Raw genomic sequence first — 455,013 nt, 5'->3', positions numbered from 1 at the left:
CCGGAGGCGGTGGAGCGGCTCGCCTCCATGGCCGGACTGCCCATGCCGGTGCAGTCGCGCGAGGAGGAGCAGCGCGAGAGCCGGCGCAAGACGTTGCACGAGGTGATGGAACTCGCCGCCAAATATTACGAGGCGGTGTTGCAGAGCCGGGCCGGCGCCAAGGGGCGCGGCTATCTCGCCGATCGCGGCCTCGGCCCGTCGACTCAAGGACGCTTCCGTCTGGGCTATTCGCTGCCCGACCGCTTCGCGCTGAAGGAGGCGCTGGGGGGCAAGGGCATTCCGGTCGAGGACATGGTCGAGGCCGGCCTGCTGATCACCGCCGAGGACGTGGCGATTCCTTACGACCGCTTCCGCGACCGGGTGATGTTCCCCATCACCGACCTGCGCGGGCGCGTCGTCGCCTTCGGTGGCCGGGCGCTGGAGAAGGACGTGCCGGCGAAATACCTCAACTCGCCGGAGACCTCGCTCTTCCACAAGGGCTCGCTGCTCTATAACGGCTTTTCCGCCCGCGCCGCCGCCCATAACGGCGCGCCGGTGATCGCCGTCGAAGGCTATGTCGACGTCATCGCCCTCGTCGAGGCGGGATTTTCCGGCGCGGTCGCCCCGCTCGGCACCGCGCTGACCGAGGAACAACTGGCCCTGCTCTGGAAGATGGCGGCCGAGCCGGTGCTGCTGTTCGACGGCGACAAGGCCGGCCGCCGTGCCGCCTATCGCGCCATCGACCTCGCTCTGCCGCATCTCAAGCCCGGCGTCAGCCTGTCCTTCGGCACGCTGCCCGACGGGCAGGACCCGGACGACCTCGTGCGCGCCGGCGGCCGCGAGGCGGTCGACGCCGTGCTCGCGCAGGCCCGCCCGCTCGCCGACGTGCTGTGGTCGCGCGAGATGGAGAGCGCCAGCGTCGACACGCCCGAGCGCCGGGCGGCGCTGGAGGCGCGCATAGGCGAGGTCGTCCGCGTCATCGCCGACGAGACGGTGCGCAAGCATTACCGCAGCGAATTGATGGACCGCTTCCGTCGGCTGTTCACGCCGGTCGCGGTGCAGGGCGAGGGTTCGCGCCGTGGCTCGGGCGATTATCAGGGCCGCTTCGACCGTTCTTCGGGCCGCGGCGGGCGGCGCCCCAATGACCGGCGCCCGGTGTCGGGCGTGGCCGGGGAGGGGATGCGCCGCTCGGCGCTGGTGCGCGGCGCCGCGGCCGAGATCCCGCGCAACGAGGCGCTGCTGTTGTTCGCCGCGATCAATCATCCCTGGCTGCTCGACCAGTGCGCCGAGGAGCTCGCCGACCTGCCGTTCCAGAACAAGGAGGCGGCCGAATTGCGCCGCGCTTTGCTTGATGCCCATATGGACGGGGACGACGCGGATCATGAACGCCTCGCCGCCCGGCTCGAATCGCAAGGGCATGCGCCACTGGTCGCGCGCCTCGCGCGCGCCGCAATCGCGCGCCATGACTGGCCGGCCTTCGCCGACGCCGCGCGTTCGGACGTGGAACTATGGTGGCATCAGCGGCTGGTCTTGCACCGGCGCGGCCATGCCCTATCTAAGGACCTGAAAGAAGCCGAGAAACGCCTCGCCGAGGAGCCCACCGACATGAACTGGGCGCGTTTTCTCGACGTACAAAGACAGCTCGCAGCACTTGACGGAACCGAAGCTTTGGTAGAGGGGTTCGGCGCCGCGTCGGGTCGCCCGGCGCGGTCGATGTAAAGGTCCCTCGGGTTGCCCGCCCGCGCGCTTGTAGAGCGCGTGGTGCGTGTGGCCCTCTTTGCGTCTCTCGGCAGCCGGCCGTGAGTGCGGGGTTGAACGATCGAAGGACGGCACCGAGAGGGCGTCGTCGCACGCCGGGGCGGGCGGCCGCCCGGCGCTTGAGGAGCACACGCATGGCGAAGCAGGCAGCGGAAGCGACGGAAGCCCCCGAGAAGGACGGCGACACCCCGGATAGCCCGTTGCTCGACCTTTCGGACGCTGGCGTCCGGAAGATGATCAAGCTCGCCAAGAAGCGAGGCTATGTCACCTATGACGAGCTGAACGAGGTTCTGCCTTCTGACCAGAACACCTCGGACCAGATCGAGGACATTTACGCCATGCTCAACGAGATGGGCATCAACGTCGTCGAGGCCGAAGAGGCCGAGGCCGAGGCGGAAGCCGAGGAGAGCGGCCCCGAGGCGGCGGACGAGGAAGAAGAGTCCGGCGGCGAGCTCACCGAATCGGCGCCGCGCGCGGTCGTGCGCTCGGAGACCAAGTCCGAGCCCGGCGAGCGCACCGACGATCCGGTCCGCATGTATCTGCGCGAGATGGGGTCGGTCGAGCTGCTCTCCCGCGAGGGCGAAATCGCCATCGCCAAGCGCATCGAGGCCGGCCGCGAGGCGATGATCGCGGGCCTCTGCGAGAGCCCGCTGACCTTCCAGGCCATCATCATCTGGCGCGACGAGCTGGTGGAGGGCAAGGTCCTCCTGCGCGACATCATCGATCTCGAAGCCACCTATGCCGGCCCCGAGGCGAAGAACAGCCCGATCGTCGAGGGCGGCTCGCTTGCGCCGGAGGCCGAGGAGGAGCGCGAGCCGACGCTCGGCGAGACCATCGCGTCGGACGACGACGACGACATGGAGAACTCCCTGTCGCTCGCCGCTATGGAGGCGGAGATCAAGCCGAAGGTCCTGGAGACCTTCGACAACATCGCCGACGCCTACAAGAAGCTGCGCCGGCTGCAGGACCAGAACGTCGAATCCAAGCTGCGCAACGAGAGCCTCTCGCCCTCGCAGGACCGCAAGTACAAGAGCCTGAAGGACGCGCTGATCGCCGACGTGAAGTCGCTGTCGCTCAACCAGGCGCGCATCGACAACCTCGTCGAGCAGCTCTACGACATCAACAAGCGGCTCGTCTCGCTCGAAGGCCGCCTGATGCGCCTCGCCGAGAGCTTCGGTGTCGCCCGCGAGGACTTCCTCAAGCAGTACCAGGGCTCGGAGCTCGATCCGAAGTGGATCATCCGGGTGAAGAACCTGACCTCGCGCGGCTGGAAGGGCTTCGTCGGCCAGGAGCTCGACGCCATCCGCGACTTGCGTTCCGAGATCCACGCGCTGGCCACCGAGACCGGCCTGGAGATCCAGGAATTCCGCAAGATCGTGCAGATGGTGCAGAAGGGCGAGCGCGAAGCCCGGCAGGCGAAGAAGGAAATGGTGGAGGCGAACCTGCGCCTCGTCATCTCCATCGCCAAGAAGTACACGAACCGCGGCCTGCAGTTCCTCGACCTGATCCAGGAAGGCAACATCGGCCTGATGAAGGCGGTCGACAAGTTCGAGTACCGCCGCGGCTACAAGTTCTCGACCTACGCCACCTGGTGGATCCGGCAGGCGATCACCCGCTCGATCGCCGACCAGGCCCGCACCATCCGCATCCCCGTGCACATGATCGAGACGATCAACAAGATCGTGCGCACCTCGCGCCAGATGCTGCACGAGATCGGCCGCGAGCCGACCCCGGAGGAACTGGCCGAGAAGCTCGGCATGCCGCTGGAGAAGGTCCGCAAGGTCCTGAAGATCGCCAAGGAGCCGATCTCGCTCGAAACGCCGATCGGCGACGAGGAAGACAGCCACCTGGGCGACTTCATCGAGGACAAGAACGCCATCCTGCCGATCGACGCGGCGATCCAGAGCAATCTTCGCGAAACAACGACGCGTGTCCTCGCGTCGTTGACCCCGCGCGAGGAGCGCGTGCTGCGCATGCGCTTCGGCATCGGCATGAACACCGACCACACGCTGGAAGAGGTCGGCCAGCAGTTCTCGGTGACGCGCGAGCGTATCCGTCAGATCGAGGCCAAGGCGCTGCGCAAGCTCAAGCACCCCTCGCGCAGCCGCAAGCTGCGCTCCTTCCTCGACAATTGATGGGCTGAAGGGCGGCCATGGCGCGCAAGGTCATGGCCCGCCCCGACACGGCCCGGCCGTCCGCCAAGGCGGCGGCCAACGCGACACCCGCACGCAAGACAGGCCGCGCCCGATCGGGACGCGGCCTGTTCTCGTTCGAGACCCTGCGTCAGCCGCTGATCTCGCGCCGTGTCTTCCTCGTCCGGATGGCGTGGTCGGTGGTGATCTGGTTCGCCATCATGCTGTTCGGATTGGCGGTCGGCATGGCCGGCTATGCCGGCTTCGAGGGCATGGGCCTCGTCGACGCCTATCTCAACGCGGCGATGATCCTGTCGGGCATGGGGCCGGTGAGCGAATTGCACACGCAGGCCGGCAAGGTCTTCGCCGGCACCTACGCCATCTTCTCCGGGCTCATCATCGTGCTGGCGACCGGCGTCGTGCTGGCGCCGATCATCCATCACGTCCTGCACGCCTTCCATATCGACATGGACGACGACGGCAAGCCGGATTGAGCCCTCACTCTCCCGGGATCGGGTGGTTCTTCCGGCGGGACTCGCGGGTCGATATCTCGACATAGGCGAGCGTGGCGGCGAAGCCGCCGAAGGCGATGACGGTGAAGGCCACGAATAACAGCACGTCGGTAGGCATGGCATCCTCCTCGGATGAGGCAAGCTGGATGGGAGGAGCCTAGTCCCCCGCGCGCGGCTCGCCTTGCGGTAAGTCAATGCGGCGTGAGCGGCTTTTGCCCGCCGGAACGATTTCCGGGGCCCCGCGTTCGCCGCCGGGGGCTGGCCCAATCCTCGAAGGAGCCTTCGATGCTGAACCGCCGCACCCTTCTCGCCGCCTCCGGCGCGGTGCTCGCCGCCTCGACCCTCGCCCGCCCGAACGTCGCCCGCGCCGCCGCGCCGTTCCAGCAGCCCCCGCTGCCCTATGACCAGAACGCGCTGGCACCGACCATCTCCGCGCGCACGGTCGGCCTGCACTATGGCAAGCACCACAAGGGCTATTTTGACAAGCTGAACACGCTGACCGCCGGCAAGCCCTATGCCGAGCTCGACCTCGAGGAGGTCATCGTCCGGGCGAAGGAGCAGGGCGACACGGCGATCTTCAACAATGCCGGCCAGGCCTGGAACCACAATTTCTACTGGCAGCAATTCGCCGGCGGCCCGGCCGAGGCGCCCGCCGCGCTGGTGCAGGCGGCCGAGCGCGATTTCGGCGGCATGGACGGGCTGAAGAAGAAGATGGTCGAGACCGGCGACGGCGTGTTCGGCACCGGCTGGGTGTGGCTGGTGGAGGACAACGGCAAGCTCGCGCTGCTCGGCCTGCAAGATGCCGGCAACCCCATCGCCGAGAAGAAGCGCCCGCTGCTCGGCATCGACGTGTGGGAACACGCCTATTACCTCGACTGGGAGAACCGCCGCACGGCGCATATCCAGGCCGTGCTCGACGAGCGGGTGAACTGGGGCTTCGTCGGCGACCAGCTCGCCTCGTGAGCGGCTACGGCGTCGTCATGGCCTGGTCGACCAGCATGGCGAAGCCGATCAGCAGGAGGAAGCCGAGGAAGAACAGGCCGAACAGCAGCAGCGAGATGCGCCGCGCCACCGCCGAGACATTGGTGAAGCCCACCGCGCCGGCGATGATCGAGACGATGAGGAAGATGACGGCGTATTTGATCATGGACGCTTTCCCCGCTGTGCCCGCGTCAACGGTGGGGGCCGTCGGCCGGTTCCAGGATGCCGTCCCCCCATTCCGCTCTTCCCTCATCCCCGGGCTTGACTCGGGGACCCAGACTTTCCGCCGACGCCCGGACTCCCTGGGTGGCCGGGTCAGGCCCGGCCATGAGGGCAGGTTGGTTTCACACCATCGAGCCGAACATTGAGCCGCCTCACGCCCCGTCGGACCGTCCGTCCTGCTCGGTGGGGAAGTCGTCGCCGTTCTTGCCCTCCGCCTTGGCCGGTGTCGCCGGCGGGGCCGGGCGGGACTGCGGCTTGATCGCCGGCGGGCTGCGGCGCCAGAAGCGGCGCACCGGCTTCGGCGTCAGCTCCGGCTCGGGCCGCGGCACCGTGCCGGTCGGCGCCGAGGCGAGCGGCTCCGTGGGATGCTCCACGACCTTGCCGGCATCGCGCACGGTCATGCGCCAGACCACGAACAGCAGCAGCAGCGCATAGGCAGCGGCGGTGAAGAAGAACAGCGCCCCCGGCCCGTAATGCTGCATGCCCAGCGAGGCCAGTGCCGGCCCCACCACCGAGCCGATGCCGTAGAGCAGCAGCAGCCCCGCCGCCGTCTCCACCGCGTCGGAGGCCGGCGTGCGGTCATAGGCATGGGCGGCGGCGAGCGAATAGGCCGGCAGCGACAGCGCGCCATAGACGGCGCCGAGTATGGCGAGGCCGCCGAGGCCGAAATGCAGCGCGCCCAGCGCGAGGCCGGCGAGCATCGCGCCCACCATCAGCGCGCCGAGGATGCGCCGCCGGTCCATGCGGTCGGAGAGGAAGCCGATCGGCCATTGCGCCAGCGCGCCGGCCACCACGACCGCGCTCATGAAGGTGGCGGCGCCGTCGGCGGTGAGCCCGCGGCCGATGCCGAAGATCGGCCCCAGCGACCACAGCGAGCCGTTGGTCAGCCCGATGACGAAGCAGCCGACCATCGCTACCGGCGCGGCGCGAAAGAGTCTCAGCGGGCGGATGCGCGCGGTCTCGATCGGCGCCGGCTGGCCGGCATTGCTGATCGCCACCGGCAGGGTGGCGAGCGAGAACAGGATGGCGGCGAAGGCGAACAATTCGAAGCCGCGCACCGGGTAGAGCGTGATCATCATCTGGCCGGCGGTCAGCGCCGCATAGTCGACCATGACATAGGCGCTCATGACGAAGCCGCGCGTCTGGTTGGTGGCGCGGTCGTTCAGCCAGCTCTCGATGACGAGGTAGAGCCCGGCGAAGCAGAAGCCGGTGATGGCGCGCAGTCCGAACCACACGAAGGGCTCGATGAACACCGGATGCGCCAGCATGGTCGCCACCACGCCGGAGGTCAGCGCGGCGAAGGCGCGGATATGGCCGGAGCGGCGCACGAGGTGCGGCACGACGAGGCAGCCGATGACGAAGCCGAGATAGTAGCTCGACCCCAATATGCCGAGATTGATGGCGCTGAAGCCCTCGAAGGCACCGCGCAGCGGCAGCAGCGTGTTCTGCAGGCCGCTTCCCGTCACCAGGAAGAACACGCCCAGAAGGAGCGCGGCGACGGGGCCGAGAGTCTGGGCCATGATGGGTACCGGACGGCCAGGAGGGCGGGTTTGGGGTACGGGGCAGGTGCCGAAACGCACGGAATCTTAAGGCTGCGTCATCTCGATTCCGCGAGAATTCGGTTAGCCTTGATCGGGAACGTTGTCGAGACGGGGATTGGTATGGTCGACGGGTTGGTGAAGCTGAAATCGGATCATCTGGGGCTGGAGATCGCGCCGCTCGGCGCGGAGATGCAGCGCCTGACCGACAGGGACGGACGCGACCTGCTCTGGAACGGCGATGCCGCCTTCTGGACCGGGCGCGCGCCGCTGCTCTTTCCCATCGTCGGCCGCCTGCCGGGCGACCAGCTCGTGCATGAGGGCGTAGCCTATCCGATGAGCCAGCATGGCTTCGCCCGCCGGCGCGTCTTCACTCTGGAGGAGGCGACGAGCTCCTCCGCCCGCTTCGGGCTCCATGCCGACGAGGAGACGCGCAAGCAGTACCCGTTCGAGTTCGCGCTCAGGGTCACCTACACGCTTGCCGACGCGACCCTGACCATCGAGGCGACGGTCGCCAATCCCGGCGCGGTGCCGCTGCCGGCGAGCTTCGGCTTCCACCCGGCCTTCCGCTGGCCGCTGCCCTATGAGGGCACCCGCGCCGACCACCGGCTGATCTTCGAGAAGGCCGAGACGGATCCGATCCATCGCCTCGCCGGCGGCCTGCTCTCGACCGCCACCGAGCCGAACCCGGCGGTGGACGCGATCTTCACGCCCGATGACGGGCTGTTCGAGCGCGACGCCATGATCTTCCTGAACCAGCGCTCGCACCATGTACGCTTCGGCGTGCCGGGCGAGCCGGGGCTGGAGATCGCCTTCCCCGGCATGCCGGACCTCGGCATCTGGTCGAAGCCGGCCGCGCCCTTCCTGTGCATCGAGCCGTGGGCGGGCTACGCCTCGCCGGAGAACGCGCCGGCCGAGTTCGCGCAGAAGCCCGGCCTCTCCCTCATCCCGCCCGGCGGGTCGAAGAGCTTCGCCATGGCGGTGCGCTGGCTGCCGGACGTGGGGCGGTAGAGTCCTTGTCGATCAGGCGGAACCGCCTGATCGACAAGAAAGTGCTCCAATAAGCTCTAGAGCCCGTCGGGGTCTTCGTGGCAGACGACGAGGTCGCGCCCGCGCCGCTTGGCCTCGTAGAGGGCAGCGTCGGCCTGCGCGATCATGCGGTCGAGGTCGATCTCCGAGGCCGGGCGTGAGACTATGCCGATGCTCACCGTGACCTTGCCGGTGACCGGATGGACGATGGCGGCCTGCGCCAGCGCGCTGCGGATGCGGCCGGCCACGCTCAGCGCGCCGGATTCGTCACTGCCGCAGAGGATGGCGGCGAATTCCTCTCCGCCATAGCGGGCGAGCGTGTCGTCCTGGCGCGCCGCCATTCCCCCGAGCGCGGCCCCGACCCGGCGCAGCGCCTCGTCGCCGGCCTGGTGGCCGAACCCGTCGTTCAGCGCCTTGAAGCGGTCTATGTCGATCAGCATCACCGAGAACGCCTCGCCCGTGCGCCGGCAGCGCTGGCCGGCCCGCGCGAGCTCCTCGTCGAAGCAGCGGCGATTGGCGAGGCCGGTGAGCGCGTCGACGCGGGTGAGCCGGGTCAATTCGCGGTTGAGCGTGTTCAGCTCCAGCTCGTCGACCGCGATGGCGGCGAGCTCGACCAGCGGCTGCACGTCGAAATCCTCCTCGACGCCCGGCGCGCCGCGCAGCACGCACAGCGAGCCGATGACGAGGCCCGGCGGCACCAGCAGCGGCACGCCGGCATAGAAGTGCAGCGGCAGCAGCGGGATGGTCGGATGGCCGGTGAAGCGTTCGTCGGTGTGCAGGTCGCCGACGACCAGAGGCCGGCCACTGGCGACCATCACCTGGCAGACCGACTTCTCGCGCTCGATGGCGGGCGGGATGATGTCGCCTGAGGTGAGCGACTTCATCCACTGGTACTTGTCGTCGATGAAGCCGATGAAGGCGACATCCGCATCGTAGAAACGCCGCGCCAGATAGGTCAGCCGGTCGAAGCGCGCGTCATGCGGCGTGTCCATGATCTGGCAGGCGGCGAGCGCCCCGAGCCGCTGCTCTTCGTTGGGCGGGACTGGCGGGGTGTGCCACATCGCGTCTTCCGGTCGGCAGAGAGTGAAGAGCTGGCCTCAGCCGCGCGCCGGCGTCCAGCCAGACTCGGGCCCGGCGGTGAATTGGTCAACCGGCCGCGACAATTCGGCGATGAAGTTCTCGCACCATTCGTGGATCGTGTTGGTCTCGACTTTGTCCATATTGGCGCGCCAGCGTTCCTTGCGCTCCTCCAGCGGCATGCGCAGGCCGACGTTGAACGCCTCCGCCATCCCTTCGATGTCGTAGGGATTGACGATCAGCGCGCCGGTCAGCTCGTCCGCCGCGCCGGCGAAGCGCGAGAGGACGAGCACGCCGGGGTCCTTCGGGTTCTGCGCCGCGACATATTCCTTGGCGACGAGGTTCATGCCGTCGCGCAGCGGCGTCACCAGCCCGAGCCGGGCGTTGCGGTAGATGGCGGCGAGCGTCGCGCGCGGGAACGCCTTGTTGAGGTAGCGCAGCGGCACCCAGTCGAACTCGGCATATTCGCCGTTGATGGCGCCGCCGAGCTCCTCCAGCTCGCGGCGCAGCGCCCGGTACTCGGCGACCTCCTCGCGCGAGACCGGCGCGATCTGCATCATCGTCACCTTGGAGCGGTGCTCGGGATAGGCATTGAGCAGCTCGCCGAAGGCGGCGAACTTGTTCGGCAGGCCCTTGGAATAGTCGAGCCGGTCGACGCCGACCGCCAGCGCCCGGCCGGCGAGGCTTGCCTCCAGCCGGCGCTCCTCGTCGCGCCCGACCGAGGCCTTCGCGTCGTGCACGAAGGCCGCCGCGTCTATGCCGATCGGGAAGGAGAGGATGCGGAAGCGCCGCTCGCGCAGGCCGACCACGCCGCCCGGGGCGATCCAGCCATGCGCCTCGGAGGAGATGTAGGTCAGCAGCGCGCGCACGTCGTGCTCGGTCTGCAAGCCGACGAGGTCGTAATGCGACAGGTCCTGCACCAGCGCCGCATGCGAGGGCAAGGTGAGGAAGACTTCCGGCGTCGGCCAGGGGATGTGGTGGAAATAGCCGATCCGCCCCTCGAAGCCGAGCTTGCGCAGCTCCGCCGCCAGCGGGATGAAGTGGTAGTCATGCACCCAGACGGTGTCATCCGGGGTCAGCAGCGGCATCAGCGAGCGGGCGAAATGCTCGCTCACCCGCCGGTAGCCGAGCCAGTCGGCGCGGCGGTAGGAGATGGCGCCAAGCCGGTAATGGCACAGCGGCCACAGCGCGCCATTGGCATAGCCGGCATAGTGGGCGCGCTGGTCTTCGGGATCGAGCGTCTGCAGCGCGTAGGTGACGCGGCCGGAGCGGAACACTTTCGGCGGCGGCGGATCGGTCTGGGTCTCGCCGCTCCAGCCGAACCAGAGCCCGCCACGTTGTCCAAGTGCCTCGCGCAGCGCGACCGCCAGGCCTCCTGCCTTGGCGGCCCGCTCCTTCGGAGAGGCCACCCGGTTGGAGACGATTACGAGCCGCGCCAAAACGCTTCCTCCCATGTTTTCGACAAGCGCATGGCCGTGTCGATGAGACCGACCATGGAATAGGTCTGCGGGATGTTGCCCCACAGTTCGAGCGTCTGGTTGTCGATGTCCTCGGACAGCAGCCCCGCCTCGTTGCGCCGGGCGAGGAGGCTGGTGAACATCTCGCGTGCCTCGTCGCGGCGGCCGATCAGGTCGAGCGCCCCGGCGTACCAGAACGAGCAGATGGTGAAGGAGGTCTCCGGCAGGCCGAAATCGTCCTCGCCGGCGTAGCGCATCATGTAGCCGTTGCGCTTCAGCTCGCGGCCGATCGTGTCGACGGTGGCGATGTAGCGCGGATCGTCCGGCCGCACGAAGCCGAGCTCGGCCAGCAGCAGCAGGCTGGCGTCGAGCTGCCCGTCCTCCTCGGCGTCGACGAAGCTGTTCAGCTTGTCGCTCCAGGCGAAGGAGAGGATGCGGGCGCGGATGCCGTTGGCGCGCTCGGACCAGAACTGCGTCCGCTCGGGCATCTCCAGCACGCGGGCGATGCGCGAGAGACGGTCGCAGGCGGCCCAGCTCATCACCGCCGAGAAGGTGTGCAGCCGCTTCTTGCCGCGCAGTTCCCACAGCCCGGCATCGGGCTCGAAGGCGAAGTCCACCGCCTTGGCGGCGACGCTTTCCAGGAGGTTGAACAGCGCCTTGTCGCCGCGATTGGGCAGGCGCTCGTCGAAGAACATCTGCGCCGCCGCCAGCACGACATGGCCGTAGCCGTCGTTCTGCACCTGCTCGGCCGCCTGGTTGCCGACGCGCACCGGCCCCATGCCGCAGAAGCCGGGCAGGGCGGTGGCGAAGCGTTCCTCCAGCGGCGTGCCCGGCACGATCGAATAGACCGGCGCCAGCCGCCCCGAGGGCTCGGAAGCGATCACCGTGGTGAGGTAGCGGATATAGTCCTCCATGGTGCGCGTCGCCCCGAGCAGGTTCAGCGCCCGCACGGTGAAGTAGGAATCGCGCAGCCAGCAGTGCCGGTAGTCCCAGTTGCGGATGGAGTGCGGCGCCTCGGGGATGGAGGTGGTGAGCGCGGCGACGATGCCGCCGGTCTCCTCATAGGCGCACAGCTTCAGCGAGATGGCGGCGCGGATGACCGCGTCCTGCCATTCGAACGGCACGGAGAGGTAGCGCACCCAGTCGTGCCAGTAGTCGCGGGTCTTTTCCTCGAAGCCGCGCGTGGTATCGGCGAGGCTGGACGGGAAGGGCTCGTCCGGCCCCAGCACGATGGTCGCCGCCTTGCCGATGACGAAGGGGCGTTCCTCCATCACGTAGACGATCGGCAGGTCGGTGGTGGCGCGCAGGGTGAAGTCGTCGCTCGCGAAGCGCATGTGATTGGAGCCGCGCACCGGCTCCGGTCGCTGCTCGCCCCAGTTGGAGTGCGGGCGCAGGCGTATCGTGACCCGGCAGGTGCCGGAAAGCGGCTCGATCCGCCGCACCAGCATCGCCGGGCGGTAGATGCGGTCATAGAGCTTGAAGCGCGGCGCGAAGTCGATGATCCGCAGCTTGGCGCCCTTGTCGTTCTCCAGGATGGTCTCGACGATGGCGGTGTTGCGCTGGTAGCGGCGGGTGGCCGTCACCTCGCCGTCGAGCACCACGTCGAAGAAACCGGCCTCCGGCTCCTCTCCGCCGAGCAGCGAGGAGAAGACGGGATCGCCGTCGATGCGCGGCCAGCAGCACCAGGCGATGCGGCCCTTGCGGTCGATCAGGGCGGCGATGGTCGAGTTGCCGATGGCGGCGAGGTCCAGGCCGGAATTCACGGGGCGACGCGCTCCAGTGCTTCGGGAATCGTGCCGAGCCAGTCGCGCACCTCCATGGGCGTCGCGAGGCGGTAGTCGGCCTGCTGGGTCGGGCGCGGTCCCACCGCGACGGCGAGGCCGCCGGCCGCGCGGACGGCGCGGAAGCCGTCCTCGTCGGTGACGTCGTCGCCGAGGAACACCGGCCGCCGCCCGGTGAACAGCGCCGTGTTCATGAACTGCTCGACCGCCGTGCCCTTGTCGCGTCCGCCCTGGCGCACCTCGATGACGAAGCGGCCCTTGAGGAACTCGACGCCGTCGTTCAGCCCGGTGCCGAGCTCGATCACCCTGTCCATGATGACGTCGCCGAACTGCGGCACGGCGCGGAAATGCACCGCCAGCGACAGCGGCTTGTGCTCGACGAACACGCCGGGCCAGGTGGTGAGCACCTCGTCGAGCGCCTTCTCCAGCGGCTTGCGCCATTTCGGCTCGGGAATCGGCACCGAGGGCGTGTCCGGGGCAAGGCGGATCTCCGCCCCGTGCTGGCCGGAGGCCGGGAGCCGGGCGGGGGCGAAACGCTTGTCCATCCAGTCGATGGTGCGGCCCGACACCAGCGCCACCGCCCCGCCCAGCACCACTTGCAGGTTGGTGAGCAGGTCCGGCAGATAGTCGGGAATCGTCACCCCTTCCGGGTGGTCGGCATGCTCGATCAGCGTGCCGTCGATATCGAGAAAGAGCGCCCAGTCGGGCTCGGGGAGAGGATGCATGCCGTATCCTGGTGCGGTTCGTGCTCTCGCCATCCTGCCCCTATACAAGCCCGATCGTCGATGCAGGAGGTAATGAGGTCTCCTGCCGCCTGCTGGCGGTCGCCACGCAGCACGGCGTTAACGCGCGTTCGGCGGCGGCGTTCCAGTACCGGAAAAGTAAAGTGGCGGCGCATTTGCCGGTCTCCCGGCGTGCGTTCGGACACGGGGCGCGGTAGCATCCTCCGGGCTCCCGGAAAGGATTGCGAATGACCGCCGATGAGGTGATTGCGCTGCTCGACCTCGCGCCCGGCGCGACCTGCGGCTATGTGCGCCTGACCTATGTCGCCGGCGAGCGCATCACGCCGGGCGGATTGGCCGCGCCATTCGAGACCGGGCGGCCTATGGGCTCGGCGCTGTATTTCCTGGTGACGCCGCAGGCGCCGGTGCAGCTCCACCGCATCCGCAACGACCAGCTCTATCACTATTACCTCGGCGACCCGCTGGAGGTGCTGCTGCTGCGCGAGGACGGTTCCACCGAGCGCGTCGTGGTGGGCCCGGACCTCGCCGCCGGCCAGCTCGTGCAGCTCTTCATTCCCGGCGGCACCTTCCACACCGCCCGGCTCGTGCCCGGCGGGCGGTGGTTCCTCGGCGCCAGCACGGAATGGCCCGGCGTCGAGCCGCAGGATGTCGAACTCGGCGACATGGAGGCACTGGCGGCGAGATTCCCGGCGGCGGAGGCGCAGATACGCAGCTTTCTCGTGCCGGCGGCGGGCTAGGCGACCCGCGCCAGCCCTTGCCCCTCGCGGATGCGAAGGTTACATAGCGGCCAACCCCGACCCGCCCACATCCGGCTTCGCCCATCGCGCGAGCGCGCAGAGGCTTTTGGCACATGGCTTCCTATCAGTACGTCTACCACATGCACGGCATGACCAAGGCCTATCCGGGCGGCAAGAAGGTGCTGGAGAACATCCATCTCTCCTTCTACCCGGACGCCAAGATCGGCATCCTCGGCCCCAACGGCTCGGGTAAGTCGACCCTGCTCAAGATCATGGCCGGCCTGGACAAGGATTTCACCGGCGAGGCCTGGGTCGCGGAAGGCGCGCGCGTCGGCTACCTGCCGCAGGAGCCGCAGCTCGACCCCAAGCTGTCGGTGCGCGAGAACGTCATGCTCGGCGTCGCCAAGCAGAAGGCGATCCTCGACCGCTACAACGAGCTCGCCATGAACTACTCGGACGAGACCGCGGACGAGATGACCGCGCTGCAGGACGAGATCGAAGGCCAGGGCCTGTGGGACCTCGACAGCAAGATCGACCAGGCGATGGACGCGCTGGGCTGCCCGGAAGAGGGCTCGGACGTCACCCGGCTCTCCGGCGGTGAGCGCCGCCGCGTCGCGCTGTGCCAGCTCCTGCTCTCGCAGCCCGAATTGCTGCTGCTCGACGAGCCGACCAACCATCTCGACGCCGAGACCACCAACTGGCTGGAAGGCCACCTGCGTAACTATCCGGGCGCGATCCTGATCGTCACCCATGACCGCTACTTCCTCGACAATGTGACCGGCTGGATCCTCGAGCTCGACCGCGGTCGCGGCATCCCCTACGAGGGCAACTACTCCTCCTGGCTGACGCAGAAGACCAAGCGCATGCAGCAGGAAAACCGCGAGGACGAGGCGCGCCAGCGCGCGCTCGCTTCCGAGCAGGAATGGATCGCCGCCTCCCCGAAGGCGCGGCAGGCCAAGAACAAGGCGCGTATCCAGCGCTATGACGAGCTGGTCAAGAAGGCCTCCGAGAAGGCGCCGACCACCGCCCAGATCGTCATCCCCGTGGCCGAGCGGCTCGGCAACAACGTCATCGACTTCCAGCACCTGTCCAAGGGCTATGGCGACAATCTGCTGATCGACGACCTGTCGTTCAAGCTGCCGCCGGGCGGCATCGTCGGCGTCATCGGGCCGAACGGCGCCGGCAAGACCACGCTGTTCCGCATGATCGCCGGGCAGGAGAAGCCCGACGCCGGCACCATCACCATCGGCGACAGCGTCAAGCTCGGCTATGTCGACCAGAACCGCGACGCGCTCGACGACAAGAAGACCGTCTGGGAGGAGATCTCCGGCGGCAACGAGGTGCTGTATCTGGGCAAGCGCGAGATCAATTCGCGCGCCTATTGCGGCGCCTTCAACTTCAAGGGCGGCGACCAGCAGAAGAAGGTCGGCATGCTCTCGGGCGGCGAGCGCAACCGCGTGCATCTCGCGCGTATCCTGCAGCAGGGCGCCAACGTGCTCCTCCTCGACGAGCCGACCAACGATCTCGACGTCGAGACGCTGCGCGCGCTGGAAGAGGCGCTGGAGGACTATGCGGGCTGCGCGGTCATCATCTCGCATGACCGCTTCTTCCTCGACCGCATCGCCACCCACATCCTCGCCTATGAGGACGACAGCCATGTCGAGTGGTTCGAGGGCAACTTCCACGACTACGAGGAAGACAAGAAGCGCCGCCTCGGCGTCGACGCCATCATCCCGCACCGGATGAAGCACAAGAAGCTGACGCGCTGAGGGGGAGGCCGCCTTCGCATTTGCTGCGGCTTTCCTCTCCCTCATGGCCGGGCTTGACCCGGCCACCCAGGGCCAAGCCGCGCGTCGGCGGAGGGGCTGGGAAGCTCTATGCTGACCGCGAGGCGGGCGCTCACGCCGCCCGCCTTCGATCCCGAAGCCCATCACCCCTCATACGCCCGCTCCAGCGCCCCGAGGTCGATCTTCCCCATCTCCATCATCGCCGCCATCACCCGCGCGATGGCGGCGGTGTCGCCGGAGGTGTGGACCTTCTCCACCAGCCTCTGCGAGTTGACCTGCCAGGACATGCCGTAGCGGTCCTTCAGCCAGCCGCAGGGTTGCTCGGTACCGCCGCCTTCCAGGAGGCGCGACCAGTAATGGTCGATCTCCGCCTGCGTCGTGCAGTCGATCAGGAACGACGTTGCCTCGCTGAGCGTGAACATCGTGCCGCCATTGATGGCGCCGAAGGTCTGCCCCTCCAGCTCGAAGACCACCACCATCACCGAGCCGGGATCGCCCGGGCCGGCTTCGGGATAATTGGAGACCGCGACGATGCGGGAATTGGGAAAGATCGAGACGTAGAACTTCGCGGCCTCCTCGGCCGTGCCGTCGAACCACAGATAGGGCGTGATCTTCTGCTGGATGGCCATGTCGCCGGTTCCTCCACGGGGTTGCCTCCCAAGGACGAACGCGCCGGCGCCGTCCCGACAGGGGCCTCCTGTTTTTCTGCGCGGTTCACACGCGCGCTCGATTTTGGTTATCTCGACCTCATGTCCTCGTCCGCCCCGCGCCGCTTCGCCTTCCGCCTTGCCGCCGCTCTCGCGCTGGCCCTGACCGCCATGCCGGCTGAGGCCGACCCGGCCTTCGACCGCTGGCTCGCCGCGCAATGGCCGGCGGCGCAGGCGATGGGGATTTCGCGCGCCACCTTCGAGCGCGAGACGCGCGGGCTGGAGCCCGACTATTCGCTGCCCGACCTCGCCATTCCCGGCAAGCCGCAGAAGCCGGGCGCGCAGGCGGAGTTCGTGCAGACGCCGGCCGCCTATCTCTCCGACAAGGCCATCGGCAACTATGCTTCGCGTGGCCGGACTCTCGCCCGGCAATATGCCGCCGAGCTCAAGACCATCGAGCGGCAGTTCGGCGTGCCCGGCCCGGTGCTGCTCGCCATCTGGGCGCGCGAAACCTCCTATGGCGGCGCCAAGCTCAACTACGACGCGCTGCGCGTGGTGGCGACGCAGGCCTATGTCGGTCGCCGCAAGGACGAGTTCCGCGCCGAATTCCTCGCCGCGCTGAAGATCCTCGACGAGGGCCATGTCACGCGGCCGCAGATGAAGAGCTCATGGGCCGGCGCCATGGGCCTCACCCAGTTCATGCCCACCGGCTACCTCAAATACGGCGTCGATCTCGACGGCGATGGCACGGCGAATATCTGGACCTCGGTGCCGGAGGCGCTCGCCGCCACCGCCAGCCTGCTGCGCGAGGAAGGCTGGCAGGCCGGCAGGCGCTGGGCCTATGAGATCGTGGTTCCGGCGAATTTCGACTGCACCAAGGCCGAGCCCGCGGTGACGCTGACCATCGGCGACTGGCTCAAGCGCGGGGTGAAGATCGCCGATGGCCGCCGCGTGCCGCCCGCGGCGATGAAGGACCCGGCCTCCATCATCATGCCGGCCGGCCCGCACGGCCCGGCCTTCCTCACCCTGGCCAACTACTTCGTGCTGAAGTCCTACAACTTCGCCGATCTCTACGTGCTCTATGTCGGCCATCTCGCCGACCGCATCGAGGACGACCGGCCCTTCGCGCAGGGATGGAGGGACATCGCGCTGGTGAAGACGCGCGACCTCGAATTCATGCAGAAGGTGCTGACCCAGCGGGGCTTCTACAACGAGAAGATCGACGGCAAGGCCGGCATGAAGACGAGGGCGGCGTTGGGCGCCTACCAGAAGGCGAACGGCCTCACGCTCGACTGCTGGCCGGACGGCGAGGTGCTGGAGCACATGAAGCGGGGCGGGTGAGGGGAAGCCGTCGTCCCGGCCGAAGCGTAGCGGAGAGCCGGGATCGTACTCCATTCTGCTTGCGATCCCGGATACGGCCTGCGGCCGTTCCGGGATGACGAAGGGTGATCACCGCGCCATGCGCGTCATCACCCGCACATCGGTGCCGCCGCCGAAGTCGCTGGCGGAGAGCCAGAACACCTCGCCCTCGCTGTCCTCGGTGTCGAGCCAGAGGAAGGGCAGGTTGGGATACTCGGCTTCCAGTATCTCCTTGCCGGTGCCGATCTCGCAGATCAGGCTGCCCTGCGCGGAGAGGTGCTTGGGCGCCTCGGTGAGGATGCGGCGGACGATGTCGAGGCCGTCCGGCCCGCCGTCGAAGGCGAGGCTCGGCTCGTGGCGGTATTCATCCGGCAGCGCCGCCATGGCCGGCGCGTCGACGTAAGGCGGGTTGGTGATGATGAGGTCGTAGACCTCCCCCGCCAGCGCCTCGAAGAGATCGCCCTCGACGAGCCGCACGCGGTCTCCCATCTCGTGCTCGGCCACGTTCTCGGCGGCGAGCGCCAGCGCGTCGGGCGAGAGGTCCACCGCGTCCACCTCGGCATTGGGGAAGATCATCGCTGCGAGGATGGCGAGGCAGCCGGAGCCGGTGCACAGGTCCAGCACCCGCGTGATCGCCATCGGCTCGGGCACCAGAGCGAAGGGATCGCCGCCCGCGAGCTCGGCCGCCAGCAATTCGCCGATAAAGGAGCGCGGCACGATGGCCCGCTTGTCCGAGCGGAACGGCACGCCCTGGATATAGGTGCGGCCCAGGAGATAGGCTGCCGGCTGGCGCGTCTCGCAGCGGGCGTCGATCAGCCCGGCAAGGCGCGTGCGCTCCTCGCCGGTCAGCTTCGCATCGAGCCAGGGCGAGAGGTCGTCGATGGGAAGGTGCAGCGATTCCAGGACGATGAAGGCCGCCTCGTCGAGCGCCTCGGTCGTGCCGTGGCCGAAGGCGAGGCCCGCCGCGTTGAAGCGGCTCACCGCGTAGCGCACGAAATCGCGCACCGTGACCAGTTCGTCCGCCGCCGCCATCGCATCCTCCCTCTCTGCTGGCGCCAAGCGACAGCATGCCCCGCGCACGAAAGCAAGCGCCGCCGAAGGCAGGAGCCCGCTTGTAATCAAACCGTCACGGATCGATAGGATTGAGACCACTCATCTACGGGGACGACGCATGGCCGAACCGGCGAACGACGAAATCACCCTTGTCATCGACCGCTCGGTGGCGGTCGTGTTGTTCGAGTTCCTCTCCCGCACGGTGGACGACGCCGATGGCGAGGCGCTCATCGACTATGTCGAGGACGAGGCGGAGATCCCGGCCCTGTGGGCGCTGCTCGCCGGGCTGGAGAGCGTGCTGACCGAGCCGATGGCCGAGGATTACGAGCGCCGCGTGCTCGCCGCCCGCGAGGCGGTGATCAAGCGCTTCGGCGGTGCCTTCTCCGGCAAAGGCGACGACTGACCGGCGACGACTAACCGGCGACGATTAGAGGTGGAAATGACCGATCAGCAGCTCTGGACCGCGGTCGACGACTATGTCGTCGAGCGCCTCGTGCCCCCGGACGGGGCGCTGGAGGCGGCGCTCACGATGAGCGACGCCGCCGGCCTGCCGGCGATCAACGTCGCGCCGAACCAGGGCAAGCTGCTCATGCTGCTGGCGAAGATGGCCGGCGCCCGGCGCATCCTGGAGATCGGCACGCTCGGCGGCTATTCCACCATCTGGCTCGCCCGCGCTTTGCCGGCGGACGGCCGGCTGGTGACGCTGGAATATGAGCCTGATCATGCCGAGGTCGCCCGCGCCAACATCGCCCGCGCCGGGCTCGGGGACATCGTCGACATCCGCGTCGGTCCGGCGCTGCAGAGCCTCGCGGTGCTGGAGACGGAAGGCGAGGGGCCGTTCGACCTCGTCTTCATCGACGCCGACAAGCCGAACAACCCGCATTACCTCGACTGGGCCCTGAAATTCTCGCAGCCCGGCACCGTCATCGTCGCCGACAATGTGGTGCGCGACGGCACGATCCTCGATCCGTCCCACCCGGATGCGCGGGTGCAGGGCGTGCGCGGCACCTATGACTGGTTCGCCCGCGAGCCCCGCGTCACCGCGACGGCGGTGCAGACGGTCGGCTCCAAGGGCTATGACGGCTTCGCCGTGGGGCTGGTGACGGGGTGATCTCCGATCGCTTCCTGCCCAACACGCCCTCATCCTGACTCATGGCGGCACTTCGGGGGCGGTGGGTGCCGCCTTTGGACCGTCATCCCCGGGCTTGGTCCGGGGATCCACGACTTTTGCCAAGTGCGCCGAACCAAACCAAAGGCGTGGATGGCCGGGCCAAGCCCGGCCATGACGAGCCTCTAGACATCCGGTCGCGAATGACGGGGCAGTCTCTCGGGATGAGGTCGCTCCAAGGAGCGAGCTCCGCAGTCGCGACGGCAAAAGCCTCTACGGCACCGCGGTCGGCGCCAGCGAGGTGCCGGCGGTGGCCGCGGCGGCGGCGGGCGTGGTGGCCGGCAGCGTCTTCGGGTTCACCGTGACGTCGGCCGAGCGCTGCTGCGCCTCGATATTGGCGGCCATGGCGCGGCCGAGGTCGCGGGCGAAGCAGTTGTAGCCCCAGTCGTTCATGTGGAAGCTGTCCTTCCACAGGAAGTCCTCGAAGCCCATGCCGGCGCTCTCGTGCCAGTCGCGCATCAGCGCGAAGCGGTGATAGACGCCGATGCCCTCCTCCTGCGCGATGGTGTCGATCAGCCGGATCATCGGGCCTGTGTCGGCGTCGGCGAGCACGCGCGGGGCGTATTGCGGGTCGACCAGCACGAGGTCGGCGTCGAGCGCGCGTATGCGGGCGATGGCCTCGCGCAGCAGCTTCTCGGTGGTGGCGAGCCCGTCGGTGCGGAACAGCGCATTCACCCCGGACTGCCAGATCACCAGCGTCGGCTTCGCGGCGGCGACGTCCTTGTCGAAGCGCGCCAGCATCTCCGGCGCGTCCTGCCCGTTCATGCCGCGATTGACGACCCTGATCTGCGCCCCCGGGAAGCGCTCGCGCAGCATGGCCTGCAGCCGCCGGGGATAGGACGCGTCCGCCGAGGTCGCCCCCGCCCCGGCGGTCGAGGAGGAGCCGATGGCGACGATGGTGACGGGCTCGCCGGCGCGCAGCTTCGCCGCGGTGCGGGCGAGCGGGAAGGGGAGCTTGGCCACCGTCTTCGACGAGGGACAGGCGGCCGGGATCATGTTCTTCGCCGGCGGGACCAGCGTCTGCGCCGAGACGGGGAGGGGCGTCGTCAGGCAGAGGGCGGCGGCGAGGAGGAGCGGCGGAGTTCGCATGGGGGTCTGTGTCAGCGGGAACCGAGGGCGCGCATCTCGACGCCGTCCACGATCACGCCGACCAGCAGCCGGCCGATGCATTGATGGACGTCGGCGAACAGCGACGGCGAGGGGCGGGCACTGTCGAAATCGAAGATGCCCTCGTCCTCCCAGAACCGCATGACGCTGTAGCGGTCGAAGAACGGCACGCCGCTGGAGCGTGCCGCCCAGCGCAGGGCGTTGTTGTAGGGGGCGACATCGAAGGCGAAGGCGGTGTGCGGCGAATATTGCGGGCTGACGATGATGACGTCGGCGCCGGCCGCGTGGGCATAGGAGATGCCGGTCGACACAGCGTCGGAGAAGGCCGAGGTGTCGGCGCCGAGGATGGTGTCGTAGGTGCCGGTCTGCCAGATCATCAGCGCCGGCCTGGCCTTCTCCAGCACGGCGGGCAGGCCGGGGAGGATCGCCTCGGCGGTGGCGCGCGGCTCGTTATGCGTCGTCACCACCACCCCGCCATCGGGATAGCGGGCGCGCAGCGTCTCCTCGATATAGCTCGGGAAGCTGCGCGGCTGCATGTCCTTCTCGGAGCCGGGCCGGGCCTTCTTGGCGAGGGTGGCGCTGTTCAGCACCAGTATGGTGGCGGGGGATTTGGCCTCGAGCGCGCGGGCGAGGTGCGGCAGCGGGTAGCCCGCCCGCGTCAGCGCCGATGGCGCGGCGCACACCTTCCCGGTCTCGGCACGGACGGCAGCGCCGCCCCCCGGGACGAGGGCCGTTGCGAGAAGGACACCCCAGATAAAGCGTTTCACTATGAACCGCGCCGACCAGCCGTCTTCCGCGCCGCAATATCGCGCTCGACGCGAGCATACCACGACAACAGGGCAGAGAGAGCCACCATCAATACGATGCCGGCCACGCTCAGCGTCAGTTGCATGGTGAGCGAGCCGGTCACTTCGTTCAGCACGAAATGTGCGGCAAAAGAAAGGAAGACGCCGAAGCAGAACACCTCGAGCGAATTCTGGCCGCACAAAATCATCGGCCACAGTGTCGGCGAGCGCAGCGCCGGCCAGTCTACTGGTATCAATCGTACCACGACGATCGCCAGCGCGAAGAAGTGCAGCAGGCGCAGCGGCGCGAGGTCGGTCTTGCTGATCGGATAGATGATGTCGCCGATCGCGGGCGGAACGAAGCCTTCCATCGGAGGCCAATACCAGCTGGCAACCACCGCCAGCGACAGGAGCAGATAGAGCCAGGCCAGCACGAGCGCGAGCCGCGAATGCACGATGCCGCTCAGCCGGTCGCTACCGCCGAGCCCGCACCAGCCGCCGAAGGTGAACAGGAACTGCCAGGCGAAGGGGTTGAAGAACCACATCCGGTCGTCCGGATAGGCCGGCAGGTTGAACCCCGTGTGGGTCGCGAACAGCCACAGCGCGAAGGAGGCCATGAGCGTGGCGTCCGGGCGCTTCTTCAGCGCCCATAGGATCGGCGGGAAGGTGGCGAGCAGCGCGATGTAGAGCGGCAGCACGTCCATGTTCGCCGGCCGGAACTTCAGGAGCAGCGCCTCGACGAGGGCCACGTCCGGCTCGGCGAGGAACTGCAGCGCGCCCATCTCCTCCGCATAGAGCGGGTTGGAGAAGCTGCCGACGACGTAGGAGATCTCGGCGAGATAGATGACGAAGAGGAAGATGAAGGCGACGTAGAGCTGCCACGCCCGGCGCAGGATGCGCGCGGAGGTGACGATCACCCCGCTGGTGTCGAGCTCGCGGCCATAGACCATGGCGGCGGTGTAGCCGGAGATGAAGACGAAGATCTCGGTGGCGTCGGAGAAGCCGAAATTCCGGTTGGTGATCCAGTTGCCGATATTGTTGGGGATGTGGTTGAGGAAGATGAACCACAGCGCCAGCCCGCGGAACAGGTCGAGCCGCAGGTCCCGCCCGCTGGCCGCCGGACGAGGCTGCGGCGAGGCGGGCGGCGCCGACGCCTGCGAAGCCTGGCCCCCTGCCTGCAACGCCCCCTGGGCCGGCCCGTGGGCCGGTCCCGCCCGGTCTTCCGCCGTGTCGGCGGTTGCCAACTTCACCCCCAGCTCACCGCTTGAGGCGCAGGCCGAGCATCAGCACGGTGACGCCGTTGAGCACGAGGTCGATGCCGAGCAGCAGGCCGAGCACCCACAGCCCGCTCAACGGCCAGCCGGCGATGATCTCGATGCCGAGCAGGATGGCGATCGCTGCCGAGAAGGCGAGCCAGCCCCAGCCGTCGGCCGGCCGCAGCTGGAAGGCGGCGACGAGGCGGAAGATGCCGCCGACGATCAGCGCCGCGCCGAGCAGCAGGGTGAGTACCGTGGCGGCGAGCAGCGGGTTCATGAAGGCGATGACGCCGGCGGCGAGGTAGAGCAGCCCGTCGAGCAGCCAGAAGGCGAAGGCGCCCCATGTCTTGACCTGGAAGGCGTGGAAGATCTGTGCCGCACCGGAGATCGCCATCAGCACGCCGAGATAGAGCACGGTTACCACCGTGCCGAGGGCGAGATGGGCGAGGGCGATGGCGCCGGCGATGATCATCAGCACGCCGAGGGCGACGAACCAGCCCCATTTGGAGCGCAGCTCCGAGAGGTGTCCGGCAAGCATGCTGCCGGGAGTCGGCGTCAGGGAATCCGATGGAAGAGACATGAGTTGATCCTCATTCCTTGCTCGCCACGCCGGCAGCGCGGTAACGACTTCCGCTCTCCGGAGTTCCAGCGACTCGCCCTTGGACGAGCGCGCCATGGTATAGGCAGGCCGGGCTCGCCTGTAGCCATGTGGCGGCGGCTTCGCATTCTATTGCAGGATCGCCCATGTCGAGCCTTTCCGATACGCCCGCAGAGGATATGGCCCACGATCTGTTCGGCGAGCCGGCCGCCGTCCCGGCCCAGCGCTTCACCGCGCGCCTCGCCCGCCCCCTCATCGCGCCGGACGAGCTCGCCGGGATCGCCCAGTGTCTTGATATGCCCGAAGTGCGGCCGGAATGGATCGGCGCCAATCTGGTGATCGAGGGCGTACCGCGCCTGACGCCGCCGCCGCCCGGCGATGGAGTTGCGAAGCGCCGAGGCGCTGCTGGCGTCAGATTCCCATCAGCGAGAACAGCGCGCGACTGATCTCACTGTCGGGCTGTCCGAGGCGGCCGTTTTCCTCAAAGTGGTTCGCGTTGAACGCAAGGGTCCGGCTGGCGAGTCGTCCCATGCCCTGCAGTGCATCGGCGAAGACGGCCGACTGGCGCTTGAATTCCGGGCTGTCCTCGTCGGCCGAGGCGACGGCGATCGGGCAGGCGATTCGGTTGAGGTGGCGCATCGGACTGGCTGCCTCTTCCTCCTGCGGCGTGATGTGGAGGAACTTGCTGCGCGAGGAGAGCCGCACCGGATAGAGATCGTACATGCCGCTCATCAGCAGCGCGCCCTTGATGGCGTCAGCGGGCAGCCCGCGCGCAGTCCAATCGGTGGTGAGCACGCAGCCCGCAAGATGGGCGCCCGACGAATGGCCAGCGAGGAAGACGCGGCCGGCATCACCACCGAAGCTCGCGGCGTTGCGGATCGTCCATTCGAGCGCGCGCCGGCAATTCTCGATCATCTCGGGCAGACGAGTGGTCTTCAGGCTGCCGAAGTCGGGCGCCAAATAAGCAGCCCCTCGTCCGACCACGGCCGGCGCCGGAAACGACGCGTCCTGCCGAGAGTTGCGCGTCCAGGCTCCGCCATGGATGAAGACCAGGACGGGTACGCCGTGCGGATTGGGCGGCGTGAAGATGTCGATGAGATCCACGTCGCTCGCACCGTAGCGCTCTGTCCGCGGTGGCATCTTCCGGCGAACCTCGGCGCTCCTCGCGCCGTCGTCGGCCTCCAGCTCCGCCATCTGCGGCGCCCAGAAGGACTGGTCATAGGCCCTGTCGAGCTGCTCCTGCGTGTAGTCGAGGAACACCGGCGCCGGCTGGCCGGACGATGGCGCAACGCTGGCGCCTCCGGGAGTGGCCGTCGCCGCCGGAAAGTGTCGACGCCGCATGATCCGTAACTCCACGCTTGTTGGCGGAGGGACGGCAGCACGGACCGGCGCCTCGTGCAACCCGTCTCATCGCGTGCTTGGGGGGCAAAGCTCACAATGCGCCCTCATCCTGAGGTGCTCGCGCAGCGAGCCTCGAAGGATGGTCGTTACAGCGAACCCGGATGAGCATCCTTCGAGGCTGGCCTTCGGCCAGCACCTCAGGATGAGGCTCCTCCGAAGGGAATGTCCGAACCTACGAAACCACCCCGTACAAAAGAAAATCCCGGAGCGGCCCATCGGCCGTCCGGGATCGACTTCGACATTCGGCAGAGGCAGAAGCCGCCGCTCAGCGCACCGCGACACCGTTCTGCGCCACAGGCATGGCGGCGGTCGCCTCCGGCACCGAGCCGGTGGTCGCGGGAGCCGGCGCGGCCGAGGCGGTGGCCGGCGGGTTGCCCGGCAGCACCACGACCTTGGTGCCGACCTTCGCCTTCGAATACAGCTCCTCGACGTCCCCGTTGAGCATGCGGATGCAGCCCGAGGACATGAACTTGCCGATGGTGGACGGCTGGTTGGTGCCGTGGATGCGGTAGATCGTGCCGCCCAGATACATGGTGCGCGCGCCGAGCGGGTTACCCGGGCCGCCGGCCATGAAGCGCGGCAGGTAGGGCTGGCGCTCGATCATCTCCGCCGGCGGGCGCCAGTCGGCCCATTCCTTCTTGGCGGAGATCCTCTCGGTGCCGGCCCAGGTGAAGCCCTCGCGGCCGACGCCGATGCCGTAGCGGATCGCCTTGCCGCCGCCCTGCACGTAATAGAGGTAGGTGTTCGGCGTATCGATGACGATGGTGCCGGCCGGCTCCTTCGTCACATAGTCGACCTCCTGCCGCTGCAGGTTCGCCGGCAGCGCCTTGACCGGGCCGGTCTCCGGCTGGTCCTCGGGCGGCAGCATGGCGACGCTGGAGCCGTTGGCGCCGTAATTGTTGTCGAGGCTCTGCGGCGGCACCGCGGCCGGCTGGCCATAGGCGGCGCGCCCCTGCGCAGGCTGGCCCTGCGCCGGCTGACCCTGGGCGGGCTGGCTGTAAGTGGCGGTGTTGCCGTAGGGCGAGGCCATGCCGGCCGGCGGCTGGCCGGAATAGGCGCCCGCCGGGTAGCCGGCCGGCTGCGTCGCCGGATTGGCGTAGGGCGCGTCGGCGATCGGCGGCACGCCCGGGGGAACGTTACCGCGCGCCTGACCAGCCTGGCCCGCGCCGTTCGCGCCCGCCGGCGGCTGCGCCGCATAGGGGTCGCGCACGCCGGGCGGCGTCTGGTAGGTCGCCTGCGGGGCGCCGTAAGCGGGAGCGGCGCCGCCCTGCTGCGGGGCGCCGTAGGGGTCGTAGGCCGCCGGGACCTGCACGTCCTCGACCGCGCGGTTGCCGGTCGTCGCCTCATAGGCGGAACCGTCCTGCGCGGCGGGGGCGGATTGTTCGGCGGGATAGTACTGGGCGCTGGCGGTGCCGACCGACGCGAGGACCGAGAGGGCGACAGCGGGAGCGAAACCGAGGCGAACGACCATCATCTAGCCTTAAATCGAATCTGCCAGGACAAGGCGGCGTGAATGCTTGTCGCGAGGGAATGACGCAGGATCAAGGCAGGTTCAAGACCAGACTGAGTCGGGAACCGTCACGGGCCTGTCACGCCTGCGCAGCGCTTGCGGCCGATGTATTCCTGCCACACCTGCCGGTACGGCAGTCTTACTCTGCGTCAGGGCTGGCCGAGATTCCGGCTCCGCCAGCAGCACCCTCATCCTGAGGGCCGATCCAAATCAGTTGGCTCGCCGACAACCACCCTCCTGCCCTCATGGCCGGGCTTGACCCGGCCACCCAGTGACTGGGCGCATGCCGAAAGGCTGGGTCCCCGGGTCAAGCCCGGGGATGAGGGAAAGAGGAAGGGATGGCCCAGGCACTCAGGAAGGCCCCGCCTCGCGGTCGCGATGCCAGCCCACGACCGCGTCGGGGAAGCAGTCGGTGGAGGCGAAATAGGGCTTGATGTCGAGGAGCGGCGTGCCGTCGAGGCAGTCGAGCCCGACGACCTTCAGCCGCCCGTCCTCGATGCCGAGGAGGCGCACGGCGCTCATCGCGATCGGGTTGGGCCGGGCGGGGCTACGTAGCGCGAACGTGCCGCGACCCTGACCATAGGTCTTCGGCACCTGCACGACGAGGTTCCGCGGCGCGCGGTCCATGAAGTAGAGCAGCCAGAGATGGGTGGTGCCTTCCAGCCCCTCCAGCGCCGGGCGGAAGGCGGGATCGATCTCCACCGTGCAGACGGCGTCGGACTCGCGCGAATTCTTCGGGCACTCGGCGCGGCTCTTCCACGGCGTGCGGATGCGGCCGATGAAATAGAGCCCGGCATCGGGTGCGGCCGGCAATTCGACGGCGACCTCGCCGGGGCGGATGCCGAAGCCGGTCTCCCCGTCGACGCCTTCCGGCGCGCTGGTGGCAATGCCGATGTCGGTGGCGTTATGCGATGTCACCACTTTTCTCCCGAATGTCACCTTTTACGCCACCATCTATGCCACCGCCGCGGCCCATGCCGTGCATGTGAGCATTGGGCCGGCGACCGCCTCTTGCGCTTCATCAAGATTAGACATAAAGATATCTTTATATCTTTTCAGGAGAGCATGTGTCCGCTTCCCCGCTCAGTTTCGCGCTGCTGCTCGACGGCCTCAAGGCGGCCGGCGAAGACACGCGCCTGCGCCTTCTGGCGCTGATCGGCGAGGGGGAGCTCACCGTCTCCGAGCTTACCGAGATTCTGGGCCAGTCGCAGCCCAGAATCTCGCGCCATCTCAAGCTTTTGGCCGAGGCCGGGCTGGTCGAGCGTTTCCGCGAGGCGAGCTGGGTGTTCTATCGCCGCGCCACGGACGCGCCCGGCGCCGCGCTCACCGACGCGCTGCTCGACCTGATGGCGCCGGACGACGACATCCTTTTGCGCGACCGCGAGCGGCTGGAGGCGGTGCGCGCCGCGCGAGCCGAGCAGGCGCAGGCCTATTTCCGCGCCCATGCCCATGAATGGGACGCCATCCGCCGCCTGCACGCGCCCGAGACCGAGGTCGAATCGGCAATCAAATCAATACTTTCCGGCCAGCGTGTCGGCGCGCTGCTCGACCTCGGCACCGGCACCGGACGCATCCTCGAACTCTTCGCCGACGAGATGGAGCGCGGCGTCGGCATCGACCTCTCCGCCGAGATGCTCGCCGTCGCCCGCGCCAATCTGGAGCGCGCCGGCGTGCGCAACGCGACGGTGCGGCAGGGCGACATCTACAATCTCGCTCTGCCGCGCGACGCCTTCGACGTGGTGGTCATCCATCAAGTCCTTCATTTCCTTGAGGATGCGCCGCGCGCGCTGAAGGAGGCGGCGCGGGTGCTGCGGCCGGGCGGACGGCTGCTGGTGGTTGATTTCGACCCGCACGACCTCGAATTCCTGCGCGAGCAGCACGCCCATCGCCGCCTCGGCTTCGCGCCGGAGATCATGGAGAGCTGGCTGGCGCAGGCCGGCCTCTCGCCCCAGTCCCATCGCCTGCTGGCGCCGAAGGGCGACGGCCGGCTCACCGTTTCGCTCTGGCTCGCCCGCGACCCGCGCGTCGTGCTGGCGCAAGCCCCGCAGGGCGGCGAAGCCCAACAGAAGAAGGAGGTCGCCTGATGTCGTCGGATGTCGAGCGCCGCAGCCGCCGCGCCGGCGGGCGGCCGGTTTCGGTGTCGTTCGAGTTCTTCCCGCCCAAGACGGCGGAGATGGAGGCGACGCTCTGGAGCTCCATCACGCGGCTCGCGCCGCTGGCGCCGAAATTCGTCTCGGTGACCTATGGCGCCGGCGGCTCGACGCGCGAGCGCACCCACGCCACCGTCGAGCGCATCGTCAAGGAGACCCGCCTCGCCCCGGCAGCGCATCTCACCTGCGTCTCCGCCTCGAAGGGCGAGGTGGACGAGGTGGTGCGCGGCTATTGGGATGCGGGCGTGCGCCACATCGTGGCCCTGCGCGGCGATCCGCCGGGCGGCGTCGGCCATCTCTATGAGCCGCACCCGGAGGGCTACAAGACCTCGGCCGACCTCGTCGCCGGCATCCGCCGCACCGCCAATTTCGAGGTGTCGGTCTCGGCCTATCCCGAGAAGCACCCGGAAAGCCCGTCCTTCGACACCGACCTCGACATCCTCGCCGCCAAGGTCGATGCCGGCGCGACGCGTGCTATCACCCAGTGCTTCTTCGACAACGACCTCTATTTCGCCTATCTCGACAAGGTGCGGGCGCGGGGCATCGACGTGCCCGTCGTGCCGGGCATATTGCCGGTGTCGAACTTCAAGCAGGCGAAGAATTTCTCCGAGAAGACCGGCACCTACATGCCGGACTGGCTCGCCGGCCGCTTCGAGGGGCTCGACAACGACCCCGAGACCCGCAAGCTGATCGCTGCCGCGGTGGCGGCCGAGCAGGTGTTCGATCTGGTGGATCGCGGTGTCACCGAGTTCCACTTCTACACGCTCAACCGCGCCGACCTCGTCTACGCGATCTGCCACCTGCTCGGCATCCGCCCGCCGCTGGAGGCGGGGCAGAGCAACGGGCAGGCGGCGGCGTAGGTAAAGGTGTGCGTTGCCCTATATAGTAGGGACACCTGCGGAGGCTTTCGAATGAGCGAGCCGGACAATTTCATCCTGAAGCTGCTGCAGGAAATCCGCGCGGAGATGAAGAATGGCTTCGACGCCACTGGAAAGCGCCTCGATTCCATCGACGCCAAGATCGAAAGCCTGAAGCAGGCCATGCACGGTGAGTCCGTGCTTGGCCGCTACGCCACCGCCGAATTCGAGGACCGCATCGAGGCGATCGAGAAACGTCTCGACAAGCTCGAAAAAGGCCATTGATCACAATTGTTTCTTATGAAGCTGTCATGCCGGAATCGTCGCCGCATGACCGGATGAGTGCCCCATGACCGCCCAGCCGACCGACACCCTCAAAGCCCTCCGCGCCGCCGCCTCCGAGCGCATCCTCGTGCTCGACGGCGCCATGGGCACGATGATCCAGCAGCTCAAGCTGGACGAGGCCGGCTATCGCGGCGAGCGGTTCAAGACGTGGAACCGCGACCTCAAGGGCAACAACGACCTGCTGAACCTGACGAAGCCCGACGCGGTGCGCGACATCCATCTCGCCTACTTCACCGCGGGCGCGGACATCGTCGAGACCAACACCTTCTCCGGCACCACCATCGCCATGGCCGATTACGGCATGGAGAGCCTGGTCTACGAGATCAACTTCGAGGGCGCGCGCCTCGCCAAGGAGGCTGCCAAGCTCGCCGAGGCGAAGGACGGCCGCCGCCGCTTCGTCGCCGGCGCCATCGGGCCGACCAACCGCACGGCGTCCATCTCGCCGGACGTCAACGATCCCGGCTTCCGCGCCACTTCCTTCGACGAGCTCGCCACCGCCTATGGCGAGCAGGCGGCGGCGCTGATCGACGGCGGCTCGGACCTGCTGCTCATCGAGACCATCTTCGACACGCTGAACGCCAAGGCGGCGATCTTCGCCATCGAGCGCCTGTTCGAGGAGCGCGGCATCCGCCTGCCGGTGATGATCTCCGGCACCATCACCGACCTCTCCGGCCGCACGCTGTCGGGCCAGACGCCGGAGGCGTTCTGGAACTCGGTGCGGCACGCCCAGCCCTTCTCCATCGGGCTGAACTGCGCGCTCGGCGCCAAGGAGATGCGTGCCCATATCGACGAGCTGTCGCGCATCTCCGACACCTTCGTCTGCGCTTATCCGAACGCCGGCCTGCCCAACGAGTTCGGCCTCTATGACGAGAGCCCGGCGGCGATGGCCAAGCTGGTGGGCGAGTTCGCCGCCTCTGGGCTGGTGAACGTCGTCGGCGGCTGCTGCGGCACCACGCCGGACCATATCCGCGCCATTGCCGAGGCGGTGGCGCCGCACGCGCCGCGCGAAATCCCCGAGATCGAGCCGCGTCTGCGCCTCTCCGGCCTCGAGCCCTTCGAGCTGACGCCCAACATCCCGTTCGTGAATGTCGGCGAGCGCACCAACGTCACCGGCTCGGCGCGCTTCCGCAAGCTGATCACCAATGGCGACTACACCGCCGCGCTGGCGGTCGCCCGCGACCAGGTGGAGAACGGCGCGCAGGTCATCGACGTCAACATGGACGAGGGCCTGCTCGATTCCGAGAAGGCGATGGTGACCTTCCTCAACCTGCTCGCCGCGGAGCCGGACATCGCCCGCGTGCCGATCATGGTCGACAGCTCCAAGTGGAGCGTCATCGAGGCCGGCCTGAAGTGCATCCAGGGCAAGGGCATCGTCAACTCGATCTCGATGAAGGAGGGCGAGGAGGCGTTCAAGCATCACGCCCGCCTGGTGCGCGCCTATGGCGCCGCCGTGGTCGTCATGGCCTTCGACGAGAAGGGCCAGGCGGACACCTATGAGCGCAAGGTGGAGATCTGCGCGCGCGCCTACCGCATCCTCGTCGAGGAAGTCGGATTCCCGCCCGAGGACATCATCTTCGACCCGAACATCTTCGCGGTGGCGACCGGCATCGAGGAGCATGCGGGCTATGGCGTCGCCTTCATCGAGGCGACCCGTGCCATCCGCCAGCAGCTGCCGCACGCGCACATCTCCGGCGGCGTGTCGAACCTCTCCTTCTCGTTCCGCGGCAACGAGCCGGTGCGCGAGGCGATGCACGCCGTGTTCCTCTACCACGCCATCGCAGCGGGCATGGACATGGGCATCGTCAATGCCGGCCAGCTCGCGCCCTATTCGGAGATCGAGCCGGAGCTGCGCGAGGCCTGCGAGGACGTGGTGCTCAACCGCCGCGACGACTCCACCGAGCGCCTGCTGGCGCTCGCCGAGCGTTTCAAGGGTGGCGGCCGCGAGAAGAAGGAAGCCGATCTCACCTGGCGCACCTGGACGGTCGAGAAGCGGCTGGAGCACGCGCTGATCAACGGCATCACCGACTATGTCGAGGCCGACACCGAGGAGGCGCGCCAAGCCGCCGCCCGGCCGCTGCACGTCATCGAAGGCCCGCTGATGGCCGGCATGAACGTGGTCGGCGACCTATTCGGTGCGGGCAAGATGTTCCTGCCGCAGGTGGTGAAGTCGGCCCGCGTGATGAAGCAGGCGGTCGCCTATCTCATGCCCTTCATGGAGATCGAGAAGCAGGAGCTCGGCCTTACCGACGCCGCCAGCGCCGGCAAGATCCTGATGGCGACTGTGAAGGGCGACGTCCACGACATCGGCAAGAACATCGTCGGCGTCGTGCTCCAGTGCAACAATTACGAGGTGATCGACCTCGGCGTGATGGTGCCGACCGCCAAGATTCTCGAGGTCGCCAAGACCGAGAAGGTCGACGTCATCGGCCTGTCCGGGCTGATCACGCCCTCGCTCGACGAGATGGTGCATGTCGCGTCCGAGATGGAGCGCGAAGGCTTCGACCTGCCGCTGCTGATCGGCGGGGCGACGACCTCGCGCGTCCACACGGCGGTGAAGATCGCCCCGCAATATGTGCGCGGGCAGGCGGTCTACGTCACCGATGCCAGCCGTGCGGTGGGCGTGGTGTCGAGCCTGCTCAATGACAATACCCGCGCCGACTACATGGCGAATGTCCGGGCGGAATACGCCAAGCTCGCCGACGCCCATGCCAAGAGTGACCGCAACAAGGTGCGGGTGAAGCTGGAGGAGGCGCGCGCTAACCGGCTCGCCATCGACTTCGAGGACTACCGGGCGCCGGTGCCGGCCTTCTTCGGCACGCGCGTATTCGAGGAATACGACCTCGCCGAGCTGGTGCGCTACATCGACTGGACGCCGTTCTTCCAGTCCTGGGAGCTCACCGGCCAGTACCCGCGCATCCTCGACGACGAGAAGGTCGGCCCCGCCGCCCGCGCGCTCTATGATGATGCGCGCAAGATGCTGAAGCAGATCGTCGACGAGAAGTGGCTCACCGCCCGCGCCGTGGTCGGCTTCTGGCCGGCCAACACGGTGGTCGACGACATCGTGCTCTATGAGGACGAGAGCCGCTCCACCGAGCTCGCCACGCTGCACACGCTGCGCCAGCAGATGGGCAAGCGCGAGGGGCGGCACAATCTGGCGCTCGCCGATTTCGTCGCCCCGGCGATCACCGGCGTGCCGGATTATGTCGGCGGCTTCTGCGTCTCCACCGGTTTCGGCGAGCATGAGCGCGCGGAAGCCTTCAAGGCGGCGCATGACGACTATTCCGCGATTCTTCTCAAGGCCTTGGCGGATCGTCTTGCAGAAGCGTTTGCGGAACGCATGCATGAGCGCGTGCGCCGCGAATTCTGGGCTTATGCGCCGAATGAAGTCCTTGATAATGAGAATCTGATTCAAGAGAATTATCGCGGCATCCGGCCCGCGCCGGGTTATCCGGCGCAGCCCGACCACACGGAAAAGGCGATTCTTTTCAAGTTGCTCGACGCGACTTCTAAGATCGGAGTCGAGTTGACCGAGAGTTTCGCCATGTGGCCGGGCGCCGCCGTCTCGGGCCTCTACTTCGCCCATCCGGACTCTTCATATTTCGGTGTAGGCCGGATCGAGCGCGACCAGGTTGAGGACTATGCGGCGCGCAAGGGGATGAGCGTGGAGGAGGCCGAGCGCTGGCTGGCGCCGGTGCTCAACTACGACCCGCTCAGTTACAAGTCGGTCGCCGCCGAGTAGGCGCGATGGCCGCGTTGGAGAAGGACGCGAAGCGCGTGTGGCACTGGGCGCTCCTCGCCCTCGTCGTCTGGGCGGGGCTCGCCTATGTGATGCTGCCGCGGCTGTGGACGCATCACGAACACCAGCCGGGCATCAAGCACCTGCCGATGGTGACGCAGACCAAGCAGGGCATACCGGGCGACCCGATCGACGTCGGGCTGGTCGGCTCCCGCGAGGACGTCATCCGCGCCATGTACGCGGCCGGCTGGCGGGCCGCCGATCCGGTGACGCTGAAGTCGAGCCTCGCCATCATCGGCTCGGTGCTGCTCGACCGGCCCGACCCGCAGGCGCCGGTCTCGCCGCTCTATTATGACGGGCGGGTGGAAGACCTCGCCTTCGAGAAGGAGATCGGCCGCAGCGCCGACCGGCGCGACCATGTCCGCTTCTGGAAGGTGCTGGATGTGGGCAAGGAGGGCGCCCCCGTCTGGCTCGGCTCGGCGACCTATGACCGTGGTGTCGGCCTCAGCCACTATACCGGCGCCGTCACCCACCATATCGGCCCGGACGTCGATTCCGTGCGCGACCTGCTGATCGACGACCTCAAGCAGGCCGGCATGGTGCGGGACGTCTACCAGGTCACCGGCGTCGGCCCGACGCTGTTTGGGCGCAATGGGGGCGGCGATCCCTATTACACCGACGGCGAGATCTGGTTCGCCCGGCTGATGCCGAACGGGGAGAAGAACCCCAACCCGCCGACCATCATCCCGCCGCCGCCGGCGGTCGGGGTCAAGGACGCGTTCTGGGATTCGCTGGCGAAGCTGGTTTCCGGGAGCTGAAGGGCCGGCGCGCGGTCCGGCTTGGCTCGGATGCCTCGCCTTCTTGCCCTCATGGCCGGGCTTGACCCGGCCACCCGGACTTTGACCGGGAGCTCCCTCTCCCCAGCGGGGAGAGGGAAAGAAGAGGCCGGCTCTCAGGCGACCGCGCCCTCGGGCGCTCAGAACTTGTAGTTGATGCCGAGTTTCACGGTCTGCAGCTTCACGTCGACCTTGGTGCCGGCATCGCCGTCCCAGTTGATGTCGCCGAGGTCGGCATAGAGATATTCGGCCTTCACGGTCCAGTTGTCGGTGAAGGCGTATTCGACGCCGCCGCCGACCGTCCAGCCCCACAGCGTCTCGTCCGCCGAGGCGGTGCCGGTGAGGCCGGGCTGGAAGACGCCGCCCATATAGGTATCCCAGCGCTCCGACATCTTGACGTTGCCCCAGGCGAGGCCGCCGGTGACGTAGGGCAGCAGGCGGTCGACCGCATAGCCGAGCCGGGCGCGGACGGTGCCGAAGGCCTCGATCTTGGTCTCGATGCCGCCGAGGTCGAGGTCCGGCACGCCGGAGAACAGGTCCGTGCCATAATAGCTGAGCGAGTCCTTCAATTCGCCGAACTGAGCGTCCGCCTCGATGCCGAGCACGACATTGTTGTCGAACTGGTAGTTGTAGCCGACCTGCACGCCGCCGAACCAGCCCTGCGGGTCGGAGCCGCCGCTGTAGCCGTACTGGTCGAGCGCGCCGTAATAATAGTCGAGATAGCCGAGCCAGGGCGCCGAGCCTTCGCCCCAGCCATAGCCGGCATTGCCGCCGAGATAGAGGCCGGTCCAGGTGAAGGCCGGCACCACCATCATGGGCGGCGCCTTGACCGGATAGGACAGGTCGGCCGCGGCCGCCGGCATGGTGAGCGCGGCGGCCGCGATGCCGCCGAGGAGAAATGCCTTGATACGCATGCGATGCTCCCCCGATAGATGATGGGGGAGCCTAGCGCCGCCGGCTTTAAGAAACCCTCACGAGCTCACGCGCCTATGGCCCGCTCCAGGAACCGCGCCGCCTCCAGCAGCGCACGGTCGCGGCCGAAGCGCCCGACGAGTTGCACGCCGATCGGCAGGCCCGTCGCCCCCGTCAGTCCGGTGACGTTGATGCAGGGCGCCCCGCTCATGGTCCACAGCCGGTTGAAGGCCGGCGAGCCGGTGGTGGCGAAGCCCTCCGGCGCCTCGCCGGTGGCGGAGAAGGTCAGCAGCGCGTCGTAGTCGGCGAACAGGTCGGAGAGCGCGTGGCGCGACTGCCGGGCGAGGCGACGGCCGGCATCGTATTGCTCCGGCGTGATGCGCATCGCCTCTTCCAGATAGGTGCCGAGCGTCGGCGACAGCGCCTCGCGGTGGTGGTCCCACTCATGGGCTAAGGCGAGCGCCGCCTCATAGCCCTGCATGGCCGCATGCGCCTCGTCGCCCTTCTCCACCGCCTCCGAGAGGTCGACGACGGTCACGCTGGCGCCGGCCCGTTCCGCCGCGCGCGCCGCCTGCTCCAGCGCGGCATGGGCATCCTCGGTGGCGAGATGGGCGCGGGCGGTCTTGGCGACCGCAATGCGCGGCGCATTGGCGTCGTGGTCGAGCGCGAAGTCGCGGCCGGAGATTGCGCCCGCGGCGAAGGCGACGTCGGCGACATGGGCGCCGAACAGGCCGAGCGTGTCGAGCGACCAGGAGAAGGGCTTCAGCCCGAGCACCGGCAGCATCTTGTAGGACGGCTTGTAACCGGTGACGCCGCAATAGGAGGCAGGGCGGATGACCGAGCCACCGGTCTGGGTGCCGATGGTGACCGGCAGCATGCCGGCCGCCACCGCCGCCGCCGAGCCGGCCGAGGAGCCGCCCGGCGAATGCGAGAGCCGGCGCGGGTTGCGGGTCGGGCTTGGCTGCATGAAGGCGAACTCGGTGGTCACGGTCTTGCCGGCCATCAGGCCGCCGGCCCGCGCGGTCATGCGCACGATGGCGGCATCGGTAGCCGGGCGGTAGCCGGCATAGAGCGGCGAGCCGCGCTCGGTGGGGAAGTCCACCGTATCGAGAATGTCCTTGATGCCCACCGGCAGGCCGGCGAGCGGGGTTTCGGCCAATCCCGGTGACGTCGCCTTGGCGGTGAGGGCGTCGAGATCGAGGCTGGCGAAGGCGCGTACCTCGCCCTCCTGCGCGCGGATGGCTTCCGCGCAGCGCTCGGCGACATCGGCGGGGGTCAGGCGTCCGGCGCGGACGGCCTGGGCGAGGGCGGCGGCGGAGAGCATCTCGGTCATGTTTCGCCTGTCGCATGACCGCCGGTCTCAGGCAAGTCACAGCACCGGCAAGTCATACCGCCGCTCGACGCCGCAGGGACCCGATCGCCTCCCAGGGTGTTGCCCCTAGGACAATGCCGGCGTGCAGTTGGGACATCGTCCGGGCAATCCGGAATATTTGGCATGCCGTATGCAAGATCATCCAAGTGGTCATTTTGCTGGGTCAATGCTGATGCAGATCGTCCTGAACTGTTCCGCCGAACTCGCCCGCAAGCTGATGGCGTCGCCGCGCCCGAGCTATTGGGGCAACCTCCATGCGATCGTCCTGAAGGCGCATGATCCGTCCGAGGGCGTCTATATCTGGCCGCGGGTCGCCGAGACCGACGAGATGAAGGGCATGGGAGGAGGGGTCCGATGAGCCACCTCATCCTCACCATCTGCCTGCTCGCCAGCCCCGATGCCTGCCGCGAGGAGAGGATCGCCACCGAGGCCCGTATGGGCCTGCCGATGGAATGCACCGCCGCCATGAACGAATGGGCGACACAGCACCCTGCCTGGCGCGTCGTGCGCTGGCGCTGCGGGTTGCGTGAAGAAGCGATCTGAGGCTTCGGCCGCTGCGCGGCTGCGTTCGATCGCGAGAGACAACGGCCGGCAGAACGCGGATCATGGCGGAGTGATGCACATCACCCGACCCGCACCCGATCTCAGGTTGAAGAGGGCCTACGACCCCGTGGCCGACGACGATGGCGCCCGCGTCCTCGTCGACAGGCTGTGGCCGCGCGGAGTCCGCAAGGACGATCTGAAGCTGACCCTGTGGCTGAAGGAGATCGCGCCGAGCGCCGAGTTGCGGAAATGGTTCGGCCATGAGCCGGCTCGCTTCGAGGAGTTCTCACGACGCTATCGCGCCGAGCTCGATGCGAATGGCGATGCGGTGGCGCGTCTTGAGGAACTGCTGAAGCACGGCCGCGTCACGCTGCTTTATGCGGCGCACGATGCGACCCACAACGACGCGGTGGTGCTGGACGCGTATCTGCGGGCGCGTCTGGAAGGCAAGCGCTAGATCTGCCGGCGCGCACCGCGGAACGGCGCCGACTGCGCCGCTTTCTCAATCGCCGCGCGGCCGCATTGCCACCCTGTCGCGGAAATGACCGAGCCCCCATATCTCAACAGGGCCTTTCGCCGGAGTTCCTGCCATGGGTCTCTTTGGTCTCACACCCTTCGCCACCGTGTCCGCCATGTATGTGCTCGGCTTCGCCGCGATCATGCTTGTGGCATGGGACGCCGTGACCGACGGCGACGAGTAGCCGTCGGCGATATCCCGCGTGCCGCCCCGTGGCGGCAGGCCGGCGCGTCCAGCCGGCGTGGCCAATCCTTTCCGCCAAGGTTATGCTGCCGCAGGTAGCGCGTTGCTGCCGTCGGGCTGGCCGGAGCGATGCGGGGCGCCACCTTCCTCCTTGTCATCAATTTCGCCATCGGCCTGTCCTTCGCCGCCGCCTTCCTCCTCCTGACCTGGCGGACGGATATCCGCATCGGCAGATGGTGCGCCGCCGGCTTCCTCTGTGCCGCCGCCACCGTGGCGGTCGAGGCGGTGGTGCCGTTCCTGCCCGGCCGGCTGGCCTCGGCGCTGTCCTTCTCCTTCCTCATGCTGGCGGTGACGCTGATCGTCGTCGGCCTCGCACGTCATTACCGTCCGGATATGTCGCTGCGGCCGATCCTCGCGCTGTTCGTTCTCGCCGAGGCCGTCAACCTGCTGCTGCGCTACGACCTGCCGCGCCCCTCGCTGATCCACGCCTTGATCTACCAGCTGCCCTATGCGGCGATGCTCGCCCTCGGCGCCGGGATCGTGCTCGCCTCCGGCCGGCGCCGGCTGGCCGATCTGGCGCTGCTCGCGGTGCTGGCGGCGGGATCGCTGCACTTTGCCTTCAAGGCCATCGTGCCGCTGTTCGCCACCGGCCCGGCGCCGGATGTGCGCGACTACATATTGAGCATCTACGCCTATTACTCGCAGACCATGGCCGCGGTGCTCGCGCTGCTGCTCGGCCTTTCCGTGCTCGGCGTCATCATCGCCGAGCTGATGGCGGAGACCGCCCGCCGGCTGGAGCGCGATTCGCTCTCGGGTGTGCTCAGCCGCGCCGCCTTCATGGAGCGCGCCGCCGCCCTGTTGGCAGCGCTGCGGCCGGAGGAGCGCGCCTGTCTCGTCATGTGCGACCTCGACCATTTCAAGTCGATCAACGACCGCTTCGGCCATGCCGCCGGCGACGAGGTCATCCGCGCCTTCGGCGGCGTGCTCGCCGAGCGCGCCAGCGTGGGCGCCCTGTGCGGGCGGATCGGCGGCGAGGAGTTCTGCCTGCTGCTGCCCGAGGGCGACGTCGGTGAAGCGCAGCGCCGGATCGAGGCGGTGCGCTCCGCCATGGACCGCCTGCGCTATGCGCTGGTGCCGGGCGAGATACGGGTGACGGCCAGCTTCGGCCTCGCCGTCACCGGGCGCGGCGAGCATATCGACGAGGCGCTACGCCGTGCCGACCTCGCGCTCTATGCCGCCAAGGCCGCCGGCCGTGACCGCCATATGCTGGCGCAGGACGCGCCGGAACGCAGGGGCGGCCGGGCCTCGTAGCGCCTGAAGGGCCGCTCCATCGAAAACGCTTATGGCAATCGCGCGGATTTTCGTTTGAGCGCTTGCGTTTAGAGCGCTAAGCGCGGATCGTTTCCAACGGGTTGGGGCGCAGACGCATGAACATACTGTCGATACAGTCCTGGGTGGCCTATGGGCATGTGGGCAATGCCTCGGCCATGTTCCCCATCCAGCGGCTGGGCCATGAGGTGTGGGGCATCCACACCGTGCAGTTCTCCAACCACACCGGCTATGGCGCCTGGCGCGGCGAGGTGTTCGGCGCCGACCTCATCCGCGAGCTGGTCGGCGGCATGGAGGATCGCAACGTGCTGCCGCGCTGCGACGGCGTGCTGTCCGGCTATATGGGCTCGGCCGAGATCGGCGACGCCATCCTCGACACGGTCGGCCGGGTGAAGGCGGCCAACAGCGAGGCGCATTATTGCTGCGACCCGGTGATCGGCGATGTCGGGCGCGGCGTCTTCGTGCGGCCGGGCATCCCCGAATTCATGCGCGAGCGCGCGGTGCCGGCCGCCGACCTGATCACGCCGAACCAGTTCGAGCTCGACTACCTCTCCGGCCGCAGCACCACGACGTTGCCTGATGCGCTCGTCGCCTGCGACGTCGTGCATGCGAGCGGGCCGCGCGTCATCATGGTCACCAGCCTGCACACCGAGGACACGCCGGCCGATTGCATCGACCTCATGGCCTCCGGGCCGGACGGGCGCTACCTCGTGCGCACGCCCAAGCTGGACATTTCGGTCAACGGAGCCGGGGATGCCATCGCCGCGTTGTTCTTCGTGCACTGGAAGGCCACCCATTCCACCGCCGAGGCGCTCTCCAAGGCGGCGTCCTCGGCCTATGGCTTGCTTGCCCGTACGGCAGCCGCCGGCTCGCGCGAGATCCTCACCGTCGCCGCGCAGGATGAATTCGTCACGCCGTCCCGCATCTTCACGCCGGAGAAGATCTGACCGCCATGGCACGCCGCTTCGTCGTCCTCGACGTCTTCACCGATCGGACGCTGTCCGGTAACCCGCTCGCCGTCGTGCTCGACACCGATGGGCTCGACGGCAACCACATGCAGGCCATCGCCCGCGAGTTCAATCTCTCGGAGACGGTGTTCGTCACCAAGCCGCAGGAGGAGGGCAGCCGCGCGCGGCTGCGCATCTTCACCATCAACCACGAACTGCCCTTTGCCGGCCATCCGACCGTCGGGGCGGCGGTGCTGCTCGCCATGCGCGACGGGGTCGAGACCTCGACCGACTTCGTGCTGGAGGAGAATGTCGGTCCGGTCGCCTGCCACGTCACGGTCAAGCGCGAGCGGCTCGGCAGCGCCACCTTCACCGTGCCGCGCATCCCCGAGATCATCGATGCCGAGCCGATGAGCCGGGAAGCCTGCGCGCAGGCGCTGGGCCTCGACACCTCGGACATCGGCTTCGACGACTATTCCCCGGTCATCGCCTCGGCCGGCGTGCCCTTCGTCTGCGTGCCGCTCGCCTCGCGCTCGGCGCTGGCGCGCATCAGCCCCAGCGCAGCGCGGCTGATCGGCACCTTCGGCGGTGGCGCGGACTCGGTCTACGTCTTCTGCCGTGACGAGGACGGCGAGGGCGATTTCCGCGCCCGCATGTTCGCCGCCAACATGGGCATCGACGAGGACCCGGCGACCGGCTCGGCCGCCGCCTCGCTCGCCGCCGTGCTGCTCGCCGGCGAGAAGCCGGGCGAGGGCTTCCATGCCTATGACATATTGCAAGGTGTAGAAATCGGGCGTTCCAGCCTCATCCGGCTCGGCCTGCAGGTGACCACGGGCGAGCTGACGGCCGTCACCATCGGCGGCGGGGCGGTTATCGTCTCGGAGGGTATGCTCCATGTCTGACGGCGTGGCCGCGAGGCCGGAGACGGCAGGGCGGCCGGCGGAGGGCGGGTGAACCGGCCGCTGCCGCCGGGGCCGACCATCCTCGAGCTCGACCACGTGGAGATGGGGTTCGAGCCGGCGCCCTATGCCTTCACCGCGACCGAGCGCGCGGCGATCGACGCCTATTACGCCGGCAAGCTGCATGCCAATCCCGAACTGTGGAACGGGCGCGTGCTGATCCTCGCCTCGCACCGCTTCGAGGGACGCTCGCTCCTCGGCCGCTATGCCGAGAGCGACTATGCCTCGCTGCTCTGGCTCATCGGCGGCAATCCGCCCCACCCGCGCGCGCGGCTGTGCTTCTCCATGGGCGCCCTGCGCGGCGCCGATGGCGGCTTCGTGCTGGTGCGCATGGCGGCGTGGACCGCCAATGCCGGGCGCATCTATTTCGCCGCCGGCACGCCGGATCCTTCCGACCTCACTGCGGACGGGCGCGTCGATCTCGAAGGCAGCATGCTGCGCGAATTCGAGGAGGAGACCGGCATCGCCGCCGCCGAGGTCCGCCTCGCCCCGACATGGACCGCGCTCTATGACGAGCGTCGGATCGCGCTGATGCGCCAGCTCGTTGCCCGCGAGGAGGCCGAGGTGCTGGCGGCACGCATCCGTGCCTTCGCCGCCGGCGAGGAGCGCTCGGAGATCGACGAGGTCTTCGTCATGCGCGGCCCGGACGATTTCCGCGAGGGCACCACGCCTTTTCTGCGCGCCTATCTCGCCGCCGCCTGGGAAGCGGATAAGTTGGGAAGCGGATAGAATAGGGCGTTGAATTTTCGGACCGGACAGTTCGAAAATGGCATACCGCTCGCATGAACGGTACGACACGGGGCCGCGATTGGCGCGCCGCCGTGCTTTTCTCGGGGGAGGTTCTCAACATGCCGCGCAAGTCGTCTGGTTCCCTGCCGCTTTTTTCGTCAGCCGCGCTCGACCGTCGGCAAATGCTGGCGCTCGGTGCCGGCGCCGCCGCTCTGACGGCCTTCGGGAGCGGCGAGGTGCTCGCCGCCAAGGCCAAGCCGATCAAGGTCGCCGCCATCTACACCGTGCCGGTGGAGCAGCAATGGGTGTCGCGCATCCACAAGGCGCTGAAGGCGGCCGAGGCGCGCGGCGACATCACCTACAAATTCTCCGAGAACGTCGCCAACACCGACTATGAGCGCGTCATGCGCCAATATTCGCAGGAAGGCGCCGACCTCGTCGTCGGCGAGGTGTTCGCGGTGGAGCGCCCGGCCCGCAAGGTGGCGGCCGACTATCCCAAGACCGCCTATCTGATGGGCTCGTCCTTCGGCCCGACCAAGCCGAACTTCTCGGTGTTCGACAACTTCATCCACGAGCCGTCCTACCTGACCGGCATGGTGGCGGGGAAGACCACCAAGTCGAACGTCATCGGCCTCGTCGGCGGCTACGCCATCCCCGAGGTCAACCGGCTGATGCAGGCCTTCATGGAAGGTGCCAAGGCGGTGAACCCGAACGTGAAGTTCATCGTCACCTTCATCAACTCCTGGTACGACCCGCCCAAGGCCAAGGAGGCCGCCTTCGCCCAGATCGACAAGGGCGCGGACATTCTCTACGCCGAGCGCTTCGGCGTCTCCGACGCCGCCAAGGAGCGCGGCGTGAAGGCGATCGGCAACGTCATCGATACGTCGAGCCAGTACCCCGGCACGGTGATCGCCTCGGCGCTGTGGCAGATGGAGCCGACCATCGACAAGGCGATCAAGGAGGTGATCGACGAGACCTTCGTCGCCGCCGATTACGGCCCCTACAGCTACATGGCCGAGGGCGGCGCCAGCCTAGCCCCGCTCGATCCCAAGGTGGTGCCGCCGGAGGTGATCGACATGGTCCTTCTCAAGGAGAAGGAGATCAAGGACGGGCTGTTCCGCGTCAACGTCAATGACGCCGAGCCGAAGTCGACGATGTGAGGCGGATCGTCGTCATCCCGGCCGTAGCGCACAGCGCGTAGAGCCGGGATCGTGACCCAGCCACCCTTCTTCCCTCATCCCCGGGCTTGACCCGGGGATCCAGGGGACTGGGTGCGCCCGGTCACTGGGTGCCCGGGTCGAGCCCGGGCATGAGGGCCTGTCGGTTGGGCCGCTTCCCTGACGTGGATATTCGATGCACCTCGATCCCCGCCCGCTCGTCCTCTCGCTGATCGGCATCACCAAGCGGTTCGGCCCGCTGACGGCGAACGACCATATCGACCTCGACGTGCGTGCCGGCGAGATCGTCGCGCTGCTGGGTGAGAACGGTGCCGGCAAGACCACGCTGATGAGCATCCTATTCGGCCACTACGTCGCCGATGAAGGCATGGTCTCCATCGCCGGCGCGGACGGACAGCTGACGCCCCTGCCAGGCGGCTCGGCGGAAGCGGCGCTGGCGGCGGGCATCGGCATGGTGCACCAGCATTTCGCGCTGGCCGAGAACCTCACCGGCTTCGAGAACATCGTGCTCGGCACGCGCCCGCTCTGGAGCTTCGGCCTGGGAGGCCGCGAGGCGCGGGCCAAGATCGAGCGGCTGATCGCGGAAAGCGGGCTCAATGTCGATCTCGACGTGAAGGTGGCGCGGCTCTCGGTCGGAGAGCAGCAGCGCATCGAGATATTGAAGGCGCTCTATCGCGACGTGCGCGTGCTCATCCTCGACGAGCCGACCGCCGTGCTGACCCCGCAGGAGGCGGACGGCCTGTTCGCCACCGTGCGCAAGCTCAGCGCCAAGGGGCTGGCGGTGATCTTCATCAGCCACAAGCTGCACGAGGTGCTGGCGCTGTGCGAGCGCGTCGTCGTGCTGCGCGGCGGCGCCAAGGTCGCCGACCGGCCGACCGCCGGGGCCGACCGGGAGATGTTGGCGGAGCTGATGGTCGGGCGTGCCATCCCCCCGCGCGAGCGCCCGCCGGCGACACCTGGCGCGCCGGTGCTGAGCCTGAAGGGCGTCAGCGTCGGCAAGCCGGGCGAGCGCGACCGGCTGGAGGATGCCGATCTCGACGTGCGCGCCGGCGAGATCGTCGGCATCGCCGGCGTCTCGGGGAACGGGCAGGGGGCGCTCGCCGCACTGGTGGCGGGGCTCGCGGCTCCCCGGACCGGGCAACTGCACATCTGCGGCCAGCCGGCAGTGGCAGCCGATCCGCGCGCGCGTCTAGCCGCCGATGTCGGCCGCATTCCGGAGGACCGCCACCGCGACGGCACCATCGGCGCGCTGTCGGTGGCGGAGAACTATGTGCTGGAGACCATGGGCGCGCCGGAGAACCAGAGCTTCGGCTTCATCCGCCGCGCCGACATCCGCGCGCGGGCGGCCGCGGCGATCCGCGCCTATGACGTGCGCTGCCCCGGGCCGGGCGCCTCGATCCGCGCGCTGTCGGGCGGCAACATGCAGAAAGTCGTGCTGGCGCGGGTACTTGAGCGCGAGCCGAAGCTGGTGCTGGCGCATCAGCCGACGCGCGGGCTCGACATCGGCGCCACCACCGATGTCCACCGCCGCCTCATCGCCGCCCGCGGACGCGGCGCGGCCGTGCTGCTGATCTCCGAGGACCTCGACGAGCTCTTCGCCTTGTCCGACCGCATCGCCGTCGTCCATGCCGGCCATCTCTCGCCGGCGATGGATGCGGGAAATCTCGACGTGAAAACAGTGGGTTTGATGATGGCGGGCCACTCGGCAGGGGAGGCGGCATGATCCGCTTCGTCCCGCGCGAACGCACCCCGGTCTGGCTCACCATCGCCGTCTCCATCGGCTCCGGCCTTGCAGCGCTATTGCTGACTGCCATCCCCCTGGCGCTGACCGGCGCGCCGGTGTTCACCGCTTTCGTGTTGATGGCACAAGGCGCGGCGGGCGACGGCTTCGCGCTGGCGGAGACGCTGACCCGTGCCACGCCGCTGATCTTCACCGGTCTCGCCGCGGCCGTCGCCTTCCGCGCCAAGCTCTGGAATATCGGCGCCGAGGGCCAGCTCTATGCTGGCGCGCTCGCGACCGTGGCGCTCGGCGCCGGGCTGATCGAGGCGCCGCCCTATGTCCTTGTCCCGCTTGTGCTGATCGGCGCCGCAGCCGCCGGGGCGGCGCTGCTGCTGGTGCCGGTGCTGTTCAAGGCCCGCTTCGGCGCCGACGAGGTGGTGGTGACACTGCTGATGAACTTCATCGTGCTGCTCTTCGTGCAGATGATGCTGGAAGGGCCGATGAAGGACGAGATGGCGCTGGGCTGGCCGCAATCCGCGCCCGTGCTCGACGAGGCGACGTTGCCCAAGCTGGTGACGGGACTGCGGCTGCATTGGGGCCTCGTGCTGGCGGTCGTCGCCGCCGTGCTGCTGCACGTCTTCATCTCCCGCACGGTGTGGGGCTTCCGCATCCGCGCCGTGGGCGAGAACGCCCGTGCCGCGCGTTATGCCGGCCTGCCGGTGGGCAAGGCGATGGCGCTGGTCGGCATCCTCTCCGGCGGGCTCGCAGGGCTCGCCGGCGCCAGTGAAGTAGCTGGTCTGAAAGGATATCTCACTGCCGACCTGTCACCCGGCTTCGGCTATGCCGGCATCGTGGTGGCGACATTGGCCAACCTGTCGCCGCTCGGCGTCGTCCCCGCCGCCATCTTCGTTGCCGGCGTGTTCGTCGGCGCGGATTCGATGAGCCGCGCCATCGGCATCTCCAACTACCTCGCCGACCTCGTCGTCGCCTTCGCCCTGCTCAGCGTGCTGGTGGGCGGGCTGCTGACGCGGTTCCGCATCGTTTTCGTCCGCCGGGAGCCCGCCTGATGCTCGAGGCGCTCGACATCCTCCTCCAGGCCAATTTCTGGGCCGCCACCATCCGCATCGCCACGCCGCTGATCTTCGGCGTGCTCGGCGCGCTGCTCTGCGAGCGGGCGGGGGTGCTGAACCTCGGCATCGAGGGCATCTTCGTCGCCGGCGCCATGTCCGGCTGGCTCGCGGTTTATCTCGGTCTGCCGCTCTGGGGCGGCGTGCTGGTGGCGGCAGCAACCGGCGCCGCGTTCGGCTTCCTGCACGCCCTGCTGACCGTGCCGCTCGGCCTGTCGCAGCATGTGACGGGCATCGGCGTCACGCTGCTGGCGACATCGGTGAGTTATTTCGGCTACCGCGTCGCCTTCCCGAACGTGGCGACGCCGCCGCGCATCGAGCCCTTCCCGCCGCTGGACGTGCCGTTCTTCGGCGACCTGCCCTTCATCGGGCCGATCCTCGACCAGCAGAGCGCTTTCACCGTGCTGGCCTTCATCTGCGTCGGCGTGCTGGCGGTGGTGCTGGCGCGCACGCCGCTCGGCCTCGCCCTGCGCGCCGTGGGTGACAACCCGGAAGCGGTTGAGGCGCAGGGACTTTCGGTCGTCGCGCTGCGCATGGGCGCGGTGATGGCCGGCTCGGCGCTGATGGCGCTCGGCGGCGCCTTCCTCACGCTCTCGGCCTTCAACGCCTTCTATTTCGGCATGATCAACGGGCGCGGCTGGGTATGCATCGCGCTTACCGTCTTCGCCTCCTGGCGACCGGGCAAGGCGCTGCTCGGCGCGCTGCTGTTCGGCGCGCTCGACGCCTACCAGCTGCGCATCCAGACCATCGCCGGCGGCGTCGTGCCGAGCCAGATCTTCCTGATGCTGCCCTACATCTTCTCCATCGCCGCGCTTGTGCTGGTGGCACGCCGCGCCGACTATCCGCGGGCCCTGATGAAGCCCTACTTCAAAGGCCAGAGATAAACGGAATCCCGGATGAGCTTCGACCTGATCGTCAAGAACGCCCGCCTGCCCGACGGGCGCACCAGCATCGACATCGCCTGCGAGGGCGGTCGCATCGTCGCGATGGAGCCGAACATCGAGGCCGAGGCGGGCCGGGTCATCGACGCCGGCGGCAAGCTCGTCTCGCCGCCCTTCGTCGACCCGCATTTCCACATGGACGCGACGCTCTCGCTCGGCCTGCCGCGGCTCAACACCTCCGGCACGCTGCTGGAGGGCATCGCGCTCTGGGGGGAGTTGAAGCCGCTATTGACCCATGAGGCGGTGATCGAGCGGGCGCTGCGCTATTGCGACCTCGCGGTCAGCCAGGGTCTGCTCGCCATCCGTTCGCATGTCGACATCTGCGACGACCGGTTGCTCGCCGTCGAGGCGCTGCTCGACGTCAAGGAGCGGGTGAAGGACTATATCGACCTCCAGCTCGTCGCCTTCCCGCAGGACGGCTATTACCGCTTCCCGACCTCGGTGCAGAACCTCGATCGTGCGCTCGACATGGGCGTCGACGTGGTCGGCGGCATCCCGCATTTCGAGCGCACCATGGCCGACGGCGCCGCCTCGGTGAAGGCGCTGTGCGAGATCGCCGCCGCGCGCGGCCTGCTCGTCGACATGCATTGTGACGAGAGCGACGATCCGATGTCGCGCCACATCGAGACGCTGGCCTATGAGACGCAGCGGCTCGGCCTGAAGGGCAGGGTGACCGGCTCGCACCTCACCTCCATGCACTCCATGGACAACTACTACGTCTCCAAGCTCATCCCGCTGATGGCCGAGGCAGGGGTGCATGCCATCGCCAACCCGCTGATCAACATCACCATCCAGGGCCGGCACGACACCTATCCCAAGCGCCGCGGCATGACCCGCGTGCCGGAGCTGCGCGCGGCCGGCATCAATGTCGGCTTCGGTGGCGACTGCGTGATGGATCCCTGGTACTCGCTCGGCTCCGGCGACATGCTGGAGGTGGCGCATATGGCGCTGCATGTCGGCCAGATGACCTCCCGCGAGGCGATGAATTGGTGCTTCGAGGCGGTGACGAACAATTCCGCCCGGATCATGCATCTCGACGGCTACGGGCTGGAGCCGGGCTGCAACGCCGACTTCGTCGTGCTGCAGGCGGCCGACCCGATCGAGGCGCTGCGGCTCAAGGCGGCGCGGCTGTTCGTGGTGCGGCGCGGGCGCGTCATTGCCGAGGGCGCGCCGCGCGTCTCCGCGCTCGACCTGCCGGGCCGCCCGGCGCTGGTCGACCCCGCCTCCTATGCGCCGCACACCCATTAGCCGTCATCCCGGACGGCCGCAGGCCGATCCGGGATCGCAGCCAGAATGGAGAGCGATCCCGGCTCGCGCGGAGCCTGTCCTCGGGCTTGCCGGAGGCAAGACCCGTGGGCTTGGCCGGGATGACGGAGATCAATAATGGCTGCCGGGCAGCACGATCACCGTGGGCTTGGCCGGCAGTGTCTCGCGTGACAGCAGGAGGTGCGGGTCCTCCCGCCGCTCTATGGCGTATTGGCTGCTGGCAAAGCGGCCGAGGAAGCGGTCGAGCGTGCTCTGGTTGAAATAGTGCATCGGGATGACGACCGGCGCCTGCAGCGCCTTGAGCACCTCGATCATGCCGTCGACATCGAGCGTGTAGCTGCCGTCGACCGGCGCCAGCACCACGTCGATGCGGCCGAGCGCGCCGAGGTCCTGCTCGGTCAGCGTATGGTGCAGATGGCCGAGATGGGCGATGCAGATGTCGGCGGCGCGGAAGATGAAGATCGAATTGCCGTTCAGGATCGTGCCGCCGGTATAGTCGCGGATATTGGTCTGGAGGTTGCCGATCCAGAGATCACCGACCTGCATGTCGTAATGGACAGGGTCGCGATCCTCGCGCCAGCCCTTGAGCACATATTCGATGCGGGGGTCCGGATTGAGCGAATAATGGGTCAGGTGCGCCCGGTTCATGGTGGCGACGCGCGGTGTGAGGTCGGGCCTGACGTAGTCGTTGTAGTCGGTGGCGACGGTCACCCCGCCGGCGGTCTCGATCAGGAAGGTCGAGTGGCCGATATAGGTAAGGTTGACATGCTTCGGCTCGACATAGGCGGCAGGCACCGCCTTCGGGGCCAGGGCGTCGAGGAAAGGGCTCTTGGCCACCAGCTTCGGGCAGCGGTCAGCCTGGGCAAGGGCCGGCGCGGCACCGAAGGCCATCGCGACCGTGGCAAGGGCGAAGAGGCACACGGTCGCGAAGCGCGTCATCACGGGACTCCGGCTGGTGTCCCATCATCATCTTCTGCCGCCTGTCGCAGCGCGAGTAACAGTTTCGTGGCGCTTCCCTTGGGCAATCCTCAGCGTGCCCTATCGTCATCCCGGCCGAGCGCAGCGCGAGCCGGGATCGCTCTCCAATGTTTGCGCGATCCCGGACCGGCCTTCGGCCGTCCGGGATGACGAAGAAGGGGAGCGCGCGCAGCCTCAGCGCAGGAAGGGGTTGGTCCGCTTCTCCAGCGCGATATTCGTGGCGTTGCCGTGCCCGGGCAGGACGGTGAAGGCGTCCCCGAGCGGCAGGATCTTCTCCTTGATGCCCCGGATCAGAAGCGGGCCGTCGCCATAGGGGAAGTCGGTGCGGCCGACGGAACGCTGGAACAGCGTGTCGCCGACGATAGCGAGGCGGTTGTCGCGGTTCACCAGCACGATATGGCCCGGCGTATGGCCGGGCACATGCAGCACGTCGAAGGTGACGCCGCCGATATCGAGCGTGTCGCCTTCCTTCAGCCAGCGGTCCGGCGTCACGGCGCGGCCGGGGATGCCGGTGCGCACGCCGTCGGCGGGCAAATTGTCGAGCAGGAACTTGTCACCCTCATGCGGCCCCTCGACCGGGATGTTCAGCGTCTCGGCGAGTTCGGCGGCGCCGGCGGCATGGTCGATATGGCCATGGGTCAGCACGATCTTCTCAGGGATGACCTCCAGCTCCTTGAGCGCCGCGAGGATGCGCGGGATGTCGCCGCCCGGATCGATCACCGCGCCCCGCTTGCTGGTCTCGTCCCAGACGATCGAACAATTCTGCTGGAACGGGGTGACGGGAACGACGGCGACCTTCAGTTCGGGCATGACGGCTCCTTGGCTTGGGCGGGCGGAATGTGGCCACTTCCATGCCGAGGCGCAAGGCAGCGCACGCCTCGCCGCCTTGTGGCTCTTGGGCGCCAATGCTATCTGCGCCGGCCATGAGCACCGAGCCCGTCGCCAACATCCGCAACTTCTCCATCGTCGCCCATATCGACCATGGGAAGTCGACCCTCGCCGACCGCCTGATCCAGCAGACGGGCGGGCTGTCCGAGCGCGAGATGACCGAGCAGGTGCTCGATTCAATGGACATCGAGCGCGAGCGCGGCATCACCATCAAGGCGCAGACTGTGCGCCTCTCCTACACGGCGAAGGACGGCAAGGAATACGTCCTCAACCTCATCGACACACCCGGCCATGTCGACTTCGCCTATGAGGTGAACCGCTCGCTCGCCGCCGTCGAGGGTTCGCTGCTGGTGGTCGACGCCAGCCAGGGCGTCGAGGCGCAGACGCTGGCCAACGTCTACCAGGCCATCGACAACAACCACGAGATCGTCCCGGTCCTCAATAAGGTCGACCTGCCGGCCGCGGAGCCGGATAAGGTGAAGGAGCAGATCGAGGACGTGATCGGCCTCGATGCCTCCGACTCCGTGCTCATCTCGGCCAAGACCGGTCTCGGCATCCCCGACGTGCTGGAAGCCATCGTCACCCGCCTGCCGCCGCCCAAGGGCGACCGCGAGGCGCCGCTGAAGGCCCTGCTGGTCGATAGCTGGTACGACGTCTATCTCGGCGTCGTCGTGCTGGTGCGCATCGTCGACGGCGTGCTGAAGAAGGGCCAGCGCATCAAGATGATAGGCTCGAACGCGGTCTACGACGTCGACCGCGTCGGCGTGTTCACGCCCAAGATGGTGGCGATGACCGAGCTCGGCCCGGGCGAGATCGGCTTCCTCACCGGCTCGATCAAGGAAGTCGCGGATACCCGCGTCGGCGACACCATCACCGAGGAGAAGCGCCCGACCGCCGAGGCGCTGCCGGGCTTCAAGCCGGCGCAGCCGGTGGTGTTCTGCGGCCTATTCCCGGTCGACGCGGCCGATTTCGAGGATCTTCGCGCCGCCATGGGCAAGCTGCGCCTCAACGATGCGAGCTTCTCCTTCGAGATGGAGACTTCGGCGGCGCTCGGCTTCGGCTTCCGCTGCGGCTTCCTCGGCCTCCTGCACCTTGAGATCATCCAGGAGCGGCTGGAGCGCGAGTTCAATCTCGACCTGATCGCCACCGCGCCGTCGGTGATCTACCAGATCGAGATGAACGACGGCACGGTGCTCGATCTGCACAACCCGGCCGACATGCCGGACGTGGTGAAGATCAAGGAAATCCGCGAGCCGTGGATCCGCGCCACCATCCTTACCCCCGACGACTATCTCGGCGCGGTGCTCAAGCTCTGCCAGGACCGGCGCGGCAACCAGATCGAGCTGACCTATGTCGGCTCGCGTGCCATGGTGACCTATGACCTGCCGCTCAACGAAGTGGTGTTCGACTTCTATGACCGGCTGAAATCGATCTCGAAGGGCTACGCCTCGTTCGACTACCAGATCACCGATTACCGTCCCGGCGACCTGGTGAAGATGTCGATCCTGGTCAACGCCGAGCCGGTCGACGCGCTCTCCATGCTGGTCCACCGCACCCGCGCCGAATATCGCGGCCGCGCCATGTGCGAGAAGCTGAAGGACCTGATCCCGCAGCACCTGTTCCAGATCCCGATCCAGGCCGCCATCGGCGCCAAGATCATTGCCCGCGAGACCATCCGCGCGCTGCGCAAGGACGTTACCGCCAAGTGCTATGGCGGCGACATCACCCGCAAGCGCAAGCTGCTGGAGAAGCAGAAGGAGGGCAAGAAGAAGATGCGCCAGTTCGGCAAGGTGGAGATCCCGCAGGAAGCCTTCATCGCCGCGCTGAAGGTCGACGACTGAGCCTTCGCTACCCAATTGCGGGATTTTGTGCTGACATCCCGGTGCCTCGGCACTAGGGGAGAACGCACATGGCGTACAAATTCGAAGTCTACAAGGACAAGTCCGGCGAATTCCGCTTCCGTTTCAAGGCCTCGAACGGTGAGACCATGTTCACGTCGGAGGGCTACAAGGCCAAGGCCTCGGCGGTAAGCGCGATCGAATCGATCAAGAAGAACTCTCCCGGCGCCGGGACCGACGACACGACCAAGGAGTGATCGCTCCGGTCGGCCACCAAAGCTGCTGACAACGAAAAGGCCGGGCGCGAGCCCGGCCTTCCCGCTTCACCGTGCAGCCTGCCTCAGATCAGGTAGGGCGGCACGTGATAGTACTCGTTGACCTTGCGGTCCCAGTCACGGTCCTCCCAGGAGCCTTCGTCGGCATTGGCGTGGTGCGGCGCGCCGCGCAGCTGCTCCTCGGTGATGTCGACGACATAGCCGTCGAGGCCCTCGTCGTATTTCAGCAGCGACCACGGCAGCGGGTAATAGTCCTCGCCGAAGCCGAGGAAGCCGCCGAAGCTCATCACGGCATAGGCGGTCTGGCCGCTCAGCTTGTCGATCATCACCCGATCGATCGAGCCGATGCGGTCGCCATTCGGCCGATAGACCGCGGTGCCTTCCACCTTGTCGCTGCCAATGAGCGTGCGCGTCTCGCGCGCCTCAAGGTTCTGTTGTGTACTAGACATTTGATCTGCCTCCCATTTTGCCGAAGCTCTGGAGGGAGAACGTCGAGTGTTCGGTGGAGTTCCGCGAAGATGCCGGTTCTTCACGATGCTTTCGGCCGGAACAACTTGAAAACATTATCGTGAACGCGGGCTTGACGGTGTTTGGGGGCCGAACAACCCATCCCTCCGAGCGGTAGCGCCCGGCGCGGCCGGCAGATATCTTCGCGCCGCACTTGCGAAGGAGAATCACGCCATGGCCGGCAACCTTTTCGGGATGGATCGCCGGAGCCTGCTCCGGCTCGCCGGCGCAGCGGCGACGGGCGTGCTCGGTGGCGTGCTTCCTGTCCGCGCGCAAAAGGCGGACCCGGTCGACGTCGATGCGCTCAAGCCCGGCGAATTCGTCTGGTATCCGGACCGCGCGCCGGAAGGCTACGTCGCCATCATCGTCTCGCTGCCGGACCAGCGGTGCTATGTGTACCGCAATGGCGTGCGCATCGGCGTCTCCACCTGCTCGACCGGCAAGCCCGGGCACCAGACGCCGGTGGGGGTGTTCACCATCCTACAGAAGGACGTGGTGCATCACTCCTCGATCTATGACGATGCCTCCATGCCCTATACGGAGCGGCTCACCTGGTCGGGCGTGGCGCTGCATGCGGGCGGGCTGCCGGGCTACCCGTCCTCGCATGGCTGCGTGCACCTGCCGCTCGCCTTCGCTAAGCTCTTGTTCGGCATCACACATTACGGCACGCCGGTGATCATTGCCGACTCGCATTCCGAGCCGGTGGACGTGCTGCACCCTGGCCTCGTGCTGCCGGCGGATGCCACCACGGCGATCCAGAAGGACAACCCGAAGAACCCGAACGGCACGCCCGATACCGCCGCCGCGCCCGACCCGGCGCAGGACGCGGTGACAATGATCATCAGCGGCGCCGACAAGCGGCTCACCGTGATCAAGGACGGTGCCGAGGTCCTGACCGCTCCCGTCACCATCAAGGACCCGCAGACCCCGCTCGGCAACGTGGTCTATGTGCTGAAGAATGTCAGCGGCGAGGTGTCCTGGACGGCCTTATCCTTTGAAGGCAATGGCGTTTCCGGCGGGAAGGCGGCTAGCGCTATCGACCGCATCACCGTCGCGCCGGAGGCGAACCAGCAGCTCTCCAAGCTGCTGGTGCCCGGCTCGACGCTGTTCATCACCGAACTCTCCGCCGCGCCGGAAACGAGATCGGGCAAGGACTTCGTGATCCTGTCGCAGGCGGTGAGCTGAGGGAGGCGGCGATGGCGCGGCACCTCGGACGGCTCGCGACACTGGTGGCATTTTTGGTGACATTTGGCGGCGCAGCGGTGGCGCAGGTGACAACCTCCGCCGTCGACACCACCCCAGCCAAGCAGGTCTTCGGCGCGCAGCGCGACCCCGCGCCGATGGCCGCGCGCGCCATCGGCTTCTACTCGAAGGGTTGCCTGGCCGGCGGCGAGGCGCTGCCGGTGAACGGCAAGACCTGGCAGGCGATGCGGCTGTCGCGCAACCGCAACTGGGGCCATCCGCGGCTCGTCGCCTTCCTCGAGCGCTTCTCCGCCCAGGTGCCCACTGTCTCGACCTGGCCCGGCATCCTCGTCGGCGACATGGCGCAGCCGCGCGGCGGGCCGATGCTGAGCGGCCATGCCTCGCACCAGATCGGCCTCGACGCCGACATCTGGCTCACCCCCATGCCGCGCCGTGAATTCACCCGCGACGAGCGCGAGAAGCTCTCCGCCACGATGATCGTGCGCCCCGACCGGCTCGACGTCGACAAGCGGGTATGGACGCCCTCGCTGGTCAACGTCATCCGGGCGGCGGCGCAGGATGACGAGGTCGAGCGCGTGCTGGTCAACGCGGCGATCAAGAAGGCGCTGTGCCGCGCCGCCACCGGCGAGCGCTCCTGGCTACAGAAGGTGCGGCCCTATTGGGGGCACGACTACCACATGCATGTGCGCCTCTCCTGCCCGAAGGACAGCCCGGACTGCCGGCCGCAGGACCCGGTCGTGCCGGGCGAGGGCTGCGGCAGCGAGCTGGACTGGTGGTTCTCCGACGCCAACCTGCATCCCAAGCCGCCCAAGGAGCCGCCCAAGCCCAAGCCGCCGATGATGCTGAAGGACCTGCCCGCCGCCTGCCGCGAGGTCGTGCTGGCGCCGTGAGGGGCCTCAGCCCCGCCCATCCTCCAGCAGCATCGCCGCGGCCTTCTCGGCGATCATCATGGTGGGGGAGTTGGTGTTGCCGGAGGTGATGGTCGGCATCACCGAGGCATCGGCGACCCTCAGCCCGGCAATGCCGAACACCCGCAGCCGCTCGTCCACCACGGCCAGGGGATCGCTCGCCAGCCCCATCTTCGCCGTGCCGACGGGGTGGAAGATCGTCGTGCCGATGTCGCCGGCCGCCCGTGCCAGCGCCTCCTCGGTGTCGACGACGGAGGGTCCGGGCAGGACCTCGTCGGGGCGGTAGGGCGCCAGCGCCTTCTGCCCGACGATGCGGCGGGCGACGCGGATGCTGTCGGCGGCGACGCGCCTATCCTCCTCGGTGGCGAGGTAGTTCGGGCGGATGCGCGGGGCGAGCGCGCCGTCCGCCCCCGCGAGGTCGAGGCGGCCGCGGCTGGTCGGGCGCAGGTTGCACACGCTCATGGTGAAGGCGGGATAGGGGTGCAGCGGCTCGCCGAACTTGCCGAGCGACAGCGGCTGCACGTGGAATTCGAGGTCGGCGCGCTCCTTCTCCGGGCGCGAGCGGGTGAAGATGCCGAGCTGCGAGGGCGCCATGGTCAGCGGCCCGCGCTGGAACAGGGCGTATTGCAGGCCCATCTTCGCCCGGCCGAAGAGCGAGCGGTACTGCTCGTTCAGCGTCGGCACGCCGGCGACCTTGTAGATCAGCCGCAATTGCAGATGGTCCTGCAGATTGGCGCCTACGCCCGGCATATCCTTCACCACGGGAATGCCGTGCTGCGCCAGCTCCCCGCCGGGGCCGATCCCTGAGAGCTTCAGGAGGTGAGGGGAACCGATGGCGCCCGCCGCCAGCACCACCTCGGCGCGGGCGCGGGCGACATGCGTCACGCCATTCTGGCGGTAGAAGACGCCCACGGCGCGCCCGTCCTCAACCAGCAGGCGCTCGGTATGGCAGCCGGTCTCCAGCCGGAGGTTCGGGCGGGAGAGCACGGGCTTGAGGAAGCCGCGCGCGGCGCTCCAGCGGAAGCCGCGCTTCTGGTTCACCTGGAAATAGGACGAGCCCTCATTGTCGCCGGTGTTGAAGTCCGGCACCGCGGGGATGCCGGCCTGTTCGGCGGCGACGCGCACCTCGTCCAGCAGCTTCCAGGTCAGGCGAGGCGCCTCGACCCGCCATTCCCCGCCGGCGCCGTGGAATTCGCCGGAGCCGAGATACTGGTCCTCGTGGCGCTTGAACACCGGGAGCACGTCGTCCCAGCCCCAGCCGGCGAGCCCGAGCTGGCGCCAGTGATCGTAATCGGCGGCCTGGCCGCGCATGTAGATCATGGCGTTGATGGCCGAGGAGCCGCCGATGGTCTTGCCGCGCGGATAGTTGAGGACGCGCCCGTTCAGCCCGGCCTCGGCCTCGGTCTTGTAGCACCAGTCGGCGCGCGGATTGCCGATGGCAAAGAGATAACCGACCGGGATGTGGAACCAGATCCAGTTGTCACGCCCGCCGGCTTCCAGCACCAGAACGCGGTGCTTCGGGTCGGCGGAGAGCCGGTTGGCCAGCACGCAGCCGGCGGAGCCGGCGCCGACGACGATGTAGTCATAGGTCTCGGCGTCGGTCGGGGCGGTTGCGGCGATGGTCACGGCGGCACCTGTGGATCGGATTCCGATGCCGGCAAACTGCCGGCCGCCTCGCGCGGCGGCAAGGCGAAATCGTGCGCAAGGGGTTTTCGCGGGTGAGCGGTGGAGGGAGGAGACAATGACGGACGAGCATCCTTCGAGGCCCGGCTCCGCCGGGCACCTCAGGATGAGGTCGTGCCTGAATGTGAGGCAAGTCCGCTCAAGTCTTTCAACTCACAACCTCATCCTGAGGTGAGAGCGAAGCGAGCCTCGAAGGATGGTCGTCCGGGAGCGGCTTACTCGCGACCGGAAGGACGTCGCGCCGCCGCCCGGATGAGCTCCCAGTCGCCGCGTGCCAGTGCTTCTTTCTTGGCGCGGCTCCAGCCCTTGATCTGGCGTTCGGCGGCGATGGCGTCCGTTATCCCGGAGAAGTGCTCCGACCAGATCAGCGTCACCGGTCGACGGCGAAAGGTGTAGCCGGGAAAGGCACCGCTTTGATGCTCCACGAGACGCTGTTCCAGCGTGCCTCGGGTCGAGCCGACATAATAGGAGCCATCCGCACAGCGGAGCATGTAGACGAAGGCTCCCATGACTGTTCCAGGCTTTCCATCCTTCGAGGCTCGCTGCGCTCGCACCTCAGGATGAGGTCACTCTTGGGGAAAGAACAACCATCCTCATCCTGAGGTGCAGCTGCGCTCGCGCCTCAGGATGAGGTCGCTTTTGGGAAAACGACCATCCTCATGCTGAGGTGCCGGCCGTCAGGCCGGCCTCGAAGCACGCAGCACAGCTCCCTACTGCGTCAGCCGGGTGGCGAAATAGGCGATGCTGCGGGCGTAGACCTCGGCCTTGTTCCAGCCGCGCAGGGCGCCCATGTTCGCGCCGTTCTCCCAGGACGGGCCGCTCCAGCCATAGCCGCGCAGATAGTTGGCGGTGGAGGCGAGCACGTCCGGCACGCTGCGGATCAGGTCGGCGTGGCCGTTGCCGTCGAAGTCGACGGCGAAGCGCACATAGGAGGTCGGCATGAACTGGGTCTGGCCGAGTTCGCCGGCCCAGGCGCCGCGCATCTCGCCAATCGAGAGGTCGCCGCGCTGGACGATGCGCAGCGCATCGAGAAGCTGGCCGGTGAAGAAGCCGGAGCGGCGACAATCATAGGCCAGCGTCGCCAGCGAGCGGAACACCGGCATCTTGCCCTGGTTGACGCCGAAATCGGTCTCCATGCCCCAGATCGCGACGAGGATCGGCCCCGGCACGCCGAAGCGCTGCTCGATGCGCGCGAGCAGGCCGGCGTGCTGCCGCAGCATCGCCTTGCCCTTGGAAATGCGCCCGGCCCCGACGCGGTTGGCGACGAACTGTTCGAAGCTCTGCTTGAAGTGCTTCTGGTTGCGGTCGAGGCTGATCACCCTGGTGTCGTAGCTCAGGCCGTCGAGAGCCCTCACCGCGCCGGGCGAGATGCCCTGGGCCGCGGCGGCCTGCCGGAAGTCGCGCAGCCAGGCATCGAATCCCGCGCCGGTGTCGCCGCAGGGCGCGCCAAGCGCGGGCGTCGCCAGTGGCGCCAGCAGGGCGGCGACGAGCCCCGCGCGCTTGAGGCACTTGATGACGTGATCGATCATGTCCGTTCCCCCGGTGAGCCACGCTCATGCCCAGCATGCCTGAGGGAAATGAACGGCCGGTATCGAGAAAAGGTCCACTGCCTTTCGCTGCCCGTGCCGAGCGCCGTCATCCTGCGCCTTCCCTCATATCCCGATGCGCCCGAAGCCGGGCAGCTTGATGCCCGGCCGGCGGATGTCGAGCCCGGCGATGGCGCCGAACAGGTTGATCTCGACACCCTCCACCCAGGCCAGGGTCAGCCCGGCATAGCCGTCGAAGGAGACGCGCAAGCCGGTGCGCGAGGGGGCGAGGCCGATCCAGTCGCCGTCGATGGGGAAGTCCTTGCCGATGGCGGTGGGGGGCAGGGCGACCGCCATCTCCGGCACCTGGCTGACCACATAGGCGGTGAAGGTGTTGGAGTTCGGCCCCGGCCAGACATGGTAGTCACCGGCCAGCGCGTAAGGGTAGCTCTCGACCGCTTCGCGCAGCTTCGGGATCAGATGCTCGGCGTCGGCGCCCGTGGCCTCGAACACCACCTCCGGGTCGTTGCCGTACCAGCGCCCGTCCGGCGCGTAGCCATTGTGGCGGATCGGTCGGCCCCAGCCGACCTTGTCGTAGCGCTCATAGGCGGGAGCGCCCGGCTCCTTGAAGACGATCCAGCTATGCACCGCGAAGATGCCGCGCCAGCGGCCGACGCGGGCGGCGTAGATGCGCACCATGGCTTGCGGGTGCGCGGCGGCGGGCGGCAGCGTGCCGGTGCTCGACCAGTCGGCGCTGTGCCAGCTTCGCGTCCAGTCGACCTCGTGCCACTGCACCAGCGCATGCGCGCCGAGCGGCAGCGCAAAGAGCAGGGCGAAGCTCAGCAGGGTGAAGCGGGCGGCGCGCAGCATCGTGCCGAATGTGTCCGCGAGGGTGCATGAATCCAAGAGACCACAACGCGTTTGCCGCTTCGCACGCGAAAATGTGTCCGGGCGGCCAACGGCGCCGTGCAGATCAGTTGCGATTGGTTCGCAACAGCATTGACAGCGATTGTGCGGCGCGCCATCTTTAATGCAAATCATTCGCAATAGCGGCTTATTATTCGAAAGCGGGTCGATGCTCGACAGGTTGCAGGCGGAAGCTGCCGGGTGGCGGCGCGAGCGCGGTGAGAAGGCGCTGGCCGAGGTGCATGGCAGCATCGCGGTGCCGAAGAAGTCCGGCATCTGGCGCTTCTTCGCCTTCATGGGGCCGGGCTACCTGGTCGCCACCGGCTATATGGACCCGGGCAACTGGGCGACCTCGCTCGCCGGCGGCTCCAAGTTCGGCTACGGGCTTCTGACCGTCGCGCTGCTCTCCAACATGATCGCGATCCTCTTGCAGGCGCTGTGCTCGCGGCTCGGCGTGGCCTCGGGGAGGGACCTCGCCCAGGCCTGCCGCGACGCCTTCCCGCGCCCGGTCGGCTTCGTGCTGTGGCTGCTGGCGGAGGCGGCGATCTGCGCCACCGACCTCGCCGAGGTGATCGGCACGGCGATCGGCCTGAACCTCCTGTTCGGCATCCCGCTGGAGATCGGCGTCGTCATCACCGCGCTCGACGTGTTCCTGATCCTGTGGCTGCAGAATCTCGGCTTCCGCTTCGTCGAGGCGCTGGTGGTGGCGCTGCTCGCGGTCATCGCCGCCTGCTTCGGCATCCAGATCGCGCTGGCCGACCCGAACTGGGGCGAGGTGATCCGCGGCTTCGCGCCGACCACCGAGATCGTGCGCAACCCCGACATGCTCTATCTCGCGCTCGGCATCCTCGGCGCGACGGTGATGCCGCACAATCTCTACCTCCACTCCGCCATCGTGCAGACCCGCCGGCGCGAGGACACGCTGGAGGGCAAGCGCGACGCCATACGCCTCGCGACGTGGGATTCGACGCTGGCGCTGATGTTCGCGCTGACCATCAACGCCTCCATCCTCATCCTCGCCGCCTCGACCTTCCATGCCGGCGGCGCCGGCGAGGTGGCCGACCTCGGCAAGGCGCACGAACTGCTCAACCCGCTGCTCGGCAGCGCCATGGCGCCGACTTTGTTCGCCATCGCGCTTCTGTGCTGCGGCATCAATTCGACGGTGACCGCCACCATCGCCGGACAGGCGGTGATGGAGGGCTTCCTCAATATCCGCCTCGCGCCGTGGCTGCGCCGGCTGATCACCCGCGCCATCGCCATCGTGCCGGCGGCGGCGGTGACCATCGCCTATGGCGAGCGCGGCGCCGGCTCGCTGCTGATCCTCAGCCAGGTCATCCTCAGCCTGCAACTGCCCTTCGCGGTGGTGCCGCTGATCATGTTCACGGCGGACAAGCGCAAGATGGGCGTGCTGGTGGCTCCGCGCTGGCAGACCGTGCTCGCCGTGCTCGCCGCCGCGCTGATCATCTCCCTCAACGCCAAGCTGGTGTTCGACTTCATCACCGGCGCTTGATCGCCACCGGCGCCCGCCGACCAAGGTCCGTCTTGCGCCTGTCGCCGGCTCGGGCTCTCATTCGCTCCGGAACGGGCGTGAGCGAGGGCGGCGATGGACGCGGGAACGAGCTTCTTCGGCGATCTGCTCGGCACCATAGCCGAGCGCGGCCGGGCGCTGCTCGATATCGGGCGCGAGCGCCGGCCCGCCGGCGCCATCCGCGCGGCCGGCATCGCCGATCTGTGCGAGCGGCTGCTGTCGGGCCGTGGCGAAGCTTCCGGCGTGGCGCTGGCGCAGGAGATCCTCGTCGCCTACCGCACGCTGCGCACCGGCGAGCGCGTCGCCTTCTTCGAGACGCTGGCGAATGATTTCGGCCCCGACGCCGCCCGGCTGGAGGCGGCGCTCGCCGCCCATGTGAAGGCGCCTTCCACCCGCACTGTGGCGGAGCTGCACGGCGCCAGCGAGCCGCGCCGGCAGGAACTGGTGCGCCGGCTGAACCTCGCTCCCGGCGCCACCGGCCGGCTCGTCGCCATGCGCGCGGACCTGCTCGACGCCCTTGCGCGCCGGCCCGATCTGGCCGATGTCGACCGCGACTTCGTGCATCTGTTCACGTCCTGGTTCAATCGGGGGTTCCTCGTGCTGCGCCGTATCGACTGGTCGACGCCCGCCAGCGTGCTGGAGAAGATCATCCGCTATGAGGCGGTGCACGAGATCCGCGACTGGAACGATTTGCGTGCCCGCGTCGATTCACCGGACCGGCGCTGCTACGCCTTTTTCCATCCGGCGCTGGTGGACGAGCCGCTGATCTTCGTCGAGGTGGCGCTCACCCGCGACATACCGGAGGCCATCGCGCCGATCCTCGAGGCCAAGCGCACGCCGCTCGACCCGGCGAATGCGAAGACGGCGGTGTTCTATTCGATCTCCAACTGCCAGACCGGCCTCGGCGGGGTGAGCTTCGGCAATTTCCTCATCAAGCAGGTGGTGGAGGAGATCTCCCGCGAATTCCCCAAGCTGACGAACTTCGTCACCCTATCGCCGGTGCCGCGCTTCCGCGCCTTCGTCGAGGCGGAGCGGGCCAATCCTGCCTCCGCCGTCCTGACCGCCGAGGACCGCGCCGCGCTCGACGCCTTCGAGGCCGGGACGGGGGACGACGAGGCGCGCCGCACGCTGCGCCCGGTGATCGAGGCGCTGGCGGCGCACTATTTCCTCGTCGCCCGCTCGGCCAAGGGCAAGCCGCTCGATCCCGTCGCGCGCTTCCATCTCGGCAATGGCGCGCGTCTGGAACGCATCGACCCCTTCGGCGACCTGTCGCCGCGCGGCATGAAGCAGGCGCTGGGGCTGATGGTGAACTACCGCTATGTGCTCGACGACATCGAGAAGAACCACGAGGCGTTCTTCGACCGCGGCACCATCGTCGCCAGCCCGCAGGTGAAGAAGCTGCTGCGGGCGGATAGCCACCCGGTGCCGGCGGTGCGCGAGGCGGCGGGGTAGGGTTTTCTCGGTCATCCCGGACGGCCGAAGGCCGAGCCGGGATCGTTTTCAGGAAGAGAGCGGCACGCGATCCCGGCTCTCGCTGCGCTCGGCCGGGATGACGGCTGAATGGGTTCCCGCGCCGGCGGTGCGCGAGGCGGCGGGGGAGGGGGGTGAATCCACAGGACACCCTCATCCTGAGGCGCGAGCGGAGCGAGCCTCGAAGGATGGTCGCTCGAGCGCACCCGGACGAGCATCCTTCGAGGCCCGGCTTGCGCCGGGCACCTCAGGATGAGGTTCATCGGGGTGAGAAAGGGATTGCCGACCCGTACTGTGATCAGCGCGTAAGCTTGACAGCGTGCGCGCCCTTATGCCCGATGCCCGCACCCTCGGTGGCCAGTCTGGCGCCGGCGTCCGGAGCGTTCCATGCGGTTTCTTCCCCATCTCCTGAAGCGCTTCGTCCATAAGGGCCGGCTCGTCGTCATAGAGCCGGACGGGAAGCGCACCTTCTTCGGCAGCGGGGAGGACGGGCCGGAAGTCGTCATGCGCATCCATGACGACAAGCTCGACCGCGAACTGTTCCTCAATCCCGAGCTGGTCTCGGCCGAGGCCTATATGGACGGGCGGCTGACCTTCGAGGACGGCTCAACCGTCTATGACCTGCTCTATCTGTTCTCGATCAACCGGCGCGGGCTCGCCTCGCACCCGGTTCAGCAGGCGCTCAGGCGCGGCTGGCGGGCGCTGCGCCGCTGGCACCAGTCGAACCCCTTGAAGCGGGCCGCCAGCAATGCGCAGAGCCATTACGACCACCCGCCGGAGTTCTACGCGCTCTGGCTCGACAGCCGGATGATCTATTCCTGCGCCTATTTCCCGACGCCCGAGACCTCGCTGGAGGACGCGCAGGAGGCGAAGCTGCGCCACATCGCGGCCAAGCTGAAGCTGGAGCCCGGCATGCGGGTGGCGGAGATCGGCTCGGGCTGGGGGGCGCTCGCGATCTATCTGGCGAAGCTCGGCGTGCATGTCACCGCCATCAACGTCGCCACCGAGCAATTGGCGGAATCGAAGAAGCGGGCGCAGGCGGCCGGCGTCGCCGACCGCATCACCTTCTTCGAGCGCGATTATCGCGAGCTCACCGGCACCTTCGACCGCGTGGTCTCGGTCGGCATGATGGAGCATGTCGGCGTCGGGCATTTCGACGATTACTTCAACACCATCAAGCGGCTGCTGGCGCCCGGCGGCTTCGCCATGATCCACGCCATCGGCCGCATGTCGCCGCCCGGCACGACGGCGCCCTTCATCCGCAAATACATCTTCCCCGGCGGCTATGTGCCGGCCATGTCGGAGGTGTTCGCCTCGCTGGAGCGCACCGGCCTGTGGACCGCCGACTGCGAGGTGCTGCGGCTGCACTATTACTGGACCATCCGCCACTGGCGGCTGAACTTCGAGGCCAAGCGCCCCGAGGTCGTCGCCATGATGGGCGAGCGCTTCGCGCGGATGTGGGAGTTCTATCTCGCCGCCGTCGAGCTTGGCTTCCTGCACGGCTCGAACATGGTGTTCCAGCTGCTGCTGGCGAATGAGCGCGACGCGGTGCCGGTGGTGCGCGACTTCATCGTCGACGAGGAGCGGGCGCTGGCGAGGGGATAACCATGTCATCCCGGCCGAAGCGCAGCGAAGAGCCGGGATCGCTCTCCATCCTGCAAACGATCCCGGATCGACCTTCGGCCGTCCGGGATGACGGTCAGCCCTTGGTCCCGTAGAAGGCGAGGAAGGCGCGCACGGCGCGGTTCACCGTTTCCTCGATCTGCTCCTGCGTCGGCGTGGCGGTGTTGCCGAACAGCAGCCCCTTCACATGGTTGCTCTGGCACATGTTGAGGAACAGGTGGGCGGCCTCCAACTCGTCGTCGAGCTTGAGCCGGCCGAGCTCGGCCTGCTGGCGCAGCAATTCGCCAAGGCGCTTTCCGCCATGGCAGGGGCCGGCCAGGAAGAAGATCTGGCCGATACGCGGGAATTTCTCGGCGACGCCGATCACCATGCGGATCAGCCGAATGTGATCGGGCTGCACCATCATCGTCATGAACGAGATACCGATGCGCCGCAGCACTTCGGCGACGTCGTCGATCGACGGATCGACCTCGAACAGGTGCTCGGCGGAGCGGGCGCGGTCGTTGCGCACGAGCGCCTCGAACAGCTCTTCCTTACCGCCGAAATAGACGTAGATCGTCGCCTTGGAGACGCCGGCGGCCTTCGCCACCTCGTCCATGCTGGCGCCGTCGAAGCCCTTGTCGAAGAACACGCGGCGGGCGCCGTCGATGATGTCGCGGCGCTTGGCGGATTCGGGCTCCGAGCGGGCGGTGCCAGCGCCGGCGGCAACGGTATCCAAGTCGGTCGTGGTCATGGTCTCCTCCGCACCCTGATTAGGGTGCTCCGACAGCCTTTGTCAAAGGCATTGACTAAACTGTTTAGTTTGATATGTAAAGCAGTCGATGAACTGAACGGTTTAGTACGTGCCGAGTTATAGAACCGGAGGGGCGACCATGGCTCGAACGGGCATGCAGATGGCAGAGACTGCCGAGGCCGAGCGGCCGCAAACCAATGAGCCTGTGCCGATCACGTCGCGCCGGCCGGCGGAGGCGCCTGCCTCCGCGCCGGCCGAGGCGGAGCAGGCGGCGCCGCCGAAGCGCTCGCGCCGCAAGCTGGTGTTCGGTGCGATACTTATCGCCGCACTGGCCGGTGGCGCCTGGTACGGGCTCGACTGGTGGCGGGTGGGGCGCTTCCTCGTCTCCACCGACGACGCCTATGTCGGCGCCGACACCTCCATCCTTGCCGCCAAGGTCGGCGGGCACATCGTCTCCGTCGAGGTCGAGACCAACCACCCGGTGAAGGCCGGCGACGTCATCGCCCGCATCGACGACGGCGACTATGTGCTGGCGCTGAAGGCCGCCGAGGACAAGATCGCCACCCAGCAGGCGACCATCGACCGCTACGGCCAGCAGATTTCAGCCGGGCAGGCGAGCGTCGACCAGGCCAGGGCGCAGCTCGTCGCCGACGAGGCGGAGCTCAACCGCTCGCAGCTCGAATTCGACCGCCAGAGTGAACTGGTGAAGTCGCAGTTTTCCTCCAAGGCGACGCTCGACAATGCCCGCGCCGACCGCGACAAGGCGCAGGCGGCGGTGGACGCCTCCAAGGCGTCGGTCGCGTCCGCGCAGGCCAATATCGCCGTGCTGGAGGCCCAGCGCACCGAGGCCGCCCGCGTGCTCGACGAGTACCGGACCTCGCGCGACCAGGCCCAGCGCGACCTCGACTTCACCGTGGTGAAGGCGCCCTTCGACGGCGTCATGGGCAACCGCGCGGTGCAGGTCGGCCAACTCGTGCAGCCCGGCACGCGGCTCGCGGCGCTGGTGCCGCTCGACAAGGTCTATGTCGACGCCAATTTCAAGGAGACCCAGCTCGGCGAATTGAAGCCCGGCCAGACGGTCGACGTCGAGGTCGACGCCTATCCGGACGAGCAATTCCACGGCCGCGTGGTCAGCGTCGCCCCGGCGTCGGGCTCGGTGTTCAGCCTGCTGCCGCCGGAGAACGCCACCGGTAACTTCACCAAGATCGTCCAGCGCGTGCCGGTGCGCATCGAGCTCGATGCCGCCGCCCGCGAGAAGGCGGAACTGCGCCCGGGCATGTCGGTGATCGCCACCGTCGACACCCGGACGGGAGAGGGCCGCAACGGCGCCACCCGCGTGGGCGACAGCCGCACCGCCGAGTAGGGAAGCGCGCCATGTCGGACACCACCGCCAACGCAGGCACCGCGCCGCGCGCCTCCTCCGAGGGGCGGCGCATGTTCGCCTTCCTGTGCATGGTGTTCGGCATGTTCATGGCGATCCTGGACATCCAGATCGTCTCGGCCTCGCTGGCGGAGATCCAGGCGGGCCTCGCCGCCAGCTCCGACGAAATCTCCTGGGTGCAGACCAGCTACCTCATCGCCGAGGTGGTGATGATCCCGCTGTCGGGCTTCCTGTCGCGGGCGCTCTCCACCCGCTGGCTGTTCGTCGCCTCGGCCGCCGGCTTCACGCTGATGAGCTTCATGTGCGCGACGGCGACCTCGATCCACGAGATGATCGTCTACCGCGCGCTGCAGGGCTTCCTCGGCGGCGGCATGATCCCGACCGTCTTCGCCGCCGCCTATTCGGTGTTCCCGCGCGAGAAGCAGCCGGTGATCGCGCCGCTGATCGGCCTCGTCGCCACGCTCGCGCCGACCATCGGCCCGACCATCGGCGGCTATCTCACCGACCTGTTCTCCTGGCACTGGCTGTTCCTCGTGAACATCGTGCCCGGCATCTTCGTCATCATCGCCACCGCGACGCTGGTGGATTTCGACGAGCCGGACCTGAGCCTGCTCGACCGCTTCGACTGGTGGGGCCTTCTCTTCATGGCCGGCTTCCTCGGCAGTCTCGAATTCGTGCTGGAGGAGGGACCGACAAACGACTGGTTCGAGGACGAGGCAATCTTCATCTTCGCCATCGTCGGCGCCGTCTCGTCGGTCGCCTTCTTCGCCCGCGTGCTGATGGCGAAGGAGCCGGTGGTCGACCTCAAGGCCTTCCTCAACCGCAACTTCTCGGTCGGCTCCGCCTTCTCCTTCGTGCTCGGCATCGGCCTCTACGGCCTGACCTATCTCTACCCGCTCTACCTCGCCCGCGTGCGCGGCTACTCGGCGCTGATGATCGGCGAGACCATGTTCGTCTCCGGCCTCGCCATGTTCCTCACCGCGCCGCTCGCCGGCCGGCTGGTGGCGAAGGTCGACCCGCGCATGATGATCGCCTTCGGCTTTGGCGCCTTCGCGGTGGGCACCTGGCAGATGACCGGCATGACGCAGGACTGGGACTTCTGGGAGCTGCTCTGGCCGCAGATCCTGCGCGGCGTCGGGCTGATGATGGCGATGATCCCGATCAACAACATCTCGCTCGGCACGCTGCCGCCGGCGCAATTGAAGAACGCTTCCGGCCTGTTCAACCTGATGCGCAACCTCGGCGGCGCGGTCGGGCTCGCCTTGATCAACACCGTGCTCAACGACCGCTGGGACCTGCACCTCGCGCGCCTGCACGAGAACGTGCAATGGGCGAGCTCGGTCGCGGTCGAGCGGCTCGACGCCATGACCCGCTCGCTGTCGATGCTCGGCTCCGACGCCGAAACGGCGGCGCTGAAGAAGATGGCCGGGCAGGTGCGCATCCAGGCCGAGGTGATGGCGTTCTCCGACGTCTTCCTGGCGCTGACGGCGCTGTTCGTCCTGCTGCTCTTCGCCTCGCCGCTGATGAGCCGGCCGAAGAATGCCGGCGGTGGCGGGGGGCATTGAGGCACTGCCGATGTACGCCGTCATGCCCGGGCTTGTCCCGGGCATCCACGTCTTTGAGCGGCATCGCCCTGCGTCCTTCGAGGCTCACTGCGTTCGCACCTCAGGATGAGGAGCGTCGTGAATGCGGAAAAACAACCTCCCTCATAAAACAGCCTCCGTCATGCTGAGGTGCCGGCCGGCAGGCCGGCCTCGAAGCACGCAGGCTGCCCTGCCGGTGGATGGCAGGGGAAAGCCGTACTTGCCGTCCGCCCTGCACTCGGGTAAGACCGCCTCATTAGAGCAACCTCGCGAGAGCCGAGCCGTGACGCCTGCGTCCGTCCGCCGCTGCACCGCGAACCCGGCCGCCCTGCGGATTTCCGGGAAGGCTCTGCTTGCGTCCGGCCTCCTTCTTCTTAGCCGCCCCTGAGGGCCGGCCGGGCATCATGCCTGGGCGCTCAGGGGACGACGCCTCCACCATCCGCCTAAAATCGAAGAATTGCGCCGGACGATGCCCTTATATGTGGCTCCCGGTGCCGGGAGCCGAGAAGGAAGCCTGAGCATGTCCAACGACAAGAACCACGTCGTCATCTTCGACACCACGCTGCGCGACGGCGAGCAGTGCCCCGGCGCCTCCATGACGCTGGAGGAGAAGCTGGAAGTCGCCGATCTGCTCGACGAGATGGGCGTCGACGTCATCGAGGCCGGCTTCCCGATCGCCTCGAACGGCGATTTCGAAGCCGTGGCCGAGATCGCCCGCCGCACCAAGAACGCGGTGATCGCCGGCCTCGCCCGCGCCATCCCCGCGGACATCGCCCGCGCCGGCGAGGCGGTGCGCCACGCGAAGCGCCCGCGCATCCACACCTTCGTCTCCACCTCGCCGATCCATTTGCAGCACCAGATGCGCAAGAGCGAGGCGGAGGTGATCGAGATCATCACCGCCACCGTCGCCCAGGCGCGCAACCTCGTCGACAACGTGGAATGGTCGGCGATGGACGCCACCCGCACCCCGATCGAGTATCTGGTGCGCTGCGTCGATACCGCGATCAAGGCGGGCGCGACCACCATCAACCTGCCGGACACGGTGGGCTATGCCACCCCGCAGGAATATGAGGCGATGTTCCGGCAGGTACGCGAGCGCGTGCCGGGCTCGGACAAGGTGGTCTTCTCCGCCCATTGCCACGACGATCTGGGCCTCGCGGTCGCCAACTCGCTGGCGGCTTTGGCCGGCGGCGCGCGGCAGATCGAGTGCACCATCAACGGCCTCGGCGAGCGCGCCGGCAACGCGGCGCTGGAGGAGGTCGTCATGGCCATCCGCACCCGCGGCGACGTGCTGCCCTACGCGACCGGCATCGAGGCCGGCATGCTGACCCGCGCCTCCAAGCTGGTCTCGGCGGTGACTTCGTTCCCGGTGCAGTACAACAAGGCCATCGTCGGCCGGAACGCCTTCGCCCATGAGAGCGGCATCCACCAGGACGGCATGCTCAAGAACAACACCACCTACGAGATCATGACGCCCGAGAGCGTGGGCGTCTCCAAGACCTCGCTGGTGATGGGCAAGCATTCCGGCCGCGCCGCCTTCCGCGACAAGCTGAAGGCGCTGGGCTACGAATTGGGCGAGAACGCGTTGAACGACGCCTTCGCCCGCTTCAAGGACCTCGCCGACCGCAAGAAGGTGGTCTACGACGAGGACATCGAGGCGCTGGTCGACCAAGAGATCGCCGCCGCGCATGACCGGGTGAAGCTGGTCTCGCTGTCGGTGATCGCCGGCACGCGCGGCCCGCAGCGCGCCACCATGAAGATGGAGGTCGACGGTCAGGTCTTCACCGAGGAGGCCGAGGGCAACGGCCCGGTGGACGCCACCTTCAACTGCATCAAGGCGATCCTGCCGCACACCGCCGCGCTGGCGCTCTACCAGGTGCACGCGGTGACCGAGGGCACGGACGCTCAGGCGGAAGTGTCGGTGCGGCTCGAGGACGGCGACAAGGCGGTGACCGGGCGTGGCTCGGACCCCGACACGCTGGTCGCCTCGGCGCAGGCCTACATCATCGCGCTCAACAAGCTGCAGACCAAGCGCAACAGCCTCAACGCCCAGGCCCAGCCGGCGGCGGAGTAGGGCGGGGCTGCGTTTCTGGCTCTGGCTGGTGGGCTGGCCCGTAATTCACCACCGAGATGCTTGGAGGCGCGTCATGGCCGGGCTTGGCCCGGCCATCCACGCCTTCGGTGCGGCTGGGCGCGCCCGGTAAGTCGTGGATCCCCGGGCCAAGCCCGGGGATGACGGTCCAACCGTGGCATCCGTCCGAAGAGCACGTATGAGACAGACTCTCAGGATGGCGTTGCTGCAGGCGCAGCCGGCATTCCGCATCGGCTCCCGAGAAACGAAAAACCCCGGCCACGAGGCCGGGGTTTTTGTTTGGGGCCGCGCGCTACTGCGGCGCGCCGGGCGTGCCTGGGGGAACGGGCTTGCGCTGCTGCTGCTGCTGCGCATTCGCCGGACGCTGCTGCGGCGGCTGCTGGCGCTGCTGCTGGACGGCCCGCTGCTGCTGAGCCCTTTGCTGCTGCTGGGCCGCGCGCTGCTGCGCCTGGGCGGCGTTGCGCTGCTGGGCCTGCTGGGCGCGCTGCTGCTCTGCGGCACGCTGCTGTTGCTGCGACGCCCTCTGCTGCTGGGCACGCTGCTGCTCGGCGGCACGTTGCTGCTGCGCCCTCTGCTGCTGGGCACGCTGCTGTTCTGCCGCGCGTTGCTGCTGAGCCCGCTGCTGCTGAGCCCGCTGCTGCTGAGTGCGCTGCTGCTCGGCCGCACGCTCCTGCTGAGCCCTCTGCTGCTGGGCGCGCTGCTGCTCCGCGGCGCGGTCCTGCTGCGCTTTCTGCTGCTGGGCGCGCTGCTGTTCGGCGGCGCGGCGCTGGGCCTCGCCCGCCTGCTGCTGGCGAGCCCGTTCCTGCTGGGCGCGCTGCTGCTCGGCCGCCCGGCGCTGGGCTTCGCCCGCCTGCTGCTGCTGGCGGAGCTGGTCGGCCTGCTGGCGCTGCTGCTGGGCGCGCATCTGCTCCTGCTGGACGCGCTGGCGCTCGATCTGCTGGCGCTGGGCGGCATTGCCCGCGTCCGGGCGCTGGCCCGGCACCGCGCCGGGCACAACGCCGGGCCTCATGCCGGGCGCCACGCCGGGCGCGACGGCCGGCCTCATGCCGGGGCGCCCTTCGGGACGGCCCTGCACCTGCTGCGCCCGTACACGGTACTGGTCGCGGATCTGCCGGAACTCCTGGCGTTTCTGTTCGACCGCCTGCTTGCGCTGCTGCTCCAGCACCGCGTTGCGGGCCGCGGCCTCGCGGCGCACCTTCTCCACCTGATCGGCGCGCTGGCGCTGCATCTGCTCGAGCTGGCGGCGGTAGATGTCCGGATTGTTGAACCGCGCCTCGCGCAGTTCGCGACGGCGATCCGGCTCGATGGCGCCGAGCAGCGCCGCCGACGGCGCGAACATGCCCGGCCGGTTGCGGTCCCAGTCGCGGTCGTCGCGCACATATTGCCGGATCAGCGCCCGCTGGCCCGGATCGAGCCGGCGCTCGTAGCGCGGCGGCGGGCCGAACTGGTTGCCGATGGCGATGGCGGGAGCGAAGATGCCGAGCCGGCCGCCGTCGTAGAAGAGCTGGTCGCGATTGTCGACATAGACCACTTCGCGCGTATAGAGCCGGTCGCGGATCGGCGCGTCATAGACGTCGTAGCCGAAGCCGCGGTTGACGTAGTAGCCGTCGTTCCAGCTCGGCTCGTAATAGTCCGGCGCGGCGTCGAGATAGATGTTGATCTCCGGGATCGGCGCGACATAGTCGACGAGGTCTTCCTCGGCCATGTAGCGGTCCTCGACGAAGACCCAGCTCTCCGCCACCGGCGGGGCGTAATAGGCGGGCTGGCCCACCGCATAGCCCGGACGGTCCGGCCCCACCGGCGCCCAGCCGGTGCGCCCGCCGCCGCGGCGCCAGGTTACCCAGGCCGGCGACCAGGTGTCGCCCGGAACCCAGAACCAGCCATAGGACGGGTCATAGCCCCAGCGGCCGTAATGGTAGGTCGCCCAGCCGAAGGGCTCGTAGGATTCCCAGTACCAGCCATACTGGTCGGTCCACACCCAGCGGCCTTCCTGATAGGGCCGCCAGCCCTGGCCGACATCGTTGGGGATGAAGACGAACTGGTAGTCGGGATGCTCGACCCAGGTGCCGTAGCGGCTGAGCTGGTCGTAGAAGACGTTCACGTCCATCGGCCCGTTGTCCTGCGGGCCCATGCCGGGAGGCGGTCCGGGAGGTGGCCCGCCCTGGGCGAGCCGCATCGGCGCATTCTGGGCGGGCGCCGGCAGGATCGCGGCGGTGGCGAGAAGGCTCGCGGCCAGACCCGCGACGAGCAACGGGCGATTGAGACCAAGCATGTAGGCACCTCGAACGGTCGGCCGTGGGGAACGTTCAACGCCCACACGGCGCAATGGTTTCAAATATATTTATGGGAGATTGAAAATGAACCGAGAATGAATACCCAGATGTAGATCGTGTCGAAACTGTGTTATCAAGATGTCACAAGTTGTCTTCGTGACATCGCCGCACGAAGCGCAACGTAAGAAGAAGCGTTTGTTCGCAGTCGCAGCACGTCCAATAAACAATCCTGCGATTCGTTTCAGCAGAGAGTGCCGCTAAGCAACCGGTCGCAATGCCGATGGCGCCGGCCGGGCGCGCCATAATGCTGCCGGCCCGGTGGCGGAAAGCAGGGCTCCCGCTGGAGCTTGCGCCCGCATGATCGCCGCGACGGCCCCCCCGAGCCCGCGGCCGAACCGATCCCCGGCGGCGTACCCTCTGCCGTGGCACCCCGCGCGGCACCGCCCCACGACATGATCCGCCCGAGCCGCATGCTGTCGGAGCGGGCGCTCGCCGATCCGCGCAGCCGCGCCGCCCGCCGCGCCCTGGCGACGCTGGCGGGGGAGGAGCGCATCGCCCAGCTCTGCGATCTCGAAGCGATGGAGCAGATCCATGCCTGGCAGCCCGGCTACCAGCCGGACCGGCTGGTCGACTATGCCCGTGCCGACACGCGCCTGCGGGAGACCACCTTCACCGCCACCGGCGGCGCCTTCCGCAGCCACAGGACATGGTACGAGGTCTCGTTCCATTGCGAGCTGGATGCGAGCCTCGCCAAGGTGGTGTCCTTCGCCTTCAAGGTCGGCGAGCCGATCCCGCGCGAGGAATGGTCCGCGCTCAGCCTGCCGGCGCGGCACTGAGCCGCGTCAGGCGCGGGCGAGCAGCGCCGCCTGCAGCGCGGCAAGGTCGCCCTGCGCCAGCGGCATGCCGTCGAGCGCCGTCACCGGCCGCAGGAAGCGCACGCTGTTGGTGAGGAACACGGCGTCGGCCCCGGCGAGCGCCTGCGGCGCCAGCGGCCGCTCCTCGACCGCGAAGCCGAGGCTGGGCGCCGCCTCGATCACCAGCGCCCGCATGATGCCCGGCAGGCAGCCCTCACTGAGCGAGGGGGTGATCAGCCGGCCGGCGATCAGCGCGAAGACATTGGCGATGGTCGAGCAGGCGACGCGCCCGCGCGTGTTGAGGATCAGCGCGTCGTCTGCTCCGGCCTCCGCCGCCTCGCGCGCGGCGAGGATATGGTCGAGATAGCCGAGCGTCTTCAGGTTCGCAGTGGGCGAGAATTCGTTGCGCCGGCCGGTGGCGGTGATCAGCCGCGCCGGCTGGCCGACGAGGGCGGGGCTCCACGGCGCGGTGGTGACAACGACGGTCGGCGCGCCGGCGCTGGCCGGCCACAGGCCGCGGGCCGCGGTGCCGCGCGTGACCGTGGTGCGGATGATCGCCGGCTCCATGGTCAGCGCCGCGTCGATGGCGGTCTCGATGGCGTCGCGGCTCACCGCGATGCCGATGCGATGCGCAGCGAGGAGCAGCCGGTCGACATGGCGCGCGCGGGCGAAGACGGCGCCGTCCCGCGCCAGCGCGGTGTCGAACACCCCGTCGCCGAGGGTGAAGCCGCGATCCTCGACGGAGACGGTCTGGCTCACGCGGCGGTCTCCCGCGCCCGCGCCAGCTTCAAAAAGTTCGCCAGCAGGTCGTAGCCGTGGCCGGTGAGCACGGATTCGGGGTGGAACTGCACGCCATAGGTCGGGTGCGTGCGATGGGCGAGGCCCATGATCTCGCCATCCTCGGCCCAGGCGGTGGCGACGAGCGGCGAGCCCTCGTCCAGCTCGACCGCCAGCGAATGGTAGCGCCCGGCCGGGAAGGGGGAGGGCAGGCCTTCGAACACGTCGCTTCCCACATGGCGCACCTGCGAGGCGCGGCCATGCATCGGCTCCTTCGCCCGCACCACGCGCCCGCCGAAGGCCTGGCCGATGCACTGGTGGCCGAGGCAGATGCCGAGGATGGGCAGCCGGCCGGACAGCGCGCGCACGGCCTCCAGCGAGACGCCCGCCTCGTTGGGCGAGCAGGGGCCGGGCGAGATGATGAGCGCCTCGGGCCGGCGCGCCTCGATCTCCGCAATATCCAATGCGTCGTTGCGCGCCACCTCCACCTTCTCGCCGAGCTCGGCGAGGTAGCGGGCGACGTTGAAGACGAAGCTGTCGTAATTGTCGATGAGAAGGATCATAGCCGGCTAATCCTCCGGCTTCTTGAAGGCGCGGAACAGCCGTTCGGCCTTGGTGAGGCTCTCCTCGTGCTCGGCCGCCGGGTCGGACAGGGTGGTGATGCCGCCGCCGACGCCGAAGCTCGCCACGCCGTCCTCCACCGTCACCGTGCGGATGGCGATGTTGAGGTCGATGGTGCCGTCGAAGCCGATATAGCCGATGGAGCCGCAATAGACGCCGCGCGGCCTTCCCTCCAGCTCGTGGATGATCTCCATGGCGCGGATCTTCGGCGCGCCGGTGATGGAGCCGCCGGGGAAGGAGGCGGCCATCAGGTCGAGCCCGTCGGCGCCTTCCTTCAGCGTGCCGGTCACCACCGAGACGAGGTGGTGGACATTGGCGTAGGTCTCCAGCCCGCACAGGCGCGGCACCTTCACCGTGCCGGGACGGCAGACGCGCGAGAGGTCGTTGCGCAGGAGATCGACGATCATGACGTTCTCGGCGCGGTCTTTCTCGCTGGCGGTGAGCTCGCGGCCGCGGAAGGCGTCGAGCGTCGGCTCCACCGAGCGCGGCACCGTGCCCTTGATCGGGCGGGTCTCCACCTCGCCGCCCTCGACCTTGACGAAGCGCTCGGGCGAGGAGGAGGCGATGACACGGTCCTCGTTGACGATCAGCGCGGCGAAGGTGGCCGGATTGGCGCGGCGCAACTGGTCGTAGAGCGCGAAGGGGTCGAGTATCTCGCCCGGTTGGCCGACCTCCGCTTGGAAGCGCTGGGTGAAGTTGGCCTGGAAGATGTCGCCGGCGCGGATGTACTCGATCACCCGCGCCACCGCCGCCCTGTAGCGCTCGGCATCGAAATTCGAGCGCCAGGCGCCGGCCGTCACCGGCGGGCCGAGCGCGGGCTCCGGCGCCGCGAGGCGGGCGGTGGCCTCGGTCAGGCGCTCGCGGGCGCGGCGGGCGCGCCGGGACGGGTCTGTCTCCGGCCAGCCGGTGGAGATGACGAAGGCGCGCTCGGCCACCACGTCGAGCGCGACGACCAGATCATAGAAGCCGAGATCGATCTCCGGCCCCTCGCCGGGTTCCGGCGCCATGGTGGGGAAGCGGTCGAACAGCCGGCCGGCTTCATAGGCGATGTAGCCGGCAGCTCCCGCCTGGAAGCCGGCGTCACCGGGCAGGCGCGGCTGGGCATAGGTCCTGAGCCGGGCGCGCAGCGCTTCGAGCGGCGCGTCCCGCTCGCGCTCGCCGTTCCAGCGTGCAACGCCTGCCTCGACGCGGAAGCGGCCGAAGGGCTCGGCCATCACATAGGACCAGCGCCCGAGCAGCGGGTGGCGCATAGCGCTGTCGAGGAAGGTGAGGCCGGGCACGCGCGCGCCCTCGCGCCAGCCGAGCCGGCGGGCGGCCTGCCACGGCTCCTGCCAGGCGATCTCGACGACGAGGGGAGGCGGCTCTTGAATCATGCTGTGAATATGGAACGTGGCACCGCACCTTCCTAGATCGTCCGCACGATCGTGACGAGCCGGAACAAGTTCCGGTGTTGCAATCGGCATATAGTCTGAAAGTGCCACTTGACGCTCAAGGATGCCGGTGGTGGCCTAATGCGATAACAACGGTGCCGTGCAATGCGGCACCCGAAACATTGAGGCGCGGCTGCAATCCGCCTCGGGAGGGGAACAATGATCAAATTCAAGGCGGCTGCGGCCGCAATCGCGGCGCTCGCTCTCGCCGCCGTGCCTTTCGCCGGTGCGAAGGCGCAGGATTTTCCCAACCGGCCGGTCACCATGGTGGTGCCCTTCGCCGCCGGCGGGCCGACCGACACGGTGGCGCGGCTGATCGCCGAATCGATGTCGCGCTCGCTCGGCCAGCAGGTGGTGGTCGAGAATGTCGGCGGCGCGGGCGGCACGCGCGGCGCCGGTCAGGTCGCGAAGGCGACGCCCGACGGCTACACCGTCCTGCTGCACCATATCGGCCAGGCGACCTCGGCCACGCTCTATCGCAAGCTGCCCTACAATGTGCTGACCGACTTCGAGGAAGTCGGCCTCGTCACCGATGTGCCGATGACCATGATCGGCAAGTCGACGCTGGAGCCTAAGACCGCCGCCGAGCTGATCGCCTACGTCAAGGACAAGAAGGACGGGGTGATCTACGGCAATGCCGGCGTCGGCTCGGCCTCGCATCTGTGCGGCATGCTGTTCATGTCCGCCATCGGCACGCAGATGACCACGGTGCCCTATCAGGGCACCGGCCCGGCGATGAACGACCTCGTCGGCGGCCAGATCGACCTGATGTGCGACCAGACCACCAACACCACCGGCCAGATCAAGGCCGGCAAGGTGAAGGCCTATGGCGTCACCACCAAGGAGCGGGTGAAGTCGCTGGCCGACATCCCGACCCTGCAGGAGAGCGGGCTGCCGGGCTTCGAGGTGGCGGTGTGGCACGGCATGTACGCGCCCAAGGGCACCTCGCCGGAGGTGATCAAGAAGCTCAACGCCGCACTCGTCCAGGCGCTGCAGGACCCGAAGGTGATCTCCCGCTTCGCCGATCTCGGCACCGAGCCGGTGGCGCTGGAGCGCGCCACGCCGGAGGTCCACACCAAGTTCCTCGAGGCGGAAGTCGCCAAGTGGAAGCCGGTGATCGAGCAGGCCGGCGTCTTCGCCGACTGACGCGACGCATCCCCGCCCGCCCGCCGCGCCGGCCCTGACGCCGGCATGGCGGGCGGGTTCCTGCATTCTCTTCCGGGAAAGACGCCATGACGCGTTTGGTCAAAAGCCCCAAGGACGTCGCCACCGGCCTCCTGCTCATAGCGCTCGCCGCCTTCTTCGCCTGGCAGGCGCTGGATCTGCCGATGGGCCGGGCGATCCGCATGGGGCCGGGCTATTTCCCGATGATCCTCGCCGGCATCCTCGCCTTGCTCGGCCTCGTCATCGTCGCCAGCGGCATCGCCCTGCCCATGGGCGACGATGAGAGCCCGATCGACATCGCGCGCTGGCCGTGGCGGGCGCTGGCGCTGGTGACGCTCGCCGTGGTGATCTTCGGCATCGGCATCCGCCCGCTCGGCCTCGGTCCCTCCATGGGCATCGCGGTCTTCCTCTCGGCGCTGGCGAGCCAGAAGTTCCATTTCCTGACCGGCCTCGTCTCGGCGCTCGTCATGGTCGCCTTCTCCTGGGCGGTGTTCATCAAGGGCCTCGGCCTGCCGCTGCCCATGCTCGGGCCGTGGCTCGGCGGCTACTGATCGGGAGCGGGTGCCTTGGAAATCTTCGACAATCTCGCCCTCGGCTTCTCCGTAGCCGTCACCTTCCAGAACATCTTCTACTGCTTCATCGGCGTGCTGCTGGGCACGCTGATCGGCGTGCTGCCGGGCCTCGGCCCGGTGCCGACCATCGCCATGCTGCTGCCGATCACCTTCGGCCTGCCGCCGGTCTCGGCGCTGATCATGCTCGCGGGCATTTATTACGGCGCGCAATATGGCGGCTCGACCACGGCGATCCTGATCAACCTGCCGGGCGAGAGCTCCTCCGTCGTCACCGCGATCGACGGCTACCAGATGGCGCGCAAGGGCCGCGCCGGCGCGGCGCTCGCCACCGCCGCGCTCGGCTCCTTCTTCGCCGGCACGGTGGCGACCTTCCTGCTCGCCGTGTTCGCGCCGCCGCTCGCCGACCTCGCGCTGAAATTCGGCCCGCCGGAATATTTCGCGCTGATGGTGCTCGGTCTCGTCGCTTCGGTGGCGCTGGCCTCGGGATCGGTGTTCAAGGCGCTGGCGATGGTGGTGCTGGGCATCCTGCTCGGCCTGTCCGGTCAGGACGTCTACACCGGCACGCCGCGCTTCACTTTCGACATGCTGGAACTCGCCGACGGCATCGAGTTCGTGGCGCTCGCCATGGGTGTGTTCGGCATCGGCGAGATCGTGCGCAACCTCGAGGACGAGCATGAGCGCACTGTCATGGTGCGCAAGGTGGGCGGGCTGCTGCTGTCGAAGGACGACATCAAGCGCATCGTCGGCCCGATCCTGCGCGGCACCTTCCTCGGCTCGTTCCTGGGCATCCTGCCGGGAGGCGGCGCGGTCCTGTCCTCCTTCGCCGCCTATTCGATCGAGAAGCGCATCTCCAAGCGGCCGCAGGAATTCGGCAAGGGCGCCATCGAGGCGGTGGCGGCGCCGGAGAGCGCCAACAATGCCGGCGCGCAGACCTCCTTCATCCCCATGCTGACGCTCGGCATCCCGTCCAACCCGGTGATGGCGCTGATGATCGGCGCGCTGATCATCCAGGGCATCGTGCCGGGCCCCAACGTGGTCAACGAGCAGCCGAACCTGTTCTGGGGCATCGTCGTCTCGATGTGGCTCGGCAACTTCATGCTGGTGGTGCTGAATCTGCCGCTGATCGGCATTTGGGTGCGGCTGCTCACCGTGCCCTACCACATCCTGTTCCCGCTGATCGTCGGCTTCTGCTGCATCGGCGTCTACAGCGTCAACAACAACGCCATCGACGTCTTCGCCATGGCACTGTTCGGCATCGTCGGCTACGTGCTGGTCAAGCTCGATTGCGAGCCGGCGCCGCTGCTGCTCGGCTTCATCATCGGACCGATGCTGGAGGAGTATCTGCGCCGCGCCATGCTGATCTCGCGCGGCGACCCGACCGTGTTCTTCACCCGGCCGATCTCCGCGACGATGCTGCTGCTGGCGATCGTCGCGCTCGTGGTGGTGCTGATGCCCTCGGTGCGCAAGAAGCGCGAGGAGGCTTTCAAAGAATGAGGATGACGGCCTGTCGGCTATGGACAGGCCCGAATCCCTTTGCTACATGACGCCCCGCTCGCGAGGCTTCGGCCCGCGACGGGCGCATAGCTCAGTTGGTAGAGCAGCTGACTCTTAATCAGCGGGTCCTAGGTTCGAGCCCTAGTGCGCCCACCAAATTCCCGGTGGATCAGACGATATTGGCGGTGTCTCAGGCGAGCACCGCACGAGGCCGGGGCCGGCGTCCGGCCCCGCCGTTCCGCACATGTCAGTGGCCAAGCTTCGGCGTCACGTCCGGTCCTGCCCGGTGTCGCACGGCGTCAGATCCACCTCGTAGCCGAATGCCGACATCAGCTCACGGCCGCGGCCTTCGGTGAAGGCGGTCAGCGCCTCGGGCGCGAGCTTGCCGACCCAGGTCCGGCGGCCGTCGAAGATCGGCTGGTTGACCTGCCAGTTGCGCAGCGCGCGATGGCCGTCGCCTTCCTCGCCGCTGCCCATGCGCACCTCCGTCTCGCCGAACCAGAAGTGCTCCATCTCATGGTAGCGCAGCATGGCCTCGTCGAAGGGGATGCCCGAGAAGGCGCAGATCCTGTCCAGTTCCCGCCGCGGATCGCTGATCAGGTCCTCGTACCGCGTCAGGATCACGTCGCGCCGGCCATCCTGCGAGCGGATGATCTCGCCGGCCTCCAGCCACCGCTCTATCCCGCTCTCGGGCGAGCCGTAGCGCTTGAGGAAGGATGCGGCGACATCCCGGCCGTCCCGGACCATCAGGATGAACTTTGGGGCGGGCATCAGCGCGCGGATGCGGTCCAGATGCAGTATGTGCCGGGGGGTCTTCTCCACGAGATAGGTCTTCTGGGAGCGGCGGAAATCCATGACCAGGGCGTCGCGATGCCTCTTCGCGTCCTTGTCGGTCGGACGATGGAAGGCCGACGTCTCGCGCAGGGGGATGAACACCTGCGGATGCGCCGAGAACATGTTCGCCAGGAGGGTCGTCCCGCTATGGCCGCATCCGCAGATGAAGACGGCTCCGGAAGGGTACTGCCAGAACATCGGCCCCTTCAGCCGCAGGAATGTCCGCACGCCCAATAACGTGGCTCCTCTCGGGGGAAATCGAATCCGGTTGCGCCGATCCGAGAGATGTCGCGCACCGCAGCCCCGCTGGACCGTCTCCTGCCCCCAGACCGGGAGACGATTTCACCTTTTGCGGGATCGACGAGGATTAAACCATCATCGCCCGCTCTTCCAAGCCGCATGCGCGTCCTTCGCCCCATGCGTCGCCATTATTGCCGGGCGCCTCGGCGAGTTCCGCTTGATCGCGACGGCGATTTACGGTTGCCTCGGACATAGAGGCCCTACCGTTCCGAGCCATGTTCCAGTGGATTGATGCGATCGAGACGCCGCTTGCGGTGATCGACGTGCCCTCGCTGCACATCGTCGCCGCCAATCCCAGCGCGCGCGCCCTGCTGCGCGGCGGGCGCGATGACGCATCGCAGATCGGGCAGGCCCTGACCCACATCGGCCGTCCGGAGGATGCCGCGGCGTTCGAGCGGGCGCTGGCGCCGGCCGCCGACGGCAGGGCGGCCGCCTGCGTGCTCGCGCTCGGCGGCGCGGGCGGGGAGGGGCGCCGGCTGCACTGCGTCGTCCGCCCGCTGACCGACGAGCACCGCCTGCTGGAATTCTCCGAAGGTCCGGCCGGCGCCTTGCAGCGCGGGCTGGTCGATATCCTCGACCAACTGCCCGTCGCCATCGAGATCTACGACAAGAACTTCTTCGGCACCTTCTACAACAAGGCGTCGGACGAGCTCTTCCTCTACGAGGAGAAGGTGATCGTCCACCACGACGAATGGTGGGAGTTCGGCTTCCCCGACCCGCTGGAGCGCGCGGCGGCCTTTTCCGAATGGGTGGCGAAGATGGAGGTCGCCCGCCGCGACGGCACCATCCAGTTCAGCGAATGGAAAGTGCGCTGCCGCGACGGGTCCACCCGCATCGTGCAGTTCCGCTACCGCTGGGTCGGCGAGAGCTACGTGCTGGCGCTGTGGGACGTGACCACCGAGCGCCAGACCGAGGAGCATCTGCGCCATCTCGCCGTCTCCGACCCGCTGACCGGGCTGTGGAACCGCCGCCGCCTGATCGAGGAGGGGCAGCGCGAGCTCGAACTCGGCGCGACGGCCGGCAAGGAGTGCTCGCTGCTGATCGTCGACATCGACCGCTTCAAGAGCATCAACGACAATCACGGCCATGCCGCCGGCGACGAGGTGCTGCGTACGGTGGCGCAGCGCGGCCTGTCGCAGCTGCGCCGCTCCGACGTCATGGCACGCATCGGCGGCGAGGAATTCGCCGTGCTGCTGCCGGGAACCTCGGCACTGGAGGCGCGCACCATCGCCGCGCGGCTGCTGCGGGCGATCCGCGTGCCGGTGGTGATCGGCGACGACGTGGTGATCGAGGTGACGGCGAGCATAGGCGGCACCGGCAGCACGCCGGAGGACGACATGGACGCGCTGATGGCACGCTGCGACCGGGCGCTCTATGCGGCGAAGACGGGCGGGCGCAACCGCGTCGTCTTCGACGACGACATCTCGCCGCCGACCGACCGTGCGGCCTCGTCCGGCTGACCGGCGCGCTTACGTGATTGGACCGCCGGGCCGCTGCCGCGCTATTGGAGCGGACCACATCGCCGGACCTTCGAGGAGCAGGACCATTCTCGACCGCACTTCCATGCTGTGCGCCCATTGTCCGCGCTGCGGACGCCGTTCCGCCATCGGCCGGGCGGATGCCGGCGCGCTGGCCCAGTTGTCGCCGGACGAGCCGGCGCCGCGGCTGCGCTGCGACATGTGCGGCGGGCGGCGGGTGAAGCTGTTCAACGCGCGGGGCCCTATGGAGATGCTGGCCTTCCTCTCCGGCCGGCTGTGAGGCGCAGGCGAACGAAATTCCCGCTCATGCGTTAGGGCGGCAGCGACCGGATGCGTCGCGGCCGAGGAGGGCGCAAGCGATGGCGACAGCGAAGAACGGCAACGGAATCAGCGGCGGCGAAGGCGAGGAGCCGATTTCCGCCGGCACGACACGCCAGGCCGCGACGGAGCGGGCCGCGACCAAGGCGGGTGCTACCCCGAGGGCTGGCGCGGCGTCGAGGGCCAGCGCAGCGCCCAAGACCAGTGCGGCGCCGAAGGCCAGCGCGACGAGCCGCATTGCCAGCCGGCCGGCGCGGGCCATCGGTGCCGAAATGCGCTCGGCGGCCGGGGAGGAGGGGCCGACGGCCGCGCTCGGCTACACCGACCGCAAATATTCCTTCAACACCCTGCTGGCCGCCGGCTTCCTCGGCTATGTGCTCGGCCGGCTGTTTTCGCGGTAAGCTCGGCGCTTCCGCAATGCCGCCGGGCGCCGGAATCCGGCGTCCTCTCCCGAAAGAAGCCACATGCAGACCCTGAGCGTGCGTCACGTCACCCGGTACAGCTATGCCAACCCGGTGACCTTCCAGCCGCACCGGCTGATGCTGCGCCCGCGCGACAGCCACGATCTGCGGCTCGTGGGCGCCGAGCTGACGCTTTTCCCGGGCGGCACGGTGCGCTGGCTGCACGACGTGTTCGGCAATTCCGTCGCCATCGTCGACTTCGCCGAGCCTTCGAACGAGCTGAAGATCGAGAGCGTGCTGACCATCGAGCGCTACGGCCTCGGCGGGCTCAATTTCGAGCTGGAGGAGAGCGCGGCGGAATACCCGTTCGTCTATTCGCCGGACGACCGGATCGATCTCGGCCGCATGCTCGACCCGCATTATCCCGACCCGAACGGCGAGCTGGAGGCCTGGGCCAAGCGCTTCGTCGCCGCGCGGCCGACCGGCACGATGGCGCTGCTGACCGACCTCAACAACGGCATTCACCAGGGCTTCACCTATAATCTGCGCCACGAGCAGGGCACGCAGGCGCCGCTGGAGACGATAAGGCTCGGCACCGGCTCCTGCCGCGACTATGCGCTGCTGCTGATCGAGGCGGCGCGGGCGCTCGGCTTCGGCGCCCGCTTCGTCACCGGCTATCTCTACGACCCCGCGCTCGATACCGACGCGCCGGGCGTCGTCGGCGCCGGGGCGACCCATGCCTGGGCGGACATCTACCTGCCGGGGGCGGGCTGGGTGGAGTTCGACCCCACCAACGGCACCATCGCCGCCGACAACCTCATCCGCGTGGCGGTGACGCGCGACCCGAGCCAGGCGGTGCCGGTGGCAGGCGGCTTCACCGGCGGCACCGGCGACTATCTCGGCATGAATGTCGAGGTGACGGTGCGTGCCGTCGATCCGGCGCCGCTGGCGGCTTAGCACGCGCTACCCTAGCATCGTCCCGCCGGGGTCGGTGGAGGGTGCGATGACGATGGGCTTCGAGGCGTGGGCGTGGCTTGGGCTGGTCGCCTACACGCTGCACATCATGGAGGAATATTCCTTCGATTGGCGCAACTGGGCGCGGGCCGTCATCGGCCTGCCGGTTGAATGGGCGGATTTCTACATCACCAACGCGGCGGTGGTCGTGCTCGGCTTCGCGCAGGCCGAGATGGCGCGGCTGCTGCCCATCGCGCCGCTGGTCTTCGCCGCGCTGATGCTGATCAACGCGACTTTCTTCCATGTGCTGCCGATGATCCGCACCCGTGGGCGCTTCTCGCCCGGCGCCTTCACGGCCGTCGTGCTGTTCTACCCGGTGGCGCTCGGGACCTTCTTCGCCGCCGCCGCCGAGGGCATGCTGACGGCCGGCACGCTGGCCGGCTCCGTCGTCGGCGGGGCGCTGCTGATGGCCTATCCGGTCGTCATGCTGCGCCTCAAGGGACGGGCCTATTTCCGCCAGTCCCTTGAGGCCGCGTTGCCTGATCAGGCGCCGACGGCTTCCAGCGTCGGGTAGTCTATGTAGCCCTTGGCGCCGCCGCCATAGAGCGTGGCGCGGTCGATCTCGTTGAACGCCGCGCCGCGGCGCAGCCGCTCCACCGCGTCGGGCGAGGAGACGAAGCCGCGCCCGAAGGCGACGAGATCGGCCTTGCCCGTGGCAACGGCCTTCTCGGCCATCGCCTTGTCGTAGCCGTTGTTGACCATCCAGGTGCCGCTGTAGCGGTTGCGCAGGGCTTCGAAGTCGAAGTCCGGCACGATATCGCGCGGGCCCTGGGTCGCGCCCTCGATCATGTGGACATAGACCGGGTGGAAGCTCTCCACCACGTCCATCGCATGGTTGAACAGCGGCTGCGGGTCGCTGTCGGAGAGGTCGTTGGCGGGAGTTACCGGCGAGAGGCGGATGCCGGTGCGCTTCGCCCCGATGGCGCCGGTCACCGATTCCAGCACTTCCTTCAGGAAGCGCGTGCGGTTCTCGATCGAGCCGCCATATTCATCGGTGCGCTTGTTGGCGCCGTCACGCAGGAACTGGTCGATCAGGTAGCCATTGGCGCCGTGAATCTCGACGCCGTCAAAGCCGGCGCGGATCGCGTTGGCGGCGGCCTTGCCGAAATCCTCGACCACGCCCTTGATCTCGTCGAGCGTCAATGCGCGGGGCTCGTCGACCTCGGCGAAGCCGTTGTTCACATAGGTCTTGGTGTTGGCGCGCACGGCGGAAGGCGCGAGCGGCGCGGCGCCGCCGGGCTGCAGCGAGCGGTGCGAGACGCGCCCGACATGCCACATCTGCACGAAGATGTGCCCGCCCTTGGCGTGGACGGTGTCGGTGACCTTCTTCCAGCCCTCGACCTGGGCGTCGGTGAAGATGCCGGGCGTGTCCTGATAGCCCTGGGCGGTGTCGGAGATCTGCGTCGCCTCGGTGACGATGAGGCCGGCGGAGGCGCGCTGGCCGTAATATTCGACGGCGAGCGGGGAGGGGACGAGGCCGGCAGAGGCGCGGTTGCGCGTCAGCGGGGCCATGACGATGCGGTTCGACAGCGTGATGTCGCCGAGGCGGTAGCTGTCGAACAGGGAGGGAGGGGTGCTCATGAGCGGGTCCTGTCGGAAGGAATGGACGGTTTCATTGCTCACATAAGCATTGCCCCTGCGGTATCGAGAGATACCGTTCCCGAGTGGCAGCCATGCCACAATTGCATGGACGCACGCCGGCTCGCGATGGACACGCCGGGTGCTAGAGGTCCTTCGTCGGCCACCAGGTGTCGGCCGACGTCGAGCCCGGCGGCCGGAACAGCCGGTCGCCGATGATCTCGCCCAGCCGGCGATAGGCTTCCCACTGGTCCTCGTCGAAGAACTGGTCGCCGGTGCTTTGCTGCGGGAAGGTCGGCGGCGTGCCGCTGCGGTGGTAGTAGGCGAGCAGCTCCGGGGGCTCGGTGAAGGTGAGCCGCGGCTTGATGACCAGGAGCCAGGCCGGTTTCTCTTCCAGCTCCCCGTCGGCGGGATAGGTGATCCGCGCCAGCGCCGCGAAGGGCTTGAGCTCGTCGCCTTCCAGCGGCTTCCTGGCGAGATCGCGATACGCGCCGAAGCAGCCGCGCAGGTCGCGGTCGTCGATCAGCAGGTCGAGCTCGTCCTTGCCGAGGAAGCCGATGCGCACGCCGAGGTCGTTCTGCGCCCGGTTGACCAGCCGCACCACGTCGTCGAACACGTAGTCCGGGTCCGCGCCATTGTCGCTCATGATGATGTAGTCGAGCCGGCGCTGGAGCAGGACATAGACGCCGGTATTGTCGAAATGGCCGCCGTCGGTCAGGTACCAGCGCGGGCCGCGCGTGCCGGTGAAGGCGCCGCGAAGCTCGGCGAGCAGGTATTTCTGCACGAAATCCCAGGCTTCGGGCATCCGGCTGCGGGAGCCCTGGTGCTTCCACCAATAGCCGAGCCGGACATTGGCCATGGTGGCGAGCAGCGATGCGCCGAGCGAGGTGCCGCTGCCGATGGCGCTGGAGACCGCCGCGCCGGAGATCGCCACCCAGTTGGCGAGCGGCAGCTCCTCGCCGATGTTGAGCTTGAAGTCGGTCCACCCCTTGGACAGGAGGCACGCGCTGGTGCCCGGCATCCTGCCGGCGAAGACGACGCCGCCCGGGGAGATGTGCATCGGCTTGCCCTTGCGGTCGCGGGCGATGATGTTCGATTCCGCCGCCTGGGTCTCGGCGATGGTGACGTTGATCAGGTGCTGCGTGGCGAGGTTCCCTGGATCGTAATAGGTGCGCAGCGGGATGTGGTCGCCTTCGAGATTGCGGTCGCTGCCGAAGAGCTTGCGGCGGCGGGGGTTGGAGGCGCCGATATAGGCGCGCCGCAGCCGGGCGGCGTAGAAGGTCGACAGAGACGAGAGGTTGATGAACGAGTAGGCGTAGCCGAGCACGAGGTTGATGAGCACCAGTGCCAGCGTCGGCAATATCCAGTTGAGATGCGGCGAGGTGCCGGGGATGACAGGGGCGGGGAGCCCCAGCGCGGTGTCGAGCGCGGCCTGCGCCGCGGCGCTCCACAGCGCCAGCCATGAGCCGAGCACCAGCAGGCCGGCCAGCGTCAGGCCCAGCGGCGAGCGCAGCGAGAACTTGGCGATGAAGCTGTTCGGATCGCCGCTGCGCAGCGCGAAATTGCTGGCGACGGTCATGATGACCGGCACCACCGCGCTGAGCACCGGCCAGTAGGTCGTCACCAGCGTCTTCAGCGTCGACCAGAAGCCGTCGATGTTCGACAGGCCGTCGATCATGAAGGGGACGGTCTGCTTGATCTTGAACCCGATCGCGTCGACGAGGATGAGGCCGGCCATGGCGAGCAGGATCATCAGCGCCCGGGACATCCAGCGGCTGAGGAAGGTGCGGACATGGTCCTCGGCGGCGATCAGCAGGTCGGGGTTGTTCCGCTCGTTGGGCGCCTCTCCGACCTTCCACTCGCCAAGCGCGTAGAAGGCAATGGCGAGGACGAGCATGACCGCGCCGAAGCTCAGCAGGGCGATGCCGTATTTCAGGCCGCTATAGGCGAACAGCAGGGTGAGCGCGACCAGCAGCCAGAAGAACAGGTTGGTCGTGGCCCGCTTTACCCGGCTGGTGTCGATCCATTCCCTCCGCGTCAGCCAATAGGCGGTGCCGAAGGCGAGGAAGACGAGCAGGCCGAGGAGCAGTGCGGCCACCAGAAGCCCGTTGAACGCGCTGGCACTGCCTTCCGGGACGCCGGGAGCGTTCGCCCGGGCGAGCGTTTCCGGCATGAACAGGGAAAGCAGCGCCTCGACCTGCGGCGCCCGGTTGACGAGGTGGACGAACCAGAACAGCGCGAAACCCAGCGCGCCGATGACGACCTGCACCGCCGCCCAGTTCCGCAGCACGACGGACGCGCCGAAGAAGGCGTCGCTGGTGCCGCGCGGGGTGAGGTAGCGCCCGGCTTCGCGCAACTGCTTGACCGCCTCGACGCCGGCCTCTGTCTGGAGAGGGTGGTCGTTGAAGCCGGTGCGGTCGGCGGGAGGCCCGTCGTCGCCGCGCCTTGACGGCCGCACATAGAGCGCGCCGAGGAAGCTGCCGATATAGCTGCCGCCCGAGACGGTGGAGAGATAGTCGATCCGCCGCAGCCAGCCATGCCCGCTCAGCGCCTGCAGCACGCCGAGGCTGAAAGTGGCGCTGCGTATGCCTCCGCCCGACAAAGCCAGCCCGGTGCGCGGCAGCCCCGCGCCTATGTCGAGGGCGCGGCGGCGCTCCTCGATCCGCTCGGCTTCGAAGTCGAGGCACTGCTGAAAGCTGTCGTCAGAATCGCCGGTCGATATCGCGGCGCCGTCGCCTGCCTCGCCCATGCATCGCCCCTTGCCCAAGGATGCATCGGCACATCATGCGTAATCATGGTTGCGCGCGCAATGGACTGCCGTCCCACCCGGCCGCGCGGGGCTACCTGCAACCGCCGTCGATATGCTCTAAGAGAGCCCCGGAGGCCTCCGCATGATCGATATCGCCACCCGCGTCTACAATCACACCTGGAAGATCGACCCGATCGTGCGGTCCGTGCTCGACACGGATTTCTACAAGTTGCTGATGGCGCAGACGATCTACCGCCGCCATTTCCACACCCGCGTCACCTTCGGCATCATCAACCGCACGAAGTCCGTGCGCATCGCCGATTTCGTCGACGAGGGGGAACTGCGCGAGCAGCTCGACCATGTGCGCTCGCTGTCGCTGACGCGCGGGGAATCGACCTGGCTGCGCGGCAACATGTTCTACGGCAAGCGGCAGATGTTCTCGCCGGACTTCATCGCCTGGTTCGAGAATTTCCGCTTCCCCGCCTATCACCTGGAGAAGCGCGAGGGGCAATACGAGCTGACCTTCGAGGGGCCGTGGATCGAGACCACCATGTGGGAGATCCCCGCGCTGGCCATCATCAACGAGCTGCGCTCGCGCGCCGTGCTGCGCGGGCTGGGCCGCTTCGAACTGCAGGTGCTCTATGCCCGCGCCATGACGCGGGTGTGGGAGAAGGTCGAGCGGCTGAAGCGGCTGGGCGACGCCAGCGTGGCCGATTTCGGCACCCGCCGCCGGCACGGCTTCCTGTGGCAGGACTGGTGCGTGCAGGCGATGATGGAGGGGCTGGGCGAGCGCTTCCTCGGCACCTCCAACTGCCTCATCGCGCTGCGCCGCGAGGTGGAGGCGACCGGCACCAACGCCCATGAACTCCCGATGGTCTATGCGGCGCTCGCCAATACCGACGAGGAACTGGCGCAGGCGCCCTACCAGGTGCTCGCCGACTGGCAGAAGGACTATGAGGGCAATCTCCTCGTCATCCTGCCCGACACCTTCGGCACCACCCATTTCCTGGCGCAGGCGCCGGACTGGGTCGCCGGCTGGACCGGCATCCGCATCGACAGCAAGGAGCCGATCGAAGGCGGCGAGGAGGCGATCGCCTGGTGGAAGGCGCGCGGGCAGGACCCGACGCAGAAGCTCGCCATCTTCTCCGATGCGCTCGACATCGACGACATCGAGCGCATCTACCGCCACTTCCGCGGCCGCATGCGCATGGGCTTCGGCTGGGGCACGCTGCTGACGAACGACTTCCGCGGATTCGCCCCGGACGGGCGTCTCGATCCCATCTCCATCGTCTGCAAGGTGATCTCGGCCGACGGGCGGCCGACGGTGAAGCTCTCCGACAACCAGACCAAGGCGATGGGGCCGCCGGAGGAAATCGCCCGCTACGAGAAGATCTTCGAAGCGAGCGGACAGCGGGCGAGGGCGGTCCTGGTGTGAGCCGGCGCCCGCCTTTCAAGTACCTGCGGGTACTATGGTAATAATTTATTCTTGGTTGACGGATGGCTAAGAGCCGGCCAAGAGTCGCCGCAATCCTTGTTCATAAGGAAATTTCCGGTCTGTGACTTTCTTGCATCAAGCGTCAAAGTGCCGGTAGTGTGTGCCCCGTCGCATTCGCAGACGGGTTACGGAACTCGGTCGGACGTCCTCCGGACGCCGGCCTGAACGGACTGGAAGCAACGCATGCGAAGTGGTCAGCACCGCGCCCACGGCCATGCCGCCAGTGTCTCAGGACGCTGCCGGCGAATGTTCCGAGCCGATGCCGATACCTTCCCGGCCGCTGTCGCGCCGGTCCGTTGCTCCACTCCCGCAGCATAGAGCACGCCGCGCCATGTCGACTTCATCGCAAGAGCCGCGCGGATCCGGGCTCTCCTCTTCGCTCGTGAGCGATTTCCGGGCGATCATGACTTCTCTCGAGCAGCAGAAGGCCGCGCGCCAGCAGGACGAGCCTGTCGGCGCTGCCGCTGTACCGGCCGCCGCTGCGTCCGCGCCGTCGCTTGCCGCGCGTGCGGCCGCGACTCCGCTCGCCGAGCGGGTGGCCCCGAGCCGTCCCGCTCCCGCCCGCTCCGCTGCCGAGGCGCCGCGCTCCTACAACGATGTCCGTGAGCGTCTCACGGCGCTGGGCGACGTCAGCGACATGCTCGCCCGGCGGGCTCCGGCTGCCGGTGAACCCGCAGCGCGCGCGCCGAAGCCCGAGGCCGCTGGGGCGGGCGCCGGCGCCTCGGAGCCGCGCCGCCGTGGCTTCGGTGCCTCGCCCCGCCAGCCGGGCGAGGCGGAGCAGCGCCGCAAGCGCGGCGCGCCCAAGGACGTCATCACCTGGCAGCGCCTCGGCGCGCTGGCCGTGTTCGTGGCCTTGGTGGGTGGCGGCGGCGTCGCGCTGCAATCGCTCGCTGCGCGCGAGGAGGCGAAGGTCGCCCCCGAGGTGATCGGCAACGCCGCCGTGGCCAGCGTCGCGCCTTCCGCGCCGGAGCAGGCCGCGCCGGCCCCCGTCGCTCTCGCCGCCGTTCCGGCTGCGTCGCCGGCGCCCGAACCCGAGGCCGCCGCGCCCGAATCCCCCACGCGGGCCAGCATCGCCGAGAGCCTGCCGCCGGTGCTGCGCGATACCACGCCGCCCTTCGACGTCGCGGCCACGCCTCCGGGCGTCACCGCCTTCGCCTCTCCGGCCGACGCTGCCGCGACGGAGGTCGAGCCGGCCGTCGCCGAGGCGGTCGCCGCCGCCAACGCGGTCGAACTGCCGAAGGACGTCCCGCTGCCGCCGCGCGCTCCCGCGCGCCGCGCTGCCGCCGCTGCTCCCGCTGCCGAGGCGCCCGAAGCCGCCGTGGAGGACGTGTCGGACGAAGCTGATTCGCCGGCCGGCTTCGGCGGCGATCCGGTCGGCTCCGCCACAATCCGCCGGACCGTGACCATGCGCGCGGCGCCGAAGAAGGGGGCGACCCCGATCGGCAATCTTTCGGCCGGCGAGAAGGTCCAACTCGTCGCCTGCCGCGGCTGGTGCGAGGTCATCGCCGAAGGCAAACGTGGCTTCATCTACAAGAGCTTCGTCGATGCCGGCACCTCGGCCCGCGCCGATACGGCAGGCGACGGCGACACCACCGCGCAGTAGCCCCGCCGGTAACACGTTGAAGCAATTATTGAAGCCCATGCCCGGGCTTTGCGAATCCGGCCGTCTCGCCACGCCTCTGGGCGCGTGATAGACCGCGGGACACGGAATGATTGAAGGATAGTCGAATGGTTCAGGGCCCGAGCGGGGCGGATACGCCCGTTCGCGTCGGCGTCGTCGGCGTCGGCATCATGGGTTACAACCATGCGCGCGTGCTCACCGATCTGCCGGGCGCCGAGCTCGTCGGCATCGCCGATCCCGACGCGACGCAGCGCGGCAAGGTGGCGGCCATGCTCGGCTGCCACGCCGTCGCGGGCATGGACGAGCTGATCGACGCCGGCGCCGATGCGCTGGTCATCGCCGCCCCCACCCATCTGCACCACGATGTGTCGCTCAAGGCCATCGCCGCCGGCCGTCATGTGCTGGTGGAGAAGCCGATCGCGCCCAGCGTCGCCGAGGCGGAGGCCATCGTCGCCGCCGCGCAGGCGAAGGGCGTCGCGCTGATGGTCGGCCATGTCGAGCGCTTCAACCCGGCGGTCGAGGCGGTCAAGGCGGCGATCCGTGACGAGGAGATCCTCTCCATCGGCATCACCCGCGTGGGTCCGTTCCCGCCGCGCATGTCGAATGTCGGCGTGGTGATCGACCTCGCCGTGCACGACATCGACCTGATCTGCTACTTCACCGGCTCGCACATCGCCGAGGTGCAGCCGCAGGTGAAGGCGGCGGTGGCCGAGCGCGAGGACATCGCACTCTTGCAGTTCCGTACCGCCAACGGCGTTCTGGCGCACATCAACACCAACTGGCTCACCCCCTTCAAGGCGCGCACCGTGCACGTGGCGACGCGCAAGAAATACGTCATCGGCGACCTGCTGACCCGGCAGGTGACGGAGTATTTCGACTACAAGCCGGACGGCAGCTACTCGATGCGCCATCTCCCGGTCGCCTATGGCGAGCCGCTGCGCCTCGAACTGACGCGCTTCCTGGAAGCAGTGCGCGGCGAGGTGCCGGCCGTCACCGGCGAGGACGGCGTCGCCGCCATCGCCACCGCCATGCGCTGCCTCGCCAGCCTTGAAACGCCCCCCGCCGACCAGGTGCCGTTCCGCGCCCGGGCTGCCGGCTGAGAGGACAATCGATGAATTCGCATGTGAAAACCGACGCCGCGCCGATTCCCTTCATCGACGTGGCGGCGCAGCGGGCGCGGCTCGGCACGCGCATCGACGACGCGGTGGCGCGGGTGCTGAATCATTGCCGCTTCGTCAACGGCCCCGAGGTGACCGAGCTTGAACAGAAGCTCGCCGCCTTTGCCGGCGCCAAGCATGCGATCTCCTGCTCCAGCGGCACCGACGCGCTTGCCATGATCCTCATGGCCTGGGGCGTGAAGCCGGGCGACGCGGTGTTCTGCCCGTCCTTCACCTTCTGCGCCACCGCCGAGGTGGTGCCGTGGGTGGGCGCGACGGCGGTGTTCGTCGACGTGCTGGAAGACACGTTCAACATGGACCCGCGCAGCCTCGAGGCGGCGATCAAGGTGGCGAAGGACAAGGGGCTGACCCCGAAGGTCGTCGTCCCGGTCGATCTGTTCGGCCAGCCGGCCGACATGGATGCCATCCAGGCCATCGCCGACGCCAATGGGCTGAAGGTGCTGTGCGACACCGCGCAGGGCTTCGGCGCCACCTGGAACGGCAAGCGCACCGGTTCCTTCGGCGATGCCACCGCCACCAGCTTCTTCCCGGCCAAGCCGCTCGGCTGCTTCGGCGACGGCGGCGCGGTGTTCACCGATGACGACGACCTCGTGCCGGTGCTCAAGAGCGTGCGCGAGCATGGCCAGGGCGTCGACAAGTACGAGAACGTGCGCATCGGCATGACCGGGCGCCTCGACACCATCCAGGCCGCTATCCTCCTGGAAAAGCTGAGCATCTTCGAGGACGAGATCGCCGCCCGCCAGCGCGTGGCCGAGCGCTACAATGCGGCGCTGGCCGATGTGTGCACCGTGCCGGCGGTCGATCCCCGCGCGACCTCGATCTGGGCGCAGTACACGATCCGCCTGCCGCACGGCGTGCGCGACGGCCTCGGCGCGGCGCTGCAGAAGGAAGGCGTGCCGACGGCAGTATATTACCGCATCCCGATGCACCGCCAGCCGGCCTATGCGCATTTCCCCGCCGCCGGCAACGGCCTGCCGGTGTGCGAGAAGCTCGCCGGCGAGGTGATCAGCCTGCCCATGCACGCCTATCTCGACGAGGCGGCGCAGGACCGCGTGATCGCCGCCGTGCGCCGGGCGCTGGGAGCCTGAGAGGCCTTTATCGGTAAGTTCGTCATCCCGGACGGCCGAAGGCCGATCCGGGATCGCGTGCCATTCGCGGATGACGATCCCGGCTCTCCGCTGCGCTCCGGCCGGGATGACGATGATGCGGACCCGCTGGCGGGGGAGGCCGGGCTCGGATAGCTTCCGGCCCCGCGCAACGCGGCCGGATTTTTTATGATTCGCTCCATCTTCACCGTCGGCGGCTGGACGCTGCTCTCGCGCCTGACTGGCTTCGCGCGCGACATCGTCATGGCGGCGGTGCTCGGTGCCGGGCCGATGGCGGACGCGTTCTACATCGCCTTCCGCCTGCCGAACCATTTCCGCTCCATCTTCGCCGAGGGCGCGTTCAACACCGCCTTCATCCCCGCCTATGCGCGGGTGAAGACGCTGGAGGGCGACAGGCGGGCAGGGCGCTTCGCCGACGGCATCCTCACCGCCGTGGTGGTGGTGCAACTCGCCATCCTCGCCATCGCGCTGCTCGCCACCAACTGGGTGGTGCGGGTGCTGGCGCCGGGTCTCGCCGACGACCCTGAGCGCTTCGCGCTCACCGTCGACTTCACCCGCATCACCTTCCCCTATCTCGGCCTCATCGCCGTGGTGACGCTGGTCGGCGGCGTGCTCAACGCCAATGAGCGGTTCTGGGCCGCCGCCGCCGCCTCGATCCTGCTGAACCTGGCGATGGTCGGCACGCTCAGCTTCGCCGGATGGTTCCCGACCGCCGGCCATGCCGCCGCCTGGGGCGTGCTGATCTCCGGCTTCCTGCAGGTGGGGCTGCTGGTCTTCGATTCCGAGCGGCATGGGCTGGGCCTGCGTTTCGGCCGTCCGCGGCTCGATCCCGATACAAGGCGCTTCCTGATCGCGCTCGGCCCGGCGATCATCGGCTCGGCCGGCGTGCAGCTCGCCATCTTCGCCGACACCATCATCGCCTCGTTCCTCCCGCAAGGCGCCGTCGCGGCGCTGTTCTATGCCGACCGCATCAACCAGCTGCCCATCGGCGTCGTCGGCATCGCCGCCGGCATCGTGCTGCTGCCGGAGATGTCGCGGCGCATCGCGGCGGAGGACCTCGACGGCGCGCGCTACGCGCAGTCGCGGGCGATCGAGCTGACGCTGCTGCTGGTGCTGCCCTTCCTCGCCGCGGCGCTGACCATCCCCGAGATCATCATGCGCGGGCTGTTCCTGCGCGGCGCCTTCACCGGCGAGGCGGCGGCCGCCGCCGGCGCGACGCTTGCCGCCTACGGCATCGGGCTCGCGCCCTTCGTGGTGACGCGCGCCTTCATGTCGCCCTTCTATGCCCGCGGCGACACGCGCACGCCGGTGCTGGCGACGCTCGGCGCGGCGGTGGTCAACATCGCGCTCAAGATCGCGCTGATGGACCAGTTCGCGCAGGTGGGCCTCGCCTTCGCCACCTCGGTCGGCGGCTGGATCACCGTGATCGTGCTGGCGGTGCTGGCGAAGCGGCGCGGCTATGAATGCGGCGACGCCCAGCTCCTGCGCAGCCTGCCGCGCCTCGCGCTCATCGCCGCCGCCGTCGCCGCCGCGCTTTTCGCCACCGCGATGTTCGCCGGACCAGCGCTCGCCGGCCTCGTGCATGGCCGCGACGAGGCGCTGCTCGCCCTGTGCATCGCGGCGGGCGGAGCGGTCTATGCGGTGCTCGTACTGGCGCTGCTGGGACCGCGATACCTGCGCGCCCTGCTGCGTGGCCGGCCACATTCAGCAACATTCTGAGACCTTTTGGTGCTTACGCGGCGCAGCAAAATTGTGCTAGGGCCTGTCGCACCATGCGTTCCCGAGGCGGGCCGGGTCGTGTCGCATGACATCGGGCGATAGCCCGAGGCCGCTGAAATGCCTATCTCGGAGATGGCTGCATGACCACCGCGTTCCCGCGCTTTCCCGTCGTTGCCTGTGCACTCGCTGCCTTGACCCTCGCCGGCTGCTCCGAGCAGAACCAGGCGCAGCAGGCCCCGCCGGCGGCGCCGGTCACCGTCGCGAAGCCGACCACGAGCGAGATCACCGACTATGACGAGTATGTCGGCCGCTTCCAGGCGATCGACCTCGTCAACGTCTATGCGCGGGTTTCCGGCTATCTCGACAAGATCGGCTTCACCGATGGCCAGACGGTGAAGCAGGGCGACCTGCTGTTCACCATCGACAAGCGGCCGTTCCAGAACGCGCTCGACCAGGCCAACGCCAATCTCCAGCGTTCGCAGGCCGCACTCGATTTCGCCCAGTCCGACCTGCAGCGCGCCCAGACGCTGCTGGAGGACAAGAACTCGACCGCCATTTCCCGGCAGACCTTCGACCAGCGCCTGCAGACCGAGCGCACGGCGCGGGCCGACGTGGCGGCGGCGCAGGCGGCGGTGCACTCGGCGCAGCTCGACCTCGAATTCACCGACCTGCGTTCGCCTGTGACGGGGCGCATCGGCGACCGCAAGGTCTCGCTCGGTAACCTCGTGACCGGCGGCGCCGGCGGCGCGAACACCAATACGCTGCTCGCCACCATCGTCTCGATGGACCCGATCTATTTCGAGTTCACATATGACGAGGCCTCCTATCTGCGTTACCAGCGCCTGGCGAAGGCGATGGGCGGCAGCGGCGAGACGATCGAGGTCCAGCTGGAGCTGATCGACGAGAAGGGCTTCCCCCACAAGGGCAAGCTCGACTTCGTCGACAACCGCATCAGCGAGGAGACCGGCACCATTCGCGGCCGCGCCTCCTTTGCCAATCCCGAAGGCGTGTTCACGCCGGGCATGTTCGGCCGCATCCGGGTGCCGGCGTCGCATCCGCACGACGCACTGCTGGTGCCGGACGTGGCCATCGGCACCGAGCAGACGCGCAAATTCGTCTATGTGATGCAGCCGGGCGACCAGCCGCAGGTGCCGCAGATGAAATACGTCACCCTCGGCCGCGTGCATGACGGCATGCGGGTCGTCGAGGGCATCGGCAAGGACGACCTCGTCGTGGTCAACGGGCTGATCCGCATCCGTCCGGGCGCGCAGGTGGTCGGCAAGCTGGAGCAGCCCGCGGCGCCTGCCGCCGGCGCCGCCCCGGCCGCCGGAGCCGCGCCTGCCAATGGCGGTGGCGCGGCCAAGCCGGCTGCCAACCCGCCCGCGAACTGAGCGGGAGGCCGGCACAATGAAATTCTCCCACTTCTTCATCGACCGCCCGATCTTCGCCTCGGTGATCTCCATCGTGGTGATGATCCTCGGCGGCGTCGCCTTCGTGTCGCTGCCGGTCGCGCAGTATCCCGACATCGCGCCGCCGGTGGTGAACGTCACCGGCCAGTACCCGGGAGCGAGCGCCGAGACGGTGGCCGACACCGTCGTCTCGCCCATCGAACAGCAGATCAACGGCGTCGAGGGGATGATCTACATCTCCTCGAACTCGACGGCGGACGGGCGCTTCTCCATCGCCGTCACCTTCGACATCGGCACCGACCTCGACATCGCCCAGGTGCAGGTGCAGAACCGCGTCTCCACCGCGACCCCGCGCCTGCCGCAGGAAGTGCAGCAGATCGGCGTCACGGTGACCAAGTCGTCGCCCGACATCCTGATGGTGGTGAGCCTGTTCTCGCCCGACGATTCGCGCGACTCGCTGTTCATCTCCAACTACGCCAACCTGCAGATCAAGGATCAGCTCCAGCGCGTGCAGGGCGTGGGCTCGATCACCGTGTTCGGCTCGCGCGACTACGCCATGCAGGTCTGGCTCGACCCGACCAAGATGCAGGCGCTGAACCTCACGGCCACCGACGTCACGGCCGCGCTCAGGGCGCAGAACCTGCAGGTCGCCTCGGGCGTGCTGAACGCGCCGCCGGTGCCTGAGCAGCTTGCTTTCCAGGTGGCGGTGCGCACGCTCGGGCGCCTGTCGACGCCGGAGGAGTTCGGCAACATCGTGGTGCGCCAGAGCGGCAACGCGGTGGTGCGGCTGCGCGACATCGCCCGCATCGACATCGAGGGGCAGGACAACTCCTCGATCTCCTATTTCGACTCCAAGCCCTCGGTGGCGCTCGGCATCTTCCAGCTGCCGGGTTCCAACGCGCTGTCGACCGGCCAGGCGATCGAGCAGGAGATCGCCCGCATCTCCAAGGACTTCCCGCAGGGCCTCGCCTATTCGACCGCGTACAACCCGACCCAGTTCATCGCCGAATCCGTGCGGGCGGTGGAGGACACCATCCTCGAAGCCATCGTGCTGGTGGTCATCGTGGTGGTGCTGTTCCTGCAGACCTGGCGGGCGGCAATCATCCCGATCATCGCCATCCCGGTCTCGCTGATCGGCACCTTCTTCATCATGAGCCTGTTCGGCTTCTCGCTGAACAACCTGTCGCTGTTCGGCCTGGTGCTGGCCATCGGCATCGTGGTCGACGACGCGATCGTCGTGGTGGAGAGCGTGGAGCACAACATCTCCACCGGCCTGTCGCCGCGCGATGCCGCCTACAAGACCATGGACGAGGTGGGCGGGGCGCTGGTGGCGATCTCGCTGGTGCTGGCCTCGGTGTTCATCCCCTCGGCCTTCATCCCCGGCATCTCCGGCGAGTTCTACCGGCAGTTCGCGCTCACCATCGCCGGCTCGACGCTGATCTCGCTGCTGGTCTCGCTGACATTGTCGCCGGCCATGTGCGCGCTGCTGCTCAAGCCGCACCCGCCCGAGGGCCACCGTCCGCCCTGGTACGCGCGGCCCTTCACCGGCTTCTTTTACTATTTCAACAAGGGCTTCAACGGCGTCTCGCGGGGCTATGGCTGGCTCACCGGCAAGCTGGTGCGCTTCGCCGTGATCGTGCTCGTCGTCTATGTCGCCATCCTCGCCGGCGGCCTGGAGATCTTCCGCTCGACCCCGCAGGGCTTCATCCCGGCGCAGGACCGCGGCTATCTCATCGTCGCCTCGCAGCTGCCGGGCGGCGCCTCGCTCTCGCGCACCAACGAGGTGATGACGAAGGCGGCGAAGGAAGTGCTGGCGACCCCGGGCGTCGCCCATGTGGTGAACATCGTCGGCTTCTCCGGCGCCACCTTCACCAATGCGCCCAATGCCGGCGCCATGTTCGTCATCCTCGGCCCGGCGGCCGAGCGCGCGAAGCAGCCCGGCCAGTCGGCGCCCGCCATCCAGGGTGCGCTGTTCGGCAAGCTCGCTTCCATCCAGGAGGCGCAGATGATCGTCGTCATGCCGCCGCCCGTGCAGGGCATCGGCAATGCCGGCGGCTATCGCATGATGATCGAGGATCGCGGCGGACGCGGCTATGCCGCGCTGCAGGGCGCCGTCTACGCCATGATGGGGCGCGCCAACCAGACGCCGGGGCTGAGGCAGGTCTACTCGCTGTTCGAGACCTCGACGCCGCAGCTCTTCCTCGACATCGACCGCACCAAGGCGCAGCTGCTCGGCGTCAACATCGCCGACGTGTTCGCCACCCTGCAGACCTATATCGGCTCGACCTACGTCAACGACTTCAACCTGTTCGGACGCACCTACCGGGTGCAGGCACAGGCGGACGCGCCCTTCCGCCTCACGCAGGAGGACCTGCTGCGGCTGAGGGTGAACAACCGCGACGGCCAGACCGTGCCGCTCGGTTCCTTCACCACCGTGCGCGACATCTCGGGCCCCTACCGCGTGCCGCGCTACAACCTCTACCCGGCGGCCGAGCTCGACGGCGACGTGCAGCCCGGCACCTCGCAGGGCCAGGCGATCCAGAAGATGCAGCAGATCGCCGCCGAGACCCTGCCGGACGGCTTCGCCTATGAATGGACGGCGCTGGCCTTCCAGCAGGTGAGGGCGGGCAACACCGCGATCTTCGCCTTTGCGCTCGGCGTGGTGTTCGTCTTCCTGGTGCTGGCGGCGCAGTATGAGAGCCTGACGCTGCCGCTGGCGGTCATCCTCATCGTGCCGATGTGCCTGATCGCGGCCTCGGTCGGCATCCTCTTGCGAGGACAGGACAACAACATCCTGAGCCAGGTCGGCTTCATCGTGCTCATCGGCCTCGCGGCGAAGAACGCGATCCTGATCGTCGAGTTCGCCAAGCAACTCGAGGATCGGGGCGAGGACCGCTTCAGCGCGGCGACGCATGCCGCTCAGCTGCGCCTGCGGCCGATCATCATGACCTCCTTCGCCTTCATCTTCGGCGTGGTGCCGCTGGTGATCGCGACCGGCGCCGGCGCCGAGCTGCGCCAGGCGCTCGGTACGGCGGTGTTCTCCGGCATGATCGGCGTGACGGTGTTCGGCCTCCTGTTCACGCCGACCTTCTATGTGATCGCCCGCTGGATCGCCTCCTTCGGCGAGCGCCGGCGGGCGCGAAAGGAAGAGCAGGCGGCCGCGCCGCACTGAGGGGCGGGGCTGGACCGTTCTGAAGAGATGAGCCCCGCCGGGTGCGCCCGGCGGGGTTTTTGTTTGGGGAGGCGGGCGAAAACCGGGAGGCCGTCCCTACGCCTGTCGTCATCCCGGAACGGCCGTTAGGCCGTATCCGGGATCGTGACCCGATTGGAGAGCGATCCCGGCTCTCCGCCCTGGAGGCTCGTCATGGCCGGGCTTGGCCCGGCCATCCACGCCTTCAGCACCGCTTGGAGAGCCCGGCAAGTCGTGGATCCCCGGGCCAAGCCCGGGGATGACAGTCCAATGGCGGCTCCCCCCACCCCGAAAAGCAATTACGAGTCAGACCCTCAGGATGAGGTTCCGTCGGGCGGGAGCCGGCCTACGACGTTCGCTAGCTGTCGCAGATCACCCCCTCATCCCCGGGCTTGACCCGGGGACCCAGTCTTCCCCGCGGTGCACGGCGTGACCTGGGTGGCCAGATCAAGCCCGACCATGAGGGGAGGACGGGCGTATCAGGCGGGAAAATAGGCGGGCCTGCGGAAGCGCATCCCCCAAAAGCAAAAGCCCCCGCCGAGGCGGGGGCTTTCATGTCTTCCGGAGAACCCCGGCCGCTCAGTCGAAGCGGCCGGCGGCGTGGGCGAGCAGGGTGTAGACCTTACCGGTGTCGGAGGTCAGGTAGGTCTTGGTCATCGCCTGGCCACGGTCGTCGCGCGAGACCTGCTCCAGGAGACGCTCGAACTCGCCGATATAGCGGTCGACCGTGTCGCGGAACTCGAGATCGCGCCGGTACTTGCGGCGGATCTCCTCGAAGGTCTGCTGCCCCTGCATGGTGTAGAGGCGCCGGGTGAACACGTTGCGCTCGCCCTTCTTGTAGCGCTCCCACAGGTCGACGGCCGCCTCGTGATCGATCATGCGGGCGATGTCGACCGACAGCGAGTCGAGCGACTCGATGGTGTGGTGGACCGGCCGTTCCGGCTGGCTGGCGCCGCGGGCCTCGTAGTTGCCGCCGCGCGAGCCGCCACGTTCGCCACGCTCACCGCCGCGTTCGCCGTTCCTTGGGGAGGAGGGGCCGTTGGACGGGTTGTCGCCGTCGGAGGCACGCGCCAGAAGCTCGGACAGCCAGCCGCCCTTGTCGCTGCCGCCGCTCGCCGCGCCGGAGCCGGCACCGCCGCGTTCCGGCGTCGCCGCGGGACGACGGGAGGCGGGCGCATTGCCGCCGGTGTTGCCGTTGCCATTGCCGTTGCCGCCATTGCCGCGTCCGCCCGCCGGCCGCGCCGGCTCGAAATGGGCGGGAGCCGGGCGGCTGGGCTCGACGCGCGACGCTGCCGGCTGGCTGCGCGGGGCGGGAGCCGGCGGGGCGGGCGCGATCGGCGCCGCCATCACCGGAGCCGCGGCCATGGTGCGCACCCGCGTGCCGGTGTCGACGTCGAGCGTGCGGCCATGGCGCGAGACGATCTCGTTGAGCTCGGCCAGCGCCTTGATCTGCTCGGCGACGGTGCGGCGCATGGCCGAGGCGTTGGCCTCGGTCTCCTCCGGCAGCTCCATGATGCCGCGCTTGAGCTCTTCGCGCGTGGTCTCCAGGAGCCGCTGGATGTCGGCGACCGAGCTGCGCAGCGCCTGCGCGGCGCCGGAGAAGCCCTGATTGGCCTGCCGCATCAGGTTGTCGACCTCGCTCACCGCCTGCTCGTAGGTCTCGTGCAGCGAGGCGAGGGTGCGCTCGCGCTCGGCCTCGGTGGTGGAGCGGATCTTCTCCTGCTGGCGCACCACGGCCTCGGTCGAGGCGTTCGCCGTGTTGAGGATCGCCTTGGAGATCTCGGCGACGCGCTGTTCCGCCCGGCCGAACGTGCCCTCCAGCGTGCTGGTGTACTGGGCGAGGCGGCTGTCGAGGTCGGCCGTGCGGGTGCTGACCTGCTCGGCGAGGGCGATGAGCGCCTCGTGCCGACCGCCCAGCGTGTCGTCGAGGTTCTCATGCGCGGCGCCGAGGGCGTTGGCGACATTGGTGATGATGCTCGCCTGCTCGCCGAAGCCCTGGCTGAGCTTGGCCACGTCCTGCAGCACGTCGGTGGAGACGGCGCGCAGGTCGCGGATCTGCTCGTCCATGTGGCCGGAGGCAAGGCGGCTGGCTTCCTCCACATTGTTGACGGTGGTGCGGAAGACCTCAAGCCGCTCGGAGATGGTGTTCTCGATCGCCGAGAGATTGCCGACCGAGCTGGCGAGCACGTCCTGAAGCTGGACGTTGACCTCGCCGAGGCGCTCCAGCAGGCCGGCGACGTCGCCCTGCAGGGCCTCGTTGGTGGCGGAAATCTCGGCGGCGGCGGTGCGGCCGCTCTCCGCGATCGCGGCGATCAGGCCGCTGCCGCGGCCCTCAAGCGAGGCGGCGAACTCGTCGGCGAGGCGCGAGAACTCCGTGGAGACGACGCCGGTGGCCTGGCGGGCGGTCTCGACGAACTGGCCGCCGCGGCCGTCGAACTCGTCCATGAGACGGGTGAACTCGTTCGCGGCGAGGCCGGTGGCCTGGCGGGCGCTGTCGACGAACTGCTGGCCGCGCCCGTCGAACTCCTCGGCGAGGCGGGTGAGCTCGCCCGAGGCGAGCTCGGTGGCCTGACGGGCGCTGTCGATGAATTGCTGGCCGCGCCCGTCGAATTCCTCGACGAGACGGGAGAACTCGTTCGCGGCGAGGCCGGTGGCCTGACGGGCGCTGTCGACGAATTGCTGGCCGCGCCCGTCGAATTCCTCGACGAGACGGGAGAATTCGCCCGAGGCGAGCTCGGTGGCCTGACGGGCGCTGTCGACGAACTGCTGGCCGCGCCCGTCGAACTCGTCGACGAGGCGGGAGAACTCGCCGGCGGCGAGCTCGGTGGCCTGGCGCGCGCTCTCCACGAACTGCGCGCCGCGGCCGTCGAACTCGGTGAGCAGCGAATTGCCGGCGCGGGCGATTTCCTGCGTCACCTGGCCGCTGATCTGCTGGAGCGAGACCGAGACCTCGCCGCCGATCTGCTGCAGCGAGGAATGGACGTCGCCGGTGACCGCCTGCAGCGAGGAGGTCACGTCGCCGCCGATAGCCTGGATGGAGGAGGTGACCTCGCCGCCGACGTTCTGCAGCGAGGAGGTGACCTCGTTGCTGATGGTCTGCAGCGAGCTGACCACTTCCCCGCTCATCTGCATGAGCTGGTCGGCGCGGCCGGACGTCGCCGTCTCGAAGGCGGTGACGATGGCTTCCGAGCGGGATTCCAGCGTGTGCAGGAGGTCTTCGCTGGCGCGCATGATGTCGGTCACGGCGCCGTTGCGGGTGGTGTCGAGCGCCTGGACCAGGTTCTCGCGGTGGTCGTCGATGGCCGAGAGCAGATCGGTGCTGGCGCGGGCGATCTCGCTGGTGATGCCGATGCTGCGGTCTTCCAGCGCCGCGAGCAGCCCGTTGCCGCGCTCCTCGACGATGCGGGCGATCTCGTCCGTGCGGCTGTCGAACAGCGAGGTGACCTCGCCGGCGCGGTCGACCATCGTGCGGCTGACAGTGTCGACCAGCGTGGTCAGGGTGCTCTCGATCTCGGTCGCCTCGTTGCGAAGCTGGCCGGCCACCGCGCCGATGCGCTGGCCGAGCAGGTCGGCCATTGCGGCGCCACGCACCTCGACCGAGGTGGCGACGTTGTCGATGCGGCCGACGACGGTCTCCTCGAAGCGGCCGACGCGCTCGTCGAGCGTGGTGGCGATGTCCTGCGCGCGGGCGGAGAGGGTACGGTCCGCCTGCTCGATGTGCTGGGAGAGCTGCTCGGTGATGGCGCCGGCGCGGTCGTCGAAGAAGCCGCTGAGCATCTCCAGCGAGTGGCTCATGGCCTCGTTCGCCTGGCGCGCGCCCTCCGACAGGGTCTGCGCGAACTCGACGGTGCGCCCGCCGAGCGTCTCGTTCAGGCCCTCGACGCCGCGGTCGAGCACACCCTCGATGTTGGCGATGCGCAGGTCGAGCGAGGCGGCGACCTGCTCGGCCTTGGCGGTGACCTGCTCGTCGAAGCCGGACATGTTGGTGTCGATGGCGCGGGTGACCGCCTCGACCCGGTCGGCGATGCGGTGGACCATGTCCGCGCCGTGGGTCTGCAGCACGCTGTCGAACTCGCGCAGGCCGTCCATGATCTGGCGGCCGAGCGCGGCGCTGTCGGTGGCGATGCGGTCGGCGATCTCGCCGCCGCGCACGCTCACCATGTCCTCGATGCCGCGCAGCTGGTGCTCGAGCTCGCCGCGCACGCTCTCGCTGCGCGAGGCGAATTCGGTGGTGAGGAACTCCGCCGCCTCGCGGAACTGGCTGGTGACCTGCGTGCCGTTGGCGACGAGGGTCTGCGACGCCTCGGCGCCGACCAGGGCAAGCTGCTCGGTCAGCATGTGGCCGCGATAGTCGATGTCCTGCGAGACGCGGCTGGCGGCCTCGGCGAGGGCGTCGTGGATACCGGTGCCGGCCTGCGAGAGCTGGTGGACGACGCGCTGGCCGGTCTCGCCGAGCAGCCGCTCCAGCTCGGCGCCGCGCACGGCGACGGCGTCGTAGATGCGGTTGCCGGTGTCGGCGATGCGGTCGGCGAGGTCGTCGCCGCGCACGGTGATGGTGTCGGCGACGCGGTTGCCGGTCTCCTCCAGTTTGCGGACGACTTCGCCGCCGCGCACCGAAAGGTCGAGCACCAGCGAATCGCCGGTGCTGCGCAGCGTCTGGTTGACCTCGCTGGCGCGGATGGCGATCTCGTCGGCGAGGCGCGTGCCGGTGGTGACCAGCGCGTCGGTGATCTCGTCCGAACGGGCGGCCAGCGTTTCCGTCAGGTTGTGCGTGGTCGCGGCCAGCTTCTCGCTGATCTCCTCGGTGCGGTGGTTCACCACGCGCGACAGCTCGGCGGCGGTGCGCAGCAGGTGGTCGCCGATCTCGTCGGTGCGGCTGGCCAGCGTCTCGGAGAGGTTCTCGGTGACGCCGGTAAGCTGGCGGCTGATCGCGTCGGTGCGCGTCGACAGCGTGTCGCTCAGGCTGTCGGTGACGCCCGAGAGCCGGCAGCTGATCTCGTCGGTGCGGCTGACGAGGGTGTCGGTGAGGTTCTCGGTGACGCCGGAGAGCTGGCGGCTGATCTCGTCGGTGCGGGTGGCGAGCGTGTCGGCGAGGTTCTCGGTCGCGCCGGAGAGACGGCGGCTGATCTCGTCGGTGCGGGTGGCGAGCGTATCGGAGAGGTTCTCCGTGACGCCCGACAGGCGCTCGCTGATCTCGTCGGTACGCACTGCGAGCGTGTCGGTGAGGTTCGAGGCGACGCCCGACAGCCGCTGGCTGATGTCGTCGGTCTGGGCCGACAGGGTCGAGATGAGGTGCTCGCTGGAATCGGCGAGGTTGGTGTTGACCTCGGAGCCGGTGGCCTGCAGCCGGTCGATCAGGTCGCCGCCCTTCTCGCTCAGCGCCTCGATGATGGTGTCGCCGACGCGGCCGAGCGCGAGGGTTATGTGCTCGCCCTTGTCGGACAGCGTGCCGGCGACGCGGTCGGCGGCGAGCATGACGGTCTCGCTGATGCGATCGCTGACGCCGTTGACCTCCTGAGCGAAGGCATAGTGCGAGCTGGTGAGCGTCTCGCGGATGTGCTCGGTCTGCCCGAAGATGGCATCGCGCTCCGCCTGCAGCCGCTCGATCAGCTGGTTCATGCGCAGGTTGTTGTCTTCATAGGCCTGCGCCAGCGCGGCGACCTCGCCGCGCACGAAGGCTTCCGCCTCGCTGGCGCGGGTGACGGCGTCCTCGAGGCCGGCGAACTGCGCCAGCGTCTCCGGCGAGGCCGTGGCCAGCGAGAAGCTGGCGGGCGCGGCCATGGGGATCGCCGCCGGGGCGGGGGGCGCAACGGGGGCGGGAACCGGCGCCGGGGCGGGGGGCGGTTCGGCGAGGCGGATCGCCACCTGCGCCATGGAGTGCGCGACGATGCGCATCTCCTGCATGCGCCGGACCATGGCGGCCAGCACGAAATAGAAGACCGGCGGGACGATCAGCGCCGCCATGCTCGCCAGGAAGGCGGGCGAGGCGGTCAGGGCCTGGAGGCCGCCGGCGAAACCGTCGAACTGGGTATAGAGCAGCGCTCCACCGGCGCCGAGCCAGGCGAGGGAGGCGATGCCGGCGATCACATAGGGCGTGGCCGAGGGGCGGCGCTGCAGCGCCGAGAGCAGCTGGCCGATGCTCGGCCGGTCGTCATTGGCGGCGCGGCGGCCCTGCGGCGCGGCCGCGCGCTCGGTCTCGGAACGCTCCGTGTCCCGGCGTTCAATTTCCCGGCGTTCAATGTCGCGGCGCTCGTTCTCGGAACGCTCGGTCTCCGGACGGGCGGGGGCGATGTTGTCGAGGCGCGGGGCCTCGGCGCGCGGCAGCACCACGCCGGCCGCGGCGGCAGCCGCCAAGGCGGTCTCGATGGACGGCGCCTTGGATTCGGCCTCGTCCTCCGCCGGCGCCTCGAAGTCGCGCGAGGAGAACTCCTGCGCCGAGAAATCGAAGTTGGGTTCGCTGGCGGTTTCCGCCGGCTCGGCCGGCTCGTCGAGATCGGGGGCGGAGAAGTCGAGATTGTCGAGGTTGAGAGTGAAGCCCTCGTTGCGGAAGGTCTCGCGGTTGTCGTCGTCGTCCGTGCCGAAGAGATCGGTCTCGCTGAGATAGAGCGAAGCGTCGGCCTCGCTGTCCCCGGTCTCGCCGAACTCGGCGCCGGAACGGCTCTCGATGCGCGGGCCTTCCGGCTCGCGGGCGGGCGGCAGCTCGTCGTCGTCGTGCGTGCGTTCGCTCGGTGGATCGAACCCGTCGTCGCTGGTGAGGTCGAGACTCAGGGCCTCCTCGATGGCCGACAGTGCGGCCTCCGCAGGATCCTGGTGAACCTTCTTCGCATTCGTCGACATAGGCGTCCTGCCTCCGGTCCGTACGCTACTCCGACCGGCTTACGCCGTCGGGCCGGGGTGTTGCGGAGTTGTTGCGTTCCCGCGGCTCTGGAAAACCAGGGCACTTGACGAGAGGAACGCCTTCTTCCGCGTTATTATCCTACGCTCTTGGCCAATAAAAATGGAACTGGGGTTAATGCAGCGATTGCAGTTATCGTTAACGGCCTGTTTACCATGCGCGGAAACGTTCGATTCACATCTGCGCCCGCAACCCGTGCAAAGCCGTCGACAGCGAGCGAATCGTTCGAGGCATTTCCCGGTATCTGCGGCATAGCTGTCGGCGGCCGTCGGCATGCTGGCATTCGCCGCCGTGCGCGGCTATCTAGAGCCGCGCCCTCCTTGTAATCCTTCAAGACCATCGAACTCCCCATGCCCAAGATCACCTATATCGACGCCGCCGGCACCGAGCGCATCGTGGACGCGCAGGTGGGCTCCACCGTGATGGAGACGGCGATCCGCAACGGCGTGCCGGGGATCGACGCCGAATGCGGCGGAGCCTGTGCCTGCGCGACGTGCCATGTCTATGTGGACGAAGCATGGCAGGCGGCGACCGGGGAGCCGGGGCCGATGGAGGAGGACATGCTCGACTTCGCGTCGGACGTTCAGCCCAATTCGCGCCTGTCGTGCCAGATCAAGGTGACGGACGCGCTGGACGGGCTGATCGTGCGCACGCCGGCGCATCAGGGCTGAGCGGCGCTCACTTCTGGCGCGTGAGCCGGCCGCAGGTCGCGCGCGGCGAGGCGGTCTCGGTGTAGCAGAAGTCCAGTGTGTCCGCGTCGACCAGCTTGAAGCTGTAATTGCCCTCCTCGTCGGCGCCGGCGATGAGGTTGCCGCCGGGCGTGAACGCGCCCCATAAGGGCTCGTCCACGGGGCCGCCCGAGGCGTAGGCGCGCGACAGATGGCCGGTGAAGGTGCGTCCGTTCTGCACGGTGATCACCAGCGTCGCGGTGCCCTCGATCCGGCCGCCTTCCTTGGCGATGCGCTCGCGCGGCCCGTTCCAGGTGCCGACGAGCGAGACCGCCTCCTGCGCGAGTGCGGGCATGACCGGGATCGGCGCGGCGAAAGCGAGCGCGGCCAGTGCCGCGGCGCAGATATGGCGGATCATGATGGCGGCCCTCCCGGTCTCGACTGCGCGCCAGATTAGGGCGGCACGCGGCAAGCTCAAGCGATCCGTCAGGGCTCCTTGGCCTCGTCGCGGGAGACGAGGCCCGAGGCCACGTCCTTCAGCGCCGGCGCCGGCAGCGCGGCGAAGGGCAAAGGCCGCGTCACCTCGATGGCGGCAAGGCCCAGACGGGCGGTGAGGAGGCCGTTCACTACGCCCTCGCCGAGCCGGGCGGAGAGCTTGGCGGCGATGCCGTGGCCGACCACCTGCTGGATCAGCGAATCGCCCGCCGCCATGCCGCCGGTGACGGCGAGATGGGCGATGACCTGCCGGAACAGCCGGATCATGCCCAGCGCACCAGGCCGGCCGCCATAGAGCAGCGCCAGCCGGCGCACGAGGCCGACCGCGGTGAGCAGCACGAAGATCAGGTCCACCGCCGCCCGCGGCGAGACGGCGGTGACGACGGAGACCCGCTTGGCAGCGCTCGACACCAGCTTTGTCGCCTCGGCGTCGAGTGGCGTCATGAGATGGCGCTCGGTGAGGCGGATGAGGTCGGCGCCGTCGATGATGGCGTCGAGATGGCTCGCCATCTCGGTGCGGGCGCGGAACAGGCGCGGCGAGGATTTGGCGATGCCTATAAGCTCGTGCGTCACCGTCTCGGCGAGGCGGCGGTCGTCCTTCACCAGCGCCAGCGCTGCCTGCTCGCGTAAGTGGTTGAGCGTGCGCAGGCGCATCAGCCCGAACGCCTCGCGGCCGAGGATGACGAGGCTGGCCAGCGCCAGTGCGGCGGCGAAGGCGAGGCCGGCGTAGCCGAGCCAGTCGGCGCGGGCGAACAGGTCCTCGATCAGCTTGGTGACGGCAAGCCCGACGCCGAGGCTGACGAGGCCGCCCAGCCCCGACCAGAACAGCGCGCCCCAGCGTGAGGATTTCGGCGGCGGCGGGGGCAGGACCACCTCGTCGACCGCCTCCGCCATGGGCGCGGGTGTCACGACGACGGCCCCGCGCGGCGCGGGCTGGCCGTCCTCGGCGAAGACGACGCCGGGATCGTCGAGGCGGAAGGCTTGCGGGCGGCGAGGGGTGCGGTCGCTCATGGTCCTATTTCAGCCGGTCGCCGAGGAGGAATTCCAGCGCGCGATCGAGACGTATATGGGGCATCGGCAAAGCGAGGCCCTCGGCGTTGCGTTCCACCACCGGCGGACGGAAGCGCAGGAAGCGGAAATCCCCGCCCGCCGCGTCCGACAGGCCGTTGAAGCCGAGCGCCGGATCGAACAAAGCGGAGGGGTTCTCCGGCAGGTCGCCGGGGAAGACGGCGGCCTCGGCCAGCCCGTCGAAATCGTCGGCGCCGTGCTGGCCGGCCTCGGGCACGCCGACGATGGCCGGCAGATGCGCGCGCCCGCGCTTCACCATGGCTTCGCGCGTCGCCCGTACGGCGGCGAGCGCCACCACGTCGATCTCCGCACCGGCGCCCTCCGCCCGGCCCAGCGCCCGCTCGACGAGGCGGCGCAGGATCGCCTCCAGCGGATCGTGGCTGGTGTGGTGCAGGTGGTCGGCCTTGGTCGCCGCGAACAGCACCTTGCCGATGCGGTGGCGGAACAGGGCGGAAAGCCAGGAATTCCGGCCGACGCGGAAGGCGGCGAGGATGCCGTCGAGCGCGGCTTCGAGGTCGGCCAGCGCCGCCGGTCCGGCATTGAGCGCCGAGAGCACGTCGATCAGCACGATCTGCCGGTCGAGACGGGCGAAATGGTCGCGGAAGAAGGGGCGGACGACGCGCTCCTTATAGGATTCGAAGCGCCGCTCCATCATCGCGTGCAGCGAGTCGGCCGGCGCCTCGATCCCTTCCGACAGGTCGAGCGGCGCGAAGGTGAGCGCCGGCGAGCCTTCGAGATCACCCGGCATGAGGAAGCGGCCGGGCGGCAGGAGGCTCATCGACACGGTCTCGGCGCGGCAGGCGGCGAGATAGTCGGTGAACAGGCTCGCGAGGCGCCGGGCTTCCGTCTCGTCCGCCGGGGCCGAGGGGGCGGCGAGGCCTAGCGCGGCGAGGAACGGGCCGGCGAGCGGGCGCAGCGCCGGGGCGCGGGCGAGGTTCAGGCTGTTGGCGGCGAACTGCGCATAGGATTGGTCGAGCAGCGGCAGATCGAGCAGCCATTCGCCGGGATAATCGACGATGTCGAGGGTCAGGCTGCGCCGCCCGCCACGTTGAGGTGCATAATCAACAACCAGCCGCAATTCACTGATTCGTTTAGTTGATTCAGGCCAGCGTCGCTCGTCCACCAGGGCCGCCAGATGGCCCTCATAATCGAAGCGCGGCACGCCGTCGTCCGGCTGCGGCTCCAGATGCGCGCCGGCGATCCGGCCCTCATGCATGGCGCGGAAGACCGGCAGCCTTCCGCCGCGCATCAGCGCGTGGATCAGCGCCGTGGTGAAGACGGTCTTGCCCGACCGCGACAGGCCGGTCACGCCGAGCCGCAGCGTCGGGCTGGTGAGCTCCCCGGCGCGGTCGAGCAGGGTCAGCGCGGTGAGGCGCGCCTCGTCGACCAGATCCTCGAACCAGGACGGCACTAATCCTTTTCCTTGTCCTTCTCGACGCCGAGCGCGCGCGGCGTGACGAAGCGCTCCAGCGTGCCAGTGCCGGGGCGCAGTTCGGCCCAGTTGGCGATCGGCAGGTCGATCACGGCGAGCGCGCCGGTCGGGTATTTCGGCAGCACCTTGGCACGCTGCCCGCGCTTGAGCAGCACCGAGGCAAACTCCTCCATGCCCGGATTGTGCCCGACCAGCATGAGCGGGGAGACATCCTCCTGGGCACGGACGAGCCGCAGGAGGTTCTCCGCCGGCGCCTCGTAGATCGTCCGTTCATAGGCCGGCTTCACATGCGCCGGCCAGCCGGACGTGGCGATGTCCCAGGTCTCGATGGTCCGCCGCGCCGGCGACACGACGGCCCGCGCCGGCAGCAGCCCTTCCTCGGCCATGTAGCTGCCCATGGCCCGCGCACCGCGCAGGCCGCGCGCCGCGAGAGGGCGGTCGATGTCGGGCACGCCCTCGGGCCAGGCGGATTTGGCGTGGCGCAGCAGGAAGAGACGAAGCATGGATCGAAGGGTCCGATGGCGGGGCGCACCGAGCATATAGGCACGTCGGCGGTTCGTGCGAGATCGGTGCGCGGCGAAGATTCTGAGCCGTCTATATGACGGTGCCGGAGGAAAGTGACTTTTCGGCAACCACAGGCGGGTTAGGCTGCTGTAATGAAACGGACGTGGTCCAAGGGATAGTGGCGATGCGAGTGTTCGGCTGGACGGGTTTTGCGGTGATTGCGGGGACGCTCGGGCTTTCGGCGTCTCTGGCCAGCGCGGCCGACATGGCGTGGAGCAACCCGGCCTATGCGGCCGAGGCCAATGACCGCCAGTGGACGCTGACGCTCGGCGGCTACGCCATGTACCAGCCGGAATGGATGGGCGCGGACGATTACGAGTTCGGTTTCAAGCCGATCATCTCCATCTCGCGCGCCGATCGGCTGAGCCGCTTCCGCAGCTTCAACGACAATCCCAGCCTCGCCCTGTTCGATACCGGCGTGTTCGAGGCCGGTATCGTCGGCAAGCTCGACTGGAAGCGCGATTCCAGCAGTGCCTTCGCGCTGCGCGGGCTCAGCGACATCGACTACGCCTTCGAGGTCGGCGGCTACGCCCAGTGGTTCCCGGTCGACTGGCTGCGCCTGCGCGGCGAACTGCGCTACGGCTTCGGCGGCTTCGACGGCGTGGTGGGCGACATCGCGCTCGACGCCATCTATTTCAGCGAGCCGCTGGGTGGGATCACCATCTCCGCCGGCCCGCGCATGACGCTGGCGAGCTCGGGCTATGTCGACACCTATTATGGCATCACGCCGGCCGAATCGGCCTTTGCCCAGGCGCTGGGCAACCCGCTGACCCCCTACGAGGCCGGTGGCGGCATCTATTCGGTCGGATTCGGCGGCCAGATCCTCAAGCGGTTCACCGAAAACATCACCGGCTCGGTGTTCGCCGAGTACAAATATCTGATGGATGACGCCGCCGACAGCCCGCTGGTTGTGCAGCACGGCGACCGGAATCAGTTCCAGGCCGGCGTTTCGCTCTCCTACACCTTCTTCCTCGGCTTCGAGTGATTCCCTAGGCACTCGAGCACCCGCAGCGGCCGCCGCCGCGGGCTTCCGGGTATCGCCATTCACTTCAAATTGCCTCGTTTCGGCACGCAAGCTGCTGAAAAATCCAGCATTTCATGTCGTCGCGATGACGTCGAGAAATGTTGTACCGGGCAAGTGGTGGCGATATAAGCAGCGCCCGATAGGGGTGCCCCCGGAACACGAGGACGAAGGCCGATGTCGGTTGAGGTCGACCAGGAGTACCGCCCCCGCGAGGACGAGCCTTTCATGAACGAGCGGCAGCGGGAGTATTTCCGCCACAAGCTGCTGCAGTGGAAGGAGGACATCCTGCGCGAGGCGAAAGAGACGCTTCAGCATCTTCAGGACGAGAATCAGAACCACCCGGACATCGCCGACCGGGCATCTTCCGAGACAGACCGCGCCATCGAGCTGCGCGCCCGTGATCGCCAGCGCAAGCTGATCGCCAAGATCGACGCCGCGCTCGACCGCATCGACGACGGTTCCTACGGCTATTGCGAGGAGACCGGCGAGCCGATCTCGCTCAAGCGCCTGGAAGCCCGACCGATCGCCACGCTGTCGATCGAGGCACAGGAGCGCCACGAGCGCCGCGAGCGCGTCTACCGCGACGACTGAGCGGTTCGGCAGAGGCTGCGGCCGGAAATAGTGACGGCGACCTGCGCGGGCAGGTCGCCGTTTTCATTTGCGGTGGTGGGTCGCAGCTCCGATACCAACGCCCTTCCCGCCCTCATGGCCGGGCTTGACCCGGCCACCCAGTGACTGGGCGCACCCAGTCCCCTGGGTCCCCGGGTCAAGCCCGGGGATGAGGAAAGGTGGAATGGCGGCTCAGGCTGTCACGGGCGCTTCGCGCGACCCAGCAGGTTGGCCATCTCCTGCTCGAACGGGTCGTCGCTGGCCTTCTCGGTCTCGGGGGCCTCGACCAGCGGTTCGGCGGGGCGAACCTCCGGCGCACGGATCTCCGGGGCACGGATCTCCGGCGCCGCCTCGCTGCGCGCGGGGACGATGCGCGGCTCCGGCGCGACGGGCGGGGGCGCGGCCGGCGCAGGGGCCGGCGCGTGGACCGGCTCGGCCGCCGCCGGGCCGCGCGAGTGGGGAGCGGGCGGCGTCACCGGCGGGACCGGACGTTCGACGGCCGGGCTGATCGGCGCCGAAGCGAGGCTGGCCGGGGTGCGCCGGGGCGGGAGATCGGCTGCCGGACGGCGCAGCACTTCCTCCAGCTCCTCGGCCATGCCGGCGAAGGCCGGATCGACCTTCACCGCGGTCCGCGGTCCCGGCTCGGAAGGCGCGGGGGAGCCCGGCTCGATCACCGGCTCGGCACGCAGCGATACCGGCGGCGGCACGGCGGCCGGCTCGTCGGCGGGGCCGGCGGGCGGCGCGGAAGGGCGGCGCGCGGCGAGCGGCGAGGGGGTGGGACGGGCCGGCGGCTCGCTCGGGCGCACCGGCGGCTCGTAGGGGCGGGCTTCCGGGGCGCGGGCCTCCGGCGCACGCGGGTCCGGCGCGCGCGGCTCGGCGACGGGCGGGGCAGCGGGGGCGGGTTGCGGCGCCGGGCGGCGCACCGGCTGCGGGGCGGCCTCGCGCGGGGCGTGCCGAGGTTCCTCGACGGCCAACTGCGCCGCTCCGATGCCTCTCTCCACCAGGAAATCGCTGCCGCCGCCGAGGATGACGAGGTGCTGGACGTCGTCGCGCTGGATCAGCACCAGGCGCCGGTGCTCGTCGATCTGCACCTGGTCGACCACCGCCAGCCGATGGCCGGCGACGAGGCCGTGCCCGCGATGCCGCCGAGAGCGACGGCCGATGAAGATGACGAGGATCGCCAGCACCACCAGTCCGGCGAAGGCCAGCAACGGCACGCCGAATCCACCAAATCCGGACAGAACATCCATCATGAGCCACTCTCCGCGATACGCCCGGCCGGCCGCAGGACGAGCGCGGCCGGTTACGCTCGCGTCCTTTGTGTCGCGGAAGGGCGCGCGTGGCAACTCCGGGCGCCGACGGGCAGGGCGGACAGCCGGCGGATAAGCCCAATCGGGCCTTGCCCCCAGGGGCCGGGTCAGGCACCAAAGAAGACGCGCCGGACGGCGGGGCTGACTCGCCCCGGCGCGGCGCAAGCCTGCAGCAAGGGTTCCCGGCTTGGACATGGCGGATAGCGGATCGGACGATCGCACGCTCGACAGACCCGAGATCGGCGGGAGCATTCGCCTCGTGCTGCTGGTCGCGCTGGCTCTCGTCGGCGCGGTGGTCTCGCTGCTGCTGCTCGGCCGCGAGCGGGCCGATCCGTGGATCATCGGCTTGCTCACCGTTCTCGCCGTGGTCGGCGTGTTCGCGCTGTTCGCCTATGCCACCGGCCTGCTGCGCTTCGGCATGCCGGACATGCGCGACGAGCTGGCGCGCCGAGTCGCCGACAGCGCGCCGGACGGGCTGTGCGTCGTCGATACGCTCGGCCGCGTGCTCTACGCCAATCCGCGCTATTGCGAGATCACCGGCGCCGACGTGCCCGCCGAGGCGCGCCCCGTCGAGCGGCTGTTCACCTCCGATCCCGACGCCTCGGAAGCCGTCTACCGGCTGGCGCAGGGCGTGCGCGAGGGCAAGGCGCTGACCGAGGAGGTGCGCATCGCCGGTCCCGGCCAGCCGGTGCGCTGGCTCAAGCTCGGCGCCCGACCCGCCGCGCCCGGCGCCAAGGGCGCGAAATCGGCGGTGTGGACGGTGAGCGATCTCACCCGCGAGCGCGAGCGGCAGGAGACCGCCTTCCTCGAATTGCAGCACGCCATCGACTATCTCGACCACGCCCCGGCCGGCTTTTTCTCGGCGGCGGGCGGGGCGATCCACTACATCAATGCCACGCTGGTCGACTGGCTCGGCTACGACCTCGCCGAGTTCGGGCCCGGCGGGCTCACCGTCGCCGACATCGTGCCCGGCCCGGCGGCGGCGCTGCTCACCGGCATGGCGCCGCTGCCCGGCGGGGTACGCACCGAGGTGCTCGACCTCGACCTGAAGCGCAAGAACGGCCAGACGCTGCCCGTGCGGCTCTGGCACCGGGTCGCCTTTGCGGCGGACGGCACGCCCGGCGCCTCGCGCACGCTGGTCGTCAACCGCTCGCGCGAGGACAACGCCGCCGATCCGGCCCGCGCCGCCGAGGTGCGCTTCGCCCGCTTCTTCCACAATTCGCCCATCGCCATCGCCGCGGTGGACGGCGAGGGGCGCATCGTGCGGGCCAACGCCATGTTCGCGCGGCTGTTCGGCACCCGCGAGGGCGAGCGGCGGCGCCTCGTCGACATGGTCGCCGAGGCCGCGCGCGGCCCGCTGGAGACCGCCGTGGCGGCGGCGGTGAAGGGGCAGGCGCCCTCCAGCCCCATCGACATCGGGCTCGACCGCGAGGGCGGGCGCTCGGCCCGTTTCTACCTCGCCCCGGTTGAGGATGGCGGCGCCGAGCGCGAGGCGGCCATCGTCTACGCCATCGACACCACCGAGCAGCGTACGCTGGAGGCGCAGTTCGCCCAGTCGCAGAAGATGCAGGCGGTCGGCCAGCTTGCCGGCGGCGTGGCGCACGATTTCAACAACGTGCTGACCGCCATCATCGGCTATTCCGACCTCTTGTTGGCCAATTCCCGCCCGACCGATCCGTCCTTCCAGGACGTGATGCAGATCAAGCAGAACGCCAACCGCGCCGCCGGCCTCGTGCGCCAGCTTCTCGCCTTCTCGCGCCGCCAGACGCTGCGCCCACAGGTGCTGAACCTCGGCGACGTGATGAGCGACCTCTCCATGCTGCTGCGCCGCCTGCTCGGCGAGACCATCAAGCTGGAGGTGAAGGAGGAGCGCGACCTCTGGCCGGTGAAGGCGGACCTCAACCAGTTCGAGCAGGTGATCGTCAATCTCGCGGTCAATGCCCGCGACGCCATGCCGGAGGGCGGCACCCTCGCCATCCGCACCGCCAATGTCAGCGCTGCGCAGGCCGCCCAATATGCCGAGGCCGGGCTGCCCGCCGCCGACCATGTGCTGGTCGAGGTGACCGATACCGGCGCGGGCATTCCGCCGGCGATCATTGACAAGATCTTCGAGCCCTTCTTCACCACCAAGGAGGTCGGCAAGGGCACCGGCCTCGGGCTTTCCACCGTCTACGGCATCGTCAAGCAGACCGGCGGCACGCTGCAGGTGGAGAGCGAGCCGGGCAAGGGCTCGATCTTCCGGGTGTTCCTGCCGCGCCATGTGCCGGAGGTCGCCGCCATCGCGCCTAAGGCCGCCGAAGCCGAGGCCGAGGCGCCGGCGAAGAGCGCCGACCTCACCGGGCGCGGCACGCTGCTGCTGGTCGAGGATGAGGAGGCGGTGCGCGCCTTCGCCGCCCGCGCGCTCGCCTCGCGCGGCTACCAAGTGCTCGAGGCCGGCTCCGGCGTCGAGGCGCTGGAGGTGATGGAGACTCATGCCGGCGAGGTCGACCTCGTGCTCTCCGACGTGGTGATGCCGGAAATGGACGGACCCACGCTGCTCAAGGAGTTGCGCGGCACGCATCCCGACATCAAGGTGATATTCATGTCGGGTTATGCCGAGGAAGCCTTCGCCAAGAACCTGCCGGAGGGTGCGGATTTCGGCTTCCTGCCGAAGCCCTTCACGCTCAAGCAGCTTATCGAGGCGGTGAAGACGAGCATGGGCCGGAGCGAGTGATCCGCGCCGGCGCGGGAAGGGTGTGGAGGAACGCATGAGTGCCGCCGTCGAGGACGTCTTCAAGGCCCTGGCCGCCGACCGCGCCGCGCGCGCGGAAGAGAAGGTCCCGGACCTGTTCGCCGCCGATTCCGGCCGCTTCGCCGCCTTCTCGGCCTCCTTCGAGGACCTGCTGCTCGACTTCTCGAAATGCTCGCTCACCCCGGCGACGCTGGGCCTCTTGATCGACCTCGCCCGCGCCGCCGGCGTCGAGGGCAAGCGCGCGGCGATGTTTGCCGGCGAGCACATCAACATCACCGAGGACCGCGCCGTGCTGCACACGGCGCTGCGCGACCGCAGCGCGAGTCCCTTCACCGTCGACGGGCAGGACGTGCGCGCCGACGTCGCCGACGTGCTGGCGCGCATGGGCGCCTTCGCCGAGGGCATCCGCACCGGCGCGCTGAAGGGCTGGACCGGCAAGCCGATCACCGACATCGTCAATATCGGCATCGGCGGCTCCGACCTCGGGCCGGTGATGGCGACCATCGCGCTCGGGCCCTATCACCACGGGCCGCGCGCGCATTACGTCTCCAATGTCGACGGCGCGCATCTCTACGATACCATCGCCGAGCTGGACCCGGCCTCGACGCTGTTCATCGTCGCCTCCAAGACCTTCACCACGCAGGAGACGATGGCGAATGCCGCCAGCGCCCGCGAATGGATCGTCGAGGCGCTCGGCGAGGCGGCGGTGGCCAACCATTTCGCCGCCGTCTCCACGGCGCTCGACAAGGTTTCCGCCTTCGGCATCGCGCCGGGGCGGGTGTTCGGCTTCTGGGATTGGGTCGGTGGGCGCTATTCGGTGTGGTCGGCCATCGGCCTACCGGTGATGATCGCGGTCGGCGCGGAGAATTTCGGCCGCTTCCTCGATGGCGGCCATGCGATGGACGAGCATTTCCGCAGCACGCCGCTGGAGAAGAACCTTCCCGTGCTGCTCGGCCTCGTGGGCATCTGGCACCGCGAGATCTGCGGCTACGCCACGCGCGCGGTGATCCCCTACGACCAGCACCTCGCCCGCCTGCCGGCCTATCTCCAGCAGCTCGACATGGAGAGCAACGGCAAGCACGTGACGCTCGACGGCAAGACCGTCGCCCACGATACCGGTCCGGTGGTGTGGGGCGAGCCGGGCACCAACGGCCAGCACGCCTTCTTCCAGCTCATCCACCAGGGCACCAGCCCGATCCCGGTCGAGTTCCTCATCGCCGCCCATGGCCATGGCGAGGAGAAGGTGGCGGGCCTCAAGCGCCAGCACGCCATGCTGATCGCCAACTGCCTCGCCCAGTCCGAGGCGCTGATGCGCGGGCGCACGCTGGAGGAGGCGAAGGCGCAGCTCATCGCCGCCGGCCGCGACGAGGAGACGGCGGAACGGATCGCCCCGCACCGCGTCTTCACCGGCAGCCGTCCGTCGGTGACCGTCGCCTATGAGAAGCTCGATCCCTACACGCTGGGGCGCCTCATCGCGCTCTACGAGCACCGCGTCTTCGTCGAGGGCGCGATCTGGAACATCAACAGCTTCGACCAGTGGGGCGTCGAGCTCGGCAAGGAGCTCGCCAACACGCTGCTGCCGGCGGTGGAGAGCGGTGTCGCGCCGGCCTCGCTCTCGACCTCGGCGGCCGGGCTGCTGCACCATCTGGTGCGGAAGTAGCCGCCGTCCGGCGTCAGCATCCTTCGAGGCCCGGCGTAACGCCGGGCACCTAGGATGAGGCCGCTTCCTGAGATCACCCTCATCCTGAGGTGCGAGCCGCCGGCGAGCCTCGAAGGATGGTCGCGCACGACGCCTCGCCTTACGACTGGAAATCCGGGGAAACCATGATCCGCACCGTCGCCACCACGCCTTTCGAGGGCCAGAAGCCGGGGACCTCCGGCCTGCGCAAGAAGGTGCAGGTGTTCCAGCAGCCGCACTATGTCGAGAACTTCGTCCAGTCGACCTTCGACAGCCTCAGCGACTTCGAGGGCGAGACGCTGGTGGTCGGCGGCGACGGGCGCTACTTCAATCGCGAGGCGATCCAGAAGATCATCAAGATCGCCGCCGCCAACGGCTTCGGCCGGATCATGGTCGGGCGCGGCGGCATCCTCTCGACGCCCGCCACCTCCTGCGTCATCCGCAAGCACGGCGCTTTCGGCGGCATCATCCTCTCCGCCAGCCACAATCCCGGCGGCGAACACGGCGATTTCGGCATCAAGTACAATATCGGCGCTGGCGGCCCGGCGCCCGAGCCGGTGACCGACGCCATCTTCGAGAAGTCGAAGACCATCCGCGAATACCGCATCTCCGACGCGCCGGACGTCGACATCGACACGCTCGGCATCACCCGCGTCGAGGACACGGTGGTCGACGTCGTCGACCCCGTCGAGGACTATGCCGAGCTGATGGGGACGCTGTTCGACTTCGACGCGATCCGCGACCTGTTCGCCTCCGGCTTCACCATGCGTTTCGACGGCATGAGCGCGGTGACCGGCCCCTATGCGAGGGCGATCCTCGAGGAGACACTCGGCGCCGAGCCGGGCACGGTGGTGCGCGGCGAGCCGCTGGAGGATTTCGGCGGGCATCACCCGGACCCGAACCTCGTCTACGCCAAGGAGCTCTACGACCTCCTGATGTCGGAGGAGGCGCCCGACCTCGGCGCCGCCTCGGACGGCGACGGCGACCGCAACATGATCATCGGCCGCGGGCGCTTCGTGACGCCGTCGGATTCGCTCGCCCTCATCGCCGCCAACGCGCATCTGGCGCCGGGCTACAAGGCGGGGATCAAGGGCATCGCCCGCTCCATGCCGACGAGCGGCGCGGCGGACCGTGTCGCCGAGAAGCTCGGCATCAAGAGCTACGAGACGCCGACGGGCTGGAAGTTCTTCGGCAACCTGCTCGACGCGGACCTCGCCACGGTCTGCGGCGAGGAGAGCTTCGGCACCGGCTCCAACCATGTGCGCGAGAAGGACGGGCTGTGGGCGGTGCTGATGTGGCTGAACATCCTCGCCGTGCGCCGGCAGGGCGTCGCCGAGATCGTCGCCGAGCACTGGGCGACCTATGGGCGCAACTACTACACCCGCCACGACTATGAGGAGGTCGACAGCACTGCTGCCGACGCGCTGATGGCGGATCTGCGCTCACGCCTCGACACGCTGCCGGGGACGGTGATCAACGGACTGACCGTCGAGGCGGCCGACGACTTCGCCTATCACGACCCGGTCGACGGCTCGGTGACGACGAAGCAGGGCGTGCGGGTGTTCTTCGAGGGTGGATCGCGCGTCGTCTACCGTCTGTCCGGCACCGGCACGGCGGGGGCGACGCTGCGGGTCTATATCGAGCGCTTCGTCGCCGATCCGGCGCGGCACGACCTCGACACGCAGGACACGCTCGCCGACCTGATCGAGATCTCGCGCGTCCTGCCGGACATCGCCGGCCGCACCGGCCGCACCGCGCCGAGCGTGATCACCTGAGGGGATGGCCGATCATTCCAGGTTGCCCTCATCCCCGGGCTTGACCCGGGGACCCAGCCTGTCCGCCTGCAGCCAGTCCGAAGTCTGGGTGGCCGGGTCGAGCCCGGCCATGAGGGCGGAGTGGGGGACACCCCCTCAGCGCAGCGAGCCGGTCCAGAGGATTTCGAGGCGCCGCAGCACGCCATAGGCGACGCCGAGCTCGTAGACCTCAGTTTCGTCGCCCAAACCCTGGCGATTGTCATGCATGGTGCGGATGGCGTCGCACAGGCTCTGCGCCTTGGCGGTGAGCCGCAGCCGCGCCGAACGGCGGTCGCGCAGCGAGGCGCTGCGGTGAACATAGCCCGCATCCACCAGTTGCTTGAGGTTGTACGAAGCATTCGAGCCGAGATAGTGCCCGCGCTCCAGAAGATCGCGCACGGAAAGCTCGTCCTGACCGATGGTGAACAACAGCATCACCTGCGACGGGCTGATGTCGTCCGTGCCGAGCCGCGCCAATTCGACGCGCAGAAGATCGAGGAATCGACGGTGAGCACGCTCGATCAGCCGGGCGATTTCCAGATGAGTGATGGGTGTATCGGTTCCGGAGGCGTCAAGGAACGTAGAGGGTGCCGCAAAAACCATCCGATCGGACCCCGAACCTTCCGCAGTGCTTCCCTTGGCCGCCTTGCCTGCCATCCGAACTCGTCCTTATGACTAGGAGCTCTAATCCGGTGCGCAGATGCAACGGCCTCAAGCCCGATTCTACGGCGCCGCAGTATGACACAAGCAAGATGCGCATCACTGTCGCGCAATTCCCTGCTTACTGCAAAACCACAGCCCCGAACACGGATTCGTGAGGTAGCAACATAGCGAAGGTATTTGGACATAAATTCGGCGGCGGCCCACAAAAGGCCGCCGCCGAGCCAAAGTATCGGCAATTAAGTGTTAATCGGGCAATACTATTTCGATTCCTGCAGGTGCGCCTCAAGGAACCACAAGGCTTTGTCGAGCGAGCGCGAAGCCGCGGTGAAGATGTCCGAAGTGGTGGCATCGCCGGCGTCGTCGGACTCGTCGATTGCCTTGCGCACGCTGTTGGCGACCGCGCCGAAGCGCTCGACCAGCGCCGCCAGATGGTCGTGCACCGCATAGATGTCGAGCGGGTAGGGCTTGAGCGACGTGGCGCCGGCCACCGCCTGCGTGCTGCCGAGCGCCGTGCCGCCGAGCTGGGCGACGCGCTCCGCCATGGTGTCGTTGTGGTCGTCGAGCTCGGTGCGGAAGCCGTCCAGCATCTCGTGCACGGCGATGAACTGCGGACCCTTGAGGTTCCAGTGCGCCTGCTTGGTGGCCAGTGCGAGGTCTATGCCGGAGGCGAGATTGGCGTTGAGCAGTTCGATGGCAACCTTCTTGGCATTCGAAGGGACGTCGTTGACGGTCTTGTGGTCGCGCATGGCTGGTCCTCTGCTTGGTGAAGCCCCGGCATTATGGCACCGGGGCCACATGGGGCGATGCGGATTCGCACCGGCGAGGAAGAAATTGGCCACTCTGAACGACGTTCAAGAGATACGGTGGTGCAGCACGCGGCCGATGAAGTTCAGCAGCACCTGCGCGGCGAGGATGGCGGTGACGCCGCCGGGATCATATTCGCGGGCGACCTCGACGAGGTCGACGCCCACGACGTTGCCGCGTTTCGCAAGGCCGTCGAGCAGCTCCAGCACCTCGTAATAGGTGAAGCCGCCATGGCTCGGCGTGCCGGTGCCGGGGGCGATGGACGGGTCGAAGCCGTCTATGTCGATGGTGACGTAATAGCGCACCCCGGTCGGGATGCGCGCCAGCACCGCCTCGGTGCCCAGCTTGCGGATCTGCCTGACGCTCAGGATGTCCGAGCCCATGGACCGCGCGGCCTCGTAGCCCTCGCGGGCGGTGGAGGAGACGTTGCGGATGCCGAGCTGGGTCAACCCGGTGACATAGGGCTTCTCCGCCGCCCGCCGCAGCGGGCTGCCATGGCCGCGCCGCACGCCGTGGCGCTCGTCGACGAAATCGAGATGGGCGTCGAACTGGACGATGTGGATCGGCTCTTCGTCCGAGAACGCCTCGATGCAGGGGATGTTGACCGAGTGGTCGCCGCCGAGCACGACCGGGATGGCGCCGGCCTGCAATATCTTGCGCACGCCCCGTTCGATGTTGGCGTGGCTCGCCAGCGTGTCGGTGTGGATCATGTCGGCATCGCCGATGTCGACGATGCGGGTCGCCGCCGCCGGCAGGTAGACGATGTCGTCCTCATGGTCATAGGCGCCGGCATGGCCGAAGGAGAACAGCGTCGACGCCTCGCGGATCGCGCGCGGGCCGGAGCGGGCGCCGGAGCGCCACTGCGTGCCGAGGTCGAAGGGGGCACCGAGGATGGCGACGTCGGCGTCGATGCGGTCCCAGTCGAGCTGGAGCGGGTACTTGCCGAAGGTGCAGATGCCGACGAAGGGCAGGTCGAGCCGGCCGCCTTCATAGCCATGGGCCATCAGCGCGTCCCCTTGCTCTCGACGACGCCGGCGAGGACGCAGAGCAGCTCGAACATGATGGTGGCCCCGGTCAGCGCGGTGAGGCCGGACGGGTCGAAGGGCGGGGCGACTTCGACCAGGTCGGCGCCGATGAGGTCGAGCCCGTCGAGCAGGCGCACCATCTGTTGCGCCTCGCGGGTGGAGAAGCCGCCGATCTCCGGCGTGCCGGTGCCGGGCGCCTGCGAGGGGTCGATGCCGTCAATGTCGAAGGTGACGTAGGTCGGCTTGTTCCCGACGATGGCGCGCGCTTCCGCCATGACGTCCTCGACGCCGCGCGCGACGAGTTCCTCGATGAAGATGATGCGCACGCCCACGGAGCGGGCGTAGTCGTAATTGCCGGCATCCGAGATCGCGCCGCGCAGGCCGATCTGCACGAAGCGTTTCGGATCGACCAGCCCTTCCTCGATGGCGCGGCGGAACGGCGTGCCGTGATTGTAGCGGCTGCAGTTGAAGAAGCTGTCATAGGTGTCGGAATGGGCGTCGAACTGGATCAGCCCGACGGGGCCGTCCTTCGCCAGTCCCCGCAGGATCGGCAGGGTGATCAAATGGTCGCCGCCGCCCGTGAGCGGCAGCGCGCCGGCCTCGCGCACGCCGGCATACTGCGCGGTGATGATGTCGAGCGAGCGCATCAGGTCGAACGGGTCGATGACGACGTCGCCGCAATCGGCGACGCGAGCGCGGTCATAGGGCGACAGGCCGGTGACATGGTGCACGCGGCGCATCAGGCTCGACTGGTTGCGCAATTCGCGCGGCCCGTGGCGGGTGCCGGCGCGATTGGTGGTGCCGAGGTCGAAGGGTACGCCGAGTATGGCGATGTCGACCTCGGAAGGCTCGGCCACCGGCAGCCGCATGAAGGTGGACAGGCCGGCGAAGCGGGGGATGGTGCCCGAATCCAGCGGGTCGAACTTGTCGGTCATCACTTAACCTCAGTGGGCATTGGCGCCCGTATTGATCCAATTCTCGGTCCGCCTCTCGACCTCATCCTTCGAGGCTCGCCCCGCTCGCACTTCAGGATGAGGGCGTCCCGGTGCAGGCCGTGGCGGACGCTCACATCCCGAATTCCTTGCGCATGGCGGCGGAGATACGGGTGACGTAGTCCGCCATCAGCCATTCGCCCTTCTCGGCCGTGGAGCCGGTGGCGACCGCCAGCACGCCGGAAGGCGGCAGGCCGAAATCGTCCGGCACCGGGAAGCGGTCATAGGGCGGGAACTTGGCCGGCCCGTCGGTCGGCGCCTTGTCCATCTCGACCAGCTCGGGGCGCAGCACCAGCATCAGCGACGTCTCCAGCAGGCTCGCATGTTCGAGGTCGATGCCGGGGAAGCCTTCCGGGAACAGTCTGTCGAGCGTCGCGCGCTGGGCGAAGTCCCAATATTCGAGGCGCATCACCACGAGGTCGTCGACGCCCTCGCTCTTCAGTTCGCGCAGCGCGAGATCGAGCCCCTCGACCGAGGGCCAGCAATTCTCGTAATGGCCGTTCACCACCACCAGCCGGCGCACGCCCTGGCGGACGAGATTGCGGATGACGTCGCGCACCACGAGGGCGAAGGTGTTGGCGTCGAGGCTCAGCGTGCCGGGGAACTGCTCGCCGCCGCCCGAGCGCGGCATGGACTTGCAGCCATAGTTGACCGTCGGGGCGACGAGGCCGCCGACCTCGCGCGCCACGCGCTCGCACACGCCGGTCGGCAGCACCACGTCGACATTGAGCGGCAGATGCGGCCCGTGCTGCTCGGTCGAGCCGAGCGGCAGCAGCACCGGCGCGCCGGCCGCTACCTTCGCCTTGAATTCCGGCCAGCTCAGTTCGTCGAGACGCACGCTGTCGACCATTGTCTTCCCCTGTGGGTGGCTCAGTGCATCGCTGCGCCGCCGTCGACGCTGATGCACTGGCCGGTGATGAATCCGGTGGCGCGGCTCGCAAGGAACAGCACCGCCTGCGCAACCTCCTCCGGCCGGCCGAGGCGGCCGAGCGGGTTGGAGACCTCCAGCCGCTTCAGCTCCTCGCTGAGATTGGCGTAATCGAGCAGAGGCGTGTCGACCGGGCCGGGGGCGATGGCGTTGACTAGGACCTTCGGCGCCAGCTCGCGCGCCCAGGAGCGGGTGAGCGCCAGCACGGCGCCCTTGGTGCCGGCATAGCCGGAGAAGCCGGCGCGGCCGAGATAGGCGAGCTCGGAGGCGATGTTGATGATGCGGCCCGGCCCGTCGCCGCGGAAATGGCGCAGCGCCTCGCGCGCCGTCAGGATCGGCCCGCGTATGTTGACCGCCGCCATGCGCTCATAGGCCATGACGTCGAAGGCCGCGAGCGGCGTCTCGATGCAGATGCCGGCGCAGTTGACCACCACGTCGAGACCGCCGAGCTCGGAGACGGCGGCCTCCATGCTGCCGACCACCGCACCCTCCTCGGCGACGTTGGTGAGGATGGTCGGCCAGGAACTGGCGGTCTCCGGCGGGTGCAGGTCGAAGCCGACCACCTTCGCACCGGCAGCGGCCAGCGCGTCGGCGCTCGCGCGGCCTATGCCGCTCGCGGCTCCGGTGACCACCACCTTCAGACCCTGATGGGGCGCTACCATGGGAATTCTCCTCGATCGACTCCGACACTTTGGCCGGTGATATTGGCCGCGAGGTCGGAAGCGAGGAAGAGGTAGGTGCCGGCAATGTCGTCCGGGTCCATGAATCCGGGCAGGATCTGCGCTGCCACGATCTCGTCGAGCAGCACCTCCGGGGCGATGCCGGTGCGCGCCGCCATGGCGTGCAGCGAGCGCAGCGAGGCCTCGGTTCGCACCCAGCCGGGGCAGACCGCATTCACCGTGATGCCGCGCGGGCCGAGCTCCTTGGCCCATGTCTTGGTGAGGCCGATCACCGCATGCTTGGAGGCGACATAGGCACTGAAGAGCGCCTCGGCGCTGCGCGACCACAGCGAGGCGGTGTTGATGACGCGCCCGCCATGACCGAGCTTCGGGCTGAGCGCGCGGGTGACGAGGAAGGTACCGACGACGTTGATCTCCACCACCCGGCGGAAGGTCGCCTCGTTTTCGGGGCTCGCATCGTCGAGCGGGGTGACCAGCTCAAGCCCGGCATTGTTCACCAGCACGTCGAGATGCGGGAGGGCGGCGGCGACCGCTGCGAGGTCCACGCCGCGCGTGATGTCGGCGCGGTGGCCGCGCGCGCCGAGCGTCGCAGCCACGTCGAACACCGCCTCGTCGTCGGCGAGCACATGCAGTTCCGCCCCGGCGGCGGCGAAGGCGCGGGCGATGCCGAGCCCGATGCCGCGGCTGGCGCCGGTGACCAGCACCACGCGGCCGGACAGTCCCCCGAGGGTCATGCCGTGCACCCGCAACGGGGGGAGGAGCGGGGTGAGAGGCAGTGGCCAGACACGGCAATTCTCCTCGGGGGACGGTGCCATGCTGGCGCAGAGACAGTTCGGGAGAAATAGGATTTAGTGGAAGGATGTATCGGCAATTCTCGATGTGAGCTCCCCGCGCCATGCGCCGCCTCGACAATATCGACCTGCGCCTTCTGCGCGTCTTCGTCGTGCTGGCGGAGGAGGGCGGCTTCCATGACGCGCAGATCGCGCTCAACCTCTCGCAATCGACGCTCTCCACCCATCTCGCGGCACTCGAACGCAAGCTCGGCGGCCAGCTCTGCGAGCGCGGGCGGGCCGGTTTCCGGCTGACGCCGTTCGGGGAAGCGACGCTCACTGCCGCCAAGCGGCTGTTCGAGGACATCGACGCCTTCCACGGCCGCATCGGCCGCGACCAGCGCCGGCTCGTCGGCCGGCTGCGCATCGGCATCGTCGACGGCGTGGTGACCAACCCGCAGCTCGGGCTGCAGACGGCGCTGTCGCGCTACATGGACTATGCGTCCGAGGTGTTCGTCGATCTCGAGCTCGGCACGCCGCACGACCTCGAACGGGCGCTGATGGACGGCGCCCGCGACGTCGTGGTCGGGCCGCTGTCGCAGAAGGTGCCGGGCATCGCCTATGTCCCGCTGCACCGCGAGCCGCAGGCGCTCTATTGCGGGCGCGGCCACAGGTTGTTCGACCTGCCGGCGTCCGCGATCAGCCATGCCCGCATCGAGGAGGCGCTGTTCTCGGTGCGCGGCTATCGCCATCTCGACGACCTCTACCGGGTGAACCATCCGCGCGCGAGCGCCGCCATCGTGCAGATGGAGGCGCAGGTGATGATGATCCTGTCGGGCCGCTTCATCGGCTACCTGCCGCGCCATATCGGCGAGGACTGGGGCGCGCGCGGACAGATGCGGGTGTTGAAGCCGGAAGCCTACGGCTTCGATTCCGCGCATTTCGTCGCCACGCGCCGGCGCGGTGGCGAGCAGCCGCTGATCAACGCCTTCGTTCGCGAATTGAAGGCGCAGGCGGGCGCTCAGGTGAGCCGGTAGAGCCAGTTCGGCAGGATATAGCGGCGGCCGAGGAAGACGAAGCCGAGCGGCACGCCGCCCGCCTCGATGACGCTGGTGCGCAGCGCCAGCGTCGCCGCCTTGCGGGTCTTCTCCGCCCGCACCACCAGCACGTTGCCGTCGACCAGCGGCATGAAGCGGTGGCCTATGGCGGCGGAATCGCGCGCGGTGGCGCAGACCACCACCGCCTCGAAGGTCTCGCCGAGCTCGCCGATCAGGCGCTGCGCCTCGGCGATGGCGAGGCGGATGTCGAGCAGCGGCGAGCGGGCGCGGTCGCGCAGGGCCCAGAGCAGCGGCACCTCGGTCGGCGCGACATGGAGGCCGCCGGTCTCGCGCGCGCCGGCATCCTCGCCCGGCGCGGGCGGCGCCGTGAGGTCGACGAACAGCGTGCGCAGGCCGCGCTGCTGGGTGATCTCGGCGGCGATGGCGCGGGTGAGCGGCGCGAGCGCCTCGTCGGGGTCGGTGGCGAGGAACTGCACGCTGCGCAGCGGCTTTCCGTCGACCTCGGTGTCGAGCAGGAAGGCGGTGAGCCCGCTGACCTGCCGCTCGGCCGCGCCGGGCTCGGTGTCGGTGCGGCTGGCGTATTCGCCGATGAGCGGCAGTTCCAGCGACCGCTCGGCCTCGTGCGGCATGATGAAGTTCGAGCGCAGGGCGGAGGCGACGGCGCCGGCGGCGACGCCGAACAGGATGCCGCCGAGCAGGCCGGCGCCGAGATAGGGCAGGCGCATGTTGCGGCTGGTGACGGCGTCCCCCGCATTCTGGATCAGCCGTACGCTGGATTCGCGCTCGGCGGCGGCGGCTTCCTCGATCTGCGCGGCGGTGGCCCGGCGCAGATATTCGCGGTAGCTGTCGTTCAGCGTGTCGCGGCGACGGTTGAGCTCGACCAGCTCGGTCTCGGCTGAGCGCAGCTCGGCAAGCCGCTTCTCGGCCCTCTGCTGCTGGTCGGCGAGCTCGCGGTCCTGCTGGCCGAGCGCGTCGGCCTCGATGCGCAGCGACAGCACCAGATTGTTCAGATAGGCGATGGACGGGTTGCGGACGTCGCGACTGGTCTCGTAGAGGCGCTGGTTGCGCGAGGCGATCTGCTGGCGGATGGTCTCGATCTTGCGGTTGATCTCCCGCATCATCGAGCCGCCCGGCGCATATTGCATCGACAGGCGATCGCGCTCGATCAAGAGGCGGCTCAGCGTGTTGTTGTCGTCGTCATTGCCGGAGTTGTCGCTCTTCTGGCTGAAGTCGAACACCGTCTCCGGCAGCTCCTTGAGCTGCTTGTCGGCCTCGGCGATCTGGCTGGTGACGGCGACGCGGCGTTCGGCCACCTGCCGGCGGCGCTGCACCACCGCGTCGACCTGGTTGGCGGCGAGCACGGCGTCCTGGCTGAAATCGATGATGCCGACCCGGCTCTTGAGCGCCTCGACGGCGGCGTCGGTCTCGCCGAGCTCGCGCTTGAAGCGCTCGACCTCCACCTGCAGGAAGCGGGCGGTGGGGTTCTGCATGATGACGCGCCGGCGGGCCAGATAGACCTCGACCACCTTGTCGGTCGTCTCCACGGCCAGCGCGCGGATGGGATGGGTGAAGGCGATCTCGACGACGTTCGAGCCGTTGAGCACGCCGACATTGAGGTCGCGGCGGAAGCGCTCGATGGCGCGGTCCATCCGGCTGGCGCTGCCGAACAGGTCGCGCAGCTGCGACAGCGGGCTCGGCGGGAACAGCCGGTCGATGCCGATGTCCTCGATCACCGTGCGGATGACATCCGCGCTCTCGATGATCTGCACCTCGGACTCGACCTGCTTGAGCCCCTCGATGGACATCACCGCCGGGCCGCTGTCGGTGAGGCTCTGCTGGTTGGTCACCTCGCGGCTGACCAACACCATGACCAGGCTGGAGGCGGTGTATTCGGTCTTGGTCAGCGTCGCGGCGACGATGCCGGCGAGGATCGGCACCAGCGCGGCGAGGATGACGATGCGGATGTGGAAGAAGGCGGCGATGAGGAAGTCGCGGGCGGTGAAGGTCGCGGACCATGCCCCGGACCGCACGGCGGGTGCCGGGCCGTCAATCTCGGCGGCATGAGCGCCCGTCATCGACATTCGGTATCCTGTTCGTCGCGGCGGACAAGAGGGCAGGCCCTGCAAGGCCTGCCCTTGGAGAATAGACCGAATTTGCCCTGTTAGCCCTAATGGGCGGTAAACGCCGGCCCTTGGCAGGTAACAGATTGCGTCAGAAGGCCTGCGGCATCAGGCGGCGCACCATCCAGGCGGTGCCGATGGCGCCCTGGACGATGACCAGCGCCGTGAGGATCGCCGCGCCGTTCATGCCGAGGAGCGGCACCAGCGCCGCGCCGGCCAGCGCGCAGACGGCGAGCTGCGCCGCGTTCAGCCAGCGCAGGATCCCGCCATGGCCGGTCATGGCCAGCATGATGTCCTGGCAGGGCAGCAGGGCGTTGATGAGCTGTCCGAGGCACATGATGACCAGCGCCGTCGCCGCCACCTCGAAGCCCGGGCCGATGAGGGCGAGCAGCGGGGCGGGGAAGGCGATCATCAGCGCGATCGGCGGCAGCGCACAGAGGGCGACCAGCAGCCGGGCGCGGCGGTTCTGCGCCCGCAGTGCGTCCCAGTCGCCGAGCCGGTGCAGGGCGGCGAAGCGCGGGGCGGCGATGGCGCCGATGGAGATGATCACCACCCAGATCAGCATGGACAGGCGGCTCGCCACGCTGAAGGCGCCGACGTCGGCCGCGGTGGCGAAGGCCGCGAGCAGCAGCAGCGGGATCGAGTTGAGCGAGACCTGCACCACCTCGACGATGCCGAGCGGCAGCGCCGTGCGCCACAGCGCGGGAAGGGCGTCGGCGTCGATCTGCTCCGCCCCGGCCGGGACCACGGGCCGGGCGCGGGCGACCAGCACAATGCCGAGAATGGCGGAGGCGAGGTTGGAGAGGGCGAGCGCATAGAGCATGCCGTCCAGCGAATGCACGCCCGCCAGCATGGCGAGCAGCGCGAAGGCCGGCCAGCTCGCGTTCTGCACCCATTGCCCGGCGACGCTGTGGCCATAGCCGAACAGCGCCCCGGCCACGAAATAGCACAGCGCCTGCGGGCCGATGGCGGTGGCGGCGATCAGCAGCGGCCGCGTCAGGTCCGGATCGTCGAAGATATGGATCGCCGCCGGCGCGGCGATGAGCAGCGTCGCCAGCGTAGCGAGGAGGCTGCCGACGACGGTCCAGCCGAAGCCGGTGAGCATGGCCGCGCGCGCCTGCGGCAGCCGGCCGACGGCGACGTCGCCGGCCATGTGGCGCACCACCGCCTTCTCGAAGCCGGCGCGGGCGATGGTGGCGGCGAGGCCGACCCAGGTCATGCAGAGGAAGTAGAGGCCGGCCTCATGCGCCCCGAGGATGCGGGCGGCGAGCATGTAGAGGCCGAGCTTGGCCACCAACTCGACGCCGCGCGCCATCAGCCCGCCGGCATAGGGGGCGTAGGTGGCGACGAGCCGGCGCAGGGAGGGGGCTTGCGCGAGGGTCATGCGCGTCAACCGGCGTGACAGGCGGCGCGAGACACGCGCCGGCGGCCGTGGCATATGCGGCGCCAGCGCCGTCGGAGGATTCGCGCGAGGAGCATCACCGGCATGAACCATGCGCGATGCGCCGCCGCAAGCGGCTTTTGGCGCCCCCGGAGCGCCGCGCTGGCGGTGCTGCTCGCGACGCTGTCGGGTACCCCGGCGCCGGCGCAGCTAGGCCTCGGCGACCTGCCGGCCTTCGACGTCGATCCGACCATCGACCCGCGTCCGTTCGACCCGCGGCTGGCGATCCGCGACTATGTGAGAAGCGTGCTGCCGAGCCGCTGGTGGGCGAACGAGCCCGAGCTCTATCTCGGCACCTATTCGGTCATGATCCATGTGCCCGACGACTGGAAGGGCAACCCGACCTCGGCGGTGATGAACCTGTGCCCGCCGAGCCAGAGCGTGCTCTGGCGCAACCTCGAGCGCATCGAGCTCGTGCCGTTCTACCGCAAGGCGCCGCGGGCGCGCGTGACCTGCCGGAAGGGTTAGGGGCAGGGCCCTCTGCCCCGGCCGGTTATGTTTTCAATATCAATCTATTAACCAATAAACGCTCCATTAACCGCGTTCGTTTAGGTTTTGCCCTGCCACGTTGACCCGCTCGCCCGAGCCGAATCCTGCGTCCTGCCTGCCGGACCGCCGTTCGGGAGGCGCCGGCGCGGTCGGGTCCGAACGGGTTCGATCAGGAGCCGAAGTGATGCGCGTAAGCCTGCGCGGCGAAGAAGCCGCCGCTCCTGCATTTCCGCCGGCCGTGCGCGGCCGCGTGCGCGAGATGTGGAGCCGGCTCGCCTGCGCGGGGGCGGCGGCGCTGCTGCTCGCCGGCTGCCAGACCAGCGACACCACCGGCTCGGTCGGCAAGCCCGTTGGGCCGAACGACTATTTCACCACCGGGCAGGAGCTGCGCTTCACCGAATCGAACCCGACGGGGTTCCGGCCGTGGAGCAGCCAGATGCCGGCCTACCGCCTCGGCGCGGGCGACAAGCTGAAGATCAAGTATTTCCTCACCCGCGAGATGGACGAGGACCTGACCGTCGCCCCGGACGGCACCATCGCGCCGCGCGCCATCGGGCAATTGCGCGTCGAGGGCCTGACCCTCGCGGCGGCGCAGGAATCGGTGCGCCGCGCCTCCAAGGTCGAGCTCACCGACCAGAAGGTGGTGATCTCGCTGGAGGAGGCGGTCTCCGCCAAGGTCTATATCGGCGGCATGGTCGAGCGGCCCGGCCCGTACAATCTCTCGGAGATGCGCAACGGCACGCTGCAGAGCATCCTCACCGCCGGCGGCTTCACCGAGGAGGCCCGCACCGGGCAGGTGGCAATCATCCGCCGCGGGCCGGACAATTTGCCCATGCTGCGCCTGATCAACGTCAAGGACATCATCCAGACCGGCTTCACGCTCGACGACGTGCAGCTCGCCTCCGGCGACATCATCTACGTGCCGCGCAGCTCGATCTCCGAGCTCAATGTCTGGATCGACCAGTTCATCGAGAAGGTGGTGCCCTTCCAGCGCACCTTCAACTATACGCTGGGCACGCAGGGCACGACGTTCTGATTGGCTGGCGAGGATCGGCACCGATGACGGCGGGAACGGGCGACGAGGTGCAAGCGGGCGTCGACGTCCCGCCACCCGCCGGAATTCCCGAAGTGACCTATCTCGGGGTGCCGGTCGCGCGGCTCGACGCCGGGCAGGCCGCGACGCGGATCGCCGCCCGCCCGCCGGGAGCGCCCTTCGCCTATGTGGTGACGCCGAATGCGGCGCATTTCACCCGCATCCACCTCCTGGACGACACGCGCTTCCGCGACGTCTACGCCCATGCCTGGATGCGGCTGCTCGACGGGCAGGTGCCGCGGGCGCTGGCGAAGCTGCTGTTCGGGCTCGACCTCCCGCACGCGGCCGGCAGCGACACCACGGCCGCCTTGCTCCAGCGCCATATCGGCCCGGACGACGTGGTGGCGGTGATCGGCGGCAGCGAGGAGGTGCCGAAGCGCCTTGCAAGCCTCTATGGCCTGCGCTGCATCGCCCATCACAACCCGCCCATGGGCTTCATCGAGCGGCCGGAGGAGGTCGAGACCTGCGTCGACTTCATCCTCGCCCATCCCGCGCGCTACGTGTTCTTCGGGGTGGGCACGCCGCAGGGCGAATATCTCGCCTACCGCGTCTGGCAGCATGGCGGCGCGGTCGGCACCGGGCTCTGCGTCGGCGGCGCGCTCAACTTCGCCACCGGGCTGACCACCCGCGCCCCGGAATACATCCGTAGGGCCGGGCTTGAATGGGCGCACCGGCTGGCGCTCAATCCCGTCGGCCATGCCCGGCGCGTCTTCGTCGACTCCCTACCGGTGCTGTGGATCGCGCTGGCGGCGCGGCTCAACCCGGCGGCCTATGGCATGAAACGGGAGAAGGACCGGCGATGAACGGGGCGGGCAAGCGCAGAGCGGTGGTGACGCTGCCGCGTGCCTTCGTGCCCGTGGCCGAGCCGCTCTCCACCGAGCGCTTCTCCGCTCCGCTGACGACGGCGGCGCTGGTGTTCGTCCTGCCGCTCTTCGCCCAGAGCTTCTACTATCTGCACGACTTCGCCCCGCCTTACCTGCTCTCCAAGGCGTGGCCGCTGCTCATGCTGCCGTTCAGTCTCTACGGGCTGGTGCGGCTGCGGCTGCCGGCGCGGCACCTCTACCTCGCCTTCCTCGCCTACACGATCGGCTTCACGCCCTTCGTCTCGATGCTCCAGCTCGGCAACGGGCTGATCGACGCGCTGACCACGACGGTGAAGGTCTGGCCGCTCAGCTACTACTTCGCGCTGTCGGCGTTCCTCTTCTGGCTGGCGCCGAGCTATGCCCGTACCCGGAGCGTGCTGGTGTGGCTGGGGGCGACGACCTTCATCCTCATGCTAGTGCTGTGGCTATTGGTGCCGACGAGCTGGTACGTGAACAATCCCGAGCTCGGCAAGCTGTTCATGGTCGAGGACGAGCGCGGCTACCGCATCTACATGCCGATGTTCTTCGGCACGCTGTTCCTGTTCTACCTGACGCGCCGCTTCATGCTGCGGCCGGACGTGCTGACGCCGCTGGCGATCCTCGCCGGCTTCGTGCTGCTGCTGGTCATCTATAAGCAGCGTGCGGCCATAGGCGGGGCGCTGCTCGTCTGCGTCTATGCGGTGGTCGTGTCGATGGCGCCGCGCCTGCGCCTGCTTGTGACCGGGCTGATGCTGGCGGTGGTGCCGCTCGCCATCGGCTATTTCGTGCTGCGGAACGCAGAGGGCCTCGTGCAGTCGCTCGGCGGCTCGCTGACCGTGCGCCAGACCTCGCTGGCGCTGGCCGGCAACTTCCTCGGCGACGATCCCTGGCGCTGGCTGTTCGGCGTCGGCGCCACCACCCGCTTCGGCAGCATCACGCTCGCCCAGATCGTCGGCAACAGCAATTTCTACGTCGCCGACCTCGGCTGGTTCGGCGTCGCGTTCGAATACGGGCTGCTCGGGGCGCTGCTGCTCGCCGCGCTGTACGGTTGGGGCTTCCTGACCGTGGTGCGCGTCACGCGGGGGCTGGAGGACGACCCGATGGCGCTCGCGCTCGGCGACTACATCCTCTACATGCTCGCCACCTCGGCGGTCTATTCGCTGGTGTTCACGCCGGGCGAGCTCGGCGTGGTCATGGCGCTCGCGGTCTATCTCGCGCGCGAGCGCCGGCGCCCTCCCTCGACACCGGCGCCGGCCGGCCCCATAAGCTTCACCGTCAATCCTCACCGCGTCAGGACCACAGATGCTGCGGCGCGTCGCCAAACTCCTGCATGAACCCGCCTTCCGGCGCGCACCCCTGACCGTGATCGGTCGCGGCGTGAGCTGGGCAATCAACGTGGCGCTGGGGCGCAGCCCGGTGTTCGAGCTGGTGCCCGGCGCGCGGCTGCGCGTGCCCTCCGACATGCGCTTCACCTCGGTCACGGCTTACCTCTTGCGCGATGCGGTCGAGCCGGAGCTGAATTATCTCCAGGACTTCGTGCGTCCCGGCGACGTGTTCATCGATGTCGGCGCCAATATCGGCCTGTTCACGCTGAAGGCGGCGCCGCGCGCGGCGCGTGTCGTCGCGGTGGAGCCGGGCGAGGAAGCCCGCCGCCAGCTCGACGCCAATGTCGCGCTCAACGGCTTCACCAATGTCGCGCTGGTCCATAAGGCGCTCTCCGACGCGCCCGGACGCGCGGCGCTGTTCCACAACCCGCTCGGCCACGACCCGCAGGCCTTCTCGCTGATCAGCGACGGCACGGATTCCGAGACCGAGACGGTCGAACTCACCACGCTCGATCTCCTCGTGCGCGAGCTCGGCCTGCCGCGCGTCGACTGCATCAAGATCGACGTCGAGGGCGCGGAAGGGCAGGTGATCGCCGGCGCCGGCGAGACGCTGGCGGCCTACCATCCGACCGTCATCTTCGAGATGAACTGCCCGACGCTGATGAAGGCGCGCGGTGATGCGAGCGCGGCATGGAACGCGCTGGCGGCGCAGGGCTACGGCTTCTACCGCCTCTCCGACGACGGCGAACTGGAGCCGCTGACGACGCGCCCGACCGAGTTCATGAATGTCGTCGCCCGCCATGGCGGCGGCGCGGCGCTGCACTGATCACGGCATCGGCGCGGCGCAGTCGGTCTTCTCCAGCGTGACGCAGATCAGCGCGGCGAGCGAGCGGTAGTCCGGATTGTCCGGTCCCGGCGGGCCGGGCGGCTCCTCGCGCAGCGCGTAGAGCATGGCGCCCGCGCCGGGATCGGACAGCACGCCGGCCAGCGTCTTGGCCGTGGTGTCGATGGTGAAGCGCGGGCCGCCATTGGTCGAAGGCATCACGGCGATGCCGAGCGCCAGCGGCCCCTTCCACACCGCGCGATAGGCGCGGAAAGCCTGCGCCGGGTGATAGGACGGGCCGGCGTCGTAGCTCATGATCGAGACGAGATCGAGCTCGGCCGCCGCCGGTGAGCGCAGCACCGCCAGCATCGAGCCGGTCCACGGGCTGCGCGGCGGCGCGCTCGCGAAGGCGCCCTCGCCATAGGCGCCGACGCTCCAGCCGGCGGCGCTGAGGACCGCCGGCCGCGGCAGCGCGGCGCGGAGGCGGCGCACGAGGCTGACGGAGAGGGCGTCGTCGGCGCAGCGCATCCGCCCCTGCACGGAAATGCAGCGCGGGTCGGCCGGCTCGAAGTCGAAGTCGACGCCGTCGGCGCCGAGGTCGCGCACCAGACGCGCCAGCGCCGCCTCGTCGAGCTTGTCCCAGCCGTGATAGGTCGCCCCACCCACCGCCAGCAGCACGCGGATATCCGGCAGGCGCGATTTCAGCAGCGCGATGGCGTGCTTCAGCACGGCGCCGGAATAGGGGTATTGCAGGCCCGTGCCGGTGAGGTCGAGGCCGCCTTTGTAGGCGAGGTCCGGCTTCACGAAGCTCAGCGCGACATGGGTGAGATAGCCTGGCAGCCGGGCGATGGTCGTCTCTTCCGCCCGCGTCGCCGGCACCTCGTACCAGCTCGCATGATAGGCGAGGAACGGCCGGCCGGCCTCCGCCTGCGCCCGCCCGCTGGCGAGGAGCAGCGCGAGGGCGACGAGGGCTAGTGTCAGAACGCCCGACCTTAAAACGCCGACGTGTCGGCGAGGCCCTTGGTCATGGTCAGCAGGATGATGCGGATGTCGAACCATATCGACCAGTTCTCGATGTAGTAGAGGTCGAGCTCGACGCCACGCGCGGCCTTCTCGACCGTATGGATGCCGCCGCGCATGCCGTTGATCTGCGCCCAGCCGGTGATGCCGGGCTTCATGCGGTAGCGCGCGACATAGTCGCTGATCGCCTCGTACTGCTTGTCCTCGATGAGCATGTTCGGCACATGCGGGCGCGGGCCGACCACCGACATCTCGCCGCGCAGCACGTTGAGGAGCTGGGGGATCTCGTCGATGGAGAAGCTGCGCAAAAGCGCCCCGATACGGGTGATGCGTGGGTCCGCGCGCACGGCGCCGATCGAGCCGTCGTCCTGCGGATCGAAGCGCATGGTGCGTAGCTTGTAGACCATGAATTCGCGCCGGTTCAGCCCGACGCGGGCCTGGCGGAACAGCACGGGGCCGGGCGAATCCAGCTTGATGGCGAGCGCGGCCAGCAGCAGCACGGGCGAGAAGACCAGGAGCCCGACCGCGGCGATGGAATAATCCTCCAGCGCCTTGAGCAGACCGAGCGAGCCCTTCAGCGGGCGCTGCTGGATCTGCAGCGCCGGCAGGTCGGAGATGTGGGTGACGCGCGCCGTCGCGGTGGAGAAGACGCCCGGCTCCATCTCCACCATGACGTCGGTGGCGACGCGGTGCAGCTTGCGGGCGAGGCTCCCGATGGCGCGCATGTCGTCCCAGCCGCGGGTGACGATGACGAGATCGAACATGCCGGCCTTGGCGATTTCCAGCAGGTCGTCGATGTCGCCGAGGGCGGGCGGCACGTCGTCACCGGCCTGCTCGGCCTCGCTCGCCTCGCGCCCGCCATCGCGGAAGACGCCGACGAAGGACAGCAGCCCGGTGGAATCGGCATCGATTCGGTAGCGCTCGATCAGCGCATAGGCGCGGTCGAGGTCGCCGATGACGACGGTGTTGCGCACCAGCAGCTTGCGGGCGTTCACCCAGGCGATGCCCGCCCGCACCAGCACGAGGCGGCCGAACAGCAGCGCGATCAGCGTCAGGGCAGCCCAGGGCCCGAAGGCTTCGGGATCGCCGGGCTGCGGCGGCACGAGGGCGTAGTAGACGAGGAAGATGGCGAGCAGGGCCGGCACGAGGCCGACGAGGACCTGGACGATCTGGCGCCGGGCCCGGCTGTAGTGCTCCACCCGGTAGGCCGAGCCGAACAGCATGACGGTGCAGTAGATGGCGGCGCCGATGAGGCCCAGCACGCCCATCTGGGTCCAGCTGAAGACGTGCCAGATCGCGTAGTAGACGATGGCGGCCAGCAGGATCATGGCGAGGTCGCAAAGGATGACCAGCCGGTTGATCAGGCCATGCGTCCAGCCGGTCATGGTGCGGCGTCCGAAAACGAGCGGAAGCTCGCCGGCTGCAGCGGGGCCGGACGGGTCAGCCGCCCCGACCGCCGCACGCGGGAGAGGAGGGATAGTGCCATGCATGAAGGTGACATCACCGCGCCGGTTCGAACGCCATCGTCAGGGCATTCTATGTCACGGTGAATTACCATTTGGTCTATCCCGCCTGCTACATGCCGAAGGTAGCGGAAGGATTCCGTTAGGCTAGATTCCCCCGCGCACGCGGTCGCTTAGATTGCGTCGGTCGCGGATGATGCCGGCGAGCATCGCCTCCTGCTCCGGCGTGCGCGGCAGCAGGCCGAGCTGGTCGATCTGGTTGAGCGCGACGAGGCGCAGCAGGTCGTCGCGCACGGCGCCCTCAGTGTCGCGGGGCAGGGCGGGAACCGTCTGGATATGCTCGGGGGCCAGGATGTCCGGCAGGCCGGTCGCGAGGCGGGCGCGCAGCGCCTCCTCGGTCACGGAAGGCTCGGCCTCGACGAAGGCGTAGAGGCCGAAGCTGTGGCCGGCGGTGGGGAAATCGCAGATGTGCACCGCGCTGACGCCGGGCGTCGCGGCTAGCGTCGCGGCGATGCGCGGGCCCTGCTCCATGGCGCGGGGGCCGCGGCCTTCCGTGTCGTGGTAGTTGAGCAGCCGGCGGGTGACGAAGTTGTAGAGCTTCTTGCCGCTGCTCATCCAGATGCGGTTGAACAGGCTCTTGCGGGCGAGGATCTTCCTCTCGCGCGGGGTCAGCGCCTCCGGGCAGTAGCTGCGCTTCTGCTTGAGGAAGTGGCGGATATCCTCGTAAGCCGCGATGCGGAACAGCTTGCCGCGGCTCGCGAACACCATGGCGAGCTGGAAATCCATCAGCACTGCCCGTCCGTCCGCGGCGTAGAGCCAGTTCTGCGGCTTGGCGAGGTCGTTATGGGCGATGCCGCGCCGGTGGATCTCGCGCAGGCCGCGCCGCGCCGAGGCGAAGAAGGCGACATCGCCGCGCGGCTTGGCGATCTGCAAGGGGATGCCGTCGACGAAGCCGCGCACGAGGTGGCCTTCCTCCAGCGCGTAGACCGGCACGGTGTGGCCGCTGCCTTCGGCCTGCCGCAAGGCGCGCGCCTCACGTTTGGCGAAATGGCGGGCGAGCGGCTTCACCCACCATTTAACCTCGGCATAGTTGCGCCGCACGGCCGGAAACGCGTTGCCGGCCTCGTCGCGCCAGAAGCCGCGCTCGATGGTGGAGAAGGTGTCGCGCTTCAGAACCGTGTCGAGCTCGAAGGCGCCGCGCGGCGGAACGGGTCGGGTCACGCGGCGGCCTCGCGCGAGGGATCGGCGTGGCGTGCCGCCCAGTCGTCCATGTCCTTGAGCGCGCGGGCGGCCATCACCTGCTTCTTGGCGACGGTCTTCTGCGTGCCGCGCAGGCGGTTGCCCTCGGCGTCACGCGTCGGGTTGGCGTCGAGCGGCGGGAACAGGCCGAAATTGATGTTCATCGGCTGGAAGGAGCGGGGGCCGGCTTCCACCGTCTCGATATGCCCGCCGGTGATGTGGTTGAGCAACGCGCCATGCGCGGTGGTCGCCGGCGGCAGGGCCGGGGTTTCGCCACGCTGCTCGGCCGCGGCGAACAGGCCGGCCATCAGGCCCATGGCGGAACTCTCGACATAGCCCTCGCAGCCGGTGATCTGGCCGGCAAAGCGCAGGCGCGGCTCGGCCCTTAGGCGCAGCGTCGTATCGAGCAGCTTGGGCGAGTTGAGGTAGGTGTTGCGGTGAAGGCCGCCGAGCCGGGCGAACTCGGCCTTCTCCAGCCCGGGAATCATGCGGAACAGGCGCGTCTGTTCGCCATGGCGCGTCTTGGTCTGGAAGCCGACCATGTTGAACAGCGTGCCGAGCGCATTGTCCTGGCGAAGCTGCACGACGGCGTAGGGCTTCACCGTCGGGTTGTGCGCGTTGGTCAGCCCCATCGGCTTCATCGGGCCATGACGCAGCGTCTCCGGGCCGCGCGCCGCCATCACCTCGATGGGCAGGCAGCCGTCGAAATAGGGCGTATTCTCGAACTCGCGGAACGGCACGGTGTCGGAGGCGATGAGCGCGGCGACGAAGGCCTCGTACTGCTCCTTGTCCATCGGGCAGTTGATGTAGTCCGCCCCCGTCCCGCCCGGCCCCGCCTTGTCGTAGCGTGACTGGAACCAGCACACGTCCATGTCGATGGAATCGAAATGGACGATCGGCGCGATGGCGTCGAAGAAGGCGAGCGCGCGCTCGTCGGTGCGGGCGCGGATGGCCTCGGCCAGCGCCGGCGAGGTGAGGGGGCCGGTGGCGACGATCACCGAATCCCAGTCCTCCGGCGGCAGTCCGGCGATCTCGCCGCGTTCCACCGTGATCTCGGGACGGGAGGCGATGGCCTCGGTAACGGCAGCGGAGAACCCGTCGCGATCGACCGCCAGCGCGCCGCCGGCGGGGATCTGGTGGCGATCGGCGCAGGCCATGATCAGCGAGCCCAGCCGGCGCATCTCCGCATGCAGCACGCCGACCGCGTTGTTCTGCGCGTCGTCGGAGCGGAAGGAATTGGAACAGACCAGCTCGGCGAGATCGTCGGTCTTGTGGGCGTCGGTGCCGCGCTCGGGGCGCATCTCGTGCAGCACCACCGAGACGCCGCGCCGCGCGAGCTGCCAGGCGGCCTCGGAGCCGGCGAGACCGCCGCCGATGACGTGGACAGGACCCCTATGCGTGCTGCTCATGACGGCGTGATGCCCATGCCTGCGTCTGGTTCATGGCGACGGCGCGGCCGCCGCCTCTCCGGCGCGGCCTTAGCACGGAACGGGGGCAAAAAAGAAACGGCCCCGGACATCCGGGGCCGTTTCGTCACAGATAGTCTGTGCGACGCGTCGGTGCGCGCGGCTCAGGCCGCGGCAGCAGCCCGGCGCGCGACGTTGACGATCTCGCCACGCGAGACGTTGATGTCGGCGAGCGTGCGGTCATCGAGCTGCGACAGCTCGAGGATCGTGCGGCGGTACGCCTGCCAGCGGCGGATCTGCTTGGCAACAAGGCCCCAGAGCAGCATGTCGTTTCTCCATCAGTTATCGGCAAACGGTTCGCGGCCTCTCGGCACCCCGAGTAGCTGCACGTCCGTTAAGCATCCTGCTGCCTAGATATTCGACAACCTGCTCATTTGGTAGGAATTATACCGCATTCCAGCCCTGCGTCGCCTGCATGACGCGCTGCACAATTCATTCACAATCGGCGGGTCTGGCGGGCAAAGGTGGCCTGAATCAGGCGCTTTCCAGTGCCTGATCGAGGTCGGCGATGATGTCGGCGGCGTCCTCGATGCCGACCGACAGCCGCACCACGTCCGGTCCTGCGCCGGCAGCGATCTTCTGCTCCTCGGCGAGCTGGCGGTGGGTGGTGGAGGCCGGGTGGATGATCAGCGAGCGGGTGTCGCCGATATTGGCGAGGTGCGAGAACAGCTTCACGCTCGACACCAGAGCCACGCCCGCCTCGTAACCGCCCTTCAGCCCGAAGGTGAACACCGCGCCGGCGCCCTTGGGCGTGTATTGCTGGGCGAGGTTGTAGTAGCGGTCGCCCGGCAGGCCGGGATAGCTGACCCAGGACACCTTCGGGTGCTCGGCGAGGAATTTCGCCACCGCCAGCGCGTTGTCGCAGTGCCGCTGGACGCGCAGCGGCAGCGTCTCGATGCCGGTGAGGATCAGGAAGGCGTTGAAGGGCGAGAGCGCCGGTCCGAGGTCCCGCAGGCCGAGCGCGCGGGCGGCGATGGCGAAGGCGAAATTGCCGAAGGCTTCGCCGAGGACGATGCCCTCATATTCCGGCCGCGGCTGCGACAGGAAGGGATAGCGCCCGTCGCGCAGCCAGTTGAACGAGCCGCCGTCGACGAGGATGCCGCCGATCGAGTTGCCGTGGCCGCCGAGGAACTTGGTGGCCGAATGGATGATGATGTCGGCGCCGTGCTCGAAGGGGCGGATGAGGTAGGGCGTCGCCAGCGTGTTGTCGACGATGAGCGGCACGCCGGCGCGCTTGGCGATCTTCGCGATCGCCGCGATGTCGGTGACGATGCCGCCGGGATTGGCGATGGATTCGACGAAGATCGCCTTGGTGCGCGGCGAGACCGCGCGCTCGAAGGAGGCGATGTCGTCGGTATCCGCCCAGACGACGTTCCAGCCGAAGCTCTTGAAGGCGTGGTTGAACTGGTTGATCGAGCCGCCATAGAGCTTGCTGCCGGCGATGAACTCGTCGCCTGGGGCCAGCAGGGTCTGGAAGGTGAGCAGCTGCGCCGCATGGCCCGAGGCCACCGCCAGCGCCGCCGTGCCGCCCTCGAGTGCCGCCACGCGCTCCTCGAGCACCCCATTGGTCGGGTTGCCGATGCGGGTGTAGACGTTGCCGAACGCCTTGAGCCCGAACAGCGAGGCGGCGTGGTCGACATCGTCGAACACGAAGGAGGTGGTCTGGTAGATCGGCGTCGCCCGCGCCTTGGTCGTCGGGTCCGGCTGGGCCCCGGCATGGATGGCGAGCGTGGCGAAGCCGGGAGCGTGCTGCGGGGCGTCGGTCATCGGGGTCTCCTGTCGGCGCTCATGGATGGGGCCTTATTACCAGTGTCGCCGTGCCGGTAAAAAACGCAAGATCATTGGCAAAAGAAATAAACAGCAGGCCGACCCTGTTGTTTTTGGTCGCCGCGCTGACAGCTTGCCGACAGCTTACCCGCTCTAGCGTGCCGCTGCTTTCGAGGGGCAGGGGACATGCAGGGCAGGTTGAACATATGGCGGCGCTGGCTGACGCGCGGGCTCGCCGGCGGTCTCGTTCTGGTCGGGCTTTATGCCGGCTGGGCCTATGCGAACGGCAATCTGCACACGGTGGTGGAGGGCGAGCTCTACCGCTCCGCCACCCTTTCCTCCGCCCAGCTGCAAGAGGTGATCGAGAGCCGCGGCATCCGCACCATCGTCAACCTGCGGGGGCGCAACGCATACAGCGCCTGGTATCGTGAGGAAGCGCGCGTCGCCGCCGAGACCAATGTGAAGCTCATCGACCTGCCCTGGCTGGCGTCGCGCGAGCTCACCGATGCGCAGGTGGCGGCTTTCTTCGAGGTGCTCGCCGATGCGCCGCGCCCTATCCTGATCCACTGCCGTTCCGGCGCCGACCGGACGGGCCTTGCCGCGGCACTGTATCTCGCGGCGATCAAGAAGGTGGACGAGTTCACCGCCGAGCTGCAGCTCTCCCTCCTGTTCGGCCATATCAGCCTGCCCTTCGCGCCCTTCTATGCGATGGACGAGACGTTCGAGCGGCTGGAGCCGAGCCTCGGCTATCCCGACAGCTGAGCGGCTACTGCGCCGCCGGCAGCCGCAGGCGGGGAATCTCGATGGCGGGGCAGCGGTTCATGATCACCGCGACGCCGGCCGCTTCTGCCTTGGCGGCGGCCTTGTCGTCACGCACGCCGAGCTGACTCCAGATCAGCTTCGGCCGGGGTGAGAGGGCAAGCGCCTCGTCGACCACGCCGGCGAGATATTCTGGCGCGCGGAACACGTCGACCATGTCGACAGGCTCGGGGATGTCGGCGAGGCGGGCATAGAAGGTGAGCCCGTTCTGCTCCTTGCCCGCCTGTCCGGGATTTACGAGGAACACCTTGTAGCCGTGGCGTGCGAGGAAGTTGGCGACGCCGTGGCTCGGCCGCGCCGGGTTCGGGCTGGCGCCGACCACGGCGATGGTGCGGACCTTGCCGAGCCAGTCGGCGATGAAGGCGTCGTCGTAATGATCGTGGTTCATCGGCGTTTCCGGCATTGTCGGGTCCTTCCATATGGGACGCGACCGTGCCAAAGCGAAGAGGCGGCGCCATGAACGGCACTCGGAAACGCGATTTTCAAGGACTTAGGACAAGGTACGAAAGTACCTATTTTCCAAGCTATTGATTTCTAAGTGTTATTCGTGATCCTTACACATTGACGTTGCGCGGCGTCTCGGGTAGAAGCCCCGCCACGAAGACGTGCGGGCTCTCCGCACCCTTGCCAATGGACATTCCCATGAAGACTTATTCGGCAAAGCCCGCCGATGTTGAGAAGAAGTGGGTCGTGATCGACGCCTCCGGCCTCGTCGTCGGCCGTCTGGCTGTTCTGATCGCCACCCGTCTCAAGGGCAAGCACAAGCCGACCTACACCCCCCACGTCGATTGCGGCGACAACGTCGTCGTCATCAACGCCGACAAGGTGGTGCTGACCGGCAACAAGCGCAACGACAAGGTCTACTACCACCACACCGGCTTCCCGGGTGGCATCAAGGAGCGGACCGCGAAGTTCATCCTCGAAGGCCGCTTCCCCGAGCGCGTGGTCGAGAAGGCGGTCGAGCGCATGCTGGCGCGCGGCCCGCTCGGCCGCAAGCTGATGGGCAACCTGCGCGTCTACAAGGGTGCCAGCCACCCGCACGAGGCTCAGCAGCCGGTTACGCTCGACGTCGCCGCGCTCAACCGCAAGAATGTGGGGATCTGACCATGGCTGAGCTCATTCAGTCGCTCGACGGGCTCGAGGCCCTGAAGTCCCAGTCCGCCGAGGCCCCCAAGCATGTCCAGAAGCTGGACAAGCAGGGCCGCGCCTATGCCACCGGCAAGCGCAAGAACGCGGTCGCCCGCGTGTGGGTGCGTCCGGGCACCGGCAAGATCCTCGTCAACGAGCGCGACGTCGAAACCTATTTCGCCCGTCCCGTTCTGCGCCTGATCATCCAGCAGCCCTTCGCTACCGCCGCCCGCACCGGCCAGTACGACGTGGTCGCCACCGTTTCCGGCGGCGGTCTCTCCGGCCAGGCCGGCGCGCTGCGCCACGGCATCTCCCGCGCGCTCACCTATTACGAGCCGGAGCTGCGCGGCCCGCTGAAGAAGGGCGGCTTCCTCACCCGCGATTCGCGCGTGGTCGAGCGCAAGAAGTACGGCCGGGCCAAGGCTCGCCGGAGCTTCCAGTTCTCGAAGCGCTGATACGGCGTTCCATCCATTCGGCGAAAAGGGCGGGCCTCGGGCCCGCCCTTTTTGCTTTGGGAGGGCGCGCGTTCGCCGGTACTGTGGCGCGGGGCTTTGTCGTTTCGGGGCATCGGTTCATCCGAGCATCTCATGCTGCTTGATCCCTGGACGCTGTGGCTGGTGGTCCTCATCGTCGGACTGCTGCTCGCAGGGTCGATGCTGTTCGTCTGGTTCCTCACGCCAGAGGAATCGGCACTGGGCTATTGGTCCGCCTTCACCGGGCTGCTGGTGGCAGGCGTCTCCGCCGGCATGGCGCGGGGGCTGATCCCGGATTTCGCCTCGATCGAGCTCGGCAACGCCGCGATATTGCTGGCCTACGGCTTCATCTGGAGCGGGCTGCGCCGCTTCGACCGGCGAAGGCCGCGGCTCTTCTATGCCGTCCTCATCGCGCTCGCCTGGATCGCGCTGTGCCAGCTGCCGCCCTTCCGGGAATCGGTCGGCAGCCGGGTGATCCTGATCTCGGCGCTCATCGGCCTGTTGGCGACGCTGGGCCTCGTGCAGACATGGCGCGGCTGGACCACGCCGTCGCGCCCGCGGCTGGCGGTGTTCGTCGTGCTGCTCCTGGTGCTGGTGCTGAACCTCGCGCGCATCCCGCTGATGCCGACGCAGGTGAGGCAGAACCAGCTCATCACCTTCACCGAGCCGCACAATGCGGTGGTCGGGCTGGTGGCGATCGGCGTCGCCATCTTCCTCAACTACGCGCTGGTGCTGATGGTGCGCGAGCGTGCCGAGCTGCTCCACCGCAGCGCTGCGCGGCGCGACGAACTGACCGGCCTGCTCAACCGGCGCGGGTTCAGCGAGCTCGCGCTGGCGAACTGCGAGACGGCCGGGCCGGTGGCGCTGATCATCCTGGACATCGACCACTTCAAACAGGTCAACGACCGCTTCGGCCATGCCACGGGCGACCGCGTGCTGGAGGCGTTCGCCCATGTGCTGCGGATCAACCTGCGCCAGGCCGACATCGTCGGGCGCATCGGTGGCGACGAGTTCGCCGCGCTGCTGCCCGGCGCCAGCGAGGCCGCTGCGGGGCAGGCGGCGGAGCGCATCCGTGAAGCCTTCCAGGCCGGCGTCGGCCAGATGCGGCCCGACGGGGCGCGGGTGGAGTGCTCCTCCAGCATCGGCGTCGCCTGCGGCGACTTCCCGGACGCCCCCAGCGACGGTGCGGCGCGGCTGGAGGCCTTGCTGGCCTGGGCCGACAGGGCGCTCTACGAGGCGAAGTCGGCCGGCCGCAACCGGGTGGTCGTGACGCAGGCTTCCTGAGGCAGGCCGGTCACGCGACGTAGCGTCATCGCCGCCGATTTTCTTTGCGGTGGCGCCGCGATTGGCAATAGTTCAACGACTTTCCGCGCGGTCCTCGAGTCCGGTCGCCCCTGCATGAGCTTCGATCCGTTGACCCTCTGGTCGGTCGTCCTGTTGGTCGTGCTGATGCTGGCGGCCATCATGGCGCTGGTCTGGCTGTTGACGCCGGAGGAGACCGCCCTGCTTCACTGGGCGGCGTTCTGCACCGTGTTCGTGATCGGCCTCGCCGGCGTGATGTCGCGCGGGCTGGTGCCGGATTTCGTCTCCGTCCAGCTCGCCAACGCCGCGGTGTTCGTCGGCTACGGGCTGGTATGGACCGGCCTGCGTGCCTTCGACCGGCGCCGCCCGAGGCTGGTCTATGCGTTCATCGCGCCGGCGGTGTGGATCGCGCTGTGCCAGCTTCCCTTCTTCCGCGATTCGATCGTGCATCGCATCCAGCTGAGCTCGGTCATCGTCGTCGTGCTCCTCTTCCTGTGCATCTCGCAGGTCTGGAAAGGCTGGGTGACGCCCTCGCGCATGCGGGGGCTGTTGCTGGGGCTGCTCACACTGTCGCTGACCATGACGGTACTGCGGGCCCCGTTCGCCACCTTCATGGTCGACGACAACCGATTGATCCTGTTCTCCAATCCGAGGCTCGCCTGGATCGGGCTCTTCGCCATGCTGCTGCTGATCTGCGTCGGCTTCACGCTGGTGCTGCTGGTGCGTGAGCGGGTCGAGCTGCGCTATCGCAGCGCCGCCCAGCACGACGAGCTGACGGGGCTGTTTAACCGGCGCGGCTTCATGGAGGAGGCGGTGCCGGCCAGCCGCAAGGGCGGGCCTATGGCGCTGATGGTCCTCGACCTCGATCGCTTCAAGCAGGTGAACGACCAGTTCGGCCATGCCGCCGGCGACCGGGTGCTGGTGCTGTTCGCCGAGGTGCTGCTGCTGGAGCTGCGGCCCGGCGACGTCGCGGCGCGGATTGGCGGCGAGGAATTCGCGGCCCTGTTGCCGGATGTGCGGCCGGAGACCGCCCGGCAGATCGCCGAGCGCATACGCGGCAGCTTCCGCCAGGAGCTGAACCGGCTGAAGCTCGGTGCCGGCACGCTGGAATGCTCGGTCAGCATCGGGCTGGCGCTGGGGGCGGCGCCGCAGGGCCCGGCGCGCGAGGAGATCGAGGCGGCGATCCTGCGCAACATGGCGCGCGCCGACGCGGCGCTCTACGAGGCGAAGGCGCAGGGCCGCAACCGCATCGAGGTCGCCGCCATCGTGGCCGAGGACCGGCCGGCGGCGTGAGTATCTGGCTCGCAATCCCTTCGGCTCGCCATAACCACCCTCCCGCCCTCATGGCCGGGCTTGGCCCGGCCACCCAGTGACCGGGCGCACCCGGTCCTCCTGGGTCCGCGGGTCAAGCCCGCGGATGAGGGAAGTGGAATTTCCAGTCGGACCTGACGGCCGGCACGACCCCAACGAAAAAGGGGCGCCCGAAGGCGCCCCTTTCCGTCTCGTCAGCCGAAGAGCGGCTCAAACCGAGTAGTACATCTCGTACTCGACGGGGTGCGGCGTCATCTCGAAGCGCATCACCTCGGTCATCTTCAGCTCGATATAGGAGTTGATGAAGTCGTCGTCGAAGACGCCGCCCTTCTTGAGGAACTCCCGGTCCTTGTCGAGCGAGGACAGCGCCTCGCGCAGCGAGCCGCAGACGGTCGGGATCTTCTTCAGCTCGCGCGGCGGCAGATCGTAGAGGTCCTTGTCCATCGCCGGACCCGGATCGATCTTGTTGAGGATGCCGTCGAGGCCGGCCATCAGCAGCGCGGCGAAGGCGAGGTAGGGGTTCGCGCCGGGGTCCGGGAAGCGGGTCTCGACGCGCTTGGCCTTCGGCGAGGTGGTGTAGGGGATGCGGCAGGAGGCCGAGCGGTTGCGCGCCGAATAGGCGAGCAGCACCGGCGCCTCATAGCCCGGGACCAGACGCTTGTAGGAGTTGGTCAGCGGGTTGGTGAAGGCGTTGAGCGCCTTGGCGTGCTTGATGACGCCGCCGATGTACCACAGGCATTCCTGGCTGAGGTCGGCATATTTGTTGCCGGCGAACAGCGGCTTGCCGCCCTTCCAGATCGACTGGTGCACATGCATGCCCGAGCCGTTGTCGCCGAAGACGGGCTTGGGCATGAAGGTCGCGGTCTTGCCGTAGACGTTGGCGACCTGGTGGATGCAGTACTTGTAGATCTGCAGGTGGTCGGCCATCGTCACCAGCGTGTTGAACTTCAGGCCGAGCTCGTGCTGGGCGGAAGCCACTTCGTGGTGGTGCTTCTCGACCTTGGCGCCCATGCGCGCCATTGCCGCCAGCATCTCGCCGCGCATGTCCTGCGCGCTGTCGACCGGCGGGACCGGGAAGTAGCCGCCCTTGGTGCGCACGCGGTGACCGAGGTTGCCACCCTCATATTCGGTGTCGGCATTGGTCGGCAGCTCGATCGAATCGAGCTTGAAGCCGGTGTTGTAGGGGTCGGCCTTGTAGCGCACGTCGTCGAAGATGAAGAACTCGGCCTCGGGGCCGATATAGACGGTGTCGCCGATGCCGGTGGACTTCAGATAGGCCTCGGCCTTCTTGGCCATGCCGCGCGGGTCGCGCGTGTAGGGCTCGCCGGTGGTCGGCTCCAGGACGTCGCACACCACGACCAGCGTGGTCTCGGCGAAGAACGGATCGATGCAGACGGAATCGAGGTCCGGCTGCAGGTGCATGTCGGACTCGTTGATCGCCTTCCAGCCGGCGATGGAGGAGCCGTCGAACGCCTGGCCGTCGGCGAAGAAGTCCTCGTCGACCATCGAGATATCGAAGGTCACGTGCTGCCACTTGCCGCGCGGATCGGTGAAGCGGAGGTCGACGTATTTTACGTCGTTATCCTTGATTAGCTTCAATACATCCTTGGCCGTCGTCATCTTGTCCGTACCTCTTTCGATACTGCCGGTTTTTAGGGCAGGTGGGTCCCAAGCGTTTGGTCGCACAACGAGACGCGCCGCATCGGCCAGGATGCGGCGCGCTCTATGGGCACAACCATACTACGCTTGTTGCCGGCTGTCAGATGGCTCGGCACCCTATCTGATTACGCCTGAAGCAGGCCGTCAGATGGCGTCGACGCCGGACTCGCCAGTACGGATGCGGATGGCTTCCTCGATGTTCGAGACGAAGATCTTGCCGTCGCCGATGCGCCCGGTCTGGGCGGCGCGGCGGATCGCGTCGATGGCGGTTTCCACCGTCTCGTCGCTGACGACGATCTCGATCTTCACCTTGGGCAGGAAGTCCACGACGTACTCGGCGCCGCGGTAGAGTTCCGTATGCCCCTTCTGCCGGCCGAAGCCCTTGGCCTCGGTGACGGTGATGCCCTGCAGGCCGACTTCCTGCAGCGCCTCCTTCACCTCGTCCAGCTTGAAGGGCTTAATGATGGCCTCGATTTTCTTCATCTGATCTCGTCTCCCTGACTCGACGATCCGCGACGCCCGGCCGAGTCGGGTCGCGTAGAAGCAGAACCCATGCCAAGCACTTCCGTCGCTGCCAAAATAGCGGGATATCAGATCATTGCACGGAGGAAACCGGGAGCGACAACGGATATTTTCGTTGAGTTGGCTAATTAATAATCAGTATGCCCATATATTAGGCTGTTATTCCAGAAGACTGCCGATTCATCGCGCGCGGAAATTAGGCAGATGCCGCGCATTGCTGCGTCCTGGCCGCGTCTCACCCGCTTACCGGCGAAGCCTCGCCTCGCGCCGGGCTTTTCGCCTAAGCTGCGCGGCGGCCGCCGGCGCCGCTCGTCGGTCCGCCCAGGGTGCATGCGAATGGAACTTCTGACCCCCGACGAGATGGGCCGCGCCGACGCCTTCACCATCGCCAACGGTGTGCCCGGCGCCGTGCTGATGGAGCGGGCCGGCCTCGCCGTCGCCCGCGTCGCCGCGCAGGCTTCGGGCGTCGGCTCGCGCGTGCTGGTGCTGTGCGGGCCGGGCAATAATGGCGGCGACGGCTTCGTCGCGGCGCGGCTGCTCGCGGGTACCGGCTACCGGGTGCGCCTCGCCCTGCTCGGCGCGCGTGACAAACTGCGAGGCGATGCGGCGATCATGGCCGGGCGCTGGGACGGGCCGGTGGAGCCGGCCGCGGGCGCATCCTTCGAAGACGTCGACCTCGTCGTCGACGCGCTGTTCGGCGCCGGCCTCGCCCGCGACCTCGACGGTGAGGCCCGTGCATTGGTCGAGCGGGTCAATGAAAGCGGCCTGCCGGTGCTGGCGGTGGACCTGCCCTCCGGCATAGACGGCGCCACCGGCGCGGTGCGTGGCGCGGCGATCAGAGCGCGCTGGAGCGTCACCTTCTTCCGGCCGAAGCCTGGCCATTTGCTGCTGCCGGGCCGGCTGCATGGCGGCGCGCTGACCGTCGCCGAGATCGGCATAAACCCGGCGGTGCTTGACGAGATAAAGCCCCGCGCCTTCGAGGATGTGCCGGCGCTGTGGGAGCGCCACTTCCCGGTGCCGCGCACCGACGGCCACAAATATATGCGCGGCCATCTTGTCGCCGTCTCCGGTCCGGCGCAGGCGACCGGGGCGACGCGGCTCACCGCCCGCGCGGCGCTGAGGGCGGGGGCGGGGCTGGTGACGGTGGCCTGTCCGGCGCCGGCGCTGCCGATCCACGCGGCGAATCTCTCCGCCATCATGGTGCGGCCGGTCGACGATGCGGCCGACCTCGCCCGGCTGCTGGCCGACCGGCGGCTGACCACGCTCGTCATCGGGCCGGGCGTCGGCGTGGGGCAGGGCGCCCGCGACCGGCTCGTCGCCTGCGCCGACCGGCGGCTGGTGCTCGACGCCGACCTCATCACCTCCTTCAAGGGCGACGTCGACACGCTGGCCGGGCTGATCAAGGGCTCGCCCGCCGCCATCGCCACCCCGCATGACGGCGAATTCGCCCGGCTGTTCGACGGCTGCCCCGACATACTCGGCGCGCCGTCCAAGCTGGAGCGCGCGCGGGCAGGGGCCGCTCGCCTCGGCGCGGTGATCGTGCTCAAGGGGCCGGACACGGTGATCGCCGCCCCCGACGGACGCGCCGCCATCGCCGCCAATGCCCCGCCCTGGCTCGCCACGGCGGGCGCCGGCGACGTGCTGGCGGGCATAGCCGGCGGGCTGCTGGCCCAGGGCATGCCCGCCTTCGAGGCGGCGGCCGGCGCCGTGTGGCTGCATGGCGAGGCGGCGCAAGAGGCCGGCCCCGGCCTCGTCGCGGACGATCTCGTCGACGCGCTGCGCCCGGTCTATCGGCGCCTGTTCGCCAGGCTCGGCGCGCCCGTATAGGCGCTCGCAAAGCTGTGCGCGGCACGGCTCGGCGAGGGGTGCATTTTGCGCTGGCGCTGCGGCAGCGCCGTGCTATAAGCCCGCACCCGGCTGGCGGCGCCTTCTCGGGTACGCGTTTGTGCGCCCTTGGCGGGGCGATGAATGCATCCGCGGGCGTGGCGGAACTGGTAGACGCGCTGGATTTAGGTTCCAGTGGCGAGAGTCGTGGGGGTTCGAGTCCCTCCGCCCGCACCAGCTCTCCCGTTCACCGGCGCCGCTTCCGACCGATTTGCCCCGAGCGAGGCTGCGGCGTCGAGCCGTGGTCCGCGCACCGAAATTCGAGAACGCCGCGCAAGCGGGATCAGAGACGAAGGCCGATTGAACATGCAGGTCACCGAACTCCTCGCCGAAGGTCTGAAGCGCGAATATCGCGTGGTGCTGCCGGCCGCCGAACTCGACGCCAAGGCGCAGGTCCGGCTCAACGAGCTGAAGGACAAGGTCCGGCTCAACGGCTTCCGCCCCGGCAAGGTGCCGGTCGCGCACCTCAAGCGCATGTATGGCAAGTCCGTGCTGGCCGAGGTGATCGACCAGGCCGTGAACGAGGCCAACACCAAGATCGTCGAGGATGGCGGCTTCAAGCTCGCCATGCAGCCCAAGGTCGAGCTGCCGCAGGACGAGGCGGCGGTGAACGAGGTGATCGAGGGCAAGGCCGACCTGTCCTACACCGTCAACATCGAAGTGCTGCCGAAGATCGAGCTCGGCGACTTCAAGGCGATCTCCCTGGAGAAGCCGGTGCTGGCGGTCGGCGACGAGGAAGTCGAGGACACCGTCAAGCGCATCGCCGAGGCCAACCGTCCCTTCACCGCCAAGGAAGGCGCCGCCGAGAACGGCGACCGCGTCACCGTCTCCTTCGTCGGCTCGATCGACGGCGAGAAATTCGAGGGCGGCTCGGGCGAGGACATCCCGGTCGTGCTCGGCTCCAACAGCTTCATCCCCGGCTTCGAGGAGCAGCTCGTCGGCATCAAGGCGGACGAGACCCGCACGGTCAACGTGACCTTCCCGGAGGCCTACCAGGCCGCCAATCTCGCCGGCAAGGCCGCCTCCTTCGAGGTGACCGCCAAGACCATCGAGGCGCCGGGCGAGCTCAACCTCGACGACGAGTTCGCCAAGACGCTGGGCATGGACAGCCTCGAGGCGCTTAAGGAGCAGGTGAAGAGCCGCATCGCCCAGGAGCACAATGCCCAGAGCCGCAACAAGGTGAAGCGCCGCCTGCTCGACGCTTTGGACGGCCTGCACCAGTTCGAGGTGCCGCCGACGCTGGCCGAGCAGGAATTCCAGGGCATCTGGGATTCGGTGACCTCGGAGATGCAGGCGCAGAACCGCACCTTCGCCGACGAGGACACCACCGAGGAAGCCGCCCGCGCCGACTACGAGAAGATCGCGCAGCGTCGCGTGCGTCTCGGCCTGGTGCTTGCGGAAATCGGTGAGAAGAACAACATCCAGGTCAGCGACGACGAGGTGACCCGCGCCGTCGTCGAGCGTGCCCGCCAGTTCCCGGGGCAGGAGCAGCAGGTCTGGGAATTCTACCGCAACAATGCCCAGGCGCTCGCGAGCCTCCGTGCGCCGATCTTCGAGGAGAAGGTCGTCGACTTCCTGCTCGAGCTCGCCAAGGTGAAGGAAGTTCCCGTCACCCGCGAGGAGCTCTACGCCGAGGACGAGGCCGACAAGGCTGCCTGATTATTGGCCGCCTGAGGCCACTCTCATGACGGGCCGCGCCGGGCGTGGCCCGTCCGCCGCGGCTTAATGGCCCGGCAGACTGGCAGGGACACGCTTTCCCATTATTGTGGGGCGGGGTTGATTTGCGGGCGGCGCATTGCGTCGGATCGCCGAGGATCGGAATATGCGTGACCCGATAGATACTTATATGAATTACCTGGTCCCGATGGTGGTCGAGCAGACCAACCGGGGCGAGCGTTCCTACGACATTTATTCGCGCCTCCTGAAGGAGCGCATCATTTTCCTGACCGGCCCGGTCGAGGACAACATGGCGACCCTGATGGTCGCGCAGCTGCTGTTCCTCGAGGCGGAGAACCCGAAGAAGGAAATCTCGATGTACATCAACTCGCCGGGCGGGGTGGTGACGTCGGGGCTCGCCATCTACGACACGATGCAGTTCATCAAGCCGGCCGTGTCGACGCTGTGCATCGGCCAGGCGGCCTCCATGGGTTCGCTGCTGCTGACCGCCGGCGAGAAGGGCATGCGTTTTGCGCTGCCGAACGCGCGAATCATGGTGCACCAGCCTTCGGGCGGCTTCCAGGGCCAGGTGACCGACATCATGCTGCACGCGCAGGAGATCCTGAGCCTCAAGAAGCGGCTCAACGAGATCTATGTGAAGCACACCGGGCAGGACCTGAAGGCGGTCGAGGACGCGCTGGAGCGCGACAATTTCATGACCTCGGACAACGCCAAGTCCTTCGGTCTTATCGATAATGTGATCGACAAGCGCCCGGACGAAGCCCCGGCCAAGCCCTGACGGGCTCCGGCGCCGTGTTTCCGAAGCCACGCCGGCTTCCTATATTGAGGGGCGAGGGCGCGTTCTTTTGCAGCGCGCTCTTGCGTGCATCGCGGTATCGCGCTTGCATGACAACAGCATGAAGTGTCGCCGGGAGGTGTGACGGGGGACAACGCGGCAGACGCCGGTCCGCGCTAAGTCGGGGATGGCACGAATGCCCGCTTGATCGTGTCGCTTCTAGCGTGCTTGGCTGGAGCAGACGATCGGACCCTTAAGTCGCTTCCTTTTGACGGCCATTTCGAGCCGTCGCGTTTCTCCCCCCTTGGAGGCCCGCGGCGGCCTGCGAGACTGGGGCGGTCCCGGGTGTCCGGGCCGTCGAGCGGACGGAGAGACGCATGAGCAAGGTTGGCGGCGGCGACAGCAAGAACACTCTTTATTGCTCGTTCTGCGGCAAGAGCCAGCACGAGGTCCGCAAGCTGATTGCGGGACCTACCGTGTTCATCTGCGATGAATGCGTCGAGCTGTGCATGGACATCATCCGCGAGGAGAACAAGTCCTCGCTGGTGAAGTCGCGCGACGGCATCCCGACCCCGAAGGAAATCTGCAAGGTCCTGGACGACTACGTGATCGGCCAGTTCCATGCCAAGCGCGTCCTCTCGGTGGCGGTGCACAATCACTACAAGCGCCTGAACCACGCGACGAAGCATGCCGGCGACGTCGAGCTGGCCAAGTCCAACATCCTGCTGATCGGGCCGACGGGCTCGGGCAAGACGCTGCTCGCGCAGACGCTCGCCCGCATCCTCGACGTGCCGTTCACCATGGCGGACGCGACCACGCTCACCGAGGCCGGCTATGTCGGCGAGGACGTGGAGAACATCATCCTCAAGCTGCTGCAGTCGGCCGACTACAATGTCGAGCGGGCGCAGCGCGGCATCGTCTACATCGACGAGATCGACAAGATCAGCCGCAAGTCCGACAACCCGTCCATCACCCGCGACGTGTCGGGCGAAGGCGTGCAGCAGGCGCTTCTGAAGATCATGGAAGGCACGGTCGCCTCCGTGCCGCCGCAGGGCGGGCGCAAGCATCCCCAGCAGGAATTCCTGCAGGTGGACACCAGCAACATCCTGTTCATCTGCGGCGGCGCCTTCGCCGGCCTCGACAAGATCATCTCCTCGCGCGGCAAGGGCACGTCGATCGGCTTCAGCGCGGTCGTCGCCGCGCCCGAAGACCGCAAGCCGGGCGAGGTGTTCCGCGAGGTCGAGCCGGAGGATCTGCTGAAGTACGGGCTGATCCCGGAATTCATCGGCCGCCTGCCGGTGATCGCTACGCTGGGCGATCTGGACGAGGAGGCGCTGAAGAAGATCCTCGCCGAGCCGAAGAACGCGCTGGTCAAGCAGTACCAGCGGCTGTTCGAGATGGAGAATGTCGAGCTCACCATCCATGAGGAGGCGCTGGGCGCCATCGCCCGCAAGGCCATCGAGCGCAAGACCGGCGCGCGCGGCCTGCGCTCGATCATGGAAGGCATCCTGCTCGACACGATGTTCGATCTGCCCGGCCTGGAAGGGGTCGAGGAGGTCGTCATTAGCAAGGAGGTCGTCGAGCAGAACGCACGTCCGCTCTACATCTATGCGGATCGGGCGGCCGGCGATGCGGGCGCGAGTGCCTGAGGAACGGACGACGGACATGGCCGGGCGAATGCGCCCGGCCACCGATACGGGGAGCTCCCTTGACGGGGGGAGGGGCCGTATCCATCTGAATTCCAACCACCGGTCCTCGACCGCATCTACGTGCCTCGCGCGCCCTAGCCAGCAGCTCCCGCACAGAGATCAACGTTCGCGTTCCGGCCGCATTGCGGCACGGTTCCGCCTCGTGGCGCGTTATGCGTCCGGGGAACGGGGCCGGCCGTCAACAGAAAGGAAAGAGCCATGACGAGCCCCAAGCCTCGCACCGCGCTCACGCCCGGCGTCTCGCAGACCTTCCCTGTTCTTCCGCTGCGCGACATCGTCGTCTTCCCGCACATGATCGTGCCCCTGTTCGTCGGCCGCGAGAAATCCATCCGCGCGCTCGAAGAGGTGATGCGGAACGACACCTTCATCCTGCTCGCGACGCAGGAGAACGCCTCCGACGACGACCCGTCCACCAGCTCGATCTACAAGATCGGCACGCTCGCCTCCGTGCTGCAGCTGCTCAAGCTGCCGGACGGCACGGTGAAGGTGCTGGTCGAGGGCATTTCGCGCGCCAAGGTGAGCCACTACACCGACCGTACCGACCTCTACGAGGCGGAAGCGGTGGCGCTCGAGGAGGATCTGGGTTCCAAGGTCGAGGCCGAGGCGCTTGGGCGCTCGGTGCTGGCCGAGTTCGATTCCTATGTGAAGCTGAACAAGAAGGTCTCGCCCGAGGTCGTCGGCGTCGTCACCCAGATCGAGGACCACTCGAAGCTGGCGGACACGGTCGCCTCGCATCTGGCGGTCAAGATTCCCGAGAAGCAGGCGGTGCTGGAGATCCTCAAGGTCACCACGCGCCTCGAGAAGGTGCTCTCCCTGATGGAGAGCGAGATCTCGGTCCTGCAGGTCGAGAAGCGCATCCGCACGCGCGTCAAGCGCCAGATGGAGAAGACCCAGCGCGAGTACTACCTGAACGAGCAGATGAAGGCGATCCAGAAGGAGCTGGGCGACGGCGAGGACGGCCGTGACGAGCTGGCCGAGCTGGAAGAGCGCATCAAGACCGTCAAGCTCACCAAGGAAGCCCGCGAGAAGGCGACGCACGAGCTGAAGAAGCTCCGCCAGATGTCGCCCATGTCGGCCGAGGCCACCGTGGTGCGCAACTATCTCGACTGGCTGCTGTCGATCCCGTGGAGCAACCGCTCCAAGGTCAAGAAGGATCTGCCTTACGCGCAGAACGTGCTCGACACCGACCATTTCGGTCTCGACAAGGTCAAGGACCGCATCGTCGAGTATCTCGCCGTGCAGAGCCGTCAGAACAAGCTGACGGGCCCGATCCTGTGCCTTGTCGGTCCGCCCGGCGTCGGCAAGACCTCGCTCGCCAAGTCCATCGCCAAGGCGACGGGCCGCGAATATGTGCGCGTCGCCCTCGGCGGCGTGCGCGACGAGGCGGAGATCCGCGGCCACCGTCGGACCTATATCGGCTCGATGCCCGGCAAGATCATCCAGTCGATGCGCAAGGCCAAGAAGTCCAACCCGCTCTTCCTGCTCGACGAGATCGACAAGATGGGCGCGGACTTCCGCGGCGACCCGTCCTCGGCCCTGCTTGAGGTCCTCGACCCCGAGCAGAACCACACCTTCAACGACCATTACCTCGAGGTCGACTACGACCTGTCGAGCGTGATGTTCGTGACCACGGCGAACACGCTGAACATCCCGCCGGCCCTTCTGGACCGCATGGAGGTGATCCGCATCGCCGGCTACACCGAGGACGAGAAGGTCGAGATCGCCCGTCGCCACCTCATCCCTTCGACCCTGGCCAAGCACGGCCTGGATGCGAAGGAATGGTCGATCGACAACGAGGCGCTGCTCACCCTGGTTCGCCGCTACACGCGGGAAGCCGGCGTGCGCAACCTCGAGCGCGAGATCTCCAACCTCGCCCGCAAGGCGGTGAAGGACCTGATGCTGACCAAGAAGAAGACGGTCAAGATCACGGTCAAGCAGCTGGAGGACTATCTCGGCGCGCCGAAGTTCCGCTACGGCGAGGCCGAGTCCGAGGACCAGGTCGGCGTCGTCACCGGCCTCGCCTGGACCGAGGTCGGCGGCGAGATCCTGACGATCGAAGGCGTCATGATGCCCGGCAAGGGCAGGATGACGGTCACCGGCAACCTGCGCGACGTGATGAAGGAATCGATCTCGGCGGCGGCCTCCTATGTCCGCTCGCGCGCGCTCGATTTCGGTATCGAGCCGCCGCTGTTCGACCGGCGCGACATCCACGTCCACGTTCCCGAGGGGGCGACCCCGAAGGACGGTCCGTCGGCCGGCGTCGCCATGGCGACCGTGCTGACCTCGGTGCTGACCGGCATCCCGATCCGCCGCGACGTCGCCATGACCGGCGAGGTCACGCTGCGCGGCCGGGTGCTGCCGATCGGCGGCCTCAAGGAGAAGCTCCTGGCGGCCCTGCGGGCCGGCATCAAGAAGGTGCTGATCCCCGAGGAGAACGCCAAGGATCTGGCCGAGATCCCGGACAACGTGAAGAACGCGCTGGAGATCGTGCCGGTGTCGCGCATGGACGAGGTGTTGCACCACGCCCTGACGCGCCAGCCCGAGCCGATCGTGTGGGAGGAGAAGGTGCTCCCGCCGGCCGCCGAGATCGATCCGGCGATCGCCCGCGAGGATTCCAGCGGCGTCGCCGCGCACTGAAAATGCCGGCCTTCGGGCCGGTTGCGAAGTCAAGGAGCGGCGGCGTCCCACAAGGGCGCCGCCGCTTTTTTCATGCCCGTCCGGCGGCGGCTTTGCGCGCTCGGGCGGATGGGTCGTGGTCGCCTAAATTGCAGGCGGTACTTTTTCGGCGATTTTACGGTTCCTAAATACCATCAACTATACGGAAGTCGTGTATTTGTGCGGGTTTCTGGGCTGGGGAGCTTGCAATCGTCGCGATTTGGAGAAAGGGTGCCCGCCCGTCGTCGGAGCATGCAGCCGGCGATTCTTGTGCAATCAAGGGAAGGATCGGTCACATGACCACGAAAAACGAACTCGTCGCCGCTGTTGCCGAGCAGGCGAAGCTGACGAAGGCCGCTGCCGCGGCTGCGGTCGACGCCACCTTTGACGCCATTGCCGCTTCGCTGAAGGCCGGCGAGGAAGTGAAGCTGATCGGCTTCGGCAGCTTCTCCGTCGTCACCCGCGCCGCGCGCGAGGGCCGCAACCCGCGCACCGGCAAGCCGGTCAAGATCGAGGCTTCCAAGGCGCCGAAGTTCACGCCCGGCAAGGGCCTGAAGGAAACCGTCAACGGCTGATCCTTCTCGCTGGACGTTCGCGCCCCCCGCAGGACGGGACGTGGCGCGGGCGCAAGCGGTTCCTGTCCGCCGGCCTCCGGTCGGCGGACGCAGCCCCGGCCGAAGTGCCGGGTGCCGCCCGAGAGATGGCGCTTCGCCCCGCCCTTATCGCGCCTCGGGCTTGTCGCATCGCTTCACTGATGCTTAATGACGGCCGGCGCAGGACGCGGCCGGCGGTACGTCCGGCCCCGGATGGCTTTTGCCACCGGCGAGGCTGCGCGGGTAAGGCTGCGCGGGCGGTTAGCTCAGTTGGTAGAGCATCTCGTTTACACCGAGAGGGTCGGCGGTTCGAGCCCGTCACCGCCCACCATGGCCTGAGAGGCCGGTTGGTCCCGTTTTCCCCGACATGGACGAGGCACCCTCCGTCGAGGCGTATTGCCTGCATGTCGATAGAACGAATCTTGAACTATCCGGTGTTCCGCAGGAGAGCGGGGCGCATCTCCTTCGGCAAAACTCGCAGCCATCCGGCCGATAACGTTGCAGTGAAGATTTTTCGCGCTCCGGCCAGCCGTTGTTCTCGATATTTCATTTTGACAAACGCCTGATCCCGGTATTCTCCGTTGCGGGAAACCGCCGTGCTGCATCGCAGCGCGCCGCGGTCTAGCTTGGTGCGCCGATGACGGCGCGGTATCGCGGTGGGACGTGATGCCTTGCAGGGGGACGGACTTATGAAGGCATCGCGGACATTCACGGCGGCTCTGGCGGGTGCGGCGCTGCTGCTTTCCGCCGCCGCGACCACGGCCAAGGCCGCGCCGCTGGAGGTTTTCGCCTGCGTGCCCGAATGGGCGTCGCTGGCGAAGGCGATCGGCGGCGACCGGCTCGCCAACGTCACGCTCGCCACTTCGGCGCTCGACAATCCGGAGAGCATGAAGCCGACGCCCGGCCTCATCGCCTCGCTGAGCAAAGCGGACCTCATCGTCTGCACCGGCGCGGGACTCGAGGAGGGCTGGCTGCCGGCAATGCTGGAGCGCGCCGGCAACGCCAAGGTGGTCAAGGGCAAGCCCGGCTACTTCATGGCCAGCGAATATGTGAAGCTGCTCGAAGACGAAGAGGACGAGCACGGCCACGGGGGCCCCGGGGAGAAGGCGGCTGAGGGCGGCGGCCACCAGCACGAGGGTGGCAACCCGCACATCCAGGGTGACCCGAACAATGTGCGCCTCGTCGCCGGCCAGCTCGCCAAGCGGCTGATCCAGCTCGATCCGGAAGGCAAGGATGGCTACACCGAGCGCACCAAGGCGTTCATCGGCGAGCTCACCGCCCTGACCAAGGAGCTCAAGGCCAAGGCGGCGCCGCTGAAGGGCGCCAACGTCGTCGTGCAGCACGGCAACGCGATCTACCTGCTCAACTGGCTCGGCGTGCGCACCGCCGCCACCCTCGAGCCCGAGCCGGGCGTGGCGCCGGGCCCGGCGCATCTGGCCGAGATCATCGAGCTGGTGCCCAAGCAGAAGGTCCGCTTCATCACCTATTCCGCCTATGAGGACCCGGCGCCCTCGCGCTACATCGGCGAGAAAGCCAAGATCTCCCTGGTGAAGCTGCCCTTCACTGTCGGCGGCACGCCGGAGGCGAACGACCTGTTCGGCCTCTACCGCGATTCCGTCGCGCGGCTGCTCGACGGCTACGCCGGCAAGGCCCGCGACTGACGCCCAGCGGACCCCCTTGGGTCCGCTCGCTGGGCTGACATGGAATGACATCGCGCCGGTATCGGGGAACACTCGGTGCCGGCGCGATGCTTTTGTGAGGGGCGGTGCCATTGGCGCGCGCCGCCGGCGGGGATAGAAGACGGCCAGCCTTTCCTGCCCAGCCGGATGCGTTGCCGTGAAGCTTGTCCTCTTCGATTGCGATGGAACGCTGGTGGACAGCCAGCATGTCATCGTCGCCGCCATGACCCGCGCCTTTGCCCGCGCCGACCTCGTCCTGCCGCCGCGCGAGGCGGTGCTCGGCATTGTCGGCCTGTCGCTGGTGGAGGCGATGCGCCGGCTCGGCGAGGACGATCCGCGCTTTCCCGCCGAGCGGCTGGCCGAGCTCTACCGCGAGGCGTTCCGCGAGCTGCGCGCCGAGCAGGACTTCTTCGAGCCGCTTTTTCCCGGCGTGCGCGGGGTGATCGACAAGCTCGCCGCCCGCGACGACGTGGTGCTTGGCATTGCCACCGGCAAGTCGCAGCGCGGCGTCGCCATGGTGCTCGGCCATCATGGCCTCGATGGGTTCTTCTCCACCATCCAGACCGCCGACGACGCGCCCTCCAAGCCGCACCCGGCCATGGTGCTGCAGGCGATGGCGGCGACCGGGGCCGAGCCGGAGGACACGGTGCTGATCGGCGACACCAGTTTCGACATGGTCATGGCCCGCGCCGCCGGCGCCCGCGCCATCGGCGTCACCTGGGGCTATCACACGACCGAATTGCTGCGGCAGTCCGGCGCCGAGCGGCTGGTCTCCGACGCCGACGAATTGATGCGCGCCATCGACGAGGTGTGGGAGGCGGTGCCGTGAGCGATCAGGACCGCGGCAAGGACATCCCGCTGGCGCCCGGCCTGCCTCCCGGCATGGGCGAGCGCAAGCTGCCCAAGCGCTTCTACAAGGCCGCCACCGTCGCGCCGGTCGGGGAGGGGCTGTTCCGCATCGAGCTGGACGGGCGGCCGGTGCGCACACCCGGACGAAACCTCATCGCCGTGCCGGGCGAGGCGCTGGCGCAGGCGCTGGCGGCGGAATGGCAGGCGCAGGGTGAACTCATCGACCCGATGAGTATGCCGATGACGCGGCTCGCCAATTCCGCCCTCGACGGCGTCGCGAGCGCGATGGAGGAGGTCGCCGGCGAGATCGCCCGCTATGCCGGCAGCGACCTGCTCTGCTACCGCGCCGACAGCCCGGAGAAGCTGGTGGCGCTGCAGGGCGCGCTGTGGGACCCGCTGCTCGACTGGGCGCGCGAGGAGTTCGGCGCCGTCTTCGTGCTGAGCGAGGGCGTGCGCTTCGTCGACCAGCCCGAGCGCACGCTGGAGGCGATCGCCGGCGCGCTGCCCGACGAGCCGCTGCGCCTCGCGGCGCTCAACCTGATGACCACGCTGAGCGGCTCGGCGGTGATCGCGCTCGCCGTGGCGCGCGGGCGGATCACGGCGCAGGAAGCCTGGCGCGCCGCCCATGCCGACGAGGAAATCCAGGAAGAGCTGTGGGGCACCGACGCCGAGGCGCTGGCGCGCCGGGCGGCCCGCTTCCGCGATTTCGAGGCGGCGGCGCGGCTGGTGGCCCTGCTGGAGCGATAGACCGATCCCGACCGCCTGAAGAAGGATGGCCCGATGAAGGAAACCCCCTCCGCCAGGAAGACGTCGAAGAAGCCCGCCGAGAAGGACGCGCCCGCCGCGCCGAAGCTGCTTTCGGGCGGCAACCCGCAGATCGCCAAGGGCGACGGCGACGCGCCGGTGCAGGCCTATATCGCCGCCATGCCGGGCTGGAAGAGCGAGGTCGGCCGGCGCCTCGACGCGCTGATCGAGCGCACCGTACCCGGCGTGCGCAAGGCGGTGAAATGGAATTCGCCGCTCTACGGCATGGAAGGGCAGGGCTGGTTCCTCGGCATCCACTGCTTCAACCGCTACATCAAGCTGGCGTTCTTCCGCGGCGCGGCGCTGGACCCGGTGCCGCCGGTCACGTCGAAGGACGCGAACACGCGCTACTTCCACATCAATGAGGGTGAGGCGCTCGACGAGGAACTCGTCGCGCGCTGGGTCAGGCAGGCCTCCGGTATTCCCGGCTGGGTCCCGTAGGAGACGCGTCTTGGACAAGAGCGAGCCGCAGCGAGACAAGCCGGCCTCCCAGCTGATCGACGAACGGATCGCCGAACTCGGCGGCTGGCGCGGCGCGGCGCTCGCCAAGATGCGCGCGCTGATCCGGGAAGCCGATCCCGAGGTGGCCGAAGAATGGAAATGGCGCGTGCCGGTGTGGTCGCATGCCGGCATCCTCTGCACCGGCGAGGCCTATAAGAGCGCGGTGAAGCTGACCTTCGCCAAGGGCGCCGCGCTGGACGACCCCACCGGCCTGTTCAATTCCAGCCTCGAAGGCAATGTGCGCCGCGCCATCGACATAAGCGAGGGCGAGGCGATCGACGAGGAGGCGTTCAAGGCGCTCATCCGCGCCGCCGTGGCGCTGAATAGCGCGAAGCCCGCCGCCCGCCGCTGAACGGCGATCAGGCAGTCGCCCGCAGCAGTCGCAGCGTGGCGAGGGCGATCATCCGTTCCTCGTCGGTCGGGATGACCAGCACGCTTGGCCCCGGGCCGTCGGCGTCGATCCACGTCTCGTTGGCGGCGTTGGCGACCTCATCGAGCGAAATGCCGAGCAGGCCGAGCCGGGCGCAGACGCGGGCGCGCACCTCCGGCGAGCGCTCGCCGATGCCGGCGGTGAAGACGAGCGCGTCGAGCCCGCCCAGCGTCACCGCCAGCCGCGCCACCGCCTGGGCGACGTGCAGGCAGAAATAGTCGACCGCCATGGCGGCGGCGGGGTCATCGCTCGCCAGCAATTCCCGCATGTCGTTGCTGAGGCCCGACAGGCCGCGCAGGCCGCTGTCGTGATAGAGCATGTGCCCGACCTCGGCCGCGCTCATGCCCTTCTGCTCGATCAGGTGCAGAACCACGCCGGGATCGAGCGCACCGCAGCGCGTGCCCATGGGCAGACCGTCGAGCGCGGTGAAGCCCATGGTGGCGTCCTGGCTCCTGCCGTCGATGAGGCCGCAGGCCGAGGCGCCCGAGCCGAGGTGGCAGATCACCAGCCGCCCATGCGCCAGTTCCGGCGCCAGCTCGCGCAGCGCGCCGGAGACATATTCGTAGGACAGCCCGTGAAAGCCATAGCGGCGCACGCCGTCGTCATAGAGCTCGCGCGGCAGGGCGAAGCGGTCGCACACTTCCGGATGGCCGCGGTGGAAGGCGGTGTCGAAGCAGGCGACCTGCGGCAGGTCCGGCCGGCGCTCGCGGATGACGCGAATCGGGTCGAGATTGGTGAGCTGGTGCAGCGGCGCGAGCGGGATGAAGCCCTCCAGCGTCTTCAGCACCTCGTCGTCGACCAGCACCGGGTGGTCGTAATGCGGCCCGCCATGCACCACGCGGTGGCCGACGCCGATCAGGTCGTGCTCGGTGAGCAGCGGCGCGACGAAATCGCTGATGGCGTGCTGGGCATCGGCCGGCTTGGCGATCTCTTCCGCCGTGAAGCTGCGGTCGATCACCACGGCGCCGGTCTCGTCCTTCGCCTGCAGGCGGGGGCGCGTCCCGATGCCGTCCAGCGCCCCGCTCACCATCGGCGCGGCATCGGTGCCGGCGACCCGGTAGAGCTTGAACTTGATGCTGGAGCTGCCGGCATTGACGACGAATAGAGCTTCACTCACGACCCGACCCCTGTCCTCGTCCGGCGTTTCGTTCAGGTCCGCAGCCTGCTTGCGGCCGCTGACGACAGCACGACACGGATCGTGTCATAGCGCCAGCGTCCCCGGCCGGGCGCAAGGCACGAAGCCCGCTTTCCGTTTGCGTAGCCGACGAAAATGCCAGCCGCCCGGCCTCGCCGAGAGGAAGCAGAAACAACGAATTTCGAACTATTCGCCCATGCCGGAAGGGCGGAAGGCGCGCTGCTGCGGAAGGTGCCGCCAGTGCGATAGGGCAGGGGCGGCTCATTTCAAGCTTTTCCTTTGCTTCTGCCGCGAATTTCTCGATAAATTGTTTTGTCATCGGCATTGGCAACTATTGTAGTACCGAAGACACAGCGCTCAGCTGAAATTGCGGTGTTACGGTACTTCTGGGCGCGGGCTCCGTACGAAGGCGGTAAAGGGCAAGAGCGCCGGAAGGTGCGGCGTTGCGGCGGGTCGCGACGCTTCCATTGGGGGGTATAGATGAAGAGGGCATTCACTGCGGCTCTGGCCGGGGTGGCGCTGCTGCTATCTGCTGCCGCGACGTCCGCCATGGCAGCGCCGCTGAAGGTGTTCGCCTGCGTGCCCGAATGGGCGTCGCTGGTGAAGACGATCGGCGGCGACCGAATCGGCACGATCACGCTCGCCACCAGCGCGCACGAGAACCCCGACAATCTGAAGCCCACGCCCGGCCTCATCGCCGCGCTGGCCGAGGCGGACCTGCTGCTGTGCACCGGCATCGGGCTGGAGGAGGAGTGGCTGCCCACACTGATGGAGCGCGCCAACAACCCCAAGGTCGCCAAGGGCAAGCCCGGCCACTTCATGGCCGGCGAGTACGCCAAGGTGATCGAGGAGCATAATCCAGGCGAGAAGGAAGTGGGCGGGGAGGCCGAGGAGGAAGAGGTCCATCCTCATGTCCAGGGCGATCCGAACAATGTGCGCCTGATCGCCGGCCAGCTCGCCAAGTGGCTGATCCAGCTCGATCCGGAAGGCAAGGACGTCTACGCGGAGCGGACCAAGGCGTTCAACAGCCAGCTCACCGCCGTCACCAAGGAACTGCTGGCCAAGGCGGCGCCGCTGAAGGGCATCAATATCGCCGTCCAGCACGACCACTCGACCTATCTGTTCAACTGGCTGGGTATCCGCACCGCGGCGATCGTCGAGCCCGAGCCCAACGTCGCGCCGGGTCCGGACCGTCTGGCGAAGATCATCGCCGACGTGCCGAAGCAGAAGATGCGCTTCATCATCTATGCCGCCTACGAGGATCCGGCGCCGTCGCGCTACGTGGCGCAGAACGCCAAGATCCCGCTGGTGAAGATCCCGTTCACCGTGGGCGGCACGCCGGAAGCGACCGACCTCATCACCTTCTACAAGGACTCGGTCCAGCGCCTGCTGGACGGACTGGCTGGCCGTGAACGCACTTAGTCTCGATATCCTCGGCCCCGCTTTGGTGGCGGGGCTGCTCATCCTCGCCACGCATGTGCCGCTCGGTGCGATCGTGCTCAGCCGAGGCATCATCTTCATCGACATCGCGCTGGCGCAGGTGGCTGCGCTCGGCGTCGTGTTCGGCAACATGGTGCTCGGCGCGACCAGCGGCTGGTCCGTTCAGCTCAGCGCGGTCGGCGCCGCCGTGGGCTGCTCGCTGCTGCTCACCTGGACGGACAAGCGCTTCCCGGCGATCCAGGAGGCGCTGATCGGCGTGCTCTACATCGTCGCCGCGGCGCTGCAGATCGTGCTGCTGTCCTACAGCCCGAACGGCTCGGAATATCTCAAGGAGCTGCTGGTCGGGCAGATACTCTGGGTGTCGCGCACGCAGCTCATCGTGCTCGGCGTGCTTTCCGGCGTGGCGCTGGCGCTGTGGTATCTGCGCGACCTCGCCAAGGAGCGCATCCTGTTCTACGGCGTCTTCGCCGTGATGATCACCGCCTCGGTACAGATCGTCGGCGTGCTGCTCGTCTTCGCCTCGCTTATCGTGCCGGCGCTGGCGACCATGTACGCGCCGCGGCGCTGGCGGCTGATGATCGCCTTCAACATCGGGACGGCGGGCTATCTGATCGGGCTCATCGGCTCGGCGGTGCTCGACATTTCCACCGGCGCGGCCATCGTCTGCGCCCTCGTCACCGTGGCGCTCGGCACGGCCATCGTGCTGTCGGCGCGGGAGACGGACGAGGCGCCGGCGCTGCCTGAGCCTCACCATCACCACGGGTCCCATCATCACGGGCCCGCTGGCGCGCCGGCAGCCGGCGAATAGGAAAGCGGGACGGGACGATGTTCGCTTTCCTGGTCAATATCAGCCTCAAGGCCCGGCTGCTGGTGCTGATGGTCTTCGCCGTCGGCATGATCTATGGCGGCGTCTCGCTGAGCGAGCTGCGGGTCGACGTGCTGCCGGAGCTCAACAAGGGGCTGGTGACCATCCTCACCGAGGCGCCGGGCTTGGCGCCGGAGGAGATCGAGCTGCAGATCTCCGCCCGCATCGAGGCGGCGATGGCGGGCGCGGCGGGCGTCACCCGCGTGCGTTCCTCCTCCACTAACGGTCTGTCCATCGTCTTCGTCGAGTTCGGCTGGGACGGCAACATCTACATCGACCGGCAGATCGTCGCCGAGCGCCTGCAGACCGTGCAGGCCGAACTGCCGGCGGGCGTGCGCCCGATCATGGCGCCGATCTCCTCCTATATGGGCGAGATCGCGCTGGTGGCGGTTTCCAGCACCGTGCTCTCGCCCATGGAGCTGCGCGAACTCGCCGACTGGACGGTGGGCATGCGGCTGCGATCCATCCCGGGCGTGGGCCGCGTCGTGCCGATCGGCGGCCTCGTCAAGGAATACCGCGTGACGCTGGACATGCTGCGCATGAGCCAGCTCGGCGTCACGGTCGACGAGCTGCGCACCGCGCTGCAGGCGTTCGGCTCCAATGCCGGCGGCGGCGTGGTCAACCAGAGCGACCAGGAATTCCTGATCCGCAACGTCTCGCGCACGCAGAATCTCGAAGACCTGCGCAACGTCGTCGTCGATCACCGCCTCGGCCAGCCGGTGCTGCTGCGCCAGTTCGCCGAGGTCTCCTTCCAGCCCAAGCAGCGGCGCGGCTCGGCCGGCTTCATGGGCGAGGAAGCGGTGGTGATCTCGGTGCAGAAGCAGCCGCAGGCCGACACGGTCAAATTGACCGCCGAGGTCGAGCGGGTGCTGGCGGAGCTGCAGCGCTCCATGCCGCCGGGCACGGTGGTGAACGAGTTCCTGTTCCGCCAGTCCGACTTCATCCACGCGGCGGTCAACAATCTCGAACAGGTGCTGACCGAGGCCATCCTGGCGGTGGCGGTCATCCTGTTCCTGTTCCTGTTCAACGTGCGCACCACCACCATCTCGCTGGTGGCGATCCCGGTCTCGGTGCTGACGACCTTCGTCGTGCTGCGCTGGATGGGCATGACCATCAACACCATGACGCTGGGCGGCCTGGCCATCGCCATCGGCGAATTGGTCGACGACGCGGTGGTGGACGTGGAGAACATCTTCCGCCGCCTGCGCGAGAACGCCCAGCGGGCGGTGCCGCTGCCCTCGCTGGAGGTCATCGCGACCGCCTCGCAGGAGGTGCGCTCCTCCATCGTCTATTCGACCGCCATCATCGTGCTGGTCTTCGTGCCGCTCTTCGCGCTGCCCGGCATCGAGGGGCGGCTGTTCCCGCCGCTCGGCATCGCCTACATCGTGTCGATCCTGGCGAGCCTCATCGTCTCGATCACGCTGACGCCGGTGCTGTGCTCCTATCTCCTGCCCAACACCAAGGGCATCGAGGAGCATGACAGCGGGCTGGTGCGGCGGCTCAAGGCGACCAATACGCGCCTGCTCGGATGGGTGCTGCGCCATCCCGCGCCGGTCATCACCACCATCAGCATCGCGGTGTTCGTCGCCGCCAGCGTGGTGCCGTCGCTGCCGCGCTCCTTCCTGCCGAAGTTCAACGAGGGCGCGCTCGTCATCCCCTTGGTGCTCGAACCGGGCATCTCGCTCGACGAATCGAGCCGCATCGCCGCCACCGCGGAGAAGGTGCTGCAGGGCATCCCCGAGGCGGTGAAGGTCGGCCGCCGCACCGGCCGCTCCGAACAGGACGAGCACGCGCTCGGCGTCAACGTCACCGAGCTGGAGCTCGAGCTGGTGCGCAGCAAACGCCCGCTCAAGGTGATCATGGACGATGTGCGCGCACGCCTCGCCGGCCTGCCGGGCGCGTTCAGCATCAGCCAGCCCATCGCCATGCGCATCGACCACATGCTGACCGGCGTGCCGGCGCAGGTGGTGATGAAGATCTTCGGTCCCGATCTCGACACGTTGCGCACCGTCGGCCGCGACGTCGAGGCCTGGCTGAGGACCATTCCCGGCCTCACCGACGTGAACATCGAGCGCCAGGTGCCGGTGCCGCAGATCCAGGTGCATTTCGACCCCGACCGCGCGCTGCTCTACGGCGTGCAGCCCGGCGAGATGACCCAGCGCATCGCCGCGCTCACCAATGGCGACGAGGTCTCGGAGATCATCGACGGCATCAAGCATTTCGACCTGGTGATACGCCTCGGCGACCCCGACCGCCGGATGGCGCAGCTAAGCTCGGTGCTGGTCGACACACCGGCCGGGCAGGTGCCGCTTTCCGCCATCGCCCGCGTTTCGGAGACGTCCGGCCCGAACGACATCCTGCGCGAGAACAACCAGCGCCGCATCCTCGTGACCGCCAATGGCGACGGCAGCAACGACAATCTCGCCGTCGCCGGCATCCACGAGATGATGGCCAACATCAAGCTGCCGCCGGGCTATTTCATCCAGTTCGAGGGCGTGTTCGCCGAGCAGGCGCGCTCGACCCTGCGCCTCGCCGGCCTGTCGCTGATCTCCTTCGCGCTGGTGTTCGCCATCCTCTATGTCCGCTTCAAGTCGATGCTGCTGGCGGGCATCATCATGGGCAACGTGCCGCTCGCCCTCATCGGCAGCGTGCTGGCGCTGAAGATCAGCGGCGTCGACGTCTCCATCGCCTCGATCGTGGGTTTCGTCACGCTGGCGGGCATCGCCACCCGCAACGGCATCCTCAAGATCAACCACTACATCCACCTGATGGAGCACGAGGGAGAGACCTTCAACGAGCACCTCATCATCCGCGGCGCCAATGAGCGCCTGGTGCCGGTGCTGATGACCGCCGCCTCGGCGGTGGTGGCGCTGATTCCGCTGCTGCTCGGCTCCGACCAGCCGGGCAAGGAGATCCTGCACCCCGTCGCGGTGGTGATCTTCGGCGGGCTGCTCAGCTCCACCATCCTCGACACCGTGCTCACGCCGCTGCTGTTCCAGCGCTTCGCGCCGCGGGCGCTGGAAAATCTTGTGACCACCGCGAATGACTCCGGCACGCAGCTGAAGGGGGCCTATTGATGCGTTCCCGATTGCGCCACAATAAGATACCGGCGAGTGGGCGCCGGCAGCCGGGGGACGGCGCATGATCATCGGGCTGCTCAACCAGAAGGGCGGCGTGGGCAAGACCACGCTCGCCACCCATATCGCCGGCGAACTGGCGTCGGAGGGCGCGCGGGTGGCGGTGATCGACGCCGACCCTCAGGGCTCGGCGCTCGACTGGGCCCAGACCCGCGCCCAAAGCGGCCTGCCGCGCCTGTTCGGCGTGATCGGCCTCGCCCGCGAGGTGCTGCACCAGGAGGTGCCGGACCTCGCCAAGGCCAACGACCATATCGTCATCGACGGACCGCCGCGCGTCACCGCGCTGGCGCGCTCCACCATCCTCGCCTCGGACCTGATCCTGATCCCGGTGCAGCCGTCCTCCTACGACCTGTGGGCGAGCATGGAGATCGTCGGGCTGGTCAACGAGGCGCGGATGTTCAAGCCGGACCTGAAGGCCGCCTTCGTGGTCAATCGCTGCATCACCGGCACGGTGGTGGGGCGCGACATGCGCTCGGCGCTCGACGGCGAGATTCCGGCGCTCAATACCGTCATTGGCCAGCGTATTGCTTTCGTCGAGAGCGTGGCGACCGGCCGGCTCGTGCGGGAGCTCGACGGGCGCGGACAGGCGGCAAAGGAAATCACGGCCCTGACGGCCGAGCTCAAGGAGCAGGGACTATGACGGCAAAGCGCGTCACCATAGGGGCGAAGCCGACGCTGGTGCAGCGCGAGACGCCGGAGAGCGGGCAGGACGCGGTTCCGGGCGCTCCGGCTGACGCCGGGCCGTCGAACGCCTCGCCGGCCTCGATCGAGGACTGGTTGCGCAATGGCGAGACCAGTGCCGACGAGAAGGCGGCACCCGTCGAGGCGTCGGTGGTGCCGATCGCCGCCGCGGTTGCCGCTTCGGAGCCTGCCGAAGCGCCTACCCAAGTTCCTGCCGAAGCCTCTGCCGAAGCCTCTGCCGGGGAACCGGAGGCGGTGCGCCCGCCGGCGGGACGCGCGGGAAAGAAGGGCTCGAGCGAATTGCCGCCATGGCTCGGCATCGCCGGCGGCGCCGTCGCCGGTGCGGCGGTCGCGGCCATCGCCGCCATCCTCATGCCGCGCCTCATGCCGGTGACGGATGCGCGGCTGGTGCCGCTGGCCGAGCGCGTGACCAATGTCGAAGTCAGCCTGCGCGGCGCCGGGGAGAAGCTCGGCCGGCTGAACAACGAGATGGCCCAGTCCCTCGACGACCAGAGCAGCACCGACACCAAGCTTGCCGAGCAGGCGACCGAGATCGGCGCGCTCAAGCAGGCGGTCACCGATAACACCCAGCAGGCCGAAGCCCCGATCGGCACCGATTCGCCGGTCTTCTCGGTCGCCCTCGGCCAGCTGCGCACGACCTTCTACACCGGCCGCCCCTTCGAGGCGGAGCTGATGAATGTCTACGCCATAGCCGGCAACAACGATCTGTTCTCCGGCTATCTCACCCAGCTGATGGGACCGGCCCGCACCGGCATCCCGAACGCGGCGGAACTCCAGCGTGTGTTCCCGTCCTATGCCGCGGCGGCGGGGCTGAACATCGGCGCGCCGGCCGGCTACTACCAGTACAGCATGTCGCTGGTGAACCGGTACGTGATCTCCACCGAGCCGTACAAGCTCGAAGCGGCAAACCTCGCCGTGACCCGCGCCGACAGGATGCTCGCGGTTGGCGACGTCGCCGGCGCGGTGGGCGCGCTGCAGGACATGGACGCGCACTATGTGGTGGCGATGACGCCCTGGCTCGACGCCGCGCGGAACTATCTGCGCAACGAGACGGCCATCACCGAGATGACCCGGATCGTCGTCGACCGCCTGCGCGAGAAGATCGCCAAGGAGTTGCCGGCCGCCGATATCGCCGATCCGCTGCCGACGGACCCGTCGGGCGAGCCGGCGACTCTGCCGCCTGCGGCCACGCCCGAGGCGGCGGTCGAGCCCGCCCCGGCGGTCGCGCCGGTCAACGCCATTCCGGTGGAGGTGGCGCCTGCCGCGGCTTCCGAGCCGACGCCGGCGGCCGCGGAGGCGACCGTCGATCTCTCAGCGCCCGTCCCTCCGAGCGCGGTGCCGAACGGGACCGCGCCTCAGGGGGCGACGCCGTGAGCGCGCCTTACCGCACGGTGCCGGAGAGCGAGGTTTCCGGCCGCATGTCGACGATGTTGCCGCCGACGATGCGGCTGCCATGCGACGATACGCCGGCATCCGCCTCGACCAGCACGTCGCTCGACAGTTCGGCGGAGATCTCCACCAGGACGTCGGCCGCGAAGCCCAGTAAGACGACCGCTATCGGAACGATGTAGAGCATGCTGACCCTCCGCAATGGCATGACAATAGAAACCGGCGACCGCTCCGTAAAGGCGTGGTATCGTCCGGCTTGTGTCGCGCCTGCGGATGGACACGGGACGGCCGTCGCACGGTGTCCTCGCGCCGATGTGCGCCGCCGCGCCTCCCGATGCCGTGACCGCCGATGACCGAGCCATCCGACGATTCCGAGCGCGCCTCCGCCGCTCCCGCTTCCGGTCCGGCGGACGAGCCCGCTCGGCCGGACGCCCCGGAGCCGGCTCCCGTGACCAGCGAGGCCGAGGCGGCGCTGGAGCGCGAGCGCTGGCTGCGCACGCAGTTCGAGCGCGAGCACCGGGTCACGATGTCGGTCATGCGCATCCTGCTCGGCAGCCTCCACGAGGAAAGCCGGCGGATGAGGTTCTGGCGCTGGCTGATCGACGACGTGCGCTCGGAGAACCGGCGCGAGGAGGCGCTCTACGGCAGGGACGAGCGTATCGAGGCCGTCTTCGGCCGGCGACTTGGCACATGGCATGGTGAAAAGAAATGATTGAGGCGCGGGGTTTCAGGCAGGCCGCGCGCGCGGCGGCGGGCAGGGCGAGCGCACTGCTCAGCGGCGTGTTGCTGGCGGCGGCGCTGCTCGTCGGCATGGGCGGCGCTGCCGCCGCCCAGGACGGCCATGACCATGGCGGCGGCGGCCCGCGCACCATCACGGTGGCGCCGCGCACGGAGACGCGCATCGGCAACCAGGAAGTCGTGCTCGCCTATGACCGCAACAAGCTGGTGCTGTTCCTGCAGCGTTATTCGGATGGCCAGCCCACCACCGGCGCCGAGATCGAGATGACGATCGACTTCGTGCCGGTGAGCTTCGAGGAGGTCGTGCCCGGCACCTATGTCGCCAGCGACGTCATGTTGCCGGCCGGCCGCAGCGAATTGGAGATGACCTACAAGATCGGCGACAAGGAGGGCACCGAGAACATGGTGCTGATCCTGCCGCAGGCCGGTGTCCAGCTTGCTTCCGCGCGCCAGCTCACCATCCCGCAGACCACCGCTTCGGGCCTCGTGCTCGCCGGCATCGCCCTCGCCATCTATGCGGCCGTGACGGCCCTGCTTGCGCTGAGGTCGCGTCTGGCGTGACCTATTCAGGCGTTCAGATTGTCGACGCTCACCTGTCCGGTCAGCATCACCCAGGCCGACGCCCAGCACAGGCCGACGGCGATCAGCCCGCCGAGCATGTAGAGCAGGATGGGCAGCAGGTCGCGCCCGTCCTCCAGCGGCACGATGCCGACATCGACGAGGAAATAGGCCAGCGATCCCAGCAGGGCGACGGTGAGCGCAATGCCGGGCGCGCGCAGCTGGCGCACCGTGACGCGCACCAGCAGCAGATAGATGACGACGTAGAGGGTGATGATCGGGAGCTGCACCGTCCAGTCCTGCGACCAGCGTTCGCTCACCCAGTGCAGCAGCGAATAGCCGCTCGCATTGTAGGTCGACATCACCAGGAACAGCGCGCCCAGCAGGCGCGTGGTGAACATGGTGAGGCCGAAATTGCGCACACTGGGGTGGCGAATACGCAAGGACGGCGTCTCCTCTCTGGCCTGCCGGCAATTCTAGAAGCTTCGCCGCGCCGCGCAACGCGAAGGGCAGGGGCGGCACGATGATCGCGCGAATATCGATGCCGCGGCTGCCGCTCCGCCGGTTCCTGCCAAGGCGCTGGCCGACCTTCAGCCCGGGCGTGCAATATGCCGGCGGTGTCCTCGCCTCGCTCGCCATCATCGCCGCTTTCGTCGGCGCCGCCTGGCGGGTGCTGCCGCACGCCCCGAGCGATGCGCGGGTGCTGTATTTCCGCGAGCCCACGGCGCAGACCATCACCTTTGCCGGCACGATCCCCGTCTTCGTCATGCGGCCGGACCACAGCGTGGTGCGGCACGGCACGGCGGTGATCGGCAAGGACGGCCGCATCCGCGTCGACCTGTTCCCCAGCACCGTCAGGGAATATGCCGACGCCGACGAGGCGATCCTCGCCGATGCGAGCATCAGCGTGCTGTGGGGGGCGGCGACGGAGAGCTCGCAGGCCGAGCTGCGCCACCGCATCAGCCTGGTGCAGGACATGGCGGCGCAGGCGATCGAGCGCATCATCACCTCCGACGTGTTCACCAATGAATACCGCCCCGAACTGCGGGCCATGCTGACCGACGCGATCTCCAGCGCCTGGCGCGACCCGCGCACCCAGGCCGCGCTGCAGGGGCTGCTCGCCAATGCCGAGCCGGCCATGCGCCGGGCCCTGCGCGGCGAGGTGCAGGAGATATTGGTGAGCCGGCTCTCGGGCGCGTTCTGGCAGATGGTGCGCGCCAACTGGGCGAGCGCCATCGGCGTCCCCTTCGGTTATGGGCTCGACTATGAGCCGGCGATCCGCGCCATGAGCGAGACGCTCGCCGATCCGCGGCTGCAGCAGGTGCTGGTCAATTTCGGCCGCGCCCAGCTGGAGACGCGGGAGGCGCGGCAGCTCACCGAGCGCATCGTCATCGGTTCCATCGACGCGCTGCTGCGCGACCGCCGCGTGCCCGCGGTGGTGACGCAGATGTTCTGGGATGTGCGGCTGCGGGCGATGCTGCGGCCCTTCACCGATTCGGTCGCCATGCTCGCCGGCGCCCTGCCGCAGCATCTCGGCGGGCTCGGCTCGGAGAGCACGCTGAACCCGCTGGCGGCGCACGTCTTCAAGGCCTTCGCCATGGCCGCGCGCACGCCGCTGATCATGCTGGTGACGCCGGAGGACCTGAAGCGGCTGCAGGGCGTCGAGAGCGACGCGGCGGTGACGCTCGAGCGGGTCGGGCCGGGCAGGGGAGCCGGATCGTGAGCGGCCTCGTCCTGTCGGTACGCGACCTGACCATCACCACCCCGCACGGGGTGGACCTGGTGCGTCGGGCGCATTTCGAGGTCGGCGCGCGCGAGCTGGTGCTGATCATCGGCCCGAGCGGCAGCGGCAAGACCAGCATCATCAACACGCTGTGTGGGCTGATCGACGAGCGCGACGGCGAGTGGAAAATCGAGGGCACGCTCAGCTATGGCGAGAGGGTGGTCGACCTCTCGACCAGCCGCAGCGACATGTGCGGCCTCGTCTTCCAGGGCAATGCGCTGTTCGACGACCTCAGCGCCGGCGAGAACGTGAAGATCGCCGCCGACCACGCGCCGAAGTCGGCGCACCATTACGACGCCGGCCCGATCATGTCGCTGCTCGCCGATATCCGGCCCGAGCAGCCGATCGCCTCCTGCAGCGGCGGGCAGAAGCAGCGCATCGCCATCGCCCGCACGCTGATCGCCGGCCACCCGATCCTGATTCTCGACGAGCCCAATTCCGGCCTCGACATCATCTCCTCGCGCCGGCTCGCCGGCATCATTAAGGACATCTGCACCGAGCGCGGCACGCCGGTGCTGATCGCCGCCCACCATGTCGACGACCTGCTGCCGCTGGCCGACAAGGTGCTGCTGCTCGACACGCGCAGCCGCACCGTGCGGCAGGTCGCCCCCGACATGGGCGCGATCGAGCGCGCCATGAAGGGGCTCGATATCGAGGGCGAAGTCGCGCTGTCGGCGGCGGAGAGCGGCGCGCCGGCGCCGGAGGCGTCCGCCTGGCGCCGCAGCATGCGCGGCGGCCATCCGCTGCGCTGGTTCGCGCGCTATTTCGCCGAGTATTTCTGGGTGCTGTGCGCCTCGCCCTTCATGCTGGCCTATCTCGGGCTCGGCGGCGCCATCCTCGGCTTCGTGTCGATGTGGTTCGGCTTCAACTACCATTCCTTCGGCGGGTATCTGAAGTCGATCCTGCACGACGAGACGCTGGCAGGCATCGGCTTCGTGCAGACCACCATCTCGGTGCCGCTCATCGCCTCCATCCTGGTGGTGGCGCGCAACAGCGCGGTGATCTGCGCGGATCTGGGCAACCGCACCTTGTCGGCGCAGCTGCCGGCGATGCGCAACCTCGCCATTCCCGGATTGCGCTACCTCGTCGTGTCGATCTTCGTCGCCAACACGCTGTCGCTGTCGCTGCTGACCGTGGCGGCGCTGGCGACCGCTTCCTGGGCGGCGCTGCAGACGTGGCAGGTGTTCTTTCCGGACCAGCCGATGGAGTTCTGGCAGGAGAATTACTTCCGCCGGCTCATCGAAGCCGGCCCCGCGCTCTATGCGCAGCTCGGATGGGTGGGGGCCAAGATCGCGCTGAGCTCGCTGCTCGGCAGCGGCGCGGCGATCCTCATCGGCCTGCGCCCGAAATTGTCGGTGGTATCGATCAACAACGCTATCGCCAAGGCGATCGTGATCGGAGTATCTTTGACACTGCTTTCTCACGCCTTTTTCGCGATATTGCAGTTCTGGCGATGAGGCTGGAAACGATCAGTCACGCCGGCGTTGCCGGGCGGTGCGATGATGGGGCTGGGGCGGCGCCGGTGGCGTTGTTCATCGAATTCGGGGCGGGCAATGCCTAAGGACACTGCGGGTGATCGGTTCATGGGCTATGTGGAGCTGGCGGCCATGGACCGTCCGTTCCTCTCCAAGGCCGAGGAGCGCCGGCTGCTCGAGCAGGGCATCTCCCAGTTCGGGCTCGATCCACAGGATGCGCGCGGCATCGTGCTTTACGTCGCGCAGCAGCAGAAGATGTATCTCGAGCGCGAGGTCGACAGCCGTATCCTGCCGATCCTTTCGCGCTATGGCGGCAAGCGCAAGAAAATCGGCAAGAAGAAATTCCGCGAGGCTACGGAGCTCTACAACGAGCTGTCCGGCGGCGTGCTGACCGAGGAGGAGGCGCGCGGCTTCGTCAAGCAGGTCATGGAGCAGAACAAGTTCCGGCCGAAGCGGACGATGGTGATGTCACGCGGATGGTATGATAAGATTGGCAAAGAAAAGAAGCCGGCTCCTTTCTTCGCGCTTCCGTTCCGGAGCGTGTAGCCCGGCGGGCGGCCGCGTTCGGGCGCCCGGGTGCGGAGTTCCGGACTTTAGAGACGTGCCTCACGCCGCGTGCGGGATCGCGGCATAGCCAGGGGATAGAAGTCCATGCGCAGTCTGATCCTTGCCTTGACCCTCCTTACCTTCGGCGCGGCGAGCATATTGCCGGCCGCCGCCCAGAACCAGGCGCCGGCGACGGTCACGCCGCCGGGCACCGAAGTGGTGCCGTCCACCTCGCTCTCCGATTCCGTGCCGAAGCCGGAAGACCCGGACGCGACCGATCCCTACCAGATCGTCGCCATCACCGTCGGCGCGGTCGGCGGCATCATGGTCGCCAACATGCTGACCGCCGGCCTGGCGACGCCGGCCATCGCGGCGGCTGGCGGCGGCGGCACGATGGCGGCCGGTGCGGGCTCTGCGATGATGGCCAGCCAGATCGCGGTGTCCGCCGTGGGCGCGGTGGTCGGCGGCTATGTCGGCTACTGGGTGTACGGGAACTGAGCCGCACCGATCGGGCTGCGACATGGATGCCGGCCGTCCCGCTTCGGGGTGGCCGGCTTTTCTTTTCTGCGTGCTTTGCCGCTGATCGCCGGATGGTAGCCAGCTACTGGGCCGGCGCGACGGCGGCTGCCGCGGAGGCCGGGCGGTTGGCGGTGCGCCAGTCGCCCAGCAGCGCATCGCCGAGGCGGGAGAGGGCATCGCGCACCTCGACTGCATGGCCCTCGGACGGCGAGGTCACCAGAACCGCGCTCTGCCACACCACCACATAGCCGCTGCGAATCCAGCCGACATCCTTGTCGAAGAACGACGCCTTCTTGTAGGCGCCGAGCATCAGCGTGGAATTGCACAGGTTCCGGTCGCCGTCGCGCGTCGAGAGCACGGTGACGACGCCGAGCGCCCCGTCGGACGCCGCCGGCTTGAGCCCCTCGGCTTCGAACTGCTTCTGCAATTCGCGCACGAGGCTGGCCGATTCGATGCCGCAATCGAGCGATTCGACCGTCATCGGGCTGGCGGCGACACGCAGCGTGCTCATGCCGCGGAAATCCATGTCGCTCGCGATGTTCTGCGCCGCCGCGGGCGCCGCACCGGCAAGGCCCAGGCACAGGACGCCGCCGGCCAGCCGGGCCGCCACGCGCTTCGAATAGAGCCGTCTCATTGAATGTCCGCCCGACAAAAGAAGACCCGACAATATTCACCGCCGGCTCCATATCAAGCCCTATCGGCGCTCCCGGCCGCTATCACGCTCCCCGCAGTGCATTATGCCGCCGGATGTGCTTTTCGCGCCCGCCGCATGTGTCGCACGGATGACGCAGAGCTCCGCGCAAAAACCTTGCGTCATCAAGGCCGGCAGGCCCGCGATTTCCTTCGCGTCGCGGTATGAACGTGCTACAGTCGCCCCACTTGGAAAAGGCGGCGCCTTGCGGGCGCCAGACGTTGCGCGCCTTTGGGACGATCATGCTCTATTACTTTGTGACCAGTATGGTTTTCGCGGCGGCGCTCGCCGCGACAACAGTCGTTAGCGAGGTCAGTGCGGAATATATCGCCAACTACATGGCGAATACCGAGGGCCAGGATTACGGCATCAACCCGCCGGCCAAGGATTCCGGCGCCAAGCCCGGCGGCGCGCCGGAGACGCGCGCGGCGACCGTGCTGCCGCAGGCCGCCAACCGGCCGGCGGCGACGTCGAGCCCGATCCTGCCGGTCCTCATGAGCCGCACCGAGGGCTCGTCGCGCTTTGCCGATGAGCGTGCGGCCGGCGGCAGCTATCGGGTAGCCTCGCTTTCCGACAGCGTGCCGGCGGCGTCGCCGCAGGCGGCGGCTGCCGGCGCCGTCGCGGCCGTCGACCCAGGCCAGGCCGTCAAGGACGAGAAGGTGGCGCAGGCCGAGCAGGCCCCGCCGGTGATCGCGCCGCAGCAGCAGCCGCGCGCGGCGCTCGACCTTCTGCGCGACACGCCGCACCGCCGCCCGGACGGCACGGCCTTCCTGCCCATGTCGACGCAGCGCGTGTTCTCGCTGCGCTGGCAGACCGGCCGCGCCGGCGACGTCGCCATGGCCTACGAGATTCCCGGCCACGTCATCACCGACCCCTCGGCCGGCACGACCGTGAACGCCCCGCTTCCGGGCATCATCGAGGCTAATGCGGGATCCTTCCCCTATCTCGGCATGCGGGTGAAGCGCGGCGATCTCCTCGCCTATCTGCAACCCACCGTCGCCGTGTCGGAGCGGGCGCAGATCGAGGCGCGCATCCAGCAGCTCTCCAACCAGATCTCGCTCGCCGAGAAGCAGATGGAGCGGCTCGGCGACGTGCTGTTCGTGCGCTACCGCACCAACAAGATCGAAGCGATGAAGGTGCAGATCGACGGCTATCGCCGCGAGCTGGTGTCTTTGCAGAATGCGCTCGGCCGCCGCGAGGCGCTGCGCGCCACGGGGGACGGCGTGATCTCCAATGTCGCCGCCGTGGTCGGCGGCACGGTGTCCCAGGGCCAGGTCGTGTTCGAGATCGTCGACGCGGATACGCTCTGGGTCGAGGCGGCGGCCTATGATCCCGCCATCGTCCAGAACATCCGCTCCGCCACCGCGACCTCGCGGACCGGGCGTTCCCTGAAGCTCGACTTCATCGGCGGCGGCATGACGCTGAGCAACCAGGCGGTGCCGCTGCGCTTCCGCGTGGTCGGCGCGCATGAGGGCGTCACCGTCGGCACGCCGGTCACCGTGATCGTGCAGCAGAACCGCACCATCTCCGGCATTCAGGTTCCCTCGTCCAGCGTGATCCGCGACGCCGACGGGCGTTCGATCGTCTGGGAGCGGACCGGCGCGGAGACCTTCATGCCGCGCCAGGTCCGCGCCACGCGCATCGCCGGCAACCAGATGGTCGTCGAGTCCGGGCTTTCGGACGGCGCGCGCGTCGTCACCGAGGGCGCCAGTCTGCTCAACCAGATTCGATAGGGGGGAAGGGTGGCGAGATCGGCTGGGTTCCTGACCGTCACCGCGCTCGCGGCGACGCTCGTCGCCACCTCGGTGGCCGCCCCCTCGGTCTCGCGCGCCGATCCGATCGGCCAGATGGCCGCGCTGTCGCCGGCCGTCTCCTTCGGCCAGCCAGCCCGCCTGCCGACAGCGGACGAGCACGCGGCCCGCTCCAGGCCGGCCGAGGATGGTCCCCTCGGCTTCGAGGTGCCGGTGCAGCAGGTTCTTTATGGAACCGCGCTGCTGGGCAGCGCATTCACGCTCGGCTTTGCCGCGACGGGTTCCCTGTCCACGGGGATCGCCGCCGCCGGGGCCGTGGTTCTCGCCTATGCCGTGCTGCCGTGACGCGGTGGCCCGTTTTCTTCGCAGCCGCGCAACCCTGCCGGCGAACCTGAATAGAGGAGCTAGATGATGCGGGTATCCAAGACTTCTCTGCCTTTGGCGCTGGCAGGGGCGATTCTGGTGGCGGCAGCGGTGCCGGCATCGGCGCAGGTGGCGACCTCGGCGGTCTGGGATCCGCTGGAGCAGCTCAACCGCGGCATCTACACCTTCAACACCGCTTTCGTCGGGGTGGTGGCGGCCCCGGTCATCAATGCCTACCGCAACAATGTGCCCGCCAGCGTGCAGATCGGCGTCGACAACGTGTTCACCAATCTGCGTGAGCCGCTGACCGCCATCTCCAGCGCCGTGCAGGGCGACCTCAGCAATACCGGCACCTCGATCGGCCGCTTCGCCATCAACAGCGTCGCCGGCATCGGCGGCATCTTCGACGTCGCCACCCGCATGGGCTGGGTGTCGCGCGCCGATGACCTCGGCAATGCCATGTGCAGCTACGGCGTGCCGGCAGGTCCCTATCTGGTGCTGCCCTTCGTCGGTCCGAGCAACACCCGCGAGATCGCCGGCACCCTCGTGACCTACGGCCTCACCTATTCGGTCTGGGATGACGGCACCGTCGCCTATGTGGTCGCCGACCGCGTCGCCGCCGCTGCTGCGGACATGCCGTTGCCGCCGGCCGAGACTTCGGTGGTGGTGACGCCGCCGGCGGGTGGGGCGACGCCCGCTCCCGCGGCTCCCGCCGCCACGGCGCCGAGCTATGAAGACATGCGGGCCAATTATATGGGCTTCCGCGAGCAGCTCTGCGCCGGCTCGATCCCGGCTGCCAATCTCAAGCCCAGCCCGCTCGGCGGCGTCATCCGCATCAACTGACCGCCGCGGCAGGTCCGGCGCCCGGCGCCGGACCGTCCTGTCCGACATGGTCTGCGCGGCGCTAGAGCCCTTATCGTTCGGATGGTTCCATCCGAACGATAGGAAAGTGCTCTAACTTCAATAAGCAGGAGCATTTCCTCTTAGATCAGGTGATCCCATCTGATCGGTAAATGCTCCTGCGCCGGGCTTTCCGCTTCAACCCGTGCTTCGGCCTGTGCTTCGATCTTCCCGGCGCGCGGCATCGGGTCGTCACCATGTGTCCACATCCTGACAGGATTGTCCGATGAGCGCCTCCACCGAGGATCATCCGCCGCACGATCACGCCCCGCACGACCACGCGCCGGGCGCGCACGGCTCAGGGCGCGGCGGCGATGGCCACGACCATGGCATGGCCGTCACCGACGACAGCCAGCGCCGCGTCTTCTGGGTGATGATCTTCACCGCCACCTACATGGTGGCGCAGGCCACCGGCGGCTGGCTCTCCGGCTCGCTGGCGCTGATCGCCGATGCCGGACACATGCTCTCCGACACGGTGGCGCTGTTCCTGTCCTGGATGGCGTTCAAGCTGAGCCGGCGGCCGAGCGACGAGCGCCGCACCTTCGGCTATCACCGCTTCCAGATCCTGGCGGCGCTGCTGAACGGTGCGACGCTGTTCCTCATCGCCATCTGGGTCTGCTACGAGGCGATCGAGCGTTTTGCCGAGCCGGTCGAGGTGCTGGGCGGGCCGATGCTGGTCGTCGCCTTCATCGGCCTATTGGTGAATGTCGGCGGCTTCCTCGTGCTGCGCGCAGGCGAGAGCCGCAACGTCAATATGCGCAGTGCCATCGTGCATGTGCTGGGCGACCTGCTCGGCTCGGTGGCGGCGATCGCGGCGGCGCTGATCATCCTTGCCACCGGCTGGATGCCGATCGACCCCATCCTGTCCGTCTTCGTCAGCCTGCTGATCCTGCGCAGCGCCTGGTCGATCATCGCCAGCGCCTTCAACATCCTCATGGAAGGCACGCCGGAAGGGCTCGACGGCGCAGTCGTGGCGCAGGAGATTGCCGCGATCGACGGCGTCGCCGGCGTGCATCACATCCACGTCTGGGGCCTCACCGGCGAGCGGCTGATGGCCTCGCTGCATCTCGAGCTGAAGGAGGGCGTGCGCGCCGGCCCGGTCAAGGCGGCGGTGCGCGCCCGGCTCGACGAGCGCTTCGGCATCGGCCATGTGACGATCGAGGTCGACGAGCCGGAAGACCATCCCGAAGGGACGCCGCCGCTCTTCGTCCAGGCGGGGCACTAGAGCCCTTTCCGTTCGGATGGAAACATCCGAACGATAAGAAAGTGCTCTGGATTCAATAAGCTGAAAGCCGATTACGGCGGCGTGCGCAGTATGTCGCGCTCGCCGGCGATGCGCTTCTGCAGGAACGACCAGCCGGTGCCGGTGCCGAGGATGAACGAGATCCAGAACAGCAGGAAATAGATGGTGACGTGGATGTCGTCGAACACGAAGAAGCCCAATCCGACGCCGCCGATCAGCGCCATGATCACCATGAGCGACAGCGCCGTGACGCCGAAATAGCCCAGACTCAGGAACGCCATGCGCGCCAGCGCCACCAGGCTGGTGAACAGGAAGACGCCGACGAAGAACTGGACAGTGGTGAAGCTCTCGCCCTGCGTCACCCAGTGATAATAGGAATAGCCGCTGGGATTGTAGGTGCCGAACACGACGGTCGCCGCCAGCAGGCCGCGCCGCGCGAACAGCCGGAAGAAATCGACCGGCGGGTTGATGTCGAGGCGTGCCATCTCACACCGGCGAGTTGAAGGTCACGTCGGTGGAGTCGACCTGGCCGGCGATCCGGTTGCGCAGATGCGACCAAGACAGGCCCGAGCCGTACAGGCCGCCGAGGATCACCAGCAGGATGAGGATGAACACCCGCGGGTCCTCGACATAAAGCAGCTCGTTCTCGATCAGCACCCAGGCGGCGGAGGCGAAGGTCGCCGTGAGCAGGCCGATGCCGATGAGGCCGAGCGAGCGCATGCTGGAAAGGATCGCCACGACATGCAGGGTGAGCAGCAGCACGCCGATGAGGATTTTGGCCGACACGTTGCCGGGATAATCCGTCACCCAGTGGTAATAGGACATGGCATAGGGGTTGTAGGTGCCGAGCACCAGCGCCAGTCCGGAGAACAGGCGCAGCACGAAATCGACGATGCCGAACTCATGCATGGCGTCAGGCGCCTCCCGCCGGGCCGAAACGGTCGACAGAATCGGCACGAACCCTCGGTGCTCGCTGGCATTTCCCTAAAGTTCGGCTATTCATTGAATCTCGCAATATCCACCCGCGCCCCAGTATAGGCGGTCGCGGGGCGGCGTCCACCACGGGGCAGACGTGCCGAGCAGCGTGCCAATCCGCGCGAGATCTCCGGGGCAGCTTCTGCGCTCCCTGCGCGCCTCGCTGCATGCGGCGACCTATGTCACGCTGGCGCTGCTGGTGTCGCTCGCCTTCGTGCTCGCGCTGGCGACGCTGCTCAACTACTCCAAGTTCCTCACCACCTATACCGAGCTCTCCGACCGCCGGGTGGCGCTGGTGACGGCGTGGACCCGCGACTCGATCGAGGTGCTGCTCAATCTCGGCCTCGAACTGAAGGGGCTGCAGGCGGCGCCGGGCGTGCTGGAGCAGGCCAAGGCGCGCTACCCCTATATCGAGAGCATCTCGCTGTTCGAGACGGCGAGCGGGCGCATACTCTATTCGACGCTGTCGGATCAGGTCGGCAAGGCGACGCCCCCCACCTGGCTCTCGGCGCAGGCCAATGCCACCCAGGCGACCTGGCACATTGACGGCGAGGATCCGGCCGTCGCCGGCATCCGGCTCGATTCCAGCTTCCTCAAGGGGCTCGGTGGCATCGCCATCGTCTATTCGACTGCCGACGCCCACGCCAAGATGGAGCTGATGCGCGAGCGGCTGACGCTGACCGCGCTCACCGTGTTCGGCGCCTTCGCCCTGCTCGCCATCATCCTCGCGCTGCTGGCGACGCGCGGCATGCGGCGCACGCTGCGGGGGCTGGCCGACGCGCTCGACCCGTCGAGCGACCGTGCGGTCGACGAGCGGCTGCCTGAGCCGCTGCGCGCCCCGATCATGGCCTTCCGCGAGGCGACGACGCAGGCGGAAGCCGCGCTCGCCGAGGCCGAGCGGGACCTCGCCGCCTCCGAACACGGCAAGGCGAAGGACGGCGAGGCGGCCGCGCCGGCCGGCATGGCGGCAGGAGGCGTGCCGTGAGCGAGGCGGTGGCGGCGGACGATGTCGCGCGGATCCGCACGCGCATCCTGCTGATCACACTCGCCCTCGTCATCGCGGCGGCGACGCTGCTCTCGCTGCGCACGCATCGGCTGTTCGAGGCGGTGCTGTCGCCCGAGATCACCCAGAAGGCCGATACCGTCGCCGAGCTCGCCACGCTCGATGTGGAGCGGGCGCTCGGCTACGGCATCCCGCTCGACAAGGTGGTCGGCGTGCCGGCCTATCTCGACCAGATCCTCGCCACCCATGCCGAGATCGCCGACGCGGCAGTGCTGGACCGCGAGGGCAGGCTGGTGTTCGCCGCCGGCACGGACGGGCCGGAAGACGTGCAGGCGCTGGCGCAGCGGCTCAAGCAGCCGGTGAGCATCTTCGCGCTCGGCAGCATCGACCGCGAGATCGTCTGGGACGATGCCGGGCAGATCGTGCTCAGCCGCGGGGAAGGGCCCGACGGCAACACCGGCGCGGTGGTGGCTATGGTGCTCGACGCGCGCTTCATCGACCGCCAGTTCGAGGAGCTGGCGCAGGACGTGTTCATCGTCCTTCTGGTGGCGCTGTTCCTCGCCTTCGAGATGGCCGTCGTGCTGCTCACCGGCCGCACCGTGCGCCCGCTCAACCAGCTCATCGACGCGGTGGAGGCGGGCGGCAAAGGCAATCTGCACCGGCGCATCGCCTATCGCGCCAATGACGGCATCGGCCGGGTGGTACGCCATTTCAATGCGCTGGTGCAGGGGCTCAACGAGCGCTACCGCCGCCTCGTCGAACGCAGCGAGGGCCGGCCGGCGCTGCGCGCCCGCGTCGCCGCCATCGGCGCGCGCTTCGGCCTCACCGACGGGCCGATCGACAGTTTCGGCATACGCGCCTCGATCACCGACGTGCGGCTGCCGCTCTTCGTCTTCGTGATGGCGGAGGAACTGCAGAAATCCTTCCTGCCGCTCTACATCGCCTCGCTCGAAGCCAATGTGTCGTGGCTGTCGCCGCAGCTGCTGATCAGCCTGCCGATCTCGATCTACATGGCGACGCTGGCGCTGGCGACGCCGGTCGCAGGCTCCTGGTCGGATCGCTACGGGCCACGCCGCATCTTCATCGCCGGGCTGCTCGTCGCCATTCTCGGCTTCATTGGCGCTGCCGCCGCGCGCAGCGTGTTGGAGCTGATCGCCGCCCGCGCGGCGGGCGCCATCGGCTACGGCATGTGCACCATCGCCGCCCAGGGCTTCATCGTGCAGGTGACGAGCCGGGGCGAGCGCACGCAGGGCATCTCGGTATTCGTCACCGTGCTGATGTCGGCCAGCATCTGCGGCACCGCCATCGGCGGTATCCTCGCCGACCGCGCGGGCTATCGCGTCGTCTTCGTCTGCGCCGCCGCGCTGGCGCTGGTCGCCGGGCTTCTGGCGCTGCGCCTGATGGGGCGCACGCAATCGGAGGAGGAGGCGCGCCGCTTCCGCATCAGTGACCTGCGCATCGCGCTGCGCAACCCGCGCTTCCTGGCGCTGGTGCTGTTCGCGGCGATCCCCAACAAGATCGTGCTGACCGGCTTCCTGTTCTATGCCGTGCCGCTCTACCTCGCCGGCCAGCATGTCTCCGAGGCCGAGACGGCGCGGGTGATGATCCTCTATTCGCTGGTCATCGTGATGCTCGGCCCATGGGTCAGCCGCTTCGCCGACCAGCGCGGCCACGGCCTGTCGCTGGTCTTCGTCGGCACGCTGCTGTCGGGGCTCGCCATGTTCATCCTGTGGCTGCGCTCCGACATATACGGCGTCGCCGCGGCGGTGCTGGCGGTGGCGGTGGCGCATGCCATCTCGATCTCGCCGCAGATCGCGCTGGTGCCGGAAATCTGCGCTGCCGAAATCGAGAAGGTCGGGCAGACCACGGTGCTCGGCGTGATGCGCATGCTGGAGCGCATCGGCAGCGTGGTCGGGCCGATGATGGTGGCGGCCTTCGCCTATCGCTTCGGCTACACGGGCGCCCTCATGCTGATCGGCGCGCTGATCGCGCTCACCGCTCCGGTCCTCCTCATCGCCCGGCCGCGCGCGGCAAAGATCGAGGCGCCGGCATGAGCGCGCGTCGCCTCGGTTCCCTTGCCGCCTGCCTCGCCCTGGCGCTGATGCTGCTGGCGGCGCTGGCGCCGGCTTCCTCGGCGGCCGAGCCGAAGAGCCGGCCGCCCTTCAAGGTGATGATGGTGCTGTGGCGCGGCTGCGAGGATGCCTGCCGCGGCTTCCAGGACTATCTCGCCGCCCGCCATGTGCCGGTGCAGTACTTCGTCCGCCACGCCGGCACGCTGAACCTGAAGTTCCCCGACCTCGTGGCCGAGGCGCGGGCGCTGAAAGTCGACCTCGTCGTCACCTGGGGCACCACGGCGACGCTCGGCATGGTCGGCGAATACGACAAGGTCGACCCGGCGCGTCATCTCACCGACATTCCGACATTGTTCATGATCGTCACCGATCCGGTGGCGGCGCGGGTGGTGGCCGATCTGGAGAAGCCCGGGCGCAACGTCACCGGCACGCTGGTGATCGTGCCGGAGGAGACGCAGATAAGGGCGATCCGCTCCTATCTGCCGGTCCGCCGCATCGGCATCGCCTACAATGAGGACGAGGTGAATGCGGTCGCCTCGGTCGAGAAGGTGCGGGCGCTGGGGCAGAAGATGGATTTCGAGGTGGTGGCGAAGCCGGTGCCGCGCGACGATGCGGGCAAGCCGGTCGCCTCCAGCCTGCCGGATGTCGTCGCCGCGCTCGCCGCCGAGAAGGTCGACCTCATCTATATCGGCTCCTCCTCCTTCATCCTGAACAATCGCGACGTCTTCACCCGCGCGGCGGTGGAGCATGGCGTCCCGGTGGCGGCGGCGGGCGAGGTGCCGGTGGTGGAATCCGACGCGCTGCTCGGGCTGGTCAGCCGCTACTACACGGTCGGCCAGCTTACCGGCACGCGGGCGGAGCAGATCCTCGTGGAGGGGCGCAAGCCGGAGGACATCCCGGTCGAGGCGCTTAGCCGCTTCTCGCTGATCGTCAATATGCAGGTGGCCCACAAGCTGGCGCTCTACCCGCCGCTGCTGCTGATGAACGCGATCGAGGTGATCAAGACGGACAAGACGGCCGGCGGGGCGAAGCCGTGAACATCCTCATCCTCAGCAAGCGCGACCTGACCGCGACGGTGTTCCTGAACGACCTCGTGGCGCGCCTGACGAAGCTGCCGGGTTGCCGGCTGCGCATCGTGCTGGCCGAGCGCACGCGCCCGGTCGAGCTCGCCGTGCCCGAGCTGAAGCGGATGAAGTATTTCGAGCGCGACCTGCCGTTCGGCACACTCTTCCCGCGCCTCGACGCGGCGCGGCAGGATGCGCGTCCGGGCGCGCTGATGACGCCGGCGCAACTGGCGGCGCGTCACGGCTTCACGCTGTCGGTGGCGCATGGGGTGGACGACCCGGCGCTCACGCAAGCCGTCACCGCGTTCGCGCCCGACCTCGTCGTCTCCGCGCGGTTCAGCTTCCTCATTCCGCCCGGACTGTTCGGCGTGCCGCGCCACGGCATCGTCAACGTGCATCCGGGCAGCCTGCCGGGCTATGCCGGGCTCTACCCGCATTTCTTCTCGATGCTGGCCGGCGAGGCCGAGCTCGGCTGCTCCGTGCATCTCGTCGACGCCGGCATCGACAGCGGACCGCTGGTCGCGGAGGGACGGGTGCCGCTGCTGCCCGGCCGCTCCGCCTTCGCGCACAATCTCGACAGCCATCTGCTGGGCAACCGGCTGATTAACGACCTGGTCGAAAACTTGCTCGGCGGGGGCAGCGTGGCGGCTGTTCCGCAAGGGAGTTCCAAGGTAAAGTCGAACAGTTATCCGACGCCGGCAGAATTCGAGCGCTTCCGCGCGGCCGGGCTGTCGTTGATCGCGGTGGAGGAATATCGGGAACTGCTTGGCCGCTTCGGTATTTTCGAAGAAGTGCCGGTCGTTGCCGATGGGGTGTAGGAAGACGGCGCCGGGCGCGGTGCCAGTTGGCGGGAACTGTAGGTCGGGGGCTTAAATGTTGGATTTCGGCGTCTTCACTTTGCCGGCCGTGGCGGCGGCGATGGTCTTCGTCGCCGCGCTGTTCGTCGGCGAAGATATCGTGATCGAGAAGGTCTATGTTCCGCAGGTCCGCGAATGGACCGGCTACACCTCGACCGTCGCCACCCGCATCCTGACCGACGAACTGCGCGAGCTCAGCGTCGCCGCCGCCTCCGAGCTGCAGGCGATCAACATCGACGAGGGCGGCGTCGAGAAGGGCATCAGCGCCTTCGAGGACTATTTCGAGGTCGGCCTGCTGATCAACGGCACGCGCAACGTGCTCGGGCTGATCAAGTACTACATCAACGGCGAGATCACCGAGGTCAACAACGAGACCCAGCTGATCATCCGCATCTACACCAAGAAGGAAGACGAGCCGGTCAAGCTGATCGTCGTGCGCGGCAAGTCCGACGACCTCGACGGCCTGCTGCATGAGGGCGGCGTCCAGATCCTCGAATACATCAATCCCTACGTCATCGCGCTCTATCACCGCCGCACCGAGCTGGCGGCGAAGCAGTTTGATTTCCCCAAGACCAACGAGACGATCAAGAAGTTCCTCGAGACCCAGCCGCCGGAGCAGCACTTCCTCGCCTATGGCCTGCTCGGGCGCATGAACATGCTCAAGGCCGAGCGCGACACCACGCTCACCCCCGAGCAACGTCAGAAGGAATATGACGAGGCGGTCGAGCTGCTCGACGCGGCGCTGCGCCAGCAGCCCGACTTCCTCTACCCGCTGATCAATCTCGGCATCATCTATGCCGGCCGGAAGGAATATGACCGCGCCGACGAATATTTCGCCCGCGCGGTGAAGCAGAATCCCAACTACCTCGTCAGCCGCACGGCCTGGGGCGACATGCTGATCGAGCGCGGCCTGCTCGACGACGCCGTCATCCAGTACGAGGCGGCGGTGCTGATCAGCCCGCACGACGACAAGCTGCAGGCCAAGCTCGCCGATCTCTATGAGCGCACCGGCCAGCCGGAGAAGGCGCAGGAGCAGATCGAGAAGGCGTTGAAGCTCAACCCGATATCGCAGGCTTATCTCGACAAGGAGAAGGCGCTCGAAGAGAAGAACCGCACGACGGCGACGGTGCAGTGAGGCGGTTCCGCGGGCTTCCTTTCCGCCCACCGGCGTTCTAAGGAGGACATGATCGGGCGCAGCGGCGGGCGTCGCGGACTGGGGCCTCGGTGGCATGCTTGAGACGCTGTTCGTTATCGGCTTCGTCCTGCTCCCGCTGGCCCTCGCCGTGGTGATGATTCTCTATCGGGCGCGCTTCGTCGTGCTCGGGCTGGCCGGGGTCGTCGCCTTCCTGGTGGTGATCTGGATGGTGCTGAAGGCGAGCGATATCGTCGAACGCTCCTTCGATCCGCGGGTCCCCGCGCAGTCGATGCCCGGCAATTGCGACACGCCGGGGCAGGGGGCCCCGGAGGATTGCCGGCTATGACGGCGGACGTCACCGCAGCGTCGACATCGGCCGGTAGGATTGTGCGGCAGGGACAGGCTGGCGTCTGGTACGCCGAAGTGAAGACGGCGAAGAGGTGATGGGAAGCGAACTCGCGCTCATGGCGATCGGACTGGCGGTCCAGGTGGCGGCGCTGGCGATCTTCCCCTTCGCGCTGCTCGCCGCTTCATGCCGCGCCATCAATTCGGTGCAGGACTGCCAGCTGCCGGCCACGCCCTATATCGAGCTGTCCTCGCTCGCCATCGGCATATTCGCCGGCGTGGTCGTGCTGACCTCCAACGTCCACTGGGCCCTGCTCGATCCGGGCGAGATCTTCCGCCAGGGCGGCCCGTGGGACATGACGTTCGGCCAGTTCCTCGCCGGCCCGGCCAACCCGCTCGCCTATGATCTTTCGGCGATCCTCGTCTGGCCGTTCTCCGGCAAGCTGCCGAGCCTCGCCGGCTTCGCCGTGCTGCTGCTGGGCGGGGCGGTCTTCTACGGGCCGGTGCTGCTCCATCGCTCGCGCCGCGCCTTCGCCCATGGCATCCGCAACGTGGTGATCGTCGTCTGGGGCGCCTATGCGACGGTCTACCTGTTCTTCTATGCCGGCTGGGTGGTCAACCGGCTGAACTTTTGGATCTTCCTTGTGTTGTTGCTCATTGTCGGCGCGCTGCGCCGGCGGTCCGAGCGCGTCGTGCTCAAGATCAATTGAGGCGGACCATCCGCCGTGACGAGGAGAAGGCCATGAACATCGCCAGACATCTCAAGGCGCTCAGCCTTGCCGGATCGGTGCTGATGGCGGCGGCGCCCGCCGCCCTCGCGCAGTCCGGCGGCCAGTCGACCGAGCCGCCGAGCTCCTTCGACAAGATCGAGAAGTCGCTTTCCGAGGCGGCGACCGAGGCTATCGACTACCTCAAGAGCTTCGTGCCCTATTCGATGCCCGAGGTGCAGGACAACGGCGACATCATCATCCGCCGCGACAAGCCGCCGGCGGCAACCGATGGCTCCACGCCCTCGACCCCCAGCACCGGCACGGCCACCGGCAGCGAGACGAAGATCTGACACCGGCAGCGAGACGAAGATCTGATCTTCCGAACCTATCGGCGCGGCCGTCGGCGTTCAGTCCGGCCGCCGCGCGACGAGGTCGATTTCCACCAGCGCGTCGCGGGCGAGCCCGGTGACGCCGATGCAGGTGCGCGCCGGCCTCCGGTCGGGCGGGAAATAGGACGCATAGGCGGCGTTCATCGCCGGATAGTCGCGCTTGAACTCGGTGAGATAGACCCGCGCCTGCACCGCATGCGACAGGTCGAGCCCGAGCCCGGCCAGCACCAGGGCGAGATTGTCCATCACCCGCCGGGTCTGCGCCTCGACGCCCTCGGGCAGGGCGCGGGAATCGTCGTCCGGCCAGGTGGGCATCTGCCCGGTGACGAAGACCCAGCCGTCGACCTCGACCGCGTGGCTGAACGGCGCGACCGGCGTCGGTGCGCCGGGAACCATGAGAAACTGCGGCGCCATTCCATCTCTCCCTGAACGAGTCCTGCCGGGAATGTCCCGGCTCGCCCGCGCCGCGTCAACCGCGGACCGGCGCGCTCACCACCGCAACAGATAGCGCCCGGCGAGGGCACCGAGCGCCACCGAGGCGACGATGCCGAGGCTGTACCAGGTGGCGAGGAAGGGCATGGCGGTCTCGCCGCAGTGGAAGGCGTAGATCCAGGCGCCCATGCCGCCCGCCAGCAGCCCGGCGCCGGCCCCGGCGACGGTGAGGCGCGTCGGCGCCAGGCCGCGCAGCGCCCAGAGCAGGCCGAGATAGATCGGCGTCGCCAGCGAGACGATGTAGAACGGGCAGAGCATGGCCGAGGAACCCATCAGCAGGTCCCCATACATTTCCGGCGGGCTGTTCATGAACTGGGCCGCCGCCAGCAGCAGCACCGCCACCACCGCGGCGACGGCGAGCCGCGCGGCGCGCTTCGCCCGGCCGCCCGGCCGTCCCAGCCGCTCCACCGCCAATATGCCGGCGATGCCGAGCAGCAGCGGGTAGATGAACTTGGCCCAATAGCTCGTGGTCCACACCGCGTCGGCGAGGTCGGGACGCAGGCCCAGCCAGAGCACCATGAGGACCGCCGAGGCAAGGCCGCCGACGCCCACGCCGATGGCGATGCGCCGCCACACCGTGCCGGGGGGCACGGGGCGCAGATCCGCCACCAGGGCGTCGATCAGTTCGGGCATCGCGGTCACGGGTGCTTGGCTCCTCCAAAACGGGCGGCGAGCGCCTTCAGTCCGCGGTGAACGCCGACCTTCACCGCCGCTTCCGACAGCCCGGTCTTCTCGGCGGTCTCGGCGATGCTGCGTCCTTCGATCTTCACCTCGCGGATCAGCGTGCGCGGCTGCGCCGGAAGGGTGTCCAGCATGGCGTCGAGATCGCGCCGCGCCATCGCCGCCTCGACCTCGTCCGAGGCGAAGACGGCTTCATCCTCCTCCAGCGGCACGGTCACGCGGATGCGGCGGTAGCGCGCGTGATCGATCAGCTTGTAGCGCGCAATGGCGTGGATCCAGACGGTGAAGGGCTGGTCGACGTCGTAGGTCGCGCGCTTGGCATGCACCGCCATGAGAGTGTCCTGCACCAGATCCTCGACATCCGCCGAATCCCGGCCGAGGCGCCGCGCGAAATATCTGTGCAGCAGGACGCCGAGCTCGCCGAGGAGCACGCGATAGGCACCGGCGTCGCCCGCCAGCGACTTCCGCATCAGGCCGCCCAACTGTTCTTCCACGAGGCTCATTCTTGGTCGATGAATCCTAATACGGCGGCGCGCGCCGAAAGGTTACATCGGCTTCGCCGGGCGAAGCGAGGAAGAACCTCGCCGGTCACGAGCGCGTGAGCGGCGTAACCGGCCCGCGCGCCGCTCCGTATTCCCCCTTGAGCCGGCACTGAGCCGCTCCGGGTGGCCGTGTGCCCTCGCTCCTCGCCGGCGGAAAGCCGCCTCCATCCTCACGGCCGGACCCCTCGTCCGGCACACGGTCCGCTATGCCGCCGGCATCGCGGTCACGACCCGACGCGTCCGCGATGCCGGCGCGCAACTCTAGGAAGGACCAGCCATGATCACGTTCCGCACCTCTCTCACCGCTTCCGTGCTCGCTCTCGGTCTCGTGACGCTCGGCGGCGTCGCCTTCGCCCAGGATGCGATGAAGCCGGATGCCATGAAGCCCGACGCGATGAAGACCGACACCATGAAGCCGGATGCCATGAAGTCCGATACGATGAAGCCGGACGCCATGAAGACCGACGCCATGAAGACCGACGCTATGAAGAAGCCCGACGCGATGAAGCCGGATTCCATGTCGGCGCAGCCGAACTGATCCGCCGCCTTCCTCCCCCACCCCACATGGTGGGGGAGGGCCGACGCTCCAAGGAGACGTCCATGGACACGCATGATGCGCCGCCCCGCAAGATACTGATCCACCGGCATTCGCTCGCGGTGCGGCTCACGCACTGGGTGAATGTGCTGTGCCTCACTTTCCTGCTGCTCTCGGGCCTGCAGATCTTCATGGCCCACCCGGCGCTCTATTGGGGCCAGTACGGCGCCAATAACGACCCGTCCGTCCTCTCCATCGGCGCGGAGCAGGACGGCAACGCCCTGCGCGGCGTCACGCGCGTCGGCGGCCTCTCCTTCACCACCACCGGCGTGCTCGGCGTCTCCAATGTCGATGGCGTGCAGCGCGCGCGCACCTTCCCGGACTGGCTCACCCTGCCGAGCTATCGCGATCTCGCCACCGGCCGGCGCTGGCACTTCTTCTTCGCCTGGCTCCTGGTGATCAACGGCTTCATCTACCTCCTCTACGGCCTGTTCGCCGGCCATTTCCGCCGCGACCTGCTGCCGGAGGGCCGCGAGCTTACGCCCTCGCATCTGGGACATGAGATCGCCGACCATGCGCGCCTGCGCTTTCCCAAGGGCGAGGCGGCGCGCCGCTACAACTCCTTGCAGAAGCTCGCCTATATCGCGGTGATCTTCGTGCTGCTGCCGCTGATGGTGGCGACCGGCCTCACCATGTCGCCGGGCATGGACGCGGCGCTGCCCTGGTTGGTCGACGTGTTCGGCGGGCGGCAATCGGCGCGCACCCTGCATTTCGTCGCCGCCACGCTGCTGGTCGCCTTCGTCATTGTCCATCTGGCGATGGTGGTGCTGTCCGGGCCCTTCAACAATCTGCGCTCGATGATCACCGGGCGCTACGCCATCACCCCCGAGGATCAACGGTCATGACCCGCCTCATCACCCGTCGCGGCCTGCTGCGCGCGAGCTTCGCCGCTGCCGGTGGCCTCGTGCTCGCCGGCTGCGACCAGCTCGACGCGCTGAGCCAGAACCAGAACGTGACCGACGTGCTGCAATCGGCCGAATGGCTGACCATGAAGAGCCAGCGCGCGCTTCTCGGCCGCGACGCGCTCGCCCGCGAATTCACCGAGGCCGACATGTCGCCGGTCTTCCGCTCCAACGGCACCTCCATGCCGGCGGGCGACGCCTATGCGCGGCTCGTCGAGACCAGCTTTTCCGACTGGCAGCTCAAGGTGGACGGGCAGGTGAGCCAGCCGCTTTCGCTGTCGCTGGCGGATCTGAAGGCCATGCCGGCGCGCACCCAGATCACCCGGCATGACTGCGTCGAGGGCTGGAGCGCCATCGGCAAATGGACCGGCGTGCCGCTCGCGGCGATTCTCGCCAAGGCGCAGCCGACCGCGGCCGCACGCTATGTCGTGTTCCACTGCGCCGACGAATATGAGCCGGGCTCGGGTGCCTATTACGAGAGCATCGATTTCGTCGATGCCTATCACCCGCAGACCATCCTCGCCTATGGCATGAACGGCAACGACCTGCCCATCGCCCATGGCGCGCCGCTGCGGCTGCGGGTGGAGCGCCAGCTCGGCTACAAGCAGGCGAAATACATCATGCGCGTCGAGCTGGTGGATAGCTTCGCCCGGCTCGGCGGAGGGCAGGGCGGCTTCTGGCCCGACCGCGGCTATGAGTGGTACGCCGGCATCTAGAGCATTTCCCGGTCAGATGGAATCATCTGATCGAAGAGGAATTGCTCCAGCTTATTGAATCTAGAGCACTTCCTGATCGTTCGGAAGTTCCATCCGAACGGGAAGGGCTCTAGTCAGCCGGCGAGCGCCGCCTTCACCGCCGCCACCGCCCGCAGGCTCAGCGCGGCGATGGTGAGCGTCGGGTTGGCGGTCGCCGAGGTCGGGAACACCGCCGAGCCGAGCACGAACAGGTTGCGATGGTCGTGGCTGCGCAAATCGCGGTTGACGACCGAGGTCTTCGGATCGTCACCCATCCGCGCCGTGCCGATGATATGGCCGGCGCCCTGCGCCTGCGGGCTGTGCTGCACCTCGCTGGCGCCGAGCCGCGCGAAGATGTCGTCATGCGCTTCGACCGAGGCGGCGAAGGCGGTCTCCACATAGTCGTCCAGCCGGAAGGCGATGCGCGGCAGCGGCACGCCGTACATGTCGCGCTCGTCCGGATCGAGCGTGACGCGGTTTTCGGGATCGGGAAGCTGCTCGACCAGCGAGGCGAGGCGGATATGGCGCGAGGCCTGGTCGCGCAGCGCCGCGTCGAGCGCCTCGCCGCGCAGGCCCTTTTTGGCGAACTCGGCGGCGGTGGTGATGGGCGCGCCGGTCGGCCAGGACCAGCCGTCATTGCCGATCTCGATGCGGAAGGCGCCGCGCTCGCGCCGGAAGGTGCCGTCGCGCAGATTCTCGATGCCGGAGGTCGAGAGCGGGCCGCGATAGGGATAGACGGGCTTCGGCGCCAACGCCCATGAGAGCTGGATCGGGTGATCCATCAGGTTGCGCCCAACCTGATCCGAGCTGTTGGCGACGCCGTTCGGCGCCGCCTCGCTGCGCGAGGCGAGCAGCAGGCGCGGCCCCTCGACGGCGTGGGCGGCGACGACGAAGACCTTGGCCCTCGCCGTGCCCTCGCTGCCGTCCCAGCGCTTGAAGCGCACGGCGGCGATGGAGCGGTCGGGGGCGAGGTCCAGCGCGACCGCCGTGGTCTTCTCATAGAGCGCCGCGCCGGCGGCGACGGCACGGTCGACATGCACGGTGGCGTCGTATTTCGCCTGCACCGGGCAGACCGGGATGCAGCTGGCATTGCCGCAGCAGGCCGCCCGCTCGTCGTGGAACACCGAGTTGCGCCCCTGCGGCGTGGGGCGGACGTCGTAGCGCGTGCCCTTCAGCGCCTCCGTGAAGGCGCCGTCGAGATAGGTCGGCGGGATCGCCGGCATCGGGAAGGGGGCCGAGCGCGGCGAGCCGAGCGGCTCGTCGGAATCGCCGGCGACGCCGATCTCGTTCTCCGCCTGGCCGTAGAACGGCTCGAGTTCGTCATAGGCGAGCGGCCAGTCGGCGCCGTGGCCGTAGAGGCTCTTCAGCCGGAAGTCGTTGGGCACGAAGCGCAGGCAGGTGCCGAGCCAGTGCCAGGTGGTGCCGCCGACCACCTTCACATAGGTGCTGCGGAACTTGTCCGGGCCGGTCTGGCGGTACCAGAAATCCGGGTCGTCGGAGACCGGGTGCATCGCCTCCGGCACCGCCGGATAGGGACATTCCGGCACCTTGATCAGGGCATTCCAATAGGTCTCCACCGCCTGGGTACGATCGACCGCGGCGCCCGCTTCGAGGATCGCCACCTTCACGCCGGCGGCGGCGAGCTTGGCCGCCAGCAGCGCGCCGGCGATGCCGGAGCCGACGATGACGACATCGGCGGTGATGGTGTCGGCCATCGGGGAACTCCTGCGGACCGTCAGGCGGGGGGCTGCGACCAGTAGCCGGTCTCGCCGCCGCAATTGCCGGGCGGCTTGGTGAAGCTCAGCGCCTGCCACAGCAGGGCGTCGTTGAAGGTGGCGACGGCCTCGCCCTTGCCGGTCGAATAGACGCCCGAATACCAGGCGGCGACGATGGCATCGCCGAGCGCCTTGTCCGAGGCGGGATCGGCGGCGAGGCGCTTGAGCGCATCGCCCTGGCCGGTGGCGACGAAGCCGCCGAGCAGCGTCGCCGCCACATCCCTGTCGAGCGAGGCGGCGGGTTTTCCGGTCAGCGTCGCCGACAGCGCGAGGAAGCCATCGACGCCGAGCGTGTCCTCGGCCGCGGCGAGGCGGGCAAGCCCGGCGGTTCCGGTGCTCGCGATGGCCGCGGCGAGGGCGCCCAGAAGGGCGTCGCGGCGGGAGAGGGGCAGCGGTGAGGGAAGGGGCATGTGCGGCATCCGTCTTTAGAACGATTGAACGTCAAGACGGTGCGCCGGGCAATCGGTCAGCGGCGATTTCCCCTGCCGCCGGCGCTCTGCCCGCGCTGCGACATGCCCATTATCCTGAGGGAAATCGGGCGTCTGCCCTCAGTGCGCGTCGTTGTCTTCCAGCACCAGCAGGTCGTCGCGGGTGAAGGCGATGGAGACCGTGTCGCCGCGCTTGGGCGGGGTGACGCTGGATGAGTTGAAGGTGTCGAGCGAGATCGCGTTCTCGCCGAGCCGCACCTTGATGCGCACCACCGAACCGAGGAAGCCGACTTCCTCGATGGTGCCGGAGAGGCCGTTGCCGCCGTTCACCCGCTCGCCGAGCGCCACCGCCTCGGGCCGCAGCGCGACGGTGCGGATGGAATCGGCGGGGCTGCCGTTCAGCGGCCGGCTGGTGACGGCTTCCTGCCCGTCGATGCTGAGCTTGCCGGCGCCCGGGTCGAGCACGCGGGCCTTCAGCGTGTTCAGCGTGCCGACGAATCCGGCGACGAAGCGGGTCTTCGGATAGTTGTAGATGTCGAACGGATTGCCGACCTGCTCCATCCGTCCCTCGCTCATCACCACGATGCGGTCGGACATCGACAGGGCTTCTTCCTGGTCGTGGGTGACGAAGATGGTGGTGATGCCGAGCGCCTTCTGCAGCGCGCGGATCTCCTCGCGCAGCGAGACGCGGATCTTGGCGTCGAGCGCGGAGAGCGGCTCGTCGAGGAGGAGCACCTGCGGCTTGTTGGCGATGGCGCGGGCGAGCGCCACGCGCTGCTGCTGGCCGCCGGAGAGCTGGTAGGGGTAGCGGTCGGCGAGGTGCGGCAGCTTGATCAGCTCCAGCATCTCCTTGACCCGCGGGCCGATCTCGGCGGCGGGCTTCTTCGCCACCTTGAGGCCGAAGCCGATATTGTCGGCCACCGTCATGTTGGGGAACAGCGCATAGGCCTGGAACACCATGCCGATGTTGCGCTGGTTGGGCGGCAGGTAGGTCACGTCCTTGCCGCCGATGCGGATGGTGCCGGCGGTGGGCTGCTCGAAGCCGGCCACCATGCGCAGCGTCGTGGTCTTGCCGCAGCCGGACGGGCCGAGGAAGGAGACGAACTCGCCCCGCTCGACGGCGAGGTTGAAGTCCTGCACCACGACGTTCTGGCCATAGACTTTCCGAACCGCGGAAATGTCCAGAAATGCCATCTCAGTTCCCTCGAATGGTCCGGTTGAGTCAGCGGGGCGCCGCGGACGAGCCGCGTATGCCGCTGCCGAAAAGCTGGATCAGGCCCATGCACGCCCAGGTGACCACGAAGGCGATCACCGCGAGTGCGGAGGGCTCATAGGCACTGTTGGCGCCGACGAGCTGCAGATAGGGGCCGAAGGCCGGCCGGTTGAGCAGGCTCGCTATGGTGAACTCGCCGATGACGATCGCGAAGGTGAGGAAGGCGCCGGAGAGCACGGCGACGCGCACATTCGGCAGGATCACCTTGAACAGGATCGTCCACCAGCTCGCCCCCAGGCTCTCGGCCGCCTCGGTCAGCGTCTTCACGTCGATCGCCCGCAGCCCGGTGTCCACCGCCCGGTACATGTAGGGCATGGCGAGCACGACATAGGCGAAGACCAGCAAGAGGTCCGTGGAGCGGGCGGTGCCGGTCAGCGGCAGGAAGGACGAGGAATTGTAGAGCCGCAGATAGCCGAACACGATGACGATGGCCGGGATGACCAGCGGCAGCAAAGTGATGAACTCGACCACCGGCCGGATGCGCGGCATGCGCAGGCGGATCACATAGGCGGTCGGCACAACCAGCAGCACGCCGACCACGATGGTCAGCAGCGCGATGAAGGTCGAATAGCCGAAGCTCTCGATGAAGCGGCTGTCGCTGAACACCGAAGCATAGGCGTCGAAGGAATAGACGCCGCGCCGCTTGCGCAGCGAGAACTCGAAGGTGGCGATCAGCGGCACGACGAAATAGAGCGTGCCCAGCACCATCGCCAGCCAGGGGCCGAAGCGTTCGCTCTTCATCGCAGCCACCGGTCGCTGCGGGCGCGCAGCCAGATATAGGTGATGTTGGACAGGGCGGTGATGACGATCATGCCGAGCGCCAGCGCGTAGCCGAGATTGGGGTCGTGCAGCACGTCGCCGCGGATCTGCGCATAGAGCAGGATCGGCACGATGTTGAGCGAGGAGCCGGTGAGCGCATAGGCGGTGGCGATGGCGCCGAAGGCATTGGCGAACAGCAGCATGGTGGCGCCGAGCAGGCTCGGCCACAGCACCGGGAAGGCGACATGGGTCCAGAACTGGACCTTGGTGGCGCCGAGGATGGAGGCTGCCTCGCGCCATTCCTTCTTCAGCCCGTCCAGCGCCGGCATCAGGATCAGCACCATCAGCGGGATCTGGAAGTACAGATAGGTGATGGTGAGGCCCCAGAAGCTGAGGATGTTGAAGCCGGTCGAATAGAGATTGATGCCGAAGAAGCTGTAGAGCAGCGTCGTCACCAGGCCGGTGCGGCCGAGCGTGGCGATGAAGGCGAAGGCCAGCGGCACGCCGGCGAAATTGGAGGCGACGCCCGAGAAGGTCGTCAGCGTCGGCCGCATCCAGCTCGGCAGATTGCCCATCACCGCGGCATGGGCGAGGAAGAAGCCGAACACCGCGCCGAGCACGGCGGAGGCCACCGAGACCTGGATCGAGATCTTGTAGGCCGAGATGATGCTGTCCTGGTTGAGGTTGGCGATGTTCTGGAGCGTGAACTCGCCGGTCGGCGTCTGGAAGGCGCCGATCATCAGGTCGAGCGTCGGCCAGATCAGGAACAGCAGCGCGAAGGCGAAGAACGGCACGACGCCGAGCCAGGACAGCGGCAGGCGCTTGCGCGAGGCGGCCGCCGCGTGGTCGTCCATGGTGGCTGCACTGACATTCTCGACCATGGGCGTGCTTCGGCTCGCGAATGTGTCGGCGGGGAGGGGAGGCCGCCGGCGCAGACGCCGGCGGCCGGATCGGGCGAGCGCTCAGCTCACTTGACGTTGGCGCCGACGACCTTGTCCCACTCGGCGGCGATCACCGCCTTGGAGGCGTTCTGCTCGTCGAGGCTCGGGAACACGGCGGCCTTGTAGCCTTCCGCCGGCGGCAGCTTGGCCAGCAACTCCTGCGGGATCTTGCCCTTGGCGGCGAGATCGTTGAAGCGGATCGGGTGGCAGTAGCCCTTCAGCCACAGCAGCTGGCCCTCGTCGGAATAGAGGTGCTCCATCCACAGCTTGGCGGCGTTCGGGTGCGGGGCGTAGGCGCTGATGCCCTGCACGTAGACGCCGGCGACGACGCCGCTCTTCGGCACCACGACCTCGGTCGGCGGGTTGCCGGCGAGCTTGTCGCGGTCGGCGAGGGCGTTGTAGTCCCAGCGCACGAGGATCGGGGTCGAGCCCTGGGCGATGGAGGCGGCCTTGCCGATGACCGGGACGAAGTTGCCGGCGGCGTTGAGCTTCTTGAAGAAGTCGAGGCCCGCCTTGCCGGCCGGGGCGCCCGGCGCGGCGCCGGAGGCGAGGCCGGCGGCGTAGACCGCCTGGATCGCCTGGTTGGAGGTGCGCGGGTCACCGGCCAGCGCCACCGCATTGGCGTATTCCGGCTTCAGCAGGTCGGCCCAGTCCTGCGGCACGTTCTTGATCAGGTCGGTGTTCACCTGGAAGGAGAGCACGCCGTAATAGTCGCCGTACCAGTAGCCCTCGGCGTCCTTGGCTTCGGCGGGGATGCTGTCCCAGGTCGAGACCTTGTAGGGGGCCAGCAGCTTGTCGTTCTTGGCGGTCGGGCCGAAGGAGAGGCCGACGTCGATCACGTCCGGCGCCTGCGGGCCCTTGTTGCCCTTGTTCGCCTTGATCGCCTCGATCTCGTCGCCCGAGCCGGCGTCGGGATTGAGCTCGTTGATCTGGATGCCGTACTTGGCCTTGAAGGTGCTGAGCACCTCGCCGTAATTGCACCAGTCGTGCGGCAGCGCGATGGTCGTCAGCTGCCCCTCTTCCTTGGCAGCGGCGATCAGCTTGTCCAGCGATTCTGCGAAGGCGAGATTGCCAGACACGCTCAGGACGAGAGCGGCGGCCGACGCGGTCTTAAACCACGAATTCTTCATTGCTGATCCCCCAGGATACGTGGGTCACCGCAACGGAACGGGCCGGCGCTGGTGCCGTGCCGTGGTTGCGGGCTGACGCCTTCAAGCATGCGCTGATGAAGGTTCCGTGTCACTTTCCCCGGCATAACGTTATCGTCGTACCGACATAAGTCATGCGACGCGCGGCAAGGCGATCTGCCACGAAGACCTGCCGTCGCGTCCAAGCGGTTTGCGTGAACCTGCCCCTCTTCCGCACGCGTCGCCGATGCGCCGCGCACAGCCAGCGATATTTTTGTGGGGACGCTTCGATCGTCGCCCGGAGGGAACCCCGGCGCCGGTCGAGGAACGACCCGATCCGATGATGTTCGGATGCTCCGTGCGCCGTCAAGGCCCCGGGGTCCTGGGAGGAGTTAGCCGCCTATTTGAGCGCGTCCAGATGCGTGCGGATATGGGCGGCTTCCGCCGGCGTCGTGGCGAGGCCGATGGCCGCCATGAAGCCCTCGCGCGCCTCCTTGTTGCGGCCGAGCTGCATCAGCAGTGCGCCGCGCAGGCCGTGATAGTGGAAATAGCCCGACAGCTTGTCGCCGAGCGGCTCGACCATGGCGAGCGCCGCCTCCGGCCCGCGCAGCTTGGAGATCGCCACCGCCCGGTTCAGCGTCACCACGGGCGAGGGCTGCATGATCTCCAGCGTGCCGTAGAGCAGGTCGATCTGCGCCCAGTCGGTCTCCTCGGGCGTTGTAGCCCGCGCATGCAGCGCGGCGATCGCCGCCTGCACCTGATAGGGACCGGGCCGGCGGTGGCGCATCGCCTTGTCGAGCAAGGCGAGCCCCTCGGCGATCATCGGCCGGTTCCACAGCGCGCGGTCCTGGCTGTCGAGCAGCACCACCGCCCCGTCGGCGTCGAAGCGGGCGGCGGTGCGCGCGTGCTGCAGCAGCATGAGCGCCGTCAGCCCCATGATCTCCGGCTCGGCCGGGAACAGCCGCAGCAGCAGCCGGGCGAGGCGGATCGCCTCGTCGCACAGCGGCTCGCGCGCGGCGGAAGTGTCGCCGGCGGCGGAATAGCCCTCGTTGAAGACGAGATAGACCATCGCCGCGACGACGCCGAGCCGTTCGGAGCGCTCCACCGCGCCGGGCGCCTCGAAGGGCACGTCCGCGCGGGCGATGCGCGCCTTGGCGCGGGTGATGCGCTGCTCCATCGCCGCCTCGCCCACGAGGAAGGCGCGGGCGATCTGCTTCACCGACAGGCCGGAGACGATGCGCAGGGCGAGGGCGATCTGCTGCGTCGTCGGCAGCTCGGGATGGCAGCAGATGAAGAGCAGCCTCAGCACGTCGTCGCGATAATGCGAGCCGTCCATGCGCTCGGCGATCTCGGCCTCGGTGTCCTCGGTGTCGGAGAAGGCTTCCTCCGGCGGCAAGCCCGTCTGCTTCGCCTGCCGACGCACCGTGTCGAGCGCGACGTTGCGGCCGACGAAGACCAGCCAGGCGGCGGCATCGCGCGGCGGGCCGTTCTGCGGCCAGGTCTTCAGCGCGCGCAGGCAGGCTTCCTGGAACGCCTCCTCGGCGAGGTCGAGGTCGCGGAAATAGCGCAGCAGCGCGGCGACCGCCTGCGGGCGCGCGGCGGTCAGCGTGGTGCCGATCCAGCGCGCCTCGTCCATCACGGCCGTGCCCCGCCATCGTGGAACAGCCCGACCGGGCGGATCTCGTAGGAGCCGCCCGGATTGGCGGCGCCGAGCTCGCGGGCGATGGCGAGCGCTTCCTCCAGGTCGGCACAGTCGAGCAGGTAGAAGCCGAGCAGCTGCTCCTTGGTCTCGGCGAAGGGCCCGTCGAGCACCAGCGCCGGGTCCTGGTCCTTGCGCAGCGTGGTGGCGGCGGTGGTCGGCAGCAGCCGCGCCACCGGGCCGAGCTTGCCTGCCTTGACGAGCCGCTCCTGCACGACGGCGAGCTTCTGCATCACCGCGTCGTCTTCCTCCTTGGTCCAGGCGCAGACGATGTCTTCCTGGTGGTAGCAGAGCAGCGCGTAGAACATGGATGGCCTTCTCTGTGCTTGAGGATCAGCCGCCGCTGATCGCGGTGATGACGAAGACGTCGGCGCCCGGCGCCAGCGGCGTCGAGAGCCTGGCGCGGCGCCCGTCGACGAAGACGTTGATATGCCGCCTTATCGCCGGCGTCTCGTCGCAGATGCGCTCGCGCATGCCGGGCCAGAGCGCGTCGAGCCCGTCCACCATCTCGGCGACGCTGCGGGCGGGAACGGCGACGAGCCGTTCGGCGCCGGGGAACAGCACCACGAGATGCGGCGGCAGGCGCACGAGGACGGGCGCCTCTTCCGCCTGCTGCCGCACCGCATTTTCGCCTATCGTCGTCACCGCTCGATCACCAGCGTCTCGACCGAGGTGATGGTCGGCAGGTAGGGCGCGACGCAGTCCCATGTGTCGCCCTCGTCGGTGCTGGCATAGAGGCCGCCGGCATTGGTGCCGAAATAGACCCCGGCCGGCTCCATCGTGTCGGTCGCCATCGCCTGGCGCAGCACGTTGAAATAGGCGCCGTCCTGCGGCAAGCCCTCGCGCCTCGCCTGCCAGCTCTGTCCGGCATCGCGCGTGCGCCAGACCGCCGTCTTTCCCTCCGGCATGAAGCGGCCCTTGATGTCGCCGTTCAGCGGGATGAGATAGAGGCCGTCCGGATCGCGCGGATGCGCTGCGGCCGGGAAGCCGAAGGAGGAGGGCAGGCCCTCTTCGATGCTCTCCCATTTCCGGCCGCCATCGTCCGAGCGGTACATGCCGCAATGGTTCTGCTGGTAGAGCCGCGCCCCGCCGCCCGGCGCCATGACGAGGCAATGCACGCACTGGCCGAACTCGGGATAGTTCTGGCCCTCGGGCATGTAGTCGGCGCGGGTGCCGCGGTTGCGGGTCTCCCAGCTTTTCCCGCCATCCTCGGTGGCGAAGACACCGGCGGCGGAGATGCCGACCCAGATCTTGTTCCGGTCCGCCGGGTCGAGCACCAGCGAATGCAGGATCAGCCCCGCGCCGCCGGGATTCCATTCCGGCCGCGTCGGGTGCTCGCGCAGGCCCTCGACATGGGTCCAGCTCTCGCCGCCATCGGTGCTGCGGAACAGGCCGGCCGGCTCGACGCCGGCATAGAGGCTGCCGTCCGGGCCGGCGGCGAGGCTCCACACCGATTTCACCGGCGCGTCCCCGCCTTCATAGGCGAGGCCCTGGCTCGAATGGGTCCACGTCGTCCCGAAATCGGTTGATTTCCACACCGCCGGGCCGAACCATTCATTGCCGCCGCCGGCATAGATGGTGCCGGTCCGCGGATCGCCGACGACATGGTTGGTCGGCCACGTCTCGCAGAACGGGCCGCGCACCTCCCATGAGCGGCGCGAGGCGTCGCTCTCGAGGATGAAGGCGCCCTTGCGGGTGCCGACGAGGATGAAGACTTGCTTCGCCATGGCGCGCTCCCGTCAGTTGGTGGAGACGACGATCATCCAGGACACGCCGAAACGGTCGGTCAGCGTGCCGAAGCTGGGCGAGAAGAAGGTCTTCATCAGCGGCATGGTGACCTGTCCGCCCTCGGCGAGCGCGGCGAACTTCGCTTCCGCCTCCTCCGGGGAGGCGACCGAGAGCGCCAGCGAGATGCCGCTGAAGCCGGCGGCGTCGGACTGGCAGCCATCCGAGGCCATCAGCTCGGCATCGCCGACCTTGAAGCTCGAATGCATGATCTTGTCGTCCCAGCCTTCCGGGACCATGCCCGGCGGCGGCTGGTCCGGCGCCTCGCGGAAGCGCATCAGCATGGTGACCTCGGCGCCGACCGCCTTCTTGTAGAACTCGATGGCCTCTTCGGTGCGGCCGTTGAACATCAGATAAGCCTGCACGTTCATTGACTTGTCCTCCCTTGGCCGTTTCCCCGTGCCCCGGCGCCGCGGCCAAGCGAGCCGGCACCGACGCCACGAGGACGAACGGGGCGAGGCTGGCCCGACATCGCGACAGAAATTTTTCTTGGGTTGTTTGCCGCCAGCCTAGCCGCGCCGTGGCCCCGGGGCCAGCTTCGCACCCGCCACGCCTGCCGACCGGCGGATATCGGACTATACTGGCGTTAGCCGAAACTGCGGTAATCGGTCTGAGAACATATTGCGAACATCGAACAAACCGGGTACAACTCGCTCAACTTCTCGCAAACCTCATCCATCCCCTTGCGTGCAGCCCGGAGCCCGGCGATGACTCAAGCAAATCTGCGACTCGTTGAAGGATCTTCCATGGACAAGGCCAAGGCGCTGGACGCCGCGCTTTCGCAGATCGAGCGCCATTTCGGCAAGGGCTCGATCATGCGCCTGGGCAAGAACGACAAGATCATGGAGATCGAGACGGTCTCCACCGGCTCGCTCGGGCTCGACATCGCGCTCGGCATTGGCGGCCTGCCGCGCGGGCGCATCGTCGAGATCTTCGGGCCGGAATCCTCGGGCAAGACCACGCTCGCCCTGCACACCATCGCCGAGTCGCAGAAGAAGGGCGGCGTCTGCGCCTTCATCGACGCCGAGCACGCGCTCGACCCGATCTATGCCCGCAAGCTGGGCGTCGACCTCGACAATCTCCTGATCTCCCAGCCCGACGCCGGCGAGCAGGCGCTGGAGATCGCCGACACGCTGGTGCGCTCCGGCGCGGTGGACGTGCTGGTGGTCGATTCCGTCGCCGCGCTGACGCCGCGCGCCGAGCTCGACGGCGAGATGGGCGACAACCAGCCCGGCATGCAGGCGCGGCTGATGAGCCAGGCGCTGCGCAAGCTGACCGCCTCGATCAACCGCTCCCAGACCATGGTGATCTTCATCAACCAGATCCGCATGAAGATCGGCGTGATGTATGGCAGCCCGGAGACCACGACCGGCGGCAACGCGCTGAAGTTCTATTCCTCGGTGCGCCTCGACATCCGCCGCATCGGCGCGATCAAGGAGCGCGACGAGGTGGTGGGCAACCAGACCCGCGTGAAGGTGGTGAAGAACAAGCTGGCGCCGCCCTTCAAGCAGGTCGAGTTCGACATCATGTATGGCGAGGGCGTCTCCAAGATGGGTGAGCTCATCGACCTCGGCATCAAGGCCGGGGTGGTGGAGAAGTCGGGCGCCTGGTTCTCCTATGACAGCCAGCGCCTCGGCCAGGGCCGCGAGAACGCCAAGAACTTCCTGCGCCAGAATCCCGACGTCGCCGGCCGCATCGAGGCGACCATCCGCCAGAACGCCGGCCTGATCGCCGAGCAGATCCTCGCCGGCGAGGCGGGCGAGGATGACGACGGCGACGCCGAGGGTTGAGACGCGCCCGCTAGCGCGGGACGACAGGCCGAGTTTCGAACCACGGGAGGCCGCAGTGCCTCCCGTGTCCGTTTCTGGACAAGGTGTTGGCGCGTCGCTAGAACCGTTGCGCCCGTGCCGTGCGCCAGAACCGCGCGCGGCGGGCCGGCGCCGGGCGGCGCCGATTATGTTTCATCGGCGGATTCGGATTCTATGAGCGGCGTCAACGAAATACGTGCGACCTTCCTCGACTATTTTGCGAAGAACGGTCACCAAGTGGTTGATTCATCGCCGCTTGTGCCGCGCAACGACCCGACGCTGATGTTCACCAATGCCGGCATGGTGCAGTTCAAGAACGTCTTCACCGGCATCGAGAAGCGTCCCTATTCGCGTGCCGCCACCTCACAGAAATGCGTGCGCGCCGGCGGCAAGCACAACGACCTCGACAATGTCGGCTACACCGCCCGGCACCACACCTTCTTCGAGATGCTCGGCAATTTCTCCTTCGGCGACTACTTCAAGGAGAATGCCATCGAATTCGCCTGGAACCTGATCACCCGCGAATTCGAGCTGCCGGTCGAGAAGCTCATGGTCACCGTCTACCATGAGGACGACGAGGCCTTCTCGCTGTGGAAGCGCATCGCCGGCCTGCCCGATTCCAAGATCGTGCGCATCGCCACCTCCGACAATTTCTGGCAGATGGGCGACACCGGCCCCTGCGGCCCGTGCTCGGAGATCTTCTACGACCACGGCGACCACATCCCCGGCGGCCCGCCCGGCTCGCCGGACGCCGATGGCGACCGCTTCATCGAGATCTGGAATCTCGTCTTCATGCAGTTCGAGCAGCTGCCGGGCGGCGAGCGGCTGAACCTGCCGCGCCCGTCCATCGACACCGGCATGGGGCTCGAGCGCATCTCCGCCGTGCTGCAGGGCACGCACGACAATTACGAGATCGACCTGATGCGCGCGCTCACCGGCGCAGTCGAGGAGATGACCGACGTGCCGGCGGACGGCCCGCAGAAGGCGAGCCACCGCGTCATCGCCGACCATCTGCGTGCCTCGACCTTCCTGGTCGCCGACGGCGTGCTGCCCTCCAATGAGGGCCGCGGCTACGTGCTCCGCCGCATCATGCGCCGCGCCATGCGCCACGCCCAGCTGCTCGGCGCCCGCGACCCGCTGATGCACCGCCTGGTGCCGATCCTGGTGCGCGAGATGGGCCGCGCCTTCCCCGAGATCGTGCGCGCCGAGCCGCTGGTCACCGAGACGCTGCGCCTCGAGGAGACGCGCTTCCGCAAGACGCTGGAGCGCGGCCTCTCCATCCTGGAGACCGAGAGCGAGGGCCTCGGCGCCGGCGCCAAGTTCTCCGGCGAGACGGCGTTCAAGCTCTACGACACCTATGGCTTCCCGCTCGACCTGACCGAGGACGCGCTGCGCGCCCGCGGCGTCAATGTCGACGTCGACAGCTTCAACGCCGCGATGGAGCGCCAGCGCGCCGAGGCCCGCGCCTCCTGGGCCGGCTCGGGCGAGGCGGCGACCGACACGGTGTGGTTCGCGGTGCGCGAGGAGGTCGGCCCGACCGAGTTCCTCGGCTACGGCACCGAGACGGCGGAAGGCACGGTCACCGCGCTGGTCACTGAGGGCAAGCGCGTCGAGACGCTGCCCGCCGGCGCGCGCGGCCTCGTCGTGCTCAACCAGACCCCGTTCTACGGCGAATCCGGCGGCCAGGTCGGCGACACCGGCACGATGAGCGGCGAGGGCGGGTTGAAGCTGCGCGTCACCGGCACGCAGAAGAAGCTCGGCGACATCTTCGCCCATGAGGTGGAGGTCGAGGAGGGCACGCTGACCATCGGCGCGCCGCTGGCGCTGTTCGTCGACGGCGAGCGCCGGCAGGCGATCCGCGCCAATCATTCGGCGACGCATCTGCTGCACGAAGCGCTGCGCCGCGTGCTCGGCGACCACGTCGCCCAGAAGGGCTCGCTGGTCGCGCCCGACCGGCTGCGCTTCGACTTCAGCCACCCCAAGCCCGTCGAAGCGGCGGAGCTGAAGGCGGTCGAGGACATCGCCAACCGCATCGTGCTGCGCAACGAGCCGGTGGTCACCCGGCTGATGGCAGTGGACGACGCCATCGAGTCGGGCGCGCGGGCGCTGTTCGGCGAGAAATACGGCGACGAGGTGCGCGTCGTCTCCATGGGCACCGATCCCGGCAATGGCGCGCCCTATTCGGTCGAGCTGTGCGGCGGCACCCATGTCGCCCGTACCGGCGATATCGGCCTCGTCAGCGTGCTCGGCGAGAGCGCGGTCGGCGCCGGCGTGCGCCGCATCGAGGCGATGACGGGCGACGCCGCCCGCCACCATCTCAATGCGCAGAGCCGCGCGCTGCAGGGCGCAGCGGACGTGCTGCGGGCGCCCGTGGGCGAGGTCGAGGCGCGCATCGCCCAGCTCGTCGAGGAGCGGCGCAAGCTGGAGCGCGAGCTCGGCGACGCCAAGCGCAAGCTCGCCATGGGCGGCGGCGCGGCGAGCGAGGAGCCGGCGCGCACGGTCGGCGCGGTCAAGCTGCTGGCGCGGCAGGTCTCCGGCATCGACCTCAAGGACCTCAAGAGCCTCGCCGACGAGGGCAAGAAGCGCATCGGCTCAGGGATCGTCGCCATTGTCGGCGTGACTGAGGAAGGCCGCGCGGGCCTCGTGGTCGGCGTCACCGACGACCTCACCGGCAAATATGATGCGGTCGCGCTGGTGCGGCGCGGGGCGGAGGCGCTCGGCGGCAAGGGCGGCGGCGGGCGGCCGGACATGGCGCAGGCCGGCGGTCCCGATGGCGGCCGCGCCGCCGAGGCGCTCGCGGCGATCGAGAACGCGCTCGCGGGCTGAGGCGCGGGCGCCGGTTGGGGAGAGGCCGGCATGGCGGCCCGCAGGCAGAACAACGGCAGGTTCCCCGGCGGCTTGTTCTCCGGCTGGTTTTCCGACTCGTGGTGGCGCCGGCAGCGCCGGCGCTGCTACGAGGTGCTCGAGCGCGACTCGGCGCGTGACCCGCTGGCCGAGAAGATCAACGTCGCGCTCATCGCGCTGATCGTGCTGAACGTGATCGCCGCCGTGCTGGAGACGGTGCCGAGTCTGCTGCTGCGCGACTACTGGGCGTTCCGCGCCTTCGAATATCTCTCGCTGATCGTCTTCGCGCTGGAATATGCCCTGCGCGTCTGGGTGTCGCCGGAGGATCCGCGCTATCGCGGCCTGCCGCACCGCGTCGCGCGCCGGCGCTACATGTTCACCCCGGTGGCGATCGTCGACCTCATCGCCTGGCTGCCCTTCGTCATCTCGATGATGTTCGGCGTCAATCTGCGCACGCTCGCCATCCTGCGCCTGCTGCGTTTCGTCAAGCTGGTGCGCTATTCGCCCGGCATGCAGTCGCTGCTGGAAGTGCTGGAGCGCGAGTGGCAGTCGCTCGTCGCCTGCTTCTGGCTGCTTGCCGCCGCGGTGCTGATCGCCGCCTCGGCCATGTATGTCGCCGAGGGCAACATCCAGCCCGAGCATCTCGGCTCCATACCGGCGGCCATGTGGTGGGCGATGGCGACGGTGACGACGGTCGGCTATGGCGACGTCTATCCGGTCACGGCGGCGGGGCGCGTCATCGCCGGGGTCACCATGGTCACCGGCATCGTGATGATCGCGCTGCCGGTCGGCATCATCGCCACCGCCTTCGTCGAGGTCATCAAGCGGCGCGATTTCGTCATCACCTGGGGCATGGTGGCGCGCGTGCCGCTGTTCGCCGATCTCGACGCCGCCGGCATCGGCGAGATCCACCGCATGCTCTCCTCGCACACGGCGCAGCCGGGCGAGGTCATCGCCCGCCGCGGCGACATCGCCACCTCGATGTATTTCATCGCCTCCGGCGAGGTGGTGCTCGAATTCGCCGACGAGATGGTGGTGCTGGGCGAGGGACAGTTCTTCGGTGAGATGGCGCTGCTGCACACCACCCGCCGCGCGGCGACGGCACGGGCGCGCACGCGCTGCATGCTGCTGATGCTGGACGCCGAGGCCCTTGCCGACGTGATCCGCCGCCATCCGGCGATCGGCGAGCGCGTGCGGGCCATGGCCAAGGACGACGAGGGGCCGCACGCCCTGCGGCGGCGCGCCGACATCGCCCAGGACGAGATCGACAGCGAGCGGACCGAAAGTCGGAGCGAGCCGACGGAGGGCTGAAGTCTTGGGATGGCCGGGTAGCCGCAACCGAGGACAGCTCCGGGGGCGCGCACGCCCCCGGAGGGGATCCGAGTTCAGCTCGGCTCGGCGATAGCCACCCTCACGCCCTCATGGCCAGGCTCGACCCGGCCACCCAGACTTCTACCGGGCGCGCCAGCGGAAAGGCTGGATCCCCGGGTCAAGCCCGGGGATGAGGAAAGTGGAACTACGGGTAGTCAGCTTCAGGCGAGCGCCTTGCTGAGGTTCTCCGACACCTTGTCGAGGAAGCCGGTGGTGGAGAGCCACTTCTGGTCGGCGCCGACCAGCAGGGCCAGGTCCTTGGTCATGTAGCCGCTCTCGACCGTGTCGACGCAGACCTTCTCCAGCGTGGAGGCGAAGGCCGCGAGGTCGGCATTGTCGTCGAGCTTGGCGCGATGGGCGAGGCCGCGCGTCCAGGCGAAGATCGAGGCGATGGAGTTGGTCGAGGTCTCCTTGCCCTTCTGGTGCTCGCGGTAGTGGCGCGTCACCGTGCCGTGGGCGGCTTCGGCCTCGACGGTCCTGCCGTCCGGCGTCATCAGCACCGAGGTCATCAGGCCGAGCGAGCCGAAGCCCTGCGCCACGATGTCGGACTGCACGTCGCCGTCATAGTTCTTGCACGCCCAGACATAGCCGCCGGACCACTTCAGCGACGAGGCCACCATGTCGTCGATCAGGCGGTGCTCGTACCAGATCTTGCGCTTCTCGAACTCGGCCTTGAACTCGGCGTCGAAGATCTCCTGGAAGATCTGCTTGAAGCGCCCGTCATACTGCTTGAGGATGGTGTCCTTGGTCGACAGATAGACCGGGTAGTTGCGCATCAGGCCGTAGTTCAGCGAGGCGCGGGCGAACTCGGCGATGGACTCGTCGACATTGTACATCGACATCGCCACGCCGGCGCCGGGGAACTTGTAGACCTCGTGCTCGATCACCTGCCCGTCGTCGCCGGTGAATTTGATGGTCAGCGTGCCCTTGCCGGGGACGAGGAAGTCGGTGGCGCGGTACTGGTCGCCGAAGGCGTGGCGGCCGACGATGATGGGCTGCGTCCAGCCCGGCACCAGGCGCGGCACGTTCTTGCAGATGATCGGCTCGCGGAAGATCACGCCGCCGAGGATGTTGCGGATGGTGCCGTTCGGCGAGCGCCACATCTTCTTGAGGTTGTACTCGGTCATGCGGCCGACATCGGGGGTGATGGTGGCGCACTTCACGCCGACGCCGACGCGCTTGATCGCCTCGGCCGCGTCGATGGTGACCTGGTCGCCGGTGGCGTCGCGGTTCGGCAGGCCGAGGTCGTAATATTCCAGCTCAAGGTCGAGATACGGGTGGATCAGCTTGTCCTTGATGTACTGCCAGATGATTCGGGTCATCTCGTCGCCGTCGAGCTCGACGACCGGATTCGCCACCTTGATCTTCGCCATGAGGTCCACCTCGCACGGAAACGTTGTCGGGAGGGTCGCGGCGTCTGTCCGCGCACAGACGCCGGATGCGGCGCGTGATAGCGCGCCACGTCCGTAAGGGGAAGCACGGCGCGGGCCAAATTTCGCCGGAAAGCCACATGGCGGGAAGGCTTGTGCGCCAAGGCTTTCTGGCATTCTGTATACCTATGGTGAGGCGGCGGCGGTGGGCCGCGGCCGTGCCGGTTGCCGCAACGGTGCCCGGGAGGAGAGGCGGGGCGGCGGCGTTCCCTGTCGCAGGTGCTTCATCCGGCGCTGCTATCGGCGCGGCATCCCGGCGCCCCGTGCGCCGCCCGACAGGAGCCCTCCATGCCGCTTTCGCCCGTCCGCCTCCTGCTGCCTCTCGCCTTCGCCGCCGTCGCGCTCGGTGCGCAGGCGCAGGAGCAGCGCACCGCCGCCGAGACCATCGCTCGCTTCGACATCCCCGATGCCCGGCAGGCCGTCGCGGTCACCGACCGCTATCTCTACGCCATCGACAACCGCACCATCGCCAAGCTCGACAAGGCGACCGGCCAGCCGGTCGCGCGCTGGGAAGGCCCGAAGGGCGGGCCGATCCTGCATCTCGACAGCGGCGTCGTGCGCGACGGCAAGCTCTACACCGCCCATTCCAACTACCCGGACTGGCCGATGACGAGCTCGGTCGAGGTGTGGGACGCCGAGACGCTGAAGCATCTCGAATCCCACAGCTTCGGCATCGAGCGCGGCTCCTTCACCTGGCTCGACCGCGATCCGCAGGGCCGCTGGTGGGGCGCCTTCGCCAACTACAACCGCGTGTTCGACAAGAGCCCGCTGGCCTATGGCAACAAGTATGCGACGCAGATCGTGCGCTTCAATCGGGACTGGAGCGTCGCCGAGGCCTTCGTCTACCCGGACGCGCTGGTGGCCAAGTTCCAGGACATGAGCAATTCTGGCGGCGCCTTCGGGCCGGACGGCCGGCTCTACATCAGCGGCCACGACAATCCCGAGCTCTATGTCGTCGCCCCGCCGGAGATGGGCTCGACCATGCGCTGGCTGGAGACCATCCCGGTGGAGATCGGCGGTCAGGGCTTCGCCTTCGATCCGGCCCAGCCCGGCGTGGTGTGGGGGCTGATCCGCGGCAAGACCGGCGGCGTGGTGACAGAGAGCCGCCTGCCGGAGAAGAAATAGCGGCGCGCCCGAGAGGGCGTTCAATTTTTCCCGGACTTGCTTTAGGACGGCGGCATGTTCACCCATGCCGCCTTTCTCTCGTTCCGATCCGCCGCCGGGAGCCGCGCCTGATGCCCGGCGCCGGAACCGACTCGACGCGCCCCTGGCTGGAGGGCGGCCCCGTCGTCGTGCTCGTCGAGCCGCAGCTCGGCGAGAACATCGGCTCGGCGGTGCGCGCCATGGGCAATTTCGGCCTGTCGCGGCTGCGCCTCGTCAATCCGCGCGAGGGCTGGCCGAACCCGAAGGCGGTGACCTTCGCCTCCGGTGCCGACCGCATCCTCGAGAATGCCGAGGTCTTCCCGGACCTGCGCGCGGCGCTGGCCGACCTCAATTTCGTCGCCGCCGCCACGGCGCGCGAGCGCGGCATGCAGAAGACGGTGCTCGGCGCCGACGCGGTGGCGACTGAGGCTGTCGCCCGCATCGCCGGCGGCGAGAATGTCGGCCTCGTCTTCGGGCGCGAGCGAACCGGGCTCTATACGGAGGAGGTGTCGCTCGCCGACGTGATCCTCACTCTGCCGGTGAACCCCGCCTTCGCCTCGCTCAACCTCGGCATGGCAGTGGCGGTCGTCGCCTATGAGTGGTTCAAGCTCGCTTCCGGCGGGGCGCTGCCGTTCCAGCAGCCGGACCGCTATCCGATCGCCGACAAGGCGGACCTCCTCGCCTTCTTCGACCATGTCGAGAAGGAGCTCGACGAGGCGCTGTTCTTCCGCTCGCCGGAGAAGAAGCCGGTCACCATCCGCAACATCCGCAACATCTTCCACCGCGTGGGACTGACGCGGCAGGACATCGCCACGCTGCACGGCATGGTCGCTGCGCTGGTGGAGGGCAGGCGCACGCGCGAGGAGCGCACCGCCGCCCGGCTGAGCGGGAAGCCGAAAGAGAAGCCTGTGGATGAAGCCGCGGGCGACGGCGAAGGCTGAGAAAGCGAAACTTTCCGTTCATCTCGATGCGTCACAATCCTGCCCGGGATGGAGGACATCAGATGCGCATCGAGGCTTCTCCCGTTTCCGGCACTCCGGGCGTGCACGGCGTCTCGCACCTTGCTTCGTCAACCGGGCCGTCCGCCGTGTCGTCGCCGCCCATTCATCCTTCCGCCGCGCTCCGCGCACCGACCATCCTCGTCTTCGATTCGGGGCTGGGCGGCCTCTCCGTGTTCCGCGAACTGGCGCGCACGCGCCCCGATGCGCGCTTCGTCTATGCGGCCGATGATGCCGGCTTCCCCTATGGCGCGCGCAGCGAGGACGACCTCGTCGCCCGCGTGCTCGCCGTCATGGACGCGCTGGTCGCCCGGCTGGCACCGGACGCGGTGGTGATCGCCTGCAACACCGCCTCGACGCTGGTGCTGCCGGCGCTCCGGGCGCGCTACTCCATTCCCTTCGTCGGCACGGTGCCGGCGATCAAGCCGGCCTGCGAGGGCTCGCTGACCAAGCAGGTGAGCGTGCTTGCCACCCCCGGCACGGTGAAGCGCGATTATACCCAGGCGCTGATCCGTGACTTCGCCGGCGCCTGCCGGGTGACGCTGGTCGGCTCCACCCGCCTTGCCGGCCTCGCCGAGGCGGCGATGGTCGGGGAAAAGGTGGCGGACGAGGAGTTCGCCGCCGAGATCGCCCCCGCCTTCGTGCGCGAGGGCAAATCCCGCACCGATACGGTGGTGCTGGCCTGCACGCACTATCCGCTGGTGCTCGACCGCCTGCAGAAGGTGGCGCCGTGGCCGGTGCGCTGGGTCGATCCGGCCCCCGCCATCGCCCGCCGGTTGAGCTCGCTCCTCGGCCCGGTCGCCTTCGCCGCCAGCCCGGCGCCGCTGCGCCTGTTCTCGACCGGCCAGCCGCTCGACGCCGCGCTGATCGAGCGCATCGTCGGCCGCCGCGCCCGCGCCGGCGAACTCGTGCCGATGACCGCGCCGGCCTGAGCCCCCGCATTTTCCGCCTTGCCTGCGCCGCGATCCCTGCCCAGCATGCCCGAACGGCAGGAGAGGACATGTGATCGGGACCCGGCGATTCGGCGCGATGCACCAGACAAGGCGGGCGTTCCTCATCGGCGCCGGCGCGCTGGCGCTCGCTGGCGAGGGCGCGGCTGCCCAGAGCGCCAAGCAGCCTTTCGAGGCCTGGGTCGTGCAGTTCCGCGCCCGTGCGCGTGCCCGCGGCATCACCGATGCCGTCTATGACCGCGTGACCGGCAATCTGCGGCCGGACACCTCGGTCTATGCCAAGGAACGCGCGCAGCCCGAGTTCCGCGAGGAGCTCTGGCAGTACCTCAACCGCCGCATCTCCGAATGGCGGCTGAACACCGGCCGCGCCGCGACGCAGCAGAACGCCGCCCTGCTGAAGCGCCTGCGACACGATTTCGGCGTCGAGCCGGACGTGCTGCTGGGCCTGTGGGGCATGGAGAGCGCCTTCGGAGAGCTGGTGACCGACCCCGACCATATGAAGCCGGTCTTCCCCTCGCTCGCCGCGCTCGCCTGGGGCGAGCCGCGCCGGCGCAAATATTGGGAGACCGAGTTCCTCAACGGCCTCGCCGTGGTCCAGCGCGGCTGGGCGAATCCCGACGAGATGCTCGGCTCCTGGGCCGGGGCGATGGGCCATACGCAATGGATGCCGGAGGTCTGGCTGAACCTCGGCGTCGACTATGACGGCGACGGCAAGCCCTCGCCCTACAGCGTGCCCGACGCGCTCGCCGGCAGCGCGCGCTACCTCATCAAGCGCGGCAGCTACCAGCGCGGCCTGCCCTGGGGCTTCGAGGTCGCGATGGCCGGCGTCCCCGAGAAATACGCTGATGCGAGGTCGTGGCGCACGGTGGAGGACTGGGCGAAGCTCGGCGTGAAGCCGGCCGGGGGAGGGCGTTTCGACGTCCCCAAGGCGCGCACGCGGCTATGGGCGCCGGTCGGGACCGACGGCCCGTGCTTCCTGCTGACGCAGAACTTCTACGCCGTGCGCAGCTACAACCCGTCGATGAACTACGCGCTCGCCGTCTGCCATCTCGGCGACCGGGTGCTGGGCGGCGCGCCCTTCGTCACGCCCTTCCCCGGCGGCGAGCGGCCGCTGACGCTGGTGGAGATCCAGGAGGTGCAGCGCCGCCTCACCCGTGCCGGCCTCGACACCGGCGGCACCGACGGGCGCGTCGGCAACATGACCATGCGCGCGGTGGCGAATTTCCAGCGCCGCATGGGCGTCGAGCCGGACGGCTATGCCGGGCTGGACGTGCTGGCGGCGCTGAGGGGCGGGCGGTAAATCGAGTGGAAATAAGCGGTGGCGCCACCTATATTCCTCTGATGGGAGCCATTCCGTTCGACACCTTGAAGCTGGCGCGCACGCTGCGCGAGAAGGCGCATTTTACCGCCGAGCAGGCGGAAGCCGATGCTCTGGCTGATGCATTTCAGGATCGCGTGGCGACCAAGGACGATCTCGCTCTTCTGGAGCAAAGGCTGACGATTAAGATCGGCGGTATGCTGGTTGTCGCCGTCGGGGTGCTCACGGCTCTGCTGAAACTGATCGGTTGACCACCAAGGCTTGACCTTCCGGCCTTTTTCGCCTACCACCCGCCCACTCGCGGGGCCGGCAACGGTCCCGCGTGGTGTTTCACGCACCCGTGGGCCTGTCCGGCGCGTTCGGCCGGGTCCTGTCGGCTCCCGCAAGGGAGCAGAGGAGGGGGCGCGATCCAAACCGCAACCTTGCGAAGAGGACCAGCGCATGAGCAAGCGCGTTTCGGCCAAGCACAAGCTTGACCGCCGTATGGGCGAGAACATCTGGGGCCGCCCGAAGAGCCCCATCAACAAGCGTGAATACGGCCCCGGCCAGCACGGCCAGCGCCGCAAGGGCAAGCTTTCCGACTTCGGCGTGCAGCTGCGCGCCAAGCAGAAGCTGAAGGGCTACTACGCCTCGATCGGCGAGAAGCAGTTCTACGCGGTCTATGTCGAGGCCTCGCGCCTCAAGGGCGACACCGGCGCCAACCTGATCGGCCTGCTCGAGCGCCGTCTCGACGCGGTCATCTACCGCGCCAAGTTCGTCCCGACCGTGTTCGCCGCCCGCCAGTTCGTGAGCCACGGCCACATCAAGGTGAACGGCCGCCGCGTCAACATCCCGTCCTACCAGGTCAAGGTCGGCGATGTGATCGAGGTCAAGGAAGCCTCCAAGCAGCTCGTGCTGGTGCTGGAAGCCGTCGCCTCGGGCGAGCGCGACGTTCCCGATTATCTCGAGGTCGACCACTCCAAGATGACGGCGAAGTTCGCCCGCATCCCGGAGCTCAACGAGGTGCCCTATCCGGTGGTGATGGAGCCGAACCTCGTGGTCGAGTACTACTCGCGCTGATCCTTCGGATCACCGACATCGAAAGAGCCGCCCAAGAGGGCGGCTTTTTTATTGTTCGGCAATCAGATGCGGCTGGAACTGAAGACGCAGCTTCCAGTCCAGCAGGCCGAGCTTTCCATGCTCCATGGCCCCGCCCATGACGTAGCGCACGCCCTGCGTCGCCGGCTCGTCGCGCGCCAGCAGGCGGCAGACGATCTCGACGAAGAGCAGCTTGAGTGCGCCGGCGGACAGGTGCTCGGCATGCGCCATGATCGCCACCATGCGGGCGCTGTTGCCGATGCGGCGCAGCACCACGCTGCCGACCAGCCGCTCGCGCCCGGCCGCCGCGTCGGGGATGAACACGCCCCAGTCCTGCGTCCAGTAGAGCGGCGAGGGCGAGCCGAGCCAGGGATCGTGCCCGACACCGGCATCGCCGAGACCGAGCCGCCTTCCCACGGCTTTCAGCACCGGCCCGCCGGTGCGGAACAGCTTGGAGGTCTCGATGTCGTAGAGGTCGTCGCCATGCGCGAGGCGGTCGAAGGTCCCGCAGCGATAGCCGAGCTCGCGCGCGCCCTTCAGCTCCCGGGTGATGCCGCGGCTGGTGGCCTTCTTGATGGTGCGGATATAGGCGTCGGCGTCAGTGAAGCGGTCGAGGTCGATGACGCTGGCGGTGCCGCGCCACGGGCTCGGCGCAGGCCCATCCGCCGCGTGGCGCATGAATTTCGAGATGAAGTGTCGGTGATTTTCGACCATCTGCCGGTCGAGGGGGGTATCCGGTTCGCCGAGCCGGAGCGTTGCGACCGGCAGCCCGCCGATGCCGGCCATGCCGGCCCGCCGGAGCCGGTCCGCCTTCTTGAGCCGGAACTGCACCGGCTCGACGAGGGCGAAATAGCCGCGCATGAGAAGTCGCTCAAGCGACACGCGGTCTCCTCTGCCAATCGGTTCGGGTCGCGTACGGCCCGAATGGAAAGTCCAACCTCATCCTGAGGTGCCCGGCACTTGGCCGGGCCTCGAAGGATGCTCGTCCGGGGGCGCTATGGCGACCATCCTTCGAGGCTCGCTGCGCGAGCACCTCAGGATGAGGACGCCCTATCGGTCAGGCAAAAAGCCTCACGCCGTGGCGCGGCCCATCACGGCGACGCCCTTCTCCTCCAGCAGCGTCTGCAGCTCGCCGGACTGGTACATCTCGCGCACGATGTCGCAGCCGCCGACGAACTCGCCCTTGACGAAGACCTGGGGGATGGTCGGCCAGTTGGTGTACTCCTTGATCCCCTGGCGGATCTCGTCGGAGTCGAGCACGTTGATGCCCTTATAGTCGACGCCCAGCAGCCCCATGATGTGCGCCACCTGGCCGGAGAAGCCGCACATGGGGAACTGCGGCGTGCCCTTCATGAAGACGACGACGTCGTTGCTCTTCACCTGGCCGTCGATGAAATCGTGGATGCTCATGGCAGTGCCCTTCACCCTTGCGGGGCTCGCGAGTTGGAGATGCGGCGCGAGGCGCCGCTTTCAGTCGGGTACATTGGTCTGAAGCGCCAGGGCATGCAATATGCCGCCCATCTGGCCCTTCAGCGCCGCGTAGACCATCTGGTGCTGCTGCACCCGGCTCTTGCCGCGGAAGCTCTCCGAGACGACGGTGGCGGCGTAGTGGTTGCCGTCGCCGGCAAGGTCGCGGATCTCCACGGAGGCGCCCGGCAGGCCCTCCCTGATCAGCCGCTCGATCTCGGCCGCTTCCATCGCCATCGGTTCCGCTCCCTCACATCAGGCCCGCGCCCATATAGATGGGCAGCCAGGCCTCGTGCCGCTCGCGCAGCGCGTCCATTACAATTGGGCGCTCGCCCGGGATATTCAATCGGTCGCCGCCGGTGGTGCCGAGCTTGGCGATGGTCACGCCCGCGAGTTCGGCGCGCCGCAGCACCAGCGCCTTGGCGCTGCTCTGCAGGGTGATCACGTAGCGCGCCTGGTCCTCGCCGAACCAGAAGGCGTAGGGGTTGATGTCGGCCGGCGGGGCGACGAGGTTGGCGCCGATGCCCGACGCCATGGCCATCTCCGCCAGCGCCATCAGCACGCCGCCGTCGGAGACGTCGTGCACGGCGGTGACGAGGCCTTCCTCGATCAGCGCGCGCACATAGTCGCCGTTGCGGCGCTCCAGCGCGAGGTCCACCGGCGGCGGGGCGCCGTCCTCGCGGTCGAGGATCTCGCACATGAAGGCGGACTGGCCGAGCCAGCCGGCGGTCTCGCCGACCAGCAGGATGATCTCGCCATTATCCTTGAAGTCGATGGTGGCCATCTTCTCGACATCGGCGAGCACGCCGACGCCGCCGATGGTCGGGGTCGGCAGGATCGCCCGGCCGAAGGTCTCGTTGTAGAGGCTGACATTGCCGGAGACGACCGGGAATTCCAGCTCGCGGGCGGCCTCCCCGAGGCCCCGCAGGCAGCCGACGAGCTGGCCCATGATCTCCGGGCGCTCGGGATTGCCGAAGTTCAAATTGTCGGTGATCGCCAGCGGCTTGCCGCCGACGGCGGTGATGTTGCGCCAGGCTTCCGCCACCGCCTGCTTGCCGCCCTCGAACGGGTCGGCCTCGCAATAGCGCGGGGTGACGTCGCAGGTGATCGCCAGCCCCTTCGGGCCGTCGTCGATCCGCACCACCGCCGCGTCGCCGCCGGGGCGCTGCACGGTGTTGTTGAGGATGATGTGGTCGTACTGCTCCCAGATCCAGCGCTTGGAGGCGAAGTCGGGCGAGCCGACGAGGCGTTCCAGCGCGCCGGGAATGGTCGCGGTGATGTCGAGCGAAGCGGGGTCGATGCGCTGCTGCTTGGGCGTCTCGGTCCAGGGGCGGTCATAGAGCGGGGCCTCGTCGCCCAGCTCCTTGATCGGCAGGTCGGCCTTGACCTCGCCCTTGTGCTTCACGACGAAGCGCAGATTGTCGGTGGTGTGGCCGACGATGGCGAAGTCGAGCCCCCATTTGCGGAAGATGGCTTCCGCCTGCTCTTCCTTGCCGGGCGCGATCACCATGAGCATGCGCTCCTGGCTCTCGGAGAGCATCATCTCATAGGCGCTCATGCCCTCTTCGCGGCAGGGCACGTTGTCGAGGTCGAGCTCGATGCCGAGGTCGCCCTTGGCGCCCATCTCCACCGCCGAGCAGGTCAGGCCCGCCGCGCCCATGTCCTGGATGGCGACGACGCAGCCGGCGGCCATGATCTCGAGGCAGGCTTCCAACAGCAGCTTCTCGGCGAAGGGATCGCCCACCTGCACGGTCGGGCGCTTCTCCTCCGCGCCCTCGCCGAACTCGGCCGAGGCCATGGTGGCGCCGTGGATGCCGTCGCGGCCGGTCTTGGAGCCGAGATAGACCACCGGCAGGCCGACGCCGGTCGCCTTGGCGTAGAAGATCTTGTCGGTGTCGGCGAGGCCGACCGCCATGGCGTTGACGAGGCAATTGCCGTCATAGCGGGTGTGGAAGCCGACGAGGCCGCCCACGGTGGGCACGCCGAAGGAATTGCCGTAGCCGCCGATGCCCGCCACCACGCCGGCGACGAGGTGCCGGGTGCGCGGGTGCTTGGGATCGCCGAAGCGCAGCGCGTTGAGCGCGGCGATCGGGCGCGCGCCCATGGTGAAGACGTCGCGCAGGATGCCGCCCACGCCCGTCGCCGCGCCCTGATAGGGCTCGATATAGGACGGGTGGTTGTGGCTCTCCATCTTGAACACGGCGGCCTGGCCGTCGCCGATGTCGATCACGCCGGCATTCTCGCCCGGTCCCTGGATCACCCACGGCGCCTTGGTCGGCAGGCCGCGCAGGTGCAGGCGCGAGGACTTGTACGAGCAGTGCTCGTTCCACATGGCGGAGAAGATGCCGAGCTCGGTGAAGCTGGGCTCGCGGCCGATCAGCTTCAGGATGCGCTGGTACTCGTCCGGCTTCAGGCCGTGGTCGGCGATGAGCTCGGGGGTGATCTTGGGTTCGTGGGCGGTCATGCGCGGGCCGTCATTTGTTTTCGGTCAGGGCGGGCGAGGGCGGCGCGAGGCTCACGCCCGCTCCAGCGCCCCGACGAGGCTCTCGAACATGGCTCGACCATCGGTCGGGCCGACGAGCGGGTCGACATGGTTCTCGGGGTGCGGCATCAGGCCGAGCACGTTCAGCTTCTCGGAGATGATGCCGGCGATGGAGTTGGCGGCGCCGTTGAGCACCTGGGTGTCGTCGCGCCTTCCGTCCGCCATCACATAGCGGAACACGACGCGGCCCTCGTCCTCCAGCCGCTTCAGCGTCTCGGCGTCGGCGGTGTAGTTGCCCTCGCCATGCGCGACCGGGTAGCGGACGATGGCGCCCTTGGAATAGCGCCGGGTGAAGGGCGTGTCGTTGCGCTCGACCTTGAGCAGCGCCTCGCGGCAGATGAAGCGCAGACGGGCGTTGCGCACCAGCACGCCGGGGAGCAGGCCGCTCTCGCACAGGATCTGGAAGCCGTTGCAGATGCCGAGCACCAGCCCGCCGCGGGCGGCGTGGTCGCGCACCGCGTCCATGATGGCGGCGCGGGCGGCGATGGCGCCGCAGCGCAGATAGTCGCCATAGGAGAAGCCGCCGGGCAGCACGACGAGGTCGGTGCCGGCGGGAAGCGAGGTCTCGGCGTGCCAGACCAGCGCGGGCTTGCTGCCGGAGACGTGCTCGAGCGCGCGCGCGACGTCGCCCTCGCGGTTGGAGCCGGGAAAGACGAGGACGGCGGATTTCATGGCGTCAGCCCACGAACTCGATGCGGTAGGTCTCGATCACCGTGTTGGCGAGCAGCTTCTCGCAGGCGTCCTTCAGCGTCGCCTCGGCCTTGGCGGGGTCGTTGCCGTCGAGCTCGACGTCGAACACCTTGCCCTGGCGCACGCTCGCCACGCCCGGCACGCCGAGCGAGCGCAGCGCGCCTTCGATCGCCTTGCCCTGCGGATCGAGCACGGCGGATTTCAGGGTGACGAGGACGCGCGCCTTCATGGGACCACTCTAGCTTCTCTGCAAACGGTAGCGGGGCAAATAGAAACGGGGGCTTTGCGGCCCCCGCCTATCATCTGGCCGCGAACGGCTCAATGCGCGAATGTGGATGGCTGACCCGAAGCAGGCGCAACGGGCCATCCAGCCTCACTTCTCCGGCTCGGACTTCACCAGCACCGGGCCGCTCGACTGGAGCCGCTCGTTCTCGGACATGATGCCGAGCCGGCGGGCGACTTCCGAATAGGCCTCGACGAGGCCGCCCATGTCGCGGCGGAAGCGGTCCTTGTCGAGCTTGTCGTTCGACTTGATGTCCCACAGGCGGCAGGAATCCGGGCTGATCTCGTCGGCGACGACGATCCGCATCATGTCGTTTTCCCACAGCCGGCCGCATTCCATCTTGAAGTCGACGAGGCGGATGCCGACGCCGAGGAACAGGCCGGAGAGGAAGTCGTTCACGCGGATCGCCAGCGCGATGATGTCGTCGATCTCCTGGGTGGTGGCCCAGCCGAACGCCGTGATGTGTTCCTCGGAGACCATCGGGTCGCCGAGCTGGTCGTTCTTGTAATAGAACTCGATGATCGAACGCGGAAGCTGGGTGCCTTCCTCGATGCCGAGGCGGCTCGACAGCGAGCCGGCGGCGACATTGCGCACCACGACCTCGAGGGGGATGATCTCGACCTCGCGGATGAGCTGCTCGCGCATGTTCAGCCGCTTGATGAAATGCGTGGGGACACCGATCTCGTTCAGCTTCAGGAAGACATATTCCGAGATGCGGTTGTTCAGCACGCCTTTGCCGTCGATGACGTCGTGCTTCTTGTTGTTGAAGGCAGTGGCGTCGTCCTTGAAGTGCTGGATCAGCGTGCCTGGCTCGGGGCCCTCATAGAGGACCTTCGCCTTACCTTCATAAATGCGGCGGCGGCGGCTCATGGGTGGGTACCGTCGGTTGAGGAAGTCCATTTAGGGTGCCGGGGCTTCGGTTCCGGGTTAACGGCTGGGGCGCCGCACTTCTGCGCGATCTGCTCGCGCTCTGACGATTCGTCTCGCATGGCACCAGCGCCCACGGGCGGACACTAGCCGATCGGGGGAACGGATACAAACACCGGAGCGCGCAACGGGCCTGCACAGGCAGCATGAGCGTCACATTGACGTAGGAGCCGGCGAGATGTCTCGTCGGCGTTGATTTGGGGGCGGGGGCAGGATAATCAAGCCCGCGATCTACCCAGCCACGGGGCGAATAGTTATGAGCACGTTCAACGACCGCGAAGACGCGTTCGAAGCCAAGTACGCCCATGACGAAGCCTTGAAGTTCAAGGCTCAGGCGCGTCGCAACAAGGCGCTCGCCCTGTGGGCGGCGGACAAGCTTGGTCTGACCGGCGCCGATGTCGACGCCTATGCGCTGGCGCTCATCGAAGCGGACCTCGAAGAGGGCGGCGACCAGGACGTGTTCCGCAAGCTCAAGGCCGATTTCGAGGCCAAGGGTGTGGACGTCTCCGAGCACCGCATCCGCCGGACCATGGACGAGCTTCTCGAAGAAGCGGTCAAGTCGCTGAAGAGCCAGGCCTGACGTTCCGAGGTCTGCGCCGGCCGCGGCACGCGGCCGGCCTCGCCCCCGAATCGTCGGGCGCGGCAAGCATGCTGGTTGCACCTTGGCAACCATTTTCCACCCATTTTATTGCGAAAGTTCCGCTTTCGGGGCATCCCTGACCCTGGCCGTTGCCGTCCATGACGGTGGCGACGGCGGGGAGGGACCGATGCGGTTCAGGACACCCCTCGCGCTGGCTTCGGGGCTGGTGGTCGCGGGAACACTCGTCGCCGGCGCATGGCCGTCGATGACGACGCGCAACGCCAATGTGCGCGGCGGCCCGGGCACGGCCTATGGCGTGCTCGGCACGCTGCCGGCCGGCTCGCCGCTGGACGTCGTCAGCTGCACCGGCAACTGGTGCGAGACGCAGTACGGCTACATCAGCGCCGGACTGCTCGGGCAGGGCGCGGCGGGCTATGGCGCCGCCCCGGGCTATGCGCCGGCCTATGCCGGCACCGGCACGAGTTACGGCCAGCCCTATAACGCTGCGGCCGCCGCCGCGATCGCCCGCGCGCCGGCCTACACGGCCCCGGCCGCGAGCGTTCCGGTCGCCGGCGCGTCGGCCCTCGGCTACGGCGCAGCCCCGGCGACAGCCACGGCTGTACGCTCGGCGGCGGGCCCGCACGATCCGACCGAGGATCATCCCGGCAGCAACACCACCATGGCCGGGCCGCGCACCACCATCGGCCAGACCAATGTGCGCAGCGGCCCCGGCGTCGATTACCCCGTGACCAAGACGCTGCCCGACTTCACCAAGGTCGAGGTGACCAACTGCGCCAATGCGTGGTGCCAGACCAATGAAGGCTACATCAGCATCTACCTGCTCTCGCGCGGGCCGGTGCAGCAGGTTCTGACCTCGGAAGCGCAGCCGCGCGTGCCGGGTTCGCAGACGCGTGATTCCATCGCCTGGAACGCGGCGACGCAGGCGGCGATGGGCTATGGCGCGCCGGGCTCGGGCGTACAGGGCGGCTATGCGGCGGGTGGCGTCGCCGGCGCCTATGCGCCCGTCGGCGCGCCGCGCCTTCCCGCCGCCAATTATGCCCGTCCGCTGCCGCAACTGGCCGGCACCTACGCCCCGGCCGCGCGCGGCTATGCGCCCACGACTGCTGGCGCCTATGGCGCAGGCGGCGGCGCGGTGACCACGGCCAATGCCAATGTGCGCGGCGGCCCGGGCATGAATTATGGCGTGCTGGGCACGCTGCCGGCGGGCTCGCCGGTGAGCGTCGTCGCCTGCACCGGAAGCTGGTGCCAGACCCAATACGGCTACATCAGCGCCCGGTTGCTGTCGCAGGGCGGGGCGGGCTATGCCGGCAACGTCCCCGGCTACGCGCCGGCCTATGCCGGCACCGGCACGAATTACCGCCAGCCCTATAATGCCGCCGCCGCGATCCCGCGCGCTCCGGCCTATGCCGCGCCGGCGACCGCGCCGGTCGCGCCGCGCGCCGCCCCGGTCGTGAATGTTCCGGTCGCCGGCGCGGCGGCTCTCGGCTACGGCGCCGCTCCGGCGACGGCCACGGCTGTACGCTCGGCGGCGGGCCCGCACGATCCGACCGAGGATCATCCCGGCAGCAACACCACCATGGCCGGGCCGCGCACCACCATCGGCCAGACCAATGTGCGCAGCGGTCCCGGCGTCGATTACCCCGTGACCAAGACGCTGCCCGACTTCACCAAGGTCGAGGTGACGAACTGTGCCAATGCGTGGTGCCAGACCAATGAAGGCTACATCAGCATCTACCTGCTCTCGCGCGGGCCGGTGCAGCAGGTTCTGACGTCCGAAGCGCAGCCGCGCGTGCCGGGTTCCCAGACGCGTGACTCCATCGCCTGGAACGCGGCGACGCAGGCGGCGATGGGCTATGGCGCGCCGGGTTCCGGCGTGCAGGGCGGTTATGCGGCGGGCTATACGCCCGGTTCCACACCGGCTGCCGGCTATGCCCGGCCGGTGCCGCAGGTCGCCGGCGCCGCGGCGCTCGGCTATCCGACGGCGGGTCGCGCCTATGCGCCCTCGGCCGGCGCCGCCTATGGCGCGGCGGGCACGGCGACGACGACGGCGAATGTGAATGTGCGCGGCGGCCCGGGCGTTGCCTATGGCGTGCTCGGCACCCTGCCGGCCGGTTCCCCGGTCAATATCGTGAGCTGCACGGGCAGCTGGTGCCAGACGCAGTACGGCTATGTCAGCGCCCGCCATGTCAGCCAGGGCGCCTTCGCCGGCACCGTGCTCGGCCAGGCCGGCGCCCTGCCGGGCGCCGCGCCCGCCTATGCCGGCAGCGGCACCAATTATCGCCGGACCCAGTCCGTGCCGGCGGCGCGCAACTACCCGCTCGGCAACAATATGGGCATCGTGCCGATCTCGCCCTCGCAGGCGCCGCGCTATCTCGGCGCGCCGGGTGCCGCGCTGGATTCGGCCGGCGGCGCCTACACCGCGACCACCTTGTCGAACCTCAATGTGCGCAGCGGCCCCGGCACGTCCTATGAGGTGCTCGGCACGCTACCGGCCGGCTCGCCGGTGGATGTGGTGGGCTGCTCGGGAAGCTGGTGCCAGACGCAATTTGGCTATGTCAGCGCCCGCCATCTGAACGGCGCCGGAACCGATGCCGGCACCTTGCTGGCGCGGCCGGCGGTCGTCTCCGGCGGCGACTATTCCAACGCCGCCTATGTCGACCCGGCCCTCGTCGCCACCGCGCCGGCCTATGCCGCCTATCCGGCGGAGGCCTATCCGCAGAGCGACTATGTCGCCACCGCCGCCAGCCTGCCTGTGGTGGAGACGCTGGGCGGCATCGACAGCAATTGGGGCGGCTATGGCCGCGGCCTTGGTTGGACCAACTGGCGCACGAGCTGGGGTCCGGGCTACTGGGGGCCGGGGTTGCATGGCCGCAACATCCCGTCCAACTGGGGTGCGCGGCCGAGCTATTGGGGCGGGCGCACCACCTTCTGGAACGTCCATCCCGGCTATCGGACGCGTGCCTATCGCGGCGACCGGCGCGGCAATTACTACTGGTCGCGCCGCGGCGAGGGCCGCCTGCCGCAGGCGGCGAGCTGGTATTATGGCCTCGGACCGCGCTGGCAGGGCCCCTATGCCGAGGGACCGGAATATGCCGGCCGGCCGGTGGTCTGGCAGCCGCGCGCCGGCATCTGGTGAGCCCTGCCGCCCTGCGCGCGGATAGGTGATGCAACCAATTCCGCCGGACGTGGTTGGGACCGAAGATTAAGAACCGGCCGCCCAGGCGACGACCGGCGGCGCTTCACGCGCCTTAGGGAGATGAAAATGAGTCTCGTTAAGTCGTTGGCGCTGGCCGCCGGCCTTCTGGTCGCCGGCAGCGTCGTGAACGCGGCATCCGCGGCGGTGATCACCAACACGGTGAATGTCCGCAGCGGGCCGGGAACGAACTACCGTGTGATCGGCTCGCTGCCGGCGGGCGCCCGCGTCAGCGTGGGCGGCTGCACCCGCAATTGGTGCCGCGTGGGCGGCGGCTGGGTGAGCGCCAGCTTCATCGCCGGCGGCGGCACCAGCGTCGTCGTCAGCCCCGACTACTACGCCGATGACGTCGCCCTCGGCGTCGGCGCCTTCGCGCTCGGTGCGGCGGTCGGCTCGGCCTGGAACGATGGCTGGGGCTGGGGCTATGGCCCGGGCTGGGGCTGGGGTCCCGGCTGGGGCTGGGGTCCGGGCTGGCGGCGCGCCTATTGGCGCGGTGGCTATTGGGGCCCGGGCTGGAATCGCCCCGGCTGGAACCGTCCGGGCTGGAACCGTCCGGGCTGGAACCGTCCGGGCTGGGGCGCTCGTCCCGGCTGGCGTGGCCGCCCGGTCTATTGGGGCGGCGGTCCGCGCTTCCGCGGTCCGGTCTATCGCGCCGGCGGCTTCCGCGGCCCCGCCTTCCGCGGTCCGGTGTATCGCGCCGGCAGCTTCGGCCGTCCGGCCGTGTGGCGCGGCGGCGGTTTCGGCCGCGGCTTCGGCGGCCGGCGCTTCTGAGCCCGCCGGCTTCAGGCGCGTCCGAAGACGCGCCTGAAGATCGTATCGACGTGCTTGAGGTGATAGCCGAGGTCGAACTTCTCGGCGATCTCCTCAGCCGTCAGATATTGGCGCACTTCCGCATCATTGGTGAGCAGGGTCTGGAACTCGCCCTCGCCGCGCCAGACCGGCATGGCGTTGCGCTGCACCAGCCGATAGGCGTCCTCGCGTGACGCGCCCTTCTGGGTCAGCGCCAGCAGCACGCGCTGCGAATGCACCAGACCGCCGAGGCGGTCGAGGTTCTTCTGCATATTCTCCGGGTAGACCATCAGCTTCTCGACCACGCCGGCGAGCCGGTTGAGCGCGAAGTCGAGCGTCACCGTCGCGTCCGGCCCGATCATCCGCTCGACCGAGGAGTGCGAGATGTCGCGCTCGTGCCAGAGCGCGACGTTCTCCAGCGCCGGCGTGACCATGCCGCGCACGAGGCGGGCGAGGCCGGTGATGTTCTCGGTCAGCACCGGGTTGCGCTTGTGCGGCATGGCCGAGGAGCCCTTCTGCCCGGCGGAGAAGAACTCCTCCGCCTCCAGCACCTCGGTGCGCTGCAGGTGGCGGATCTCGATGGCGACGCGCTCCATGGAGGAGGCGACGACGCCGAGCGCGGCGAAATAGGCGGCGTGGCGGTCGCGCGGGATCACCTGCGTCGACACCGGCTCGACCGCGAGCCCCATCTTCGCCGCGACATATTCCTCAACCCGCGGGTCGATCTGCGCGAAGGTGCCGACCGCGCCGGAGATGGCGCAGGTGGCCACTTCCGCCCGCGCCGCGACGAGACGGGCGCGGTTGCGCTGGAACTCGGCATGCGCCTGGGCGAGCTTCAGCCCGAAGGTGGTCGGTTCGGCATGGATGCCGTGCGAGCGGCCGATGGTCGGCGTCATCTTGTGCTCGAAGGCGCGCGCCTCCAGCGCCGCCAGCAGGCGGTCGACATCCGCGATCAGGATGTCGGCGGCACGCACCAGCTGCACCGACAGGCAGGTGTCGAGCACGTCGGACGAGGTCATGCCCTGGTGGACGAAGCGCGCCTCCGGCCCGACGATCTCGGCGAGATGGGTGAGGAAGGCGATGACGTCGTGCTTGGTGACCGCCTCGATCTCGTCGATGCGTTCGACGTCGAAGGTGGCGTCCTTCGCCATCTCCCAGATCTTGGCCGCGGCCTCCTTCGGCACCACGCCGATCTCGGCCAGCGCGTCGGTCGCGTGCGCCTCGATCTCGAACCAGATGCGGAAGCGCGTCTGCGGCTCCCAGATGGCGGCCATTTCGGGGCGGGTATAGCGCGGGATCACGGGCGGCTCTTTCGGGCTGAAGCGAGTGCCCGCGCTCTAGCAGATAGCCGGGTGCGGGACAAATCCCGCGCGCTCAGCCGGTGAAGGGGAAACCCTGGCGCTCGAAGCGCACGCCGTCCATTTCATGATGGCAGACGCAGTGGAACTTGTGCGCGATCTCCTCGATCAGCTGCAGGCGGGCGACGCGGGTACCGGTGATGTTGCGGTCGAGCCACCGGTCCGGGATGGTGAGCACCATGCCCATCTCCAGCCGGCACAGGATTCTCCGCAGCTCGTCGCCGTTCGCGTGGGCTTCCATCGTCGTCACTCCGCGTCACACCAGTTCGCCGCGCGCGCGCAGGGCGGCGTCGCGGATGGCTTTGATGTTGCCGGCATAGGCGCTCGCACCGCCCTTGAACACGGCCGAGCCGGCGACCAGCGCATTGGCGCCGGCGAGCATGCAGGCGGGGGCGGTGTCGTGGGTCACGCCGCCGTCGATCTCGATGTCGATCGGCCGGTCGCCGACCAGCGCCGAGATCTGCCGCACCTTGTCCATCACCGGGGCGATGAAGGCCTGGCCGCCGAATCCGGGATTGACCGTCATCACGATGATGACGTCGATCAGGTCGAGCACGTTCTCGATCATGCTCGCGGGGGTCGCGGGATTGATGGCGACGCCCGCCTTCTTGCCGAGCGCGCGGATCGCCTGCAGCGAGCGGTGCAGATGCGGGCCGGCCTCGGCATGGACGCTGATGTGGTCGGCGCCGGCCTTGGCGAAGGCCTCCAGATACGGGTCGACCGGCGCGATCATCAGATGCACGTCGAAGGGCTTGGACGAGAGCGGGCGGATCGCCTTCACCACGTCCGGGCCGAAGGAGATGTTCGGCACGAAATGCCCGTCCATCACGTCGATATGGATCCAGTCGGCGCCGGCGGCGTCGACCGCGCGCACCTCCTCGCCGAAGCGCGCGAAGTCGCTGGCAAGGATGGAAGGCGAGATGATGAGCGGGCGCTGGGTCATGTCGGGTCTCCGGCCGCGTGTTCCGGCTGGTGCGCGCCCTAGCATGGCGGTCGCGACGCGGCAACAAAGGCCGGTGCTATTGTGCGGCCTGCGGAAAAGCCCAACCATGGCCGGGGGCGATTCCGGCGTGGCGCCGGCCGGCCCGAGGAATTTTCAGGGGGATTTCGCATGATCAGCAAGAGCGTGCTCGCCGCGGTGGCGGTGCTGTCGGTCGCCGGCTTCATGGGCACGGCGCAGGAGGCCAATGCGTGGCGGGCTGCCGGTTGCGGCGGGCGCGGCTGCGCCGCCGCTTGGGGGCCGGGCCATTATTACGGCCCCGGCCGCTATTACGGCCCGGTGCCGCGCGGCGGCGGCGTGGTGGTGGTGAATCCGCGCCGCTACTGGCCGCCCGGTGGCGCGGTGGCCGCCGGCGCCGCGCTCGGCTTCCTCACCGGGGTCGCCGCCGCCAATCTGGTCGGCCCGCCGCCCCAGCCGAATTATTGCTGGTACTACACCAATCCGCAGCGCACGACCGGCTTCTGGGAACCCTGCCCCTGACCGTCCTCCGCAAAAGAGAAGGCCGGGACATGCCCGGCCTTCGAGTTTGACGACGCGCGACGCGTCGCAGCGATCGTCAGGAGGGGATTGGGGGTGACCCCCGAAGTCGGCATCTGCCGACTTCGGTCGCCGCAACGAGGAACTCGGGCGAGCCCAAGTTCCTGCCGCCCGGAGTCCTGCCGTGCGAACCCGCGGCGCAAGGACTGGGTCCCCGGGTCAAGCCCGGGGATGAGGGAAGATTTTGTGGTCGGGCCGCCAGGCCTCCCGGTCACTTGGTCCAGCGTCTCACTTGGTCCAGGCGTCGACCTTGGCCTTGTTGGCGGCGACCCAGGCCTTGGCGGTGGCGGCCGGGTCCGCGCCGGGCTTGTTGTTCTCGACCATCACCTTCTGCTCGTCGTCGAGCGAGAGGCTGAAATTGTCGAGGATCTTGTAGGCTTCCGGCGCCTCTTCCTTCAGCTTGGTCGAGACCACGGTGTTGACCGTCTCCTCGCCGCCGAACACGCCCTTCGGGTCCGCGAGGTACTTCAGGTCCCACTCGGCGAACATCCAGTGCGGCGTCCAGGTGGTGACGACGATCGGCTCCTTCTTGGCGGCGGCGTCCTTGAGCGCGGCGACCATGGTGGCGTCCGAGCCCTCGACCAGCTTCACCGGCAGGTCGTAGTCCTTGATCGCCTTCTCCGACGCCTTCATCAGGCCGGCGCCCGGATCGATGCCGATCACCTTGCCGCCGAACTTCGCCGGGTCCTTCTTGATGTCCTCGATGGTGGCGATGTCGACATAGGTCGGCACGGCCCAGCCGATCTTGGCGCCGGTGACGTTCGGGCCGAGGTCGACGACCTTGCCCTTCAGCTTGGCGTTGTAGGCGGCGTGGGTGGCCGGCAGCCAGGCCGCGACCATGGCGTCGGCCTCGCCCGTCGCCACCGCCTGCCACATGGCGGCGCCGGAGAGCGGGACGATCTTCACCGTGTAGCCCTTGTCCTCGAGCACGGTCTTGATGATGTTGGTGGCGACCACCGCGTCGGACCACTCCACATAGGCGATGGTGAGGTCCTTCTTTTCCGCCTGCGCCGCACCCATGGCGAGGCCGAGGGCGGTGGCGGCGACGGCCGCCGTCTGCACGAATTTTCCGAGGATCGACATTGTCGTTGCTCCGCTCTGAAAAGGTTGTTCGGGGTCGGAAGTCGTTTTTCTGCTTCCGTTGGTGAGGGTCAGACGCCCTCGCGGTCGCGCCGCATGTGACGGGCGATGTGCTGGGTGATGCGGTCGAGGATGACGGCGAGCACCACGATGGCGATGCCGGCCTGGAAGCCCTGTCCGGCTTCCAGCCGCTGGATCGCCTTCCACACCTCGCCGCCGAGCCCGCCGGCGCCGATCATGGCGGCGATCACCACCATGGAGAGCGCCAGCATGATGGTCTGGTTGATGCCGGCCATGATGGTGGGGATGGCGAGCGGCAGCTGCACCTTGAACAGCTTCTGCCAGCGGCTGGAGCCGAAGGCGTCCGCCGCCTCCACCAGCTGCGAGGGCGTCTCCAATATGCCGAGCGCCGTCAGCCGGATGGTCGGCGGCATGGCGAAGACGATGGTCGCGAAGCACGCCGACACCGCGCCGAGCCCGAAGAAGGGGATGGCCGGGATCAGGTAAACGAAGCTCGGCATGGTCTGCATCATGTCGAGCGCCGGCGCGACGACGCGCCAGAAGCGCTTGCTGAGCGCGGCGCCGATGCCGATCGGGATGCCGATGGCGAGCGCGAACAGGGTCGAGACCAGCACCAGCACGAGCGACTGCATGGTCGCCCGCCACAGCTCCAGGTTCCACAGGAAGGCGAAGCCGAGCATCGAGAAGAGCGCGATGCGGGCGGTGGTCAGCCGCCAGATCAGCAGGCCGAAGAGGACGATGACCAGCCATGGCGGCAGGCCGACGAGGAAATCGGTGATCTCCTCGATGCCGGTGCCGATGACCGCGCTGATGGCGCGGGTGACGCCGGAGAAGTGCTCGGTCGCCCAGTCGAGGGCGATGTCGCACCATTCGGCGAGCGGGATGCGCGGGATCTCGAATTCCATCGCCGTGCCCCTTTCAGTGCTCCGTCTCGGACCGCCGGCGGGCGAGCGCGGCGACGAGATCGGCGTTGGCGATGACCCCGGCGAGCTCGCCCGTCGGGCCGATGACGGCGATCTCGCCGCGGCCTGCGGCGAGCTTGGCGACCGCCTCGTTGAGCGTGGCGGTGCCGGAGACGAAGGCTTCGCGGTCGCTGAGCAGCAGGCGCAGCTCGGTCTCGCCGGCGCCGCGCAGCGTCGCGGCATCGACCGTGCCCTGGAAGCGGCCCTCATGGCAGACGACGGTCATCACCGGCTCGCCGGACTGGGTGAGGCTCGCCAGCGCTTCCGCCGCCGTGCTGTGCCAGGCCTTGACCGCCGCCGGCTGGCGCATGGCGTCGCCCGCGGTGACGACGCCGAGCACGTCGATATGCTCGACGAAGCGGCGCACATATTCGTCCGCCGGGTTGGCGAGGAAGTCGGCGGCGGTGCCCTGCTGGACGACGCGCCCGTCCTTCATCAGCACGATGCGCCCGCCGAGCGCGATGGCCTCGTCGAGGTCGTGGCTGACGAAGACGATGGTCTTCTTCAGGCGTCTTTGCAGCGCCACCAGCTCCTGCTGCATGTCCCGGCGGATCAGCGGGTCGAGGGCGCTGAAGGCCTCGTCCATCAGAAGCACGTCCGGGTCGAGCGCCAGCGCGCGGGCGAGGCCGGCGCGCTGCTGCATGCCGCCGGAGAGCTGGGAAGGGTAGTGCTGGTCCCAGCCCTTCAGCCCGACCGTCTCGATGGCGGCGAGCGCCTTGTCGCGCCGCCGGTCGGCCGCCACGCCCTGGATTTCCAGGCCGTATTCGACGTTCTTCAGGATGGTGCGGTGGGGGAACAACGCGAATTGCTGGAACACCATGCCGAAGCGGGTGCGGCGCAGCTCCATCAGTTCGCGCTCGGCGAGCTTGGTGACGTCGGTATCGTCGATGAGGACGCTGCCGGCGGTCGGCTCGATCAGCCGGTTGATGCAGCGCAGGCAGGTCGACTTGCCCGAGCCCGACAGGCCCATGACGATGAGGATCTCGCCCTCGTCGACGTCGAAGCTGACATCCTGCAGGCCGACGACGGCACCGGTCGCTTTAAGGATGTCGGCCCGGTTCTGCCCGGCCTGGAGCAGCGACAACGCTGCCCCGGCTTCGTCGCCGAAGATTTTGGTCAGTCCGCGGACCCTGATGCGCGGCCGTTTCTCGGTCATGCGCTCCCCTCTTTATCAAGGGGAGTGTCGGGCGCATGGCTGCCCTGCCGATTGGACATATGCGACAAGCGGCGCGTCAAAGACGACAAGACGTCGCGCTTATTGCGGCCCCGTCAATAGGGGCGGTCTCTCATCCGCCGAAACGGTCCCGCCACGCCGGCAGCGTGCCCGGCTGGGGCAGGGCGGTCGCCTCGTAGACGGCGCGGGCGCAGGCGCGGGCGAGGCTGCGCACCACCGCGTCGCCGATCAGCGCGAGGTCGAAGACGGGATCGGTGAGCGGGCGCTTGCCCGTCGCGGCGGCGAAGATGGTGTCGCCGTCGAGCGGCGTGTGCACCGGCCAGATGGCATGGGCGTAGCCGTCATGGGCCATCACCGCGAGCCGCTTGCACTGCGCCTTGGTGAGCACGGCGTCGGTGGCGACGATGGCGATCGTGGTGTTCGCGCCCGGCGGCAGGCCCTTCAGCGCCGGCCGGTCGGGCAGGGCAGGCAGCGGGGAGGGCAGGCCGAGCCCGCCGAACTCGCCGTCGTTCTCGAAGGGCGCCGCCCAGAAATGTCCGCCGTCGCCGAGATTGGTGGCGCCGCAGGCGTTCACCGCCACCAGCGCGCCGACCGTGTGGCCGGAGGCGGCGACCATCGAGGCCGAGCCGAGCCCGCCCTTGAGGTTCACCGTGGTGGCGCCGGTGCCGGCCCCGACCGTGCCGAGCGCGAAGTCGAGGCTTGCAGCGTTCGCCGCGGCATAGCCGAGGTCGCGATAGGGGGCGAAGCGGCCCCAGTCCTTGTCGCCGCCATTGATCAGGTCGAACAGCACCGCGCCCGGCACGATCGGCACCACCGCCGTGCCGACCGGGAAGCCGATGCCGCGCTCGGCCAGCCACGCCATGACGCCGGCGCCGGCATCGAGGCCGAAGGCCGAGCCGCCCGACAGCGTCACCGCGTGGATGGCGCCGACCGTCTCGTCCGGCGCCAGCAGGTCGGTCTCGCGCGTGCCCGGCCCGCCGCCGCGCACATCGACCGAGGCGACGGTCGGTTCGTCGAACAGGATGGCGGTGACGCCGGAGGCGAGGTCGAGGTCGGTAGCATGGCCGACCTTGAGGCCGGCGACGTCGGTGATCAGGTTGCGCATCGAACCTCTTCCTTGAAACGGCTTACCCGCGGGCATCACATCACGGCGAGGGTTAACCCGTCGCATTGCATAAGCCAGCGCGGGCGTGCAAGGGGAAGCCCTCGGAACGGCAAGGTTGCTCCTTTCATGGCCGACGTCACGCTTCCGGCCGCCTTCGTGGCCGGCATCGCCAGCTTCGCCTCTCCCTGCGTGCTGCCGCTGGTGCCGCCCTATCTGTGCTACCTCGCCGGCACCAGCCTCGACCAGATCACGCACAAGGCGCCGACCGACACCGCCGCCTGGCGCACGCTGGGCGCGGCGGCGCTGTTCGTCGCCGGCTTCTCCACCGTCTTCGTGGCGCTGGGGGCTGGCGCTTCGGTGGCCGGGGCGTATCTGCGGCTCTATTCGCAGGAGCTCGCCGTCGTCGCCGGCGTGGCCATCCTGCTGATGGGGCTGCACTTCCTGGGCATATTGCGCTTCGGGTGGCTCACCCAGACCAAGCGCGTGCATGTCGACGCGCCGACTACCCTCGTCGGCGCCTATGCGATGGGCCTCGCCTTCGCCTTCGGCTGGACGCCCTGCATCGGGCCGGTGCTGGCGGCGATTCTCGCGGTGGCGGCGAGCGAGCAGACGCTGACGCGCGGCGCGGGGCTGCTGGCCATCTATTCCGCCGGGCTCGGCGTGCCCTTCCTCGCCGTGGCGGCGATGGCGCGTCCGGCGCTCGGCCTGCTCGGCCATGCGCGGCGCTATCTGCCGATGGTGGAGAAGGTGATGGGCGCGCTGCTCGTGCTCACCGGCATCGGTTTCCTGTCCGGCTGGATGGCCACGGCGAGCTTCTGGCTGCTGGAGACCTTCCCGGCCCTGTCGCGCTTCGGCTGAGCCGGACAAGTCGTGGATCCCCGGCCAGGCCCGGGGATGACGTTCCTCTCTCCGCGCGTCAACCCGGACGGCCGCAGGCCGATCCGGGATCGCGTAAACAATCTCGACGTCATGCCCGGGCTTGGCCCGCCGTCGGCATTTGCCGATGGCGGTTTGCTTGAAACAGAACTCGGGCAGGCCCGAGTTCTGGCCATCCACGTCTTTCTTCCAGGGTGAGCCGGACAAGTCGTGGATCCCCGGGTCAAGCCCGGGGATGACGCCCGAACCATCGACCCAAAACAAAACCCGCCGGATCGCTCCGGCGGGTCGTGTCGTATCAGGTCCGAGGGTGCGCCGAGAGGGCGTCCCTTTCGGGCGCGCCGGCTCAGAGCTCGGTGTAGCCGCCGTCCTTCCAGACGTAGACCACGTAGTCGAGGTTGGTGCGGTCGCCCTTCTTGTCGAACATCAGCTTGCCGAGGACGGTGTCGAACGGCTTGCCCGAGTGGATGTACTCGGCGACCTTCTTGGGGTCGGTCGACTTGGTGGCTTCCGCAGCCTGCTGGATCACCTGGCCGGCGGCGTAGGAGTAGAGCACGTAGCCTTCCGGATCGATGCCCTTCTTCTTGAACTCCTCGACGACCGCGGCGGCGGCGGGGTTCTTGCGCGGGTCCGGACCGAAGGTCATCAGCGTGCCGGCGGCGCCCGGACCGGCGATGGTCCAGAACTCCTTGTCGGTGATGCCGTCGCCCGAGAAGAGCACGGTGTTCATGCCCTGGTCGCGCATCTGGCGGACCAGCAGGCCGGCCTCGGTGTGCAGGCCGCCGTAGTAGAGGATCTCGGTGCCCGCGGCCTTCAGCTTGGAGACGAGGGCCGAGTAGTCCTTCTCACCCGGGTTGATGCCTTCGTAGAGCACTTCCTTGACGCCGGCGGCCTTCATCGCCTTCTGCGTCTCGTCCGCCAGACCCTTGCCGTAGGGGGTCTTGTCGTGAACGATCGCGACCTTCTTGCCCTTCAGGTTCTTGACGATGTACTCGGCCGCCACGGCGCCCTGCTGGTCGTCACGGCCGCAGGTGCGGAAGACTTCCTTGAGGCCGCGCTCGGTCAGCTTCGGGTTGGTCGAGGCCGGGGAGATGGCGAGCACGCCGGCTTCGGCATACTGCTCGGAGGCCGGGATCGACACGCCCGAGTTGAAGTGGCCGATCACGAACTTCACGCCGTCGGCGATGAACTTGTTCGCCACCGACACGCCCTGCTCGGGCTTGGCCGCGTCGTCGCCGACGAAGAGCTCGACCTTCTGGCCGAGGATGCCGCCCTTGGCGTTGACGTCGGCGACCCACTGCTCGGCGCCGTTCTTGAGCTGCGCGCCGAAGGTCGCGTTGGCGCCGGTCATCGGGCCGCCCACGCCGACCTTGACCTGCGCCGAGGCCGGGGCGGCGAGAGCCGCCATGGCGCCGAGCGCGATACCGGCAAACAGAAGCTTCTTCATGAACTTCTCTCCTGGTTCTGGAAGGGAGTTGATCTCGCTGCCTCGTCGGCCCGGTGACACTCGCCTCGGGCCGATATCATGCCCTTTTCCGTGTCCGTGTCGATGACGAAGCGAAAGGTTGCGGAGACGCTCACGCGGTATCTCCGTGGGTTGCCGATGGGACGCCTTCGGTCCAGCCGAACGGACCGGCCTGCCGATAGAGCCAGCCATAGCGCGTGCCCATCTGCTTGGCGCGCTCGGCGCGGAAGCCGAGCGTCGTGACCGCCAGCAGGAACGCCGTGTCGGTGAGGAAATAGTGCCACGACAGCAGCGTCCCCTCGAACAGCGCGTAGTGGAAGAAGCGCACCACGCAGCCGAGCAGAACGGCGTAGATCACCGCCTGCCGGTAGCTGCGCCAGGTGCCGGCGATGGAGCGGCCGGTGAGCCAGGCCGCGCCGCCGCCGAGGAAGATGGTGACGAGCAGGAAGTCGCCGCGCGAGACCTCGACCACAGCCCATGGCAGGAACAGGAAGGACAGCACCATGAGCAGCACGACGAGGCCGGGCACCAGCACGGCGGGGCTCGCCGGCGCGCCCTGGGCGATGAGGGTTCCGGTGCGGATGGCCATCAGTGCGCCCCTCCCTCGAGATAGGCGGCCCGCACTTCGGGACGCTCCAGCAGTTCCTTGCCCTCGCCGGACATGGTGACGAGGCCGTTGACCAGCACGTAGCCGCGATGGGCGAGCTTGAGCGCGTGGAAGGCGTTCTGCTCGACGAGGAAGACCGTGAGCCCTTCCGAGCGGTTGAGCTCGCGTATGGCGTCGAAGATCTGCCGCACGATCAGCGGGGCGAGGCCGAGCGAGGGCTCGTCGAGCATCAGGAGGCGCGGCCGGCTCATCAGCGCGCGGCCGATGGCGAGCATCTGCTGCTCGCCGCCCGACAGCGTGCCGCCGCGCTGGTTGATGCGCTCCTTCAGCCGCGGGAACAGGGTGAAGACCTTGAGGAGGTCCTCGTCGAAATGCGCGAAGCCGTCGACCGAGGCGCCCATCTGCAGGTTCTCGAACACGGTCATGCGCGGGAAGATGCGCCGGCCTTCCGGCGACTGCGCGATCTTGAGCTGCGCGATCTCGTGGGTCGGCATCTGCGTGATGTCGCGGCCCTCATAGACGATGGAGCCCTCGCGGGCGCGCGGCTGGCCGAAGATGGTCATCATCAGCGTCGACTTGCCGGCGCCGTTGGAGCCGATGAGGGTGACGATCTCGCCCTTGTGGACGTCCACGTCGACGCCCTTCAGCGCCATGATGTTCCCATAGAAGGTCTTGACCCCGCGCACCGACAGCATGGGCGCGTCGGCGCGGGCGGGAACCGCCGCGGCCGGGGCGGGGGCGGCGAGGGTGTCGCTCACGAGCCGGCTCCCGTCGTGGAAGTATCGGTGGCCTGGGCTTCGATCTGGTGGATCTCGGCCTCGACCTCCTGCACTGCGTCCTCGTCGACGCCGAGATAGGCGGCGATGACGCGCGGGTCGTTCTTCACCGCCGCGGGCGTGCCGTCGGCGATCTTGGTGCCGTAGTCGAGCACGACGACGTGGTCGGATATCTCCATGACGACGCTCATGTCGTGCTCGATCAAGAGGATCGAGGTGCCGTGCTCGGCGCGGATGGAGCGCAGCAGCGCGTTCAGCTCCAGGCTCTCGCGCGGGTTGAGGCCGGCGGCCGGCTCGTCGAGGCAGAGCAGGATGGGCTCCGAGCACATGGCGCGGGCGATCTCAAGCCGGCGCTGGGCGCCATAGGGCAGGTCGCCGGCGGGATCGTCGGCGCGGTCCATCAGATTGACCTTGTCGAGCCAGAACTTGGCCTTCTCGGTGGCGGCACGCTGCGCGGCGGCCCAGCCCGGCAGGCCGAGCAGGCCCTTGATGGAGAAGCCGGAGGCGGCCATCAGCGCGTTGTGCTGGGCGACCATCAGGTTCTCCAGCACGGTCATGCCGGTGAACAGGCGGATGTTCTGGAAGGTGCGCGCGACCTTAGCCTCGCCGGAGACGCGGTAGTCGGGCAGGCGCTCCAGCAGGTACACGCCGGCGCCTGCGACGGCGAGCGAGCGCTCGCCGATGCGGGTGACCTCGGTGACCTCGTCCTCCGTCGGCGCACGGCCATGCGCCAGAACGAGGCGGCCCTCGCTCGGCTTGTAGAAGCCGGTGATGCAGTTGAACACCGTGGTCTTGCCGGCGCCGTTGGGGCCGATCAGCGCGGTGATGTCGCCGCGCCCGACCTTGAAGGACAGGTCGTTGACCGCGATCAGGCCGCCGAAGCGCATGAACAGGTGTTCGACCGAAAGGATGGGATCGACGTCCCAATTCTGGGGTGAGGTCGCCATCAGCCGTGGCCCTCCTTCACGAGGCTGCCCGACACCGCCTTGCGCTCCTTCAGGAAGATCGTCGGGTCGCGGGTGGAGACGAGGCCGCGCGGCTTCCACACCATGATGGCGACCATGGCGAAGCCGAAGATCAGCATGCGGTAGAGGCTGGGATCGAAGTCGTTGCCGAAGATCTGCTTCAGGAAGCCGAGATTGCGCAGCATCTCCATGCCGCCCATCATCACCGTGGCGGCGAGCGCGACGCCGATCTGCGAGCCCATGCCGCCGAGCACGACGATGGCGAGGATCATCGCCGAGACGTCGAAGGTGAAGCTCTCCGGCGAGACGAAGCCGGCGCGCACGGCGAAGAAGCAGCCGGCGAAGCCGCCGAACATGGCGCCTGTGGCGAAGGCGGTCAGCTTGGTGTTGGTGGTGTTGATGCCGAGCGAGCGGCAGGCGATCTCGTCCTCGCGCAGCGCCTCCCAGGCGCGCCCGACCGGCAGCTTGCGCAGCCGCACCGTGGCGAAGGCGGTTACCAGCGCCAGCGCCAGGATGACGAAATAGAGGAAGATGATGCGGTGCATCGGGTCGAATTCGAGCCCGAACAGCGCCGCGAAGCCGTCCTCGTCGGAATTGAACGGGATGCCGAAGAAGGTCGCGCGCGGGATCGAGGCGATGCCGGCGCCGCCGCCGGTGAAGTCGACCCAGTTGATCAGCACCAGGCGGATGATCTCGCCGAAGGCCAGCGTCACGATGGCGAGATAGTCGCCGCGCAGGCGCAGGACCGGGAAGCCGAGGATCATGCCCCACAGCCCGGCGAACAGGCCGGCCACCGGCAGGCAGATCCAGAACGCCCAGTTGGCCCAGAAGGTCTCGCCGAGCAGGCCGCCGAAGAAGGCGTTCACCGGCTCGGAGGTGGCGAGAAGGGCATAGGTGTAGGCGCCGACTGCGTAGAAGGCGACGTAGCCGAGGTCCAACAGGCCGGCGAGGCCGACCACGATGTTCAGGCCCCAGCCCAGCATCACATAGGTGAGGATGAGGATGCCGAGGTCGATGAGGTAGCGGCTCTCGCTGAGCCCGCCCATGCCGTAGGCGGCGATCGCCGGGAACAGGATGGCGAAGCCGAACAGCGCCGGCCTCAACGCCGGGGCCACGAGGGTGCCGGCGCGGTCGAACACGGTCGGCCCGCTGCGCGTCTTCACCTGCCGGTTCGGCGACCAGACGGTGAGGTTGAGCAGCAGGCGGCCGGCGAAGATGATGCCGACCATGATGGCGAGCAGTCCCGGCCGGTAGCCGAGCCCGAGCGCGCCGTCGATGATGATGGTCTCGAAGCCGATCAGCGGCCCGAACAGGCCGAGGGCGATGAGGCCGGTGATAAAGGCATCCTTGAGGGCATGAGCCATCACCGAGCCGGCCTCGGAGGCGCGGGCCGCAGAGGAGGCGGATTCGGCGGTCTGAACAGCCATGACGTGCGACCTCAGACCTTCTCGACCTCGGGCCGGCCGAGCAGGCCCTGCGGCATGAAGATGAGCGTGATGGCGAGGATCGAGAACGCCGCCACGTCCTTGTATTCGATGGAGAAATAGGCCGACCAGAAGGTCTCGATCAGGCCGATCAGCAGCCCGCCGAGCACCGCGCCCGGCAGCGAGCCGATGCCGCCCAGCACCGCCGCGGTGAAGGCCTTCACGCCCGGCACGAAGCCGTCGGCGAAGTTCGCGACGCCGTAATACATGAGGTACATCACGCCGGCGACGGCGGCGAGCGCGGCGCCGATGACGAAGGTCAGCGAGATGGTGTGGTCGACATTGATGCCGAGCAGCGCCGCCATCTTGCGGTCCTGCTCGCAGGCGCGCTGCGCCCGGCCGAGCGAGGTCTTCTGCACCAGATACCAGAAGCCGGCCAGCAGCGCCGAGGTGATCACCATGATGATGATCTGCTTCCAGGCCAGCGTGACCTGGTAGGTGCCGCTGTCCATCAGCGTGATCACGTCGGTGATCATCGGCGGGATCGGCTTGTTGCGCGGGCCCTGGGAGACCTGGACGAAATTGGCGAGCAGGATCGACATGCCGATCGCCGAGATCATCGGCGCCAGGCGGAAGGAGCCGCGCAAGGGCCGGTAGGCCACCCGCTCGATCGCCCAGCTCAGCAGCGAGGTGAAGAACATCGCCACGACCAGCACGATGGCGAGCGCCAGGAAGATCGAGGTGATTCCAAGTACCGTGGTGAGCAGAAGGAAGCAGATCAGGGCGATGAAGGCCGAGACCATGAACACGTCGCCATGGGCGAAGTTCACCATGCCGATGATGCCGAAGACCATCGTATAGCCGATGGCGATCAGCCCATAGATAGAGCCGAGCGTCAGCCCGTTGATGAGCTGCTGAACAAAGATTTCCATGCTTTCGTCCGGCTCCCCTCAGCCGTTGTGCGGAAGACGCGCGCGTCGGGCTTTTGCATATATTCTGTTCGTGCCCTGAACATGTGCGTCTCTGACTCTTAGCGTTGTCCGCGCTCCGATACAATTCGATCGAAAGACGAAATGCAATCGATCGAAAGACGTGATACCAAGGTATCAAAATACCAAAATGCCGAAATCCCTTGCACGTCAGACGTTTATCCGCGTGCTGCATGCAACGCGCTCGTCGCCGGCCTTCACCTTTTCGTCACAGTTTGGCCATCGAAGCTGCCGTAGCGGCGCCGTTTCCAAATTCCGCCTGAGCGAGTTATGCACAAGAGCCCGCGCCTCCCGGTCGGAGAAGCGCGCCGGCGCGGCAGGACGACGAGGTGATCTTGGACGAGGTGAGGGCACACGGGGTGGAGCGGCTGGTCGAGCCGGGCCTCTATCGCGAGGCGATGAGCCGGCTGGTCGCGGCGGTCCATGTGGTGACGACGCAGGGCCCGGCCGGGCGTGCCGGCTTCACTGCCACGGCGGTCGCCTCGGTATCGGACAGCCCGCCGACCCTGCTGGTCTGCCTCAACCGCCGCATCCGTTCCGCTGGCGCCTTCCGCCAGTCCGGCAGCTTCGCGGTGAACCTGCTCAGCGGCGAGCAGCAGGCGGTGGCGGAGAGCTTCGGCGGCCGGCTGTCGCTCGCCGGCGAGCAGCGTTTCTCGGTCGGCCACTGGCGCGAGGGCACGCTGGGCGTGCCGTGCCTGGAAGGTGCCGTCGCCGTGTTCGAATGCGCGCTGATCGAGAGCCGCACCATCGCCACCCATGACGTGCTGGTCGGCCGCGTCGAGGCGGTGACGCTCGGCCCGGACCGCGAGAAGCTCGCCTATGTCGGGCGGGGCTATAAGGTGGTGTAGGGCGTTCCCGCGGGAGATTCAGCCGTCACCCCGGACGGCCGAAGGCCGATCCGGGATCGTGTGCAGAACGGAGAGCGATCCCGGCTCTGCGCGCCTGCGGCGCTCCGGCCGGGATGACGGTGAGGGGGCGATGGAAGAGGATGAACTTCCCAACAAATTCGCCCTCATCCCCGGGCTTGACCCGGGGACCCAGCCTTTCCGCCTGCACCCGGTCCCCTGGGTGGCCGGGTCAAGCCCGGCCATGAGGGAAGAAGTGTTGTCCCGGGACTAGACCGCCTGTCCCGCGGCCCAGCCGGACGACCATGCCCACTGGAAGTTGTAGCCGCCGAGCCAGCCGGTGACGTCGACGACCTCGCCGATGAAATAGAGACCGGGCACGTCGCGCGCCTGCATGCTGCGCGAATCGAGTCCGGTCGTGTCGACGCCGCCGAGCGTGACTTCCGCCGTGCGGTAGCCCTCGGACCCCACAGGCTTTATGCGCCAGCCATTCACCGCCGCCTCGATGCGCCGCAGCGCCTTGTCGGAGAGGTCCGCGAGGTTCCTCCCATCGGCCTCCTGCTCGGCGATGGCCTGCGCCAGCCGCTTCGGCAGGATGCCGGCGAGCAATGTGCTCGGCGCCTGCCGGCCATTGGCGGCGCGGGCGGCGCGCAACTGGGCGAAGACGTCGGTGCCCGGCGCCATGGCGATCTCGATCTCCTCGCCCTCGCGCCAATAGGAGGAGATCTGCAGGATCGCCGGACCCGACAGGCCGCGATGGGTGAAGAGCAGCCCCTCATCGAAGCTGGTCTTGCCGTGGCGCACGCGGGCCTCGACCGAGACGCCGGCGAGCGGGGCGAGCCGTGTGAGCAGGCCGGGCTCCAGCGTCAGCGGCACGAGGCCGGGACGGGTCGGCTGCACCTTGAGCCCGAACCGTTCGGCGATCTCGTAGCCGAAGCCGGTGGCGCCCATCTTCGGGATCGACTTTCCGCCGGTGGCAATGACCAGCGAGGAGCAGGCGAGGGCGCCGTTCGTGGTCGCGAGTTCGAATCCGTCCGCGGTTCTGTCGATGCCGATGACGGAAGTGGCGAGGCGCAGCTCGGCGCCGGCCTCGCGCAAGCCCTCGGTGAGCATGTCGACCACCTGCCGCGAGGAGCCGTCGCAGAACAACTGGCCCAGCGTCTTCTCGTGATACGCGATGCCCCGCGCCTCGATCCGGCGGATGAAGTCCTGCGCGCTGAAGCGCTTCAGCGCCGAGATCGGGAACCCCGGATTACTGGTGAGGAAGTTGCGCGGGCCGGCATCGCGATTGGTGAAGTTGCAGCGCCCGCCGCCGGAGATGCGGATCTTCTCGCCCGGCGCGCGGGCATGGTCGATGACGACGACTCGCCGCCCGCGCCGGCCGGCCTCGATGGCGCACATCATCCCGGCCGCGCCAGCGCCGATGACGACGACGTCCATGCGTGCGGCGGATGTCACCCCATGTCACCAGTGGCAGCGGCATTGCCACCGGTGGCGGGCAAAATGTCACCATTTTCGCCACCAGCAGGATACCCGGCGACGGCCTCGCCATAGGCATGCACGCCGCCGCAATAATCGGTGACGCGCCAGCCTTCCGGCGTCGGCTCCAGATAGCCCGGCCCGACCGGCACCTTGCCGAAACCTCCGGGGATATCAAGCACATAGGTCGGGATGGCAAGGCCGGAGACGCGCCCGCGCAAAGCCCGCATCAGCTCCTGCCCGCGCTCTATGGTCAGGCGGAAATGCGCCGTGCCCGGCGCGAGGTCGGGATGGTGCAGATAATAGGGCTTTACCCGGTTCTCGACGAGTGCCCGGAACAGGGCAGAAAGCGTGTCGGCGTCGTCGTTTACCCCGGCCAGCAGCACGCTCTGACCGACCAGAGCGATGCCGGCATCGGCCAGCCGCGCCAGCGCGGCGCGGGCTTCGGGACCGAGCTCGCGGGCGTGGTTGGCGTGGACGGCGGCATAGGTCGTCAGCCCCGCCGCGCGGAGAGAATCGACCAGCGCCGGCGTTACGCGCTCAGGTGAAGCAATCGGCACACGCGTATGGAAACGCACGATTTTCACATGGTCGATGGCGGCGAGGCGGCGCATCAGATCGGCGAGCCGGCGGGGCGCGGCGACGAGCGGATCGCCGCCGGTGACGACCACTTCCCAGACCTCGGGATGCGCCGCGACATAGGCCAGCGCCGCCTCCAGCGCCTCCTCCGACAGGCTCGTCTCGGCGCCCGGCCCGACCATCTCGCGGCGAAAGCAGAAACGGCAATAGACGGCGCAGACGCCGACTAGCTTCAGCAGCACGCGGTCGGGATAGCGGTGGACGATGCCCGCCACCGGGCTGTGCGCCTCGTCCCCGATCGGGTCCTCAAGTTCTTCCGGCAGCGTCTCAATTTCACGCGCATCGGGCACGAATTGCCGGGCGATCGGATCGGCCGGGTCGGCTGGATCGATCAGGCCGGCAAGCGTCGGCGTGACGGCGACGGCATAGCGCGCGGCGACCGCGTCGAGGCGCGGATCGGGCGCAACGAGGCTAGCCTCAACGAGTTCGTCGAGGCGGCGCAGGGTGCGGGGAAGCTTCGCGAGGGGCGCGGACGAGCGGAGCGGGCGGTTCATGCGCGGCTTTGTGATACGTTCCTGCCGCGCCGGCAAGGCGGGGCTGCGCTATGGTGGCCCATGCTCCATGCGATGTGACGAGGAGGCGCCGAATGTTCACGCGCGAGGATGACGTGCTGGCCGCCGCGGCGAGCTGGCGGCGCGAGGGGCGCGGCGTTGCCGTCGCCACCGTGGTCGAGACCTGGGGTTCGGCCCCGCGCCCGGTGGGCAGCCACCTTGCCATAGACGAGGAGGGCAACTTCCTCGGCTCGGTCTCCGGTGGCTGCGTCGAGGGCGCCGTCGTGGCCGAGGCCGCGGAGGTGATCGCCGACGGCCAGCCGCGTCTGCTCGAATTCGGTGTCACCGACGAGACCGCGTGGAATGTCGGCCTTTCCTGCGGCGGCCGCATCGCCGTCTATGTCGAGAAGGTCGCCTGAATGCAGCTCGCTATCCTCGAAGCGCTGAACGCCGAGCACGCCGCCCGCCGTGCCGCCATCCTCGTCACCGAGCTTGGCAGCGGCCGGCAGCGGCTGGTGAAATCCGCCGAGATCGCGGCCGACCCGCTGGCGGAGGCGCTCGGCGAGGCGCTGCGCACGGGCCGCAGCCGGCTGGTCGAGACCGGCAATGAGCGGGTCTTCCTCACCGTCGAGGTGCCGGCGCCGCGTCTCGTCATCACCGGGGCGGTGCATGTCTCGCAGGCGTTGGCGCCGATGGCGAGCGCGGCCGGTTTCGACGTGATCGTCGTCGACCCGCGCACTGCCTTCGCCACGCCCGAACGCTTTCCCGGCGTCGACCTTCGCGCCGAATGGCCGGACGTGGCGCTGCCGAAGATCGGGCTCGACCCGTTCACCGCCGTCGCCGCGCTGACCCACGATCCGAAGATCGACGATCCGGCGCTGGCGGAGGCGCTGGCGGCGAGCTGCTTCTATGTCGGCGCCCTCGGCTCGCGAAAGACGCATGGCGCAAGGCTGGAACGGCTGGCGGCGGGAGGGCTCTCACGCGAGGCGCTTGCTACGATCCACGCGCCGATCGGTCTCGACATCGGCGCGGCGAGCCCGGCGGAGATCGCCGTCTCCATCCTCGCCGAGGTGATCGCCGAGCTGCGCCGCCGCCCCGCCGCGCGCGAGCGCGCTGCTTAAGATGGAGAACACTGCTTCTCAACAGCCAGGCGAGGGCGCGCCGAGCGTCGGCCGCGCCGCCGCCGTGGTGCTGGCGGCCGGGCGGGGCACGCGCATGCCGTACGCGCATAAGCTCACCGCGCCGCTAAATGGCGAGCCGCTGGTGAGGCGGGCGGTGACGGCTGCGCTGGCGTCACAGGCGCGGCCAGTCATCGTCGTCACCGGCCATGAGGGCGAGAAGGTGCGCGCGGCGTTGGCCGTCCTCGATGTCGTCTTCGTCGACAATCCCGATTTCGCTGAAGGGCTTTCGACGTCGCTGAAAGCCGGCATCGCGGCCGTGCCGGAGGAGGCCGACCGCGCGGTGGTACTGCTCGGCGACATGCCCAAGGTCGAGCCGGCGCTGATCGATCGGCTCGCCGCGGCCATCGACCCGGCAGCCGGCCGGCTGATCGCCGTGCCGGTGGCGCAAGGGACGGTTCAACCGCGGCGTGGCAATCCGGTCGCCTGGGCGCGGCTTCTGTTCCCGGCGCTGATGGCAATCGAGGGCGATGTTGGCGCGCGCGCACTTATCACTGACGAGCCCGAACTGGTCGCCGAAGTGCCGGTCGAAGGCGAGGGGGCGTTCCTCGACATCGACACCCGCGACGATCTGGAGGCGCTGGAGATCCACGAGATCGCCGAACGCGCCGATGTCGACGCCCGCGCGGCGCTGGATGGGATGAAGGCTGAGGACGCGTAAGCGCGTCGGTCAGAACGGCAGGAAGATCGATAGCGTGCCATAGGGGCTGTCGTTGCTGTCGCTGCTCCAGCGCCAGCCGCCGGCCACGCGCAGCTCACGCCCGGCTGCCAGTGGCGTGGCGATGAACAGGCCGATCCGGGCGCTCTCGTCCAGCCAGTCCGTGGTGGCGCCAACTTCCATGCCCACATCGAGCCAGTCAAAGGCCTGCCAGCCGGCGGTGGCGCGGCCGGTGACGGTGCCATCGGCGGTGGAGCCGCCGAGCGCGGCGGTCAGCACCCAGCGCTCGTCCAGCCGGTAGAACCATTCCGCCACTGCCTTGGCGCCAAATTGCGTGCCCTGGTCGCGATTGCCGGGATCGGGCCGGTCGAGCCGGTTGTCGACGACGTTGACGCCGCCATAGATCGCCAGAGCATGCCGGCCGCGGATGAGCTGCCAGCCGACCAGCAGCTCGCCCTCCATCTTGTTGCCGATGTTCCATCCGCCGGGCACGGCCTGGGTGCGGTACTCGTAGCGCCCGCCGCCGGTCTGGGTGCGCACGCGCAGCCCTTCCTTGTCCATTGGCGCGAAGGGCGCCCAGGCCATGCCACCCCAGCCATAGGCATTGTCGCGGGCGACATCGATGCCGGAGTAGAAATACAACCTGTCCTCGAGCTGATTCGACGGCGCCTCCTCCGCCCCGGCGAGACCGAGGCAGGCAGGGAACGCGGCCGCTGCCAGAAGGCATGCGCAGCCATGCACTGGCGAAGGAATCATCGCCGCGCTCGGGGTTTGAGAGTTGCCGGATTAAATTACCGTGCAACCGATACGAGCATCGGGAGCGATCGCGCTCAATCAATCTTCGATTGAACGACGAAGATGATTCGCGCACAGGGAATGCGATATTATGTCGCAGGCGGCGTTACACCGGCGGAGCGGCGAGGTGCTCGGCTCTGACCCCGACGCGCTCGCAGATGAGATCGGCGATCATCTGCCGGTGGCAGTGCTCGGGATGGCGCTCATAGCACAGCAGGCAGACGCGCCGGCCGGCCTTCACCAGCGCGGTCAGTTCGTCGAGCTGCTCCTGCGCGGTCGGGGTGGCGAGATGCGCGCCGTAGATGCGCCACAGCTCGTCATGGTGACCACTGCGCGCCGCCTGCCGGCCCTCCGTCGGCGTGCCGAGGCCGCGCAGATGCAGGTAACCGATGCCGCGCTCGGACACGCCGGCCGCCAGCAGGCTCTTGGAGAAGCCCGCCCGGCGCGAGGCGGCCACCGCCCGCACGTCGACCAGCAGATCGACTCCCGCCGCGCTCAGCGTGTCGAGCACGGCGGCGGAGGAGACCTGCTCGTAGCCGATGGTGAAGAGGGGCGGGTGTTTTGCCATGCGGGCAAGATGGACATGCCGCGCGCCCTTGTCGAGCCGCTCCGAATCTGTGGAGTTCTACGGTCAACTCCCTGAGCGGCTCGCGCGCGCGTGCTAGTCAGGGCCGAACGCGGGATTTGAAGGCAGCATGAAGATCGGTATCGAGCTCGGGAGCAGCAACGCCGGCCAGCCGGTGCGGCTCGACCTGGAGGAGCTCCTGTCGACGCGCCTGCTGGTGCAGGGCAATTCCGGCTCCGGCAAGTCGCATCTCCTGCGCCGCCTGCTGGAGCAGAGCGCCGGCCATGTGCAGCAGGCGATCATCGACCCGGAAGGCGATTTCGTCGGCCTCGCCGAGCGCTACGGCCATGTGGTGATCGACGCCGAGCGCACCGCCGGCGAGATCGGGCGCATCGCCGCCCGCATCCGCAAGCATCGGGCCTCGGTGGTTTTCAATCTCGAAGGGCTCGACGCCGACGCGCAGATGCGCTCGGCCGCGGCCCTCCTGAACGGCCTGTTCGACGCCGATCGCGAATACTGGTTCCCGATGCTGGTCATCGTTGACGAGGCGCAGCTCTTCGCGCCTTCGGGCGCCGGCGAGATTTCGGACGAGGCGCGGCGGGTCTCGCTCTCGGCCATGACCAATCTGATGTGCCGCGGCCGCAAGCGCGGGCTCGCTGGCGTCATCGCCACCCAGCGCCTCGCCAAGCTCGCCAAGAACGTGGCGGCGGAAGCCTCCAACTTCCTGATGGGCCGTACCTTCCTCGACATCGACATGGCCCGCGCGGCCGACCTCCTCGGCATGGAAAAGCGGCAGGCGGAGAGTTTCCGCGATCTCAACACCGGCTCCTTCGTGGCGCTCGGTCCGGCATTGTCGCGCCGGCCGCTGCCGGTGAAGATCGGCGATGTCACCACCGCCAGCCGCAACGGCCGGCCCTCGCTGTTGCCGCCGCCGGAGCTCGGCACCGCCGAGATACAGGACCTGATCTTCGACGATCTCGGTGGCGAGCCGCTGCCCGCCCCGCCGCCGCGTCCGCGGCCGCGGGCGCTGGACGAGGTGCTGGAGACGCTGGAGGACGCGCCGGAGATGGCGGCCGCGCCGGTCGATCCGGAGGTCGCCGCGGCCTTCGAGGCCGAGCGCGAGGCGCTGATCGAGGAGATCGTGCGCCAGTTCGTCTCGGACGGTGACGCGCCGTTCCGCTCCGCCGCATCGCTCTACCCCGATTTCCTGGTGCATTGCCGTGTGCGGCGGGTAGGCTCGAAGGTGCCGGACCTCTCGGACTTCACCCGCCGCCTCGCCATCGCCCGCGCCGGGCTCGACGCCCGGTCGGAGGACGAGGGCTGGCAGCGCGCGGTGGAGCAGGCGGCCGGCCTGCCGGACGAGATGCAGGGCGTGTTCCTGTTGCTCGCCCGCGCCGGCATGGAGGGCGCGCCTTCCCCGGCCGACGAGGCACTGGCGCGCGCCTATGGCAGCCGCTCGCCCTCGCGCGGGCGCTGGCTGCTGACTTATATGGAGGAGCGCGGGCACCTCGTCTGCGAGGCCGATTTCCGCGGGCGGCGCGTGGTGCGCTTCCCCGCGCTCGGCTGGAAGACCGCGCCGGGCGATCCCAAGGCGCTCACCGCCTGATCATTCCCATCCGCCACAAAGCAGAACGGGCCCTTTCGGGCCCGTTTGCGTTTGTCGTGGCGCTGTGCGCGGTCAGCCGCCGTAGAGGTAGCTCGGCAGCCAGAGCGCGAAACCTGGCCATGTGTAGAGCAGTATCATCGCGAAGACGACGATGAAGATGAAGGGCATCACGCCGGAGAATATCTCGTCGATGGAGACGTGCTTCGGTGCCACGCCTTTCAAGTAGAATGGCGCCATCGCCACGGGTGGCGACAGGAACGAGGTCTGCAGGTTCAGCGCCACCAGCACCCCGAAGAAGATCGGGTCGATGCCGAAATGGTCGAGCAGCGGCAGGAAGATCGGCAGGAAGATGACGATGATCTCCGTCCATTCCAGCGGCCAGCCCAGCACGAAGATGATGATCTGGGTCAGGATCAGGAAGCCGACCGGGCCGAGGTTCAGCCCCATGATGAACTCTTCGACCACCCGCTGTCCGCCGAGCAGGGCGAAGACGGCGGAGAACACCGCCGAGCCGACGAACAGCCAGCACACCATCGCCGAGGCGCGGGCGGTGAGGAACACCGAGTCCTTCATCTTGTCGAGGCTGAATGAGCGATAGGCCAGCGCCAGTAGCACCGCGCCCAGGGCGCCGATGGCGGCCGCCTCCGAGGGGGTGGCGAGGCCGAAGATGATACAGCCCAGCACCGCGACGATCAGAGTCACCAGCGGGAAGAAGGAGGTCAGCAGCGCTAAGATGATGGTGAGGGCAGGGACGTTGCGTTCCTCGGCCGGCAGCTTGGGGGCGAGCGAGGGATTCATCATCACCCGGACGATGACGTAGAGAATGTACATGCCCGCCAAAGCGAGGCCCGGGATGAAGGCGGCGGCGTAAAGCTTCACCACCGAGACGCCGGCGGTGGCGCCGTAGAGGATGAGCATCACGCTGGGTGGAATGAGGATGCCCAGGCAGCCGCCGGCGCAGACCACGCCCGAGGCGATGCGGGTATCGTAGCCGGCACGCAGCATGGCCGGGAAGGCGAGCAGGCCCATCAGCGTGACCACCGCGCCGACGATGCCGGTGGCGGTGGCGAATAGCGCGCAGGTGATGAGCGTCGCCACGGCGAGCGAGCCGGGCAGCCAGCCGGCGGCGAGCTGGATGGAGCGGAACAGCCGATCGAGGATGTTGGCGCGCTCGATCACGTAGCCCATGAACAGGAACAGCGGGATCGAGATCAACACGTCGTTCGACATCACCGAATAGGTGCGCTGCACGAAAAGCTGGAAGATGCTGTCGCCTTGCGTGAAGTAGCCGAAGCCGACACCGAGCGCCATCAGCGTGAAGGCGATCGGGAATCCGAGCATCAGGAAGACAAGGAACAGCACCAGCATCAGGATGCCGAGGGCGGGATCGGAAAGAAACATCACAGAGACCCTCGGGTGGTGGAGTCGCGCTCGATCACATTGAGCACCTCTTCCGGATTGTCCTTGCTGGCGGCCTCATCGAGGATGATCTTCTCCATCTCCTCCACGTCGTGCAGGCGCTGCGGCCAGTCACCGGTGCGGATGCAGATGACACAGCGCACCACTTCGACCACGCCCTGCAGGAGCATCATCACGCCGGTGATGGGGATCAGCGCCTTGAACGGCCAGATCACCGGGCCTTCCGGGCTGAAGGAGGAATGCTCGTTGAGCAGGTAGGAGAGATAGAAATAGTTCCAGCCGGAATAGATCAGCGCCAGGATGCCGGGGAAGTAGAACAGGAAGTAGAGAACCAGGTCGACCTTGGCCTGCGTCGCCGGCGCCCATTTGCGGTAGATGAAGTCGCCGCGCACATGGCCGTTGCGCGAGAGCGTGTAGGCCCCGGCCATCATGAACAGGGCGCCGTACAGCATCAGGCTGACGTCATAGGCCCAGGTGGTCGGGTCGTGGAGCACGTAGCGCCGGAAGACCTCATAGCTGATGGCCAGCGTGAGGATGACGATGCACCAGGCGAATAGCTTGCCAATGAAGGCGTTCAGCCGGTCTACGCCGAGCAGGACGGATTGCATGGGAAATAGCCTCGGAAGAGGGTCTATAAGACACGTCATCCCGGCCGGAGCGGGTGACAGGCCCGCGCAGAGCCGGGATCATGTACCGGATACAGAACGATGCGGCCGACGATCCCGGATCGGCCTTGCGGCCGTCCGGGATGACGCTTGTCAGGCTGCGATCACGCCTTGCCGAAGAAATGGTCGTAGGCGGTCTTCGAATCCGCCTCGTACTGGAGGCGGAAGCCGACGACGCGCTGCGCCCAGGCCTTCTGGCTGTCGATCACCTTCTTGAAGAACGGGTCGGCGGACAGGTTGGCGATCACCTTGTCCCAGGCCGCCAGCTGAGCGTCGAGGACCGGCTTCGGGGTGGGCAGCACCTTCACGCCGCGCGCCTTGATGGCCTCGAGATCCTTCGAGTAGCGGTCCTGCGCCTTCCACATCATGTCGGAGGAGGAGGCATCGGCGGCCGACTTGAGGATCGCCTGCACGTCCTGCGGCAGGCCCTGGAACTTGTTCTTGTTGAACAGGATCTCGAAGCACTCCAGCGCCTGATGGTAGCTCTGGAGCATGTAGATCTTCGAGACGTCCGGGAAGCCGAGCACGAGGTCGGAGGACGGGTTGTTGAACTCGGCGCCGTCCAGCAGGCCGCGGTCGATGGCGGGCACGATCTCGCCGCCGGCGATGATGGTGACGGCCGCGCCGAGCTCCTTGTTCAGGTCCGCGCCGAGACCGACCGTGCGGTACTTCAGCCCCTTGAAGTCGTCCGCGCTGGTGATCTCCTTCTTGAACCAGCCGAGCGGCTGGGTCGGCATCGGCCCGTAGAGCATGCCGACGAGATTGAGCTTCAGCACGTTGGTGATGAGGTCGTCATAGAGCTCCTGGCCACCGCCATAGCGGATCCAGCCGAGAAGCTCGTCGGCGTCCCAGCCGAAGGCCGGGGCGGTGCCGAACAGCGAGAAGGCCTTGTTCTTGCCGTACCAGTAGGCGGCGACGCCATGGCCGCCGTCGAGAATGCCCGACGATACCGCGTCGGCCATTTGGAAGGCGGGCACCACCGAGCCGGCGGGCAGCAGCTCGAGTTCGACGCGCCCGCCGGTCATGGCGTTGACGCGCTTGACGTAGTCGCCGGCGAACTCGTGGAAGATGTCCTTGTTCGGCCAGGTCGACTGGAATTTCAGCTTGATCGGCGCCTGCGCATGCACGGCGGGCGCGGCAACGGCGGTTGCGCCGGCAACGGCCGCGGCGGTGGCAATGAAGCGGCGGCGGCTGGTGCGGACGTCGTGATGCGCGTCCGTGCTCTTCCCTGACGTTTCGGTCATGGGCGGTTCCTCCTGTGGCGTTTCCTGTGCGGGCGCGTGCCCGCCGGGCGGCGCTTGGTGCGCCTTGTCCCGATATCGCAAGGAGACGATGCCCAAACGGCAAGTGCAAGCCCAAATTCTCGGCTTTACGGTAAAACGGCTCCTACCAAAGTCGAACGTTGCGCCGAATTCGCGCCGTTCCGCGGTGATTTCGTCATCCGGCTGTCATTCGCAGGGAATTGAACGGCGTCAGGGCGGGCGTTTGACCCGCCCTCTGACGGGGATCAATTCCATGCGCAAAATTCTTCTCGCCGGCGTGTCGGCGGCCGTTCTCGGCCTTGCCGTCACCGCCTCGGCTCAGACGACGAATTCCGCATTCAACCGCATTGCCACCTTTAACGTGATTGACAACCTGCCGGCCGGCGCCGATCCGGCCAAGGAGACGGTGTCGGAGATCATCACCTTCACCGAGGACGGCAAGACGCTGATCTACAGCGACAGCCCCGGCAAGCGCATCGGCTTCATCGACATCACCGATCCGGCCGCGCCCAAGCCCGCGGGCACCGTCGCCCTCGACGGCGAGCCGACCACCACCGTGGTGATCGGTGGCAAGGCCTATGTCGGCGTCGTCACCTCCGAGAAGAAGTCCAAGCCGTCGGGCCACCTGGCGGTGGTCGACCTCGCCTCGAAGAAGGTCGAGGACAAGGTCGACCTCGGCGGGCAGCCCGATTCGATCGCCAAGAGCCCGGACGGCAGCTATCTCGGCGTCGCCATCGAGAATGAGCGCGACGAGGACGTGAATGACGGCGTCATCCCGCAGATGCCGCCCGGCAACTTCACCTATTTCGAGGTGAAGAATGGCCGCGTCGTCGACGATTCCAAGAAGGTGGTCGACCTGACCGGCCTCGCCGCCGTGGCGCCGACCGACCCGGAGCCGGAATATCTCGACATCAACTCCCGCAACGAAGCGGTCGTCACGCTGCAGGAGAACAACCACATCGTCATCATCGACCTGCCCACCGGCAAGGTGACGGCGAACTTCCCGGCCGGCACCGTCGACCTCGACCACATCGACACCAAGAAGGACCGCGTCATCGACCTGTCCGGCTCGATGAAGGCGGTTCCGCGCGAGCCCGATACCGTGCAGTGGATCGACGACAACCGCTTCGTCACCGCCAATGAAGGCGACTGGAAGGGCGGCTCGCGCGGCTTCACCATCTTCGACAAGACCGGCAAGGCGCTGTTCGAATCCGGCCCGGCGCCGGAGCACATCGCCGTGCGCCTCGGCCATTATCCCGACAAGCGCAACAAGAAGGGCATCGAGATGGAGGGCGCGGAAGTCGCGACCTTCGGCAATGATCGCCTGATCTTCGTCGCTTCCGAGCGCGGCTCGATCGTCTTCGTCTACCGCGACAAGGGTGGCAGCGAGGCTCCCGAGTTCCTGCAGGTGCTGCCGGGTGGCATCGGGCCGGAGGGGCTGATCGCCATCCCCGGCCGCGATCTCTTTGTCACTGCAGCGGAAACCGACCTGCGCGAGGATGGCGGCATCGGCGGTATTGTCACCATCTACCAGCGCCAGCCCGGCGCCAAGCCGGCCTATCCGACCATCGAGTCGGCGAACGGTCCGGACGGCCTGCCGATCTGGTGGTCGGCGCTCTCGGGCTTTGCCGCCGATCCCAAGGAGGCGGGCAAGCTCTATGCGGTGACCGACAGCGCCTACAGCCAGGGCCGCATCCTGACCGTCGACGCCACCGCCACCCCGGCCAAGATCACCGCCGCGACCGTGCTCACCAAGGACGGCAAGCCGGCCACGGGCCTCGACCTCGAGGGCATCGCGGTGCGGCCCGAGGGCGGCTTCTGGGCGGTGTCGGAAGGCGCCGTCGAGAAGAAGGAGAACGCGACGCAGAACCTGCTGCTGCAGGTGAACGCCGACGGCTCCATCGCGCAGGAGATCGCGCTGCCGGAAGCGCTCGCGGCCCAGGCGACCCGCTTCGGCTTCGAGGGAGTCGCGGTGACCGGCTCTGGCGCCGATGAGACCGTGTGGATCGCCGTGCAGCGCGAATGGAAGGACGACCCGAAGGGCTTCGCCAAGATCCTCGCCTACAAGCCGTCCGACAAGAGCTGGGGCTATGTGCGCTACCCGCTCGACAAGACGGAGAAGGGCTGGGTCGGCCTGTCCGAGATCACCCCTTACAAGGACGGCTTCATCGTCATCGAGCGCGACAGCCTGATCGGGCCGGAAGCCAAGCTGAAGAAGCTCGCCTATGTCTCGCTCAAGGGCATGACCCCGGCGACGCTCGGCAGCGAGGTGCAGCCGCCAGTATTGGCCAAGACCGAGGTCAAGGACCTGCTGCCGCTGCTGAAGGCGCCGCACGGCTACGTGCTCGACAAGGTCGAGAGCTTCGCCATCGACGCGGCCGGCAACGCCTTCATCGTCACCGACAATGACGGCGTCGACGACTCCTCCGGCGAGACGCAGTTCATCTCGCTCGGCAAGCTCGACTGAGCCGAGGGTTGGCGAGAAGGCGGGCGATACACAAGATCGACCGTCATCCCCGGCTTTGAGCCGGGGAGCCACGCCTTCCTTTATCGGCCAAGACGTGGATGCCCGGGTCAAGCCCGGGCATGACGTTGTTCGGATGGGAATGACTACGGAACGGGCGCCCTCGCTCACCCTCATGGCCGGGCTTGACCCGGCCACCCAGGGGCCGGCCCGCGCATGGGCAGTCTGGGTCCCCGGGTCAAGCCCGGGGATGAGGGAAGGAGAGGGGCGTCGGCTCAGTCGAGAACGGCGGCCTTGAGCAGGCACACCATGGTGGCGTGCGCCGGCTCGGAACCGAGATTGCGGATGACGTGGCGGCGGTCGCAGCGGTAGCGCAGCGTCTCGCCGGCGCGGGCGGTCTCGAAGACATCGCCGCATTCGACCTGCAATTCGCCCGACAGCACCGAGAGGCACTCCACCGAGCCGCGCTGGTGGCCGTCGGAGACCAGTTCCCCGCCCGGCTCGGCGACGAAGTCGAACCATTGCAGCCATTCCACCGTCTTGATCCAGCCGGTGATGGTCAGGCGGCACTTGCCGTCCTCGGAGAGCAGGATCGGCGTGTCGGCACGGGTGAGGTGCTCGACAAAGGGCTCGTCGTCGGTCGCCGCCATGAAGCGGTCGATGGAGACGTCGAGCGCCTGCGACAGGCGCCAGACCGTGGCGAGCGTCGGGTTGGTCTCGTTGCGCTCGATCTGGCTGATGATCGACTTGGCGACGCCGGACTGCTCCGACAGCTCGGAAAGCGAGAGGTTGTAAGCCTTACGCAGCCGCTGGATGGTGCGTCCGAGCTGGCCGGTGATGGCCTGTGCGCCGGCGTCCATGTCGCCCCGATCGAGACTGCGCGTGCGGCCCGACATGCCCGCTCCTGTTTGCCGTTGTGCATCATCCATTTAGGTTGGCGGGCCATGGCGACGCAAGCGCGGCGCGCGGGTGCTGCAAAGTTGCATCTCAAATTCAGATGCGCGGCCGCGATGTCGCGACTAAGCTCGCGCCATGATGCAGAGCAACGCCCTTCCCACCATCGACGACGTGCAATCGGCGGCCGAGCGGCTCGCCGGCGTCGCCGTGCGCACCCCGCTGATCTCCAACCAGAGGCTGGACGAGATCACCGGCGGGCGCATCTTCCTCAAGCCCGAGCCGCTGCAGCGCACCGGCTCGTTCAAGTTCCGCGGCGCCTATAACCGCATCTCCCGCATTCCCGAGGACCAGCGCGCCGGCGGCGTGGTGGCGTGCTCGTCAGGCAACCACGCGCAGGGCGTGGCGGCGGCGGCGACGCTGATGGGCATGCGCTCGGTGATCGTCATGCCGAAGGACGCGCCGGCGATGAAGCGCAACCGCACCATCGCCTTCGGCGGCGAGGTGGTGCAGTACGACCGCGAGCATGACGACCGCGACGCCATCGCCGGCAGCATCGCCGCCGAGCGCGGCGCCGTCTTCGTGCCGCCCTATGACGACTTCTACATCATCGCCGGGCAGGGCACGGTCGGGCTGGAGATCGCCGAGGATTTTTCCGCGCGTGGCCTCGCTCCCGATGTGGTGGTCGCCAACGCCTCCGGCGGCGGGCTCGTCTCCGGCATCGCGCTGGCGGTGAAGCACTCTTTCCCCGAGGCGCGGGTGATGACGGCCGAGCCGGCCGGTTTCGACGACCATGCGCGCTCCTTCCGCTCCGGCGGGCGCGAGCGCAATGAGCGCGCCACCGGCTCGATCTGCGACGCGCTGCTGGCGGCGACGCCGGGACGGCTCACCTTCGAGATTTCCTCGCGCATCGTTGGCGAGGGCGTCTCCGCCACTGACGAGGAGGTGGCGCGCGCCGTCGCCTTCGCCTTCGAGGAACTGAAGATCGTGGTGGAGCCGGGCGGGGCGGTAGCGCTCGCGGCCGTGCTGGCCGGCAAGCTCGACCTCAAGGGCAAGGTCGCCGCCATCGTGCTGTCCGGCGGCAATGTCGACGGCGAACTGTTCGCCCGCTGCCTCGCGGCGGCGTAATGACGTCGCTTTCTACCGTCCTCTGACCGTCATCCCGGGCTTGGCCCGGGGATCCACGACTTGCCGGACGCCAAGTTGAACCGAAGACGTGGATGGCCGGGCCAAGCCCGGCCATGACACAGTTCCAAGCGCTTCCGGCCGAAGATTGCGGATACGGATAGGTTCTGCCGATCAGCTCGCGGCCGCAGTCGCGAGGCTCAGCGCCACCGCCGCGTCGATGTTGTGCAGGAACTGCTCGGTGCAGGCACGCCAGGAGAAGCGCAGCGCGAAGTCGCGGGCGCGCTTCCGGTCGATGGCAAGCGCGGCGAGGGAAGCCTCGCGTAGATCGTTGCTCAGCACGCCGACCGGCGCGTCGGCCGGGGCCTCGCCGAGCACGTCCAGCGGCCCGGTGACGGGGAAGGCGGCGACCGGTACGCCGCTCGCCAGCGCTTCCAGCAGCACGATGCCGAAAGTGTCGGTGAGGCTCGGGAAGACGAAGACATCGGCCGCCGCATAGATGCGGGCGAGCGCCTCGCCTTCCTTCAGGCCGAGGAAATGCACCTCGGGATGCTTGGCTTCCAGCTCCGCACGGGCCGGGCCTTCGCCCACGACCACCTTGCTGCCGGGCAGGTCGAGGTCGAGGAAGGCGGAGATGTTCTTCTCCACCGCGACGCGGCCGACCGACAGCAAGATCGGGCGCGGCAGCCCGGCGACGAAGGCGTCGAGCTCCTCGGTGGGACGCGGGCGGAAAAGCTCGGCATCCACCCCGCGCGACCAGCGCATGATGTTGCGGAAGCCGCGGGCGCGCAGCTCCGTCTCCAGCGTCGCCGTCGACACCATCACGCCGGCGCCGGCATTGTGGAAGCGGCGCAGCCACGCATAGGACAGCCGCTCGGGAACCGGCGCGCGGGCCGACAGATATTCCGGGAAGCGGGTGTGGTAGCTGGTCGAGAAGCTGTGGCCGCGGTTGAGGCAGACGCGGCGCGCCATCAGGCCGATCGGCCCCTCGGTGGCGATGTGCACGAAATGCGCGCCGATCTGGTCCATGCGCTTCGCAACCCGCGAAGGGGTGGCGAGGGCGAGGCGGATCTCCGGATAGGTCGGCATCGGCACGGTGCGGAAATCGGCCGGCGTCAGCAGATCGATACGGGCGCCGAGCTTCTCCGCTTCGGCGACGGTACTCTGCAACGAGCGCACGACGCCGTTCACCTGCGGCAGCCAGGCGTCCGTCGCGATCAGTATGCGCATGTCAGGCGGCGACCTTCGGCCGTTGTTCGAGCAGGAGCGGTTCCTTCACCCGCGCGCGGGCGGTACGGGCCCAGTCTATCAGTTCGAAGCGGCCGTCCTCGTGCTCGACGATCGCCGTGCAGCTCTCGACCCAATCGCCGCAATTGAGATACTCGACGCCGAAACTGCCATGGATGGTGGCGTGGTGGATATGGCCGCAGATCACGCCGTCCACCTTGTGGCGCCGGGCCTCGGTGGCCACGGCCTCCTCGAAGCGGCCGATGAAGTTGACCGCGTTCTTCACCTTCAGCTTGGCCCACTGGCTCAGCGACCAGTAGGGGAAGCCAATCTTGCGCCGGCCCCAATTGAGATAGGTGTTGATGCCGAGCGCGGCGGTGTAGGCGCCGTCGCCGAGGAAGGCGAGCCATTTGGCGTGGCGCACCACGACGTCGAACACGTCGCCGTGGATGACGAGGTAACGCTTGCCGTCGGCGGCCTCGTGGATCGCCGTCTCCATCACCTCGATGCCGCCGAAGTGATTGCCGTAATAGTCGCGCAGGAACTCGTCGTGATTGCCGGGCAGGTAGACGATGCGCGCGCCCTTGCGGCCCTTGCGCAGCAGCTTCTGCACCACGTCGTTATGCGATTGCGGCCAGTACCAGCCGGCCCGCAGGCGCCAGCCGTCGACGATGTCGCCGACGAGATAAATGGTGTCGGCCTCGTGATAGCGGAGGAAATCGAGCAGGAGATCCGCCTGGCAGCCCTTGGTGCCGAGATGAACATCGGACAGGAACAGGCTGCGGTAACGATGGCCCTCGGGCGCGTCGCTCACCTCGGAAGCCTCCTCGGTCAAGCCCTCGAATGGGTTCAGCGTTCGATTCATGCAGGCACATAAGCCCGACTCGCATCACGCTTTTATGACGGATGCTGCATCGCAGCGTTCACACAAATAGCATCAAGACGCTGCCCGCCACCAGTGCCGCCATCGCATAGTTGACCATGCGTCGCTGTCGTGGCGACGACATGAAGCGTGCGAGCAACACTCCGAAGCCGGCCCACAGGCACAGCGAGGGGAAGGTCACCAGCCCGGTGACGAGGCCGAGCAGCAGAACCTCGGCGAAGAGATGCTCGCCGCCGACCGTGGTGAAGGCCGGGATAAGGCTGAGCGCGAAGGCCCAACCCTTGGGATTCACCCACTGGAACAATGCCGATTGCAGCACCGTCATCGGCTGCTCGACGGCGGTGCCGCCGCCCGGCCCGTCGGCATTGGCGATCTTCCAGGCGAGGAAGAGCAGATAGGCCGAGCCGACGACCTTCAGCGTGACGTGCATATAGGGGATCGCCATGAACAGCGTCCCCAGCCCCATGCCGATCGCCATCAGCATGACGAAGAAGCCGAACGTCACGCCCCAGATCTGCGGCAGGGTGCGGCGGAAGCCGAAGGCGGCGCCCGAGCCCGCGGAGATCATGTTGTTGGGGCCCGGCGTGATCGCGCCGGCGAGCGCGAACAGGAACAGCGGCAGCAGCTGGTTGGACACCGGGCACTCCAGATATGTCAGTCATGCTGACACGTGCCCGACACAGCTAGGCCGCCGCTTTGCGCCGCGCAACCCGAAACCGCCAAACAACAATGCCGCCGGCCCGTTTCCAGGCCGACGGCATCCCGCAAGCGGCGATAAGGGTATCGCTCAGTGGGCGATGAGCAGCGCCACCGGCGGATCTACCAGCAGCGAGGCGGTGACGCCGCCGAGCACCATCTCGGCGAAGCGCGAGCGGCTATAGGCGCCCATCACCAGCAGGTCGGCGCCGAATTTCTGCACCTCGTTGGTGATGGCGTGGCCGGCATTGCCCTCGGCGACGTGGCGGTGCTTGGCGTTGACGCCGTGGGTGGCGAGCCAGGCGGCGAGCTTGGCGCCGGAATCGGCGGTGGTGGTGTCGCCTTCCTCGACGGTGAACACCTCGACCTCGTCCGCGGCGGCGAGGACCGGCAGGGCGAAGCGCACGGCATGGCCAGCCTCACGCGAGGGCTTCCAGGCGATGAGTACCTTGCCGATTCGCGCCGGCACCGGCTTGCCGGTCGGCACCACGGCCACCGGGCCGTTGCAGGCCATCGCCAGATGCTCGGGCAGGGTGGCGGCGAGCTGGTCGTCGACCGTGCCGTAGGGGGTCTCGCTGACGACGGTGATGTCGGCGAAGGCCACGGCCTCGCGCAGCGAGGAAGCAACCTCGCCCTCGATCGTCTCCCAGCTGGCTGCGAGCCCGGCGGCGGCGGTCGCCTGCTCGAACTGAGCCTTCAGGCCGCCTTCCTTTTCTTTGGCCTCACGCACCAACTCGTTGACGTAGATCGACAAAGCACGGCCGACCCGCGGCACGCCGGCGGGATAGAGCGTGTACAACCCTTTGATCGCGGCGCCGGACTGGCGGGCGAGCGCCACCGCGAAGGCGAGGCGGTCGTTGAAACCCGAATCGGGCGCGGCATGCAGCAGGACGGTGCGGATGGACATAGGCGCTTCTCTCCGGTGGCGACATTTGTTGAATCTAACCTAAGGTCAGACCGCGCCGATGGAAATTCGGAAAACCACGATCCGCAAGAGCCAGTAGGTATTTTTTATGCCGCGCTCGCCGCCGCGCTTCACGAGCGCGCGAACGAAGGTGCCGGGCGGTTGTCATTGTTTGGAGCGCCAATAAGGTGGCGGGCGTGTTGCGTCGCAGCACGTCATGAGGGGAGTATTTCATGTTTCGTCGCCTGGCGGTCGCTGTCGCCGCCGCCTCGTTCGCCGCTGTCGCGGCTACCGCCGTCGTCGCCCAGTCCGATGTCGTCAAGGAACGTCAGACCCTCCTGAAGGAGTTCGGCACGGCGACCCGCCCGGTTGGCGGCATGCTGCGCGGGGGGACGCCCTTCGACCTCGCCACCGTGCAGACGGCGCTCGACACCTACATCAAGAACGCTAAGCTGCTGCCGACCCTGTTCCCCGAGGGTTCCGGCCCGGGCCCGGACACCGAGGCGCTGGCGACGATCTGGCAGAACAAGGCCGATTTCGACGCGCGCTTCGCCAAGCTCGGTGCGGATGCCGCCGCCGCCCGCGCGGCCATCACCGACGAGGCGAGCTTCAAGGCGAATTTCCCGGCGGTAGTGCGCAATTGCGGCGCCTGCCACGACACCTACCGGCTGAAGAAGAACTGAGGTGAGCGCGATCGATTCTCCCGCGCCGGCGGTCGTGCTGGCGTGGGACCTGCCGACCCGCATCGCCAAATGGCTGCTCGCCACGCTGGTCGGGCTCGCCTTCGCCAGCAAGTATTTCGGCGATGTCGGCCTCGTTTGGCACCAGTGGAATGGCCTCGCCATCCTCGTGGTGCTGGTGTTCCGCCTGCTGTGGGGCTTCGTCGGCGGCTCGACCGCGCGCTTTGCCGACTTCCTGCGTGGGCCGGGCGCCGCCGTCTCCTATGTGACGAGCCTGCTGCGCGGCCGGCCGCAGCACTTCCTCGGCCATAGCCCGCTCGGCGGCTGGGCGACGCTGGCCTTGCTGGCGCTGGTGGGGACGCAAGCGCTCACCGGGCTGTTCGCCTCCGACGACATCATCGTCTACGGGCCGATGACGCCGGTGGCGAGCGACGAGACCATCGCGGCCGCCTCGGCCTGGCACCAGCGGATCTATGTGTATCTGCTGGCGCTGCTCGGCCTGCATGTCCTAGTGAACTTCGTCTATTCGCTGTTCGGGCGGGACAATCTGATCCGCGCCATGGTCAGCGGCCGCAAGCGGGCCGGCACCTATGCCGACCCCGTGCCGGCGACGCCGGGCTCGGTCGCGTGGGCGCTCGCCTGCCTCGTCGTCGCCATCGTAGTGGTGTTCGGCGGCATCGCGCTCGCCGGGGGCGATCCCTTTCCCTGAAAAAGCCTGAAATACCAGCGTTTTGCGCTTGCGAGCCGGTCAAGACTCGTGCTCCAAGGCGCCATCATGAATGCGCTCAAGGGCATCGCGCTGCAGATCGGCGCGACGTTCCTCTTCACCATCATGCAGGCGCTGGTGCGTATCGTCTCGGAACGGATTCCGACCGGCGAAGTGGTGTTCTCGCGCTCGTTCTTCGCGCTGTTCCCGCTGCTGGCGATGCTGGCCTGGCGCAACGAGATCAGCGCCGCGGTGCGTACCGCCCATCCGTTCGGGCATATCCTGCGCGGTACCATCGGCGTCACTTCGATGAGTCTCGGCTTCTCCGCCCTGGCGCTGATCCCGCTGGCGGACGCGACGGCCATCAGCTTCACCGCGCCGCTGCTGACCGTGGTTCTGGCGGCGCTGGTGCTGCGCGAGCATGTGCAGACCTATCGCTGGGCGGCGGTGTCGGTCGGCCTGTGCGGCGTGGTGCTGATGCTCTGGCCGCACATGTCCGGCGAGTTCGACACCACCGACCATGTGCTCGGCGCGGTCCTGGCGCTGTTTGCCGCCGGCTTCACGGCGGGCGCGATGATCCAGGTGCGGCGCCTGACCGAGACCGAGACGACGCCGGCCATCGTGTTCTATTTCCAGGCGCTGGGCGCGGTGGCGGGCCTCGCCACGGCGGGCTGGGGCTGGGTGATTCCGGGGTTCTGGGACGCGGTGCTGCTGCTGACCATCGGCCTGCTCGGCGGTGTCGGGCAGATATTGCTTACCGAGAGCTACCGCTATGCGCCGGCCTCGGTGGTCGCGCCCTTCGCCTATTCGGCGATGCTGTGGTCGCTGCTGCTCGGCTTCGTGCTGTTCGCCGAGGTGCCGCCGGTGCTGGTAGTCGTCGGCGCCGGCGTGGTCATCGGCGCCGGCATGTATGTGATCTGGCGCGAGCGCCGCCCCGGCGCGCGGCGCGAGGACATACCGGCCCCGCCGCCGGGAGCGCCGGAAGCTTGAGAGCCTGCCTCGTAGTCGCGCTGCGGGGCGGCGGGTGCCGCCCTTGGACCGTCATCCCCGGGCTTGGCCCGGGGATCCACGACTTGCCGGGCGCCGAGACGAACCGAAGTCGTGGATGGCCGGGCCAAGCCCGGCCATGACGAGCCTCCAAGCACCCCGGTCGCGTTTACGAGTCAGACTCTGAAACTTCAGAAGGCCTTGAAGGTGATGATGGTGCGCGTGTCCTGGATGCCCGGGAAGAGCTGCACCTTCTCGTTGACGAAATGGCCGATGTCGGCGTCATCCGGCACGTAGAACTTCACCAGCAGGTCGAATTCGCCGGCGGTGGAGTAGATCTCCGAGGCGATCTCGGCGTCGGCGATGGCGTTCGCCACCTCGTAGGAGCGGCCGAGGTGACATTTGATCTGCATGAAGAAGGGGACCATCTCGGGCGTTCCGGCTGCTTGTCGGGAGGCCGATAAGGATCAGAAGCCGCAGGCGCGCGCAACCCCTTCGACCGCGCCTCGCGCGTTGCGCTTGCAAGCGCAGGCGGCTTCGCCTATCTCGCGGAAACGATCGCGTTGGGGTGCCCTTATGGGCTGAGAGGCGGTGAGCCAACCCACGAACCTGATCCGGGTCATGCCGGCGGAGGAAACGGATCGCGCACGCCCGCGGCGGGTCTCCGCGCCGGCGACGCCTCCATCCGAAGCCGGCGAGGAGGCGTAGTCATGGGCGGTTCCACACCTATCGCGGTCACGATCGCGGGCTCGGATTCGGGCGGCGGCGCCGGCATCCAGGCGGACCTCAAGACCTTCTCGGCGCTGGGCGTCTACGGCGCCAGCGTGATCACCGCGCTCACCGCCCAGAACACTCTGGGCGTCACCGGCATCCACGACGTGCCGCCGGCCTTCATCACCGCGCAGATCGACGCCGTGTTCTCCGATCTCGCGGTGGACGCGGTGAAGATCGGCATGCTCTCGCGGCCCGAAGCCATCGAGGCCGTGGCGAAGGGGCTCGACAGCCACGGCCCGGCGACCGCCGTGCTCGATCCGGTGATGATCGCGGCCTCCGGCGACCGGCTGCTGGTGCCGGAAGCGGTGGAATCGCTGCGTTCGCTGCTGCTTCCCCGCGCGTTCCTCATCACCCCGAACCTGCCCGAGGCGGCGGCGCTGCTGGACGAGCAGTCGGCGCAGGATATCGAGGCGGTGCGCCGGCAGGCCGAGCGCCTCCTCGTCCTGGGGCCGCGCGCGGTGCTGATCAAGGGCGGGCACGGCGAGGGGCCGGACAGCATCGACGTGCTGCTCGACGAGGATGGTTTCCTGGAGCTCAGTGCGCCGCGCGTCGTCACCCGCAACACCCACGGCACCGGCTGCACGCTCTCCTCCGCCATCGCCGCCGGCCTCGCCAGGGGGATGGCGCTGCGGCCGGCGGTCGAGGCGGCGAAAGACTACCTCACCCGCGCGCTCGCCCGCTCGGAGGAGCTGGAGATCGGCCACGGCCACGGCCCGGTGCACCACTTCCACGCCTGGTGGTGACGCCACCATCTGTCACCAGTGGCGAAAATGGTGACATTTGCGACGCCACCGGTGGCATTTGGCGACCATTGGTGGCATCGGCGCGATGGTGGCAACGCCACCGGTGACAGGACCGGCGCAATCCGTGCTCGCAAGGCCGGCTGCCGGCTGCTATCGAGGCCGCGATCATCCGCGAGTCCTCAAGGCGAGATTCCTTTGCCCGTCCTCGCCCCGCGCCACGCCATCGCCGCCGTCTATGCCGGGCTGTTCTTCGGCATCGGCGTCTACATGCCGTTCTTTCCGGTCTGGCTCGCCGGGCGCGGCTTCGACCCGGCGCTGATCGCCTTCGCGCTGGCGCTGCCGATGTCGGTACGCCTGTTCACCACGCCGCTCGGCGGCATCCTCGCCGACCGCAGCGGGCGGCCGCGCGCGACGCTCGTCTTCTACGCGCTGATGACGGCGCTGTGCTTCGCCGGCATCGCTCTCGCGCCCAACGCCGTGCTGATCCTGGTCGGGCTGGGGCTCGCGGCCAGCTTCTGGCAGCCGAGCCTGCCGGTGCTCGACGCCTATGCGGTCGCGCGGCGGGCGGAGGGCGTGCTCGACTATGGACGGGTGCGGCTGTGGGGCTCGCTGTCCTTCATCGGCGGCAACCTGCTGGCCGGCCTGCTGCTCGGCGGGACGCTCGTTGCCGCCCTGCCGCACGACACGGTGATCTGGCTCATCGTCGCCGGCAGCGTTGGTGCTGCCGCAGCCGCACTGCTGCTCGACGAAGCGAAGCCGGCTCAGCGGGCGCAGAAGGAGGCGGCCGGCCGGGGTCTCGTCGGCCTGGCCCCGGTCCTGCTGGTCGGCATCGGCGCGGCGGCGCTGATCCAGGCCTCGCATGCGGTGCTCTACACCTTCGCCTCGATCCACTGGCACGGGGAAGGGCTGTCGGACACGACGATCGGCCTGCTCTGGGCGCTCGGGGTGATTGCCGAGGTGGTGCTGTTCCATTCCGGCACGCGGGTGACGCGGCGGCTCGGGGCGGAGAAGCTGCTGCTGCTCGGCGGCCTCGCCGGCGTCGTGCGCTTCGGCATCATGGCGCTCGGCCCGCCGCCGCTGCTGCTCCTCGCCTTGCAGCCGCTGCATGCGGCGACCTTCGGCTGCACCTATCTCGGCACGGTGGAACTCGTCGCCCGCCATGCGCCGGCCGGGCGTGGGGCGAGCGTGCAGGCGATGGCCGCCTGGGCGACCGCCATCGCTATGACGGCGGCGACGCTTGCGGCCGGGCCGCTGTGGGAGGCTTTCGGCGCGCTTTCCTTCCTCGCCTCGGCGCTGCTCGCCGCCGGCGGCGCCGTGCTCGCCGTGGTCGCCGGGCTGATGCGGACGGCTCAGCCCCAGAGCGCCGGCTCGGGCGGATAGACCACGCTGCCCTCGTAGCGCAGCGAGGGCTCGCGGTCCCGCGCCAGCAGAAGCGGGCCGTCGAGGTCGACGAAGCGGGCAAGGGGGGCGAGCAGCATGGCCGGCGCCATGGCCAGCGAGGTCGCCACCATGCAGCCGACCATGATGTCGAGCCCGGCGGCGCGGGCGGCGCGGGCGAGCGCCAGCGCCTCGGTCAGGCCGCCGGTCTTGTCGAGCTTGATGTTGAGCGCGTCGTAGCGGCCGACGAGCTGCGGCAGGCTGTCGAGCCCGTGCGCGCTCTCGTCGGCGCAGACCGGCACCGGCCGCGCGGTGTAGGCGAGAAGCGCGTCCTCGGCCGCCGGCAGCGGCTGCTCGACCAATTCGATGCCGGCATCGGCGCAGGCGGCGAGGTTCGAAGCGAGGTTCGCGGCCGTCCAGCCCTCATTGGCATCGACGATGAGGCGCGTGCCCGGCGTCGCCGCCCGCACCGCGGCGATGCGTTCGGGATCGCCGTCCGTGCCGAGCTTCAGCTTGAGCAGTTCGTGACCGGAGGCGCGGGCCGCCTCGGCCATGGCTTCCGGCGTGTCGAGGCTGATGGTGAAGGCGGTGATGGCGGGCTGCGGCGCCGGCAGGCCGGCGAGCTCATAGGCCGGCGTGCCCGTGCGTTTCGCCTCGAGGTCCCAGAAGGCGCAGTCGATGGCGTTGCGTGCGGCGCCGGGCGGCAGGAGCGAGGACAGCTTCTCGCGCCCCATGCCGGCGGCGACCGGGGCGGCGAGGGCGGTCAGCGCCGCGGCGACATCCTCCACGCTCTCACCGTAGCGCGCATAGGGCACGCATTCGCCGCGGCCGACGAGGCCGTCCTCGTGCAGCTCCACAAGGACCACGGCAGCCTCGCTCTTCGAGCCGCGGGCGATGGTGAAGCTGCCGCGGATGGGAAAGCGTTCAGGCGTGACGACAAGCTGGGCCATGGCACCGACATGAGCAGGGGCGTCGGTCACGAATCAGTGGCCGTCCGATGAGCATAATGCGCCGCAGCAAGGCGATGGCGTCGCTCGAAAGGCACAGTCGTGGCGATTAAGTGTCCTATTTCCAAGATGAAATCGAATATGACAGCCGACGCCTCGACGGCCTCCGGGCCTACGGCTAAGAAACTCATGGGGAATCTGGCGAATGGCGCATGCCGGGCGAGGATCGTCCGGCGCGCGTCTCAGCCCATCAGGAGAGCCGCTCTTGGGAGCCGCTGAGGCACCGCTTCTGGCCACCGCCCGGCATGGCCGCGAACTCGTTTTCGTGGGCAATGGCCGCTGGGTCGCGGGGCAGGGCCGGGCGCTGGAAGGCGGCGTCGACACGGCGCTCGCCGAGCTGAAGGTCGGCGCGGTGGAGACCGCCCGGCTCGACCTTTCCGGCGTGCGCGGCTTCGACACGGTCGGCGCGGTGATGGTCGACCGGCTGCTCCGCGCGCTCGAGGTTGCCGGGGTGCGCTTCCAGATCGTCGGGCTGGAGCGCCGCTTCCGCCCGCTGCTCGACGAGATCGTCAAGGGCAGCCACGACGTGCCGCCGCGCCGGCACCACGTCAACGCGGTGATCGGCGGCATCCAGCTCGTCGGCCAGACGGTGGTCAACACCGGCCGCGACAGCCTGGTGTTCCTTTCCTTCATCGGCGCGGTGGTCGCCGCGCTGCTGCGGGTGATCGTGCGTCCGCAGACCTTCCGCGGCACCTCGATGGTCTATCACCTGGAGCGCACCGGGCTGCGCGCGGTGCCGATCATCGCGCTGATCACCTTCCTCATCGGCTGCATCATCGCCCAGCAGGGCATTTTCCATTTCCGCAAGTTCGGCGCGACCACCTATGTCGTCGACATGGTGGGCATCCTCACCCTGCGCGAGCTCGGCGTGCTCATCGTCTCGATCATGGTCGCCGGCCGCTCGGGCAGCGCCTTCACCGCCGAGCTCGGCTCGATGCGCATGCGCGAGGAAGTCGACGCGCTGCGCGTCATGGGCTTCGACCCGAACGAGGTGCTGGTGCTGCCGCGCCTCGTCGCGCTGATCATCGCCGTGCCGCTGCTCACCTTCATCGGCAACATGTGCGCGCTGTTCGGCGGCGGGCTGGTGGCCTGGCTCTATGGCGGCATCTCGCCGGAGATCTTCCTCAACCGGCTGCAGGAAGCGATCGCGCTGAACACCTTCGAGGTCGGCATGATCAAGGCGCCGTTCATGGCCGCCATCGTCGGCCTCATCGCCTGCATGGAAGGCATGCGGGTCGGCGGCAGCGCCGAATCGCTCGGTGCCCACACCACCGCCGCGGTGGTGAAGGCGATCTTCCTCGTCATCGTGGTGGACGGCCTGTTCGCCATGTTCTTCGCCGCGATCGACATGTGAGGCGCCCGGTGCATCCTCAGACCGATCCCGCACAGCATGACGGCACGGCGGCGACGCCGGGCACGCCCCACATCGTGGCGCCGGGCGAGCCGATCATCCGCGTGCGCGACCTCGTCGTCGGCTTCGGCGAGCGCGTCGTGCTCAAGGGCCTGTCGCTCGACGTGATGCGCGGCGAGATCCTAGGCTTCGTCGGCGCCTCGGGCGGCGGCAAGTCGGTGCTCACCCGCACCATCCTCGGGCTGGTGCCGAAGCGCTCGGGCACGGTCGAGGTGTTCGGCGAGGACCTGGACACGCTGAGCTATGGCGAGCGGCGGCTGCTGGAGCAGCGCTGGGGCGTGCTGTTCCAGCAGGGGGCGCTGTTCTCCTCGCTGACCGTGCGGCAGAACATCCAGTTCCCCATGCGCGAATATCTCGACCTGTCGCCGCGGCTGATGGACGAACTCGTCGTCGCCAAGCTGGAGATGGTCGGCCTGCCGGCGGACACGGCGGAGAAGGCGCCGTCCGAACTTTCCGGCGGCATGATCAAGCGCGTGGCGCTCGCACGCGCGCTCTCGCTCGACCCGGAAATCCTGTTCCTCGACGAGCCGACATCGGGTCTCGACCCCATCGGCGCGGGCGAATTCGACGACCTCATCGCCACCCTGCAGCAGACTTTGGGGCTCACCGTATTCATGGTAACCCACGATCTGGACAGCCTTCATACCGTCTGCGATCGCATCGCGGCACTCGCCGAAGGCAAGGTAATCGCAGTCGGGCCTATCGAGACCATGCTGGCGTCGGATCATCCGTGGGTTTCCGCCTATTTCCACGGCAAGCGCGCGCGCGCGGCCGGCTTCGTGCAGGACGGGGGGCGCTGAGGCCAGGACATGGAAACACGCGCCAACTACACCATCATCGGCCTGTTCACCCTCGCCGTGGTCGCCGCCGGCTTCTTCTTCGTCTGGTGGTTCACCGGATTGAACAATCGCGGGCCGCGCACCTCCTACGACGTCGTGTTCAGCGGCGTGGTGAGCGGGCTGCAGACCGGCTCGGCGGTCACGTTCAACGGCATCCCGGTCGGCGAGGTGACGGGGCTCAGGCTCGACGCGCAGGACCCGCGCAAGGTCGTCGCCACCATCGCGGTGCAGCCGAACACGCCGGTGAAGTCCGACACCCGCGCCAATCTCGATTCGACGCTGCTGACCGGGCTGTCCTCCGTCGGCCTTGTCGGTGGCTCGACCGACGCGGCGCCGCTGCCGCCCCCGCCGGAGGGCGAGCTGCCGCGGATCGACGCCAACACTTCCGCGGTGCAGGACCTGATGCGCTCGGCGCGCGAGGTGCTGGGGCGGGTCGACGACATCGCCACCCGCATCGACGACCTGCTGCGCGCCAACGATTCCAAGATCGCCTCGGTGATCGACAACGTCGACAAGTTCAGCAAGGCGCTGGGCGACAACGCCCAGAACATCGATGCCTTCCTCAGGCAGGTCGGCGGCGCGGCGGACCGCATCAGCACGCTCGCCAACAACCTCGACAAGGTCGTTACCTCCTTCGACCCGAACAAGGTCGGCGACACGATCGACGACGTGAACCGCTTCACCCAGCAGCTCGACGGCATGGCGATGAAGTTCAACACCATCCTCGACAACGTGAACTCCATGACCACGAGCGAGGAAGGCAAGGGCATGTTCAACGAGATCAGCAGCGCGGCGACCGAGATCCGCAAGCTGGCGGTCAATCTCGACAAGCGCACGGCCGAGCTTTCCACCAACCTGAACCAGTTCACCGGCCCGGGCCTGCGCCAGTACGAGGCACTGGCCGCCGATGGACGCAAGACGCTGGCGGAGATCGACCGCGTGTTCCGAAAATTCGAGCGTAACCCGCGCCAGTTCCTCTTTGGCGGGTCGAATATTCCCAATTACAGTGGACGCTAGGATGGGGATCCGGGAAAGTTTCGGGGGCAGGGGCGTTCGCGTGGAATTCGGGAAGAGAGGTCGCGGGCTCGGCCGCAGGCTGGCCGGCTGCGCGGGCACCCTCGCTGTCGCCCTGACGCTGGGCGGCTGCGGCGCCATCCTCGCTGGCGGCGACAAGTCCGTGCCGACCTTCGACCTGACCGCGCCGAGCGACTTCAACGCGCCGCGGCGCGGGACGGGGCTGCTGGTCGTCGGCCCGCCGACGGCGCTGGCGGTGCTCGACACCGAGCGCATCGTGGTAGAGCCGGCGCCCGGCCAGATCACCTATCTCAGCGGCGCGCAGTGGAGCGACCGGCTGCCGGCGCTGTTCCAGGCGCGGCTGATCGAATCCTTCGAGAACGGCAACCGCGCCCGCTCGGTGGGGCGCGCCGGCGACGGGCTCACCGCCGACTACACGCTGCTGACCGACCTGCGCAGCTTCGGCCTGCAGACCTCCGACGGCGGACCAGTGGCGGTGGTCGAGGTCTCCGCGAAGATCGTCGGCGCCACCTCGGGCCGCATCGCCGCGGCGCAGGTGTTCAAGGCGAGCGCCCCCGCCGCCTCGACCAGCGGCCCGCAGGCCACCCAGGCGCTGGACGCCGCCTCGGACCAGGTGTTCATCGAGATCGTGCGCTGGGCCTCGAGTCGTTTCTGAGGCTTAGCGCGGGTTTTTGAAGTGAGATACGAGCTGGGCTCGCCTCGATCACTTCCACGAAGCAACGTCATCCTGAGGTGCCCGGCGAAAGCCAAGCCTCGAAGGATGCTCGTCCGGGTGCACGGTGCCATCCTTCGAGGCTCGCTGCGCTCGCACCTCAGGATGACGGTGCGGAGGGTCTGGATGACGGTCTCCTAGGAGTTCATTCCTTCGCCATCTTCCGCCGCGCCGAGGGGCGGCGCGCGTGAGAACTCACCGCGCTCCATTCGCCGCGTGCCAAAGCTTCCTTCTTGGCGCGGCTCCATCCCTTCAACTGCTGTTCGGCCGCGATAGCGTCCGTGACGCGCTCGAAATAGTCGGACCAAACGAGCGTCACCGGACGGCGCTTGAAGGTGTAGCCGGGAAACGCTCCGCTCTGATGCTCGGCGATGCGCTTATCGAGCGTCTGGCCGGTGGCCGAACCGACGTAGTAGGAGCCATCGTCACAGCGGAGCATGTAGACGAAAGCGCCCATGATCGCTCCCGGATGAGCATCCTTCGAGGCCCGGCTGTGGCCGGGCACCTCAGGATGACGTTGCTGGGGATCATGGGCAACAGGGTCTCTGCGCTCCCATCCCGTACGCCGTCATCCTGAGGTGCGAGCGCAGCGAGCCTCGAAGGATGGCCGGTTTAGAGCCCCAAAAGAAAAAGGGCGCGGCTTTCGCCGCGCCCTTCCGTATTGAGAAGCGGTTGGACTTCGATCAGAAGTCCATGCCGCCCATGCCGCCGCCCGGCATGGCGGGGGCCGCGGCGCCCTTCTTCGGCAGCTCGGCGATCATCGCCTCGGTGGTGATGAGCAGCGAGGCGACCGAGGCCGCGTTCTGCAGCGAGGAGCGCAGCACCTTCGCCGGATCGATCACGCCCGCCTTGAACATGTCCACATACTCGCCCGACTGCGCGTTGAAGCCGTAGGCGTAGGTGTTCTTCTCAAGGATGCGGCCGACGATCAGCGAGCCGTCCTCGCCGGCATTGCTGGCGATCTGGCGCGCCGGGGCCTGGATCGCCTTGCGGACGATGTCGACGCCGGTCTTCTGGTCGGGATTGGCGGTGGCGATGTTCTCGAGCACCTTGGTGGCGCGCAGCAGGGCGACGCCGCCGCCCGGCAGGATGCCTTCCTCGACCGCCGCGCGGGTGGCGTGCAGCGCGTCGTCCACGCGGTCCTTCTTCTCCTTGACTTCGATCTCGGTCGCGCCGCCGACGCGGATGACGGCAACGCCGCCCGCGAGCTTGGCCAGACGCTCCTGCAGCTTCTCGCGGTCGTAGTCCGAGGTGGTCTCCTCGATCTGCGCCTTGATCTGCGAAACGCGGTCGTTGATGTCCTTCTTGGAGCCGGCACCGTCGACGATGGTGGTGTTCTCCTTCTCGATCACCACCTTCTTGGCGCGGCCGAGCATGGCGAGGGTCACCGAGTCGAGCTTGATGCCGAGATCGTCGGAGATGGCGGTGCCGCCGGTCAGGATGGCGATGTCCTGCAGCATGGCCTTGCGGCGATCACCGAAGCCCGGAGCCTTGACGGCCGCGACCTTGAGGCCGCCGCGCAGCTTGTTGACGACGAGCGTGGCCAGGGCCTCGCCCTCGACGTCCTCGGCGATGATGAGGAGCGGCTTGGAGGTCTGCACGACGGACTCGAGGACCGGCAGCAGCTCCTGCAGGCCGGAGAGCTTCTTCTCGTGGATGAGGATGTAGGGGTCCTCGAACTCCACGCGCATCTTCTCGGCGTTGGTGATGAAGTAGGGGGAGAGGTAGCCGCGGTCGAACTGCATGCCCTCGACCACGTCGAGCTCGGTCTCGGCGGTCTTGGCTTCCTCGACCGTGATCACGCCCTCATTGCCGACCTTCTGCATCGCCTCGGCGAGGAACTTGCCGACATCGGCGTCGCCATTGGCGGAGATGGTGCCGACCTGGGCGATCTCCTCGTTGGAGGTGACCTTGCGGGCGTTCTTCTTGAGGTCGGCGACGATGGCCTCGACGGCGAGGTCGACGCCGCGCTTCAGGTCCATCGGGTTCATGCCGGCCGCGACCGACTTGGCGCCCTCGCGCACGATCGCCTGGGCGAGCACGGTAGCGGTGGTGGTGCCGTCGCCGGCGAGGTCATTGGTCTTCGAGGCCACTTCGCGCACCATCTGGGCGCCCATGTTCTCGAACTTGTCCTCGAGCTCGATCTCCTTGGCGACGGTGACGCCGTCCTTGGTGATGCGGGGAGCGCCGAAGCTCTTCTCGATGACGACGTTGCGGCCCTTCGGACCGAGGGTCACCTTCACCGCGTTGGCGAGGATGTCGACGCCGCGCAGCATCTTCTCGCGCGCGTCGCCCGAAAACTTAACTTCTTTGGCAGACATGTGATTTTCTCCGGTGAAGCGTTGCGAGCAGCCTTGGAAGCTGCCTCACGCGGCCTTCTTGGCCGAGGTGGTGGCTTCCAGCACGCCGAGGATGTCGGCTTCCTTCATGATGAGGTAGTCGGTGCCGTCGATCTTGACCTCGGTGCCCGACCACTTGCCGAACAGCACGCGGTCACCGGCCTTGACGTCGAGCGGGACCAGCTTGCCGGCCTCGTCGCGCGCGCCGGGGCCGACGGCGACGACTTCGCCCTGCGAGGGCTTTTCCTTGGCGCTGTCGGGGATGATGATGCCGCCCGCGGACTTCTCCTCCGCGTCGATGCGCTTGACCACAACCCGGTCATGCAGGGGACGGAACTTCATCGGTTCTCTCCACAAATCCTGGACGATCGTTTGATCCGGCAAGCGCCGGGACGACGCCGTGAAGGCCATCGCACCCGCTACGCTGCCGCGGGGACATCTAGGCGGCGGCGCAAAGGCGCGCAAGGGCGCGGCGGCAAAAAATTAGCAGTCGCGGTTAGTGAGTGCCAGCGCTTGTCACACAGGCCTGTCAGCACTCCGTCGTATATGCTGCCAGTGCATTGATTTTGCACGCGAAAATGAAACTTTGGCCTTGTCGCGCGGATTGTCCGACCGCACAATTCGACTCATCGCGACAGGAGGTTCCGCATGGGAGTTCATGGGGTATCGTCTAAGGGCGTGGGGCCGGCGACGACGGTGTCGGAGGATTTCCGCCGGCAGCTCGCCGGCTACGGGCTGACCACGGCCCGCATCCTCTACCGCATGCCGGACCACCCGGCGATCCTGCAAACCTATCTCTGGCAGCATTACGATCTCTGCCCGCATTTTCCCGAGCTCAACCGCTTCCTCGACTTCTGGAAACGGGAGCTGGAAGGCCCGCTGCACTCGGTGACGGTGGCGCATGCGCGGCTGATCGGGCCGGCCGAGTTGCGCAGCGTCGACGGGGTTTTCAGCCTGAACTGAGAAGCGCCGCGCCTTGCCGCTTCCACCGGCCATTTGACCGCACTGCCCTCACCTTGCCGCCTTCGACGTGCTATGAGGGCGGCGAAATGGGTGCCGACCCGGCGTCCCAAGTCGAGATGAAGGCACCTGGTCAGGCCCGTGGATCACCGCTCGCCGCGCACGTCGGAGTTGCTCTCCGCCATCGTGACCGCCCATTCGGCCGAGCGCATCGGCGTCGGCGAGGTGGTGCACGCGCTGCGCAACCGCGCCTTCGGCCTGTCGATCCTGCTGCTCGGCCTGCCGAACTGCCTGCCCATGCCGCCCGGCCTGCCGGTGATCTGCGGCATATTGCTCTGCCTCGTCGGCGGGCAGATGGTGGTGGGGCGCGACGAACTGTGGCTGCCGCGTTGGCTCGCCAACCGCACCATCTCGCGCGCGCTGCTGGAGCGCATCGTCAACGGTTCGCTGAAGTGGATCCGCCGCTTCGAGAGCTATTCGCGCCCCCGCCTGCACTATTTCTCCTCGCCCTCGGCGCGCTTCGTGCTGGGCGGGCTGGTGGTGGTGCTCGGCCTTCTTCTGCTGCTGCCGATCCCGATCTTCGGCAACCTGCCGCCGGGCATCGCCGTGGCGATCCTCGGCCTCGGGCTGGTGGAGCGCGACGGCGCCTTCATCTTCGCCGGCGTCGTCGCCACGCTGGTCAGCCTCGGCGTGATGGGCCTTTTGAGCTGGATGCTGTTCCAGGGCGCGCTGGCCGTCATCTGACGAAGACTTCCGGAAGAACCTCATCCCGGGGCGCTCGCACCTCAGAGTCCGCCACGTAATCCCACCTTCCCTCATCCCCGGGCTTGACCCGGGGACCCAGCCCTTAGGTCAGCGCCAGGCGGACAGCCTGGGTGGCCGGGTCAAGCCCGGCCATGAGGGCCAGAGGTTAGGAATTGCAGAGCCAAACTGAATTGCGGGTCAGGCTCTCGGGACGACGATCGGTCCTACGGGAGGACCTCGAGGGGACTGGAAGGCTCATAAATCAAGAGTTGTATTTCCGCATATGCAACCATAGGATGCTACCGCTGTCTGGGCACAATCGATCGTGTGGGGGCGGGGATGGCATCGAAGACGAGCGGGGCTGCTGCCCCTAATCCACGCAAGCGGCTGATCCTGTGCCTCGACGGCACATGGAACACGGCGGACGGCGACGAGATCACCAACATCGTCCGGCTGCGCGACATGCTGCAGCCGGGGACCGCCGACGGCATCGAGCAGCGCATCTATTACGACGAGGGCGTCGGTACGCTCGGCGGCTTCGACAAGTATATCGGAGGCGGCGTTGGCAAGGGTCTCGATGTCAATGTCCGCCAGGCCTACCGCTTCCTCAGCCAGTTCTACGCGCCCGGAGACGAAATCTACATCTTCGGCTTTTCGCGGGGCGCCTTCACCGCCCGCAGCCTCGCCGGCTATATCGGCGCCAGCGGACTGTTGCGGCAGGACAGCTGTAACCCGGTGAACGAGGATGCAGCCTGGGCCTATTATCGCACCGACGCCAAGGACCGTTATCCTACCGAAGGGCTCAGGCTCGGTGGCCTATGCCATGCGGGGGTGCGCATCCGGGTGCTCGGCGTGTTCGACACCGTGGGTTCGCTTGGCATTCCGCTCAGTGTGGCGACCTTCCGCGACAGGCGCTTCCAATTCCACGACACGACGCTTTCCTCGATCATCGACCATTCGCTCCACGCTGTGGCCATCGACGAGAAGAGGCGATTCTTCCCACCCTCCCTATGGCAGGTGCCGCAGCACGCCAATTACCGGACGGTCGAGCAGGTCTGGTTTCCCGGCGTGCACGCCGACATTGGCGGCGGCTATGGAGCGGGTGGCATCGGTGCCTTGACCTTGAAGTGGATGCTTGACCGCATAGATGCGCTCAACACGAAGGAGGGGCGTCCTTCCCTCGTCTACCGCGACGGAGAACCGAGCATCCCCAGGCAGGCGAGCCCCATCGCCATTCATGAATCGCGCAGCTGGAAATCAATCATCAGCAATAGTTTGCCGACGATCCGCATCATCTCGCAGCAGCGCCCGGTGAGGAATGGCTCCGCCATGTTCAGGCTTGCTGCCTTGCCTCCTCATGCCCGCCCGATCGGTGAGTTCGTGCATGTTTCCGCGCTCGCCCAGTTGCATTGCAAGAGCGGTCGGAAGGGGCAGGGCTACGATCCGCTCAACTTGCGCTACGCCCTCGATCAGCTGTTCTCGTCGGACCATGTGGCACTGAAGCGGCCGACCGTTCGTCTCGGCTTTGTCGGGGAGAACGGCAACCCGCTCGACTGGATCGCCGACGAGGACGATGCCAACGAGCTCTCCGCCGCGCTGCCTTCCGAATATCTCGATCCGCTGGACAGGGCGCGGACGGCATGGGCCGCGAGCGCGGCCCCCGCGCCGTCAGGCCCGCCCGACGAAGGGGGCGGCCGTCGCCATGAGGGTCATGAAGAGGACGTTGGCGTCTAGCGGCAGGCCGGCCATGTGGGCGACCGCCCGGCCGGCATGGACGGGATCGAAGGTCGGCTCGACCATGAGCTGGCCGTTCGGCTGAAGGATGCCCGTCTTCATCTTCACCGCCATGTCGGTATCGGCATTGCCGATGTCGATCTGGCCGCAGGCGATGTTGTGGGCGCGGCCTTCCAGCGCGACCTGCTTGGTCAGGCCGGTGACGGCGTGCTTGGTCGCCGTGTAGGGGCCGGTGAACGGGCGCGGCGTGTGGGCGGAGAGCGAGCCGTTGTTGATGATGCGCCCGCCCTTGGGGTCCTGCGCCTTCATCAGCCGGATGGCGGCCTGCGTGCACAGGAACACGCCGGTGAGGTTGACGCTCACCACGCGCTGCCAGTCCTCCAGCGGGACGTCCTCGATCGGCATGCCCGGCGACCAGCCGCCGGCATTGTTGAACAGCACGTCGAGCCGGCCGAAGCGCTGCTTCACCGCCTCGAACAGTGCGGCGACGGAGGCGGGGTCGGCGACGTCCGAGGTCACGGCATGCCCGCGTCCATCCATCGCTGCCGCCACCGTCTCCAGCGGCTCGGCGCGCCGGCCGGTGAGCACGACGGTGAAGCCGGCCTCGCCGAGGGCGAGCGCGGCGGCCTTACCGATGCCGCTACCGGCGCCGGTGACGAGGGCGATGCGATTGGCGTTCATGATGGTTCCTCCCAGGGCCGGCGAAGATGGACGAGAGGCGCCGCACGGGCAAGATCGCGCCGGGGCTGCGCCGAAATGCGACGGGAACGCACCGCAATAAGGAACCTCGAAGACTTGTCCGCGTTATCGAGGCGGCAGACAAGTCATTCGAACGGGAGGCGAACCACATGCCCGCTATTCTGATGTGGCTTATCGGTATTCCGATTCCGATCATCATCCTGCTCTACCTCCTCACCTGACGGTGATGAGGTGAGCGCCGCCGGACGACCCGGCGGAGCCGATGAAGCTACGGGCCGGCCATGTGAACGACATGGCCGGCCCATGTCGTTTCACGAGTCGTTTCGGCTCAGCGCTGGCGGCCGTAGGGCGGCCGGGGAATGGAGTTATGCGCAGCCCGCAGGGCTGCCGACCAACGCTCGCGCAGATCGTGGAAATAGGGCTCGCCCGGCTCGATCCGGTAGCTGAGCTCGGATTGGCCGGCGTCGCGGCGCGCGACGAGGATGTCGATCGGCATGCCGACCCCGAGATTGGAGCGCATGGTCGAGTCCATCGAGATCAGGCCCGACTTCAGCGCGTCGTAGATGTCCATGTCGAAGGCGATGGAGCGGTCCAGCACCGGCTTGCCGTATTTGTGCTCGCCGATCTGCAGGAAGGGCGTGTCGGCGGTGCATTCGATGAAGTTGCCGGCCGAGTAGATCATGAACAGCCGCAGCCGGCCGCCATTGACCTGGCCGCCGAACAGGAAGGAGACGTCGAAGCGCACATCGGCGTCCTTCAGCGCGGCGCCGTAGAGCTCGTAGACGTGGCGCACGGCGCGCCCGACGAGCTGGGTCGCGCGGAACATGCTGGTGCAGCTCGTCAGCGTCTCCCTCTCGCCGGTCTCGGTGTTCTCCAGGCCCTCCTGCAGCGTCGAGATGACCGCCTGCGAGATGGAGAGGTTGCCGGCGGTGGCGAGCGCCAGAACATGCCGGCCCGGCTCCTCGAAGACGTGGAGCTTGCGGAAGGTCGACACGTTGTCGAGCCCCGCATTGGTGCGGGTGTCGGCGATCATGACGAGGCCGTCACGCACCAGGATACCACAGCAATAGGTCATGAACGGCGCTTTCCCCTGGCCCGCCGCGGCGGCGCGAGGCCGGCGGCTGTTCCCGCGCCCTTATAGCGGGGCGCTTTCCTGACGGGCAACCTCGGCCCGGTGTTCAGCCCTGAATCTGCCGGCTCGACTGGTCGACCTTGAGGGCGACGGTGAGGTTCTCGTCGCCGCCGCCATAGCGGTTGCCGCGCACCGGCGCGGCGCCGAGATAGTCGAGGCCGACGGCGACCCGCACATAGGCGTCGGTCGGGCATTGCCGGTTGGCGGCGTCGAAGCCGATCCAGCCGAGCCCCTCCACATGCGCTTCCGCCCAGGCATGGCCGGCCTGATGGCCGGCGCGCTGCTCCGGCTCCGCGCCGTCGCCGACCAGATAGCCGCTGACATAACGGGCGGGGATGCCGAGATGGCGGGCCCCGGCGGTGAAGATGTGGGCGAAGTCCTGGCACACGCCGCGCTTCAGCTCGAAGGCCTGCGTCGCGCTGGTCGAGGCATGGGTCGGGTCGGGATCGAAAGTCATCGCCTCGGCGACGGCCTCCATCAAGAGATGCAGCTTGGCAATGCGATCGGCCTCGCCGGCGGTCGCGGTCTCGGCGAAGCCGGCGAGATCGGCGTCGGCCGTGGTGAGGTCGGTGGCGCGCAGGAACAGCGAGGGCGGGAAGCGCTCGCCGATGCCGCGGATGACGCCGGCGGTGTCCTGCGTCTCGACCTCGCCCTCGACCAGCACGCGCAATTCGCCGATCGGGCCGTCGATGGCGAAGGTGTGGGTGAGGTTGCCGAAGGCGTCCTCATGCGCGCGCAGCCGGCAGCCTTCCGACACGTCGATGCGCCAGGAGACGACGTACTGGCCGTCATGGTTGCGCGGGGTCAGCCGCAGCGCCTGGATCGCGCCGTGCGCCGGCGGATCGTAGCTGTAGAGGGTGGCGTGGTTCACATGGATACGCATGACGCGAATGCCGGTTGGATCACAGCAGGTACTGCTCGGTGACGGTCGAGCCGAGCCGGTTGTTCTCGGTGACGAAGGAATCAATGTACTCGTGCAGCCCGGTCTGGAAGATGTCCTCCATCCGGCTGTTGCCGAGCTTGGTCAGGGTCGAGCGGGCGATGCGCTGGGCGCTGCCCTGGCGTCCGTAATAGGCGGCGATGTCGTCGAGGTGACGGGTGATGTTCTGGTAGCAGCTCGTCAGCGAGCGCGGCATCTGCGCGTTGAGGATGAGCAGGTCCGCCACCAGCCACGGCTTCACGCTCTCGCGGTAGACCCAGTGGAACGAGGTCAGCGCCGAGACCGAGCGCAGGATCGAGGCCCACTGGAAATAGTCGAGCGGCCCGCCGATGTGCTCGGATTCCGGCAGCAGCACATGATACTTCACGTCGAGGATGCGCGCGGTGTTGTCGGCGCGCTCGACATACATGCCCACGCGCGAAAACCAGAAGGCGTCGTTGCGCAGCATGGTGCGGTAGGCGGCGCCGTCGAAGCGCAGCGAGGTCTCCTTCACGAAGGAGAGGAAGCGCGCCAGCTCCTCGCGGGTCATGCTCTTGGTGGAATAGCGCTTCAGCTCCAGCCAGGCGGAGTTGATGGTCTCCCACATCTCGATGGTGAGCGCGGTGCGCACCGAGCGGGCATTGGTGCGGGCGATCTCGAAGCAGTTGCGGATGGAGGAGGGGTTCTCCGGCGCGAAGGCGAGGAAGCCGACGACGTTCTGCTCGTTGGTCTCGTCGCCGTGGAACTGCTTGAACAGGTCGGCGCAGCCGGCGGTCAGCAAAGCGGAGCGCCACTCATTGGTCGAGCCGCCATAGGCCGCCGGAAGCTGGGCGAGGCGCTGGGTGACGTCGAGGATGCGGGCGAGGCAGTCCGCCCGCTCCATGTAGCGGGAGAGCCAGTAGAGGTTGTCGGCAGTGCGTGAAAGCATGGGACCCGCGTTCTATTTGGCGTTGCGCCAGGCGAGGGTGGCGACGCCCGCCCCGATCAGGAAGGTGCCGCCGACCCGGTTGATGGCGGCGACGACGCGCGGATTGCGCACGGCGCCGCGCAGGCGGCCGGCGAGCAGCGCGTAGCCGAAGGCGTTGGCCGCCGCCAGCGCCAGGAAGGTGCTCTCGAAGATCGCCATCTGCGAGAGCCAGTCGCCGGCGGGGTCGAGGAACTGCGGCAGGAAGGCGACGAAGAAGGTGATGCTCTTCGGGTTCAGCGCGGTGACGATCCAGGCATGGGCGACCATGCGCGCGGGCGAGCCGACCGTGCGCTCCTCGGTGAGCGCGGCTTCGCCCCCGGCGCGCCAGAGCTTGATGCCGAGCCAGATCAGGTAGAGGGCGCCGATCCATTTCAGCACGGTGAACAGCGTGGCGGAGGTCGCCAGCAGCGCGCCGAGGCCGAGCATGGAGAGCGTCATGGCGGTGAAGTCGCCGAGCGCGACGCCGAGCGCCACGGGCAAGGCGACCTTCCGCCCCTGGCCGAGCGCATAGGAGACGACGAGCAGTATGGTCGGTCCGGGTATCACCAGAAGGACCACCGAGGCGGCGACGAAGGCCAGCCAGGTTTCGATGCTCATCGTTCTACGCTCCCCACTCTTACGTCATCCCGGCCGCCGCGAGGCGAGAGCCGGGATCGCTCACCAGTTCTGCCGACGATCCCGGATCGGCCTGCGGCCGTCCGGGATGACGGTTATTCCCCACCCGAAACCACGTCATCCTGAGGTGCGAGCAAGGCGAGCCTCGAAGGATGTTCATCGAGAGGACCATCCTTCGAGGCCCGGCTGACGCCGGGCACCTCAGGATGACGTGGCTTCACGTCGGGTCTGATCCGTCAATTCTCCTCCAACACCCAGGTGTCCTTGGTCCCTCCGCCCTGGCTCGAATTGACCACCAGCGAGCCGGCCTGCAGCGCCACGCGGGTGAGGCCGCCCGGCACGATGCGGACGCGGTCGGAGCCGGTGAGGACGAAGGGGCGCAGGTCGACATGGCGCGGCGCGATGCCCTCGTCGACGAAGGTCGGGCAGGTCGAGAGCGCCAGCGTCGGCTGGGCGATGAAATTGGTCGGGTCCTGCTTCAGCTTGGAGCGGAACAGCTCGATCTGCGCCTTGTCGGCGCGCGGGCCGATCAGCATGCCGTAGCCGCCCGAGCCGTGGACCTCCTTCACCACCAGCTCCTCGAGGTGGTCGAGCACGTATTTCAGGTGCTCGGCCTCGCGGCAGCGCCAGGTCGGCACGTTCTTCAGCAGCGGTTCCTCGCCAAGATAGAAGCGGATGATGTCCGGCATGTAGCTGTAGACCGCCTTGTCGTCGGCGACGCCGGTGCCGACCGCGTTGGTCAGCGTGACGTTGCCGGCATTGTAGGCGCTCATCAGCCCGGGCACGCCGAGCGCGCTGTCCGGCCGGAAGGCGAGGGGATCGAGGAAGTCGTCGTCGAGCCGGCGATAGATCACGTCGACCCGGCGCGGGCCCTCGGTGGTGCGCATGTAGACGACGTCGTTGCGCACGAAGAGGTCGCGCCCCTCCACCAGTTCGACGCCCAGCTTGTCGGCGAGGAAGGAGTGCTCGTAATAGGCCGAGTTGTAGATGCCGGGGGTGAGCACCACGACCACCGGATCGCTGCTCGCGGTGTGCGGCGCCAGCGATTTCAGCGTCGCCAGCAATTCGTCGGTGTAGTTCTCCACCGGCGCCACGCGGTTGTCGGCGAACAGCTCCGGGAACAGCCGCATCATGATCTCGCGGTTCTCCAGCATGTAGGAGACGCCGGAGGGCGTGCGGGCATTGTCTTCCAGGACGTAGAAGGTCTCCGAATCCACCCGCACCACGTCGATGCCGGCGATGTGGACATAGAGGTCGTGCGGCACGCGCTGGCCGTTCATCTCCGGCCGGAAGGCGGGGTTCTGGTAGACGAGGTCCTCCGGCACGATGCCGGCCTTGAGGATCTCGCGGCGGGAATAGATGTCGCGCAGATAGAGGTTGAGCGCCTTCACCCGCTGTTCCAGCCCGCGCGACATGCGCCGCCACTCGCCCCCGGTGAGGATGCGCGGGATGATGTCGAAGGGGATGAGGCGCTCCTGCGCATCGCTGTCGCCATAGACGGCGAAGGTGATGCCGATGCGGCGGAAGATGAACTCGGCTTCCTTCCGGCGATAATCGAGCACGTCGGGCGGGACGTCGCTCAGCCAGCGTGAGAGGGTGGCGTAGGCGGCGCGGATCGAGCCATCCGCATTGGTCATCTCGTCGAAAGCGACGGTCATTGGTGCAAATCTACTCCCCAACTCAGGCAAGTTAGCTACAAAGCGCGTGCCAGCGGAAGAGGCGGAAGAATCCGGACCGCGATAATCGGAAGATTGGGTGCGGTTTGCCCATTTGGCGGGCGCTCTGCCCTTGCTTGCGGCGTGGCATGCGTGGATTTGCGGCGGATGGTGAAAAATTCCGCTGCGTGAGGGAGGAGGAATCAGATGGCGGCGTCGAACGAGCCCGTGACGGCGGCGATCCTGGTCATCGGCGACGAGATATTGTCCGGCCGCACCAAGGACCGGAACATCGGCTATATCGCTGAATATCTTACCGCCATCGGCATCGACGTGCGGGAGGTCCGCGTGGTGCCGGATGTCGAGGAGGAGATCGTCGGCGCGGTCAACGCGCTCAGGGCGCGCTACACCTACCTCTTCACCACCGGCGGCATCGGCCCGACGCATGACGACATCACCGCCGATTGCGTCGCCAAGGCGTTCGGGGTGAGCATCGATGTGGATCCCCGCGCGCGCGCCATGCTGCTCGAGCACATCAAGCTCGAAGACCTGAACGAGGCCCGGCTGCGCATGGCGCGCATCCCGGCGGGCGCCGAACTGGTGCCGAACCCGGTCTCCAAGGCGCCGGGCTTCTGGATCGGCAACGTCATCGTCATGGCCGGCGTGCCGACCATCATGCAGGCGATGCTCGACCAGGTGGCGCCGAAGCTGAACACCGGCGTGCGCATGCTCTCCGAGACCGTGCGGGCGGACGCGCGCGAGGGCGATGTCGGCGGCCCGCTGCGCCTGATCGCCGAGCGGCATCCGGAGGTGAGCATCGGCAGCTATCCCTTCATGGGCGAGGACGGCCGGCCGAACACCAACCTCGTGGTGCGCGCGCGCGACCCCGAGAAGCTCGCCGCCGCGCTGGCCGAGGTGCAGGCCATGGTGGAGACGGTGGGGCGGCGCTGAGCCGCCGCAACCGGGGATTTCGCCCTTCGGCCACTGGAGAAGGCGGCGCGCTGCCGTTAATGATCTCGGCAACGTTCTATGCGAAGTCCGGGATTTCCTGCCCATGTCCGACGACCGCCAGAAGAAGGCCTTTCCGGTCTCCTGGGACCAGTTCCACCGCGATGCCCGCGCGCTCGCCTGGCGTCTCGCCGGGGCGGGGCCGTTCGCCGGCATCGTCTGCATCACCCGCGGCGGGCTGGTCCCCGCCGCCATCGTCGCCCGCGAGCTCGGCGTGCGCCTCATCGAGACGGTGTGCATCGCCAGCTATCACGACTACACCAAGCAGGGCGAGATGGAGGTGCTCAAACCCATCGCCGATGTGGTGAAGGGCGCGGCCGGCGCGAAGGGGCAGGGGCTCCTCGTCATCGACGACCTCGTCGACACCGGCAAGACCATGCGGCTGGTGCGCGAGATGCTGCCCGAGGCGCATGTCGCCACCGTCTATGCCAAGCCGCTCGGGCGGCCGCTGGTCGACACCTTCATCACCGAGGTCAGCCAGGACACCTGGATCTATTTCCCGTGGGACATGGGGCTGAGCTTCCAGCCGCCGATCCGCGACGGCGTGGCGTGAGGAGGGATCGATGGCGGGCGAATATGGCGGCTATGACGGGCCGGAAGACGAGACCGACGAGGAATATGACGCCGCCTATGAGGCGCACCGCACGGCGCTCTACGACATGCTCATCGCCTATGCCGACAAGGAGGAGCTGAGCGACGGCTTCGTGGCCCAGCTCCTCTCCGATCTCGGCCTGTCGCTGCGCATGGTCGCCTATGCCTCGGAGACCGAGAAGCCCTCCATCGGCGGGCTGCGGCTCGACCTCGACCGCTACACCCGCGAGCTCGGCGAGAGCGTGCGCGAGGCGAAGAAGCACGCCGCCGAGTTCATCGCCGACGCCAAGGCCGCGCGCGACGCGGAGGAGGGCGAGGAAGGCGAGGACGAAGCCGAACCCGACGCTCCGCGCTCGTAAGAAGGTTGCATGGCGCCGCCGCTCGCCTTTCCGCGGGCGCTGCGCTATGCCGTGGCGCGGCCCTGAACGCCGCTTGAGGAAGCTTCCATGACGCCCGCGCCGATCTCCGTCCTGCTGCGTTCGCCGGTCACGGCCTTCGTCGCGCGGCTGCTTCTGGTGTTCATGTTCCTCGGCAGCGGCATCTCGAAGATCGTCGACTTCACGGGCGCGCAGGCCGAGATGGCCTTCTTCGGGCTCAACCCGCCCTGGCTGTTCGCGGTGCTGACGATTCTCACCCAGCTCACCGGCGGCGTGCTGATCCTCCTCAACCGCGCCACCTGGCTGGCGGCGGGCGCGCTGGCGATCTTTACCGTCCTGACCATTCCGATCGCGCACCATTTCTGGTCCATGGAAGGGCCGATGGCGCAGCTCGAATTCTATTTCGCGGTCGAGCACCTGTCGGTGATCGGCGGCATGATGCTGGTCGCGATCCTCGCCGAGCGCACGCGCGCGGCCTGAGCGGCGAAGAGAGCCTTGGAGAACCCGATGAATACCGCGCTGCGCAAGATCGATCCCAACAGCGATGCGGCGATCGCGGCCTCGGTGACGCCGCGGCCCATCGAGGAGATCGGCGAGAAGCTCGGCGTGCCCGCCGCCTCGCTCTATCGCTACGGCCACACCAAGGCGAAGATCGCGCTCGACTTCGCCCGCCCGGCGGAGGCGAAGGCCGACGGCAAGCTCATCCTCGTCACCGCCATCAACCCGACCCCGGCGGGCGAGGGCAAGACCACCACCACCATCGGCCTCGGCGACGCGCTGGCGCGCGCCGGCAAGCGCGTCGCCATCGCCCTGCGCGAGCCGAGCCTCGGCCCGGTGTTCGGCGCCAAGGGCGGCGCGACGGGCGGCGGGCGCTCGCAGATCGTGCCGATGCAGGACATCAACCTGCATTTCACCGGCGACTTCCACGCCATAAGCGCCGCGCACAACCTGCTCGCCGCCGCGATCGACAACCACGTCTACTGGGGCAATGCGCTCGACATCGACGTGCGCCGCATCAACTGGCGGCGCGTCGTCGACCTCAACGACCGGGCGCTGCGCAGCGTCACCGTCGGCCTCGGCGGGCCGGGCAACGGCTTCCCGCGCGAGGACGGCTTCGACATCACGGTCGCCAGCGAGGTGATGGCGATCTTCTGCCTCGCCCGCTCGCTGGAGGATCTGGAAGAGCGGCTGGGCCGCATGGTGGTGGCGCAGAACCGCGCCCGCCAGCCGATCACCGCCGCCCAGCTCAAGGTGACGGGCGCCATGACGGCGCTGCTGCGCGACGCCTTCCAGCCCAACCTCGTGCAGACCCTCGAGGCGACGCCCGCCGTGGTGCATGGCGGCCCCTTCGCCAACATCGCCCATGGCTGCAACTCGGTGATGGCGACCCGCACCGCGCTCGGCCTCGCCGATTTCGTGGTGACGGAGGCCGGCTTCGGCGCCGACCTCGGGGCGGAGAAGTTCCTCGACATCAAGTGCCGGCAGGCGGGCCTCGCGCCTTCCGCCGTGGTGATCGTCGCCACGGTGCGGGCGCTGAAGATGCATGGCGGGATCGGCCTGAAGGAGCTCGGCACCGAGAATGTCGCGGCGGTGAGCGCGGGCTGCGCCAACCTCGTCCGCCATATCGAGAACATGAAGGCGTTCGGCCTGCCGGCGGTGGTGGCGATCAACCGCTTCACCAGCGACACGGCGGACGAGATCGAGGCGATCAAGGCCGCCTGCGCCGCGGTCGGCGCCAGCGTGCATCTGTGCTCGCACTGGGCCGAGGGCTCGGCCGGGGCGGTGGACCTCGCGAGCGAGGTGATCGCGCTCGCCGCGCGCCCCTCCGCCTTCAGGCCGCTCTACGAGACCAGCCTGCCGCTGGTGCAGAAGATCGAGACCATCGCCAGGCGCATCTACCGCGCCGGCGCGGTCGCCATCGAGCCCGGCGCGCTGAAGAAGCTCGCCGAGTTCGAGGCGCTGGGCTATGGCGAACTGCCGATCTGCATGGCCAAGACCCAGTACAGCTTCTCCGCCGACCCGGCCCAGCGCGGCGCGCCGGAGGGGTTCACCCTGCCGATCCGCGAAGTGCGGTTGTCTGCCGGCGCCGGTTTCGTGGTGGCGCTGGCTGGCGAGGTGATGACCATGCCGGGCCTGCCCTCGCGCCCGGCGGCGGAGGACATCTTCGTCGACGAGACCGGCTTCATCGGCGGGGTGTTCTGAGGGGGCACCGCCCGCAGGCGCGTTGCCAGAGAAAGCCTGCGACCCTATAGCTGGGGTCGGCCGCGGACGTGGCGAAACTGGTAGACGCACGAGACTTAAAATCTTGCGCCCACAAGGCTTACGGGTTCGAGTCCCGTCGTCCGCACCAGCAAAAATTACCCTTTTAAATCAACAAGTTACATTGGTATTCCGACTAGGTTTCGGGAGAAATTTCGGGAGAAGTTACGGGAGCTGCGGGTCGCAATGGAGGTAGCCGAACAATGGCGTCGTGCACCGCGCTTAGATCATAAATGAAGCCTGTCCATCCGGCGCGACGGGCCGTGGCCGAGAGAGGTTTGCGCGGCTTGAAGAGTTCGGGCGCCTGTAGATCGGCAGACAGATAATAAATGGCGTGCTGCATCAAATTCTTGCTCGCGAGGACGAGGAACAAAGGGAAATAGATACCCGCGTCCATACGCAGCTTTTGCGGCCCCCATGCCGCCCCAAGGATTTGCTTAGGCAAGACCGCGACGTCCGCCGATGTCGACGCTTTAACCTGAGCGAGATAGCCGCAAAAATCGCAGATCACGTCCGCGCATTTGAAGTTGGGCGGCAAGCGCACCAGAGTACGCGCTCGTTTGCATCGGGGACAGGAACATTCCTTTGTCACTCGCTCCTCGCCAAACGTGCCAAGCAACTGCCGTGGGGTAGCCACAAGCCCCTCCTCCCGCGAATCTATGTAGCAAGATTAATGGAGAGGGTCGAAACTGGGATGCTAAAGCTGGAGCATCGGAAGAAGGCTCGTGCCGGGAATCGTTGTGGGAGATGTGTGTCCCACCGGGCATGCCCTATTTGGGCTCTGGCTCTCCCCACAATGAGTCATTCGTAGGAAGAATATCTTTGCCGCTGGTGGCTACCGAATTCTCCATCTGCCGGCGAACAAAATGTGCCTGATGCCTCAGCATTCGACAAATACCATCTAATCCAGGAAACATGTTAGCTGCGGTTAATCCCATAAAGCTCAGATCCTCTAACGCCTCCGCAGCAAAAGAGCTCGGGATATCTGCTGCGACCATAAATGTTTTCCCTGTGGCTGTCTCCATTTCCTGAATTGTCGTTTCGAGATCAGCAATATTGGTAACAAGAAATTCTCCCTGCTGAGCACTAAGTCGAGGATTGTGTATACCAGACACACGAAGTCGACTTATGTATGGCTTAGGAAAGTGGATAGAGACCGATGGCGGAGTATGATGGTCAAGAAAATATCTAGAGAATCCATATACGCGTACATATTTCGGAGTGGGTTTTCGATGTGAACGGTTGTCGAGAAAGTCCGAAAACGCAAAGAATGCCGCGATGTACGGGGATCGCGTAGCATCCAACATGGGTGTTGGAAGTCCATGGTGTTGAGCTAGGGCTAATAGTGTAGCGTACTCGCTCCCATCTTTTAGGTTTATGCCTCTATTCAGAAATGTTTGTGCGTGATCATGGAATGTTGCGAGGTTTCCGTAAACGAATCTATCTATTCTCTGCTTTCCATCTCGATGAAAGGATGTACTTACTTTGAAGTTGCTATCACCATGTCCTCGATAGCAGGCGATATCATTTACATTTCGGCTTCGTGAGGCCCATTGCTTAAAGTCATCCCAATTATTGCAGAGATCTGCGACCTTGCGGCCCTGTGACGTCTTGGGTCTGAGCCTGATCGCCCCTGATCCTTTCGGCCCACGCCATATGCCTCTGAATCCTCGCCCACGCCTATGCAATAGGATATAGATTTGGCTCAGAGTTTCTTGAGAGCTGTTTGCAGTCTGGTCTGGTATGAAATTCCCAGAGTCGTCGGTTAAAAATAGATAGCGACAGCGTAATGAGAGTTTTTTATCGTCGATAAGATCAATGTTAGCTAACATTCCCTTAGGAGGTACTGTTTCTGACCAAACGTAGACAAATGCTGTATCGGGATCATCATGGTCCACGCACAGCATAACGTCGAGCTCCAAGTCGTTAACCTCGACTGTGCCAAACTGCTGCTCGGTTATGGATTGGGCGCGAGCAATAACCATAGAATCAATACTCTATGCATTCGGACAGCGTATTTAGACTGAAATATTGACTCTGGTCACGCCCGGCGCTCGCTAACTTTATGCAATCGACGTCCCATGGCTGGTGGATCGCTACACGATGCCGGGATGCCTCAACAAAAAAGGGCGCCAGCATAGCCGGCGCCCGATTTCGCGTTTCCTATATCGAAATGCCGATCGGTGGCGGCCGCAGATACCGGAGCCGGTAAAAACCTGCGCTCGAGCCATCGGAAAGCAGCACGACATTTTGGCCGTCTAGGGTGCCTTCGATGCCGCCAAAGGGCATGTCGAATCCGGGCTGCCAATCTTTGAGGTAGGAAACCGCGCCGGTTGCCTCATCCACCTTTTTCGTCACATTGAATGAGCCGGCGGCATTGCGACGGCTCCGCAGGCGGCCACGGATATCATCGTGCTCTGCCTGGGTGATGGGCTCAATCACATAGGAGGCTTTTGCCATCAGGCGGCCTCCTCATTGAGGCTCGGTGCCGCGTGAAAGAGCCGGAACTTCTGGAGTGAGCTAAGGCGGCGCGACGGAGAGAAGATCGCCCTTACCTCATCAGGGACATTCGGAAGCGCAAGAAACCGCTCGAGCGAATAGAGGGGGTTCTGTGCGTATTCTTCCCACGCCTGCTCCCATGCCGCGCGTTCGCCGGGATCAGATGGCGCAACATCCGAGGGCTCGATAGCGCAGCGCTCAATCACCACGAGGAAGTCCTCGGCCATGGCGCACAGTTCGTGGGCATAGGCTTCTGCGTCCCGGCAAAGGCAATCAAGGTCGTCCTGCGGAGTGTCACTGTTGGCCACGCGCTCTTTAACGCCAAACGCCAGCTCCGCACCGAAGCCGTAGGAATCTGCGGTCGATCCGTCCAACTGATCCAGTGGGGTATGAGGGCATCCGCTGCCCCTACCAAAGCGGTCGTGCGGCTCCATTCGCAGGCGAAGAAAGAGGTCGAACAGGCCCTTCTGAGTGAGCCTGACGTTGGAAATCCCGTCGTTCATGTCTAAGTTCTTTTCTGCTGGCCGGAGTGTTCCAGACTCCGGCTGGTGGAAGTTCTAGCGGACTTCAGCGGCGCGGCCTTGGTCGCGCCGTTCGCGTTTGTGCCTGTGCTGTTCTCACTCCCCCTTTGTCGTGATGCCGGGAAAGGTGTGGCGCTTGGGCGTGCGCAGGCCAGCTTGCAGGGCCTTAAGGCGCTCAGCTTCTGCCCATTCGGCTTTCAGAGCTTCGACGTTGCCGGGCGGCAGCGCAGCTGCCCTAGCAAATGCCGCATCGATCGCGCGTTGAACCTCAGCCAGCTTGTATTCATTGATGGCGCACGCCAGCTCGCTAGCGGCATCCGTGAACACTTCGACCAACGCCGTTGCGCGCTGAAGCGAGTCTAGCGGTTCGTCCCGGTGCACCTGCGACTGGAACGTTTGCTGGTCTTCATCGAACGAGCTGCCGTTGATGAACACGCCGAAGGCGTCGAGGTTTTCGTACAGGTCCAAGTGCCGACCTCTCATGAAGTCCGCGAATGAACCGGCGAGGTAAGCCGGGCGCGCTGGAGCCGCTTTCAGCTTGGCTTTGGTACGCTGGAGCTGCCGTTCGCGGAATTCACGAGAGCGCTCAGTTGCAGACTTCGCCATTGATCCCTCCGTTGCGTTGCGTTCTGTATAAAACGCAACGGTAGTGAACGCAAGCGTCGTATCATTGGGCCGGCAGATCGTCCGGCCACACATTGAACCCGAACATCATCAGTTCGGCGGCGGCGTCCGGGAGCTTCACGGACATCTGTCGAAGCCCGTCACTGTGGAGCGGGCCAAGCCCATGGCGGGCCGCGAAGGACTCGACGGTCGCCAGAAGCTCGGCGGCAAGAGACGCGCACAGTTCATCGTATGCCGGGGCGGTGCCGCCGGCGGCTTTCAGCACAGAAGATTTCAAGAGAGGTACTCCGAAGGGTTAGCTGCCGAAGATTCGTTGAATCTGAGATGATGGTCAACATAATTCTACAGTTTATTTTCGTTAGTCAGTAGTGACTAATATTCTCCTCTTTCGTCACCGACAAAACGAGCTTCCGTTCTCGCTCAAAGGCATCCTTTGCCGCGCGCCGGATGCTATCGGTTACAGAAAGCATGGAGCCGAACACCTCCTGCCGGGACCGGGTAATCTTCTTGGTGGCGTAGGAGGCCCAATCGTCGTCCAGGCGATCCCCGACGTGCGCCTGATGCTTCACGCCGCGCACAGAGCCCCATTTGCCGCCGGCACGGGCGAGCGCGCGTCCTAGAGCCTCGGCTTCGTTGCCGGATACGGTGATGCCGCCGTGAAGGTGCGGGCGCCCCTCATCGGAGATGTCCACGCCAAACCAGTAATCCACCGTCCGGCCGAACTCGGCTTTCAGAAAGCGCCTGAGACGCCGCCGGACGTGCTCGGTGAAAGAGGCAGGATCGGCGCGCGCGGCCTTCTCCACCTCGGGGCCGAAGTTGAGCGTGAAGGACACGCCCCCGCGTTTGGAAACCTCCCGGTGATAGAAGGTGGCCTTGGCGAGAGCTGAAGCTTCATCCCAGCGCGGCGGCGTGCGCGTTTTTCTATATCTGGTGAAGAGGGCGTCTAGGGTGCGAGTGTTCTTCCTCGGGGGTGTGTAGGAGGAATGAGAGGGGGATGCAGAAGGGTGAGGTGAGTGTTCGCCTAAAGAACCTTCCCCGGCGGTCGGAACGCCCGATGCCGCATAAATCCTTGAACGCATAAGGAAATCGCCATCCCGCTTACGCGCGCGGCGGCGGGTCTGGCGTTCCGTTTTTGAACATGACTTTCGGGCTGGTTTCGTCGCCCCTATCGGCTCGCCGCTCATTCGTCGTCGAGCCCCGCGACGAACTCGGTGAGCGCATCGAACTCGGCTTCAAGCGCGGCAAGCTCTGCCGCCTCGTCGCGCTTGGGCGGCGCAACACAGGCGCGCCCGTTCATGTGCGTTAGCTCGTAAATCAGCTCATCGAGGCTAGATAAATCGAGGTCGTCGGCAGAATTATTTTCGTCTTTTTCTGTGCAATCGGCTGCACAGTTGCTATACTTATCCATGTGATCGCTCCACGGCATTGGGGTGCTCATACGTCGAGACTAAGTTCAACGCTCTAGCCCGCCCGGTTCTCTCCTTCCGGGCGGGTTTCTTTTGTTCCCAAGCGTGTGCTGAATGTGCGTCCACCAATTATAGCGGGCGCGGGGCCGGACTCGCGTCGTCAGCCCAAAATATTTCCGGGGCGCATCTGCACCATTAGCTCGTCGACCACGAAGTGCCGTATCTGGCCTTCGATCTGCTCGGCGATCCTCGCACCCATGGCCTCATCGGCAGCGGGGCCACGCGATCCGCCCTCGACGGATACGCTGATCGTCGGCGCGAAGCTGATGGACTGCACGGTCGCGCCCCTTCCACCGGCTCCCGGCGAACGGACGATGCCGCCGGAAGCGAAGGCCGGGAGCGCGACGCCGGCATTGATCGCGTCGAGCAAGGCCCGGTGCCGGGCCGTCGCCGCCGCGTTCACGACGTACTCGCCGTTCGAGAGCATCGCCGGGATGCTATCCGACGTGCCAGTGCCGGGGCCGCGTACATGCCCGCCGCTGGCGAACTTGGGAACGGCGCCGCCACCGGAGAAGCCGAGGGCGCTCGTCAGCCCGCCGGACAGCACGTTCAAGAGCGGGGAGAGGGCGAGGTCTAGGCCAAGGTCCATCAGCCTGTCGCCGAGGCGCGCAAGGGCATTCGAGAGGGCGCCCGTCAGGCTGACGCCCTGCCGAAGGTCGGCAACGAACGAGCGCACGCCCTCGGCGCCTATGTCAGCGAATGCCGCCTTCATGGTCTCGGCATTCTGCAAGCGGGTGCTGGCGGCTTCCGCCGCTGCCGCTGCATCGCCATAGGCCGATGCCAACTCGGCAATGGCCTGCCGCTGCGCATCCGTCAGTGTGATGCCAGCGCGCTGCGCCTCGGCGATCAGCTCCTGTTCCAGGCGGAAGCGCTCGGCTTCCCGCGTCGTCATGCCGAGGGCGGCGGTTTCGGTGTTGAGGCTGGCGACACGCTGCTGTGCGCTGGCGATGATGCCGTCGTACGCTTTCGCAAGATCGTTCGCCGCCTTCTGCGCAGGCGTGGTGATCTTTGATAGATCGCCCATGCCGCCGGGCTTGGTCACGGTTATGGACGTGGCGGGGCGACTGTCGAGTTGGCTCTGAAGCTCGTCACGCTCGGCGAGCCGGGAAGCAATGCCGGTGTCGCCACCGATAGCCAGGAACGCGAGGCTCGACTTGCGGGCATTCTCGACGGCGGCGTTGATCAGCTCGATACGCCGCTGAAGGGTGCTGGCGCTCTGGTTTTCCGTGGCGTGAAGCATGTCCGCGAAGTCGCGTATGAGGCTGACGACGCCGACGAGCGCACCCTTCAGGTTCGTCCCGATGGTGGCGCTGATGCGGGCGAATGCCCTGTCGATCTCGACAGCACGCTGCACCAGCTCGGCGTCTATGACGTTGCCGGTGTCGCGGGCCTCATGCCGCATCCGGCCGATATAGCCGTTGCCCTGCTGAAGCAGCCGCACAAACTGTTCGCCGCCGGTGCCGCCGAATATCTCGTCGGCGATGCGGATTTGCGCCGCCGTGTCGAGCTGGCCTAGCCGTTCGATGATCTCTTCGAAGAGCGCGGCCGGATCGGCGAGCTTCACCTTCAACTCTTCGGCGGAATAGCCGAGACGCTGAAGGGCCTCGGCGCCGCCGCCTGCGCCCGTGGTGATAAACTCATCGGCGCGGAGCTGCATTTCCTTGATGCCGTCCGTGAGGGCATCGATGTTCACGCGGGACTGCTGCGCCGCGTATCCCAGCTCTTGAAACGCCTCGACGCCGAGGCCGGCGCGCTGCGCCTCTGCCGAAAGGTTCGCAAGGTCCGCCGCTGCGGTACGGGCACCGGCGAAGAGCCCAGCGGCACCAAGGCCGCCGATGCCGGCGGCGCCAGCTACGGCACCGAACGCGGTGCTCATGCCGCGCCCGATCCCGGCGAAGGTGTTCTGCAGGCGCGTGGCGCTGTTGCTGGCCTGCCGCTCTATCTGGCGAAAGTTCGTGCCGGCGGTGCGGCTAGCGCGCTGAAAATTGCGCTCGAAATCGCGGATGCGCGCTTCGAGCATTACGACGAGCTGGGGGTCATCGATCGCCATTAGAAACTCAACACAACGCTAGAGGGGTCGAAATCGTCGGATTCGAAGATGCTCTTAGGCTTCTCGCCTTGGCTGGCGCGGCCTACCGCCATGGCGGCAGCAACGGCACCGTCGATACGGTCGGTGCGCTTGCCCTTGTGCATACGCACGAGACCAGTGTCGTTTCGGCTGGCGACAACGGAGTCGAAGTGATGCCGGAGGATGGGGTGTCCACTGTGGTGCAGCAGGCGGCCGTTGACGGTGCGCTCCAGAGCGCCAATCGCCGGAGCCATGGTGAGCGGACCTTGGCGCATTCCCACCACGGGGAGACCGTCTTCGAAAAGCCGCTGCATGATGGTCGCTGCGAGGTGTGGATCGAACGCGATCTCCTCGACTGCGAAGCGCTCGTACAGCTCGCGAATATGCGCCTCGATAGCCTCGGGACGGATGATCGCCCCTGCAACCGCGTTGATCAGTCCCTCATCGCGCCAGCGCTCATAGGGCACGCCGTCAACGTCGGCACGAATGCGAAGATCGTCGCCCGGTACAAAGAACCATGGGTGGATGGAAATCCGCCCGTCGTCATGTCGCCATGCACCAACAATGGCGGTTAAGTCGCCGTTGACGCTCATGTCCACGCCGAGGAAGCAGGGCAGCCTCTCCAGCCCGGCTAGATCGAAGTCCGGATCGATGCCCGCATCGTAAGTCCGCATATCGAAGAGCGGATCGCGGCTGTTGCCGAACCAGCGATTGAGCTTGAATTGCTGAAACTCAAAGGCTTTCGAGGGATTGGCGCGCGCTTCCTCCGCGTCCGAGCGGAATTTCTTGATGTCGTGAAAGCCGTAGGCGAGGCCAGGATTGCAGCGGTGCCAAATGGCTTCATCCTGCCAATCCTCATCAGCAGCGATTTCGAACATGATCGGCAGGAAGGCAGGATTCTCGATTTCGCCGAGGGCAACCCGACGCGCGTAGTTATAGCGCTCTGCGGCCAGCCCCTCATTGCCACGGCCCGCCGTTGTGGCGACGATGGTCAGCCCGCCACGGCGCTTGGCCATGCCGGATTGCAGCGCTTCCCAGAGGTCGCGGCGCTGCCATGAGTGGATCTCGTCGGCGAGCACGAAGGTCGGGGTGGTGCCGTGCTGTGCCCTACCATCCGACGACACGGCCCGAAGGGTTGAGCCGTCGAGCTTGCTCTTGATGGTGCGAATTCCGGCATGCGGCTCATAGATGCGGGTGGCGAATCCCAGGCGCTTGTCCATCTCGACTATGCCGGCGGCCTCGCGAAATCCGATGCCGGCTTGCTCACGATCCGACGCGGCGAAGATGATCTGTCCGCCTGGAACGCGCTCCGGTCCTAGCAGGTGCAGCAGGGCCAGCGCGGCGGCGATGCTGGTCTTTCGATTTCCACGGGGAAGGAAGAGGAAGACTTCGCGCACGATGCGCTCGCCATCTTCATCACGCGGGCCATAAATGCGGCGGACGATGCGCTCTAGCCACCTCGGGAGCTGGAATCGAAATCCCGGCTCGGTGCTCAAAGGGTGCTTAAGGCGACGCAGGAACTCGACGGCCCGCTCGCCATAGCCAAGCGGATCGGGAATTTCGCTCTCGTCGAAAACCCATGCCGGGAAGGTGCTCGCCACTACGGCACCTTCAGCGGGTTGTCGGCGTCATCGTTCTCGGCATCCTCGCGCACGGCGGCACGCGAGCGCGCAACGGGCGTCAGGCCAAGCTCGCCAGCGAGAAGGCGAGCTTGTGTCATGGCGTCATTGCGGATCGCGACGGCAGGGTGTTTTTTCGGACCAGTCGTGCTCATGAAGGTCATGCCTTCACGAGCGATAGTGCGGCTGGATTCGGCAACAGTACCAACGGCAACGCAGTAGCTCGCGAGCGTGGCGAGGTCCGCAACCGTGAGCGTCTTGCGTTCCTCAATCAGGATCGGCGCGACGCGGCGCCATTCTGCCTTGCCGTCCTTCGCCAGAAAGGCCGGCGGCTTGGGCAGGCACGTCACAGGCGACGAGCCGATGGTGATAGTGGCAGGGCGACGTCCCCTCATGGCCCGGTCCTCCGCAAGCGGATTTCCAGCGCCTCGCGCCGCCCGATCTCAGCAAGCCCGATGATGTCGAAGGCGCTGCCGCCATGGATCACGCGATCTGCCAAGGTGATGCCGGGCACATACCGCGCCCGGAAGGTGAGGGCGGTGACGCTGACGGCGCCACGGTCCTTCTGTTCCTCGGTGGCACCGCCCTCGACAAGCTCGGCGCGAGCACGGGCGATCTCTGCCCAAACACGATCCACGCCGCCGGAGGGGGCGATAGCCTCGGTACTCCGCTCAAAAATCACGAGGTGCGTCAGGTCCGAGGGCTTCATGCCGCAAGCCCCTGCATCACGGCATCGATGCTGATGACGCCGTGCGCGTACTCGCCGCCGGGATCGCGCAAATAGCGGGTGCTGATCGTGGCGCCATGCACTACGTGCCCGCTCGCGATCCAAGGTGCACCGCGAAGCGCCCTGCGCACCGCGTCGGCGATGGTCTTGCAAAGCACGAAATCGTCGGCACGGACCCAAACGTGCAGCGTCAGGAAAACGCGCTCGTGGAAGCTGCTGTAGCTGTCCGCCGCGACGTGCTGTCCCTCGCCGAGAATGATCATGCGTTCCAGCTCGGGCCGGGTGTGGCGGTCGAGGATCGCCGCCGCCGGCACGAGGGCCGTCACGGTCGGATCATTGATCAGCCGGGTGCGGATCGCGGTCTGAAGATCAAGCGTCGGTTCCATCAGCGCGCGTCCTTCACGGCCTTGGAAACGGCGCGCTTGATGCGACTGGTGATCCGCTTCCGGGTGAGGCGCACGGCGGGCCAGAAGAACGGCTGTTCGGGCGCCTCGGCGGTGCCGTACTCGACGAGGTGCGCATAGCGGACGTCAGTGTTGCCCGCCGTCACGGCGACGGCATTCTCGGGCACCACGGTTGCGCCGCCGGGCTGGGAATAGACGGGGGTCGACTGTCCGGCAGGCGTGGCGACGATAGACTCTTTCAGCGCACCGGTATCCTCCGGCGCGAGCTGGCGCATCGTGGCGACAAGCTCTTCACCGGAGCGCTGGAGCGCAGGTTGAACCGCCTGCTTCACCTCGCGCGGGATCGCGGCGAAGCGCTTTTGGAGCTTCGTGAGCTGGTCCGCCATGTCAGAAGCTCCACTTCCGATACGGCAAGATCAGCTCATCGGCACGTTCTTTGGCGCTATTGTTGCCGTCGAAATAGTATTCCGCCATGAAAAGGACCGCTTTCTTAAGCGTGTCCGGCACGTAATCGGCAACCTCGCCGATGGTTCCGACGAAGCTCTCGACGTATCCTTCGGCGACGGCGATGTTCTCCAAAATCAAGGCGTCGTCGACGTTCCCTTCGATCCTGAGATGACGCTTGGCCTCTTCAAGGCTCACGATAGGCATCAGTTAAAACAACCTGTTACTGTGAAAATTCTGTTTTCGGTGTGTGTTGCGCAGTCCTCCCCCCGCCGGTCCCCTCGGCTTTATGCGGAGGTTCTGCAATACCCCCGGGTGCCTGCGCCGGATTTTGGGTAGGGTTCTTGGGTAAGCGAGATTAGTGAGTGAGATTCGATGGTTTGGGGCTTTGAACGAGGGCGCAGCTACAATCGCCGCCGCGACATCCACGACCGCTTCGAGGGCCAGGAGCGGGGCGGCATTGTCACGCCTAGGCGGCATCCCGTGGTGATCTTGATTACGGGAGAGGCCGGCACGGTTCACGGTTACGCGGATCGGATGCGCCCCGATGGGGTGTTCGAGTATTTCGGCGAGGGGCAGCTTGGCGACATGAGCTTCATTCGAGGGAATGCCGCGATCAGGAACCACCACATCGACGGACGCGACTTGCTGGTCTTCCGCAAGACTCGTGAAGGCCTTAGCTTTGAAGGCCAATACGTCTGCGAAGCCTTCCATTACGAACCTGCTCCGGACCGGAGCGGTTCGCTTCGCCAAGCAATTGTCTTTGAACTGCGGCCAATCGAGGCCCTCATCGAAGAGGAGGATGAGGGGGCTGTTCCGGCAGCATCCATTGCGGATTTGCAGCAGCGTGCATTTGCCGCCGCATCGCCTGTTCCGGCTCGCTCCCAAGGGATGCGCACTGTATTCGAGCGTAGCCGTGACGTTCGCAACTACGTCGTCGCGCGGGCGAACGGGAAATGTGAAGCATGCGCGGCGCCTGCTCCGTTCATTCGTCCGAATGGGCAGCCTTATCTCGAACCGCACCACATTCGCAGGTTGAGCGATGGAGGTCCCGACAGTCCAAAGTTTGTCATTGGCCTTTGTCCGAACTGCCATCGCCGTGCGCATTCGAGTGTGGATGCGGAAGCATTTAACAATGGCCTCTTGGGCATGATGCTGGCGTTGGAGCCGTAACATCATCGGTGCGGCTTCCGTTCAAGGCGCTGCTTCCACCGGACGTGGCAGGTCGTGCAGAGCGTCTGCCAATTGGAGCGCGACCAGAAGAGGCGCATGTCGCCCTTGTGCGGAATCTTGTGGTCGACGACCTTGGCCTCTGCGCCGCACCGGACGCAGGTTGGATTGGTCTTCAGGAAGGCGGCGCGCTCCTTCTCCCATTTGCCGTCATAGCCACGCTCACGAGCTGTCGGACGATTGGCGTCGGCACGGCGGTTGCGCTCGGCATCTCTGCGTATCTGACAAGGGCAGCGCTGGCCGCTGCCGATGACATGACCGCAGGCACAAATTCGGGGTGCGCGGATCGGCATCATGCGCCCCCATTCGCGCCGGAGAGGGACATGGCACGCAGTGCCGCAAAACCCTCTTCATCACGCTCGAAATGCGGGGCCTTCGGTGCCTCATCCTCGGCGCTGCCGAAGATGGCCTTCAGCAGCTCGACGCGGCCCTTGTAGGCAATGATGATCTGGGCAGGCGTGGCGCTCAGGGCCGCGTCGGCGGTCCAGCCTATGGCGCCGCATGCCACCTCGAAAAGGTGCTGATAGGCGTCGGTGAAAGACATGGGCGTGCCGGTGTTGCCGGACTCGCCATCGTTGCCGCCGAGGTCCGTCAGCGCGGTGATGACCGCGACGCACGCCTCAATCGCCGGGAAGAGGCACCTATTGAGCGGCGGCGCCAGCGCGGCGCGCACCTCAGACAGGGGACGCGCCGAGGTCTCGGCGATGACATTGGCAATCACGCCGATGCGGCCTTCGGCGACACCCTTCATGACGTGGGTGAAGCTGTCGTATCGATAGGCAAGCCGGATCGCGGCCCCCAATGAGGGCCGGAGGGAGAAGGTTCGCCCGTCCAGCTCCAGAAGGATATCGGGGGCCGCGATCCGCATAGGTCAGCTCACGGCCATCTTCAGCTTGCGCAGTGCGGCAGGGCCTACCACGGCGGCACCGACGCGGCGACGGGCGTGGAAGCGAACCTTGCCCTCGGTGGCGAGAAGGTACGGGTTCGTTTTCACTTCAAGCGCGATGCGGTCGTAGATGCGGTACGCCGCCTTGAAGTCGCCGAACATGACCGGGAAGGCGTTCGCAACGGGATCGCCCATATCGACCATCTCGACGACGGGACGGCCGAGGATGGTTTCCGGCTGACCAGCGGAGAGCGTCGGCTGCCAGAGATAATCGCCCGCCGTGTTCTTCAGCTTGCGGATGGCGGCGAGAGTGGTGGAATTCATCGCCCACGTGCCACGATTGCGGTACGCCGCCGGCAGCGCGTACATCAGAGTGATGAGCTGATCGGCCGACAGGTTCGTCGCATGGCCGTTCAGTGTGGTGGCGATATCGGCGTTCGTCATGAAGCCTTCCGGCTGAAGGGTGCCGGTGCCGTTGACGAAGGCGGTCGCTTCCTTCTTGCCGAAGTCCTCGGCGAGGGCGAGCCGCACTTCCGCCTCGACGTTCTCGAGCGCGTCTTCCAGAAGCCAGTTGCCGATATCGACGTGCGTGGTCAGCTCGCGAATGGGCATGCTGATCTCGCCGAAGGTCGGCTCGGTGCCGGTGGTGGTGGCGCCTTCGCCGGTCCAGGCCGCGTTGGTGATCGTGAGACGCTTGGGGATCGTCACGGTGTGCGAGATGGTCGTGCGAACGTCGGCATAGGCGCGAACCGGCGAGTACTCGACGAGGTTGCGGATGAACTCGCGCGTCATGTCCTCCGGAGCGAGCACGTAACCGGCAGCGGCATCGCTGGCGACCGTGAGGGCCTTCTGTTCGATATCCGGCAGGCGGTGATACTCGACGCCGCGAAGGATCGAACCGAACGCCTTGCGTTCAAGGCTCGGCTCATTCCGGTTGTCATTGGCGAGGTTCGGCCGGGCGAGCTTCTGTTCGATCTTGGTGAAGCGCTCGGCGCTCTTGGTCTCGATTGCCTTCAGGCGCTCGTCGACGGACGCGGTGAGGTCGTCGAGCGCCTTGGTCACGATATCGGCCGACTCGTCGTCAGCGTCCTTCAGTTCAAGCGGGGCGTAGGCGAGGGAGGTCATGCAGGGCCTTTCATGCAGGGGTTCGAAGCGCCGACGCGGCGCGGTGGATCGCTTCGGCGAGCGCGATTGCTGCGTCGGCGGACTTGGCGGTGCGCACCCGTGCGCGAGGGTGCGAAGGGATGGTCACAAGGGAGATTTCGGCGAGGTCCAGCGCCGAGATGGTGCGGCCACGGCCGGCGCGGGGTGCCGCCTTCAGCGTGCGGAAGCCAATGGACAGGCCCGTGACAGCACCGGACTGCACAAGGGCGCGAACCTCGCGGGCGCGGGCAACGTCATCAATGAGAAGGCGCCCGCGAACCTCTAGGCCGGCATCGGTCTCGACGGCGGCTTCCCAGATGCCTACCGGCTGGTTCGGGTCGTGACCGAAGAGCATGGGCAGGGGAAGCACGGCGCCAGCGAAGGCCCCCTTTTCGATCATGTCGCCGACGCGATCCGGGGTGCCAAAGGGCCAAGCGGTGCCGGTGATGGCGCCAGCGTCGTCGACGCCGAAGGACGCTTTGATTTCGAGGCGGTTCACGCGGCTTCCTCCGCGTCGAGGTCAAGGTGAACCGGGCCGGCGCGGCGGCGATCAATGCCGGCGACATCGCGAAGGACGGCGGTCGCGGCGGCGATGTCAGCGCGAACGCTGTTCGCTACCTCTGCAACGTCTGCCAGCGGCGAAGCCGGCTCTTCGGGGGGGCGGCTCGACACCTTCGAAAGCGGCGTCGAGGATTTCCAGCACGAGCGTGAGCACCGGCAGGATCGGCGACGGATCGACATAGATGGCGACAAGCGCAGCGGCTTCCTGAGGAGCGGCGCCGCCGCCGATCAGCGCGCACCGCACGATCTCGGCGAGGTGCTTGTGATGCGCAGTGCGATGAAGGATGGCACCGTACAGGGCCAGGATGCCCATGCCGCTGGTGCGCTCCAACTCTTCGAGCATGGGCTTGGTGAGCTGAAGGCGGCGCAACTGATCGCCGAGGAACCGTTCAATCGAGGTCTCAGGCATCAGGGGTTTCCTGCGGGGATGCCGGCGGCGCGCCGGACGTGAGGGTGTTGGGGTTCACGAACTCGTCGCCGCCGGCATAGGGCGGGCGGTTTTCCATGGCGCGGACTTCGTTCGGATTGAGCACGCGCGCCGCGATCAGCTTCGAATAGCCCTCGACGCGAGAGGCGAAGTCGCCGCGCAACAGGTCGTCGACGATGAACTCGATTAGGTGCGTAGCGCGCTCGTCAGGCGTCAGCAGCGCCCGGCGGTAAGCCGCCTGCCAAGCCTGAATCCACGGCAGCAGCGTGAACTGAAGGAACTGCCGCCCCATCTGTTCGGAATTCGACCATGTGGCGCGGCTGTAGTCCTGAAGCAGGATCGGCGGCACACCGAAGGCGCGGGCAACCTCGGAAATCTGAAAGGCGCGCATCTCGGCGAACTGTGCGTCGACCGAATTGAGCGTGAGCTGCTGATACTCCACGTCATTCGGAAGAATGGCTGTGTTGCCAGACTTGTCGCCGCTGTGCGCGACCTTCCATGCCGCCACGATGTTCGCGAGGGTCTTGTCGTCGACCTTCCGGTTTTCAGACTGCTTCACCGAAAGCAGGCCAGAAGGCCGGGCGCCGTTGCCGAAGAGCCGGGCCGCGTGGCGTTCCAGCACGAGCGCAAGGCCGATGGCCTCGCGACACGCCTTGATCGGCGCCAGCTCGAAAGGCGCGGCGACATGCAGGACGTTCCGGAAGCTGAAGCGGGTCTGCGTCGAGCCGATGAGATAGAAGGGCTCGCCATAGTCATCAGCCTTCACCTGCACGTTGCCGGGCGGCAGATAGATCAGCTCGACGGGGCGCCCGTCACTATCACGCTGCACGAGGGCAAAGCCGGCGCCGTGTAGCAGCGCGTCCGCCGTGATCCGCTCGCGAAACTCGGCGGCGGATTGCCATTCGGTGGCGTCGTCATGCACGAGGCCATACGCGGAGTGCGTCGGGTCCGCTTCCTTCCCGCCATTGTCGAGGCGGCGGTACACCTTCACGGGAAGGCTGCCGAGGGAGGATGCGATGAGTGTAACGGCCCGGTTGACGGGCGTGCACTGCATTGCCGTAGTCGGATTCACGCTGATGCCCGACTGTGCCGGGCTCGCGTTCAAGAGATCGACAAGCCAAGTCTCGGGATTTGTGACGCCAGAGACAGGCGACGACTTCACCTCAATGTCGCTTAGAAGCCAATTGGCGAGGCGTGACTTGAAAGAACTCGTACTCATTACGCAGGCATGCAGAACGTTGACATGCCAAAATTATGCGCCCCTGCGATTCGCAGGTAAATAGAGAATTAACAAGAACGAACGCAGAAAGGATTCCGATTCAGATGAAAAACTGAATCAGTGCAACAGGTTGAATCGCAGAAAAAAGTTTAGGTCTTGATTGTCGTGGCGTCGAAACCGTCGAAAACAAGCCGTTCTACAGCTTCTTTCAGTGCCTCGACGGAGACGCTATGCACATAGACCGATCCAGCGGAGCCGTCCCTATGACCGCAAAGCTGATCCATTAGGCCGCGCTCTACGCCAGCACTGGACAGCCCTGTCTTGAAGGTGTGCCGGAAGCTGTAGAAATCCTTCCTCGGGTCAGCAATGCCAGCGTTCTTCCGGTAGGTCACATTGAAGCGCCGAGGGATGAACCGGGGGAAGAACTGATTCAGGACGGTGCTGCCGTTTGCTTCTGCTTCCTGCTTCGCTCGCATGCCGTCGGCGTACCAGCCAGGGAATAGATGCGTGGCGTTAGTGCTGCGCAGGCCGGCGACATACCTTTCGAAGCCCAATCCGATCAGCGTGCTATGCACGGGCACCATGCGTCGGCTGCCCTCGGTCTTGGTCTCTTCCTCCACCACGAGGCAAAGCACGCCGCGCTCGCGCCTCACGGAGTCCAAGCGCATTTGGGCGCTCTCGGATGGACGCAAGCCGGCAAAGAGCCCGATCAGCATTGCCCATCGGGTTTCCTCTGGCGCCTTGCCGAAGAGAGAGGGGGCGAAGAGCTTGGTGAGGTCGCCGGCAGCGAACGGGACGCGCGGCGGTGCTTTCACCTTCCCGCCGGTGATTTCGGCCTTCACGCCGGATGCCGGATTGTCTGGAATGATGTCCTGACGCACCGCCCAATTTAGCAGGCCATTCAGGCGCATGAGCGTCTTGTCGTTCACCGTCTTCGGATCGAGGCCGGGATACGGGTCAGCGCGCTTTCTGTTGGCCTCTATCGCTTCCGGCAGGGTCATGCCGGGAAAGCGTTTAGTGGCGCTCGACGGCGCCTCTAGCAGCCGGTCCTTGAAGCGCTGCACGGTGCGGCGGGTGATCTCATGGATTGCCGGCGGCGGATCGATCAGCTCTTCGAACTGGCGCACCATCACCTCGTACTCGCGTGCGGTCGAAGGGGTCGGCTTGCGCTCCTGCAAGAGTCGCGGCAGCAGCTCGCCAAGCGTCTTTGTCGAATCCTCGCTCAGGATACGCGGCGACTGCTTGTCCGCTTCCAGCTTAGGCGGGATGAGGTCGGCGGGGACCGGCGGGTCCGGTTCGCCTTCATCCCGATGCATTTCGGTATCGAGCGCCACCAGCTCAGCACGGGCGAGCATGCGCAGCGTCGCCGCCTCATCAGCGAGCGGGCCATGCCGCTTGGCGAAGTCGAGCGCGAGGCGGATCGGCTCGGGGAGGGGATCGGGGCGGCGCCCGGCGGCTATGTCGCGGAGCTGGCGCACGTATTTCGGATTGGGGGACCCAATGCCGATGAGGTCCGAACCACCGGCGCGTACTTCGGTATCGAAAGCGAGCCGCGCTTCTAGGTGCTGGTGCGCGATCTCGACGGGGGCAAGCTGGCGCTTAGGCGACGGGGCCGGGCGATAGTCGCGCTTCGGAGCGGCAAGCTGCCGCTTGGCTGCTGCGATCTCCGCTTTCATGGCCGCGATGGCGGCCGGGAGCTGATCGAGCGCTGCAGTGCGATCTGCCCCCAACGCGGTGGTGAAGTCACGCTTGCCTATGATGGATCGAAGCGCCACCGGAATGCCAAGCCGGGCATAGTAGCGGCCGTCCTTATGTTGCAGATGCCGAACTTCCTTGCCCACCTCAATACCTCATTTTGGGAGAAATTTTGGGAGAAGTTATGGGAAGAATCTAATATTTGCAACAGATTTCAGCGCCTATAACGCTTTGCGGACGCTTGGGTTTTATTCCCGTCGTCCGCACCAGCCACTCACCGGGGCGACCGAGACGTCCAGCTTCTGACGCCGGCGCGGACCGAGGTCGCTTCGTCGACCTCGCGGCCTGCCCCGTCGAGACGATAGGGTCGCGTCCATACCGAAGCCGATGAATTCGGAAGAGGCAAGCGCCCTCCGATGGCCATGGATCCCGGCCAGTCTTCGCCGTCCCAAGACAGGCTCAGCAACCGGAGAACGGACCATGAAGTGGGAATATCTGGTGGTCGAAACCACCCTGGATTCCGCCGCCCTCGGGGAGCTGGGGGCTGAAGGATGGGAGCTCGTCGCGGTCGTCTCTCCCGCGCACTTCGTGCTGCATTACTTCTTCAAGCGCCAACTGCGCGCCTGACCGGCACCGATCCGCCGGCACCGCCTTCCAGCGAACCAGCAATGGAGAATCCCCGATGGCCAAGCGTGACGCCGTCTTCCCTGCCGGCCGGCATGACCTCTACAGGGCGCACACCTATTCCGCCGCGATCAGATCGGGCGATCTCCTGTTCGTGTCCGGCCAGGTCGGCAGCCGCAGCGACGGCTCGCCCGAGCCGGACTTCGAGGCCCAGGTCCGCCTGGCCTTCGCGAATCTCGAGGCGACGCTGAAGGCGGGCGGATGCGGGCTCGACGACATCGTCGACGTGACGAGCTTCCATACCGATCCGGAAAACCAATTCGGCACGATCATGAAGGTCAAGGGCGAGGTCTTCCCGGAGGAGCCCTATCCGAACTGGACGGCGATCGGCGTCAACTGGCTCGCGGGGTACGACTTCGAGATCAAGGTCATCGCCCGCATTCCCGGGTGAACGGAGCTTGCCGTGTCAGGCGGGGTCCGGGACCTCGGCGTGCTTCGGCGCGTGCCATTCTTCGCGCCGGGCGAGGACGCGGGAGACCTCGGCCATGTTCTGCGTGCCCCAGGAGCAGAGCGGCTCGAGCGCGTTGGTCAGGCTGAGACCGAGCGCGGTGAGGGCGTAGTCGACCCGCGGCGGCACCTCCTTGTAGTCGGTCCGCACGATGAGGCCGTCGGCTTCCAGCTCCTTTAGCTGCTGGATCAGCACCTTGTCGCTCACGCCCCGCACGGCGCGCTTGAGCTCGCCGTAGCGGGTCGGCCCCTGCAGCAGGAAATAGAGGATCAGCGGCTTCCACTTGCCGGCGATGACGCGCAGCGTGGCGTCGAGGCCACAGCTGAAGCCGGAGGGGCATGATGGGGCACGGCTCATGATTTTTGATACTTACCAAAAAGTGCATACTTGTCGATAGGTATGTGGCCCGCCAGTTCCTTGCCACCTGAGTAAAGGAGGCAAGACATGACCAGACTGGAAGGCAAGACCGCGGTGGTGACCGGCGGCGGCAGCGGCATCGGGCTCGGTGCCGCCAAGCGGTTCATCGAGGAAGGAGCGTTCGTCTACATCTTCGGGCGGCGCCAGGACGCGCTGGACGCGGCTCTGGCGAAGTTGGGACCCAACGCCCGCGCGGTGCGGGGCTCGGTGACCGATCTCGCCGATCTCGACCGGCTGTTCGCGACCGTGAAGGCGGAGCGCGGCGGGCTCGACATCGTGTTCGCCAATGCCGGCACGGGTGAATTGGCGCCGCTCGGCGAGATCACGCCGGAGCATTACGACCGGGCCTTCGACGTCAATGTGAAGGGCCTGGTGTTCACCGTGCAGAAGGCGCTGCCGCTGATGGCGTCCGGCGGCTCGATCATCCTCACCGGCTCCAGTGCGGGGGTAATGGGGACGCCGCAGCTCAGCATCTACAGCGCCACCAAGGCGGCGATCCGCAATCTGGCGCGTACCTGGGCGCTCGACCTGAAGGGCACGGGCATCCGCATCAACGTCCTCTCGCCGGGACCGATCCGGACGGAACTCGCCCTCGATGTGATGGGTGAGGAAGCCATGAAAGCCCTCGGCGCCGCGAACCCGCTCGGCCGAATGGGCGAACCGGCCGAGACGGGAGCGGTGGCGGCGTTCCTCGCCTCGCAGGACAGCAGCTTCATGACCGGCGGCGAGGTGTTCGTGGACGGGGGCTTCGCGCAGGTCTGACGGCTGATCGTGGAGGCCGGCGATCGCGCGTCGCCGGCCTCCATTTTCCGCGCCTACAGCACCGGGCTGGCGCAGCGCGAGCGCAGCGCGTCGAACTGCCCGTCGGCGTAGATCAGGGGATGCAGCGGCGTCTCCGGCAGCACGATGTCGACCACCGTGCCGAGGAAGATGCTGTGGCTGTGCACGCTCACCCTGTCGGTCAGCACGCAGTCGAAGCTCGCCAGCGCCCCGACCAGCGCCGGCGCGCCGGTGGAGAGCGGGCGCCATTCATGCGTGCTGAAGCGCGCATGGCGGCTCTCGGCCGAGCTGAACGCCTTGGCGAGCTCCAGTTCCGGCTCGGCCAGGAGGTTCACGCAGAACGACCCCGAGCGGTCGATCACGTCGTGGCAGGAAACCTTGCGGTTGACGCAGACCAGCAGGGTCGGCGTCGGATCGGCGGCCACCGAGGTGACGGAGGTGGCGACGAAGCCGTGCGGCTGCCCCCCGTCGATGGTGGTGATCACGGACACCCCGGCGGCGAGGCGCCGCATGCCCTGCTTGAAATGAGACGGCTCGATCATCGCGAACTCCACGTTGCGGCTCATCCGGTCCTTCCGGCTCCGGGGCGCAGGGCAGGGAGCGCAAATCGCGTGCCACGCCCTGATTCCAGCAAAATCAACGGCGCGTGGGCGGGGCGTCTCGCAGAAGCGCTGCGACAATTGTCGCTGATGTGAGACGCGCCGCGCGGCCGGACGATGACGAGAGGAGCGCGAGAGGCGGGGAGGGAAATCCAGCATTGGCGCCGTCTTCCGCCGGTCCCGCGGGCGCTTAAGCCCGCGCGCCCGCGAGAGGAAAGCCCATGGCATGGCTCTTGCGGTCCCAAGGCATCCCTTTCGTTTCCGAAAGTAGTGCCATGACCATCAACGTGAATCCGATCGCCGACATCATCGCGCCGCTGCCCAAGCAGCTCCTGATCGACGGCAAGTTCGTGCCCTCGCTCTCGGGCAAAACCTTCAAGACCTTCAACCCGGCGACGGGGGAGGTGCTGGCCGAGGTCTCCGAGGGCGGCGCGGCCGATATCGACCTCGCCGTGGCGGCGGCGCGGCGGGCCTTCACCGGCCCGTGGAGCCGCTTCACCCCGTTCCAGCGCCAGCAGTGCCTGCTGCGCTTCGCCGATCTGGTGGAGAAGCACTTCGACACGCTGGCGCATATCGACGTGCTCGACATGGGCGCGCCTATCACCTCCATGTATGCGCGCCGCCAGCGGGCGCTCGGCCTGCCGCGCTTCTATGCCGGCATGTGCACCGTCATCGCCGGCGGCACGCTGCCGAACTCCATGCCGGGCGAGGTGTTCACCTACACGCTGAAGGAGCCGGTCGGCGTGGTCGGCGCCATCACGCCGTGGAACGCGCCGCTCACCTCGACCATCTGGAAGATCGGCCCGGTGCTCGCCACCGGCTGCACCATGGTGCTGAAGCCCGCCGAGGACGCCCCGCTCACCGCGCTGCGGCTCGGCGAGCTGCTGCTGGAGGCCGGCGTGCCGGAAGGCGTGGTCAACATCGTGCCCGGCTTCGGCCACATCGCCGGCGACGCGCTGGCCCGGCACATGGATGTCGACAAGGTCGCCTTCACCGGCTCGGACGTCACCGGCCGCAAGATCATCGACGCCTCGAAGGGCAATCTGAAGCGGGTGACGCTGGAGCTCGGCGGCAAGTCGCCGGACGTCATCTTCGCCGATTGCGACATGGACGCCGCCGTCGCCGGCGCCGGCATGGGCGTGTTCGCCAATAGCGGGCAGATCTGCTGCGCCGGCACGCGGCTGCTGGTCCAGCGGCCGATCTACGAGGAGTTCGTCGCCCGCGTCAGCGACTATGCGCGATCGCTCAAGGTCGGCAACGGCCTCGATCCGGCGACGCAGATCGGGCCGGTGGTCAACGCCAAGCAGCTCGACCGCGTCAGCGGCTATATGGAGATCGGCTTGGGCGAGGGTGTCACCGCCGCCACCGGCGGCAAGCGCCTGACCGAGGGCGCGCTGAAGGACGGCTATTTCTTCGAGCCGACCGTGCTCAGCGGCGTGACCAACGACATGCGCATCGCGCGGGAGGAAATCTTCGGCCCGGTGGCCGCGGCCATCCCCTTCGACACGCTGGAGGAAGCCGCCGCCATCGCCAACGACACCGTGTTCGGCCTCGGCGGCGGCGTGTGGACGACCAACGTCTCCACCGCGCACCGCATGGCGAAGGCGATCCGCGCCGGCACGGTGTGGATCAACACCTATGGCGGGCTCGATCCGGTCGTGCCCTTCGGCGGCTACAAGACCAGCGGCTATGGCCGCGAGTCCGGCGTCGAGCATCTCGACGCCTATCTCGAGACCAAGTCGGTGGTGCTGAAGCTGGGCTGACCGTGCCGCGGCTTACCGCACGCCGCGGGGAATGACGGTCCGCACCAGCCCCGCGATCACCAGCGCGCCGCCGACCAGCAGGAGGAAGGCGGCGCGCATGTCCTGCGAATGCGCGACGAAGCCGATGAGCGGCGGGCCGAACAGCCCGCCGCCATAGGCGATAGTCACGGTCATGGCGATGCCGGCGGTCGGCGGAATGCCGGGCATCCGGCCGCTCAGCGAGAAGAAGATCGGCACCAGATTGGCGATGCCGAGGCCGGCGATGGCGAAGCCCGGCAGCGCGAGCGGCATGGTCGGGGCCAGCACGATGATCGCGATGCCGACGAAGGCGATGGCGCCCGATATCCGGATCGTCGTCACCGGCCCCAGCCGGCGCACGATCCGGTCGCCCAGCAGGCGCCCGCCGGTCATGGCGAGCGAGAAGGCGGCGACGCCATAGGCCGCATGCGCCGGCAGCGAGCCGGTGGCCTGCACGAGGTAGAGCGCGCCCCAGTCGATCAGCGCCAGCTCGATGACGAAGGACAGCACGGTCAGCAGGCCGATGCCGAGCATGGTGAGGTTGGGCAGGCGGAAGATCGAGGTGCCCAGCGCCTCGCGCACATGGCTTTCCGGCAGCCAGAGCCATGGAACCGCGGCGGCGGCGATGCCGACGAGGACCAGGCTGGCGATGCCGAGCGCCGAGGGGATGGCGAGCCCCGACGCGATCAGCGCCCCGCCCGCCAGCGCGCCGGCGACGTTGCCGAGGCTGAAGAAGGCGTGCGCCGAGGACATGATCGGCCGGCCGAGCTCGCGCTCCAGCGCCGAGGCGTGGGCGTTCATGCACACGTCGAGGAAGCCGAAGCACAGGCCGATGACATAGCCGGACGCCGCCAGCACCGGCATGGTGACGCCGAGCGCGGGGCCGAAGCTCGCGACCGCGAAGGCGATGCCGGCCAGCGCGCCGGAGCGCAGCGGGCCGAGGCGCGGGCGGATGAATCCCGCCGCCGGCATGCCGCACAGGCAGCCGAGCGAGACGCAGAGCAGCACCAGGCCGACCTGGGCGTCGTCGAGCCCGGCGCGTGCCTTGAGGATCGGGATATAGGTCGCCCACACCGTCAGGCCGGTGCCGCCGACGAAGAACACGGCGCTCACGGCCATGCGCGACGCGGCGAGCGCTTGCTGCTCCCGCGCGGCGGTCATTTCAGTCATGCCACTTCCAACACGCTCACCGACGCCGGCGTCACGCCACCTCGCGACCGTCGCGGTGGTGCGGACCGTAGAGCAAGATGTGTGCCAGCCGCGTGACCCCGCGCGCCGCTCCACCACGGGCGCCCGACAGGGCGGACGACAAGAACTGTTTCTCATTTCTGAGAAGAGTATGTCTCATCCGTGAGAAATAACTCGATCTAAACTTAAATATATACTTGGATAAGCTTATTATATATTGATGTATGCTCGTGCGGTTGCCATCATGTTTCGCTCGGGTGCAGTGCAGAACCATGGAATTCGATTACATCGTAGTCGGCTCAGGGTCCGGCGGAAGTGCTGTCGCCGGGCGGCTCGCGGAGGACGGCCGCTCGAAGGTCCTCGTGCTGGAAGCCGGCGGCTCGGATCGCCGGTTGCCGGTGCTGATGCCGGCCGCGACCTATCTCTACGCCATCGGCAATCCGCGCTTCGACTGGCGGCTGACCTCCGCGCCCGATCCCTCGCGCGGCGGGCGCACCGACTACATGCCGCGCGGCAAGGTGCTCGGCGGCTCGTCCTCCATCAACGGCATGCTCTATGTGCGCGGCCAGCCGGAGGATTTCGACGACTGGGCGGCGAATGGCTGCTCCGGCTGGAATTTCGAGAGCGTGCGCCCCTATTTCCGCCGCGCCGAGGACAATGAGAATGGCGCCGACGCCGATCATGGCGTCGGCGGGCCGCTCGGGGTGCAGAATCTGCGCACCTCGCATCCGCTGTCGGAGGCCTTCCTGCGCGCCGGCGTCGAGGCCGGCCTCGAGAAGACGGCCGATCTCAACCGGCGGCCGCAGGGTGGCATCGGCTATCTTCAGGCCACGCAGCGGCGCGGCTGGCGGTGCAGTTCGGCGCGGGCCTATCTCTGGCGCAGGCGTCCCAACCTCACCGTGCTGACGCAGGCGCAGGTCCGGCGCGTGCTGTTCGAGGGGCGCCGGGCCATCGGCGTCGAGTTCGAGCGGCAGGGCCGGCGGGTCGTGGCGCGGGCGGGCAGGGGCGTGGTGCTTGCGGCCGGCGCCTTCGGCTCGCCGCAGATCCTCATGCTCTCCGGCGTGGGTCCGCAGGCGCATCTGCGCGAGCAGGGCATCGAGGTGGTGCACGACCTGCCGGGGGTGGGCGAGAACTTCCACGACCATCCCGGCACCAGCCACGTCGCCTGGGTCGACCGGCCGACCTACAATGTGCAGCACACGCCGCTGCACGCGCTGCTCTACGGGGCGCTCTGGTTCCTCGCGGGGCGCGGGCCGGGGACGACGCCGGACGCGCATGTGCTGGCCTTCGCCCGCTCGCGCCCGGAACTGACGCGCTGCGACCTGCAATACCATTTCACGCCGGCCGGCTACGACCTGACCGACACCGGGCCGATTCTGTTCGACCGGCCGGCGGTGACGGCGCTGAACAACATCCACCGCCCCTATTCGCGCGGCCATGTGCGGCTCGCCTCGCCCGATCCCCTCGCGGCACCGGCGATCCAGCCCAACCTGCTGGGCGACGCGCGCGACCTCGACGCTCTCGTCGCCGGCGCGAAGAAGCTGCGCGCCATCTTCGAGGCGCCGTCCATGGCCCGCCATGTCGTCGCCGAGTTCAAGCCGGGCCGGGACGTGCGGAGCGGCGACGAGTGGGCGGCCTATGTCCGCGAGACCTCCATCGGCATCTACCACCCCGCCGGCACCGCGAAGATGGGCAGCGATCCCATGGCCGTGGTCGACGCGAGGCTGAAGGTGCGCGGCCTGTCGAACCTCTACGTCGCCGACGCCTCGATCATGCCGGTCATCGTCAGCGGCAATCTCAACGCGAACTGCATCATGATCGGCGAGCGCTGCGCCGACTTCCTCAAGGCGGCCTGAACGATGGTTACTTCCAGTACGTCAGACAAGAAACGCACCGTCGCAGTCATCGGCGGCGGCGCCATCGGCGTCGCGGCGGCGAGCTTCCTCCTGCGCGACGGCAACGACGTGGTGCTGATCGAGCGCAGCGGCATCGGGGAGGGCGCTTCCTTCGGCAATGCCGGCTGCCTCAACCCGTCCTCCGTGGTGCCGATGTCGATGCCGGGCACGCTGAAGAAGGTGCCGGGCTATCTGCTCGATCCGCTCGGGCCGCTGTCCATTCGCTGGCGCTACCTGCCGACTCTGGCGCCGTGGCTGATCCGCTTCGTGCAGGCGGGCACGCAGGCCAAGGTGCGCGCGCAGGCCCGCGCGCTGAAGCCGATGCTGGAGGATTCCTACGGCGCCTGGCTGCCGCTCGTGCGCAATGCGGGCGCCGAGGATCTCATCCGCCGCGACGGCCATCTCGTCGTTTACCGGACGCAGGCCGATTTCGAGGGCGACGCGCTCGGCTATCAGCTGCGCCGCGACAACGGCATCGCCTTCGACGTGCTGCGCGCGGACGAGCTGTGGCAGTTCGAGCCGAGCATCTCGCACGACTATACGATCGGCGTGGCGTTCCATCAGAACGGGCACACGGTGAATCCCAACCGCCTCGTGCGCAGCGTGGCCGAGGCCTTCCGGCGGGATGGTGGCCGGGTTCTGGCGGCGCAGGCGCATGGCTTCGTGCGCGAGGGCGGGCGGCTCACGGGCGTCGAGACCGATGCCGGCGTCATCCCCGCCGACGCCGCCGTCGTGGCGGCCGGCGCGCATTCCCGCGCCTTCGCCGCGAGCCTCGGCGACGACGTGCCGCTCGACACCGAGCGCGGCTATCATGTGCTGATCAGCTCCCCCGAGACGCGGCCGCGCCGGCCCATCCTCGACGCCAGCGCGAAATTCGTCTCCACCCCGATGGAGACGGGTTTGCGGCTCGCCGGCACGGTGGAATTCGCCGGCCTCGACGCGCCGCCCAACTGGCCGCGCGCCGACTACCTGCTCACGCTCGGCCGCCGGCTGTTCCCCGGCCTCGCGGCGAGCTACCCGGAGGGGCGCGTCTCGCGCTGGATGGGCTTCCGCCCGAGCATGCCGGATTCGCTACCGGTGATCGGCCGCGCCAGCCAGTGCCCGGACGTCGCCTATGCCTTCGGGCATGGCCATGTCGGCCTTGCCGCCGCGGCGCGTACCGGGGAGGCGGTCGCCGATCTCATCGCCGGCCGCACGCCGGCCTTCGACCTCGCGCCCTTCGCGCCGACGCGCTTCTGAGCGTCGCGCCGGCTCTTTCGCATCGGCGCGGCCGGTTTCTCCACGATGAGACACGGCCCACCGGCGGGTGCGCCGGACGGCAGGTTAATCAAGCGAAATCAAGCATGTAGGTGAGTGGCACGGGCCTTGCCGACATGCTGCTGCCGGCGCGATGCCGGTCGCAGTCAAGGGAGTTCGGTCGTGCTGCTTTCCTTCTTCATGATGCCGCTTCATTCGGTCAACAGACACTACCCCACCGCGCTGGCCGAGGATGTCGAGGCCTTCAAGCTCGCCGATGAACTGGGCTTCGAGGAAGCGTGGATCGGCGAGCACTATTCCGCCGAGATCGAGCAGATCTCGTCGCCGCTGATGTTCCTGGCGCACATGGCGCCGCAGACCAAGCGCATCAAGCTCGGCACCGGCGTGCTGCCGCTGCCGCTCTATCACCCGGTGATGGCCGCTTCCCACATCGCCCTGCTCGACCACCTCGCGCCGGGGCGCCTGCTGCTCGGCATCGGCACCGGCGGCCTCGGCTCCGACTTCGAGGTGTTCGGCATGGAGACCGCCGACCGCACGGCGATGATGCTCGACTCGATCGAGATCATGAAGAAGATCTGGGCTTCCGATCCGCCCTACGACATTCCCGGCAAGTTCTGGAACGTGAAGCTCAGCAAGATGTACTGGCCGGACCTCGGCGTCGGCATCCTGCCGAAGACGCTGACCCGGCCGCATCCCCCGCTCGCCGTGTCGGTGTCGAGCCCCAATTCGGGCTCGATGCGGGTGGCCGCGCGGCACGACTTCATGCCGATCTCGGCGAATTTCGTCGCCTCCTGGGTGGTGAAGACCCATTGGGAGACCTATTGCGACGAGCTGGCCAAGCTCGGCAGGACGCCGGACGGCTCCAAGTGGCGCGTCGCCCGCTCCATCCATGTGGCCGATACCGACGAGGAGGCCGAGCGCCTGGTGAAGACGCCCGGCGGCGCCTATGACTGGTACTACGACTACATGTACCAGGTGTATGAGCGCATGGGCGCCGGCGCGCTGCTCGCGCCCTTCCGCGACACCGATCCCGCCACCATCACCCCGCAGCTGGTGCGCGACAATTTCGTGATCTACGGCAGCCCGGAGACGGTGGCGCGCAAGATTCTCGCGCTACGCGAGGAGGTCGGGCCCTTCGGCACGCTGATGATGACCTCGCACGAATGGGTGGACAAGCCGGCGATGCGCCGCTCCATGGAGCTGCTTGCCAAGCGCGTCATGCCCGCCGTCAATGCGGCGCTCGGCGAAGACATGCCGGCGATCGCGGTCTGAGCGGCAGGGGAAGAGCAAGATGCTGAGCGTCGACAAATCGGGCGTGTTGCAGCCCGGCAAGCTGTGGTGGAACTGGTTCGGAGAGCAGTATTTCGTGCCGCGCTACACGGCGCGCCCGACCTCCGAGGAGGAGGTGTGCGCCGTCGTGCGCGAGGCGCGCAGGCTCGGCCTGCCGATCCGCGCCAGCGGGGCCGGCCATTCCAACCCCGCCATCGTGCCGACGCCCGGCATCCATATCGACTTCGACGACTTCAACCAGGTGGTCGCCGTCGACAAGGAGAAGCTCCAGGTCACGGTGCGCCCGGGCATGCGCATCAGCGCGCTGACCAAGTTCCTGCGCGAGCAGGGCATGTCGCTCAACAACCAGGGCGACATCGACCGGCAGGCGATCATCGGCGCGCTGATGACCGGCACGCACGGCGCCGGCAAGAAGCTGCCCTGCCTTTCGGCGCAGCTCGTCGGCGCGCGCATCGTCACGGCGGAGGGCGAGCTGCGCGACCTCTCGCCCGCCGACGGCGAGCTGTTCAAGGCGTTCCGCACCTCGATCGGCATGTTCGGGCTGGTGGTCTCGCTGACCATCCAGGCGGTGCCGTCCTACAATATCTACAAGCGCTCGTGGAACACCGATACCGAGGACTGCCTCGGCCATCTGCACGAGCTGCTCGATGCCAACCGGACCTTCTGGTTCTTCTGGCTGCCGCGCAAGGAGTCGGCCGATCTCTACGAGCTGCCGGGCGGGGTGGTGCCCTCGAAGGCGACGCGGGACTTCGACATCTGCCACATGCGCACCTACAACGCGGTGCCGGTGGCCGAGCCCGCGCCGGAGCTTGGGCCGGGCGAGCAGTTCGACCATTCCTCCATCATCTACCCCAACGACTACGTCCCGAACTTCCGCGAGATCGAATACGCGGTGCCGTTCGGGCGCTTCGAGGAGTGCTTCGCGGAAGTGCGGCACATGTTCCAGACGAAGTATCCCGAGGCCATCTACCCGGTCGAATGCCGGGCGGTGAAGGGCGACGATACCTATCTCTCGGCCTATTCGGAGCGGGACGGCTATGCCCTCTCCATCTCCGGTCCGCTGGAGGAATGGAGCTGGGGCATGCTGCGCGACGCCGACGCGATCCTCGACCGCTACGACGCGCGCCCGCACTGGGGCAAGCATCAGTTCATGACCCCGGAGCGGCTGGAGCGGATCTATCCGAAATACGACGCCTTCAAGCGCCTGCGCCGGGAAATGGACCCCGACGGGGTCTTCCTCAACGACCATCTGCGCATGCTCTTCGCGTGAGGAACGGGCCGGCACTGCCGGCCCGTTTTTCGTTTGCGGAGGCGGCCGAGCGGGAGGGAATTCGGGTTGACGACTAAGATTTGTGCTGCGCAGAATTTAAGCGGAGGGTCGGAACCGGAGTTCGCGATGCTGGACCTGCGCAGCCACGTTTCCCGGATCGTTTCCAGCGCCAACCAGCTGGTCGTGACCCCCGGCGATTTCCGCGCGCCGCGCGCAGCCGACGCGATGGCGGCATCGTGGCGTCGCTGCATGGAAGGCTATCGCTTCGATCCCGGTGCCAAGTTCCGCATCGAGGCGGTGAGCGATGCCGAGCTGAAGCAGCAGCGGCAGGCCAATGACGAGCTGATCCATTTCGCCCGGCCGGAGATGGATGCCATCTTCGGGGCGGTCTCGCTGTCCGGCTTCAGCATCAGCCTCGGCAATGTCGACGGCTACATCATCAGCGAGCGCGCCAACTACAATCCCGAATTCTATAGCGACGTGGAGCGGCCGGGCACGGCGTGGGCCGAGCGTTCCGCCGGAACCAACGCCATCGGAACCTGCCTCGTGGAGCGCCTGCCGGTCGGCGTCTACACCAACGACCACTTCTTCTACGACTTCTCGGCGCTGTCCTGCGCCAGCGCGCCGCTGTTCAGCCCCGACGACGAGCTGATCGGCGCCATCAACATCTCGATCCGCAATCCCGAGCTCCAGCGCGAGACGCTGAAGGTGGTGCTCGGCCTCACCTCGGGGCTGGCCGACCGCATCGGCGAGCGGATGTTCCGCCAGGCCTTCCGTCGCAACTACATACTCAAATTCGCGACCGGGCCGGTCGATCACGGGCTGATCGCCGTCGACGATGACTTCCAACTCGTCGGCCTCAACCACGCGGCGCGCGCGATGCTGAGCGACCGGGTGCAGCTCGCCCGCGTGCGCAGCCTGTGGGCGGTGTTCGAGCGCGACCATCGCCTCATCGACCTCGCCCGCCTCGGCGGCGCCGAGCTGACACTGCATTTGCAGAAGGGCGGCGACGCCATCACCGTCTCGCTGAGCGGGCCGACCGAGGTGCTCTCGGCCGGTTCACGCCCCGCGGCGTCGGCGGAACCGGCTGCCCGGCCCCGCCCGACCCCGGCTCCCGCACCGGTCCGCCCTTCGACCTCGCTCCTGACGCTGGACGACTGCGCCGGCAGCGATCCGCGCATGGCGACCAATGTCCGCTTCGTGCGCCGCGTGCTCGGCGGCTCGCTGCCGATCCTGCTGCTCGGCGAGACCGGCGTCGGCAAGGACGCCTTCGCCCGTGCCGTCCACGAGGAAAGCCCGCGCCGGGCGGCGCCCTTCGTCGCCTTCAACTGCGCCTCCGTGCCGGACACGCTGATCGACAGCGAGCTTTTCGGCTATGGCAGCGGCGCCTTCACCGGCGCGCGCCGCGAGGGCAGCCCCGGGCGGCTGGTGGAGGCCGATGGCGGCACGCTGTTCCTCGACGAGATCGGCGACATGCCGGTCAGCCAGCAGACGCGCCTGCTGCATGTGCTCGAATCCGGGGAGGTCACGCCGCTCGGTTCCGGCAAGCCGCGCCGCATCGACGTGCAGGTGATCGCGGCGACCAACCAGAACCTCGAGGCGCAGATCGCGCGCGGCCTGTTCCGGCAGGACCTCTATTATCGGCTCGCCGGCGCGGTGATCGACATTCCCGCCCTGCGCGAGAGGACCGACCGGCGCGAGCTGATCGAGGCGGTCTTTGCCAGCCTCGCCGACGGCCGGCGCCTGAGCCTTGCGCCGGACGCGCTGGCGATGCTGATGAACCATGACTGGCCGGGCAATGTCCGCGAGCTGCGCCATGTGCTGAACCGCGCCGTGCATGTGTGCGAAGGCGCCGAGCTGACGGCGCGCGACATTGCCATCCGCACCGGCGCCCGCGCGCCCTCCATGCCCGCCGCCGTTGCGCCGGGACCTGTCGCGGCGGCTCCGGGCACGGCGGTTCCGGGCACGGTGGCGCCGGGCGAGGAAGTCGAGGCGGCCGGCAGTGCCCGTCACGCCATCGCCGCGGCGGAGCGCGACGCCATCCTCGCCACGCTGGCGCGCTGCGGCGGCAATGTGAAGGCCGCGGCGGTCGCGCTCCAGCTCAGCCGCGCCACCCTCTACCGCAAGCTCCAGCGCTACCAGATCGTCCATTGAGACGAGGCTGCGACCAGCGACGGGCGTGTCGCGCCTGTGCGACACCGGCCGGCTCATCCATGCAACTTGTCCACCTCGTGTCCGGGTGTTTCATCCGGCCTCATGGGTGAGATCATGTTTCGCTGATGAGAAAGTATAAATCAGTAGATCGTGATTCCATGATTAAAAGTGGACGGTTTGTTATTCGGATGTTTTGATGGATGCCGGCGTGATGAGGCATTTTCAACTTGCCAGAATTATGTCGACCGGGATGGCACGATAGTTGCCGAACCAGGTGTCGGCCAAAAAGGCCCGAACACAGGGGATAAAAATGACCTTCCAAAACGGGTATCGGGCGCCGTCGCGCCGCAGTGTCATGAAGGGCATGGGCCTCGCGGCAGCGACCCTGGCCGCGCCGGGCGTGCTGCGCCGCGCTTATGCGCAGGAGCCCATCGTGCTGCTGACCTGGGAGACCTATCACGATCCGGCCTGGTGCAAGGAGTGGGGCGAGGCCAACGGCGTCGAGGTCAAGCCGGTGGTCATCGGCTCGGTGGACGAGCTGTTCTCGCAGCCCTTCTCCGGCGCCGTGCAGCCGGACGTGATGTATATCGAGACCGGCTCGCTGCCGCGCTTCAAGGAGGCCGGCCTGATCGTTCCCTTCGACACCTCCAAGGTGCCGAACGTCGCGAACATCACGCCCAAGCTCGACTGGAAGAAGTACACCAATGTCGGCGGCGAGATCGTCGCGGCGCCCTATAATTGGGGCACCCAGCCGCTGATGTACAATGCCGACCTGATCAAGTCGCCGGATAGCTGGGCGGCGCTGTGGGACGAGAAGTACCGCGGCAAGGTCAACATCTTCGACGACTGCACTATCGTGTTCCCGATGATCGCGCTCTATGTCGGCGCGAAGGACCCCTTCAACCTGACCGACGCCGATTTCGAGGCGTGCGAGAAGGCGTTGCGCGAGCTGCGTCCGCAAATCCGCACGATTGCCCGCGGCTTCGACGACGCGGTGACGATCTACGCCGCCGGCGACGCCGTCATCGGCTACTGCCAGAACATCGCCGTCGTCACCTCGCTGCAGGACAAGGGCAAGAACTTCAACTATTCGCTGCCCAAGGAAGGCACCCCGACCTGGATCGACTGCACCGGCGTCTCCAAGAAGGGCGACCGCGACATCGTCTACAAGTTCATCAACGACAATCTCTCGGTCAAATGGCAGGCCCGCTTCATCGAATCCTCGACCAATAACGGCGTGCTCAACCTCGCCGAGGCCAAGGAAGGCGGCGTGAGCGAGAAGACGCTCAAGCGCACCAACATCCCGGATTCGCAGGCTGGCGATTTCTGGGAAAAACTCGTGATCCTGCAGAAGCCGGAAGATTTCGAGCGGCGCCTGCAGATCTGGAACGACTTCAAGGCCGGCACGCTCTGAGGAGCGTGCCTACCCTGACGCGGATATCGGAGCACGAGTGATGGCAAAGTCTTCGCAGGCGATCCTGACCGTCGCGGGGGTCGACAAGACCTATCACGGGGCGACCCGGCCGGCCCTCGACCGGATTTCCTTCTCGGTCGAACCGGGGGAGTTCTTCTCCATCCTCGGCCCCAGCGGCTCGGGCAAGACGACCTTGCTGCGGATGATCGCCGGCTTCGAGCAGCCGGATGTCGGCCGCATCCTGATGGACGGCGACGACATCACCCATGTCCCGCCCTTCCGCCGCGACGTGCGCACGGTGTTCCAGAGCTACGCCCTGTTCCCGCATATGAGCGTGCTGGAGAACGTGGCCTATCCGCTGCGCATGGCCGGCGCCCGCAAGGCGGAACGCCTCGCCAAGGCGCGCGAATGCCTCGAACTGGTGAGCATGGGCGACTTCGCCGCCCGCCTGCCGCACCAACTTTCCGGCGGCCAGCGCCAGCGCGTGGCGCTGGCGCGCGCCATCGTCTGCCGGCCGCGCATCCTGCTGCTCGACGAGCCGCTGGGGGCGCTCGACCTGCGGCTGCGCCAGCAGATGCAGCACATGCTGGTCTCGCTGCAGCGCGAGCTCGGCATCGCCTTCGTCTATGTCACGCACGACCAGGGGGAGGCGCTGTCCATGTCGGACCGCGTGGCGGTGATGAGCGAGGGGCGCATCGCCCAGCTCGGCACGCCGCGCGAGATCTATTTCGACCCGTCCTCGGAGTTCGTCGCCCAGTTCGTCGGACGGTCCAACCTGCTGCCCATCGAATGCGTGTCGCGCGAGGACGGCATCACCGCGCTGCTGGACGGCCAGCCGCTCTCCGGCGTCGCCACGCCCCGGACCGGCCCGGCGCGGATGGCGATCCGCTTCGAATGCGTGCGGCTCGCCGGCGCCGACGAGCCGGCCAACGGCGCCTGCAGCGTCGCGGGCAAGGTCGAGGACGTGCTGTTCCTCGGCAATGCGCTGGAAGTGAACGTGCGCTGCGGCGGGCTGAACATCATCGCCGCGGTTCCGGCGGCCGGGGAGGGCTATCTCCTCGGGCGGGAGGTACGGGTCCTTTTCGACGCCAGCAACGCGACGGTGTTCCATGGCTGACATCGCCTCCGACATGCCGATGTCCGCCGCCCGCCCGCTCCGCTTCCGCAGCTTCAGCCCGCTGGGCTGGCCGGTCTATGCCTGGTTCATCGCCCTGGTGCTGGTGCCCAATCTGCTGCTGATCGGGGCGAGCTTCCTGCGCACCTCGAACGGGCTGATCGTGTTCGATCCCAGCATCGCCAGCTATGTGCGGCTGTGGAAGTCGTCGAGCTTCCAGTTCCTGCTGCTGAAGACGCTCGCCACCAGCTTCGGCGCCGCCACCATCGGCTGCCTCATCGCCTATCCGATGGCCTATTACGCGGCGCGGGTGGTGCAGAAGAACCGTTCCGTCATCGTGCTGCTGGTGATCATCCCGCTCTGGATCAGCCTGCTGATGCGCGTCTTCGCCTGGCGCATGATCCTCGGCCAGAACGGCGTGCTGAACTCGTTCCTCGTCGGCAGCGGCATGCTCGAACAGCCGAGCGAGGCCTTCCTCTACACCGGCTTCTCGGTGCTGCTGACCTACACCTACATCTCGATTCCGTTCTGCTTCGTCGCCATCTTCACCGCGCTGGAGAAGATCCCGCATTCGCTGATCGAGGCCTCGCAGGACAGCGGCGCCTCTTCCTGGCAGACCTTCCGCCATGTCGTGTGGCCGCTGTCGCGCCCGAGCGTCGCCATCGGCTTCTCGCTCGCCTTCCTGATGACGGTCGGCGACTACATCACACCCTCCATGGTCGGCGGCATCGACGGCACGATGATCGGCATGGTCATCGCCTCGCAGTTCGGCATCGCCAACAACTGGCCCTACGGCTCGGCCATCGCCGTCTGCCTGATGCTGAGCGTCGGCATCGTGCTCGCCTTCGTCATGTGGGCCGGCCAGACCAAGGGCGTGCTGATGGGCGACGAGGGCGCGAAGCCGTCGGTCTCGCGCGCCCGGCTCGGCTCGGGACGGCGCCTGTTGCGCAGCCTTGCCGCCGTCGCCTTCGTCCTGCCCTTCCTGTTCCTCTACGCGCCGCTCGCCATCATGGTGCTGATGTCGTTCAACGACTCGTCCGTGCAGGCGTTTCCGCTGCACGGCGCGACGCTGCGCTGGTACGCAGAGCTGGCGGAGAACGCGTCGATGCTGGAGGCGGTGCGGCGCAGCCTCGTCGTCGGCTTCGCGGTGGTTCTCGTATCGAGCGTGGCGGCGACCGGCTTCGCCTTCGCGATCCATTACGGGCGGGTGCGGCAGGCGCGCTTCTTCGAGTTCGCGCTGGCGATCCCGGTGGCCATCCCCGGCGTCGTGCTCGGCATCGTCATGGTGCTGGCGACGCAGCTCGTGCAGGTGCCCTCCGGCATCTTCCGCACGGTGATCGGCCAGTCGAGCTTCGTCATGCCAGTGATCCTGATGATCATCCTCGCCCGGCTGCGGCGGCTCGACGGGGCGCTGCTGGAAGCCTCGATGGACGCCGGCGCCAACCACTGGCAGAGCTTCGTCCATGTGCTGTTCCCCTCGATCAGGGGCGCGGTGATCGGCGGCGCGCTGCTCGGCTTCACTTTGTCGGCGGACGATGTGATGGTGACGCTGTTCCTCTCCGGCACGGCGCCGACCCTGCCGATCTGGGTGTGGAACCAGATGCGCTTCGGCTTCACGCCGTCGGTGAACGCCATCTTCACGCTGGTCGGCGTGGGCTCGCTGCTGGCGATCCTGATCTGCAACCGGCTGGTGTTCCGCGGAACGTCGCGGGCGGCGGGCTCGTCCTGAGCCTCCCGATCCGGTGGTAACTAGGTCGCGCCCGTGGCCGGCTGCATCTCCGCGAGCAGGGTCGGGATCAGCTCCGACACCGTCGGGTGGATCGGCACGGCGCGCTGGAAGATGGTGTAGGGCACGTCGGCATTGACGATGTCGAGCAGGCCGTGGATCGCCTCGTCGCCGCCGGTGCCGAGGATCGCCGCGCCCAATATGCGCTTGGTCTCGGCGTCGACCACGGCCTTCATGAAGCCCCAGGTCTCGCCCTTCTCCACCGCGCGGCCGACCCGCGTCATCGGCCGCTTGCCGATCAGGAGCGGCCGGCCGGTGGCACGGGCCTGCGCCTCGGTCATGCCGACGCGGCCGAGCGGGGGATCGACATAGAGCGCATAGGCGGGCACGCGCTCGCTCACCCGCCAGTCCTGCCCGTCGAGCAGGTTGGCGGCGACGATCTCGAAATCGTTGTAGGAGGTGTGGGTGAAGGCGCCGCGGCCGTTGCAGTCGCCGAGCGCGTAGACGCCCTTCACGCTGGTCTCGAGATAGTCGTCGACGGTGATGTAGCCGCGGGAATCGGTCGCGATCCCCGCCTTCTCAAGCCCGAGATCGTCGGTGTTGGGCCGCCGCCCGACCGCGACGAGCACATGCGAGCCGAGGATCTCCGGCGGCCCGTCGGTGCAGTCGACGCTCACCGCCACGCCGCGCTCATGCCTGGCGAAGCGGATGCATTCGGCGCCAAGGCGGAGATGGATGCCCTCGGCCTCCAATATCTCGCGGATGGTTGCCGAGACGTCCTCGTCCTCGCGGCCGATCAGCCGCGGCCCCTTCTCGATCACCGTGACCTCGGCGCCGAAGCGGGCGAACATCTGCGCGAATTCGAGCCCGATATAGGAGCCGCCGATCACCACCAGATGGTCGGGTACGGTCTTCATCTCGACCATGTCGCTGTTGGTGAGATAGGGGACTTCGCCGATGCCCGGCATGTCCGGCACCGCCGCCCGCCCGCCGACATTGATGAAGATGCGCTCCGCGCTCAGCGTCTCGCCGTCCACCTCGATCGCGTGCGGGCCGGTGAAGCGGGCATGGCCGCGGAACAGGGTGCAGCCCTCCATGCCGCCGAGCCAGCCTTCGACGCTGGCGCGGCTGTCCTGGATGACCTTCTCCGCGCGCGCCTGCACCGTGGCCATGTCGATGCCGGGCGCGCCGCTCAGCACCACGCCATATTCGGCGGCGCGCTGGGCCATGCGCGCGGCATAGGCGCTGGCCACCAGCGTCTTGGTCGGCTTGCAGCCGGTGTTCACGCAGGTGCCGCCGAAATGCAGCCGCTCGATCACCGCGACCTTCATGCCGGCGCCGGTGAGCCGGCCGGCCATGGACGGACCGGCCTGGCCGGCGCCGATGACGATGGCATCGAAGGATTGGGGCATCACGGCACCATGACGATGAGAGCGGCGCCGATGATCGCGACCGCATCCTCGATGATGGCGGCGGGCGGGTCCTTGCCGAAGGAGGCGGCGAGGCTGCCGCGCACCGAGCGCCCGCCCAGCGTGCCGATCACCGCGCCGATCGCGCCGAGGACCGCCCCGACAACGAGATTGCCACTGGCTGCCCCGAGGCACGCGCCGCACAACGCGCCGCTGACGATGCGGGTGCCGAACTGCACAGGCACGGTGCGGCTCGGGGTCGAGGGCAACTGGTCGGTGATGAGCTCGACCACGGCCAGCACCGTGAAGATCCACGGCGTCCAGGCATAGCCCATGAAGGCGAGCGGGCTGGCGGAAAGGTCGATCCAGCCGAGATAGGCGGCCCAGGCGACCGCCGCCGGGGCGGTCATGGCCCGAAGCCCGGCGACGACGCCGATCAGCAGTGCAAGCAGGTAGAGCATGCGGTCTCTCCGGGAGGGCGTGCGATCGGGGCCGGCCGCAGGATCATGTCCGATGTTGCTGCAGTGCGCCAGAAGCCGGCGGGCGATTGCGCTCAGGCGAAGCGCTTTGCGCCCGCGACGCAGAGGACGACGAGCCCGGTCGCGGCGATCATCGTCCAGGAGACCTGCTCCCCGACCAGCAGGCCGGCGAGCGCCAGGCCGAAGAAGGGCTGGAGCAATTGCAGCTGGCCGACCGCCGCGATGCCGCCTAGGGCGAGCCCGCGATACCAGAAGACGAAGCCGACCAGCATGCTGAACACCGAGACATAGGCGAGGCCAAGCCAGGCCGGTCCGCCGATCGGGCTCCACGAACTCGGCAGGGTGGCGATGGCGAGCGCCGCCATGAGCGGCAAAGCGAGGAGCAGCGCCCAGGAGATCACCTGCCAGCCGCCGAGGCGGCGCGACAGGCGCGCGCCCTCGGCATAGCCGAGCCCGCACAGGATGACCGCGCCGACCATGAGCAGGTCGCCGGTCAGCGAGGTCGGCACGCCATTGCCGAGCGCGAAGCCGGCGACCGTCGCCGCGCCGATCAGCGAGAACAGCCAGAAGGCGGGCTTCGGCCGCTCGCCGCCGCGCAGCACGCCGAACAGGGCGGTCGCCAGCGGCAGCAGGCCGATGAAGACGATGGAACGCGCCGAGGTGATGTGCTGGAGCGCCAGCGCCGTCAGCAGCGGGAAGCCGATCACCACGCCGACGGCCACCACGGCGAGCGACGCGACGTCCTTCCCCGCCGGCCGCTTCTGGCCGAGCGCGAGCAGCAGGGCGGCGCCGAGCAGGGCGGCGATGACGGCGCGCGCGGAGGTGAGGAACAGCGGCGTGAAGCCGGCCACGGCGATCCGGGTCGCCGGCAGGGAGCCGCTGAAGATGATCACGCCGATCAGGCCGCTCCACCATCCTCTCGCCACGACTCTCACTCCTTCGACCGATGCTTTCCGCTATCCGCGGGGAGGTGGCGGCGACAGGAACGCTCCCGTACTGTGGAGGGAAACAGTATGGCCGCACGGAGCAGTACAGTTGGTCGAGAGTGAAAGCCGCGCCCCGGAAGCGATGGGCCGCACCGAGACGGTGATGCAGGCGATCCGCCGCCGCATCGCCGGCCACGCGTTGGCGCCCGGCGACAAGCTGCCCTCGATCCGCAAGTTCGCGCGGGACATGGCGGTGTCGCCGTCCACGGTGGTCGAGGCCTATGACCGCCTCGTCGCCGAAGGGCTGATCCGCCCGCGCGCCGGATCGGGATTCTATGTGTCGGCCGCGATGGCGCCGGTCGCGCGCCCCGATGCGCTGCCGGAGGTCGAGCGCGCCGTCGATCCGTTCTGGGTGTCGCGGCAATCGCTCGATGGCGGGCGGGAGATGCTCCGGCCCGGCTGCGGCTGGCTGCCGCCGGACTGGATGCCGCTCGCCGCCATCCGGCGCGCGACGCGCGCGGCCGCGAAGACCGACGATGCGGTGCTGGTCGAGTACGGCTCGACCCGCGGATCACCGGCCTTGCGTCGCCTTCTGGTGCGCCAGTTCATGGCGCAGGGCATCGAGGCGGGGGCGGAGCAGGTCCTGCTGACGAGTTCCGGCACGCAGGCCATCGACCTGATCTGCCGTCTCCTGCTGCGGCCGGGCGACACGGTGCTGGTCGACGATCCCTGCTATTTCAACTTCCGGGCGCTGCTCCGCGCCCATGCAGTCCGGGTTGTCGGCGTGCCGTACACGCCCACCGGGCCGGATGTCGACCTGTTCGAGGAGGCGCTCGCGACGCATCGTCCGCGCCTCTATCTCACCAATTCCGCGCTCCACAACCCGACCGGCGCCAGCCTGTCGCCGCGGACGGCGCACCGGCTTCTCGCCGCGGCAACGGCGCACGATGTGACCATCGTCGAGGACGAGATCTTCGCCGATTTCGAGCCGGAGCCCTCGCCGCGGCTCGCCGCTCTCGACGGGCTGAACCGGGTGATCCGGATCGGCAGCTTCTCGAAGACGCTCTCCGCCTCGATACGCTGCGGCTTCATCGCGGCGCGGCCGGAGCTGGTGGACGGCCTCATCGAGCTGCAGCTGGCGACGGGGTTCGGCGGGCCGAGCCCTCTCGCCGCGGAACTCGTCTTCCGCACGCTGAGCGACGGCAGCTACTATAAGCATCTGGCCGGGCTCCGCAGCCGGCTGGTCAGGCGGCGCCGGGAGATGATCGCGGAACTGGCGAAGCTCGACGTCCACCCATGGACGCTGCCGCGGGGCGGCTTCTACCTCTGGTGCCGGCTGCCGCGGGCGACGGATGCGGCGGAGGTCGCGAAGTCCGCCTTGCGCGACGGGGTGGTGCTGGCCCCGGGAAACGTGTTCAGCGTGACCCAGAGCGCGACCGATTTCATGCGCTTCAACGTGGCGCAGATGAACGCCGACGTGCTGAAGCTGCTGCAACGGACGCTGGGGTGACCGGCACTGCCTCACTCCGCCCGGTGGAGGATCATGCCGCCATGGGGGAGGACGCCGTCGATGAACACGCCGTCGGCGGTGAAGCCGGTGTCGTCCCAGTAGAAGATCTCGTTGCCTGTGACCTCGTAGCGGCCACGATAGGCGCTCTCGCGCGTGCCGCGCGCCTCGTCATAGCGCCCGTTCGGCAGCAGCCGGTGGCGGACGCGGCGGTCGGCGGTGACCCAGAGGCCGACATAGGGATGACCGGGGGCGGCGGCTGTGGACTGCGTATCGGGGTTCATTTCCGAGCGGCCTTCCTGTGGCAGGGCAAGCGTGGAGGCGAGCAGCAAAACTGCGGCGGAGAGGCGAGGGAGGGCGAATTGCATGGCTTCCTCCTCACGCTGCGGTCGGGCGGACGACGATCTCGTTGACGTCGACGTCGTCCGGCTGCTCGATGGCGAAGCGCACCGCGCGGCCGATGGCGTCCGGCTTCAGGGCGATGGCGCGGTAGGTCTTCATCATCTCCGCGGCGGCGGGATCGGTGATGCTGTCGGCGAGCTCGCTCTCCACCACGCCGGGATGGATGCAGGTGACGCGGATGTCGCGGTTCTCCTGCCGCAGCCCGTCGGAGATGGCGCGCACGGCGAACTTGGTGGCGCAATAGACCGCCGCGGTCGGCACCACCGACAGCGCGCCGATGGAGGCGATGTTGATGATGTGGCCGGCACGGCGGGTGGTCATCTCCGGCAGCACGGCGGCGATGCCGTAGAGCACGCCCTTGATGTTGACGTCGACCATCCGGTCCCATTCCTCGACCTTGAGCGAGGCCATGAGCGACAGCGGCATGACGCCGGCATTGTTGACCATGACGTCGACGCGGCCGAAGGCTTGCCGTCCGGCCTCCGCGAAGGCGGCGACGTCGGCGCGGTTGGTGACGTCGAGCCGGCGGGTGACGACCTCCGCGCCGCCCGCCCGCAATTCCTGCGCGAGCGCTTCCAGTCGGTCGGTGCGGCGAGCGCCGAGCACCAGCTTTGCGCCGGCGGCGGCGAGTTCGCGGGCGATGCCGGTGCCGATGCCGCTGGAGGCGCCGGTAATGAGGACGACCTTGTCGAGAGCCATGTCCATCTCCGTTGTTGTGATGCCGCCGGGTCGTCCGGCGTGCTTGCAGGGAAGATAGACAGGCGCCATTGTCGCGATAATCACCCGGCGTATCGACAGACTGGAAAGCAAACATAACCAATGGAAGCAGATCTCGACGCGCTGGCGGTGTTCGCGGTGGTGGCGGAGGAGCGCAGCTTCCGCGCCGCGGCCGACCGGCTCGGCGTCACCCGCTCGGCGGTGAGCCAGACCATGCGCCGGCTGGAGGAGCGGCTCGGCATCGCGCTGCTCCAGCGCACCACACGCAGCGTCAGCCTCACCGAGGCCGGCGAGCGGCTCTTCACCGATGCGGCGCCGGCATTGGCGGAGATGAGGTCGGCGCTTGAGGCGGCCCGGAACCTGCGCGGTTCGCCGCGCGGCCAGTTGCGGCTCGCCGTCTCCTCGATCGCCGAGGATTTCCTGGCGGGACCCATGCTCGCCGCCTTCGCCGCGGCGCATCCGGCGGTCGAGCTCGACATCGTGGTAACGGACGAGGAGTTCGACATCGTCAGCGAGGGCTATGACGCCGGCGTGCGGCTCGGCGAGGTGATCGAGCAGGACATGATCGCCGTCCCGGTCTCCGGCGCGCAGCGGCAGATCATCGTCTGTGCGCCGGCCTATCTCGAGCGCCGGGGAGCACCCGCGCATCCGCGCGAGCTGGCCGCGCATCGCTGCATCGGCTGGCGCCCGGCACCGCGCGTCGCGCCTTATCGCTGGGAGTTCACCGAGGAGGGTAGGGAGTTCGCCGTCACCGTGGCGCCGGAGATCACCACGAACGACATGGCGTTGATGATCAAGCTCGCGCTGGCGGGCGCCGGCATCACCTGCGGTCTCGAAGAGAGCTTTCGGCCGTTTCTCGACTCTGGGCGGCTCGTGGCGGTGCTGGAGGCGTTCTGCCCGCCCTTCGCGGGGTTCTATCTCTACTACCCGAACCGCCGGAACATGGCGCCCAAGCTGCGCGCGCTCGTCGAGCACGTGCGGCGGGACGGGCGCCGGACGCCGTGACGTGCGCGCGCCGCGGCGGCCGTCCGTGGCTTATCGGCCGGACGGCGCGCTCGCATCGAGCGCGTCCCGCAGGGCGCAGACCTCGCCGCGCAGCCGCGTCAGCTCCTCGACATCCTGCCGGGCCGCCGATGTGAGCCGCTCGCGCATCGCCGCGGCGCCGGCATGCAGCTCCCGGCCCTTGGCGGTGAGGCGGATACGCACCTGGCGCTCGTCCTCGACGTCGCGCTCGCGGGTGAGCAGGCCGGCGGCCTGGAGCCGCTTGAGCACGGGCGTAAGGGTGTTGGATTCCAGCCGCAGCCGCTCGCCGATCTCGCCGACCGTGCGCCCGTCCTTCTCCCACAGCAGCACCATGGCGAGATATTGCGGATAGGTGAGGCCGAGCCGGTCGAGCACCGGCTTGTAGACGCGGTTGATGGCGTGCGAGGCCGAATAGATGGCGAAGCAGACGAAATCGTCGAGCCTGGGCTCGGCCTGATCGGGCGCGCGCTCCCTGTCGGTCGCCGCGGCGGCCGGAGCGGCGTCCGCGCGCGGGTCTTTGTCGATGGGGCGGCTATTCGCGATCATGGCGGTCTCCTTAAGGTCTCGGCCTCCTCCAAAGCAGTCGTAACAGATATAGGTCGCATGCGATATATCGCCATGGATGAGGCGCATATCAGCCATGCGAATGGGCAGGCGAGGGGGCGTGTGCCCCCTCGTTCAGCCGATGCTCATCAGGCTGGCATTGCCACCGGCGGCCGCGGTGTTGATGGAGGTTGCACCTTCGAGCATCAGGAGGTCGAGCGGGTACAACTCGCCGCGCGCGAGCGCGTCGGGATGCAGCCCGTGCACGAGCACGATCGGCCCGCCGCGGGCGGCGATCTCGCCGTTCAGCCGGTGCAGGGCATCGCTGTCGCCCTCGAACAGCACCGCATCGAACCGCGCGCTCGCGAGGTCGTCGGTTATGCCGACATGGCTCTCCAGCCCGGCGGGCAAAGCGGGGAGGTCGGTGCCCTCCAGCAGCACGCGGTTGCCGGTGGCGAGCACCGAGGCGATCTGCACCGCCAGCCCCCGCTCCGTCGCGGCAAGGCACAGTACCGTGCCGCGGGGCTTGAGCACATAGACGTTGCGCTCGCCGACCGGGCCGGAAAGTTCCGCCTTGTGGCCATAGGGCGAGGCGTCGAGCACGGCGCCGCACAGCGCGCGGGTGGCGGGATCGGAGACGAAGTCGGTCCAGAGCCGCGCCGGCTCCGGCGCGCCGGCGGCGGGCAGGGCGATGGACGGACGCACGCTCAGCAGGCGTTGCAGATAGAGCGGCCCGCCGGCCTTCGGCCCGGTGCCGGAGAGGCCGTGACCGCCGAAGGGCTGCACGCCCACTACGGCGCCGATGATGTTGCGGTTCACATAGACATTGCCTGCCTCGATGCGCGCGCCGACATGGGCGATGGTCTCGTCGATGCGGGTGTGCAGGCCGAAGGTGAGGCCGTAGCCGGTGGCGTCGATGGCGTCGATCAGCGCGTCGAGGTCGTCGCGGCGATAGCGCACCACATGCAGCACCGGGCCGAACACCTCGCGGTGCAGTTCGGCGATGTCGTCGATCTCGATGAGGGTCGGCGGCACGAAGGTACCGTGGCGCGTCTCCGCATCGAGCTCCAGCTGCTCGACGGGGCGGCCCGCCTTGCGCATGCGGGCGATGTGCGCCTCGATGGTCTCGCGCGCCTCGGCAGTGATGACCGGGCCGATATCGGTGGAGAGCTGCACGGGATTACCGACGGAAAGCTCCTTCAGCGCGCCGCGCAGCATCTCCAGCATGCGGTCGGCCACGTCCTCCTGCAGGCACAGGATGCGGAGCGCCGAGCAGCGCTGGCCGGCGGAATCGAAGGCGGAGGACAGCACGTCCGCCACCACCTGCTCGGCCAGCGCCGAGGAATCGACGATCATGGCGTTCTGCCCGCCGGTCTCGGCGATGAGCGGGATGACGCCGCCTTCCGGGCTCAGGCGTTCGGCGAGCTGGCTCTGGATGAGCCGCGCCACCTCGGTCGAGCCGGTGAACATGACGCCGCGTGTGCGGGCATCGCCGACCAGAGCCGCGCCGACCTCGCCGCCGCCGGGCACGAGCTGCACCGCGCCGGGCGGCACGCCGGCCTCGCGCAGGATCTCGACCGCCGCATGGGCGATGAGGGGCGTCTCCTCGGCCGGCTTGGCCAGCACCGCATTGCCGGAGGCGAGCGCGGCGGCGACCTGGCCGGTGAAGATGGCGAGCGGGAAGTTCCACGGGCTGATGCACACCACCGGGCCGAGTGGGCGATGCGTATCGCCGGACCAGCCCTTCAGTTGCGCGCCGTAATAGCGCAGGAAATCAACGGCTTCACGCACCTCGCCGATGGCGTTGGGGAAGGATTTTCCGGCCTCGCGCACGATGATGCCGATGAGCGCCGGCATGCGCGCCTCCATCAGATCGGCGGCGCGGGAAAGGCACTGGGCGCGCTCCTCCGGCGGCGTCGATTGCCAGATCGGCGCCGCGCCCTGGGCGATCTCCATGGCGCGGGCGACGGTCTCGGGCGTCGCTTCCTCCACCGTGCCGACCTGGTCGCGATGGTCGGCCGGGTTGAGCACCGGGCGGGCGACGCCCTCGGCCGGGCCGTCGCCGAGCAGCGGCACGGCTTTCAGCGGCACGGCGCTGCCGGCGAGCAGGGCGGCGGCGAGCGAGGCGAGGCGCTGCTCGTTGGAAAGGTCGAGGCCGGCCGAGTTGCGGCGCTCCTCGCCGAACAGGTCGTCCGGCGCAGCGATGCGCGGATGCGGCGCGCCCATCGGCTCGATGCGCGAGGCCGCGGCGACCGGGCTCTCGATCAGCTCGTCCACCGGCACCGCCTCGTCGGCGATGCGGTTGACGAAGGAGGAATTGGCACCGTTTTCGAGCAGGCGCCGCACGAGATAGGCGAGCAGCGTCTCGTGGGTGCCGACGGGGGCGTAGATGCGGCAGGGGCGGCCGAGCTTCTCGCGGCCGACGACCTCCTCATAGAGCGGCTCGCCCATGCCGTGCAGGCACTGGAACTCGTACTGGCCGGCATAGTAGTTGGCGCCGGCCATCTCCATGACGGCGGAGAGCGTCTGCGCGTTGTGGGTGGCGAATTGCGGGAACACGGCGTCGGGCGCCGCGAGCAGCTTGCGGGCGCAGGCGAGATAGGCGACGTCGGTGTGGACCTTGCGGGTATAGACCGGGAAGCCTTCCAGCCCGTCCACCTGCGCGCGCTTGATCTCGCTGTCCCAGTACGCGCCCTTCACCAGCCGCACCATGATGCGGTGGTTCGAGCGGCGCGCGAGGTCGATCAGGTAGTCGATCACATAGGGGCAGCGCTTCTGGTAGGCCTGGACGACGAAACCGATGCCGTTCCAGCCGCTTAGCGACTCGTCGAAGCAAAGTGATTCAAGCAGGTCCAGCGAGATCTCAAGCCGGTCGGCTTCCTCGGCGTCGATGTTGAGGCCGATGTCGTACTGCCGCGCGAGCTTCGCCAGCGTGACAACACGCGGCAGCAACTCATTGACGACACGGGAATATTGCGCGCGGCTGTAGCGCGGGTGCAGGGCCGAGAGCTTGATCGAGATGCCCGGCCCCTCATAGATGCCGCGCCCGGCCGAGGCCTTGCCGATGGCGTGGATCGCCTGCTCGTAATCGGCGAGGTAGCGGCGCGCATCGGCCTCGGTGGTGGCGGCCTCGCCCAGCATGTCGAAGGAATAGCGGAAGCCCTTCGCCTCCATGCGGCGCGAGTTCGCCAGCGCCTCGGAGATGGTCTGGCCGGTGACGAACTGCTCGCCCATCATCCGCATGGCGACGTCGACGCCCTTGCGGATCAGGGGTTCGCCGCCGCGGCCGATGAGGCGGGTGAGGGCGCCCGACAGGCCCGCCTCGCTGGAGGTCGTGGTCAGCTTGCCGGTGAGCACCAGGCCCCAGGTGGCGGCGTTGACGAAGAGCGAGGGGCTCTGGCCGACATGGGCGTGCCAGTCGCCATGGCCGATCTTGTCGCGGATCAGCGCGTCGCGGGTGGCGCGGTCGGGGATGCGCAGCAGCGCCTCGGCGAGGCACATCAGCGCCACACCTTCCTGGCTGGACAGCGAATATTCGTGGATCAGGCCCTCGACCGGGCCCTTCTGGCCCTTGGCGCGCAACGATTCCACGAGGGAACGGGCGCGCTCCTTCGCGGCCTCCGCCTTGGCTTCGGGCAAGCTGGCCGGGCCGATGAGCATGGGCACCGCCTCGGTCTCCGGCATGCGGTAGGCCGAGGTGATGCGGGCGCGCAGCACGCTTTGCGGCTGGATGGAGCGGGCGAAGGGCAGGAAGGGGCTCTCCTGCGGGGCGCTGCCGGCATCGGCGGCAAGCATCGCCGCCGTATCGGCGGCCACGGCCGGCATGCCGCGCTCGGTGCGTTCGACGGCAGCGATGAGCGCCTGCTTGACCAGCGCGTGCGGCGAGCGGCCCTCGCGCTCGGCGGCGGCCTTCAGCCGGGCGCGGAGCTCCTCGTCGATCTTCACGCCGATGGTGGTCGTGCTCATGTTGGGTTGCCCCTGTGCGGCTGGGATGGTGCGATGAGGTGTAACCTTTGTTATGGGAAGGTGCAACCTGATGGTTCTGTGCGCCGTCATGGCCGGGCTTGACCCGGCCATCCACGTCTTTCCGCGCCGACCAAAGAAGGCGTGGATGCCCGGCCCAGGGCCTGGCATGACGGCGTGAGGGTGACAGCGGTCCGGTGAGGCGATGGCCAGGTCCACCGCCCTCCGCCGCGGACCCGCCCCGGTCACAGAAAGGATACTCCTTGGCACCGCGCAGGCGCGTACCTACGTGACGGCGATGACCCGTCTCGCGCGCACCCCGCTTTCCGTTCTCGACCTTTCCTTCGTCGCCTCCAACGGCACCGGGCCGCAGGCGCTGTGGAGCACGGTCGAGCTCGCCCGCCATGTCGATGGCCTCGGCTACACCCGCTTCTGGGTCGCCGAGCATCACAATCTCCCCTCGGTCGCCTCCGGCGCGCCGGACGTGATGATCGGACAGATCCTCGCCGCCACCCAGCACATGCGCGTCGGCTCGGGCGGGGTGATGCTGCCCAACCATGCGCCGCTGATGGTGGCGGAGCGCTTCAAGGTGCTGGAAGGGCTCTATCCCGACCGGGTGGATCTCGGCCTCGGCCGCGCGCCCGGCACCGACCAGCTCACCGCCCATGCGCTGCGCCGCCGGCAGGACATCGACCCCGGCGACGATTTCCTCGACCGGCTGAAGGAACTGATGCTGTGGGACACCGGCGAGTGGCCGGCCGACCACCCCTATCGCAACATCAAGGTGATGCCGGTCGACGTGAAGCTGCCGCCGCTCTGGCTGCTCGGCTCCTCCGGCTACAGTGCGCGGCTGTCGGCGCAGATCGGCGTCGGCTTCGCCTTCGCGCATCATTTCGCCCAGCACGACGTGCTCGACGCCATGCTGAACTACCGCGCCGGCTTCCAGCCCTCCGACCGGCTGGCCGCTCCGCACGCCATCCTCGCTCTGGCGGTGGTCTGCGCCCCGACGGACGAAGAGGCCGAGTGGCTGGCGGGCAGCGTCGACCTCGCGCATCTCAGGCGGGCACGCGGCGACTATGGCCCGATCCCGACGGCGGAGGAGGCGGCCGCCTTCCCCTATAGCGACGCCGACCGCGCCTTCATCCGCCGCAACCGCGAGAAGGTGCTGGTGGGCGGGCCTGCAACGGTCGCCGCCGGGCTGGAGCGCTTCCTCGATTCGACGCTGGCGGACGAACTGATGATCGCCACCGCCATCCCCGACATGGCGGCGAAGAAGCGCTCCTACGAGCTGATCAAGGCGCTTCAGCAAGCGCCGGTGGCGGCCTGATTTTCCATTCCTGAAACAGCGTCATCCCGGACGGCCGTCAGGCCGATCCGGGATCGCATTGTCATTGGAGAGCGATCCCGGCTCAAGGGCTACGCCTTCGGCCGGGATGACGTCCAAAAGGCGGTCAGGCCGTCCCCCGCGCCGGGCGCGTCACCAGCCAGATGCCGAGCGCGATCGGCACGATGCCGGCTATGTCCAGCAGCGGCACCTGTTCGCCGAGCAGCAGCCAGCCGAAGAACAGGCCGAGCGGCGGCATGAGGAAGTGCAGGCTGGAGGCCGCCGTCGCGCTGGAGCGGGTGAGCAGGTAGAACCACAGCCCGTAGCCGCCGATCGACACCGCCACCACCAGGAAGGCGAGACCGCCGATGAGGTTGGCGGTGAGGTGGATGTCGGCCGGGTTCTCGGTGGCCAGCGCGAAGGGGATGAGCACGACCCCGCCGGCGAGGCACTGGATGGCGTTGCCGGTCCACACCCCGCCATGCGGGCGGAAATATTTGAAGGCCAGCGTGCCGGCCGAGAGCGACAGCACGCCGCCGGCGATCAGCAGCGTGCCGGCCAGCGTCTCATGCGCGCCGGCAAGCCGCGAGCGCAGCACGATCACCACGCCGACGATGCCGAGCGCGATGCCGAGCCATTTGCGCGGCGTCATCCTCTCGGCGAGCAGCGGCCCGGCGCCGAGCGCCACGATGAGAGGCAGCGACGAGGTGAGCACCGCCGTATAGGCGGAGGAGGTGAAGGTCAGCGCCGTCCAGTTCAGTCCGAGATAGATCGAGTTGTTGAGGATGCCGATGAAGATCAGCGCCCAGACGTCGCGCCGGCGCAGGCGGTGTCCGCTGTCCCAGACGGGGGCGATGATCAGCATGATGGCGCCGGCCAGCACCAGCCGGGCGGTGAGCAGCACCAGCGGCGGGCAGTCGGCGAGCGCCAGCTTGGCCCCGGCGAAGGCCGAGGACCACAGCACCAGGAACAGCCCGATGAGCAGCGGCAAAGGCAGCAGGGTGCGTGGCGCGACGAGCGCGCTTGATGCGGGTGGCATCGGCCATCTCCCGGGGAAGTTGATGACGGGAAGCTAGTCGATCACAGTTGGATCGGAAAACGAGATGTTTTCATGGCTTTCATTAGAAAACTCGATCTTTCGTGATCGCATCTCTTTGTGAACATCCGCCGGCGTGGCGAACCGCCTCACGGCGTCCAGTCATAGATCCAGCGGTAGCGCTCCAGCACGGCATCGCCGGGGCGGGCCCGCATCACCAGATCGCGCGCGAGCCGCGCCGGGCCGGCGAGATGGTAGATGCGATCCATGCCCCGCGCCGCCTTCTGCACGCGCGCGGTGCGGGGGAGGCGCAGCGCTTCATAGTGGCGAAGCGCGGCGGGGATTGTGGCGGAGTCGATCGCCGCCGTGCTTTTCAGCAAATCCGCCAGCACCACCGCATCCTCGATCGCCTGCGCCGCGCCCTGGGCGAGGAAGGGCGGCATGGCGTGGGCGGCGTCGCCGAGCAGCGTCACCGCGCCCGTGCCCCAGGCCGGCATCGGGTCGAGGTCGAACAGCGCCCAGCGCAGCCAGCGCTCCGGGGCGCCGATCAAGGCGAGGGCGTCGGCGCTCCAGCCGCTGTAATGCGCCAGCAGCTCCCCCGGCGCGCCTTCGAGATTCCAGCCATGCACCTCGCGTTCGTCCGGCGTCACGGCGACGAGGTTCACCGCCTCGCCGCCCTTCACCGGATAGGAGACGAGATGCGCACCGGGACCGAGCCAGAGCCGGGTGATCGGTCCGGCGAGGCGGGCGGGCAGGGCGCCCGCCGGCACGGTGGCGCGCCAGGCGGCGCGGTGGCGGAAGGAGGGTTTTGCTTCTGGATGAAGCTGCAGCCGTACCGCCGAGCGCAGGCCGTCGGCGCCGATCAGCGCGTCGGCATGAAGCCTCTCGCCGCAGCGGACGGCGACGCCGTCGCCTTCGGCCTCGAAGCCCTCGACCGCATGGCCGAGCTTCAGCGCGATGGCGGGGGTCTCGCGCACGGCGGCGAGCAGGGCGGAATGGAGATCCGCGCGGTGGATGACGAGGAACGGCCCGCCGAAGCGCGCTTCCGCCTGCGCCCCCATCGGCGCACCGGTGAGGCGGATGCCGCAGCGCCCGTCCATCACCTCGAAGGCTTCGGGGAAGACCGCGTTGGCGGCGACGCGCTCATAGACGCCGAGCGTCTTCAGGCAGCGCGTGGCGTTGGCGGCGAGCTGCACGCCGGCGCCGGCCTCCTCCAGCGCCTGCGCGCGCTCGACGATGGTCACGTCGAAGCCGGCCCGCGCCAGCGCGAGCGCGGCCGTGAGCCCGCCTATGCCGGCTCCGGCGACGAGGATGTGGCGTGCGGCCACGGCATCAGGCCGGGGTCAGGCGGCGGCCGGCGTCTCGTAGAGGGCGCCCGGCGGGGTCGATTCGGTGCCGTGCAGGTACGAATCGAATTTGTAGAGGGTCGAGCAATAGGGGCAGATGATCTCGTCGTCCGAGCCCATGTCGAGGAAGACATGCGGGTGGTCATAGGGCGGCAGGGCGCCGACGCACATGAACTCCTTCGCGCCGATGGAGATGCTCGGCACGCCCGCCGAATTATGGAAATGGGGAACGACGTGGCCCGCCATGATGTCCGCCTGTCCGCGCTCGCGTTGCAATCGGCCGGAACATAGCGGCACGAGCGGCCGGGTCCAAGGGGAGATGGCGCCGGCGCGGCGGGGCGGCAGGTCGCACCTCGCAAAGCGACGTATGACGCAGCGGGCCATCCCATCGCTTCGCCATATTGGTAAGGCATTGGGGAGTGGTCGCGGCGCAGGGGCGCCTGCGTGCTTCGAGGCCGGCCTTCCGGCCGGCACCTCAGCATGAGGGGTGGCGTTCTGGTTCTTCCCGGATCTCCTCATCCTGAGGTGCGAGCGCCAGCGAGCCTCGAAGGATGCACGACCGTTCCGCTTCCAACCTTTTGAGCCCATGTACCGCTTCCTCGCCGCCGCCGGTTTCCTGCTCGCCTTCGCCGGCGCGGCCCATTGGGTCGTGCCCATGGGTCGGCAGGCCTATCAGCTCGTCACCGCCCGCGACGACGCGGCGCGGATCGCCGACCTGCAGCTCGACGGCGTGCTGAACGAGGCACGGGTGGCGCAGGAGATCGACGCCGCGCTGAAGGCTGAGGACGGCGAGATGGCGGCGAGCTTCGTCGAGCTGGCCGAGGCGCGCGGCATTCCGGTCTCGGCCGGGCAGCGGGCGAGCGTCGCGCTCATCAACGCGCCGGCGGCGAAGATGGCGCGCGGGGCCGGGCGCTTCGGCAGGGGCTTCCTCACCGGCGAGGGCGAGGATCTCGCCGGTCTCGCCGGCGCAACGGCGAGCGACCTTACCGTCTGGGGCGATGTACGCGACCTCGGCCGCGAGGCGGTGCACTGGGCGCGCGGCGAGCCGGTGGACAAGCTGATGGTCGATCTCGCCGGCGTCGGCATCGTGGCGACGGGGGCGACCTATGCCGCCTTCGGCGCGCCGCTGACGCTGCGCGCGGGCCTTTCCGTGCTCAAGGGTGCGCGGCGGGCCGGCGTGGTCGGCGGGCGCTTCGCCGGCAATCTCGCGGCGGCGCTGCGCGGCGGCAGCCGGGGCGAGGTGGCGACGCTGGTCTCCGACCTCGGCGCCGCCGGGGCAAAGGCCGGCACGCGCGCGACCTTCGCCGGGCTGCGCCATGTCGACGACGCGGCCGGCGCGGCGCGGCTGCGCACGCTGGCGCAGGCCAAGGGCGGGCAGACGCTGGCGGTGGTGAAGACGCTCGGGCGTGGCGCGCTCTTCGTCACCGAGGCGATGGCCAGGCTCGCCTTCTGGGTCATGGCGGCGGTGGCGAACGTTATCGGCCTCATCGCCTCGTTCAATTCCGCCGTCGTCGCCATGCTCCGGCCCTTGTGGAAGAAGAAGCGCCGACGGATGCTGCCGGCACTGGCGTAGCAGGGGGCGGGGATGAAGGGTGCGTTGTTGGCGATGGCGGTCGGCCTGCTGGCGGCGACGTCTGCCGGCGCGGCGGAGAATCGCTGCGGCTGGTACGTCAACCCGACGCCGGGCAACTGGTACCTGACCGACCGCGACGGCGACTGGTGGATGCGCTCGCAGGGCGGCATGGAGGCCGAGGGCTTCGACAACGCGCCGGCGTTCGACGAGAAGCAGTATGTGAAGCTCCAGCCGAACGGCTACGGCTATGGCTGCGCCTGCCTCAGCGTCGACACCGACGCCGCCAATGGCAACATCACCCGCATCTATTCCGGCAAGATCCTGCCGCTCTCGCGCTGCCGGAACGACAAGGCGCTGAAGAAGCCGGAATAGCCGCCGAATGGCCGCTATGCGCGCGGCGATGCTTGGCAGGGCAGGGCGGGCTCATTAGCGTGCCGGCTCCCTGAACGGAGCGCGCCATGCCGACCTTCTCCCATGACGGTATCGACTTCGCCTATCTCGACGAGGGCGAGGGCGAACCGATCATCCTCGTGCACGGCTTCGGCTCGACCAAGGAGATCAATTGGGTCGGTCCTAGCTGGGTGACGACGCTGACCCGCGCCGGCCGGCGGCTGATCGCGCTCGACAATCGCGGCCATGGCGCGTCGGCCAAGCTCTACCAGGCCGAGCTCTATGACCCCTGGCTGATGGCGCGCGACGTCATCGGGCTGATGGACCATCTGCACCTGCCACGGGCCGATGTGATGGGCTATTCCATGGGCGGGCGTATCGGTGCCTGCGCCGCGCTGGAGGCGCCTGAGCGGGTGCGCTCGCTCATCCTCGGCGGGATCGGCATCCATCTGGTGGAGGGCGCCGGCCTGCCGCTGACCATCGCCGACGCGCTGCGCGCGCCGAGCCTTGCCGACGTCACCGACCCGACGGGCCGCATGTTCCGCGCCTTCGCCGACCAGACGAAATCCGACCGCGAGGCGCTGGCCGCCTGCATCGTCGGCTCGCGCCGCACGCTGAGCCGAGACGAGGTGAGGCGCATCGCGGTGCCGACCCTGATCGCGGTCGGCACGCGCGACCCCATCGCCGGCGCCGCCCGCCCGCTCGCCGAGCTGATCCAAGGCGCCAAGGCGGTCGACATCCCCGACCGCGACCACATGCTGGCGGTGGGCGACAAGGTGTTCAAGGAAGCGGTGCTGGCGTTCCTGAACGAGCGGGCGTGACCGTGCTGCGCGGGTTCGCGCTGGGAAACCTCAGCGAGTTGAATCCGTTGCGGTCGCGAGCTGAGAGAATGATTCCACCCGCGCCCGCCGCCGTGCCGCCATGCGGTCGCGGCGTAGGATCGGCTGCTGCGCTGTGCTACAAATGCCATCAACTCGGGACATTGCCGGCCCCTCATGCGCGGCCGGCGCAGGAAAACGCTGAAGAACGCTCATGGCACAGAATTCCCTGCATCGCGTCGAGGCGCCCGGACGGGCGCTCGACAAGGTCGATCCGGTCTGGTCGCGCATCCGCAAGGAAGCGGAAGAGGTGATCGCGCGCGAGCCGGCGCTGGCCAGCTTCATCTTCTCCACGGTGCTCTACCATTCCTCGCTGGAGGAGGCGGTCGGCCACCGCGTCTCCCAGCGCCTCGACCATGTGGACATGCCCGGCCATCTGATCCGGCAGGCGTTCCGCGAGGCGGCGAGCGAGGACCCCGAATTCGGCATCGCGCTGCGCGCCGACATCCTCGCCGTCTGCGACCGTGACCCCGCGACCGAGCGGGCGATCGAGCCGCTGCTCTATTACAAGGGCTTCCACGCCATCCAAACGCACCGCCTGGCGCACTGGCTGTGGAAGAACGGCCGCAAGGATTTCGCGCTCTATCTGCAGAGCCGCTCCTCCTCAGTGAACCAGGTCGACATCAACCCGGCGGCGCCGTTCGGGCGCGGCATCTTCTTCGACCACGCCACCGGCATCGTCGTCGGCGAGACCGCGGTGATCGAGGACGACGTGTCGATCCTGCAGGGCGTCACCCTCGGCGGCACCGGCAAGGAACATGGCGACCGCCACCCGAAGATCCGCCGCGGCGTGCTGCTCGGCGCCGGCGCCAAGGTGCTCGGCAATATCGAGGTGGGTCATTGCGCCCGCGTCGCCGCCGGCTCGGTGGTGCTGAAGCCGGTGCCCCCGCGCACCACCGTGGCGGGCGTCCCCGCCAAGGTGATCGGCGAGGCGGGATGCGCCCAGCCCTCGCGCAGCATGGACCAGATGTTCGAGGACCTGCCCTTCCTCGGCGACTCGATCTGAGCCGCGCCTCGCGGCTCACGCCGGTTGCGCCCGCGCCTCCGGCGTGGCAAGCCTGCCGCCCAACCAACATCGCGGGAGCATGACTTTGGAAAAGAAGGACCTGGAACGCGTCCAGACCTATATGCGGCGCCTGTTCAGCAACACCCAGCTGCGGGTCGTGGCGCGCCCGAAGAAGAAGGATTCGGCCGAGGTCTATCTTGGCGAGGAGTTCATCGGCGTCCTCTTCGAGGACAAGGAAGACGGTGACCTCTCCTATAATTTCCAGATGGCGATCCTCGACACCGACCTCGAGGACTGACCCTCGATGGCCATCTATGCGCTGGACGGGGTGGCGCCGGATCTGCCGGCGCTCGGCCGCTTCTGGATCGCCCCGACCGCCGAGATCATCGGCAACGTGCAGCTCGGCGACGAGGCGAGCGTGTGGTTCGGCTCGGTGATCCGCGGCGACAATGAGCGGATCACGCTCGGCGACCGGGTGAACATCCAGGAAAACTGCGTCCTGCACACCGATCCCGGCTTCCCGATGACCATCGGGGCGGACTGCACCATCGGCCACAAGGCGATGCTGCATGGCTGCACCATCGGCGAGAACAGCCTGATCGGCATGGGCGCCACCCTGCTGAACGGCGCGAAGATCGGCCGCAACTGCCTCGTCGGCGCCGGCGCGCTGGTGACCGAGGGCAAGGAATTCCCGGACAATTGCCTCATCGTCGGGGCGCCGGCGAAGGTGATCCGCACCCTCGACGAGACGATGGAGACGCGCATCCACGGCACCGCCGCGCATTATGTGCGCAACTGGCGGCGCTTCGCCGAGGGGCTGCGGAAGATCGATTGAGCGCTGCGCCTTCGTCGACCTGAATGTCTCTTCCCTGGATCGACCTCATCCTGGTGCCCGGCGTTTAGCCGGGCCTCGAAGGATGCTCGTCCGGGTGCGGTGTAACGAGCATCCTTCGAGGCTCGCTGCGCTCGCACCTCAGGATGAGGGCCTACTTGAAAACTTAACGTCGTCATGGCCGGGCTTGGCCCGGCCATCCACGCCTTCAGTACCGCTTGAAGCGCCCGGGAAGTCGTGGATCCCCGGGACAAGCCCGGGGACGACGGTCTGACTAACGGAGCGGCGCGTCGGCGCTCAATACCGACCCACCGTGAGCGGGGCCAGCACGTCGCCGAGCGAGACCCATTTGTCGCCGTCGTCCTGCGCCTGGCGCTTGACGAAGCGGTAGCCGGTCTCGTGCCACAGCAGCACCGCTGCTTCCTGGTTGTCCAGCACCAGGTCGCCGCGGTCGGTGACCACGGTGAGCACGGCGTGGCCGTCGCCCTTGTGGTCGCGCACCACGGTGACCAGCAGCGTGTCGGCCGGCCAGCCGAGCCCGATCAGCGTGCGGCGCTTCAGCAGGACATAGTCCTCGCAATCGCCATAGCCGTCGGCCGGGTAGGCCCAGCGCTCTACCTCGCCGTAATGGTCGAGGTCGGTCATCGGCTCGATGCGCCGGTTCACGTCCTCGTTCACCTGGCGCAGCTGGGCGAAATTGGCCTCGGTGAGCACCACCTTGCCGCCATCCGCATGACCGGACGGGCCGGCGCCGCAGTCGCGTGCGTTCTCGGTGCAGAACCGGGCATAGCCGATCGGCACGCCGGTATTGGCGCCGACCGCCATGTTGGCGGCGAAGCTCGTGAGCATCGCCACCTGTTCCTTCGCCTCGACCGGCGCAGTGCCCATAAGAGCTCCCGCCAAGATCGTCGCTCCTACCGCGAGGAGGGCCCGTTCGAGCCTCTTTTTCATCGCGTACCTCATCCGTGTCTATGGATGAGATCATAGAGGCGAGGTTTTTATTCTCGTCTAAGCGATGACGAAGATTCGTCACAACGCTGGACAGCAAATGTTAATATGTCTTTTTATTGACGTTAACCACGCCAATAGGCAAACTGTTCATCACGCGAATTAAGCCGCCGGCAACGCCTCCGTGCCAATGGCGGCGGCGCGCTGCGACCTTGCCGCAGCCGGCCGTGGCTTGCCGCGGCGCACGCGGCAGCCTATGTGATCGGCGTGCTCGAACCACCCCGCCTTGCCCGCGACCGACGTGAGCCGATCCTCAACGTGCCGGCGGTGATCACCGTGCTGGCGGCGGTGATGCTTCTCATCCAGGCTGTGCGCGACTTCGTCGATCCCGACACCGGGGTCGAGATCCTGGCGCTGTTCGCCTTCATTCCTGCCCGCTTCGATCCCTCCGTGCTGGCGGAGGGCGTGCTGCCCGGCGGCGTGGCGGCGGATGTGTGGACCTTCGTCACCTATGCCTTCCTGCATGGCGGCTGGAGCCATGTCGGGCTGAACCTCCTGTGGATGCTCGCCTTCGGCACGCCGGTGGCGCGTCGCTTCGGTACGGTGCGGTTCCTCCTGTTCTTTGCCGTCACCGCGGCGGCGGGGGCGGGGCTGCATCTTCTCACCCATGAGGGCGAGCTGGTGCCGATGATCGGTGCCTCGGCGGCGGTGTCCGGCTTCATGGCGGCGGCGCTGCGCTTCATGTTCGCCCATGAGGGCTATGCCGCCTGGCGGCCGGACATGATGGAGCAGGCCGTGCACTATCCGGCTGCGCCGCTCATGGTCGTGCTGCGCGACCGGCGGGTGATCGGCTTCGTGGCGGTGTGGTTCGCCATCAACCTCGCCTTCGGCCTCGGCGCCCCGGCTGGTCTGGTCGACGGCAGCGTCGCCTGGCAGGCGCATATCGGCGGGTTCATTGTCGGCCTGCTGCTGTTCCCGCTGTTCGACCCCGTGGGCCGCACGCCCGACGACCGGCTCTATTCGCGCCAACGCAACAGCTAAACAGCGGTGGACTGAGCACCTGCCGTAAATAGGTCCGCTTCCGGGCCTATTGCTTGCCGCTGCGTTACAGCCGATCATTCACCCATAGGCGCCTCCGCCGGCGGCGGGGAGCCGAGAAGAGCGGGCGGCGGATGCGCTCCGGCCGGCCCGCCTACGCTGGGAAGGAGGCATGGCATGACGGTTCGGAGCATTTTGGACGAGAAGGGCCACGAGGTTCAGACCATCGGGCCCGAGGCCACGCTGCGGGAGGCGGCGACTCTGCTCGCCACCAAGCGCATCGGCGCCATCGTGGTGACCGACCCGGAGCGCCGGGTGGTCGGGATCATCTCCGAGCGCGACGTGGTGCGCGTGATCGGCAATGACGGGCCGGCCCGGCTCGACGATCCGGTGTCGTCGGTGATGACCTCGAAGGTCGTGACCTGCGACGGCAACGAGACCGTCCACCAGATCATGGAATCGATGACCGCGGGACGCTTCCGTCACCTGCCGGTGGTGCAGGACGGCAAGCTTGTCGGCATCATCTCGATCGGTGACGTGGTGAAGCATCGCGTGGCCGAGATGGAGCGCGAGAGCCATCAATTGCGCGAGTACATCATGACGGCGTGAGGGCGCCGTGCGGAGGCGGGCATCCTTCGAGGCTCGCCTTCGGCTCGCACCTCAGGATGGGGTCGCTCTTTTGCGTTCAGCAACGCACCTCATGCTGAGGTGCTCGGGCAGCGCCCGAGCCTCGAAGCACGCAGGCGGCGTCTTAACCCCCTCTCCCCGTGGGGGAGAGGGTTGGGGTGAGGGGGCTCTTCGGCTCCGCAGTCGCGTCACCCCTCACCGACCCGCTTCGCGGGCCACCTCTCCCCAACGGGGAGAGGAAAGAGCTATGCGGCGTGTCCTCAAAACCGCGGCGTGTCGGTCTTCTTCGGCGCGCCGTAGACCTCGACCGGGTCGAAGCGGCGGAGATTGTCGTTGAAGGTCAGCTTCAATTCCGACGAGGGCGCCGCGCCGAGCGGCACCGAGCGGTAGAAGCAGGAGCGCCGGCCGGTGTGGCAGGCCGCGCCTGGTCCTTCGAGGCGCACCCGTAGCACCACCGCGTCCTGGTCGCAGTCGATGCGCAACTCGACCAGCTTCTGGACGTGGCCGCTTTCCTCGCCCTTCTTCCACAGACGGCCGCGCGAGCGGCTGAAATAATGCGCCTCGCCGGTCTCGATGGTGAGCGCGAGGGCGGCGGCGTCCATATGCGCGACCATGAGCACCGTGCCGTCGTCGGCGTCCACGGTGACGGCGGTCAGCAGCCCGTCGGCGTTGAACTTCGGGGAGAGGCGGTCGCCTTCTTCGTTCTCGGCCTTCGAGCCGCGCGGGGCAAAGGGGGCGTCGGTCACGATGATCAGCGCAGGCTCAAGGACGCATGCCGCGCAGCAGGCTCATGAAGCGCACCTGCTCCTGCGGGTCGTCGCGGAACACGCCGGTGAACTGCGAGGTCACGGTGGAAGCGCCCTGCTTGCGCACGCCGCGCATGGCCATGCACATGTGCTCGGCCTCGAGCAGCACGGCGACGCCGCGGGGCTTCAGGATCTCGTCCATCGCCGTGACGATCTGCGAGGTCAGGTGCTCCTGCGTCTGCAGGCGGCGGGCGAAAAGATCGACGATGCGGGCGATCTTCGACAGGCCGACCACGCGCTCGACCGGGAAATAGGCGACATGCGCCTTGCCGACGAACGGCACCATGTGGTGCTCGCAGTGCGAATAGAATTCGATGTCGCGCACCAGCACCATGTCGTCGAAATTGCCGATCTCGCCGAAGGTGCGGTCGAGGATCTTCTCGGGATTGGCGCGGTAGCCGCTGTAGAGCTCCTCATAGGCGCGCACGACGCGCTTGGGCGTGTCGAGCAGGCCTTCCCGGCTCGGATCGTCGCCGGCCCAGGCGATCAGCGTGCGCACGGCCGCCTCGGCCTCCTCGCGGGAGGGACGGCGGGCGGCGGAGGCTTCGACTTCGTTCTGGGCACTACGCATCAGCGACTTAAGCACGGCATCCATGACGAACTCCGTTCGACGGCGCATTCTCGACCGGGCGCCGAAGTGTCACCGGTTCAACTCGCCATGCGCCAATGCCCGTCACGGATCACGACGCACTTCGATCCTGACCGTCACGCGAAAGTGCCGCAAGCCACATTGCCTTGCTTTCGCGTGCCGGCCACCCTTCCTATATAAGCCAGCACGGGCGGGCTGCAATCGGGCGGCGGGGCGCCTTTGCGCTTACGAACGCCGGACAGACGGTGACGGACAGTTGGCATGCTGAACGAAGTCTATAATCGCCGCATACTTGAACTGGCTGCGGATATACCACGGCTCGGGCGCCTTGCCTCGCCCGACGCGTCGGCAACCGCGCATTCCAAACTTTGCGGCTCCACCGTCACCATCGACCTCGTCATGAAGGACGGGGTGGTGGCCGATTTCGCCCATGAGGTGCGCGCCTGCGCGCTCGGGCAGGCGTCGTCCTCGGTGATGGGCGCGCTGGTGGTCGGCTCGACGCCGGCCGAGCTGCGCGAGGTGCGCGAGGCCATGCGCAAGATGCTCAAGGAGAACGGCCCGCCGCCCGGCGGACGCTGGGCCGAGCTCGCGGTGCTGGAGCCGGTGCGCGACTACAAGGCGCGCCACGCCTCGACCATGCTGACCTTCGACGCCGTGGTCGACGCGGTCGACCAGATCGAGGCGCACGCCAAGCAGGCGGCGGAGTAGGAACGGCTGCCGCATCTGGGGACGAGCATCCTTCGAGGCCCGGCTGCGCCGGGCACCTCAGGATGAGGCTGCTCTCGATGAGGAGGTTTCCTCATGCTGAGGTGCTCGGGCAAAGCCCGAGCCTCGAAGCACGCAGGCGCGGAGCAGGGCGCCTCACCGCTCGGTGAAGAAGGTGAACAGCACCTCGCCCTTCGCCCCGGTCAGGCAGAGGAAGCGGTTGGCGGAATCGGAGCGGTCGCGTTGGATATAGGCCTCGCCCATGATCACGCCCTTGACCGGCGTGTCGCCGAGCTTGGCGTCGGCCTGCGCGATGGTGAGGCCGTCTATGTCGATATAGATGTCGTCGACCGAGGGCGAGCGCTGCTTCAGCTTCTTCAGCGCCTCGGCCTTGCAGGCGGCGACGCGCTGCATGTCGGGATCGACCTCGGGGGATTTGGCGGCGGAGGCGTCCGGCTGGGTGCCGCCGGGCGGGCCGGGCGGCGCCTTCTGCTCGACGGGCGCTGGTTGGGGAGCGGGCTGCGGCGCGGGCGGGGCCTGCTGGGCGAGAAGCGGACCCGCGCCGAGCAGGCTGAGGAGAGCCGCGCATCCAAGCGTAAAGTGCCGGCAGGCCGTCATCATCATCCCCTCCGTTCGATCCGGAGGGGCAACGCGCCCGACTCCCGGCGGTTCCCGGTTAGGGGAGGGCGGCCGTGAGCGTTGCCGGCAAGATCGCCCGCCTTCCGCGCCTCGCGCTGCGGGCGCCGATCCTCGTCTACCGCTACAGCCTCTCCGCCTTCATGGGCCGGCAGTGCCGGTATCTGCCGACCTGCTCGGAATTCGCCGACGAGGCGATCAGCCGGCACGGCGCCTGGGCCGGCGGCTGGATGGCGGCCGGGCGCATCTGCCGCTGCCATCCCTGGGGCGGCTCGGGCTTCGAGGCGGTGCCGGTCGAGGTCCCGCCGCGCGCGCGCTGGTACGCACCGTGGCGCTATGGGCGGTGGCGCTCCGGGAGCTAGCGAGCGCACTTTCTTATCGCTCGGATAAAGTAGTCCATTCGAGCGGAAAGGGCTCAGTGGAGATCGGGTTCGGCGACCTCGCTCGAGATGACACGGAGCGAGGGTGTCGAGCAGACGCCGCCGAGCGCCTGCCAGACCGCGGCGACGGCGCAGTCATTGGTCGGCGCATCGCGGCTCGCCGCCTCGGTGCAGCTGGTCGCCACCCGGACGCTGCTGGAGTTCTCCAATTGCTGGCGCAGATGCAGCTGTACGGGCTTGGACAGCCACCAGCTCATCGAGACCTCGCGGGCCACGTCGGTCCGGGTCGCGCCGGGCTGCGGCAGCACCTGGATGTGGGCGGAGTTCGCCCCGCATTCGCTGCCGAGCGTCGTGTCCAGCCAGGTGCGCAGCTCGGCGACGGCGAGCCGGCCGCGCCCGCTGCGCACCTGCATCACCGCGCCCAGCGGGCCGTTGGCGTCGGGGAACCAGGAGACGTCGTCGATATTGGGGGCGATGGCGCCGTTCTGCGCCTTGCCGTCGATGCGCGCGGTCTCGGGGTCGTTGGAGATCACCAGCACGAAGGGCCGCAGCTTCGGCGCCACCGCCACCATCGCCTTGGCGAGCTCCAGCGCTGAATCGGCGCCGTAATTCTCGAAATAGCCGCCGTCGACGATGCGGTCGATCACCTGCCCGCTGGTGTCGCGGATGGAGCCTGGCGGCGAGATGACCGGGAAGCGCGCCGAGTTCAGCGCCGCCGTGCTGGCGGGGATGTCGCTGGCGGCCGGCGTGCCGAAGAGATGGACCTGCAGCCGGTCGAAGAAGCCGTCGGTGCCCGCATTGCCGTTGAGAAGCTCGTGGAAGTCGAGCGCATGGGTGAACAGCACGCATTCGCCCGAGGGCAGCCGGGGGCCGGTCGGACAGCCGTCCGGCGGGCGGTAGCGCGGCTTCAGCGTCGAGGTGACGATCCGCTGCCCGGTGGCCACCGAGGTGCCATTGAGCACCAGATAGGGAATCCAGGTCGCGCTGCCGGATGCATCCGCGCGCGGCTGCAGCTGGAGGAAGGCGCCGTCGAGGCCCGGCAGCCGCGGCGGCGCGGGGCCGGCGGCGGCGTTGGCGTTGGCGGCGGCAACGGTAGCGGCGCCGGCATCGGGCGCCGTCATGGCTTCGGAGAACCAGTTCTCCCAGGATTGTTCCAGCATCACGGCGCGGTCGTCGAAGCCGAGCGGCACCTGGTCGCGGAAGGTGAGGCCGAAGAAGGTCGCCGAGAGGAAGTCGCCGCTCATCAGCACTTCCAGGCAGTCGCGCCAGGTGTTGACGCCGCCGCCGAACCACAGCTTCGCTGCCGGCTGGTGGCAGGGCGGTGGCTTGCTGTCGCCCGGCGAGTTGCGCAGCGCCGCCGCCACCATCAGCGCGCCGACCGATCCGCCGGAGACGCCGGATATGGCGAAGAAGCGCTCGGCGACCTTGTCGCCGGTCAGCGCCGGCCCCTGCCGGGGCGCGAGGGCGGCGGTCATGCGGCCGTCGTCATTGGCCGCCTTCACATAGCTGGTGTCGTTGTCGCGCCCGACGCTGACCTGCGGCTTGTGCAGCTCGAAATCGAGGAAATGGCCGATGACGCTGGCGGTGAAGAAGCCGGCGCGGCTGGCGCCGCCGGCGGCGGCGACGATGATCGGCCGCGGGCAGGGTACGTCGCGCCCGGCGCAGCCGTTCTTCAGCATCCAGAGATTGACCGCCTCTTCCAGGCTGGTCTGCCCGGCGGCCGGGCTGTCGGCGAGGCGGCGTACCGTGTGGTTGTCGCCCAGCAATGCGTAGATGCCGGCGACGAGCAGGAGGATCGCCGTGATCAGCGGCGCCCGCAGCCGCCGGCCCCAGCCGCCCACCAGCGAGAGCGCCGGCACCCAGCCGCCGAGGATAACCGGGAGCGCCATGGCGCGCGGAAACAGGCGGTTCTCCGCCAGCGCATGCGGGCCGAAGATCAGGAACACCCCGACCGCCAGCCCCACCAGGAGCAGATAGAGGCGGCCGCTGGCCTGCACGCGGTTGGCCGCCCGGCCGGCCACCATGCCGAGGCGGCGGAACACCTTGCCGAGATTGCGCTCGATGAAGCGGTCGGCGGCGGCAAAGAAGGGCAGGGCGGCGATGCGCCGGCGCAGGCCGGCATAGAACAGGAAGACGATGGCGCCCATGAGCATGAGCGCCGCGATCCAGCGCAGCTGGACGACGACGTCCTCGCGCAGCCCCACGCTCTCGAGAGTGGGCAGGAACCTCTCGGCGGCAAGCGCGGCGAGCGCGAAGGCGAGGAAGGTGGCGGCGCCGAGCAGGCGCGGCACATAGGTCTCTATGCAGCCGAAGGGTGGGCCGCAGGTGAAGCATTCGCGCAGCAGGCCGCAGATGCCGCAGCGGGTGGCGGGCGGATCCGGGCGCGGGCCGACGCCGCGCACCAGCGCGGTCGCGCGGTAGCGCTGGTCGGTCTGCAGCAGCAGCCGCGCCGAATAGTGCACCGGCATCGCCCAGAGCAGGAAGACGAGGATGAGGAGCCGCACGCTCGGCGGCATCTCCCACCACTCCGCGAGCTGGTCGCCGATGGCGACGTCGACCAGCGCATCGGCCGCCTGCGGCGCCAGCCCCAGGATCACGAAGCCGAGCGCGATGCTGACGAGCGGCACGCGGACGACCCAGAGCGTCAGCGCGATATCGAGTATGAACGTCCAGATGCGCCCCGCTCGCGAGGCCACCCTGGTCACGACGCCGCCCCCGGCCATGACGCGCTCCTAAGACAAGAGCAGTGGACGTCCGCTAGGGTAAGGTAAATGCGCCCGGCTGGGAAGGCTGGACGTTGTCGCCGGACCGTTCTACTTGAAGCGCGTCCGTAACCGACATGCCGACCGTAACAAGCCTACCTGCGTGGTTCGCAGGAGTGGGCAGGAGAAAAGCCGATGTCCGAAAATCTCGTGAGCCAGAACGTTGCCGGCGAGCCGGCAACTGTGAATCTCACCTTCCCCGATGGCGCCGTGCGAGCCTATGCCTCCGGCACCACGGGCGCCGAAGTCGCCGCCTCCATCGCCAAGTCGCTCGCCAAGAAGTCGCTGGCGATGAAGCTCGACGGCACGCTGAGCGACCTTTCCGACCCCATCACCCAAGACGCGAAGTTCGAGCTCATCACCCGCGAGAGCCCGGAGGCGCTGGAGCTGATCCGCCACGATGCCGCGCATGTGCTCGCCGAGGCGGTGCAGGAGCTGTGGCCGGGCACGCAGGTCACCATTGGCCCGGTGATCGAGAACGGCTTCTATTACGACTTCTTCCGCAACGAGCCGTTCAGCCTCGAGGACTTCCCCGCCATCGAGAAGAAGATGCGCGAGATCGTCGCCCGCGACGCGTCCTTCACCAAGGAGGTGTGGGACCGCGAGGAGACCAAGCGCGTCTTCGCCGAGAAGGGCGAGGCGTTCAAGGTCGAGTTGGTGGACGCGATCCCCGCCGACCAGCAGATCAAGATCTACAAGCAGGGCAACTGGTTCGACCTCTGCCGCGGCCCGCACATGCCGAGCGTCGGCAAGGTCGGCGACGCCTTCAAGCTGATGAAGGTGGCCGGCGCCTATTGGCGCGGCGACGCCAAGAACCCGATGCTGACCCGCATCTACGGCACGGCGTGGCGCGACCGCGAAGAACTCGACGCCTACATCCTCCAGCTCGAGGAGGCCGAGAAGCGCGACCACCGCCGGCTCGGCCGGGAGATGGACCTGTTCCACTTCCAGGAGGAGGGGCCGGGCGTCGTGTTCTGGCACCCGAAGGGCTGGAACCTGTTCCAGAACCTCGTCGCCTATATGCGCCGCCGCCTTGCGGCCGACTATAGCGAGGTCAACGCCCCGCAGGTGCTCGACAAGTCGCTGTGGGAGACCTCCGGCCATTGGGGCTGGTACAAGGACAACATGTTCAAGGTGCAGCCCGCGGGCGACGCCGAGGACAATGACCGGGTCTATGCGCTCAAGCCCATGAACTGCCCGGGCCATGTGCAGATCTTCAAGCACGGCTTGAAGTCCTACCGCGATCTTCCCATGCGGCTTGCGGAGTTCGGCGCGGTGCACCGCTACGAGCCGTCCGGCGCGCTGCACGGGCTGATGCGCGTGCGCGGCTTCACCCAGGACGACGCCCACATCTTCTGCACCGAGGAGCAGATGGCGGCGGAGTGCCTGAAGATCAACGAGCTGATCCTCTCCACCTATGCCGATTTCGGCTTCGAGGAGATCGTGGTGAAGCTCTCCACCCGCCCGGAAAAGCGCGTCGGCTCCGACGAGGTGTGGGATCACGCCGAGGACGTCATGGAGCGGGTGCTGACCCAGATCGAGGCGGAATCGGGCGGCAAGATCAAGACCGGCATCCTGCCGGGCGAGGGCGCGTTCTACGGGCCGAAGTTCGAATACACGCTGCGCGACGCCATCGGCCGCGAATGGCAGTGCGGCACCACGCAGGTCGACTTCAACCTGCCGGAGCGCTTCGGCGCCTTCTATGTCGACGCCGACGGCCAGAAGAAGACGCCGGTGATGATCCACCGCGCCATCTGCGGCTCGATGGAGCGCTTCACCGGCATCCTGATCGAGCACCATGCCGGGCATTTCCCGCTCTGGCTGGCGCCGGTGCAGGCGGTGGTGGCGACCATCACCTCCGACGGCGATCCCTATGCCGAAGAGATCGCCGCGGCGGCGCGCAAGATGGGCCTGCGCGTCGAGCTCGACCTGCGCAACGAGAAGATCAACTACAAGGTGCGCGAGCATTCGGTCGCCAAGGTGCCGGCGCTCATCGTCGTCGGCCGCAAGGAGGCCGCCGAGCGCACCGTCTCGATCCGCCGGCTCGGCTCGCAGAACCAGACCACGCTGACCCTCGACGAGGCGCTGGCGGCGCTGGTGGCCGAGGCGAGCCCGCCGGATTTGCAGCGGGACTGAGGGGGATCTCTGAAGGCGTCATCCCGGACGGCCGAAAGGCCGATCCGGGATCGTGACCCGATCGGAGAGCGATCCCGGATATTGCCTGCGGCAATTCCGGGACGACGATCAATCGGGAGAGGAACGTCAGCGACGCGGCGGCTGTTTGCCGAGCCAGAAGATCAGCAAGACCAGCGCGACGACTGCCATCCACGCCACGGGCACTTCTATCCATAGGTTGCCGGTCGCCACGCGGTGTTCACCTCGCATCGTGCGCTTGCGGTCTTGTTGCGTTGCTGGGGCGGACCCAGAGCAAGCTGGTGACTGCTCTGGGTCCTATCCGCATCACGGCGTGGGATAGGCACACACATCCGCCGAGCGCGGAATTCAGCCCGGTGCTCTCTTGCAGCTAGGCGCGCCCGGTCGAGAGGCGTTTCCGCCGCTCGACCGGGGCAGCGGGCAAATGTGCAGTCCGCCCGCGTCGCAACAGTGCCGTGGCGCGCGCGAGAAAACATCGCCTCTAAAGGCTGATACGCCTTCTAGATGCGTCGCCGGCCGATGAGGCGGGCGCCTGCTTCATTTCTCGCTCCGGACACCAATCGGATAGCAGCCCGGCAGCCGGGTCGTGCCGCGAGTGGCAAGCGTCGAGCCGGCGCGTTTTACGGTGGCCGCGGCACCCTCTTCTGGCCGATGTCCAATCGGTTGAAGCATATGCAAAAGGTTTTATCACCCTTTGCAATGTTTCTGACATCGAAGAAGAAGTCGTATTCATGCACAAACCCGTCAATCGTGGGGGAGTGCAATGAATACGGATGGCTCCACTTTAACGTCAAATACGTCTTCCGGTAATGGAGACTCCACCGGAGGGGTTATCTGTGACGTTCTCGATGCTCTCCAATTGTCGGAATCCATCGAAGGGCTGATAGCCAAACTGGCATGGGTGGACGAAGCGGCGGATTCCGGCCTTTCAGTCGGCCTGTCGCCGTCCGCCGTGGCCGTTGGCGAAGACACGTTCGTCGATGTGCTGGCCTCGCTGGAGCTCACGTCCTTCTCATGGGGCGCGGTCGCGGTCGGCGAGGCGGAGATTTCCTCCTTCGCGAGCGGGACGGCCGATCAGGCGCTGCTGGCTTCCTCCGATGTCATCATCGACGCCTGTGGCGCCGACGTCGTCATCGCGGTCAGCCAGACCACCACGATGTGGGGACGGTGCGGCTCGACCGCCTGGGCGGCCGAGCAGGCCGAGGTCGAGTTCCTGGCGATCGACATAGCGGGATACACGCCCATCGGCGGCCCGCTCGTGCTGTCGATGGATACGACGATCACCATGGGCGGCACCGGGTGGGGCCCTCCGCTCACCGTCTCCGGCAACCTCGCGACCTTCACGCTCGCCAACGACGTCAGGGGCAAGGACACCTTCGCCGAGTCCATCGTCGAGGCGCTGACCGTCGAGGATCAGATGTCGTTGGTGAATGCCGGCCTGTTCGGCGCCGTCGACTACGCGTCCAACGACGATCCGACGGACCCGACGGACCCCACCGATCCCACGGACCCCACGGATCCAACCGATCCGACCGATCCAACGGACCCCACTGACCCCACTGACCCCACTGATCCCACGGATCCGACCAATCCGACGGACCCGACGGACCCCACCGATCCGACCGATCCGACGAAGCCCGTGGACCCGACGAAGCCCATCGATCCCACGAAGCCGTTCGATCCGACCGATCCGATCGACCCCAATGTCCCCAAGCCTCCGGGCCCGAGCGGCGACGGCGGCGACGACGGACCTTCCCTGCCCACCTTCGCCTCCATGAGTTTCGGGCCGAGCGCCGCCGGCGGCGTCGACGCGACGACGACGTCTGCGGGTGGCGGCGGAGGCGACCTCTTCGGCGCGAACCTCGCCCCTTGCGGCTCCGATCCCGCCCTATCGCTGACCTGCGGCAGCCCCTGGGGCCCCGAAGGCGAGCCGGCGGAGGAGGCTGAAGTCGCGGAGGAAGATGGCGGCGCAGAGGGCGACGCCGACGGCGGCGACTGCACCAGCTGCGAGGCGTTGACCCCGCTCAAGTCCGAGCACCCGTGCGAGGACGCCTCCATGGTTTGCCTGTCGGGCGCGGACCTCTACGACCTCTCGCAGATCGAGGGATGCCGGACCGTGCAGGATTTCAACGTCCATGAGGGTGACCGCTTCGTCGGTTTCGACGGCTGGTCGACGGACGACTCCCTGCGTGCGGCAAACGGCGAGACCATCTTCGTCGAGCGCGCGGACTGCGATCCCAACGACCTGATCATCACCTTCATGCTCAATGGCGGCGAGGCCGTCATCAGGCTCGACGACTTCTTCGTCATCAATCCCGAATTCGACGATGCCTCCACGAGCGAGACGCTGTCCGATCTCGAAGCCGTTCCGATATTGCGGATGGTGATGCGGGGCGCGGTCGAGGCGCGTGAGGTGGCAAGCGTCGGCCATTCGATCGTTCCTCTCGACGCGACCGGCGCGGCTGGCGCGGCGATGTTTATCGCCTAGTCATCCCTCCTTGCCGGGAAAGGTAATTCGAGCGAGGTCCATTTACTTCCTAAGATATACCGGCCCCGGCCGCACCTCCTTTGCATGAGATACCAATGAAGCGTTGCAAGGAGCTTCGCTTGACCGAATAGATTCAACATCGGGTACAGGTAGGCGCCATGTCATTCACCGTCAGCTCGAGCGTCGGCCAAACGTTTGACGTCGCCGTCACCGAAATATCGGTAGTGGCGGAGGACGAGGCCATCCATGCGGTCACGATCGCGTCGGACGTTCAGTCCGCCCCGTCGATCAGCACCGAAGACGGCATGTCCATGGCCATCGGCGGGGACGCCACCGCGGTCGGCGAGGATACGCTGGCGGTGGCCGAGGTCTCCGCCTTCCTCGGCGACGACGGAAACGTGCAGATCGCGAGCGGCTCCGCCGACTTCCTGGCGATCGGCGAGGGCGATCCCGGCACCTATGCGAATGCCTATTCCTACGTGGATTTCGTCGGCGATGCCGATCAGGTCGTCACCCTGAATGTCTCCGTCACCGAATACGTCCAGGAGCCCGATCAGGCCGCCTGGTATTCGAGCTCGGAGAGCACGCTCTTCGCGATGGACGTCGACGACGTCCCCGCTGGTGAACCCGTGGACGACGTGGTGGCAGTGGACGACATCGCCGAGCCGGAGCCGTCCCTGGAATTGCCGTTGACGCTGGAGCCATCGGAGGATCCTGCATGCGGCTGTTCCGGAGACGAGCCGAGTTACACCATCGATGACAATGTGGTCCTGTTTGACGTTTCAGCCACGGCGGTTGCCGATAACACGGTTGTGACTGTGGATTTCTTCGGGCTTACCGTCGAGGATCAGCTATCGACCGCAACGGTTGGCGTTATCCTCGGCATTGAATGACTATTCTGTTCGATAATGCCGCATTTTTGAACTATAGTACAAAAGTCTATTTTTGAGAGTTGTTTAAATGTTCGTCTTAGCCATTGGGTTTATAATTCGATTGAGCAATTGATGAAGGCAATGACGATAAATACTATTTTCATTGTCGGTAACAATGCCGATCTTGGGAAATGGAGACTGTCATGTTTGATTGGGATCACAACGGCGGCGGTGGCGGCGGCGACAGCGACTTCGAGTGGGATCTCGACGTCGAATACAACTTCAATCTCGACGTGACCATGGAATTCAACACCACGGTCGACTACGAGAGCAACTACAATGTCGACCCGGAGATCAACGTCTGCGTGGACATCGACGGCAACTGGGCCGGCTTCCAGGTCGACGTGCAGGCGATCGGCGAGGACACCGCGACCGAGGTGAACCTCGCGGTGATCACGCTCGAAGACGAGTATTCGAGCATCACGCTGACCGGCTACTCTGCCGTGGGCTGAGTGGAGTAACGGCCGGGGTTCCCCATTCCCGGCTTGGCCTTCGGCAGTTGCGGGCTCCGGACACCCCCCCGGAGCCCGTTTTCTTTTGTAGCCGGATGAGCCGCCGGTCCCGGTGCTTTCTCCAGCAGCGCGAATTGTGGTGCTTGGGTAGGCATTTACGCCGAAAGAGGTGCACCGCTCGTTACCACAAGTGGATCGACCTACCTCCAAAGTTGCTTAAACGACAGAGCCATTGTTGGCGCCGTTCGAAAAGCATTAGCCTGATCTCATACAGCTATCAGACAGCTATCAGCGAAGCGAGCAGGAGCGTCGACTATGGCAACGTCTATCAGGATAACAAAAAGTTATTCGTCGACTTCATTGTCGAAGATGTCCGCTCCCGCAGTGCTTGCCGCTGCGACGACGGGTCCCGTCGGCGCGGAATCCTCCGCTACGTCGCTTGCGCTGGCTATGGCGACCACATTGCCGCCCACCTATCAATTGATCAGCCGGACGAACGGCAACGATGTCGTCGAGGTCACGTCCTCCGGGCGGTTCGAGGTACGCGGTCTGGCCGGCAACGATACGATCAGCGTCCGCGCCGGCACGACGGGAGGCGATCTTCTCGTCGGCGGCGATGGCAATGACACGCTTACCGCGGCCGAGAGCGACGACGTGCTCGATGGCGGCGCCGGCACGGACCGCCTGAACGGCGGCGCGGGCAACGATGTCCTGATCGGCGGCGCCGGCGGCGACACGCTGACCGGCGGCGACGGCGTCGACACGGCCGTCTACTCGTCTTCGTCGGCCGCCGTCATCATCTCCCTCAATCTCGACCCGCAGAAGTCCACCCGCGGCGCGGGCGGCGACGCCACCGGCGACACCTTGCTGGGCATCGAGAACCTCACCGGCTCCGGCAAGAACGACATCCTGTCGGGCAACGGCCTCGACAACCAGCTCGTCGGCATGCTCGGCAACGACACGCTGCGCGGCAATAACGGCAACGACCTGCTGATCGGCGACACCATCACCGACGTCGATGGCAACGGCATTCCGGACGACGATGACGGGGACGGAATCCCCGACGGCGTCAACGATGCGGTCGCGGGCGGCGCCGACACGCTCGACGGCGGCTCCGGCGACGACCGGCTGTTCGGCGGCGGCGGTGCCGACAATCTGATCGGCGGCTTCGGCCACGACCAGCTTTACGGCGGCCAGGGCGACGATCTGCTCACCTCCGGTGACGGCAACGACCTGCTGGACGGCGGCGAAGGAAACGACCAGCTCATTGCGAGCATAGGCGACGACACGCTGCGTGGCGGCGGCGGGAATGACTGGCTCAATGCGTCCCTGGGCAACGATCTGCTCTATGGCGGCGACGGCGATGACGACCTCAATGCCGGCGACGGCAATGACCAGCTCCATGGCGAGGCAGGCAACGATGTGCTGCTCGGCGGCTCGGGCAACGACATCATGTCCGGCGGCGCGGGCGATGACCGCTTCGACGGCGGCACCGGTGCGGACCAGCTCGAGGGCGGCGACGGCTTCGACACGGCGGACTATTCGGCCGGCGGCGCGGTGGGCATCGACCTGCTCGCCAATGTGGCCTCCGGAGCCGCCGCGGGCGACACGTTCAGTTCCATCGAGGCCCTGATCGGTTCGGTGGCAGACGACATTCTCGCCGGCGACAACGCCAATAACAGCTTCCAGGGCGGCGGCGGCGCCGACCTCATCGTCGGACAGGGCGGCTTCGACACCTCCGACTACTCGACCTCGGCAGCGGGCGTCACGATCCAGCTCAATTCGTCGGCGGCCGATCCGCAGGCGGCGGGTACCGGAACGGGCGGGGATGCCGAGGGCGACTCGCTGATATCCATCGAACGGATCATCGGCAGCGCCTTCGTCGATACGCTGCTCGGCGGCGAGCTCGCCGACACCTTCGTCGGCGGAGCCGGCGCCGACGTGCTGAACGGCAATGGCGGCGTGGACACGGCCGAGTATTCGACCTCGTCGACCGCCGTGAACGTCACCATCGATCCGGCGGCGACGACAATCGGTACCGGCGGGGACGCCGAGGGCGATCAGATCACCAACATCGAGAACCTGATCGGTTCGGCCTTCAACGACGTGCTGCGTGCCGGGACGGGCGTCAATCGCCTCGACGGCGGCGCCGGCAACGACATGCTCGCCGGCGGCGAGGGTGCCGATACGCTGATCGGCGGCGACGGCGTCGATACGATCGACTATTCGGGCTCGAACGCGGCCGTGGGCCTCGGCCTCACCGATGTTCCCGGCCAGGCCACCCAGGGCAGTGGCGGCCACGCCCAGGGCGACATCATCGCCCAGATCGAGAACGTCATCGGCTCCGCCTTCAACGACACCCTGCAGGGCAGCGCCGGCGCCAACCGCCTGGAGGGCGGCGGGGGCAACGACACGCTGCGCGGCCAGGGCGGCGCGGACGTGCTTATCGGCGGCCTCGGCACCGACACGGCGAGCTATTCGAGCTCGGCGAGCGGCGTCACCGTCGCAATCAGCGCCACGGCCACCACGGTGGGATCCGGCGGCGACGCCCAGGGCGACCAGCTCAGCGGCATCGAAAACCTGACCGGCTCGGCATTCGCCGACGTCCTCACCGGCAGCGACGGCGACAACCGCCTCGACGGCGGCGGCGGCAACGATCGGTTGGTCGGCGGCCTTGGCGTCGACACGCTGGTGGGTGGGGATGGAGTCGATACCGTCGACTACTCGGCCTCCAATGCCGGCGTCGTCGTGCAGCTCTCGGCCAATCCTGCCTCCGCCACCGTAGGCTCGGGCGGCCATGCCGCCGGCGACATTCTCAACACGATCGAGTCCATCATCGGCTCCAACTTCACCGACACGCTGTTCGGCAGCACCGCCGGCAATAAGCTGGTGTCGGGCGCCGGCAACGACGTCATGCGAGGCGGCAGCGGGGCCGACCTGCTGGTGGCCAACGGCTCCGGCAGCAAGACCCTCTACGGCGACGGCATTGCCGATGGCGGCACGGCCGGTGCCGACGTCTTCCAGATCATGGGCGGCACCAACGTCATCGCCGACTACCAGTCCGGCGAGGACATCCTCCTGAACAGCCTCTCCGGCGCGGCGCTCACGCTGCTGCCGGGCAGCAGCACCACCCTGGCGCTGCGCCTCTCCGGCTCGACGCACACGACCTATGTCCTGGTCGGAACGACGGCGGACGTGCCATCGGCATCGGCCTTCGCCAACCAGATCCTGCAACAGGATGTCTTCGTCGATCCCAACCTGATCGCCTGACGCAATGAGCAAGGGGCAGCCGCTCCTTCGGGCGGCAAGCGAATGGGGGAGTGCATGTCCATGCGCGATAGACGAGGCCGCAATACCGAGACCGACCTAGACCTGGCCGTGTCTCAATGTGGACAGGCATTCGGCTCGCTGGTGCTGTTCAGCCTGGCGATCAACCTGCTCACGCTGGCATCGCCCCTCTACATGCTCCAGGTCTATGACCGGGTCATGGTGACCGGCAACGTCGACACGTTGCTGATGCTCACCATCATGGCGGCGGCGGCGCTGCTGCTGTTCGGCATGCTCGACAGCATCCGTTCCATGCTGACCACAAGGATCAGCATCTGGCTGGCCGATTGCCTCGGCCCGGTCTACCTGGCCAACTCGGTCCGCTCCCGCCTCCTTGGCGACGGATCCGGCGCCCAGCCCCTGCGCGACCTGCAGCAGGTGCAGACGCTGATCTCCTCGCCCGCTCTCGGCGTGCTTTTCGATGCGCCATGGGCGCCGGTCTATCTCGCGCTCATCTGGATGCTGCATCCGGCCCTCGGCACGCTGGCGATCGTCTCGACCGCGATCCTGCTGGTGCTCGGCCTCGCCAATGAGGCGATCACCCGCCGTGCCCTGCAGGCCGCCAACCAGGCGCAGATCGTCGCCACGATGCAGGCCGAGACCACGATCCGCAACGCCGAGGTGGTGTCCGCGATGGGCATGCTGCCGGCGCTCACCGCCCACTGGCGCGAGGCCAACTCCGTCGGCCTGCGTGCCTCCAAGAGGGCAAGCGATCGCGGCGCTGTCCTTCTCGGCATCACCAAGTTCGCGCGGCTGTTCATGCAGTCGGCCATCCTCGGTCTCGGCGCCTATCTGGTGCTGAAGGGGCAGGTGTCCGGTGGCGTCATGATCGCCTCGTCGATCCTGCTGGGCCGGGCGCTCGCGCCGGTCGAGATGGCGATGGCGACCTGGCGCAACTTCTCCGCCGCCCGCATCGCCTATGGCCGCCTGAAGACCCGCCTCCAGAGCCTTCCGGATGAGCCTCGTCGCACCAGCCTGCCCGCTCCCGAGGGGCACCTGTCGATCCAGCGCGTGACATACAGCCCGCCCGGCGGCACGGCGCCGGTTCTCTACGGTCTGAATTTCGAGGCCATTCCCGGAGAAGCCATCGCCGTCATCGGTCCTTCCGCCAGCGGCAAGAGCTCGCTATGCCGGTTGCTGGTCGGGGTCGCGCAGCCGGCCGGCGGCGTGATCCGGCTCGATGGGTCGGACCTGCGGCACTGGAATCCCGACGAGTTGGGCCCCCACATCGGCTACCTGCCGCAGGAACCGGAGCTCTTCCCGGGCACCATCCGCGACAACATCGCCCGCATGAACTGCGTGGACGAGGGGGCGGTGATCCGGGCAGCCATGCTGGCGCACGCCCACGAGATGATCCAGCTGCTGCCGAACGGCTACGACACGGCGATCGGCGACGGCGGGCTGCGGCTTTCCGGCGGCCAGCGCCAGCGGATCGGTCTCGCCCGCGCCGTCTATGGCGATCCGAAGCTGATCGTGCTCGACGAGCCCAATGCCAATCTCGACCAGGCCGGCGAGGCCGCCCTATCCGCCGCCATCGAGGAGATGAAGGGCCGGGGCGCGACGCTGCTCATCGTCGGGCATCGCCCCTCGACCATCGCCCAGGCCGACAAGATTCTGCTGCTGCGCGACGGACGCATCGAAGCGTTCGGCAGCCGCGACGAAATCCTGAAGCGCCTTCGCGTCGCGGCGTCCGAGCCGCCTACGCCGGAGAAGGTTCAGTCCGAGGCCGAACGGCAGGAACGTCTGACGGCGGAAGCCGCAGAATAGGGACAGGGGGTCGACATGCGCTCCACATCGAAAGCAGTCTCCGTCGTGGATCTCTATGGAACGCCGCGCCTCCTCACGCCGGACGATTCCGCCTCTTTCCGACGCATCGTACGTGGCCCCAAACTGATGGGCGGGGTGCTGATCGTCACCTTCCTCGGCGGCTTCCTCGCCTGGGGCGCGCTGGCGCCTCTCGCCGGCGGCGCGGTCGCCGCGGGCGTGATCAGCCCCGACGGCAGCCGGCGCGTCGTCCAGCATCTGGAGGGCGGCATCATCGCCAGCCTGGAGGTGAAGGACGGCGATCGCGTCACCGCCGGCCAGACGCTGGTGCGACTCGAGAGCGTGCAGCCCGATACGGCCATGCGTGGGCAGCTGCACCGCTACCGCACGCTGCTGGCCATGCGGGCGCGCCTGACAGCCGAACAGGAAGGACGCGCCGAGATCGAGTTTCCGCCGGAGCTGATGGCCACCGGGACGTCCGACGAACTCAAGTCGGTCCTCGACGGCCAGCGCACCATGTTCGAGACGCGGCGGACATCGGACCGTCGGCAGCGGGAAATCCTCAAGCGACGCATCGAGCAGTCGCAGCACCAGATCAAGGCGCTGGAGGCGCAGGCGGCGTCCACCTCGCAGCAACTCGAGCTGATCGCCGAGGAGCTGAAGGGCAAGCGCTACCTCTTGCAGAAGGAGCTGATCCGCAAGTCGGAGGTGCTCAGCCTGGAGCGTGCCCGCGCCGAGATCGAGGGGCGCCGTGGCGAGTATCTCGGGATGATCTCGCGGGCGGAGCAGCAGATCGGCGAGACGGAAGTCCAGCTTCTCGCGCTCGACGCCGAGCGGCAGGACGAGGTCTCCGAGCAGATGGACAAGGTCCGCGTCGAACTCGCCGACGTGACCGAGAAGCTGCAGCTGACCCGCGACGTCCTGGCGCGAACGACGATCGCGGCACCGATAAACGGCACCGTCGTCAATCTTCGTTTCAAGACGTTAGGCGGTGTGATCAAGGCCGGCGACCCGATACTCGACATCGTCCCGATCGAAGAAACCCTGCTGATTGAAGCACGTATCTCCCCTGTGGACGTCGATGTCGTGCATCCGGGTCTGCCTGCGCAGGTTCATCTGACCGCCTTCTCACGCTGGGAGCTTCCGCGGATTGACGGTTTTGTGAAGTCGGTTTCGGCGGATGCCATGGTCGATCAGACGACAGGGCAAACCTACTATCTGGCCAAGGTCGAGGTGGATCCGAGCGAGCTTGAGCAGTTCAACGATTTGATCGAGCTCCAGGCCGGCATGCCCGCCGAGGTATTGATCGTATCCAGGGAGCGGACCTTCTTGGATTATCTTGCCGAACCATTCCGCAACGTCATGCGGAGGAGTTTCCGCGAAACCTAGGAGTGTCACATCTCGGAACCGGAATATTGTTTTCGATTTTGAGATAATTTTGCGAGAAATCCCGATGAGCGCATGGGCGGCAGCATTGAGACTCGCTCGCCGTCAGGCTTAGCGGCAGACTGGGAGAAGCGTGCCGTGCTTGCGGCGGCATGATGGTGTGCTAAGTTATCGGCTTGGCATCGTGGAGTATATATCTATAGATACAAATAATTTGACAGTTGAAATCGCCAACATGGCGGATCGACTGTCGGAGGGGCAAGATCATGGCTTCAACTGAACCAATACAATCGCGGCATGTGAGTATAGTGTTAATGGATGACCTGCCTCTTAGGCGGGCGAGTATCCACTCTCTGCTTCGTGACTGGGCGCAGGAAGAAGGAACGTCGTTGGAGATCACGGAAGCCGAAGGGCATACCGTTCTCGGCGAAATCGACCCGGTGCCACATCTACTTGTATACAATGCGGGATACAGCGGCGCGACTTCGAGCGAATGGCGGACCAGAGTGGACGAGCTCCGGCGGTCCTTTCCCGAGGTGCCGCTGGTGGTCATTTCCGAGGACGACAGCGCTCCGGAGGTGATCGAGGCGCTGAAGGCCGGCGTGAGAGGGTTCATCAGTGCTCGGACACCTCCGGCGATCGTCTTCCAGACGCTGTATTTCATCTTGGCCGGCGGCGTGTACTTCCCGCCCAGCGCGTTGCTTCAGGCGCAGGCGCTCAGCAACAGCGCGGATTGGCGTCGTATGTCCGGCCCTGCCCACGCCACTTACCGTGCGCAGTGCTCCAGCTTGACCGAGCGCCAGGCTGCCGTGTGGCGGCTGTTGCAGCGCGGCCATTCGAACAAGGTCATCGCCCGTGAGCTCGCCATGTGCGAGTCCACCGTCAAGGTCCACATGCGTCAGATCATGCGCAAGCTTGGCGCCACGAACCGTACACAGGCGGCCCTGTGCAGCGTCGAGATCGCCCAGGAGGGTGGCGAACCCGTAGAGGCTGGCGAGGCTGGCGGCACGGTCGCCGGGGCCGGCACGCACGAACGGCCGCCCATCGAGGCTTCTGCCGCCGTGGGGAGAAATCTGGAAGCGGCGCGAATAGCCGGCAGCGTTACCGCCCGCGTCCTGCCGTGATGCGGCGGGCACGGCCCTGATCGTTTCAGGAGTGCGTACCGCTTTCGTATGAGTTTCTTGCCTCACCCGGCAAGAATAATTCTATAAGTCTTTTTGACATCTTTGTTTTTGTCTTCCGATCGTCAATATTTATCTGAGTTCAGCCCAAGGCGAACAGTTCGCACCGTCAACAAAAGACGGAGCGAAAGCGCTCGAAATGGCGGATCAGATAGATGGGTGCGATTTTGCCTGACATGGTCATCAAAGAGCTTGATCCGCGAGTACTTATCGTCGACTCGCTGGCGCTGCGCGGTTTGGGCATCAAGGGCCTGCTTCGGCAGTGGGCGCAGGAGCGCGGCGTCGAGCTCGACTTCTGGGATCCGACAGCGTCCCTCGATCCGGACCTGCCAGCTTTCACCTATCGTCTGGGCATTCTGAGCCTGGGACATATGTCGATCGGCGATCGGACCGCGTTAGGCTGGTTGGCGCATCTGCGCCGGACCCATCCCAATACCCCGATAGTCGTTTGGTCCGACCTTCCGGCGCTGCACGAGGCGTTGCACGCCATTCAGCACGGAGTGCAAGGATTCGTGCCGACCGTGACGACGCCCCAGCTGGCCATGCAGGCGCTGACCTTCATCATGAGCGGCGGCACCTATTTCCCGCCGGAGGCTCTGATCGAGACCTCCCTCTCGGAAGAGCAGCAGCCGTCGCCCGACATTAGCCGGTCGAAGCCCGACGGTCCGAACGGCTATGGCGGAGCGCATGAGGACCTCCAAAATGGAGCGCCCGATGCCTTCGGCAGAGGAGGCGCGGGACCTCTTGCATCGAGGCGGCCGGCGGGCCGAGCCTCGATGAGGGTCGCACGGTTGAGAGTGGCCGTGGTTTCGCGGCGCGTCTTTTCGATGGCCATTGGAAGGGATCTGGCGCTCTAGGCGTCTGTCGGGCGGGAAGAGCATCCTGAATAGCTCGTGGACGCGCCCGATCATTCGGAGGCGGGCAGGGTCGACACGATTGCTTCAAGGAGGTCTCGCGCCGCTGTCTGTAGCAAGAGGTGAGTTCTCCTTCCGCTCGCGCCGCGACGTGCGTCACGGATCCCGGAGTCACAGCCGCCGGGTAGTCGAGCGATGGCAATGGAGCTTCATGCCACCCGCCGCAGCGGCAGCCTACCCAGCGCCGAGGCGGTGTCCTCGAGTTCCACTTTGACGACCAAGCGGCGCAACTGCCGGCAACCGGCCATCACACCCCAGCCGAACTGGAAAAGAGCGCCCTCGTCGTAACTGGCAACCAGCGGACGAACCGTCATGGCCAGCGCGTTGGTATGCCCATCATACGCCAAGCTGTCGGCATCGATGTCGAATTTGTACCTGAGCACCGCTTCCCCCCAAGCAATATTCGCAGATCAGAATGCGAATTCGGTCGCTCGGCAAGGAGCACCAAAGGGGTAGCGGCCATACTCCTTTCTGGCACAGGGCTGGAGGCGATCAGGCCTCGAGCTGGAAGCCGGGGGTCGACCGCGACAGCGCCAGCTCCTCCGCGTCCATTCCTTCAACGATCCCCTCGAAGAGCGGGGTCGTCATGTAGCGTTCGCCGGTGTCCGGGAGCATGCAGAGGATGACCGAGCCCGGCGCGGCGCGTTCGGCGACCTGTCGGGCGACCGCGAAGGTGGCGCCGCCGGAGATGCCGGTCAGGATGCCCTCCCTGCGCGCCAGCTCCCTCGCCCACCGTATCCCCTCCGCGCCCGGAACGGGGATGACCTCGTCATAGAGCCTGTCGTCCACCGCTTCCTGCAGCACGTAGGGGATGAAATCCGGCGTCCAGCCCTGGATCGGGTGCGGCTCGAAGGCGGGATGGCTGCTGGCGGGGGAGAGGTCCTCGTTGCGCGGCTGTGGCGTCCCGCTGCCGAGAAGCTGGGCGTTCGCCGGCTCGCTGAGCACGATCCGCGTGTCCGGCCGCTCGCGGCGCAGCACCCGGCCGACGCCGACGACCGTGCCGCCGGTGCCGTAGCCGGTGACGAAATAGTCGAGCCGCTGGCCGGCGAAGTCGTTGATGATCTCGCGGGCGGTCGTCGCCTCGTGGATGGCGGCGTTGGCGACGGTCTCGAACTGGTGGGCGAGGAACCAGCCATTCGCCTCGGCGAGCTCGACCGCCTTGCGGTACATGCCGAAGCCCTTGTGAGCGCGGGGCGTCAGCACCACCTTGGCGCCAAGCATCCGCATGAGCTTGCGTCTTTCCACCGAGAAGCTGTCGGCCATCGTCACGACGAGCGGATAGCCCTTCTGGGCGCAGACCATGGCGAGGCCAATGCCGGTGTTGCCGCTGGTCGCCTCCACCACCGTCTGACCCGGCTTGAGCGCGCCGCTCGCCTCGCCATGCTCGATGATAGCGAGAGCGAGCCGGTCCTTGACCGAGGCTGCCGGGTTGAAGAACTCGGCCTTGACGTAGATCGTCGCGTGCTCGGGCGAGAGGTTGTTGATCCGGATTGCCGGCGTGTCGCCGACCGTCTCGATCACGCTGTCGAAGAGCCGACCGCGGCCGCTGGTCGTCCTGCCGGGCATCTGCTTGTCCATGGGCCCCTCCCGGGCTGGCCCGGAGCGTTGGGTCGAAGGTCATCTTCGGCTGGGGCGGTCGGACATTCCGGGCGACGCCGCGCGTTCCCTGCCTTCCTCGGCGCGGATATTACGCCGTGCTCCGGCTTGCCGGAAGCGGCATTCAAGGGGTGCCTCCTTTGGGCGTACGGCCGAAGACGCTCACGATCCCGGCGTGAGGTGTGGCTGCGTTCCGCCGGACGATGCCGTCGGGCTTTCTACTCGTCCACCTTCGGCGTCTCGGCCGGAACCGGGGTTTCCGCCGGGCGGGGCGCGGGTTGGGGCGTCACCCGTGCCGGAGCGGTGTAGGGCAGCGTCTGGCGCTTGAGGCTCGGATTGGCGGTGGCGCCGGGCACGTTGAGCCGGCGCTGCTGCGGCGTCCAGTAGGACGGTCCGCTCATCAGGTTCTGGCCGTTCGGCCGCACCGCATCGGGCCGCACGGGCGCATATTGCGCGGCGGCCGGCAGGGCCGTCGCCACAGTGAAGGCGGTGGCGAGCACCGCAGTCATGATCTTCATCGCTGAACCTCGCGCCTCCCGAGCCTCTATGTAGGGGCTGGGCGCGCGCCTCGCTACGTCAGGCGGCCGGGCGCTGCGCGATGAGCGTGCGGATGCGGCGGAAATCGGCGAGGAAGGCGCGGTAGGCCTCCTGCTTGGCCTCCGCATCAGGGATGCGCAGCAGCGAGGAGGGATGCACGGTGATGTAGCCCGCATGGCTGCCGAAATGCGTCTCGCCGCGATTGGCGCCGATGGGCAGCGCCTTGCCGGCGAGAGCCAGCACCGCGGTCGCGCCGAGCGCGACGACGAGCTTGGGGTGCACGAGGTCGATCTCGCGCTGCAGCCACCAGCGATAATGCTTCACCTCGCCGGCGGTCGGCTTCTGGTGGAGGCGCCGCTTGCCGCGCTGGACGAATTTGAAGTGCTTCACCGCATTGGTGACATAGGCGCGGCTGCGGTCGAGGCCGGCTTCCGTCATCACCCGGTCCAGCACCTGTCCGGCGGGGCCGACGAAGGGATGGCCCTCGATGTCCTCGCGGTCGCCGGGCTGCTCGCCGACGAGGGCGATGTCGGCGCCGATCGGTCCCTCGCCGAGCACGGCGCGCCCGCCGCCGGTGACACCGGGTTCGCCCTCGGTGATGAGCCGGTTGAGTTCCTCGAGCGTGGCGGGGTCGGAAACGGACATCGGCCTTCCTCGAAATTCCGGGGCGCCTGCCGTCAACACGGCAGCGGGACGGACGTTCCGGCAGGGGCGATCGATGCAATATTTGTCGGCATTTCCCGAAGGTTCGGCGTTGCGGAGCGGGGGCATAGTGTGGATATTCCGCCCTTGCCCGGTCTCGGGCGCGGCATGTCGGGCAACGGTGGACAAGGCTTCATGACGGACCAGAACGCGGCGATTCTGGTGGTCGACGATGTCGCCGAGAACCGGGACCTCTTGAAGCGGCGCCTGTCGCGGCTGGGCTTCTCCCATCTCGACGAGGCGGCGGACGGCAACGAGGCGCTCGCCGCCATTGCCCAGACGCCCTACGACCTCGTGCTGCTCGACATCATGATGCCCGAGCTCGACGGCTTCGGCGTGCTCGACCGGCTGCGGGCGGACGGGCGCATCAACGAATTGCCGGTCATCGTCGTCTCTGCACTGAACGAGATCGAGCCGGTGGTCCGCTGCATCGAGCTCGGCGCCGACGACTTCATCTTCAAGCCGTTCAACCCGACGCTGCTGCGCGCCCGCGTGCTCGCCACGCTGGAGAAGAAGGCGCTCCGCGACCGCACCCGCGACGAGCTGAAGCGCAAGCAGATCGAGCTCATCGAGGCGCGCACGCTCCAGCTCTCGCTGGTGCCGCCGCCCTTCGCCGGCGCGATTGCCGGGCGCTCGCTCGCCATCGACGCGCTGCTGGAGCCGGCAAAGGAAGTCGGCGGCGACCTGGTCGACTATTTTCCCGTGGGCGAGGCGCGCATGGCGCTGATCGTCGGCGACGTCTCCGACAAGGGCGCGGCGGCGGCGCTGATGATGGCACGTACCCACGCTATGTTTCGCGCGCTGGCCGGAAGGCCGGACGCGGAGGAACTGTTCGCCGATCCGGCGCGGGCGGCCGCGCTGGTCAACGACGCGCTGGCCAAGGGCAACGCCTCCTGCATGTTCGTGACGCTGCTGGTGGCGACGCTGGAGGTGGAGACCGGCGCGCTCGCCTATGTGCGGGCCGGCCATGTGCCGCCCTATCTGCGCAATGGCGAGGGCAGCGTGGTGCGGCTGCCCGGCGCCGGCGGGCCGGCGCTCGGCGTGGCGGAGGAATTCCCCTACCGCGCCGCTTCGGTGACGCTCGAAGCCGGCGACCGGCTGCTTGTCGTCACCGACGGCATGACCGAGGCACAGGACCATGCCGGCGAGCTCTATGGCGAAGAGCGGGTCGGCGAATTCCTCGCCGGGCTGGGACCGGACGAGACGCGGCCGCTGCGCCGCCTCGCCGATAGGGTGCGCGGCTTCGAGGCCGGGCTGCCGGCCTTCGACGACATCGCCGCGCTGCTGCTGACGCTAGAGCCTTGAGGGCGGACAAGAACAAGGGGACGCGGATGGACGGGAAGATGCCGGAGGATGTGGACGGCAGCCGCGAGGCGCGGCTCCTGCGCGCGACGCTGGAGAACATGGCGCAGGGCGTCGCCATGTACGACGCCGAGCACCGTCTGGTGACGTGGAACCAGCTCTTCCGCGAATATCTCGACATGCCGGAGGAGTTCCTCGGCAGCGAGCACACCTTCGAGGACTATATCCGCTACCTCGCTTTGCGCGGCGAGTTCGGCGAGGTCGACATTGAGCAGACGCTGGCCCGACGCATCGCGCAGCTCAAGACCTCGCACCGCTTCGAGCGCATCCGCCCGGACGGCACCGTGCTCGAGGTGCGGCGCGACCCGGTGCCGGGCGGCGGCTTCATCGCCATCTACACCGACATCACCGAGCGCAAGCAGGCGGAGATGAAGCTGCGCGAGGACGAGGAGCGCTTCCGCGCCATCGATGCCGCGGCGCCGGTCGGCCTCGTCATCGTCGATGCCGACGACCACACCGTGCTGCACCTCAATCCCAGCTTCTGCGAGCTGGTCGGCAAGCAGGCGGACGAGGTGCTGGGCCAGCCGCTCGACGACGTGCTGCACGATCCGGCCAATGGCGACGCGCTGGTCGCCATCGTCGATGCGCGGTCGAGCGAGCGCAAGGAATTCCAGTTCATCCGGCCGGACGGCACGACGCGCTGGACCATGGTCTCGCAGGTGCCGCTCGACTTCCGCGGCGAGAAGGCGGTGATCTGCTCCTTCGTCGACATCAGCGACCGCGTGCGCGCCGAACAACAGCTGCGCGAGGCCAAGGAGGCGGCAGAATCCGCCAGCCGGGTGAAGTCGGCCTTCCTCGCCAATATGAGCCACGAGCTGCGCACGCCGCTCAACGCCATCATCGGCTACAGCGAGATCCTCTCCGAGGACGCCGCCGACGACGGCAACACCGCCATGGTCGCCGACCTCGACAAGATCCAGTCGGCGGGCAAGCACCTGCTCGGCCTCATCAACGACATCCTCGACCTCTCGAAGATCGAGGCGGGGCGGATGGACGTCTATCTGGAGCAGGTGTTCCTCACCCGCATGGTCGACGAGGTGAAGACCATCGTCGGGCCGATGATGCAGAAGAACGCCAACCAGCTCGTGGTCGAGTGCCCGGTCGACATCGGCACGCTGCGCACCGACCTCACCAAGCTCAAGCAGAGCCTGATCAACCTGCTCAGCAACGCCGCTAAGTTCACCAAGGAAGGCACGGTGACGCTGCGCATCTCGCGCGATGCCATGCCGGACGGCTCCAGCGCCATACGCTTCGACGTCTCCGACAGCGGCATCGGCATGACCGAGGAGCAGATGGGCCGGCTGTTCCAGGCCTTCACCCAGGCGGATTCTTCGACCACTCGCAATTTCGGCGGCACCGGGCTGGGGCTCACCATCACCAAGCACTTCGTCGCCATGCTCGGCGGCACCATCGCGGTGGCGAGCGAGGCGGGCAGGGGCTCGACCTTCACCATCGAGCTGCCGGTGGACGCCAAGGGCCTTCCCGCCGAGGCGGGGGAGGTGGGCGAAGTCGAGATCGTCGATCCCGGCGCGCCGGCGCAGGCGGGCGCGATCACCGTGCTGGTGGTCGACGACGACCCGGTGGTGCACGAGGTGCTCGCCGCCACGCTCGGCAAGGAGGGCTATCTACTGCGCCACGCCCGCGACGGCGGCGAGGCGCTCGCCATCATGCGCAAGGAGCCGCCGGACATCGTCACGCTCGACGTGATGATGCCGAAGATCGACGGCTGGTCCGTGCTCGGCATCATGAAGTCCGAGCCCGAGCTGGAGCATATCCCGGTCATCATGCTGACCATCGTTGACGACCGCACGCTCGGCTATTCGCTCGGCGCCTCCGAATACATGACGAAGCCGATCGACCGGCAGCGGCTGATCGCGCTGATCCATAAGTTCGCCCCCGGCCATGAGGACGGCACGGTGCTGGTGGTGGACGACGATCCCGAGGTGCGGGCGCTGGTGCGCGCCACCATCGAGGATGTCGGCCTCGCCGTCGCCGAGGCGGAGAACGGGCAGGCGGCGCTCGACTGGCTGGAGGAGCACCATCCGCCGGCGCTCGTGCTGCTCGACCTGATGATGCCGGTGATGGACGGCTTTGCCTTCCTGGAGAAGGTGCGGGCGATGGCGAAGTTCACCGAACTGCCCATCGTGGTGCTCACCGCCAAGGAGCTGACCACGAGCGAGCGCGATTTCCTCGCCCGCAACACGCTGCTCATCCTGAGCAAGAGCGCGCAGCCGATCGGCACGCTGGGCTCGGCGCTGGCGGCCATCGCCGGCAAGGGGGCGATCCCCGGCGCGGCCGGCAGCCGGGCGCTCAGCGACAGCCGTAGTTAGGACAGGCGATGACGAAGATCCTGCTGGTCGAGGACAACGAGATGAACCGCGACATGCTCTCGCGGCGGCTCTCGCGCAACGGCTTCGAGGTGCTGATCGCGGTGAACGGCCAGGAGGGCGTCGACCTCGCCCTCGCGGAGAGACCGGCGCTGATCCTGATGGATATGAGCCTGCCGGTGCTCGACGGCTGGGAGGCGACGCGCCGGGTGAAGGCCGACCCCACGACCGCCACGATCCCGGTCATCGCGCTCACCGCCCATGCCATGGCGAAGGATCGCGAGGACGCCATGGCGGCGGGCTGCGACGACTTCGACACCAAGCCTGTCGAGCTGCCGCGGCTGATGGGCAAGATCAAGGCTCTGCTCGGGATGGAAGATTGAACGAGCTCAGTCCGCATCGTCATCGCTCTGTCACACAGGCGTCGCAAAAGGATTTTGAGCCGGCGCCTGTGCTGGCCGGCGAACGTCTTCTCCCGAGCGAAGGATAATCGCGCATCATGGCGACGATCGCCCTGCTGCTGAGCGGGCTCGGACTTTTCTTCATCGGCGTCAGGGGTCTCTCCGCCAATCTCGTGCCGCTGGTCGGGCGCCGGACGCGCGCCGCCTTCGCCCGCGCGCTGAAGGGGCGGCTCAGCGCCGCCGCCAACGGCACGCTCGCCGGTATGGTGACGCAGAGCGCGACGGCGGTGTCCTGGATCATCGTCTCCTTCGTGCGCGGCGGCGTGCTGCCGGACGGGCCGGCGCTGCTGGCGCCGACCTGGTCGAATGTCGGCACGGCGCTGCTACCGCTCATCGTCGCCATCGACACCTCGACCGCGGCCGGCATCGTCATCGGCGTGGTCGGCTTCGTCACCTATTTCAAGCTGGCGCGCGGCGACCGCACCCGCAACGCGCTGGAGGCGGCTCTCGGCGCGGCGCTGCTGCTATTCGGCATGCATCTGGTGGCGATCGCCGTCGGGCCGATGCGCGAAGCGCTGATGCACAATCCCTGGTGGGATGCGGCGGTCGACAATCCCTGGCTGCTGGCGCTGATCGGCGCCGGCTTCTCGCTGGCGGCGCAATCCTCCTCGGTGGCCGCGGCGCTTGCCGTGGCGGCGGTGGCCGGCGGGCTGCTCGACCTCGGCGCGGCCCTGCCGCTGATCGCCGGCGCCAATGCCGCCGCCATCGTCAACAATGCCGTGCTGATCCCCGGCGAGACCAGCACCGGGCGGGTCGTCTTCGCGTTGCAGGTGGTGCAGAAGGGCGGGGGGACGCTGCTACTGGCGGCCTTCACCGTCTATTGCGCGTTCAACCTCGGCACCATCGAGCCCTGGCTGCACCAGCTCGGCCACGACATCAGCGGCGAGGTGGCCGTCGTCTTCCTGCTGGCGCAGATCGGCGGGGCGTTGATCGCCACGCTGCTGGAGACGCCGACGCGACACGCGGTGGCGCGCTTCCTGCCGCCCAGCCCCGCCGAGACGCTGGCACAGCCCGCCTTTCTGCTGCGCGAGGCCCTGAGCGACCCCACGACGGCGCTCGACCTCGCCAACCGCGAGGTGGCGCGGCTCGGCACGCGCCTGCCGCTGCTGCTCGATCATGTGCGCGACGAGGGCGACCGCAGCACGCCCTCGTCGGCGCTCATGCGCGAGGCCGGCACCAGCCTCGCCGCCACGACCAAGGCCTATCTCGCCGCGTTGCTGGACGCCCAGCCGGCGCGCGACCAAGTGGCCGTCGCCCTGCTGCTGGATGATGCCGCCACCAATGCCGGCGCGCTGCACGAGGCGGTGGCGGAATTCGCCGAGGCGGCCGCGACCGCGCGCGGGCTGCCCACCGCGCAGCGGCTGACCGAGGCGCTGCATGTGCTGCTCGGCGCCGTCGCCGACCATGCCGAGAGCCTCGGCGCCGACGAGCCGGACCTGGTGCTGAGCCTGCTCGGCCATCGCGACCAGCTGATGGAGGAACTGCGCCAGCGCCTCTCCTCGCAGCAGGACGTCCCGCCACAGGTGCAGAACGCGCTGTTCCAGATGACGGTGCTGTTCGAGCGCACGGTCTGGCTGGCGCGGCGGCTGGTGAACGGCCTCAGCCAGGTGCAGCGGGCGCTGGCTGCGGGCTGAGGCGGGCCGCCCAGCCGTGCGCCCTTGCGGCGACGAGACTGGGTCCCCGGGTCAAGCCCGGGGATGAGGGAATTGGAAGATTGAAGCCGGTTCAGCCGAGCGCGAAGCGCAGCGTCAGCACGTTGCGGCCGCCCTCGCGCCGATAGGCGAAATGGTCGGACAGCGCGCGCACCAGATGCACACCGAGGCCGCCGATGCGGCGCTCCTCGAGCGAGCCGGCGAGGTCGGGTGGCGGTGCGTTGAACGGGTCGAACGCATCGCCGTCGTCGCTGAAGGTCAGGTCGAGGCCGTCGGCGGTGCGGCGCACATGGACGTGTATCTCGCCCGCGCGCCCGTCCGGATAGCCGTAGTCGACGGCGTTGTTGAAGAACTCGTCGACGGCGAGCTGCAGCCGGTAGGCCGGCGTCGGCGGGATGTCCGCGCGCTCGACGAACGCCTCGATCTCCTCGATCAGCGGTTCGAGCTGGCCGAGATCGTTCTTCAGGCGAATATCGAACTCGTCGCGCGGCATGCCCCCACCCGCCGGTTCCTGCCGGCTATGTCAGCGCGGCGAGGGCCGCCTCGCGGCTCTGGTGAATCGGGATCAGGGTGGAGAACCCGCTGACGTCGAACACCTCGTGCACCTGCGGGATCAGGCCGCAGACGGCGAGCGTAAGGCCGGAGCTGCGCGCCAGCTTGGTGGCCTTGAGCACGACGCGCAGGCCCGCCGAGCTGATGTAGGTGAGCTCGGCGAAGTCGAGCAGGATGACGCTGCCGTCGCCCGGGACTTCCGCCAGGAACTCGTCGAGCTTGTGGGAGGAACTGCTGTCGAGCCTTCCCTTGACGGTCGTCACCACGACCTTGCCCTCGACGATACGGTCGATGTGTATCAAGTCGCGACTCCAGAAATTATCGTTGCGGCAAAACGACGAGCCGGCCTCCGCACCGAAGCGCGGCGCATGCCGACCTCCCAGCCCCCAAGGATGCGCCAGAAGTACTGGCAAAGGCCGGGGTGTGCAAGCTGCGGCGGCGCCTGCTCAAGGGGGCATGGATCAGTGTTCGAAGCGCATGTCCAGGACCTGGCGCTCGCCCTCCTTGCCGAGCACCAGGCGATCGGCACGCTTCGACAGCATGTAGCCGACGAAGCGGGCCACCGCCTCGGCGTCGCCGAGCAGATCCTCCGGCGCGGGACGGTGCGTGGGTATGGAGATCGGGTCGCCCTTGTAGATGAGGCTGACGTCGAAATTATTCTCGTCGAAGCGCGCGCGCATCTCCAGTTCGCCCTGCGCTACGCCGGTGTCGAGCAGCATCTCGACGCCCTCGGCGACGACGGGGATGGCGGCGGCGATGACGTCGCGCCGGGCGCCCCACAGGTCGCCCTGCCTCTCCAGGAACTCGGTGGTGACGGTGAAGGGGTTCTCGCCCTCGGTCACGCGCTGCGAGGCCACCTGGCTGATGCCGATGCGGAAGAACAGGTTCAGCACCACGGCGATGCCGGTCGAGACCGACAGCGGGGATTCGAGGATCGGCTGCATCCAGTGCGGCGTGCTCTCGACCAGCTGCGGCAGGATGGCCACCGCGAGGCCCGCCATCACTGCGAGGCCGACGGTGAAGATGCGCCGGTCGCTGAGCCGGCGGGACAGGATGAGCTCCATGCCCGCCACGACGAGGAAGGCGGCGGCATAGATCAGGATGGCGCCGATGACCGGCGGCGGGATGATGGTGAGCGCGCCGACCAGACGCGGCGAGAACGCCGCGAGCAGCATCAGCACGCCGGCGACGGCGCCGACGCGCCAGGCCGTCGTGCCGGTGGCGAAGGCGACGCCGATGGAGGCGGAGGAGGAGGCGCTGGCGAAGCCGCCGCTCACCGCCGCGCCCATGTCGGCGACGCAGTTGGCGCGGATGGCGCGGCCGGCCTGCGCCATGTCGGCGCGCCGCCAGTCGGCGTCGTTCAGCCGCTGCATGGAGACGACGGTGCCGATCATGTCGACGGCGGAGATGATGCCGGTGAGCACGGCGGCCGGCACCAGCGCCCAGGAGAAGCCGAGGCCCGGCCAGCCGACATGCGGCAGGTCGACATAGGGCAGGGCGGAGAAGGTCGCGGCCGGCGCCGGCGCGACGCCGACGAAGGCCGCCAGCGTCCAGCCGGCCGCCGCGCCGATCGCCACGGCGAACAGCCGCAGCATTCCGCGCGAGAAGATCGCCAGCACGATGATGATGGCGAGCGTCACGAAGCTGACCATCGGATATAGCGGGTCGATGTGCACGGTGGCGTCATGGCTGAGGCCGAAGGCGCGGCGCAGCGCCGGCTCGGCCAGGGCGACTCCGAGCATGGTGACGGCGACGCCGCAGATCTCCGGCGGGAAGACCGCGCGCAGCACGCCCATGAAGCGGGTGAGGGAGAGCTGCGAGACGGCCGCGATGAGGTTCATCGTGGCGTAGACTGCCGGTCCGCCGGCCGACATCGACTGCACCGCGAGCGGCAGGTGCGCCATGTTGGGGATCTGCACCAGCAGCATGCCGGCGCCGGGCTTCGGCCAGCATTCGGCGATGGTGGCCAGCCCCATGAAGATGATGCAACTCGTGATCAGGATCTGCGTGTCGTCGAAGGACAGCCCCGCCTCGGCGGCGGCCACCAGCGGGTAGACGAGGAAGAGCAGGGCCAGGGTGGCATGCTGCACGCCGAGGATGATCAGCGTGCCGAGCGGCGGCTTCTCGTCGACGGAATAGAGGATGTTGGACGGTTTACGCGACATGTCGGGCAGCGGAACTCGGGCGAGCACGGCTGCGCTGTCGCACCCGCCGGGAGGAGCCGCAGGGTCGTCCGGGTGCGCCGCCGCAGGGGGAATCCGGTTGCGCGACTATGGAACCTCGCCCGACGGCGGGCAAGCTCGACCTTTGCCTGTCGGGGCGGCGGGCGCCTCGGGCGTCGACCCGAAATTGCTGCCTTCCCTCATCCCCGGACTTGACCCGGGGATCCAGCCTTTCCGCATGCACCCGGTCACTGGGTGGCGGGAATTCGGGCTTGCCCGAGTTCCTCATTGAAAGAGCGAAGTCGGCAAATGCCGGTCAAGCCCGGCCATGAGGGCGGGAGGGTGGCTGTCGTCGAGCCGAACCTGGGAGCCTGCCCCTCACTCGGAGGCGACCGGGCGTCCGTTCATGTTGCGATGGGCGAGCCACCAGGCGCGGGCGCGCTCCGGCGGCAGCGGGCGGGCGAGCAGGTAGCCCTGCGCGAGGTCGCAGGACCAACCCTGCAGCAGCTCCAGCGTGCTCTCATCCTCGACGCCCTCCGCCACCACGGTGAGGCCCAGATTGTGGCCGAGGTCGATGATCGCCTTGACGATGATCCGCGTGTGCTCGGAGGAGGTGCAGTCGGAGATCAGCGAGCGGTCGATCTTGAGCTCGGCGAAGGGCAGGCGCTGCAGCTGCACCAGCGACGAATAGCCGGTGCCGAAATCGTCCAGCGACAGCAGGAAGCCGCGCAGGCGCAGGCGCGTGAGCACGTCGAGCGCGCGTTCGGGGTGTTGCATCGCCGCGGTCTCGGTGACCTCGATGATGATGCGCTGATGATCGATGCCGGCATTCGCGCAGCGCTTCCACAGCCGGTCGGCGAGGGAGAGGTCCTCGACGTCCGAGGCCGACAGGTTGATGGCGAGCGAGGCGTCGATGTCGGCCTCGTTCCAGCTCTTCAGCGTGTTCAGAGCCAGGTCGAACAAATGATTGGAGAACTCGGCGCCGAGCCCGGCGGCGGCGATCTGCGGGATGAAGTGGTCGGGCATGACAAGGCCGCGGCTCGGGCTCTGCCAGCGCATCAGCCCCTCGAAGCCGAGCGGCACGTAGCTGAGCCCGTCCTCGCCGTCGCGGACCAGCCGCACCTTGGGCTGGAGATGGAGCTGGAACTCGCGGCGGGCGATGCCGTCGGCGAGTTCGGCCCGCGTCGGCAGCAGGTGGATGCTGCCGCGCAGCCGCTCGAAGATCTGGCGCAGTTCGTCCAGCCGCGCCGGCTTGCTGACGATGTCGCTGACCTCGAGGTCGTGCGCCTTGGCGAAGTGCCGGGCGGATTCGAGCACCTTGCGGTCGACGCCGCTCATGATCACGATCGGCCGGCGGAACTTCATGGCGGAGAGCTGCCGCAGCACCTCGATGCCGTCCAGCGCCGGCATCTGCAGGTCGATCACGGCGCAGGCCTCGGGCCAGACAGTGATCGCCGCGAAGAAGGCGTCGGGATCGGAGAAGTAGGTGCTTTCGAAGCCGCTCAGCTCCGCGACAGTGGCGACGTACTGTCCGATCTCGGGTTCGTCGTCGAGGATGAGTATCCTGTGTTCGGGCATGGTCCTTGACCGTCAGAACAGGGCCGCTATGGCGTCCCTAAGCTCCTCAACGCGGAAGGGCTTGTTGAGGATACCGTAACGTTCGGGCGTTTCGCCAGATGCCATCGTCTCGGGCGCGGCGGCACACATGAGCAGCACCTGATCGCACGCGCCGGCCTCGAGCGCGGCGCGCGCCAGCGCAAGCCCGTCCATGCCCGCGAGGTTGAGGTCGGTGAGCAGCACGTCGACGCGCCCTTCCTCGTTGAGGACGCGCAGCGCCTCGGTCGCGCTGCCGACCGCGCGCACCTCGTGGCCGACGTCGATCAGCGCGCTCTCGACGGTGAGCCGCACCTCCGGGTTGGGCTCGACCAGCAACACGCTGCGGGGCTCATGCGCCGCCGGGCGCCGATCCTCGTCCGGCCGCGCGTCCGGCGCGACCTGTTCCAGAAGGGCCGGCAGGCCGAGGCGGAAGGTGGTGCCGATGCCGACCTCGCTCTCCACGGTGAGATAGCCGCCGGACTGGCTGGCGAAGCCGTAGACCATGGCGAGGCCGAGCCCCGTGCCCTTGCCCATCTCCTTGGTGGTGAAGAAGGGCTCGAAGATGCGGTCGAGCTGCTCGGGCGGGATGCCGATGCCGGTGTCGCGCACGGTGAATTCGACGGCGGCCCGCCGGCCGCAGGGCGGGGCGGGGACGAAGCCGGCCTCGATGGTGAGCTCGCCGCCCGCCGGCATGGCGTCGCGCGCGTTGATGGCGAGGTTCATCAGCGCGGATTCCAGCTGCACCGGGTCGGCATAGACCATGGGCACCTCGGGGGCGACGGTGAGCATCATGCCGATATGCGGGCCGAGCCTGCCGTCGAGCAGCAGGCGCAGCTCGTCCATGATCGCGCTCGGCTCCAGCGCCTGCGGCTCCAGCGGCTGCTTGCGGGCGAAGGCGAGCAGCTTCTTGGCGAGCTCGGAGCCGCGCAGGCTGGCGCGCATGGCGGTGTCGAGGTAGGGGCGCTGCTGCACGCACGCCTCGGTCGACTTGATCAAAGCGAGGTCGAGATTGCCGATGATGGTGGTGAGCAGGTTGTTGAAGTCGTGGGCGATGCCGCCGGTGAGATTGCCCACCGCCTCCATCTTCTGCGCCTGGTGCAGTTGCTCCTTCACCTGCTTGATCGCGGTGATGTCGTCGATGGCCAGCACCGCGCCGCGGAACACGCCGCCGGTGTCGATCAGCGGCTCGCCGGCGATGTGCAGGCTGCGCGGGGCGGCATCGTGCAGCGTCGCGTCGACTTCGAGGCTGGAGATCTCGCCGCCGGACTGAAGCGTGCCCATGACGTCGTGCAGCCGCGTGGGCGCGGCGGCGAACAGGGTGAACCAGGGATTGCCGCTCACCAGAGCGCTGTCGGCGCGGAAGATCTCGGTCGCCGTGCGGTTCCAGGTGGTGAGGCTGAGTTGGGCGTCGAGCGAGATGAGGGCGACCGGCGAGGCGTTGAAGATGGCAGTGATGGTCTCGGTGGCCTGGCGGCGTTCTTCGACCTCCTCCACCAGCCGCTGCGTGCGCTTGCGCACCTCGTTCTCGAGGTCGGTATGCAGGATGGCGCGCTCCAGCGCGATCGAGACCTGGCTGGCGATCGCCGCCAGCGTGCGCAGCGCCACTTCGCCCGAGACGGCCGGTTCACTGCCGACGAGGTTGAGGAATCCGAAGGTGCGCGTGCCGACGCGCAGCCGCATGCTGGCGTGATGCCGCGCGGCGCCGCCACCGGTCTCGACGCGGCGTGTCTGCGGCACGTCGCCGAGCGTGTCGTCCACGACCTCGGTATCCGCCGACGAGGGTGGAAACGGATCGGGCTGGGCGTTGCGGCCGGTGTGGCGCTCGGCGGTGAGGCGCAGGCCGTCGTCGTCGCGCAGATAGATCCAGGCGTCGCGCACGCCGGGCATACCGATGCTGCGCGAGACGGTGGTCATGGCGACGTCCGCGGGGGTGCGGCAGCGGTTCAGGCCGTCGGTCATGTCGTAGAGGGCGTGCAGCACCTCGTAGGACTGCGACAGCTCCTGCCGGCCCTGGTCGAGGGCGCTGAACAGATGCACCGCCTGGGCGTAGGTCGAGATCAGCAGGTCGAGGATCTGCTGCTTGCGTGCGGTGATGTGGTGGCGCTCGCCGCCGAAATCGACTTCCAGCTGATCGCCCGAGCGCTCGGCGCGGCGCAGGTTCCGGTTCTTCAGGAGGTAGGTGATGCGGGAGGAGAGGACCTCCTCGTCATAGGGCTTGATGATGAAGTTGTCGGCGCCGGCCTCCAGCCCCGCCAGCACGTCCTGCGGCTGCGACAGCGACGTCACCAGGATGACCGGCGTATCCTCCAGCCCCGGCGTCGCCTTCAGCCGCCGGCACAGCTCGTAGCCGTCCATGCCCGGCATGACGATGTCGCTGATGAGGATGTCCGGCTGGGTGGCGACGGCGAGCTCGTAGGCCTCCTCGCCGTTGCGGGCGGCGTTGACCGCGTAGCCCCGTCGGGAGAGGAAATGGACGATCTGCGCCGCCTGGGTGGGGCTGTCCTCCGCGATCAGGATGCGCGGGTTGGGCGGATCGATGTGAAGGTGCTGGTTCATGACAGATGGCGCCTTCTCGCCAGTTGGGCCACGACGAATTTCGCGATGTCCGGCGGCGCGAGGACACGTTGCGCTGCTCCCATCCGAATCGCCGCCGCTGGCATGCCGAATACCACTGAACTATCCTTGTCCTGCGCCGCTGTGACGCCGCCCTTCTGCCCGACATAGGCCAGCCCTTCCGCCCCGTCCTGGCCCATGCCGGTCAGCAGGATGGCCAGCGCCTCCCGCCCGAAGGCGTCGGCGACGGAGCGGAAAAGACAGGAGACCGACGGCCGGAAGCCGTTCTCCGGCGGCCCGTCGTCGAGGGTGAGCCGGCCGCGGCGGTCGATGCCGAGGTGATGGCCCTCCGGCGCGACATAGACCCGGCCGGGAGCGGCGACGACATTGGCGGCCGCCACCTCGACCGGCAGCCCGCTGCCGCGGGTTAGCCAGGAGGCAAAGCCGACGATGAAGCCCGGCGACATGTGCTGCACCAGCAGCATGGGCACGTCGAGCCGCGGCCCGAGCCGGCGCAATATGTCGAGCACGACCGGCGGGCCGCCAGTGGAGGCGCCCACCGCGACGATCCTGATCTCGCGCGCCTCGCGCACGGGTGCCGGCCGGTCGGCGGGCCGTTCTGCGGTTTCCCGTGGCGGGCGCGGGTTTGCGGCCGAGCGGCGCGGCGGCAGGCGGCGCACGACCTTGACGTCGGCCATCAGCTTCAGGGTCAGGCACAGCTCCTCGGCCAGCCGGTCGAAATTCTCCGCAGCCGGGTCCAGCGGCTTGGGCACGATGGCGAGGGCGCCCTCGTGCAGCGCCTCGAGGCCCGGATGCACGTCGTTGACGTCGAAGGTGGCGCTGGTCACGACGATCGGTACCGGGCAGCGGCCCATGATGACGCGGGTGGCCTCGATGCCGTCCATCACCGGCATGTGGCAGTCCATGAGCACGATGTCGGGCTGAAGCTGCTCGACCATGTCGACCGCCTCGGCGCCGTTCGCCGCCTCGCCGACGAGTTCGAGATAGGGCGCGTTGCCGATCACCCAGGAGATCGCCTCCCGCTGCGAGCGCGAATCCTCGGCGAGGAGGACGCGTATCTTACGCAACTCGTTCATAGCACCCGCCGCACGAGGTCGATCAGCATGGACTGATCGAAGGCCGACTTCATCATGTACGCATTCGCGCCCAGCCGCAGCCCGCGTTCGTGGTCCTCCCGCTTTTCCAGTGCCGTGACCAGCACGATCGGCAACCGCTTCAGTCGCGCATCGGCGCGGATGCGCTCGGTCAACTCGAAGCCGTCCATGCGCGGCATGTCGATATCGGAGATGATGGCGTCGAACTCGCCGCTCTGCAGCACCGTCCAGGCCTCCATGCCGTCGGAGGCGGCGTGGACCTCGTAGCCGGCGGCCTCCAGAAGGCCGGTCTCCATCGCCCGCGTGGTGATGGAATCGTCGACCACCAGCAGGCGCGGCTTGCCCTGCCGGCGCACCGGCCGCGGGGCGGGGGCGGCGCGGCGCGGGTGGTTGATCAGCGTGTCGAGCACGTCGGCGGTGCGCAGGATAAGCCCGAGCCGGCCATTACCGAGCAGGCCGGCCGCCAGCACATGGCGCACCCGCAGCAAAGGCGGGCGCAGCTCCTTCACCACCACCTCGCAATTGCCGGTGACCTCGTCCACCGCGAGCACGCCGCGGCGCTCCTTGTAGCGGATGACGAGGCAACTCCTGAGCCCGCGCCGGCCGGCGGGCGCCGCTTCGGGTGGCTGGCCGAGCACATGCGCCAGCGAGCCGAAGGGCAGCAGCACGTCGTCGATCTGCACTGCGCCGCGGGCCAGCGCCACCTCGTAGGCGTCCTCCGGCAGCGCCAGCGAGCGCTCGACCGCCTCGCGCGGCCAGATCACGAAGGCGTCGCCGGCGCGTGCGCCGATGCCGTGGAAATTCGCCAGCGCGGCCGGCACCTCAAGCCGCAGCACCGTGCCCTTGCCGGGGGTGGAGGCGATGTGGACGCTGCCGCCCAGCCGCTCCACCCGTTCGCGCACGATGGCGAGGCCGAGGCCGCGGCCCGACACCGGGCTGATGACGGTGCGGGTGGAGAGGCTCGATTCGAACACCATCTCGGCAAGCGCTTCGTCGCTGAGGCGCGAGGCTTCCTCGCGCGAGACGAAGCGGTTGCGCACCGCCGCCTCGCGCAGGCCGGGAAGGTCGATGCCGGCGCCGTCGTCGGCGACCTCAATGGCGACGCGCCCGCCCTCGGCGGGTTCGAGGTTGAGCGAGACGGCGCCCTGCGCCGGCTTGCCGGCCGCCGCACGCGCCTCGGCCGGCTCGATGCCGTGATCCACGGCGTTGCGCACGATGTGGATCAGCGGATCCTTGATCCGCTCGGCGATCTGCCGGTCGATCAGGAGGTCCGCGCCCAGTGTGCGCCAGACGACCTCCTTGCCCACCTCGCCGGCGAGGTCGGCCACCATGGCGGGGAACACGGCGAGCATCTCGCTCGCCGGCATCATGCGGGTGCGGCGCAGCTCCTCGACCAGGCCGTCGATGACCCCGCGCAGCGTCCGGTTGTCCTCGGCGAGGCTGGCGAGGAATTGGCGGGCGGATTGCTCGGCGGCGCGCAGCTCTTTCGGGTGGCGCTCGGAAGGCCCCTCGTCGGCATGCAGCGCCGCCAGCCGGCCGACGAGGTCGCGCGCCTCGTCGACGCGGGCCTGCATTGCCAGCCGCGGGCCGATCAGTTCCTCCGCCATCAGGCCGAGCCGCTGGAGGCGGCTGGTCTCCAGCCGGACGAAGCCGGGCCCGCCCGCCATCTCCATGGCGGGCGCCACCAGCTCCAGCGGCCGTGGATCGGGTCTGGGTTCGGGCCGCGCGCCGGGCTTGCGGCCGCTCTTGGCCGCGGGCGGCGGCGGGGTCGCGGCTGCCGGCGGCTCCGGCGCGATCGGCATGGGCGGCGGGGCAGGGGGAGACGGCGGTTCGGCGCTTTTCTCCGGCGCCGGCGCGGGTGGGGCCGCGGCGGGGCCGGCCAGCGCCTGCCTGGTGACATGAACGAGCTCGTCGGTGAGCTCACGCAGCAGCGTGCGCGCCTCGGGGTCGAAGGCGCCGGCCTGCCGTCCCTCGCTGCACAGGTCCTCGATCTCGTGGCACAGCCGCTCGATGCTGCCGATGGAGAGTGAGCGGGCCGCGCCCTTGAGCGTATGGACGGTGCGGAAGAGCTGCTCCAGCCGCTCGTCGACCTGCGCCGGGCGCGTCTCGCGTTCGAGCCCCGACACCTCCCGGGCGATGGCGCGCAGATGGTCCGCCGCTTCCTCGCGGAAGATGGCGAGAAGCCGGATGCGCAGCTCGTCCTTGGAGGTCGTGCTCATGGTGCCATCCGATCAGGTCCCGTGCCGCACGGCGACGCGGCCGACGATGGCTTCGAGCGACTGGGAGAGGTCGTGCAGGCTGCGGGCGGACTGCTCGACCTGCCCGGTGGCGGAGACGGTCTGCGCCGAGGACGCCTCGATATTGTCGACGGCGAGCGCGATCTGCTCGATGCCGGCCTGCTGCTGCTCGGCGGCGACGAGGTTCTGCCGCGCCGCCTGCGAGGCCTCGCTCACCCGGCCTGCCAGCATGGAGATGGAGGAGCCGGACTGGCGCGAGGTGACGACGCTGGCGTCCGACGCCTTGGCGTATTGCTCGGCGGCGATCACCGCCGCCTGCGCCGAGCGCTGGATGTCGGCGATTATGCGGCGGACCTGCACGCTCGCCGCCTTCGACTGGTCGGCGAGCTCCTTGACCTCGTTTGCCACCACGGCGAAGCCGCGGCCGGCCTCGCCGGCCTTCGCCGCCTCGATGCTGGCGTTGACGGCGAGCAGGTTGGACTTCTCCGCCAGCTCGCCGACTGTGGCGTTCAATTCAGCGATCTCGTGGGTGCGCTCGCTGAAGTTCATCACCCGCTCGGCGAGCGTCTCCAGCCTCTGGCGGCCTTCCTCGGTGGAGCGGATGGTCTCCTCCACCGATTGCAGGCCGGTCTCGGCGACGTTCTCGGTCTTCTGCGCCATCTCCACCACGGTCTGGGTGCGGCGGGCGACGGATTCGCCGGCCTGGCGCAGCTCATGCACCGAGGCTGCCATCTGCCTTACCGCCGCGGCCTCCTCGGAAGTCGCCGCCGCCTGCTGGGTGGTGGCGGCGAGGATTTCGGCGGTGGCGGAGCCGAGCTGGTTGGTGGCGAGCTTGATCTCGCCGACCAGCAGCCCGAGCGAGCCCGACATGGAGTTGAGCGCGTGGCCGAGGCGTTCGAGGTCGCCGGCATCGCCGACTTCGAGCCGGGAGCTGAAGTCGCCATTGGCGACCCGCTCGGCGAAGCCGCCATAGGCGGTCACCGTGCGCTCGATGGCGCTGCGCGCCTCCTGCTCGGTGGTGATGCGCTGCCTGAGCGCCTCGGCCATGGCGTTGACGGCTGCGGCGAGGCTCGCGATCTCTTCCGGTCCGTCGGTCGGCGCCCGCAGGTCGAGCTCGCCGCCGGCGATCGCCTCGGCGGTGCCCTGCAGCTTCTCGATGGGCCGGGCGATGAGCCGCGACAGCAGGACGGAGAGAACGACGCCGCCGAGCAGCGCGATGAGCGGCCAGATGGCGCTCGACGCGAGGCGGGTGACGAACTCGTCGTCGACCTCGGCATGGGTCTGGCTCAGCCAGACCTTCCACTCTGTCGCCGGCACGGTGGCGAAGGCGGCGAAGCGGGAATTGCCTGCCTCGTCCTCATAGCCGAGGATCTGCCCCTGCTGGCGGCCGGCGATGTGCGTCCAGATCGGCTGCGACGCGAAGCTGAAGCGCTCCTGCAGGAACTTGGCGTTGGGATGCGCCACGGTGACGCCCTCGCGGGTGACGGCGACGGCATGGCCGGTGCGCCCGAGGGTGAGGCGGCGGATCAGGCTGGTAACGGAATCGAGCTCGATGGTGCCGCCGAGCACACCGATGACACGCCCGTCAGGCGCCTTCACCGGGGCGCCCATCGCCATCAGCGGCTGGCCGGAGGTGCGGCCGATCAGCACCTGCGGATCAATGTAGGCCGTGCCCTTCTGCAGCGGGATGCGGAAGTAGCTGCGGTCGGTGACGGTGGTGCCGATGGAGCTCTGCCCGTTCTCCGCCACCGCCGGCGCCGCGGCGGCGATGATGCCGTCCGGCGGGGCGAGCAGGATGCGGTCGAACAGCGGGAAGAGGGCGCGCAGCCGCTCGAGCGTCGGGGTGGCCGCCGCGGGGTCCATGGACTGCGCGCCGATCTGGTCGGCCGCGAGCTGGAGCGCGTTGCGATGGTCGGTGAGCACGCGGTCGATGTAGATGGCCGCCTCGCTGACGAAGGACTGCTCCTGCTCGATGGTGTTGTCGAGCAGGAGCTGACGCATCTTCATCGTGTAGCCGAAGCCGAGCAGGGCGGTCGGGACGAGGGCGGCGAGGATGCCCCCGGCGATGACAAGGCGATTGATACGCATGGACGGCCCCATGTTCGGATCGGACGCTCAGGTGGACAGCGTGTCGCGCTGACGGTGGTCGACGACGAGCCGCGCATTCCGCGTCACGGCGTCGGGCGATAGCAGGCTGGCGCCGTCCGGCAGGACGGTCGCGATGAGGGAAGGACGGGCCGGGCTCGCGTCGAGCGTCTCGGCCGCCACCCGCGCCACGCCGAACACCACGTCGGCGGCGATGCCGACGGCGCTGGCGGGATCGTTGATGAGGATGACGAAGCCCGGGGCGGCGGTGGAGGCCGCCGCACGATCGGCGAGCGCGTTCGGGTCGACGACGGCGTAGAGCAGGCCCTGATAGGTCATGATGCCGACATGCGGCGCCTCGACGTCCGGCAGGGGAACGAGGTTGCCGACCGGCGCCACCGCAACGGCATGGGCGACCTCGATGGCATAGCGCTCGCCGGCGCGGCCGAAGACGACGACGTCGCGCCGTTGCGCGGCGGCGTCCGCCGTCTCCAGTGCGGCGAGCTCGCGGGTGCGCCGCGCCAGCCGCTCCGCGATCTCCTCCTCCGTCAGGCCGCCGGCAAGCCGCGTGGCGCTTTCGGTGAGCCGGGCGTGGACCTGTTTCCAGCCGAAGCCGGCGCCGGGTTCAGTGCGGTCGGTCATGGGTGCCTCCCGCGCCGGCCTGTCCCGCCAGTCCGACGCCCAGCCGGCGCGCCGCCTGACGGATCTCGTTCGCCTCGATGGCGAGATGGGCACCGAGTTGCTTGCCTTCCTGCGCGTTGTCGAGCAATTCGACGGCGCGGCGCAGCGAGCGGCGGGCCTGCGCGGTGAGCCCGGTGCGCAGGCAGATGATGGCGTGGACGTAATGTGCCGCCGGCGAGTGCGGCGCCGCCGCCAGCCCGCGCCGCGCCGCCGCCTCCGCCGAGGCGATGTCGCCGAGCGCCTGGCAGACCAGCGCCATCAGGAGCTCCGCCTCGGCATTGGGGCCGAGGATCTGCCCGCACAGCCGGCGGGCCTCCTCGAACAGGCCGAGATCGGCCAGATGGCGTACGCGGGCGAGGCGGGCGGCGCTGTCCGGCGCGGCGACGGCCTTCGGCGTGGCCGCAGGCGGCGGCGCGGCGGCGGGTTCGCTCGCGGGCGGAGCGGGACGCGGTTTGCGCTGAGGTGCCGGACGTCCATCCGGCTTGGTGAACAGGATCGCCTGCCCGGTGGCCTCAAAAGCCAGCGGCGCGAACCATGAGGCGGTGGCTTCGACCGGCGAGACGGCCAGCCTGCCGCCGGGCCGCAGCTGCGCGGTCAGGTAATGCGCGATCCCCGGCTGGCGCGACGGCTCCATGTGGATGATCACGTTGCGGCAGATGACGAGGTCCGCCGGCGCGCCGGGTGCGGCGACCTGCGCGCCGCCGCGCGCGGCTTCGGCCGCCTCGGCGAGGTTGAACAGGCGGAAGGCGACGCGGCTGCGCAGGCCCTCCGACAGGGCGAATCGCTGGCGCCCCGCCGGGCGGAACCACAGCTCGCGCTCGCGCGGCTCGACCTCCTGCACCGCCCGCGCGTCGAAGAGGCCGGCCTGCGCCTGGGTGAGCGTGGCCTGGCACAGATCGGCGCCGACGACGTCCACCGTCCAGCCCGGCTCGCCGAGCAGCAGGCGGTGGAGGATCATCGCCAGCGAATAGGGTTCGTCGCCCGAGGCGCAGCCGAGGCTGAGGCAGCGCAGGTGCCGGCTGCCGTCGCGCCGCCGCGCCTCGATCAGCGGCTTCAGCGCCGCCTGGACGAGCGAGTCCCACCAGCCGCTCTGGCGGAAGAAAGAGGTCTCGCGCACCGTCACCGTCTCGATGACGGCCTGCCAGGCGGGCGCGGTCCAGGGCTGGGTCTCAAGGTGAAGGCACAGCGCCTCGGCATCGCGCGCGCCGGCGATCTCCATCGCTTTTGCGAGCGCGCGCGGCAGCAGCCGGTCGAAGCGCTCGGGCATGGCGAGGCCGAAACGCTGCGAGATGAGCGAGCGGAAGGGGGCGAGATGGCGAATGTCCGCGTTCATGCGCCGGCCTCCCCGGCGCCGCCGGCACGATGGCGCTCCAGCGCCTCCCGGAGATGCTGCTCGTCACCCTCGGAGAGCCAGCCGTCGGGATCGCGCAGCACGACGAGGTCTTCCCCATCGGGGCTGCCGGCCAGATAGCCGGCTCCCGGAACGAGGTCGTCGAGCGCACGCCACGCGTCTTCTGGAAGACGCAGCGTGCCTTCGACCCGGTCGCACAGCAGGCCGCAGCGGCGCTGCGCCGTCTCCACTACCATGAGACGCGCCTCCAGCCTCGGACGGCCCGCAGGCAGAGCGTTTCCGGAGATATCGAGCACGACGAGCGGGGCGCCATGCAGGTTGGCGAGACCAGCGACGCGGGCGGGGGCGTCGGGCAGGGGGGTGAGGAGCGGGGCGGCGACGACCTTGTGGACGGCTTCGAGCGGAACGCCGAGGCGCAAACCGCCACACCGAGCAACCACCACGTCGTGGCTTCGCTCCGCCCCCCGCATCGAACGCTCCTGAAGTTGTCTTCTATTGCGCTACGTAAATTATCGGACCCGACCGACCGCCTGTCCAGCGCGGTTGGCGTATTATAATACCGTAAAACAAGTAGATTTGTCCTTTTTTGTTTGTATTTTTGAGATTTCGGCAAAATCTTTGAGGTGCCATAGCACCTATATGCGCGCAGTGCGTGTAATTGCGGGGAATATGGCGCGATCGTTAGCCGGATTTGGATAATACCAGATGGCGGCCGGCCTCGGCCGCCGCGCGGGCCGCGGGCGCATGTGCCGCCCCCGACGCGATGGCAAGCCACCGGCAAAAAAAATGGCGGCCCCGGTGGGGGCCGCCACTCCTGTTGGCTCGGGAGGAGCCGGTCAGCGCGACGAGCGGGCGTTCTGCTCGATCTGGCTGGCGATGTAGGGCTCGACGCCCTGCGTGGCCGGGCCGCCGACGGTGGCGTTGCGGCCCTCGACCGCGGCACCGCCCTCGGTCGCGTTGCGACCCTCGATGACGGGCATATAGGTCTGCGGCGCGAGGGTCGAAGCGCCGTAGCGCGGGGTGGCCGGCGGGCCGTCTTCACGGGCCAGCGCCGGGGTGGCGACGGCGGCGGCGAGCACAGCGAGGCCGAAGCCAAGAACGGGCAAGGAAACGATCTTCGACATTGTTCAAGTCCCATGTTCCGGGCGATCTATATGGAACATAACCGAAGGTCATGATCACGCGATCGCGAGGTTGATCTAAACATCGTCTGACGAGAAACAGTCGCTGTCCCGTCGTCGATGCTGAGGTTTTAGAGGGGGCATGTCGCAGATCTTTCGCAGCGGCCATACGACTGTGTCGCCGCCTGTCGCCGCTGCCGTCGCTGTGCAAGGTTTGATACAATTTCCTCGGAGCGATCCTTCGCGCGTGACGTTATGTAGGTTGCGGAGAGAGCCATGGAAACAGCGCCGCACATCGCCATCGTCGACGACCATCGCGACATTCGCGATCTCGTCGGCAAATACCTGCAGAAGCACGGCTACCGCACGAGCCTGGCCGAGAACGCCGCCGCGTTCCGCCGCCTGCTGGACCGCAACGCCATCGACCTCGTCGTGCTCGACATCATGATGCCGGGCGAGGACGGGCTGTCGCTCTGCCGCTATCTCCGCGAGAGCAGCACCGTTCCCGTGATCATGCTCACGGCCATGACGGAGGAGACGGACCGCATCGTCGGCCTCGAGCTCGGCGCCGACGACTATCTCGCCAAGCCGTTCAACCCGCGCGAATTGCTGGCGCGCATCAAGGCGGTGCTGCGGCGGGTGCAGAGCCTGCCGCCGCAGCGCGGGCAGCTGAAGGCGAAGGAGGTGCGCTTCGAGCGCTGGTCGCTCAATGTCGGCCGCCGCGAATTGACCGGCGAGGACGGCATGGCGGTGCCGCTCTCCACCGCCGAGTTCCGGCTGCTCAGCGTCTTCCTCGACCATGCCGGGCTGGTGCTCAGCCGCGACCAGCTTCTCGACCTTACCGTCGGCCGCTCGGCCGAGCCGTTCGACCGCGCCATCGACAACCAGGTCAGCCGGCTGCGCAAGAAGATCGAGTCCGATCCGAAGTCGCCGACGCTGATCAAGACCCATTGGGGCGGGGGCTACAGCTTCTCCGCCGAGGTGGTGCGGCAATGATCGGCCTGTGGAACCGCAGCCTCACCGCGCGCTTCGTCGCCATCATGCTGCTGGCGCTCGCCGTCTCGCAGGGCATCAGCTTCGTATTGTTCATGGACGAGCGCGGGCAGGCGCTGATCAAGGCGGCGAAGACGGAGTTCCTCAGCCGCAGCGCCTCGGTTGCGCAGCTGCTGGAGGCGACGCCGCCCTCGCTCCATCCCGATATCCTGCGGGCCAGCGGCACCAGCTACACTCGCTTCTGGGTGACGCCGGAATTTCCCTCCGACGCGACCGCGTGGCGGGACGAGGCGAAGGCGCGCCTTGCCGCGCCGCTGCCGGCGGCGGCGAGCCTGACCGGCACGCCGCAGCCGGCGACCGCGGAACTGCGGCCCGTCACCCAGGCGACCGGGGCGGCGGCCGCCTCCTCGCCGGACGATCCGGCACTGAAGCCCTGGACCGAGATGCCCGCCCATGCCTGGCCGCTCTCGCGCCCGGCCAAGTTCCTCTATCTCGGGCAGGACAACGGCATGGGCCTCGCGGTCCGGCTCAAGGACGGTTCCTGGCTGTCCTCGGCGGCGGTGAAGAAGATGCCGAGCCTGTGGACCGCACAGTCGGCCATGTCGCTCGCGGTCACCGCCTTCATCCTGTCGATCTGCGCCGCCTTCATCGCCCGTGGCATGACCGGGCCCATGCGCCGCCTCGCCGTGGCGGCGGAAGCGCTGGGCCGCGGCGAGGGCGTGGAGCCGCTGCCCGAGCGGGGGCCGGAGGATGTCCGCCAGACGGCGGTCGCCTTCAACCTCATGCAGGCGCGGCTGCAGCGCTTCGTCGAGGACCGTACACGCATGCTGGCCGCCATCGGCCACGATCTGCGCACGCCGATCACCTCCATGCGGCTGCGCACCGAGTTCGTCACCGACGACGAGACGCGCGAGAAGATGCTCGCCACGCTCGACGAATTGCGGGCGTTGACGGAGGCGACGCTCGCCTTCTCGCGCGAGCAGGCGGCCGGTGAGCCGACGCGCAGCGTCGACCTCGCGGCGCTTGTCGGGAGTCTCTGTGACGACCTCGTCGAGCTCGGCTTCAACGTGTCCTGCGTGGAAGCGCCGAAGATCGGCTATCGCTGCCGGCCGGACGGGCTCAAGCGCGCCTTGCGTAACCTCGTGGAGAACGCGGTGCGCTACGGGCAGTGCGCGCGTGTCAGCCTGTCCAGCGGCCCCGAGGCGGTGGAGATCGTCATCGAGGATGACGGGCCGGGCATTCCCGAGGACGCCATGGAGCGGGTGTTCGAGCCCTTCGTGCGCATGGAGCACTCGCGCAACCGCGAGACCGGCGGCATCGGCCTCGGCCTGTCCATCGCGCGCGACGTGGTGCGCCGGCATGGCGGCGACATCGTGCTGACCAACACCGGCAGCGGCCTGCGCGCGACGATTACCCTGCCGCCGGCGGAGATGCCGGTCGAGGGTCAGCCGGCGCCGCGCCCGGCACGCCGCCCCGGCTTCGCCCGCGCCGCCCTCGGCAAGCGCTCGCCGGCGACGTGAGGGGGGAGCCGTTCATTCGCGACCGGGGTGCTTGGAGGTTGTCATGGCCGGGCTTGGCCCGGCCATCCATGCGTTCGATTCAGCCTGACGCCCGGCAAGTCGTGGATCCCCGGGCCAAGCCCGGGGATGACGGTCAGAAGGCGGTTTTCACCAATCCTGAGAGCCGATACGGCCAGCCCCTTACGGCCTCACCGCCGGCGTCTCGACGGGCATCCCGGCGGCGCGGCTGTTCAAGTAGAGCTCCAGCGCGATGAACTCCGCCGCGCCATAGGCGAAGGGCTCGGCGCGCACGCCGACCATGCAGCCGCGCATGCGCCGCTGCAGCGAGCCGACCGCCTGCCATTCCAGCCGATAGATCGGATAGCCGGTCGGGTGCGCTTGCGTGACGGCGCTGCCGCCGAGCCGCCCGCGCCAGTAGGCATCGTGGCAGGACGAGCAGGCGAGATCGAGCTGGCCCATGCGCGTCTCGAACAGGCGCTTGCCCTCGGCACGCGCGGCGTCGAGGCGCGGATCGTTGGGCGGGGCGATGGGCATGCCGCGCGACTGGTGGCCGACATAGGCGGCGAGGCCGAGCGCGTCCTCGCTCTCGCGAGGCAGGGTTTCTGCCTGCTGGCGTTGAGTGCGGCACTGGTCGATCTTGCCTGCGAGGTCGATGGGGGCGCCGCTCGCCGCGTCGAAGGCCGGGTAGCGGGCGGCGACGCCGCGCATCGAGGCCGCCGCCTCGCCATGGCAGGAGGCGCAGGAGCGGCCGGAGGCACCCGCCGGCTCGTTCCACAGCGTTTCGCCCTGCAAGACCCAGAGCATGCCGGGATTGGCGGTGTCGTCGGCCTGTACCGCCCGCGTCTGCGCCGACATGAAATCGGTGCCGGAGCGGCGCTCGGCCGCCGGGATCGCCTGCGCGGCGGCCGAGCCGGCATAGAGCAGGGCGGCCAGCGCGAGGCGAGCCCTCATCAGCTCACCGAAATCTCGGCGCTCGCCGTCTCGACCTTGCCGTCATCGTCGGTCCAGCGGAAGGTCAGCGTGCCGCTCTTGGTCGCCACCGTGCTGAAGGCGACGAAGGGATTGGCGGACATGGCCGGGTGGAACTCGGCGGAGAACACCTCCTCGCCATCGTAGTCGCAGGCGAAATGGCGGATGATGTTGCGCGGGATCGCCTGACCGTTCGGCCCCATGCGGTAGCCGGTCTCCATCGGGTGGGCGATCATGGCGCGGATGTCGACGATGTCGCCGGCCCTGGCGGTCTTCGGCACGCTGACGAGGGTGCGGCTCATGACAGATCCTCGATGCAGGCGGCGAGCGTGACGATGACGTTGGCCGAGCTCGACCAGTAGCTGCCGTCGCTCAACTCGGCGACGGCGATCAGCGTCTGCGAGGTGGCGAGCCTTATGCGGGTGGCGATGCGGGCGCGGCCGGCGCGCGGGCCGAGGGTGAACACCGCGACGTCCGCCTGCAGGTTTTTCTCGTTGAACAGGGCGATGCGGCGCACATGCTCGTCCGCGGTCATCGGGCTCTCGACCGCGATGGTGACGCCGACCGCATTGCCGTTCTCGACCAGCGGCGGCACGTCGAGCGTCACCTTGCCGGTCTGGATGGGCTTGCCGCCGGTGAAGCCGCTCACCGCCTCCTGTAAGGAGGGCCGGGCGAGCGCGCGGGCGGACGGCAAGGCGAGCACCAGCAGCCCCGCGCCGCCGGCGAGGATCAGGTCGCGCCGTCCGATGGCCCCCGCTTGCTTCACGCTCATTCCTTCAGGCTCGCGAGATAGACGACGATGTGCTCGATCTCCTGCTCCGCCAATATCGGCCGGCCGCGCCACGCCGTCCCGACGCGCTCACTGCCTTGCGAGGCGACATAGGTCGGCATCAGGCTGTCGGGATTGAGCCGCTTCATGTCGGTGACGCGCAGGCGGATCTCGTCTTCCGACAGCCGCGCGCCGATGCCTTTGAGGTCCGGTGCGAGATTGCCCTGCAGGTGCGGGTTCGGGAACGGGCCGGAATGGCAGAGCACGCACAGGCTCTTCTGCCGGTCGGCGACGAGCCGGGCGCCGTCGGCCGCGTCGCCCGGCGCGAGGCGGGCCGGGCGCGGCAGCGCATCCTGCGCCAGCGCGCCGGAGGGAAAGGCGATGCTGATGACCGCCGCCAGCAGCGGGGCGTTCACCCGAAGGCCTCCTGCGTGATGGTCTCGAACCAGTCCTTGGCGTAGGCCGCCTCCTGCTCGCGCACCGAGCGCGGCGCGTCGAGCGGGCTGGTGCCGCCGGCGTCCTGCACCTCGGCGAGCAGCCCGTTCGTCGGCTCGTAGACGCCGCCGATGGACACCGCCTGGTCGGGCGCGATCAGGCTGTAGCAGGTGTTGATCAGCTTCGGACTTTCCGGCTCCTGCCCGCGCAGCAGGCTGGCGATCGCAGTGGCGCAGGCCTTGGCTTGCGCATTGGCGGTGAAGGCGGATTTCGGCATGGCGCCGCCGATGGCGGCATCGCCGATGACATGGACGTTCGGCACGAGACGGGATTCGAAGGTCACCGGGTCGATCGGGCACCAGCCGGTCTGGTCGGCGACGCCGATGGTGGCGGCGATGGCGCCGGCCCGCTGCGGCGGGATGACGTTGGCGACCGCCGCCTTGTGGCTGTCGAACTCGGTGGTGAGCGTGCGCCCCGGCGCGTCGACCGCCGTCACCTTGCCGCCGAAGGACAGGCCCACCCATTCGACGAGGCCGGGATAGAGCTCGCTCCACGCCTGCTCGAACAGGCGCTGCTTGGAGAAGGCGTCCTTGGCGTCGAGGATCAGCAGCTTGGAGCGCGGCTTGTGCGTCTTCAGGTAATACGCGATCAGGCTCGCCCGCTCATAGGGGCCGGGCGGGCAGCGGAACGGGTTGGCCGGCGCGGAGATGACGACGAGGCCGCCATCCTCCATCGCCTCGAGCTGGCGGCGCAGCAGCAGCGTCGGCTCGCCCGCCTTCCAGGCGTGCGGCATCAATTCGGCGGCGGCCGCGTCATAGCCGGGGATGGCGTCGAAGCGCATGTCGATGCCCGGCGCGACGACGAGCCGGTCATAGTCGAGCATGACGTCGTCCGCGAGCACCGCGCGGCGCTGGGCGGCGTCGACCCGCACCACACGCTGCGGCACATGGACGATGCCGTCATCCTCCAGCCCGCCATAGCCGAAATGCTGGGCGCCGATGTCACGCAGGCCGGCGATGACCGCATTGCTCATCGGGCAGGCGGTGTAGTGCTCGCTCGGCTCGACGAGCGCGACCGACATGGCGCGGTCCTCGCGCTTGAGCGCACGGGCGACGCTCGCGCCGGCGAAGCCGCCGCCGACCACGACGACGCGCGGACCCGCCTGCGCCAGCACCGCAGGCGCACCGAACACGGCGGCGCCGGCCGCGAGGCCGCGCAAGAGGCTCCTACGGCTGAGCCGGTGGGGGTGCATTGCCGCCGGCGGCGAAATAGTCGGCGATGGCGCGGATTTCCTCATCGCTGAACCCCTTGGCGATGCGCGTCATCACGGTGGACGTGCGCTCGCCGCTGCGGAAGGCGGTCATTTGCGAGACGATCTGCTCCGACGGCTGTCCGTTCAAGCTCGGAATCGGCCCGCGCCCGGCGGCGCGCGGATGGCAGCCGGTGCAGGAAGTGGCGCCGCGCGGCGGTGCGGCCTCGGCCGGCGCTGTCGGAATGGCCAAGAAAGTGGCCACCCACAGCGCCGGCAGCAGAAGAAGCATAAGGCGCATCAGCTCAGCTCATGGTTCTTGAGCGGCAGGGTACGGTAGCGCTTGCCCGTCGCCGCGAAAACGGCGTTGAGCACTGCCGGGCCGGCGACCGCGATGGTCGGCTCGCCGACCCCGCCCCAGAAGCCGCCGGACGGCACGAGCACGGTCTCGACCGCGGGCATCTGCGCGAGGCGCATCACCTCGTAGGTGTCGAAGTTCTCCTGCTCCATGCGCCCGCCCTTCACCGTGCACTCGCCATAGAGGCAGGCGGAGAGGCCGTAGACGAAGGAGCCCTCGACCTGCCGCTCGATCTGCGCGGGGTTGACGACATGGCCCGGATCGGTGGCGGCGACGATGCGGTGGATGGTGAGCTCGCCATTCGTCACCGACACCTCGGCGGCGGCAGCGACATAGGAGGCGAAGCCCATGATCTGGGCGAGCCCGCGCCCGCGCCCTTCCGCCGGCGGCGTGTCCCAGCCGATGCCCCTGGCGGCGGCCTCCAGCACCGCGAGGTGCTTGGGATGGTTCGCCATCAGCTTGCGGCGGAAGGCGAGGGACTCGATGCCGGCCGCATGCGCCATCTCGTCGATGAAGCATTCGACATAGATGGCGTTCTGGTTGAGGTTCACCCCGCGCCAGAAGCCCGGCGGGATCGGCGGGTTGCGCATGGCGTGGTCGACGAGCAGGTTCGGAATGGTGTAGCCGAGATGGCCCTCCGGCAGATTGGCGGTGAGCCCCTGGAACACCACCGGGTCCATGCCGCCCTGCATGCCTTCCGGCCGCACGGTCGCGAGGATGGACTGGCCGGAGATGCGCATGTGCATCGCTGTTACATTGCCCTGCGCATCGAGCGCGGCGGTGAGCTTGGCTTGCGTCGTCGGGTGGTAGTTGCCGTGGAGCATGTCCTCCTCGCGCGACCACAGCAGCTTTACCGGCGTGCCGGGCATCTGCTTGGCGATGCTCACGGACTGGCGGACATAGTCCTGGAAGTTGCCGCGTCGGCCGAAGCCGCCGCCGAGATGGATCTTGTAGACCTCGCACTGCGCCACCGGCAGGCCGGAGGCTTCCGCCACCACGGCGAGGCTGGATTCGCCGTTCTGCGTCGGCACCCACACCTCGCACTTCTCCGGCGTGTAGAGCGCGGTGGCGTTCATCGGCTCCATGGTGGCGTGGTTCTGATAGGGGAAGGCGTAGCTGGCGGTGACGATCTTGCCGCCCGCCGGCGCGCCCTTGGCGAGCTCGCCCTTGGCATCGCCCTGCCGGTTGCCGACGAAGGCGTCCTCGGCATCGAGCCCGGCGCGCAGCATCTCGGCGATGGAGGCGGAGGAGACGCCGGTGTTCGGGCCCTCGTCCCAGGTGATGGGGAGCGCGTCGAGCGCGGTCTTGGCCCGCCACCAGGTGTCGGCGACGACGGCGACGGCGGTGTCGTCGACCTTCACCACCTTCTTCACGCCGGGCATCTTCTCGACCGCGGCCGCATCGAAGCTCGCGACCTTGCCGCCGAAGACCGGGCAGGCCTTGATGGCGGCATTGAGCATGCCGGGCAGCTTGAGGTCGGCGCCGTAGACTTGGCGGCCGGTGAGCTTGTCGGCGGTGTCGAGGCGCGCCAGCGGCTTGCCGGCGATCTTCCAGTCCTTCGGGTCCTTCAGCTTGACGTCGGAAGGCGGCGTCAGCTTGCCGGCGGCTTCCGCCACCTCGCCGAAGCGCAGCGTGCGCCCGCTCGGGCCGTGGGTGATGACGCTGCTGGCCGCCGCGCATTCGCCGACCGATACGCCCCATTGCGCGGCGGCGGCGGCGATGAGCATCTCGCGCGCGGCGGCGCCGCCCTTGCGGACATAATCATGGGAGTCGCGGATGCCGCGCGAGCCGCCGGTGGAATAGCTGCCCCAGACGCGGTTGCGCTTGAGGTTCTCGCCGGGCGGCGGGTATTCGGTCGTCACCTTCGACCAGTCGCATTCCAGTTCCTCGGCGACGAGCTGGGCGAGGCCCGTGAGCGTGCCCTGGCCCATCTCCGAGCGGGCGACGCGGATGACGACGGTGTCGTCCGGCTTCACCACCACCCAGGCATTGACCTCCGGCGGCAGGTTTGCGGCGTCCTGCGCGAAGGCCTTGCCGGCGAAGGGGATGTGGAAGCCGAGCGACAGGCCGCCGACCGCCGCGGCCGAGCCGGCGAGGAAATTGCGGCGGGAGACGGCTGGGAATTTCTGCGCGATGGTCATCTGCGCCTCCCTCAGCCGGCCTTGTCGCCGGCCGCCATGTGGATGGCGGCGCGGACGCGGTTATAGGTGCCGCAGCGGCAGATATTGGTGATCTCGGCGGCGATGTCGGCGTCGCTCGGCTGCGGGTTGCTCTCCAGCAGGCTGGCGGCGGCCATGATCATGCCGGTCTGGCAGTAGCCGCATTGCGGCACGTCGAGCGCCAGCCACGCCTTCTGCACGGGATGCGAGCCGTCCGGCGACAGGCCCTCTATGGTGACGATCTTCTGGCTCTCCTCGATGGAGGAGACCGGCATGACGCAAGAGCGGGTGGCGACGCCGTCTATGTGCACGGTGCAGGCGCCGCACTGGGCGATGCCACAGCCGAACTTGGTGCCGGTCATGCCGAGCTGCTCGCGCAGGACCCAGAGAAGCGGCGTGTCGGGCTCGGCCTCGAACTCCTCGACGCGGCCGTTTACGGTCAATCGAGCCATGGTGGGGGTCTCCCTCTGAACCCGTGTGGACGGGAGGGGAGGCTAGGGCGGCGCTGTCGCAGAACCGTGCCTTCCCATGCGGGAGTTGTCGCAGAACTGTGCGGACGCGGGGCTTTGATAAGAATTGATACAATTCGAGGCTTAGGCGTTCCGCGGTCAGCGTAGCCCCTGACGGTCGACCAGGATGCGGTGGATCTCGATGCGCTCGGGCAGCTCGATCAGCAGCTCGGGATCGCGTTCGAGATGATGCACCCTGGTCGGCTCGCCGCCGGTGAAGGCAGTCATGGCCTGCATGTCCGCCCAGTAGGAGATGGTGACGAACCAGCTCTCCTCCGGGCGATCCTCGCGAAAAAGCTGGACGCCGAGGGCGGTCTTCTCCAGCGGCGGGATGCCCTCGGTGCGAATGTAGCTGTCGTAGAGATCGGCGACGTCCGGCCGGGTGCGGCCTCGCCAGATGCGGGCAATGGTCGGTGTGGTGGGCACGGGACCCTCCCTGATGGTGTCCCGAACTAGCTAGGGCAGGTCGGCGCGGCGGCCATTCCCAAACCAGAGCTCGCGAAGTTCGGAAATACAACCATACCGATTGACAACGGGAATGGGGTGCCTTTTGATTTTTGCGAGCAGCGGCTCGGGGGCGGACATGGCTGCATTTCCCATCGGCTTTACCGGCCGGACGACGACGCGTGAGGGATGCTCGCGCGCCGGCCTCGGAGTCGGCGGCGCTGCAGGCATTCATCTCCTTCGCCGGCGTCGGACCTGAGCGGGGAGGGCGGCATGGCGGAGAACGGCGACGCGAAAGACGGCAGCGGCCAATCTGCCTCGCGCAGCCCGCTGCAGGAGAAACAGGCCCAGTACAAGGTCTCGCCCGAGCTGATGGGGAAGTTCGGGGCCGATGAGCACCAGCGGCTCCCGGTGGTGATCGAGCTCAATCTCGATTTCGAGCGCGGTGCCGCCGGCGCCAAGGAAACCGTCGTCGGCCTGCTCAAGGCGATGAATGTGGAGCCGACGGCCGGTGCCGAGAGCCGCTACCACGTCTTTGCGCGGCTGACGAAGGAGCAGGTGCAGGAGCTCGCCCGGCGGGACGGCGCGTCGCGGGCGCCCCACCCTGACGCGGCCAATTTCGAGGGCGCTCCTCGCGCTCGCAGGCCGAAAAGGGGCGAGAAGGTCCCGTCCGCCATCTACAAGATCTGGCCGGATCGCGAGCTCAAGGCCTTCCTCGACCGCTCGCTACGCACCATCAAGGCCGATGCCTGCACGCGGACCTTCGGCTCGGATGGCCTCGGCATCATCTGGGCGGTGATCGACAGCGGCATCGACGGCGGCCATCCGCATTTCAGGACCTATGCGACGCTCGACCTCAGCCCTGTCGCGCCCCATCAACTGCGCGGTGCGCTCGTGGTGGGCCTCGACCACAAGGACTTCACCGGCGGCAACGACGCGCTGTCCGATCGTTTCGGCCATGGCACGCATGTCGCTGGCATCATCGCGGGCGCCACGCCCTTCAAGGAGACCAACGGCGTGCGCAAGGCGAAGCCGCCCGCGGTCAGGGCGTCGAGTTCCCGCGACGAGGACGACAATGTGCGCACCCGGATCGCCGAGCTGGAGCAACTGGTGACCGGCGTCGCCCCGCGCTGCAAGCTGCTCAGCCTCAAGGTGCTGGATGAGCTGGGCAGCGGCGAGGAGCGCTCGCTGCTCGCAGCACTCGACTATGTGGCGCGCATCAACGAGGACGGCCGTCTCATTCGGGTGCACGGGGTGAATATCAGCATCGGCTACCCGTTCGATGCCGAGTGGTTCGCGGCGGGGCAGAGCGCCATCTGCGTGGCGGTCAACCGCCTAGTGCGCACCGGCGTCGTCGTGGTCGTCGCTGCGGGCAATGAGGGCTCGGTCGAGATGCAGCTGGGCGACGGCAAGGTGCGGCGGATCGGCCTCGACCAGTCGATCAGCGATCCCGGCAATGCCGACCTCGCCATCACCGTGGGCTCTACCCACGGCGACTCGCCGCACACCTATGGCGTCTCCTATTTCTCCTCGCGCGGCCCGACAATCGACGGGCGTCCCAAGCCCGACCTCGTGGCGCCGGGCGAGCGCATCGTCTCCTGCGCCTCGCGTGAGAAGGTCGCGGAACTGAGGGGCGAGGGCGACGTCCAGGACCCCGCCGGCTGGCTCGGTTCGAAAGGGGACACGGCCACCTTCTACCGCGACGAGACGGGGACCAGCATGGCAGCGCCGCACATGTCCGGGGCCGCGGCGGCCCTGCTGTCGATCCGGCGGGAGTTCATCGGCCAGCCGGAGCGGATCAAGGAAATCTTCGTGTCGAGCGCCACCGACCTGAAGCGCAAGCGCGACTTCCAGGGCGCCGGGCTGCTCGATCTCATGCGTGCGATCCAGTCGGTATGAGGGGGCGACAATGGCCGACATTGCCGGACTTGAATACACGAAGCTGCTACTGGCCGCCGATGGTAGCCTCGCGCCCGGTGCGACGGCGGACTACCCGGCCGGTGTCACCGATGTGATCGTCATCTCCCATGGCTGGCATGTCGATCCGGACGACGCGGACGGCATCTATCACAAGCTGATCGGCAACCTCGTTGCCGAAGCCGGCCGGCAATGGGCGGGCGCCGGCAGGAAGTTCGGCGTGGTCGGCATCTTCTGGCCGTCCGACAAGTTCCGCGACGACCTCAGCGCCGAGGGCTTCGTGCCGGCGCCTTCCGGCACCGGCACCGGCGCCGCGGCGGCATTCGGCGATGCGAAGGAGACGGCGCTGCTCGCGCAGGCGAAAGACCTCGCCGCCTTCCTCCAGATCGGGGATGCCGATGAATTTCTTGCCGAGGTGAAGCGGGCGGCCAAAGGCAACGGCAAGAACGGCGATGCCGAGGTGCTGGTCAAGAGGTTGCAGAAGGAGGTCCGCAAGCGACGCGGAGGGAGGAGCGCGAACCTCGCGCGCATCCGCAAGGAGACCGAGCGCGAGCATGCCGAGCTGCTCGATCCCGCACGCCGCCGCCGGATCATCGCCGATCTGGCCGCGCAGGGGACGCCGGGCGCGATCAACAACCTGAAGGCCGGCGGAGCGGCCGCCGCCTTCAAGAAGACCGGCCGGGGGGCGGCGCTCGGCGTGCTGTCCGGCATCCGTGCCGGCGTCGCGCGGCTTTTGAACCAGTTCGCCTATTTCGAGATGAAGAAGCGGGCCGGAGTCGTCGGCACCGAGGTGGGGCGGCGCCTCGTCGCCGCCGCAGAGCTCGATGGCGTGTGCATCCATCTCGTTGGCCACAGCTTCGGCGCCCGCCTCGTCACCGCGGCGGCGCTCACCATGGGACGTCGCCATCCGTCCAGCCTGACGCTGCTGCAGGGCGCCTTCTCGCATAACGGCTTCGGCACCGGCATCGTGCATGACGGCGAGACGATCGACGGCGCCTTCCGCAAGGTCGTCGCCGGCAAGCTGGTGGACGGCCCGATCGCTGTCACCCACACCTGGAACGACACCGCCGTCGGTCTCGCCTATGCGGCCGCGTCGCGGGTCAGCGGCACTGTCGCCAGCTCCATCGGCGTCACCCGGTGGTTCGGCGGTCCGGACGACATCTTTGGCGGCCTCGGTGCCAATGGCGCGCTGCGCCTCGCCACCGGGGAAGGCTCGTCCTCGACCTTCGACGGAAAAAGCGTGCCCGCCTTGCGGGACTGCCACGTCAACAACCTGCTCTGCGACTTCATAGTGGACCACAACGACGTCACGAGGCCGGAGGTCGCCCGCATACTCAAGGCGTCGCTGGCGCTGCAGGGCAGCTAGTGCCGGCCTGCGCGGACGCGGTAAGGATCGCCCCGCCTCTTCGAGCCTTGCGTGACCCCAGAAATGGTGCGGGAGATTTCCCTTGCGTGCAGAATTTACCTTCTCTAAGGTAAAATTGTGTATTCGCAGTCTTAATATTTGAACTAAATTCGTTATTTCATAAGAAATGTTCTGGAGTTGCGGTCGCGCGCCGTTCGGTGCGTGATGTTGCTTACCTGTTTCTGTGGCTGATGCGTGCAGCTGGCATGGGGGCGGTATCGTGTATGCGCCGGACAGGAACGTGTCCCACGAGGACAACGCAAATCTCATCTTCTCGTCGCTGAAGTTCCGTCATCTCAGCGTCAAGAACAGGCTGTTCCGCTCGAACGTCTCCGGGATGTTTGACGAATATAACGGCCATGGCGGCCATACGCGGCTGAACTGGGAGGAGAAGTTCGCCCGCGGCGGCGTGGGCTGCATCATCTCCTCCTTCACGCCCGTGAGCGTGCGCGGACGCATTCTCGTGCGCTACGCCATGATCGACGACGACGACAAGATCCCGTTCTGGCGGGCGGTCGGCGAGCGGGTGCATCAGCATGACTGCAAGTTCCTGATGCAGCTCAGCCATTCCGGCCGGCAGCAGGATCTGGGCGGCGTCGAGAACCTGTTCAATCGCGGCCTCAGCTCGACAGGAAAGAGTGATTATTTCCACGGGCTGCTGTCGCAGGCCATGACCAAGGACGAGATCGCGCAGGTGGTGGCGCAGTTCGCCGCCGGCGCAAGGCGGGCGCGGGAGGCCGGGCTCGACGGCGTCGAGCTGCACGGCGCCAACGGCTACCTCATCACCCAGTTCCTGAGCTCCGGCATCAACGACCGCACCGACGAATATGGCGGCTCTTGGGAGCGGCGGGCGCAGTTCGTGCTCGACATCATCCGGGCGATCCGCGCCGAGGTGGGGCCGGACTTCCATTTGCAGATGAAGATCAACGGCGTCGATCACAATGACTGGCTCTATCCCTGGCAGGGCAAGGGCAACACGCTCGACGACACCGTGAAGATCTGCCGGTTGCTGCTCGACGGCGGCAAGGGGGTGGACGCCTTCCACGTCTCCAGCGGCTCCACCTTCCCGCATCCGCGTAACCCGGCCGGCGACCTGCCGATGCAGGACCTCGCGCGCTGGTATGACGGCATGCTCTCGCAGGGCACGCGTACCTGGTTCAACTACGCGATCTTCAACAGCTCGCTCGGGGCGCGGCTGTTCCGCCGCTACTGGATCTGGCGCCGGGGCAAGATGATCGAGGGCATCAACGCCGCCTATGCCCGGGCTGTCTCGGATGTCGTGAAGAGCATGGACCCGACGGTGAAGGTGCTGTGCACCGGCGGCTTCCAGCATGCCGACGCCATCGCCGACGCCATCCGCAGCGGCGCCTGCGACGGGGTGAGCATGGCGCGCCCGCTCATCGCCAATAACGACCTGCCCAAGATCCTCAAACAGGCCAACGGGCCGCCGCCGGGCAAGGAATGCACCTATTGCAACCGCTGCCTGGTCAACGACCTGGAGAACCCGCTCGGCTGCTACGACCTCACGCGCTTCGACGGCGACGACTTCGACGCCCGCTATGCCGCCATGCTCAAGGAGGTGATGTCGGTATTCGAACCGCCGCTCTACGTCGCTGCGCCGGCGAAGACGAAGAAGCCGGCGCCGCCCGTCGCGGAGACGGCCCATGGCTGAGGCGGACAATCAGCGCCGGACGCCGGTGGAGATCATCGTCGGGCGCCGCCGGCGCTGGCGATGGCTGGTGCTGCTGCTGATCCTGGCGGCGGTCGCCTACTACCTGATCTTCGTCAACCAGTACGTCGTCGCCTATGGCGACGAGGACAGCCATTTCCTGCACGGCTCGATCGGCAGCGAGACGGCGACGGGTCTGCCCTACTGGGTCTTCAAGGCGCTGCCGGTCATCTATGCCGACAGGCTCGGGCCGCAGGGCTACCGCCGCTTCGGCTTCCTCTATGCGGACGAGGTCGTCTTCGACGGCGGGCCGCAGGGCGCCTATGGCGGTGCGCGCGAGAACGACCTGCCCATCGGCTTCTCGCGCCGGGTGGTCTCCGGCGTCGAGCGGATCTGGCTCAACTGCTCGGTCTGCCATGTCGGCACCTACAAGCTGCCGGGCGACGGCAAGCGCCACGCCATCGCCGGCGCGCCGTCCAACAACCTGCAACTCCACGCCTTCATCCGCTTCCTGCTGGAGGTCGGGCGCGATCCCGGCTTCTCCGCCGACCGCCTCATCGAGGCCATCCAGAGCGAGGAGGTCGGCGGAAACCTCAACGTCTTCGAGCGGCAGATCTACCGCTACATCGTGTTCCCGCGGGTGAAGGCGGCCTTGCTCGACCTCGGCAACCGCCTCGACTTCGTCTACCGGCAGGAGGATTGGGGGCCGGGGAGGGTGGACACCTTCAATCCCTACAAGGCGATCCAGTTCAACTTCCCGATGGGCCCCGAATTCATCAGCGCCACCGCGCTGAACGGCTCCTCGGACTATCCCTCGATCTGGAAGCAGGCGCCGCGCGAGGGCATGAACCTGCATTGGGACGGCAACAATTCTTCCGTCGCCGAGCGCAATCTGAGCGCCGCGCTGGGCGCCGGCGTGACGCCGCCCACCGTCGACCGCGCCGCCATCGGCCGCATCGAGGGTTGGATGTGGGAGCTGCCGCCGCCGGCCTTTCCCGATCCGAAGCGGATCGACAAGGCGAAGGCAGAGAGGGGCGGGCGCCTGTTCGCCGCCTATTGCGCCGGATGCCACGGGCAGGGCGCGGCCGGCGGCTATGACTACGACACCCGCCGCCATCCGCGGCTCGGGCAGGTGCAACCGCTGGAGGAGATCGGCACCGACACCGGCCGCTGGGCCTCCTACACCCGCGAATTCTCCGCCGCGCAGAACCTGCTCTATGCCGGCTATCCCTGGCGCTTCCGGCATTTCCGCAAGACCGGCGGCTATGCCAATCAGCCGCTCGACGGCATCTGGGCCCGCTCGCCCTATCTCCACAACGGTTCCGTGCCGACGCTGCGCGATCTCCTGGAGCCCAGCGCCCAGCGACCCGCCATCTGGTTCCGCGGCAGCGAGGAGTTCGACCTCGACCGCGTCGGCTACCAGTCCGACGCTGCCGCCGGCAGCGAGCTGTTCCGCTACGACACGACGCGGCCGGGCAACGGCAATGAAGGCCATGAGGGCCGCCGCTACGGGACCGAGCTTCCCGCGTCCGACAAGGATGCCCTCGTCGAATACATGAAGACGCTATGACCGAGCCGCAGAGCCTCACCAAGTGGAAGTTCCGGCATGCGGTGCTGATCTGGATCGGCATCGTCGCGAACATGGCCTTCGCGCTGCCGCTGCTGTTCTGCCCCTCCGTGATCCTCGCCTTCTTCGGCATCCCCGACGATCCGGCCGCATGGCCGCGCCTGTCGGGGCTGCTGCTCGGCATCGTCTCGATCTTCTACATCCCCGCCACCATCGACATCGACCGCTACCGGCTGATCGCGTGGCTGGCGGTGTTTCCCTCGCGCACCTTCGGCACGATCTTCTGCATCACCATGGTGTTCGTGCTCGGCCAGCCGGTCGGCCTTCTGGCCGGCGCGGTGCTCGACGGCACCTTCGGCGCGGTGACGCTCTACTGCCTCATCAAAATCGTGCGGCTGGAAGCCGCTATCGCGCAGGGGACGACGCGATGAGGCTGCTCTTCTGGCGCGCTCTGCTGGTGCTGCTGATCGGCCTCGTGGTGCTCGCGGTGGCCGCCTGGCTGCTGCTGCTTCGTCCGGTGGCGCAGCCGGCGACCAACGATCCCGCCCGCCTGTTCAACCACGGCTCCATCGGCAATGAGGAGACGCAGGGCCTGCCTTACTGGATCTGGCGGGTCATGCCGGCGGTGTTCCCGGACCTGCTGCCGCGCGGGCGGGACGGCTACGGCTCTATCGGCATGTTCTGGGCGCCGGGCGACGAGGTGCCCATCGGCTTCTCGGTGATGACGCTCGGCGTCATTCCGCGCGTCGCGCCCAATTGCGCCTTCTGCCACCAGAGCAGCTACCGGCTGAGCCCCGACGATCCCGCCCGCCTCGTCAGCGCCGGCGTCGGCGGGCGGGTCGACCCGCAATCCTATATCCGCTTCCTCATGCGGGCGGGGACGGACCCGCGCTTCACCTCCGACCGGCTGATGCAGGAGATCCAGGCGATCTATGCGATGCCGCTGTGGGAGCGTGTGCTCTACCGCTATCTGCTGATCCCGGCCACGCGCTCGGCGCTGAAGGACCAGGCGCAGCGCTTCGCCTGGATGGCGAGCCGGCCGGACTGGGAGCCGGGGCGCATCGACCCGTTCAACCCGGTCAAGTTCTACAATCTCGGCCTGCCCGACGACGGCACCATCGGCAATTCCGACATGATGCCGCTGTGGCGGCTGTCGATCGTCGACCCGACGCCGCTGCGCCGGCCGGCGCTGCACTGGGACGGGCTGCTGACCGACCTGCATGAGACCGCGGTGGCGGGCGCCATCGGCGACGGCATGACCTACAAATCCTATCCGCGCACCCGCGAAACCCTGCAGCGGATGGAGGATTTCGCCCGGCTGCAGGCGCCGCCGCCCTCGCCCTTCTCCTCGATGAGGCGCGAGGGCGACGCCTTCCATGTGCCGGCATCGGCGGTGGCGGCGGGCAAGGCGATCTACACGGCGCAGTGCGCCGTCTGCCATGAACCCGGCGGCGCACGATTCCGCACGGTGATCCCGATCGTCGAGCTCGGCACCGACCGCCACCGGCTCGACATGTGGACCCCGGAGGCGGCGGAGCGCTACGGCAATTACGAGGCGGACTATCCCTGGGGCTTCCGCTACTTCCAGAAGACCGACGGCTATGTGGCGACCGAGCTTACTGGGCTGTGGCTGCGCGCTCCCTATCTGCACAACGGCTCGGTGCCGACCCTGCGCGCCCTGCTCATGCCGCCGGCCGAGCGGCCGGCCAGCTTCTATCGCGGATCGGACCTGATCGACGCCGCCAATGGCGGCTTCGTGAGCGCAGCCGACGCCGAGCCGAACCAGCTCTGGCACTACGACACCAAGCGGCCCGGCAACGGCAAGGACGGCCACCTTTGGGGCACCGACCTGCCGCCGGCCGAGCGCGAGGCGCTGCTCGCTTTTCTGAAGACGCTGTGAGGAAACCGGACGACGGGAGGACGCCATGGCGAAGTCGAAGGGCCGCATCCGGCGCATTCTGCTGCGCACCGGGCTGGTGCTGGTGGGGCTTGTCGTCGTCCTCGCCGTCGTCGCGGCGTTCTTCGCGTACCGGCTGCTCGAAGGCGACACCGCCGCCTTCGGCAACGTCGAGGACGAGGCCAAGCTGGCGCAGCGCACGCCGCAGAGCCTGCCCGCATCCTCCGCTCCCTATTTCGCCGCCATGGACAAGGGCCTGCTGCTGCCGCCGGCGTCGGGCCAGCCCTATCCGAAGGAGATAATGGAGGTCGCCGCAGAGACCGGCCTGCCGCCCGAGGAGGTGCGCCTCGCCGCCATACGCGGCCAGAACAGCTGGATCGTCTGGACCGGCGGCAATGACCGTTTCTGGGATTTCGCTGCCCGCAACGCCTTCGGCTCCTTCGACCTATTGAAGACCGTCTCCTCGCATCCCGAGCAGGACTATGGGCGCCATAATCGCTGGCGTTATCTCGGCCTCGTCAACGAGCCCTGCTTCACCGGGGCCAAGGGACCGGACCAGAAACGTTTCGGCCTATGGCTCGACCAGCGCATCGAGGGCTGCGACGCGGGGCCGGACCCGTTCGGCGGCAATGCCGAGGCGAACAAGGTCTATCCCGGCGTCAAGATCGGCGCGCGCGGTGTGGCGCTGCCGGCGGGGTCGTTCTACGGCGAGCCGAGCGGCGTCATCGGCCTGCGGCTGTTCCCGAACCCGGATTTTAACGAAGCCGCCCGCAAGCTCTGGGATCCCGTGCGCTTCTACACCGACGAGAAATACTACAACGACACCAACCTCGTGCGGCCCTACCGGGTCGGCATGTCCTGCGCCTTCTGCCATGTCGGGCCGAACCCGATCAATCCGCCGAAGAATGTCGAAGAGCCGGCCTTCGCCGAGCTGACCTCGAACCCGGGCGCGCAATATTACTGGGTGGACCGCATCTTCTTCTGGAACACCGGGCCACGGAAGCAGCCGGGCGTGCCGGCGAAGAACGAGGGGAACTTCCTGTTCCAGCTCTTCCACACCAACCCGCCCGGTTCGCTCGACACCTCGCTGGTCTCGACCGACTACATGAACAACCCGCGGACCATGAACGCGGTCTACGAGGTGCGGGCGCGCGTCGCCATCGCCGCGAAGATCGGCTGGGAGAAGCTCAAGGGCGGCGAGACCGACAACCGCCAGTTCCAGGACTACCAGCAGACGAGGGCGCTCAGCGCGCTGTGGGACCCCAAGAGCAGCCTCTCCGCCTCGATGCGGGTGCTGAAGGACGGCGCCGATTCGGTCGGCACGCTCGGCGCGCTCAACCGCGTCTACCTGAACATCGGCCTGTTCAGCGAGGAATGGCTGCTGCACTTCCGCCCCTTCATCGGCGGCCAGAAGATATCGCCGATCAAGATCGCCGACGCGCAGCGCAATTCGGTCTACTGGAATGCCACCGAGGACCGCACCGCCGACATGGCGATCTTCTTCCTCGTCACCGCGCGGGCGGACCGGCTGAAGGATGTTCCCGATGGCGCCGGCCGGCCGGCGGAGGCGGACCCCGCGCTCGTCGACCGCGGCAAGGTGGTGTTCGCCGAGAATTGCGCCGCCTGCCATTCCAGCAAGCAGCCGGAGCCGCCGGCCAGCGCCGGCGTCGACAGCGGCATCTGCGTCGGGGGCGGCGCCGGGCCGCATTACCGCGAATGCTGGGACCGCTACTGGTCCTGGGCGCAATCCGATGCTTTCAAGCGCGGCATGGTCGATCTCGTCACCGAGAAGACCCGTATCGGCAATGAAGGTTTTCTGGAGAATAACTATCTCTCCACCGACCGGCGCGTGCCGCTCGACCTCATCCGCACCAATGCCTGCACGGCGATCGCGACCAACGGCCTTGCCGGCGACATCTGGGACAATTTCACCTCCAGCTCCTACAAGAGCCTGCCGCCGGTGAAGGAGGTGACCGTCTATCACCCGGTCTCCGGCGCGGCCATGCCGTTCCAGCCGCTCGGCAACGGGCGCGGCTATATCCGGCCGGCCTCGCTGGTGAGCCTGTGGAGCACGGCGCCCTACCTTTCCAACAATTCCGTTGGCCACGAGGAATATTTCAACCGGGCCTACAACCGGCCCTCCTACGGCGCTCCCGCCCCCGCTGTCGCCTCGGCGGGAGACACGCCCGCGGCCGGCTACGCGCCGGCACCCACTGCTGGCTATTCGCCGGCGCCCGCGGGCAATTATGGCTATGGCGGCGCCACGACCTGCCCGGCCGCCGACGCCTCCGACCCGGACATGCCCTGCGTCGCCAACCGGCTGGCGCTGTTCGACCGCTCCATCCGGCAGATGCTCTCGCCCGAAACCCGCCGCCGCGACACGCTCACCACCGAGCCGGTGCCGGGCTATATCTACCGCACCACCGCGCCTTCCTGCCTGAAGGCGCCGGCGGGTTTCATGCCGGCCATCGTCCAGCGCTTCGGCGGCACGCTCCACAAGGTCGCCGGCTGGCTGTTCGACCCGGATGGCGGCGTGCATATCGGCCCGTTCCCCTCCGGCTTCCCGATCAACGCGCTCGTCAACACCAAACTGCTGCCCGACAATGACGAGCCCGACGTCTGGCGCCACTACTGGCGGCTCGCTGTCGCCGGACCTGGCCTGCTGAAGTCCTTCATCGCGCTCGGCGGCACCTGCACGGCCGAGGACCTCGCCAACCCGGAAGTGGATGCCCGCGCCCGCGAGGTGGTGGCGCAGACCGGCCTGATCGACAAGCTGGTCGGCCTCAGCAAGTGCCCGGACTATGTGGTCAATCGCGGCCATGAGTTCGGCGCGGATCTGAGCGCGCCGGACAAGGAGGCGCTGATCTCCTATCTGCGGACCCTCTGATGTCCATGCAGGCCGGGGAGAGCTTCGACTACGTCATCGTCGGCGGGGGCTCGGCCGGCGCGGTGCTGGCCGCGCGGCTGGCGGAGAACGGCGCCCGCGTGCTGGTCCTGGAGGCGGGCGGCGATCCCTCGGCGTCGGAGCCGACCGTCCCGCCGCCGGAGCGCCCGCTCGAGGCGGATTACCGCGTGCCGGCCTTCCACGCCTTCGCTTCCGAGCATCCCGTCATCTCCTGGGACTACTGGGCCCGCCACTATGCCGACACGGACCGGCAGAAGCAGGACTGGCGCTACAGCGAGGCGCAGGACGGCGTGCTCTATCCGCGGGTGCGCGCGCTCGGCGGCTGCTCGGCGCATCACGCGCTGATCATCGTGCGGCCGAACGATCTCGACTGGAACCACATCTGGCAGGTCACCGGCGACGAGAGCTGGAAGGCCTCGCGCATGCTCGCCTATTTCCGCCGCATCGAGCGCTGCCGCTACCGCTTCTTCGGCTGGCGCTGGATGTCGCGGCTCTTCGGCTGGGACCCGACCGGGCACGGCTGGAAAGGCTGGCTTACCACCGAGCTCGCCGTGCCGCTGCGCGCCTTGCGCGACCGGCGCCTGCGCAGCGGGCTGCTGCGCTCCATCCAGGCCGCAGCCGACGGCTATCACGGCACCAGCCTCGAATGGGAGACCAATCGGCTCGACCCCAACGAGACGCGCTGGTGGAACCCCTTCGCCAGCGGCATAAGGCTGGTGCCGCTGTCGACGCGCAAGCACGCCCGGCACGGGCCGCGCGAGCGGCTGGAGGAGGTGCGGCGCAAACATCCCGATCGGCTGGAGATAAGGCTCCACGCCGAAGTGCAGCGCATCCTCGTGGGCGGCACGCCCTTGCGCGCCGAGGGCGTCGTCTACCGCCGGAACGGCGTCGAGGAGACGGTGAGGGCGTCGAAGGACGTGGTGCTCTGCGCCGGCGTCTTCGAGACGCCCAAGCTACTGATGCTCTCCGGCATCGGCCCCAGGCCGCAGATCGAAGGGCAGGGGATCGCGCCGGTGGTCGACCTGCCGGGCGTCGGCGCCAATCTGCAGGACCGCTACGAGGTCGCGGTGGTGAGCCGCATGAAACGGCCCTGGCACACGCTGGCCGGCGCCACCTACACCACGGCGGACAAGTACTATCGCCGCTGGCGCTGGTTCGGCCTCGGCAACTACACGAGCAACGGCATCCTGTTCTCGGTCGCGCTCAAGTCGCGGCGCAACCTCGACGTGCCCGACCTCTACTGCTTCGCGCTGCTGGCGGACTTCCGCGGCTACTACAAGGGTTATTCGGAGCGCATCAAGAAGCGCGACTACGTCTCCTGGGTGATCCTCAAGGCGTACACCGGCAACACTGCCGGCCATGTGCGCCTGCGCTCGCCCGACCCCGCCGCGGCGCCGGAGATACTGTTCCGCTATTTCGAGGAGGGCAACGGCCCGACCGACGACCTCGACGCGGTGGTCGAGGGCATACGCTTCGTGCGCACCATCGCCGACGCCATGGATGACGACGTGGCCGAGGAGGAGGAGCCGGGCCGGCACCGCGACACCGATGCGGAGCTGCGCGACTATGTCCGCGCCAATGCCTGGGGCCACCATGCCTGCGGCACCTGCGCGATGAAGCCGCGCGAGCAGGGCGGGGTGGTGGATAGCCGTTTCAAGGTCCACGGCGTCGAGGGGCTGCGGGTGGTGGACGCCTCCATCTTCCCGCGCATCCCCGGCTACTTCCTCGCCACCGCCGTCTACATGATCGCCGAGAAGGCCGCCGATACGCTGCTGTCGGGAGAGTGACGGCACGGCCTGCCATGGCGGGGCAGCAGCGTGCCTTCGCGCGCACCGGCAATCGCATGTCCAACTATGTGAGCGATGAAGGAAAAATGGCTCCCTGAGCAGGAGCTAAGGCATTGTTTTTGCTGATTTTATTGACAACCTTTTTCGCTTTTCCCTAAAGTCTAGCCCATGTTCGGCTGACTTTCTCAACTCTGCTGAACATGCAAGCAACCGACCCGCAGTGGGGAAAATGGTGGGGGCGGAATTTGGCTCGGAGTCTTCTAACGGCCCTGGCGATTAAACACGCCAAAAAGGACAAGTTGTCCGACGGCGAGGGGCTGTACCTGCACCGCGCTAAGAGCGGCACATGGTACTGGACGTTCATATACACCCGGCACGGTAGGCGGCGCGAAATGAGCCTCGGCCCCTATGGCGCTGGCACTGGGCAGGTGTCGATCGCTGCGGCGCGCCGGAAGGCAGATGAGGTCCGCGAGATCATCGGCGCCGGCGGCAACCCATTCACCGAGATGGCGGAGCGCAAGGCGCGCGTGCCGCTCGTCACCTTCGGAACGGTAGCCGACGAATATATCGACGCCATGAAGAGCCAGTGGCGGGGCAGGGCGACGGAAGCCGGATGGCGCCGCGTGGCGACAGTCTATGCAAAGGGGCTCCGGCGCATCCCGGTGGCCGAGGTGACGACCGAGGATGTCGTGCGGGTGCTGAAGCCGATTTGGACCAGCATGCCGGAGACTGCGCAAAAGACGCGCGAACGCGTCAAGCTGATCCTTGATCACGCGAAGGCGAGGGGCATTCGCACCGGCCCGAACCCAGCCGAGTGGAAGGGGCACCTGGACCAGATACTGCCCCGGCGCGACCCGCTCCAGAAGCGCAATCACGCCGCCATGCCGTACCCGGATTTGCCGGCGTTCATGGCGGCGCTTCGGAAGGCGAACGGCACGGCGGCGCGGTGTCTTGAGTTCACCATCTTAACTGCGGCGCGATCGGGAGAGGCGAGGGGGGCTGTCTGGTCCGAGCTCGATCTGGCGGCCAAAGTCTGGACCATCCCGGCGGGCCGGATGAAGGCCGGCAAGGAGCATCGCGTTCCGCTTTCTGCCCGCGCCGTGGAACTGCTCGAGGTTCAGAAGGCGAGGGCGCTTTCAGATCTCGTGTTCCCCGGCCAGTCCGCGAAGCGCCAGATGTCCGATCCGGCGCTGGCTAAGGTGCTGACTGCGAATGGCGGCACAGGCTTCACTGTCCACGGTATGCGGTCGGCATTCCGCGACTGGGTTTCGGAAGAGACGGACTTCCAGCGTGAGGTGGCCGAAGCGGCGTTGGCCCATGCCGTTGGCGATCAGGTGGAGAGGGCTTACAGGCGGGGTGACGCGCTGGCGAAGCGCAGGCTGCTTATGGACGCGTGGGCCTCATTCTGTGCCGGCTCCAACTAGAAACATGTTCACAGCGGCGGACATCTCGCTCAAATCGACCGGCGTTTTTCGCCTCCGAGAACTATATTGTCAGCATAGTTAACTGCGGCCCGAAAGGGCGAAACCCCTCGACCCACCGGCACCCGGAGATACCCATGCCGGACAACGACAACTACCCCCTCGTCTCTCTCAACGACGTCGTGAAGATGACGTCGCTTTCTCGCACCGCGATCAACATCAAACGCGCCGCTGGTACATTTCCAAAGGCCGTCTCGCTCGGTGAGAAGCGCGTAGCTTTCGTACGCGCCGAAGTCATGGCGTGGATCGAAGACCGCATCGCGGCCCGCGCCGCCTAGACCTACCGGCCGGCCACCACGCCGGCGACGCTCGCCCCGATTGGGCAATCCACCATGTCATAGGAGGCGCCCATGCGCATCCTGTCCATCCGCCCGGCACCGCCGGGAACGGACGGGCGCGCCATTGCGCATTTCGACGTCGAACTGACGCCAGACCTGCGGCTGTGCGGGCTCCGGCTGGTCGAAAGCAATGGCCGCTATCTGACCTACGCCGCCAATAGCCACGGTCGCCCTACAGCGACCTTCAGCCGCCACCTCGCAACTGAACTGTCGCGCGCCGCTAGCGCCGCTCTTCGCGAAGGAATCGCTTTGAATGAACTCGCTGCGTAATCTTGCCCGTGCCCTCGGCGGCAACATCGCCGGCCACAACACGGTCGCCTGCCCTGGCCCCGGCCACAGCCGCCACGACCGTTCCCTTTCGGTGACCTTCACCGGCGACGACTTCGTCGTGAACAGCTTCGCCGGCGACGACTGGCGCGTATGCCGCGACTACGTGCGCGCCAGCCTTGGCCTGACCGACGAGGCTCCCGCCCCTCGGCCGCCATCCCTTATCGCGGCAACCGATCCGGCGCGCACCGCGTTCGCGATGCGCATTTGGGAGGAAGCAGTCCCGTTCCGCGGCACCATCGGTGCCGCATATTTGGCAACCCGTGGCCTCTCCTACGATGGCGACGCCATCCGATTCCATCCGGCCTGCAAGTTCGGTCAGGAAGACCATTCTGCCATGGTCGCGGTCATGACCGACATCATCACCGGCGAGCCCTGCGGCGTGCATAGGACCGCGTTGCTGCCCGATGGCAGCGGCAAGGCGGGTCCGGGCAGGATGATGCTCGGCCGCGCCAATGGTGCTGTCGTGCGCTTGTCCGCAGACGACTCTGTCACCACGGGCCTCGCCATCGCCGAGGGCATCGAAACCGCGCTCGCCGCGCCCTTCCGGCCTGTGTGGGCGTGCCTCTCGGCCGGCACAATGGCCGCCTTCCCCGTGCTGCCGGGCATCGAGGCGCTCACCGTCTTCGCCGATAACGACGCCAGCGGAACCGGCGAGCGTGCTGCGAACGAATGCGGCGCACGCTGGCACGCTGCTGGTCGGGAGGTGACGATCGTCGCGCCGGCTTCGGTGGGAACCGATATGGCCGATTTGGCGGAGGCGGCGTGATGGTGAAACTCAACGCGCTCATCACCGCCAAGAGCGAGCCCGGCAAGCCCTTCACGCCCCTAAAGGCTGCCAACGACAACGATGCCGACGGCAAGCTGAAACTGGTGCGCGCTCTCGATTTCGACGAATCCGCAATCCCGTTGCGGCAATGGATCGTGCCGGGCCTGCTGATCAGGCGGCATCTCTCCGTTCTGGTTGCCCCGCCGGGTGCAGGCAAGTCGTTGTTGACGCTGCAGACGGGGCTGGCCGTCGCCGACGGCGAGCCTTGGGGTGGGTTCCGCCCGCGCGGACCGCATACCGTCATGGTCGTCAACGCCGAGGACGATGTCGATGAGATGAAGCGTCGCTTGGCGGCCGCCACCAGGGCGATGGACGTGGACCGAGCCGAACTGGCGGACCGGATTTACCTCGCAGAGGATCCGGCGAGCATCGTCGTGGCGCAGACAGACCCAAAGACGAAGACGGTCACACGGTTGCCGCTGGCCGACACGCTGATCGAAACAATGAAGGGAAACGGCATCGATGTGCTGGTGGTCGACCCGTTTGCCGAGACCTTCGAGGGCGATGAGAATTCCAACTCGGAGGTGAAGTGGGCCGCCGCGATTTGGCGCGACGTAGCGCGGCAAGCAAATGCTGCCGTCCTGCTGGTTCACCACGTCTCAAAAGCGCTATCCGCGGCTCCTGGCGACATGAACGCTGCTCGAGGTGGCAGCGCTCTTGTCGGCGTCGCGCGCACGGTGGTGACCCTATTTGGCATGTCGGAGGCCGACGCAAAAATCATGGGCGTCTCCGAGGCAGAGCGGCACATGTACGTCCGCTTCGACGATGCCAAGGCTAATCTGACGCTCACCACCGGAGCCGCGAAATGGTTCCGCAAGGAGACGGTTCGCCTCGCGAACGGCACGATGGAACAGCACGGCGATGACGTGGGGGTGCTGCACCCATGGACAGCGCCCAACGCGATGGACACTGTGACGACGGCTATCGCCAACGCGATCCTAGACGAGCTTGCCGCCGGCGTGCTGGACGATGGGGGCAACCCCACCGGGTCGCGTTTCGCCCTGACTGATACGAGGCGTGGAGTGCGATGGGCGGGACACGTCGTGATGCGCCACGTTGAGGTGTCGCCAGAGCAGGCAGCGAGCATCCTGAAGACTTGGCGCCGAAACGGTGTGATCGAGGAGGCCGAGTACCATGACGAGGCGGAACGTAAGACACGCAAGGGCGTCCGAGTAGTCGACGCAAACCGCCCCGGCCGAGCCGCATAATATATGCGCCACCGCCGTAATTTGGTGGCGCATTGGTGGCGCATCTGGATTCAGAATTTCGGCTGCGCCACCACCAAATTGCCCTAGGTAAAAATCGGTGGTGGCGCACGCGCCATCCACCAATTGCGCCAGTGGCGCACTGGTGGAGCACCACCCGATTATTTCACCGCCGGGCAGAGCAATCGCGTAAGCCTCACGCCACCCGCCGCAGTGGGACGACCGCGCCGTCGTCCACCTCAACCTCGATGACCAGCCGCCGGAGCTCGGGGCAACCGGCCATGACGCCCCATCCCAACGCGACTAGTGCCGCTTCATCGTATTCCGGGGCGAGCGGCTGCACCGTCACCACCAGTGCGCGGGTGTCCCGGTCGAAACGCAAATTGCTGCAGTCGATGTCGAACTTCCGGTCGAGCATGGCTCCTCCGTCGCGACCACAATCAAAGCGTGAACAAACACGCCCGGCAAGTTACTTCGAGGGGGGCGGCCAGGCGCACTCGTCGGCGCCCCCTCAACCCACCCCCACCGGGGGCGCCACCAAACTCGCCGCCCTCGCTGCTGCGTACCGGCGCGGTTCTCGAGCGTCGCTAATCGTGTAGAAAAAAAGTTCGCGGAAGCAGCGGGGGGGCGCCTCCAAAGTCTCGGCACGCACACCGAGGAACGGCGGGGTCCCCTCGGCTTAGCGCTAATACAGATTTTCCTCACGCGTGTGCGCAAGCGCGTGGGCGTGCGCGTGCGGGGCCACAGCCGGGCCGTGGCGGCGATCTCGAGGGCTGGGGGTGTTGAGGTAGCCCGGACGACGAACGGCCGTCTGGGTGCAATTCTGTGCACAGCGGCTGACATATAGTCGAAATCGACCGGCACTTTTCGCCCGAAAACAACACCTACTACTCAGAGGCTCGCGCAGACGGGCTGCACCACACCTGCGAGGTTCCCAATGAATCTGACCGGCACGTCTTGCCGCTCCCCGGCCGAACATCGCGCCGCCATTGCCGCTTGGCGCGAGAGCGCCCCGGCGAACGATTCCGATATCATCCCGCGCCACCGGGCCGGTGCCGGAAAGCCCGACTTTGAGCCCCTGTTTCCCGCCCTAAAAACGTGGCGCGATCTCTGCGAACCGGCCGCACCGCTGAGTACGAATTGGCTCTCCGCTGCCGCGAACGACGACGAGCCTGATGCGGAGGACGATAAGCGTCCCGATCCGCCCCAGATCGAGTCCCGGCACGAGATCCGTCCCCGCGAGCGCGAGATGACGAAGGCCATCCGCAGCGGCGATACAGAGCACCATGAAAATGGCGCCCTGGCGCGGCTGGGCTCGCTGAGGTTCGCATCCGGCGAGACTGCTGAGCGGGCATTGGTGCTGGGCGAGGATGGCAAGCTCCGTAAGGCCGACATCCCCGTACCCCGCGGTGCGCTGGTGGCATGGCAAGCGCGCGACGGCAGGCGCGGCCGGCCTGTGGTCGACAGGTTTGCGGCGCCGAAGGGGGCCGGCGAAGACCAAGAGGACACCGCCGCCCGTAACGCATGGCTGGCCGAAACTCTGGGAGCCCAGCCGGCTCGATACGTCGAACGTACCCGTTCTCCACGCCGACTCCCGCCAGGCCTCCCGAATCCACAGCTACCGCCGACCAACCTGCCGTTGAACGAGGCGCGGGCTTTCTGCGGCCTCCCGCCCGTGGCCGCCAACGACAATCGCCCCGGCCTGCCATGCGCGTCGGAGCAGCCGCTAGACAGCTTCCTGGGGTTGCGCTGCACGTCGACAGGTATTGCGCACCACAGCAGTGGCGGCCCCGCGCTGGAGCGGCTGGAGGCAGCAGGCACGGCCGCGCTGTTGCGCAAGAGGCTTGGAGCCGACGACGTGCGGGTGCTGGACGCCGCTATGGAGGCACAGAACTTCCGCGAGATCGGCGAGATGTTTGGCTATCATGACCGACACGCCGAGAAGGCTGGAAAGCAAAGATTGCTGTCCGCGGCAGCGCACCTGAAAGAATTATTGCAAAAAGACGCCGCCTGACGCCGCTTTTTGCCATCTGGCGCGGATTACATGTAGGTGGTCCCTCGCAGGACACAAACTCGGCCCGGCCAAGTGCCGGGCTTTTTCTTCGAACCATCAATCGTAATTTCTATGAATTGGAGCGTGACATGCGGAAATCGCACGTCGCCGACATCGTCGCGCGCCGACTAGGCGTCGCGCCGTCGCGCGTTGCCAACCTCACGGCGAGGCTCGCGGACGCCGGCCTGGTGAGCAAGGTGGAGGGCAGCCGTCGCCACCCGCCTGACTTGGCCGAGCACGAAGTCGTGCGGCTGGCGCTCGCCGTCATGACCGACAGCGGCCTCGGCGATGTGGTGAGGAACGTCGAATACTTCGCCTCCCTACGCGGCCCTTTCGGCCGCTTCGACGCGGTGCTTGCGGACCTCTTGTTCGGTCCGCCGCGAAGCGTGCGCCACCTGATCGTCCGCCATCGGCCGCCGGGCGTGTCGATGGTCGTCGACGACGAACATGTCGAGTTCGGACTGCCGGGGGCAGAGGGCGGGGCCACCGACGCCCGCATCATTTCAGGTGCCGCCCTGGCGGCGATCGCTGCCGAGTTGCGGGGTCTGTCGGCAGGCCAGGCGGATGCCGTCGCGGCGGCGAGCCGCATTATTTCAGGAGGTCCACCATGGACATCGACGACTTGCTAGCTGAGGCCAATTCGCTGGCCTCGGAACTACAGCCCGCCCGAAACCAGCCACACCGCCAGCAGCCCCGCCGCGAGACGGGCCGCTTCGGCTGCCGCATGCCCGCTGGCTGCGGCTTCGACCGCTTCGACGCTGCCCGCTGGGCGCTGGAGGTCGCCGCCGCCGAGGTGCCGGAGGCCGGCGTGGCCTGGGAGGCCTCGCACCCCTGGCGCCTGATGCGCAGCCCGCCGCCCCTGGCCGCGATTCCGGAAGGCTTCGTAGACGCAGTGGCTGCGGCTCGCATTGAACTGGCTGCAACCTATCCGGCCCGCCGGCACGAACGCTATGCAGATGCCCTGACGCGCCTTGAAGGCAAACACCCTGACTGCCCTCCGCCGTCGGCGGATGACGTCAAGATCGTGCGGGCACTGCACGACGAATACTAATGCTACGGCGCCGGGATGGCGCGGCATTCCCTCACAACCTGACTTCAATCAACTGGCGCCTGTGGCGCCGGAAAGGACTATACGTGTCTGATCTTCTTGCCGCCAAAATCACTGAACTTGGCGATGCCTTCAACAAAAAGGCCGGCAATCTCGCCACCCGCCTCTCTGAGCTTGAGAAGCGGTCCGCCACTGAGCGCGACAACCCGGACGCCACCGACGTCGCTGGCGCCGATGCGCTTGAGCGCGCCATTCTCAACGCACCGTCGATCCGCGACCTCTCGTCGACCTTCCGCGGCAAAGCGGTGATCAAGCTTGCTGCCGAGAACGCCGCCATCACCTCTGACAACAGCACGGTCGGTGCCGGTCGTTCGGCGGGCACGTCGCTGGTTCCGGGGCAGCGGGTCGGCGGCATCTACGGGCCGTACCGCCGAGAGCTCGTTCTGCGCGACGTCATCGGCAGCGCCCGCACCACGTCCTCGAGCGTCGAATACGTCCGCGAAACCGGCTTCACGAATAATGCCCGGCCGGTGACCGAGGGCACGACGAAGCCGACTTCGGACCTGACCTTCAACATGTATTCGGCGCCCGTTCGGACGCTGGCGCACATTTTCAAGGTGTCGAGGCAGATGCTTGACGACGGCCCAGCGCTTGCTGCGTACATCGGCCGCCGGGGCACCTACGGGCTCAAGCAGGTCGAGGAAAACCAGATCCTGTTCGGCAATGGCACGGGCCAGAACCTGAACGGTCTGGTTCCGCAGGCAACGGCCTTCGCCCCGGCGTTCATGTCGGCTGCGGAAACGGCATTCGACAGGATCAACCAGGCCATCAGCCAGGCCGAAGACGCCGAAGTGCCCGTCAATGCGATCGTGCTGAATAAGCGGGACTGGCGAAAGATGCTCGGCACCAAGGCCGGCGACGAGCGGTATATCTCCGGCCAGTCTCCGTTTGGCCTGCAGGAACCGCGACTTTGGAATCTTCCGGTGGTGGCGACCAATGCCATGCCGGTGGGAGAATTCCTTGTCGGCGCGTTCGGCGAGGCTGCCACTATCTTCGATCGACTTGATGTTGAGGTTGCGATTTCGACTGAGAACACCGACGACTTCGAGAAGAACATGGCGACTATTAGGGTCGAGGAGCGCCTAGCCTTCGCGGTGTTCCGTCCGGAAGCCTTCGTCACCGGCGACCTCGACAGCGTCGTGACCTCGGGCTGATGAGTTCCCGCGCGCGGAAATGGGACGGCTCGCTCGGTCGCAGCGGATGGCGGTCCGCGCCGGTGTAGTTCCTTGCCGCCATCAGCGTGAGCAAACCCCGGCCGGGTCGGCCCCCTGGCCGGGGATCCTTTTCCAGGAGCATTTGATGCCGCTTGGCACGATAATCTCTTACATGCCGAAATCAGGCTGCGGCACCATCGCCGCCGCCGAGGGCGATCTTCCGTTTCGCTTTTTTCCTCCCGCCGGCCAGCCAGTGCCAGCCGTCGGCGCGCTATACCGGTTTGACGTCTTCACCGGCATCGCCGGCCCGCCGCGGGCTGCGAACCTCCGTCCGGTCGATCCGGTGGCTGTGGAGGAATGCGACCGGGTTTTCGGGCGAGAGGGGGCGGCGTGAAAGTGTCGGCCCTTCGCACCGGGGGCCGGCGCCTCCCAAGCGCGCACATTTTTCCAATTGAAAATATGAGGGTCGAATGACCACTACCGACGCCGCGCACGACGCGGCCCAGGCCGCTGTGGCCGAATTTGCCCTGGCCGCTGATGCCGCGGGCCATGACCTTGCTGCCCTCGGTGAGGCGATGTTGCACGCCGGCATGATTGCTCTCCGCCGCGCTGTCGGCGCCGAGCGGGCGGCGTTCACGGCGCTGACGATTACGCGCGCCGCGCTGATGGATGATGCCGATGGCCACTGATTTGGAGCGCTTGGTCGTCCAGCTTTCGGCGGACATCAAGTCCTATGAGGCCGCGATGAACCGCGCCTCCGGCATCACCGCCCGGCGAGCGCGAGAGATCGAGAACAAGTGGCGGCAGACCCAGAAGCGCCTCAGCGGCATCGGCCGGGATATGGCGAGCGGCATCATCGCCCCGCTGTCCGGCATTGGTGCTGCCCTTGGCGCTCGGGAAATCGCCGCCTATGCCGACGCATGGACGGAGGCTGGCAACAAGCTGCGTGCGGCGGCCACCTCGTCCGGTGTGCAGGTCCGCAGCCTGAATGACCTTAAGGACGGCGCTAACGCCGCGCGCACCGATCTAGAGAGCTATGTCGACCTCTATGCCAAGCTGATCCGTTCCGCTTCCGGTGTCGCCGAGAGCGAGCAAGAAATTGCCGCGGCCACGCAGATCGTGGCGCAGGCGTTCAAGGCGGGCGGCGCGTCGGCGCAGGAACAGGCGGCTGGCATTCTACAGCTTGGCCAGGCTCTTGGCTCAGGCGTTCTACAGGGCGACGAGTTACGGTCGCTGCGTGAAAATGCGCCCGTCATCGCACAGGCGATTGCCGACGAGTTCGGGGTGACGATCGCCGGCCTTAAGGAGTTGGGCGCCCAGGGCGAACTGGTATCCTGGCGAATCTTCCGGGCCATCCTGAATGCGCAGGATACGGTCGCGGCTCAGTTCAAAGCCACCAACGCCACCATTCGTGACGGCATCACGGCGGTCAACAACGAGTTCCTGGCCTATATCGGCAACGCCGATAGTTCGGCCGGCGCCAGCCGCGGCCTCGCACAGGCGCTTCTGAGTCTCGCCGCCAACTTCAATGGCGTTGCCGACGCTGCGGTTGCCTTCGCGACTGTCGTGGCCGGCGCCCTGACGGGCCGCGCCCTTGCAGGCATGGTGACGACGCTCGGCAGCGCGGTAGCCGCCCTTGGGGCGCTGCTGACGGCCCTGCGCACCGGCGCGCCCATCGCGGCGACGTTCACCGCGGCGCTGGGACCTATCGGACTTCTGGCGGGCGCTGCCGCCGCGGCGTTGGTGCTTCTGACATATCGTCAGGAAGGTGCTGATGAAGCCGCGCAGGCTCACCGCAAGGCGCTTGTGGATCTGCAGGACGCGTACGCGGCGGTGCGCCGCGGCAGCGAGGGCGCTGAGAAGAAGCTGGCCGATCTGTCGGCCAAGCATCTGGAGGCCGCCAAAGCCGCCATCACTAACGCCAAGGCCCAACTGCAGGCCGCCCAGGCGGTGCAGGCCGCTGGCGAAACAACCATGCCGGCGTTTGGGCCGGAGGGCTTGCTGGCGCCGGCCGCGCAGGCTGGATTTGTTGAGCGCAACACCGCCGCCGCGATTGCATTGCTGGAGAAGCGGCAGACCGAGCTCGCCGACCTCGAAAAGCGCCTCGCCAACCCGGAAGTCGGGCTGACGACGGACACGTCCGGGTACGGCAACGCGCCGACGGCGACGTCGTCCCCGAAGGTGGGGCGGCGCACCGCCGACGACCGCTTCCGGGAGGATATCCAGGCGGTCAAGGACCGCACCGCCGCACTCGCTGCCGAGCAGGAGCTTATCGGCCAGAGCATCGCGGCGCAGGAATCGCGCCGGCTGCAGCTGGACCTTGAGGCTCAGGCGCTGGCGGACCTTCGCGAGGAAGCGCGGCGCAAGGGCGAGACCGACCTTGAGAGTATCCAGCTTGCTCCCGAGCAGGTGGCGGCGATCAAGGAGGTTGCCGACGCCTATGGCCAGCAGGCCGAGGCTTTGGCCAAGGCACAGCAGGCATTCGCCGATGCGAACGACCTCGCCCACGGCTTTGCCAGCGACCTTGCGTCTGGGTTGCTGGACGGCGCGAGCGCGGCTGATGCGCTGTCGAACGCGCTGGATAACGTCGCCGACAAGCTGCTCGATATGGCTCTCAACAGCCTGTTCGATCCGAATGGTGGTGTGCTTGGCGGGCTGTTCAAGGGGCTGACGGGCCTTGCCACTGGCGGCCCGGTCGCGGGCTCCGGCGGCATCGGGCATGCGGCGACTGGCGGGCACATCAGTGGCCCCGGCAGCGGCACCAGCGACAGCATTCCCATGATGCTGTCCAACGGCGAGTACGTCGTCAACGCCAAGCAGGCGAAGAAGTACGCGCCGCTGCTCGAAGCCATCAACTCCGGCACGATCGGCACGATCGGCAAGATGGCAGGCGGCGGGCTTGTTGCTCCGCGGTTGCCGCGCACGTCGTCCGTGGCGGCTGCCAGGGCGCCGGGCGCCGTGACTGTGTCCTACGCCCCGAACGTCACTATCGAGGCCGGTGCATCGGCGGAAGCGGTGGCGCAGTTGCAGCGCGTGCTTGCGGAGGATCGGCGGTCGTTCGCTACGCGGACGATTAAGACGATTCAAGAAGCACGCCGGCGAAACGTCGGCATCTAGCGCGGCGACAGCCGCACCTCCTCATCCTTATTTCAACCGCGCGCTGCGGCGCGCCACGGAGTCTCTATGGCCTACGGCCGGGATCTTCTAACCACCTACGACAAGGGCACCATTTCGGTGGCCCACGGCTCGCGCGTCGTTCGCGGCCAGGACGTCTTCTGGCTGGACGTGCAGTCGTGCGACAGCCTCATGATCGGCGACATCAGCGCCACGATCGCGGCGGTGGACGCCAGCAGTCTCACCACGATCGAGCTCGCAGCGCCTTGGTGCGGCGAGACGGCCGAGGACGTCACTTACCTGATCCGCTTCGACGCGCCGTCGCGCTTTCCGGGATATATGGGGCACGCCGATGCCTGACATTTACACGACCGGCACCGTGTCGGTAGCAGCCGGCACGACCACCGTTACAGGCTCCGGCGTGCTCTGGAGCGACGTGCGGGCCGGCGATGAAATTCAGATCGGCGACCTTCCGGGGCGGGCTATCGCGTCGCTCACCGACGCCACGCATCTCGAGCTCGCCACGCCGATCGGCGTCGATGTTGTGGGGGAGGTCTACACGCTGCTCCGCAATGCCCCCTCCCGCTTCACCTCCGGCTACCTTGCCGAGCAGGTGCGCGCCCTCGTGGCGCGAGCCGGCGTTCTGGAGGCGGCCCGTCCGAACTACGAGGTGCAGAGCCTGGGTAGCAACGCGCCGCCCGGCTCGCCCGTAACCAACGACATGTATGTCGTGGGTACGTCGCCGACCGGGGCGTGGGCCGGGCGGGCCAACAACCTGGCGCAGTGGACCGGCTCGGCGTGGCTGTTCACGGCGGCTGACCATGGCATGTCGGTGGTCAGCGTCGCTACTGGCGTTATCTCGGTGTGGAACGGCACGTCGTGGCTGGCCTATGTGGCGCCGACGTCGTTCATTCAGACGCTGATGGACGACACCACAGCCGCGGAGGCGCGAACCACGCTTGGTGCGACGGCGTTCCGTGCCATGGGCACGTTGACCGCCGCGGCCGGCTCGTTCGCCCGCTTCACCGGCACGGGCGGCGCCGATGCGGTGATGCAGGCCATTGCCGGAACGGTGAGCCAGAGCGGCGGCACGCCGACAGGTGCACTGTTCGAAAGCGGCTCGAATGGCAACGGCAACTACGTGAAGTTCGCCGACGGCACGATGATATGTTGGGCGACGTTCACCACCCGCCAGGTCAACGTCGCCAGCTCCGCCGTGATAGGCGGGTTCCGTTCGGCAGAGATCACGCCGACGTTCCCGGTGGCGTTTGCTTCGGCTCCTGCCGTCGTCACGTTTGCGACGGGCGGAACTGGCAGCGGAGGGGCGTCTACTGGAGCCGCGACGACGGTCAATAATGCTGCGGCCACATCTGCTACAGGTTTTGCTTTCTACCTGGCCGCGTCGCAGAGCACCACCGTAGCTGCTGCTGGCTATGTAGCTATCGGCCGTTGGTTCTGACGGCCGGCCGCCGGGCTCGTTGGGGCGCGGCGGCTCTACGTTGGCAACAGACCGAGCCGCCAAAACCTATCGCAAGCACCTTTGCCGCGAGCCGTTAGCCGGTAAACGGTGTGGCCGCTCAGGTTCACACCGGAACCCTCGGCGAGTCCCATTTTAAGTAGGTCGTCCACCGCCACTTGGTCGACGCCAGCCATCGAAGAAAGTGGGATGTCGCGGCCGCGAAGCCTCGCCAGCGCCATGCGTTGCAACTCCGTAACCGGATGGAAATCCATTATTGCCCCCTGGTCACCGCGGCCGGGTGACCGATCAAGATCGCACGCCGAGAGGGCACTGTCACGCGCGAAAGGCGAGATGGATCGCGAGCACAACTTTTCGCGGCAAGCACCGCGAGGGTGGCGTGAGGCCGATGGTGGTGGCTCGGCGGTTAGCTGCCTGCAGGAGCCGGCGCAGCTGGCGGGAACTCAAAGAACGGCCCCTCGCCGCGCTCCCGCGCCGCCTCTGATAGCCAAAGCTTCCACCTCAGGATGGGGGCGCTGTGATGGCCCGGAGGATCACCTATAGTTAGCGTCGGAAATGTTAGCCCCAGCGCACCGTGCCCGTCTTCCGTTGCGTCATTTAGTACAATGCAAACCCCCTTAACCGTAAGGTGAAGCGAGCCGAAAACCTCTGTGTGTATCGCGTTTTCCGGCCGCGTTTGCTCGTTGGCTATTGGTTCTATTATCCAATCGGCTCCGAAGCTAACACAATATAAGCTGCTCGCGATTCGCCTGTACTGGAACTGCGGATCAATTATTGCGATCCCATGTCCTATATGCTGATCTCCTAGAGCAATCGCCAAATCCACTCCGTTGCGAAGCCTTACAAGTTCGCCAGCCACACAGTCTTTCAGTTCTTTATAGCGAAATTCCGGATCAATCTTCATCCCCACCTCCTAGAGCGAAACCTGCCGAGGCTGCAACCCAGAGTGACGTTGCGGTGCGCAAGAGAAAGTGGCGATTTAATGGCCACTTTCTTGGTGGCTCACAGCCCCGCGACGAACGTCCGCACGTCTTCGAGCGTGGCGTCATAGGGGCGTTGAGAGCATCCCAGGATCAGCATGTCGCCCTCATCGACCACCTCGTACCCGGTCCCAAACTCTGCGCGGGTCCAATGGTGCGCAGGCGTCTTCTGCAGGCGGAAGCCAACCTTGGCGAGGCGGCGGCGGATAGTGGATTCTGACATGTCGGCACGCATCGTCGATCTCCTATGGAGTTGATGACCGTTGCGTTGCCAGTTGAGGCGCGTGTGTCGGTTCACGCCGCTGGTGCCTCGGCCGACAGGCTTGCCGGCGTCATGGGCTGGATATTGGTGTTCGAAGAGGCCGTAGGCGTCAAGCGGCGACGCACGGCCACGCCGGCCGCTAGGCTTGCACCTTGGCTAACCGAATGAGCCTACGATGCGCAGCGATCATCCGCTGCCACGATCGCCCGGTGTGGTGTATCAGCCTTATGCACTCTGCCGAATCGGCCGACCGTCCGGCCATAGCCAAGGCTGCAGATTGGTCGTCCAAAGCCAATTCGAGATTGGATAGTGCTTCGCGGATGTTAGTCATGACATCCCACCCTCTACGACGAAGCATCATTACATTGCCGGCGCCTAGCGTCACGAATGGCCCGCAGCGTACCGTTCACAATCCCGCGTGGAGCCTCAACACTACCCCATCGCCGCCCGCCTCATCGCCTTGGCTGACGAACTGGACGCCTGCGGCTTCGAATGCCTGGCGCAGCACAACCAGCGTCGCGTGCTGGGGCGTCGACTTCTCGCCCTCGAAATTGCGGATTGTCGCATTGCCGATGCTGGACGCCTCGGCAAGACGCTGCTGTGACCAATCGAGAAGGGCGCGAGCGGCCCGACACTGCGCGGGTGTGATCATGACGCTCGTATACACGGGATCAGGACGTTTGTCGCTAGGTGTAGCGTTTTTCGCTTGCGTTAGCGTTAAGTGATCGTTTATGGCTATTGATAGCGATAATCGCTATTGGAGAGCCGCCCCATGACCATCCACACTCCCACCCCCCGCCTTGTCGATCGCGCCACCGAGACCGAGGTCCGCATCATTTGCGAGCGCCAGATCGCTGCCAAGATTTGCGGCATGCTCCCGGCGGACGAGAATTCCGCCCAGCGCATCCTCGCGAACGCCAGCAAGATGTTCGAGCAGTTCCTGTCGCTGGAAGCGGTTCGCGCCGACTGGGTGGAGGGCTGATCATGAACCTTCAGACCCGCACCGACATCGACCGCGCCATCGAGGCCGCGTGCGACATGCACGACCTGCGCGCCGGCCAGACCGGCACCATCCGCACGCCGCATCAGCCGAGCTACGACCAGCCGGTCGACCAGCCGCCGATGGAGCTCACCGCCGAGGAGGACGACAGAACCGTTCCCGCCCTCGCGGCCGACTACTGGCGTCGCCGCGCCGAATGGCTGCCCCTAAAGGCGCGCTGGGAACCGATGCACACTGTGGCCCTTAATGCCGCCGAGGCCGTCATTAAGGTGCTCGCAAGCACCACCGGCATCCCACCGGGTTGCGGCAGTGGAGCATTGTGGAGGCAATCTCCGACGCCACCGGCGCGACGGCTGCCGGCCGGGACGACAGCGCCGCCGAGGAGCGCATGAACGCAGTGCTCGGGCGTCTCATCGATCGCCCTGCGGCTTCGCTGCCGGAGTTGGCGATCAAGATCAAAATCGCGTTGCTCGAGCTTCACGACATCGAAGACGCCAGCGCCGTGGACATCGCCGAAGCCGATTGGCCGGTGCACGTTTGGACGCGGATCTACCAGGACGTGGAGCGGCTGGCCGCCTGACGTGCTAGCGTCCTTCTGCTGGCGGGCCTCCCAACGGTCGCACCCCTTTGCCGGCGTGCCCGCCAGTCACCAACATCGCCGGCATCTGGCGTCGCAGTTTGGTGGCACACCTGTGAACAACATCCGGAATACTCCCTGGCCGCACTGGCGGCGCTGGCCGGTCGGCAAGCCGCTGCTTTAGCGCTGCCAATTTTATGCTGCTCATACAGCCGCAACCTCGGGATCATTCGACACCTCAGGGTCCCGAATTTTTCCGACGCCGAGAACGAAAACAGATAATATTCATAGTCATACCTCTGCGGGACATCGAATAAACAATAACTTTTCTCATACGAAATTATACATACTCCTATGTACGATTAAATACTCAGACGAGATATATTTTCGATTTTACGAAACAATTATCGGAACGCCTCGTTGTAATTGCAATCGGCCGTCATTAGGAGGCAGAAATGACCAAAAGAGATGTTAGCCTTTCAGCCCTCGCCGCCGTGGCAATCCTGCTGGTTGCCACCCCTGCCGTCGCCGCATCGTCCGGCCCCCGCAACGAAGCGCGGCTCGGCGACAGCGTCGAGACCGTACAGCGCCGCGAACATGAGAGCGTGCGTCGCCAGCAGGTCCGGCAGACGCAGGGCGTGCCGAAGCTGCAGATGTTCTTCGGTCCGCTCTATGAAGGTCGCAACTCGCCTTGGCAGCGCACGAAGCGCGCCGTCGACTGAGCAGCCCGTCCACTTTAGGCGAAGCGGAGAGGGGCGTCCTTGAAGAGGCGCCCTTCTTTTTGTGATCGATGGTAGCTCCCCGTGCCGCGTATCGGCGCGCCTGATCTCGCTGCCCCCTGCTCCACCAAGATGACCTCATCGCGCGCAGCGAGACAAACCTGTCGAGAGCACGCCTTTGTGCAGATACAACCTAATGGCGAAGGCGTACTGTATGAAATCGTCGCTAGAAATAGCGTGCGCCGAGAAATGTTCGGACGGCGGCCGTATCGCTCGTCCGCAAATCTCGAACCCCGGCCACCGCCGAGATTGGCATCCAAGATGGACAATCGAGAAATCGCGCAGGGATGCGAGATGCATTGTTATGCTTGCGAGTCGACGAACGTCATTGTGACCGCCGACGGGCCCAACTCCTTTATCGTTGACTGCATGGACTGTGGCTCCGGCCGGAAGGAAGATCTTGGCATGACAGTCCTTACATCAAAAGAAAAAGACACCGCAGGGCTAATTCTGCCACGAAACATTGCGCCTATGAACAGCCCGATGTTCATTGCAGACAAATATTCTGAAATGGCAGAGGATTACAAAAGCCTGGCGAGCATGACGGACAATTTTTCCGAAATTGCAAAATTTCGGAAATTACAGAAAAACGCCGAAGATATGGCCCAGAATGAAGCCTGGCTAAACGAAAATTATGAAAACACCCTGCATTCAAATGATTCCGTGCGGGACAACAAGCCTGCCTTTGCAGCAGAAGAAGAGTATGTGCTTCGTTGCCTGGGAGCTGCACTTCTCATGCAATGGCCTAGCCTTCCTGCGACGATACAGCGAGAACTGTTTGACAGTGCAGGGGCCTTAGGGGAGCTGCAGAACACCGCCTTGCTGAGAGGGCAGATAGCGCGGTTCCTGCACAGACACAAAGATGACGCGTCTCCAACGTCGGATTTGGCGGGATCATCCTGAACGGCACCATAAGACCGCACCCCGCCCGTTGCTCCGCCGCCCCGTCGCCCTAACCGGCGGCGGGGTTTTTCATGAGGTTCGACTCCACGGTGGAGCCAAGGGGCAGGGCAGGGGGCCGATTCTCACCCTCAATGGCGCTTCAGGGCCGCCGACGCAGTAGGGAATACAGTAGGGAAGGAAAATTCACCGTCGCCAGAAAGCTAGCAATATCAAGGCTTTGGCGAGAAATGATGGCTCCCTGAGCAAGCAAAAAATACCTTCAGCAGAGCATTCAAATGTATGTGATACGTATTATTTCAGAATAGGTGGAGCCAACAAATAGGCCAACAATTTCAAGGTACTATATGAGTTGGGCTGGGCTCCATTGAGACGCTATGCGAACTTGGGCGGAGCGCAAGGATTAATTCGGGCCACCGGCGCGTTATTCGGCTTCGGCCGTAATGATGACCCCGTCGGCCCACTGTATCGGCGAAGGCGCCGTCAGTTCGATTCGGAGGGCTTCCGGAAGCGCACGCCAGCGCCGCCCCCATTCTCCGGAATAAACTCGATGCCGGCGGCCTCAAAGGTGGCACGGATGGTTTCCATCGTTCCAGCCCGAAGACGCTCACCGCGCTCCAGACGCGCGATGGTGTCAGGCGAAACGCTCGCCTTTTGCGCCAAGTCGCGGGTACCCCAGCCGAGCGCCACACGTGCCATTTTCGACTGGATGGGCGTCATTTCGTAACGGTGATACGATTATTCATTGAAGGCTGCCGTCGCGAGAGTTATCGTACCAAGGTTACGATTATCGTTTAGGCGGCCGTTCAGAGCGTTGGCCCGCTCAGAACGGCCTGACCACAACCCAAGCTGTCTGGAGCTCGGATCATGGCTGATTCTGAGATTAGCACGACTCTGTCCCGGCCATCCCGGAGGGACGTTCTCTCCGCCGCCCTGCTGACGGCCGGCGCCGCTTCCTTCAACAGTTCGTCTGCGGCCGCGCCGCGTGATGGCGGCACGACGGATGCCGCTATCATTGCATGGAAAGCGTGGCGCACCGCGCATCGGCGCACGCTCGCTCTGTGCCGGAAACAGCAACGCCTGGAGTCCGAACTTGCGCGGACGATCGGTTTTCCGCAGGTGGTTCTTGCTGCAGCCGAGCTGCCGTCACCAGTGCGGATCGGCTCGCTGTGGCAGTTCGATGAGCTTGCAGCCGATCTGCCGTCGCTCTGCTCACAGCGCGAAGAAGTTGCTGCCGCGCTGCGCGCGCATCAGCAGCGATGGGACGAGGCGGATCGCACTATCGGCTACTCCGTCACCCGAGAGCAGGAGGCGGCGGCGTGCACCGCTGAAGAGCGTCTGATCGCGAGGCTCTTTGCGGCAGACGCCACGTCTCTGCGCGGACTCTCCGCAAAGCTCGACGTGTTGATCGCCATCGGCGCGGACGGCGCCGAGGGGCGGCATTTTCCGTGGCCGGAGCTGCGGCGTATCCGCAGGGATGTTGCGCGCTTGGTGCAGCTGCAGCGTCACGATGCAGTCGGCTTCACTGATTGAAGCAGTGCTGTCGAGGCCCGTGCGGAAGCACGGGCGGGCGCTCGAATTCCGTTAAGGCAATGGCACATCTGTTCTCGGCCCGGCACCATCGGGACTGTGGCTGAGATTACGAGACCTTCGCGACGGTCGTTCTGATCTACCTTGCCATCAGCGCTGGCATCGTCGGCGTGCGGAAGCTCGCCGAATGGCGCCATCCGGTCAAAATCTCTTCTATCCTTATAGCTGACAAATCTACGATGGATTTGGAGTTTACAAGGCGGCCCTTTAACATGAGAGCTCAGCCTGCGGCCTGATGACGTCCCGACGCTTCCATCGCAATTTATCCGCGTTTCCAACGCGATCTGCAGACGCTATGGTCGTTGAAGGGGGCGGGTGCCATGAGAGTATACGCGGGCGCGAATACGTTACTTGGGGTGATTATCGCCGCTTTGATCGTGTCGAGCGTGTTTGCGCAGGACGTCCCGTATAATGTCAGCCAGATACAGCGCGCGCTGGTCGATCACGGCTACAATATCGGCGCTGTGGATGGGCTTTGGGGACGCCGGTCGATCAACGCCCTCGCGGCTTTTCAAAAGTCCGAAGGCCTTCCCGCGACGGGAGAACTCAGCGATGAGACGGTAGAGAAGCTCCTGCAGTCCCCGCAGCCTAGGGTAATGGCGCCGGCAAGAGCGATCACGCCCGCTTTACCGGCCGGTCCAACTCCGTCTCCTCAAGCGCCGGTCGTGCCTACTCCGGTCCAGCGCCGCGATCCGGAACCGCCACCTTCCATGTCGCCTTCGAAAGAAGAGGCCGTCCTTTCCCGGCCGGTGGAGGTTGCGCGGCAAGCTCCTGCACCAGCTTCTACCCCGGCACAAAACGTGTCGCCACCCGCTACTTCTTACCGGCCGGGATGGATTGGGATCGCTATCATTGCTGCAGGCGTGTTCTTGGTTCTTGTCCGCCGGGGTAGGGCGGCGCGGCGTGCCGAAGCGACCCGAGCCCGGGATACTGCCGGCATCAAGGCGCCGCCGCGTGACCTCAAGCAGACGGCCCCTCCCTCCGTCGTCGCCACTTCTCCCAAGGTGCAGCCCAAGCCGGTACCCGCCACTGGCCATATGTCCGAAGATTTGAAGGCCTCGATCGCCGCTCACAATGTGAGTGTTGGCAAGGCCATCAACGTCAAGCAGGCGGCGGACGATCTCGGCGTGTTGGCGGTCGCAGCCGCCATCGGCGCTGAGTTGCCCATGCCTGTGGCCCCTTCCCGTGCCGACGATGCGTTTCCGCTGGATGCGCTGAAGGCCAGCCTAGCCGCCCACAATGCCGGTGTGGGGCAAGCTATCCGCGCTGCTCCAAAGATAGCCAGAGACCGCTCGTTCATCGAACGGCTGACAGGGAGCATGGGCCGAGACACATCTCCGCGGTCCGATGGTTGGATACCGGCAAACCAGACCGTCACGGTCGGTAAGCATGTCCTCTCCGGCGGGCTGATTTATGTTGGCAGCCGCCTGCCGCAATCAGGCAATGGCCACCAGGCAGAGAACTGTCTGATCAACCCTCGCCTTGCTATTGGGAGTCGTGGCGACCCGGGCGGCCACACGATGGGGTACTGGCCGTCATATTCGGAGATCACGGCCGAAGCCCGGCGTTCCTATCTGGACTGGCTCGCAGGGCCGCGGTCGGATCCGTCGACCTATATCGGCTATGTGTTCCTGTACTTTTATGGCCTTGAACGTCGGTTGATGCTCGAACAGCACGCGCCCGATGCGGAGCGGGTAGTCGACGAAGTGCGACGGCTGTTGCGGATCTATGGCAGCCATCACTCGTTCCGGCGCTATGCCCAGGACCTCTTGTCGTCGTACGAGTTGCAGTCTGCGCGTGATCCGGAACCGGTAAGCCCCGGGGAAGCGGCGGGAGGCTATGAGGTGCCGCTGTCGATCAAGGCGGCGCTGGGTGTTCGGGTGCGAGACGGGCGAGCCATCGAGGCTGACCTGTTGCTGGCTTATGTCATGGCGCACCCCGAGACCAGTGTGCGGACACCTGCGAAGCGGGCGCTGGAGGAACTCCGGGCGCTTTTCGCCCTGGAACTCGGCAAACGAAACCCCGATGGTTTCATGATCTCGGCAAGCCGAGCCAAGCGTCTCTCCGCCAGCTATCGCGCGTGCAGCGGCACGTTCGAGGTTGAGATATCGCCGTTCGGTGGCGATCTGCCTGACATTTCAGGCTATAGTCGACCGCTAAAGGCGGGTCGGGAACTGCTCGAGATCTGTACTGGACAGCTTGAGGACTATAGCCGGGCTGTCGGACGTGCAGGTGGCCCCCCGACCTTGGCAATCCTTGCCCGTCTGCCGCTTTCTATCAGAGAGGTGCGCGCTAGGCTGGTGTCAAATGCGCCCTTGCGGCAGCTTGAGGCTTTGAGCGGCGCGACCTCGGTGACCAGTATTGAGCAGCTCCGAACGATCGTGGGCAGCGCTGATGGCACTGACCTCAGTCGCGCGAAGCTTCGGGATCTGGCGGGTGTCCTGGCCGCCTTTGGCTTCGGTATCACTGCAGACCCGGCCTTTGCCGCGCGCACGGCAAAAGCAGACGAGCCTGTTGTCCTCTTCCGGCTGTCTCGCCCCGCTGCCACGCCTACAGAATTGGAGCCGAGCCCGCACTACGCTCACATGCAGGCGACGTTGATGCTCGCCTTGCTGGTCGCGACCATCGACGGGACCCTTCATGAGCAGGAGCGGCAGGGTCTTATCGCGCGCGTGGCCGCTGCGAAGGAGCTGCCTGAGGACGAAAGGAGACGCCTGATGGCCGAATTGGTCGCGCAGGGGAGCTCACCCGGACGTCTGTCCGACTGGATGAAGCGCCTGAAAGACCTTGAGGCGGTGGACGGCGATCGCGTGGCCGACATGCTGGTAGCCGCCGCAGCCGCCGATGGTCGTATTGAGCCAGGCGAGGTCGCACTGCTTGAGAAGCTGTTCTCCCGTCTCGGGTTGGAGGATTCCGCACTCTACACACGCCTTCATGGCGGCATCGCCACACCTCTCACAGACATGGACAACGAGCTGCCGGTTGTGGTCCCGGCCGGACAGCAGCCAGCGGCGGCGTCAATCCCGCCGCCTCCCACCGGCAAGGACAGCCGGCCGGCTTTGCGCGTCGATCTGTCCCGTCTTGAAGCCATTCGCCGTGAAACGCGGTCAGCCTCTGGTGTCCTTGCCAATATCTTCGCCGAAGAAGAGACTGCCGCGGAGCCCGAGATCCTCATCACAGCCGATCGGGACACGGCGGAGGATGTCATGTTTGAGGGGCTGGAGGGACGTTACGGGTGTCTCCTCGCGGATCTCGCCGAACGGGATGAATGGTCGTCCGCCGATTTCGAGCAGCTTGCCCGCCAGGCGGGCCTCATGCCGGGCGCGGCACGCCAGATCTTGAACGACTGGTCGCTTGATCGATACGACGAACTCGTCCTGGAGGGCGAAGACGTCGTCCTCGTGAACCGTCATCTGCTTCCTTCGTCTTCTGCCGCCATCCCCGCTGCTTCCGTTGCTGATTCACGAGTCGACGCATGAGCCAGAAAGCCCCCCTCATCCGCCCCCGCGACCGTGACACTATTCTCACCGCGCTCCGCGCCGGCGTTGTGCCGCGGGTGGGTCTTCACCACATCCAGGTGGGGCGGCAGCGCGAGATCGAGGCGATGATCCGAGATGTCGACCGGATCGCCGAAGGCGGCTCCAGCATCCGCTTCGTGATCGGGGCCTATGGCGCGGGCAAGACGTTCTTCCTGTTTCTAATCCGACAGATCGCGCTTCAACGAAAGCTGGTGGTCTGCCAGACGGACCTGTCGCCGGACAGACGCATCCATGCCACCGGGGGGCAGGCCCGGACGCTATATGCGGAGCTGGCCAAAAGTCTGGCGACCCGCGCGGTGCCCGATGGCGGTGCGTTGCGCAGTGTGCTGGAGAGTTTTGTTCAGAAGGCAAACGAGCGCGCGCTGGCACGAGGCATCCCGATCGAGGCCGCCGTACGGGAGGGGCTCGGCGACCTCCGCGAAATGGTGGGTGGTTATGATTTCGCCGCCGTGGTCGCGGCTTATGCCCGTGGCTATGAGGAAGGTGACAGCAACCTGCAGGATGCCGCCCTGCGCTGGCTCCGTGGCGAGTACACGACCAAGACCGAGGCCAGAGCCGAACTTGGTGTACGGACCATCATCGACGATGCGATGGTCTACGATGCTATACGCCTCCTGGCCCGCTTCGTTCGGATTGCTGGTTTTTCAGGTCTGCTGGTGTGCCTGGACGAACTGGTGAATCTCTACAAGCTGCAGAGCTCCCAAGCACGGAAGCAGAATTACGAGCAGATTCTTCGCATTCTCAATGACGTTTTGCAGGGAACGACAGAGGGGCTCGGGTTCATCCTGGGAGGGACGCCCGATTTCCTTCTGGATACGCGACGCGGGCTCTATTCATATGAAGCGCTCCAGTCGCGTCTGGCCGAGAACAGCTTCGCGACGAACGGGCTTGCGGACTATACCGGACCGGTCATCAATCTGCCGAACCTGACCCCGGAGGAGCTTTTTCATCTCCTGGAGAGGCTTCGCGATGTGTTTGCGGCGGGCAAGGCCGAAGACTGGCTGGTGCCCGACGAGGCCTTGCATGCGTTTATGGAGCATTGCGCCAGCCGGATCGGGGAGGCCTACTTCCGGACGCCCCGTAACACCGTCAAGGCATTTGTGGACCTTCTGGCGGTACTCCAGCAGAATCCTGGGGCCGACTGGCGCGAGTTGCTTGGCACGGTTGACGTTGCGGAGGACCGTGGCGACTTGCTTGACCAAGAGATCATCGCGGTCGAAAGCGATCCGGACGACGAACTTGCTACCCTCCGCCTTTGACAGACTGGCCATGCCAGTCCGTCGTTGGATCTGGCAGCAAAAGTGGGCCACGCTGCGCGACGTTCAGGAAAAGGCCATCCCCGCGGTTCTCGCCGGGGGCGATATCGTTATCTCTGCGCGGACCGCAGCCGGTAAGACCGAGGCCGCGTTCCTGCCGCTGCTCTCGCGACTGGTGAACAGCGAGCAGACGGCCGACGGCTTTGCCGTCCTCTATGTTGCCCCGCTAAAGGCGCTGATCAACGATCAGCACAGACGCCTGGAAAGCCTGTGCGAGGCCTGCGGGGTTCTCCTGCACAAATGGCATGGCGACGTCGACGAAAACGCGAAGGCACGTGCGCGCAAGCGGCCTTCCGGCATCGTCCTTATCACCCCAGAATCACTCGAAGCCCTGCTGGTTCGCCGTGGTAGCGAGGTTCTCCGCCTCTTCAGTCGGCTTGACGCGGTCGTCATCGACGAACTGCATGCTTTCATCGGTACAGAACGCGGCATGCAGTTGCAGTCGCTGCTGACCCGCATCGAAGTTGCGGTCGGGCGTCCGCGCATCGACCGTATTGGGTTGTCAGCCACCCTAGGCGACATGATGCTTGCGGCAGAATCCCTGCGGCCAGGCGGTGGTTCGTCGGTTTCCATTGTAGAAGGTACCGATGCGGGCAATGGGCTGAAACTTCAAATCCGCGGCTACGAGCTTCATCCGTTCGAAAAACCTGAAGAGATCGCGGATGACGATCCGGAAACGGACCCAGCAACTGCCGAGCCCTTCGATCGGTCGGAGGTGCCAGGCGCGCTTGCTGAGGATCTCTTCCGCTTTCTCCGTGGCCGCAGCAACTTGCTGTTCGCAGGTTCGCGCGCGAGGGTTGAGATCTATACCGATCGCCTGAGCACAATGTGCTTGAAGCAGAAACTGCCCAATGAGTTCTTCGCCCATCATGGCAACCTGGCCAAAGCGGTGCGCGAGGAGGTCGAGGTCCGCCTGCGGGACGATCCCCGCCCCACTACCGCCGTTGCGACCATGACGCTGGAGCTTGGCATCGACATCGGCGACGTGGCGACGGTTGCGCAGATCGGGCCGGGATTTTCGGTCGCCTCACTGCGACAGAGGGTAGGGCGGTCTGGCCGCCGCGCCGGACGTCCGGCCATCCTGCGCATCTTTGCGCCTGAGATCGTGGCTGGTCCCGGCAGCCATCCCCTCGATCGGCTCTACCTTGAGCTGATCCAGTCCATAGCCATGGTGGAATGCTTGCGAGAGAACTGGTGTGAACCACCGGCGCACGCCGGACTGCACCTCTCGACGCTGGTTCATCAACTTCTAGCTCTCATCTTGCAGTTGGGCGGGGTTAGTCCCTCTGTTGCCTGGGAGGTGCTTTGCGGTCGGGGGCCTTTCCGCCTAGTGAGCAAACCCCTTTTCGCCGACCTCCTGCGGTGTATGGCACACTCGGAAATCCAACTCGTCGAGCAGTCGCCGCAGGGGCTGCTGATGCTGGGGGCCAGAGGCGAGCAGATTGCGGAGTCCTACGAGTTCTATGCGGTATTCATGTCAGAGGTGGAATATCGCATCGTTCATGAAGGCCGCACGCTGGGCACCTATCCGCTGGGCACGCCCCTTGCGGCCGGCGAGACGTTAATATTTGCGGGACGGCGTTGGCTCATCATTGAGATTGACGACGATGGGCGAGTGATCCTGGTACGACCGACCCGTGCGGGCAAGCCGCCCCAGTTCTCAAGCGGTGGCGGAGAGATACACGATTACATCGTCGACAAAATGCGGGCGATTCTGGCCGGGAACGAGGCGTTTGTTTATTTGGATGCCTGTGCCAGCCGGCTGCTTGCCGACGCCCGAATAGCCTTCGGCAACCTCGGGCTGCACCAGCAGAACATCCTGCCGTGCGGCAGGAACACCCTCGTCTTTCCATGGGTTGGCAGCAAACGGCTGACTACGCTCCTTCTTGCCTTGATGGCGCGCGAGCTGAAAGGGACGGCGGCGTGGCACGCCCTCGAAATCCAGGACGTGCGCTGTGATGGTGTCGCCCGGCATCTCCAGGCGCTGGCCGATGAGCCGGAGCCCGACGCCATGCGTCTAGCCGAGAGGCTCTCGCAGCCGCAACTGGCCAAGTTTGACTACGTGCTCTCACCGGAGCTTATGAAACGTGTGACCATCCAAGAGAGGTTAGATGTATCAGCAGTTCCCTGGATGGCGCGACGAATTCTTGAGCTAGACAGGTCGTAATCCCCTTGCACTAGACGACGGCGAGGGCGCAACGATTGTGTGCGCCGTAGAGGCCGGCGCCTTTGCTCTTCTGACGAACGCAGGGCGTGTATTCTGTGCACCGGATCGTTCGCCACACTGGCGCTCGGCTGCTCTACCGAGCTGCTGATGCACCCCCTCCATCGCGCCGATTACTCCACGCCTGTCTCCGGAAGAATTCGGCAGCGCGTTTCGGCTGCCCTCCGGAGGGCAACGTCTTGGGCATATGAGGTCCGCATTGCTGTGGGCTGCGGCGTTTCCGGGCTCCCAATAGACAATCTTCTTGCTACTCTACCTTGAGATGCAGGATCGGGGATTTACGTGACGACAGTCGAGAACGATGCGCACGTCGGCTACATCATCGATCAGGAAACCCGTGTCGACCTGCTCCGCAACGAGGCGATCGCAGCGACCGTCGTCGAATTGATCACCGCAGGCCACGAACACGCAATCACTGTGGGAGTGCACGGGGATTGGGGGGGCGGGCAAGTCGAGCGTGCTCCACATGGTGGAAGCGGCGTTCGAGAAGGATGGCTCCGCCCACCAAGACAGTCGTCTCTGCATCCGCTTCAACGGCTGGGAATTCCAGGGATTCGAGGACGCCAAGATCGCCCTCATCGAAGGCGTCGTCACACAGCTTGTCGCCGAGCGGTCGTTGATGACGACCGCGAAGGAAGAAGTTGCTAACGTCTGGAAGCGGATCGACTGGTTGAAGGTTGCGAAACGCGCCGGCGGCCTGGCCTTCAACGCGGCGACGGGACTGCCGAGTCCCGACCAGATCACGGCGCTTATTGGGACCTTTCAGGCCAAGATCGAGGATCCATCCACCTTCCTGACCAAGGAAAACGGTGAGGCGGCCCTCGCCGAGCTGAAAGAGGTTTGGAGGGAAAAGCCAGACTCCAAGAAGGTCCCCGAGGAACTCCGCCAGTTCCAGAAAGCCTTCAAGGAACTCATCAAGAAGGCGGGCGTCACTCGCCTGGTGGTGCTCGTCGACGACCTCGACCGCTGCCTCCCGGAGACAGCGATCCAGACCCTTGAGGCCATCAGGCTGTTCGTGTCGCTGCCGAAGACGGCCTTCGTGATCGGCGCCGACGAGGCGATGATCGAGTACGCCGTCCGGCGACATTTTAAGGATCTGCCAGAGACAGGCCCGTCGAAGGGCTATCCCAAGGCCTATCTCGAGAAGCTCATCCAGGTCCCGTTCCGAATCCCCGCGATGGGTGAGACCGAGACCAGGATCTACGTCACGATGCTGTTGGTCGGGACGTTGGCGGGCGAGGATTCCCCGGGATTCGTCAAGCTGCTCGACGTCGCTAAAGACCGAATGTCGCGGCCTTGGCTCCGGGAGACGATCGAGGACGCCGATGTGAAGGCGGCGCTTGGGGCCGAGTACGTGCCGGCGATCGCGAGGGCTGTGGCGATGGCCGACCGGATTAGCGCGGTTCTCGCCCGCGGCGCCAACGGCAACCCACGTCAGGTCAAACGCTTCGTCAATGCCTTGAACCTTCGGCTGCGCATCTCCCGAGCCCGTGGTTTCGGCACCGCCATCGATCCGGACGTGCTGGCCAAGTTGATGCTCGTCGAGATGTATCACCCCGATGTCTTCGAGCACGTCGCGCTTTCGGCGGCCGCTGCGCAAGACGGCAAATCGCCCGCGCTCCGCGCTCTCGAGGAAGCAGCGCGGCGAGGAGGCGCCCCGGACCCATCCGACGCGGGAGACAAACCTGCGGCCGAGGACGGAAGCGATGCCGCTGCGCCCGACAGTCTCGTGGAGAGCTGGCTCACTCGAGAGGACATCCATCGCTGGGCCAACGTCGATCCGGCGATCGGGGCTCTGGAGCTCACGCCCTACCTGTTCGTGGTCAATGACCGGCGATCTTACGTCGGCAAGGGCCGGCCGCTGTCGGCGCAGTTGCGTGGCCTTCTCGAGAAACTCTCAGGTTCAAGCTACTCCGCAGCAAGCGTGAAGCAGGAAATTAAGGGCTTGGATCTGGGAGACGTCGAGACCTTGTTCGTCAGCTTGAGGAGCGCGCTTCTCGTCGAGAAGGACCTTCAGCAAAGGCCTGGCTGCACGCACGGTCTCGGCGTGATCGTCGAAACCCATCCGGGCTTCCAGTTGCGTCTGGTCGAGACACTCGGCGAGCTTCCCGTGGGCAACCTTGGCGCCTGGGCGGCGTCCGCCTTCGACAGCGTCGTCGTCAGCGGAACCGCCAAAGAAAGGTTCGCCGCCATCCGAGATCGCTGGCGGAAAGACGGCAGCACGCGTCTGGGTCGAGCACTCTCGCTGACGGCCGAGGCGGGTGACTGACATGGGCACCTCGACGCCGTTCGAAGGCGGCCGCAACGGCAATCCCCTCATCCCGACATGGTTGGACAGCGGCGGTGACGGGCCCGCTCCTGCGGCCTCCGGAGGCGCCCCTCCTACGACTTCACCGGAAGCGTCGCCCTCCAACGGCCAGCCTGAGCTGAAGAAGGAGGAGCCCCCGGCGACTGCCCAGTTCCGTTCGGGCAGGACACTGTTCAACAAGCACATTCGGTCGTCCCATTCGGAAGGAGACGGCGGCGGTGATCGCTCGTCTGGGGTCCGGCGGTCGATTGGTGCATACGTCAGCCGCGGAGGTGGCGGAAGCGCGGCCGCTGCCAGGCGGATGTCGGCGGCCAGCGCGGGCGCCGCATCCAGGCTCGGAGACCTTCTCCTCGACGCGTCGAGGGATGGCATCCGCGAGGTCGTGCGCAGGCTGCGCCTTGATGCCCTCGCACAGAGGTCGCTTCGAGAGATCTACGCCTCGCTGGTCGACTTCGTCTGCGGCGACGGGGGAGACCTGGACGAGGCAATGAATCGGGAGGCCTACTCACAGGCCGTCGATGAGATCGAAGGGACCGGAGCCGATCTGGAGAAGCCGTCGGTTGAGACCATCAACCTTCTGATCGAGCGCTTCATCGTGGGTACGATCGACAACCGGATCGTCAACGCCATCGGTACGAAGGTGATCGTGCTCCCCGGATCCGTGGCGGAGGTCGAGGCGGTGAAAGGCGAAGTGCGCGGATATGTCGAAGGAGCGGTCAAGAACGCCATGTCGAAGGTCGGCGGCATTTTTGACCGGGACAAGATCCGCTCAACCATCGACCGGATCTACGAGCGCGCACTGACGGTGCTCGGGTCGGACGAAGACGAGTGACAGCGATGACGAAGTACGTGATCAACGCCATCCTCGGTCCGCATGACGGCTACCTGCCGGATCTGCGGGACGACGAGGTCTGCACCGCAGTCGACCTGTTGGATCCCAACGGGAAGCTAAGGTTCGGCCTGCAGGGCGCGCTGGCGAAAATCGCCGCGTTCGGAACTCCGGCAACGCCAACCGCGGTCGATCTGCTGATCGTCGCGGCGATCGTGCATGCGGCCGACACCCGCATTTCCCGATGGCAGACGGCACAGGACGCGTGGACACGCGAGATCAAGATCGTGGTCCCGGTCGCGGATCCGGCGGTTTGGAACGCCGCAGCGCCTCTCCTTAAGCGCATGCTGCGCTTCTTGACGGGCGACCGGTGGGAGCTTTCGTTCAGGGAGTCTCCTCCCGATCGTCGTCCGGGCGACATGGCGTCATCGCTTCATGGCACCGCACGCCAGTTCGATTGCGTGTCGCTTTTTTCGGGCGGATTGGACAGCCTCATCGGCGCCGTCGATCTGCTGGATAGGGGTCGTACGCCTTTGTTCGCCAGCCATGGCGGAGACGGCGCAGTCAGCGGGCCGCAGCGCAGGCTGTTCGACGCATTGGGGAAGACTTTCGTCCGGCAGGGAGGGCTTGCCCGCGTTCGGCTTGGACTGACGATCCCGAAGCAACTCGTTCCCGGTGTCGGTTCAGAGGACACCACGAGAGGCAGGTCGTTCCTGTTCTTCTCGCTGGGGGCAGCCGCGGGGTCAGGATTCGGGCGATCGTTCGAGCTTCGGGTCCCGGAGAACGGCCTCATCTCCCTCAACGTACCACTCGACTCAACACGTCTCGGCAGTAACAGCACAAGGACGACGCATCCCTTCTACATCCACCGTTGGAACGAGCTTCTGAAGACGCTAGGGATTCCGGCGACCGTCGTTAATCCCTACTGGGCGAAAACCAAAGGCGAGATGGTCTCCGAATGCGCAAACCAGACCGTACTCGAGGCCTTGTCTCCTCTTTCGAGCTCGTGCGCGCATCCCGCGAGCAAAAGATGGAACCAAGGGAAGGACCACTGCGGCTATTGCCTTCCCTGCATCATCAGGAAGGGGGCGCTCCTCAAGGCGTCGTGGGCCGTCAAGGACGCCACCGACTACTCGGTTCCAGACCTGGCCGCTCAGCCGCGCAACACGCACACCGCAGAAGGGAAGCAGGTGCGAGGGTTTCAATTCGCACTCGCACGGCTGCGGTCCAAACCCGAAATCGCGAAGGTATTGGTCTATGTGCCCGGACGTCTCGTGGAAGACGTGGATATCGTCCCGGAACTTGTCTCGGTGTATGAGCGAGGCATGGCCGAAGTCGCTCCCGTTGTGGATGGGGTCGTCACCTACTCATCGGACCTGATACGTGAGCGATAAGCTTGTCGACTTCCACTGTCATCTCGACCTTTTCCCCGATTTCGAGGCCAAGGTCCGAGAGTGCGATGACCTGGGGATTTTCACGCTGGCCGTTACCACGACGCCGCGCGCGTGGCGAAGGAATGAGGAACTCGCGTCCAAGACGAGACATGTGCGCGCCGCGTTGGGCCTCCACCCGCAACTCGTCGCAAGCAATGGCCGAGAGATCGATCTCTTCGAGAAGCTCCTACCGCTGACCCGCTATGTCGGCGAGGTCGGACTGGACGCCGGGCCTCGGTTCTTTCGCTCCATGCCGCAGCAGCGAGAAGTGTTTGGGCGCATCCTCGACGCGTGCGTTAGCGGCGAACCAAAGATCCTGTCGGTGCATAGTGTGCGGGCGACGACGGAAGTCCTTGACATGGTTGAACGCCGACTGGCAGGCTCGGGAAATCAAGTGGTTCTTCACTGGTTCTCTGGCACCCGCTCCGAAGCGAGGCGTGCGGTAGAGTTGGGCTGTTGGTTCTCCGTGAACGCGCAGATGATGGCAAAGCCGAAGAGCAAGGAGATATTCGCCGCGGAAGTGCCGCTCGAGAAGGTGCTCACGGAAACGGACGGCCCGTTTTCGGAGACCAATGGAAAGTCTTCCACGCCATCAAACGCAAGAGAGAGTGTCATGGCTTTCGCCGCGGCGTATGGGCTGTCGCATGCCGACGCCTCGAGTCAGGTCCTAGAAAATCTGCGGACTTTGGTCGGCTAGCCGCGCTGTCGGTTATTCCTCAGTGGACACGCGGCGCAGGCGTTGGGGCGGCCTTGCCCGCGCGATCCTCCTTGTATTTCTTGATGAGGGCCTCGAGCAGCTCCGACCCTGTCGCGTCCCACGGCCCAGCGAGCTGTCGAAGACGGTGCTGTCACGGTGCTCAAATTTTGTCGTGCATCGCATCCAAAATCCCGACGGCCTGTCGCAGATCCGTCAGATGTCGCCGTCGATATCGGGAGGGGTGCTCCGTCGGCTTCCAACGCTGCCCAAGCAGCATGCGCTGGTGTTCGGGAACTCGGTCAATCTACCGACCACCTTCAAAGTCCGCAGCGCCAACCCGTTGCCCGCAAGTGACGACGCGAAGATCGTCGATATATGGCTCCACGAAGCCGGACGGAAACCCCGGATCGCTTTGGTGACCGCCCCTGCAGCTTTAATCGCGGAACAGGACGATCCCCTCACATAGCGATCGTGTCACATTATGTTTCTCTTATTCGTCTGTCTCCAGCGATCGCTTCCGCAACCGGTAGTCGCGGAGCCCCTCCTCGAAAAACGACTGCTTTAGAGTTCGTGTGTGATGGGCTGAACGGCGGAAATGCGAGCGCACAGCGGACGTCGCTAAAAGCGCTGTGGAGTGGCGGCTATGGTCGGGACCGCCACAGTTTTCACTCGTGGCGGCCTTCTTCGAACGCCTGCGTTCCCTTGGCTTTCCAAAGGGCGCGCGCTTGTTCGCTCTCCTCACTTCTGAGCTTGTTCGCCATCCAGAGCAGCGCGCCATAGATGACGGCGCGATCGTCGCCGGTCAATTCAACTACCCCCGACTTGACCACGAGCCCGCCGAGTTCGATGAGGTGCCGCGTGCGCCTGCGGCGCTCGACCTGCCAGTCCCGCATGTCATGCCGGGCCCGTGCCGCCTGATGGCGGTTGCGTGCCGCCCGGTTGCGCCGAAGTGCTGACCGCGTCGCGTTCAGATGCTGGTGCAGATCGGCGTGACCTGCCGTGAAAGAACGCCGCGCCCCGTCGCGCCCACGCCTCCCTCCTGCCGAGGTCCTTGGTCTCGGCGAGCACCAGCAGTGCGCCGGCCAGTTCCTCCGCCGTTAGCGCGTCGGCGCCGGTGGCGATCACCAGATCGCCGAGCTGCTGTACCTTACGGGTCTTGAGCTCTCGTGCCTTGTCTTCGAGCGCCTTCAGCTCCGCGTCGAAGTCCCGTGGTTTGCGCATGGTCACCTCCATCAGCAGTCGATGGAGTAATGATAGTTGAGCGTGTTCGCCGTGGCTGTAATGTTGCCGGGACAGACTGAGATGGGCTCGTCGCTCCCGAGATTTTTTCGAGGGAGGGCGCGCTTATACGTCGTTCCGACGTGCGCTTCGCCGTGCTGATGTTCGGATCGCGATGGCGATCTATCATCTTCACGTCAAGGTCATCGGCCGCAAGGCCGGCTCCAGCGCGGTGGCGTCCGCAGCTTATCGCTCGGCCTCGCGGCTGCGCGACGCGCGCATCGATCGCATCCAGGACTTCTCCGGTAAGCGTGGCGTGGTGCATTCCGAGGTTCTGCTGCCAGATGGGGCACCCGAGGCGTGGCGCGACCGCGAGCGGCTCTGGAACGATGTCGAAGCCTTCGAGGTCCGCAAGGACGCGCAGCTCGCCCGCGAGGTCGAGTTCGCCCTGCCGCGTGAGATGACGGAGCGCCAAGGCATCGCGCTCGCCCGTGATTTCGTCCAGGCGGAGTTCGTCGATCTCGGGATGATCGCCGATCTCAATGTGCATTGGGATATTGGCGAGGACGGCATGGCCAAACCCCATGCCCATGTCATGCTGACCATGCGCTCGGCGGACGAGGACGGCTTCGGCCCGAAGGTTCGGGAGTGGAACGCGACCGAGATGGTCGAGCGCTGGCGCGAACGTTGGGCCGAATTCGCCAATGAGCGGCTGGCCGAACTCGACATCGACGCACGCATCGATCATCGCAGCCTGGAAGCGCAAGGCATCGCGCTGGAGCCGCAGAGCCAGATCGGCGCGCCCGCGCAACGCATAGAAAGAGAGGGGATCGGGGCAGCCGATCGGGCCGAGGTTCAACGCGAGATTGCGCGCGGCAATGGCGCGCGCATCCTCGCCGACCCGGCACTAGCACTGGACGCCATCACGCATCAGCAATCGACCTTCACCCGGCGTGACATGGCGCGCTTCGCGCACCGCCACAGCGACGGCATCGATCAGTTCAACGATGTGATGGGCGCGATGGGCCGTGAGCCCAATCTCGTCGAACTCGGCAAGGACGGACGCGGCGAGGACCGCTTCACCACGCGCCAGATGATCGAAGCTGAGCAGCGCCTACATAGGGCTGCCGACCTCATGGCGGAGCGCGAGCGCCACGCGGTGAGGGATGGCGACAGGAAGGCGGCTCTGGCGCGTGCCGAGCAGCGCGGTCTTGTGCTGTCCGTTGAGCAGTCCGACGCGCTGGCGCACATCACCGGCACGCGCGATCTGGGCATCGTCGTCGGCTATGCCGGGACGGGGAAGAGCGCCATGCTGGGTGTCGCGCGCGAGGCCTGGGAGGCGGCCGGCCTGGAGGTTCGCGGCGTCGCGCTGTCCGGCATCGCGGCTGAGAACCTGGAGAGCGGGTCGGGCATCGCGTCCCGAACGATCGCCAGCCTCGAACATGGCTGGGGGCAAGGCCGGGATCTGCTCACCTCACGCGATGTTCTGGTGATCGACGAGGCCGGCATGGTCGGCACGCGCCAGCTGGAGCGCGTGCTCTCCCATGCCGCAGACGTCGGCGCCAAGGTGGTGCTGGTCGGCGATCCGCAGCAGCTGCAATCCATCGAGGCGGGCGCGGCCTTCCGCTCGCTCGTTGAGCGCCATGGCGGGGCAGAGATCAGCGAGATACGCCGCCAGCGCGCGGACTGGCAGCGCGATGCTACGCGCGATCTCGCGACCGGCCGGATTGGCGATGCGATCCAGGCCTATGACCGAAACGGCATGGTGCATGCCGCTCAAACGCGGGAGCAGGCGCGCGGCGAGCTGATCGACCGCTGGGATCGTGACCGCCAGGCCGCACCAGACCGTAGCCGCATCATTCTCACCCATACCAATGACGAGGTGCGCGCCCTCAACCAGGCCGCCCGCCAGCGGATGCGTGAGGCCGGCGGGCTTAGTGAGGAGGTGCGTGTCACCGTGGAGCGCGGGGAGCGTTCCTTTGCCAGCGGCGACCGTGTCATGTTCCTGCAGAATGAGCGCGGGCTCGGGGTAAAGAACGGCACGCTCGGCACCCTCGAGCATGTCAGCGCGCAGTCCATGTCGGTGCGCACCGATGATGGCCGATCCGTCTCCTTCGATCTGAAGGAATATGACCGTATCGACCATGGCTATGCCGCCACCATCCACAAGGCGCAGGGAATGACGGTCGACCGCACACATGTGCTGGCGACGCCCGGCCTGGATGCCCATTCCAGCTATGTCGCGCTGTCGCGCCACCGCGACGGCATGGAGCTGCACTATGGCCGGGACGACTTCGCGGACGGGGACCGTCTGGTGCGCACCCTGTCGCGTGACCGGGCCAAGGACATGGCGTCGGACTACGAGCGGTCCGATCCGGCGCAGGACTATGCCGAGCGGCGGGGCATCACCTTCCGCCAGCGCGTCGTCGAGATGGTGCGCAAGGTGCCGGAAAAGCTGCGGTACCTCGTCGATACGCTAAAGCCGTCCGTCGACATTGCACGGGAAGCGCCAGCCCTGCGCGAAAAGCTCGGGAACAAAGCCGAGCAGCTCGCCCGGGAGGTTCCTGAGGATCCGGAGGCGCTGCTGCGGCGGGCGCGAACCCGCGCGCTCGTCCGGCATGCCCGGGCGTGGGATGCGATCCTCACCACGGCCGATGCGACCGGCCAGGGCACGCCTGAGCAACTGCGCGAGCTCAGCGATGCTCGCAAGGCGTTCGAGGAGTTGCGGCCCCATGGCTGGCGCGATGCGGAGGCCGCCTATGAGAAGAACCCGGCGCTGGTGCACGAGGCCGCCGACGGCAAGCTCAATCGCACTATCCGCGCCCTCCAGCTTGAAACCGAAATCCGTACCGACCCGGAGCGCCGCGCCGATCGCTTCGTCGAGCGCTGGCAGAAGCTCGACCGACAGCATCAGCACCAGTACGCGCAAGGCAACTACTCCGGCTACAAGGCGACGCGCATCCAGATGGGCGATATGGCGCGGAGCCTAGAGCGCGACCCGCAGCTCGAATCCCTGCTCGCCGCTCGCAAGAAGGAACTCGGCATCAGCTTTGAAACCGGACGCAGTCTAGGCCGAGAGCTTGCCCGCAGCCGCGGCATCGACTTCGACCGCAGCCGTGGCCTCGGTCTCTAGATCCGTCCGATATGCCGCCGCCGGTCCGCCGCGCCACACCGGCGCCGCTCATCCTCTTGCCGGCCGGCAATCCCATGCCTTGTCTTGCGCAGGCGCCCTCAGGCGCATCCAGCAGGAGGCAGCACCACCATGCAGACACCAGAGCGTATCATCCGCCTGAAGACCGTTCTCGCCCGTACCGGCCTGTCGCGCTCCACCATCTATCGCAAGATTGCCGAGGGCACCTTCCCCGCCCAGTTCAGGATCAGCACCAACGGCGCCGGCTGGCGGGAATCCGACATCAACCGATGGGTTGCCGATCCGCCCCGATGGCGGGCACCTGACGAGACGGCAGTCGATGGCTTTTGATAGCGGGCCGACCATTCGGCGAAACAGCGTCGATTTTGTCGCTTGCCAAGCCGCGCCGGCGGCCGCCTCTAATCCCCATCGTCGTCAACGGCAAATGCTGCCGCGTAGGCGCTTTCGACCCGCTCGATCTCCTCGGCCCTGAGCTCGCGGAATTCCTGCTCTCGGGCACGCTTTGAGAGAACTCCTTCATTCTGGCGCAGGAACCGGAAGAGGAGATCGACGGTGCGATCCGGCATGTCGACGATCTGTCCGATCGCGACGCGGAACGCGTCATACGCCCGCAGGAAGCGCGTCTCGGCCGGCATGTCGATCTCGATCGTGCGCTCCACGCATGCGTAGAGGAATTCCGCGTGAGGTGTCGCATCGAAATAGCGGTAGAAATCCGCCGTCTCATTCAGCACCCGAACGTTGCCGGTCGGCGTCGGCTCCCATTGGATAAAGGGGAGGAGGCGCGCAGACCAGCTTTCTAGCGTCCGCCGATAATCATCGATCCGATCGAGGATCGCCGCGGAGATAGGAAAAACAACCCCCGGCGGATTGAACCCGCGTTCAGCAAGGACGTGATGGATCAGGTAGCGGTGCAGGCGCCCGTTCCCATCCTCGAAGGGATGGATGTAGACGAAGCCGAAGGCCAGTGCGGCAGCTGCGATCACCGGATCAAGTCGGCGCTCGGCTGCCGTGCGGTCGAAGGCCACCAATCCATCGATGAGCTCATGCAGGTCCTCATGCCGGGCACTGATATGATCGGGGAGTGGCATACGAGTGTCGCGGTCATGCTCGCCGACGAATCCGCCCTCCGTGCGTAGTCCGAGCTGGACGAAGCGCGCATCGCCGATGACGATGCGCTGAAGCCTCAAGAGCTCGTCAAGGTCGATGGAGCGTCGGCCTGCCTCGCCGATGGCGCGACCCCAGCGCTGGATACGATCCTGCGTCGGATGCTCCCCCTCGATTGCAAAGCTTGAGCGGGAATCCCTCAGCAGCAGGAAAGCTGCGGTGCGGGCCAGCAGGTCGCGGGGCACGTCGGCAATTGCGGTGCGCGCCCGTTCGGCGAGATTCGTGCCGTGGAAGGCTTTCAGGGCTTCGGTCGCGAACACCATGGGGCAGAAGGCTGGCGTGCCAGGCAGATTGTTCCTGACACGATGGCGGGTCGACGTGGTGCCGGACGCCGCCCATTGCAGGTCGGGATCGACGACAAGGGCATAGGCTCCCTTTTCTGCGGCCGGAAGATCGAGCGTCTCGCCAAGCAGCCATTCATAGAGAAACCAGACGCGCCTTGCATAGGAGCCGGTCGGTGTTGAGCGCACCAGCGCTTCGATTGGCGCCGGACCCGTGGCGCGAAAAATTCTCTTGAGGACGAGGAGATCGAGCCCCTCATATTTCAGGGCGAAGGTGAGGTGGCCTTCGAGACTGGCATCTGGCGCATGGCGCGGCGTGTATATGCGCCAGCCATCCCGTTCATAGAGACGGTGATGAGCTCCGATGGCGCACAGTGTCCGCGGCAACGGCACGGCGAGGCGCAATGCGCCGACGAGTGCGGCGTAGCCGGCGGGTGTCGCGTCTTCAGGCAGTGACCGGTCCTGAAAAACCGTAACTGGGCCTGAGAAGTCGTATCTCGTGCCGTCGCTCATGAAAAAACACTCTGGTGCGTCGCGGATAGCGTGGCTCAAACTATCCTGAAAAATCGTAACTATCCATGAAAAATGATAACAGAAGCCCGTCTTATCTGAAGTTTGCGCCTAGGCGGGCGGCGAGCGACTGGCAGTTTTCGGCGCCACTCAAGAACGGTCGCTTCGAGCGGCGCCGCGGATCGACAGCTTTCACGTCGTCCGACAGCGGCCCGGTAGAGGCGCTACAGGATAGCCGCACCCAAGCCTTCCCCCACCAATGAGGGGAAGCACCGTCGACGGCCGTCACTAACGAGCCGATTGAAACTTTGCGGGCCTGCGCTGGGGATGGGCTTGGGGGCGGGCCTCCATGATAGCCGCATCTCGAAGCCGATCCAGTTCGTCTGCCCACCACTGCATCATCAGCACACGTTCGTCCCAATGCTCGCCGCGGGTATAAGCCCGGCGTACATTGTTGCCTTCAACATGGGCGAGTTGCCGCTCGATCGCATCGGGATGCCAGCGTCGGCTCTCATTGGCGAGCGTGGCAAACGCCGCCCGAAAGCCGTGCGCGGTCATCTCCTCCGCCCCTATATCCAGGCGACGTAGAGCGAAGTTCAGAGTGTTCTCGCTCATCGGCTTCCTCACCGATACTGTCGCTGGAAACACGAAGGTACTGATCCTGCTGCGGGTGGTGTCCCGCAGTTCCTGCAAGGTGGCTACGGCCTGTAAGGGCAGGGGCGTGCGGTGTGGTCGGCGCATCTTGGTTCGGCTGGCTGGAACGATCCAGACCCCCGCTTCAAGGTCAATCTCGTCCCACGTGGCGGCGCGGAGTTCGCCGGGACGGAGCGCAAGCAGGGCGAGCAGCTTCAGGCCTGCGACCGTCGTCTCCTGACCCTTCGTCCAGCCATAGATGGCCGCCATAAGCTCGCCAAGCCGCTTCGGGCGTGTGATGGCGGCGCGGTGCTTGGTCGTGGGTGCGATAAGTGCGCCTCGCAGATCGGCCGTCACATCCCGTTCGGCGCGGCTGGTTGCGATCGCATAACGGAAGACCTGACCGATGATGCTGCGGGAGCGGCGCGCGGTCTCGTAGTGACCTTTGACCTCCACCGCCCGCAGGACGGCGAGGATCTCTGGCGGTGTGATCTCGGCGATGGGGCGGTTGCGAAGAGGGGCTGCGATTTCCTCCAGCAGCCAGTGCGCTTTCAAGAGGGTGGCCTCGGCTCGCCCTTCCTTGGTCATCTTGTCGATGAACTCCGTCGCAATGACCCCGAAGGTGCTTGTTGCTGCTGCGGCAGACGCCGCGACGGCGGCCTTGTTGGCTCGTTTGTTGGCTCCGGGGTCTACCCCCGAGGCCAACACCCTCTTGGCCTCGTCCCGAAGCCGCCGCGCATCTGCCAGCGAAATGAGCGGATAGGGCCCATGGGTGAGTTTCTTCTGTTTGCCCGCGAATCTGTAGGCCTGCTGCCAGACCCGGGCGCCGTTGGGCTTCACGAAAAGATAGAGGCCGCCACCGTCGGAAAGTTTGTATTCGCCTTCCCGGCCTTTGGCCGTCCGGCACGCTGCATCTGACAAGGCCATGTTCGCCATCCCTGTTGATTGCTGGGATCACGAAAACACGGCCTGCAGGCCAACAACAAGGCCAACAAATTCGCGGGATGGGATGGCTCTGGCCGATCCTGGATGGGACAGGGAGCGGAGGCTGGAGAAGAAATTATCCAGCGATTTCAATGGTTAGGAGAGCGTTCTGGGAAAAGCTGAGCCGCCCCGGAAACGGGGGAGTGGCTCCCTGAGCAGGACTCGAACCTGCGACCATTCGATTAACAGTCGAACGCTCTACCAACTGAGCTATCAGGGACCGGGGACGCCGAGGGCGCCGCGGAGGCCGGCCATATAGCAATGCAGGACCGGTTTGTGAAGCCGAAACCCGCCGCCATGTGGATAGGTCTAAGCTCCACCTCCATTTAGCGCGTCGGGCGACGTGCGCAAGGCGGAGAAATCGGCGCGGCGGCGATGGGCGGCCGCCGAGCATGGGAATGGGCGCGCCCTCAGGCGCTGAGGCGCTCCTGCTGGCCGGCGAACTGCAGCTGGTGGAAGCTGAAATAGCGCCCACGCTTGGCCACGAGCTCGTCGTGGCGGCCGCTTTCCACCACCCGGCCCCGCTCGACCACGCAGATGCGGTCGGCGTTGATGACCGTCTGCAGGCGGTGGGCGATGACCAGCGTGGTGCGGTTCATCTGCAGCGACTGCAGCGCCTTCTGGATCTCCGCCTCGGATTCGCTGTCAAGCGCCGCCGTGGCTTCGTCGAGCAGCAGAATCGGTGCGTCCTTCAGGAAGGCGCGGGCGATGGCGATGCGCTGGCGCTGGCCGCCGGAGAGCTGTGCGCCGTGCTCGCCGACGCGGCTGTCATAGCCGCCCTGGAAGCCCATGATGAAGTCGTGCGCATGCGCAGCCTTGGCGGCGGCGATGATCTCTTCCTCGCTCGCCCCGGCGCGGCCGGCGAGGATGTTCTCGCGGATGGTGCCGGCGAAGAGGAAGGCGTCCTGGCTGACATAGCCGATGGAGGAGCGCAGCGAACGGCGCGTGACCTGATCGATCTTCTGGCCGTCGATGGCGATGGTGCCGGATCCGATCTCGTAGAAGCGCTCGATAAGCGCCATCACCGTGCTCTTGCCGCCGCCCGAGGGGCCGACCAGTGCGGTGGTCTTGCCGGCTTCCGCGACGAAGCTCAGCCCGCGCAGCACCGGCTCGGTCTCGCGATAGCCGAAGAAGACATCGTCGAACTCGATCTTGCCGCCCTTGACCTCAAGCTCCGGCGTGCCGGCCGGATCGACCTCGACGGCCGGCTTGTCCAGCACGTCGAACAGCATGCGGGCGCCGAGCAGATGCGTCGTGAGGTCGATGTTGAGGCGGGCGAGACGCTTGGCGGGCTCGTAGCTGAGCAGCAGGGCGGTGATGACCGAGAAGAACTCACCCGGCGTGCGTCCGCCGTGCAGCACGCCCCAGCCGGCATACATGATGACCAGGCCGATGGCGACGCCGCCGAGAGCTTCCATCAGCGGGCCCGACTGCGACTGCGCCCGGACCATGCGGTTCGACGCCTTCTCCAGCGAATCGATGCGGCCGTAGATCTTCTGGGTGAGTTGGTCCTCCATGGTGAAGGACTTGATGGTGCGGATGCCCTGGAAGGCGTCGATCGACTCCGTCATGATCAGCACCGCGCTGTGGAACTCGCGGGCGAAGATCTTCTGCACCTTGCGGATGAGCGCGCGCACGCCGCCCACCGCGATCGGCATCACGATGAGGCCGATGAGCGCGGTGAAGGGGTCCTGGATGATCATCACCACGGTCAGGCCGACCACGGAAAGCAGGTCGCGGCCGAGGCTGGTGATGATCAGGTTGAGCACGTTGCGCGCGCCCTGGGCGCCGGCGTTGAACCGCAGCATGATCTCGGCGGTGTGGTTGCCGGAGAAGAAGGCCACGTCCTGGCTCAGCAGCCGGTCGAGCACGCGCTTCTGGTTGTCGGCAACGATGCGGTTACCGACCCGCGACAGCACCACCGCTTGTCCATAGGCGGCGAAGCCCTTGACGACGCTCATCGTCACCACCGCCGCGGACAGGATCCAGATCGCCGACGAGTTCTGCTGGACGAAGATGCGGTTGATCACGTCGCCCATCAGATAGGCGAGGCCGGAGGTGGTCGCGGCCATGATTCCCATGAAGACGAAGGAGAGGGCGTAGCCCCTCCAGTGACGCCGGCCATCGGTCATGAACAGCCGCTTGACCGTATCCCTGGTCTCGGGGCTGATCATGTTGCGGAACGCGTTAGCGCTCTTCGGTGACGACATCAGGCAGCATCCTTTGCACGAAGACCCGGCCGGCCGGGCAGTACCTCCCGCGCGCTTGTGCGGCGCGGGAAAGCGGGTTCATCAACGACGAACCCGAGGCGTTGTCAAACCACACTGGTAACGTGACACCAATGCTACAGCCGGTCGGCGCCGCCTGTGGCCATTTGGGCGCAGCGGGGAAACCTCCGGCCGGTGGCGCGACACGCGCCGCCGGCGCTGCATGAGGCCGGCGGCGCGTGCGTGAACTGGAGGCCACGCCCGGAATCGAACCGGGGTGCACGGATTTGCAGTCCGCTGCGTAACCACTCCGCCACGTGGCCGACCGGGTGCCAGCATCTCTGCCGCTTCGCCCGATTGGACCGGCGCGCCTCATAACAGAGCTCTTTGCGATGAGCAACGCGGATGGGCGGCGGGGAGGGCGCGGCGATCTGCCCGGCGGGCATGCCGGTGCCTGGCGCGGCGGCAGGGGAGCGGCTGAATCTTTTAGGATGCGGCACCGAGAATGCTTGCATTGCGCGCGTGCGTGCCGCAATTCTCTGCCGGTTTCGCAGCCGCCCTCGCGCGCGGCTGCGCGCCTGCCTGTTCCCTCAATCGAGGTTGTCGCCGAATGATCGATTTCGCCGAGATGCGCCGCGCCATGGTCGACGCGCAGGTGCGCGCCAACGACGTCACCGACCTGCGCATCGTCGCCGCCATGCTGGAGACCCCGCGCGAGCGTTTCGTGCCGGCCGGGCTGCGCAACTTCGCCTATATCGACGACGATCTGCTGGTGAAGGAAGGGTCTCCGTCGCGCTACCTGATGGAGCCGATGGTGCTCGCCAAGCTGCTGCAGGCGGCGGAGATCGGCCCAGAGGCGCTGGTGCTCGATGTCGGTGCCGCGAGCGGCTATTCGACGGCGGTGCTCGCGAAGCTCGCCGGGCAGGTGGTCGCGCTCGAGGAGGACGCCGAGCTGGCGGGGCAGGGTTCGAGCGTGCTCGTCGATCTCGGCCTGCTCAACGCCGCCTATGTCCATGGGCCGCTCACCGCCGGCTGGTCGGCCGAGGCGCCCTACGATGTGATTCTGCTGAACGGTTCGGTCGATTCGGCGCCCGAGGCGTTGCTGGCGCAGCTCAAACCCGGCGGGCGGCTGGTGGCAGTCGTCGGACGGGGGCGCGCAGGGCGCGCTACGGTGTTCACCAACACGACCGGCGGCGTCGGGTCGCGCGTCGTGTTCGATGCCGCGGTGCCCACCCTGCCGGGCTTCGAGGCGCGTCCGGGCTTTGTATTCTAAGGGCTTGCGGGGGCGCTGTGGCTGATCTGCCGCGTGTCCGATTAAATCGTCCGTCCGAGTGAACCGAACGGTTCACAG

At 67.6% G+C, this 455,013-nt stretch carries 422 protein-coding genes, 6 tRNA genes, 1 pseudogene and 1 riboswitch (1 of these 430 only partly in view); of the genes and pseudogenes, 231 read left to right on the top strand and 198 right to left on the bottom strand.

Annotated features, from left to right (window positions below):
• The 3 genes from dnaG to SNOV_RS11715 all read left to right on the top strand — a co-directional run.
• A protein-coding gene (dnaG, locus tag SNOV_RS11725; RefSeq protein WP_013167149.1) for a DNA primase crosses the window boundary here: on the top strand, positions 1-1,698 show its 3' portion. 240 nt of this gene lie to the left of the window's left edge; the window shows 1,698 of its 1,938 coding nt (coding positions 241-1,938); its start codon lies off the left edge, out of view; its stop codon occupies positions 1,696-1,698.
• Positions 1,699-1,871: 173 nt separating this feature from the next.
• Positions 1,872-3,872, top strand: coding sequence for an RNA polymerase sigma factor RpoD (rpoD, locus tag SNOV_RS11720; protein ID WP_013167148.1), 2,001 nt, complete (start codon positions 1,872-1,874; stop codon positions 3,870-3,872).
• 17 nt (positions 3,873-3,889) lie between these two features.
• Positions 3,890-4,363 carry a hypothetical protein gene (locus tag SNOV_RS11715; protein ID WP_013167147.1) on the top strand — a complete coding sequence of 158 codons (474 nt, stop codon included), beginning with the start codon at positions 3,890-3,892 and terminating at the stop codon, positions 4,361-4,363.
• A gap of 4 nt (positions 4,364-4,367) precedes the next feature.
• On the opposite strand, the gene SNOV_RS24235 is transcribed toward SNOV_RS11715, so the two are convergent.
• Entirely contained in the window at positions 4,368-4,499 is a 132-nt protein-coding gene (locus SNOV_RS24235; protein ID WP_013167146.1) for a hypothetical protein, read from the bottom strand.
• 167 nt (positions 4,500-4,666) lie between these two features.
• On the opposite strand from SNOV_RS24235, the gene SNOV_RS11710 reads away from it, so the two are divergent.
• On the top strand, positions 4,667-5,344 hold the full coding sequence (locus SNOV_RS11710; RefSeq protein ID WP_013167145.1) for a superoxide dismutase: 678 nt from the start codon (positions 4,667-4,669) through the stop codon (positions 5,342-5,344).
• Between the two features lie 4 nt (positions 5,345-5,348).
• On the opposite strand, the gene SNOV_RS11705 is transcribed toward SNOV_RS11710, so the two are convergent.
• Together SNOV_RS11705 and SNOV_RS11700 are read right to left on the bottom strand one after the other, a co-directional pair.
• Complete coding sequence (locus tag SNOV_RS11705) at positions 5,349-5,528, bottom strand: DUF1328 domain-containing protein (RefSeq protein WP_013167144.1); 180 nt, start codon at positions 5,526-5,528, stop codon at positions 5,349-5,351.
• Positions 5,529-5,736: 208 nt separating this feature from the next.
• Positions 5,737-7,104 (bottom strand): MFS transporter, encoded by a 1,368-nt coding sequence (locus SNOV_RS11700; protein WP_013167143.1) that lies wholly within the window; start codon positions 7,102-7,104, stop codon positions 5,737-5,739.
• A gap of 141 nt (positions 7,105-7,245) precedes the next feature.
• Here SNOV_RS11700 and SNOV_RS11695 point away from each other — a divergent pair, with 141 nt between their 5' ends.
• Positions 7,246-8,133, top strand: a complete 888-nt coding sequence (locus tag SNOV_RS11695) for an aldose 1-epimerase family protein (RefSeq protein WP_013167142.1) — start codon at positions 7,246-7,248, stop codon at positions 8,131-8,133.
• Positions 8,134-8,189: 56 nt separating this feature from the next.
• Here SNOV_RS11695 and SNOV_RS11690 read toward each other — a convergent pair whose 3' ends face one another.
• Genes SNOV_RS11690 through otsB form a run of 4 tightly spaced genes read right to left on the bottom strand, consistent with a single transcriptional unit; the run spans position 8,190 to position 13,191 of the window.
• Positions 8,190-9,212, bottom strand: a complete 1,023-nt coding sequence (locus SNOV_RS11690; RefSeq protein WP_013167141.1) for a sensor domain-containing diguanylate cyclase — start codon at positions 9,210-9,212, stop codon at positions 8,190-8,192.
• Between the two features lie 36 nt (positions 9,213-9,248).
• Complete coding sequence (locus SNOV_RS11685; protein ID WP_013167140.1) at positions 9,249-10,667, bottom strand: alpha,alpha-trehalose-phosphate synthase (UDP-forming); 1,419 nt, start codon at positions 10,665-10,667, stop codon at positions 9,249-9,251.
• Positions 10,652-12,448 (bottom strand): glycoside hydrolase family 15 protein, encoded by a 1,797-nt coding sequence (locus SNOV_RS11680; protein WP_013167139.1) that lies wholly within the window; start codon positions 12,446-12,448, stop codon positions 10,652-10,654. Before SNOV_RS11680 ends, SNOV_RS11685 begins: the two co-directional genes overlap by 16 nt.
• Positions 12,445-13,191, bottom strand: coding sequence for a trehalose-phosphatase (gene otsB / locus SNOV_RS11675; protein ID WP_041782211.1), 747 nt, complete (start codon positions 13,189-13,191; stop codon positions 12,445-12,447). The genes SNOV_RS11680 and otsB overlap by 4 nt, the downstream gene beginning before the upstream one ends.
• 245 nt (positions 13,192-13,436) lie before the next feature.
• Between otsB and SNOV_RS11670 the strand changes: the two genes are divergently transcribed.
• The gene (locus SNOV_RS11670; RefSeq protein ID WP_013167137.1) at positions 13,437-13,946 is read left to right on the top strand and encodes a cupin domain-containing protein; all 510 of its coding nucleotides are present in this window, start codon (positions 13,437-13,439) and stop codon (positions 13,944-13,946) included.
• A 113-nt stretch (positions 13,947-14,059) separates the two neighbouring features.
• Positions 14,060-15,715, top strand: a complete 1,656-nt coding sequence (gene ettA, locus SNOV_RS11665) for an energy-dependent translational throttle protein EttA (RefSeq protein WP_013167136.1) — start codon at positions 14,060-14,062, stop codon at positions 15,713-15,715.
• Between the two features lie 161 nt (positions 15,716-15,876).
• Here ettA and SNOV_RS11660 read toward each other — a convergent pair whose 3' ends face one another.
• Positions 15,877-16,362: a VOC family protein gene (locus tag SNOV_RS11660; RefSeq protein WP_013167135.1), complete on the bottom strand. Its 486-nt coding sequence runs from the start codon at positions 16,360-16,362 to the stop codon at positions 15,877-15,879.
• 120 nt (positions 16,363-16,482) lie between these two features.
• On the opposite strand from SNOV_RS11660, the gene SNOV_RS11655 reads away from it, so the two are divergent.
• Complete coding sequence (locus SNOV_RS11655) at positions 16,483-17,721, top strand: lytic murein transglycosylase (protein ID WP_013167134.1); 1,239 nt, start codon at positions 16,483-16,485, stop codon at positions 17,719-17,721.
• A gap of 108 nt (positions 17,722-17,829) precedes the next feature.
• Here the strand turns inward: SNOV_RS11655 and prmB are convergent, their stop codons facing one another.
• Entirely contained in the window at positions 17,830-18,771 is a 942-nt protein-coding gene (prmB, locus tag SNOV_RS11650) for a 50S ribosomal protein L3 N(5)-glutamine methyltransferase (RefSeq protein ID WP_041782209.1), read from the bottom strand.
• A 139-nt stretch (positions 18,772-18,910) separates the two neighbouring features.
• On the opposite strand from prmB, the gene SNOV_RS11645 reads away from it, so the two are divergent.
• The gene (locus SNOV_RS11645) at positions 18,911-19,195 is read left to right on the top strand and encodes a hypothetical protein (RefSeq protein WP_013167132.1); all 285 of its coding nucleotides are present in this window, start codon (positions 18,911-18,913) and stop codon (positions 19,193-19,195) included.
• Positions 19,196-19,231: 36 nt separating this feature from the next.
• Complete coding sequence (locus tag SNOV_RS11640) at positions 19,232-19,903, top strand: O-methyltransferase (protein ID WP_013167131.1); 672 nt, start codon at positions 19,232-19,234, stop codon at positions 19,901-19,903.
• Positions 19,904-20,173: 270 nt separating this feature from the next.
• Here the strand turns inward: SNOV_RS11640 and SNOV_RS11635 are convergent, their stop codons facing one another.
• From SNOV_RS11635 to SNOV_RS11620, 4 genes are all read right to left on the bottom strand, one after another.
• Positions 20,174-21,049, bottom strand: a complete 876-nt coding sequence (locus tag SNOV_RS11635; protein WP_013167130.1) for an SGNH/GDSL hydrolase family protein — start codon at positions 21,047-21,049, stop codon at positions 20,174-20,176.
• Between the two features lie 11 nt (positions 21,050-21,060).
• Positions 21,061-21,750, bottom strand: a complete 690-nt coding sequence (locus SNOV_RS11630) for an SGNH/GDSL hydrolase family protein (RefSeq protein ID WP_244412736.1) — start codon at positions 21,748-21,750, stop codon at positions 21,061-21,063.
• 83 nt (positions 21,751-21,833) lie between these two features.
• The gene (locus tag SNOV_RS11625; RefSeq protein ID WP_013167128.1) at positions 21,834-23,102 is read right to left on the bottom strand and encodes an OpgC family protein; all 1,269 of its coding nucleotides are present in this window, start codon (positions 23,100-23,102) and stop codon (positions 21,834-21,836) included.
• A gap of 7 nt (positions 23,103-23,109) precedes the next feature.
• Complete coding sequence (locus SNOV_RS11620; protein ID WP_013167127.1) at positions 23,110-23,688, bottom strand: HdeD family acid-resistance protein; 579 nt, start codon at positions 23,686-23,688, stop codon at positions 23,110-23,112.
• A 164-nt stretch (positions 23,689-23,852) separates the two neighbouring features.
• Here SNOV_RS11620 and SNOV_RS23465 point away from each other — a divergent pair, with 164 nt between their 5' ends.
• A complete protein-coding gene (locus tag SNOV_RS23465) occupies positions 23,853-24,152 on the top strand; it encodes a hypothetical protein (RefSeq protein ID WP_013167126.1) in 300 nt (99 codons plus the stop codon).
• Here the strand turns inward: SNOV_RS23465 and SNOV_RS11615 are convergent.
• From SNOV_RS11615 to tsaA, 3 genes are all read right to left on the bottom strand, one after another.
• Positions 24,118-25,047, bottom strand: a complete 930-nt coding sequence (locus SNOV_RS11615; protein WP_013167125.1) for an alpha/beta hydrolase — start codon at positions 25,045-25,047, stop codon at positions 24,118-24,120. The genes SNOV_RS23465 and SNOV_RS11615 overlap by 35 nt on opposite strands.
• A gap of 325 nt (positions 25,048-25,372) precedes the next feature.
• Positions 25,373-26,581, bottom strand: coding sequence for a L,D-transpeptidase family protein (locus SNOV_RS11610; RefSeq protein WP_049785728.1), 1,209 nt, complete (start codon positions 26,579-26,581; stop codon positions 25,373-25,375).
• A gap of 387 nt (positions 26,582-26,968) precedes the next feature.
• Complete coding sequence (gene tsaA, locus SNOV_RS11605) at positions 26,969-27,505, bottom strand: tRNA (N6-threonylcarbamoyladenosine(37)-N6)-methyltransferase TrmO (RefSeq protein ID WP_049785821.1); 537 nt, start codon at positions 27,503-27,505, stop codon at positions 26,969-26,971.
• Between the two features lie 179 nt (positions 27,506-27,684).
• Between tsaA and SNOV_RS11600 the strand changes: the two genes are divergently transcribed.
• The 5 genes from SNOV_RS11600 to SNOV_RS11580 all read left to right on the top strand — a co-directional run bounded on the left by SNOV_RS11600 (position 27,685) and on the right by SNOV_RS11580 (position 34,523).
• Positions 27,685-28,701 carry an ArsR/SmtB family transcription factor gene (locus tag SNOV_RS11600; RefSeq protein WP_013167122.1) on the top strand — a complete coding sequence of 339 codons (1,017 nt, stop codon included), beginning with the start codon at positions 27,685-27,687 and terminating at the stop codon, positions 28,699-28,701.
• Positions 28,701-29,627 (top strand): methylenetetrahydrofolate reductase [NAD(P)H], encoded by a 927-nt coding sequence (metF, locus tag SNOV_RS11595; RefSeq protein WP_013167121.1) that lies wholly within the window; start codon positions 28,701-28,703, stop codon positions 29,625-29,627. Before SNOV_RS11600 ends, metF begins: the two co-directional genes overlap by 1 nt.
• A gap of 51 nt (positions 29,628-29,678) precedes the next feature.
• Positions 29,679-29,909, top strand: a complete 231-nt coding sequence (locus SNOV_RS11590) for a hypothetical protein (RefSeq protein WP_013167120.1) — start codon at positions 29,679-29,681, stop codon at positions 29,907-29,909.
• A 64-nt stretch (positions 29,910-29,973) separates the two neighbouring features.
• Positions 29,974-33,708: a methionine synthase gene (metH, locus tag SNOV_RS11585; RefSeq protein WP_013167119.1), complete on the top strand. Its 3,735-nt coding sequence runs from the start codon at positions 29,974-29,976 to the stop codon at positions 33,706-33,708.
• 5 nt (positions 33,709-33,713) lie between these two features.
• Positions 33,714-34,523, top strand: coding sequence for an LssY C-terminal domain-containing protein (locus SNOV_RS11580; RefSeq protein ID WP_013167118.1), 810 nt, complete (start codon positions 33,714-33,716; stop codon positions 34,521-34,523).
• 158 nt (positions 34,524-34,681) lie between these two features.
• On the opposite strand, the gene SNOV_RS11575 is transcribed toward SNOV_RS11580, so the two are convergent.
• Complete coding sequence (locus SNOV_RS11575) at positions 34,682-35,455, bottom strand: outer membrane protein (protein WP_013167117.1); 774 nt, start codon at positions 35,453-35,455, stop codon at positions 34,682-34,684.
• A gap of 65 nt (positions 35,456-35,520) precedes the next feature.
• Positions 35,521-36,786 (bottom strand): amidase, encoded by a 1,266-nt coding sequence (locus SNOV_RS11570; protein WP_013167116.1) that lies wholly within the window; start codon positions 36,784-36,786, stop codon positions 35,521-35,523.
• A 205-nt stretch (positions 36,787-36,991) separates the two neighbouring features.
• Between SNOV_RS11570 and SNOV_RS11565 the strand changes: the two genes are divergently transcribed.
• The 12 genes from SNOV_RS11565 to SNOV_RS11510 all read left to right on the top strand — a co-directional run bounded on the left by SNOV_RS11565 (position 36,992) and on the right by SNOV_RS11510 (position 48,246).
• A complete protein-coding gene (locus tag SNOV_RS11565) occupies positions 36,992-37,183 on the top strand; it encodes a hypothetical protein (protein WP_013167115.1) in 192 nt (63 codons plus the stop codon).
• The gene (locus tag SNOV_RS11560) at positions 37,180-37,368 is read left to right on the top strand and encodes a hypothetical protein (RefSeq protein WP_013167114.1); all 189 of its coding nucleotides are present in this window, start codon (positions 37,180-37,182) and stop codon (positions 37,366-37,368) included. The genes SNOV_RS11565 and SNOV_RS11560 overlap by 4 nt, the downstream gene beginning before the upstream one ends.
• A 73-nt stretch (positions 37,369-37,441) precedes the next feature.
• Positions 37,442-37,825, top strand: a complete 384-nt coding sequence (locus SNOV_RS11555) for a DUF488 domain-containing protein (RefSeq protein WP_013167113.1) — start codon at positions 37,442-37,444, stop codon at positions 37,823-37,825.
• 372 nt (positions 37,826-38,197) lie between these two features.
• On the top strand, positions 38,198-39,379 hold the full coding sequence (locus tag SNOV_RS11550) for a GGDEF domain-containing protein (RefSeq protein WP_013167111.1): 1,182 nt from the start codon (positions 38,198-38,200) through the stop codon (positions 39,377-39,379).
• Positions 39,380-39,495: 116 nt separating this feature from the next.
• Positions 39,496-40,344, top strand: a complete 849-nt coding sequence (gene pdxY / locus SNOV_RS11545) for a pyridoxal kinase PdxY (protein ID WP_013167110.1) — start codon at positions 39,496-39,498, stop codon at positions 40,342-40,344.
• 5 nt (positions 40,345-40,349) lie between these two features.
• Positions 40,350-41,246 carry a PhzF family phenazine biosynthesis protein gene (locus SNOV_RS11540; RefSeq protein ID WP_013167109.1) on the top strand — a complete coding sequence of 299 codons (897 nt, stop codon included), beginning with the start codon at positions 40,350-40,352 and terminating at the stop codon, positions 41,244-41,246.
• A gap of 48 nt (positions 41,247-41,294) precedes the next feature.
• Positions 41,295-42,032, top strand: coding sequence for an NUDIX hydrolase (locus tag SNOV_RS11535; RefSeq protein WP_013167108.1), 738 nt, complete (start codon positions 41,295-41,297; stop codon positions 42,030-42,032).
• 119 nt (positions 42,033-42,151) lie between these two features.
• Positions 42,152-43,192: a BMP family protein gene (locus SNOV_RS11530; RefSeq protein WP_013167107.1), complete on the top strand. Its 1,041-nt coding sequence runs from the start codon at positions 42,152-42,154 to the stop codon at positions 43,190-43,192.
• 193 nt (positions 43,193-43,385) lie between these two features.
• Positions 43,386-44,933, top strand: coding sequence for an ABC transporter ATP-binding protein (locus SNOV_RS11525; RefSeq protein WP_013167106.1), 1,548 nt, complete (start codon positions 43,386-43,388; stop codon positions 44,931-44,933).
• Positions 44,930-45,997: an ABC transporter permease gene (locus SNOV_RS11520; protein ID WP_013167105.1), complete on the top strand. Its 1,068-nt coding sequence runs from the start codon at positions 44,930-44,932 to the stop codon at positions 45,995-45,997. Before SNOV_RS11525 ends, SNOV_RS11520 begins: the two co-directional genes overlap by 4 nt.
• Positions 45,997-46,941, top strand: a complete 945-nt coding sequence (locus SNOV_RS11515) for an ABC transporter permease (protein WP_013167104.1) — start codon at positions 45,997-45,999, stop codon at positions 46,939-46,941. Before SNOV_RS11520 ends, SNOV_RS11515 begins: the two co-directional genes overlap by 1 nt.
• Positions 46,942-46,953: 12 nt before the next feature.
• Entirely contained in the window at positions 46,954-48,246 is a 1,293-nt protein-coding gene (locus tag SNOV_RS11510; RefSeq protein ID WP_013167103.1) for an amidohydrolase family protein, read from the top strand.
• A gap of 129 nt (positions 48,247-48,375) precedes the next feature.
• Here SNOV_RS11510 and SNOV_RS11505 read toward each other — a convergent pair whose 3' ends face one another.
• Positions 48,376-49,203, bottom strand: coding sequence for an MBL fold metallo-hydrolase (locus SNOV_RS11505; protein ID WP_013167102.1), 828 nt, complete (start codon positions 49,201-49,203; stop codon positions 48,376-48,378).
• Between the two features lie 213 nt (positions 49,204-49,416).
• Positions 49,417-50,052, bottom strand: coding sequence for an MBL fold metallo-hydrolase (locus tag SNOV_RS11500; RefSeq protein WP_013167101.1), 636 nt, complete (start codon positions 50,050-50,052; stop codon positions 49,417-49,419).
• Positions 50,053-50,165: 113 nt separating this feature from the next.
• Between SNOV_RS11500 and lepA the strand changes: the two genes are divergently transcribed.
• Positions 50,166-51,971 carry a translation elongation factor 4 gene (gene lepA, locus SNOV_RS11495; RefSeq protein ID WP_013167100.1) on the top strand — a complete coding sequence of 602 codons (1,806 nt, stop codon included), beginning with the start codon at positions 50,166-50,168 and terminating at the stop codon, positions 51,969-51,971.
• A 68-nt stretch (positions 51,972-52,039) separates the two neighbouring features.
• Positions 52,040-52,225 (top strand): YegP family protein, encoded by a 186-nt coding sequence (locus SNOV_RS11490; RefSeq protein WP_013167099.1) that lies wholly within the window; start codon positions 52,040-52,042, stop codon positions 52,223-52,225.
• 83 nt (positions 52,226-52,308) lie between these two features.
• Here the strand turns inward: SNOV_RS11490 and SNOV_RS11485 are convergent, their stop codons facing one another.
• A complete protein-coding gene (locus SNOV_RS11485; RefSeq protein ID WP_013167098.1) occupies positions 52,309-52,692 on the bottom strand; it encodes a PRC-barrel domain-containing protein in 384 nt (127 codons plus the stop codon).
• A gap of 232 nt (positions 52,693-52,924) precedes the next feature.
• Between SNOV_RS11485 and SNOV_RS11480 the strand changes: the two genes are divergently transcribed.
• Positions 52,925-53,935 (top strand): L,D-transpeptidase, encoded by a 1,011-nt coding sequence (locus tag SNOV_RS11480; protein WP_013167097.1) that lies wholly within the window; start codon positions 52,925-52,927, stop codon positions 53,933-53,935.
• A gap of 11 nt (positions 53,936-53,946) precedes the next feature.
• A complete protein-coding gene (mepA, locus tag SNOV_RS11475; RefSeq protein ID WP_013167096.1) occupies positions 53,947-54,843 on the top strand; it encodes a penicillin-insensitive murein endopeptidase in 897 nt (298 codons plus the stop codon).
• Positions 54,844-54,849: 6 nt separating this feature from the next.
• Here mepA and SNOV_RS11470 read toward each other — a convergent pair whose 3' ends face one another.
• From SNOV_RS11470 to SNOV_RS11455, 4 genes are all read right to left on the bottom strand, one after another.
• The gene (locus SNOV_RS11470) at positions 54,850-56,487 is read right to left on the bottom strand and encodes a GMC family oxidoreductase (protein WP_013167095.1); all 1,638 of its coding nucleotides are present in this window, start codon (positions 56,485-56,487) and stop codon (positions 54,850-54,852) included.
• A gap of 272 nt (positions 56,488-56,759) precedes the next feature.
• Positions 56,760-57,053, bottom strand: coding sequence for a GIY-YIG nuclease family protein (locus SNOV_RS11465; RefSeq protein WP_013167094.1), 294 nt, complete (start codon positions 57,051-57,053; stop codon positions 56,760-56,762).
• 201 nt (positions 57,054-57,254) lie between these two features.
• Positions 57,255-58,073 (bottom strand): lytic murein transglycosylase, encoded by an 819-nt coding sequence (locus SNOV_RS11460; protein ID WP_013167093.1) that lies wholly within the window; start codon positions 58,071-58,073, stop codon positions 57,255-57,257.
• 123 nt (positions 58,074-58,196) lie between these two features.
• Complete coding sequence (locus tag SNOV_RS11455; protein WP_013167092.1) at positions 58,197-58,940, bottom strand: DUF3750 domain-containing protein; 744 nt, start codon at positions 58,938-58,940, stop codon at positions 58,197-58,199.
• Between the two features lie 205 nt (positions 58,941-59,145).
• Between SNOV_RS11455 and SNOV_RS11450 the strand changes: the two genes are divergently transcribed.
• From SNOV_RS11450 to SNOV_RS11440, 3 genes are all read left to right on the top strand, one after another.
• Positions 59,146-60,486, top strand: a complete 1,341-nt coding sequence (locus SNOV_RS11450; protein WP_013167091.1) for an Nramp family divalent metal transporter — start codon at positions 59,146-59,148, stop codon at positions 60,484-60,486.
• Between the two features lie 93 nt (positions 60,487-60,579).
• A complete protein-coding gene (locus SNOV_RS11445; RefSeq protein WP_013167090.1) occupies positions 60,580-61,956 on the top strand; it encodes a malonyl-CoA decarboxylase in 1,377 nt (458 codons plus the stop codon).
• 405 nt (positions 61,957-62,361) lie between these two features.
• Entirely contained in the window at positions 62,362-63,579 is a 1,218-nt protein-coding gene (locus tag SNOV_RS11440; RefSeq protein ID WP_013167089.1) for an SAM-dependent methyltransferase, read from the top strand.
• Between the two features lie 94 nt (positions 63,580-63,673).
• On the opposite strand, the gene SNOV_RS11435 is transcribed toward SNOV_RS11440, so the two are convergent.
• The gene (locus tag SNOV_RS11435) at positions 63,674-64,330 is read right to left on the bottom strand and encodes a TetR/AcrR family transcriptional regulator (RefSeq protein WP_013167088.1); all 657 of its coding nucleotides are present in this window, start codon (positions 64,328-64,330) and stop codon (positions 63,674-63,676) included.
• A 139-nt stretch (positions 64,331-64,469) separates the two neighbouring features.
• Here SNOV_RS11435 and SNOV_RS11430 point away from each other — a divergent pair, with 139 nt between their 5' ends.
• The 3 genes from SNOV_RS11430 (at position 64,470) to SNOV_RS11420 (ending at position 69,368) form a co-directional block, all read left to right on the top strand.
• A complete protein-coding gene (locus tag SNOV_RS11430) occupies positions 64,470-65,693 on the top strand; it encodes an HlyD family secretion protein (protein ID WP_013167087.1) in 1,224 nt (407 codons plus the stop codon).
• Positions 65,694-65,704: 11 nt separating this feature from the next.
• Positions 65,705-67,276: a DHA2 family efflux MFS transporter permease subunit gene (locus SNOV_RS11425; RefSeq protein WP_013167086.1), complete on the top strand. Its 1,572-nt coding sequence runs from the start codon at positions 65,705-65,707 to the stop codon at positions 67,274-67,276.
• Between the two features lie 538 nt (positions 67,277-67,814).
• Entirely contained in the window at positions 67,815-69,368 is a 1,554-nt protein-coding gene (locus tag SNOV_RS11420; protein ID WP_013167085.1) for a 2-isopropylmalate synthase, read from the top strand.
• Positions 69,369-69,678: 310 nt separating this feature from the next.
• On the opposite strand, the gene SNOV_RS11415 is transcribed toward SNOV_RS11420, so the two are convergent.
• Positions 69,679-71,658 carry a DUF6600 domain-containing protein gene (locus SNOV_RS11415; RefSeq protein WP_013167084.1) on the bottom strand — a complete coding sequence of 660 codons (1,980 nt, stop codon included), beginning with the start codon at positions 71,656-71,658 and terminating at the stop codon, positions 69,679-69,681.
• Positions 71,659-72,111: 453 nt separating this feature from the next.
• Between SNOV_RS11415 and SNOV_RS11410 the strand changes: the two genes are divergently transcribed.
• Positions 72,112-72,495, top strand: a complete 384-nt coding sequence (locus tag SNOV_RS11410; RefSeq protein ID WP_013167083.1) for a DUF930 domain-containing protein — start codon at positions 72,112-72,114, stop codon at positions 72,493-72,495.
• 6 nt (positions 72,496-72,501) lie between these two features.
• Here the strand turns inward: SNOV_RS11410 and SNOV_RS11405 are convergent, their stop codons facing one another.
• From SNOV_RS11405 to pabB, 3 genes are read right to left on the bottom strand one after another with little or no spacing between them, the layout of a single operon-like run.
• Entirely contained in the window at positions 72,502-73,272 is a 771-nt protein-coding gene (locus SNOV_RS11405; RefSeq protein WP_013167082.1) for an aminotransferase class IV, read from the bottom strand.
• Positions 73,269-73,853, bottom strand: a complete 585-nt coding sequence (locus SNOV_RS11400; RefSeq protein ID WP_013167081.1) for an anthranilate synthase component II — start codon at positions 73,851-73,853, stop codon at positions 73,269-73,271. Before SNOV_RS11400 ends, SNOV_RS11405 begins: the two co-directional genes overlap by 4 nt.
• Before the next feature lie 6 nt (positions 73,854-73,859).
• A complete protein-coding gene (gene pabB / locus SNOV_RS11395; RefSeq protein ID WP_013167080.1) occupies positions 73,860-75,284 on the bottom strand; it encodes an aminodeoxychorismate synthase component I in 1,425 nt (474 codons plus the stop codon).
• Positions 75,285-75,500: 216 nt separating this feature from the next.
• On the opposite strand from pabB, the gene SNOV_RS11390 reads away from it, so the two are divergent.
• From SNOV_RS11390 to SNOV_RS11375, 4 genes are all read left to right on the top strand, one after another.
• On the top strand, positions 75,501-76,487 hold the full coding sequence (locus SNOV_RS11390) for a tripartite tricarboxylate transporter substrate-binding protein (protein WP_013167079.1): 987 nt from the start codon (positions 75,501-75,503) through the stop codon (positions 76,485-76,487).
• Positions 76,488-76,573: 86 nt separating this feature from the next.
• Positions 76,574-77,056, top strand: a complete 483-nt coding sequence (locus SNOV_RS11385) for a tripartite tricarboxylate transporter TctB family protein (RefSeq protein WP_013167078.1) — start codon at positions 76,574-76,576, stop codon at positions 77,054-77,056.
• A 15-nt stretch (positions 77,057-77,071) separates the two neighbouring features.
• Entirely contained in the window at positions 77,072-78,571 is a 1,500-nt protein-coding gene (locus SNOV_RS11380; protein WP_013167077.1) for a tripartite tricarboxylate transporter permease, read from the top strand.
• A gap of 80 nt (positions 78,572-78,651) precedes the next feature.
• Positions 78,652-78,727 (top strand) — tRNA-Lys (locus SNOV_RS11375).
• Between the two features lie 111 nt (positions 78,728-78,838).
• Here SNOV_RS11375 and SNOV_RS11370 read toward each other — a convergent pair.
• Entirely contained in the window at positions 78,839-79,633 is a 795-nt protein-coding gene (locus SNOV_RS11370) for a sulfotransferase family protein (protein WP_244412990.1), read from the bottom strand.
• 287 nt (positions 79,634-79,920) lie between these two features.
• Here SNOV_RS11370 and SNOV_RS22640 point away from each other — a divergent pair, with 287 nt between their 5' ends.
• The 5 genes from SNOV_RS22640 (at position 79,921) to SNOV_RS11345 (ending at position 83,430) form a co-directional block, all read left to right on the top strand.
• A complete protein-coding gene (locus SNOV_RS22640) occupies positions 79,921-81,165 on the top strand; it encodes a GGDEF domain-containing protein (RefSeq protein ID WP_013167075.1) in 1,245 nt (414 codons plus the stop codon).
• Between the two features lie 103 nt (positions 81,166-81,268).
• On the top strand, positions 81,269-81,463 hold the full coding sequence (locus SNOV_RS11360; RefSeq protein WP_013167074.1) for a hypothetical protein: 195 nt from the start codon (positions 81,269-81,271) through the stop codon (positions 81,461-81,463).
• A gap of 79 nt (positions 81,464-81,542) precedes the next feature.
• Entirely contained in the window at positions 81,543-81,902 is a 360-nt protein-coding gene (locus tag SNOV_RS11355; RefSeq protein WP_013167073.1) for a hypothetical protein, read from the top strand.
• Between the two features lie 63 nt (positions 81,903-81,965).
• Complete coding sequence (locus SNOV_RS11350; protein WP_013167072.1) at positions 81,966-82,859, top strand: transglutaminase family protein; 894 nt, start codon at positions 81,966-81,968, stop codon at positions 82,857-82,859.
• Between the two features lie 46 nt (positions 82,860-82,905).
• Positions 82,906-83,430, top strand: coding sequence for an HXXEE domain-containing protein (locus tag SNOV_RS11345; protein WP_013167071.1), 525 nt, complete (start codon positions 82,906-82,908; stop codon positions 83,428-83,430).
• Here SNOV_RS11345 and SNOV_RS11340 read toward each other — a convergent pair.
• A complete protein-coding gene (locus SNOV_RS11340) occupies positions 83,400-84,497 on the bottom strand; it encodes an alkene reductase (RefSeq protein ID WP_013167070.1) in 1,098 nt (365 codons plus the stop codon). The two genes, SNOV_RS11345 and SNOV_RS11340, sit on opposite strands and share 31 nt — an antisense overlap.
• A gap of 142 nt (positions 84,498-84,639) precedes the next feature.
• A complete protein-coding gene (locus tag SNOV_RS23935; RefSeq protein WP_013167069.1) occupies positions 84,640-87,243 on the bottom strand; it encodes a patatin-like phospholipase family protein in 2,604 nt (867 codons plus the stop codon).
• 142 nt (positions 87,244-87,385) lie between these two features.
• Here SNOV_RS23935 and pncB point away from each other — a divergent pair, with 142 nt between their 5' ends.
• From pncB to SNOV_RS11300, 7 genes are all read left to right on the top strand, one after another.
• Positions 87,386-88,678, top strand: coding sequence for a nicotinate phosphoribosyltransferase (pncB, locus tag SNOV_RS11330; protein ID WP_013167068.1), 1,293 nt, complete (start codon positions 87,386-87,388; stop codon positions 88,676-88,678).
• A 463-nt stretch (positions 88,679-89,141) separates the two neighbouring features.
• Positions 89,142-90,341 carry an SH3 domain-containing protein gene (locus SNOV_RS11325; protein WP_244412929.1) on the top strand — a complete coding sequence of 400 codons (1,200 nt, stop codon included), beginning with the start codon at positions 89,142-89,144 and terminating at the stop codon, positions 90,339-90,341.
• 125 nt (positions 90,342-90,466) lie between these two features.
• Positions 90,467-91,459, top strand: coding sequence for a Gfo/Idh/MocA family protein (locus SNOV_RS11320; protein ID WP_013167066.1), 993 nt, complete (start codon positions 90,467-90,469; stop codon positions 91,457-91,459).
• 11 nt (positions 91,460-91,470) lie between these two features.
• Positions 91,471-92,625, top strand: coding sequence for a DegT/DnrJ/EryC1/StrS family aminotransferase (locus tag SNOV_RS11315; protein ID WP_013167065.1), 1,155 nt, complete (start codon positions 91,471-91,473; stop codon positions 92,623-92,625).
• Positions 92,626-92,811: 186 nt separating this feature from the next.
• Positions 92,812-94,362, top strand: coding sequence for a murein biosynthesis integral membrane protein MurJ (gene murJ, locus SNOV_RS11310; protein ID WP_013167064.1), 1,551 nt, complete (start codon positions 92,812-92,814; stop codon positions 94,360-94,362).
• Between the two features lie 140 nt (positions 94,363-94,502).
• Entirely contained in the window at positions 94,503-95,753 is a 1,251-nt protein-coding gene (locus SNOV_RS11305; protein WP_013167063.1) for an efflux RND transporter periplasmic adaptor subunit, read from the top strand.
• Positions 95,754-95,769: 16 nt separating this feature from the next.
• A complete protein-coding gene (locus SNOV_RS11300) occupies positions 95,770-98,943 on the top strand; it encodes an efflux RND transporter permease subunit (RefSeq protein WP_041782202.1) in 3,174 nt (1,057 codons plus the stop codon).
• A gap of 597 nt (positions 98,944-99,540) precedes the next feature.
• Here SNOV_RS11300 and SNOV_RS11295 read toward each other — a convergent pair.
• Positions 99,541-105,798, bottom strand: a complete 6,258-nt coding sequence (locus SNOV_RS11295) for an apolipoprotein A-IV repeat region-like domain-containing protein (RefSeq protein WP_013167061.1) — start codon at positions 105,796-105,798, stop codon at positions 99,541-99,543.
• Between the two features lie 408 nt (positions 105,799-106,206).
• Between SNOV_RS11295 and SNOV_RS11290 the strand changes: the two genes are divergently transcribed.
• On the top strand, positions 106,207-106,527 hold the full coding sequence (locus tag SNOV_RS11290; RefSeq protein ID WP_013167060.1) for a 2Fe-2S iron-sulfur cluster-binding protein: 321 nt from the start codon (positions 106,207-106,209) through the stop codon (positions 106,525-106,527).
• A gap of 7 nt (positions 106,528-106,534) precedes the next feature.
• Here the strand turns inward: SNOV_RS11290 and SNOV_RS11285 are convergent, their stop codons facing one another.
• The 4 genes from SNOV_RS11285 to SNOV_RS11270 form a co-directional block, all read right to left on the bottom strand.
• Positions 106,535-106,942: a hypothetical protein gene (locus tag SNOV_RS11285; RefSeq protein WP_013167059.1), complete on the bottom strand. Its 408-nt coding sequence runs from the start codon at positions 106,940-106,942 to the stop codon at positions 106,535-106,537.
• Between the two features lie 68 nt (positions 106,943-107,010).
• Positions 107,011-108,030, bottom strand: a complete 1,020-nt coding sequence (locus tag SNOV_RS11280; RefSeq protein ID WP_013167058.1) for a YcjF family protein — start codon at positions 108,028-108,030, stop codon at positions 107,011-107,013.
• A gap of 4 nt (positions 108,031-108,034) precedes the next feature.
• A complete protein-coding gene (locus SNOV_RS11275; protein WP_013167057.1) occupies positions 108,035-109,498 on the bottom strand; it encodes a YcjX family GTP-binding protein in 1,464 nt (487 codons plus the stop codon).
• Positions 109,498-110,022, bottom strand: coding sequence for a SixA phosphatase family protein (locus SNOV_RS11270; RefSeq protein WP_013167056.1), 525 nt, complete (start codon positions 110,020-110,022; stop codon positions 109,498-109,500). Before SNOV_RS11270 ends, SNOV_RS11275 begins: the two co-directional genes overlap by 1 nt.
• Positions 110,023-110,207: 185 nt before the next feature.
• Between SNOV_RS11270 and SNOV_RS11265 the strand changes: the two genes are divergently transcribed.
• Both SNOV_RS11265 and dksA read left to right on the top strand, forming a co-directional pair.
• The gene (locus SNOV_RS11265; protein ID WP_013167055.1) at positions 110,208-111,068 is read left to right on the top strand and encodes a MipA/OmpV family protein; all 861 of its coding nucleotides are present in this window, start codon (positions 110,208-110,210) and stop codon (positions 111,066-111,068) included.
• Positions 111,069-111,281: 213 nt separating this feature from the next.
• Positions 111,282-111,698, top strand: coding sequence for an RNA polymerase-binding protein DksA (dksA, locus tag SNOV_RS11260; RefSeq protein WP_013167054.1), 417 nt, complete (start codon positions 111,282-111,284; stop codon positions 111,696-111,698).
• A gap of 218 nt (positions 111,699-111,916) precedes the next feature.
• Here the strand turns inward: dksA and SNOV_RS11255 are convergent, their stop codons facing one another.
• Entirely contained in the window at positions 111,917-112,969 is a 1,053-nt protein-coding gene (locus SNOV_RS11255) for a flagellar biosynthetic protein FliO (protein ID WP_013167053.1), read from the bottom strand.
• Positions 112,970-113,219: 250 nt separating this feature from the next.
• Here SNOV_RS11255 and cckA point away from each other — a divergent pair, with 250 nt between their 5' ends.
• The 3 genes from cckA to SNOV_RS11240 all read left to right on the top strand — a co-directional run bounded on the left by cckA (position 113,220) and on the right by SNOV_RS11240 (position 119,210).
• Positions 113,220-115,739 (top strand): cell cycle histidine kinase CckA, encoded by a 2,520-nt coding sequence (gene cckA, locus SNOV_RS11250; RefSeq protein ID WP_013167052.1) that lies wholly within the window; start codon positions 113,220-113,222, stop codon positions 115,737-115,739.
• Positions 115,740-115,773: 34 nt separating this feature from the next.
• Entirely contained in the window at positions 115,774-117,417 is a 1,644-nt protein-coding gene (pgi, locus tag SNOV_RS11245) for a glucose-6-phosphate isomerase (RefSeq protein WP_013167051.1), read from the top strand.
• Positions 117,418-117,581: 164 nt separating this feature from the next.
• Positions 117,582-119,210 carry an alpha-D-glucose phosphate-specific phosphoglucomutase gene (locus tag SNOV_RS11240; protein ID WP_013167050.1) on the top strand — a complete coding sequence of 543 codons (1,629 nt, stop codon included), beginning with the start codon at positions 117,582-117,584 and terminating at the stop codon, positions 119,208-119,210.
• Positions 119,211-119,345: 135 nt separating this feature from the next.
• Here the strand turns inward: SNOV_RS11240 and SNOV_RS11235 are convergent, their stop codons facing one another.
• The 7 genes from SNOV_RS11235 to SNOV_RS11205 all read right to left on the bottom strand — a co-directional run bounded on the left by SNOV_RS11235 (position 119,346) and on the right by SNOV_RS11205 (position 125,054).
• A complete protein-coding gene (locus SNOV_RS11235; protein WP_013167049.1) occupies positions 119,346-119,885 on the bottom strand; it encodes a MarR family winged helix-turn-helix transcriptional regulator in 540 nt (179 codons plus the stop codon).
• A 263-nt stretch (positions 119,886-120,148) separates the two neighbouring features.
• Entirely contained in the window at positions 120,149-120,637 is a 489-nt protein-coding gene (gene dps, locus SNOV_RS11230; protein WP_013167048.1) for a DNA starvation/stationary phase protection protein Dps, read from the bottom strand.
• Positions 120,638-120,742: 105 nt separating this feature from the next.
• Positions 120,743-121,699 carry an agmatinase gene (gene speB, locus SNOV_RS11225; RefSeq protein ID WP_013167047.1) on the bottom strand — a complete coding sequence of 319 codons (957 nt, stop codon included), beginning with the start codon at positions 121,697-121,699 and terminating at the stop codon, positions 120,743-120,745.
• The gene (gene speB, locus SNOV_RS11220) at positions 121,699-122,655 is read right to left on the bottom strand and encodes an agmatinase (protein ID WP_013167046.1); all 957 of its coding nucleotides are present in this window, start codon (positions 122,653-122,655) and stop codon (positions 121,699-121,701) included. Before speB (SNOV_RS11220) ends, speB (SNOV_RS11225) begins: the two co-directional genes overlap by 1 nt.
• A 130-nt stretch (positions 122,656-122,785) precedes the next feature.
• Positions 122,786-123,562, bottom strand: a complete 777-nt coding sequence (locus SNOV_RS11215) for a creatininase (RefSeq protein ID WP_013167045.1) — start codon at positions 123,560-123,562, stop codon at positions 122,786-122,788.
• 20 nt (positions 123,563-123,582) lie between these two features.
• The gene (locus SNOV_RS11210; protein WP_013167044.1) at positions 123,583-124,302 is read right to left on the bottom strand and encodes an SDR family NAD(P)-dependent oxidoreductase; all 720 of its coding nucleotides are present in this window, start codon (positions 124,300-124,302) and stop codon (positions 123,583-123,585) included.
• Complete coding sequence (locus SNOV_RS11205; RefSeq protein WP_041782198.1) at positions 124,296-125,054, bottom strand: SDR family NAD(P)-dependent oxidoreductase; 759 nt, start codon at positions 125,052-125,054, stop codon at positions 124,296-124,298. Before SNOV_RS11205 ends, SNOV_RS11210 begins: the two co-directional genes overlap by 7 nt.
• A gap of 161 nt (positions 125,055-125,215) precedes the next feature.
• Between SNOV_RS11205 and SNOV_RS11200 the strand changes: the two genes are divergently transcribed.
• Positions 125,216-126,127, top strand: coding sequence for a LysR family transcriptional regulator (locus SNOV_RS11200; RefSeq protein ID WP_013167042.1), 912 nt, complete (start codon positions 125,216-125,218; stop codon positions 126,125-126,127).
• Here the strand turns inward: SNOV_RS11200 and SNOV_RS11195 are convergent.
• Positions 126,112-128,229, bottom strand: coding sequence for an exopolysaccharide transport family protein (locus SNOV_RS11195; protein WP_013167041.1), 2,118 nt, complete (start codon positions 128,227-128,229; stop codon positions 126,112-126,114). The genes SNOV_RS11200 and SNOV_RS11195 overlap by 16 nt on opposite strands.
• A 130-nt stretch (positions 128,230-128,359) precedes the next feature.
• Positions 128,360-129,652, bottom strand: a complete 1,293-nt coding sequence (locus SNOV_RS11190) for a lipopolysaccharide biosynthesis protein (protein WP_013167040.1) — start codon at positions 129,650-129,652, stop codon at positions 128,360-128,362.
• A 102-nt stretch (positions 129,653-129,754) separates the two neighbouring features.
• Here SNOV_RS11190 and SNOV_RS22635 point away from each other — a divergent pair, with 102 nt between their 5' ends.
• The 5 genes from SNOV_RS22635 to SNOV_RS11165 all read left to right on the top strand — a co-directional run bounded on the left by SNOV_RS22635 (position 129,755) and on the right by SNOV_RS11165 (position 134,284).
• Complete coding sequence (locus tag SNOV_RS22635) at positions 129,755-130,177, top strand: hypothetical protein (RefSeq protein ID WP_013167039.1); 423 nt, start codon at positions 129,755-129,757, stop codon at positions 130,175-130,177.
• A gap of 205 nt (positions 130,178-130,382) precedes the next feature.
• Complete coding sequence (locus SNOV_RS11180) at positions 130,383-131,234, top strand: polysaccharide biosynthesis/export family protein (RefSeq protein WP_013167038.1); 852 nt, start codon at positions 130,383-130,385, stop codon at positions 131,232-131,234.
• A 23-nt stretch (positions 131,235-131,257) separates the two neighbouring features.
• Positions 131,258-132,094 carry a WecB/TagA/CpsF family glycosyltransferase gene (locus SNOV_RS11175; protein ID WP_013167037.1) on the top strand — a complete coding sequence of 279 codons (837 nt, stop codon included), beginning with the start codon at positions 131,258-131,260 and terminating at the stop codon, positions 132,092-132,094.
• Complete coding sequence (locus tag SNOV_RS11170) at positions 132,091-133,467, top strand: hypothetical protein (protein ID WP_013167036.1); 1,377 nt, start codon at positions 132,091-132,093, stop codon at positions 133,465-133,467. The genes SNOV_RS11175 and SNOV_RS11170 overlap by 4 nt, the downstream gene beginning before the upstream one ends.
• A complete protein-coding gene (locus tag SNOV_RS11165; RefSeq protein ID WP_013167035.1) occupies positions 133,436-134,284 on the top strand; it encodes an FkbM family methyltransferase in 849 nt (282 codons plus the stop codon). Before SNOV_RS11170 ends, SNOV_RS11165 begins: the two co-directional genes overlap by 32 nt.
• Here the strand turns inward: SNOV_RS11165 and SNOV_RS11160 are convergent, their stop codons facing one another.
• From SNOV_RS11160 to SNOV_RS11140, 6 genes are all read right to left on the bottom strand, one after another.
• Positions 134,285-135,340, bottom strand: coding sequence for a glycosyl hydrolase family 18 protein (locus SNOV_RS11160; RefSeq protein WP_081440971.1), 1,056 nt, complete (start codon positions 135,338-135,340; stop codon positions 134,285-134,287). It abuts the gene before it with no gap.
• Positions 135,274-136,686, bottom strand: coding sequence for an exopolysaccharide biosynthesis polyprenyl glycosylphosphotransferase (locus SNOV_RS11155; RefSeq protein WP_013167033.1), 1,413 nt, complete (start codon positions 136,684-136,686; stop codon positions 135,274-135,276). Before SNOV_RS11155 ends, SNOV_RS11160 begins: the two co-directional genes overlap by 67 nt.
• Before the next feature lie 225 nt (positions 136,687-136,911).
• Positions 136,912-137,985 (bottom strand): serine/threonine protein kinase, encoded by a 1,074-nt coding sequence (locus tag SNOV_RS11150; RefSeq protein WP_013167032.1) that lies wholly within the window; start codon positions 137,983-137,985, stop codon positions 136,912-136,914.
• The gene (trmFO, locus tag SNOV_RS11145) at positions 137,982-139,412 is read right to left on the bottom strand and encodes a methylenetetrahydrofolate--tRNA-(uracil(54)-C(5))-methyltransferase (FADH(2)-oxidizing) TrmFO (RefSeq protein ID WP_013167031.1); all 1,431 of its coding nucleotides are present in this window, start codon (positions 139,410-139,412) and stop codon (positions 137,982-137,984) included. Before trmFO ends, SNOV_RS11150 begins: the two co-directional genes overlap by 4 nt.
• A gap of 161 nt (positions 139,413-139,573) precedes the next feature.
• Positions 139,574-139,735, bottom strand: a complete 162-nt coding sequence (locus tag SNOV_RS22965) for a DUF1127 domain-containing protein (protein WP_013167030.1) — start codon at positions 139,733-139,735, stop codon at positions 139,574-139,576.
• Positions 139,736-139,943: 208 nt separating this feature from the next.
• Positions 139,944-141,236, bottom strand: a complete 1,293-nt coding sequence (locus SNOV_RS11140; protein WP_013167029.1) for an O-acetylhomoserine aminocarboxypropyltransferase — start codon at positions 141,234-141,236, stop codon at positions 139,944-139,946.
• Positions 141,237-141,422: 186 nt separating this feature from the next.
• On the opposite strand from SNOV_RS11140, the gene SNOV_RS11135 reads away from it, so the two are divergent.
• Entirely contained in the window at positions 141,423-141,998 is a 576-nt protein-coding gene (locus SNOV_RS11135) for a tyrosine-protein phosphatase (protein WP_013167028.1), read from the top strand.
• A gap of 4 nt (positions 141,999-142,002) precedes the next feature.
• On the opposite strand, the gene SNOV_RS11130 is transcribed toward SNOV_RS11135, so the two are convergent.
• Positions 142,003-142,443, bottom strand: a complete 441-nt coding sequence (locus SNOV_RS11130; protein WP_041782195.1) for a CoA-binding protein — start codon at positions 142,441-142,443, stop codon at positions 142,003-142,005.
• Positions 142,444-142,697: 254 nt separating this feature from the next.
• On the opposite strand from SNOV_RS11130, the gene rplM reads away from it, so the two are divergent.
• The 4 genes from rplM to SNOV_RS11110 all read left to right on the top strand — a co-directional run bounded on the left by rplM (position 142,698) and on the right by SNOV_RS11110 (position 146,251).
• A complete protein-coding gene (gene rplM, locus SNOV_RS11125) occupies positions 142,698-143,159 on the top strand; it encodes a 50S ribosomal protein L13 (RefSeq protein WP_013167026.1) in 462 nt (153 codons plus the stop codon).
• Positions 143,160-143,161: 2 nt separating this feature from the next.
• A complete protein-coding gene (gene rpsI / locus SNOV_RS11120; RefSeq protein ID WP_013167025.1) occupies positions 143,162-143,638 on the top strand; it encodes a 30S ribosomal protein S9 in 477 nt (158 codons plus the stop codon).
• A 132-nt stretch (positions 143,639-143,770) separates the two neighbouring features.
• Complete coding sequence (locus SNOV_RS22630) at positions 143,771-144,940, top strand: GGDEF domain-containing protein (RefSeq protein WP_013167024.1); 1,170 nt, start codon at positions 143,771-143,773, stop codon at positions 144,938-144,940.
• Positions 144,941-145,054: 114 nt separating this feature from the next.
• The gene (locus SNOV_RS11110) at positions 145,055-146,251 is read left to right on the top strand and encodes a GGDEF domain-containing protein (RefSeq protein ID WP_013167023.1); all 1,197 of its coding nucleotides are present in this window, start codon (positions 145,055-145,057) and stop codon (positions 146,249-146,251) included.
• A gap of 228 nt (positions 146,252-146,479) precedes the next feature.
• On the opposite strand, the gene glnA is transcribed toward SNOV_RS11110, so the two are convergent.
• Both glnA and SNOV_RS11100 read right to left on the bottom strand, forming a co-directional pair.
• Positions 146,480-147,889 (bottom strand): type I glutamate--ammonia ligase, encoded by a 1,410-nt coding sequence (gene glnA, locus SNOV_RS11105; RefSeq protein WP_013167022.1) that lies wholly within the window; start codon positions 147,887-147,889, stop codon positions 146,480-146,482.
• A 183-nt stretch (positions 147,890-148,072) separates the two neighbouring features.
• Positions 148,073-148,411 carry a P-II family nitrogen regulator gene (locus tag SNOV_RS11100; RefSeq protein WP_013167021.1) on the bottom strand — a complete coding sequence of 113 codons (339 nt, stop codon included), beginning with the start codon at positions 148,409-148,411 and terminating at the stop codon, positions 148,073-148,075.
• Positions 148,412-148,786: 375 nt separating this feature from the next.
• On the opposite strand from SNOV_RS11100, the gene SNOV_RS11095 reads away from it, so the two are divergent.
• From SNOV_RS11095 to SNOV_RS11035, 13 genes are all read left to right on the top strand, one after another.
• A complete protein-coding gene (locus SNOV_RS11095; RefSeq protein WP_013167020.1) occupies positions 148,787-150,277 on the top strand; it encodes an NAD(P)H-hydrate dehydratase in 1,491 nt (496 codons plus the stop codon).
• A gap of 149 nt (positions 150,278-150,426) precedes the next feature.
• Positions 150,427-150,511 (top strand) — tRNA-Leu (locus tag SNOV_RS11090).
• A 129-nt stretch (positions 150,512-150,640) separates the two neighbouring features.
• Positions 150,641-151,993: a trigger factor gene (tig, locus tag SNOV_RS11085; protein ID WP_013167019.1), complete on the top strand. Its 1,353-nt coding sequence runs from the start codon at positions 150,641-150,643 to the stop codon at positions 151,991-151,993.
• A 163-nt stretch (positions 151,994-152,156) separates the two neighbouring features.
• On the top strand, positions 152,157-152,789 hold the full coding sequence (clpP, locus tag SNOV_RS11080; RefSeq protein WP_013167018.1) for an ATP-dependent Clp endopeptidase proteolytic subunit ClpP: 633 nt from the start codon (positions 152,157-152,159) through the stop codon (positions 152,787-152,789).
• Positions 152,790-153,163: 374 nt separating this feature from the next.
• Entirely contained in the window at positions 153,164-154,435 is a 1,272-nt protein-coding gene (gene clpX, locus SNOV_RS11075; RefSeq protein WP_013167017.1) for an ATP-dependent Clp protease ATP-binding subunit ClpX, read from the top strand.
• 258 nt (positions 154,436-154,693) lie between these two features.
• Positions 154,694-157,132, top strand: coding sequence for an endopeptidase La (lon, locus tag SNOV_RS11070; RefSeq protein WP_013167016.1), 2,439 nt, complete (start codon positions 154,694-154,696; stop codon positions 157,130-157,132).
• 314 nt (positions 157,133-157,446) lie between these two features.
• Positions 157,447-157,725: an HU family DNA-binding protein gene (locus tag SNOV_RS11065; protein WP_013167015.1), complete on the top strand. Its 279-nt coding sequence runs from the start codon at positions 157,447-157,449 to the stop codon at positions 157,723-157,725.
• Positions 157,726-157,998: 273 nt separating this feature from the next.
• Positions 157,999-158,074: transfer RNA gene (locus tag SNOV_RS11060), tRNA-Val, on the top strand.
• 358 nt (positions 158,075-158,432) lie between these two features.
• Positions 158,433-159,404, top strand: a complete 972-nt coding sequence (locus tag SNOV_RS11055) for a metal ABC transporter substrate-binding protein (protein WP_013167014.1) — start codon at positions 158,433-158,435, stop codon at positions 159,402-159,404.
• A gap of 175 nt (positions 159,405-159,579) precedes the next feature.
• Entirely contained in the window at positions 159,580-160,251 is a 672-nt protein-coding gene (locus SNOV_RS11050; protein WP_013167013.1) for an HAD-IA family hydrolase, read from the top strand.
• Positions 160,248-161,018 carry an ATP12 family chaperone protein gene (locus SNOV_RS11045; protein ID WP_013167012.1) on the top strand — a complete coding sequence of 257 codons (771 nt, stop codon included), beginning with the start codon at positions 160,248-160,250 and terminating at the stop codon, positions 161,016-161,018. The genes SNOV_RS11050 and SNOV_RS11045 overlap by 4 nt, the downstream gene beginning before the upstream one ends.
• A gap of 33 nt (positions 161,019-161,051) precedes the next feature.
• On the top strand, positions 161,052-161,516 hold the full coding sequence (locus tag SNOV_RS11040) for a DUF1801 domain-containing protein (protein WP_013167011.1): 465 nt from the start codon (positions 161,052-161,054) through the stop codon (positions 161,514-161,516).
• Between the two features lie 10 nt (positions 161,517-161,526).
• On the top strand, positions 161,527-161,928 hold the full coding sequence (locus SNOV_RS11035) for a DUF1801 domain-containing protein (RefSeq protein ID WP_013167010.1): 402 nt from the start codon (positions 161,527-161,529) through the stop codon (positions 161,926-161,928).
• Between the two features lie 7 nt (positions 161,929-161,935).
• Here SNOV_RS11035 and SNOV_RS11030 read toward each other — a convergent pair whose 3' ends face one another.
• On the bottom strand, positions 161,936-163,123 hold the full coding sequence (locus SNOV_RS11030) for an acetate/propionate family kinase (protein WP_013167009.1): 1,188 nt from the start codon (positions 163,121-163,123) through the stop codon (positions 161,936-161,938).
• A gap of 498 nt (positions 163,124-163,621) precedes the next feature.
• Here SNOV_RS11030 and SNOV_RS11025 point away from each other — a divergent pair, with 498 nt between their 5' ends.
• The 5 genes from SNOV_RS11025 to SNOV_RS11005 all read left to right on the top strand — a co-directional run bounded on the left by SNOV_RS11025 (position 163,622) and on the right by SNOV_RS11005 (position 170,659).
• Positions 163,622-164,563, top strand: coding sequence for a metal ABC transporter substrate-binding protein (locus SNOV_RS11025; protein WP_013167008.1), 942 nt, complete (start codon positions 163,622-163,624; stop codon positions 164,561-164,563).
• Positions 164,550-165,389 (top strand): metal ABC transporter permease, encoded by an 840-nt coding sequence (locus SNOV_RS11020; protein WP_013167007.1) that lies wholly within the window; start codon positions 164,550-164,552, stop codon positions 165,387-165,389. Before SNOV_RS11025 ends, SNOV_RS11020 begins: the two co-directional genes overlap by 14 nt.
• Before the next feature lie 17 nt (positions 165,390-165,406).
• On the top strand, positions 165,407-168,523 hold the full coding sequence (locus SNOV_RS11015; protein ID WP_013167006.1) for an efflux RND transporter permease subunit: 3,117 nt from the start codon (positions 165,407-165,409) through the stop codon (positions 168,521-168,523).
• A 64-nt stretch (positions 168,524-168,587) separates the two neighbouring features.
• On the top strand, positions 168,588-169,223 hold the full coding sequence (gene parA / locus SNOV_RS11010) for a ParA family partition ATPase (protein WP_013167005.1): 636 nt from the start codon (positions 168,588-168,590) through the stop codon (positions 169,221-169,223).
• On the top strand, positions 169,220-170,659 hold the full coding sequence (locus SNOV_RS11005) for a hypothetical protein (RefSeq protein ID WP_013167004.1): 1,440 nt from the start codon (positions 169,220-169,222) through the stop codon (positions 170,657-170,659). Before parA ends, SNOV_RS11005 begins: the two co-directional genes overlap by 4 nt.
• 7 nt (positions 170,660-170,666) lie before the next feature.
• Here the strand turns inward: SNOV_RS11005 and SNOV_RS11000 are convergent, their stop codons facing one another.
• Positions 170,667-170,861, bottom strand: a complete 195-nt coding sequence (locus SNOV_RS11000) for a hypothetical protein (RefSeq protein WP_013167003.1) — start codon at positions 170,859-170,861, stop codon at positions 170,667-170,669.
• A gap of 162 nt (positions 170,862-171,023) precedes the next feature.
• Here SNOV_RS11000 and SNOV_RS10995 point away from each other — a divergent pair, with 162 nt between their 5' ends.
• Both SNOV_RS10995 and SNOV_RS10990 read left to right on the top strand, forming a co-directional pair.
• Positions 171,024-171,386, top strand: a complete 363-nt coding sequence (locus SNOV_RS10995) for a hypothetical protein (protein ID WP_013167002.1) — start codon at positions 171,024-171,026, stop codon at positions 171,384-171,386.
• Entirely contained in the window at positions 171,383-171,973 is a 591-nt protein-coding gene (locus SNOV_RS10990; RefSeq protein ID WP_013167001.1) for a hypothetical protein, read from the top strand. The genes SNOV_RS10995 and SNOV_RS10990 overlap by 4 nt, the downstream gene beginning before the upstream one ends.
• 5 nt (positions 171,974-171,978) lie before the next feature.
• Here the strand turns inward: SNOV_RS10990 and SNOV_RS10985 are convergent, their stop codons facing one another.
• On the bottom strand, positions 171,979-172,413 hold the full coding sequence (locus SNOV_RS10985) for a DUF6524 family protein (protein WP_144295981.1): 435 nt from the start codon (positions 172,411-172,413) through the stop codon (positions 171,979-171,981).
• Positions 172,414-172,493: 80 nt separating this feature from the next.
• Between SNOV_RS10985 and SNOV_RS10980 the strand changes: the two genes are divergently transcribed.
• From SNOV_RS10980 to SNOV_RS10965, 4 genes are all read left to right on the top strand, one after another.
• Positions 172,494-173,693, top strand: a complete 1,200-nt coding sequence (locus SNOV_RS10980) for a hypothetical protein (protein ID WP_013166999.1) — start codon at positions 172,494-172,496, stop codon at positions 173,691-173,693.
• Positions 173,690-175,210: an ATP-binding cassette domain-containing protein gene (locus tag SNOV_RS10975; protein ID WP_013166998.1), complete on the top strand. Its 1,521-nt coding sequence runs from the start codon at positions 173,690-173,692 to the stop codon at positions 175,208-175,210. The genes SNOV_RS10980 and SNOV_RS10975 overlap by 4 nt, the downstream gene beginning before the upstream one ends.
• 42 nt (positions 175,211-175,252) lie before the next feature.
• Positions 175,253-175,774, top strand: a complete 522-nt coding sequence (locus SNOV_RS10970) for a hypothetical protein (RefSeq protein ID WP_144295980.1) — start codon at positions 175,253-175,255, stop codon at positions 175,772-175,774.
• A gap of 105 nt (positions 175,775-175,879) precedes the next feature.
• The gene (locus SNOV_RS10965; RefSeq protein WP_013166996.1) at positions 175,880-176,272 is read left to right on the top strand and encodes a hypothetical protein; all 393 of its coding nucleotides are present in this window, start codon (positions 175,880-175,882) and stop codon (positions 176,270-176,272) included.
• A gap of 103 nt (positions 176,273-176,375) precedes the next feature.
• On the opposite strand, the gene SNOV_RS10960 is transcribed toward SNOV_RS10965, so the two are convergent.
• Positions 176,376-176,927 carry a hypothetical protein gene (locus SNOV_RS10960; RefSeq protein ID WP_013166995.1) on the bottom strand — a complete coding sequence of 184 codons (552 nt, stop codon included), beginning with the start codon at positions 176,925-176,927 and terminating at the stop codon, positions 176,376-176,378.
• A 299-nt stretch (positions 176,928-177,226) separates the two neighbouring features.
• On the opposite strand from SNOV_RS10960, the gene SNOV_RS10955 reads away from it, so the two are divergent.
• From SNOV_RS10955 to SNOV_RS10940, 4 genes are all read left to right on the top strand, one after another.
• Positions 177,227-178,717 (top strand): efflux RND transporter periplasmic adaptor subunit, encoded by a 1,491-nt coding sequence (locus SNOV_RS10955; RefSeq protein WP_013166994.1) that lies wholly within the window; start codon positions 177,227-177,229, stop codon positions 178,715-178,717.
• A 9-nt stretch (positions 178,718-178,726) separates the two neighbouring features.
• Positions 178,727-179,080, top strand: a complete 354-nt coding sequence (locus SNOV_RS10950) for a hypothetical protein (RefSeq protein WP_013166993.1) — start codon at positions 178,727-178,729, stop codon at positions 179,078-179,080.
• Positions 179,081-179,143: 63 nt separating this feature from the next.
• Positions 179,144-179,941 (top strand): MlaA family lipoprotein, encoded by a 798-nt coding sequence (locus SNOV_RS22625; protein WP_081440968.1) that lies wholly within the window; start codon positions 179,144-179,146, stop codon positions 179,939-179,941.
• 283 nt (positions 179,942-180,224) lie between these two features.
• Positions 180,225-181,223 (top strand): cation diffusion facilitator family transporter, encoded by a 999-nt coding sequence (locus SNOV_RS10940; protein ID WP_013166991.1) that lies wholly within the window; start codon positions 180,225-180,227, stop codon positions 181,221-181,223.
• 71 nt (positions 181,224-181,294) lie between these two features.
• Here SNOV_RS10940 and SNOV_RS22620 read toward each other — a convergent pair whose 3' ends face one another.
• Positions 181,295-181,726 carry a DUF6524 family protein gene (locus SNOV_RS22620; protein WP_013166990.1) on the bottom strand — a complete coding sequence of 144 codons (432 nt, stop codon included), beginning with the start codon at positions 181,724-181,726 and terminating at the stop codon, positions 181,295-181,297.
• Position 181,727: 1 nt separating this feature from the next.
• Positions 181,728-182,150, bottom strand: coding sequence for a DUF6524 family protein (locus SNOV_RS10930; protein ID WP_013166989.1), 423 nt, complete (start codon positions 182,148-182,150; stop codon positions 181,728-181,730).
• 163 nt (positions 182,151-182,313) lie between these two features.
• Between SNOV_RS10930 and SNOV_RS10925 the strand changes: the two genes are divergently transcribed.
• The 8 genes from SNOV_RS10925 (at position 182,314) to SNOV_RS10890 (ending at position 189,752) form a co-directional block, all read left to right on the top strand.
• On the top strand, positions 182,314-183,201 hold the full coding sequence (locus tag SNOV_RS10925; RefSeq protein WP_144295979.1) for a hypothetical protein: 888 nt from the start codon (positions 182,314-182,316) through the stop codon (positions 183,199-183,201).
• On the top strand, positions 183,198-185,273 hold the full coding sequence (locus SNOV_RS22615) for an MFS transporter (RefSeq protein ID WP_013166987.1): 2,076 nt from the start codon (positions 183,198-183,200) through the stop codon (positions 185,271-185,273). Before SNOV_RS10925 ends, SNOV_RS22615 begins: the two co-directional genes overlap by 4 nt.
• Positions 185,270-186,328, top strand: a complete 1,059-nt coding sequence (locus SNOV_RS10915) for an ABC transporter substrate-binding protein (protein WP_013166986.1) — start codon at positions 185,270-185,272, stop codon at positions 186,326-186,328. The genes SNOV_RS22615 and SNOV_RS10915 overlap by 4 nt, the downstream gene beginning before the upstream one ends.
• Entirely contained in the window at positions 186,325-187,173 is an 849-nt protein-coding gene (locus SNOV_RS22610; RefSeq protein WP_013166985.1) for a formyltransferase family protein, read from the top strand. Before SNOV_RS10915 ends, SNOV_RS22610 begins: the two co-directional genes overlap by 4 nt.
• Before the next feature lie 55 nt (positions 187,174-187,228).
• Positions 187,229-188,347 carry a tetratricopeptide repeat protein gene (locus tag SNOV_RS10905; protein ID WP_013166984.1) on the top strand — a complete coding sequence of 373 codons (1,119 nt, stop codon included), beginning with the start codon at positions 187,229-187,231 and terminating at the stop codon, positions 188,345-188,347.
• Between the two features lie 94 nt (positions 188,348-188,441).
• The gene (locus tag SNOV_RS10900; RefSeq protein WP_013166983.1) at positions 188,442-188,693 is read left to right on the top strand and encodes a hypothetical protein; all 252 of its coding nucleotides are present in this window, start codon (positions 188,442-188,444) and stop codon (positions 188,691-188,693) included.
• A 97-nt stretch (positions 188,694-188,790) separates the two neighbouring features.
• Entirely contained in the window at positions 188,791-189,402 is a 612-nt protein-coding gene (locus SNOV_RS10895) for a hypothetical protein (RefSeq protein WP_013166982.1), read from the top strand.
• A gap of 32 nt (positions 189,403-189,434) precedes the next feature.
• Entirely contained in the window at positions 189,435-189,752 is a 318-nt protein-coding gene (locus SNOV_RS10890; RefSeq protein ID WP_013166981.1) for a hypothetical protein, read from the top strand.
• A 57-nt stretch (positions 189,753-189,809) separates the two neighbouring features.
• Here the strand turns inward: SNOV_RS10890 and SNOV_RS10885 are convergent, their stop codons facing one another.
• From SNOV_RS10885 to SNOV_RS10875, 3 genes are all read right to left on the bottom strand, one after another.
• Complete coding sequence (locus SNOV_RS10885) at positions 189,810-190,205, bottom strand: RidA family protein (RefSeq protein ID WP_013166980.1); 396 nt, start codon at positions 190,203-190,205, stop codon at positions 189,810-189,812.
• 75 nt (positions 190,206-190,280) lie between these two features.
• Entirely contained in the window at positions 190,281-190,916 is a 636-nt protein-coding gene (locus SNOV_RS10880; RefSeq protein WP_041783214.1) for an NrsF family protein, read from the bottom strand.
• A 5-nt stretch (positions 190,917-190,921) separates the two neighbouring features.
• A complete protein-coding gene (locus SNOV_RS10875; protein WP_013166978.1) occupies positions 190,922-191,467 on the bottom strand; it encodes a sigma-70 family RNA polymerase sigma factor in 546 nt (181 codons plus the stop codon).
• 316 nt (positions 191,468-191,783) lie between these two features.
• Between SNOV_RS10875 and SNOV_RS10870 the strand changes: the two genes are divergently transcribed.
• The 3 genes from SNOV_RS10870 (at position 191,784) to SNOV_RS10860 (ending at position 193,719) form a co-directional block, all read left to right on the top strand.
• Positions 191,784-192,044: a pentapeptide MXKDX repeat protein gene (locus SNOV_RS10870; RefSeq protein WP_013166977.1), complete on the top strand. Its 261-nt coding sequence runs from the start codon at positions 191,784-191,786 to the stop codon at positions 192,042-192,044.
• A 62-nt stretch (positions 192,045-192,106) separates the two neighbouring features.
• Positions 192,107-192,946 carry a cytochrome b/b6 domain-containing protein gene (locus tag SNOV_RS10865; protein WP_013166976.1) on the top strand — a complete coding sequence of 280 codons (840 nt, stop codon included), beginning with the start codon at positions 192,107-192,109 and terminating at the stop codon, positions 192,944-192,946.
• The gene (locus tag SNOV_RS10860) at positions 192,943-193,719 is read left to right on the top strand and encodes a molybdopterin-binding protein (protein WP_013166975.1); all 777 of its coding nucleotides are present in this window, start codon (positions 192,943-192,945) and stop codon (positions 193,717-193,719) included. Before SNOV_RS10865 ends, SNOV_RS10860 begins: the two co-directional genes overlap by 4 nt.
• A gap of 113 nt (positions 193,720-193,832) precedes the next feature.
• Here the strand turns inward: SNOV_RS10860 and SNOV_RS10855 are convergent, their stop codons facing one another.
• The 11 genes from SNOV_RS10855 to SNOV_RS10800 all read right to left on the bottom strand — a co-directional run bounded on the left by SNOV_RS10855 (position 193,833) and on the right by SNOV_RS10800 (position 203,895).
• Positions 193,833-195,452: a GMC family oxidoreductase gene (locus SNOV_RS10855; protein WP_013166974.1), complete on the bottom strand. Its 1,620-nt coding sequence runs from the start codon at positions 195,450-195,452 to the stop codon at positions 193,833-193,835.
• A 20-nt stretch (positions 195,453-195,472) separates the two neighbouring features.
• A complete protein-coding gene (locus SNOV_RS10850; protein ID WP_013166973.1) occupies positions 195,473-195,922 on the bottom strand; it encodes a sugar dehydrogenase complex small subunit in 450 nt (149 codons plus the stop codon).
• Between the two features lie 138 nt (positions 195,923-196,060).
• Complete coding sequence (locus tag SNOV_RS10840; RefSeq protein WP_013166972.1) at positions 196,061-197,134, bottom strand: ABC transporter ATP-binding protein; 1,074 nt, start codon at positions 197,132-197,134, stop codon at positions 196,061-196,063.
• Between the two features lie 28 nt (positions 197,135-197,162).
• Positions 197,163-197,954: an ABC transporter permease gene (locus SNOV_RS10835; RefSeq protein ID WP_013166971.1), complete on the bottom strand. Its 792-nt coding sequence runs from the start codon at positions 197,952-197,954 to the stop codon at positions 197,163-197,165.
• Positions 197,951-198,826: an ABC transporter permease gene (locus tag SNOV_RS10830; protein WP_041783207.1), complete on the bottom strand. Its 876-nt coding sequence runs from the start codon at positions 198,824-198,826 to the stop codon at positions 197,951-197,953. The genes SNOV_RS10835 and SNOV_RS10830 overlap by 4 nt, the downstream gene beginning before the upstream one ends.
• Positions 198,827-198,939: 113 nt before the next feature.
• On the bottom strand, positions 198,940-200,043 hold the full coding sequence (locus SNOV_RS10825) for an ABC transporter substrate-binding protein (protein WP_013166969.1): 1,104 nt from the start codon (positions 200,041-200,043) through the stop codon (positions 198,940-198,942).
• Between the two features lie 397 nt (positions 200,044-200,440).
• Entirely contained in the window at positions 200,441-201,676 is a 1,236-nt protein-coding gene (locus SNOV_RS10820) for an RNA polymerase sigma factor (protein WP_013166968.1), read from the bottom strand.
• Complete coding sequence (locus SNOV_RS10815; protein WP_013166967.1) at positions 201,676-202,047, bottom strand: YciI family protein; 372 nt, start codon at positions 202,045-202,047, stop codon at positions 201,676-201,678. Before SNOV_RS10815 ends, SNOV_RS10820 begins: the two co-directional genes overlap by 1 nt.
• Positions 202,048-202,072: 25 nt before the next feature.
• Positions 202,073-202,384: a ubiquitin family protein gene (locus SNOV_RS10810; protein ID WP_013166966.1), complete on the bottom strand. Its 312-nt coding sequence runs from the start codon at positions 202,382-202,384 to the stop codon at positions 202,073-202,075.
• A complete protein-coding gene (locus SNOV_RS10805; RefSeq protein ID WP_013166965.1) occupies positions 202,381-203,466 on the bottom strand; it encodes a glycoside hydrolase in 1,086 nt (361 codons plus the stop codon). The genes SNOV_RS10810 and SNOV_RS10805 overlap by 4 nt, the downstream gene beginning before the upstream one ends.
• 12 nt (positions 203,467-203,478) lie before the next feature.
• Entirely contained in the window at positions 203,479-203,895 is a 417-nt protein-coding gene (locus SNOV_RS10800) for a VOC family protein (protein ID WP_013166964.1), read from the bottom strand.
• A 336-nt stretch (positions 203,896-204,231) separates the two neighbouring features.
• Between SNOV_RS10800 and recA the strand changes: the two genes are divergently transcribed.
• The 3 genes from recA to SNOV_RS10785 all read left to right on the top strand — a co-directional run bounded on the left by recA (position 204,232) and on the right by SNOV_RS10785 (position 209,487).
• Complete coding sequence (recA, locus tag SNOV_RS10795; protein WP_013166963.1) at positions 204,232-205,314, top strand: recombinase RecA; 1,083 nt, start codon at positions 204,232-204,234, stop codon at positions 205,312-205,314.
• A gap of 192 nt (positions 205,315-205,506) precedes the next feature.
• Entirely contained in the window at positions 205,507-208,158 is a 2,652-nt protein-coding gene (gene alaS / locus SNOV_RS10790; protein ID WP_013166962.1) for an alanine--tRNA ligase, read from the top strand.
• A gap of 30 nt (positions 208,159-208,188) precedes the next feature.
• The gene (locus SNOV_RS10785; RefSeq protein WP_013166961.1) at positions 208,189-209,487 is read left to right on the top strand and encodes a cyclic nucleotide-gated ion channel; all 1,299 of its coding nucleotides are present in this window, start codon (positions 208,189-208,191) and stop codon (positions 209,485-209,487) included.
• Positions 209,488-209,708: 221 nt separating this feature from the next.
• Here the strand turns inward: SNOV_RS10785 and SNOV_RS10780 are convergent, their stop codons facing one another.
• On the bottom strand, positions 209,709-210,920 hold the full coding sequence (locus SNOV_RS10780; RefSeq protein ID WP_013166960.1) for an NADP-dependent isocitrate dehydrogenase: 1,212 nt from the start codon (positions 210,918-210,920) through the stop codon (positions 209,709-209,711).
• A 345-nt stretch (positions 210,921-211,265) separates the two neighbouring features.
• Here SNOV_RS10780 and SNOV_RS10775 point away from each other — a divergent pair, with 345 nt between their 5' ends.
• The 6 genes from SNOV_RS10775 (at position 211,266) to rpsD (ending at position 216,445) form a co-directional block, all read left to right on the top strand.
• Complete coding sequence (locus tag SNOV_RS10775; protein ID WP_013166959.1) at positions 211,266-212,102, top strand: hypothetical protein; 837 nt, start codon at positions 211,266-211,268, stop codon at positions 212,100-212,102.
• A gap of 110 nt (positions 212,103-212,212) precedes the next feature.
• A complete protein-coding gene (locus SNOV_RS10770) occupies positions 212,213-213,061 on the top strand; it encodes an RNA methyltransferase (protein ID WP_013166958.1) in 849 nt (282 codons plus the stop codon).
• A gap of 146 nt (positions 213,062-213,207) precedes the next feature.
• The gene (gene murI / locus SNOV_RS10765) at positions 213,208-214,050 is read left to right on the top strand and encodes a glutamate racemase (protein ID WP_013166957.1); all 843 of its coding nucleotides are present in this window, start codon (positions 213,208-213,210) and stop codon (positions 214,048-214,050) included.
• Between the two features lie 97 nt (positions 214,051-214,147).
• The gene (locus tag SNOV_RS10760; RefSeq protein WP_041783201.1) at positions 214,148-215,368 is read left to right on the top strand and encodes a lytic murein transglycosylase; all 1,221 of its coding nucleotides are present in this window, start codon (positions 214,148-214,150) and stop codon (positions 215,366-215,368) included.
• Between the two features lie 5 nt (positions 215,369-215,373).
• Positions 215,374-215,637 (top strand): hypothetical protein, encoded by a 264-nt coding sequence (locus SNOV_RS10755; protein WP_244412926.1) that lies wholly within the window; start codon positions 215,374-215,376, stop codon positions 215,635-215,637.
• 190 nt (positions 215,638-215,827) lie between these two features.
• Positions 215,828-216,445: a 30S ribosomal protein S4 gene (gene rpsD / locus SNOV_RS10750; RefSeq protein WP_013166954.1), complete on the top strand. Its 618-nt coding sequence runs from the start codon at positions 215,828-215,830 to the stop codon at positions 216,443-216,445.
• Between the two features lie 48 nt (positions 216,446-216,493).
• On the opposite strand, the gene SNOV_RS10745 is transcribed toward rpsD, so the two are convergent.
• The 7 genes from SNOV_RS10745 to purC all read right to left on the bottom strand — a co-directional run bounded on the left by SNOV_RS10745 (position 216,494) and on the right by purC (position 222,345).
• Positions 216,494-217,345, bottom strand: coding sequence for a hypothetical protein (locus SNOV_RS10745; RefSeq protein ID WP_144295978.1), 852 nt, complete (start codon positions 217,343-217,345; stop codon positions 216,494-216,496).
• A 189-nt stretch (positions 217,346-217,534) separates the two neighbouring features.
• Entirely contained in the window at positions 217,535-217,873 is a 339-nt protein-coding gene (gene grxD / locus SNOV_RS10740; RefSeq protein ID WP_013166952.1) for a Grx4 family monothiol glutaredoxin, read from the bottom strand.
• Between the two features lie 60 nt (positions 217,874-217,933).
• Positions 217,934-218,167 (bottom strand): BolA family protein, encoded by a 234-nt coding sequence (locus SNOV_RS10735; protein WP_013166951.1) that lies wholly within the window; start codon positions 218,165-218,167, stop codon positions 217,934-217,936.
• A 13-nt stretch (positions 218,168-218,180) separates the two neighbouring features.
• The gene (purL, locus tag SNOV_RS10730) at positions 218,181-220,394 is read right to left on the bottom strand and encodes a phosphoribosylformylglycinamidine synthase subunit PurL (protein WP_013166950.1); all 2,214 of its coding nucleotides are present in this window, start codon (positions 220,392-220,394) and stop codon (positions 218,181-218,183) included.
• A gap of 51 nt (positions 220,395-220,445) precedes the next feature.
• Complete coding sequence (gene purQ, locus SNOV_RS10725) at positions 220,446-221,144, bottom strand: phosphoribosylformylglycinamidine synthase subunit PurQ (RefSeq protein ID WP_013166949.1); 699 nt, start codon at positions 221,142-221,144, stop codon at positions 220,446-220,448.
• A gap of 4 nt (positions 221,145-221,148) precedes the next feature.
• Positions 221,149-221,391: a phosphoribosylformylglycinamidine synthase subunit PurS gene (purS, locus tag SNOV_RS10720; RefSeq protein ID WP_013166948.1), complete on the bottom strand. Its 243-nt coding sequence runs from the start codon at positions 221,389-221,391 to the stop codon at positions 221,149-221,151.
• A gap of 144 nt (positions 221,392-221,535) precedes the next feature.
• Positions 221,536-222,345 carry a phosphoribosylaminoimidazolesuccinocarboxamide synthase gene (gene purC / locus SNOV_RS10715; protein WP_013166947.1) on the bottom strand — a complete coding sequence of 270 codons (810 nt, stop codon included), beginning with the start codon at positions 222,343-222,345 and terminating at the stop codon, positions 221,536-221,538.
• Between the two features lie 283 nt (positions 222,346-222,628).
• Here purC and SNOV_RS10710 point away from each other — a divergent pair, with 283 nt between their 5' ends.
• From SNOV_RS10710 to SNOV_RS10700, 3 genes are all read left to right on the top strand, one after another.
• Entirely contained in the window at positions 222,629-222,952 is a 324-nt protein-coding gene (locus SNOV_RS10710) for a DUF1476 domain-containing protein (protein ID WP_013166946.1), read from the top strand.
• A 187-nt stretch (positions 222,953-223,139) separates the two neighbouring features.
• Entirely contained in the window at positions 223,140-226,109 is a 2,970-nt protein-coding gene (locus SNOV_RS24230; protein ID WP_013166945.1) for an SH3 domain-containing protein, read from the top strand.
• A gap of 126 nt (positions 226,110-226,235) precedes the next feature.
• Positions 226,236-226,937, top strand: coding sequence for an SH3 domain-containing protein (locus SNOV_RS10700; protein ID WP_013166944.1), 702 nt, complete (start codon positions 226,236-226,238; stop codon positions 226,935-226,937).
• Between the two features lie 11 nt (positions 226,938-226,948).
• Here SNOV_RS10700 and purB read toward each other — a convergent pair whose 3' ends face one another.
• From purB to rpe, 3 genes are all read right to left on the bottom strand, one after another.
• The gene (purB, locus tag SNOV_RS10695; protein WP_013166943.1) at positions 226,949-228,256 is read right to left on the bottom strand and encodes an adenylosuccinate lyase; all 1,308 of its coding nucleotides are present in this window, start codon (positions 228,254-228,256) and stop codon (positions 226,949-226,951) included.
• A 73-nt stretch (positions 228,257-228,329) separates the two neighbouring features.
• On the bottom strand, positions 228,330-228,554 hold the full coding sequence (locus SNOV_RS10690) for a hypothetical protein (protein ID WP_013166942.1): 225 nt from the start codon (positions 228,552-228,554) through the stop codon (positions 228,330-228,332).
• A gap of 15 nt (positions 228,555-228,569) precedes the next feature.
• Positions 228,570-229,256, bottom strand: coding sequence for a ribulose-phosphate 3-epimerase (rpe, locus tag SNOV_RS10685; protein WP_013166941.1), 687 nt, complete (start codon positions 229,254-229,256; stop codon positions 228,570-228,572).
• Between the two features lie 168 nt (positions 229,257-229,424).
• Here rpe and SNOV_RS10680 point away from each other — a divergent pair, with 168 nt between their 5' ends.
• Positions 229,425-229,793: a hypothetical protein gene (locus tag SNOV_RS10680; protein WP_013166940.1), complete on the top strand. Its 369-nt coding sequence runs from the start codon at positions 229,425-229,427 to the stop codon at positions 229,791-229,793.
• Between the two features lie 285 nt (positions 229,794-230,078).
• On the opposite strand, the gene SNOV_RS10675 is transcribed toward SNOV_RS10680, so the two are convergent.
• From SNOV_RS10675 to SNOV_RS10660, 4 genes are all read right to left on the bottom strand, one after another.
• A complete protein-coding gene (locus SNOV_RS10675; protein ID WP_013166939.1) occupies positions 230,079-230,933 on the bottom strand; it encodes a glycine betaine ABC transporter substrate-binding protein in 855 nt (284 codons plus the stop codon).
• Positions 230,934-231,001: 68 nt separating this feature from the next.
• Entirely contained in the window at positions 231,002-231,856 is an 855-nt protein-coding gene (locus SNOV_RS10670; RefSeq protein WP_013166938.1) for an ABC transporter permease, read from the bottom strand.
• A 13-nt stretch (positions 231,857-231,869) separates the two neighbouring features.
• Positions 231,870-233,069: a quaternary amine ABC transporter ATP-binding protein gene (locus SNOV_RS10665; RefSeq protein ID WP_013166937.1), complete on the bottom strand. Its 1,200-nt coding sequence runs from the start codon at positions 233,067-233,069 to the stop codon at positions 231,870-231,872.
• A gap of 130 nt (positions 233,070-233,199) precedes the next feature.
• Entirely contained in the window at positions 233,200-234,192 is a 993-nt protein-coding gene (locus SNOV_RS10660) for a P1 family peptidase (protein WP_013166936.1), read from the bottom strand.
• 126 nt (positions 234,193-234,318) lie between these two features.
• Between SNOV_RS10660 and SNOV_RS10655 the strand changes: the two genes are divergently transcribed.
• Entirely contained in the window at positions 234,319-235,050 is a 732-nt protein-coding gene (locus SNOV_RS10655) for a cytochrome c biogenesis CcdA family protein (protein ID WP_013166935.1), read from the top strand.
• 36 nt (positions 235,051-235,086) lie between these two features.
• Positions 235,087-235,266 (top strand): hypothetical protein, encoded by a 180-nt coding sequence (locus SNOV_RS23800; RefSeq protein WP_187291112.1) that lies wholly within the window; start codon positions 235,087-235,089, stop codon positions 235,264-235,266.
• Positions 235,267-235,414: 148 nt separating this feature from the next.
• On the opposite strand, the gene SNOV_RS10650 is transcribed toward SNOV_RS23800, so the two are convergent.
• From SNOV_RS10650 to SNOV_RS10625, 6 genes are all read right to left on the bottom strand, one after another.
• Entirely contained in the window at positions 235,415-236,515 is a 1,101-nt protein-coding gene (locus SNOV_RS10650; RefSeq protein WP_013166934.1) for a branched-chain amino acid ABC transporter substrate-binding protein, read from the bottom strand.
• Between the two features lie 130 nt (positions 236,516-236,645).
• On the bottom strand, positions 236,646-237,038 hold the full coding sequence (locus SNOV_RS10645; RefSeq protein WP_049785817.1) for a DUF6867 family protein: 393 nt from the start codon (positions 237,036-237,038) through the stop codon (positions 236,646-236,648).
• 83 nt (positions 237,039-237,121) lie between these two features.
• The gene (locus tag SNOV_RS10640; protein ID WP_187291143.1) at positions 237,122-237,835 is read right to left on the bottom strand and encodes an ABC transporter ATP-binding protein; all 714 of its coding nucleotides are present in this window, start codon (positions 237,833-237,835) and stop codon (positions 237,122-237,124) included.
• Between the two features lie 59 nt (positions 237,836-237,894).
• Positions 237,895-238,863, bottom strand: coding sequence for an ABC transporter ATP-binding protein (locus tag SNOV_RS10635; RefSeq protein WP_013166931.1), 969 nt, complete (start codon positions 238,861-238,863; stop codon positions 237,895-237,897).
• Positions 238,863-240,308 (bottom strand): high-affinity branched-chain amino acid ABC transporter permease LivM, encoded by a 1,446-nt coding sequence (gene livM, locus SNOV_RS10630; RefSeq protein ID WP_013166930.1) that lies wholly within the window; start codon positions 240,306-240,308, stop codon positions 238,863-238,865. Before livM ends, SNOV_RS10635 begins: the two co-directional genes overlap by 1 nt.
• A gap of 11 nt (positions 240,309-240,319) precedes the next feature.
• Positions 240,320-241,237 carry a branched-chain amino acid ABC transporter permease gene (locus SNOV_RS10625; protein WP_013166929.1) on the bottom strand — a complete coding sequence of 306 codons (918 nt, stop codon included), beginning with the start codon at positions 241,235-241,237 and terminating at the stop codon, positions 240,320-240,322.
• Between the two features lie 386 nt (positions 241,238-241,623).
• On the opposite strand from SNOV_RS10625, the gene SNOV_RS10620 reads away from it, so the two are divergent.
• Positions 241,624-242,142, top strand: coding sequence for a flavin reductase (locus SNOV_RS10620; protein WP_013166928.1), 519 nt, complete (start codon positions 241,624-241,626; stop codon positions 242,140-242,142).
• Between the two features lie 267 nt (positions 242,143-242,409).
• On the opposite strand, the gene SNOV_RS10615 is transcribed toward SNOV_RS10620, so the two are convergent.
• Positions 242,410-243,579, bottom strand: coding sequence for a BaiN/RdsA family NAD(P)/FAD-dependent oxidoreductase (locus SNOV_RS10615; protein ID WP_013166926.1), 1,170 nt, complete (start codon positions 243,577-243,579; stop codon positions 242,410-242,412).
• 14 nt (positions 243,580-243,593) lie between these two features.
• A complete protein-coding gene (locus tag SNOV_RS10610) occupies positions 243,594-244,751 on the bottom strand; it encodes a lysine-2,3-aminomutase-like protein (RefSeq protein ID WP_013166925.1) in 1,158 nt (385 codons plus the stop codon).
• A 92-nt stretch (positions 244,752-244,843) separates the two neighbouring features.
• Here SNOV_RS10610 and SNOV_RS10605 point away from each other — a divergent pair, with 92 nt between their 5' ends.
• The 3 genes from SNOV_RS10605 (at position 244,844) to SNOV_RS10595 (ending at position 246,587) form a co-directional block, all read left to right on the top strand.
• The gene (locus tag SNOV_RS10605; RefSeq protein WP_013166924.1) at positions 244,844-245,167 is read left to right on the top strand and encodes an XdhC family protein; all 324 of its coding nucleotides are present in this window, start codon (positions 244,844-244,846) and stop codon (positions 245,165-245,167) included.
• The gene (locus SNOV_RS10600; protein ID WP_013166923.1) at positions 245,168-245,869 is read left to right on the top strand and encodes an XdhC family protein; all 702 of its coding nucleotides are present in this window, start codon (positions 245,168-245,170) and stop codon (positions 245,867-245,869) included.
• Positions 245,870-245,933: 64 nt separating this feature from the next.
• Positions 245,934-246,587, top strand: coding sequence for a nucleotidyltransferase family protein (locus SNOV_RS10595; protein ID WP_417872109.1), 654 nt, complete (start codon positions 245,934-245,936; stop codon positions 246,585-246,587).
• 9 nt (positions 246,588-246,596) lie between these two features.
• Here SNOV_RS10595 and bcsS read toward each other — a convergent pair whose 3' ends face one another.
• Together bcsS and SNOV_RS10585 are read right to left on the bottom strand one after the other, a co-directional pair.
• The gene (gene bcsS / locus SNOV_RS10590; protein ID WP_041782181.1) at positions 246,597-247,226 is read right to left on the bottom strand and encodes a cellulose biosynthesis protein BcsS; all 630 of its coding nucleotides are present in this window, start codon (positions 247,224-247,226) and stop codon (positions 246,597-246,599) included.
• Positions 247,227-247,485: 259 nt separating this feature from the next.
• Positions 247,486-247,947 carry a DUF488 domain-containing protein gene (locus SNOV_RS10585; RefSeq protein WP_013166920.1) on the bottom strand — a complete coding sequence of 154 codons (462 nt, stop codon included), beginning with the start codon at positions 247,945-247,947 and terminating at the stop codon, positions 247,486-247,488.
• Between the two features lie 127 nt (positions 247,948-248,074).
• On the opposite strand from SNOV_RS10585, the gene SNOV_RS10580 reads away from it, so the two are divergent.
• On the top strand, positions 248,075-249,550 hold the full coding sequence (locus SNOV_RS10580; protein WP_013166919.1) for an ATP-binding protein: 1,476 nt from the start codon (positions 248,075-248,077) through the stop codon (positions 249,548-249,550).
• A gap of 72 nt (positions 249,551-249,622) precedes the next feature.
• On the opposite strand, the gene SNOV_RS10575 is transcribed toward SNOV_RS10580, so the two are convergent.
• From SNOV_RS10575 to SNOV_RS10565, 3 genes are all read right to left on the bottom strand, one after another.
• On the bottom strand, positions 249,623-250,951 hold the full coding sequence (locus tag SNOV_RS10575; protein ID WP_013166918.1) for a TRAP transporter large permease: 1,329 nt from the start codon (positions 250,949-250,951) through the stop codon (positions 249,623-249,625).
• On the bottom strand, positions 250,951-251,577 hold the full coding sequence (locus SNOV_RS10570; RefSeq protein WP_013166917.1) for a TRAP transporter small permease subunit: 627 nt from the start codon (positions 251,575-251,577) through the stop codon (positions 250,951-250,953). The genes SNOV_RS10575 and SNOV_RS10570 overlap by 1 nt, the downstream gene beginning before the upstream one ends.
• A gap of 161 nt (positions 251,578-251,738) precedes the next feature.
• Positions 251,739-252,878, bottom strand: coding sequence for a TRAP transporter substrate-binding protein (locus SNOV_RS10565; protein ID WP_013166916.1), 1,140 nt, complete (start codon positions 252,876-252,878; stop codon positions 251,739-251,741).
• A 271-nt stretch (positions 252,879-253,149) separates the two neighbouring features.
• Between SNOV_RS10565 and SNOV_RS10560 the strand changes: the two genes are divergently transcribed.
• Complete coding sequence (locus SNOV_RS10560; RefSeq protein ID WP_013166915.1) at positions 253,150-255,363, top strand: esterase-like activity of phytase family protein; 2,214 nt, start codon at positions 253,150-253,152, stop codon at positions 255,361-255,363.
• Positions 255,364-255,635: 272 nt separating this feature from the next.
• On the opposite strand, the gene SNOV_RS10555 is transcribed toward SNOV_RS10560, so the two are convergent.
• Positions 255,636-256,256: a helix-turn-helix domain-containing protein gene (locus SNOV_RS10555; RefSeq protein ID WP_013166914.1), complete on the bottom strand. Its 621-nt coding sequence runs from the start codon at positions 256,254-256,256 to the stop codon at positions 255,636-255,638.
• 136 nt (positions 256,257-256,392) lie between these two features.
• Between SNOV_RS10555 and SNOV_RS10550 the strand changes: the two genes are divergently transcribed.
• A complete protein-coding gene (locus SNOV_RS10550) occupies positions 256,393-257,382 on the top strand; it encodes a threonine ammonia-lyase (protein WP_013166913.1) in 990 nt (329 codons plus the stop codon).
• A gap of 171 nt (positions 257,383-257,553) precedes the next feature.
• Here the strand turns inward: SNOV_RS10550 and SNOV_RS10545 are convergent, their stop codons facing one another.
• From SNOV_RS10545 to SNOV_RS10530, 4 genes are all read right to left on the bottom strand, one after another.
• A complete protein-coding gene (locus SNOV_RS10545) occupies positions 257,554-258,609 on the bottom strand; it encodes a glycosyltransferase family 4 protein (protein WP_013166912.1) in 1,056 nt (351 codons plus the stop codon).
• A gap of 1 nt (position 258,610) precedes the next feature.
• The gene (locus SNOV_RS10540) at positions 258,611-259,420 is read right to left on the bottom strand and encodes a UDP-2,3-diacylglucosamine diphosphatase (protein WP_013166911.1); all 810 of its coding nucleotides are present in this window, start codon (positions 259,418-259,420) and stop codon (positions 258,611-258,613) included.
• A 109-nt stretch (positions 259,421-259,529) separates the two neighbouring features.
• The gene (locus SNOV_RS10535; protein WP_013166910.1) at positions 259,530-260,126 is read right to left on the bottom strand and encodes a LysE family translocator; all 597 of its coding nucleotides are present in this window, start codon (positions 260,124-260,126) and stop codon (positions 259,530-259,532) included.
• Positions 260,127-260,276: 150 nt separating this feature from the next.
• Entirely contained in the window at positions 260,277-261,092 is an 816-nt protein-coding gene (locus tag SNOV_RS10530; RefSeq protein WP_013166909.1) for a universal stress protein, read from the bottom strand.
• A gap of 230 nt (positions 261,093-261,322) precedes the next feature.
• Between SNOV_RS10530 and SNOV_RS10525 the strand changes: the two genes are divergently transcribed.
• The 3 genes from SNOV_RS10525 to SNOV_RS10515 all read left to right on the top strand — a co-directional run bounded on the left by SNOV_RS10525 (position 261,323) and on the right by SNOV_RS10515 (position 263,465).
• Positions 261,323-261,772 (top strand): c-type cytochrome, encoded by a 450-nt coding sequence (locus SNOV_RS10525; protein ID WP_013166908.1) that lies wholly within the window; start codon positions 261,323-261,325, stop codon positions 261,770-261,772.
• A 1-nt stretch (position 261,773) separates the two neighbouring features.
• On the top strand, positions 261,774-262,478 hold the full coding sequence (locus SNOV_RS10520; protein ID WP_013166907.1) for a cytochrome b/b6 domain-containing protein: 705 nt from the start codon (positions 261,774-261,776) through the stop codon (positions 262,476-262,478).
• A 66-nt stretch (positions 262,479-262,544) separates the two neighbouring features.
• A complete protein-coding gene (locus tag SNOV_RS10515; protein WP_041782176.1) occupies positions 262,545-263,465 on the top strand; it encodes a DMT family transporter in 921 nt (306 codons plus the stop codon).
• Between the two features lie 188 nt (positions 263,466-263,653).
• Here the strand turns inward: SNOV_RS10515 and SNOV_RS10510 are convergent, their stop codons facing one another.
• Entirely contained in the window at positions 263,654-263,890 is a 237-nt protein-coding gene (locus SNOV_RS10510; RefSeq protein WP_013166905.1) for an Lrp/AsnC ligand binding domain-containing protein, read from the bottom strand.
• A 126-nt stretch (positions 263,891-264,016) separates the two neighbouring features.
• A riboswitch (TPP riboswitch) is annotated at positions 264,017-264,115 on the top strand.
• Positions 264,116-264,172: 57 nt separating this feature from the next.
• On the opposite strand from SNOV_RS10510, the gene thiD reads away from it, so the two are divergent.
• The gene (gene thiD / locus SNOV_RS10505) at positions 264,173-264,979 is read left to right on the top strand and encodes a bifunctional hydroxymethylpyrimidine kinase/phosphomethylpyrimidine kinase (RefSeq protein WP_013166904.1); all 807 of its coding nucleotides are present in this window, start codon (positions 264,173-264,175) and stop codon (positions 264,977-264,979) included.
• 195 nt (positions 264,980-265,174) lie between these two features.
• Positions 265,175-266,359: an MFS transporter gene (locus SNOV_RS10500; protein ID WP_013166903.1), complete on the top strand. Its 1,185-nt coding sequence runs from the start codon at positions 265,175-265,177 to the stop codon at positions 266,357-266,359.
• Here the strand turns inward: SNOV_RS10500 and dgcA are convergent.
• Complete coding sequence (dgcA, locus tag SNOV_RS10495) at positions 266,329-267,306, bottom strand: N-acetyl-D-Glu racemase DgcA (protein WP_013166902.1); 978 nt, start codon at positions 267,304-267,306, stop codon at positions 266,329-266,331. The two genes, SNOV_RS10500 and dgcA, sit on opposite strands and share 31 nt — an antisense overlap.
• A gap of 262 nt (positions 267,307-267,568) precedes the next feature.
• Between dgcA and SNOV_RS10490 the strand changes: the two genes are divergently transcribed.
• The 4 genes from SNOV_RS10490 (at position 267,569) to SNOV_RS10475 (ending at position 271,303) form a co-directional block, all read left to right on the top strand.
• A complete protein-coding gene (locus SNOV_RS10490) occupies positions 267,569-268,717 on the top strand; it encodes an MlaE family ABC transporter permease (RefSeq protein WP_013166901.1) in 1,149 nt (382 codons plus the stop codon).
• Positions 268,718-268,809: 92 nt separating this feature from the next.
• On the top strand, positions 268,810-269,574 hold the full coding sequence (locus SNOV_RS10485; RefSeq protein ID WP_049785816.1) for an ABC transporter ATP-binding protein: 765 nt from the start codon (positions 268,810-268,812) through the stop codon (positions 269,572-269,574).
• A 9-nt stretch (positions 269,575-269,583) separates the two neighbouring features.
• Positions 269,584-270,630: an MlaD family protein gene (locus SNOV_RS10480; protein WP_013166899.1), complete on the top strand. Its 1,047-nt coding sequence runs from the start codon at positions 269,584-269,586 to the stop codon at positions 270,628-270,630.
• 40 nt (positions 270,631-270,670) lie between these two features.
• Positions 270,671-271,303 carry an ABC-type transport auxiliary lipoprotein family protein gene (locus tag SNOV_RS10475; protein ID WP_041782174.1) on the top strand — a complete coding sequence of 211 codons (633 nt, stop codon included), beginning with the start codon at positions 270,671-270,673 and terminating at the stop codon, positions 271,301-271,303.
• Between the two features lie 202 nt (positions 271,304-271,505).
• Here SNOV_RS10475 and SNOV_RS10470 read toward each other — a convergent pair whose 3' ends face one another.
• The 3 genes from SNOV_RS10470 to groES all read right to left on the bottom strand — a co-directional run bounded on the left by SNOV_RS10470 (position 271,506) and on the right by groES (position 274,041).
• Positions 271,506-271,817: a GIY-YIG nuclease family protein gene (locus tag SNOV_RS10470; protein ID WP_013166897.1), complete on the bottom strand. Its 312-nt coding sequence runs from the start codon at positions 271,815-271,817 to the stop codon at positions 271,506-271,508.
• 226 nt (positions 271,818-272,043) lie between these two features.
• Positions 272,044-273,681, bottom strand: coding sequence for a chaperonin GroEL (groL, locus tag SNOV_RS10465; protein ID WP_013166896.1), 1,638 nt, complete (start codon positions 273,679-273,681; stop codon positions 272,044-272,046).
• A 45-nt stretch (positions 273,682-273,726) separates the two neighbouring features.
• A complete protein-coding gene (groES, locus tag SNOV_RS10460) occupies positions 273,727-274,041 on the bottom strand; it encodes a co-chaperone GroES (RefSeq protein ID WP_013166895.1) in 315 nt (104 codons plus the stop codon).
• Between the two features lie 306 nt (positions 274,042-274,347).
• Between groES and SNOV_RS10455 the strand changes: the two genes are divergently transcribed.
• From SNOV_RS10455 to SNOV_RS22605, 3 genes are all read left to right on the top strand, one after another.
• Positions 274,348-274,662 (top strand): usg protein, encoded by a 315-nt coding sequence (locus tag SNOV_RS10455; RefSeq protein ID WP_013166894.1) that lies wholly within the window; start codon positions 274,348-274,350, stop codon positions 274,660-274,662.
• 138 nt (positions 274,663-274,800) lie between these two features.
• Complete coding sequence (locus SNOV_RS10450) at positions 274,801-275,403, top strand: exopolysaccharide biosynthesis protein (protein ID WP_013166893.1); 603 nt, start codon at positions 274,801-274,803, stop codon at positions 275,401-275,403.
• A gap of 339 nt (positions 275,404-275,742) precedes the next feature.
• Positions 275,743-277,137, top strand: a complete 1,395-nt coding sequence (locus SNOV_RS22605) for a DUF2235 domain-containing protein (protein ID WP_013166892.1) — start codon at positions 275,743-275,745, stop codon at positions 277,135-277,137.
• Here the strand turns inward: SNOV_RS22605 and SNOV_RS10440 are convergent.
• Positions 277,072-277,818 (bottom strand): SDR family oxidoreductase, encoded by a 747-nt coding sequence (locus tag SNOV_RS10440; protein WP_013166891.1) that lies wholly within the window; start codon positions 277,816-277,818, stop codon positions 277,072-277,074. The genes SNOV_RS22605 and SNOV_RS10440 overlap by 66 nt on opposite strands.
• A gap of 26 nt (positions 277,819-277,844) precedes the next feature.
• Here SNOV_RS10440 and SNOV_RS10435 point away from each other — a divergent pair, with 26 nt between their 5' ends.
• Positions 277,845-278,057 carry a hypothetical protein gene (locus SNOV_RS10435; protein ID WP_013166890.1) on the top strand — a complete coding sequence of 71 codons (213 nt, stop codon included), beginning with the start codon at positions 277,845-277,847 and terminating at the stop codon, positions 278,055-278,057.
• A gap of 107 nt (positions 278,058-278,164) precedes the next feature.
• On the opposite strand, the gene SNOV_RS10430 is transcribed toward SNOV_RS10435, so the two are convergent.
• The 5 genes from SNOV_RS10430 to SNOV_RS10410 all read right to left on the bottom strand — a co-directional run bounded on the left by SNOV_RS10430 (position 278,165) and on the right by SNOV_RS10410 (position 283,127).
• Positions 278,165-278,911, bottom strand: a complete 747-nt coding sequence (locus SNOV_RS10430) for a proteasome-type protease (protein ID WP_013166889.1) — start codon at positions 278,909-278,911, stop codon at positions 278,165-278,167.
• Positions 278,912-279,014: 103 nt separating this feature from the next.
• Entirely contained in the window at positions 279,015-279,851 is an 837-nt protein-coding gene (locus tag SNOV_RS10425) for a transglutaminase family protein (protein ID WP_013166888.1), read from the bottom strand.
• Positions 279,852-279,870: 19 nt separating this feature from the next.
• Complete coding sequence (locus SNOV_RS10420) at positions 279,871-280,815, bottom strand: alpha-E domain-containing protein (protein ID WP_013166887.1); 945 nt, start codon at positions 280,813-280,815, stop codon at positions 279,871-279,873.
• A 12-nt stretch (positions 280,816-280,827) separates the two neighbouring features.
• Entirely contained in the window at positions 280,828-281,451 is a 624-nt protein-coding gene (locus SNOV_RS10415) for a LysE family translocator (RefSeq protein WP_013166886.1), read from the bottom strand.
• A 254-nt stretch (positions 281,452-281,705) separates the two neighbouring features.
• The gene (locus SNOV_RS10410; RefSeq protein ID WP_013166885.1) at positions 281,706-283,127 is read right to left on the bottom strand and encodes a circularly permuted type 2 ATP-grasp protein; all 1,422 of its coding nucleotides are present in this window, start codon (positions 283,125-283,127) and stop codon (positions 281,706-281,708) included.
• Positions 283,128-283,331: 204 nt separating this feature from the next.
• On the opposite strand from SNOV_RS10410, the gene SNOV_RS10405 reads away from it, so the two are divergent.
• From SNOV_RS10405 to SNOV_RS10380, 6 genes are all read left to right on the top strand, one after another.
• Complete coding sequence (locus tag SNOV_RS10405) at positions 283,332-284,075, top strand: competence/damage-inducible protein A (protein ID WP_013166884.1); 744 nt, start codon at positions 283,332-283,334, stop codon at positions 284,073-284,075.
• 103 nt (positions 284,076-284,178) lie between these two features.
• Entirely contained in the window at positions 284,179-284,685 is a 507-nt protein-coding gene (gpt, locus tag SNOV_RS10400; protein WP_013166883.1) for a xanthine phosphoribosyltransferase, read from the top strand.
• Between the two features lie 10 nt (positions 284,686-284,695).
• Positions 284,696-285,082 (top strand): hypothetical protein, encoded by a 387-nt coding sequence (locus SNOV_RS10395; RefSeq protein ID WP_013166882.1) that lies wholly within the window; start codon positions 284,696-284,698, stop codon positions 285,080-285,082.
• An 87-nt stretch (positions 285,083-285,169) separates the two neighbouring features.
• Positions 285,170-285,580, top strand: a complete 411-nt coding sequence (locus SNOV_RS10390) for a DoxX family protein (protein ID WP_013166881.1) — start codon at positions 285,170-285,172, stop codon at positions 285,578-285,580.
• Positions 285,581-285,607: 27 nt separating this feature from the next.
• Positions 285,608-287,302, top strand: a complete 1,695-nt coding sequence (locus SNOV_RS10385) for a formate--tetrahydrofolate ligase (RefSeq protein WP_013166880.1) — start codon at positions 285,608-285,610, stop codon at positions 287,300-287,302.
• A gap of 62 nt (positions 287,303-287,364) precedes the next feature.
• Positions 287,365-287,450: transfer RNA gene (locus SNOV_RS10380), tRNA-Leu, on the top strand.
• Between the two features lie 45 nt (positions 287,451-287,495).
• On the opposite strand, the gene SNOV_RS22960 is transcribed toward SNOV_RS10380, so the two are convergent.
• The 16 genes and pseudogenes from SNOV_RS22960 to SNOV_RS10320 all read right to left on the bottom strand — a co-directional run bounded on the left by SNOV_RS22960 (position 287,496) and on the right by SNOV_RS10320 (position 297,929).
• Positions 287,496-287,996, bottom strand: coding sequence for a DpnI domain-containing protein (locus SNOV_RS22960; protein ID WP_081440966.1), 501 nt, complete (start codon positions 287,994-287,996; stop codon positions 287,496-287,498).
• A gap of 133 nt (positions 287,997-288,129) precedes the next feature.
• On the bottom strand, positions 288,130-288,474 hold the full coding sequence (locus SNOV_RS24085) for a hypothetical protein (RefSeq protein WP_244412924.1): 345 nt from the start codon (positions 288,472-288,474) through the stop codon (positions 288,130-288,132).
• 147 nt (positions 288,475-288,621) lie between these two features.
• Positions 288,622-289,191 (bottom strand): annotated as a pseudogene (locus SNOV_RS24390) (FRG domain-containing protein); the annotation flags it as partial.
• 331 nt (positions 289,192-289,522) lie between these two features.
• Positions 289,523-289,819 carry a hypothetical protein gene (locus tag SNOV_RS10375; protein WP_041782169.1) on the bottom strand — a complete coding sequence of 99 codons (297 nt, stop codon included), beginning with the start codon at positions 289,817-289,819 and terminating at the stop codon, positions 289,523-289,525.
• Positions 289,819-290,361 carry a hypothetical protein gene (locus SNOV_RS10370; protein ID WP_013166878.1) on the bottom strand — a complete coding sequence of 181 codons (543 nt, stop codon included), beginning with the start codon at positions 290,359-290,361 and terminating at the stop codon, positions 289,819-289,821. The genes SNOV_RS10375 and SNOV_RS10370 overlap by 1 nt, the downstream gene beginning before the upstream one ends.
• 114 nt (positions 290,362-290,475) lie before the next feature.
• On the bottom strand, positions 290,476-290,985 hold the full coding sequence (locus tag SNOV_RS10365; protein ID WP_013166877.1) for a hypothetical protein: 510 nt from the start codon (positions 290,983-290,985) through the stop codon (positions 290,476-290,478).
• 61 nt (positions 290,986-291,046) lie between these two features.
• On the bottom strand, positions 291,047-291,280 hold the full coding sequence (locus tag SNOV_RS10360) for a hypothetical protein (protein ID WP_013166876.1): 234 nt from the start codon (positions 291,278-291,280) through the stop codon (positions 291,047-291,049).
• Positions 291,281-291,365: 85 nt separating this feature from the next.
• On the bottom strand, positions 291,366-291,836 hold the full coding sequence (locus SNOV_RS10355; protein ID WP_041782166.1) for a hypothetical protein: 471 nt from the start codon (positions 291,834-291,836) through the stop codon (positions 291,366-291,368).
• A gap of 347 nt (positions 291,837-292,183) precedes the next feature.
• Entirely contained in the window at positions 292,184-292,411 is a 228-nt protein-coding gene (locus tag SNOV_RS23440) for a hypothetical protein (protein WP_013166874.1), read from the bottom strand.
• A 158-nt stretch (positions 292,412-292,569) separates the two neighbouring features.
• A complete protein-coding gene (locus SNOV_RS22600; protein WP_013166873.1) occupies positions 292,570-294,519 on the bottom strand; it encodes a phage tail tape measure protein in 1,950 nt (649 codons plus the stop codon).
• Complete coding sequence (locus SNOV_RS10345; RefSeq protein WP_013166872.1) at positions 294,519-296,138, bottom strand: terminase large subunit; 1,620 nt, start codon at positions 296,136-296,138, stop codon at positions 294,519-294,521. Before SNOV_RS10345 ends, SNOV_RS22600 begins: the two co-directional genes overlap by 1 nt.
• Positions 296,138-296,551, bottom strand: a complete 414-nt coding sequence (locus SNOV_RS10340) for a phage terminase small subunit P27 family (protein WP_013166871.1) — start codon at positions 296,549-296,551, stop codon at positions 296,138-296,140. Before SNOV_RS10340 ends, SNOV_RS10345 begins: the two co-directional genes overlap by 1 nt.
• Complete coding sequence (locus tag SNOV_RS10335) at positions 296,548-296,865, bottom strand: head-tail adaptor protein (protein WP_013166870.1); 318 nt, start codon at positions 296,863-296,865, stop codon at positions 296,548-296,550. The genes SNOV_RS10340 and SNOV_RS10335 overlap by 4 nt, the downstream gene beginning before the upstream one ends.
• Positions 296,862-297,269: a DUF3168 domain-containing protein gene (locus tag SNOV_RS10330; RefSeq protein WP_013166869.1), complete on the bottom strand. Its 408-nt coding sequence runs from the start codon at positions 297,267-297,269 to the stop codon at positions 296,862-296,864. The genes SNOV_RS10335 and SNOV_RS10330 overlap by 4 nt, the downstream gene beginning before the upstream one ends.
• Positions 297,269-297,673 carry an HK97-gp10 family putative phage morphogenesis protein gene (locus SNOV_RS10325; RefSeq protein WP_013166868.1) on the bottom strand — a complete coding sequence of 135 codons (405 nt, stop codon included), beginning with the start codon at positions 297,671-297,673 and terminating at the stop codon, positions 297,269-297,271. The genes SNOV_RS10330 and SNOV_RS10325 overlap by 1 nt, the downstream gene beginning before the upstream one ends.
• A 1-nt stretch (position 297,674) precedes the next feature.
• Positions 297,675-297,929, bottom strand: a complete 255-nt coding sequence (locus tag SNOV_RS10320) for a head-tail connector protein (protein ID WP_187291110.1) — start codon at positions 297,927-297,929, stop codon at positions 297,675-297,677.
• Positions 297,930-298,106: 177 nt separating this feature from the next.
• Between SNOV_RS10320 and SNOV_RS10315 the strand changes: the two genes are divergently transcribed.
• Positions 298,107-298,904 (top strand): HNH endonuclease, encoded by a 798-nt coding sequence (locus SNOV_RS10315; protein WP_041782163.1) that lies wholly within the window; start codon positions 298,107-298,109, stop codon positions 298,902-298,904.
• 2 nt (positions 298,905-298,906) lie between these two features.
• Here SNOV_RS10315 and SNOV_RS22950 read toward each other — a convergent pair whose 3' ends face one another.
• The 7 genes from SNOV_RS22950 to SNOV_RS10280 form a co-directional block, all read right to left on the bottom strand.
• Positions 298,907-299,257 (bottom strand): HNH endonuclease, encoded by a 351-nt coding sequence (locus tag SNOV_RS22950; protein WP_013166865.1) that lies wholly within the window; start codon positions 299,255-299,257, stop codon positions 298,907-298,909.
• Positions 299,254-299,829, bottom strand: a complete 576-nt coding sequence (locus SNOV_RS22595) for a hypothetical protein (protein WP_013166864.1) — start codon at positions 299,827-299,829, stop codon at positions 299,254-299,256. The genes SNOV_RS22950 and SNOV_RS22595 overlap by 4 nt, the downstream gene beginning before the upstream one ends.
• 3 nt (positions 299,830-299,832) lie before the next feature.
• A complete protein-coding gene (locus tag SNOV_RS10300) occupies positions 299,833-300,972 on the bottom strand; it encodes a phage major capsid protein (protein WP_013166863.1) in 1,140 nt (379 codons plus the stop codon).
• Positions 300,973-300,982: 10 nt separating this feature from the next.
• Positions 300,983-301,489, bottom strand: a complete 507-nt coding sequence (locus SNOV_RS10295) for an HK97 family phage prohead protease (protein ID WP_013166862.1) — start codon at positions 301,487-301,489, stop codon at positions 300,983-300,985.
• Positions 301,490-301,585: 96 nt separating this feature from the next.
• Entirely contained in the window at positions 301,586-301,960 is a 375-nt protein-coding gene (locus SNOV_RS10290; RefSeq protein WP_013166861.1) for a gene transfer agent family protein, read from the bottom strand.
• Positions 301,953-303,197 (bottom strand): phage portal protein, encoded by a 1,245-nt coding sequence (locus SNOV_RS10285; RefSeq protein WP_013166860.1) that lies wholly within the window; start codon positions 303,195-303,197, stop codon positions 301,953-301,955. Before SNOV_RS10285 ends, SNOV_RS10290 begins: the two co-directional genes overlap by 8 nt.
• 149 nt (positions 303,198-303,346) lie before the next feature.
• Positions 303,347-305,038: a site-specific integrase gene (locus tag SNOV_RS10280; RefSeq protein WP_013166859.1), complete on the bottom strand. Its 1,692-nt coding sequence runs from the start codon at positions 305,036-305,038 to the stop codon at positions 303,347-303,349.
• Positions 305,039-305,372: 334 nt separating this feature from the next.
• Between SNOV_RS10280 and SNOV_RS23795 the strand changes: the two genes are divergently transcribed.
• Both SNOV_RS23795 and SNOV_RS10275 read left to right on the top strand, forming a co-directional pair.
• Positions 305,373-305,519 (top strand): hypothetical protein, encoded by a 147-nt coding sequence (locus SNOV_RS23795; RefSeq protein ID WP_013166858.1) that lies wholly within the window; start codon positions 305,373-305,375, stop codon positions 305,517-305,519.
• Positions 305,520-305,574: 55 nt separating this feature from the next.
• Positions 305,575-305,967 (top strand): RidA family protein, encoded by a 393-nt coding sequence (locus SNOV_RS10275; RefSeq protein WP_013166857.1) that lies wholly within the window; start codon positions 305,575-305,577, stop codon positions 305,965-305,967.
• A 15-nt stretch (positions 305,968-305,982) separates the two neighbouring features.
• Here SNOV_RS10275 and SNOV_RS10270 read toward each other — a convergent pair whose 3' ends face one another.
• The gene (locus tag SNOV_RS10270) at positions 305,983-306,381 is read right to left on the bottom strand and encodes a winged helix-turn-helix transcriptional regulator (RefSeq protein ID WP_013166856.1); all 399 of its coding nucleotides are present in this window, start codon (positions 306,379-306,381) and stop codon (positions 305,983-305,985) included.
• Between the two features lie 87 nt (positions 306,382-306,468).
• Between SNOV_RS10270 and SNOV_RS10265 the strand changes: the two genes are divergently transcribed.
• Complete coding sequence (locus SNOV_RS10265) at positions 306,469-307,203, top strand: SDR family NAD(P)-dependent oxidoreductase (protein WP_013166855.1); 735 nt, start codon at positions 306,469-306,471, stop codon at positions 307,201-307,203.
• Between the two features lie 53 nt (positions 307,204-307,256).
• On the opposite strand, the gene SNOV_RS10260 is transcribed toward SNOV_RS10265, so the two are convergent.
• Positions 307,257-307,787 carry a flavin reductase family protein gene (locus SNOV_RS10260; protein WP_013166854.1) on the bottom strand — a complete coding sequence of 177 codons (531 nt, stop codon included), beginning with the start codon at positions 307,785-307,787 and terminating at the stop codon, positions 307,257-307,259.
• A gap of 308 nt (positions 307,788-308,095) precedes the next feature.
• On the opposite strand from SNOV_RS10260, the gene SNOV_RS10255 reads away from it, so the two are divergent.
• Positions 308,096-309,583 carry an aldehyde dehydrogenase family protein gene (locus SNOV_RS10255; protein ID WP_041782161.1) on the top strand — a complete coding sequence of 496 codons (1,488 nt, stop codon included), beginning with the start codon at positions 308,096-308,098 and terminating at the stop codon, positions 309,581-309,583.
• A 12-nt stretch (positions 309,584-309,595) separates the two neighbouring features.
• Here SNOV_RS10255 and SNOV_RS10250 read toward each other — a convergent pair whose 3' ends face one another.
• Positions 309,596-310,771 (bottom strand): MFS transporter, encoded by a 1,176-nt coding sequence (locus SNOV_RS10250; RefSeq protein WP_013166852.1) that lies wholly within the window; start codon positions 310,769-310,771, stop codon positions 309,596-309,598.
• 290 nt (positions 310,772-311,061) lie between these two features.
• Here SNOV_RS10250 and SNOV_RS10245 point away from each other — a divergent pair, with 290 nt between their 5' ends.
• The 8 genes from SNOV_RS10245 (at position 311,062) to SNOV_RS10210 (ending at position 322,912) form a co-directional block, all read left to right on the top strand.
• A complete protein-coding gene (locus SNOV_RS10245; protein WP_013166851.1) occupies positions 311,062-312,645 on the top strand; it encodes a GMC family oxidoreductase in 1,584 nt (527 codons plus the stop codon).
• Positions 312,646-312,648: 3 nt separating this feature from the next.
• Positions 312,649-313,923 carry an NAD(P)/FAD-dependent oxidoreductase gene (locus tag SNOV_RS10240; protein ID WP_013166850.1) on the top strand — a complete coding sequence of 425 codons (1,275 nt, stop codon included), beginning with the start codon at positions 312,649-312,651 and terminating at the stop codon, positions 313,921-313,923.
• Positions 313,924-314,103: 180 nt separating this feature from the next.
• Positions 314,104-315,213, top strand: a complete 1,110-nt coding sequence (locus tag SNOV_RS10235) for an LLM class flavin-dependent oxidoreductase (RefSeq protein WP_013166849.1) — start codon at positions 314,104-314,106, stop codon at positions 315,211-315,213.
• Positions 315,214-315,232: 19 nt separating this feature from the next.
• Complete coding sequence (locus SNOV_RS10230; RefSeq protein ID WP_013166848.1) at positions 315,233-316,501, top strand: D-arabinono-1,4-lactone oxidase; 1,269 nt, start codon at positions 315,233-315,235, stop codon at positions 316,499-316,501.
• A gap of 126 nt (positions 316,502-316,627) precedes the next feature.
• Positions 316,628-318,655 carry a sigma-54-dependent Fis family transcriptional regulator gene (locus tag SNOV_RS10225; RefSeq protein WP_013166847.1) on the top strand — a complete coding sequence of 676 codons (2,028 nt, stop codon included), beginning with the start codon at positions 316,628-316,630 and terminating at the stop codon, positions 318,653-318,655.
• A gap of 310 nt (positions 318,656-318,965) precedes the next feature.
• On the top strand, positions 318,966-320,069 hold the full coding sequence (locus SNOV_RS10220) for an ABC transporter substrate-binding protein (RefSeq protein WP_013166846.1): 1,104 nt from the start codon (positions 318,966-318,968) through the stop codon (positions 320,067-320,069).
• 40 nt (positions 320,070-320,109) lie between these two features.
• Positions 320,110-321,186, top strand: a complete 1,077-nt coding sequence (locus SNOV_RS10215) for an ABC transporter ATP-binding protein (RefSeq protein ID WP_013166845.1) — start codon at positions 320,110-320,112, stop codon at positions 321,184-321,186.
• Complete coding sequence (locus SNOV_RS10210) at positions 321,179-322,912, top strand: ABC transporter permease subunit (RefSeq protein WP_013166844.1); 1,734 nt, start codon at positions 321,179-321,181, stop codon at positions 322,910-322,912. The genes SNOV_RS10215 and SNOV_RS10210 overlap by 8 nt, the downstream gene beginning before the upstream one ends.
• A gap of 20 nt (positions 322,913-322,932) precedes the next feature.
• On the opposite strand, the gene SNOV_RS10205 is transcribed toward SNOV_RS10210, so the two are convergent.
• The 3 genes from SNOV_RS10205 to SNOV_RS10195 form a co-directional block, all read right to left on the bottom strand.
• Positions 322,933-324,321 (bottom strand): FAD-containing oxidoreductase, encoded by a 1,389-nt coding sequence (locus SNOV_RS10205; RefSeq protein ID WP_013166843.1) that lies wholly within the window; start codon positions 324,319-324,321, stop codon positions 322,933-322,935.
• Positions 324,321-324,779 (bottom strand): DUF4126 family protein, encoded by a 459-nt coding sequence (locus SNOV_RS10200; RefSeq protein WP_013166842.1) that lies wholly within the window; start codon positions 324,777-324,779, stop codon positions 324,321-324,323. The genes SNOV_RS10205 and SNOV_RS10200 overlap by 1 nt, the downstream gene beginning before the upstream one ends.
• Before the next feature lie 92 nt (positions 324,780-324,871).
• On the bottom strand, positions 324,872-325,723 hold the full coding sequence (locus SNOV_RS10195; RefSeq protein ID WP_013166841.1) for a DMT family transporter: 852 nt from the start codon (positions 325,721-325,723) through the stop codon (positions 324,872-324,874).
• Positions 325,724-325,886: 163 nt separating this feature from the next.
• On the opposite strand from SNOV_RS10195, the gene SNOV_RS10190 reads away from it, so the two are divergent.
• Entirely contained in the window at positions 325,887-327,233 is a 1,347-nt protein-coding gene (locus SNOV_RS10190) for an aminotransferase-like domain-containing protein (RefSeq protein WP_081441027.1), read from the top strand.
• 11 nt (positions 327,234-327,244) lie between these two features.
• Here the strand turns inward: SNOV_RS10190 and SNOV_RS10185 are convergent, their stop codons facing one another.
• Together SNOV_RS10185 and SNOV_RS10180 are read right to left on the bottom strand one after the other, a co-directional pair.
• Positions 327,245-327,598, bottom strand: coding sequence for an Atu4866 domain-containing protein (locus tag SNOV_RS10185; RefSeq protein ID WP_013166839.1), 354 nt, complete (start codon positions 327,596-327,598; stop codon positions 327,245-327,247).
• 10 nt (positions 327,599-327,608) lie between these two features.
• Positions 327,609-328,331 carry an SDR family oxidoreductase gene (locus SNOV_RS10180; protein ID WP_013166838.1) on the bottom strand — a complete coding sequence of 241 codons (723 nt, stop codon included), beginning with the start codon at positions 328,329-328,331 and terminating at the stop codon, positions 327,609-327,611.
• 120 nt (positions 328,332-328,451) lie between these two features.
• Here SNOV_RS10180 and SNOV_RS10175 point away from each other — a divergent pair, with 120 nt between their 5' ends.
• Positions 328,452-329,354, top strand: a complete 903-nt coding sequence (locus SNOV_RS10175) for a LysR family transcriptional regulator (protein ID WP_013166837.1) — start codon at positions 328,452-328,454, stop codon at positions 329,352-329,354.
• Between the two features lie 30 nt (positions 329,355-329,384).
• Here the strand turns inward: SNOV_RS10175 and SNOV_RS10170 are convergent, their stop codons facing one another.
• A complete protein-coding gene (locus SNOV_RS10170) occupies positions 329,385-329,918 on the bottom strand; it encodes a MarR family winged helix-turn-helix transcriptional regulator (RefSeq protein WP_013166836.1) in 534 nt (177 codons plus the stop codon).
• A gap of 132 nt (positions 329,919-330,050) precedes the next feature.
• Positions 330,051-333,881 (bottom strand): trifunctional transcriptional regulator/proline dehydrogenase/L-glutamate gamma-semialdehyde dehydrogenase, encoded by a 3,831-nt coding sequence (gene putA / locus SNOV_RS10165; RefSeq protein WP_013166835.1) that lies wholly within the window; start codon positions 333,879-333,881, stop codon positions 330,051-330,053.
• Between the two features lie 295 nt (positions 333,882-334,176).
• Between putA and SNOV_RS10160 the strand changes: the two genes are divergently transcribed.
• The gene (locus tag SNOV_RS10160; protein ID WP_013166834.1) at positions 334,177-335,205 is read left to right on the top strand and encodes an LLM class flavin-dependent oxidoreductase; all 1,029 of its coding nucleotides are present in this window, start codon (positions 334,177-334,179) and stop codon (positions 335,203-335,205) included.
• Between the two features lie 124 nt (positions 335,206-335,329).
• Here the strand turns inward: SNOV_RS10160 and SNOV_RS10155 are convergent, their stop codons facing one another.
• The 3 genes from SNOV_RS10155 to SNOV_RS10145 all read right to left on the bottom strand — a co-directional run bounded on the left by SNOV_RS10155 (position 335,330) and on the right by SNOV_RS10145 (position 337,830).
• Positions 335,330-336,241 (bottom strand): DMT family transporter, encoded by a 912-nt coding sequence (locus SNOV_RS10155; protein WP_013166833.1) that lies wholly within the window; start codon positions 336,239-336,241, stop codon positions 335,330-335,332.
• Positions 336,242-336,387: 146 nt separating this feature from the next.
• Entirely contained in the window at positions 336,388-337,566 is a 1,179-nt protein-coding gene (locus SNOV_RS10150) for an FAD-dependent monooxygenase (protein WP_013166832.1), read from the bottom strand.
• Positions 337,567-337,581: 15 nt separating this feature from the next.
• Entirely contained in the window at positions 337,582-337,830 is a 249-nt protein-coding gene (locus SNOV_RS10145; protein WP_013166831.1) for a zinc-finger domain-containing protein, read from the bottom strand.
• A gap of 340 nt (positions 337,831-338,170) precedes the next feature.
• Between SNOV_RS10145 and SNOV_RS10140 the strand changes: the two genes are divergently transcribed.
• The 6 genes from SNOV_RS10140 to SNOV_RS10115 all read left to right on the top strand — a co-directional run bounded on the left by SNOV_RS10140 (position 338,171) and on the right by SNOV_RS10115 (position 342,266).
• A complete protein-coding gene (locus tag SNOV_RS10140) occupies positions 338,171-339,157 on the top strand; it encodes a hypothetical protein (RefSeq protein WP_013166830.1) in 987 nt (328 codons plus the stop codon).
• Positions 339,158-339,169: 12 nt separating this feature from the next.
• The gene (locus tag SNOV_RS10135; protein ID WP_013166829.1) at positions 339,170-339,529 is read left to right on the top strand and encodes a DUF4087 domain-containing protein; all 360 of its coding nucleotides are present in this window, start codon (positions 339,170-339,172) and stop codon (positions 339,527-339,529) included.
• An 86-nt stretch (positions 339,530-339,615) separates the two neighbouring features.
• A complete protein-coding gene (locus SNOV_RS10130; RefSeq protein ID WP_013166828.1) occupies positions 339,616-340,368 on the top strand; it encodes an alpha/beta fold hydrolase in 753 nt (250 codons plus the stop codon).
• A gap of 211 nt (positions 340,369-340,579) precedes the next feature.
• Positions 340,580-341,431: a serine O-acetyltransferase gene (gene cysE / locus SNOV_RS10125; RefSeq protein ID WP_013166827.1), complete on the top strand. Its 852-nt coding sequence runs from the start codon at positions 340,580-340,582 to the stop codon at positions 341,429-341,431.
• An 85-nt stretch (positions 341,432-341,516) separates the two neighbouring features.
• Positions 341,517-341,729, top strand: coding sequence for a DUF3126 family protein (locus SNOV_RS10120; RefSeq protein WP_013166826.1), 213 nt, complete (start codon positions 341,517-341,519; stop codon positions 341,727-341,729).
• 6 nt (positions 341,730-341,735) lie between these two features.
• Positions 341,736-342,266 carry a gamma carbonic anhydrase family protein gene (locus SNOV_RS10115; RefSeq protein ID WP_013166825.1) on the top strand — a complete coding sequence of 177 codons (531 nt, stop codon included), beginning with the start codon at positions 341,736-341,738 and terminating at the stop codon, positions 342,264-342,266.
• A 294-nt stretch (positions 342,267-342,560) separates the two neighbouring features.
• On the opposite strand, the gene SNOV_RS10110 is transcribed toward SNOV_RS10115, so the two are convergent.
• Positions 342,561-343,214 (bottom strand): transglutaminase-like cysteine peptidase, encoded by a 654-nt coding sequence (locus tag SNOV_RS10110; protein ID WP_041782156.1) that lies wholly within the window; start codon positions 343,212-343,214, stop codon positions 342,561-342,563.
• A gap of 264 nt (positions 343,215-343,478) precedes the next feature.
• Here SNOV_RS10110 and SNOV_RS10105 point away from each other — a divergent pair, with 264 nt between their 5' ends.
• On the top strand, positions 343,479-344,252 hold the full coding sequence (locus SNOV_RS10105) for a rhomboid family intramembrane serine protease (RefSeq protein WP_013166823.1): 774 nt from the start codon (positions 343,479-343,481) through the stop codon (positions 344,250-344,252).
• A gap of 174 nt (positions 344,253-344,426) precedes the next feature.
• Complete coding sequence (locus SNOV_RS10100; RefSeq protein WP_013166822.1) at positions 344,427-344,858, top strand: CBS domain-containing protein; 432 nt, start codon at positions 344,427-344,429, stop codon at positions 344,856-344,858.
• Positions 344,859-345,136: 278 nt separating this feature from the next.
• Here the strand turns inward: SNOV_RS10100 and hisI are convergent, their stop codons facing one another.
• Positions 345,137-345,622, bottom strand: coding sequence for a phosphoribosyl-AMP cyclohydrolase (gene hisI, locus SNOV_RS10095; RefSeq protein ID WP_013166821.1), 486 nt, complete (start codon positions 345,620-345,622; stop codon positions 345,137-345,139).
• 16 nt (positions 345,623-345,638) lie between these two features.
• A complete protein-coding gene (folE, locus tag SNOV_RS10090) occupies positions 345,639-346,277 on the bottom strand; it encodes a GTP cyclohydrolase I FolE (protein WP_013166820.1) in 639 nt (212 codons plus the stop codon).
• A 255-nt stretch (positions 346,278-346,532) separates the two neighbouring features.
• On the opposite strand from folE, the gene SNOV_RS10085 reads away from it, so the two are divergent.
• Positions 346,533-346,979 (top strand): iron-sulfur cluster assembly scaffold protein, encoded by a 447-nt coding sequence (locus tag SNOV_RS10085; protein ID WP_013166819.1) that lies wholly within the window; start codon positions 346,533-346,535, stop codon positions 346,977-346,979.
• Positions 346,980-347,132: 153 nt separating this feature from the next.
• Here the strand turns inward: SNOV_RS10085 and SNOV_RS10080 are convergent, their stop codons facing one another.
• Complete coding sequence (locus SNOV_RS10080) at positions 347,133-347,597, bottom strand: hypothetical protein (RefSeq protein ID WP_244412921.1); 465 nt, start codon at positions 347,595-347,597, stop codon at positions 347,133-347,135.
• A gap of 71 nt (positions 347,598-347,668) precedes the next feature.
• Between SNOV_RS10080 and yidD the strand changes: the two genes are divergently transcribed.
• Positions 347,669-347,974, top strand: a complete 306-nt coding sequence (gene yidD / locus SNOV_RS10075) for a membrane protein insertion efficiency factor YidD (RefSeq protein WP_013166817.1) — start codon at positions 347,669-347,671, stop codon at positions 347,972-347,974.
• A 53-nt stretch (positions 347,975-348,027) separates the two neighbouring features.
• Here yidD and SNOV_RS10070 read toward each other — a convergent pair whose 3' ends face one another.
• Positions 348,028-350,715 carry a hypothetical protein gene (locus tag SNOV_RS10070; RefSeq protein ID WP_013166816.1) on the bottom strand — a complete coding sequence of 896 codons (2,688 nt, stop codon included), beginning with the start codon at positions 350,713-350,715 and terminating at the stop codon, positions 348,028-348,030.
• Between the two features lie 174 nt (positions 350,716-350,889).
• On the opposite strand from SNOV_RS10070, the gene thrS reads away from it, so the two are divergent.
• The 9 genes from thrS (at position 350,890) to SNOV_RS10025 (ending at position 365,295) form a co-directional block, all read left to right on the top strand.
• A complete protein-coding gene (gene thrS / locus SNOV_RS10065; RefSeq protein WP_013166815.1) occupies positions 350,890-352,890 on the top strand; it encodes a threonine--tRNA ligase in 2,001 nt (666 codons plus the stop codon).
• 877 nt (positions 352,891-353,767) lie between these two features.
• Positions 353,768-355,396 (top strand): hypothetical protein, encoded by a 1,629-nt coding sequence (locus SNOV_RS24080; protein ID WP_244412920.1) that lies wholly within the window; start codon positions 353,768-353,770, stop codon positions 355,394-355,396.
• A 158-nt stretch (positions 355,397-355,554) separates the two neighbouring features.
• Positions 355,555-356,289, top strand: a complete 735-nt coding sequence (locus SNOV_RS10055) for a hypothetical protein (protein WP_013166813.1) — start codon at positions 355,555-355,557, stop codon at positions 356,287-356,289.
• Between the two features lie 182 nt (positions 356,290-356,471).
• Positions 356,472-356,780, top strand: a complete 309-nt coding sequence (locus tag SNOV_RS10050) for a hypothetical protein (protein ID WP_013166812.1) — start codon at positions 356,472-356,474, stop codon at positions 356,778-356,780.
• Positions 356,781-357,095: 315 nt separating this feature from the next.
• Positions 357,096-360,050 carry a calcium-binding protein gene (locus SNOV_RS10045; protein WP_013166811.1) on the top strand — a complete coding sequence of 985 codons (2,955 nt, stop codon included), beginning with the start codon at positions 357,096-357,098 and terminating at the stop codon, positions 360,048-360,050.
• 54 nt (positions 360,051-360,104) lie between these two features.
• The gene (locus SNOV_RS10040) at positions 360,105-361,874 is read left to right on the top strand and encodes a type I secretion system permease/ATPase (protein ID WP_144295976.1); all 1,770 of its coding nucleotides are present in this window, start codon (positions 360,105-360,107) and stop codon (positions 361,872-361,874) included.
• 15 nt (positions 361,875-361,889) lie between these two features.
• Positions 361,890-363,260: an HlyD family type I secretion periplasmic adaptor subunit gene (locus SNOV_RS10035; RefSeq protein ID WP_013166809.1), complete on the top strand. Its 1,371-nt coding sequence runs from the start codon at positions 361,890-361,892 to the stop codon at positions 363,258-363,260.
• A gap of 386 nt (positions 363,261-363,646) precedes the next feature.
• Positions 363,647-364,381: a LuxR family transcriptional regulator gene (locus SNOV_RS10030; protein ID WP_187291108.1), complete on the top strand. Its 735-nt coding sequence runs from the start codon at positions 363,647-363,649 to the stop codon at positions 364,379-364,381.
• A 212-nt stretch (positions 364,382-364,593) separates the two neighbouring features.
• A complete protein-coding gene (locus tag SNOV_RS10025; RefSeq protein WP_013166807.1) occupies positions 364,594-365,295 on the top strand; it encodes a response regulator transcription factor in 702 nt (233 codons plus the stop codon).
• A gap of 206 nt (positions 365,296-365,501) precedes the next feature.
• On the opposite strand, the gene SNOV_RS10020 is transcribed toward SNOV_RS10025, so the two are convergent.
• The 4 genes from SNOV_RS10020 to SNOV_RS10005 form a co-directional block, all read right to left on the bottom strand.
• Positions 365,502-365,735 carry a hypothetical protein gene (locus SNOV_RS10020; RefSeq protein ID WP_013166806.1) on the bottom strand — a complete coding sequence of 78 codons (234 nt, stop codon included), beginning with the start codon at positions 365,733-365,735 and terminating at the stop codon, positions 365,502-365,504.
• Positions 365,736-365,844: 109 nt separating this feature from the next.
• Positions 365,845-366,930, bottom strand: a complete 1,086-nt coding sequence (locus SNOV_RS10015; protein WP_013166805.1) for a PLP-dependent cysteine synthase family protein — start codon at positions 366,928-366,930, stop codon at positions 365,845-365,847.
• 236 nt (positions 366,931-367,166) lie between these two features.
• A complete protein-coding gene (locus tag SNOV_RS10010) occupies positions 367,167-367,466 on the bottom strand; it encodes a hypothetical protein (RefSeq protein WP_013166804.1) in 300 nt (99 codons plus the stop codon).
• 58 nt (positions 367,467-367,524) lie between these two features.
• Complete coding sequence (locus SNOV_RS10005) at positions 367,525-368,130, bottom strand: UdgX family uracil-DNA binding protein (protein WP_041782154.1); 606 nt, start codon at positions 368,128-368,130, stop codon at positions 367,525-367,527.
• Positions 368,131-368,322: 192 nt separating this feature from the next.
• On the opposite strand from SNOV_RS10005, the gene SNOV_RS10000 reads away from it, so the two are divergent.
• The 4 genes from SNOV_RS10000 (at position 368,323) to SNOV_RS09985 (ending at position 373,971) form a co-directional block, all read left to right on the top strand.
• Positions 368,323-369,492 (top strand): PP2C family protein-serine/threonine phosphatase, encoded by a 1,170-nt coding sequence (locus tag SNOV_RS10000; protein ID WP_013166803.1) that lies wholly within the window; start codon positions 368,323-368,325, stop codon positions 369,490-369,492.
• Positions 369,493-369,518: 26 nt separating this feature from the next.
• Entirely contained in the window at positions 369,519-371,879 is a 2,361-nt protein-coding gene (locus SNOV_RS09995; protein ID WP_013166802.1) for a response regulator, read from the top strand.
• An 8-nt stretch (positions 371,880-371,887) separates the two neighbouring features.
• Positions 371,888-372,259 (top strand): response regulator, encoded by a 372-nt coding sequence (locus tag SNOV_RS09990; protein WP_013166801.1) that lies wholly within the window; start codon positions 371,888-371,890, stop codon positions 372,257-372,259.
• 116 nt (positions 372,260-372,375) lie between these two features.
• Positions 372,376-373,971 (top strand): Na/Pi cotransporter family protein, encoded by a 1,596-nt coding sequence (locus tag SNOV_RS09985; RefSeq protein WP_013166800.1) that lies wholly within the window; start codon positions 372,376-372,378, stop codon positions 373,969-373,971.
• A gap of 91 nt (positions 373,972-374,062) precedes the next feature.
• Here the strand turns inward: SNOV_RS09985 and SNOV_RS09980 are convergent, their stop codons facing one another.
• From SNOV_RS09980 to SNOV_RS09925, 12 genes are all read right to left on the bottom strand, one after another.
• Positions 374,063-374,482, bottom strand: a complete 420-nt coding sequence (locus SNOV_RS09980; protein WP_013166799.1) for an ATP-binding protein — start codon at positions 374,480-374,482, stop codon at positions 374,063-374,065.
• Between the two features lie 25 nt (positions 374,483-374,507).
• The gene (locus SNOV_RS09975) at positions 374,508-374,843 is read right to left on the bottom strand and encodes an STAS domain-containing protein (protein WP_013166798.1); all 336 of its coding nucleotides are present in this window, start codon (positions 374,841-374,843) and stop codon (positions 374,508-374,510) included.
• Between the two features lie 159 nt (positions 374,844-375,002).
• Positions 375,003-376,706 (bottom strand): uracil-xanthine permease family protein, encoded by a 1,704-nt coding sequence (locus SNOV_RS09970; protein WP_013166797.1) that lies wholly within the window; start codon positions 376,704-376,706, stop codon positions 375,003-375,005.
• A gap of 375 nt (positions 376,707-377,081) precedes the next feature.
• Positions 377,082-378,281, bottom strand: coding sequence for an EAL domain-containing response regulator (locus tag SNOV_RS09965; protein ID WP_013166796.1), 1,200 nt, complete (start codon positions 378,279-378,281; stop codon positions 377,082-377,084).
• Positions 378,282-378,293: 12 nt separating this feature from the next.
• Positions 378,294-380,855 (bottom strand): response regulator, encoded by a 2,562-nt coding sequence (locus SNOV_RS22585; protein ID WP_013166795.1) that lies wholly within the window; start codon positions 380,853-380,855, stop codon positions 378,294-378,296.
• A complete protein-coding gene (gene cheB, locus SNOV_RS09955; RefSeq protein WP_013166794.1) occupies positions 380,852-381,949 on the bottom strand; it encodes a chemotaxis-specific protein-glutamate methyltransferase CheB in 1,098 nt (365 codons plus the stop codon). Before cheB ends, SNOV_RS22585 begins: the two co-directional genes overlap by 4 nt.
• A complete protein-coding gene (locus SNOV_RS09950; RefSeq protein ID WP_013166793.1) occupies positions 381,946-384,186 on the bottom strand; it encodes a hybrid sensor histidine kinase/response regulator in 2,241 nt (746 codons plus the stop codon). The genes cheB and SNOV_RS09950 overlap by 4 nt, the downstream gene beginning before the upstream one ends.
• Before the next feature lie 12 nt (positions 384,187-384,198).
• A complete protein-coding gene (locus SNOV_RS22580; RefSeq protein WP_187291107.1) occupies positions 384,199-386,292 on the bottom strand; it encodes a methyl-accepting chemotaxis protein in 2,094 nt (697 codons plus the stop codon).
• 27 nt (positions 386,293-386,319) lie between these two features.
• A complete protein-coding gene (locus SNOV_RS09940; RefSeq protein WP_013166791.1) occupies positions 386,320-386,931 on the bottom strand; it encodes a chemotaxis protein CheW in 612 nt (203 codons plus the stop codon).
• Positions 386,915-388,303, bottom strand: coding sequence for a CheR family methyltransferase (locus tag SNOV_RS09935; RefSeq protein WP_013166790.1), 1,389 nt, complete (start codon positions 388,301-388,303; stop codon positions 386,915-386,917). Before SNOV_RS09935 ends, SNOV_RS09940 begins: the two co-directional genes overlap by 17 nt.
• Positions 388,300-388,761, bottom strand: a complete 462-nt coding sequence (locus tag SNOV_RS22930) for a chemotaxis protein CheW (RefSeq protein WP_187291106.1) — start codon at positions 388,759-388,761, stop codon at positions 388,300-388,302. Before SNOV_RS22930 ends, SNOV_RS09935 begins: the two co-directional genes overlap by 4 nt.
• 396 nt (positions 388,762-389,157) lie before the next feature.
• A complete protein-coding gene (locus tag SNOV_RS09925) occupies positions 389,158-389,445 on the bottom strand; it encodes a hypothetical protein (RefSeq protein WP_013166788.1) in 288 nt (95 codons plus the stop codon).
• Positions 389,446-389,718: 273 nt separating this feature from the next.
• Between SNOV_RS09925 and SNOV_RS09920 the strand changes: the two genes are divergently transcribed.
• Both SNOV_RS09920 and SNOV_RS09915 read left to right on the top strand, forming a co-directional pair.
• Positions 389,719-390,438 (top strand): response regulator, encoded by a 720-nt coding sequence (locus tag SNOV_RS09920; RefSeq protein ID WP_013166787.1) that lies wholly within the window; start codon positions 389,719-389,721, stop codon positions 390,436-390,438.
• Positions 390,435-391,955: an ATP-binding protein gene (locus SNOV_RS09915; protein WP_041782150.1), complete on the top strand. Its 1,521-nt coding sequence runs from the start codon at positions 390,435-390,437 to the stop codon at positions 391,953-391,955. The genes SNOV_RS09920 and SNOV_RS09915 overlap by 4 nt, the downstream gene beginning before the upstream one ends.
• A 180-nt stretch (positions 391,956-392,135) precedes the next feature.
• Here the strand turns inward: SNOV_RS09915 and soxA are convergent, their stop codons facing one another.
• The 9 genes from soxA to SNOV_RS09870 form a co-directional block, all read right to left on the bottom strand.
• Positions 392,136-392,906, bottom strand: coding sequence for a sulfur oxidation c-type cytochrome SoxA (gene soxA / locus SNOV_RS09910; RefSeq protein WP_013166786.1), 771 nt, complete (start codon positions 392,904-392,906; stop codon positions 392,136-392,138).
• On the bottom strand, positions 392,906-393,226 hold the full coding sequence (gene soxZ / locus SNOV_RS09905) for a thiosulfate oxidation carrier complex protein SoxZ (protein WP_013166785.1): 321 nt from the start codon (positions 393,224-393,226) through the stop codon (positions 392,906-392,908). Before soxZ ends, soxA begins: the two co-directional genes overlap by 1 nt.
• Positions 393,223-393,696, bottom strand: a complete 474-nt coding sequence (locus tag SNOV_RS09900) for a SoxY-related AACIE arm protein (protein WP_013166784.1) — start codon at positions 393,694-393,696, stop codon at positions 393,223-393,225. Before SNOV_RS09900 ends, soxZ begins: the two co-directional genes overlap by 4 nt.
• Entirely contained in the window at positions 393,693-394,109 is a 417-nt protein-coding gene (gene soxX, locus SNOV_RS09895) for a sulfur oxidation c-type cytochrome SoxX (RefSeq protein ID WP_013166783.1), read from the bottom strand. Before soxX ends, SNOV_RS09900 begins: the two co-directional genes overlap by 4 nt.
• Positions 394,106-395,380, bottom strand: coding sequence for an FCSD flavin-binding domain-containing protein (locus SNOV_RS09890; protein WP_041782148.1), 1,275 nt, complete (start codon positions 395,378-395,380; stop codon positions 394,106-394,108). The genes soxX and SNOV_RS09890 overlap by 4 nt, the downstream gene beginning before the upstream one ends.
• Positions 395,355-395,669, bottom strand: a complete 315-nt coding sequence (locus tag SNOV_RS09885; RefSeq protein WP_244412918.1) for a c-type cytochrome — start codon at positions 395,667-395,669, stop codon at positions 395,355-395,357. Before SNOV_RS09885 ends, SNOV_RS09890 begins: the two co-directional genes overlap by 26 nt.
• A gap of 8 nt (positions 395,670-395,677) precedes the next feature.
• The gene (locus SNOV_RS09880; protein ID WP_013166780.1) at positions 395,678-397,876 is read right to left on the bottom strand and encodes a xanthine dehydrogenase family protein molybdopterin-binding subunit; all 2,199 of its coding nucleotides are present in this window, start codon (positions 397,874-397,876) and stop codon (positions 395,678-395,680) included.
• An 11-nt stretch (positions 397,877-397,887) separates the two neighbouring features.
• A complete protein-coding gene (locus SNOV_RS09875) occupies positions 397,888-398,346 on the bottom strand; it encodes a (2Fe-2S)-binding protein (protein ID WP_013166779.1) in 459 nt (152 codons plus the stop codon).
• 156 nt (positions 398,347-398,502) lie between these two features.
• Positions 398,503-398,829, bottom strand: coding sequence for a hypothetical protein (locus SNOV_RS09870; protein WP_013166778.1), 327 nt, complete (start codon positions 398,827-398,829; stop codon positions 398,503-398,505).
• 291 nt (positions 398,830-399,120) lie between these two features.
• On the opposite strand from SNOV_RS09870, the gene SNOV_RS09865 reads away from it, so the two are divergent.
• The 13 genes from SNOV_RS09865 (at position 399,121) to SNOV_RS09810 (ending at position 416,177) form a co-directional block, all read left to right on the top strand.
• Complete coding sequence (locus SNOV_RS09865) at positions 399,121-400,746, top strand: S8 family peptidase (protein WP_013166777.1); 1,626 nt, start codon at positions 399,121-399,123, stop codon at positions 400,744-400,746.
• Between the two features lie 10 nt (positions 400,747-400,756).
• Positions 400,757-402,130: a hypothetical protein gene (locus SNOV_RS09860; protein WP_013166776.1), complete on the top strand. Its 1,374-nt coding sequence runs from the start codon at positions 400,757-400,759 to the stop codon at positions 402,128-402,130.
• A gap of 280 nt (positions 402,131-402,410) precedes the next feature.
• A complete protein-coding gene (locus SNOV_RS09855) occupies positions 402,411-403,841 on the top strand; it encodes an NADH:flavin oxidoreductase (RefSeq protein WP_144295975.1) in 1,431 nt (476 codons plus the stop codon).
• Complete coding sequence (locus SNOV_RS09850) at positions 403,834-405,408, top strand: cytochrome c (RefSeq protein WP_013166774.1); 1,575 nt, start codon at positions 403,834-403,836, stop codon at positions 405,406-405,408. Before SNOV_RS09855 ends, SNOV_RS09850 begins: the two co-directional genes overlap by 8 nt.
• Positions 405,405-405,836: a hypothetical protein gene (locus SNOV_RS09845; RefSeq protein ID WP_013166773.1), complete on the top strand. Its 432-nt coding sequence runs from the start codon at positions 405,405-405,407 to the stop codon at positions 405,834-405,836. The genes SNOV_RS09850 and SNOV_RS09845 overlap by 4 nt, the downstream gene beginning before the upstream one ends.
• Complete coding sequence (locus SNOV_RS09840; RefSeq protein ID WP_013166772.1) at positions 405,833-407,305, top strand: c-type cytochrome; 1,473 nt, start codon at positions 405,833-405,835, stop codon at positions 407,303-407,305. The genes SNOV_RS09845 and SNOV_RS09840 overlap by 4 nt, the downstream gene beginning before the upstream one ends.
• A gap of 25 nt (positions 407,306-407,330) precedes the next feature.
• Complete coding sequence (locus SNOV_RS09835) at positions 407,331-410,189, top strand: c-type cytochrome (RefSeq protein ID WP_013166771.1); 2,859 nt, start codon at positions 407,331-407,333, stop codon at positions 410,187-410,189.
• Positions 410,189-411,994 (top strand): GMC family oxidoreductase, encoded by a 1,806-nt coding sequence (locus SNOV_RS09830; protein ID WP_013166770.1) that lies wholly within the window; start codon positions 410,189-410,191, stop codon positions 411,992-411,994. Before SNOV_RS09835 ends, SNOV_RS09830 begins: the two co-directional genes overlap by 1 nt.
• 200 nt (positions 411,995-412,194) lie before the next feature.
• On the top strand, positions 412,195-413,418 hold the full coding sequence (locus tag SNOV_RS09825) for a tyrosine-type recombinase/integrase (RefSeq protein ID WP_187291105.1): 1,224 nt from the start codon (positions 412,195-412,197) through the stop codon (positions 413,416-413,418).
• Positions 413,419-413,552: 134 nt separating this feature from the next.
• Entirely contained in the window at positions 413,553-413,753 is a 201-nt protein-coding gene (locus tag SNOV_RS09820) for a helix-turn-helix transcriptional regulator (RefSeq protein WP_013166768.1), read from the top strand.
• Between the two features lie 72 nt (positions 413,754-413,825).
• On the top strand, positions 413,826-414,083 hold the full coding sequence (locus SNOV_RS23430; RefSeq protein WP_013166767.1) for a hypothetical protein: 258 nt from the start codon (positions 413,826-413,828) through the stop codon (positions 414,081-414,083).
• On the top strand, positions 414,067-414,909 hold the full coding sequence (locus SNOV_RS09815) for a DUF7146 domain-containing protein (protein WP_013166766.1): 843 nt from the start codon (positions 414,067-414,069) through the stop codon (positions 414,907-414,909). The genes SNOV_RS23430 and SNOV_RS09815 overlap by 17 nt, the downstream gene beginning before the upstream one ends.
• Entirely contained in the window at positions 414,909-416,177 is a 1,269-nt protein-coding gene (locus SNOV_RS09810; protein WP_013166765.1) for an AAA family ATPase, read from the top strand. Before SNOV_RS09815 ends, SNOV_RS09810 begins: the two co-directional genes overlap by 1 nt.
• A 193-nt stretch (positions 416,178-416,370) precedes the next feature.
• On the opposite strand, the gene SNOV_RS09805 is transcribed toward SNOV_RS09810, so the two are convergent.
• A complete protein-coding gene (locus SNOV_RS09805; RefSeq protein WP_013166764.1) occupies positions 416,371-416,592 on the bottom strand; it encodes a hypothetical protein in 222 nt (73 codons plus the stop codon).
• Between the two features lie 519 nt (positions 416,593-417,111).
• On the opposite strand from SNOV_RS09805, the gene SNOV_RS09800 reads away from it, so the two are divergent.
• The 9 genes from SNOV_RS09800 (at position 417,112) to SNOV_RS22575 (ending at position 425,062) form a co-directional block, all read left to right on the top strand.
• Positions 417,112-418,188, top strand: a complete 1,077-nt coding sequence (locus tag SNOV_RS09800; protein WP_013166763.1) for a hypothetical protein — start codon at positions 417,112-417,114, stop codon at positions 418,186-418,188.
• A gap of 128 nt (positions 418,189-418,316) precedes the next feature.
• Positions 418,317-418,856 (top strand): hypothetical protein, encoded by a 540-nt coding sequence (locus SNOV_RS09795; protein WP_013166762.1) that lies wholly within the window; start codon positions 418,317-418,319, stop codon positions 418,854-418,856.
• A complete protein-coding gene (locus SNOV_RS09790; RefSeq protein WP_013166761.1) occupies positions 418,835-419,278 on the top strand; it encodes a hypothetical protein in 444 nt (147 codons plus the stop codon). The genes SNOV_RS09795 and SNOV_RS09790 overlap by 22 nt, the downstream gene beginning before the upstream one ends.
• Positions 419,279-419,361: 83 nt before the next feature.
• Entirely contained in the window at positions 419,362-420,489 is a 1,128-nt protein-coding gene (locus SNOV_RS09785; protein ID WP_244412917.1) for a phage major capsid protein, read from the top strand.
• A gap of 145 nt (positions 420,490-420,634) precedes the next feature.
• Positions 420,635-420,883, top strand: coding sequence for a hypothetical protein (locus SNOV_RS09780; RefSeq protein ID WP_013166759.1), 249 nt, complete (start codon positions 420,635-420,637; stop codon positions 420,881-420,883).
• Positions 420,884-420,959: 76 nt separating this feature from the next.
• Positions 420,960-421,178: a hypothetical protein gene (locus tag SNOV_RS09775; RefSeq protein ID WP_013166758.1), complete on the top strand. Its 219-nt coding sequence runs from the start codon at positions 420,960-420,962 to the stop codon at positions 421,176-421,178.
• Entirely contained in the window at positions 421,168-423,606 is a 2,439-nt protein-coding gene (locus SNOV_RS09770; RefSeq protein WP_013166757.1) for a tape measure protein, read from the top strand. Before SNOV_RS09775 ends, SNOV_RS09770 begins: the two co-directional genes overlap by 11 nt.
• 66 nt (positions 423,607-423,672) lie before the next feature.
• Entirely contained in the window at positions 423,673-423,963 is a 291-nt protein-coding gene (locus tag SNOV_RS09765) for a hypothetical protein (protein WP_013166756.1), read from the top strand.
• A complete protein-coding gene (locus SNOV_RS22575; RefSeq protein WP_013166755.1) occupies positions 423,956-425,062 on the top strand; it encodes a DUF2793 domain-containing protein in 1,107 nt (368 codons plus the stop codon). The genes SNOV_RS09765 and SNOV_RS22575 overlap by 8 nt, the downstream gene beginning before the upstream one ends.
• 1,020 nt (positions 425,063-426,082) lie before the next feature.
• On the opposite strand, the gene SNOV_RS09755 is transcribed toward SNOV_RS22575, so the two are convergent.
• Together SNOV_RS09755 and SNOV_RS09750 are read right to left on the bottom strand one after the other, a co-directional pair.
• Complete coding sequence (locus tag SNOV_RS09755) at positions 426,083-426,295, bottom strand: hypothetical protein (RefSeq protein WP_013166754.1); 213 nt, start codon at positions 426,293-426,295, stop codon at positions 426,083-426,085.
• A 433-nt stretch (positions 426,296-426,728) separates the two neighbouring features.
• On the bottom strand, positions 426,729-426,974 hold the full coding sequence (locus SNOV_RS09750) for a helix-turn-helix domain-containing protein (protein ID WP_013166753.1): 246 nt from the start codon (positions 426,972-426,974) through the stop codon (positions 426,729-426,731).
• A 120-nt stretch (positions 426,975-427,094) separates the two neighbouring features.
• Here SNOV_RS09750 and SNOV_RS09745 point away from each other — a divergent pair, with 120 nt between their 5' ends.
• The 5 genes from SNOV_RS09745 (at position 427,095) to SNOV_RS23785 (ending at position 429,581) form a co-directional block, all read left to right on the top strand.
• On the top strand, positions 427,095-427,304 hold the full coding sequence (locus tag SNOV_RS09745) for a hypothetical protein (protein ID WP_013166752.1): 210 nt from the start codon (positions 427,095-427,097) through the stop codon (positions 427,302-427,304).
• A 2-nt stretch (positions 427,305-427,306) separates the two neighbouring features.
• Complete coding sequence (locus SNOV_RS09740) at positions 427,307-427,714, top strand: hypothetical protein (protein ID WP_013166751.1); 408 nt, start codon at positions 427,307-427,309, stop codon at positions 427,712-427,714.
• On the top strand, positions 427,711-427,902 hold the full coding sequence (locus SNOV_RS09735; RefSeq protein ID WP_013166750.1) for a hypothetical protein: 192 nt from the start codon (positions 427,711-427,713) through the stop codon (positions 427,900-427,902). Before SNOV_RS09740 ends, SNOV_RS09735 begins: the two co-directional genes overlap by 4 nt.
• A gap of 452 nt (positions 427,903-428,354) precedes the next feature.
• On the top strand, positions 428,355-428,621 hold the full coding sequence (locus tag SNOV_RS09730) for a hypothetical protein (RefSeq protein WP_013166749.1): 267 nt from the start codon (positions 428,355-428,357) through the stop codon (positions 428,619-428,621).
• Positions 428,622-429,083: 462 nt separating this feature from the next.
• Complete coding sequence (locus SNOV_RS23785) at positions 429,084-429,581, top strand: hypothetical protein (RefSeq protein WP_187291104.1); 498 nt, start codon at positions 429,084-429,086, stop codon at positions 429,579-429,581.
• A gap of 480 nt (positions 429,582-430,061) precedes the next feature.
• Here the strand turns inward: SNOV_RS23785 and SNOV_RS09720 are convergent, their stop codons facing one another.
• A complete protein-coding gene (locus SNOV_RS09720) occupies positions 430,062-430,298 on the bottom strand; it encodes a helix-turn-helix domain-containing protein (RefSeq protein WP_013166747.1) in 237 nt (78 codons plus the stop codon).
• Between the two features lie 147 nt (positions 430,299-430,445).
• On the opposite strand from SNOV_RS09720, the gene SNOV_RS09715 reads away from it, so the two are divergent.
• The 8 genes from SNOV_RS09715 to qatD all read left to right on the top strand — a co-directional run bounded on the left by SNOV_RS09715 (position 430,446) and on the right by qatD (position 443,514).
• Positions 430,446-431,111 carry a hypothetical protein gene (locus tag SNOV_RS09715; RefSeq protein WP_013166746.1) on the top strand — a complete coding sequence of 222 codons (666 nt, stop codon included), beginning with the start codon at positions 430,446-430,448 and terminating at the stop codon, positions 431,109-431,111.
• Between the two features lie 377 nt (positions 431,112-431,488).
• Positions 431,489-434,647, top strand: a complete 3,159-nt coding sequence (locus SNOV_RS09710; RefSeq protein ID WP_013166745.1) for a TerB N-terminal domain-containing protein — start codon at positions 431,489-431,491, stop codon at positions 434,645-434,647.
• Entirely contained in the window at positions 434,644-435,966 is a 1,323-nt protein-coding gene (locus tag SNOV_RS09705; RefSeq protein ID WP_013166744.1) for an ATP-binding protein, read from the top strand. The genes SNOV_RS09710 and SNOV_RS09705 overlap by 4 nt, the downstream gene beginning before the upstream one ends.
• A gap of 10 nt (positions 435,967-435,976) precedes the next feature.
• Complete coding sequence (locus tag SNOV_RS09700) at positions 435,977-438,190, top strand: DEAD/DEAH box helicase (protein WP_144295974.1); 2,214 nt, start codon at positions 435,977-435,979, stop codon at positions 438,188-438,190.
• Between the two features lie 523 nt (positions 438,191-438,713).
• A complete protein-coding gene (qatA, locus tag SNOV_RS09695) occupies positions 438,714-440,516 on the top strand; it encodes a Qat anti-phage system ATPase QatA (RefSeq protein WP_049785722.1) in 1,803 nt (600 codons plus the stop codon).
• A 1-nt stretch (position 440,517) separates the two neighbouring features.
• Positions 440,518-441,387 carry a Qat anti-phage system associated protein QatB gene (gene qatB, locus SNOV_RS23420; RefSeq protein WP_144295973.1) on the top strand — a complete coding sequence of 290 codons (870 nt, stop codon included), beginning with the start codon at positions 440,518-440,520 and terminating at the stop codon, positions 441,385-441,387.
• Between the two features lie 5 nt (positions 441,388-441,392).
• A complete protein-coding gene (qatC, locus tag SNOV_RS09685; protein ID WP_013166742.1) occupies positions 441,393-442,778 on the top strand; it encodes a Qat anti-phage system QueC-like protein QatC in 1,386 nt (461 codons plus the stop codon).
• A complete protein-coding gene (gene qatD / locus SNOV_RS09680) occupies positions 442,768-443,514 on the top strand; it encodes a Qat anti-phage system TatD family nuclease QatD (protein WP_013166741.1) in 747 nt (248 codons plus the stop codon). The genes qatC and qatD overlap by 11 nt, the downstream gene beginning before the upstream one ends.
• Before the next feature lie 665 nt (positions 443,515-444,179).
• Here the strand turns inward: qatD and SNOV_RS09675 are convergent.
• Both SNOV_RS09675 and SNOV_RS09670 read right to left on the bottom strand, forming a co-directional pair.
• Positions 444,180-444,407 (bottom strand): conjugal transfer protein TraD, encoded by a 228-nt coding sequence (locus SNOV_RS09675; protein ID WP_013166740.1) that lies wholly within the window; start codon positions 444,405-444,407, stop codon positions 444,180-444,182.
• Between the two features lies 1 nt (position 444,408).
• Positions 444,409-444,735: a conjugal transfer protein TraD gene (locus SNOV_RS09670; protein WP_013166739.1), complete on the bottom strand. Its 327-nt coding sequence runs from the start codon at positions 444,733-444,735 to the stop codon at positions 444,409-444,411.
• A 172-nt stretch (positions 444,736-444,907) separates the two neighbouring features.
• On the opposite strand from SNOV_RS09670, the gene traA reads away from it, so the two are divergent.
• Together traA and SNOV_RS09660 are read left to right on the top strand one after the other, a co-directional pair.
• The gene (gene traA, locus SNOV_RS09665) at positions 444,908-447,865 is read left to right on the top strand and encodes a Ti-type conjugative transfer relaxase TraA (protein WP_013166738.1); all 2,958 of its coding nucleotides are present in this window, start codon (positions 444,908-444,910) and stop codon (positions 447,863-447,865) included.
• 129 nt (positions 447,866-447,994) lie between these two features.
• The gene (locus SNOV_RS09660) at positions 447,995-448,213 is read left to right on the top strand and encodes a helix-turn-helix transcriptional regulator (RefSeq protein WP_013166737.1); all 219 of its coding nucleotides are present in this window, start codon (positions 447,995-447,997) and stop codon (positions 448,211-448,213) included.
• A gap of 68 nt (positions 448,214-448,281) precedes the next feature.
• Here the strand turns inward: SNOV_RS09660 and SNOV_RS09655 are convergent, their stop codons facing one another.
• From SNOV_RS09655 to SNOV_RS09635, 5 genes are all read right to left on the bottom strand, one after another.
• Complete coding sequence (locus tag SNOV_RS09655; protein ID WP_013166736.1) at positions 448,282-449,841, bottom strand: Fic family protein; 1,560 nt, start codon at positions 449,839-449,841, stop codon at positions 448,282-448,284.
• A 285-nt stretch (positions 449,842-450,126) separates the two neighbouring features.
• On the bottom strand, positions 450,127-451,398 hold the full coding sequence (locus SNOV_RS09650; protein WP_013166735.1) for a tyrosine-type recombinase/integrase: 1,272 nt from the start codon (positions 451,396-451,398) through the stop codon (positions 450,127-450,129).
• Between the two features lie 201 nt (positions 451,399-451,599).
• Positions 451,600-451,675, bottom strand: a tRNA-Asn gene (locus SNOV_RS09645).
• A 190-nt stretch (positions 451,676-451,865) separates the two neighbouring features.
• Entirely contained in the window at positions 451,866-453,665 is a 1,800-nt protein-coding gene (locus SNOV_RS09640) for an ABC transporter ATP-binding protein (protein WP_013166734.1), read from the bottom strand.
• Between the two features lie 246 nt (positions 453,666-453,911).
• Positions 453,912-453,985, bottom strand: a tRNA-Cys gene (locus SNOV_RS09635).
• 287 nt (positions 453,986-454,272) lie between these two features.
• Between SNOV_RS09635 and SNOV_RS09630 the strand changes: the two genes are divergently transcribed.
• Entirely contained in the window at positions 454,273-454,935 is a 663-nt protein-coding gene (locus SNOV_RS09630; RefSeq protein ID WP_013166733.1) for a protein-L-isoaspartate O-methyltransferase family protein, read from the top strand.
• Positions 454,936-455,013 lie beyond the last annotated feature (78 nt).

Source organism: Ancylobacter novellus DSM 506 (assembly GCF_000092925.1).
In the GTDB taxonomy this organism is placed as follows: Bacteria; Pseudomonadota; Alphaproteobacteria; order Rhizobiales; family Xanthobacteraceae; genus Ancylobacter; species Ancylobacter novellus.
This window is presented reverse-complemented; position numbering and strand designations above follow the sequence as displayed.

Coding starts and splice junctions, on each gene's coding strand:
- rpoD (WP_013167148.1), top strand. CDS start 1,872: ATGGCGAAGCAGGCAGCGGAAGCGACGGAAGCCCCCGAGAAGGACGGC.
- SNOV_RS11715 (WP_013167147.1), top strand. CDS start 3,890: ATGGCGCGCAAGGTCATGGCCCGCCCCGACACGGCCCGGCCGTCCGCC.
- SNOV_RS24235 (WP_013167146.1), bottom strand. CDS start 4,499: ATGCCTACCGACGTGCTGTTATTCGTGGCCTTCACCGTCATCGCCTTC.
- SNOV_RS11710 (WP_013167145.1), top strand. CDS start 4,667: ATGCTGAACCGCCGCACCCTTCTCGCCGCCTCCGGCGCGGTGCTCGCC.
- SNOV_RS11705 (WP_013167144.1), bottom strand. CDS start 5,528: ATGATCAAATACGCCGTCATCTTCCTCATCGTCTCGATCATCGCCGGC.
- SNOV_RS11700 (WP_013167143.1), bottom strand. CDS start 7,104: ATGGCCCAGACTCTCGGCCCCGTCGCCGCGCTCCTTCTGGGCGTGTTC.
- SNOV_RS11695 (WP_013167142.1), top strand. CDS start 7,246: ATGGTCGACGGGTTGGTGAAGCTGAAATCGGATCATCTGGGGCTGGAG.
- SNOV_RS11690 (WP_013167141.1), bottom strand. CDS start 9,212: ATGTGGCACACCCCGCCAGTCCCGCCCAACGAAGAGCAGCGGCTCGGG.
- otsB (WP_041782211.1), bottom strand. CDS start 13,191: ATGCATCCTCTCCCCGAGCCCGACTGGGCGCTCTTTCTCGATATCGAC.
- SNOV_RS11670 (WP_013167137.1), top strand. CDS start 13,437: ATGACCGCCGATGAGGTGATTGCGCTGCTCGACCTCGCGCCCGGCGCG.
- ettA (WP_013167136.1), top strand. CDS start 14,060: ATGGCTTCCTATCAGTACGTCTACCACATGCACGGCATGACCAAGGCC.
- SNOV_RS11660 (WP_013167135.1), bottom strand. CDS start 16,362: ATGGCCATCCAGCAGAAGATCACGCCCTATCTGTGGTTCGACGGCACG.
- SNOV_RS11655 (WP_013167134.1), top strand. CDS start 16,483: ATGTCCTCGTCCGCCCCGCGCCGCTTCGCCTTCCGCCTTGCCGCCGCT.
- prmB (WP_041782209.1), bottom strand. CDS start 18,771: ATGGCGGCGGCGGACGAACTGGTCACGGTGCGCGATTTCGTGCGCTAC.
- SNOV_RS11645 (WP_013167132.1), top strand. CDS start 18,911: ATGGCCGAACCGGCGAACGACGAAATCACCCTTGTCATCGACCGCTCG.
- SNOV_RS11640 (WP_013167131.1), top strand. CDS start 19,232: ATGACCGATCAGCAGCTCTGGACCGCGGTCGACGACTATGTCGTCGAG.
- SNOV_RS11635 (WP_013167130.1), bottom strand. CDS start 21,049: ATGCGAACTCCGCCGCTCCTCCTCGCCGCCGCCCTCTGCCTGACGACG.
- SNOV_RS11620 (WP_013167127.1), bottom strand. CDS start 23,688: ATGTCTCTTCCATCGGATTCCCTGACGCCGACTCCCGGCAGCATGCTT.
- SNOV_RS23465 (WP_013167126.1), top strand. CDS start 23,853: ATGTCGAGCCTTTCCGATACGCCCGCAGAGGATATGGCCCACGATCTG.
- SNOV_RS11615 (WP_013167125.1), bottom strand. CDS start 25,047: ATGCGGCGTCGACACTTTCCGGCGGCGACGGCCACTCCCGGAGGCGCC.
- SNOV_RS11610 (WP_049785728.1), bottom strand. CDS start 26,581: ATGATGGTCGTTCGCCTCGGTTTCGCTCCCGCTGTCGCCCTCTCGGTC.
- metF (WP_013167121.1), top strand. CDS start 28,701: ATGTCGTCGGATGTCGAGCGCCGCAGCCGCCGCGCCGGCGGGCGGCCG.
- SNOV_RS11590 (WP_013167120.1), top strand. CDS start 29,679: ATGAGCGAGCCGGACAATTTCATCCTGAAGCTGCTGCAGGAAATCCGC.
- metH (WP_013167119.1), top strand. CDS start 29,974: ATGACCGCCCAGCCGACCGACACCCTCAAAGCCCTCCGCGCCGCCGCC.
- SNOV_RS11580 (WP_013167118.1), top strand. CDS start 33,714: ATGGCCGCGTTGGAGAAGGACGCGAAGCGCGTGTGGCACTGGGCGCTC.
- SNOV_RS11575 (WP_013167117.1), bottom strand. CDS start 35,455: ATGCGTATCAAGGCATTTCTCCTCGGCGGCATCGCGGCCGCCGCGCTC.
- SNOV_RS11570 (WP_013167116.1), bottom strand. CDS start 36,786: ATGACCGAGATGCTCTCCGCCGCCGCCCTCGCCCAGGCCGTCCGCGCC.
- SNOV_RS11565 (WP_013167115.1), top strand. CDS start 36,992: ATGCTGATGCAGATCGTCCTGAACTGTTCCGCCGAACTCGCCCGCAAG.
- SNOV_RS11560 (WP_013167114.1), top strand. CDS start 37,180: ATGAGCCACCTCATCCTCACCATCTGCCTGCTCGCCAGCCCCGATGCC.
- SNOV_RS11555 (WP_013167113.1), top strand. CDS start 37,442: ATGCACATCACCCGACCCGCACCCGATCTCAGGTTGAAGAGGGCCTAC.
- SNOV_RS11550 (WP_013167111.1), top strand. CDS start 38,198: ATGCGGGGCGCCACCTTCCTCCTTGTCATCAATTTCGCCATCGGCCTG.
- pdxY (WP_013167110.1), top strand. CDS start 39,496: ATGAACATACTGTCGATACAGTCCTGGGTGGCCTATGGGCATGTGGGC.
- SNOV_RS11540 (WP_013167109.1), top strand. CDS start 40,350: ATGGCACGCCGCTTCGTCGTCCTCGACGTCTTCACCGATCGGACGCTG.
- SNOV_RS11530 (WP_013167107.1), top strand. CDS start 42,152: ATGCCGCGCAAGTCGTCTGGTTCCCTGCCGCTTTTTTCGTCAGCCGCG.
- SNOV_RS11525 (WP_013167106.1), top strand. CDS start 43,386: ATGCACCTCGATCCCCGCCCGCTCGTCCTCTCGCTGATCGGCATCACC.
- SNOV_RS11520 (WP_013167105.1), top strand. CDS start 44,930: ATGATCCGCTTCGTCCCGCGCGAACGCACCCCGGTCTGGCTCACCATC.
- SNOV_RS11515 (WP_013167104.1), top strand. CDS start 45,997: ATGCTCGAGGCGCTCGACATCCTCCTCCAGGCCAATTTCTGGGCCGCC.
- SNOV_RS11510 (WP_013167103.1), top strand. CDS start 46,954: ATGAGCTTCGACCTGATCGTCAAGAACGCCCGCCTGCCCGACGGGCGC.
- SNOV_RS11505 (WP_013167102.1), bottom strand. CDS start 49,203: ATGACGCGCTTCGCGACCGTGTGCCTCTTCGCCCTTGCCACGGTCGCG.
- SNOV_RS11500 (WP_013167101.1), bottom strand. CDS start 50,052: ATGCCCGAACTGAAGGTCGCCGTCGTTCCCGTCACCCCGTTCCAGCAG.
- lepA (WP_013167100.1), top strand. CDS start 50,166: ATGAGCACCGAGCCCGTCGCCAACATCCGCAACTTCTCCATCGTCGCC.
- SNOV_RS11490 (WP_013167099.1), top strand. CDS start 52,040: ATGGCGTACAAATTCGAAGTCTACAAGGACAAGTCCGGCGAATTCCGC.
- SNOV_RS11485 (WP_013167098.1), bottom strand. CDS start 52,692: ATGTCTAGTACACAACAGAACCTTGAGGCGCGCGAGACGCGCACGCTC.
- SNOV_RS11480 (WP_013167097.1), top strand. CDS start 52,925: ATGGCCGGCAACCTTTTCGGGATGGATCGCCGGAGCCTGCTCCGGCTC.
- mepA (WP_013167096.1), top strand. CDS start 53,947: ATGGCGCGGCACCTCGGACGGCTCGCGACACTGGTGGCATTTTTGGTG.
- SNOV_RS11465 (WP_013167094.1), bottom strand. CDS start 57,053: ATGGGAGCCTTCGTCTACATGCTCCGCTGTGCGGATGGCTCCTATTAT.
- SNOV_RS11460 (WP_013167093.1), bottom strand. CDS start 58,073: ATGATCGATCACGTCATCAAGTGCCTCAAGCGCGCGGGGCTCGTCGCC.
- SNOV_RS11455 (WP_013167092.1), bottom strand. CDS start 58,940: ATGCTGCGCGCCGCCCGCTTCACCCTGCTGAGCTTCGCCCTGCTCTTT.
- SNOV_RS11450 (WP_013167091.1), top strand. CDS start 59,146: ATGCTCGACAGGTTGCAGGCGGAAGCTGCCGGGTGGCGGCGCGAGCGC.
- SNOV_RS11445 (WP_013167090.1), top strand. CDS start 60,580: ATGGACGCGGGAACGAGCTTCTTCGGCGATCTGCTCGGCACCATAGCC.
- SNOV_RS11440 (WP_013167089.1), top strand. CDS start 62,362: ATGCGGTTTCTTCCCCATCTCCTGAAGCGCTTCGTCCATAAGGGCCGG.
- SNOV_RS11435 (WP_013167088.1), bottom strand. CDS start 64,330: ATGACCACGACCGACTTGGATACCGTTGCCGCCGGCGCTGGCACCGCC.
- SNOV_RS11430 (WP_013167087.1), top strand. CDS start 64,470: ATGGCTCGAACGGGCATGCAGATGGCAGAGACTGCCGAGGCCGAGCGG.
- SNOV_RS11425 (WP_013167086.1), top strand. CDS start 65,705: ATGTCGGACACCACCGCCAACGCAGGCACCGCGCCGCGCGCCTCCTCC.
- SNOV_RS11420 (WP_013167085.1), top strand. CDS start 67,815: ATGTCCAACGACAAGAACCACGTCGTCATCTTCGACACCACGCTGCGC.
- SNOV_RS11415 (WP_013167084.1), bottom strand. CDS start 71,658: ATGCTTGGTCTCAATCGCCCGTTGCTCGTCGCGGGTCTGGCCGCGAGC.
- SNOV_RS11410 (WP_013167083.1), top strand. CDS start 72,112: ATGATCCGCCCGAGCCGCATGCTGTCGGAGCGGGCGCTCGCCGATCCG.
- SNOV_RS11400 (WP_013167081.1), bottom strand. CDS start 73,853: ATGATCCTTCTCATCGACAATTACGACAGCTTCGTCTTCAACGTCGCC.
- pabB (WP_013167080.1), bottom strand. CDS start 75,284: ATGATTCAAGAGCCGCCTCCCCTCGTCGTCGAGATCGCCTGGCAGGAG.
- SNOV_RS11390 (WP_013167079.1), top strand. CDS start 75,501: ATGATCAAATTCAAGGCGGCTGCGGCCGCAATCGCGGCGCTCGCTCTC.
- SNOV_RS11385 (WP_013167078.1), top strand. CDS start 76,574: ATGACGCGTTTGGTCAAAAGCCCCAAGGACGTCGCCACCGGCCTCCTG.
- SNOV_RS22640 (WP_013167075.1), top strand. CDS start 79,921: ATGTTCCAGTGGATTGATGCGATCGAGACGCCGCTTGCGGTGATCGAC.
- SNOV_RS11360 (WP_013167074.1), top strand. CDS start 81,269: ATGCTGTGCGCCCATTGTCCGCGCTGCGGACGCCGTTCCGCCATCGGC.
- SNOV_RS11355 (WP_013167073.1), top strand. CDS start 81,543: ATGGCGACAGCGAAGAACGGCAACGGAATCAGCGGCGGCGAAGGCGAG.
- SNOV_RS11350 (WP_013167072.1), top strand. CDS start 81,966: ATGCAGACCCTGAGCGTGCGTCACGTCACCCGGTACAGCTATGCCAAC.
- SNOV_RS11345 (WP_013167071.1), top strand. CDS start 82,906: ATGACGATGGGCTTCGAGGCGTGGGCGTGGCTTGGGCTGGTCGCCTAC.
- SNOV_RS11340 (WP_013167070.1), bottom strand. CDS start 84,497: ATGAGCACCCCTCCCTCCCTGTTCGACAGCTACCGCCTCGGCGACATC.
- SNOV_RS23935 (WP_013167069.1), bottom strand. CDS start 87,243: ATGGGCGAGGCAGGCGACGGCGCCGCGATATCGACCGGCGATTCTGAC.
- pncB (WP_013167068.1), top strand. CDS start 87,386: ATGATCGATATCGCCACCCGCGTCTACAATCACACCTGGAAGATCGAC.
- SNOV_RS11325 (WP_244412929.1), top strand. CDS start 89,142: ATGACTTCTCTCGAGCAGCAGAAGGCCGCGCGCCAGCAGGACGAGCCT.
- SNOV_RS11320 (WP_013167066.1), top strand. CDS start 90,467: ATGGTTCAGGGCCCGAGCGGGGCGGATACGCCCGTTCGCGTCGGCGTC.
- SNOV_RS11315 (WP_013167065.1), top strand. CDS start 91,471: ATGAATTCGCATGTGAAAACCGACGCCGCGCCGATTCCCTTCATCGAC.
- murJ (WP_013167064.1), top strand. CDS start 92,812: ATGATTCGCTCCATCTTCACCGTCGGCGGCTGGACGCTGCTCTCGCGC.
- SNOV_RS11305 (WP_013167063.1), top strand. CDS start 94,503: ATGACCACCGCGTTCCCGCGCTTTCCCGTCGTTGCCTGTGCACTCGCT.
- SNOV_RS11300 (WP_041782202.1), top strand. CDS start 95,770: ATGAAATTCTCCCACTTCTTCATCGACCGCCCGATCTTCGCCTCGGTG.
- SNOV_RS11295 (WP_013167061.1), bottom strand. CDS start 105,798: ATGTCGACGAATGCGAAGAAGGTTCACCAGGATCCTGCGGAGGCCGCA.
- SNOV_RS11290 (WP_013167060.1), top strand. CDS start 106,207: ATGCCCAAGATCACCTATATCGACGCCGCCGGCACCGAGCGCATCGTG.
- SNOV_RS11285 (WP_013167059.1), bottom strand. CDS start 106,942: ATGATCCGCCATATCTGCGCCGCGGCACTGGCCGCGCTCGCTTTCGCC.
- SNOV_RS11280 (WP_013167058.1), bottom strand. CDS start 108,030: ATGAGCGACCGCACCCCTCGCCGCCCGCAAGCCTTCCGCCTCGACGAT.
- SNOV_RS11270 (WP_013167056.1), bottom strand. CDS start 110,022: ATGCTTCGTCTCTTCCTGCTGCGCCACGCCAAATCCGCCTGGCCCGAG.
- SNOV_RS11265 (WP_013167055.1), top strand. CDS start 110,208: ATGCGAGTGTTCGGCTGGACGGGTTTTGCGGTGATTGCGGGGACGCTC.
- dksA (WP_013167054.1), top strand. CDS start 111,282: ATGTCGGTTGAGGTCGACCAGGAGTACCGCCCCCGCGAGGACGAGCCT.
- SNOV_RS11255 (WP_013167053.1), bottom strand. CDS start 112,969: ATGATGGATGTTCTGTCCGGATTTGGTGGATTCGGCGTGCCGTTGCTG.
- cckA (WP_013167052.1), top strand. CDS start 113,220: ATGGCGGATAGCGGATCGGACGATCGCACGCTCGACAGACCCGAGATC.
- pgi (WP_013167051.1), top strand. CDS start 115,774: ATGAGTGCCGCCGTCGAGGACGTCTTCAAGGCCCTGGCCGCCGACCGC.
- SNOV_RS11240 (WP_013167050.1), top strand. CDS start 117,582: ATGATCCGCACCGTCGCCACCACGCCTTTCGAGGGCCAGAAGCCGGGG.
- SNOV_RS11235 (WP_013167049.1), bottom strand. CDS start 119,885: ATGGCAGGCAAGGCGGCCAAGGGAAGCACTGCGGAAGGTTCGGGGTCC.
- dps (WP_013167048.1), bottom strand. CDS start 120,637: ATGCGCGACCACAAGACCGTCAACGACGTCCCTTCGAATGCCAAGAAG.
- speB (WP_013167047.1), bottom strand. CDS start 121,699: ATGGCCCATGGCTATGAAGGCGGCCGGCTCGACCTGCCCTTCGTCGGC.
- speB (WP_013167046.1), bottom strand. CDS start 122,655: ATGACCGACAAGTTCGACCCGCTGGATTCGGGCACCATCCCCCGCTTC.
- SNOV_RS11215 (WP_013167045.1), bottom strand. CDS start 123,562: ATGGTCGACAGCGTGCGTCTCGACGAACTGAGCTGGCCGGAATTCAAG.
- SNOV_RS11210 (WP_013167044.1), bottom strand. CDS start 124,302: ATGGTAGCGCCCCATCAGGGTCTGAAGGTGGTGGTCACCGGAGCCGCG.
- SNOV_RS11205 (WP_041782198.1), bottom strand. CDS start 125,054: ATGACCCTCGGGGGACTGTCCGGCCGCGTGGTGCTGGTCACCGGCGCC.
- SNOV_RS11200 (WP_013167042.1), top strand. CDS start 125,216: ATGCGCCGCCTCGACAATATCGACCTGCGCCTTCTGCGCGTCTTCGTC.
- SNOV_RS11195 (WP_013167041.1), bottom strand. CDS start 128,229: ATGTCGATGACGGGCGCTCATGCCGCCGAGATTGACGGCCCGGCACCC.
- SNOV_RS11190 (WP_013167040.1), bottom strand. CDS start 129,652: ATGACCCTCGCGCAAGCCCCCTCCCTGCGCCGGCTCGTCGCCACCTAC.
- SNOV_RS22635 (WP_013167039.1), top strand. CDS start 129,755: ATGAACCATGCGCGATGCGCCGCCGCAAGCGGCTTTTGGCGCCCCCGG.
- SNOV_RS11180 (WP_013167038.1), top strand. CDS start 130,383: ATGCGCGTAAGCCTGCGCGGCGAAGAAGCCGCCGCTCCTGCATTTCCG.
- SNOV_RS11175 (WP_013167037.1), top strand. CDS start 131,258: ATGACGGCGGGAACGGGCGACGAGGTGCAAGCGGGCGTCGACGTCCCG.
- SNOV_RS11170 (WP_013167036.1), top strand. CDS start 132,091: ATGAACGGGGCGGGCAAGCGCAGAGCGGTGGTGACGCTGCCGCGTGCC.
- SNOV_RS11165 (WP_013167035.1), top strand. CDS start 133,436: ATGCTGCGGCGCGTCGCCAAACTCCTGCATGAACCCGCCTTCCGGCGC.
- SNOV_RS11160 (WP_081440971.1), bottom strand. CDS start 135,340: ATGGTTCGACATCCGCATCATCCTGCTGACCATGACCAAGGGCCTCGC.
- SNOV_RS11155 (WP_013167033.1), bottom strand. CDS start 136,686: ATGACCGGCTGGACGCATGGCCTGATCAACCGGCTGGTCATCCTTTGC.
- trmFO (WP_013167031.1), bottom strand. CDS start 139,412: ATGAGCAGCACGCATAGGGGTCCTGTCCACGTCATCGGCGGCGGTCTC.
- SNOV_RS22965 (WP_013167030.1), bottom strand. CDS start 139,735: ATGCTGCTCTGGGGCCTTGTTGCCAAGCAGATCCGCCGCTGGCAGGCG.
- SNOV_RS11140 (WP_013167029.1), bottom strand. CDS start 141,236: ATGACCGACGCCCCGCAGCACGCTCCCGGCTTCGCCACGCTCGCCATC.
- SNOV_RS11135 (WP_013167028.1), top strand. CDS start 141,423: ATGCAGGGCAGGTTGAACATATGGCGGCGCTGGCTGACGCGCGGGCTC.
- SNOV_RS11130 (WP_041782195.1), bottom strand. CDS start 142,443: ATGAACCACGATCATTACGACGACGCCTTCATCGCCGACTGGCTCGGC.
- rplM (WP_013167026.1), top strand. CDS start 142,698: ATGAAGACTTATTCGGCAAAGCCCGCCGATGTTGAGAAGAAGTGGGTC.
- rpsI (WP_013167025.1), top strand. CDS start 143,162: ATGGCTGAGCTCATTCAGTCGCTCGACGGGCTCGAGGCCCTGAAGTCC.
- SNOV_RS22630 (WP_013167024.1), top strand. CDS start 143,771: ATGCTGCTTGATCCCTGGACGCTGTGGCTGGTGGTCCTCATCGTCGGA.
- SNOV_RS11110 (WP_013167023.1), top strand. CDS start 145,055: ATGAGCTTCGATCCGTTGACCCTCTGGTCGGTCGTCCTGTTGGTCGTG.
- glnA (WP_013167022.1), bottom strand. CDS start 147,889: ATGACGACGGCCAAGGATGTATTGAAGCTAATCAAGGATAACGACGTA.
- SNOV_RS11100 (WP_013167021.1), bottom strand. CDS start 148,411: ATGAAGAAAATCGAGGCCATCATTAAGCCCTTCAAGCTGGACGAGGTG.
- SNOV_RS11095 (WP_013167020.1), top strand. CDS start 148,787: ATGGAACTTCTGACCCCCGACGAGATGGGCCGCGCCGACGCCTTCACC.
- tig (WP_013167019.1), top strand. CDS start 150,641: ATGCAGGTCACCGAACTCCTCGCCGAAGGTCTGAAGCGCGAATATCGC.
- clpP (WP_013167018.1), top strand. CDS start 152,157: ATGCGTGACCCGATAGATACTTATATGAATTACCTGGTCCCGATGGTG.
- clpX (WP_013167017.1), top strand. CDS start 153,164: ATGAGCAAGGTTGGCGGCGGCGACAGCAAGAACACTCTTTATTGCTCG.
- lon (WP_013167016.1), top strand. CDS start 154,694: ATGACGAGCCCCAAGCCTCGCACCGCGCTCACGCCCGGCGTCTCGCAG.
- SNOV_RS11065 (WP_013167015.1), top strand. CDS start 157,447: ATGACCACGAAAAACGAACTCGTCGCCGCTGTTGCCGAGCAGGCGAAG.
- SNOV_RS11055 (WP_013167014.1), top strand. CDS start 158,433: ATGAAGGCATCGCGGACATTCACGGCGGCTCTGGCGGGTGCGGCGCTG.
- SNOV_RS11040 (WP_013167011.1), top strand. CDS start 161,052: ATGAAGGAAACCCCCTCCGCCAGGAAGACGTCGAAGAAGCCCGCCGAG.
- SNOV_RS11025 (WP_013167008.1), top strand. CDS start 163,622: ATGAAGAGGGCATTCACTGCGGCTCTGGCCGGGGTGGCGCTGCTGCTA.
- SNOV_RS11015 (WP_013167006.1), top strand. CDS start 165,407: ATGTTCGCTTTCCTGGTCAATATCAGCCTCAAGGCCCGGCTGCTGGTG.
- parA (WP_013167005.1), top strand. CDS start 168,588: ATGATCATCGGGCTGCTCAACCAGAAGGGCGGCGTGGGCAAGACCACG.
- SNOV_RS11005 (WP_013167004.1), top strand. CDS start 169,220: ATGACGGCAAAGCGCGTCACCATAGGGGCGAAGCCGACGCTGGTGCAG.
- SNOV_RS11000 (WP_013167003.1), bottom strand. CDS start 170,861: ATGCTCTACATCGTTCCGATAGCGGTCGTCTTACTGGGCTTCGCGGCC.
- SNOV_RS10995 (WP_013167002.1), top strand. CDS start 171,024: ATGACCGAGCCATCCGACGATTCCGAGCGCGCCTCCGCCGCTCCCGCT.
- SNOV_RS10990 (WP_013167001.1), top strand. CDS start 171,383: ATGATTGAGGCGCGGGGTTTCAGGCAGGCCGCGCGCGCGGCGGCGGGC.
- SNOV_RS10980 (WP_013166999.1), top strand. CDS start 172,494: ATGATCGCGCGAATATCGATGCCGCGGCTGCCGCTCCGCCGGTTCCTG.
- SNOV_RS10970 (WP_144295980.1), top strand. CDS start 175,253: ATGATGGGGCTGGGGCGGCGCCGGTGGCGTTGTTCATCGAATTCGGGG.
- SNOV_RS10965 (WP_013166996.1), top strand. CDS start 175,880: ATGCGCAGTCTGATCCTTGCCTTGACCCTCCTTACCTTCGGCGCGGCG.
- SNOV_RS10960 (WP_013166995.1), bottom strand. CDS start 176,927: ATGAGACGGCTCTATTCGAAGCGCGTGGCGGCCCGGCTGGCCGGCGGC.
- SNOV_RS10955 (WP_013166994.1), top strand. CDS start 177,227: ATGCTCTATTACTTTGTGACCAGTATGGTTTTCGCGGCGGCGCTCGCC.
- SNOV_RS22625 (WP_081440968.1), top strand. CDS start 179,144: ATGATGCGGGTATCCAAGACTTCTCTGCCTTTGGCGCTGGCAGGGGCG.
- SNOV_RS10940 (WP_013166991.1), top strand. CDS start 180,225: ATGAGCGCCTCCACCGAGGATCATCCGCCGCACGATCACGCCCCGCAC.
- SNOV_RS22620 (WP_013166990.1), bottom strand. CDS start 181,726: ATGGCACGCCTCGACATCAACCCGCCGGTCGATTTCTTCCGGCTGTTC.
- SNOV_RS10930 (WP_013166989.1), bottom strand. CDS start 182,150: ATGCATGAGTTCGGCATCGTCGATTTCGTGCTGCGCCTGTTCTCCGGA.
- SNOV_RS10915 (WP_013166986.1), top strand. CDS start 185,270: ATGAGCGCGCGTCGCCTCGGTTCCCTTGCCGCCTGCCTCGCCCTGGCG.
- SNOV_RS10905 (WP_013166984.1), top strand. CDS start 187,229: ATGTTGGATTTCGGCGTCTTCACTTTGCCGGCCGTGGCGGCGGCGATG.
- SNOV_RS10900 (WP_013166983.1), top strand. CDS start 188,442: ATGCTTGAGACGCTGTTCGTTATCGGCTTCGTCCTGCTCCCGCTGGCC.
- SNOV_RS10895 (WP_013166982.1), top strand. CDS start 188,791: ATGGGAAGCGAACTCGCGCTCATGGCGATCGGACTGGCGGTCCAGGTG.
- SNOV_RS10890 (WP_013166981.1), top strand. CDS start 189,435: ATGAACATCGCCAGACATCTCAAGGCGCTCAGCCTTGCCGGATCGGTG.
- SNOV_RS10885 (WP_013166980.1), bottom strand. CDS start 190,205: ATGGCGCCGCAGTTTCTCATGGTTCCCGGCGCACCGACGCCGGTCGCG.
- SNOV_RS10880 (WP_041783214.1), bottom strand. CDS start 190,916: ATGCCCGAACTGATCGACGCCCTGGTGGCGGATCTGCGCCCCGTGCCC.
- SNOV_RS10875 (WP_013166978.1), bottom strand. CDS start 191,467: ATGAGCCTCGTGGAAGAACAGTTGGGCGGCCTGATGCGGAAGTCGCTG.
- SNOV_RS10870 (WP_013166977.1), top strand. CDS start 191,784: ATGATCACGTTCCGCACCTCTCTCACCGCTTCCGTGCTCGCTCTCGGT.
- SNOV_RS10865 (WP_013166976.1), top strand. CDS start 192,107: ATGGACACGCATGATGCGCCGCCCCGCAAGATACTGATCCACCGGCAT.
- SNOV_RS10860 (WP_013166975.1), top strand. CDS start 192,943: ATGACCCGCCTCATCACCCGTCGCGGCCTGCTGCGCGCGAGCTTCGCC.
- SNOV_RS10855 (WP_013166974.1), bottom strand. CDS start 195,452: ATGGCCGACACCATCACCGCCGATGTCGTCATCGTCGGCTCCGGCATC.
- SNOV_RS10850 (WP_013166973.1), bottom strand. CDS start 195,922: ATGCCCCTTCCCTCACCGCTGCCCCTCTCCCGCCGCGACGCCCTTCTG.
- SNOV_RS10840 (WP_013166972.1), bottom strand. CDS start 197,134: ATGGCATTTCTGGACATTTCCGCGGTTCGGAAAGTCTATGGCCAGAAC.
- SNOV_RS10835 (WP_013166971.1), bottom strand. CDS start 197,954: ATGAAGAGCGAACGCTTCGGCCCCTGGCTGGCGATGGTGCTGGGCACG.
- SNOV_RS10830 (WP_041783207.1), bottom strand. CDS start 198,826: ATGGACGACCACGCGGCGGCCGCCTCGCGCAAGCGCCTGCCGCTGTCC.
- SNOV_RS10825 (WP_013166969.1), bottom strand. CDS start 200,043: ATGAAGAATTCGTGGTTTAAGACCGCGTCGGCCGCCGCTCTCGTCCTG.
- SNOV_RS10820 (WP_013166968.1), bottom strand. CDS start 201,676: ATGGACGAGGCGCGCTGGATCGGCACCACGCTGACCGCCGCGCGCCCG.
- SNOV_RS10815 (WP_013166967.1), bottom strand. CDS start 202,047: ATGTTCTACGCGCTGCTCTGCTACCACCAGGAAGACATCGTCTGCGCC.
- SNOV_RS10805 (WP_013166965.1), bottom strand. CDS start 203,466: ATGGCGAAGCAAGTCTTCATCCTCGTCGGCACCCGCAAGGGCGCCTTC.
- SNOV_RS10800 (WP_013166964.1), bottom strand. CDS start 203,895: ATGAACGTGCAGGCTTATCTGATGTTCAACGGCCGCACCGAAGAGGCC.
- recA (WP_013166963.1), top strand. CDS start 204,232: ATGACTCAAGCAAATCTGCGACTCGTTGAAGGATCTTCCATGGACAAG.
- alaS (WP_013166962.1), top strand. CDS start 205,507: ATGAGCGGCGTCAACGAAATACGTGCGACCTTCCTCGACTATTTTGCG.
- SNOV_RS10785 (WP_013166961.1), top strand. CDS start 208,189: ATGGCGGCCCGCAGGCAGAACAACGGCAGGTTCCCCGGCGGCTTGTTC.
- SNOV_RS10780 (WP_013166960.1), bottom strand. CDS start 210,920: ATGGCGAAGATCAAGGTGGCGAATCCGGTCGTCGAGCTCGACGGCGAC.
- SNOV_RS10775 (WP_013166959.1), top strand. CDS start 211,266: ATGCCGCTTTCGCCCGTCCGCCTCCTGCTGCCTCTCGCCTTCGCCGCC.
- SNOV_RS10770 (WP_013166958.1), top strand. CDS start 212,213: ATGCCCGGCGCCGGAACCGACTCGACGCGCCCCTGGCTGGAGGGCGGC.
- SNOV_RS10760 (WP_041783201.1), top strand. CDS start 214,148: ATGCACCAGACAAGGCGGGCGTTCCTCATCGGCGCCGGCGCGCTGGCG.
- rpsD (WP_013166954.1), top strand. CDS start 215,828: ATGAGCAAGCGCGTTTCGGCCAAGCACAAGCTTGACCGCCGTATGGGC.
- grxD (WP_013166952.1), bottom strand. CDS start 217,873: ATGAGCATCCACGATTTCATCGACGGCCAGGTGAAGAGCAACGACGTC.
- SNOV_RS10735 (WP_013166951.1), bottom strand. CDS start 218,167: ATGGCGATGGAAGCGGCCGAGATCGAGCGGCTGATCAGGGAGGGCCTG.
- purL (WP_013166950.1), bottom strand. CDS start 220,394: ATGACCGCCCACGAACCCAAGATCACCCCCGAGCTCATCGCCGACCAC.
- purQ (WP_013166949.1), bottom strand. CDS start 221,144: ATGAAATCCGCCGTCCTCGTCTTTCCCGGCTCCAACCGCGAGGGCGAC.
- purS (WP_013166948.1), bottom strand. CDS start 221,391: ATGAAGGCGCGCGTCCTCGTCACCCTGAAATCCGCCGTGCTCGATCCG.
- purC (WP_013166947.1), bottom strand. CDS start 222,345: ATGGACTTCCTCAACCGACGGTACCCACCCATGAGCCGCCGCCGCCGC.
- SNOV_RS10710 (WP_013166946.1), top strand. CDS start 222,629: ATGAGCACGTTCAACGACCGCGAAGACGCGTTCGAAGCCAAGTACGCC.
- SNOV_RS24230 (WP_013166945.1), top strand. CDS start 223,140: ATGCGGTTCAGGACACCCCTCGCGCTGGCTTCGGGGCTGGTGGTCGCG.
- SNOV_RS10700 (WP_013166944.1), top strand. CDS start 226,236: ATGAGTCTCGTTAAGTCGTTGGCGCTGGCCGCCGGCCTTCTGGTCGCC.
- SNOV_RS10690 (WP_013166942.1), bottom strand. CDS start 228,554: ATGGAAGCCCACGCGAACGGCGACGAGCTGCGGAGAATCCTGTGCCGG.
- rpe (WP_013166941.1), bottom strand. CDS start 229,256: ATGACCCAGCGCCCGCTCATCATCTCGCCTTCCATCCTTGCCAGCGAC.
- SNOV_RS10680 (WP_013166940.1), top strand. CDS start 229,425: ATGATCAGCAAGAGCGTGCTCGCCGCGGTGGCGGTGCTGTCGGTCGCC.
- SNOV_RS10675 (WP_013166939.1), bottom strand. CDS start 230,933: ATGTCGATCCTCGGAAAATTCGTGCAGACGGCGGCCGTCGCCGCCACC.
- SNOV_RS10670 (WP_013166938.1), bottom strand. CDS start 231,856: ATGGAATTCGAGATCCCGCGCATCCCGCTCGCCGAATGGTGCGACATC.
- SNOV_RS10665 (WP_013166937.1), bottom strand. CDS start 233,069: ATGACCGAGAAACGGCCGCGCATCAGGGTCCGCGGACTGACCAAAATC.
- SNOV_RS10660 (WP_013166936.1), bottom strand. CDS start 234,192: ATGCGCAACCTGATCACCGACGTCGCCGGCCTCAAGGTCGGCCATGCT.
- SNOV_RS10655 (WP_013166935.1), top strand. CDS start 234,319: ATGGCCGACGTCACGCTTCCGGCCGCCTTCGTGGCCGGCATCGCCAGC.
- SNOV_RS23800 (WP_187291112.1), top strand. CDS start 235,087: ATGACGTTCCTCTCTCCGCGCGTCAACCCGGACGGCCGCAGGCCGATC.
- SNOV_RS10650 (WP_013166934.1), bottom strand. CDS start 236,515: ATGAAGAAGCTTCTGTTTGCCGGTATCGCGCTCGGCGCCATGGCGGCT.
- SNOV_RS10645 (WP_049785817.1), bottom strand. CDS start 237,038: ATGGTGCTGTCCTTCCTGTTCCTGCCATGGGCTGTGGTCGAGGTCTCG.
- SNOV_RS10640 (WP_187291143.1), bottom strand. CDS start 237,835: ATGCTGTCGGTGCGCGGGGTCAAGACCTTCTATGGGAACATCATGGCG.
- SNOV_RS10635 (WP_013166931.1), bottom strand. CDS start 238,863: ATGGCGACCTCACCCCAGAATTGGGACGTCGATCCCATCCTTTCGGTC.
- livM (WP_013166930.1), bottom strand. CDS start 240,308: ATGGCTGTTCAGACCGCCGAATCCGCCTCCTCTGCGGCCCGCGCCTCC.
- SNOV_RS10625 (WP_013166929.1), bottom strand. CDS start 241,237: ATGGAAATCTTTGTTCAGCAGCTCATCAACGGGCTGACGCTCGGCTCT.
- SNOV_RS10615 (WP_013166926.1), bottom strand. CDS start 243,579: ATGGACGTCGTCGTCATCGGCGCTGGCGCGGCCGGGATGATGTGCGCC.
- SNOV_RS10610 (WP_013166925.1), bottom strand. CDS start 244,751: ATGAACCGCCCGCTCCGCTCGTCCGCGCCCCTCGCGAAGCTTCCCCGC.
- SNOV_RS10605 (WP_013166924.1), top strand. CDS start 244,844: ATGTTCACGCGCGAGGATGACGTGCTGGCCGCCGCGGCGAGCTGGCGG.
- SNOV_RS10600 (WP_013166923.1), top strand. CDS start 245,168: ATGCAGCTCGCTATCCTCGAAGCGCTGAACGCCGAGCACGCCGCCCGC.
- SNOV_RS10585 (WP_013166920.1), bottom strand. CDS start 247,947: ATGGCAAAACACCCGCCCCTCTTCACCATCGGCTACGAGCAGGTCTCC.
- SNOV_RS10580 (WP_013166919.1), top strand. CDS start 248,075: ATGAAGATCGGTATCGAGCTCGGGAGCAGCAACGCCGGCCAGCCGGTG.
- SNOV_RS10575 (WP_013166918.1), bottom strand. CDS start 250,951: ATGTTTCTTTCCGATCCCGCCCTCGGCATCCTGATGCTGGTGCTGTTC.
- SNOV_RS10570 (WP_013166917.1), bottom strand. CDS start 251,577: ATGCAATCCGTCCTGCTCGGCGTAGACCGGCTGAACGCCTTCATTGGC.
- SNOV_RS10565 (WP_013166916.1), bottom strand. CDS start 252,878: ATGACCGAAACGTCAGGGAAGAGCACGGACGCGCATCACGACGTCCGC.
- SNOV_RS10560 (WP_013166915.1), top strand. CDS start 253,150: ATGCGCAAAATTCTTCTCGCCGGCGTGTCGGCGGCCGTTCTCGGCCTT.
- SNOV_RS10555 (WP_013166914.1), bottom strand. CDS start 256,256: ATGTCGGGCCGCACGCGCAGTCTCGATCGGGGCGACATGGACGCCGGC.
- SNOV_RS10550 (WP_013166913.1), top strand. CDS start 256,393: ATGATGCAGAGCAACGCCCTTCCCACCATCGACGACGTGCAATCGGCG.
- SNOV_RS10545 (WP_013166912.1), bottom strand. CDS start 258,609: ATGCGCATACTGATCGCGACGGACGCCTGGCTGCCGCAGGTGAACGGC.
- SNOV_RS10530 (WP_013166909.1), bottom strand. CDS start 261,092: ATGTCCATCCGCACCGTCCTGCTGCATGCCGCGCCCGATTCGGGTTTC.
- SNOV_RS10525 (WP_013166908.1), top strand. CDS start 261,323: ATGTTTCGTCGCCTGGCGGTCGCTGTCGCCGCCGCCTCGTTCGCCGCT.
- SNOV_RS10515 (WP_041782176.1), top strand. CDS start 262,545: ATGAATGCGCTCAAGGGCATCGCGCTGCAGATCGGCGCGACGTTCCTC.
- SNOV_RS10510 (WP_013166905.1), bottom strand. CDS start 263,890: ATGGTCCCCTTCTTCATGCAGATCAAATGTCACCTCGGCCGCTCCTAC.
- thiD (WP_013166904.1), top strand. CDS start 264,173: ATGGGCGGTTCCACACCTATCGCGGTCACGATCGCGGGCTCGGATTCG.
- dgcA (WP_013166902.1), bottom strand. CDS start 267,306: ATGGCCCAGCTTGTCGTCACGCCTGAACGCTTTCCCATCCGCGGCAGC.
- SNOV_RS10480 (WP_013166899.1), top strand. CDS start 269,584: ATGGAAACACGCGCCAACTACACCATCATCGGCCTGTTCACCCTCGCC.
- SNOV_RS10470 (WP_013166897.1), bottom strand. CDS start 271,817: ATGGGCGCTTTCGTCTACATGCTCCGCTGTGACGATGGCTCCTACTAC.
- groL (WP_013166896.1), bottom strand. CDS start 273,681: ATGTCTGCCAAAGAAGTTAAGTTTTCGGGCGACGCGCGCGAGAAGATG.
- groES (WP_013166895.1), bottom strand. CDS start 274,041: ATGAAGTTCCGTCCCCTGCATGACCGGGTTGTGGTCAAGCGCATCGAC.
- SNOV_RS10455 (WP_013166894.1), top strand. CDS start 274,348: ATGGGAGTTCATGGGGTATCGTCTAAGGGCGTGGGGCCGGCGACGACG.
- SNOV_RS22605 (WP_013166892.1), top strand. CDS start 275,743: ATGGCATCGAAGACGAGCGGGGCTGCTGCCCCTAATCCACGCAAGCGG.
- SNOV_RS10440 (WP_013166891.1), bottom strand. CDS start 277,818: ATGAACGCCAATCGCATCGCCCTCGTCACCGGCGCCGGTAGCGGCATC.
- SNOV_RS10435 (WP_013166890.1), top strand. CDS start 277,845: ATGGACGAGAGGCGCCGCACGGGCAAGATCGCGCCGGGGCTGCGCCGA.
- SNOV_RS10430 (WP_013166889.1), bottom strand. CDS start 278,911: ATGACCTATTGCTGTGGTATCCTGGTGCGTGACGGCCTCGTCATGATC.
- SNOV_RS10425 (WP_013166888.1), bottom strand. CDS start 279,851: ATGCGTATCCATGTGAACCACGCCACCCTCTACAGCTACGATCCGCCG.
- SNOV_RS10420 (WP_013166887.1), bottom strand. CDS start 280,815: ATGCTTTCACGCACTGCCGACAACCTCTACTGGCTCTCCCGCTACATG.
- SNOV_RS10415 (WP_013166886.1), bottom strand. CDS start 281,451: ATGAGCATCGAAACCTGGCTGGCCTTCGTCGCCGCCTCGGTGGTCCTT.
- SNOV_RS10410 (WP_013166885.1), bottom strand. CDS start 283,127: ATGACCGTCGCTTTCGACGAGATGACCAATGCGGATGGCTCGATCCGC.
- SNOV_RS10405 (WP_013166884.1), top strand. CDS start 283,332: ATGGCGGCGTCGAACGAGCCCGTGACGGCGGCGATCCTGGTCATCGGC.
- gpt (WP_013166883.1), top strand. CDS start 284,179: ATGTCCGACGACCGCCAGAAGAAGGCCTTTCCGGTCTCCTGGGACCAG.
- SNOV_RS10395 (WP_013166882.1), top strand. CDS start 284,696: ATGGCGGGCGAATATGGCGGCTATGACGGGCCGGAAGACGAGACCGAC.
- SNOV_RS10390 (WP_013166881.1), top strand. CDS start 285,170: ATGACGCCCGCGCCGATCTCCGTCCTGCTGCGTTCGCCGGTCACGGCC.
- SNOV_RS10385 (WP_013166880.1), top strand. CDS start 285,608: ATGAATACCGCGCTGCGCAAGATCGATCCCAACAGCGATGCGGCGATC.
- SNOV_RS10375 (WP_041782169.1), bottom strand. CDS start 289,819: ATGGCAAAAGCCTCCTATGTGATTGAGCCCATCACCCAGGCAGAGCAC.
- SNOV_RS10370 (WP_013166878.1), bottom strand. CDS start 290,361: ATGAACGACGGGATTTCCAACGTCAGGCTCACTCAGAAGGGCCTGTTC.
- SNOV_RS10365 (WP_013166877.1), bottom strand. CDS start 290,985: ATGGCGAAGTCTGCAACTGAGCGCTCTCGTGAATTCCGCGAACGGCAG.
- SNOV_RS23440 (WP_013166874.1), bottom strand. CDS start 292,411: ATGGATAAGTATAGCAACTGTGCAGCCGATTGCACAGAAAAAGACGAA.
- SNOV_RS22600 (WP_013166873.1), bottom strand. CDS start 294,519: ATGGCGATCGATGACCCCCAGCTCGTCGTAATGCTCGAAGCGCGCATC.
- SNOV_RS10340 (WP_013166871.1), bottom strand. CDS start 296,551: ATGAGGGGACGTCGCCCTGCCACTATCACCATCGGCTCGTCGCCTGTG.
- SNOV_RS10335 (WP_013166870.1), bottom strand. CDS start 296,865: ATGAAGCCCTCGGACCTGACGCACCTCGTGATTTTTGAGCGGAGTACC.
- SNOV_RS10330 (WP_013166869.1), bottom strand. CDS start 297,269: ATGGAACCGACGCTTGATCTTCAGACCGCGATCCGCACCCGGCTGATC.
- SNOV_RS10325 (WP_013166868.1), bottom strand. CDS start 297,673: ATGGCGGACCAGCTCACGAAGCTCCAAAAGCGCTTCGCCGCGATCCCG.
- SNOV_RS10315 (WP_041782163.1), top strand. CDS start 298,107: ATGGTTTGGGGCTTTGAACGAGGGCGCAGCTACAATCGCCGCCGCGAC.
- SNOV_RS22950 (WP_013166865.1), bottom strand. CDS start 299,257: ATGATGCCGATCCGCGCACCCCGAATTTGTGCCTGCGGTCATGTCATC.
- SNOV_RS22595 (WP_013166864.1), bottom strand. CDS start 299,829: ATGCGGATCGCGGCCCCCGATATCCTTCTGGAGCTGGACGGGCGAACC.
- SNOV_RS10300 (WP_013166863.1), bottom strand. CDS start 300,972: ATGACCTCCCTCGCCTACGCCCCGCTTGAACTGAAGGACGCTGACGAC.
- SNOV_RS10290 (WP_013166861.1), bottom strand. CDS start 301,960: ATGCCTGAGACCTCGATTGAACGGTTCCTCGGCGATCAGTTGCGCCGC.
- SNOV_RS10285 (WP_013166860.1), bottom strand. CDS start 303,197: ATGAGTACGAGTTCTTTCAAGTCACGCCTCGCCAATTGGCTTCTAAGC.
- SNOV_RS23795 (WP_013166858.1), top strand. CDS start 305,373: ATGAAGTGGGAATATCTGGTGGTCGAAACCACCCTGGATTCCGCCGCC.
- SNOV_RS10275 (WP_013166857.1), top strand. CDS start 305,575: ATGGCCAAGCGTGACGCCGTCTTCCCTGCCGGCCGGCATGACCTCTAC.
- SNOV_RS10270 (WP_013166856.1), bottom strand. CDS start 306,381: ATGAGCCGTGCCCCATCATGCCCCTCCGGCTTCAGCTGTGGCCTCGAC.
- SNOV_RS10265 (WP_013166855.1), top strand. CDS start 306,469: ATGACCAGACTGGAAGGCAAGACCGCGGTGGTGACCGGCGGCGGCAGC.
- SNOV_RS10260 (WP_013166854.1), bottom strand. CDS start 307,787: ATGAGCCGCAACGTGGAGTTCGCGATGATCGAGCCGTCTCATTTCAAG.
- SNOV_RS10255 (WP_041782161.1), top strand. CDS start 308,096: ATGACCATCAACGTGAATCCGATCGCCGACATCATCGCGCCGCTGCCC.
- SNOV_RS10250 (WP_013166852.1), bottom strand. CDS start 310,771: ATGACTGAAATGACCGCCGCGCGGGAGCAGCAAGCGCTCGCCGCGTCG.
- SNOV_RS10245 (WP_013166851.1), top strand. CDS start 311,062: ATGGAATTCGATTACATCGTAGTCGGCTCAGGGTCCGGCGGAAGTGCT.
- SNOV_RS10240 (WP_013166850.1), top strand. CDS start 312,649: ATGGTTACTTCCAGTACGTCAGACAAGAAACGCACCGTCGCAGTCATC.
- SNOV_RS10230 (WP_013166848.1), top strand. CDS start 315,233: ATGCTGAGCGTCGACAAATCGGGCGTGTTGCAGCCCGGCAAGCTGTGG.
- SNOV_RS10225 (WP_013166847.1), top strand. CDS start 316,628: ATGCTGGACCTGCGCAGCCACGTTTCCCGGATCGTTTCCAGCGCCAAC.
- SNOV_RS10220 (WP_013166846.1), top strand. CDS start 318,966: ATGACCTTCCAAAACGGGTATCGGGCGCCGTCGCGCCGCAGTGTCATG.
- SNOV_RS10215 (WP_013166845.1), top strand. CDS start 320,110: ATGGCAAAGTCTTCGCAGGCGATCCTGACCGTCGCGGGGGTCGACAAG.
- SNOV_RS10210 (WP_013166844.1), top strand. CDS start 321,179: ATGGCTGACATCGCCTCCGACATGCCGATGTCCGCCGCCCGCCCGCTC.
- SNOV_RS10205 (WP_013166843.1), bottom strand. CDS start 324,321: ATGCCCCAATCCTTCGATGCCATCGTCATCGGCGCCGGCCAGGCCGGT.
- SNOV_RS10200 (WP_013166842.1), bottom strand. CDS start 324,779: ATGCTCTACCTGCTTGCACTGCTGATCGGCGTCGTCGCCGGGCTTCGG.
- SNOV_RS10190 (WP_081441027.1), top strand. CDS start 325,887: ATGCAGGCGATCCGCCGCCGCATCGCCGGCCACGCGTTGGCGCCCGGC.
- SNOV_RS10185 (WP_013166839.1), bottom strand. CDS start 327,598: ATGCAATTCGCCCTCCCTCGCCTCTCCGCCGCAGTTTTGCTGCTCGCC.
- SNOV_RS10180 (WP_013166838.1), bottom strand. CDS start 328,331: ATGGCTCTCGACAAGGTCGTCCTCATTACCGGCGCCTCCAGCGGCATC.
- SNOV_RS10175 (WP_013166837.1), top strand. CDS start 328,452: ATGGAAGCAGATCTCGACGCGCTGGCGGTGTTCGCGGTGGTGGCGGAG.
- SNOV_RS10170 (WP_013166836.1), bottom strand. CDS start 329,918: ATGATCGCGAATAGCCGCCCCATCGACAAAGACCCGCGCGCGGACGCC.
- putA (WP_013166835.1), bottom strand. CDS start 333,881: ATGAGCACGACCACCATCGGCGTGAAGATCGACGAGGAGCTCCGCGCC.
- SNOV_RS10160 (WP_013166834.1), top strand. CDS start 334,177: ATGACCCGTCTCGCGCGCACCCCGCTTTCCGTTCTCGACCTTTCCTTC.
- SNOV_RS10155 (WP_013166833.1), bottom strand. CDS start 336,241: ATGCCACCCGCATCAAGCGCGCTCGTCGCGCCACGCACCCTGCTGCCT.
- SNOV_RS10145 (WP_013166831.1), bottom strand. CDS start 337,830: ATGGCGGGCCACGTCGTTCCCCATTTCCATAATTCGGCGGGCGTGCCG.
- SNOV_RS10140 (WP_013166830.1), top strand. CDS start 338,171: ATGTACCGCTTCCTCGCCGCCGCCGGTTTCCTGCTCGCCTTCGCCGGC.
- SNOV_RS10135 (WP_013166829.1), top strand. CDS start 339,170: ATGAAGGGTGCGTTGTTGGCGATGGCGGTCGGCCTGCTGGCGGCGACG.
- SNOV_RS10130 (WP_013166828.1), top strand. CDS start 339,616: ATGCCGACCTTCTCCCATGACGGTATCGACTTCGCCTATCTCGACGAG.
- cysE (WP_013166827.1), top strand. CDS start 340,580: ATGGCACAGAATTCCCTGCATCGCGTCGAGGCGCCCGGACGGGCGCTC.
- SNOV_RS10115 (WP_013166825.1), top strand. CDS start 341,736: ATGGCCATCTATGCGCTGGACGGGGTGGCGCCGGATCTGCCGGCGCTC.
- SNOV_RS10110 (WP_041782156.1), bottom strand. CDS start 343,214: ATGAAAAAGAGGCTCGAACGGGCCCTCCTCGCGGTAGGAGCGACGATC.
- SNOV_RS10100 (WP_013166822.1), top strand. CDS start 344,427: ATGACGGTTCGGAGCATTTTGGACGAGAAGGGCCACGAGGTTCAGACC.
- folE (WP_013166820.1), bottom strand. CDS start 346,277: ATGGATGCCGTGCTTAAGTCGCTGATGCGTAGTGCCCAGAACGAAGTC.
- SNOV_RS10085 (WP_013166819.1), top strand. CDS start 346,533: ATGCTGAACGAAGTCTATAATCGCCGCATACTTGAACTGGCTGCGGAT.
- SNOV_RS10080 (WP_244412921.1), bottom strand. CDS start 347,597: ATGATGACGGCCTGCCGGCACTTTACGCTTGGATGCGCGGCTCTCCTC.
- SNOV_RS10070 (WP_013166816.1), bottom strand. CDS start 350,715: ATGGCCGGGGGCGGCGTCGTGACCAGGGTGGCCTCGCGAGCGGGGCGC.
- thrS (WP_013166815.1), top strand. CDS start 350,890: ATGTCCGAAAATCTCGTGAGCCAGAACGTTGCCGGCGAGCCGGCAACT.
- SNOV_RS10055 (WP_013166813.1), top strand. CDS start 355,555: ATGTCATTCACCGTCAGCTCGAGCGTCGGCCAAACGTTTGACGTCGCC.
- SNOV_RS10050 (WP_013166812.1), top strand. CDS start 356,472: ATGTTTGATTGGGATCACAACGGCGGCGGTGGCGGCGGCGACAGCGAC.
- SNOV_RS10045 (WP_013166811.1), top strand. CDS start 357,096: ATGGCAACGTCTATCAGGATAACAAAAAGTTATTCGTCGACTTCATTG.
- SNOV_RS10040 (WP_144295976.1), top strand. CDS start 360,105: ATGTCCATGCGCGATAGACGAGGCCGCAATACCGAGACCGACCTAGAC.
- SNOV_RS10035 (WP_013166809.1), top strand. CDS start 361,890: ATGCGCTCCACATCGAAAGCAGTCTCCGTCGTGGATCTCTATGGAACG.
- SNOV_RS10025 (WP_013166807.1), top strand. CDS start 364,594: ATGGGTGCGATTTTGCCTGACATGGTCATCAAAGAGCTTGATCCGCGA.
- SNOV_RS10015 (WP_013166805.1), bottom strand. CDS start 366,930: ATGGACAAGCAGATGCCCGGCAGGACGACCAGCGGCCGCGGTCGGCTC.
- SNOV_RS10010 (WP_013166804.1), bottom strand. CDS start 367,466: ATGAAGATCATGACTGCGGTGCTCGCCACCGCCTTCACTGTGGCGACG.
- SNOV_RS10005 (WP_041782154.1), bottom strand. CDS start 368,130: ATGTCCGTTTCCGACCCCGCCACGCTCGAGGAACTCAACCGGCTCATC.
- SNOV_RS10000 (WP_013166803.1), top strand. CDS start 368,323: ATGACGGACCAGAACGCGGCGATTCTGGTGGTCGACGATGTCGCCGAG.
- SNOV_RS09995 (WP_013166802.1), top strand. CDS start 369,519: ATGGACGGGAAGATGCCGGAGGATGTGGACGGCAGCCGCGAGGCGCGG.
- SNOV_RS09990 (WP_013166801.1), top strand. CDS start 371,888: ATGACGAAGATCCTGCTGGTCGAGGACAACGAGATGAACCGCGACATG.
- SNOV_RS09985 (WP_013166800.1), top strand. CDS start 372,376: ATGGCGACGATCGCCCTGCTGCTGAGCGGGCTCGGACTTTTCTTCATC.
- SNOV_RS09980 (WP_013166799.1), bottom strand. CDS start 374,482: ATGCCGCGCGACGAGTTCGATATTCGCCTGAAGAACGATCTCGGCCAG.
- SNOV_RS09970 (WP_013166797.1), bottom strand. CDS start 376,706: ATGTCGCGTAAACCGTCCAACATCCTCTATTCCGTCGACGAGAAGCCG.
- SNOV_RS09965 (WP_013166796.1), bottom strand. CDS start 378,281: ATGCCCGAACACAGGATACTCATCCTCGACGACGAACCCGAGATCGGA.
- SNOV_RS22585 (WP_013166795.1), bottom strand. CDS start 380,855: ATGAACCAGCACCTTCACATCGATCCGCCCAACCCGCGCATCCTGATC.
- cheB (WP_013166794.1), bottom strand. CDS start 381,949: ATGAACGAGTTGCGTAAGATACGCGTCCTCCTCGCCGAGGATTCGCGC.
- SNOV_RS09950 (WP_013166793.1), bottom strand. CDS start 384,186: ATGAGCACGACCTCCAAGGACGAGCTGCGCATCCGGCTTCTCGCCATC.
- SNOV_RS22580 (WP_187291107.1), bottom strand. CDS start 386,292: ATGCGTATCAATCGCCTTGTCATCGCCGGGGGCATCCTCGCCGCCCTC.
- SNOV_RS09940 (WP_013166791.1), bottom strand. CDS start 386,931: ATGACCGACCGCACTGAACCCGGCGCCGGCTTCGGCTGGAAACAGGTC.
- SNOV_RS09935 (WP_013166790.1), bottom strand. CDS start 388,303: ATGAACGCGGACATTCGCCATCTCGCCCCCTTCCGCTCGCTCATCTCG.
- SNOV_RS09925 (WP_013166788.1), bottom strand. CDS start 389,445: ATGTCGAAGATCGTTTCCTTGCCCGTTCTTGGCTTCGGCCTCGCTGTG.
- SNOV_RS09920 (WP_013166787.1), top strand. CDS start 389,719: ATGGAAACAGCGCCGCACATCGCCATCGTCGACGACCATCGCGACATT.
- SNOV_RS09915 (WP_041782150.1), top strand. CDS start 390,435: ATGATCGGCCTGTGGAACCGCAGCCTCACCGCGCGCTTCGTCGCCATC.
- soxA (WP_013166786.1), bottom strand. CDS start 392,906: ATGAGGGCTCGCCTCGCGCTGGCCGCCCTGCTCTATGCCGGCTCGGCC.
- soxZ (WP_013166785.1), bottom strand. CDS start 393,226: ATGAGCCGCACCCTCGTCAGCGTGCCGAAGACCGCCAGGGCCGGCGAC.
- SNOV_RS09900 (WP_013166784.1), bottom strand. CDS start 393,696: ATGAGCGTGAAGCAAGCGGGGGCCATCGGACGGCGCGACCTGATCCTC.
- SNOV_RS09890 (WP_041782148.1), bottom strand. CDS start 395,380: ATGCACCCCCACCGGCTCAGCCGTAGGAGCCTCTTGCGCGGCCTCGCG.
- SNOV_RS09885 (WP_244412918.1), bottom strand. CDS start 395,669: ATGCTTCTTCTGCTGCCGGCGCTGTGGGTGGCCACTTTCTTGGCCATT.
- SNOV_RS09880 (WP_013166780.1), bottom strand. CDS start 397,876: ATGACCATCGCGCAGAAATTCCCAGCCGTCTCCCGCCGCAATTTCCTC.
- SNOV_RS09875 (WP_013166779.1), bottom strand. CDS start 398,346: ATGGCTCGATTGACCGTAAACGGCCGCGTCGAGGAGTTCGAGGCCGAG.
- SNOV_RS09865 (WP_013166777.1), top strand. CDS start 399,121: ATGGCGGAGAACGGCGACGCGAAAGACGGCAGCGGCCAATCTGCCTCG.
- SNOV_RS09860 (WP_013166776.1), top strand. CDS start 400,757: ATGGCCGACATTGCCGGACTTGAATACACGAAGCTGCTACTGGCCGCC.
- SNOV_RS09850 (WP_013166774.1), top strand. CDS start 403,834: ATGGCTGAGGCGGACAATCAGCGCCGGACGCCGGTGGAGATCATCGTC.
- SNOV_RS09845 (WP_013166773.1), top strand. CDS start 405,405: ATGACCGAGCCGCAGAGCCTCACCAAGTGGAAGTTCCGGCATGCGGTG.
- SNOV_RS09840 (WP_013166772.1), top strand. CDS start 405,833: ATGAGGCTGCTCTTCTGGCGCGCTCTGCTGGTGCTGCTGATCGGCCTC.
- SNOV_RS09835 (WP_013166771.1), top strand. CDS start 407,331: ATGGCGAAGTCGAAGGGCCGCATCCGGCGCATTCTGCTGCGCACCGGG.
- SNOV_RS09830 (WP_013166770.1), top strand. CDS start 410,189: ATGTCCATGCAGGCCGGGGAGAGCTTCGACTACGTCATCGTCGGCGGG.
- SNOV_RS09825 (WP_187291105.1), top strand. CDS start 412,195: ATGCAAGCAACCGACCCGCAGTGGGGAAAATGGTGGGGGCGGAATTTG.
- SNOV_RS09820 (WP_013166768.1), top strand. CDS start 413,553: ATGCCGGACAACGACAACTACCCCCTCGTCTCTCTCAACGACGTCGTG.
- SNOV_RS23430 (WP_013166767.1), top strand. CDS start 413,826: ATGCGCATCCTGTCCATCCGCCCGGCACCGCCGGGAACGGACGGGCGC.
- SNOV_RS09815 (WP_013166766.1), top strand. CDS start 414,067: ATGAACTCGCTGCGTAATCTTGCCCGTGCCCTCGGCGGCAACATCGCC.
- SNOV_RS09810 (WP_013166765.1), top strand. CDS start 414,909: ATGGTGAAACTCAACGCGCTCATCACCGCCAAGAGCGAGCCCGGCAAG.
- SNOV_RS09805 (WP_013166764.1), bottom strand. CDS start 416,592: ATGCTCGACCGGAAGTTCGACATCGACTGCAGCAATTTGCGTTTCGAC.
- SNOV_RS09800 (WP_013166763.1), top strand. CDS start 417,112: ATGAATCTGACCGGCACGTCTTGCCGCTCCCCGGCCGAACATCGCGCC.
- SNOV_RS09795 (WP_013166762.1), top strand. CDS start 418,317: ATGCGGAAATCGCACGTCGCCGACATCGTCGCGCGCCGACTAGGCGTC.
- SNOV_RS09790 (WP_013166761.1), top strand. CDS start 418,835: ATGGACATCGACGACTTGCTAGCTGAGGCCAATTCGCTGGCCTCGGAA.
- SNOV_RS09780 (WP_013166759.1), top strand. CDS start 420,635: ATGCCGCTTGGCACGATAATCTCTTACATGCCGAAATCAGGCTGCGGC.
- SNOV_RS09775 (WP_013166758.1), top strand. CDS start 420,960: ATGACCACTACCGACGCCGCGCACGACGCGGCCCAGGCCGCTGTGGCC.
- SNOV_RS09770 (WP_013166757.1), top strand. CDS start 421,168: ATGGCCACTGATTTGGAGCGCTTGGTCGTCCAGCTTTCGGCGGACATC.
- SNOV_RS09765 (WP_013166756.1), top strand. CDS start 423,673: ATGGCCTACGGCCGGGATCTTCTAACCACCTACGACAAGGGCACCATT.
- SNOV_RS22575 (WP_013166755.1), top strand. CDS start 423,956: ATGCCTGACATTTACACGACCGGCACCGTGTCGGTAGCAGCCGGCACG.
- SNOV_RS09755 (WP_013166754.1), bottom strand. CDS start 426,295: ATGCGTGCCGACATGTCAGAATCCACTATCCGCCGCCGCCTCGCCAAG.
- SNOV_RS09750 (WP_013166753.1), bottom strand. CDS start 426,974: ATGATCACACCCGCGCAGTGTCGGGCCGCTCGCGCCCTTCTCGATTGG.
- SNOV_RS09745 (WP_013166752.1), top strand. CDS start 427,095: ATGACCATCCACACTCCCACCCCCCGCCTTGTCGATCGCGCCACCGAG.
- SNOV_RS09740 (WP_013166751.1), top strand. CDS start 427,307: ATGAACCTTCAGACCCGCACCGACATCGACCGCGCCATCGAGGCCGCG.
- SNOV_RS09735 (WP_013166750.1), top strand. CDS start 427,711: ATGAACGCAGTGCTCGGGCGTCTCATCGATCGCCCTGCGGCTTCGCTG.
- SNOV_RS09730 (WP_013166749.1), top strand. CDS start 428,355: ATGACCAAAAGAGATGTTAGCCTTTCAGCCCTCGCCGCCGTGGCAATC.
- SNOV_RS23785 (WP_187291104.1), top strand. CDS start 429,084: ATGACAGTCCTTACATCAAAAGAAAAAGACACCGCAGGGCTAATTCTG.
- SNOV_RS09720 (WP_013166747.1), bottom strand. CDS start 430,298: ATGACGCCCATCCAGTCGAAAATGGCACGTGTGGCGCTCGGCTGGGGT.
- SNOV_RS09715 (WP_013166746.1), top strand. CDS start 430,446: ATGGCTGATTCTGAGATTAGCACGACTCTGTCCCGGCCATCCCGGAGG.
- SNOV_RS09710 (WP_013166745.1), top strand. CDS start 431,489: ATGAGAGTATACGCGGGCGCGAATACGTTACTTGGGGTGATTATCGCC.
- SNOV_RS09705 (WP_013166744.1), top strand. CDS start 434,644: ATGAGCCAGAAAGCCCCCCTCATCCGCCCCCGCGACCGTGACACTATT.
- SNOV_RS09700 (WP_144295974.1), top strand. CDS start 435,977: ATGCCAGTCCGTCGTTGGATCTGGCAGCAAAAGTGGGCCACGCTGCGC.
- qatA (WP_049785722.1), top strand. CDS start 438,714: ATGGTGGAAGCGGCGTTCGAGAAGGATGGCTCCGCCCACCAAGACAGT.
- qatB (WP_144295973.1), top strand. CDS start 440,518: ATGGGCACCTCGACGCCGTTCGAAGGCGGCCGCAACGGCAATCCCCTC.
- qatC (WP_013166742.1), top strand. CDS start 441,393: ATGACGAAGTACGTGATCAACGCCATCCTCGGTCCGCATGACGGCTAC.
- SNOV_RS09675 (WP_013166740.1), bottom strand. CDS start 444,407: ATGCGGGACTGGCAGGTCGAGCGCCGCAGGCGCACGCGGCACCTCATC.
- SNOV_RS09670 (WP_013166739.1), bottom strand. CDS start 444,735: ATGCGCAAACCACGGGACTTCGACGCGGAGCTGAAGGCGCTCGAAGAC.
- traA (WP_013166738.1), top strand. CDS start 444,908: ATGGCGATCTATCATCTTCACGTCAAGGTCATCGGCCGCAAGGCCGGC.
- SNOV_RS09660 (WP_013166737.1), top strand. CDS start 447,995: ATGCAGACACCAGAGCGTATCATCCGCCTGAAGACCGTTCTCGCCCGT.
- SNOV_RS09655 (WP_013166736.1), bottom strand. CDS start 449,841: ATGAGCGACGGCACGAGATACGACTTCTCAGGCCCAGTTACGGTTTTT.
- SNOV_RS09650 (WP_013166735.1), bottom strand. CDS start 451,398: ATGGCCTTGTCAGATGCAGCGTGCCGGACGGCCAAAGGCCGGGAAGGC.
- SNOV_RS09640 (WP_013166734.1), bottom strand. CDS start 453,665: ATGTCGTCACCGAAGAGCGCTAACGCGTTCCGCAACATGATCAGCCCC.
- SNOV_RS09630 (WP_013166733.1), top strand. CDS start 454,273: ATGATCGATTTCGCCGAGATGCGCCGCGCCATGGTCGACGCGCAGGTG.